This window comes from Reticulibacter mediterranei, assembly GCF_016587455.1.
In genome coordinates, this window is the sequence record NZ_BNJK01000002.1 from 1,265,192 (window position 1) to 1,726,564 (window position 461,373).

The 461,373-nt window shown below is 52.2% G+C and carries 389 protein-coding genes, 1 rRNA gene and 6 pseudogenes (2 of these 396 only partly in view); 186 read left to right on the forward strand and 210 right to left on the reverse strand.

Translation table 11 applies throughout. From position 1 onward, the window contains the following. The 4 genes from fxsT to K3T83_RS44100 form a co-directional block, all read right to left on the reverse strand. Window positions 1–1,825 carry the 5' portion of an FxSxx-COOH system tetratricopeptide repeat protein gene (gene fxsT / locus K3T83_RS44085; protein ID WP_220209505.1) on the reverse strand. It extends 1,469 nt beyond the left edge of the window, so the window shows 1,825 of its 3,294 coding nt (coding positions 1–1,825); the start codon lies at window positions 1,823–1,825; its stop codon lies off the left edge, out of view. 158 nt (window positions 1,826–1,983) lie between these two features. Next, window positions 1,984–2,538: a hypothetical protein gene (locus tag K3T83_RS44090; protein WP_220209506.1), complete on the reverse strand. Its 555-nt coding sequence runs from the start codon at window positions 2,536–2,538 to the stop codon at window positions 1,984–1,986. Between the two features lie 76 nt (window positions 2,539–2,614). Further along, on the reverse strand, window positions 2,615–7,318 hold the full coding sequence (locus tag K3T83_RS44095; protein WP_220209507.1) for a caspase family protein: 4,704 nt from the start codon (window positions 7,316–7,318) through the stop codon (window positions 2,615–2,617). A 969-nt stretch (window positions 7,319–8,287) separates the two neighbouring features. Further along, complete coding sequence (locus K3T83_RS44100; RefSeq protein ID WP_220211084.1) at window positions 8,288–8,905, reverse strand: tetratricopeptide repeat protein; 618 nt, start codon at window positions 8,903–8,905, stop codon at window positions 8,288–8,290. 59 nt (window positions 8,906–8,964) lie between these two features. Here K3T83_RS44100 and K3T83_RS44105 point away from each other — a divergent pair, with 59 nt between their 5' ends. Continuing rightward, entirely contained in the window at window positions 8,965–9,279 is a 315-nt protein-coding gene (locus K3T83_RS44105; protein WP_220209508.1) for a hypothetical protein, read from the forward strand. A 252-nt stretch (window positions 9,280–9,531) separates the two neighbouring features. Here the strand turns inward: K3T83_RS44105 and K3T83_RS44110 are convergent, their stop codons facing one another. The 7 genes and pseudogenes from K3T83_RS44110 to K3T83_RS44145 all read right to left on the reverse strand — a co-directional run bounded on the left by K3T83_RS44110 (window position 9,532) and on the right by K3T83_RS44145 (window position 14,760). Beyond that, entirely contained in the window at window positions 9,532–10,182 is a 651-nt protein-coding gene (locus K3T83_RS44110; protein ID WP_220209509.1) for a response regulator, read from the reverse strand. 12 nt (window positions 10,183–10,194) lie between these two features. Next, on the reverse strand, window positions 10,195–10,506 hold the full coding sequence (locus tag K3T83_RS44115) for a toll/interleukin-1 receptor domain-containing protein (protein ID WP_220209510.1): 312 nt from the start codon (window positions 10,504–10,506) through the stop codon (window positions 10,195–10,197). 21 nt (window positions 10,507–10,527) lie between these two features. Continuing rightward, complete coding sequence (locus K3T83_RS44120; RefSeq protein ID WP_220209511.1) at window positions 10,528–10,749, reverse strand: toll/interleukin-1 receptor domain-containing protein; 222 nt, start codon at window positions 10,747–10,749, stop codon at window positions 10,528–10,530. A 746-nt stretch (window positions 10,750–11,495) separates the two neighbouring features. Beyond that, window positions 11,496–12,890 (reverse strand): annotated as a pseudogene (locus tag K3T83_RS58690) (IS701 family transposase). Between the two features lie 59 nt (window positions 12,891–12,949). Next, window positions 12,950–13,357 (reverse strand): transposase, encoded by a 408-nt coding sequence (locus K3T83_RS56705; protein ID WP_373324746.1) that lies wholly within the window; start codon window positions 13,355–13,357, stop codon window positions 12,950–12,952. 136 nt (window positions 13,358–13,493) lie between these two features. Next, window positions 13,494–13,925 (reverse strand): helix-turn-helix domain-containing protein, encoded by a 432-nt coding sequence (locus K3T83_RS56710; RefSeq protein WP_236065206.1) that lies wholly within the window; start codon window positions 13,923–13,925, stop codon window positions 13,494–13,496. Between the two features lie 160 nt (window positions 13,926–14,085). Next, window positions 14,086–14,760: a DDE-type integrase/transposase/recombinase gene (locus tag K3T83_RS44145; RefSeq protein WP_373324747.1), complete on the reverse strand. Its 675-nt coding sequence runs from the start codon at window positions 14,758–14,760 to the stop codon at window positions 14,086–14,088. Between the two features lie 95 nt (window positions 14,761–14,855). Here K3T83_RS44145 and K3T83_RS44150 point away from each other — a divergent pair. Further along, window positions 14,856–15,979 (forward strand): IS630 family transposase gene (locus K3T83_RS44150; protein ID WP_220208040.1). Its coding sequence is split into 2 segments (ribosomal slippage): window positions 14,856–15,264 and window positions 15,264–15,979, totalling 1,125 coding nucleotides; the frame shifts between segments, so codons are not numbered across the junction. A 164-nt stretch (window positions 15,980–16,143) separates the two neighbouring features. On the opposite strand, the gene K3T83_RS44155 is transcribed toward K3T83_RS44150, so the two are convergent. The 4 genes from K3T83_RS44155 to K3T83_RS44170 form a co-directional block, all read right to left on the reverse strand. Then, window positions 16,144–21,240: a Tc toxin subunit A-related protein gene (locus tag K3T83_RS44155; RefSeq protein ID WP_220209515.1), complete on the reverse strand. Its 5,097-nt coding sequence runs from the start codon at window positions 21,238–21,240 to the stop codon at window positions 16,144–16,146. A 29-nt stretch (window positions 21,241–21,269) separates the two neighbouring features. Beyond that, the gene (locus tag K3T83_RS44160) at window positions 21,270–27,116 is read right to left on the reverse strand and encodes a hypothetical protein (protein WP_220209516.1); all 5,847 of its coding nucleotides are present in this window, start codon (window positions 27,114–27,116) and stop codon (window positions 21,270–21,272) included. Between the two features lie 227 nt (window positions 27,117–27,343). Further along, window positions 27,344–33,958, reverse strand: coding sequence for a toxin TcdB middle/N-terminal domain-containing protein (locus K3T83_RS44165; protein ID WP_220209517.1), 6,615 nt, complete (start codon window positions 33,956–33,958; stop codon window positions 27,344–27,346). Window positions 33,959–34,014: 56 nt separating this feature from the next. Then, window positions 34,015–35,190, reverse strand: a complete 1,176-nt coding sequence (locus K3T83_RS44170; protein ID WP_220209518.1) for a SpvB/TcaC N-terminal domain-containing protein — start codon at window positions 35,188–35,190, stop codon at window positions 34,015–34,017. A gap of 697 nt (window positions 35,191–35,887) precedes the next feature. Here K3T83_RS44170 and K3T83_RS44175 point away from each other — a divergent pair. Together K3T83_RS44175 and K3T83_RS44180 are read left to right on the forward strand one after the other, a co-directional pair. After that, complete coding sequence (locus K3T83_RS44175) at window positions 35,888–36,616, forward strand: FRG domain-containing protein (protein ID WP_220209519.1); 729 nt, start codon at window positions 35,888–35,890, stop codon at window positions 36,614–36,616. Between the two features lie 119 nt (window positions 36,617–36,735). Continuing rightward, window positions 36,736–38,364, forward strand: a complete 1,629-nt coding sequence (locus tag K3T83_RS44180; RefSeq protein ID WP_444544570.1) for an ISL3 family transposase — start codon at window positions 36,736–36,738, stop codon at window positions 38,362–38,364. A 172-nt stretch (window positions 38,365–38,536) separates the two neighbouring features. Here the strand turns inward: K3T83_RS44180 and K3T83_RS44185 are convergent, their stop codons facing one another. After that, window positions 38,537–39,055, reverse strand: coding sequence for a tetratricopeptide repeat protein (locus K3T83_RS44185; RefSeq protein WP_220209520.1), 519 nt, complete (start codon window positions 39,053–39,055; stop codon window positions 38,537–38,539). Window positions 39,056–39,258: 203 nt separating this feature from the next. Between K3T83_RS44185 and K3T83_RS44190 the strand changes: the two genes are divergently transcribed. The 5 genes from K3T83_RS44190 (at window position 39,259) to K3T83_RS44210 (ending at window position 45,766) form a co-directional block, all read left to right on the forward strand. Continuing rightward, the gene (locus tag K3T83_RS44190; RefSeq protein ID WP_220209521.1) at window positions 39,259–39,717 is read left to right on the forward strand and encodes a MarR family winged helix-turn-helix transcriptional regulator; all 459 of its coding nucleotides are present in this window, start codon (window positions 39,259–39,261) and stop codon (window positions 39,715–39,717) included. After that, entirely contained in the window at window positions 39,710–41,266 is a 1,557-nt protein-coding gene (locus K3T83_RS44195) for an MDR family MFS transporter (RefSeq protein WP_220209522.1), read from the forward strand. Before K3T83_RS44190 ends, K3T83_RS44195 begins: the two co-directional genes overlap by 8 nt. Window positions 41,267–41,358: 92 nt before the next feature. Continuing rightward, window positions 41,359–43,356: a hypothetical protein gene (locus tag K3T83_RS44200; RefSeq protein WP_236065207.1), complete on the forward strand. Its 1,998-nt coding sequence runs from the start codon at window positions 41,359–41,361 to the stop codon at window positions 43,354–43,356. Window positions 43,357–43,775: 419 nt separating this feature from the next. Beyond that, window positions 43,776–44,750 carry a toll/interleukin-1 receptor domain-containing protein gene (locus K3T83_RS44205; protein WP_220209523.1) on the forward strand — a complete coding sequence of 325 codons (975 nt, stop codon included), beginning with the start codon at window positions 43,776–43,778 and terminating at the stop codon, window positions 44,748–44,750. Window positions 44,751–44,764: 14 nt separating this feature from the next. Continuing rightward, entirely contained in the window at window positions 44,765–45,766 is a 1,002-nt protein-coding gene (locus tag K3T83_RS44210) for a toll/interleukin-1 receptor domain-containing protein (RefSeq protein ID WP_220209524.1), read from the forward strand. Window positions 45,767–45,941: 175 nt separating this feature from the next. On the opposite strand, the gene K3T83_RS44215 is transcribed toward K3T83_RS44210, so the two are convergent. The 3 genes from K3T83_RS44215 to K3T83_RS44225 all read right to left on the reverse strand — a co-directional run bounded on the left by K3T83_RS44215 (window position 45,942) and on the right by K3T83_RS44225 (window position 49,416). Further along, entirely contained in the window at window positions 45,942–47,207 is a 1,266-nt protein-coding gene (locus tag K3T83_RS44215) for a toll/interleukin-1 receptor domain-containing protein (protein ID WP_220209525.1), read from the reverse strand. A gap of 96 nt (window positions 47,208–47,303) precedes the next feature. Next, a complete protein-coding gene (locus K3T83_RS44220; protein ID WP_220209526.1) occupies window positions 47,304–47,801 on the reverse strand; it encodes a DUF4240 domain-containing protein in 498 nt (165 codons plus the stop codon). Window positions 47,802–48,261: 460 nt separating this feature from the next. Next, window positions 48,262–49,416, reverse strand: a complete 1,155-nt coding sequence (locus K3T83_RS44225) for a toll/interleukin-1 receptor domain-containing protein (protein WP_220209527.1) — start codon at window positions 49,414–49,416, stop codon at window positions 48,262–48,264. Between the two features lie 357 nt (window positions 49,417–49,773). Between K3T83_RS44225 and K3T83_RS44230 the strand changes: the two genes are divergently transcribed. Both K3T83_RS44230 and K3T83_RS44235 read left to right on the forward strand, forming a co-directional pair. Continuing rightward, window positions 49,774–51,024 carry an RNA polymerase sigma factor gene (locus K3T83_RS44230; protein ID WP_220209528.1) on the forward strand — a complete coding sequence of 417 codons (1,251 nt, stop codon included), beginning with the start codon at window positions 49,774–49,776 and terminating at the stop codon, window positions 51,022–51,024. Next, the gene (locus tag K3T83_RS44235; protein ID WP_220209529.1) at window positions 51,014–51,508 is read left to right on the forward strand and encodes a hypothetical protein; all 495 of its coding nucleotides are present in this window, start codon (window positions 51,014–51,016) and stop codon (window positions 51,506–51,508) included. Before K3T83_RS44230 ends, K3T83_RS44235 begins: the two co-directional genes overlap by 11 nt. A gap of 689 nt (window positions 51,509–52,197) precedes the next feature. On the opposite strand, the gene K3T83_RS44240 is transcribed toward K3T83_RS44235, so the two are convergent. Both K3T83_RS44240 and K3T83_RS44245 read right to left on the reverse strand, forming a co-directional pair. Beyond that, the gene (locus K3T83_RS44240) at window positions 52,198–53,469 is read right to left on the reverse strand and encodes a tetratricopeptide repeat protein (RefSeq protein ID WP_220209530.1); all 1,272 of its coding nucleotides are present in this window, start codon (window positions 53,467–53,469) and stop codon (window positions 52,198–52,200) included. Continuing rightward, window positions 53,469–53,912, reverse strand: coding sequence for a hypothetical protein (locus tag K3T83_RS44245; protein WP_220209531.1), 444 nt, complete (start codon window positions 53,910–53,912; stop codon window positions 53,469–53,471). Before K3T83_RS44245 ends, K3T83_RS44240 begins: the two co-directional genes overlap by 1 nt. Before the next feature lie 315 nt (window positions 53,913–54,227). Between K3T83_RS44245 and K3T83_RS44250 the strand changes: the two genes are divergently transcribed. Then, window positions 54,228–54,485 carry a hypothetical protein gene (locus K3T83_RS44250; protein WP_220209532.1) on the forward strand — a complete coding sequence of 86 codons (258 nt, stop codon included), beginning with the start codon at window positions 54,228–54,230 and terminating at the stop codon, window positions 54,483–54,485. Between the two features lie 193 nt (window positions 54,486–54,678). Here the strand turns inward: K3T83_RS44250 and K3T83_RS44255 are convergent, their stop codons facing one another. From K3T83_RS44255 to K3T83_RS44285, 7 genes are all read right to left on the reverse strand, one after another. Continuing rightward, window positions 54,679–55,782 carry a toll/interleukin-1 receptor domain-containing protein gene (locus tag K3T83_RS44255; protein ID WP_236065208.1) on the reverse strand — a complete coding sequence of 368 codons (1,104 nt, stop codon included), beginning with the start codon at window positions 55,780–55,782 and terminating at the stop codon, window positions 54,679–54,681. Between the two features lie 1,387 nt (window positions 55,783–57,169). Next, window positions 57,170–57,604 carry a hypothetical protein gene (locus K3T83_RS44260; RefSeq protein ID WP_220209534.1) on the reverse strand — a complete coding sequence of 145 codons (435 nt, stop codon included), beginning with the start codon at window positions 57,602–57,604 and terminating at the stop codon, window positions 57,170–57,172. Window positions 57,605–57,799: 195 nt separating this feature from the next. Beyond that, window positions 57,800–58,585, reverse strand: coding sequence for an IS6 family transposase (locus K3T83_RS44265; RefSeq protein ID WP_220209535.1), 786 nt, complete (start codon window positions 58,583–58,585; stop codon window positions 57,800–57,802). A 105-nt stretch (window positions 58,586–58,690) separates the two neighbouring features. Next, on the reverse strand, window positions 58,691–60,343 hold the full coding sequence (locus K3T83_RS44270) for a pentapeptide repeat-containing protein (RefSeq protein ID WP_220209536.1): 1,653 nt from the start codon (window positions 60,341–60,343) through the stop codon (window positions 58,691–58,693). A gap of 32 nt (window positions 60,344–60,375) precedes the next feature. Then, window positions 60,376–60,783, reverse strand: a complete 408-nt coding sequence (locus K3T83_RS44275) for a DUF6262 family protein (RefSeq protein WP_220209537.1) — start codon at window positions 60,781–60,783, stop codon at window positions 60,376–60,378. Continuing rightward, window positions 60,773–62,248: a tyrosine-type recombinase/integrase gene (locus K3T83_RS44280; RefSeq protein WP_220209538.1), complete on the reverse strand. Its 1,476-nt coding sequence runs from the start codon at window positions 62,246–62,248 to the stop codon at window positions 60,773–60,775. Before K3T83_RS44280 ends, K3T83_RS44275 begins: the two co-directional genes overlap by 11 nt. A gap of 77 nt (window positions 62,249–62,325) precedes the next feature. Continuing rightward, window positions 62,326–62,667, reverse strand: a complete 342-nt coding sequence (locus K3T83_RS44285) for a tyrosine-type recombinase/integrase (protein ID WP_220209539.1) — start codon at window positions 62,665–62,667, stop codon at window positions 62,326–62,328. 149 nt (window positions 62,668–62,816) lie between these two features. Between K3T83_RS44285 and K3T83_RS44290 the strand changes: the two genes are divergently transcribed. Then, window positions 62,817–63,065 (forward strand): hypothetical protein, encoded by a 249-nt coding sequence (locus tag K3T83_RS44290; RefSeq protein WP_220209540.1) that lies wholly within the window; start codon window positions 62,817–62,819, stop codon window positions 63,063–63,065. A 98-nt stretch (window positions 63,066–63,163) separates the two neighbouring features. Here K3T83_RS44290 and K3T83_RS44295 read toward each other — a convergent pair whose 3' ends face one another. Next, on the reverse strand, window positions 63,164–64,336 hold the full coding sequence (locus K3T83_RS44295) for a toll/interleukin-1 receptor domain-containing protein (protein WP_220209541.1): 1,173 nt from the start codon (window positions 64,334–64,336) through the stop codon (window positions 63,164–63,166). A gap of 189 nt (window positions 64,337–64,525) precedes the next feature. Further along, the gene (locus K3T83_RS44300; RefSeq protein ID WP_220209542.1) at window positions 64,526–64,669 is read right to left on the reverse strand and encodes a hypothetical protein; all 144 of its coding nucleotides are present in this window, start codon (window positions 64,667–64,669) and stop codon (window positions 64,526–64,528) included. A gap of 27 nt (window positions 64,670–64,696) precedes the next feature. On the opposite strand from K3T83_RS44300, the gene K3T83_RS44305 reads away from it, so the two are divergent. After that, window positions 64,697–64,894: a hypothetical protein gene (locus tag K3T83_RS44305; RefSeq protein WP_220209543.1), complete on the forward strand. Its 198-nt coding sequence runs from the start codon at window positions 64,697–64,699 to the stop codon at window positions 64,892–64,894. A 95-nt stretch (window positions 64,895–64,989) separates the two neighbouring features. Further along, window positions 64,990–65,130: a hypothetical protein gene (locus K3T83_RS44310; RefSeq protein WP_220209544.1), complete on the forward strand. Its 141-nt coding sequence runs from the start codon at window positions 64,990–64,992 to the stop codon at window positions 65,128–65,130. 534 nt (window positions 65,131–65,664) lie between these two features. Here the strand turns inward: K3T83_RS44310 and K3T83_RS44315 are convergent. Then, window positions 65,665–66,357, reverse strand: a complete 693-nt coding sequence (locus K3T83_RS44315; RefSeq protein WP_220209545.1) for a TMEM175 family protein — start codon at window positions 66,355–66,357, stop codon at window positions 65,665–65,667. Between the two features lie 1,002 nt (window positions 66,358–67,359). On the opposite strand from K3T83_RS44315, the gene K3T83_RS44320 reads away from it, so the two are divergent. Beyond that, window positions 67,360–67,584 carry a hypothetical protein gene (locus K3T83_RS44320; RefSeq protein WP_220209546.1) on the forward strand — a complete coding sequence of 75 codons (225 nt, stop codon included), beginning with the start codon at window positions 67,360–67,362 and terminating at the stop codon, window positions 67,582–67,584. Then, window positions 67,584–67,823, forward strand: coding sequence for a hypothetical protein (locus K3T83_RS44325; RefSeq protein WP_220209547.1), 240 nt, complete (start codon window positions 67,584–67,586; stop codon window positions 67,821–67,823). The genes K3T83_RS44320 and K3T83_RS44325 overlap by 1 nt, the downstream gene beginning before the upstream one ends. 22 nt (window positions 67,824–67,845) lie before the next feature. On the opposite strand, the gene K3T83_RS44330 is transcribed toward K3T83_RS44325, so the two are convergent. The 3 genes from K3T83_RS44330 to K3T83_RS44340 form a co-directional block, all read right to left on the reverse strand. Beyond that, window positions 67,846–68,547, reverse strand: coding sequence for an alpha/beta fold hydrolase (locus tag K3T83_RS44330; protein ID WP_220209548.1), 702 nt, complete (start codon window positions 68,545–68,547; stop codon window positions 67,846–67,848). Window positions 68,548–68,956: 409 nt separating this feature from the next. Further along, window positions 68,957–69,331, reverse strand: a complete 375-nt coding sequence (locus K3T83_RS44335) for a hypothetical protein (protein WP_220209549.1) — start codon at window positions 69,329–69,331, stop codon at window positions 68,957–68,959. Window positions 69,332–69,637: 306 nt separating this feature from the next. Next, complete coding sequence (locus K3T83_RS44340) at window positions 69,638–70,744, reverse strand: toll/interleukin-1 receptor domain-containing protein (protein WP_220209550.1); 1,107 nt, start codon at window positions 70,742–70,744, stop codon at window positions 69,638–69,640. A 1,295-nt stretch (window positions 70,745–72,039) separates the two neighbouring features. Between K3T83_RS44340 and K3T83_RS44345 the strand changes: the two genes are divergently transcribed. Then, window positions 72,040–72,270, forward strand: a complete 231-nt coding sequence (locus K3T83_RS44345; protein WP_220209551.1) for a hypothetical protein — start codon at window positions 72,040–72,042, stop codon at window positions 72,268–72,270. Window positions 72,271–72,459: 189 nt separating this feature from the next. On the opposite strand, the gene K3T83_RS44350 is transcribed toward K3T83_RS44345, so the two are convergent. Both K3T83_RS44350 and K3T83_RS44355 read right to left on the reverse strand, forming a co-directional pair. After that, window positions 72,460–72,708 carry a hypothetical protein gene (locus K3T83_RS44350; RefSeq protein WP_220209552.1) on the reverse strand — a complete coding sequence of 83 codons (249 nt, stop codon included), beginning with the start codon at window positions 72,706–72,708 and terminating at the stop codon, window positions 72,460–72,462. A 97-nt stretch (window positions 72,709–72,805) separates the two neighbouring features. Then, window positions 72,806–75,892: a toll/interleukin-1 receptor domain-containing protein gene (locus K3T83_RS44355; RefSeq protein ID WP_220209553.1), complete on the reverse strand. Its 3,087-nt coding sequence runs from the start codon at window positions 75,890–75,892 to the stop codon at window positions 72,806–72,808. Window positions 75,893–76,680: 788 nt separating this feature from the next. Between K3T83_RS44355 and K3T83_RS44360 the strand changes: the two genes are divergently transcribed. From K3T83_RS44360 to K3T83_RS44375, 4 genes are read left to right on the forward strand one after another with little or no spacing between them, the layout of a single operon-like run. Continuing rightward, window positions 76,681–77,337: a hypothetical protein gene (locus K3T83_RS44360; protein WP_220209554.1), complete on the forward strand. Its 657-nt coding sequence runs from the start codon at window positions 76,681–76,683 to the stop codon at window positions 77,335–77,337. Window positions 77,338–77,351: 14 nt separating this feature from the next. After that, window positions 77,352–78,764, forward strand: a complete 1,413-nt coding sequence (locus tag K3T83_RS44365; RefSeq protein WP_220209555.1) for a 7-cyano-7-deazaguanine synthase — start codon at window positions 77,352–77,354, stop codon at window positions 78,762–78,764. A 2-nt stretch (window positions 78,765–78,766) separates the two neighbouring features. Then, window positions 78,767–79,957, forward strand: a complete 1,191-nt coding sequence (locus K3T83_RS44370; RefSeq protein WP_220209556.1) for a helix-turn-helix domain-containing protein — start codon at window positions 78,767–78,769, stop codon at window positions 79,955–79,957. 19 nt (window positions 79,958–79,976) lie between these two features. Beyond that, entirely contained in the window at window positions 79,977–80,486 is a 510-nt protein-coding gene (locus tag K3T83_RS44375; RefSeq protein ID WP_220209557.1) for a hypothetical protein, read from the forward strand. A gap of 606 nt (window positions 80,487–81,092) precedes the next feature. Here the strand turns inward: K3T83_RS44375 and K3T83_RS44380 are convergent. Then, complete coding sequence (locus tag K3T83_RS44380; protein WP_220209558.1) at window positions 81,093–81,341, reverse strand: hypothetical protein; 249 nt, start codon at window positions 81,339–81,341, stop codon at window positions 81,093–81,095. A gap of 105 nt (window positions 81,342–81,446) precedes the next feature. On the opposite strand from K3T83_RS44380, the gene K3T83_RS44385 reads away from it, so the two are divergent. The 3 genes from K3T83_RS44385 to K3T83_RS44395 all read left to right on the forward strand — a co-directional run bounded on the left by K3T83_RS44385 (window position 81,447) and on the right by K3T83_RS44395 (window position 84,871). Then, window positions 81,447–82,460, forward strand: a complete 1,014-nt coding sequence (locus K3T83_RS44385; protein ID WP_220209559.1) for a toll/interleukin-1 receptor domain-containing protein — start codon at window positions 81,447–81,449, stop codon at window positions 82,458–82,460. 437 nt (window positions 82,461–82,897) lie between these two features. After that, entirely contained in the window at window positions 82,898–83,632 is a 735-nt protein-coding gene (locus K3T83_RS44390) for a toll/interleukin-1 receptor domain-containing protein (RefSeq protein WP_220209560.1), read from the forward strand. Window positions 83,633–83,644: 12 nt separating this feature from the next. Next, complete coding sequence (locus K3T83_RS44395; protein WP_220209561.1) at window positions 83,645–84,871, forward strand: toll/interleukin-1 receptor domain-containing protein; 1,227 nt, start codon at window positions 83,645–83,647, stop codon at window positions 84,869–84,871. A gap of 423 nt (window positions 84,872–85,294) precedes the next feature. On the opposite strand, the pseudogene K3T83_RS44400 reads toward K3T83_RS44395, so the two are convergent. The 3 genes and pseudogenes from K3T83_RS44400 to K3T83_RS44410 all read right to left on the reverse strand — a co-directional run bounded on the left by K3T83_RS44400 (window position 85,295) and on the right by K3T83_RS44410 (window position 88,889). Further along, window positions 85,295–86,466: pseudogene (locus K3T83_RS44400) on the reverse strand (IS3 family transposase). 52 nt (window positions 86,467–86,518) lie between these two features. Further along, window positions 86,519–87,643 (reverse strand): toll/interleukin-1 receptor domain-containing protein, encoded by a 1,125-nt coding sequence (locus K3T83_RS44405; protein WP_220209562.1) that lies wholly within the window; start codon window positions 87,641–87,643, stop codon window positions 86,519–86,521. An 88-nt stretch (window positions 87,644–87,731) separates the two neighbouring features. Continuing rightward, window positions 87,732–88,889 (reverse strand): toll/interleukin-1 receptor domain-containing protein, encoded by a 1,158-nt coding sequence (locus tag K3T83_RS44410; RefSeq protein ID WP_308441724.1) that lies wholly within the window; start codon window positions 88,887–88,889, stop codon window positions 87,732–87,734. 626 nt (window positions 88,890–89,515) lie between these two features. Here K3T83_RS44410 and K3T83_RS44415 point away from each other — a divergent pair. The 4 genes from K3T83_RS44415 (at window position 89,516) to K3T83_RS44430 (ending at window position 93,460) form a co-directional block, all read left to right on the forward strand. After that, window positions 89,516–90,835 (forward strand): TIR domain-containing protein, encoded by a 1,320-nt coding sequence (locus tag K3T83_RS44415; RefSeq protein ID WP_220209564.1) that lies wholly within the window; start codon window positions 89,516–89,518, stop codon window positions 90,833–90,835. Window positions 90,836–90,851: 16 nt separating this feature from the next. Next, complete coding sequence (locus tag K3T83_RS44420) at window positions 90,852–92,081, forward strand: toll/interleukin-1 receptor domain-containing protein (RefSeq protein ID WP_220209565.1); 1,230 nt, start codon at window positions 90,852–90,854, stop codon at window positions 92,079–92,081. A gap of 85 nt (window positions 92,082–92,166) precedes the next feature. Next, window positions 92,167–93,042, forward strand: a complete 876-nt coding sequence (locus K3T83_RS44425) for a pentapeptide repeat-containing protein (protein WP_220209566.1) — start codon at window positions 92,167–92,169, stop codon at window positions 93,040–93,042. 13 nt (window positions 93,043–93,055) lie between these two features. Continuing rightward, complete coding sequence (locus K3T83_RS44430) at window positions 93,056–93,460, forward strand: toll/interleukin-1 receptor domain-containing protein (protein ID WP_220209567.1); 405 nt, start codon at window positions 93,056–93,058, stop codon at window positions 93,458–93,460. A 163-nt stretch (window positions 93,461–93,623) separates the two neighbouring features. Here the strand turns inward: K3T83_RS44430 and K3T83_RS44435 are convergent, their stop codons facing one another. The 4 genes from K3T83_RS44435 to K3T83_RS44450 all read right to left on the reverse strand — a co-directional run bounded on the left by K3T83_RS44435 (window position 93,624) and on the right by K3T83_RS44450 (window position 97,759). After that, complete coding sequence (locus K3T83_RS44435) at window positions 93,624–94,790, reverse strand: toll/interleukin-1 receptor domain-containing protein (RefSeq protein WP_220209568.1); 1,167 nt, start codon at window positions 94,788–94,790, stop codon at window positions 93,624–93,626. Between the two features lie 39 nt (window positions 94,791–94,829). Continuing rightward, on the reverse strand, window positions 94,830–95,930 hold the full coding sequence (locus tag K3T83_RS44440; protein ID WP_220209569.1) for a toll/interleukin-1 receptor domain-containing protein: 1,101 nt from the start codon (window positions 95,928–95,930) through the stop codon (window positions 94,830–94,832). A 179-nt stretch (window positions 95,931–96,109) separates the two neighbouring features. Continuing rightward, the gene (locus K3T83_RS44445) at window positions 96,110–97,090 is read right to left on the reverse strand and encodes a toll/interleukin-1 receptor domain-containing protein (RefSeq protein ID WP_220209570.1); all 981 of its coding nucleotides are present in this window, start codon (window positions 97,088–97,090) and stop codon (window positions 96,110–96,112) included. A gap of 204 nt (window positions 97,091–97,294) precedes the next feature. Continuing rightward, on the reverse strand, window positions 97,295–97,759 hold the full coding sequence (locus tag K3T83_RS44450; protein WP_220209571.1) for a toll/interleukin-1 receptor domain-containing protein: 465 nt from the start codon (window positions 97,757–97,759) through the stop codon (window positions 97,295–97,297). Between the two features lie 1,249 nt (window positions 97,760–99,008). Between K3T83_RS44450 and K3T83_RS44455 the strand changes: the two genes are divergently transcribed. Next, window positions 99,009–99,596: a hypothetical protein gene (locus tag K3T83_RS44455; RefSeq protein ID WP_220209572.1), complete on the forward strand. Its 588-nt coding sequence runs from the start codon at window positions 99,009–99,011 to the stop codon at window positions 99,594–99,596. A gap of 70 nt (window positions 99,597–99,666) precedes the next feature. Beyond that, window positions 99,667–100,497 (forward strand): sigma-70 family RNA polymerase sigma factor, encoded by an 831-nt coding sequence (locus K3T83_RS44460; protein WP_220209573.1) that lies wholly within the window; start codon window positions 99,667–99,669, stop codon window positions 100,495–100,497. A gap of 356 nt (window positions 100,498–100,853) precedes the next feature. Here K3T83_RS44460 and K3T83_RS44465 read toward each other — a convergent pair whose 3' ends face one another. The 3 genes from K3T83_RS44465 to K3T83_RS44475 form a co-directional block, all read right to left on the reverse strand. Then, entirely contained in the window at window positions 100,854–102,095 is a 1,242-nt protein-coding gene (locus tag K3T83_RS44465; protein WP_220209574.1) for an IS110 family RNA-guided transposase, read from the reverse strand. Window positions 102,096–102,834: 739 nt separating this feature from the next. Beyond that, the gene (locus K3T83_RS44470; RefSeq protein WP_220209575.1) at window positions 102,835–104,040 is read right to left on the reverse strand and encodes a toll/interleukin-1 receptor domain-containing protein; all 1,206 of its coding nucleotides are present in this window, start codon (window positions 104,038–104,040) and stop codon (window positions 102,835–102,837) included. A gap of 98 nt (window positions 104,041–104,138) precedes the next feature. Next, complete coding sequence (locus K3T83_RS44475) at window positions 104,139–104,984, reverse strand: toll/interleukin-1 receptor domain-containing protein (protein ID WP_220209576.1); 846 nt, start codon at window positions 104,982–104,984, stop codon at window positions 104,139–104,141. A 429-nt stretch (window positions 104,985–105,413) separates the two neighbouring features. Between K3T83_RS44475 and K3T83_RS44480 the strand changes: the two genes are divergently transcribed. Beyond that, window positions 105,414–105,551: a hypothetical protein gene (locus tag K3T83_RS44480; protein ID WP_220209577.1), complete on the forward strand. Its 138-nt coding sequence runs from the start codon at window positions 105,414–105,416 to the stop codon at window positions 105,549–105,551. Window positions 105,552–106,349: 798 nt separating this feature from the next. Beyond that, window positions 106,350–107,147 carry a hypothetical protein gene (locus K3T83_RS44485; RefSeq protein WP_220209578.1) on the forward strand — a complete coding sequence of 266 codons (798 nt, stop codon included), beginning with the start codon at window positions 106,350–106,352 and terminating at the stop codon, window positions 107,145–107,147. Window positions 107,148–109,335: 2,188 nt separating this feature from the next. On the opposite strand, the gene K3T83_RS44490 is transcribed toward K3T83_RS44485, so the two are convergent. From K3T83_RS44490 to K3T83_RS44500, 3 genes are all read right to left on the reverse strand, one after another. Further along, on the reverse strand, window positions 109,336–110,211 hold the full coding sequence (locus K3T83_RS44490; protein WP_220209579.1) for a cyanobactin maturation protease PatG family protein: 876 nt from the start codon (window positions 110,209–110,211) through the stop codon (window positions 109,336–109,338). A gap of 160 nt (window positions 110,212–110,371) precedes the next feature. Then, on the reverse strand, window positions 110,372–110,587 hold the full coding sequence (locus tag K3T83_RS44495; RefSeq protein ID WP_220209580.1) for a hypothetical protein: 216 nt from the start codon (window positions 110,585–110,587) through the stop codon (window positions 110,372–110,374). A 5-nt stretch (window positions 110,588–110,592) separates the two neighbouring features. Further along, window positions 110,593–111,468 (reverse strand): S8 family serine peptidase, encoded by an 876-nt coding sequence (locus K3T83_RS44500; protein ID WP_220209581.1) that lies wholly within the window; start codon window positions 111,466–111,468, stop codon window positions 110,593–110,595. A gap of 511 nt (window positions 111,469–111,979) precedes the next feature. On the opposite strand from K3T83_RS44500, the gene K3T83_RS44505 reads away from it, so the two are divergent. Further along, a complete protein-coding gene (locus K3T83_RS44505) occupies window positions 111,980–112,141 on the forward strand; it encodes a hypothetical protein (RefSeq protein WP_220209582.1) in 162 nt (53 codons plus the stop codon). A gap of 113 nt (window positions 112,142–112,254) precedes the next feature. Here K3T83_RS44505 and K3T83_RS44510 read toward each other — a convergent pair whose 3' ends face one another. Continuing rightward, window positions 112,255–112,446: a hypothetical protein gene (locus tag K3T83_RS44510; protein ID WP_220209583.1), complete on the reverse strand. Its 192-nt coding sequence runs from the start codon at window positions 112,444–112,446 to the stop codon at window positions 112,255–112,257. Between the two features lie 497 nt (window positions 112,447–112,943). Between K3T83_RS44510 and K3T83_RS44515 the strand changes: the two genes are divergently transcribed. Continuing rightward, entirely contained in the window at window positions 112,944–113,312 is a 369-nt protein-coding gene (locus K3T83_RS44515; RefSeq protein ID WP_220209584.1) for a hypothetical protein, read from the forward strand. A 329-nt stretch (window positions 113,313–113,641) separates the two neighbouring features. Here the strand turns inward: K3T83_RS44515 and K3T83_RS44520 are convergent, their stop codons facing one another. Both K3T83_RS44520 and K3T83_RS44525 read right to left on the reverse strand, forming a co-directional pair. Next, entirely contained in the window at window positions 113,642–114,130 is a 489-nt protein-coding gene (locus K3T83_RS44520; RefSeq protein WP_220209585.1) for a P-loop nucleotide/nucleoside kinase family protein, read from the reverse strand. 328 nt (window positions 114,131–114,458) lie between these two features. Further along, a protein-coding gene (locus tag K3T83_RS44525) for an IS3 family transposase (RefSeq protein WP_373324673.1) occupies window positions 114,459–115,573 on the reverse strand; the annotation gives its coding sequence in 2 pieces (ribosomal slippage) (window positions 114,459–115,307 and window positions 115,310–115,573; 1,113 coding nt in all). 369 nt (window positions 115,574–115,942) lie between these two features. Here K3T83_RS44525 and K3T83_RS44535 point away from each other — a divergent pair. Both K3T83_RS44535 and K3T83_RS44540 read left to right on the forward strand, forming a co-directional pair. Then, the gene (locus K3T83_RS44535) at window positions 115,943–116,437 is read left to right on the forward strand and encodes a hypothetical protein (protein WP_220209586.1); all 495 of its coding nucleotides are present in this window, start codon (window positions 115,943–115,945) and stop codon (window positions 116,435–116,437) included. Between the two features lie 240 nt (window positions 116,438–116,677). Then, window positions 116,678–118,717 carry a serine hydrolase gene (locus tag K3T83_RS44540; RefSeq protein ID WP_220209587.1) on the forward strand — a complete coding sequence of 680 codons (2,040 nt, stop codon included), beginning with the start codon at window positions 116,678–116,680 and terminating at the stop codon, window positions 118,715–118,717. A gap of 275 nt (window positions 118,718–118,992) precedes the next feature. On the opposite strand, the gene K3T83_RS44545 is transcribed toward K3T83_RS44540, so the two are convergent. Next, window positions 118,993–119,880 (reverse strand): LysR family transcriptional regulator, encoded by an 888-nt coding sequence (locus tag K3T83_RS44545; RefSeq protein WP_220209588.1) that lies wholly within the window; start codon window positions 119,878–119,880, stop codon window positions 118,993–118,995. A 195-nt stretch (window positions 119,881–120,075) separates the two neighbouring features. Between K3T83_RS44545 and K3T83_RS44550 the strand changes: the two genes are divergently transcribed. The 10 genes and pseudogenes from K3T83_RS44550 to K3T83_RS44590 all read left to right on the forward strand — a co-directional run bounded on the left by K3T83_RS44550 (window position 120,076) and on the right by K3T83_RS44590 (window position 126,834). Further along, entirely contained in the window at window positions 120,076–120,831 is a 756-nt protein-coding gene (locus tag K3T83_RS44550; RefSeq protein WP_220209589.1) for an SDR family NAD(P)-dependent oxidoreductase, read from the forward strand. A 225-nt stretch (window positions 120,832–121,056) separates the two neighbouring features. Next, a complete protein-coding gene (locus K3T83_RS44555) occupies window positions 121,057–121,581 on the forward strand; it encodes an AraC family ligand binding domain-containing protein (protein WP_220209590.1) in 525 nt (174 codons plus the stop codon). Next, a complete protein-coding gene (locus K3T83_RS44560) occupies window positions 121,578–121,880 on the forward strand; it encodes a helix-turn-helix domain-containing protein (RefSeq protein ID WP_268963571.1) in 303 nt (100 codons plus the stop codon). The genes K3T83_RS44555 and K3T83_RS44560 overlap by 4 nt, the downstream gene beginning before the upstream one ends. A 220-nt stretch (window positions 121,881–122,100) precedes the next feature. After that, complete coding sequence (locus K3T83_RS44565) at window positions 122,101–122,568, forward strand: cupin domain-containing protein (protein ID WP_220209592.1); 468 nt, start codon at window positions 122,101–122,103, stop codon at window positions 122,566–122,568. A gap of 263 nt (window positions 122,569–122,831) precedes the next feature. After that, window positions 122,832–122,990, forward strand: a pseudogene (locus K3T83_RS58270) (methyltransferase family protein); the annotation flags it as partial. Between the two features lie 106 nt (window positions 122,991–123,096). Next, window positions 123,097–123,405, forward strand: a complete 309-nt coding sequence (locus K3T83_RS44570) for a BBE domain-containing protein (RefSeq protein ID WP_236065210.1) — start codon at window positions 123,097–123,099, stop codon at window positions 123,403–123,405. Between the two features lie 221 nt (window positions 123,406–123,626). Further along, the gene (locus K3T83_RS57620; protein ID WP_308441735.1) at window positions 123,627–123,833 is read left to right on the forward strand and encodes a cytochrome P450; all 207 of its coding nucleotides are present in this window, start codon (window positions 123,627–123,629) and stop codon (window positions 123,831–123,833) included. Window positions 123,834–124,052: 219 nt separating this feature from the next. Further along, window positions 124,053–125,251: pseudogene (locus K3T83_RS44580) on the forward strand (RNA-guided endonuclease InsQ/TnpB family protein). Window positions 125,252–125,368: 117 nt separating this feature from the next. Then, the gene (locus tag K3T83_RS44585) at window positions 125,369–126,229 is read left to right on the forward strand and encodes a DUF6585 family protein (RefSeq protein ID WP_220209594.1); all 861 of its coding nucleotides are present in this window, start codon (window positions 125,369–125,371) and stop codon (window positions 126,227–126,229) included. A gap of 86 nt (window positions 126,230–126,315) precedes the next feature. Beyond that, the gene (locus K3T83_RS44590) at window positions 126,316–126,834 is read left to right on the forward strand and encodes a hypothetical protein (protein WP_236065211.1); all 519 of its coding nucleotides are present in this window, start codon (window positions 126,316–126,318) and stop codon (window positions 126,832–126,834) included. A 486-nt stretch (window positions 126,835–127,320) separates the two neighbouring features. Here the strand turns inward: K3T83_RS44590 and K3T83_RS44595 are convergent, their stop codons facing one another. From K3T83_RS44595 to pdxR, 5 genes are all read right to left on the reverse strand, one after another. After that, window positions 127,321–128,604, reverse strand: coding sequence for an MFS transporter (locus tag K3T83_RS44595; RefSeq protein WP_220209595.1), 1,284 nt, complete (start codon window positions 128,602–128,604; stop codon window positions 127,321–127,323). A gap of 147 nt (window positions 128,605–128,751) precedes the next feature. Continuing rightward, window positions 128,752–129,888 (reverse strand): epoxide hydrolase family protein, encoded by a 1,137-nt coding sequence (locus K3T83_RS44600; RefSeq protein ID WP_220209596.1) that lies wholly within the window; start codon window positions 129,886–129,888, stop codon window positions 128,752–128,754. Window positions 129,889–130,005: 117 nt separating this feature from the next. Then, window positions 130,006–130,236, reverse strand: a complete 231-nt coding sequence (locus K3T83_RS44605; protein ID WP_220209597.1) for a DUF8691 family protein — start codon at window positions 130,234–130,236, stop codon at window positions 130,006–130,008. A gap of 172 nt (window positions 130,237–130,408) precedes the next feature. After that, the gene (locus K3T83_RS44610) at window positions 130,409–133,573 is read right to left on the reverse strand and encodes a winged helix-turn-helix domain-containing protein (protein WP_220209598.1); all 3,165 of its coding nucleotides are present in this window, start codon (window positions 133,571–133,573) and stop codon (window positions 130,409–130,411) included. A gap of 131 nt (window positions 133,574–133,704) precedes the next feature. After that, window positions 133,705–135,174, reverse strand: coding sequence for a MocR-like pyridoxine biosynthesis transcription factor PdxR (gene pdxR / locus K3T83_RS44615; RefSeq protein ID WP_220209599.1), 1,470 nt, complete (start codon window positions 135,172–135,174; stop codon window positions 133,705–133,707). Between the two features lie 122 nt (window positions 135,175–135,296). Here pdxR and K3T83_RS44620 point away from each other — a divergent pair, with 122 nt between their 5' ends. The 3 genes and pseudogenes from K3T83_RS44620 to K3T83_RS44625 all read left to right on the forward strand — a co-directional run. After that, on the forward strand, window positions 135,297–135,872 hold the full coding sequence (locus K3T83_RS44620) for a hypothetical protein (RefSeq protein ID WP_220209600.1): 576 nt from the start codon (window positions 135,297–135,299) through the stop codon (window positions 135,870–135,872). A 302-nt stretch (window positions 135,873–136,174) separates the two neighbouring features. Next, a complete protein-coding gene (locus K3T83_RS57470; protein ID WP_268963573.1) occupies window positions 136,175–136,297 on the forward strand; it encodes a hypothetical protein in 123 nt (40 codons plus the stop codon). A 15-nt stretch (window positions 136,298–136,312) separates the two neighbouring features. Then, window positions 136,313–136,594, forward strand: a pseudogene (locus K3T83_RS44625) (DUF4158 domain-containing protein); the annotation flags it as partial. Window positions 136,595–136,783: 189 nt separating this feature from the next. Here K3T83_RS44625 and K3T83_RS44630 read toward each other — a convergent pair. Further along, entirely contained in the window at window positions 136,784–137,659 is an 876-nt protein-coding gene (locus K3T83_RS44630) for a 5'-3' exonuclease (RefSeq protein WP_220209601.1), read from the reverse strand. 346 nt (window positions 137,660–138,005) lie between these two features. On the opposite strand from K3T83_RS44630, the gene K3T83_RS44635 reads away from it, so the two are divergent. From K3T83_RS44635 to K3T83_RS44655, 5 genes are all read left to right on the forward strand, one after another. Beyond that, complete coding sequence (locus K3T83_RS44635) at window positions 138,006–138,569, forward strand: GNAT family N-acetyltransferase (protein ID WP_220209602.1); 564 nt, start codon at window positions 138,006–138,008, stop codon at window positions 138,567–138,569. A 201-nt stretch (window positions 138,570–138,770) separates the two neighbouring features. Then, on the forward strand, window positions 138,771–139,244 hold the full coding sequence (locus tag K3T83_RS44640; RefSeq protein ID WP_220209603.1) for a GNAT family N-acetyltransferase: 474 nt from the start codon (window positions 138,771–138,773) through the stop codon (window positions 139,242–139,244). Beyond that, window positions 139,234–139,533: a hypothetical protein gene (locus K3T83_RS44645; RefSeq protein ID WP_220209604.1), complete on the forward strand. Its 300-nt coding sequence runs from the start codon at window positions 139,234–139,236 to the stop codon at window positions 139,531–139,533. The genes K3T83_RS44640 and K3T83_RS44645 overlap by 11 nt, the downstream gene beginning before the upstream one ends. Window positions 139,534–139,666: 133 nt before the next feature. Beyond that, entirely contained in the window at window positions 139,667–140,194 is a 528-nt protein-coding gene (locus K3T83_RS44650; RefSeq protein ID WP_220209605.1) for a sigma-70 family RNA polymerase sigma factor, read from the forward strand. Window position 140,195: 1 nt separating this feature from the next. Next, window positions 140,196–140,948: an anti-sigma factor family protein gene (locus K3T83_RS44655; protein ID WP_220209606.1), complete on the forward strand. Its 753-nt coding sequence runs from the start codon at window positions 140,196–140,198 to the stop codon at window positions 140,946–140,948. 76 nt (window positions 140,949–141,024) lie between these two features. Here the strand turns inward: K3T83_RS44655 and K3T83_RS44660 are convergent, their stop codons facing one another. After that, window positions 141,025–142,335 carry a vanadium-dependent haloperoxidase gene (locus K3T83_RS44660; protein WP_220209607.1) on the reverse strand — a complete coding sequence of 437 codons (1,311 nt, stop codon included), beginning with the start codon at window positions 142,333–142,335 and terminating at the stop codon, window positions 141,025–141,027. Window positions 142,336–142,724: 389 nt separating this feature from the next. Here K3T83_RS44660 and K3T83_RS44665 point away from each other — a divergent pair, with 389 nt between their 5' ends. Together K3T83_RS44665 and K3T83_RS44670 are read left to right on the forward strand one after the other, a co-directional pair. Beyond that, window positions 142,725–143,471 carry an alpha/beta fold hydrolase gene (locus K3T83_RS44665; RefSeq protein ID WP_220209608.1) on the forward strand — a complete coding sequence of 249 codons (747 nt, stop codon included), beginning with the start codon at window positions 142,725–142,727 and terminating at the stop codon, window positions 143,469–143,471. A gap of 111 nt (window positions 143,472–143,582) precedes the next feature. After that, entirely contained in the window at window positions 143,583–145,658 is a 2,076-nt protein-coding gene (locus tag K3T83_RS44670; RefSeq protein ID WP_220209609.1) for a prolyl oligopeptidase family serine peptidase, read from the forward strand. A 252-nt stretch (window positions 145,659–145,910) separates the two neighbouring features. Here the strand turns inward: K3T83_RS44670 and K3T83_RS44675 are convergent, their stop codons facing one another. Beyond that, entirely contained in the window at window positions 145,911–147,443 is a 1,533-nt protein-coding gene (locus K3T83_RS44675; protein WP_220209610.1) for an NAD(P)/FAD-dependent oxidoreductase, read from the reverse strand. Window positions 147,444–147,983: 540 nt separating this feature from the next. On the opposite strand from K3T83_RS44675, the gene K3T83_RS44680 reads away from it, so the two are divergent. Together K3T83_RS44680 and K3T83_RS44685 are read left to right on the forward strand one after the other, a co-directional pair. Next, window positions 147,984–148,376 (forward strand): DUF3592 domain-containing protein, encoded by a 393-nt coding sequence (locus tag K3T83_RS44680; RefSeq protein WP_220209611.1) that lies wholly within the window; start codon window positions 147,984–147,986, stop codon window positions 148,374–148,376. A 101-nt stretch (window positions 148,377–148,477) separates the two neighbouring features. Then, complete coding sequence (locus K3T83_RS44685) at window positions 148,478–149,734, forward strand: tetratricopeptide repeat protein (protein WP_220209612.1); 1,257 nt, start codon at window positions 148,478–148,480, stop codon at window positions 149,732–149,734. 29 nt (window positions 149,735–149,763) lie between these two features. Here the strand turns inward: K3T83_RS44685 and K3T83_RS44690 are convergent, their stop codons facing one another. Both K3T83_RS44690 and K3T83_RS44695 read right to left on the reverse strand, forming a co-directional pair. Next, window positions 149,764–151,668, reverse strand: a complete 1,905-nt coding sequence (locus K3T83_RS44690; protein WP_220209613.1) for a heparinase II/III domain-containing protein — start codon at window positions 151,666–151,668, stop codon at window positions 149,764–149,766. 52 nt (window positions 151,669–151,720) lie between these two features. After that, entirely contained in the window at window positions 151,721–152,677 is a 957-nt protein-coding gene (locus K3T83_RS44695) for a TIGR03621 family F420-dependent LLM class oxidoreductase (RefSeq protein ID WP_220209614.1), read from the reverse strand. Between the two features lie 545 nt (window positions 152,678–153,222). Here K3T83_RS44695 and K3T83_RS44700 point away from each other — a divergent pair. After that, window positions 153,223–154,158: a hypothetical protein gene (locus tag K3T83_RS44700; RefSeq protein ID WP_220209615.1), complete on the forward strand. Its 936-nt coding sequence runs from the start codon at window positions 153,223–153,225 to the stop codon at window positions 154,156–154,158. 58 nt (window positions 154,159–154,216) lie between these two features. On the opposite strand, the gene K3T83_RS44705 is transcribed toward K3T83_RS44700, so the two are convergent. The 5 genes from K3T83_RS44705 to K3T83_RS44725 form a co-directional block, all read right to left on the reverse strand. Next, the gene (locus K3T83_RS44705) at window positions 154,217–155,344 is read right to left on the reverse strand and encodes an AI-2E family transporter (RefSeq protein ID WP_220209616.1); all 1,128 of its coding nucleotides are present in this window, start codon (window positions 155,342–155,344) and stop codon (window positions 154,217–154,219) included. Between the two features lie 190 nt (window positions 155,345–155,534). Then, window positions 155,535–156,716, reverse strand: coding sequence for a beta-galactosidase (locus tag K3T83_RS44710; RefSeq protein ID WP_220209617.1), 1,182 nt, complete (start codon window positions 156,714–156,716; stop codon window positions 155,535–155,537). Window positions 156,717–156,767: 51 nt separating this feature from the next. Continuing rightward, window positions 156,768–157,544 (reverse strand): PIG-L deacetylase family protein, encoded by a 777-nt coding sequence (locus tag K3T83_RS44715; protein WP_220209618.1) that lies wholly within the window; start codon window positions 157,542–157,544, stop codon window positions 156,768–156,770. A gap of 109 nt (window positions 157,545–157,653) precedes the next feature. Continuing rightward, a complete protein-coding gene (locus K3T83_RS44720; RefSeq protein ID WP_220209619.1) occupies window positions 157,654–159,012 on the reverse strand; it encodes an FAD-binding oxidoreductase in 1,359 nt (452 codons plus the stop codon). A gap of 498 nt (window positions 159,013–159,510) precedes the next feature. Beyond that, entirely contained in the window at window positions 159,511–160,716 is a 1,206-nt protein-coding gene (locus tag K3T83_RS44725; protein WP_220209620.1) for an FAD-dependent oxidoreductase, read from the reverse strand. 148 nt (window positions 160,717–160,864) lie between these two features. Between K3T83_RS44725 and K3T83_RS44730 the strand changes: the two genes are divergently transcribed. Further along, a complete protein-coding gene (locus tag K3T83_RS44730; protein ID WP_220209621.1) occupies window positions 160,865–161,347 on the forward strand; it encodes a MarR family winged helix-turn-helix transcriptional regulator in 483 nt (160 codons plus the stop codon). 327 nt (window positions 161,348–161,674) lie between these two features. Here the strand turns inward: K3T83_RS44730 and K3T83_RS44735 are convergent, their stop codons facing one another. The 4 genes from K3T83_RS44735 to K3T83_RS44745 form a co-directional block, all read right to left on the reverse strand. Beyond that, entirely contained in the window at window positions 161,675–162,190 is a 516-nt protein-coding gene (locus K3T83_RS44735) for an AAA family ATPase (RefSeq protein WP_220209622.1), read from the reverse strand. Window positions 162,191–162,386: 196 nt separating this feature from the next. Next, window positions 162,387–162,515 carry a hypothetical protein gene (locus K3T83_RS57475; protein ID WP_268963575.1) on the reverse strand — a complete coding sequence of 43 codons (129 nt, stop codon included), beginning with the start codon at window positions 162,513–162,515 and terminating at the stop codon, window positions 162,387–162,389. Between the two features lie 11 nt (window positions 162,516–162,526). Continuing rightward, the gene (locus K3T83_RS44740; RefSeq protein ID WP_220209623.1) at window positions 162,527–163,351 is read right to left on the reverse strand and encodes a thaumatin family protein; all 825 of its coding nucleotides are present in this window, start codon (window positions 163,349–163,351) and stop codon (window positions 162,527–162,529) included. A gap of 254 nt (window positions 163,352–163,605) precedes the next feature. Beyond that, entirely contained in the window at window positions 163,606–164,115 is a 510-nt protein-coding gene (locus tag K3T83_RS44745; protein ID WP_220209624.1) for a pyridoxamine 5'-phosphate oxidase family protein, read from the reverse strand. Between the two features lie 141 nt (window positions 164,116–164,256). Here K3T83_RS44745 and K3T83_RS44750 point away from each other — a divergent pair, with 141 nt between their 5' ends. Further along, entirely contained in the window at window positions 164,257–164,889 is a 633-nt protein-coding gene (locus tag K3T83_RS44750) for a TetR/AcrR family transcriptional regulator (protein WP_220209625.1), read from the forward strand. 15 nt (window positions 164,890–164,904) lie between these two features. On the opposite strand, the gene K3T83_RS44755 is transcribed toward K3T83_RS44750, so the two are convergent. Then, window positions 164,905–165,720, reverse strand: coding sequence for a G1 family glutamic endopeptidase (locus tag K3T83_RS44755; protein WP_220209626.1), 816 nt, complete (start codon window positions 165,718–165,720; stop codon window positions 164,905–164,907). Window positions 165,721–165,965: 245 nt separating this feature from the next. Beyond that, the gene (locus K3T83_RS44760) at window positions 165,966–166,913 is read right to left on the reverse strand and encodes an LLM class F420-dependent oxidoreductase (RefSeq protein ID WP_220209627.1); all 948 of its coding nucleotides are present in this window, start codon (window positions 166,911–166,913) and stop codon (window positions 165,966–165,968) included. Between the two features lie 195 nt (window positions 166,914–167,108). Here K3T83_RS44760 and K3T83_RS44765 point away from each other — a divergent pair, with 195 nt between their 5' ends. Further along, complete coding sequence (locus tag K3T83_RS44765) at window positions 167,109–167,957, forward strand: helix-turn-helix transcriptional regulator (protein ID WP_220209628.1); 849 nt, start codon at window positions 167,109–167,111, stop codon at window positions 167,955–167,957. Between the two features lie 58 nt (window positions 167,958–168,015). Here K3T83_RS44765 and K3T83_RS44770 read toward each other — a convergent pair whose 3' ends face one another. Then, complete coding sequence (locus tag K3T83_RS44770; RefSeq protein ID WP_220209629.1) at window positions 168,016–168,216, reverse strand: DUF6585 family protein; 201 nt, start codon at window positions 168,214–168,216, stop codon at window positions 168,016–168,018. A gap of 369 nt (window positions 168,217–168,585) precedes the next feature. On the opposite strand from K3T83_RS44770, the gene K3T83_RS44775 reads away from it, so the two are divergent. Beyond that, window positions 168,586–169,683 (forward strand): peptidoglycan-binding domain-containing protein, encoded by a 1,098-nt coding sequence (locus tag K3T83_RS44775; RefSeq protein ID WP_220209630.1) that lies wholly within the window; start codon window positions 168,586–168,588, stop codon window positions 169,681–169,683. A 392-nt stretch (window positions 169,684–170,075) separates the two neighbouring features. After that, window positions 170,076–171,875, forward strand: coding sequence for a S53 family peptidase (locus K3T83_RS44780; RefSeq protein WP_220209631.1), 1,800 nt, complete (start codon window positions 170,076–170,078; stop codon window positions 171,873–171,875). A 193-nt stretch (window positions 171,876–172,068) separates the two neighbouring features. On the opposite strand, the gene K3T83_RS44785 is transcribed toward K3T83_RS44780, so the two are convergent. The 3 genes from K3T83_RS44785 to K3T83_RS44795 form a co-directional block, all read right to left on the reverse strand. Further along, the gene (locus K3T83_RS44785; RefSeq protein WP_220209632.1) at window positions 172,069–172,896 is read right to left on the reverse strand and encodes an SDR family oxidoreductase; all 828 of its coding nucleotides are present in this window, start codon (window positions 172,894–172,896) and stop codon (window positions 172,069–172,071) included. Window positions 172,897–173,095: 199 nt separating this feature from the next. Beyond that, on the reverse strand, window positions 173,096–173,953 hold the full coding sequence (locus K3T83_RS44790; RefSeq protein ID WP_220209633.1) for a helix-turn-helix domain-containing protein: 858 nt from the start codon (window positions 173,951–173,953) through the stop codon (window positions 173,096–173,098). Between the two features lie 195 nt (window positions 173,954–174,148). Then, complete coding sequence (locus K3T83_RS44795) at window positions 174,149–174,535, reverse strand: hypothetical protein (protein ID WP_220209634.1); 387 nt, start codon at window positions 174,533–174,535, stop codon at window positions 174,149–174,151. An 81-nt stretch (window positions 174,536–174,616) separates the two neighbouring features. On the opposite strand from K3T83_RS44795, the gene K3T83_RS44800 reads away from it, so the two are divergent. Beyond that, window positions 174,617–175,000, forward strand: coding sequence for a VOC family protein (locus tag K3T83_RS44800; protein WP_220209635.1), 384 nt, complete (start codon window positions 174,617–174,619; stop codon window positions 174,998–175,000). A gap of 168 nt (window positions 175,001–175,168) precedes the next feature. Here the strand turns inward: K3T83_RS44800 and K3T83_RS44805 are convergent, their stop codons facing one another. Both K3T83_RS44805 and K3T83_RS44810 read right to left on the reverse strand, forming a co-directional pair. Beyond that, a complete protein-coding gene (locus K3T83_RS44805) occupies window positions 175,169–177,952 on the reverse strand; it encodes a helix-turn-helix domain-containing protein (RefSeq protein ID WP_220209636.1) in 2,784 nt (927 codons plus the stop codon). 321 nt (window positions 177,953–178,273) lie between these two features. Then, window positions 178,274–180,931, reverse strand: coding sequence for an NB-ARC domain-containing protein (locus tag K3T83_RS44810; RefSeq protein ID WP_220209637.1), 2,658 nt, complete (start codon window positions 180,929–180,931; stop codon window positions 178,274–178,276). Window positions 180,932–181,143: 212 nt separating this feature from the next. Here K3T83_RS44810 and K3T83_RS44815 point away from each other — a divergent pair, with 212 nt between their 5' ends. Further along, window positions 181,144–181,653, forward strand: a complete 510-nt coding sequence (locus K3T83_RS44815; protein ID WP_220209638.1) for a hypothetical protein — start codon at window positions 181,144–181,146, stop codon at window positions 181,651–181,653. 379 nt (window positions 181,654–182,032) lie between these two features. Here the strand turns inward: K3T83_RS44815 and K3T83_RS44820 are convergent, their stop codons facing one another. The 3 genes from K3T83_RS44820 to K3T83_RS44830 all read right to left on the reverse strand — a co-directional run bounded on the left by K3T83_RS44820 (window position 182,033) and on the right by K3T83_RS44830 (window position 184,358). After that, window positions 182,033–182,713 (reverse strand): methyltransferase family protein, encoded by a 681-nt coding sequence (locus K3T83_RS44820; protein ID WP_220209639.1) that lies wholly within the window; start codon window positions 182,711–182,713, stop codon window positions 182,033–182,035. 63 nt (window positions 182,714–182,776) lie between these two features. Beyond that, window positions 182,777–183,475, reverse strand: coding sequence for a TetR/AcrR family transcriptional regulator (locus K3T83_RS44825; protein ID WP_220209640.1), 699 nt, complete (start codon window positions 183,473–183,475; stop codon window positions 182,777–182,779). Continuing rightward, a complete protein-coding gene (locus K3T83_RS44830) occupies window positions 183,456–184,358 on the reverse strand; it encodes a class I SAM-dependent methyltransferase (RefSeq protein ID WP_220209641.1) in 903 nt (300 codons plus the stop codon). The genes K3T83_RS44825 and K3T83_RS44830 overlap by 20 nt, the downstream gene beginning before the upstream one ends. A 595-nt stretch (window positions 184,359–184,953) precedes the next feature. Between K3T83_RS44830 and K3T83_RS44835 the strand changes: the two genes are divergently transcribed. The 5 genes from K3T83_RS44835 to K3T83_RS44855 all read left to right on the forward strand — a co-directional run bounded on the left by K3T83_RS44835 (window position 184,954) and on the right by K3T83_RS44855 (window position 188,716). Next, window positions 184,954–186,072 carry a PQQ-binding-like beta-propeller repeat protein gene (locus K3T83_RS44835; RefSeq protein WP_220209642.1) on the forward strand — a complete coding sequence of 373 codons (1,119 nt, stop codon included), beginning with the start codon at window positions 184,954–184,956 and terminating at the stop codon, window positions 186,070–186,072. Window positions 186,073–186,086: 14 nt separating this feature from the next. After that, window positions 186,087–186,488 carry a hypothetical protein gene (locus tag K3T83_RS44840; protein ID WP_220209643.1) on the forward strand — a complete coding sequence of 134 codons (402 nt, stop codon included), beginning with the start codon at window positions 186,087–186,089 and terminating at the stop codon, window positions 186,486–186,488. Window positions 186,489–186,644: 156 nt separating this feature from the next. After that, a complete protein-coding gene (locus tag K3T83_RS44845; protein WP_220209644.1) occupies window positions 186,645–187,613 on the forward strand; it encodes a helix-turn-helix domain-containing protein in 969 nt (322 codons plus the stop codon). Between the two features lie 64 nt (window positions 187,614–187,677). Next, on the forward strand, window positions 187,678–187,869 hold the full coding sequence (locus K3T83_RS44850) for a hypothetical protein (protein ID WP_220209645.1): 192 nt from the start codon (window positions 187,678–187,680) through the stop codon (window positions 187,867–187,869). A 58-nt stretch (window positions 187,870–187,927) separates the two neighbouring features. Beyond that, entirely contained in the window at window positions 187,928–188,716 is a 789-nt protein-coding gene (locus K3T83_RS44855) for a phytanoyl-CoA dioxygenase family protein (protein ID WP_220209646.1), read from the forward strand. Between the two features lie 67 nt (window positions 188,717–188,783). Here K3T83_RS44855 and K3T83_RS44860 read toward each other — a convergent pair whose 3' ends face one another. Further along, window positions 188,784–189,116: a winged helix-turn-helix transcriptional regulator gene (locus K3T83_RS44860; protein WP_220209647.1), complete on the reverse strand. Its 333-nt coding sequence runs from the start codon at window positions 189,114–189,116 to the stop codon at window positions 188,784–188,786. 210 nt (window positions 189,117–189,326) lie between these two features. Here K3T83_RS44860 and K3T83_RS44865 point away from each other — a divergent pair, with 210 nt between their 5' ends. Then, window positions 189,327–190,016 carry a class I SAM-dependent methyltransferase gene (locus tag K3T83_RS44865; RefSeq protein WP_220209648.1) on the forward strand — a complete coding sequence of 230 codons (690 nt, stop codon included), beginning with the start codon at window positions 189,327–189,329 and terminating at the stop codon, window positions 190,014–190,016. 164 nt (window positions 190,017–190,180) lie between these two features. Here the strand turns inward: K3T83_RS44865 and K3T83_RS44870 are convergent, their stop codons facing one another. The 5 genes from K3T83_RS44870 to K3T83_RS44890 form a co-directional block, all read right to left on the reverse strand. Continuing rightward, complete coding sequence (locus tag K3T83_RS44870; RefSeq protein ID WP_220209649.1) at window positions 190,181–191,011, reverse strand: SDR family NAD(P)-dependent oxidoreductase; 831 nt, start codon at window positions 191,009–191,011, stop codon at window positions 190,181–190,183. A gap of 37 nt (window positions 191,012–191,048) precedes the next feature. Next, window positions 191,049–191,888: an SDR family NAD(P)-dependent oxidoreductase gene (locus K3T83_RS44875; protein WP_220209650.1), complete on the reverse strand. Its 840-nt coding sequence runs from the start codon at window positions 191,886–191,888 to the stop codon at window positions 191,049–191,051. Between the two features lie 48 nt (window positions 191,889–191,936). After that, window positions 191,937–192,794 (reverse strand): MerR family transcriptional regulator, encoded by an 858-nt coding sequence (locus K3T83_RS44880; protein ID WP_220209651.1) that lies wholly within the window; start codon window positions 192,792–192,794, stop codon window positions 191,937–191,939. A 274-nt stretch (window positions 192,795–193,068) separates the two neighbouring features. Further along, window positions 193,069–194,658 (reverse strand): chitinase, encoded by a 1,590-nt coding sequence (locus K3T83_RS44885; protein ID WP_220209652.1) that lies wholly within the window; start codon window positions 194,656–194,658, stop codon window positions 193,069–193,071. Next, complete coding sequence (locus tag K3T83_RS44890) at window positions 194,651–197,101, reverse strand: glycosyltransferase family 2 protein (protein ID WP_220209653.1); 2,451 nt, start codon at window positions 197,099–197,101, stop codon at window positions 194,651–194,653. Before K3T83_RS44890 ends, K3T83_RS44885 begins: the two co-directional genes overlap by 8 nt. A gap of 381 nt (window positions 197,102–197,482) precedes the next feature. Here K3T83_RS44890 and K3T83_RS44895 point away from each other — a divergent pair, with 381 nt between their 5' ends. Beyond that, window positions 197,483–197,896, forward strand: a complete 414-nt coding sequence (locus K3T83_RS44895; protein ID WP_220209654.1) for a low affinity iron permease family protein — start codon at window positions 197,483–197,485, stop codon at window positions 197,894–197,896. A gap of 72 nt (window positions 197,897–197,968) precedes the next feature. Here the strand turns inward: K3T83_RS44895 and K3T83_RS44900 are convergent, their stop codons facing one another. The 3 genes from K3T83_RS44900 to K3T83_RS44910 form a co-directional block, all read right to left on the reverse strand. Further along, window positions 197,969–198,652, reverse strand: coding sequence for an NUDIX hydrolase (locus K3T83_RS44900; RefSeq protein ID WP_220209655.1), 684 nt, complete (start codon window positions 198,650–198,652; stop codon window positions 197,969–197,971). A 193-nt stretch (window positions 198,653–198,845) separates the two neighbouring features. After that, window positions 198,846–201,218: a HEAT repeat domain-containing protein gene (locus K3T83_RS44905; RefSeq protein ID WP_220209656.1), complete on the reverse strand. Its 2,373-nt coding sequence runs from the start codon at window positions 201,216–201,218 to the stop codon at window positions 198,846–198,848. 23 nt (window positions 201,219–201,241) lie between these two features. Beyond that, a complete protein-coding gene (locus K3T83_RS44910; protein WP_220209657.1) occupies window positions 201,242–202,045 on the reverse strand; it encodes an RNA polymerase sigma factor in 804 nt (267 codons plus the stop codon). A 442-nt stretch (window positions 202,046–202,487) separates the two neighbouring features. Here K3T83_RS44910 and K3T83_RS44915 point away from each other — a divergent pair, with 442 nt between their 5' ends. Further along, the gene (locus K3T83_RS44915; protein WP_220209658.1) at window positions 202,488–203,252 is read left to right on the forward strand and encodes a hypothetical protein; all 765 of its coding nucleotides are present in this window, start codon (window positions 202,488–202,490) and stop codon (window positions 203,250–203,252) included. Between the two features lie 7 nt (window positions 203,253–203,259). On the opposite strand, the gene K3T83_RS44920 is transcribed toward K3T83_RS44915, so the two are convergent. Then, window positions 203,260–204,648, reverse strand: a complete 1,389-nt coding sequence (locus K3T83_RS44920) for a lytic polysaccharide monooxygenase auxiliary activity family 9 protein (RefSeq protein ID WP_220209659.1) — start codon at window positions 204,646–204,648, stop codon at window positions 203,260–203,262. Between the two features lie 404 nt (window positions 204,649–205,052). Here K3T83_RS44920 and K3T83_RS44925 point away from each other — a divergent pair, with 404 nt between their 5' ends. The 3 genes from K3T83_RS44925 (at window position 205,053) to K3T83_RS58275 (ending at window position 207,769) form a co-directional block, all read left to right on the forward strand. Continuing rightward, window positions 205,053–205,610 carry an alpha/beta fold hydrolase gene (locus K3T83_RS44925; protein ID WP_220209660.1) on the forward strand — a complete coding sequence of 186 codons (558 nt, stop codon included), beginning with the start codon at window positions 205,053–205,055 and terminating at the stop codon, window positions 205,608–205,610. Between the two features lie 517 nt (window positions 205,611–206,127). After that, window positions 206,128–207,285, forward strand: coding sequence for an epoxide hydrolase family protein (locus K3T83_RS44930; RefSeq protein WP_220209661.1), 1,158 nt, complete (start codon window positions 206,128–206,130; stop codon window positions 207,283–207,285). Window positions 207,286–207,475: 190 nt separating this feature from the next. After that, window positions 207,476–207,769, forward strand: a complete 294-nt coding sequence (locus K3T83_RS58275; RefSeq protein WP_220209662.1) for a response regulator transcription factor — start codon at window positions 207,476–207,478, stop codon at window positions 207,767–207,769. A gap of 53 nt (window positions 207,770–207,822) precedes the next feature. Here the strand turns inward: K3T83_RS58275 and K3T83_RS44940 are convergent, their stop codons facing one another. Next, window positions 207,823–208,377: a TetR/AcrR family transcriptional regulator gene (locus tag K3T83_RS44940; RefSeq protein WP_220209663.1), complete on the reverse strand. Its 555-nt coding sequence runs from the start codon at window positions 208,375–208,377 to the stop codon at window positions 207,823–207,825. Window positions 208,378–208,605: 228 nt separating this feature from the next. On the opposite strand from K3T83_RS44940, the gene K3T83_RS44945 reads away from it, so the two are divergent. Then, the gene (locus tag K3T83_RS44945) at window positions 208,606–209,721 is read left to right on the forward strand and encodes an alpha/beta hydrolase family protein (RefSeq protein WP_268963605.1); all 1,116 of its coding nucleotides are present in this window, start codon (window positions 208,606–208,608) and stop codon (window positions 209,719–209,721) included. A 285-nt stretch (window positions 209,722–210,006) separates the two neighbouring features. Here the strand turns inward: K3T83_RS44945 and K3T83_RS44950 are convergent, their stop codons facing one another. After that, on the reverse strand, window positions 210,007–211,176 hold the full coding sequence (locus K3T83_RS44950) for a HAMP domain-containing sensor histidine kinase (RefSeq protein WP_220209665.1): 1,170 nt from the start codon (window positions 211,174–211,176) through the stop codon (window positions 210,007–210,009). Next, window positions 211,152–211,883, reverse strand: a complete 732-nt coding sequence (locus tag K3T83_RS44955) for a response regulator transcription factor (protein ID WP_220209666.1) — start codon at window positions 211,881–211,883, stop codon at window positions 211,152–211,154. Before K3T83_RS44955 ends, K3T83_RS44950 begins: the two co-directional genes overlap by 25 nt. A gap of 232 nt (window positions 211,884–212,115) precedes the next feature. Between K3T83_RS44955 and K3T83_RS44960 the strand changes: the two genes are divergently transcribed. Then, a complete protein-coding gene (locus tag K3T83_RS44960) occupies window positions 212,116–212,832 on the forward strand; it encodes a hypothetical protein (RefSeq protein ID WP_220209667.1) in 717 nt (238 codons plus the stop codon). Window positions 212,833–213,213: 381 nt separating this feature from the next. Continuing rightward, window positions 213,214–214,920, forward strand: coding sequence for a serine/threonine protein kinase (locus K3T83_RS44965; RefSeq protein WP_220209668.1), 1,707 nt, complete (start codon window positions 213,214–213,216; stop codon window positions 214,918–214,920). Window positions 214,921–214,972: 52 nt separating this feature from the next. Here the strand turns inward: K3T83_RS44965 and K3T83_RS44970 are convergent, their stop codons facing one another. After that, on the reverse strand, window positions 214,973–215,848 hold the full coding sequence (locus K3T83_RS44970; protein ID WP_220209669.1) for a sigma-70 family RNA polymerase sigma factor: 876 nt from the start codon (window positions 215,846–215,848) through the stop codon (window positions 214,973–214,975). Between the two features lie 187 nt (window positions 215,849–216,035). Between K3T83_RS44970 and K3T83_RS44975 the strand changes: the two genes are divergently transcribed. After that, window positions 216,036–216,335, forward strand: a complete 300-nt coding sequence (locus K3T83_RS44975) for a hypothetical protein (RefSeq protein ID WP_220209670.1) — start codon at window positions 216,036–216,038, stop codon at window positions 216,333–216,335. 163 nt (window positions 216,336–216,498) lie between these two features. Here K3T83_RS44975 and K3T83_RS44980 read toward each other — a convergent pair whose 3' ends face one another. The 3 genes from K3T83_RS44980 to K3T83_RS44990 all read right to left on the reverse strand — a co-directional run bounded on the left by K3T83_RS44980 (window position 216,499) and on the right by K3T83_RS44990 (window position 219,603). Further along, window positions 216,499–217,329, reverse strand: a complete 831-nt coding sequence (locus K3T83_RS44980) for an NmrA family NAD(P)-binding protein (RefSeq protein WP_220209671.1) — start codon at window positions 217,327–217,329, stop codon at window positions 216,499–216,501. 280 nt (window positions 217,330–217,609) lie between these two features. Then, window positions 217,610–218,977 (reverse strand): phenylacetate--CoA ligase family protein, encoded by a 1,368-nt coding sequence (locus K3T83_RS44985; protein ID WP_220209672.1) that lies wholly within the window; start codon window positions 218,975–218,977, stop codon window positions 217,610–217,612. Window positions 218,978–219,117: 140 nt separating this feature from the next. Continuing rightward, on the reverse strand, window positions 219,118–219,603 hold the full coding sequence (locus K3T83_RS44990; protein WP_220209673.1) for an iron chaperone: 486 nt from the start codon (window positions 219,601–219,603) through the stop codon (window positions 219,118–219,120). A gap of 366 nt (window positions 219,604–219,969) precedes the next feature. Here K3T83_RS44990 and K3T83_RS44995 point away from each other — a divergent pair, with 366 nt between their 5' ends. Together K3T83_RS44995 and K3T83_RS45000 are read left to right on the forward strand one after the other, a co-directional pair. After that, entirely contained in the window at window positions 219,970–223,266 is a 3,297-nt protein-coding gene (locus tag K3T83_RS44995) for an ATP-binding protein (protein WP_220209674.1), read from the forward strand. Window positions 223,267–223,806: 540 nt separating this feature from the next. Further along, window positions 223,807–225,162: an FAD-binding oxidoreductase gene (locus tag K3T83_RS45000; RefSeq protein ID WP_373324748.1), complete on the forward strand. Its 1,356-nt coding sequence runs from the start codon at window positions 223,807–223,809 to the stop codon at window positions 225,160–225,162. Here K3T83_RS45000 and K3T83_RS45005 read toward each other — a convergent pair. Together K3T83_RS45005 and K3T83_RS45010 are read right to left on the reverse strand one after the other, a co-directional pair. Beyond that, window positions 225,159–225,860: an orotidine 5'-phosphate decarboxylase / HUMPS family protein gene (locus K3T83_RS45005; protein WP_220209676.1), complete on the reverse strand. Its 702-nt coding sequence runs from the start codon at window positions 225,858–225,860 to the stop codon at window positions 225,159–225,161. The two genes, K3T83_RS45000 and K3T83_RS45005, sit on opposite strands and share 4 nt — an antisense overlap. A 275-nt stretch (window positions 225,861–226,135) precedes the next feature. Continuing rightward, on the reverse strand, window positions 226,136–226,732 hold the full coding sequence (locus K3T83_RS45010; protein ID WP_220209677.1) for a TetR/AcrR family transcriptional regulator: 597 nt from the start codon (window positions 226,730–226,732) through the stop codon (window positions 226,136–226,138). Window positions 226,733–226,872: 140 nt separating this feature from the next. On the opposite strand from K3T83_RS45010, the gene K3T83_RS45015 reads away from it, so the two are divergent. Beyond that, window positions 226,873–227,298, forward strand: a complete 426-nt coding sequence (locus K3T83_RS45015) for an ester cyclase (protein WP_220209678.1) — start codon at window positions 226,873–226,875, stop codon at window positions 227,296–227,298. A gap of 43 nt (window positions 227,299–227,341) precedes the next feature. Beyond that, window positions 227,342–227,488 carry a helix-turn-helix domain-containing protein gene (locus K3T83_RS45020; protein ID WP_220209679.1) on the forward strand — a complete coding sequence of 49 codons (147 nt, stop codon included), beginning with the start codon at window positions 227,342–227,344 and terminating at the stop codon, window positions 227,486–227,488. A 36-nt stretch (window positions 227,489–227,524) separates the two neighbouring features. On the opposite strand, the gene K3T83_RS45025 is transcribed toward K3T83_RS45020, so the two are convergent. The 4 genes from K3T83_RS45025 to K3T83_RS45040 all read right to left on the reverse strand — a co-directional run bounded on the left by K3T83_RS45025 (window position 227,525) and on the right by K3T83_RS45040 (window position 230,433). Further along, window positions 227,525–228,619, reverse strand: coding sequence for a Vgb family protein (locus K3T83_RS45025; protein WP_220209680.1), 1,095 nt, complete (start codon window positions 228,617–228,619; stop codon window positions 227,525–227,527). A gap of 161 nt (window positions 228,620–228,780) precedes the next feature. Next, complete coding sequence (locus tag K3T83_RS45030; protein WP_220209681.1) at window positions 228,781–229,281, reverse strand: hypothetical protein; 501 nt, start codon at window positions 229,279–229,281, stop codon at window positions 228,781–228,783. Window positions 229,282–229,303: 22 nt separating this feature from the next. Beyond that, window positions 229,304–230,173 (reverse strand): DUF6585 family protein, encoded by an 870-nt coding sequence (locus K3T83_RS45035; RefSeq protein WP_220209682.1) that lies wholly within the window; start codon window positions 230,171–230,173, stop codon window positions 229,304–229,306. A gap of 26 nt (window positions 230,174–230,199) precedes the next feature. Next, entirely contained in the window at window positions 230,200–230,433 is a 234-nt protein-coding gene (locus K3T83_RS45040; RefSeq protein WP_220209683.1) for a hypothetical protein, read from the reverse strand. A 445-nt stretch (window positions 230,434–230,878) separates the two neighbouring features. On the opposite strand from K3T83_RS45040, the gene K3T83_RS45045 reads away from it, so the two are divergent. Further along, a complete protein-coding gene (locus K3T83_RS45045; protein ID WP_220209684.1) occupies window positions 230,879–231,481 on the forward strand; it encodes a hypothetical protein in 603 nt (200 codons plus the stop codon). Continuing rightward, window positions 231,450–232,871: a LuxR C-terminal-related transcriptional regulator gene (locus tag K3T83_RS45050; protein WP_236065212.1), complete on the forward strand. Its 1,422-nt coding sequence runs from the start codon at window positions 231,450–231,452 to the stop codon at window positions 232,869–232,871. Before K3T83_RS45045 ends, K3T83_RS45050 begins: the two co-directional genes overlap by 32 nt. A gap of 22 nt (window positions 232,872–232,893) precedes the next feature. Here K3T83_RS45050 and K3T83_RS45055 read toward each other — a convergent pair whose 3' ends face one another. Then, a complete protein-coding gene (locus K3T83_RS45055) occupies window positions 232,894–233,397 on the reverse strand; it encodes a pyridoxamine 5'-phosphate oxidase family protein (protein ID WP_220209685.1) in 504 nt (167 codons plus the stop codon). A 263-nt stretch (window positions 233,398–233,660) separates the two neighbouring features. Between K3T83_RS45055 and K3T83_RS45060 the strand changes: the two are divergent. After that, window positions 233,661–234,644: pseudogene (locus K3T83_RS45060) on the forward strand (phytoene desaturase family protein); the annotation flags it as partial. A 5-nt stretch (window positions 234,645–234,649) separates the two neighbouring features. On the opposite strand, the gene K3T83_RS45065 reads toward K3T83_RS45060, so the two are convergent. The 3 genes from K3T83_RS45065 to K3T83_RS45075 form a co-directional block, all read right to left on the reverse strand. Next, entirely contained in the window at window positions 234,650–236,383 is a 1,734-nt protein-coding gene (locus K3T83_RS45065; RefSeq protein ID WP_220209687.1) for a serine/threonine protein kinase, read from the reverse strand. A gap of 222 nt (window positions 236,384–236,605) precedes the next feature. Continuing rightward, complete coding sequence (locus K3T83_RS45070) at window positions 236,606–237,175, reverse strand: GNAT family N-acetyltransferase (RefSeq protein ID WP_220209688.1); 570 nt, start codon at window positions 237,173–237,175, stop codon at window positions 236,606–236,608. Window positions 237,176–237,255: 80 nt separating this feature from the next. Beyond that, window positions 237,256–238,125 carry a serine/threonine protein kinase gene (locus tag K3T83_RS45075; RefSeq protein WP_220209689.1) on the reverse strand — a complete coding sequence of 290 codons (870 nt, stop codon included), beginning with the start codon at window positions 238,123–238,125 and terminating at the stop codon, window positions 237,256–237,258. A 157-nt stretch (window positions 238,126–238,282) separates the two neighbouring features. Here K3T83_RS45075 and K3T83_RS45080 point away from each other — a divergent pair, with 157 nt between their 5' ends. After that, a complete protein-coding gene (locus tag K3T83_RS45080) occupies window positions 238,283–238,834 on the forward strand; it encodes a GNAT family N-acetyltransferase (protein ID WP_220209690.1) in 552 nt (183 codons plus the stop codon). A gap of 61 nt (window positions 238,835–238,895) precedes the next feature. Here K3T83_RS45080 and K3T83_RS45085 read toward each other — a convergent pair whose 3' ends face one another. From K3T83_RS45085 to K3T83_RS45100, 4 genes are all read right to left on the reverse strand, one after another. Further along, the gene (locus tag K3T83_RS45085) at window positions 238,896–239,534 is read right to left on the reverse strand and encodes a dihydrofolate reductase family protein (RefSeq protein WP_220209691.1); all 639 of its coding nucleotides are present in this window, start codon (window positions 239,532–239,534) and stop codon (window positions 238,896–238,898) included. Window positions 239,535–239,589: 55 nt separating this feature from the next. After that, window positions 239,590–240,222 (reverse strand): helix-turn-helix domain-containing protein, encoded by a 633-nt coding sequence (locus tag K3T83_RS45090; protein WP_236065213.1) that lies wholly within the window; start codon window positions 240,220–240,222, stop codon window positions 239,590–239,592. 376 nt (window positions 240,223–240,598) lie between these two features. Then, window positions 240,599–241,621, reverse strand: coding sequence for a lytic polysaccharide monooxygenase auxiliary activity family 9 protein (locus K3T83_RS45095; protein ID WP_220209693.1), 1,023 nt, complete (start codon window positions 241,619–241,621; stop codon window positions 240,599–240,601). 253 nt (window positions 241,622–241,874) lie between these two features. Continuing rightward, window positions 241,875–242,846, reverse strand: a complete 972-nt coding sequence (locus tag K3T83_RS45100; protein WP_220209694.1) for a zinc-binding dehydrogenase — start codon at window positions 242,844–242,846, stop codon at window positions 241,875–241,877. A 284-nt stretch (window positions 242,847–243,130) separates the two neighbouring features. Between K3T83_RS45100 and K3T83_RS45105 the strand changes: the two genes are divergently transcribed. Next, entirely contained in the window at window positions 243,131–243,715 is a 585-nt protein-coding gene (locus K3T83_RS45105) for a TetR/AcrR family transcriptional regulator (RefSeq protein ID WP_220209695.1), read from the forward strand. Between the two features lie 9 nt (window positions 243,716–243,724). Here K3T83_RS45105 and K3T83_RS45110 read toward each other — a convergent pair whose 3' ends face one another. Next, a complete protein-coding gene (locus tag K3T83_RS45110; protein ID WP_220209696.1) occupies window positions 243,725–244,351 on the reverse strand; it encodes a P-loop nucleotide/nucleoside kinase family protein in 627 nt (208 codons plus the stop codon). A gap of 208 nt (window positions 244,352–244,559) precedes the next feature. Here K3T83_RS45110 and K3T83_RS45115 point away from each other — a divergent pair, with 208 nt between their 5' ends. Together K3T83_RS45115 and K3T83_RS45120 are read left to right on the forward strand one after the other, a co-directional pair. Then, the gene (locus K3T83_RS45115; RefSeq protein ID WP_220209697.1) at window positions 244,560–244,973 is read left to right on the forward strand and encodes a nitroreductase family deazaflavin-dependent oxidoreductase; all 414 of its coding nucleotides are present in this window, start codon (window positions 244,560–244,562) and stop codon (window positions 244,971–244,973) included. Window positions 244,974–245,350: 377 nt separating this feature from the next. Further along, entirely contained in the window at window positions 245,351–245,713 is a 363-nt protein-coding gene (locus K3T83_RS45120; RefSeq protein WP_220209698.1) for a VOC family protein, read from the forward strand. 37 nt (window positions 245,714–245,750) lie between these two features. On the opposite strand, the gene K3T83_RS45125 is transcribed toward K3T83_RS45120, so the two are convergent. Both K3T83_RS45125 and K3T83_RS45130 read right to left on the reverse strand, forming a co-directional pair. Continuing rightward, window positions 245,751–246,743, reverse strand: a complete 993-nt coding sequence (locus K3T83_RS45125; protein WP_220209699.1) for a ring-cleaving dioxygenase — start codon at window positions 246,741–246,743, stop codon at window positions 245,751–245,753. A 146-nt stretch (window positions 246,744–246,889) separates the two neighbouring features. Then, complete coding sequence (locus tag K3T83_RS45130) at window positions 246,890–247,348, reverse strand: MarR family winged helix-turn-helix transcriptional regulator (protein ID WP_220209700.1); 459 nt, start codon at window positions 247,346–247,348, stop codon at window positions 246,890–246,892. 216 nt (window positions 247,349–247,564) lie between these two features. On the opposite strand from K3T83_RS45130, the gene rrf reads away from it, so the two are divergent. Then, a 5S ribosomal RNA gene (rrf, locus tag K3T83_RS45135) occupies window positions 247,565–247,681 on the forward strand. 31 nt (window positions 247,682–247,712) lie between these two features. Here rrf and K3T83_RS45140 read toward each other — a convergent pair. The 6 genes from K3T83_RS45140 to K3T83_RS45165 form a co-directional block, all read right to left on the reverse strand. Further along, on the reverse strand, window positions 247,713–247,979 hold the full coding sequence (locus K3T83_RS45140; protein WP_220209701.1) for an alpha/beta fold hydrolase: 267 nt from the start codon (window positions 247,977–247,979) through the stop codon (window positions 247,713–247,715). A 140-nt stretch (window positions 247,980–248,119) separates the two neighbouring features. Beyond that, window positions 248,120–249,166 (reverse strand): serine/threonine-protein kinase, encoded by a 1,047-nt coding sequence (locus tag K3T83_RS45145; protein ID WP_220209702.1) that lies wholly within the window; start codon window positions 249,164–249,166, stop codon window positions 248,120–248,122. Between the two features lie 94 nt (window positions 249,167–249,260). Beyond that, window positions 249,261–250,088, reverse strand: coding sequence for an alpha/beta fold hydrolase (locus K3T83_RS45150; protein ID WP_220209703.1), 828 nt, complete (start codon window positions 250,086–250,088; stop codon window positions 249,261–249,263). A 30-nt stretch (window positions 250,089–250,118) separates the two neighbouring features. Then, on the reverse strand, window positions 250,119–252,194 hold the full coding sequence (gene fusA / locus K3T83_RS45155) for an elongation factor G (protein ID WP_220211090.1): 2,076 nt from the start codon (window positions 252,192–252,194) through the stop codon (window positions 250,119–250,121). 356 nt (window positions 252,195–252,550) lie between these two features. Next, window positions 252,551–253,456 (reverse strand): alpha/beta hydrolase, encoded by a 906-nt coding sequence (locus K3T83_RS45160; protein WP_220209704.1) that lies wholly within the window; start codon window positions 253,454–253,456, stop codon window positions 252,551–252,553. A 386-nt stretch (window positions 253,457–253,842) separates the two neighbouring features. After that, on the reverse strand, window positions 253,843–254,757 hold the full coding sequence (locus K3T83_RS45165; protein ID WP_220209705.1) for an LLM class F420-dependent oxidoreductase: 915 nt from the start codon (window positions 254,755–254,757) through the stop codon (window positions 253,843–253,845). A gap of 687 nt (window positions 254,758–255,444) precedes the next feature. On the opposite strand from K3T83_RS45165, the gene K3T83_RS45170 reads away from it, so the two are divergent. After that, a complete protein-coding gene (locus K3T83_RS45170; RefSeq protein WP_220209706.1) occupies window positions 255,445–256,239 on the forward strand; it encodes a hypothetical protein in 795 nt (264 codons plus the stop codon). 70 nt (window positions 256,240–256,309) lie between these two features. Here K3T83_RS45170 and K3T83_RS45175 read toward each other — a convergent pair whose 3' ends face one another. Genes K3T83_RS45175 through K3T83_RS45190 form a run of 4 tightly spaced genes read right to left on the reverse strand, consistent with a single transcriptional unit; the run spans window position 256,310 to window position 261,102 of the window. Then, the gene (locus K3T83_RS45175) at window positions 256,310–257,863 is read right to left on the reverse strand and encodes an alpha-glucosidase/alpha-galactosidase (protein ID WP_220209707.1); all 1,554 of its coding nucleotides are present in this window, start codon (window positions 257,861–257,863) and stop codon (window positions 256,310–256,312) included. Window positions 257,864–257,899: 36 nt separating this feature from the next. Next, a complete protein-coding gene (locus tag K3T83_RS45180) occupies window positions 257,900–258,811 on the reverse strand; it encodes a carbohydrate ABC transporter permease (protein ID WP_220209708.1) in 912 nt (303 codons plus the stop codon). A 12-nt stretch (window positions 258,812–258,823) separates the two neighbouring features. Beyond that, window positions 258,824–259,753, reverse strand: coding sequence for a carbohydrate ABC transporter permease (locus K3T83_RS45185; protein WP_220209709.1), 930 nt, complete (start codon window positions 259,751–259,753; stop codon window positions 258,824–258,826). A gap of 32 nt (window positions 259,754–259,785) precedes the next feature. Beyond that, complete coding sequence (locus K3T83_RS45190) at window positions 259,786–261,102, reverse strand: ABC transporter substrate-binding protein (RefSeq protein ID WP_220209710.1); 1,317 nt, start codon at window positions 261,100–261,102, stop codon at window positions 259,786–259,788. 444 nt (window positions 261,103–261,546) lie between these two features. Here K3T83_RS45190 and K3T83_RS45195 point away from each other — a divergent pair, with 444 nt between their 5' ends. After that, window positions 261,547–262,602 (forward strand): LacI family DNA-binding transcriptional regulator, encoded by a 1,056-nt coding sequence (locus K3T83_RS45195; RefSeq protein WP_220209711.1) that lies wholly within the window; start codon window positions 261,547–261,549, stop codon window positions 262,600–262,602. 9 nt (window positions 262,603–262,611) lie between these two features. Here the strand turns inward: K3T83_RS45195 and K3T83_RS45200 are convergent, their stop codons facing one another. From K3T83_RS45200 to K3T83_RS45245, 11 genes are all read right to left on the reverse strand, one after another. Continuing rightward, complete coding sequence (locus K3T83_RS45200; RefSeq protein ID WP_220209712.1) at window positions 262,612–263,319, reverse strand: class I SAM-dependent methyltransferase; 708 nt, start codon at window positions 263,317–263,319, stop codon at window positions 262,612–262,614. A 28-nt stretch (window positions 263,320–263,347) separates the two neighbouring features. Next, window positions 263,348–265,492: a N,N-dimethylformamidase beta subunit family domain-containing protein gene (locus K3T83_RS45205; RefSeq protein WP_220209713.1), complete on the reverse strand. Its 2,145-nt coding sequence runs from the start codon at window positions 265,490–265,492 to the stop codon at window positions 263,348–263,350. Continuing rightward, window positions 265,446–266,861 (reverse strand): polysaccharide deacetylase family protein, encoded by a 1,416-nt coding sequence (locus K3T83_RS45210; protein ID WP_220209714.1) that lies wholly within the window; start codon window positions 266,859–266,861, stop codon window positions 265,446–265,448. Before K3T83_RS45210 ends, K3T83_RS45205 begins: the two co-directional genes overlap by 47 nt. 226 nt (window positions 266,862–267,087) lie before the next feature. Beyond that, the gene (locus tag K3T83_RS45215) at window positions 267,088–267,927 is read right to left on the reverse strand and encodes a maleylpyruvate isomerase family mycothiol-dependent enzyme (protein ID WP_220209715.1); all 840 of its coding nucleotides are present in this window, start codon (window positions 267,925–267,927) and stop codon (window positions 267,088–267,090) included. 89 nt (window positions 267,928–268,016) lie between these two features. Beyond that, the gene (locus tag K3T83_RS45220) at window positions 268,017–269,024 is read right to left on the reverse strand and encodes a LacI family DNA-binding transcriptional regulator (RefSeq protein ID WP_220209716.1); all 1,008 of its coding nucleotides are present in this window, start codon (window positions 269,022–269,024) and stop codon (window positions 268,017–268,019) included. 147 nt (window positions 269,025–269,171) lie between these two features. Next, window positions 269,172–270,119, reverse strand: coding sequence for a Gfo/Idh/MocA family protein (locus K3T83_RS45225; RefSeq protein ID WP_236065323.1), 948 nt, complete (start codon window positions 270,117–270,119; stop codon window positions 269,172–269,174). Continuing rightward, complete coding sequence (locus K3T83_RS56720; RefSeq protein ID WP_236065335.1) at window positions 270,014–270,241, reverse strand: hypothetical protein; 228 nt, start codon at window positions 270,239–270,241, stop codon at window positions 270,014–270,016. Before K3T83_RS56720 ends, K3T83_RS45225 begins: the two co-directional genes overlap by 106 nt. A 34-nt stretch (window positions 270,242–270,275) precedes the next feature. Then, window positions 270,276–271,157, reverse strand: coding sequence for a carbohydrate ABC transporter permease (locus K3T83_RS45230; RefSeq protein ID WP_220209718.1), 882 nt, complete (start codon window positions 271,155–271,157; stop codon window positions 270,276–270,278). Window positions 271,158–271,178: 21 nt separating this feature from the next. Beyond that, window positions 271,179–272,102 (reverse strand): carbohydrate ABC transporter permease, encoded by a 924-nt coding sequence (locus tag K3T83_RS45235; RefSeq protein WP_220209719.1) that lies wholly within the window; start codon window positions 272,100–272,102, stop codon window positions 271,179–271,181. A gap of 63 nt (window positions 272,103–272,165) precedes the next feature. Continuing rightward, window positions 272,166–273,590 carry an ABC transporter substrate-binding protein gene (locus K3T83_RS45240; protein WP_220209720.1) on the reverse strand — a complete coding sequence of 475 codons (1,425 nt, stop codon included), beginning with the start codon at window positions 273,588–273,590 and terminating at the stop codon, window positions 272,166–272,168. A gap of 300 nt (window positions 273,591–273,890) precedes the next feature. Continuing rightward, the gene (locus K3T83_RS45245) at window positions 273,891–274,385 is read right to left on the reverse strand and encodes a cupin domain-containing protein (RefSeq protein ID WP_220209721.1); all 495 of its coding nucleotides are present in this window, start codon (window positions 274,383–274,385) and stop codon (window positions 273,891–273,893) included. A gap of 128 nt (window positions 274,386–274,513) precedes the next feature. Here K3T83_RS45245 and K3T83_RS45250 point away from each other — a divergent pair, with 128 nt between their 5' ends. Both K3T83_RS45250 and K3T83_RS45255 read left to right on the forward strand, forming a co-directional pair. Next, entirely contained in the window at window positions 274,514–275,014 is a 501-nt protein-coding gene (locus tag K3T83_RS45250) for a MarR family winged helix-turn-helix transcriptional regulator (RefSeq protein ID WP_220209722.1), read from the forward strand. A 108-nt stretch (window positions 275,015–275,122) separates the two neighbouring features. Further along, window positions 275,123–275,695: a cysteine hydrolase family protein gene (locus K3T83_RS45255; protein ID WP_220209723.1), complete on the forward strand. Its 573-nt coding sequence runs from the start codon at window positions 275,123–275,125 to the stop codon at window positions 275,693–275,695. Between the two features lie 312 nt (window positions 275,696–276,007). Here K3T83_RS45255 and K3T83_RS45260 read toward each other — a convergent pair whose 3' ends face one another. Then, on the reverse strand, window positions 276,008–276,466 hold the full coding sequence (locus tag K3T83_RS45260; RefSeq protein WP_220209724.1) for a carboxymuconolactone decarboxylase family protein: 459 nt from the start codon (window positions 276,464–276,466) through the stop codon (window positions 276,008–276,010). Between the two features lie 269 nt (window positions 276,467–276,735). Between K3T83_RS45260 and K3T83_RS45265 the strand changes: the two genes are divergently transcribed. Beyond that, window positions 276,736–277,317 (forward strand): TetR/AcrR family transcriptional regulator, encoded by a 582-nt coding sequence (locus K3T83_RS45265; protein ID WP_220209725.1) that lies wholly within the window; start codon window positions 276,736–276,738, stop codon window positions 277,315–277,317. 66 nt (window positions 277,318–277,383) lie between these two features. Beyond that, a complete protein-coding gene (locus K3T83_RS45270; RefSeq protein WP_220209726.1) occupies window positions 277,384–278,109 on the forward strand; it encodes an SDR family oxidoreductase in 726 nt (241 codons plus the stop codon). A gap of 131 nt (window positions 278,110–278,240) precedes the next feature. On the opposite strand, the gene K3T83_RS45275 is transcribed toward K3T83_RS45270, so the two are convergent. Together K3T83_RS45275 and K3T83_RS45280 are read right to left on the reverse strand one after the other, a co-directional pair. After that, a complete protein-coding gene (locus K3T83_RS45275) occupies window positions 278,241–279,743 on the reverse strand; it encodes an MFS transporter (protein WP_220209727.1) in 1,503 nt (500 codons plus the stop codon). Window positions 279,744–279,791: 48 nt separating this feature from the next. Continuing rightward, window positions 279,792–280,586 carry an SDR family NAD(P)-dependent oxidoreductase gene (locus K3T83_RS45280; RefSeq protein ID WP_220209728.1) on the reverse strand — a complete coding sequence of 265 codons (795 nt, stop codon included), beginning with the start codon at window positions 280,584–280,586 and terminating at the stop codon, window positions 279,792–279,794. A gap of 159 nt (window positions 280,587–280,745) precedes the next feature. Here K3T83_RS45280 and K3T83_RS45285 point away from each other — a divergent pair, with 159 nt between their 5' ends. Then, window positions 280,746–281,321: a TetR/AcrR family transcriptional regulator gene (locus tag K3T83_RS45285; protein WP_220209729.1), complete on the forward strand. Its 576-nt coding sequence runs from the start codon at window positions 280,746–280,748 to the stop codon at window positions 281,319–281,321. A 37-nt stretch (window positions 281,322–281,358) separates the two neighbouring features. Here K3T83_RS45285 and K3T83_RS45290 read toward each other — a convergent pair whose 3' ends face one another. Continuing rightward, window positions 281,359–281,631 carry a hypothetical protein gene (locus tag K3T83_RS45290; RefSeq protein WP_220209730.1) on the reverse strand — a complete coding sequence of 91 codons (273 nt, stop codon included), beginning with the start codon at window positions 281,629–281,631 and terminating at the stop codon, window positions 281,359–281,361. A gap of 145 nt (window positions 281,632–281,776) precedes the next feature. After that, window positions 281,777–283,366 carry a serine/threonine-protein kinase gene (locus tag K3T83_RS45295; protein WP_220209731.1) on the reverse strand — a complete coding sequence of 530 codons (1,590 nt, stop codon included), beginning with the start codon at window positions 283,364–283,366 and terminating at the stop codon, window positions 281,777–281,779. Between the two features lie 569 nt (window positions 283,367–283,935). On the opposite strand from K3T83_RS45295, the gene K3T83_RS45300 reads away from it, so the two are divergent. Further along, window positions 283,936–285,423, forward strand: coding sequence for an N-acetylmuramoyl-L-alanine amidase (locus K3T83_RS45300; RefSeq protein WP_220209732.1), 1,488 nt, complete (start codon window positions 283,936–283,938; stop codon window positions 285,421–285,423). A 1,251-nt stretch (window positions 285,424–286,674) separates the two neighbouring features. Here the strand turns inward: K3T83_RS45300 and K3T83_RS45305 are convergent. Next, the gene (locus K3T83_RS45305) at window positions 286,675–287,304 is read right to left on the reverse strand and encodes a TetR/AcrR family transcriptional regulator (protein WP_220209733.1); all 630 of its coding nucleotides are present in this window, start codon (window positions 287,302–287,304) and stop codon (window positions 286,675–286,677) included. 213 nt (window positions 287,305–287,517) lie between these two features. Here K3T83_RS45305 and K3T83_RS45310 point away from each other — a divergent pair, with 213 nt between their 5' ends. After that, window positions 287,518–287,892 carry a DoxX family protein gene (locus tag K3T83_RS45310; protein WP_220209734.1) on the forward strand — a complete coding sequence of 125 codons (375 nt, stop codon included), beginning with the start codon at window positions 287,518–287,520 and terminating at the stop codon, window positions 287,890–287,892. A 20-nt stretch (window positions 287,893–287,912) separates the two neighbouring features. On the opposite strand, the gene K3T83_RS45315 is transcribed toward K3T83_RS45310, so the two are convergent. Then, the gene (locus K3T83_RS45315) at window positions 287,913–288,122 is read right to left on the reverse strand and encodes a hypothetical protein (RefSeq protein WP_220209735.1); all 210 of its coding nucleotides are present in this window, start codon (window positions 288,120–288,122) and stop codon (window positions 287,913–287,915) included. A 220-nt stretch (window positions 288,123–288,342) separates the two neighbouring features. Here K3T83_RS45315 and K3T83_RS45320 point away from each other — a divergent pair, with 220 nt between their 5' ends. Both K3T83_RS45320 and K3T83_RS45325 read left to right on the forward strand, forming a co-directional pair. Continuing rightward, window positions 288,343–292,017, forward strand: coding sequence for a hypothetical protein (locus K3T83_RS45320; RefSeq protein ID WP_220209736.1), 3,675 nt, complete (start codon window positions 288,343–288,345; stop codon window positions 292,015–292,017). 281 nt (window positions 292,018–292,298) lie between these two features. After that, on the forward strand, window positions 292,299–292,727 hold the full coding sequence (locus K3T83_RS45325) for a hypothetical protein (protein WP_220209737.1): 429 nt from the start codon (window positions 292,299–292,301) through the stop codon (window positions 292,725–292,727). Window positions 292,728–292,791: 64 nt separating this feature from the next. On the opposite strand, the gene K3T83_RS45330 is transcribed toward K3T83_RS45325, so the two are convergent. Further along, a complete protein-coding gene (locus tag K3T83_RS45330) occupies window positions 292,792–293,796 on the reverse strand; it encodes an alpha/beta hydrolase family protein (RefSeq protein ID WP_220209738.1) in 1,005 nt (334 codons plus the stop codon). A 384-nt stretch (window positions 293,797–294,180) separates the two neighbouring features. Between K3T83_RS45330 and K3T83_RS45335 the strand changes: the two genes are divergently transcribed. The 3 genes from K3T83_RS45335 to K3T83_RS45345 all read left to right on the forward strand — a co-directional run bounded on the left by K3T83_RS45335 (window position 294,181) and on the right by K3T83_RS45345 (window position 299,062). Beyond that, complete coding sequence (locus tag K3T83_RS45335; protein WP_220209739.1) at window positions 294,181–295,074, forward strand: ATP-grasp domain-containing protein; 894 nt, start codon at window positions 294,181–294,183, stop codon at window positions 295,072–295,074. 275 nt (window positions 295,075–295,349) lie between these two features. Continuing rightward, window positions 295,350–296,951 carry a glycoside hydrolase family 44 protein gene (locus K3T83_RS45340; RefSeq protein WP_220209740.1) on the forward strand — a complete coding sequence of 534 codons (1,602 nt, stop codon included), beginning with the start codon at window positions 295,350–295,352 and terminating at the stop codon, window positions 296,949–296,951. 710 nt (window positions 296,952–297,661) lie between these two features. Beyond that, the gene (locus K3T83_RS45345; protein ID WP_236065214.1) at window positions 297,662–299,062 is read left to right on the forward strand and encodes an ammonium transporter; all 1,401 of its coding nucleotides are present in this window, start codon (window positions 297,662–297,664) and stop codon (window positions 299,060–299,062) included. A gap of 158 nt (window positions 299,063–299,220) precedes the next feature. Here the strand turns inward: K3T83_RS45345 and K3T83_RS45350 are convergent, their stop codons facing one another. The 3 genes from K3T83_RS45350 to K3T83_RS45360 form a co-directional block, all read right to left on the reverse strand. Next, entirely contained in the window at window positions 299,221–300,183 is a 963-nt protein-coding gene (locus K3T83_RS45350; protein WP_220209741.1) for an aldo/keto reductase, read from the reverse strand. A gap of 251 nt (window positions 300,184–300,434) precedes the next feature. Continuing rightward, a complete protein-coding gene (locus tag K3T83_RS45355) occupies window positions 300,435–301,130 on the reverse strand; it encodes a response regulator (RefSeq protein ID WP_220209742.1) in 696 nt (231 codons plus the stop codon). Then, on the reverse strand, window positions 301,127–302,269 hold the full coding sequence (locus K3T83_RS45360; protein ID WP_220209743.1) for a sensor histidine kinase: 1,143 nt from the start codon (window positions 302,267–302,269) through the stop codon (window positions 301,127–301,129). The genes K3T83_RS45355 and K3T83_RS45360 overlap by 4 nt, the downstream gene beginning before the upstream one ends. 180 nt (window positions 302,270–302,449) lie before the next feature. Here K3T83_RS45360 and K3T83_RS45365 point away from each other — a divergent pair, with 180 nt between their 5' ends. The 3 genes from K3T83_RS45365 (at window position 302,450) to K3T83_RS45375 (ending at window position 303,898) form a co-directional block, all read left to right on the forward strand. Continuing rightward, window positions 302,450–302,737 (forward strand): hypothetical protein, encoded by a 288-nt coding sequence (locus K3T83_RS45365; RefSeq protein WP_220209744.1) that lies wholly within the window; start codon window positions 302,450–302,452, stop codon window positions 302,735–302,737. A gap of 182 nt (window positions 302,738–302,919) precedes the next feature. Continuing rightward, the gene (locus K3T83_RS45370) at window positions 302,920–303,450 is read left to right on the forward strand and encodes a cellulose binding domain-containing protein (protein ID WP_220209745.1); all 531 of its coding nucleotides are present in this window, start codon (window positions 302,920–302,922) and stop codon (window positions 303,448–303,450) included. A 196-nt stretch (window positions 303,451–303,646) separates the two neighbouring features. Beyond that, window positions 303,647–303,898, forward strand: coding sequence for a CsbD family protein (locus K3T83_RS45375; RefSeq protein WP_220209746.1), 252 nt, complete (start codon window positions 303,647–303,649; stop codon window positions 303,896–303,898). A 62-nt stretch (window positions 303,899–303,960) separates the two neighbouring features. Here K3T83_RS45375 and K3T83_RS45380 read toward each other — a convergent pair whose 3' ends face one another. Further along, complete coding sequence (locus K3T83_RS45380) at window positions 303,961–306,012, reverse strand: ArnT family glycosyltransferase (protein ID WP_220209747.1); 2,052 nt, start codon at window positions 306,010–306,012, stop codon at window positions 303,961–303,963. A gap of 76 nt (window positions 306,013–306,088) precedes the next feature. Then, on the reverse strand, window positions 306,089–307,468 hold the full coding sequence (locus tag K3T83_RS45385) for a glycosyltransferase (protein WP_220209748.1): 1,380 nt from the start codon (window positions 307,466–307,468) through the stop codon (window positions 306,089–306,091). A gap of 468 nt (window positions 307,469–307,936) precedes the next feature. On the opposite strand from K3T83_RS45385, the gene K3T83_RS45390 reads away from it, so the two are divergent. Next, complete coding sequence (locus K3T83_RS45390; protein ID WP_220209749.1) at window positions 307,937–308,641, forward strand: response regulator transcription factor; 705 nt, start codon at window positions 307,937–307,939, stop codon at window positions 308,639–308,641. Continuing rightward, on the forward strand, window positions 308,628–310,070 hold the full coding sequence (locus tag K3T83_RS45395; RefSeq protein WP_220209750.1) for a sensor histidine kinase: 1,443 nt from the start codon (window positions 308,628–308,630) through the stop codon (window positions 310,068–310,070). Before K3T83_RS45390 ends, K3T83_RS45395 begins: the two co-directional genes overlap by 14 nt. A 13-nt stretch (window positions 310,071–310,083) precedes the next feature. Here K3T83_RS45395 and K3T83_RS45400 read toward each other — a convergent pair whose 3' ends face one another. Both K3T83_RS45400 and K3T83_RS56725 read right to left on the reverse strand, forming a co-directional pair. Then, window positions 310,084–311,028, reverse strand: a complete 945-nt coding sequence (locus K3T83_RS45400) for a sugar-binding transcriptional regulator (protein ID WP_220209751.1) — start codon at window positions 311,026–311,028, stop codon at window positions 310,084–310,086. A gap of 205 nt (window positions 311,029–311,233) precedes the next feature. Next, on the reverse strand, window positions 311,234–311,566 hold the full coding sequence (locus K3T83_RS56725; protein WP_236065336.1) for a hypothetical protein: 333 nt from the start codon (window positions 311,564–311,566) through the stop codon (window positions 311,234–311,236). Between K3T83_RS56725 and K3T83_RS45405 the strand changes: the two genes are divergently transcribed. Then, the gene (locus K3T83_RS45405; RefSeq protein WP_236065324.1) at window positions 311,447–311,914 is read left to right on the forward strand and encodes a GNAT family N-acetyltransferase; all 468 of its coding nucleotides are present in this window, start codon (window positions 311,447–311,449) and stop codon (window positions 311,912–311,914) included. The two genes, K3T83_RS56725 and K3T83_RS45405, sit on opposite strands and share 120 nt — an antisense overlap. A gap of 84 nt (window positions 311,915–311,998) precedes the next feature. Here the strand turns inward: K3T83_RS45405 and K3T83_RS45410 are convergent, their stop codons facing one another. The 4 genes from K3T83_RS45410 to K3T83_RS45425 all read right to left on the reverse strand — a co-directional run bounded on the left by K3T83_RS45410 (window position 311,999) and on the right by K3T83_RS45425 (window position 320,179). Next, a complete protein-coding gene (locus K3T83_RS45410) occupies window positions 311,999–313,354 on the reverse strand; it encodes a sigma-54-dependent transcriptional regulator (protein ID WP_220209753.1) in 1,356 nt (451 codons plus the stop codon). Then, window positions 313,305–314,759 (reverse strand): RNA polymerase factor sigma-54, encoded by a 1,455-nt coding sequence (locus K3T83_RS45415; protein WP_220209754.1) that lies wholly within the window; start codon window positions 314,757–314,759, stop codon window positions 313,305–313,307. Before K3T83_RS45415 ends, K3T83_RS45410 begins: the two co-directional genes overlap by 50 nt. 284 nt (window positions 314,760–315,043) lie before the next feature. Continuing rightward, the gene (locus K3T83_RS45420) at window positions 315,044–318,262 is read right to left on the reverse strand and encodes a protein kinase domain-containing protein (protein ID WP_220209755.1); all 3,219 of its coding nucleotides are present in this window, start codon (window positions 318,260–318,262) and stop codon (window positions 315,044–315,046) included. 6 nt (window positions 318,263–318,268) lie between these two features. Beyond that, complete coding sequence (locus K3T83_RS45425) at window positions 318,269–320,179, reverse strand: tetratricopeptide repeat protein (RefSeq protein WP_220209756.1); 1,911 nt, start codon at window positions 320,177–320,179, stop codon at window positions 318,269–318,271. A 606-nt stretch (window positions 320,180–320,785) separates the two neighbouring features. On the opposite strand from K3T83_RS45425, the gene K3T83_RS45430 reads away from it, so the two are divergent. From K3T83_RS45430 to K3T83_RS45560, 27 genes are all read left to right on the forward strand, one after another. After that, entirely contained in the window at window positions 320,786–321,001 is a 216-nt protein-coding gene (locus tag K3T83_RS45430) for a hypothetical protein (RefSeq protein WP_220209757.1), read from the forward strand. Between the two features lie 74 nt (window positions 321,002–321,075). Then, entirely contained in the window at window positions 321,076–321,645 is a 570-nt protein-coding gene (locus tag K3T83_RS45435) for a hypothetical protein (RefSeq protein WP_220209758.1), read from the forward strand. A 3-nt stretch (window positions 321,646–321,648) separates the two neighbouring features. After that, window positions 321,649–324,264 (forward strand): peptidase domain-containing ABC transporter, encoded by a 2,616-nt coding sequence (locus tag K3T83_RS45440; RefSeq protein WP_220209759.1) that lies wholly within the window; start codon window positions 321,649–321,651, stop codon window positions 324,262–324,264. 318 nt (window positions 324,265–324,582) lie between these two features. Next, window positions 324,583–324,771, forward strand: a complete 189-nt coding sequence (locus K3T83_RS45445) for a mersacidin/lichenicidin family type 2 lantibiotic (protein WP_220209760.1) — start codon at window positions 324,583–324,585, stop codon at window positions 324,769–324,771. A 110-nt stretch (window positions 324,772–324,881) separates the two neighbouring features. After that, window positions 324,882–325,070 carry a mersacidin/lichenicidin family type 2 lantibiotic gene (locus tag K3T83_RS45450; protein WP_220209761.1) on the forward strand — a complete coding sequence of 63 codons (189 nt, stop codon included), beginning with the start codon at window positions 324,882–324,884 and terminating at the stop codon, window positions 325,068–325,070. Window positions 325,071–325,178: 108 nt separating this feature from the next. Then, window positions 325,179–325,373 carry a mersacidin/lichenicidin family type 2 lantibiotic gene (locus K3T83_RS45455; protein WP_220209762.1) on the forward strand — a complete coding sequence of 65 codons (195 nt, stop codon included), beginning with the start codon at window positions 325,179–325,181 and terminating at the stop codon, window positions 325,371–325,373. A 100-nt stretch (window positions 325,374–325,473) separates the two neighbouring features. Beyond that, the gene (locus K3T83_RS45460) at window positions 325,474–325,668 is read left to right on the forward strand and encodes a mersacidin/lichenicidin family type 2 lantibiotic (RefSeq protein WP_220209763.1); all 195 of its coding nucleotides are present in this window, start codon (window positions 325,474–325,476) and stop codon (window positions 325,666–325,668) included. Window positions 325,669–325,708: 40 nt separating this feature from the next. Continuing rightward, window positions 325,709–325,909: a hypothetical protein gene (locus K3T83_RS45465; RefSeq protein WP_220209764.1), complete on the forward strand. Its 201-nt coding sequence runs from the start codon at window positions 325,709–325,711 to the stop codon at window positions 325,907–325,909. 28 nt (window positions 325,910–325,937) lie between these two features. Then, complete coding sequence (locus K3T83_RS45470) at window positions 325,938–329,240, forward strand: type 2 lanthipeptide synthetase LanM family protein (protein WP_220209765.1); 3,303 nt, start codon at window positions 325,938–325,940, stop codon at window positions 329,238–329,240. A gap of 98 nt (window positions 329,241–329,338) precedes the next feature. After that, entirely contained in the window at window positions 329,339–329,524 is a 186-nt protein-coding gene (locus K3T83_RS45475) for a bacteriocin (protein WP_220209766.1), read from the forward strand. A gap of 188 nt (window positions 329,525–329,712) precedes the next feature. After that, window positions 329,713–332,556, forward strand: a complete 2,844-nt coding sequence (locus K3T83_RS45480; RefSeq protein ID WP_220209767.1) for a type 2 lanthipeptide synthetase LanM family protein — start codon at window positions 329,713–329,715, stop codon at window positions 332,554–332,556. A 699-nt stretch (window positions 332,557–333,255) separates the two neighbouring features. Then, on the forward strand, window positions 333,256–335,202 hold the full coding sequence (locus tag K3T83_RS45485; protein WP_220209768.1) for an ABC transporter substrate-binding protein: 1,947 nt from the start codon (window positions 333,256–333,258) through the stop codon (window positions 335,200–335,202). 77 nt (window positions 335,203–335,279) lie between these two features. Next, window positions 335,280–336,281, forward strand: coding sequence for an ABC transporter permease (locus K3T83_RS45490; protein WP_220209769.1), 1,002 nt, complete (start codon window positions 335,280–335,282; stop codon window positions 336,279–336,281). Window positions 336,282–336,405: 124 nt separating this feature from the next. Continuing rightward, window positions 336,406–337,314, forward strand: coding sequence for an ABC transporter permease (locus tag K3T83_RS45495; RefSeq protein ID WP_220209770.1), 909 nt, complete (start codon window positions 336,406–336,408; stop codon window positions 337,312–337,314). After that, the gene (locus K3T83_RS45500; RefSeq protein WP_220209771.1) at window positions 337,311–338,288 is read left to right on the forward strand and encodes an ABC transporter ATP-binding protein; all 978 of its coding nucleotides are present in this window, start codon (window positions 337,311–337,313) and stop codon (window positions 338,286–338,288) included. The genes K3T83_RS45495 and K3T83_RS45500 overlap by 4 nt, the downstream gene beginning before the upstream one ends. Beyond that, window positions 338,285–339,106 carry an ABC transporter ATP-binding protein gene (locus K3T83_RS45505; protein WP_220211092.1) on the forward strand — a complete coding sequence of 274 codons (822 nt, stop codon included), beginning with the start codon at window positions 338,285–338,287 and terminating at the stop codon, window positions 339,104–339,106. Before K3T83_RS45500 ends, K3T83_RS45505 begins: the two co-directional genes overlap by 4 nt. 154 nt (window positions 339,107–339,260) lie before the next feature. Continuing rightward, window positions 339,261–339,620, forward strand: a complete 360-nt coding sequence (locus tag K3T83_RS45510; RefSeq protein WP_220209772.1) for a hypothetical protein — start codon at window positions 339,261–339,263, stop codon at window positions 339,618–339,620. Window positions 339,621–339,696: 76 nt separating this feature from the next. Then, entirely contained in the window at window positions 339,697–341,208 is a 1,512-nt protein-coding gene (locus K3T83_RS45515) for a DUF5060 domain-containing protein (protein WP_220209773.1), read from the forward strand. 412 nt (window positions 341,209–341,620) lie between these two features. Next, entirely contained in the window at window positions 341,621–342,619 is a 999-nt protein-coding gene (locus K3T83_RS45520; protein ID WP_220209774.1) for a sugar phosphate isomerase/epimerase family protein, read from the forward strand. Then, window positions 342,619–343,455, forward strand: coding sequence for a transketolase (locus tag K3T83_RS45525; RefSeq protein WP_220209775.1), 837 nt, complete (start codon window positions 342,619–342,621; stop codon window positions 343,453–343,455). Before K3T83_RS45520 ends, K3T83_RS45525 begins: the two co-directional genes overlap by 1 nt. Continuing rightward, on the forward strand, window positions 343,452–344,393 hold the full coding sequence (locus K3T83_RS45530) for a transketolase family protein (RefSeq protein WP_220209776.1): 942 nt from the start codon (window positions 343,452–343,454) through the stop codon (window positions 344,391–344,393). The genes K3T83_RS45525 and K3T83_RS45530 overlap by 4 nt, the downstream gene beginning before the upstream one ends. A 5-nt stretch (window positions 344,394–344,398) precedes the next feature. After that, entirely contained in the window at window positions 344,399–345,892 is a 1,494-nt protein-coding gene (locus K3T83_RS45535; protein WP_220209777.1) for an FGGY family carbohydrate kinase, read from the forward strand. A gap of 40 nt (window positions 345,893–345,932) precedes the next feature. Then, the gene (locus K3T83_RS45540) at window positions 345,933–346,406 is read left to right on the forward strand and encodes a hypothetical protein (protein WP_220209778.1); all 474 of its coding nucleotides are present in this window, start codon (window positions 345,933–345,935) and stop codon (window positions 346,404–346,406) included. A 167-nt stretch (window positions 346,407–346,573) separates the two neighbouring features. Next, complete coding sequence (locus tag K3T83_RS45545; protein ID WP_220209779.1) at window positions 346,574–347,299, forward strand: DUF2291 family protein; 726 nt, start codon at window positions 346,574–346,576, stop codon at window positions 347,297–347,299. Then, complete coding sequence (locus tag K3T83_RS45550) at window positions 347,299–348,885, forward strand: sugar ABC transporter ATP-binding protein (RefSeq protein ID WP_220209780.1); 1,587 nt, start codon at window positions 347,299–347,301, stop codon at window positions 348,883–348,885. Before K3T83_RS45545 ends, K3T83_RS45550 begins: the two co-directional genes overlap by 1 nt. Beyond that, entirely contained in the window at window positions 348,878–349,984 is a 1,107-nt protein-coding gene (locus tag K3T83_RS45555) for an ABC transporter permease (protein ID WP_220209781.1), read from the forward strand. The genes K3T83_RS45550 and K3T83_RS45555 overlap by 8 nt, the downstream gene beginning before the upstream one ends. A 404-nt stretch (window positions 349,985–350,388) precedes the next feature. Further along, a complete protein-coding gene (locus K3T83_RS45560) occupies window positions 350,389–351,387 on the forward strand; it encodes a D-ribose ABC transporter substrate-binding protein (RefSeq protein ID WP_220209782.1) in 999 nt (332 codons plus the stop codon). 463 nt (window positions 351,388–351,850) lie between these two features. On the opposite strand, the gene K3T83_RS45565 is transcribed toward K3T83_RS45560, so the two are convergent. The 4 genes from K3T83_RS45565 to K3T83_RS57480 all read right to left on the reverse strand — a co-directional run bounded on the left by K3T83_RS45565 (window position 351,851) and on the right by K3T83_RS57480 (window position 356,377). Continuing rightward, window positions 351,851–352,141 (reverse strand): YciI family protein, encoded by a 291-nt coding sequence (locus K3T83_RS45565; protein WP_236065215.1) that lies wholly within the window; start codon window positions 352,139–352,141, stop codon window positions 351,851–351,853. A gap of 375 nt (window positions 352,142–352,516) precedes the next feature. Beyond that, window positions 352,517–352,852 carry a hypothetical protein gene (locus tag K3T83_RS45570; protein ID WP_220209783.1) on the reverse strand — a complete coding sequence of 112 codons (336 nt, stop codon included), beginning with the start codon at window positions 352,850–352,852 and terminating at the stop codon, window positions 352,517–352,519. Between the two features lie 306 nt (window positions 352,853–353,158). After that, a complete protein-coding gene (locus K3T83_RS45575; protein ID WP_220209784.1) occupies window positions 353,159–355,759 on the reverse strand; it encodes an ATP-binding protein in 2,601 nt (866 codons plus the stop codon). 495 nt (window positions 355,760–356,254) lie between these two features. Then, window positions 356,255–356,377, reverse strand: coding sequence for a hypothetical protein (locus tag K3T83_RS57480; RefSeq protein WP_268963578.1), 123 nt, complete (start codon window positions 356,375–356,377; stop codon window positions 356,255–356,257). 244 nt (window positions 356,378–356,621) lie between these two features. Between K3T83_RS57480 and K3T83_RS45580 the strand changes: the two genes are divergently transcribed. Then, window positions 356,622–357,086 carry an SRPBCC family protein gene (locus tag K3T83_RS45580; protein WP_220209785.1) on the forward strand — a complete coding sequence of 155 codons (465 nt, stop codon included), beginning with the start codon at window positions 356,622–356,624 and terminating at the stop codon, window positions 357,084–357,086. Between the two features lie 132 nt (window positions 357,087–357,218). On the opposite strand, the gene K3T83_RS45585 is transcribed toward K3T83_RS45580, so the two are convergent. The 6 genes from K3T83_RS45585 to K3T83_RS45610 all read right to left on the reverse strand — a co-directional run bounded on the left by K3T83_RS45585 (window position 357,219) and on the right by K3T83_RS45610 (window position 362,967). Further along, a complete protein-coding gene (locus K3T83_RS45585) occupies window positions 357,219–357,935 on the reverse strand; it encodes an HPP family protein (RefSeq protein WP_236065216.1) in 717 nt (238 codons plus the stop codon). A 43-nt stretch (window positions 357,936–357,978) separates the two neighbouring features. Beyond that, entirely contained in the window at window positions 357,979–358,257 is a 279-nt protein-coding gene (locus tag K3T83_RS45590) for a hypothetical protein (RefSeq protein WP_220209786.1), read from the reverse strand. Beyond that, window positions 358,250–358,795, reverse strand: a complete 546-nt coding sequence (locus tag K3T83_RS45595; RefSeq protein ID WP_220209787.1) for a QcrA and Rieske domain-containing protein — start codon at window positions 358,793–358,795, stop codon at window positions 358,250–358,252. Before K3T83_RS45595 ends, K3T83_RS45590 begins: the two co-directional genes overlap by 8 nt. Beyond that, window positions 358,792–359,418: a 4Fe-4S dicluster domain-containing protein gene (locus K3T83_RS45600; RefSeq protein WP_220209788.1), complete on the reverse strand. Its 627-nt coding sequence runs from the start codon at window positions 359,416–359,418 to the stop codon at window positions 358,792–358,794. The genes K3T83_RS45595 and K3T83_RS45600 overlap by 4 nt, the downstream gene beginning before the upstream one ends. Window positions 359,419–359,469: 51 nt before the next feature. Then, entirely contained in the window at window positions 359,470–361,773 is a 2,304-nt protein-coding gene (locus tag K3T83_RS45605; RefSeq protein ID WP_220209789.1) for a molybdopterin oxidoreductase family protein, read from the reverse strand. 108 nt (window positions 361,774–361,881) lie between these two features. Continuing rightward, window positions 361,882–362,967 carry a hypothetical protein gene (locus K3T83_RS45610; protein ID WP_220209790.1) on the reverse strand — a complete coding sequence of 362 codons (1,086 nt, stop codon included), beginning with the start codon at window positions 362,965–362,967 and terminating at the stop codon, window positions 361,882–361,884. 237 nt (window positions 362,968–363,204) lie between these two features. Between K3T83_RS45610 and K3T83_RS45615 the strand changes: the two genes are divergently transcribed. Next, on the forward strand, window positions 363,205–364,404 hold the full coding sequence (locus K3T83_RS45615) for a hypothetical protein (RefSeq protein ID WP_220209791.1): 1,200 nt from the start codon (window positions 363,205–363,207) through the stop codon (window positions 364,402–364,404). A 100-nt stretch (window positions 364,405–364,504) separates the two neighbouring features. On the opposite strand, the gene K3T83_RS45620 is transcribed toward K3T83_RS45615, so the two are convergent. Next, on the reverse strand, window positions 364,505–364,669 hold the full coding sequence (locus K3T83_RS45620) for a hypothetical protein (protein WP_220209792.1): 165 nt from the start codon (window positions 364,667–364,669) through the stop codon (window positions 364,505–364,507). 276 nt (window positions 364,670–364,945) lie between these two features. Between K3T83_RS45620 and K3T83_RS45625 the strand changes: the two genes are divergently transcribed. After that, the gene (locus K3T83_RS45625) at window positions 364,946–365,737 is read left to right on the forward strand and encodes an IclR family transcriptional regulator (protein ID WP_220209793.1); all 792 of its coding nucleotides are present in this window, start codon (window positions 364,946–364,948) and stop codon (window positions 365,735–365,737) included. Between the two features lie 88 nt (window positions 365,738–365,825). After that, window positions 365,826–366,272 (forward strand): MaoC family dehydratase, encoded by a 447-nt coding sequence (locus K3T83_RS45630; RefSeq protein ID WP_373324749.1) that lies wholly within the window; start codon window positions 365,826–365,828, stop codon window positions 366,270–366,272. Here K3T83_RS45630 and K3T83_RS45635 read toward each other — a convergent pair. Both K3T83_RS45635 and K3T83_RS45640 read right to left on the reverse strand, forming a co-directional pair. Next, window positions 366,267–367,427: a CaiB/BaiF CoA transferase family protein gene (locus tag K3T83_RS45635; RefSeq protein WP_220209795.1), complete on the reverse strand. Its 1,161-nt coding sequence runs from the start codon at window positions 367,425–367,427 to the stop codon at window positions 366,267–366,269. The two genes, K3T83_RS45630 and K3T83_RS45635, sit on opposite strands and share 6 nt — an antisense overlap. 295 nt (window positions 367,428–367,722) lie before the next feature. Beyond that, window positions 367,723–368,850, reverse strand: a complete 1,128-nt coding sequence (locus tag K3T83_RS45640) for an ABC transporter substrate-binding protein (protein ID WP_220209796.1) — start codon at window positions 368,848–368,850, stop codon at window positions 367,723–367,725. A gap of 256 nt (window positions 368,851–369,106) precedes the next feature. Here K3T83_RS45640 and K3T83_RS45645 point away from each other — a divergent pair, with 256 nt between their 5' ends. The 4 genes from K3T83_RS45645 (at window position 369,107) to K3T83_RS45660 (ending at window position 373,625) form a co-directional block, all read left to right on the forward strand. Continuing rightward, on the forward strand, window positions 369,107–370,210 hold the full coding sequence (locus K3T83_RS45645) for a hypothetical protein (RefSeq protein WP_220209797.1): 1,104 nt from the start codon (window positions 369,107–369,109) through the stop codon (window positions 370,208–370,210). A 208-nt stretch (window positions 370,211–370,418) separates the two neighbouring features. Continuing rightward, window positions 370,419–371,504 (forward strand): Gfo/Idh/MocA family protein, encoded by a 1,086-nt coding sequence (locus tag K3T83_RS45650; protein ID WP_220209798.1) that lies wholly within the window; start codon window positions 370,419–370,421, stop codon window positions 371,502–371,504. Between the two features lie 27 nt (window positions 371,505–371,531). Beyond that, a complete protein-coding gene (locus K3T83_RS45655) occupies window positions 371,532–372,773 on the forward strand; it encodes an extracellular solute-binding protein (RefSeq protein WP_220209799.1) in 1,242 nt (413 codons plus the stop codon). A gap of 108 nt (window positions 372,774–372,881) precedes the next feature. Next, a complete protein-coding gene (locus K3T83_RS45660; protein WP_220209800.1) occupies window positions 372,882–373,625 on the forward strand; it encodes a hypothetical protein in 744 nt (247 codons plus the stop codon). A gap of 148 nt (window positions 373,626–373,773) precedes the next feature. On the opposite strand, the gene K3T83_RS45665 is transcribed toward K3T83_RS45660, so the two are convergent. Further along, the gene (locus K3T83_RS45665) at window positions 373,774–375,258 is read right to left on the reverse strand and encodes a pectate lyase family protein (RefSeq protein WP_220209801.1); all 1,485 of its coding nucleotides are present in this window, start codon (window positions 375,256–375,258) and stop codon (window positions 373,774–373,776) included. 828 nt (window positions 375,259–376,086) lie between these two features. Here K3T83_RS45665 and K3T83_RS45670 point away from each other — a divergent pair. After that, window positions 376,087–376,623, forward strand: coding sequence for a DUF308 domain-containing protein (locus K3T83_RS45670; protein ID WP_220209802.1), 537 nt, complete (start codon window positions 376,087–376,089; stop codon window positions 376,621–376,623). Window positions 376,624–376,931: 308 nt separating this feature from the next. Here the strand turns inward: K3T83_RS45670 and K3T83_RS45675 are convergent, their stop codons facing one another. Continuing rightward, on the reverse strand, window positions 376,932–377,741 hold the full coding sequence (locus tag K3T83_RS45675; protein ID WP_220209803.1) for a COG4705 family protein: 810 nt from the start codon (window positions 377,739–377,741) through the stop codon (window positions 376,932–376,934). Between the two features lie 180 nt (window positions 377,742–377,921). Next, window positions 377,922–378,392 carry a DUF3592 domain-containing protein gene (locus K3T83_RS45680; RefSeq protein ID WP_220209804.1) on the reverse strand — a complete coding sequence of 157 codons (471 nt, stop codon included), beginning with the start codon at window positions 378,390–378,392 and terminating at the stop codon, window positions 377,922–377,924. A 371-nt stretch (window positions 378,393–378,763) separates the two neighbouring features. Between K3T83_RS45680 and K3T83_RS45685 the strand changes: the two genes are divergently transcribed. Beyond that, window positions 378,764–379,510, forward strand: a complete 747-nt coding sequence (locus K3T83_RS45685) for a phytanoyl-CoA dioxygenase family protein (protein ID WP_220209805.1) — start codon at window positions 378,764–378,766, stop codon at window positions 379,508–379,510. 12 nt (window positions 379,511–379,522) lie between these two features. Next, entirely contained in the window at window positions 379,523–380,446 is a 924-nt protein-coding gene (locus tag K3T83_RS45690; protein WP_220209806.1) for an AraC family transcriptional regulator, read from the forward strand. 8 nt (window positions 380,447–380,454) lie between these two features. Here K3T83_RS45690 and K3T83_RS45695 read toward each other — a convergent pair whose 3' ends face one another. After that, complete coding sequence (locus tag K3T83_RS45695) at window positions 380,455–380,676, reverse strand: helix-turn-helix domain-containing protein (RefSeq protein ID WP_220209807.1); 222 nt, start codon at window positions 380,674–380,676, stop codon at window positions 380,455–380,457. 181 nt (window positions 380,677–380,857) lie between these two features. Here K3T83_RS45695 and K3T83_RS45700 point away from each other — a divergent pair, with 181 nt between their 5' ends. From K3T83_RS45700 to K3T83_RS45710, 3 genes are read left to right on the forward strand one after another with little or no spacing between them, the layout of a single operon-like run. After that, window positions 380,858–381,067 (forward strand): hypothetical protein, encoded by a 210-nt coding sequence (locus tag K3T83_RS45700; RefSeq protein WP_220209808.1) that lies wholly within the window; start codon window positions 380,858–380,860, stop codon window positions 381,065–381,067. After that, window positions 381,051–381,344, forward strand: a complete 294-nt coding sequence (locus K3T83_RS45705; protein WP_220209809.1) for a hypothetical protein — start codon at window positions 381,051–381,053, stop codon at window positions 381,342–381,344. Before K3T83_RS45700 ends, K3T83_RS45705 begins: the two co-directional genes overlap by 17 nt. Next, entirely contained in the window at window positions 381,341–381,625 is a 285-nt protein-coding gene (locus K3T83_RS45710; protein WP_220209810.1) for a hypothetical protein, read from the forward strand. The genes K3T83_RS45705 and K3T83_RS45710 overlap by 4 nt, the downstream gene beginning before the upstream one ends. 161 nt (window positions 381,626–381,786) lie before the next feature. Here the strand turns inward: K3T83_RS45710 and K3T83_RS45715 are convergent, their stop codons facing one another. The 3 genes from K3T83_RS45715 to K3T83_RS45725 form a co-directional block, all read right to left on the reverse strand. After that, window positions 381,787–383,328 (reverse strand): FAD-dependent oxidoreductase, encoded by a 1,542-nt coding sequence (locus K3T83_RS45715; RefSeq protein WP_220209811.1) that lies wholly within the window; start codon window positions 383,326–383,328, stop codon window positions 381,787–381,789. 252 nt (window positions 383,329–383,580) lie between these two features. Beyond that, window positions 383,581–384,333, reverse strand: a complete 753-nt coding sequence (locus K3T83_RS45720; RefSeq protein WP_220209812.1) for a DUF2071 domain-containing protein — start codon at window positions 384,331–384,333, stop codon at window positions 383,581–383,583. Window positions 384,334–384,371: 38 nt separating this feature from the next. Then, window positions 384,372–385,103 carry a hypothetical protein gene (locus K3T83_RS45725; RefSeq protein ID WP_220209813.1) on the reverse strand — a complete coding sequence of 244 codons (732 nt, stop codon included), beginning with the start codon at window positions 385,101–385,103 and terminating at the stop codon, window positions 384,372–384,374. Between the two features lie 231 nt (window positions 385,104–385,334). Here K3T83_RS45725 and K3T83_RS45730 point away from each other — a divergent pair, with 231 nt between their 5' ends. After that, window positions 385,335–386,516 (forward strand): cystathionine gamma-synthase family protein, encoded by a 1,182-nt coding sequence (locus K3T83_RS45730; RefSeq protein ID WP_220209814.1) that lies wholly within the window; start codon window positions 385,335–385,337, stop codon window positions 386,514–386,516. 106 nt (window positions 386,517–386,622) lie between these two features. Here K3T83_RS45730 and K3T83_RS45735 read toward each other — a convergent pair whose 3' ends face one another. Further along, the gene (locus tag K3T83_RS45735; protein WP_220209815.1) at window positions 386,623–387,492 is read right to left on the reverse strand and encodes a helix-turn-helix transcriptional regulator; all 870 of its coding nucleotides are present in this window, start codon (window positions 387,490–387,492) and stop codon (window positions 386,623–386,625) included. A gap of 174 nt (window positions 387,493–387,666) precedes the next feature. Between K3T83_RS45735 and K3T83_RS45740 the strand changes: the two genes are divergently transcribed. Next, window positions 387,667–388,509, forward strand: a complete 843-nt coding sequence (locus K3T83_RS45740; RefSeq protein ID WP_220209816.1) for an MBL fold metallo-hydrolase — start codon at window positions 387,667–387,669, stop codon at window positions 388,507–388,509. Window positions 388,510–388,534: 25 nt separating this feature from the next. Here the strand turns inward: K3T83_RS45740 and K3T83_RS45745 are convergent, their stop codons facing one another. The 3 genes from K3T83_RS45745 to K3T83_RS45755 all read right to left on the reverse strand — a co-directional run bounded on the left by K3T83_RS45745 (window position 388,535) and on the right by K3T83_RS45755 (window position 392,808). After that, on the reverse strand, window positions 388,535–390,019 hold the full coding sequence (locus K3T83_RS45745) for a serine/threonine-protein kinase (protein ID WP_220209817.1): 1,485 nt from the start codon (window positions 390,017–390,019) through the stop codon (window positions 388,535–388,537). 361 nt (window positions 390,020–390,380) lie between these two features. Beyond that, window positions 390,381–391,022 carry a response regulator gene (locus K3T83_RS45750; RefSeq protein WP_220209818.1) on the reverse strand — a complete coding sequence of 214 codons (642 nt, stop codon included), beginning with the start codon at window positions 391,020–391,022 and terminating at the stop codon, window positions 390,381–390,383. Window positions 391,023–391,047: 25 nt separating this feature from the next. Continuing rightward, window positions 391,048–392,808: a histidine kinase gene (locus K3T83_RS45755; RefSeq protein WP_220209819.1), complete on the reverse strand. Its 1,761-nt coding sequence runs from the start codon at window positions 392,806–392,808 to the stop codon at window positions 391,048–391,050. 236 nt (window positions 392,809–393,044) lie between these two features. Between K3T83_RS45755 and K3T83_RS45760 the strand changes: the two genes are divergently transcribed. The 4 genes from K3T83_RS45760 (at window position 393,045) to K3T83_RS45775 (ending at window position 398,125) form a co-directional block, all read left to right on the forward strand. Beyond that, window positions 393,045–393,434, forward strand: a complete 390-nt coding sequence (locus tag K3T83_RS45760) for a response regulator (RefSeq protein ID WP_220209820.1) — start codon at window positions 393,045–393,047, stop codon at window positions 393,432–393,434. Window positions 393,435–393,484: 50 nt separating this feature from the next. Beyond that, window positions 393,485–394,099 carry a VOC family protein gene (locus K3T83_RS45765; RefSeq protein ID WP_220209821.1) on the forward strand — a complete coding sequence of 205 codons (615 nt, stop codon included), beginning with the start codon at window positions 393,485–393,487 and terminating at the stop codon, window positions 394,097–394,099. A gap of 44 nt (window positions 394,100–394,143) precedes the next feature. Next, window positions 394,144–394,356: a hypothetical protein gene (locus K3T83_RS45770; RefSeq protein WP_220209822.1), complete on the forward strand. Its 213-nt coding sequence runs from the start codon at window positions 394,144–394,146 to the stop codon at window positions 394,354–394,356. Window positions 394,357–394,591: 235 nt separating this feature from the next. After that, entirely contained in the window at window positions 394,592–398,125 is a 3,534-nt protein-coding gene (locus tag K3T83_RS45775; protein ID WP_220209823.1) for a WD40 domain-containing protein, read from the forward strand. Window positions 398,126–398,437: 312 nt separating this feature from the next. Here K3T83_RS45775 and K3T83_RS45780 read toward each other — a convergent pair whose 3' ends face one another. Both K3T83_RS45780 and K3T83_RS45785 read right to left on the reverse strand, forming a co-directional pair. Continuing rightward, window positions 398,438–400,213: a substrate-binding and vWA domain-containing protein gene (locus tag K3T83_RS45780; protein ID WP_308441725.1), complete on the reverse strand. Its 1,776-nt coding sequence runs from the start codon at window positions 400,211–400,213 to the stop codon at window positions 398,438–398,440. 1 nt (window position 400,214) lies between these two features. Beyond that, window positions 400,215–402,584, reverse strand: a complete 2,370-nt coding sequence (locus K3T83_RS45785; protein ID WP_220209825.1) for a protein kinase domain-containing protein — start codon at window positions 402,582–402,584, stop codon at window positions 400,215–400,217. A gap of 307 nt (window positions 402,585–402,891) precedes the next feature. Here K3T83_RS45785 and K3T83_RS45790 point away from each other — a divergent pair, with 307 nt between their 5' ends. The 3 genes from K3T83_RS45790 (at window position 402,892) to dnaK (ending at window position 406,363) form a co-directional block, all read left to right on the forward strand. Beyond that, on the forward strand, window positions 402,892–403,242 hold the full coding sequence (locus K3T83_RS45790) for a MerR family transcriptional regulator (protein WP_220209826.1): 351 nt from the start codon (window positions 402,892–402,894) through the stop codon (window positions 403,240–403,242). Between the two features lie 279 nt (window positions 403,243–403,521). Then, a complete protein-coding gene (locus tag K3T83_RS45795) occupies window positions 403,522–403,992 on the forward strand; it encodes an Hsp20/alpha crystallin family protein (protein ID WP_220209827.1) in 471 nt (156 codons plus the stop codon). 472 nt (window positions 403,993–404,464) lie between these two features. Continuing rightward, window positions 404,465–406,363: a molecular chaperone DnaK gene (dnaK, locus tag K3T83_RS45800; RefSeq protein ID WP_220209828.1), complete on the forward strand. Its 1,899-nt coding sequence runs from the start codon at window positions 404,465–404,467 to the stop codon at window positions 406,361–406,363. A 127-nt stretch (window positions 406,364–406,490) separates the two neighbouring features. Here the strand turns inward: dnaK and K3T83_RS45805 are convergent, their stop codons facing one another. Beyond that, window positions 406,491–406,985: a MarR family winged helix-turn-helix transcriptional regulator gene (locus tag K3T83_RS45805; protein WP_220209829.1), complete on the reverse strand. Its 495-nt coding sequence runs from the start codon at window positions 406,983–406,985 to the stop codon at window positions 406,491–406,493. A gap of 427 nt (window positions 406,986–407,412) precedes the next feature. Here K3T83_RS45805 and K3T83_RS45810 point away from each other — a divergent pair, with 427 nt between their 5' ends. The 8 genes from K3T83_RS45810 to K3T83_RS45845 all read left to right on the forward strand — a co-directional run bounded on the left by K3T83_RS45810 (window position 407,413) and on the right by K3T83_RS45845 (window position 415,915). Beyond that, entirely contained in the window at window positions 407,413–407,997 is a 585-nt protein-coding gene (locus tag K3T83_RS45810; RefSeq protein WP_220209830.1) for a hypothetical protein, read from the forward strand. Between the two features lie 235 nt (window positions 407,998–408,232). Further along, entirely contained in the window at window positions 408,233–409,270 is a 1,038-nt protein-coding gene (locus tag K3T83_RS45815) for a LacI family DNA-binding transcriptional regulator (protein ID WP_220209831.1), read from the forward strand. A 399-nt stretch (window positions 409,271–409,669) separates the two neighbouring features. Next, on the forward strand, window positions 409,670–410,995 hold the full coding sequence (locus K3T83_RS45820) for an ABC transporter substrate-binding protein (RefSeq protein ID WP_220209832.1): 1,326 nt from the start codon (window positions 409,670–409,672) through the stop codon (window positions 410,993–410,995). A 30-nt stretch (window positions 410,996–411,025) separates the two neighbouring features. Then, window positions 411,026–412,009, forward strand: coding sequence for a carbohydrate ABC transporter permease (locus tag K3T83_RS45825; protein WP_220209833.1), 984 nt, complete (start codon window positions 411,026–411,028; stop codon window positions 412,007–412,009). Window position 412,010: 1 nt separating this feature from the next. Next, entirely contained in the window at window positions 412,011–412,868 is an 858-nt protein-coding gene (locus K3T83_RS45830; RefSeq protein WP_220209834.1) for a carbohydrate ABC transporter permease, read from the forward strand. A gap of 3 nt (window positions 412,869–412,871) precedes the next feature. After that, entirely contained in the window at window positions 412,872–413,732 is an 861-nt protein-coding gene (locus K3T83_RS45835; protein WP_220209835.1) for a sugar phosphate isomerase/epimerase family protein, read from the forward strand. A 295-nt stretch (window positions 413,733–414,027) separates the two neighbouring features. After that, on the forward strand, window positions 414,028–415,089 hold the full coding sequence (locus K3T83_RS45840; RefSeq protein WP_220209836.1) for a Gfo/Idh/MocA family protein: 1,062 nt from the start codon (window positions 414,028–414,030) through the stop codon (window positions 415,087–415,089). 4 nt (window positions 415,090–415,093) lie between these two features. Next, window positions 415,094–415,915 (forward strand): sugar phosphate isomerase/epimerase family protein, encoded by an 822-nt coding sequence (locus K3T83_RS45845; RefSeq protein ID WP_220209837.1) that lies wholly within the window; start codon window positions 415,094–415,096, stop codon window positions 415,913–415,915. Window positions 415,916–416,004: 89 nt separating this feature from the next. Here K3T83_RS45845 and K3T83_RS45850 read toward each other — a convergent pair whose 3' ends face one another. The 4 genes from K3T83_RS45850 to K3T83_RS45865 form a co-directional block, all read right to left on the reverse strand. Then, window positions 416,005–416,376: a winged helix-turn-helix transcriptional regulator gene (locus K3T83_RS45850; protein ID WP_220209838.1), complete on the reverse strand. Its 372-nt coding sequence runs from the start codon at window positions 416,374–416,376 to the stop codon at window positions 416,005–416,007. Between the two features lie 171 nt (window positions 416,377–416,547). Continuing rightward, entirely contained in the window at window positions 416,548–417,324 is a 777-nt protein-coding gene (locus K3T83_RS45855; protein ID WP_220209839.1) for a GNAT family N-acetyltransferase, read from the reverse strand. A 124-nt stretch (window positions 417,325–417,448) separates the two neighbouring features. Then, entirely contained in the window at window positions 417,449–417,838 is a 390-nt protein-coding gene (locus K3T83_RS45860; protein WP_220209840.1) for a nuclear transport factor 2 family protein, read from the reverse strand. Between the two features lie 96 nt (window positions 417,839–417,934). Then, a complete protein-coding gene (locus K3T83_RS45865; RefSeq protein WP_220209841.1) occupies window positions 417,935–418,873 on the reverse strand; it encodes an NAD-dependent epimerase/dehydratase family protein in 939 nt (312 codons plus the stop codon). 173 nt (window positions 418,874–419,046) lie between these two features. Here K3T83_RS45865 and K3T83_RS45870 point away from each other — a divergent pair, with 173 nt between their 5' ends. Then, window positions 419,047–419,940, forward strand: a complete 894-nt coding sequence (locus K3T83_RS45870) for an RNA polymerase sigma-70 factor (protein WP_220209842.1) — start codon at window positions 419,047–419,049, stop codon at window positions 419,938–419,940. Window positions 419,941–420,017: 77 nt separating this feature from the next. On the opposite strand, the gene K3T83_RS45875 is transcribed toward K3T83_RS45870, so the two are convergent. From K3T83_RS45875 to K3T83_RS45905, 7 genes are all read right to left on the reverse strand, one after another. Further along, complete coding sequence (locus K3T83_RS45875) at window positions 420,018–420,485, reverse strand: hypothetical protein (RefSeq protein WP_220209843.1); 468 nt, start codon at window positions 420,483–420,485, stop codon at window positions 420,018–420,020. A 222-nt stretch (window positions 420,486–420,707) separates the two neighbouring features. Further along, a complete protein-coding gene (locus K3T83_RS45880; RefSeq protein ID WP_236065217.1) occupies window positions 420,708–423,698 on the reverse strand; it encodes an alpha-mannosidase in 2,991 nt (996 codons plus the stop codon). Between the two features lie 34 nt (window positions 423,699–423,732). Beyond that, complete coding sequence (locus tag K3T83_RS45885; RefSeq protein WP_220209844.1) at window positions 423,733–424,629, reverse strand: ABC transporter ATP-binding protein; 897 nt, start codon at window positions 424,627–424,629, stop codon at window positions 423,733–423,735. Beyond that, window positions 424,619–425,677 (reverse strand): ABC transporter ATP-binding protein, encoded by a 1,059-nt coding sequence (locus K3T83_RS45890; protein ID WP_220209845.1) that lies wholly within the window; start codon window positions 425,675–425,677, stop codon window positions 424,619–424,621. Before K3T83_RS45890 ends, K3T83_RS45885 begins: the two co-directional genes overlap by 11 nt. A gap of 19 nt (window positions 425,678–425,696) precedes the next feature. Next, entirely contained in the window at window positions 425,697–426,581 is an 885-nt protein-coding gene (locus tag K3T83_RS45895) for an ABC transporter permease (protein WP_220209846.1), read from the reverse strand. Window positions 426,582–426,590: 9 nt separating this feature from the next. Then, the gene (locus K3T83_RS45900; RefSeq protein ID WP_220209847.1) at window positions 426,591–427,661 is read right to left on the reverse strand and encodes an ABC transporter permease; all 1,071 of its coding nucleotides are present in this window, start codon (window positions 427,659–427,661) and stop codon (window positions 426,591–426,593) included. Between the two features lie 529 nt (window positions 427,662–428,190). Beyond that, on the reverse strand, window positions 428,191–429,984 hold the full coding sequence (locus tag K3T83_RS45905; RefSeq protein WP_220209848.1) for an ABC transporter substrate-binding protein: 1,794 nt from the start codon (window positions 429,982–429,984) through the stop codon (window positions 428,191–428,193). A 493-nt stretch (window positions 429,985–430,477) separates the two neighbouring features. On the opposite strand from K3T83_RS45905, the gene K3T83_RS45910 reads away from it, so the two are divergent. The 4 genes from K3T83_RS45910 to lacZ all read left to right on the forward strand — a co-directional run bounded on the left by K3T83_RS45910 (window position 430,478) and on the right by lacZ (window position 437,288). Beyond that, the gene (locus tag K3T83_RS45910) at window positions 430,478–431,761 is read left to right on the forward strand and encodes a WD40 repeat domain-containing protein (protein WP_220209849.1); all 1,284 of its coding nucleotides are present in this window, start codon (window positions 430,478–430,480) and stop codon (window positions 431,759–431,761) included. Window positions 431,762–432,131: 370 nt separating this feature from the next. Then, a complete protein-coding gene (locus K3T83_RS45915) occupies window positions 432,132–433,301 on the forward strand; it encodes a GntR family transcriptional regulator (protein WP_220209850.1) in 1,170 nt (389 codons plus the stop codon). Window positions 433,302–433,403: 102 nt separating this feature from the next. Further along, entirely contained in the window at window positions 433,404–433,826 is a 423-nt protein-coding gene (locus tag K3T83_RS45920) for a hypothetical protein (RefSeq protein WP_220209851.1), read from the forward strand. Between the two features lie 306 nt (window positions 433,827–434,132). Further along, complete coding sequence (gene lacZ, locus K3T83_RS45925; protein ID WP_220209852.1) at window positions 434,133–437,288, forward strand: beta-galactosidase, LacZ type; 3,156 nt, start codon at window positions 434,133–434,135, stop codon at window positions 437,286–437,288. 363 nt (window positions 437,289–437,651) lie between these two features. Here the strand turns inward: lacZ and K3T83_RS45930 are convergent, their stop codons facing one another. Both K3T83_RS45930 and K3T83_RS45935 read right to left on the reverse strand, forming a co-directional pair. Beyond that, entirely contained in the window at window positions 437,652–437,945 is a 294-nt protein-coding gene (locus K3T83_RS45930; RefSeq protein ID WP_220209853.1) for a hypothetical protein, read from the reverse strand. A gap of 294 nt (window positions 437,946–438,239) precedes the next feature. Next, window positions 438,240–439,055 (reverse strand): hypothetical protein, encoded by an 816-nt coding sequence (locus tag K3T83_RS45935; RefSeq protein ID WP_220209854.1) that lies wholly within the window; start codon window positions 439,053–439,055, stop codon window positions 438,240–438,242. A 190-nt stretch (window positions 439,056–439,245) separates the two neighbouring features. Between K3T83_RS45935 and K3T83_RS45940 the strand changes: the two genes are divergently transcribed. Then, window positions 439,246–439,863, forward strand: a complete 618-nt coding sequence (locus K3T83_RS45940; RefSeq protein WP_220209855.1) for a TetR/AcrR family transcriptional regulator — start codon at window positions 439,246–439,248, stop codon at window positions 439,861–439,863. A 193-nt stretch (window positions 439,864–440,056) separates the two neighbouring features. Then, window positions 440,057–441,013 carry an NAD-dependent epimerase/dehydratase family protein gene (locus K3T83_RS45945; protein ID WP_220209856.1) on the forward strand — a complete coding sequence of 319 codons (957 nt, stop codon included), beginning with the start codon at window positions 440,057–440,059 and terminating at the stop codon, window positions 441,011–441,013. Window positions 441,014–441,227: 214 nt separating this feature from the next. Here K3T83_RS45945 and K3T83_RS45950 read toward each other — a convergent pair whose 3' ends face one another. Next, window positions 441,228–442,106: an SCO6745 family protein gene (locus K3T83_RS45950; RefSeq protein WP_220209857.1), complete on the reverse strand. Its 879-nt coding sequence runs from the start codon at window positions 442,104–442,106 to the stop codon at window positions 441,228–441,230. A gap of 192 nt (window positions 442,107–442,298) precedes the next feature. Here K3T83_RS45950 and K3T83_RS45955 point away from each other — a divergent pair, with 192 nt between their 5' ends. Beyond that, window positions 442,299–442,715, forward strand: a complete 417-nt coding sequence (locus K3T83_RS45955; RefSeq protein ID WP_220209858.1) for a MarR family winged helix-turn-helix transcriptional regulator — start codon at window positions 442,299–442,301, stop codon at window positions 442,713–442,715. 106 nt (window positions 442,716–442,821) lie between these two features. Here the strand turns inward: K3T83_RS45955 and K3T83_RS45960 are convergent, their stop codons facing one another. Beyond that, a complete protein-coding gene (locus K3T83_RS45960; RefSeq protein WP_220209859.1) occupies window positions 442,822–443,940 on the reverse strand; it encodes a glutamate--cysteine ligase family protein in 1,119 nt (372 codons plus the stop codon). A 388-nt stretch (window positions 443,941–444,328) separates the two neighbouring features. Here K3T83_RS45960 and K3T83_RS45965 point away from each other — a divergent pair, with 388 nt between their 5' ends. Next, window positions 444,329–445,126 (forward strand): PhzF family phenazine biosynthesis protein, encoded by a 798-nt coding sequence (locus tag K3T83_RS45965; RefSeq protein ID WP_220209860.1) that lies wholly within the window; start codon window positions 444,329–444,331, stop codon window positions 445,124–445,126. A 167-nt stretch (window positions 445,127–445,293) separates the two neighbouring features. Here the strand turns inward: K3T83_RS45965 and K3T83_RS45970 are convergent, their stop codons facing one another. Both K3T83_RS45970 and K3T83_RS45975 read right to left on the reverse strand, forming a co-directional pair. Beyond that, on the reverse strand, window positions 445,294–446,718 hold the full coding sequence (locus K3T83_RS45970; protein ID WP_220209861.1) for a carbohydrate binding domain-containing protein: 1,425 nt from the start codon (window positions 446,716–446,718) through the stop codon (window positions 445,294–445,296). Between the two features lie 687 nt (window positions 446,719–447,405). After that, the gene (locus tag K3T83_RS45975; RefSeq protein ID WP_220209862.1) at window positions 447,406–448,587 is read right to left on the reverse strand and encodes a DUF2330 domain-containing protein; all 1,182 of its coding nucleotides are present in this window, start codon (window positions 448,585–448,587) and stop codon (window positions 447,406–447,408) included. Between the two features lie 155 nt (window positions 448,588–448,742). On the opposite strand from K3T83_RS45975, the gene K3T83_RS45980 reads away from it, so the two are divergent. Then, a complete protein-coding gene (locus K3T83_RS45980; protein ID WP_220209863.1) occupies window positions 448,743–449,843 on the forward strand; it encodes a hypothetical protein in 1,101 nt (366 codons plus the stop codon). A gap of 52 nt (window positions 449,844–449,895) precedes the next feature. Here the strand turns inward: K3T83_RS45980 and K3T83_RS45985 are convergent, their stop codons facing one another. From K3T83_RS45985 to K3T83_RS46000, 4 genes are all read right to left on the reverse strand, one after another. Next, the gene (locus tag K3T83_RS45985) at window positions 449,896–451,503 is read right to left on the reverse strand and encodes an FAD-binding oxidoreductase (protein WP_220209864.1); all 1,608 of its coding nucleotides are present in this window, start codon (window positions 451,501–451,503) and stop codon (window positions 449,896–449,898) included. A 237-nt stretch (window positions 451,504–451,740) separates the two neighbouring features. Further along, on the reverse strand, window positions 451,741–452,580 hold the full coding sequence (locus K3T83_RS45990; protein ID WP_220209865.1) for a carbohydrate ABC transporter permease: 840 nt from the start codon (window positions 452,578–452,580) through the stop codon (window positions 451,741–451,743). 15 nt (window positions 452,581–452,595) lie between these two features. Further along, window positions 452,596–453,528 (reverse strand): carbohydrate ABC transporter permease, encoded by a 933-nt coding sequence (locus K3T83_RS45995; RefSeq protein WP_220209866.1) that lies wholly within the window; start codon window positions 453,526–453,528, stop codon window positions 452,596–452,598. A gap of 5 nt (window positions 453,529–453,533) precedes the next feature. Continuing rightward, on the reverse strand, window positions 453,534–454,850 hold the full coding sequence (locus tag K3T83_RS46000) for an ABC transporter substrate-binding protein (protein WP_220209867.1): 1,317 nt from the start codon (window positions 454,848–454,850) through the stop codon (window positions 453,534–453,536). A gap of 379 nt (window positions 454,851–455,229) precedes the next feature. Here K3T83_RS46000 and K3T83_RS46005 point away from each other — a divergent pair, with 379 nt between their 5' ends. Then, window positions 455,230–456,285, forward strand: coding sequence for a LacI family DNA-binding transcriptional regulator (locus K3T83_RS46005; RefSeq protein ID WP_220209868.1), 1,056 nt, complete (start codon window positions 455,230–455,232; stop codon window positions 456,283–456,285). Here K3T83_RS46005 and K3T83_RS58280 read toward each other — a convergent pair. Next, window positions 456,268–456,504: a winged helix-turn-helix transcriptional regulator gene (locus K3T83_RS58280; RefSeq protein WP_373324690.1), complete on the reverse strand. Its 237-nt coding sequence runs from the start codon at window positions 456,502–456,504 to the stop codon at window positions 456,268–456,270. The genes K3T83_RS46005 and K3T83_RS58280 overlap by 18 nt on opposite strands. Between K3T83_RS58280 and K3T83_RS46015 the strand changes: the two genes are divergently transcribed. Continuing rightward, window positions 456,488–456,709, forward strand: coding sequence for an MDR/zinc-dependent alcohol dehydrogenase-like family protein (locus K3T83_RS46015; RefSeq protein WP_220209870.1), 222 nt, complete (start codon window positions 456,488–456,490; stop codon window positions 456,707–456,709). The genes K3T83_RS58280 and K3T83_RS46015 overlap by 17 nt on opposite strands. 97 nt (window positions 456,710–456,806) lie before the next feature. Here the strand turns inward: K3T83_RS46015 and K3T83_RS46020 are convergent, their stop codons facing one another. After that, window positions 456,807–458,066, reverse strand: a complete 1,260-nt coding sequence (locus K3T83_RS46020) for an MFS transporter (protein ID WP_220209871.1) — start codon at window positions 458,064–458,066, stop codon at window positions 456,807–456,809. Window positions 458,067–458,710: 644 nt separating this feature from the next. Here K3T83_RS46020 and K3T83_RS57485 point away from each other — a divergent pair. Then, window positions 458,711–459,106, forward strand: coding sequence for a superantigen-like protein SSL4 (locus K3T83_RS57485; RefSeq protein WP_220209872.1), 396 nt, complete (start codon window positions 458,711–458,713; stop codon window positions 459,104–459,106). Between the two features lie 92 nt (window positions 459,107–459,198). Here K3T83_RS57485 and K3T83_RS46030 read toward each other — a convergent pair whose 3' ends face one another. Then, a complete protein-coding gene (locus K3T83_RS46030) occupies window positions 459,199–459,732 on the reverse strand; it encodes a VOC family protein (RefSeq protein ID WP_220209873.1) in 534 nt (177 codons plus the stop codon). Between the two features lie 77 nt (window positions 459,733–459,809). Continuing rightward, window positions 459,810–460,760, reverse strand: coding sequence for a TIGR03621 family F420-dependent LLM class oxidoreductase (locus K3T83_RS46035; protein ID WP_220209874.1), 951 nt, complete (start codon window positions 460,758–460,760; stop codon window positions 459,810–459,812). 136 nt (window positions 460,761–460,896) lie between these two features. Here K3T83_RS46035 and K3T83_RS46040 point away from each other — a divergent pair, with 136 nt between their 5' ends. After that, window positions 460,897–461,373, forward strand: partial view of a helix-turn-helix transcriptional regulator gene (locus K3T83_RS46040; protein WP_220209875.1) — the 5' portion only. The gene runs 366 nt beyond the window's last position; 477 of the gene's 843 nt are visible here — the first part of the coding sequence; the start codon lies at window positions 460,897–460,899; its stop codon lies off the right edge, out of view.

A 461,373-nucleotide genomic window follows, 5' to 3' on the forward strand; every position in this document is an offset into this window, starting at 1 on the left:
AGAGACCGGCCAGATTGTTCAGGCTGGTCGCCGTGTCGGGATGTGTGTTTCCCATCTGCTCCTCATCAATGGCAAGTGCCCGTTGCAAGAGCGGTTCTGCTTCCTTGTACAAGCCGCGTTCAGACAAATAGCCACCAGTATTGTTGAGCAATCGCGCTCCTTGAGAGGTCTGCTGGTTCATGGTACGCAACCACCCGGCGCACAGAAGGGCATGGGGAAGCAGGATCTCACAGAGCGACCACGTGCCATGCTCTCCGCTGGGAAACACGGCATTGACTACCTGCACCGCTCGTTGCATCCACAGCTCTCGCTCTTGCTCAGAAAGCACCTCTTGTATGACTTCCTGTACAAGCCGATGCAGCGACACCATCTGATCTCTCCGTTCAATCAACGAATAGCGATGCAGCCATCCCAGCGCCTCGTCTAGAGCGAGTGCATCTGGGGGGTTGTCGTTCTTCTGCAAAGAGAGCAAGGCATCCATCACCATCTGTTCAGGGATCTGATCGGGGGCGAGGAAAGCGCAGAAGCTCAGTGCTTGTGCGACCAATTCATGACGCTCGTGAAGCTGCTCCCAAGACAATTTGAACGTGAGGAAGACCGAGGGATGCTCAGTGGCTTCTCCACGACGCGCTAAGAGCTTGGACTGATAGCTCTCATAGAGGTCGAGATAGCGTTGCAAGTTACATCCTGTCTCGGCAATGTAGGCTCCAGCCTGATCGAGAGCAAGCGGCAATCGATCCAGCAGGTGACACAGGGTTCTGGCAAGCTTCACGTCGTCAGCGCTCGCCTCAATCACACGCGCGTCTCTGGCTATTCGTCCAGCCCGTCGCAACAGAAAGAGGGTAGCTGCTTCTTCGGAGAACAACGAAAGCATTTCACTCTGGGCCAGCGCTCCCACATCGCGCCGTCTCGTGGTCATGAGAACACTGCCATGATGTTTGCTGGGAACGAAGGTGGAAAGAATATCGTGAGGATCTTCAACATTATCGAAAATGAGCAACCAGCCAATATGGGTTTGAAGCCAGCGCTTCACCACCGCAATCTGCTTGTCAGCTTCTTGCTGCTCAGGGAGTCCGAGCACCTGCGTTGCGATCTGAAGCCAGGAGGCGGTGGTGGTCTCCAGGGAGTCGGCTGGCACCCAGAGCACGCTTGTATAGTCCTGTGTATACCGATGAGCATATTCGAGAGCAAGTTGGGTCTTGCCAATGCCGCCTAATCCGCTGATCGATTGGGTAATTGCAGTCGCTTTCTCCCCAGGAACCAATCGTTGGTGCAACGTCTCCAGAACGTCATCGCGTCCAACGAAGTAGGGATTGCGAGGATGAGGCACATGCCAGAGGGGAGAGAAAGATGGTGGAAAGATCGCTCGTGGCTCAGAGGCCGGAAAGGGAGCGGTTGAAGGTTTCACCCGTTGCTGTTTGACCCCTTCCAGGAGTCGGTCGCGTGCCTGCTGTTCCTCCAGATCTACCAGATCTATGAAGGCAAGAGATCCAAGCAACCCTGTAATCTCACAAGCATCAATACGCACGGGCAGCACCCGCCTCTCTTTGCCTGCTGGATCACGTCGGAAGGCCACTGCCCATTGTGCCACCATCTCATCAGAAGCCAGGGAAGCGGCAGACAACACCAGCAACGTACGTTCGGCATGCTTAGTGGCATCGTCCATGACCTTCACGATGTTTGATCCAGGGCGCACATCCCAGCCCTGAAAGTGAACGCGATAGCCCGCTTGCTCTAGTTGCCAGGCCATCCACTCGGCCCACGCCTGATCCTTGCCAGTGCTGTGATAGCTGATGAAGAAATCAACCCGTTCCTGCTCGTCCATGCTGGTGCTGCTCCTCAATTCACTCGGTTCCTGTTCAGAGCTCCGGGAAGAGAGAACCCGCTCCCCACCTCTCGGACCATCATCAATTGCGCATTGAAGAAGCCTGTTCGCTCTCTCTTCCAAACACGACAAGACCATCAATAGCGCTCCTGCGCATCTTAGCGGCGCTTCCTACGCTTGCGTGCAGATATCTGCCCTTGCACTTTGATCGTGCTGGTTGGCGTTACCTGAGCTGCGGTGGTCGGGTACAACGCACGATACTTGAGAGCCAATTGGAGGGCAGCATCGGCCTGAGTGAGATCGACTGCTTCGATCACCAGCGGTTTGCCATCGATCTCGACCGTGAGCTTGATGGGATGAGTCGCGCTGTCCTGTTGGCCGACGTGTTGGGTGTGGGCCTCTTTGGTGCGCTTGAGCAGCGGCACCAAGGAGGTACAAACCGTGAGCAGCCCACTGAGATCGGCAATGCCTTCTGCAATGGTCGCATGATTGGCTGCAATGAATGTGACCAGTTCGACCAGGAAACTTTCGATCCCTCGTTCTCCGGTATAGGGTGCAGGTCGCGTGGTGTAGCCTTCTGCTTGCGCCAAGTGAACCACCTCGTGTCCGATTGCACTCAGCAGAGCAGGATCGTGGTCATTCGGGTCTGTGACCAATTCTAATATGACTGTACATTTCTGTTCATCCTCTGACCGAGGGGATATCTGCGTCATGGACGGTTCTCCTCTCAAACCTACCCTTTTTCAAAAAGAGCAACTATTCTCGTTCCTTAGCACTTCAGGCCAGACATTATCCTTGTAAGAAGGAATCCACCCAAGCAAAGGCGTGATACAACTCTATGCCTAACTCGGTATGCTCAGCAATGAGAGGCAGAACAAGGGGGAAGACTTCACATGCCTGCTCTCTGCTGACAGCACGTAACCATTCTTTTTGCACGAGAGAAACGATATGGTCTGCTTCTTTCTGTTGAGCAAAAACACGTATGAGGTGAGAAATTGCCTGCGTTCGACGACTTTCATCAGGAATAGAACCGATGAGCTGTTCTGCTTTCTGCCACTGTCCTGCTTGTCCCAACGCTATCGCCAATCCGCTCAATGTTGCGGCTTTCCTCTCTTCATCAGGCATGGAGTAGATAATTCGTTCTGCTTTCTGCCACTGCCCTGCTTGTCCCAATACTAGTGCTAACCTGTTCAATGTTGCGGCTTTCCTCTCTTCATCAGGCATGGAGTAGATAATTCGTTCTGCTTTCTGCCACTGTCCTGCTTGTCCCAACGCTATCGCCAATCCGCTCAATGTTGCGGCTTTCCTCTCTTCATCAGGCATGGAGTAGATAATTCGTTCTGCTTTCTGCCACTGCCCTGCTTGTCCCAACGCTATCACTAGCTCACTCCAGGCTTCCACTTTCACCCACCCACCAGGAATAGAACCAATAATGCGTTCTGCCTCCCTCCACTGCCCTGCTTGTCCTAATGCTATCACTAGCTCACTCCAGGCTTCCGCTTTCATCCACTCATCAGGAATAGAGCCGATAAGCCGTTCTGCTTTCTGCCACTGCCCTGCTTGTCCCAACGCTATCGTCAACCTGCTCAATGTTATGGCTTTCACCCGCCTATCAGGCATGGAGTAGATAATTCGTTCTGCCTCCTGCCACTGCCTTGCTTGTCCTAATGCTATCACTAGCTCACTCCAGGCTTCCACTTTCACCCATCCACCAGGAATAGAACCAATAATGCGTTTTGCCTCCTGCCACTGCTCTGCTTGTCCTAATGCTACTGCCAACCTGCTCAAGGCTGTGACTTTCCTCTCTTCATTAGGAATAGAGCTGATGATCCGTTCTGCCTCCTGCCACTGCCCTGCTTGTCCCAATACTAGAGCTAATTCGCCCCAAGCTTCCCCCTTCCTCTCTTCATCAGACATGGAGGAGATAATTCGTTCCGCCTCTTGCCGCTTATCTGCTTGTCCCAATACTCTTGCAAGCTTGATAAAGACGTTCATTCTTTGCTCTTGGTCAGAGATAGCAAGAAAAATCCGTTCTGCTTCTTGACAACATAGTTCTGCCTCCTGCCATTTATCTGCTTGTCCCAATGCAATGCCGAGCCTGATAAACGTTTTCACTCTTTGCTCTCGGTCAGAAATAGAAAGAATACCCAACTTCGCTTCTTGCCACTGACCTACTCGCCTCAGCGCTATTACTAACCCACTCAAGGCTTCCGCTTTCATCCACTCATCAGGAATAGAGCTGATAATGCGTTCTGTTTCCTGCCACTGACCCACCCGTCCCAGTGCTAGAGCTAACTCACTCAAAGCTACGGCTTTCCTCTCTTCGTCAGGCATAGAGGAGATGATCCGTTCTGCCTCCTGCCACTGCCCTGCTTGCCTTAGCGCTAGAGCTAACTCACTCAAGGCTGCGGCTTTCCTCTCTTCGTCAGGCATAGAGGAGATGATCCGTTCTGCCTCCTGCCATTGCTCTGCTTGTCCTAATGCTATTGCGAGCTTGATAGAGACATTCATTCTTTGTTCTTGGTCAGAGATAGCAAGAAAAATCCGTTCTGCTTCTTGCTGGTATCCTGCTTTCCCCAATGCCACCACCAATTCACTCACAGCTCTGGCTTGCCACCACTCGTCAGACATGGAGTGGATGACCCGTTCTACTTCCTGCCACTGCCCTGCTTGCCCTAACGCTTTTACTAATGCGATCAGTCCATCCATTCTCCCTTCAGAAACAGTGATAGAGAGCAAAATGTATGCGGCTTTCTTCCAGTTTTGCTTGGCTTTTTGCCAATGTCCAGCTTGTCTTAACATGCTCCCTATGATGGTCAACACTTGTGCCTTGGCCGCTGGATCAACGATAGAGACGACAATCCGTTCTGCCTCCTGCCACTGCCTTGCTTGCCCTAGCGCTTTTGCCAATGTCATTAATGCTCTCTCTCTTTGGTGAAAAACGGAGAGAGAAAGTATCAGTTGTTTGGATCGTGCAAACAGTTGCAACGCCTCCTGTTTCCGGTCAGGTTTCATCATCAAATGGTTGGCAATTAACATGAAAATGTCTGCTTTATAGTATGGATTCGTCAGTAATTCAGCCAAACCCAACACTTTTGTTTCCTGCTCCAGCAGAAGCAGAAGCAGAAACGCCTCTCGTGGATAGCTATCAGCCCTGCTTGCCAGACTTCCACGTAAGAGGGTATATTGCCACAGACGAGGGAGAGATTGGAGTGCATCTCTCCAATGCCACTTTAGATGACTCAATGCTTGTCGTCCCAGATCTAGGTCCAGAGCATAGCTGCGCATACTGGGATCAGTACGGATTTTGGCTTTGCCGTAAACGCCCTCATCTAAGATCTGAAACAATTTCTTCCACACACCGGCCTCATAAAGATGCATAATATAATGCGCTCGTGCATAGCGACGACGTTGCTGCTCCGAGAGATGAGAGGAGGCCTCTTCCCAGATACCCTCCACCCCATAGAGTTCACACCATGCAATGAAATATGTGTGAAAATGTTGCACATCCTCAATGTCAAAAATATATCTCTTGGTCAGATGAGCTTCCTTCTGGTGGAGATGCTCGCGGAATTTGAGATGAAACAAACTATAACAGCGCTGGGCGTCGATCACCACCAGACCGCCCAGCCGCTCTAATCCCTGATTGAGCTGTTCTCCATCGACATGGGAAGAGGGGATAAGGTTGAGCAATTGTTTCATTTGTTCGCGCAGGAGCGGTTCTTGTGTGACCAACAGGAGGCCAAGCATTGGTTTGATCACCGTCGTCCACAGCGATTCTGATTGACGAAGCCGATCAATGGTCAAAGAAAACACATTGGCTGGATCATCTGCCAAGCGTCGAACGATGTCTTCGACATGTGGCTCCGACAACAGCGGGCGAGCCGCCAATTCTTTTGCCACCAAATCCAGATACAGCGCGTTCTCCCCTCCCGCACGGTAGAAGCGGTCGGCGAGAGAATGTGCCAGAACGACACTACGATGGGCTAAGATCTGATCGAAATCGTGACGGCTCAAAGGGGGAAGGCGATATTCTTGATGGGACGAGAGCAGTTCAAGGGGACGCAACGTATCATTGGGACGGGTTCCCAGGACAAAGACAATGCCGGGTGGCGGTTGACCTGGACCTTGCGGCAAAAAGCTCAGATCACGCAGTCCTGTCTGCGGGTCCGCTTGCAGTTGGTCCAACCCGTCGATGAAAAGAACTTCTTGCTTCCCCTTTTCAGCGATCTCTTGCAGGACTCTGGGAAAGCCTTCTCCAAGTGCCGCTCGACTCTCGCTGGCAACATACAAGTCCGAGAGATCATATTTGAGGATGAGCCGTGCCATCAGATTGCGCAGCAGCGCCACTTGATAATCGGGAGGAGGCGTCAGAGGTATGAAGTGGAAGACGACCCGTTCCAGACTACCTTGTGCTTGGGCTTGTTCCTCAACCAGTTTGGCGATCAGACTGCTCTTGCCCTGACCAGCTTGCCCTGTAATGGTGAGATACCCTCCCGTTGAGCGAAGGGCAGCAACCTGCTGGCGTGCGTCTTCTAACTCCTGCGAACGTCCTACAAAACTCTCTAGGCGGTCGTTCAGAAATCCGTGATGATCGGCGAGCAGGGAGCGAAGGCGCTGTTCTCGCTCCGCATGTCGTGCCTCCTGCTCTCGTTTTTGACGTTGCCCTTGTGAAAAGTCATGATATCTTGCCAGGATCATCTCACGACCCGCTCCAAAGAAATGAGGAGTTTGCTCCAGCGGCATACATTTCGCAAGATATCCAAAGAGGCTGGTGAACGTGATTTCTCCTTGCTGCGTGGTCGCTTGCTCTCGCTCCCCCTTCAAAGCAGTGAGCAGATGTCCTGTTAAGAGACCATGCCCATCAGCTTCTTTGGCAACGGTTTCTCCTGTGGCGGTGAGCGCCAAACGCACTCCCCCTCGACGGGCAGGACTTTCGGCTCCAGGCTCCCCAAAATAATAGCGCAACCGATGTTGCAATTCATCCAGATACGGATCAGGAGCGCTGTCGCGAAATTGACCTGCATAACAGCAGTCCAGGATGATGAGGATGTTTTGTGCCTTCTCATGCTCAAACAAGCAGCGACGGAGCAACCGCAAGGAAAGCTCTGCGTCTTTGTCGTAACGCGTCCGCGTCGGCTTGAAATCATGGCTGATCAAATAGACCTCATCGAGATCAGCTCCAATGGGCATCACCTCGGCATGCCCACTAAAATAGAAGAGTGCCGTATCTTCCTCACCCAAAGACTCAGCCAGATCAAAAATCATATCTTTGATGGCGGCGGCGGTGGCCTGCTCTCCAAGCAGAGGAGGAGCGAACAACTCAAAACCACATGCCTCACTCTGCAAGACCTCAGCCATCGCCTCTGCATCATGTTCCGCATAGCGCAGAGGCGCTCGGCCAGGAGCGGATGGCCCATTGACTCCCACCACGACAGCCAGCCGTTTCCCTGCTTGCTTCCCTTGTGACGATCCTGTCACCTCATCGGACATCGATCCTACTCACTCCTTCGCTCCAACACAAGGCATCCTTTTCTTCTTTTGAAGAGTGTTCTCACCAACCACTCGACTTCCAGAGAAAAGCCCTTCTTTCCTGATGCTGCCTAGTATACTACACTTGGAGACGATTCGCATATACTGATGTACTCATAGTCATAGACGAAGAGATGTCGCGCTTCCCAGATGGGAAGGAGTGAATGTGAAGAATGAGGCTGCAACGAGAGGATGACGTTTCTTTGTGTAGGTGGTGTTTCTCCTCTTCCCGCGCTTGCCACATCTCTTCCTTCTTGCCCCCGATTTCAAGATATTTGCAACACAATACTCCGTTTTATTTTCTCACTCGTAGTGGGAAAGGCTGGAAAATCAACCTTGACCTAGCGACGCTGGGCAAGCAGATCTGCATCGAGGCGAGCTAGACCAGGAGCCACATGAGGAGTTCATGATCGATCTGATGCCCCATAGGATGGACTCCCTACAGCAGAGCAAGCAACATTGTAACCCATGCAGGAGATCCACAAGATCTTGCCTCACCTCAAAGAACTACTCCCCGTGTTGCAGAGGGAGGTATGAGGTGATCTTCTATTGCATTTGTGCTGGGAGCGTCTTGGCCGAATCCGAGGATCTCCTTTAATGCTTCGATCTGTTGAGTAAAGCACATCGTCTGTCTAGCGCCACGCTTTCTGCTGAGAGGCTCTTGCCAGCGCAAAACCCGTTTCCTCACATAACGTTTGCGTCTGCTTGATCTCTCTGCCTCCAGTGATGGCATCATGGGGCACGTGCTTGCCGCAAGACGCCACACCAATGCTGAGTATCCATCTCCTCGTCCAAAGGGTCAGGAGAAAGACGTATTCTCCTGGGGGCCATCCTGCTCTGGTCGGGGAAGCCGTTGCAACATCGTTTCGACATCTCTGTGAGGATACAGGTCGGTCAAGAGAAGGTTGTAATTCTCCATAAAGCGTTGGATCAGAGGATGCTCGCGCCCAAAGATGCAAGGGCAATCCTGGCAGCCCGCCGCAAGAGGGGTTCCGCCTCCTGGGAACGACCTTGCTCCACATAGAGCAGTGCCAGATTATTCAGGCTGGTAGCTGTGTGAGGATGGTTGGCTCCCAACTGCTCTTCACGGATGGCAAGTGCCTGCTGATAGAGCGGTTCCGCCTCACTGTAACGGCCTTGATCCTGATGGAGTTGAGCCTGATTATTGAGGCAGGTAGCCGTGTCGGGATGATTGGTTCCCAACTGTTTCTCATAGATGGAAAGCGCTCGCTGATAAAGCGGTTCCGCCTCCAGGTAGCGACCCTGTTCCTGATAGAGCATCGCTAGATTATTGAGGCTTTGTGCCGTGTGAGGATGGTTGGCTCCCAACTGCTCCTCAGCAATGGCAAGTGCTCGCTGCAAGAGCGGCTCTGCCTCCCCGTAGCGACCCTGATACACATAGAGAGCCGCCTGATTATTGAGGCTGTTTGCTGTGTGAGGATGCATGGCTCCCAACTGTTCCTCTCGGATGGTAAGCGCTCGTTGATAGAGCGGTTCCGCCTCGCTGTAGCGGCCCTGGGCCTGATAGAGTTGCGCCAGATTGCTCAGGCTGGTTGCCGTGTGGGATGAGTCGCTTCCACCTGCCCCTCAAAGAGGGTAATCGCTCGTTGCAAAAGCGGTTCCGCCGCGCGCTCCAGGCCATTATGTACTACAACGACCGCACGGATATCCAGGAAGAAAGTCGCTGGTTTATCAATCCTGCGGTGATCGTTGATCTTGTTGGCGGCAGGCATGCTGCTATCAAGAAGTATTTGGATGACCACAAAGAGGAGATCGACGAGCATCATAAACGATATGGGTTGTCAGCCAAATTCAATCGCAAGCCCGTCGATATCAAGAAGCGCGTGATCATCGCCGAGGAGCCAAGTGGCTATTTTTGCCAAATGGATGTATCCTCTGTACAAGCAGACCGAGACTACTAGCATATAGGATAAACCTGAATTCTTAACGTGGCATCTCAATAAGTGCGAATCGTATGTATTGAGCAACAAGATGCAAGACCGAATAATACAGCTTCATTAGCTTTCCGGTGTGCTTTCTGTAGGTGCATGTAATATTTCTTTTTTTATTATTCACCATTAGATACTGAGATCGACCGATCTTCTGAAATAGTTTTACTTGATGACTATACCTTGTTAGAAACTTGATATGCAACATGTACGCAATTGTAGAGTTTACAGTTTAGAAAGTTGAACTTTTACCCGGGCAAGTAATTCTTCAGCTCTAAATGGCTTTTTTATGTAGTCATTAGCACCAAGTTCAAAAGCTTTCATCCGATACTCTTCACTATCAAGCCCTGTTAGTACAATGATAGAAGTGGAACGAGTACTTGGCAACGCTCGCAAGCGTCGTATGACTTCAAACCCTTCTACGACAGGCATTGCTAAGTCAAGCACAATAAGATGAGGGCAAAATTTTTGTGCAGCCATTAAACCTTGCTCACCATTAATGACGTGTTGACTTCCAATATTAGCATTTTTTAAGAGGAGTTCTAGATAATTACCCATTACTGTATCATCATCCATAATTAGCACCTTAGGAGGAGTTGATTGAGCTTGGGGAATATCAGATGGAGCAGGTAGTTGTGATTTTAGCTCTGCATATGTTATCAACTGTCCAATAACTTCGGGTGTAAGGAAGGCAGGTAAGGCTTGAGAAATGTCAGATGGAATAGGTAGCTGTGATTTCAACTCTGCATATGCTATTAATTGGTTGACAACACCTCGGATACCATGAACAATATCTGTAAAAGCTTCGTCCATATTTTTCCAACTACGGCCTGTTACTGGTTTTCCATCCCGAGGCAAAGCCTCAAGTTCACCCAAAGGTGAATTTTTTCAGTCGACTGAACGAAGTATAATCGGAATAACACGAGCTTCATTAAGCCTATGTCTTTGGAGAGCTCGTTGCAATTCACTCCCATAGGAATATTGGGAAGCAAAAAAATGAGCGCTCACTAGAAGAAGAATAATCTGTGCATTTTCGATATGCTCATCTATCTGGTTCATCCACTCAGTACCCGCACTTATATTTCTTTTATTCCAAGCCGTGATTGCTCCTTGTTGGAGTAGAACGGTAAGATGCGTCTCCAGCCTCTTTTGTAAAATTTCATCTTCTTGAGCGTAAGAGTAGAAAACATGTATTGTCATGTATTGCCTATATCCTTTTTGCTAGTATAAAAAAAACGTGCGCTCGACACGCCTTGTTGCGTCATCCACCGCTTTCACGACATTTGATTGGGGGCACCCATCCCAGCCCTGAAAGTGAACGCGATACCCTGCTTGCTCTAGTTGCCAGGCAATCCACTCAGCCCACGCTTGATCCTTGCCAGTGTTGTGATAGCTGATGAAGAAATCAACCCGCTCCTGTTGCTGCTGTTGCTGCTCTTCCATGCTATTGCGGCTCCTCACATCATATGTTTCCGACTTCGTTGCTCTGGGAAGAAAAAAGCCACACATCCTATCTTTCAGAACCAATATATGTTACCTGCTTTCTCACAAGCTTTTTGCCGGGCAGTTTCTCTTGCGATGATCTAGTCACCTTATCCGTCATCGATCCTGTTAGCTCATTCTTCCTAACACAGAGTATCTCATTCCTCTTCTGAAGTGCTTTCCTGAAGCACTCGGCATTGAGAGAAAAACCCCTCCCTCCCGATACTGCCTAGTATACTACACCTAGAGATGATTTGCATATACTGGTATACTCATAGTCATAGACGAAAGAGGTTCGTGCTTCCCAAATGGCAACGAGCAAGTATGGAGAATAGGGACGCAACGAGGGGGTAGCGTTTCCTAGAGCAACAGTGACTCTCCTCTTCCCGCGCTTCCACGCCTCTTGCTTCTTTCCCCCGATTTCAAGGCATATACAACCCAATACACCGTTCTATTTTCTTGTTCGCAGTGGAAACGGCTGGAGAATCAATCTTGACCTAGCGACGCTGGGCGAGCAGGCCTGCATCAAGGGGGAGATGGGAGGAAGAGACTACATTGGAGGTCCGCTATCATTCTGCTGATTGCACGTTTTCCCGATCTGTGAGATACCATTGACGATCCACTTGCTCATTTCTGCCTACCGCAACTTTGTTGACTCAGGTCAATAGGTCGCATACAGGTAGAGTGGGGAGCCTCGCCAGAGATGCTCAAAAAGCTGCTGGAGCGGGAGAGGTGGGGGATGTGGCGACCACGCGTGCCAAAACCTCTGGAGCAAGATCCAAGGTTCGAGCCATCCGCGAACCGCTCGCAGCGCTTTGGGCCAAGAGACCCGTGGCCGTTCGTCCGCTTTTTTTTTCCCCGGCTTTTTGTCTTTCCGAAGCCTGGGGAGGAGACTGAGTTGGGACGGTCAGCGGCTCTGCTGCAAAGGCGTGAGCTTGATGATACCAACAAAAAGAAAAGGCACAACACACCAGCTGCCAGTGCCGCCGCATCGCCTGATCACTCCTGACCTGATACTCCGACCAACCCAGGGCATGTTTCACCTGCCTGTAACTCTCTTCGACCCACATCCGCAGTCCATAGAGACGAACCACTTCTTCCACACTTGCAGCCGCGAATTCACTGTTCTGTGCGCGCGGTGAACCTGGAGTCGGGAGATTGGTAAAAAGACTAGAAGGTGCTCAGATCAGGCAAGGTGGCTGGATCAGTGGTCGCGACCACGACCCGCTCAGGTTTGTCGGGTCCAAAGGGACGGATGTCGAGTTCCAGCGCCCACCAGTCCTGTGAGGAGCCATCGCGAAACGTGCGAGTGACCTTGATCCAGCGGCCCGGATGGCCTGTTCCTTCCCACCTCGCTTCCTGAGCGGCCTCCTGGAACGAGCCGATTTCCGTTTCGGGATGATACCACGCATGCGATGGCTTGAGCGCTAACACGTAGCCGACATGGAGGTCACGCAAGCCTTGTGCGATCCGCCATGATCCTCTCCATAGAAGGAATCAGCCACCACGGCACGAAAGGGAAGCGGCACCTGGACAGCTCGACGAACGAGCTCGACACCAATCTTGAGTTTGGTACGGAAGGCGGGATCGTGTTTGCCCTGCTCAAAGTAATCAGCCGGGGTGTACGGCTCAAAATCGACTGGGTAGTACACGCCTTCGTCAGCCCACAGACTCGTCACCGAAACCACCCCCGTGTCGAGCTTGCCCAGGTTGGCCAGGTATTGCTTGCCGATATGGGCTGTCTTGTGGCCACGCTTGCGATCACCATGCTCATCGATCACCAGCACGCCTTGGTCGTTGGGGGCCGTACTGGGTTCCTCCAGCAGCACATGGAGGCGGTGCTCCTGGACGAGCCGCTCTTGCCAGTTCGATTCCGAGAGAAACCATTGCATCCCTTGCGCACGTGGATGCTGGGCTCCCACGTCTGGCTCGGTATTCGCCAGACCCGTCAGCGTTTTGTTGCGTTCGGTTGGCAACAACAAACCCTCCAGGTAGCGGCGGAATTCATCGCGTTGATTGCTCTTCCCGAACAGGTCATCAAAGCATCCAGCATACGCTTCCAGCGGCTCGGGCGCAGTCGGAATAGCTCGTCGTTTCGTCATCTCATCTTCCTCCTCTCCCTTTATTCTACTCTCCCCGATCCACTCTCAACAAAGTTGCGCTACAGCGTTGAGCCAAAAGGTTGAGCCATCACGACAGCTCTTGTGCAGGAAGATAGCCGCAGTGAGCAAACCAGCCATGAGCACGCCTTCGCAGTTACCGTGAGGAGCGCCTGACAGATGGCTTCCTGCAAGGCTTCCCGTGTGCGTGCTCCCGCTCGGCGCAGGAACGCCTTCACTTTGGAAAAGGTTTCCTCAATCGGTGAGAAATCAGGAGAGTAGCCTGGCAAAAAGAGCAGTTGGCATCCTTTATTTTGGATCAGCTGCTCAACCTTCTTGCCTTTATGGGCTGCCAGATTATCCATGATCACGATCTGTCCCACACTCAAGCTTGGGACCAGGATCTCTTCAATATAGCGCTCAAAAGCGACTGTATTGGCAGATCCTTCAATGATCATTGCCTCGCCCATCCCCTCATAGGTTAAGGCTGCAATCAAGGTGGTATTCGCGGCCTCCGATTGCGTGGGGCACTGCCATAGGCTCGTTGCCCGGATGGCGCTCGTGCATACAGGGGAGTCAACCCAATATTGGAGCCGCACTCGTCAATCACGACCAGTTTGCGGGCGTCGAGCTGCTTGAGCTGTTCTCGCCAAGCACTTCGCGCCTCTTCGTTTCGTTCGGTGGCACCCATCGTCTTTTTTTACGTGTCCATCCCATGCGCCTAATGGCACGCCCCATCGTCGTCGTACTTACCCGTTGACCGTGCTCCTGTTCCCATAATTGGCAGTGCCTCTCCAGGGTTACATCTGGATGTGCTTGCAGTTGGGCAGTCAGTCCTGCCTGTAACGGCGCAAATTTCTTGGAAGGTCGACCAGGAATTGGCCTTCTGTCGACATTGCCCGTCTCATGCCATTGCTTGAGGTAGCGTTTGATCGTTGATCGGGAGATGCCGAAGAGTTTGATGATCTCTTCACGTGGATATCCCTTTTCGACGGCTTGCAGTACTCGTTCTCTCATGTCGATTGAGTAGGCTTTCACTGGCTTCTCCTTTTTTCTGCTTTCCCGCTTCTTACTTTCCTCCTTGTATTCTATCACCGGTTCAACCTTTCTGCCTACCGCTGTAGACCGTTTTGTTCGGTTGTGTTGCAAAAAAATATGAGGAAAAGAAGTTGAGGGCAAGTGGCTCTCTCAAACGTTCTTAGGCGGCCACTCCAAACAGCTTGGCAACCAGCTCGACTTGGCCTCTCACATCTCCTTTTGCCACTCCTTGGATCTGCCCTTTGCGTAGCATATTCATCATCTCGAATCCCTGTAATGTGCGCCAGGCTGTCTCAAACGAGAAGAAGCCCATCCCTGGTTTTGTTAAGCGTTTGATGAAACGATGGTCTTGTTCGATTATATTGTTGAGGTATTTCACCTGTCTCAATTCCACGTGTTCAGGCAGGATTCCAGCTGCTTTGAGGTCAGCAATTGCTTTGGGATACGCCGCGTTTTTATCGACGTTGATCACTCGCGGAGTTGGCGTAGTGATGGTGAGATGAGCCGAAACAGTGGACTGGCTCACTGGCTCCTCAAGCAGACGAGCATGAGGAACTGAACACGCGCCGTGCAGTGCTTTGAGGAAGAAGTGTGTGGCGGCCTCGGCGTCACGTGTTGGACTCAAGAGAAACTCCAAGGTATTGCCATCTGAATCCACGGCTCGATAGAGGTAGACCCATACTTTTTTGATCTTGATGTAGGTCTCATCAACCCTCCAGGAGTTATTGTACGTTTTCAAATGGGGACGGCAGCGTTTCTCCAGTTCAGGCGCATAGTGCTGGACCCAGCGATAAATCGTGGTATGATCAACGCTCAGACTGCGCTCAACCATCATTTCTTCGAGATCGCGATAGCTCAATAGTCCACCACAGTAAAGTTGATGCCTGGCTGCTCCTTAAGGTATGCTGAGAAAAAAAGGAGCAGAACCGCATGGCCCTCATCCACAAAGTCTGTCTGAGCGACGAAGATCGGACAACATTGCATGACCTCCTGAAAGTGGGGGAACATTCCGCCCGAACCATCGCCAGAGGATACATCTTATTACTAGCCCATCAAGGCAAATCGGACGACGAAATTGCGCAGACGCTGGAAGTCGGTCGGGCAACGGTCCAACGGGTTCGCAAACGGTACTGTCAAAAAGGGTTAGATCATGCGCTCACTGAATTCCCTCGTCCTGGCGCAAAGCCTCGACTCGATGGGAAGCAAGAAGCCTATCTGGTCGCGCTTGCTTGCAGTGATGCTCCCGAAGGCCGCACTTGCTGGACGCTCGAATTGCTCGCGAACCGACTGGTGCAATTGCACATCGTGGACAGCATTTCTGATGAGACAGTTCGTCGCGTCTTAAAAAAAAGGAACTCAAGCCCTGGTTGAAAGAAGAGTGGTGTATTCCGAAAGTCGGGGCGGAGTTCGTCTGGCGGATGGAAGATCTCCTGGATTTGTACATGCAGCCCTACGATCCAGCGTTCCCTGTTGTGTGCATCGATGAGCGTCCTTGTCAACTGATTGGACACCTGCAACCACCCCAACCAGTGCAATCGGGTCGCCTGGCTCGCGAGGATACGGAATTTTCGCGCCATGGTGCGTGTAGCACTTTCTTGATGTTTGAGCCACAAGCGGGTTGGCGGCATGCTCTGGTCAAAGCCACCCGCACGAAGCGAGATTTCGCCGACTGTCTCAAATACCTGCTTGATGAGAAATATCCCTCTGCTTCCAAAGTGCGGCTAGTCCTCGATAATCTGAATACACATACGCCTGCTGCTCTGTATGAAACGTTTCCTTTCCCAGAAGCACTCCGTTTGGCAAAAAGGATCGAATGGCATTACACACCACTCCACGGGAGTTGGTTGAATATGGTGGAAATTGAGTTATCGGTCTTAGTCAACCAATGTTTGAAGAGGCGTATCAGCAATATCGAGCAACTCCGTCAAGAAATTGCTGCATGGGAGCACGCACGCAACGCGCAAAAAGCCATGGTGCAGTGGCGCTTTACTCCTCCCGATGCACGCATCAAACTGAAACACTTGTATCCCTCACGCGAGGAAATTCCTTCTTAAGGGAACGAGAACCAGGCATCACCTTCAGTGTGGGGGACTACTCAACGAATAACGCAGATACCAGCGGACACATGAGCCGTATGATGTCGGAGTGGAAATGACGCCATGTGAAGGGATTCTGGTTGTGATTGCTCATGAAGGAAATCGCTTTCGCTCTTTTCTCTTCACTGTATCAGATCAGCTTTCTTTTTTGCAACACAACCCCTAGATCTGGCTTCATAGCCACAGAACAGAAAAGCATTTGAGATCTCTCCACTATCACACGGGAATCTGAAAGCTCCCAGGTTGTGATCTGCATTGTGACGAAGAGGCCCCAACTCGATGTTAAGAACTCCATGATAGAGTCCTGGCCAATCGGCACTCGCGATGCAGTCGATAGCATATACTTTACAATCGTCCCGATCTTCCTTTCCGTTCTTTGTCTTCTGACCAACCAGGAATTCGACTACCAGGTGACGACCTGGTTCTGCCTCGGGGGCCTCAAAGAGGAGTTCTAGCCGGTTGATCCGCAGTTCACGATGGCCGGGTAGGAAGGGGAACATGTTACGGCCAAGCCGAAGATTAAGCAACCTATGCGCTTCTTCGCCTGTCGGTACACTCTGGAAACGATGCCATGCCTCCGGTAAATCATGCCTGAAGTCGAAGAACTGCAAGCCATTTCCGGGCAGGTAGCGCTGCGCGAACTCGTTCGCTGCACGACGCAGAACCCCCCCGCCATCGCGTGCTGTATAGTTCAGATGCAGGATCACGTCAGTAATGGTAGCAACGTCGAACTGGTTATTCTCCTGTGGCAGCTCAATGCGCCAGCGGCTGACCGTTCCCATGAACTCGAATGGCAGATACCGTTCATCACGGAAATTGAGTTCGAAGAGGCCTGAGTCGTTCTGCCCACTCGACGTAGCGATAGCCTCGGTAGCAGCGTACTGGGTGACGACGCGCGGGTCATCGTAGATTGGTCGGTAGCCGTTGTCGAACTCATCGTCATCACAGCACGAGATAAGCGGGTCGCGCAGGCCTGGGTGAACTCGCGTCATACTTTGTAGCAGAGTGAGACGGCAATGCACACCTGTGTATGGGCCGACGACGCAGGGAATAGTCAGCGACACGTTTCTGATACGGCGCATATAGTGGCCGGGATAATCGAGATCAAACATCCACTCAGGGATCTCGATCTCGCAACAGCCAGTCGCTTTGAGGCGCAGGAATTCCAGCGGGAAGTTCAGGCGCAGAGAGAAATGTTTCGTCAATTCGTACTCGCGCACGTTCTCGTCGAGGTACGCCTTCTCCATCTGGCGCAGCGCAAGTTGCAGCCGTTCGCCCGCCAGCAGCCCCTCGTGCAGGTTATCCCATAGTTCGCCAGGCAGGAAGCGGCGCATTGTGTGGCCGCGTTCGTAATTGAATGCTCGCTGGGCCTGTTGGGCAGCACACAGCGCCAGCTCATACATGCGGCTATACAACATGGCAGTATCCTGTTGTAGGAACAGGTAGAGCGCGTGATTCGTGAACTTATCGCGCAGGAAATCCTGCACTTCCGCTGCATGTTCCATTTGCTGCTGATGGTTATTGAGTTCGCGCAGCGCCGCATCCCGCCGTCGTTGGGCGGCAAGAATTTGTCGGGTTATCTGCTCAATCTGGATGCCGAGAACCTGGACCTGGAACTGCCAGTCCTGCAAGCGCCGGTCCCAGCCCGCCTCTGTCAAATCGAGCGATGCCGTTGTGCTGGCGATGTCAGCCGCTATGTTGGAGATGCGTGCTGCCGCAGCGAACAGCGCTGACAGCTTGGTTCCGAGGGGAAACTGGTTGTAGGAGAGCGGAGAACCGCCAAATCCGGCTTCCCCAAACCAGAAGTCCGGGACGGCAATCATCGATTGACCAATGCCCTCAGAGATGGTGGCTGCCGACCGTGCAGCCAGGGAGGTACCCGTAAGGACCTGGTACTGGACCTCGTTGCTGATCAGCCCGTTCTGGATGAGGCCTGTATAGTAGTTCAGCCGCGCCTGTGTTTCCTCCAACGTTTTCTGCAACGCCTGCACCTGCCAGTCGGCTTCTCGCCACTGATACTGGCGTACATCCAGGGTCAGGTCCAGTATCTGGCGCTCATGGAGGGCACGCAGCGAGGCCAGGTACTCGGCATCACCCTTCTCGAATGCAGCAAGCAGGGATGCACCGAACTCTCGCACCTGGTTGGCGATCTCCTGTGCCTTCTGGATAAGGAACAGGAAGCGATAGGGGCTGTGAGGACAGCATCGTTCGCCCTCGTCAGCGCACATCTCGCTTCCAGCCCTGACAATTGTCTGCCAGCCGTTGTGCCGTGTATCGTTGCCCCAGTAGGGCATCTCGCGGGCGAGGCGTCCGTTACGCAATCTGCGCTCATCGAGGCAGCTATGGATCAGGGCCAGCCGGTCGTCTACTTGCTCATAGAGGGTAAGGAGACGAGGATTGAGAGGAGCGCAGGCCGGGACGAAGGTGAGAATTATCTGCGGCCCCTGCCCTTTTTTGTCATTGCTGACCTGCATGTCTCTCACGGAGCGAGGGCGTTTCCCCAGAATGCGCTCGGCAGTATCGAAGATCACCCGCGCCTGCTGAAACGCCTCCAGCGAGTTCTGGCGCATCAAGGCATCACCCCATTCCAGCAAGGTTTCCAGGTAGTGCAGGGTGATGGAACGATGACACGCCACTTCGTCCGAGAACGTGATGCTCGAACAGCAGGGCAACTCTCTGAGCACACGTCCATTCCCCTGCTCAAGTTCTGCATTGATAATCGATTGTTCAGAAGGACTCTCGATACTGGCAGTATCACTATTGTCGCTTGCTCCATCCGATGGATTCTCGGCTGCAGTAACATCTGTGCTGACCTCGCCTACGCCCGATGGCAGGCTGGACTCTGGTACACTTTCCAGGTTCGTCGGCATAGGTGCGGGTTCGTTGATTCCGCTTGAGCCTTCCGCCAACGGGTTCCAGGCCTCTGCAACGACTGCCACAGGAGTCGTTGTTGGCACCTCGATAGAGATTTCAACAGGACTTGCAGTGCTCTCTTCTGTAATGACTATTTGCTTCTGTGAGCACCACGAGCAGTCTTCATCGAGAGGATTGAAGGCCAGCGCGTACCATTTCAGCGCCTCCTCAAAGCGGCAATGTATGCGGAGTGTACGGGCAAGCACCAGCGCCGGGCCAGCCAGAGAGCGCGGCATGATCGGCGCACCCGGCTCGAAGTAGGCAAAGTACGGGTAAGCTGCCAATCCGCCAGGGTAGGGACTCGTCGCTGGTGTGGGTGGCGCGACCACCAGCGGCAGTGTCACGGCTGTATCGGTCACGAGATCGTAGCGGAAGCCGGGCCGCCCGTGAGTGGCATAGCCCGCAAGTGGGTCGGCGGCCCCAACCACCTCGAAGGTGAGCGAATCGCCAGCTCTCCCGCTAAGTTTGAGTTGAGCAACCGCCACTGTCTTGTTGCCCTGGTTATCTATTGTTACAGCAATGGGTACACCCTCATCCGACCGACGAGGTTGTTGGAACTCGCCATTGTGAACACGGCACCACGCCAGGTGCACTATCGGCTGGTCATCCCAATGGAGCAACGGCGGGAGGACGTCCGCATTTTGCCAGTCCCAGGTAGCATCCTGTGTTTGCGCTGTGTAGAAGCGCGAGTCGAGCAGCCAGAAGTAATACTCATCGACAACGGCAAGGTGTACCTTGCCGCATTCGCAGCAGCCTGCTTCTTCGTCCCTGTGGTGAGGAGCGAACATAGTCGAGGTAGGCGGCTCGGTAGCGGCGACCACGCGCAGAAAGCGCACGTTGAGCCGAATAGCCGCCTCGACCCATAATGGCAGCTTCTGCGAGGCACCAGGTTGTGATGGTGGATTATCTACTTCCAGGATACCCGGTCCATCGTGGTTCCCGTTGTCTTCTGAGGGAGTTTCTAGCGATACCGCCGAGAGCCACGATAGGCGTGCATCACGCTCCGGCGTACCGAGCAAGTCAAGCCCTTCCGGCTGCGGTGGCTGAGCAAATGCTCGTATATGCGAGGGATCGTGTCGCTGGAGTAGCGCGAACCTGGTGGGCGCTGGTGGGCGCTGCTCTAGCCAGTATTCCATGCCACCCGGCTTGGGCATGGTCAGGATGGAGCGTTGGAGTTCGGCCTCAAGGAAGCGAAAAGCTTCTGTGCGCTCCGCCTTCCCCAGTTCATCCCAGTCGATCCAGTTCTCACGGTACAACTCGCGGCGCTTCCAGGCTTCCCATGTGCGGAACGTGGCGAAGCTGCTCTCCCAGAGCTGGATAAACTGCAAGGACGCGGCGAAATCAGCTTCGAGGCCGAGGCGGCAGCGCTGGATATAGATCTGCACGGCGCTGATCGCTTCTTCTATGCGCGTTGTCCGCTCGCAGAGACCGACTTCGACATCTAGCAGCAGCAGGGCGCTCAGGTCATCTGCCTCTTGCGCATAGCCTCCCCAGGGCAGCGGCACGCGGTTCATGCCACACAGGTAGGCCAGTAGCGCTCGCCTGGCATGCCCCCGCAGTTCGTCATTGAGCCGCTTGACATCCTTGTAGCGGCGCGGCCTGCCATTTTCAATGCAACCATCGCGTACAAAGCTCGTGAGGTTCTCATTTCCAGACCGCGTTTCCCCGGGCTGCACAGCATTTGGGTCATCGGAGGCCCAGAGGTCGGGACGCGCCATCTGAAAATCCTTTGCCGCGAAGTTAGAATGCAGGTCTCGAATCCACCGCTCGGCCCGCCAGGCGCGAACAGCCCATCGCTCATCTTCTAGATCGTCGCTGCTGATGGTGTAGCCCTGGTAGTAGTGGGTTGCCAGGTTAGCGTGGTCAAGCTCCACGCCCACGTGGCGGAGCAGTTGGGCCGGGCTATCCGGCTGCCTCTCAGCCGCTTCGTCGAAGAGCAGCCAGAGGGGATGCTCGCGCACATGTCGCGTTTCCTTGCGCACCTGGACATAGTCGAAGATGCGTTCCCACCAGTCAAAGAGCGCCTGCTGCCGCCTGACCGAGGGCTGCACGCGCTGATCTTCTGTGGGCGATGGCACGTGATAGTTGTCGAGCAGAGGCAGGAAATTGAAGTCGAAGTAGGCATGGTGCGTGCCAAATCCAGCATTCTGTTCCTTTCGATAGTATGACGTGCCCTCAAACAGATCAGGGTGAGCCAGCATGTAGCCAATCTCGGATTGCCCATACTCGCTGATGGGCTTCGCGGAGAGGCCGAAGCGGTGCGCGAAGAGCAGCGCCTTGAAGGCGCGTTGATACGTCCGTCGCATGTCGCGCAGGGTGCTAGTAAAATGCAGGTTCAGGAACGCATTGGCCGCGCCGCTTCTCTCGATTCCCGCCCCAGTATTTCATCTTGTTCATCACGGTACAGTCGGTCGAGAGGAATGGCGACGAGGTGATCTTCACTGTCCGGCCCGCGATATTTCACCTCGAAGCCGGTATGCTGAGGACAGGTTTCCACCTGGGTGAAGACCGCTTCAGGTTGCACAAATACGACGGTAAGCTGATAGGCCCCGCGCTTGAGCTGGAGTGGTGCGGCATGTGCAGCCGGTGCCTGTGTGTTGGGCCAGTGATGAGCCAGGACGACCCAGGTTTTCTGCCCCTGTTGCAGTGTGACGCACCACCCGTGCTGCTCGGCGGCCTCGAAATCGGGCCTTTCCCCCTCGGGTGTCGGTGCACCAGCGTAAAATTCATACATGCCTTCGTGTTCGATGAGCAGGATGCCTTGCCAGCGCACGCCGAAGCCTTCCGGCCCACCGAGTGGCTCTGCATTGCGTCCCTTTATAGCAAAACCGTTGCGGATACCGGCTAATCGCGCCTGGGCAGGCGAGAGACTCAGGTCCATCGATGGCAGAACGGTTGGCACGGGAATATTCCAGCGATTCTTTTCATGTCCAAAGGCGTTCATTGGACCTCGTACTTCACGCCAGGTAAGATTGCCGTCTTCAGGGAGAAATTCGCCGAGCAGCCCAGTTCCCGTCAGCCCCAGCAGTGCTGCGAAGGCACCGCCATTTGGCCGGGGTTGCCAGGTGATGTCTGGTATCTGCCCGTCATCTGCCTCCCAGGGACCCGTTGCCATATTCTCGTCGGCAAAGAGATGTTGTAGCAAGCGCCAGGCGAGTTTGACTCCATCGGGCTGCTCCTGCCCGGTCGTGGCAGCCACGTGATGGGTCAGGTGTTCGGCAATGACGTGGCTGCGAGCGTGACAGTGGGCAAATGCATGCCGGAAGTAGGACCAACGCTTTTCTTCGTCATCTTCCTGGACGAGGTACTCTACTGCTGTACCAAAGTTGGAGAAGATGAACGTGAAGGCGGCGAGATCGGCACGAGGCGCAAAGTATAGATTCTGAACTGCGTCCTGTTCCTCCTGGTTCAATTGCCGAATATGGCTCAGCTTCTCAAACACCTCCTCATCCATCAGCGGCAGGCGAATCCAGAGTTCTTGCGTAGCGGTGTCATAGCGGAATGGGCTATCTGGCGTGTTCCACATGGCCGGGGTGGTGCTGACAGCAGCAAGAGGAACCCGATACTGTCGCTGCTTCATATCCACGTGGTTGCCGCAGGCCGAGAGAACATCGGGGAAGAAGTGTTCCCCAATGGAGAGCAGAGGGTCCGCGCCGACAGACGGCTCATAGCCAAACTCGTAGCGTAGCGACGACTCGATGTGCCACCATGTCCATCGCTCTGCTTCCTCCTCCGATATGCGAACGTGCAGCAGTTTGCGCCGTAATGCCTGGAGCGAAAACCCTTCCTTATCGTCATCGTCTGGAAAATCGAGGGGGAAATCGAGCGCCTCGTTATCCTCCGGTAGGGGGAATGGATCGTCACCATCCAGGTGCTTGTCTGCCGTAAACAGGAAGAGGATTTCGCCGACGCTAAAATCGGATGCGTAGATCTTGGAGAGAACTTCGGCAAAGCGCAGGGTGTGGGTGGGTAGAGCGTGCCAGGTATCTGCGGGCTGGTTGGGATCGAAACCCGAGAGCTGAGAAAGCGGGTCAAGGTTCTCTGCCAGCAGCTTGATGAAGTGTGCCGGGCGGGGGCCGCATTGGTGGCGCATTCGTGCGTAATGCTGAACGCGATCAAGAAGTTGCTGCACAGCCCACGTCCACTTGTCGGCACCTGGACCGACCCACAGAGCCAGCAGATGCGTCCTGTCCGCTCCAGCCTGTCCTGTCGCAGCCATGTGGTCTGTGTTGTTGGTGAGCCAGAGTCCCAGATGGTCGCGCAGTATCTGGAACGCCGCAAGCTGGCGAATAAAGTCGGGATTGATTGAGCCGCCATCAAATAGTTTCAGGACATTACAGATGTCGCACAACTGAGTGAACGAATATCTTGCGCTCTTTACGTGTTGGAGCTTGCGCCAGAGACGGACAAAGACGGCCAGCAGCTTGAGAGCTTCGTCCGGGTTCTCCGGTTCCTCAAACTCGATGTAGCAATTGTCCAGGCAGCACGGCTCGCAGTCAGGAAATGCCCCATTTTCGTCAGCCTGCCGCTCACTGCTGCACCGGAACTTCACAAACTCTGACTTCCACAGTTCGAGGAATTCGCAGTACGAGAGGCCTGTTCGCTTTAGGAATTCTGGAACCTGGGCCACAATTTGCGTCCAATGCACATCTGTATCTCTGATTACGAACGTTTCGGAAGCGAAGTAGTAGACCTGCCAGAGCAGAAGCTGGTTATCTGCTTGTGTCGTGACGATATCCTGTGTGAAGAGCAGGTCATATTCTTCGGGAGTGATGCCCAGGTATTCTCTGGCAATCTCGATACGTACCGGGTAGCGCCAGAGATGTCGCTGGAAGTCGCCCGGCTCACCAGCGGGATCGAGAACGAACTCGGTGATATCTTTACGGAATCTCCGCATCACTGCGTAGCGGCTCGTCTTTAACTGTCGCAGGTAAGAGCGCGAAATGTCCAGTGGTTGGGAGTAAGGCAACAATGGTGAGGAGAAATCGCTTTTCAGCTGGTCATAAGCGCCCGCCTGAGCTACCAGCGTAGCCGGAGAGGAGTACTGTGGCACGGTCTCAAACAGTGCTGCCGGGTTGTGACAGGATTCGGTGTGCTTGTTGTGCTTGTGTGAGTGGTGGTGACCGTGTGTGTCATCCTCAACCGCGCAGAGTTTGTGTTCGTCGAGCCTATCGCCAGCTGTGTTATGCACAACACCGGCAGGAGGACTTGGCACCTGAGCGGCGACGGCTTCAAGGCACTCATTCACGATGTCGATGAGCGGCAGAGGTGTCTCAAGGTTAGCCTCAGTGACCTGCAGCAACCCAAGAGGGCCACGCCGCTGTGCAATCATATCCTCCAACGTCTGCTTAACATCTTTCGGCAATGGATTCTCGCAGGTAGAGGCAACAGAGAGACTCAACAGATCATGCAGGTAAGCCACCGGGCCAAGCGGCGAGAGGTAGAGCGGCGGTACGCAGTTCACGAGGCAGCCATCAGGATTGATCGGCTGGAATTCCTGATCTCCTGGCTCGCCCGGCTGCTTCTCGGCCTGAGTATTCTGATAAATCTGCGCGGCATAGTTGTAGGCTATTGTGCCAGTCAGCGCCTCCTGGAAATTATCAAGTGTCGAATGTTGCACTTGATACAGGTTTGTCACCCCGCGAGCGTAGAGTGCTTCCATTACAGAGAATTGCAATTCAGGTTGGCTGTGATGGTCAGCCGCTGGAGGCTGGCCTGGTGGTAGGACATCCTTTGCTGTCATGATATACAGGTCGTTGATTGTTTCAAGCACCTGCGTCAACCACGCTTTAGCGGCCTCATCATCCTGGAAGGTGGCATCGAGCGCATTCTGAAATGCGGGCTGCGATGGGAAGGCCGAGCCAAATGTGAGAGAGCCATAGTTGTTGATGAAGCTGAGAAGGGGATCTCCCATGAGTCCAGGAAATGTTGGAGGAGCGCCCAATGTTGGGGTTGATGGCCCCGTCGATCCCGAGGAGACGGTAAAGAAGTTTTGTAACTGGCGGACAAAGGCTTTCACACGCTGATCAGGAGTTCCGGCTGCGATGAAAGGAGGTAAGAGATCGAGCCGAGGTGGTGGCGGTGGAGTGTGTGGAGGTTGTGGTGGAATAAACAGATCATGCCACTGTTCCGCTGTTACCTGGATCAGATCCTGGACCGTTCCGACCGTAAGAACTTTAAGATTTCCATCATCGAGATATTGCCAGGATGCCTTGATCGCATCGATCAACTTTTGGAAGCCGCCAGTCACCACACACAGAATCAGGTCCAGGTAGCCACTCTTGTAGGTTGTCACAGCAGTTTGCCAGAAGGTATCGATGGCTGCATCGTCGCCAGTGACGCCGAGCCATGCCCCAACCAGAGATGGCAGGTCGTCGATAGTAATCGCGCCTGTCGGGTCTGTGCTGCTGATCTTGCCCAATGCGTTCAACTGTCGTACCGCCTGTTCTGGCGTTATGGTGGGTGCATCGGGATCCTCTGGGTTCGGAGGATTCGGAGGAAGCACCGGGGCACTGATGATGCCTGTATCGATAGCATGATGCAGTTTGGGCAGAAGCTGCTGTTTGCTTGCCAGGCAGGCCATCTGGTATTGCTGCTGCGGCGTGACCTGGGTTGGCAGGCCAGCGCCCAGTGCGTAGAAGTACTCGACGGGAACAGCAAAACCGGGGTTCATGGGCGCATTCCCGTTCGTTAGCAGAACGGCGCCTTCCTTAACTCCCGCTGGTGCTGCTTTGCTCTGATCGACGATGATAGGAAACTGGAAGCGCACGGTAGGTGCCTGCTGGCTCAATTTAAAGCAGGCTACGGCCGCCGAGAGCGAGTAGACGAATCCTACCAGTCGTTCCGCTTCTGCGTTGGGTTTCGCATAATACTTCTGGAGATCTCCCTCAAACTGCTGGCGGTCCCCCTCGTTTTTATTCGGGTTGGTTCCATCTAGTAAATCCCCATTGTTAGGAGGGTTGGTATAGAGGTCTCCGAGAGGGTCGGGCGGTGCCGGAAGTGGTTTCTGCTGGCTCCATACAATTTCATAGGCGATCTTGCGGCACTGTGCTTCAGTTAATGTTTCCAGGGCTGGTGGCCCACCCGGCGTGGCGTTCAGCACGTTCTGTACCGCGGCCAGCAATTGGTTGAACGGAGGAGGGGTGCCATTGCTCGACTGCGTCAGATTCACCGGATTCTTGCTCGCAGGAGGAGCCGGAAGGGTCATGTAGAAACTGGTCGCACGTGACGGAATATTCTGATACTCATCAGGCGTCGGCAGAGGGCCGCTACTCACCAGTACATCGTAAAAGGTGGTATCGACAGGAATCTTTATGCCATGCCGTGAAGCGACAACGGAAATATCAAGGTATGCTGGTGGAGGCGCAGATAACTCGATAATTGCTGTAGCTACGGATGCCGGGTTGTAGCCGAGGAAGCCGAAACCAGGAATAGAGATGCCATCTGGGTTAACTTGCTGAATAACTCCAGCACTCAATTTGAAGGTGAAAGTGACGGGAGTATTCTGGGGTAGATTGCTTAAAGTCGGCCTGGAGAGCGTTACTGAGGTCTGGTTCGCTGCGATAACGGTTGTGTTGTTATCGATAATACCTGGCTGTGCATTTACCGTCATCCCAACCGTGATGCCATCGGTTGAGGTGAACTGTAAGACCGTCGCTCCCGCTGCAATCGCAGCGTTCGTATTCTTAGCGAAGGAGAGAGCAGGAGGATTTGTGATCCAGGGTGCGACATTCCCGTAATCCAAGATGAACGATGCAGTCGTACCTGCTGGCACATAGTTGGGGAGAGAATTGCTAAGCGTAACCGATTGTTCCTTTACCTCGATGACGGTGATACCGGGAGCAAAGGGGCTATGATCCTGGGCACTAAAGAGCCACGAACCAACGGCAATACCCTCGGTAGAGGCAAACTCCAGCACCGTTCCGTAATCGTTCGGTCCAACCTGAGCAGTCGGCGCTGCTGTGAGTTTTGACGCGATCCCAAGATAGGTTTGAAGTACGCCAGGGGCCGGGATCAATATCAGCGGCGAGGAGTATACTGCTGAACCGAGAGGTTGTGGTGGTGTGCCAAGCGGAAGATTTGCCGGGAACACCTGAATATGGAGATCATCGAGATAGGCGGCAAAGGTAGCCCCGTCCACCGGTGACGGCGGCGTAAGTCGAATAACAATATAGTCAGCCATTGCAAATCCTCCTGCTGTTCAAAACATTCACAGCATTCGCCCAGGCGAAGATAACCAGGGTTTCTAGATACGTGTGAACGAACCATTGATTCGATTTGTGCTCAACTCGTTATAAGACTATAGGGTTGAGAGTGTGTAATCAGGTTAAGCACAGTTCCCACTCCTTCTCGTTGGCTCTTTAAGCAGATCCACTTTCTAAAATTGTCATTATTGCCAATCGGCTAGTTTTACCAAGTTACAGGAGTAAAAGAAACGTTCGGTATCTTCAACGTTTGTTGGACTAACCTGATAAGTCTTTGATCACCAGTAACAATCGAATAACCGGTCTGAATGCCGTGTATCACTAATGCAGCATCTGCTGTAGTATCTCCTGCACCTTGTTGCCATGCTATACGCCAGAATAAATTTCGCATCTCTGGATTACTCAATTGTCCATATTGTGTACTCAGAGGCGTGATACCTTCTTCGAGAAGAAATTGTGCTCTCTGCGTCTGCTGTACCTCGTTCTCTACATCCAAGAATTCACGAAGTTGACTGAATGTTACAGTTGGCTGACCAGCACGAATTGCGTTTAACGCATTCTGATTACCTGTGCTTGCTTTGACTAAGACATTTGCATCGACAATAGTAGGAGAAATAGCTGCGCTTGATGCTGCAATTTTAGAATCTGCTGTTATGACTGGCACTGCCTCCTCGATAAATCTGGCTTCACTGGTCAATCTACTTGCCGCAGATGCTTCGGCGAGAGCGTTGACTTCACCAACACCAATCATCATGGATGCAAAATGCCATGCTTCTACATCCGTTTCACTACCACCAAGAGCACGAATGGCTTCATCTGGTAATGCAGCCGCTTCAGAGAGCGCATTGAATGGAATAGTAGCAAGGTTGTTAAGGGAATGGGATAGATTTGCAATGATATTCCAGGCAACATAGCCCGACTCATACCGCCCAACGGGTTGAAAGATGTCATGCTGTCCTGTCTGATAGTAGAAAGCTGGGTAGGTAAATCGCCACCACGGATCCTCGCTTGGTACAGAAGGACCTGATGGAGAGGCCGCTGCCAGTGGCATCTGCGACGGAGGAGCTGGAGGCGGCAGCATACTCATGATCTCGGGATGCTCTTCAGGAATGGTCATCTGCAACTCTTCCTCTCGAGGTGTTCCATGTACCTCGGGGAGACTCGCCTGGGCCTCTTCCTCAAGTGGATGCGGAGTTATCGCTTGTGTTCCATCAAGGTCATGGAAGCGAATAGGGTTGCTTCGTGAAAAAGCATAAATGTTCGCCCCATCCACTGTTCCTTTCGGATCACAATTCACCCACCCCCCCAACCAGCACACATAATACCGCGCCCCATAATAGTACAATCCACTCTCCTCATCCCGCTCCTTTCCGGTGTAACGATATCTCTCAGGCGCTTCCGTCTGCCTTCGCACAGCCTGATACGATGTACTCCCGTAAGGGTAATACTCCTCATATGAGATGATCTGCGCCTGCTCATCCAGTTCCAGCATTGCTGAGCCGAGATGGTTGCTGAATTGATAGCGAATAAGTTGTTCCGGTGAATCATCATCTCCTTGCGTGCGCGTCTCGATCAAAGCAACACGATTTTTGTCATCCATTACATGCAATGTTTCGCGTTCCAGCGTCACGGTGCTGCCGTCTCCAGCATACTCACGATAGATCTCAAAGGTGCCCAGGTAGATGCGCTCCTTCATGCGTGTTGGCGCTTGTCCGGCTGCGGCCTGCTGCGAGGTGAGGGCATGCTCGGTTACTTTACGCACCCGTTGTCCATTGGTGTCATACACATAGTAGGTGATTTCTGGCACGCCACCATTGTTGACCACCTGTTGCGCACTGGCCTGAAGCTGATCCCGGTAATCCCACTGCATCAGCGGCAGATTGGGCATGCTGGTCATGTTGCCGTGGGCGTCGTAAGTGTAGTGTTCGATCTGTTCACTACTGACGTGCGTCTGGCTCAGACGATTGTTGACCCTGCCCTGCTCTAACTGGCTGGTTTCGTCATAGGTGTAGGTGCGCATCCAGCCAGGATTGACGAGATGGCTGCCACTGTGAATCATCTTCAGGATATTGCCTACCTCGTCATAGACGTACTGCTGGAGGTAGCGGCCCATCGCGTTACCATCGCCCGGTTGTAAAAGGCCCACGCGAGGCATATCGGTGGGGCTAGTCGGTATCGGCACGAGATGACCGTTTGCCGCCTGTCCAAGATGCTCCCGCCCCGTTGCCGCGATCAATCGATAGATTGCGTCATAGGTGTATTCGCCGCTGGCCTCTACCCTCCGATTGCGGAAATAGATGGCCTGTTGCGCTTCATCTCGGATAGAGGTGATATTGCCGGTCGGGTCATAGGTGTAGTGGAGGTTCTGCACGCCGCAGTGCGAGCGGACATGGGGCGGGCAGTCGTCTGGGAAGGCTGTGCCACGCAGGGTGAGCAGGCGCTTCAAGCGGAACGTCTCTGGATCGTACTCGTAATGTGTCCGTACCGCGTTACTGTACTCGATCAGCGTGCGCTGGCCTTTGGCGTTATAGTCGATGTTGCTGACAAAGGTCGTCACCTTTGCTTCGCCGCGCAGGTTCCCTTCGAGACGCTCCAGCAGATTCGCTTCGTTATAGGCAGGGCGGATAATGCTGTTATCCGGCGATGTCAGCGTGACGGGACGGTTGAGCGCGTCGTAGGTGATGCTGCTGTAGATTAGCTCTTCCAGCGCCACCTGTGCCGACCAGTCGGGAATGTTCTTATAATCAACGGTAAGCTGGCGACTGCTGTGCAGCAGATTGCCTTTGAAATCGTACTCGTCACTAGTGACTACGCCCGCACAGTCGAAAGTCTGGTATACCTTTCCACGCAGATTCCTTGTTGCAGGGCTATCCTGGCTCTCGCCATAGAGAGTACGGTTTATCAGCAATGCTTGTCTGGCGTCTTCATTCAGGTGTACCTCGATTGGCCTGCGAAGAGCATCATAGAGAGTATGGAGCCTGTGCCTCCGGCTGTCCCAGGCATAGATGGGTTTGCTTGCGACATCGTTCAGCATCCAGTGCTCGCCTGCTTCCATGCTAGCTTGATGAATGCGGTTGCCCAGCATGTCGTAGTCATAACGCATCACGACGCGGTTGCGGGCATCGATGACCTCGCGCTGGTTGCTCTCAATGTCAAAGAGGATACGGGTCACGAACGTTTCCTCGCTGATCGTGCCGTCATGCTCGTAGCGGTTGTGAGCGACAGTGAGGAAGGTGCGGCCCAGCGTATCGAAATAGGCAACGGTCGGCGTCCTTGCATGCACTGCCGCCTTATGCGCTGCGTCCTGCTCCTGTGAACCCAGCGCGCCATTTTCGCGCAGGGTGTACCATGTTGGTAGGTAATCGGCTTCGGGCAGGCGGCGGAAGAAATCACCCACATCCGGGTCGTCCTGCGGCTCTGTTTGTAGGGCAGTGTCGTTGACATCCCAGGTCGTTTGCTGCCAGGGATCGAAGACGACTTTCTCGTAAGTATGGTTGGGGTGCAGGGTAGCGACCACGCGCTCGACCGGGTCGTAGAACAGAATAGGGCTGACCCCGACTTTTCTGGCGAACTCAAAACGATGGGTGTCGCTGAAGAACGGCTCATACTGGCGCACGGGTTTGCCCTTGTTGTTGAAAATGGTCCAGCCGCTGCCCACCCAGCGCTGCTTGATCTCCGGCCCATCCTCTTCCAATGGTCCTGGCTCCGCTTGCATCTTTTTCTGTATCTCACGTCCAAAGCCGTCAGAATACGAAAAGCTATGCTGGATCTTCGTTTGCTGGCCGGGTGCCAGATCGGCATCATGTGTTTCCCGCACCATTGTGTATACCAATGTGGGGCGCGGGTTCGGGGTATTGCGCGTCTTCCAGTAAGCGAACAGATCGTAGAGCAGGCGCGTCGTGGCGTGCTGGAGAATGCTGTATGGGTCGGCAAATGGGTCTTCCACGTGGGCAGCAATGACGTCTTCTGGTAAATCCACCTCGAAGTCGTCGAGCGAGTCGCCTAGGTGTTCCTCTGGCTTGCCCATGATTGCCGTGCCTACCACCATGCCGAGCGCGTCGAAGGCGACAGCAGCCTGGTTGCGGTTGGCATCCATGATCAGTGTGGGCTGGAGCACACGGTAATCGAGACTTGCCATCAGCAACTTGCCATCACGGTCTCGCACTCCGGCGGTGATGCGGTTCCCCATAGCATCGCGTGTCTCCAAAAGCAATAGATCGTAGTAGTCATAGGAGACCGTGGTGGTCTGTCCGAAGGGATCCTGGTACCGATGAGGCTGGAAAAAGTGCTGCTGGGCATATATTCGCTCTTGAGCGGGAGTATCGTTGCTGTCTGGAGAGTAGAAAACCTGCCCGGAAAACGTCCACCATGTATCGTCGGGATCGTCATGTGGGAACCAGCCAGTTGTCTTATACTCGTTGCTCTGAATGTACCCTCCTTCATTCCCAAGCATAGCAACCAGATCGGGCAATAAGTCCTCCACATCACCATTGCGCTTGCGCCTGTATACCTCTGCGAGCAGATCTGGCGTGAAAGCCTGCCTGTAGCTGGCGAAGATCAGGGCCATCGTCTCTACTTTGCCCAACGGCAGCGGGCCGCTCATATCATCGCGGCGATACAGCGTGCGCGTAAGTTCGATCAAGCGACGGTAAGGCTGGTTTATATGCGCGCTGCTGCCGCTCATATCCTCGTAGGGAAGATCGTGGTATCCATCACTGGCGGCAGCTACTTTGCGCTGCATTTCGTTAAAGCGGAAGAGATTTGTGACATGGGGCTGCTGCGAGTCGGGCGTGACATGGTACAGTTCGTAGGTGCGCGTTTCACACAACAGCGGCTTGCGATAGGCATCTTCTTCCTGGATGGGATTGGTGTAGCGGTTCTTGGTGTAGGTGAGCAGGATGCGCCTTTGCTTCTCTCGATCACTTTCGGTTAACAGAGGATTGGGATCGTCATGACGGCGACCATAGCCAATCGCGACAGAGCGCAGAATATTCCCAAAATCATCCACTGCCAGCATCATAGTATGGCTGACTCGCGGATCAGCCAGCCATCGGCCATCTACTCGGAACAACTTGCGCTCATAGTGAAAATTGATGGTTTCGCGAGCATGGGTGAAGAATACAGCGTGGCGGTTGGGACCGTGTGGCTGCAACATTTCAATGGTATAATTGCGCTCTGAGATGCTATAGGGGTGCTCCGCCTCCTCGCTCTCATCAAGCGAGTAGATTTCCTGGCGCAGGATTGAACCCTTCAGAGAGCGGCAAGCTTCGCGCGCCTCATCATCTGTCAGGTTATACGGCAAGCGGTTCTCCCCACTCAGACGGATACTTCCTGGCAAGATGGTATCGTCTAGCAACATCGCTTGCAACTGTGCAGGGGAAAAAGCTGGGAATTCTTCTCCCAGATGAAATTCTTGATAGTAGGCTTCATCATATTGCCGGGAAATCAGGCGGTTCTCAAGATAGGCACCAGTATGAAACCATGTCTTCGTTAAAACCGGCGGCACGTGAGACGCCTTGTCAATATTGGTTGCGGGAGATAGTTCATTGTGACTGGTGAGGGCGGCGAACTCTTCGGTGTCCAGTTGTTCCACCATGCCGAAGCCGTGAAACTCGCGCTCGTAGCCATCATAAGAACCGTGATGATAGATATAGCGGGTAACGAAGCGGTTGCGGCTGACACGGTCAAAGGTTTCCACCCGTTCCACCACCGAGACAGGGAATGGCAGGCGGGTAATCCAGGGATGCCCGGCAGCTTTATCCTTCAGGTAGAAGCGTGTGGAGGAGGCATAGGTTACATATGTTTCCGCCCCCAGGTTGTTCTTGACCGAGCGTAACAGGTGCGGCTTTTGACCTCCCATAAGATCGATATAGCGCATAGGCTGGGGCGCGTCTCCTGGCAGCGGTGAAGACCAGACAATACATGCAGTACCATTACCGAGCAGATCAACGACCGTGACGGAGGAGAGGGTATCAGTGCGAGGGAACCAGGACAACACGCGTGGCTGGTTCAGACTGTTGCCAGCCTGGTTAAAGAAAAGTTTGACCCCCTCGCGTCCGAGATAAATGACATCCGTCGTGCCTGACCCGTCGATATCAGCCAGGCGAATACGTCGCTGGTCAAATTGGTCGAAGGTATCGAACCAGGGGACGTTGTCCATTGTCACTCTGGCTCCAAAGCGACCATAGCCGAGATTGGGCCAGTAGCACACTTCGCTATGACGAATACGCACCAGATCAGTTAACCCGTCGCCGCTCATATCGGCCAGGTAGATGGACTGCTCACCGTCGGCGAAGACAAGTGTCGGCCCTTTTTCTTCGTTCAAGCTGCTGTAGGTGCGTTTCCCGGTTCCAAAGCCGCGTTGTGCCTGCGAAGGATACCAGATGAAGGCCTGCTGATCGGTAATCAAGACATCAACAAGTCCGTCTCCTGTGAGATCGACAAAACGCAGGTTGGGATCGGACCAGTTAATATCCGGCAAGGAAGCGAAGGTGTGGAACGATTGCCAGCCATCCCCAGTGCTTCGCTCATAAAAGCCTGCCACCGGACCACTGAACTGAACCAGTTCGACACGCCCATCGCCCGCCAGATCCAACAATTGCTGCCGTCCGCTGCCGAGCGCAGTCAGAGAGGGTTGCGTTGCCAGGCGTTGTATTGGGCCAAAATGTCCATCACCCAGGTTCGGTTTGTAAAACAGGGCGTCAGTCTGCTCCGTCAGAATGCCGGAGACGCCTTCGCCGTTCAGGTCTACCCACTGGTACGCTTTGCCGTCCAATCCAAAGGGCAGGTTCTCCAGGCTTGCGGCGTCGATCTCTCGCATATCCTCATGAATGATGGCCTGGCTGTACTCGAACTCAAGCGGCGGCAGAGAACGTTTTAGATAACCGTCCCCCGTCGCTTGTGGCCATTTTGTGTGATGGAGGCAATACATGAGGCAATAGGATTGCCTTTCTTGCGATCGTCAGGGTGGCTGCGCCTGCTCTGGTAGGTAAAGTCCGTCGAATGCACCAGGCAGTTCTCTCCGACGCTTTCCTCATCAGGGAAATGGTGAAACATCAGGATGCGCTGGCAGAGGCGGTAAGTGCGGACCTCAAAGCCGCTACGGTACGAGGAAAATGGGTCGTGGCGACAGAGCCATTTGCCCATATCACCCGGCTGCGGACGCTGCTCGTCATGCTCGCCATAGTCGAAGACGACCTCGAACATCCAGTTGGCCTGATTCAGGTCTGGCTGAGTCAGGCGCGAGGTGCGATTGCCGTAGGTGATGCGCTTCAGATAACGATTAGTGGAACGACTCTCAGGGGTGCGATTGCTCTCGTGCGTCTGGGATAGATCAACGCCCTCAGAATTCTCCTCCTTGTACGTATAGACAATGGCGTTGCCCTTATCATCATAGCTTTCGCAGATGAGCCAGCTAAAAATATGTTGTGGACGTTCTGGGTCAGGGTCAGTCGGATCAAAAATTCTGGAATTCTTGTCTTTGCCATACAGCGTGGTAATATTGTCCTGTGTGATAGAGCGCCAGTGAATCTCGTTTGTTTGCAGATTCGTCCAGCGCTCAATACGAGAAAATAACCCTTCGATGCGGGGCTGGTACTCCTGAATGCGATAGGTAATGCCATCCACCGTTCGCTCAGTAGCAGCGCGTCGCCACTCTTCACCAACTCGAATCAGAACCGGGACCAGATCTTCAGCACCGGAAAGGATGAAGACATCTGACTCCTCATTATCGATATAGCGTGGAAGCCCCTTATCTGTTTTGCGGGTGATAGCAGGGAGTGAAAGATGCCAGCCGAAGCCGAAGGGTCCATTGCCTGTGCCGGAGTCATAAGAGAGCGAAAGCTGTGGCCCAAACCCAGAGCGGCCTGGACTAGTAGCAATGGGGACTGTCATCGACCCTGTGCCCGTAACCGGGTTCGCAGCAAATTTTTCCCCAATACCGCGAATAGCTCCCCCACCCCTGGGAAGGGATATGCTTGGAGGACTTGTCTGGTTATTGCCAGATCTGTTATTTTCGTCCTGGTTCGAGTTGCTGGTAGTGTTAGCGAGCATGACATAGTTCCTTTTTCTGAACTATACACTTCTTCTCACTGGCCCTGGTATAAAATTTTGTCCTCTCTGCTGTTGATGTAGGGATAAGATGTCAACTCAATTGTTCTGCCCAGCATAGTAGATAGACGAAAGGGGGAATATTTTTTCGCATATGTACTTTTATTACTTAGTTCATCTCAATATGCAGCTATATGCAACTATACCGCAGATAATCGACAAGTTGCGATGTTGCGAACTCGGTGGTCAAGCGACGTGACGCCATTGGCATGCGAGCGGAAAAGGGGAGGTAATTGGAAGTGATGTGGGTCTCTCCAATGAAAATGGAGAGATGCCAGAGGTCACAGAATGCAGATATTGCCTCTCAATCTATGTTATACACATGTGAGATTGACCCAAAGAGGCTTACTCCAGACATTTATTAGGGAAGCCCCGTCCAAAAATACCATACTTCCTTCGTCATTATAATAGCCAGAATCATCACTACTCATGTACTTCGTGAAGCTTCGTCCAAAGATAAATACCTGGATCATTTGGAGGAACGAATAATTGATGGTTCCTTATTTTACCTTTTGGGTGCGATAGTCAAAAATAGCTAAAGTGGTACACCACCAGATTCGGAATGGCATCCGAATTATGGGCTAATTAACTGTTCCTGCATAGAGGGAAACATTAGAGAAAAGGCGAGAGGAAGAAATCGATGAACGGAGTCAATGCCAACGTAAATCCGATCTCTACGTTGAGTTGGTTCGACTTGCAAGAGAAACTCAACATGTACTTCGGGACATCATTCACAGCATCCTGGGCGTTTCGTGGGGTCGGTAAAGAAGAATGGAGCCTCCAATCTTCACTCGAACGTCTGGATCTGAAAATCCCTCCTGTAGTAGCAGAGCAATATTTGTTAACCACATTTCAGCGCCGAGTGCATCATTACATCTCCGATCCGCCAGCTAAAGACGACTACCTCGAATGGTTAGCGTTGTTGCAGCATCATGGTGCTCCCACTCGGTTATTGGACTGGACCAAGTCGCCGTATGTAGCGCTGTTTTTTGCGCTAGATCAACCTCGCGACCCGGGAGGCAACTGCGCCCTCTGGGCGATTGATCTGCAATGGTGCAAACAACAAGCTATACAACAGATAATGTCAACTGGACGGATGAAGGAAATGGACCCAGATGAATCTCTTGGAAGGCCAGAGACGTTTCGTGAAGTGTTCTTCACCGATCCGCCGATCCAGTTTGTCGCGCCGCTACAACCGTTTCGGATGAACGAGCGGCTCACCATTCAGCAAGGCTTGTTTCTTTGTCCGGGTGATCTACAAAAGAGCTTTGAGGGCAACCTGCTAACATTTACATATGACTTTATAAATCTGTTGTTGTCCCAGTTTTGTGGATCTCCCGCAACTTTCGTGCTTCCAATACAACCCTGATTCGTAAAAAAGATAGAGGAACATTTTCGATCAAACATTGCTTCAAGGTGGTTATCTTGTCCCATATTCCCTTTCTGCTTCCAGGTTTTGAGATCCAGCAAACCACTCATATTGAGGGCATGCTGACCATTACTGCTGTCTCTACTAGTCAAACTGCCATTTGTCCTTCTTGTGGGAAGACGAGCAAGCGTCTTCATAGCTCTTACATGCGTTCACCTTATGATCTCCCGAGTAGTGGTCTCTCAGTACACCTCCAACTCTCCGTCAGGCGCTTTCGCTGTCAGAATGAAGACTGTCCTCGTCAGACGTTTGTGGAACGGTTGCCGGAACTGGTTGCAGTCTCAGCCCAGCGAACGGTGAGGCTGACTCGGCTCCTGTATGCCTTCTCTCTCGCTCTGAGCGGGGAAGCAGGGGCTCGTCTGCTCTTAGATGCTGGAATACTCACTAGTCCTGATACCCTTTTACGGCTGGTCAAAGGCGGCCAACTGCCCATTACAAAGACACCCAAGGCCATTGGCGTGGATGATTTTGCGCTCCGCCGTGGGCAAACGTATGGCACGATCATCGTTGATCTGTCCACGCATCGTCCAATCGATCTGCTCCCCGAGCGCACGGCTGAAACCCTTTCCCAGTGGCTGGTAGAGCATCCCGGCATCGAATTTATCAGTCGAGATCGATCCAGTGAATATATGCGCGGGGCAACAGAAGGCGCTCCACAGGCCCAACAAGTGCTCGATCGGTGGCACGTGCTCAAAAATGTCCGCGAAGTAGTCCAGCGCATTGTCAACCGAAATCATGCCAGCTTGAAGCAGCGCCAAAAAGACGCTGGAGTCATTGTTCGTGCGCGGTACAAGAAAAAGCGTAGTAGCAGCGAAATTGCCGCTTCCCAGGTAGCTCGCTTACGGCGTCAAGCATGGTATGAAGAGGTGGTGGAACTTTACCGACAAGGCAATAGTATTGCCGCCATTGCGCAGCAACTCCAGATGAGTCCAACGACCGTCCGCAAATTCGTCTACGCGGGAGCCTTCCCAGAACGATCGGCTCACAGAAGTCGGCGCATCGTTCGACTGGAGCCGTACCTTCCGTATCTAGAACAACGTGTGCAGGAAGGATGTGAGAATGCCAGCTTGCTCTGGCAGGAGATTTGCCAACAAGGATTTACTCATGGATACAAAGTGGTCAACACCTGGCTGCGAGAGTATCTGGAGAAACCGGGACGCAACTCTTCGCAACAGGAAATAGCTAAACGTCAGGCATTCTTCGATGTTGTGCAGGCAGAACAAGGAGTGGTTTTCTCGACAGAAGAGATGATGGAAACAGCACAAGGAGAGAGCCTGTCTCTGGTGGTTGAGCCATTAGAGTCTCCTCGACATCTCACTTGGCTGCTGTTACGTGATCCTGGCAGTCTCAATGTGCAAGAACAACAGAAGCTTGCCTTTCTTCGTGAGGTAGAAGCTCTCAATACCACTTATGAACTGGTACAACGGTTTTTCGAGATGGTACGAGAACAACAAGCTGATCTCTTGGATAACTGGCTACAAGCATGTGAGAAGAGCAAGGTCCCTGATCTGCAGACCTTTGCTGAAGGCTTGAAAAGAGAATATTCTGCGATGAAAGGCGCTCTTCAATTTTCTTACAGTAATGGACCTGTTGAAGGGCAGGTCAATAAACTTAAATACGTCAAGCGCAGCATGTATGGCCGTGAAAAGTTTGCCTTGTTACACCAACGATTTTTACAAGCTGCCTAACCGAGCACGAAAGTTGCGGGAGATCCACGAAACGGGGTCAAGCTCACGGTGAGGAACAAGAAGAGCTTCTCGTCCGCTCGTTCTTCCTCTTTTGAGCGAGTGGAGAAAGCAGTGTGCAGAGCCTCCAGGAGGAGATCTCTTTGTCTCTGTGTTAGGACGAGGGTTCTTGCTCCTAGAGATCATCCTGCTCGTGTTGGGGGAGCCGTTGCAGCAGGGCTTGGACATCTCCGTTGGTAAGCAGCCTAGCTAGAAAGACTATGTAATTCTTGAAAACCTGCTGGGTCACAAGATGCTCTGTACCTAAAGACGCCTGGCAAATCATCGCTGCCTGCCGATACAGAGGTTCGGCCTCTTCGTAGCGACCCTGTTCCACATAGAGACTTGCCAGATTATTGAGGCTGGTCGCTGTGTCGGGATGATTGGCATCCAACTGCTCTTCTTGGATGGAGAGTGATCGCCGAAAGAGTGATTCAGCCTCGGTGTAACAACCTTGTACCATATAGAGGAGCGCTAGATTGTTCAAACTAGTTGCCGTATCCCACGGATTGCGCAACGAGATAGCAAGAGGCAAGAGAGCGTAATGGGCCAAGAAAGAATGATGCCAACCATCCCCGGTAACATACCTCTTTGCTCCTTCTTCTTTCGTTTCTCTCCAGAAATTTGAGTTTTTCGTCTTTCGGACGATTTTCATTCTCCCTTTCTCTTCATCGTAAACGCCCACAGAGGCGAATGATTGCTGTACTTTTGCCTGTATGCACTCGGCCCACCTTGCTTTTCCATGCCATCATTATGCGCGTTCTGGCAGGTCTGGTTATTTATATTGGTGTTGCCAATATTATTGACGAACTTAAAATTATTATTTATACTCATAGTATTGAGAAAGGAGAAACATTCATGACTCATGATGAACACGTCGATCAGGCCCACGTGCTTTTCCAAAGCTTGGTTCAGGCCGTGCTGGCACGCCTGACACAGGACTGGGCTGACCGGGGGCTCAGTTTGCCCCAGATTCGTTTACTCTTCGTCCTGTTTCATCTTGCGCCCGCGACCATCGGCCAGATTGCCGACCGTTTGCATATTGGTCAATCGGCTGCCAGTTTGCAGGTCGATAAGCTTGTTCAGGCTCATCTCGCCGAACGAAGCGACGATCCGAATGATCGCCGCCGGGCCATCGTGCGTCTGACCCCAGCCGGCGAAGCCTTGTTGGGACGCCAACGCGCGGGACAGCAGCGTTTACACGCCATCCTTAATGATCTGGATGATACTCAACTGAGCGTCGTTATCAACACACTTACCACCATTCTTGCTCTCGCAGAGAGCGAGGGTCTCTTTGAGGAGGGTTTCCATGACTGATCGTCTACCTGATCTCATGGCGCGTGAAGCCGCTGAAACGCTTCATCCGCGTGGTTGGGTCCTTGCGCTCATTGTGAGCGGCTTATTGCTCACGCTCGCCCTCTCTGCATTGGATGCGACGATTGTTGGCACCGCGTTGCCCACCATTGCCGGAGCCTTGCATGGCTTTGATCAGTATTCCTGGGTGGTGACAGCCTATCTGCTCACGTCTACCACCGTCGTTCCTCTCGTGGGCAAGCTCTCCGATCAGTTTGGCCGCAAAGGCTTCGTCCTGACAGGTATTGGTCTCTTCTTGCTCGGATCGGCACTGGCTGGGACTGCTCAGACCATGATCCAACTGCTTCTCTTTCGTGGGCTGCAAGGGCTGGGAGCGGGTTTCATGCAGACATTGGCCTTTACGCTCGTCGCTGATCTGTTTCCACCTGCGGAGCGCGGACGTTGGCAAGGTCTCTTTGCCAGCGTTCTCTCACTGGTCCTGATTGTCGCTCCGGCTCTCGGTGGCTGGCTGACGGACCATGCAGGCTGGCGCTGGGTTTTTTACGTGAATATGCCGGTAGGCGGCCTTGCCCTGGTGCTCCTCGCTGTGTGGCTTCCCTCCAGGCTCTCGGCACCTCGTCGAGCGTATCGTGGGTGGGAGGCCTGTCGCCGCATTGATTTCGCAGGTGCGATCACGGCGGCAGCCGCGACCATTTGTCTCTTACTGGCTTTGACCTGGGGTGGTTCGACCTCTCCCTGGAGTTCGCCGCTGGTCATTGGCGTGCTGGTTGGGGCTGCTCTTCTGTTTCTGGTATTCTTTGTGCTCGAACGCCGAGCAAAAGAGCCACTGTTGCCCCCTGACCTCTTGCGCAATCACGTATTCGTGGCCAGTTCTCTGCTTGCATTGACGCTTGGCATGATCATCTACGCCATGATCTTCTACCTGCCGTTGTTTATGCAGGGCGTACTCGGTCAGACGGCCACACATTCCGGCGCGACGCTTGCCCCCATGTTTCTCCCCTTAGCCGTGAGTGCGATGATTGGCGGCCAGATGATTGCCAGGCTAGGACGCTATCACGTTCTCGCAATCATCGGCGCGCTGATTTTGTTGGTTGGGCTCTTCTTGCTTACACGCATGGACGTCACGACAAGCTTTTTGTCAGCTACAGCAAATATGATCGTCGTTGGTCTAGGCATCGGTGTCCTCCAACCAATTTACACGATAGCTGGGCAGAATGCCATTCCTGTAGAGCGCCTGGGAACCGGGACGGGGACGATCAACTATGTGCGTGCCATGGGGTCATTACTTGGCACGGCGGTGCTGGGCGCGCTGGTGGCTCGTTCGGCCCAAACTTCTCACGTAGCTCCGGCGGCAAGGCAGCTACTCGTGGTGAGTCTCGGTCACGTTTTTCTGATCACGTTGGGAGTAGGGGTCGCGGTCCTCATCATCGCGATTTTCCTGCGTGATGTGCGGTTGCGCAAACGTGGAGAGGGAATGCCGATAAGGAACACGAAAATGGAAATCCTGACATCTCCGGTGAATGATGAGATGGAGAGAAGGAGTCAGAGATGAGTCAAGTGCTGCACATTTGACACCTATCTCTTCGTTCTCTGTCCTCACTGTTCTTGAGGATCAGGAGTATCTGGCACCGGGAACTAAAGTACATGCTCTCATCACTTCCTCTTCCCGATGCCAGGCGTATTGCCTACGATGAGCAAATCAAGCAAGGTGAGGGACCTTCCTCTCAAGGATCAGAAAAGATGAGTAGTAGCACACGCGTTTCTATCGCGATCCAGGCCTCCTCAGAAGCTGCGCCTACTCCGCCTGCATGGTTTGGCGAGGCCGTGCTGATCGCCCAGTACCTGCGCAAGCATGGTGTCCTGACCAAAATCAGTGAGGGGGTACGCTTTGCGCGACGACGCTTTGGACACTACGAGATCATCGATTTTCTCGCCGTGCTCTTCGGCTATGCCATCAGCGGAGAACGTACCCTGGAAGCCTTCTACGCACGATTGCACCCCTTTGCAGGCCCTTTCATGGCTCTGTTTGAGCGTGACCGGCTCCCCTCCCGTTCGGCGCTTTCGCGCTTTTTAGCAGCGCTGACGAAGGAACCCATCGAAGCGCTGCGCACACTCTTTCTTGATGATCTGTCGAGCCGCCCACTGTCAGACGAGAAGCAGGTGGGAGGTCTGGCGGATCGGGCAGGTGACGAGTGGATCGTCTTTGATCTTGATGGCACGCGTGAGGCTGCCCGTCAGCGTGCCTTGCCAAAGACCGAAGACCTGCCGCCGGTCTCTCGCCGATTAGATGAGATCTGTGCTCCTGGCTACACTGGACGCAAGCGTGGAGAGGTTGTCAGGACACGCACAACGGTTTCTCAGGCGCATAGTTATCAGTGGCTGGGCAGTTTCGGGAATTGGGGCAACGGGCGATATCGAGAGGAACTGCGCCAGGGGCTTTCGGCCATTCGCCGATATCTGACGGCGTATCAGCTCGACCCTTCGCACACACTGCTGCGACTGGACGGCCAATATGGAACGGGAGCTGTACTCGCGGATCTGGCAGGCTTCGCCTTTCTGACTCGCGGGAAGGAATACACCGTCCTCAATTATCCACAGGTACAAACGCGCCTGCACCTGCCTCCTGATCAGTTCCAACAGCGCCCGGAAAGCCAGATGGTGCGCAATCTCTACGACTGTCCTGATGTGCCAGTGGGACCCGAGGGCGTGCTGTGCCGGGTGATCGTGGCCACCCATCAGGCTTCCAACAAGAAGAGTCCCGTTGGCGTGACACGGGAAGGGGTCGTCTATGAACTCTTCTTCACCAATCTGCCTCAGCAGGCATTCACCGCTTGCGATGTCGTCGAACTGTATTTGCACCGCGGTGCCTTTGAGCCAACACTCTCCGATGAAGACAATGAGCAAGACCCAGACCGCTGGTGTTCTCACTCTGCTTGGGGGCAGGAATGCTGGCAGGTGATCTCGCAGTGGATCTGGAACCTCCGGCTCGAACTCGGGCATCAGCTCAAGCCTCAGGCGCTGCGCACGACCGAGTTTGCGAAAGCTCTGTCCGAAACCAACGAGCCGGAGCCTCCCACTTGTGGGTATGGTAAACCGACGGTTGCCGTTGCCTTCAAAGTGGGGCGTTTCTCGGGGCAGGACTTCACGCTCCAACCTGATGGCACGCTGTGCTGTCCTGCCCACCAGAAGCTTTTTCCCCATGAGCGACGCCGAGAAACTGATGGCAGCCTGCGCGTAGTGTATGGAGCCAGTATCCGTAGTTGCCGTCCCTGCTCTCTACGCGAGCAGTGCCAATGGAATGGGGGGACAACGGCAAAACCGCGTCAGGTGAGCGTCCTGCTGCATCCAGTGATGATCGGTTCTGCTCCTATCCTCTGGCATGATTGGGGACGTAGAATGCATCGGCATAGCTGTATCCACCTGCTTCGCTATCAGCGCGTGGAGGTCCAGGTCGAGTCTGGGAATGCTCCTCCAGCCGTCGCTCTCGCACCTCTCTCCCGTGCCGAACGGGCCCATTATCGTCTCACCTGGACACAGCGACTGGCGCGCAATGCGCGCTCTGAAGCGGGTGGGCAGGTCACGATCCGACTCTTCGGCGTTCCCGAACACGTTGCGATCTCACTCGGTTGGATAGCAACTTGACCGACGCTTCCTGTTCTGTCTTGCGTGCTCTTTTCGCGGACAAGTATGCTGTCCGCATGGAGCCTTTTCTCTCTTCTCCGGCTCGTTTTCCGATTCTTCCCGCCCTCTCCCTTTTCCACTCTGTATCCTTCTGTTTCTGCTTATTCAATCCGTAGGAAACTCCGTTCTGGGTGGTCCCCTTCACCAAAACGGTATGTAGCTCTTCAACAACCTCGTTGCACAATGCGTGGGATTGGCGATTTTACACAGTGGAAAGATCATGATACCTACCAGCAGGCGTTTAAGCGCCTTTTACGTGATCTCAAAGCTGAACACAACCCAAAGGGCTAATTGCTTGCATTTCTAGCAGTCTCTTTCGTCTTTTGTAAGAGAGGTATCTCTTTCTGAGAGAAGATTTGTGATGAGGAGGAACCCTTCTGATGACGCAGGAAGCATCGCACCCCATTGAGCTTTTTTACAGTTACTCCCATCGGGATGAACAGCTCCGTAAACGCCTGGAAACGCATTTAAGCGCGTTACGACAGCAAGGAGTCATTACTGAATGGCATGATCGTAAGATTGTGGCAGGCACCAACTGGAAGCAGAGCATCGATACGCACCTCACCACTGCCAACATTATTCTTTTGCTGATCAGTCCTGATTTCCTGGCCTCCGATTATTGTTACGGCATTGAGATGCAGCATGCATTAGAACGGCACAAAGTCGGGGAAGCTTCTGTGATTCCGGTCATTCTACGGCCAGTAGATTGGAAAGGAACACCTTTCTCCCATCTGCAATGCACGCCGACAGATGCCAAACCAGTAACAACCTGGGCCAATCGCGACCAGGCATTTGCAGATGTCGCGAGAACTATTCGTGCAGCCATTGAACACCTTCATGCACATCCACCTTCGTTGCAGCCTGTTCAACACTCTATTTCTTCTCAGTTGCCTTCTCCAACACCAGGTCAGCTTCAAAATTCAGATTATCATAGCTGTGTCTTGAGCTATGCCACCGAAGACCAGGCATTTGCCGAGAAGCTCTATGCTGACTTACAAAGCAAAGGCATCTCCTGCTGGTTTGCTCCACATGATCTCAAAGTCGGCGACAAGCTTCGTACCCAGATCTACGAGGCCATTCAGAAGAATGACAAATTGCTGCTCATCCTCTCTGAACACGCCGTCAAAAGCGATTGGGTGGAGCGGGAAGTGGAACTGGCCTTTGAGAGGGAATGTCGGCCACCGGAAACGCTGGTTCTCTTTCCTGTTCGTCTTGATGATGCGGTAATGCAGACGAATACGGCATGGGCAGGGGATATCCGCCGGATACGCTTTATTGGCGATTTTCGGCAATGGCAGCATGACGTTGCGTACCAACGAGCCTTACAACGACTGTTACGGGATTTGCAGGTGTAAGGAGGGTTGATTGTATGGCCGATCAGGAGCATATTGGTCTTCTTATGCAGGGAGTAGATGTCTGGAATCAATGGAGAAGAGAGCACCCAGAGATACGTCCGGATCTCAGTTCTGCCGATTTCAGTCTTGCCAATCTCCACAAGGTGGATCTCCACGAAGCGAATCTCATGCGAGCGAACTTCACCAGTACGAACTTCATAGGGGCGGCCCTCAACCAAGCCAACCTGAGCCGTGCCTGTCTCAAAGAAGCCACCTTTTACAGAGCGTCTCTCAACAGAGTGTCCCTCATTGGAGCCTCCCTCCACAACACGTTCCTGATCGATGCTGACTTGACAAGAGCAGACCTGACGAGAGCAGATCTTAGTTACGCCGTCATGGGGCTCACCAATCTCGGAGGAGTGGATCTTAGTGCAGTGAAAGGGTTGGATCTCGTAGATCATCGTTGGCCCTCAATCATTGGCATTGATACGATATATCGTTCGCAAGTTCACTTTCCTGTGGCCTTTCTTCAAGGTGCTGGTGTCCCTGATACTCTGATTGACTTCATACACACTCTCCACAACCACCCGATCCAGTACCATTCACTCTTCATCAGTTATTCCAGCAAAGACGACATGCTCGCCCATCGCTTGTATGCTGATCTCCAGGAACACGGTGTACGCTGCTGGTTCGCTCCTGAAGATATGAAGATTGGCGACAAAATCCGCGCCCGTATCGACGAAGCGATCCATCGGCAAGACAAACTGCTACTCTTGCTCTCTGAGCACTCCATTGCAAGTTCGTGGGTCGAAGATGAGGTAGAAGCCGCACTGGAGAAAGAGCATCGACAGCAACGGGAGGTGCTTTTTCCGGTGCGTCTTGATGAGCAGGTGATGCAGACAGGCGCTGCATGGGCGGCGAAGCTGCGTCGTACGCGGCATATTGGCGACTTTACCCGCTGGATGGACCCCCAGGCGTATCAGCGAGCATTCGAGCGATTGCTGCGCGATCTCAAGTCGGAGAGTCCACAAAACTAAACGCGAATGCAGTCATCACCAGACTCCGTAAGATACAGCGAATGGCAAGAAGAGACAATGTATCAAGAAGGAATCGAAAGCAGAGCTTGCTGGAGACTGAAAATCCTCTAGGTGCGCTTCGACCGCCTTTCTCTCACAACAACTCAAACGTGAAAACGGCAACGGAAATGCTCCCCTATTCCCCATTGGAGATCTTCCGGGATTGCAAGTCACGCAACAAGCGTTGGAAACTGTTCTGGTACTGGTCGTGGTCTTTCCACTGTTCAAAGTTGCCAATATGTCGGGTGTGGCGCACTTCCGCAGGCCACCCATCCTGATTTCTCTCCAGAATGGCGTTGTCCAAGCGAACAGGAAACAGCACCGTTTGTGCCTTGCCTCGCTCTTTTGCCAATGCCATTTCTACTTCATGTTCTACCCATTGGCTATTGATGGAATGTACGGAGAGAACCAGGAGCAACTTATCGTAGAGACGAATGGACTCATCAATGCGATGCCTGATCTTGTCACCGATCTTCATGTCATGAGGGGCAAACCAACACCGCACGCCTTTGTTTTGCAAGTCGGCATAGAGGCGTTCGGCAAATGCCTTATCTTTGCTGGAGTAGGAAATAAAACAGGAGTAAAAATCAATGGGAAGAACTGTCAAGGAATACATATATTCAATAAAAGAAGCCGGAACACCAGCTTTTCGTAAAAATATTTCGGGGATTTTCCCTCCCGAACGATAAATGGTATCTAATCCAATAGTAGAAGGCCCTTCATGTTTGACAGTCTCTAATCCCTGAATTGTTTGTAAATCGAGATCATTTAACTGCGTCCACCCTATTTGTACATTGGTCCAATTTACCTCCTCTAACGAACAGCCAAACAGGTGCGCATAGGTCAAGTCAGTATGACTTAAATTCGCACCTTTTAGGATTGTATCGTTCATGGAGGTACTAGTCAGGCGAGCTTGGCCTAGATCTGCCTGACTTAGATCTGCTCGGCTTAAATTCGCACCTACTAAATTACTTTGGCGGAGTTTTGTATTTTTTAAGTTAGTACCAATTAGAAGAGCACCGCTCAGATCAGCATCATCCAAATCAGAACCACTCAAGTCAGCAGCACTCAAGATAGCATCTCCTAAGAGAGCATTATTCAAGATAGCCCCTCTTAAATGGGTACTATATAATTGGCTGTTTTTCAAGCGAGCATGATTTAAATCAACATTATTCAGTTCAGCATGAATCAGGTTCGCATTCTCTAAATTTGCATGATCCAAAGAGGCTCCGCTCAAATTAATGCCAATTAAATTAGCATGCTGGAGGTTCACCTCGCTCAAGTGAGCTTTACTCAAATTGGCAAAGCTCAAATCAATCGACACATTTATGTGTTTCTCTCTCCACTTATTCCACGACTTTACACCTTTTTGAAGCTGAATAAGTTGTCTTTGGTTTGCCATTATATTTTTACTCAACACTGTTAATTTGTTAGAAAATAATTTGTTATTAAAAACCTTTCAAGGATTAAAGGCTCCACTAAGAGAATACAAGTTCTCTTAGTGGAGTCTCATCTCTTCTTCAGATTGCTTATTCTCATCGTCATCCAAATATAGCAGCTCATAGCCTGTTATATTATAAGGCTCTGAATCGCCTTTCCCAGGAATGTCCAACCAATCTCTACCTAACTTAGCTTCATACACATTATATGGAACATAGTTTAGCTCCTCAAGCTGACAATTCCCTCTTAAAAAATTTTGTAGTTGGGTAGGATCTTTTACAACTTTGCGAAATATATCCTCTCCTTGCGCAATGAGCCAGGCTTTGAAGTAGTCGAAGCTATCATCAGAGAAACCCATAAGCTGACCAATCTCCATCTCTAGCTTTTCACCAGATGCAAGAATACGAAAAGCTAAATAAATACGATAAAAGATCTCAATCTCTGCGAGTGAAAAATTCCATAGATAGGCTTCAACAAGGACAACCTGACGCTTTAAGTCGCCTGAACTCTTTTGTTTGGTTTCTTTCATAATATTCCAAAAAATTTTTTGATCCATTATTTTCTCTCTCATCTACTTAATGGATGCGCAGTCGTTATAGTAACATTCAAAGCTTTCCTGCTACGTCTCAATATCTCTTCATAGGTCAAGCGGAATTTGATCCTCTCAAGCTTCTTGTCTCTGGTGTCATGGATTATAGCAACAGAAGTGATCTTAATTCATAGAAAGAATACCACTAGGGAACGAAATGATGCTGCTAATTCTTTTTCGTAATTTGAGATGTGCAATCCAGATCATATGAGCTTGATCCGTTTTGGATGCACAAGTGGTGTAGCCTCTAAGTGGCCTCTAATAAGATGGTTATAGTTTCCTCCTCTTTGTTCTCTTGTCACAAGTCCAGTTAGTATCTTTCAATTTTACTACGGACAAACGCTTCTGTGAAAAACGCCCTGGTTTTCTCCAGGGCCGTCTCCCAACCAGGTAGCAGGTTTTTTTCTATGTGTAAGAATGTAATACCTCAATAGTAGTCTTTCAACTTTTCTGATTGTGACGCGGACTGGGGAGAAAAGCTGACAGTCGTATCGGGTTGCAAGTGACGCAACAAGCGTGTCAAGGCTCTCTGGTAGTCGTCGTGCTGCTTCCACTGGCTGAAGTCGGTGATATGGCGACTGCGTTGGATGTGAGCAGCCCAACTCGTCGAACTGTTGAGGACAGCATCATCTAGGCGAACCGGAAAGAGGACGGGCGGCTTTCCTTCGCATTCTTTGTCCAAAGCGGCCTCGACCTCAAAGCGCACCCATTTACTCTGAACAGAGTGTTGCGACAGTACCAACAGTAACTTATCATACAGGCGAATGGACTGATCGATCCGATCCCTGATGATATCACCGGTTTTCATGTCGTGAGGCGCAAACCAACACCGTACGCCTTTGGCTTGCAAGTCGATATAGAGCCTCTCAGCAAAGACATGATCTTGACTGGAATAGCTCATAAAGCACGTATAGTACTCGATGGCTCTTCCTACCAGGGAGCGAGCATACTCAATCAACGTATCGGATATTCCTGCACCTTTGAGAAACGGGACAGGGATATCCCCTTCTGACCGCATAAGCGTATCCATACCAATAATCGATGGTCCATTATGTCTGATGTTCTCAAGACCATTGACTTCACGAAGATCCACGTTTCCGAAGGTCGTCCATTCGACAAGTGCGTCGGCAAAATTGGCTCTGCTGAGCCGAGTACTGATGAGGAAGGCATAGTTGAGATAGGTTCTGGTGAGGTTGGCACTAACGAGATTAGCTCTACTGAGGTTGGCATCGCTGAGCCTGGCTCCCTTGAGGTTGGCGCTGACGAGGTTGGCACTGGTGAGGTCTGTATTGCTCAGGTTGGCATTGCTCAGGTCAGCACTCCGGAAGCTAGCAGTTCTGAGATCAGCTCTGCTGAGGTTGGCACCTTTGAGAATGGCACCTTTGAGAATGGCACCTCTGAGGATAGCATTGCTGAGGTTGGCATCGACGAGGTCGGCATTGATAAGGTCTATATTGCTGAGGTTTATATTACTGGCATCAATATTGCAAAGTTCAGGTCGTACCTCTGGATGCTTCTTTCTCCATTCATTCCAAGCATCTATTCCTTGCTGAAGAATCTTCACATGTTCTCCATTTGCCATATCATCTCCCTCTCCCGTTTTCTTCTGAGTATACAGCAATGGAGATAGATCATCAATCGTAGCAGAAATACTCACTTGTTCGATCATCACAGTACGAATACAGTAACACGTGGTGTGCAACCTACATGGGTTTACTACTTGTTGTTCCTAGTTTTCCCGTGCTGGACAAGCAGCTATGCCTTTTCCTATTTCAAGTTGCGCAACGAGCTGAAAAGCAAGTAGGCAGTAGAAAACAAAAATGTTTTGCCGAGGTGAGCTTCAACAGAGGCGAGATGTCAGGTTTTTGGGCACATTCGCGATTACATTGTGTATGCTACCCTACAAAGCATCTTTCAAAGAGATAAGGAGACACAACTGATGGTGTTGCCATCATATGAAGAAACCGTGATCCTGCCACCGACGAAGTCCGGGAAACAAAGCGGACGCTCCCTTGATACTCGTTTCACGGATGAACGGGTGTGGCTGGCGCACAAATGCGCTGGCATTGTTCGGAACGCGGATGCCGCCGAGGATCTGGCACAGGAGACCCTGTTAGAGGCATGGCGCAATCGGCAGAAATGGCAGGACAGCGAAAGTGAGCAACCAGAACCGCTCCGAAGATGGCTGGCGGCCATTGCACACAATGTTTGCTTGCGCTGGTTACGGGAAGAGCAACACGAGCGAGCACACCGCATGCTCCAGACGCGCCTTCCCACAAGTGGTGTTGACGGAAATAGCCTGGAACAAGATGAATGGAGCATAGATGAAGTTGCTGCCCCAGATATGTATGAGGTCGAAATGGAGCTTGAACGCACAGAACTGAGTGCGCTTCTGAGCCAGGCGCTTGCCTATGTCTCTGAACCATTACGTGCGGCCCTGGTCGCTCGATACCTCCAGGGAGCCACGCATAATGAAATCACCCAGCACCTCCAGGTGAGCGAGGCCACATTGGTCCAGCGCATTTACCGGGGAAAACAGGCGTTACGCGCTGCATGTGCGACCCATTTTTCCCAGGAGCTAGCCTCCTACGGGATCTACCCACCGGGGACACAGCCAGTGGCAGCGGTGACGCGCCTGTGGTGCCCCTGGTGTGGAAATGACCATCTCGTGCTTCATGAGGACATGTCGGTCGGGATGTGCTCTTTTCGGTGTCAAGGGTGCCACATCCTTCTTGGAGGAAAAGGGAATGTTGGCACCTGGCAAAAGGTCAGTAGTTTCGCAACCAGATGCACTCAGTTGCTGAAATGGCTCTATGGGTACTACTGGCAAGCCATCGATCAGGAGCCAACGTGCTTCTTTTGTGGAGAACCAGCCCGACTTGTGGTGAAAGAAGCCCAGGATCTTCCCTCCAAGTATCATCGCCTGGGCCAGCAGGCCGGTATTGCTATTGGGTGTTCTCACTGCCAGCGGACACACTACAACACCCTTTCGCATCTGACGTTGGACGTACCGCAAGTCCAGCGCTTCTGGAACAAACACAAACGTATCCATTGGCAACAGGGAGAGCTGATCGAGTACGCAGGTATCCCGACCCTGGTCAGCACTTTTCAGAGCAAGGAGAGCCAGAAGCGAATTGATGTCCTGATAGAGCAGCAAACCTTTCGGGTTCTGGCTATCAATGAGTTTTGAGTTCCAGTTCGCCAACGAAATAGGCACAGGTGTCGCGTCTTCTTCTGTGAAGATCCAGACCCCTGCGCAGTCTTTCCCTTCCACTCCCTGCTGGTTCGGGGAAGCTGTATTGATTGTCGAGTATCTACGCAAGCCCACCCTCATTCGCATGGATGCTGGTGGCGGTTCTGGTCTTGACCCCTGTTCATGCAGTGGCCTGCCTGTGACGCGAGGCGAGCGCGAGGCAGGCAGGCTCGTGGTGGACGCCGAGACAGGCCGTCATCCAGAAAAAACAGCAGGAAGAGCAGAGAAAGCGCAAAACGATCATCATGAAGCAAGAGGGATGCTCAGGATGGCTCACTCCCGCTGGAAGATCACACGAGAGATTGTTGAAGCGTGGAGCGACATATTTAGAAAATTTCAAAATGTGCCCGGTTTCGTCTTACCATATGCACCAACGTTTGAGCATCCAGGAGGAATGTGTCACCTCTCTCTTCGATATTGACGGCTTTTGACGAGAGGTGAGCGGCAAGGGCAATGCGACTCACGAGAGCGCCTCTGAATGAAACGACGATGCTGGCTGAGGCCCTGGCTCGCAGAGAGACAGCTCTGCTCCGTTGTCCGTGCCACCTTCTAGGCGGGATGGTTCTTGATGGACGCCGATCAGGGCTCTCAAGCTCACCAAAAACAGCAGAAAGATGAGATAGACATATATATTTATAAATATATTGAGATGGTATTTTGAGGAGGAACATGTATATCATCTGACTCGTCCCGAAGTCGCTCGTTACGTGGTTGAGGTGACAAAAGAGTTGGCGGATCTCCTTGGTACCTCCATTGATGAGGGGGCAGGCAAGAACGAAGATTGAGCCGAGAGCGAGGAACGCGTCTCATGTGTTCCTCGCCACGTCTGTTTTGCTTCTCGGCTGAAAGGCAACTCCATCTCGGAATGCTCAAGTCGATTCACTCTCTGTCAATCGCGCTGTCATGATCAGCGGAACCCAATGTGCGTGGAGGTTCTGAAGAGAAGCCTGATGCCTCAGACGGGTGAAGCGGGGCGATGCTTTTCTTCCTTGAGCCTAGCTCAAGGCTTCCCATATACCAGCCATTGCGCTGTCACGCTCTTGCTTCTCCGACTTCACAAAAATGGGTGAAGTCCAGTGCCAACTTACTTGCATCATTTGAAGTTAACCTTTATGTAGGTGGGTGATCAGTATTGCGCTTTGAAGCTCTTCGAGAAACATAGTATGATGATAGCGACAGAATACCCACCACGATACTTACTATACTCAATAGAATACTTAAATCAACTATCACATCAGGCATGAAAGGAGTCCAGACTCTTAGTAGCCCAATGCAGAAAACCACGCAAATCAACACAATCAAAATTTCCTGCCGCGTTATTCTCAGCCACCGAAAGTCTCGCTTCCAGTGCCGTTTTCCACTGCGTGTAGGGATGGGTGAGTTGTAATAGGTAGGCAGCAAACGGCGTACAGTTCCTCCTGGTGTGGTCCGAGAACCAGTCTGTGCGAGAGTTCTTTTAATAACTCTTCGCTGCCGGGATGGAAGCAGCCGATGGCGCTGCTCCCGACGTCGAGCGAAAGCATTCCATGCAGTAGAAGGATTGGTTATTGGCACAGTTGCGTTCCGCTTGCGATGACCTTCACGCCCCTCTTTTTGTATTTCGTTCTTGATTGTCGGGTGAGAAGTTCTTGTGTCGCTCTGCAAAGCTACTTGCTCCAGCAGGCGTTTCTCTTCGATCATGATGTTGTTTGGAAGGGAAGAGGGATTATGATTATGTATCCTATTTTTCTCCCCAATGTCCCCCTCGGCTTGACTCTGAAATGAAGCTACTTCATCCCTTACTTTTCTACTAGCTGTCTCTGATTCTCCAAACATTTTTTGGATCAAGTCCTGGATGTGTTCATCATCCCTCATTTCTTGAGCGATCTGCAATGCCTTTGTATAGTACTCGATGGCTTGAGAGGTCTGATCTTGTTTATCAAAAGCCAAGCCCAGGTTATTCAAGATATTGCTTTCTAGACTCCTATCTCTCATTTCTTGAGCGATCTGCAATGCCTTTGTATAGTACTCGATGGCTTGAGAGGTCTGATCTTGTTTATCAAAAGCCAAGCCCAGGTTATTCAAGATATTGCTTTCTAGACTCCTATCTCTCATTTCTTGAGCGATCTGCAATGCCTCTTGATGCAGCTCGATAGCTTGTTTCTCGTCTTCTAATGCTGCATATGTATTCCCCAAGTTACTCAGTGTAGCGCTCTCGCTATACCGGTCATGGACTATCCTTGCACAGCCTAGTGCCTTCTGATAAAGCTCAGCAGCTTGAGCAAATTCTCCCAGAGTGAAAGAGATGTTTCCCAACTCACCCAAAAGCAGGCTTTCTCGCTCTGTATTGGCTTCGCCCTGTGCTTGTTTTAGATAGTATTGAAGCAGTTGAATCTCATTCATTAGTCATACTTTCGAGATCGAGCTAAATAAAGCATTATGAAAGAAATACATTGTATGAGGACAGCAGCACCAATCATCATCCAACCAGCTTCAAGAGATGGAGTTGATGTGACAAAATTAATCCCCAACCCGGAGAGCAGAGCACTAAGGAGATTGAGGCTGAACTGGACAAGAGACACATCTTTCAGTTGGCTCAGTTCCTGCTTTGCAAGCGATAACTGAGTCTCTTTTTCTGTTAATTGTTGTGTCTTCTCTTTCAACAATCTGTCTTTTTCTCTCGATTGACATTGATGGGCATTGAGTTGCTTTCGATAGTCCTCTAATAACCACTCATTTATCTGCTTTATCGAACCAGCATGCTTCACATATTGGTTGATAGAATATCGTGGTAGAGGCCCAGCACGTGAAATATCCTGTTTGGATTGATCGCTCTCAGTTGACATCCTATGAACCTGCTCACTCTGTACCCTCAATCTTACGGGTTCCTCTTCTGGAGTTTCTCGTGAAAGGGAGGTGAGAGCTGTTTATCAGTACATACTCTTAATAGACACCTCAAGAAAAGTATATCTCATTTCCTCAATAAGAGACGCTTTTTCGATAAAAGAATCAAAGAGAGAATCCTAACGCGATATGGATGTGCCCTGTGAGCCATTGGTCTGAACCTCAGACATTTTTCTCTGCTAGATCTCAAACACAGTCGTATCCCTTCCGACTGGATTATCGAGGGAATACAACTGGTATCCACCTCCGATCAGCTTATGACGACCGATCATCATCCGTTTAAGGGCTTCCTCACAGGCAATGGCTTCGTGTTTCGCGCCCGCGAGGGAGCGATCCATCGCTTTCCCTATGCCCAGATCCGCTCTATCGGGCTTGAGCATCCCTGGCTCTTTTCTGACTACGACCCGATGACCATCTTTCTCACCAATGGCTCGTTCCAGGAATTTGCTTGTGTCGGTGGGAGTGTCCACATGACCGATCTGGACAAGTCACCCATCTCTGCATCGGCTGCGTAATGTGGAACATATTATGGTTGGTCGAGGCAATAAACGGATGCCATCCCCATCGCTTTCAACCTCCAAACACTCAACTGGTGTTTAGCTCGTGCCAGTTTCGTTTGCCAGAAACACGGTTCAAGTGACTTCTTTCCAGCTTCATGCTAGTACAATGAACGCTGTATCTCCTCAAAAAGGGCGACGGGGAGCGCTCCTATTCACCTTTGGGGGTCTTCTCGGGTTGCAGGTCACGCAATAAGCGTTTGAACGCTTTTTGATAGACATCATGATTTTTCCACTGGCGAAAGTCACCAATATGCCGTTGCCTCTTGATGTCGCTTGCCCAGGGTGGCATCGGGTCCAACTGCATGATGCTGTCATCCAAGCGGATCGGAAACAACACGGTCATTTTGCGCTTGCTCTCTTTCTCGAACGCTGCCATGACTTCCCGTTCCACCCATTCACTTGTCACCGAATGTTCGGAAAGCACCACCATCAACCTATCGTATATCCGAATACTCTCATCAATTCTGTGCCAGAACTTCTCACCAATCCGCAAGTCTTCCGGAGCAAACCAGCATCGGACTCCCTTGCTCTGCAAGTCAGCATGCAAGCGTTCAGCAAATGCCTCATCTTTGGAGGAATAGCTAAGAAAGCAGGTGTAATACTCAATCGGATTGGCAACCAGGGAACGGGCATACGCAATGATGATATCAGGTACACCTGCACCTCTCAAAAAGATTTCAGGGATGACTCCCTCGGATCGAACAAGCGTATCAATTCCAATCGTCGAGGGTCCATTATGCTTGACCTTCTCAAGCCCTTTGACGTGACGCAGGTCAACATTTCCAAAGATTGTCCTCTGTACTTTTGTATAGCTGAGATCGGTATTGATGAGATTAGCACTTCTGAGGTTGGCTCCGTCGAGATTAGCATTGTTGAGATCGGCACTGTTGAGATCGGTACTGTTGAGATTGGCATTGCTGAGATTGGCATTGCTGAGATCAGCGCCTCTGAGGTTGGTGGAGTGGAGAATAGCAAATATGAGCTTTGCCCATCTGAGATTAGCATAGCTGAGGGAAGCAATACTGAGATTGGCACCGCTGAGGTCGGCATCGCTGAGATCAGCGCCTCTGAGGTCAGCTTCGTTGAGGTCGGCATCGCTGAGATCAGTATTGCTAAGGTTGGCTCCTCTGAGGTTGGTACTGTAGAGAATAGCGCCTTTGAGGTTAGGTTTTACATCTGAATACTTCTTTCTCCATTCGTCCCAAATTTCTACTCCTTGCCGGATAATTTTCAAATGTTCTTCATTTGCCATAGCATCTTCCTTTCCCGTTTTCTCCTGAGTATACAGCAATGGAGGTGGATCATCAATCGTCACTTCAATACGCATGCGTTCAGCCTTCATACCACGAATACAGTAATACGTGATGTACTATCTACATGAAATAACTGCTTGGTTGCTTTTGTGTCGTCGGTATCAGTCAAAGAGGAGCAAGCATGAAGACGTTATCCCTTTTCCTGCTTCAAGTCCCGTAACAAGCGGGGCAACCCTCGCTGTTAGGCATTGTGATCCTTTCACCTCGTGAGTTGTGAGGGGTAAACCAACACCCAATGCCTTTGTATAGCAGATCTGCATGCAGGGCACCGGGAAGCGTTCTGGTTTTAGCTTGACTCACTCATGAAACATGTGGAGGACTCAAGGGAGCAAACGGCAAGCGAATGTATGTCTGCCAGGAAAAGGTCCGAGGCGCTTAGTGCCATCTCTGTGCCACGTGCCACCAAAGGCGGTGAGTCGATGCCCTTCCTGAATTGATACCACTGTTTGGGCAAGCGGGGGAACTCCAGAATAGGACAAGAAACCAGGCGCTTGATCTTTCCGATCAGGGAAGTTGAAGCGAGAGCAGGGTATGCAGCTCATCAGTTGCTACCAAAACGAGGAAGCCACCTCATATAAATATTGTATAATCAGGATCTTAGCATCCTGCCAGCGCGAGAGGCGTGGTCGGGAAGGCAGACGTGAGTGAGCCATCAAACACCGCCCACAGGCTGCCTCTTCTCTTGATTGAGGGAAACCACAGCATGGTGTTGGTGTCTTGAGAAGGAACATGCGTATCATCTGACCCGTCCTGAAATCGCACATTACGTGATTTCTGTGACGAAAGAGTTGGCTGATCTGCTTGGCATCTTGTTGAAGGGAGAGGTGAGAACGAAGAGTGAGCCAAGTGCGAGGAGCGCGCCTTATGCGTTCCTCGCCACGTTCCGATCCCCTCTCTATCGGCTGCTCAAGCGCGAACCCCTTCATTGCTACTCCTCTCCCTGCGATCCTGCTAGGAAAATCGGTGGAGAACCCAGTGTGCGAGAGGCTCGTTTTCACACACAAGGAGAGCACATCGAGGCATCTTTTTGGCTTTGCTTCTTGTGTCATGGCTCCAGAAGCCATGCTTTAGGACGGATCGCAATGTTTGTGGTCTCTAGACCATTGGTTGTGATTACGCCTTTGTTGTTACCCATTTCGTGAGGATCGTATGTAGGATGTCTCTAGCCTCTTGCAAAGACATCGTTGTGCCAGAAGCCTTGAATCTATTTGCTTGTGTTTCATCTGCAAATGACATACAATGCAGTGCTTGCTCTCCAAGCATCAGAGAATTGTGCAGTAACGCATAAGCCTCCTCCATTTTACTCATTGCTATTTCCGGTTCTGTCTATCTCTGATGAAGCCATTCTCTGCTCCTGATTTTGCCTGTCCTTGTGGCTGATCGGGTATCGGTATCCACCATAATCTCCTCGACCACTTTTCTTAACTCCACCACATCTTCTGATTTTGCGTAGTGATAGAGTGCTCTGGCAACTGTCGCATCTCTTCTGGCAATGTTCCATATCTTCTTCGTGCTTGGTTGCTTTCTGTCAGCCGCCCGAAGAAACGTGTCACCAGCAGCGATAACAGCCCTTATTGTGAGATCTTTGGTGGCAGTAGAGATTCGCTGTCCACTGCTGTTGACTTCAAAATCACTGCCAGGCTCGATGACGGCAGGAGCAACACGTTTGAAGCGTGTCAAACCGCCACAATTTTTATATTTGAGCTTGAGGATACCATTGAGGATGCACAGCACAACCTGTTTGCATGCTTCAACTTTCATTGAAGGTGCCAGTGTGTCAAATGCAGGACTTGTCAGATCAAGGACTGCTGCAAGACCAGCGCTATATCGTTTCCTTTGCGCTGGAGTGGAAAGAAGCGGCAATTTCTCGAAGTAGGAAGAACCGAGGTAAAACGGTTGTGTTGCAAGAAATGGAAAGGAAACAAGATGAGCAGAAAATGGCCCCACTTGTTCCGTTTAGGCAATCACTGCAAACAGCTGGGTAGCCAAGGCCACCTGGCTTCTCACGTCTCCTTTGGCTACGCCTTGTAGCTGTCCTTTCCTGATCATGTTCATGATCTCGAAGCCTTGCAGGGCTTTCCTCGCTGTCTCAAACGAAAAGAAGCCCATACCCGATTTCGTTAAACGTTTGATGAAGCGATGGTCCTGCTCGATCAGATTGCCCCGGTACTTGACCTGTCGCAGTTCCACCTGTTCCGGCAGCACTCCAGCAGCTTTGAGTTCCGCAATCGCTTTGGGGTAGGCGGCGTTCTTATCGACATTGATAACCCGAGGAACGAACCGGGGAACGAGGGGAACAACTGGCGCAAAAGACCTCGTTTTGTTTTCATCCACTGAACCAGCTTGAGAGGAGGCTTCCACTGAGGATCGTAATGCTTTGCAGAAGAAGCGTTTGGCGGCCTCGGCATCGCGCGTCGAACTCAAGAAGAACTCGATCGTGTTCCCCTCAGAATCGACCGCTCGGTAGAGATACATCCAGGCTTTCTTCACTTTAATGGACGTTTCATCTACTCTCCAGGAGTCATTGCAGGCTTTGAGATGAGGACGGCAGCGTTTCTCGAACTCAGGAGCATAGTGCTGAACCCAGCGGTAGATGGTGGTGTGATCGATGGTGAGTCCTCGCTCCTGCATCATTTCTTCCAAATCCCGGTAACTCAACGCGTATCGGAGATACCAGCGCACACATAATAGAATGATGTCGGATTGGAAATGACGCCATTTGAAAAGACTCGGAGCCTTCATAAACTTACCTCTTCTTGATTCTATGAATACTCCAGAGCTTACAAGATCATACGCTTGTTGGCAACCTATCATTTTTGCAACACAACCCTTTATTTGGGCGATTTGCTAGTGTTGTTCCGGTGGCGTCTGATTTTCTTGTAATACTGGTAACGCCAGTTCCAGTCCTTTACCATTTTGAAGCTGTACTAGGTTGGGCAAGAGCACCTGGATTTCCATTGCTCGTGTTGCTGGATCAGCACCAGGATGCAACAGGTCAACAACTTTCCCTGCGATCTCCAGCGCGTACTCGATGCCTTTTTTTTGTACCTCTAATTGTTTTTCTAGGACTTCCAAGCGTTGTTTCTCGATTTCCAATCGCCGTTGTTCTTGTTCGAGAGAGGCCATTTGCTGTTCATGGACTGCCTGTTGCTCGGCGCGCTGAATCTCTTGTACTTTGGCTTGATTTTCTAGCTCCTTCTGCTTGAGTCGTTTCGGGGCTTGCGCGACACCATCAATTGTTGTTACAAGTGCCTCAGCGACGCTTGTTGCACTCAAGTCCACCTTCCAATCCATATTCATCGGAGAATTGTGGGTGATTCTTGTCACTACAACATTGGCTTCTTCGGCAAATCGGCCATTGCGTGTTTGAGTGTACTCAATCAAGTCAGCAAAGCGACCTTTTGCAATGAGCCAATATTTCGTAGAGAGTTCAGTCAGTGCCAAAATGATTGTGCTCAGATTTTGAGCAGTTAATGGTTCTTCGAGAATACGAAAGCGAAATACTGGTGAGCTATCTGTGGCTTTTGCTTCTATGCCATCTAGATATCTATCTGCGTTCCCAGTTTCTGTACCATCTAAACGTTCTGATACCTCGTTTTCATGCGAAGTGATCCCACTCAGAGCAGCACCTCTGAGGTTAGCTCCACTTAAGTCAGTCTCGATTAGAGTGGCTCTGTTCAGAACAGCTCCACTTAAGTCAGTCTCGATTAGAGTGGCTCTGTTCAGAACAGCTCCACTTAAGTTAGCACCACGTAAGTTAGCTCTGTCTAAGTTGGTTTCAAAGAGGGTGGTTTCGATCAAGCTAGCACCGCGTAAGTTAGCGTCGCTTAGGTCTGCTCCACTTAGATTCGCTCCACGTAGGTTGGTCTCAACTCCTTGTAAAGGAGTTCTACTTTGAGCTACCTCACTTGGGTTAACCCTGCTCAGGATAGCACCACTTAAGTCTACCGAGCTTAAATTAGTCCCAATTAAAATAGCTCCGCTCAGGTCTGCCCCGCTCAGATTGGCTTTACTTAGATTAGCTTTACTCAGATTGGCTTCAATCAGCTTCGTGTGGATCAGGTGAGCTCCACCCAAAATGGCTTCGGCCAAGTTAGCCCCACTGAGAGTGGCCCTACTCAAGGTTGCCTCGATCAGCCAAGCACTGGTGAGGTTGGCCCCAAAGAGATTAGCATCTTGCAGGTTAACCCCATTCAGAGTAGCTCCACTCAAATTGCTCTCGTTCAAAATAGCCCCGCTCAGATTAGCTCCGCTTAGATTGACTTTGCTCAAAGTTGCCCCGCGTAGATTAGCCCCGCTCAAATTAGCTTTACTCAGATTAGCTCTACTTAAATTCGCCTTGCTCAGAGCAGGAAAATTAGTGAGGTCAATTCTCTCTAAGTTCCGACCGCTCAAATTCAGCTTGTCGGAACTCCCTACCTCTCGAAGGAATTGCTCCACATCCTTTCTCGTTAAAGGTCTGTCTTCTCTGTCCGTTTTAGCCTGTATCCCAGTAATCATGGAAATCTCCTCTACCTGTTCTTTCGCACGATCTACATATTCTCGTAAAGCTTTTCATATGCAACTTTCAGATCCTCTTTGGGCTTGCGATTCTCTACCTCCAGCGCTTTAATCCGACGATCTTTGGCGGCCAGCAACACATCTTTTGTTTTGTCCGTGCGAGTCTGGTGCTGCTGGCGTTGTGCCCACTGTCGTTCGAGTCGCGCTTGGCCTTGTCGTGCACGCAACGCTTCAATGCGCTCTCGCACATCCTGATGAGCATAGAGATAACTTTTTGTCACGTTTGCGGCCTTCGCTACCGTGTTGAAATTCACAGTTTGCTGCTCTCGGAGGAGCTGGTCAATCGCCTGGTGGACACGCTGCTGTGCCGCCTCTGATTTGCGTTGTGCATGCGCCAGTAGGCCACTGATATTTGGCTTCGTGGAGGGGTCAGTGTGCATTTCGCTTTGCCCTTTCTTCTTTTGTGTACTCGCGCATAGCTTTGCCTGCTGAATGATGCAGATTGCCTGAACGTATGATCTGGATTACTGGGAGCACTCTGTTGAGTTTTTGCGTGTTGCGTTCCACCCAGATCATGCTCCCTGCTTTTTCTCCCAGTACGATCAGTTCACGTAGTTCTCGTTCCTCGTGCTCAAACTGTGAAAGAAAATCAGGCGTGGTGCAGAAATGGCGGCAAGTGTAACAGGGCGTATCCTGTGTCGGACCATTGGCCTTCTTCGGCTTGAAACAATAGCCATTGGGTAAGCGAACAGCATCCAAGTCGTGTCGGATATGCTCCCATTCGATCTCCTGCTCGTTTCCCAATTGTTCAGCACTGACGACTTTCGGACTGCCTTCGGGATCAATTCGCAGGGCTCCCCTGGCAAATGCCTGTTCCCATTCCTTCTGCCTAGTTGAGTCAAAGAGCTTAGCGTAGACTAAGGTCATCTCAGGAGTCAGGTGAGCTAGCCATTTTTGCACATGCAGCAGGCTCATGCCAGCATTAATGAGTTCGACCGCTTTCGTGTGGCGAAACGCGTGATTCTTGAAATGGAAAATGGTTCCGTCATCATTTTTGATTTCACAGTTGCTTGCCAATTGATTGAGAGCGTATTGGATGGATTTCGCAGACAGAGGACGACCTTCTCGCCTTTTGTGGACGGAAGGAAACAAATATTTCGCTGGATTGCTCCCTTCTGGGATATTCCCCTTGACCAGGTCGCATTGAGCCTGGATCAAGGTGGCAATTTCATCTGAGATGGAGACTTTGTGATTGAACACATTTGTTTTGAGAACATCGCCACAGAGCCACCATCCACTGGAGGTTTTCTCTAAACACGTATGGTAACGAAGGTTCAAGACATCTCCAATGCGCCATCCTGATGCCCGCAAAATGATCGCAACGGGAAGATACTTTGCTGGTAGTTTGTACATATGCTGTTCAAGTTGATGCAGCACGGTTTCAGGAATGTACTTTACCTCCGATGATCGGTATTGAGGTGCATTCCCAACGTCGCTCGGCCAGATGAGCTTACCCACAGGAATGAGAGAGGCTTCAGCACTTGAGGTGCGCTCCAAGTAGTCAAGAAAATACTGGAGATGGTTGACCGCCCTCCAAATATGAAAATCACTGTTGGGTTTGCTGCGCTTATCCATGCCAGTTCTCAGAGAGAAGAGATATGCCTCAACGTCTCCTCGACTCAGTTGTTGAACCCCACTTGCAGAGGGATATCGTTGTAGATAGAAACCGAGGAACAAACGCACAAAGCGGAGTCTGGCGGTACACTCACCTAATGAGTAATTTTGCGCAATCAGGAGCTGTATGTAGCGTTTCAGTACAGGGCGAAACGCTGCTGGAGCCAAAGTAAAGTTAATGAGGTAATGGGTTTTGTGTGCTGCATAGTGAGCACCTGGGATGTTCCTCACGCCCCAAATATCTTTTGTCAACTCAGCCTCTAGGGGATCTAGGTCAGATGACAAAGAGGCTATACGGATGTACGATGTCATTTGACCTGTTCCTTTCTCTCTTGCTTGTCAAGTCGAAGTTGCGGTTGTGCTCGTTCCCATTCCTCGCGCATTTCTTCCTCACTCGGATGTACATAGAGCTGGTATGTGTATTGGAACTGTGCATGCCCCGCTCGTTCTCGTAGCACTTCAGGCCGCATGCCATTTTTCGCTAAGCTTGTTAAGGAACTATGGCGCAAGAGATGCGCGTGAGCGTCAAGCCCAGTCTTGTGTTTGAGCCTCTGAAAGAGATCATTGACATCAGCATATTCCAAGGGCTGTCCTGAACGAGGGCCGCGTACCTTGACATGATTGGATGCTGTATTCTCCATTGGTTCCATTGTTCAACGCTGCTCAGAAGTCGCTCTACCTGTTGTCGATCTGCCATTGTTCCATCCTCCACGTTTTTGTTTTTCTTTCATATAAACGCCTCTTCCCTCCCCATTTAAGGCATTATTCTTCATTATTCAATATAAAGAGGAGGTGTTCTATGGTAACTGCATCTGAGAGCAAAGAACGGCTTAATTATATCCATCCCCTGGCCCTTTGTGTGGTCAACTTCGGGGGTGATATCTTCCTGGTCAACGTCAAACTGGCGGAAAAGGAAAACATGCCCAACGGGGACGGTTCCCCTGATCCGGCCATCAAGTTGCTTGATGAATGGTCGCAAAGAGCAGAAACCCGTTCTGACGATATGGGAGGGTTAGAGAGAAACATGGTTGCTTCGCCCCTACGGTGATAGGATCTTCCTCTGGCTTCTACTCAACAAGGAGAGCAAGCTCTCAATGGTCTCTGGTACGCTGCATTTCCTCCAAAACGGAGATGGAAAAGGCTCTCCTATTCCTCTTTGGAAGGCTTCTCAGGTTGCAAATCGTGCAACAAGCGTGTCAAGGCTCTCTGGTAGTCGTCGTGTTGCTTCCACATGGAAAAATCGGTGATATGGCGACTGCGTTGAATGTGGGCGGCCCAACTGGTCGAACTAGTGAGAACGGCATCATCCAGGCGAACAGGGAACAGAACGGGCGGCTTGCCCTCGCGCTCTTTGTCCAAAGCAGCTTCTACCTCAAAACGAACCCAGTTACTCTGGACCGAGTGTTCCGAGAGTACCAACAGTAACTTATCATACAGGCGAATGGACTGATCGATCTGGTCCCTGATGACATCACCTGTTTTCATGTCTTCAGGGGCGAACCAACATCGTACCCCTTTGTTTTGCAGGTCAGCATAGAGGCGTTCCGCAAAGGCTTGATCCTGGCTGGAATAACTGATAAAGCAGGTGTAGTACTCGATAGCTCGTCCTACCAGGGATCGTGCATACTCAATCAAACTATCAGATATTCCTGCTCCTTTGAGGAAAGGGACAGGAATATCTCCTTTTGATCTCATGAGAGTATCCATGCCGATAGTCGATGGCCTAATATGCCTGATGCTCTCAAGCCCTCTAGCTTCACGAAGATCCAGGTCTCCAAAGATTGTCATTCCAACATATGCGCCTGCAAAATGGGCATCTTTGAGGTCAGCACTGAAGAGGTTGGCAAAGCTGAGAGTAGCAAAGCTGAGAGTAGCAAAGCTGAGATCAGCTTTGATGAGAGTGGCATGGCTGAGATCAGCATTGATGAGAGTGGCATGGCTGAGATCAGCATTGATGAAAGTGGCATGGACGAGGGTGGCAAAGCTGAGGGTAGCACGGCTGAGGTCAGCACTGAAGAGATTGGCAAAGCTGAGGGTAGCACGGCTAAGGTCAGCACCTTCAAGATGAGCGCCTTCGAGGTCGGCATTGATGAGGGTGACATCTTTGAGACCAGCGCCTTCGAGGTCGGCATTGATGAGGGAGGCGCCTTTGAGGTAAGAACCATTAAGCTTGGTAAAGCTGAGATCAACACGGCTGAGGTCAGCACCTTCGAGATCAGCACGGCTGAGGTCAGGTCGTACCTCTGGATACTTCTTTCTCCATTCGTTCCAAACTACTACCCCTTGCCGAAGAATCTTCACATGTTCTTCATTTGCCATGTCGTCTCCCTCCCCTTTTTTTCTGAGTATACAGCAATGGAGATGGATCATCAATCGTAGCATAAAAACTCGTGCATTCGATCATCACACCACAGATATAGTGCCACATGGTGTGCTGCTTACATACGATTGCAGTTCGGTTGCCCTTGCGTTATCTGTAACAGTCAAGGAGGTGCATGTATGAAGCAGCTACACCTTCTCTTGTTTCAAGTAGCGCAACAAGCGCTGCAACCCACGTTGATAGGCGTCGTGGTCCTTCCAATGTGTGAGCCGCCAATGTGCCGCATGCTGTCCTTGTTCGCTCCTCCTTGCCGTAAGATATCCAAGCTTCACACTCTCTGAGAAGATCCTCCTGATCTCGTGTTTCTTGTTGTTCGTCTTCCGGTTCCGATAGATGTTGGTCTTGGCCCACCCATGTTCATACAGTGGCCTGCCTGTGACGCGAGGCTGGGTGGCACGTGGCGAACACCGACGCAGGCCGTCGCTCCAGAACAAACAGCAGGAAGTGCAGAGCGAGCGCAAAACGATCATCGCGAAGCAAGAGGAATGCTGAGCTGAGCACATGCTCTCGACCCGTCACTAGCCCTCGTGCGCGACTTTTCGCCTGCTGCAAGCACGTGGCGAGAAGTGATCTGTCTTGATGAGGAGACCTGTTGAGATGGTGTTTTGAGGAGGAACATGCGTATCATCTGACTCGTCCCGAAATCGCTCATTACATGGTTCACATGACGAAAGAGCTGGTCGAGCTGCTTGGCCTTTCCCTCGCTGAGAAGAGAGGCGAAAGCGAAGACTGAGCCGAGAGCGAGGAGCGCCTGACACGCGCTCCTCGCCACGTCTAGTGTGATGGCCTCCAATGAAGCACATGACCGTTCTGCGATGCTCAACCCGCTTCCCTCTCTTTCAGTCGCTCAGTCGCGAAAAACGTACTGGCTAGCCCTGTGAGTTCATTGCCTCATAGTGGAGAATACCGAGTGCGGTATGTGCGACAAAAAACAGGCCATTTGAGAATACCAATGGTATCAAGGGAATTTGAGTTGATGCTAAGATTGCCTCCGTCATCTACTACAACCTCCATTTCACCCGAGAATAGTGTTGCAACAAACACGAATGAGTTGCAACGACAGGTTAACATGGAAGAGCTACATGGACAATGACCGAATATTATGTAACGCTGCTATTTCTTGTTCATCGAGGGCACAACGAAGCACTTCAAAGCGGAACATGGAAGAGGCGATGAGGAAGCGGCGCAAGATCCTGATTGCGCCGCTCTCAGGACTGCGCATCAAAAATGGAAAGCTTCGGTCAAGAGAGTATTCCCGTTCTTGTTTTCAGTGTTCCCGCTCCAAAGCCTCCTTTCTCCAGCCTTTGCGGTCCAGCAGGGCAATGATGAGAGACACCAGGGCAATGAGATACCACAGAATGCGAGCAAGGAAGGGATTCAAGGCAGCAACACCGACTGAAAGCAGAAATAAAGTCGGAGCAAGAGAGACGCGAAAGAGGCTGAAGCGAAATGAGCGTCGATCAAGTTCATCGGAGAGCAAACGCCCGCCAGCACTGGCGTAGAGCCACATCCCTGCTGAGAGCGATCCGGTGATGGCAAGCGTCAGCGCATAGAAGATACTGGCCGTCAGATTATCATAGTCACCAATCACCGCTGAGGGGAAAGGGATAAAGGCAATACACATCAAGAGTAAGAGATTAAGCAGCAGCAAGATCGTATCGTAGCGTGCGATGTACTGGAACAGGCGATGATGTCCGAGCCAGTACAAGCCGATGGCGAGAAAACTCATGCTAAAGCTATAGTATTTCGGGCCGATGGCGAGCAACGCGTTGAAGAGGTCGGTATCAGTGACATTGAGGGGGAGCGATGGGAGCCGAATATCGAGAGCCAGGAGCGTAATAGCAATAGCGAAGATGGCATCACTGAAGAAAATCAGCCGTTCTAGGGCCGAATTCTTCTCCGGCTTTGTTTCGGGCAATGATCTGGAAGCCTCGTTACTGATATGCTTAGGGGTGTTCACGTCAGGTCTCTCCTCATGAGTAATAAGCATCTCCTTTCCAGATGCACACTAGTAAGCAGAGCTATTGTAGCATGGACAGCTCTTGCCGCATAGATACGATGACTGGAGCAGACAAATGATCTTCGACGAGAAGAGGATAAGTGCGGTGCCATACATATAGGCCTCTTTCGCAGCGAAGAAACGAGAGAGTTTCGTCATTTCTCTTTTCAGGTGTGTAGACAGTGGAAGTGGTGTGAAACCCTGGCAATCCCTGATGGGGGAGAGGGGGAAAGCGAGTCAAGTTCATCGATGATAATTTCGTTTCAACGGCTCGGGAGGCAGTTTTCCTTCTCAAGGAGGTGGCTTTTTTGCTCACTTCGACTGCCCGCCCAAATCTGCGCATCATGTGGCGCATAGTGTTTTGTAGTATTCGATCTACTGGTCTGTTCCCCGTATACAGAAGCCTGACACCTTGGTCCCAGGATTTGTTCGGAGGAAGGCGATTGTACTGCCAAGCGAAGGCGTACTTGCTTCCGTTCTGGACACCTGTATAAGCTTGTATATACCTCCCCTTCAGCGTCGCCAGGGAGCACTGCGCCGTCGCACGCGTAGCGGCATGAGCAGTTCCTGTTGTTGTCGGTACGATCAGCGCCGTCGCACACAAGGCCAGTGTACACAAGGCTAGAGTACACTTGTCCTTATCAGTTTTGTCATACTCTTCATAGAAGTAAATCCTCCATTTGTTAAATAGATTGTTTTTGCTCATTCACCCCTTGACTGGTTGTAAGCAATCTATCAGTGTTTAGCATAAGAAAAGAGAAAAAACGGTAAATTGTACATCTGCTTCATTTGTAAATTTGATAATAAAATAGACTCTCCCTCGTTTTTTCGCTGTACGGGAAAGCTCGACTATTGAGGCGATAATACAATGGTTGGGCATCAGCCCTGTCCGCTGTGGCATACCACACTGGCGATCACCGACGCGATGCTCGTTCAATGAAAGCCATCAGTACATAACAAACTGTGACACTGTGCTACAGCGAAGGTCTCAATACGGTCTGGGAGGTGCAGCGTCACCTCATCGGCAATTGCAGCGATACCTATGAGCGGGCGAGGGCATTCTTTGCGGAACTGGGTCGCGTCGAGAGGCCGGTGCATGTTGTGGTGAGTTGGAATGACTTCGCCAATTTGACGGCAGAAAGGCTCTGCGTGATGGCGCTACGGGTGATGGGATGCGAGGTAGAATAATGATTCATCGATTGCAAGACAAATACGGCGAACACTTTGTCATCTCCAGCGGTGAAGTCTGGGTGCCTGGTTGCTATGATTCAGCGCGAGCAGCAAAGTATGCTTTTCGCTTTCCAGACAATGCATTGCAGCGTCTCCAGGATGCAGTGCATGACAGAGAGTCGGACCATGAGAAGCGCGTGATCGCCCTTGAGATGCTGCAAGCACTGCGTAAACAGAGAAAAGCCTCGTCTTATTAGGGGACCGAGGCTCGAACCTCTGTCAGACTTCGCTGTGCGTCGCTTGCGCCGCCGTCTCGATGAGTTGTACCACATCCTCCGGGTGGGAGACCATCGCCACGTGATTCGTCGGGACTTCGACGGTAGTTGCTCCCATACGCTGAGCGAACAGCCGCTCGGCATCGGGTGGGATCGCCTGATCGCCATCGGCAACCAGATACCAGGACGGCAGCGCTTTCCAGGCCGGAACCCCCATCACATCCTGAAGAGCGGTTGCCGACAAAGGTTGCTGCACGGCGTACATGACCTTTGCCTTCACCGGATCAACGTCAGCAGCGAAGTGGTTCACGAAGTCATCCTCTGGTAGCCAGGCAAAGCCCTGCTGGTCGATGATGAGATGCGCCAACGCCGGAGTCACGGGTCCCTGCGAGAGCAACGCCCCAATCGATTCACCCTCGTCAAGTCCGAAGGCTGCAATGTAGACCAGGCCGACGACCCCCGGTGCATCTGTGCCAAGTGCGGTGATGATCTGGCCACCATAGGAGTGACCTGCTACGAGAAGCGGACCGTTTTGCCGAGCCAGCACTTGGCGCAGACGGGCGACGTTTTCAGCAAGCGAGGTCAGGGGAAATTGGGGAGCTATGACCTGGTAGCCATCGGCTTGGAGGCGCTCGATAACGGCGCTCCAACTGGAGCCGTCAGCCCAGGCACCATGTACCAACACAATAGTAGGGAGAGGAGGCACTGCTTCATTTCCTTCCTGTGCTCAGATAGGTATGTTCGGCTTTGGTGTGGAGCCTCTCATGCTTTCTCACGTTTCTTCTTCCTGCCAGTCTTTTCACGGTGCAGGAGCGAGAGCACTTGAGCACATTTTGTCGGGATTACTACTCATTGTTTCAAGAGATCCAGCAAAAGCATACCGTATTTTGAGCAGAAACACAACCTTTGGAGCATACGTTGACTCTAACGATCACTAGAAATGCATACATTCCCATGAATGCACTGTTTCTCCTCATATTTCTCCTGAAGATCGCTGCTTGCCCTTGTCTACCCCGCCCATATCGCCTTGGCTGGCGTCGAGACCACGACGATCCCCGCGATATCCCCTTTGTCGTCAGTGAGACAACCCTGCAAACATTGCCCTCGCAGGTCTCTTACGCGACGCGCCCACCTGCTGCAAGCACGTGACGAGATACTCTCGATCTTGATGATGAGAAAGATGGGGATGGCGTTTTGATGAGGAACATGTCTATCATCTCACTCGGCCCGAAATCGCTCGTGACGTGGTTTCTGTGACGAAAGAACTGGCCGACCTGCTTGGGATTTCCCTCGTTGAAGAGAGAGGCGAAAGCGAAGATTGAGCCGAGAGCGGGGGAAACGCCTGATACGCGCTCCCTCGCTTGATCTGCATGCCTTCCTCCTTCTGTCTGAGCTATGGAGCCAGAAGAGGATTCAGAGGAGCAGGTCGCGCTGCTCGTGCGCTCGTTCTCCACGCTCAGAAGAGGGAGAACGAGCAACGTCGCATCCAAGGGGGATTTCTTCGTCTTCGCGTTATGACAAAGGTTCTTGCTCCTGGGTGCTCTGCTGCCCTCTTTGGGCAAACTGTTGAAGCTGGGCTTGGGCATCTGCGTTGGGATGCAGGGCAGCCAGCAGAAGGAGGTAATTCTCTTGGACTTGTTGGCTGTGAGGATGGTCTGTGCCTAAAGACTCCTAGCAAATCATGACTGCCCGACGATAGAGCGGTTCCGCCTCCCTGTAGCGCCCCTGATCCTTATAGAGTTCTGCTGGCATTCTGAACGTTGGATATCCTTCAAAAGGGCAACGGAAACGCTCTCCTATTCGTCTTTGGAGGTCTTACCAGATTGCAGATCACGCAACAACTGTTTGAATGCCCTTTGGTAAGTGTCGTGATCTTTCCACTGACTAAAGTTGCCGATATGCCGCTGTCTTTTGAGATCACTAGCCCACGGTGGCATCGGGTCCAACTGCAAGATGCTTTCGTCCAGACGGATCGGGAACAACACGGTCATTTTGCGCTTGCTCTCTTTCTCAAGAGCTGCCATGACTTCACGTTCCACCCATTCGCTTGTGACCGAATGCTCGGAAAGGACAACCATCAATTTGTCATACATCCGAATACTCTCATCGATCCTGTGCCAGAATTTGTCACCAATCCGCAAGTCTTCTGGTGCGAACCAGCATCGCACGCCTTTGTCCTGCAAGTCGGCATGCAACCGTTCGGCAAACGCCTCGTCTTTGGAGGAATAGCTGATAAAGCAGGTGTAGTACTCAATGGCTCGTCCTACCAGGGATCGGGCATATTCAATCAATCCATCCGAGACTCCTGCACCTTTGAGGAACGAGGCAGGGATATCTCCTTCCGACCTCATGAGCGTATCCATTCCGATAGTCGATGGGCCTTCGTGTCTGATGCTCTCAAGACCTTTGGCTACACGGAGATCAATCCTTCCAATGACAGTCTGCCCGATGGTCGCATGGAAAAAGTCGGCACCTGTGAGGATGGCACCTGTGAGATTGGCATTACTGAGGTTAGCATTGCTGAGGTCAGCACTCTTGAGGTTAGCAGTGCTAAGGTCAGCATCACCAAGGTAAATACCACCACTGAGATTGGCTCTGTAGAGGTTAGCACCACTGAGATTGGCTCTGTAGAGGATGGTAGAGAAGAGGTAGGCGGCACTGATATTGTCACGTTCAAGGTTGGCCGTCATGAATTTGATATGGTGGATGTCGGAATCGCTGGGCTGGTAATCATTGAATTTGGTATCGCTGAGGTCAGTCCTGCTGAGGTTGACACCTCTAAGATCGGCTCCGCTAAGGTCGGTATCGCTGAGATCTGGTTCTACCTCTGGATGCCTCTTTCTCCATCTATTCCAAACGCTAACTCCTTGCCAAATAATCTTCAGATGTTTTTCATTTGCCATATCATCTCCCTCTCCCGTTTTCTTCTGAGTATACAGCAATGGAGATAGATCATCAATCGTAGCATGAATACTCACTTGTTCGATCATCACAGTACGAATACAGTAACACGTGGTGTGCAACCTCTATGGGATTGCTGTCTGGTTGCTCTCTGTCTGTCGGTGTTGGGCAAGGAAAGCGAGGTGCAAGCATGAAAGTGAAAGCAGTTGCAACGAATACCCTCAACTCTATACATCCGCTGGCCCCTCACGTGGTCAACTTCGGGGTCGACACCTTTCTGGTCAACTTCAAAATGGCGAACGAGAAAGGCAAGCCCAACGGGGACGGCATATGTCGGACCTGCTGCGTCTGTCGGCTGGGGAGCAACGGTCGGTCCTGCTTGGGGAAGCTTTCTTTGAGAGAAGCGTGTCAGCTGCGAGGGTCGTGGCCCTGCCCTCTCTGCTCCTGGTCACTTCTCCGCTGTTTTCAGCGATTACGCTCTCTGCCAGTTCAGGGAGATAGGCTATAGAAGCTTTTTGCCGTTCCTTCCATTCATAATCAAACTTTTCAGCCAGACATAGAGGCGAGAAGGGTGGAACAAGCAGCGGTGAAACCAGGGCGAGCAAGCCCAACTCCTGAGCAATGAGAAGATGCAGAGCCGAAATGCAGGGAGCTTCGATTGTCTCTGAAACGCTGTTCACCACGTTGGTTCCCTTTTGTCATGCACCGTCAACCATGTCCTCCTTTGCATCCTTCCCACAATCAACATGTAGTAGTTCTCCACATGTGGTCCTTCAACCGTAAAAAGAGCAGAGAATACATAGAGAGAATTGCAGATATATTGAGATGGTGTTTTGAGAAGGAACATGCATATCATCTCACTCGCCCCGAAGTTGCTCAGTACGTGGTTTCTGTGACGAAAGAGTTGGCTGAGCTACTTGGCATTTCCCTCGCTGAGTGGAGAGGAGAGAGCGAAGGCTGAACTGAGAGCGAGGAGCGTATGAGACGCGCTCCTCGCCACGTCTGGTGTGATGGCTTCCAATGAGGCGCAGTACCCCAAGTTGACAGATTTTTGCAACAATGCCCTTTTTGTTGCTTTTTTTATAATGTAGTTAGATGTAGTATGTATCTAACTATATAGATTCAGAGAGGGCGAGGATGGAAGCAATCACCAAACTGAGAACACTGACTGAAACCACTGTAGAAGGAAAATATCTGATCCAGCCAAGAAATGACCGACAGATTCCCTTTCATAAATAGATAGCTGGAATAACGAGCGAGCCAGCCGATGCAAGTCACATTTGAAAGCAGGAAGAGTATGAAGAGTAAATATTCGCAGGAACAAAGAAAAATAGAAAGATCTGCGGAACAGCATTCTGATGTGCAAGGTACAGACAATTCTGAAAACCGCGCAAAGTTGCCTGATGAAGCGTGGGAAGAGATGTATAAAGCTCTTTATGAATATTATTTCGGTCGAATAGATTTCCTCAGTTTGCCGGATAGGTATGAGGAAATATTAGGAATAAAAAAAACGCTGCTTCTGAAGTGAGGAATGCAGTAGTAGAAGGTATTGTTGGTGTTAGCACATCGTTATTCGATAATAGGGCTGGAATATTTGTAGATATTTGGACACGGCGGGGCAACACTGGCTATTTTGGACAAATTACCTAGATGTGGGCGCTGAGTGGGAAAGACGGCAATAGCGAGGCGCTCAAAGAAGTCCTCAATAGCGGCAAAATCAAAGTGAAGGCGTTATGAGCGCGGCATAGGCCGTCTCTTCATTCAGTTCGTAGATTGGTGTGTCCACGAATCGGCGCTTTTGGAACCCGGCACCGAAAGAGGCAACGGTTGAAGAGGAGATTATGTCGCAATGGGCGTTTTCGCGATCGAGCGATTGGAATCTGCGCTCATCGGCAGGAGGATGAGCGAGGCCGTTTCCAGGTGCTGATCTTTGGCAATGTGTCCAGTCGGTGCCGGTGAAAAGCATATGCATCCCTTTGAACTATTCATCCCTCTTTTTGGCTCTTTCTTTTCTCTGCTGTATACAGACAGGGGTGTCCAGATAAATTACCTGGTCATTGCCATCATGCAACGGAAGCTTTCGGATACTTGGCTTTCAACTGCTTTATAACTTCTGAGATTGGACCTTCTACAGATTGAGAGAGTGCAAATATCAGAGCAATGGTTTTCTTTGATTCTGCTTTTTCCTGTAAACACTGGCCCCAACTTTCCCTAGCTTTCTCAGGATCAACCTCTTTGATAATTGCTCCGAAGGTAGTGGGAGACAAACCATGAAGATACTTGAGGAGTCTTGCAACTCCTTTACAGTTATATGGGGCAAGCCCAGATAACTCATCAGCGATTTTAGAAATACTACTCTCGACAATTTGAATGGCAAGCGAGTTGTCGATGGTTGCTATTGCATGCAAAGCCAATGTCGTAAGTTCCGGCCAGAATAGTCTAAGTGGGAGGTTGTTGCCAGTCCGCAGTTTTTCAACAACAATTTGAGGCGTTACATAAGCCAGAACGACACTCATTTCCCCTAATTCACCAGCATGATGCATCACCCATGAGCGAGCTGGATTGCAATCTGGAAGGATAGATAACGAAAGAATGAGTTGTAACAGTTCGTGTGGAGTCTGTTGCCAAAGACCTTGGGCTGACTCGTCAAGTTGGGCAAAATCAATCAACTCGGCTATTTTCACTGCATGTTTAGGGGAAGCTTGCTTAATAAAACTGAGCAGATCCGCCCAAGTACTCCAATCGCGTTGTGGAGCATGTGAGAGCGCTTTCGCAATGATCTGCGGTTGTAAGGCATCCACAAATTTTTTCGCAACTCGTTGTTGGGAAACTGATGGGGCACGGCGACGAAATATTCCATAACCAAGTATGTACCAAATGCCATCTCGCGCTTCGCTATAAGCCTCGGTGACGTTGACATGGAATGCATCCACCAGCGTAGGGATAGCTCTTCTGTATACCCCTAAAAACTTTTCAGGGTGATAACCACAAATGTTTTTGAGCAGTTCAGAAAACGCATAGATATCTGTGGTTGTCATGGTATCAACAAGAGATTCGATGAAACTAAAGTCTGCTATTTGTTCAAATTGCTTGTACCATTTTTTAGAGGCGGCCCAACTCAATCGACCGACAAGGTGAGACCACCCTACAACTTCTGTCCATTTCACTTGGGAAAGCTTCATTGCTATGAGATGAGGATCAATCTGCTCACACATTGCCTCCGTCATCTGCTTGGCATCGTCCCGCCCTTGACCGAGGCTGTTCAATAATGTACCTATGCTAAAGCTTGCACGATCCCCTGCTTGTTCGATCCATTGCACCAAAAGTGGCGCTTTCTCAACGATAGCTTCCCTATGAGGAGGATACCAATCTATGAGCGCATCGAGAGCAAAAGCCGCATCTCTTCGTTCTTCGTCACTGGTTGCCCTCCAACACCGTTCAAAGATCTGTTGCCAATTGGAAGAGGTAACGACTGCGTTATACCGCTGCTGATATGCAAATATATCATAAAAGCGTAATTCGTTCAGAAGCCAACTGATGCCACGTAACGGTGTAGACTGCCATGTGAGAATTTCGCTAAGCGTAGTTGTCAAGTTGTTCCATTCAGCATCGCCTGACTGATTGCATATAATACGCAAAACATACATGGAAAAGCGCAGATGAGAACAGCGATAATAATGTTTTCCAAAGATGACCCGCAGCTCATGTAAAGCCCGAAGAGACTCTTCAAGCCAAAATTGATTTCTTCCCAACGACTGTACAGCTTGTTTGAGCCAAGTTCCTGAGACACCCTCATCAAGCGTAACTATTTGCCCAGCCGCAATGATAGCCAGAAGCAGATCAGCACGACCTACTTCTCGTAACGCAGCCAAGCTATTATTTGCGTATCGTTCTCCACCAGTGAGTACAAAATTGAACTGCCAGGGCGTTTTGCTCTTTTCAGCCTCTTCAACGAGTCGTTCTAAAGGTATATCCAAAAAACCTTCACCAACATGCCGCTGATTCAGTGTTTGAACAATCGGAAGAAACTCTTTTTTCCGACGCCGTGCATCTTGTGCAAGGACGGCTACAGCGCGTTCATTTGCAATAGTAATAGCATCAAGGGGATGAACCACATCATCTGTAGATACAACGAGCACTGCAAGGTTGTCTGTTGAGCGTTCTAACGAATGTCTAACAAAGCCTGGATCGAGCGATTGCGCGTTGTCAAGTAGTAAAATTGCTCGTTGTGGAAGGTAGCTTATCCCGTCGATCAGTTCATTTGTTGCATGGTGAGGCTCGGCTAATCGAAATACTTGCCAGCCTTGCTTATGCAGTACATATGCTGCTTGATATGCGGTGATTGTTTTGCCACTCCCACTATCACCTTTAATGATAGCACTAGAAGTAACTCTCAGATGCTCCAACACCGTTGCGACTTCGGGTAGTTGTGGGCAAGCTTCAACATCTGACGGCCCAAGATGGCGACTTAGTAAGGCATTCCCTACACCACGTTGAGTTTCATATGTAACATATTCCCAACCCCAGCGCTCAGCATATTCTCGATTTTTCTTAGTGTGGGTAGAAGGCTGGGGGACGCGATGTTGTTGAGGGTGGGTAGATAATAGCGCAGGTTCTTTTGTTGGAGAGACTGATATGCTTTCTCTTCTTTCTCCACTCGCCTCAACTACAGAATGGTGTTCACATCCTTCATCTCTGTGTTGCTGTGCAAGCAGCGTTTTGACAACTTTCGTTATGCCGTTGACGACATCCCAATAGGCATCATCCCGCCGTCGCCATGTGGTGATCGGCTTTGCGCCTGTCGGCAGTGCCTGGAGGCTCCCTAAGATCGTTTCCTCCCAATGCACAGGCCGCAGAATAATCGGCAGTATGTGGACACCTTCTGTCTGATGCCGTGTGATGGCTCGTTGCATTTCGACGCTATAGCAATACTCTGAGGCCATAAAGCCAGGGCTGACGAGCAGGAGAACCATGTCCGCATCATTTAGGTGGGTATCGATGTCCTGCTTCCAATCTGCGCCAGGCTGAATTTCCCGATCACACCAGTCGATGATCCTGCCTAATCGCTTCAGCGGACTGAGGTGCTTTTCCAGTTCATTACGGAACGCTTGATCCTCGTGGGCATAGCAATAAAAGATTTTTAGTGCCATTGTCACTATTTCCTACAGACTATATTCCACCCTAATTAAGAAGAGTTTATGTAGGAGATAGTATACGTCTATCCATTAGTAAGAGCAAGAATGTGTTGTTTTATAGAACACTTTGCTAGGCAGAACAGCAAACCAAGTCCGACCAGGGCCGTCACGATCACAAAAAAACAGCAGGAAGGGCAGAGAAGAGAGAAAAAATTACAAATATGTTGAGATGGTGTTGTGAGAAGGAACATGCGTCTCATCTGACTCGTCCCGAAATCGCTCGCTACGTGGTTTCTGTGACGAAGGAGTTGGCCGAGCTACTTGGCATCTCCCTCGTTGAAGGGAGAGGCGAGAGCGAAGACTGAGCCGAGAGCGAGGAGAGCGTGTCAGGCGCTCCCTCGTTTGGTCTGCTTTGCTTCCTTCTGTCTGAGCAGTAGTACCATCTTCAGAATGTTCAAACCAATCTAGACCAGAAGTTCAATCACCCGACCACAAAAATCCTCACGATTACTCCAGTGACGGGGAGTGTCGTTGGTTCGGTTCAGCGGTATCAATCGCTCAGTCGCAAAGCCCTTGATTGCTACTCCTCTTGCTACGCTCCGGGCAGGAAGGTTGGCTTCCTTGCAGGTAAAACTTCTGCTTTCATAAAGCATTCTCCTATCAATAGGAGAAAGATGTTCCATACCTAATAGCCTGACATTTTTGTTGGTGACATTGATATTAACACTTGACATTGTCATTTTTATCGCGTATATTACTTGTGATAAGAGCAAAGTCCGTAAAGGAAATAGAGGGGTATATACATGCCAGACGGAGATATTGTACATCCAACTCTTAGTGCCCGATACAATAGCGTCTATAAACAATTATGTGATGGAGCATTTGATGAAGGAGCTTTGGCTCATGAGGCTCTTTTATGTCTGAAAAAGGACCTTCAGGCGTTCGGTGATGCGCCTATCCATCTCATTTTTCAGGAGGCTGACCTCTTCACTGCAATTGCGATAAGAATGCAAAATGGGCAAGAAATCAACTGGGCACAGGAACGAAGAAACATTCTAGAATTGAAACGCTTTGTCGATGGACCGAAAAGAGCGCTTGGATTAGTTGTCAAGACGTGCGAACAGCAGATTCTCTTGCTCCAAAAAGAGCAACAATATGTAGGGATGGTGAGCGATTTCTCTCTTGAAATCATGAAAGGCTATCTGACGAATGTCTATGATGCGCAGTTTGCCAAAAAAGCGGCACAAACCAGAGGATTGTATCGTCCAGTCGATCTGCATACCTTGCAGCAGACATTAGGGGAGATGCGCCCTCACGTGCTTAGAGGCATTCATTTCTTTGCAGAGCAAGTGCTTCACAAGGGGACAATGCAGCAATTGCGCCGACCTCGCAGAGCGCCCATCAAGAAAATAGATTTGGAACAAGATTTAAATCGTGATCTATCTGACCTGTTACGTTAAGAAAGAGTATCAATATGCGACAGCCAGACTATACCTATCACTTCGATGACCTTGAAGATGCCTACAGCCCGGTACGTTGTATCGCCAGCGCCTCAAAAGGAGTCGCTGATACCTGCTTTGTTCGCGTTGATGATAGTCAGGTAGCGGCACGCTTACAACGTTGCCTTCCTGGACACTTGGCTGATTGCGTAGATCTGGCGGTCGCAGTTGCGGTTGCAGATCGCTTATCTCTTCGGAGAAACGATAGTTCTTGTCATATCCAAATCATTTTACCTCTACGATATCCGGAGCGCTTCAAGGCTTTCGGCGTGATACAACAATTAGAAAGCGTTCTCTATTGGTATACCCATGATCATTGGTCATTCGAGTTTCTGCCTCGTGAACGGATCGGGCGGCTAGCGGAGCGACAGCTTTTTCTTTTTTCCTCCGATATTGAGTTACCAAGAGAAACGGCATTATGGAGCGGAGGTCTTGATTCGCTTGCTGGCCTCTACAGTCGAATCTCATGCTCTCGCGCAAAGCATTTCCTCCTGGTTGGGACTGGTATGAACACACAAATGTTTCATACACAGCGACAGGCAGCACATGAAATAGCTTCTCTCTTTCCAGGCGATACCACGCTGGTCCAAATCCCTTATGGCATTCGAGAGACGAAAGAACTCCAGAAGCACTCTTTGCAACGGTCACGAGGATTTGTATTTCTGCTGATCGGTGCCGTCTGCGCAGTGCTTCAAGGTTTCTCATCTCTTGCTCTCTATGAAAATGGAATCGGAGCGATGAATCTTCCTTATTGCGATGCAGAAGTTGGACTCGATCATTCACTTTCTGTGCATCCTCTTTCGCTTCTACGCATGGAGGAATTCATTTCTCAACTCCTGGGAACGACTTTTACCCTCCACAATCCATTTCTTTTCCAGACAAAAGCTGAGATGTGCCAGGCGCTTTTGACTTCTCAGAACTGGGAACAACTGGTTCTCGCAACATTTACCTGTGATCGCCCACACCGTGATCATCCTCAGCAGTGTGGCTATTGCTCATCCTGCTTACTGAGGCGACAAGCACTGGCGGCATTGAAAGTGGAAGACCCAACACAGTATGTTATCACTACGCTTCTATCGTCCGAGCGAACTATTCGCCCATCGGATGGTGATTATTTACGGGCCATGCATGCACAGATCGAGACATTCCGTACTTGTTTGCAAGCCTCAGATCCCTGGGAAGCTCTCTCAACGAATTTTACGTCACTTGCTGCTATCGTTGACGAGTTGCATGCAGCAAAGGGAATGGTACAAAACTTGGTGATTGAGCAACTAACTGGGTTGTATACACGTTATGTGCAAGAGTGGGAGTATGCCTCCCCTGGTGAAGGCATTGAAATGTCGGAAGGGAATAGACCTAGACGAGGCGTAGCACTGAAAGGAGATTGATTATGGATCAGAGCATGCTGGAAACCCTTGATATGTACAAACTTGGGGATGAATTACAAAAAGCGCGGAAAAGAAAAGGACTGACGCAAGAAGATGCGGCTAAGATTATCAATGCTGCTCGTACGACCATCACAGCTATTGAAAAAGGGGAGCGACGCATTAAAGCATCTGAACTGGATGCACTAGCTCATGCTTATGGATGCCAGGTGAGTGACTTTGTGCGTGATCGTCCACAATTAGAGCCATTCGTCGTCCAATTTCGAGCCTCGGTTGGTCGTACTGAAGAGGATGAGGAAATAATCACACCTTATATAGATCAGTTGGAACACTATTGCCGCTATTATTTGGAGCTAGAACAGTTAACACAATCACCACTCAGGCGAAAATATCCACCTATCTCCTCGCTCCATGGCCTGAAAGCCGAACAAGCAGCGGAAATCGTTGCACTTGAAGAGCGAAATCGGCTTGGGTTAGGAGATGGACCATTACCTGTTCTTCGTGATATTCTAGAACAAGACGTTGGTTTGCGCATTTTCTATTTGGAGATGCCAACAAATTTTTCGGCCATGTACCTCTACACGGAACAATTAGGAGGATGTATTGCGATCAATAAGGCCCATCCAGAGGAACGAAGGCGATGGTCGCTGGCACACGATTATGGTCATTTTCTCGCTCACCGCTATCGGCCAACAGTATCTTACGATGATAAATACCGTCGAGTTCCAGAAAGCGAACGCTTTGCAGATGCATTTGCAGCATACTTTTTAATGCCTACCAGCAGCGTCACCCGCCAGTACGGAGAAATACAACGAAAAGGGAATCCCACCTTAGCCGATCTTGGGAATTTGGCCCATTACTATGGAGTTTCTTTCCAAGCACTTGTTCTTCGTCTTGAAGAGATGAAGTTTCTTCCTTCAGGAACATGGAGGAAATTGCAAGATCGTGGACTCAAAACACGTGAATTACAACGCCGCTTGGGACATGGAGACTTTCCAGCGCGAGAGGAACAATTTCCTCTCCGGTACACGTTGTTGGCTTTTGAGGCCCTTCGGCAAGGATTGATTATTGAGGGGTATTTTGCTCGCCTGCTTCAAGTAAGCCGATTAGAGGCAGCCAAAATTGAAGCGGAGTTGCGGGAACTCACGCAACATGTGGAAGAGCAACCACCAAGCGATCAATTCACGCAATCGTGAGAGAATGAGGAGTACGGACGTGGAAAGTAGGAGCATACCTTCTTTTACTGGTATTGTGTTAAATCCTTGTTGTCTTATTCATATGTATGCGTCAGGACAAATGGAAGAAATTCTTCTATCTTGGAAAACTCCAGTCTTCATTACGGCATTTACATATGAGTACGAGAATCTTCAGAGAGAACCTATGGACTTGGAACCACTTGTGCAGCAAGGCGCTATTCACGTTGCAACACTCTCGTCAAGTGAGCTGATGGATGCAACGAATGCGTATTCTCCAGTTCTCGGTGTGGACAGTGAAGCCTATGCCCTAGCACTTGCTCATCACCGCAACTGGGCGATTGGAGTCGATATGCCTGTGACATGTAGCTTCTTTCGTCGCTTGGTTCCCGATATTCCTCTTCTTTCTACGTTCGACCTCTTATATCACTGGGCAGAGTCGAGATCTTTGTCCAGTGATGTCGTACAAGAAGTACTACAACTTATGCATCAACGTGTCGGGTATAAAAGTTTCTCCATTCCTCATTTTTAAGGGATAAAGAGAAGGGAAGAGCGGACAACACTATGACTTAAAGAAAAGATAATTATTCCATGTTTTTATGAAGATATTGAATATTATATTGGTTTTCTATACTAATGATTCATTTATCTCATGAAAAAACAGAGAAAACCACATTTTTGTGATATATAAAATATTTAACTGATATAACTAGAGGTCATCTAATTAATATATGATATAGAGGTGATATTCTCATGAACATTTATAATATGTAACACATCATAAAATGATGATACTATGTATTAAAAAATTTTGTGTTTTCTGTTTTACATTTCAAAATCCAACATAAGGGTATGTTGAGGGGAGGTCCTATACTGCGTATGTCCGATACTCAAGTGTTGTAATTCATGAGGCGTCAGAAACATACAAGGTAAAGATACCGCTGAAAAGAGATATGAAGTATTGGGCGCTTCTTTAAAGGGTGTGCTGTTGAACGCTCTTTTGTTGATTGTCTGTTAGTAACTATCGTTTTGACAAACAAAGTCTGTTGTGGGACAAGCCCAGGCTGCGAACCCCAGAACAGTTTGAACGCTGGAGCCATCAGGTGGCAATTGCCCACAATTTGCTGATGCTTTCTCGTCACTTGGTTGCTCCCCAGCTTCGTTCGTGGGAAAACCGGCACCGCCCTTTTCCCCAACGGGTGCGTCGAGGGATGAGCAAATTGCTGCCACCGTTGGGAACCCCTGCTTGTCCCCCACAACGACGCGGAAAATCGCCTGGGCGACAAAAAGGGCCATGATCCGTCAGGTCGAGCGCTTTCGCGTCATTCATCAGAAGCCGAAAGTGCCTCCTCTGGTCCCAGGGTAGACGACTGACTGGCTTTTTCATGCGTTTTTGCTCTTTCCACGGAACGGCTTGCCGTCTTCTGGTAGAAGGCTGTTAGTTTAAACAAGAATGAGTAAAGAAATATCCTTAAATAAGGAGCCTATTAAAGTGACCTGCAAGCAGAATTATCAACAGCGTGAACTGTTTCTCAACAGTATGGCGACAATGCTTTTTCGTATTGGAGGGCTGCTCTTGTTCGTCCATAGTGTAGCTGGAATAACAGTTATCATTTGCATTTCTAACCATCTTACCCCAGCACCTTCCTGGCCGTGGTTATGGATCGAATTGAAAGTCCTCGTCTATCTCTTGGGGCCTATTCTTTGTTTTCAGTCATTGATGGTCATTTGTACCCATCATCTTCGTTTTCAGCATTTAAAGTATTCTTTGCTCATTCTTACCGGTAGCGTTGGGGCATTTTTGTGTGCGCTCAATCTTTCTGCCTGGTATGCAAGTGCTGCGTTTCCTTTTCTCTGTCTGACCTACATAGCTCAGTGGATGTTTCAAGCACGACTCCCAGCACTACCACAAAAAAGGCGGCGGAATCAATCGGAGGGAGTTAACGCGAAAGGCAATCGACAAGGGAAGCTTTCATCCTCTCTGCGTCAAAGACGAAAGCTTCAAGCACCGGAAGCTGTGGTATCGTTGCATCAGACAGCACAAGACCAGAATCTTCCTCCACAATGCATTATTTGGTATGAGAGTCAAACCGATGGAAAATTCGCTCGCCAACTCCTCAAACATCTTCAGCCTGCGGTCAGGCAGGAAGCGATCCGGCTGTGGGATATTGGAGACATTCAACCAGGAGATCTCTGGGAAGCCAGAAGAACACAAGCCATCCAGTCTGCTGCCGTTGCAGTTCTGCTCATTAGCGCAGATTTTCTCAATAATGAGAGAATTGCTTGTCAGGAACTTCCGCAATTGCTTTACCGCGCTCAAACACAAAGAACGTTGATTTTGCGTCTTCAGGTCAGTCCTTGTGATCTGACAAGAACAGGATTAGAGCGATTTCATCCGATCAATACTCAGGACAAATCACTTGCCAAATTAGGACGTGCGGCCCGTGAAGAAATATTGAGCCAGACAGCTCATATCATTCGCCAGCGTCTTGGTCATTGTCTCTAATTTCAATGTATCAAAAATGGCACTTCTTGAAGATGTAACTAAACCTGAAATCGTACTTTGGATTTTCCTCGTTCTCATGGAGCCGCGAAACGAAAACATGCAAACTCAATTCAATTGTACCAGCAAATGATAGGTGGTCGCTGCACGCGAGAAAAAGGATTGTGAGCAGCGACCAGTACTCTTCCCGATACGCCTGGATGACACTGTGATGCAGACCACCAAAGCTTGGGTTGCCGATGTGCGTCGTCGCTGGCACATTGGCGATTTTACGCAATGGAAACACCACGATGCTTACCAACAGGCATTCGAGCGGCTTTTACGTGATCTCAAAGCCGAACAAACGCCAAAAGACGAATCTCTTGTATTTCCAGTGATCTCCATCGTTTATCATACTGAGACCCAAGCATTTGTACGTTCTGTGAGAGGAGAAAGGCCAGATGCCCACACGACCATCACCACGGCTTTCGGTCACCATTGTGTTGGCCGTTCTCGCTGGTATCTTTGCTGCTCTGGCAGGCATTCTCGGCAATCTCGCCATCAGTACCATCCCAGCAGTCATCACTCCCTATGTACGCTTCGCCTGGCCTGCTCTTGGCGTCGTTGTGTTACTTGGTATTGGCGTCTCGGTGTGGCAAGTCCGTCGTGAGGCTCTTGCATCCTCACCATCTTCTCCTGCGCGACAAAAGAGCACACTGCCATTGCCATCTTCAACCACTGCTCAGCAACAGCACAGTTCTTCTGACTACCAGAGCTGCGTCTTGAGCTACGCCACACAAGACCAGGCATTCGCCGAGAAGTTCTATACAGATCTGCAAAGCAAAGGCGTTTCGTGTTGGTTTGCTCCACACGATCTGAAAACGGGCGACAAACTACGCACGCAGATCTACGAGGCCATCCAGAAGAATGACAAGTTGCTGTTGATCCTCTCTGAGCATGCTGTGAAGAGTGATTGGGTGGAACGTGAAGTGGAGTTGGCCTTTGAACGAGAGCGTCAGCCACCAGAAACACTGGTCCTCTTTCCGATCCGACTCGATGACGCCGTGATGCAGACGAATACTGCGTGGGCAGGAGATATCAGGTGGATACGCTTCATTGGCGATTTTCGGCAGTTTCAGGATGATGTAGCCTATCAACGGTCCTTGCAGCGACTATTGCGAGATTTACATGCATGAGGCAGAAACAATATGACAAAGAAGCAGTATATCGATCTTCTCAAGCAGGGAGTTGTTGCTTGGAACACTTGGAGAACAAACCACCAAAACATACAGCCAAACCTCAGCGGTGCTGATCTCAGTGGGGCCGACCTCAGTGAAGCTAATCTCAGTGGGGCCGACCTCAGTGAAGCTAATCTCATCGGAACTGATCTTAGATATGCTGACCTCACACTTACTAACCTCACGGGGGCTACATTGAGAGGCGTCATCAGCATAGAAACCAACGAGGCTGGAAGCTTCTACAGGAAAGCCTATGGGAGCAGAATCACCTCTATCAAGTTTAGTAGAAGATGGTCCCCAGGAAGCGATAATCGTCGGGTCACTAATGCAAAAGCCAATCTGAGCGGAGCCAGTCTCGGCGGAGCTAATCTGAGCGGAGTGGACCTCAGTGGAGTGGACCTCAGTGGAGCCTATCTCCACCTTACTGACTTTACCGGAGCGAACCTCAAAAATGCGATCCTTAGCGAAGTTGACCTTACTGAAGCCAATCTCAGCGAAGCTGATCTCAGCGAAACCATCCTCAGAGAAGCTGATCTTAGAGGAGTTCGTCTTTTGGAAACAGTCTTTGCAGAAAATGATCTGAGTACAGTCAAAGGACTTGCTGAGATCGAGCACTATGGTCCATCTCGTGTCGTATTGCATACAGTGAAACTTCCTCAAGATGGCAGTGCATTGCACTTCCTGTATGGAGTTGGTATTCCTGACGAGTGGATCGACGTGTATCGTGTGCAGATGATGTCCCCAATCCAGTATCACTCCTGTTTCATTAGCTACTCCAGCAAAGACGATGTGCTCGCTCGTCGCCTCCATGCCGATCTTCAGGACCACGGCGTACGATGTTGGTTTGTTCCCGAGGATATGAAGATTGGTGACAAGATCCGCGCTCGCATCGACGAGGCCATACATATGCAAGACAAGCTTCTGCTGCTGCTCTCCGAGCATGCCATTGCAAGCACCTGGGTCGAAGATGAGGTCGAAGCGGCGCTGGAGAAAGAGCAACGGCAACAACGCGAGGTGCTTTTTCCTGTGCGTCTCGACGAGAGTGTAATGCAGACAGACAAGGCATGGGCAGCGAAGTTGCGCCGTACCCGCCATATTGGCGACTTTACTCACTGGACTGATCCACGCGCATACCAACAAGCATTTGCGCGATTGCTGCGCGACCTCAAGTCGGAGAATACACAAAACCAAACGTGAATGCAGTCATCACCAGACTCAGTAAGATACAGTCAATAGTAAGAAGAAACAACAAGAAGGGATCTAAAGCAGAGTTTGCTGTAGACTGAAATCCCTCCAGGTGCGCTTTGACCACCTCTCTCACAACAACTCAAACGTGAAAACGGCAATGGAAATGCGCCCCCTATTCCCCATTGGAGATCTTCTCGGATTGCAGGTCACGCAACAAGCGTTGGAAACTGTTCTGATAGTGGTCATGGTCTTTCCAGTGTTCAAAGTTGCCAGTGTGAGCTTGACCCCGTTTCGTAGAGTCGAGGAGTGTGGAGAACGTCTGAGCGTTCCACGTCTCATGAGTTTGCTTTCGATGAAGAAAACGTAGAGAACGTTACGTTAAACGTTTAAGATACTTTTACTCTATCAGAAAAAATACGTTACGTCAACGTTTTAAACAGTTGTTTCAAGCTCCTTTCTATTTAGCTGCTCATAGGCTACAGGGCTGAGATAGCCGAGTGCCGAATGCCGACGTTTGCGGTTGTAGAACGTTTCGATGTAGTCAAAAATGGACTGCCTGGCTTGGGTCTGAGTTTGGTAGTGGTGTCGATGAGTCCATTCTCGTTTGAGTGTGCCAAAGAAACTCTCCGTAGGGGCGTTATCCCAACAGTTGCCTTTTCGACTCATACTACAGGTGATTCCTGCACTAGCTAAAAGACCTTGATATGCTTGGCTAGTATATTGACTCCCTCGATCTGTATGATGCATCAATCCTGATTTGGGGCATCTTTGGATCAGTGCCATCTTCAAGGCTTTTTCGACCAGCTCCTCATCACGATGCAAGGACATGGACCATCCAACCACTTTCCGCGAATACAGATCCAGGATGATCGCCAGATAGAGCCAGCCTTGCCCCGTCTCAATGCCGGTAATGTCGCCTGTCCATCTGGTGTTTGGGGCAAAAGCATTGAACTCTCGATTCAAGCGATTGTCCGCTACTGGATTCTTATGTGAGCTATCGGTGGTCCGAACCCGGCGACGTTTCTGTCCTGCACTTATGCCTGCCGCTCTCATGAGACGAGCCACATGCTTACGCGAACATTTCACCCCCAGATCGTTCAGTTCCACATGAATGCGCGGACTCCCATAGATCTGCCGATTGTGCTCAAAAATTTGCTGAATGTGTTGCGTGAGTTCTTCGTTCTTCTGCTCACGCTCGCTCTTTGGTCGTTTGCGCCAAGCATAATAGCCACATTCTGAGACGGAAAGTGCTCGGCACATCGTCTTTACCGCATATTCTTGCCGGTGATCTTCGATAAACTGAAACTTCACCGCTATTGTCGTGAAAATATATGAAGCGCTTTTTTTAAAATGTCTCGTTCTTGTTTCACGACTTCCAGTTCGCGTTTGAGGTGGCGCAGTTCTTCGGCCTCGGGTGTTTGATGCCCGCTGCCTGGAAATGCCTGCTCGCCGTGCTCGGAAAACTGCTTACGCCAGTTATGAATGGTGCTGTCGCTTATCCCTAAATCACGAGCGATCTCGGTGATAGGTTTGCCACTGGTCTCGGCCAAGCGTACAGCTTCGATTTTGAACTCTTTCGTGTAGGCTTTTTGTTCTTTGGTCATCTTTCTTCCCTCGTTTGATTGAGTCTAGTATATTCCACATTTCCCGACTCTTTCAAACGGGGGGAAGCTCAATATGTCGCGTGTGGCGCACTTCCGTAGGCCATCCGTCCTGCTTCATCTCCATGACGGCTTGATCCAAACGAACAGGGAACAACACCATTTGTTTCTTGTCTCGCTCTTTTGCCAGCGCCATTTCCACTTCATGCTCAACCCACTTACTACCAATGGAGTGTTCAGAGAGAACCAGGAGCAACTTATCGTAGAGACGAATGGACTCATCAATGCGTGGTCTGATCTTATCACCGATCTTCATGTCTTCAGGAGCGTACCAACACTGTACGCCCTTGTTTTGTAAGTCTGCATACAATCTCTCAGCGAAGGCTTGGTCTTGGCTGGAATAGCTAATGAAACAGGTGGAGTACTCGATGGCTCGCCCTACCAGGGACTTCGTGTACTCAATCCATTCATCAGGAATGCCAGCCTTCTTGAGGAACGATGGGGGAATATCCCCTTTCGACTGTATGAAAGTATCGATGCCGATAGTCGATGGCCCTATGTGTTTGATACTCTCAAGCCCTTCGACTTTGCGCAAGTCAAGGTCTCCCAGTGTTGTCCAGCCAATATTTACATCTGTAAAGTTGGCTCCACTGAGGTCGGCACGGACAAGATGGGCGAAGATGAAATTGGCCCAATTAAGGTCGGCACCTCCGAAGTCTACTCCACTGAGGTCAGCACTGCTGAAGTTGGCACTGCTGAGGTCAGCATTGCTGAAGTTGGCTCCACTAAGGTTAGCGTCTTCGAAGTTGGCTCTACTGAGATTAGCGCCTTCGAAGTTAGCATTGTTGAGGTTAGCGTTACTGAAGTTGGCATTGCTGAGGGTGGCTTCCCTGAAGATGGCGAAGCTGAGGTTAGCGTTGCTAAGTTTAACACAGTTGAGGTTAGTCCTACTGAGGACAACTCCACTGAGGACAACTCCACTGAGGGAGGCATAACTGAGATCAGGTGCTACTTTTGGATGTTTCTCTCTCCATTTATTCCAAACACTTTTCCCTTGTTGAATAGTCTTCAGATGTTCTTCATTTGCCATGTTTTCTACCTCTGCTTTTCTCATCTCGGTATACAGCAATGGATAAGGGTCATCAATCTTAGCTGCTATCGTCCCTCGTTCGATTTTCATAACACAAATACAGTAACACGTGATGTGCTCCCTACATGGATGGCTTTACTGCTTGGTTACTCTCTGTCTGCCAGTATTGAGCAAACAGTTACGCCTTCTCCTGTTTCAAGTCACGCAACAAGCGTTGCAATCCTCGTTGATAGGCGTCGTGTTCTTTCCACTTCGTGAGGTCGCCAATATGACGCATGCGTCGGATATCGGCGGCCCATGCCTGATCGGTGTGCATTACTGTCTCATCCAACTTGACAGGGAAGAGGACCATGCTGTCGTTGCGATGCTCTTTCTCGAAAGCGGTCTCCACCTCTTTTTCCACCCATGCACTGTTCACTGAATGCTCAGAGAGGATCAGCAAGAGCTTGTCGTGGATACGAATAGACTCATCAATGCGTTTTCGGAAGGGATCGCCAATTTTGAGGTCTTCAGGGGCATACCAGCAGCGCACCCCTTCGTTTTGCAGATCGGCATACAATCGCTTGGCAAAGTCTTGGTCTTTACTCGAATAGCTAATGAAACAGGTGTAGTACTCAATGGGTTTAGCGGCAAGCGCACGCATATACTCAATGAAGCTATCTGGTGCGCCCGTTCCTCGCACAAATGCCTCTGGAATATCCCCCTTAGAGAGATAGAGGCTGTTAATACTCAACGGGGATGGTCCACTATGTCTGATGCTTTCCAATCCTTTGATCTCGCGGAAATCATGATCTCCAAAGGAGGTGGAAGAGAGGGATGCATCGTCGAAGTTCGTACCGCTGAGCCTAGTCTTGCTGAGTGTTGTCTCATAAATGGCTGCACTGCTGAGATCCGCACCGCTAAGATCTGCACCACTGAGGTTAACACTGATGAGTTTTGTCATGCTGAGCCTTGTCCCTCTGAGGTCTGCCTCTCTGAGGTCTGCCTCTCTGAGGTCTGCCATGCTAAGGTTTGCGCCTCTGAGGTCTGCCTTTCTAAGATTTGCCCTATCGAAGTTCACCCTGTGGAGGTTTGCCCTGTGGAGGTTTGCGCCCCTGAGGTCTGCCTCGATGAGATTTGCCTCTCTAAGGTTTGCCCTGTGGAGGTTTGCGCCTCTGAGGTCTGCCTCGATGAGGTTTGGTCTTACCTCTTCAGGATGTTCTTGCCTCCATTGGTTCCATTGGTCAACGCCTGTCAAAAGCCGCTTTATCAGTTGTTGATCTGCCATTGTTTCATCCTCTGCACATGTGGTTTTCGTTTCTATAAACGTTTCTTCTCTCACCATTTGAGGTGCCATTCTTCACTACTTGGTAAAAAAAGGAGGTGCTATATGGTAGCAGCATCTCAGACTAAAGAACCCCCAATTACATGCACCCGATGGTCCCTCGTGTGGTCAACTTCGGGAGTAGACACGTTCCTGGTCAATTTCAAGATGGCAGACGAGGAAGGCAAACCCAACAGGGATGGTTTCCCTAATCCGGACATCAAACTGCTTGATGCATGGTAAACCCTGGCACGCCCGGCTGACCTCTGTATCTATGTTGCTTGTATTCCTTCGTTCTGGAAAGGCAAAGGCTATGTAGAGCAATGCTAGGACAGTATGTTCAGTATGCCTGGAAGACGGGCAGGAAGCTGTTCTCAGCATCGAGGAGAGAAGCAGCCAAATAGGATGATAACGATGAAAAAATATTCTTGTGTAGAATACGTTAAACTGAGAAAAAATCTCAAAGTGAGTTCGCCTGCTGGAAAAATTACGCTGCCTACCAGCAGATATTTGAGCACCGTTTATATGATCTCTAAGTAGGAAGAGAAAGCTGATCAAGCTTCATGCACTATTGTTCAATGTTGAGAAGACACGTATAATGGCGTGAGCATATCCTAATGCTTCTGGACTACATCAAAAAGATGAGGAGCTGCATTGGCATGGAAACAACAGAGTATTGGATACGACCTGGACAAAAAAAGGCGATAGCCCTTCTTCATGGGATTGGAGCCAAAGATCCGCAAGACTACTGGCACGCGTTTCTTGATATAGTAGTCAACGACGAACAATTACAAGAGTTTGGAGTATTTGTATGGAAGTATCCAACGCATGTTGGATCTGGCTGGTGGAACAATATGATAAGTACCGCCACCCAATTCACCCTGCGTGAGACAGCGCCTCAGATTAAGCAGCTTGGAGCTGTCTGGGACACCACCTATCATACCCAATTCCGCGATTACCAGGATGTTTTCCTGATTTGCCACAGTATGGGAGGTCTAGTGGTCAAATCCTGGGTCATCGATGTGCTAGAAAGTGGTCATAGTGATCGTTTGGAGCAGCTCCGTCACATCGCATTTTACGCAACCCCCCACAACGGCGCTCCTGTTACGACGCTGGCAAACTGGAACCGGCAACTCAAAGACATGCAATTGAAGAGTCCCCTCATCGAGGACATAGGAAATCGTTGGCATAATCATGTGGTCGCTTGGAAAGAGAGAAACCCCGGTCCAAAGGAGCACCTATATAATCGATATATTGCCCACTTAGTGGTCGCTGGCTTGGTGGATCGTGTCGTTCCTTCCAATTTTGCCACTATTAGAGGCATAAACGTGACACAGGTTCAAGGTGATCATTCAGAAGTCATTCAACCAAGAAATGCCGATGACACGCGCTATAAAGTCTGGCGTCACGCTCTCGATGAAAACATGGTCAGAATGCTACCACGAAGTCAAACCATTCCAGAAACGTTGCCAGCTTTCCCCTCGTCGCTTCCTCAGCAGATCACTCCTCCATCACCAGCGTCCTCTGTCGTTCCACAGCATCCATCATCGAACTACCATAGCTGTGTCTTGAGCTATGCAACAGAGGATCAAGCTTTTGCAGAAAAATTGTACACCGATTTGCACAAGCAAGGGGTCTCCTGTTGGTTCGCAGAACAAGATTTGAAGCAAGGTGATAAGTTGCGACCAGAAATCTACAGGGCGATTAACAAGCAAGACAAACTCCTGCTGATCCTCTCCGAACATGCCATCGAGAGCCACTGGGTTGAAGAGGAGTTCGATGTTGCACGTGACCGAGAGCTTCGGCAAACGGATACGTTTTTGTTGTTTCCACTGCGACTAGATGAAACAGTTTTCACGACAGAGAAATACTGGGCTATTACCGTTCGTCAGCGATATATTGGGGATTTTTGTCAATGGCAGGATGAAACAGCCTATCAGCAAGCGTTGCAGCGACTGCTACGTGATTTACATCTCTAAGGTTGGAGAAGCACATATGGCAAATCAGGAACATCTTGAACGGCTCAAGCAAGGAGTAAAGGTATGGAATCAATGGCGAAAAGAACATACACCTAAAGATCTGGATCTCGAAGACGCGGATCTGATGGGAGCTTGTCTCAACGGCGTTGACTTTTCAGATGTGTCCCTAGTTAATGTTAATCTCAGCAAGGCCGAACTCACCAATGCCACATTTGAAGGAGCAAATCTCCAGGGAGTTAACTTGCATAAGGCGACGTGTTCTGGCGCTTGCTTGGTAGGAGCTGACCTCGACAGAGTAGTCGGAAGCCGGGCTACTTTTCACGGGGCTAATTGTCAGAAAGTGGTCTTTCGTAACACGGACCTTCACGGAGCAGTCCTTTTTCAAGCGGATCTTCGACAAACTACCTTTATAGGAGGAGATCTTCAGAAAGTGGATCTGCAAAGAGCAAATCTGATGGAAGCAACGTTGCTTCATACTGCTCTTGATGAAGCGAACCTAACAGAGGCAAATCTCCAACAAGCTAAGCTCATTGAAGTCAACCTCATCAAGGCGAATTTCACTCAAGCAAATCTTCAAGAAGTTGATGTCCATCGCGCCCTCCTTGGAGGAACAATCTTTGCTTCCAATAACTTGAGTACAGTCAACAGCTTAGAGACAGTCAATCATCGGGGGCCTTCTTACATAGATATTCACACACTTGTACGATCCGAGGGAAACATCCCCGATACCTTTTTGCGAGGAGCAGGAGTTCCTGACCATTTCATCGAATATATTCGCTCACTTACAAGCTCGCCGTTTCAATATCATCCTTGCTTTATTAGTTACTCAAGTAAAGATCAAGGTTTTGCCGCACGGCTCCATACCGATCTCCAAAGTAACGGTGTGCGATGCTGGTTTGCGCCTCACGACCTCAAGATTGGCGACCACTATCACCAACGCATTGATGAAGCCATTCGTCTCTACGACAAGCTCATCATTATTCTCTCCGAACATGCCGTTCAAAGTAGTTGGGTGGAACGCGAAGTCGTATCGGCTCGCGAGAAAGAGGATCGACAACAACGACCCGTTCTCTTCCCAATCCGCTTAGATGATGCCGTCATGCACACGACAAAAGCCTGGGCTGCTGATGTACGCCGTCGCTGGCATATCGGCGACTTTACTCAATGGAAGAATCGTGATACTTACCAACAAGCATTTGCACGTCTTTTACGCGATCTTAAAACTGAAAAAATCACAAATCCTTGAATTACTCTATTTTTAGATATAAGTTCCTTTTCCATTTTTATCAAATCTATAAACATAGATGCCATATGTGCAAGGGATATAGCGAATGGCAAATCAAAAACATCTCAGTATGCTCAAGCAAGGAGTTAAGCAATGGAATCAGTGGCGTAGGCGATATCCTGAGATATATCCTAACCTGAGCGGTGCTTACCTAAGCGGAACCCACTTGTATGGTGTAGACCTAAGCCATACTGATCTAAGTGAAGCCACCTTGAGCAACTCCGATCTAAGCCATGCGGATTTGAGAGGTGCCTACCTAAGTGGAACTCACCTGCGCAATGCTGATCTCAGTGGAGCCGATTTGTGCGGCCTCGACCTGAGCCATGCAGACCTAAACAGGGCTTGTCTGGACTGTGCAGACCTAATTCGAGTCTACCTGGCCCATGTGAATATGAGCGAAGCTCATCTATGCAAAGCGAATCTGAGCTATGCGAACTTGCGAGACGTTGACTTGACCTATGCGGATTTGAGCCATGCAAATATGGTCTGTGCCGATCTGAGCGGTGCTCATTTGTATGGAGCCGACCTTGCTAACGCTCGCCTGTTCAAAGCCAATCTGGTCCGTTCGGACCTGAGCGATGCTAACTTGTCTCAAGCCGACTTGAACAACGCTCTCCTCGCCAATGCTCTCTTGGATGGCACAAACTTGAGTGGTGCCGATCTGGGCAGTGCTTACCTGGGCTGGGCAAGAATGGTTCGAACTATTCTTGCCAGAGCAGATTTGCGTAAGGCCAAGGGGTTAATCGATATAGATCACGAGGGTCCGTCCAGCATCGAATTATGCACCGTCCAACTACCTCAAGATGGGAGTGCGTTCTGCTTTCTCCGTGGAACGGGTGCGCCTGATGAATGGATCAATTTCCTTTCTAACCATGATGATGCAGCCTATTCAGTATCATTCCTGCTTTATTGCTTACTCTAGCAAGGATGAGATATTGGCACGACGCCTGCATGCTGATCTCCAAGACTGGGGAGTACGCTGCTGGTTTGCCTCCGAGGACATGAAAATCGGAGACAAGATTCGCTCGCGCATCGACGAAGCGATCCATCTCCAAGATAAACTGCTCTTATTGCTCTCCGAGCATGCTCTTGTCAGCACTTGGGTCGAAGATGAGGTAGAAGCCGCGCTGGAAAAAGAGCAGCGGCAACAACGAGACGTGCTCTTTCCAATTCGGCTCGATGAGCAGGTGATGCAGACTTCCCAGGCATGGGCAGCGAAGCTGCGCCGCACCCGCCATATTGGCGACTTTACCCGCTGGATGGACCCCCAGGTATATCAGCGAGCATTTGAGCGATTGCTGCACGATCTCAAGTTGGAGAGTCCACAAAACCAAACGTGAATACAGTCATCACCAGACTCAGTAAGATACAGTGAATGGTCGAGACAATGCATCAAGAAGGAATCTCAAGCAGAGCTTGCTGGAGACTGAAATCCCTCCGAGTGCGCTTCGACTGCATCTCTCACAACAACTCAAACGTGAAAACGGCAATGGAAATGCTCCTCTATTCCTCATTGGAGATCTTCCCGGATTGCAGGTCACGCAACAAGCGTTGGAAACTGTTCTGGTACTGGTTGTGGTTTTTCCAGTGTTCAAAGTTGCCAATATGTCGGGTGTGCCGCACTTCCGAAGGCCACCCATCCTGGTTCATTTCTAGGATGGCATTATCCAAACGAACAGGAAACAGCACCGTTTGTTTCTTGGCTCGCTCTTTTGCTAGCGCCATTTCTACTTCATGCTCTACCCACTCACTGCAAATAGAGTGCTCAGAGAGAACCAGGAGTAATTTATCATACATGCGGATCGACTCATCAATGCGTGGCCTGATCTTGTCACCGATCTTCATGTCTTCAGGGGCAAACCAGCATCGGACCCCTTTGTGCTGCAAATCAGCGTACAGTCGTTCAGCAAAGTCGTGATCTTTGCTCGAATAGCTGATGAAGCAGGTATAGTACTCAATCGGTGTAGCGACCAGCGAACGGACATAGGCAATGAAATTATCGCTGACCCCGGCGCCTTGCAGAAATGCCTCTGGAATGTTGCCCCGTGAACGCTCCAGCGTATCCACGCTTATTATCGATGGTTTCAAATGAAAAACTGTTTCCAACCCCTTCACCGATTGCAGGTCAACAGCCCCAAAGATCGTCCATTCAACTTTTGCTTCTGCGAAATTGGCCTCATAGAGATTGGCACCGCTGAGATCAGCATAGCTGATATTGGCCTCATAGAGGTTGGCACCGCTGATATCGGCAAAGTTAAGGCTAGCAAATAGAAGATCAGCACGGCTGAGATTGGCTCCGTTGAGTTTGGCGCTGCCGAAGCTTGCTGCTCTGAGGCTGGCAAAGCTGAAATCGATGCCTTGAAGGTTGGCACCTTGAAGGTTGATACCAACAAGGTTGTTTCTACCAACCTTGTTGAAATCATCAAATGCATCACTGCTGAGATCAGGTCGTACCTCTGGATACTTCTTTCTCCATTCGTTCCAAACGGCTACCCCTTGCCGAAGAATCTTCACATGTTCTTCATTTGCCATATCGTCTACCTCTACCATTTTCTCCTGGGCATACAGCAATAGAGATGGATCATCAATCGTAGCTTCGATACTATCTCTTACGATCAGCACACCACGAATACAGTAGCACATGGTATGATAAATACATGATTTAGCCATTTAATTATTTGTTTCCCATTTGTTTGGGATAAGTTCCTACTACATCCTTTCCTGTTTCAAGTCACGCAACAAACGCTGTAACCCACGCTGATAGGCGTCATGATCTTTCCATTGGCTCATATTCCCAATATGACGCATGCGACGGATATCAGCGGCCCATGCTTGATCCGTATGCATCACCGTCTCATCTAGCTTGATCGGAAAGAGAACCAGCTTGTGACTGCGATGCTCTTTCTCAAAAGCGGTTTCCACCTCTTTTTCCACCCAGGCACTGTTCACAGAATGTTCAGAGAGGACTAATAAGAGCTTGTCATGGACACGAATAGACTCATCAATGCGTTTTCGGAAGGGATCACCAATTTTGAGGTCTTCTGGGGCATACCAGCAGCGCACTCCTTCGTGTTGCAGATCGGCGTGCAATCGTTCGACAAAGTTCTGATCTTTGGAAGAGTAGCTAATAAAACAGGTGTAATAGTCAATCGGTTTAGCGGCAAGCGCACGCATGTACTCAATGAAGCTCTCAGATGCGCCTGTGCCTCGTACGAAGGACTCTGGAATGTCGCCCTCAGAGAGATAGAGGCTGTTGATGCTCAATGGCGATGGTCCACGGTGTCTAACGGTTTTCAGTCCGTTGATCTCGCGGAAATCACGATCCCCAAAGGAGGTAGAGTTGAGGTAAGCATCAGCAAGATTCGCTCCGTTGAGATGAGCACCAGCAAGGTTCGCAGCACTGAGATCTGTACTGGTAAGGTCAGCACCAGTAAGATCAGCACCGGCAAAGTCAGTACCACTCAGATTCGCTCCGTTGAGATGAACTCCATTGAGGGTTGCATAGCTGAGATTAGCACGACTGAGGTTAGTATTGATGAGGTGAGCCTTGAGAAGGATAGCATCGCTGAAATTAGTATTGATGAGATCAGCATCGCTAAGATTAGCGCGGCTGAGGGTTGCATGACTGAGATTAGCGCGGCTGAGGTCAGAGCTGTTGAGAAGAGTATCGATGAGGTTAGCATCGATGAGGTTAGCATCGATGAGGTTAGCATGGCTCAGATCAGGTACGATCTCAGGATGCTGTCTTCTCCACTTGTTCCACTCCTGAACGCTCTTTTGAAGCCTCTGAAGGTGCTGGTGATCTGCCATTATTGCCTCCTGCGCTGATGTTTCTTTCTCTTACAGAAACGCATCTTTCCTTCACATGTCAAATATCTGTGGGTTTTTTCTTCCAAACAAGGATAGGTAATATAGAAACTGTATCTTCGTTAATAGACATCCTAAACTCCATGTATCTTCTGATCTCTCGCATAGTCAATGCCATGTTGCTACCTTTTCTCTGGTTGCAAATCGTGCAACAGTCGTGTAAAAGCCCTCTGGTAGTCGTCGTGCTGTTTCCACTGGCTGAAGTCGGTGATATGGCGGCTGCGTTGGATGTGAGCGGCCCAACTCGTCGAACTGTTGAGAACGGCATTATCCAGGCGAACAGGGAACAAGACGGGAGGCTTGCCCTCACACTCTTTTTCAAGAGCAGCTTCCACCTCAAAGCGGACCCACTTGCTCTGGACGGAGTGTTCTGAGAGCACCAGCAACAACTTATCATATAAACGAATGGACTGATCGATCCGGTCTCTAATGACATCGCCGGTTTTCATATCTTCAGGAGCGAACCAGCAGCGCACACCCTTGTTTTGTAAATCGGCATACAACCGTTCAGCAAAGGCTTGATCGTGGCAGGAGTAGCTAATAAAGCAGGTATAGTAGTCGATAGGGTTGCCGGCAAGCGAACGCATATACTCAATGAAAGTGTCGGGTGCTCCTGTTCCTCGCACAAACACCTCTGGGATATCTCCTTCAGAGAGATACAAGCTATTGATACCCATCGGAGATGGTCCATCGTGGCTGATGGTTTCAAGTCCTTTGATGCGGCGAAAGTCACGGTCTCCAAAGGACGTGTAACCAACACTGGCACGGCTCAGATCGGCTCCACTCAGGTCAGCTCGGCTGAGATCAGTATCTCTGAGGTCGGCTCCGCTCAAGTCAGCTCCACTCAGGTCGGCTTTGAGGAGACGGGCATAGTCGAGGTAAGCATCTCTGAGATCGGCTCTACTGAGATCGCTCCCACTGAGATCGGTCCACCTGAAGTTGGTATCTTTGAGAGCAGCTTCACTCAGGTTGACAAAACGGAGATTGGTGCTGCTGAGATCGGCACTGCTGAGGTCAGGTCTTTCCCCTGTGTGCTCCTCCCTCCATTTGTTCCAAATGTCTACCCCCTGCTTGATAATCTCAAGATGTTCTTTGTTTGCCATATCATCCACCTCTACTATTTTCTTGTCCAGTATACGGCAAGCATTATGAATAATCAATCTTATCCTTAATGCTCAACCATCAACTTTCACATCATAGATATGGTAACACGTGGTGTGCTACCTACATAGATTTATTGCCTGATTGCTCTTGTGTTGTTGGCGATAGTCAAAGAGGTGTATGTATGAAAGCCGTTACGCCTTTTCCTATTTCAAGTCGCACAGCAGCCGTTGCAATCCTCGTTGATAGGGATCTTGGTCTTTCCATCTGGTGAGGTCGCCAATATGACGCATACGGCGAATATCAGCGGCCCATGCTTGATCGGTGTGCATCACCGTCTCATCCAATTTGATAGGAAAGAGAACCAGACTCTTGCTGCGGTGCTCCTTCTCGACAGCCGTCTCCACCTCTTTCTTCTCCACACACGGGTTGTTCACTGCATGCTCAGAGAGTACCAGCAACAACTTGTCATGCACTCGAATGGACTCATCTATACATGTACGGAACGTGTTGTCAATTGCGAGGTCGTGAGGGACAAACCAGTAGCGAACCCCGTTGTGTTGCAGGACGGCGTACAGATGTTCAACGCCATCCTGATCTTTGCTCGAATAGCTCATGAAGTAGGTGGAGTCCTCAATGGGGTGAGCGGCAAGCGCATGCGTGTCTGCCATGAAGAGATCTGGGGTGCATACGCTATTGCGTCACTGGTTTGCCCCCTCGTGGAAGGCACTCCAGCCGTACAAATGAAGCAGCCCTCCAGTTGCAGGGACGGAGAATAATTGGAAAAGAAGTCCATCTATTTGAATTTAGTAAGGCACTCACCTGGGAACAACGCAATTTTGCTTTTACAATTAGTCAGAGAGTAGAGATATTCGTTAGTTTCCATCCAACAATGGACCTTGTAGTTCTGCTGAGATTGAAACTGGAAATAGATATGCACATGCTATCTCTGTACACTTGTTTTCTGCTGTTTACGGTGAAGCACTAGAGATCATCCTGAAGTAGTGAAGTGTGTAGCTCTTGCATAAGGTAATTTACTTATGACTATCAATAATTTACTCATTATTTAATCAAGATGACGTATTGTGAATGTTCTATAGCTCCAAGCAAGAAAGGAATAAAAGGGAAAAAAGAGAAGTAAGCTGCGTATCATTGTACTATAGTATGTGTATTCCAGGTTGCAAGACTGGCAGGTCATGGAGCAGCGCAAAGAATTAACACAAGATAGGGCAAGTCAACTAGCTTACTTCTTTTTTGAAAATGAATACTTACGAAAAGTATCTTCCAGTAAATACGATGAATAATCTAACGAAAAAAGGACAAGATGGTTGCATTTCATTAATAATTTAAATAAATTTCATTTAAGTGTTTAATCATCATGAGTTTTATGAAAAAAAATTCATAAAATTAGTGGAAATAAGAGTTTTAAGTAAAAAAAGAGTTATTTTGATCCGTTAAATATTACAGTGTGTCCATTGTCCCAAAAATGGGTTTATTAATATTTGTATTTATAAATATATAAATTTACAAAGATCAATAAACACTAGTAATACTGCTTACTTGTTATAATATAGTACTCTTGCAAAAAAAAAGGAAACATGGTATATAACTTCTAGGCTTTTCCAGCCTTATGTGTTAATACCGGGCAATGTAACAAAAAAAGATCTGGCAGGTCATGGAGCAGCGCTTGAGACTAACACATAGGATAGGGCAGGTAGAATACATCTTGCTAAACCATCCTCCTATCATCTCCTACCTGCTCTTTCTGAAAATTTCTTCGGACATAAGGTTTCATCTAACTATACCTTATGATTACTAGTTTTGTCGTAGAAAGCAGGTATATTATGAACTGTACTTCTGCCTCTGGCTGCATTGGGGGTTCTCTTGTTGTTCCTGGATATGGGGAGGAATATTTCACGAATGATCTCACCCAGTAAAAGAGTTGTTATCATCCGGGTTGCTCTTGGGATCGCTCTGATAATAGGCGTGTTTTTGGTGCTGGCTGGTTTGGGCGTTATTCCGAATTCACCTGTGTGGTTGAATGTGACAGGAGGAATTATCGCGCTGTTTAGCTGCTTCATTTCTCTTCTTACATGGTTATTTGCGAATAATGGACAAATGCAGGAAATCCGTGAAACAAGCGTTGAGGAGAAAGTAAACAGTATTCCAGCGCTGCCGGATGTAAGAAAGCGGTTTATCCAGGATCAGAAGAACACTATCAACCCAACTTTATTCAATGGCAAGATTGTTGCTTTCGCTGAAAGTCGGTTCGTGGGTCACAAAATCCATGCGACACCTCGTATAACATGGGAACAATACCCCGATAAAAGAGATCAACTGAGCGAAACGAAAGAAGCGTTGATTCAGAGCAAACGGGTAGATTCTGAGTTTATCTATGTTGCGTGTTTCAACAATCTCCCCCCAGGTGATTATATGATTTGGGAAGATATTTATCAGCCAATTCCTGTTCCTTTGGGAGAGAACGATATCAATTGGGTTAATCTGTAGTATTCTTGGCAAAGATAGGATGGTTGTTAACCTCCTCCTATCTTTGCTTACTAAGGCAACAAAACTAATAATGACGCATTTAAACGAAAATACACCGAATACACCAAGACTCTCTTTGGATACCAAAGATGATATATTAGTATATTCTGCACAGAAAAAAGATAATCAGTCATTAGAAATTTTATACAAGAAATATGAAAAAGCAATTTTTAGATATATATATCGATTGGTATATGACGAAGATATCGTATATGATCTTATGCAAGAAACTTACATCAGAGCATTTCATCATTTAGGAGATATTAAAGATGGAGCCAATTTTAAGAGTTGGCTTTTCGCAATTGCGAAAAATGTTGTCAGAGAATACAAACGCCAGATAAAATTACGGCAACTGTCAACGTTGTCTCTTCAGGATGAGGAAGTTGAGCAAGAAATTTTGTTAGCATCGGATAATAGACAATCAAACTTCGAGAGATATGTAGAAGAGAAAGAACAAATACAGACAGTTATTAATACACTGGACGAAGAGCTTCGCCAATTATTCCAACTGTATTACATTGAGGACAAAAAGTCTTCAGAGATCGCAGGAACGCTAGGTGTCAGTGAAAAGACCGTTGCAAGACGTATAAATAGAGTAAAAGAGTACTTTCATCGAGTTTACCAGGAACAACAATCCTCTGCGGAGAGTACTGTACAGCTTTTAGATGAGAAAGATAAGAATACTATACAAAAGGAATTCATTCAGAATATTGATCAGCTAAAAGAACCGTATCAAACAGTTATGTCTTTACATTACCAACAAGAGTTATCTTATCAAGCGATTGCACATAAACTTGGCCGTTCAGTTGGTACAATTAAATCTCAAATAAATCGAGGGAAAAAATTTTTGCACATGGCATAAAAAAAACTCTTTAACGTGAGTTCTGGATAAAGAGATCCCACTCTGATGAGTGAGGATAGAAGTTAGACAAACAACTTCTATCCTCCATTGGAAGGATCTGGGGACTCGAATTGTTTTGTGATATCGATGATCTCATGCTCACTTTTACACCGCAATGGAAAACCTGTTTGCTTGTAGCAGGCAACCAGCGTGAGCGAGCGAGGAGGCAATTGCCCCAAGCGAGGTGATGACCATTCTCATTCATTTTCCTATGAAAATAAATCCCTGGGATGAAGAGAGAATCAGAAGCCAACCTTCCGGGAGGAAAACCCGAAGGAGAAACAGGAGCCGTATTTACAGAAAGAAGCGTGTGGATGTCAGGCACCAACCTCCTCTTGAGGCTGCAAGGTCACCGTGTAACCGAAGCCTTGCAACCGACGCACGGCGCCCTTGACGACCCTCTCCCGATCCATCGTCTCAAAATAGGTCGCCCCAAGATCCTGATAGGGTTGCTTGTCGCGGAGCAGATGGTAAATGATGACAAGGAGGCTATGGGCGACTGCGATCACCGCTTTGGGCTTTCCCAAACGCCGAGCCAGACGATGGTATTGGGCCGAGAGATAGTTGTCTTTCATATGAGCAAGCACCCAGACGACCTCCGCCAGGGCCGCTTTCAGGCGTTTGTTGCCAGCAGCAGTCTTGCCAGAGAGCCGTTTGCCTGCACTCTCTCGATTGCCTGGACATAGCCCTGCCCATGAGGCCAGATGGGCAGCGCTAGGAAAACAGCTCATGTCCACCCCGATTTCTCCCAAGACGCAGGCAGCGGTTTCGGCTGCCACCCCTGGAATACTCACTAGGAGTTCTACTGCTTCATCGTAGGACCGCAGATAGGGCTGGATCTGTAGAAACAAGCGAGCAATCGCCTGATCCAGAAAGTCGACGTGGCTCAGAAGGTGAGAGAGCAGGATCTGATGATGGGCATCGACGCGTCCGAGCAATGCTTCGCGTAACTGAGGGATCTTTTTGTGCAAGGAACCCCGTGCCAGCTCGGCGAGTACTTCAGGGGACTGTTCTCCCGTGATCAGTGCCTGGATCATCGCCCGGCCACTGGCTCCTACTACATCACTGACTACTGACGAGAGCTTGATATTGGCTGTTTCCAACACCTTTTGTACCCGATTGATCTCCCGCGTACGTTCCTGAATGAGCGATTTGCGATAGCGGACCAGATCGCGCAGATCACGGATGGATTGAGGAGGGATGAAACTGGCCTTGAGTAAGCCATGTCGCAATAGGTCTGCCAGCCACTCGCTATCTTTCACGTCGGTTTTGCGTCCAGGAACGGCCTTCATATGCTGAGCGTTGACCAGCACTACGTTGAAGGCTCCTTCCAGGATGTTGAAGATGGGTCTCCAATAGATCCCCGTCGATTCGAGTGCCACGTGACTCACCTGCTGACTCGTCAGCCAGTCAGCGAGAACCAACAAGCTCTCGGTGGTGGTGGCGAAGGTGCGTACCTGCTTGCGTACCTCGCCCGTTGACTGAGTGAGCATCAGACAAGCCACCACTGTCTTTTTATGCACATCCAATCCTGCACAACTGGCAAAAAGCACTTGCATCCTCGACTTCCTTTCTCCTAGACTGACAACAGAAAGGACGTCGGCGAGAGGTGCGAAAGGAACACAAGTTTCCTACACGCGCTCACGAGTCACCTCGTGGCAGCAATCAGCTCTGCTAGACGCACCAGGGTCAGCTTCACCAGCGCATTCGAGAGAGCACCAATGGTCGACCTCGTCTCGCCGCTTCCACTTCAACTATACCTCATCGGCCTGCTCTGCCTTCGTTCCCGCGCTGCTGTCCGACCCCTCATCCATTTTCATCCTCTTTCCTGAGACTTCACCAGTCCCACTATCGAACGTTTAAGGCCTATTACACGGAATATGTTCAGGCTCATCTGACCGGCGAATTTCCTCGTGCCGCTAAAGAGATTAGCGGATGTTCTCCCTGAATTACAGTCATTGTTCGGTGAAGCAGGGCAACCCAGAACAGGGAAACAAGCTAGGCGTTCGACTTCTCCGATCAGGAGGCTGAGGCTTATGGGATGCTACTCATCAGTAGCCCCGAAACGAACATGCCACCGCCCAGCTGATGGTGTGTGACGTGATGACATGCATGGCTCATGGGTATCTTTTCTTTCGTGAAGAGCAACGACCAGAAGGGGGAATGGCCTTCTCGTTGCTGTGTTTGTGTCCCTCGTGGCAATACGGAGCAAGCATACGACCTTCTCTGCTTCGATATGGCGGCGGGAAACATGCCTCTCCTTTTTGGATGCGTGAACACGTTCAGACCAACGGCACCTTATTCCCCTTTGGAGGTCTTCCCAGATTGCAGGTCACGCAACAAGCGTTGGAAACTGTTCTGATAGTGGTCGTGGTTTTTCCAGTGTTCAAAGTTGCCAATGTTTCGCGTATGGCACACTTCCGCAGGCCACCCATCCTGGTTCATCACTAGGATGGCGTTGTCCACTCGAATAGGGAACAGCACCGTGTGTTTCGTGTTGCGTTCTTTTGCCAGCGCCATTTCTACTTCATGCTCCACCCATTGGCTGAAAATAGAATACTCCGAGAGGACCAGGAGCAATTTATCATAGAGGCGAATGGACTCATCAATGCTGCGTCTGATCTTGTCGCCGATCTTCATATCTTCGGGGGCGAACCAACAGCGCACCCCCTCGTTTTGCAGGTCGGCATGCAACCGCTTTACAAAGGCGTGATCTTGGCTCGAATAGCTAATAAAACAGGTGTAGTATTCGATGGCCCTTCCTACCAGAGATTTCGCATACTCAATCAACTCATCAGAGACACCTGCACCCTTGAGGAATGAAGCAGGAATGTCGCCTTTCGAGCGCATAAGGGTATCTATGCCGATAGTCGATGGCCCTTCATGCTTAATGCTCTCAAGCCCTTTGGCTTCACGAAGATCCACGTCTCCGAAGATCGTTCGTGCAACACGTGCATTTGCAAAATTAGCACCACTGAGGGTGGCATCAATGAGATTGGTGTTGTAGAAGTTCGCATTGCTAAGATCGACATTGCTGAGATTGGCACTGCTGAGATCAGCATTCTCGAATTTGATAAAGCTCAGGTTGGCAAAACTGAGGGTGGCTTGATTGAAGGTGGCTCTACTGAGGTTAGCACCATTGAGATGAGCATTGTTGAGGTTGGCGTCATTGAGATTCGCTTGATTGAGGAGAGCATCGGTAAAGTCAGCGTTCCTGAGAGATGCATCGCTGAGGACGGCAAAACTGAGGTCGGCAAAACTGAGGTTGGTATTGTCGAAATTGACGAAACTGAGGTGAGCACCATTGAGGTTGGCAAAACTGAGATCAGGTGTTGCTTCTGGATGCTTCTCTCTCCATTCATTCCAAGCCTTTACCCCTTGCTGAATAATCCCCATATGTTCTGCATTTGCCATGTCGTCTGCCTCTGCTGTTTTCTCCTGAGTATACAGCAATGGAGATGGATCATCAATCGTTGCTTCAATATTAGCTCGTACGATCTTCACACCACGAAGTCAGTACCACGTGGTTGCTCCCTACATGGGATTGCTGCTTGGTTGCCCTTGTGTTGTCGGTATCGGTCAAGAGGTGCCAGCATGAAGAGCTATCCTTTTTCCTGTTTCAAGTCACGCAACAGGCGTTGCAACCCTCGCTGATAGGCATCATGATCTTTCCATTGGCTCATATTCCCAATATGACGCATGCGACGGATATCAGCGGCCCATGCTTGATTAGTGTGCATCACCGTTTCATCCAGTTTGATCGGGAAGAGCACCAGACTCTTGTTGCGGTTCTCCTTCTCGAAAGCTGTCTCCACCTCTTTCTCTACCCAAGCACTATTGACCGAATGCTCAGAGAGGACCAGGAGCAATTTATCATATATGCGAATAGACTCGTCGATGCGTGGTCTGATCTTGTCACCGATCTTCATATTGTGAGGAGCGAACCAACAGCGCACGCCTTTGTTTTGCAAGTCGGCATAGAGACGCTCGGCAAAGTTCTGATCCAAACTGGAATAGCTAATAAAGCAGGTGTAGTACTCGATGGCTCGTCCTATCAGGGACCGAGCGTACTCAATCAAACTATCCGATACTCCTGCACCTTTGAGGAACGATACAGGGATATCCCCTTCTGATCTTATGAGGGCATCCATCCCGATAGTCGATGGCGCATCGTGCTTGATGCTCTCAAGTCCTTTGACTTTACGAAGATCTATATCTCCAAAGATCGTCCATCTAACGATTGCGTTTGCAAAATTGGTATCGCCCAGGTTGGCACGGCTGAGGTTGGTCCCGCTGAGGTGAGCACGGCTAAGGTTGGCACGGCTGAAGTTGATACCGCGGAGGTCGGCATCGCTGAGATCTGATTGTATCCCTGGATGCCTTATTCTCCATTCATTCCAAACCTTTGTACCTTGCTTGATAATCTCAAGATGTTTTTCATTTGCCATATCGCCTACCCCTACCGTTTTCTCTTGAGTATATAGTACAGGTGATGGATTGGCAATCGTAGCTTCAATTTTGACTCGTTCAATCTTCACACCACGAAGACAGTACTACGTGGTGTGCTCTCTACACGGATTACGGTCTGGTTCCTCTTTGTCTATCGGCCTTGGGCAGAAGGGGTGCAAGCATGAAGCCGTTACACCTTTTCCTGTTTCAAGTCGCGCAACAAGCGTTGCGACCCTCGACGATAGACGTGCTGTGGTCCTTCCAGTGTGTAGGGCCGCCAATGTGGCCTTGGCTCATTTTCACGAAATATCATATTTTAGATGTAAAAAGAGTGCTACATGATAATTCAATGAAAGAGGTGCAGAGGGTCACTTCAGAAAAAACAGGAGGAGTAGAGAGCGCAAAAATATCAGCACGAATGGAGAGGGATGCTTGAGGATGGCTCTCCATCGCTGGGCACGTCTCTCGATCCGTCAGCAGCCCTCTTGCGCGACTTCTATCTGCTGCAAGCCAGTGGCGAGATGCTCTCGATCTGGATGATGAAAAATGTTGAGATGGTGTTTTGAGGAGGAACATGCTTATCATCTGACCCGTCCCGAAATTGCACATTACGTTGTTTCTGTGACGAAAGAGTTGGCTGAGCTGCTTAGCATCTCCCTCACTGAAGAGAGAGGCGAGAGCGAAGACTGAACCCGGAGCGAGGAGGACGTTTTTGCATATCCCCTCGCTTGGCCTGCCTTGCTTCCTTCCGATTGTGTTGTTGCACTACCTCAGAAGACTCAAGCCGTATCCCCATAGGTCAATCGCTCAATCGCGAAAAAGGTACTCCACTCCAACCGCTCACACTCTGCACAATAATCATGCAAGTTTCAATCGCTCAGTCGCAAAAAAGGTACTCGCCACCGCGCCTCTCTTGGAGACTCCCGTAAATCAGGGGAGTTTCAATCGCTCAGTCGCGAAAAGGCTTGCTCCCACGTAGCCTGTTTGGAAGGCATATACTTATAATTACTCCGGCTGTTTGCTATAAAACAGCCATTGAAGCCAGTTCACACAACTGATCAAAAACACATGCTCAAAAGAGACAGGTACTCATAAGACTAACTGAATAATTTTACCCACTCTCACGCAGGTACTTATACCTTGTTAAAATTATAACACGCTATCAGCATAATATAAGTAGGAATTTGTGAACATATCTTACATAAAATACAAATTTGGAGTTAAATAGACAGGTTCATAGAAACTTACATACTAAGCAACATAGAAAGAACATGCTTAATTTGACAGAAATGCTTTCTATAATATAATATTCTATTGTATTTAAAATAATATCTATCGGTACTTTATGGCATAAGGAGATGGCAATGTCACTTTCTTATTCACAACTCAATGTTTTCGAAATAATAATAACAAGTAGCACTATTTTAACTTTCTTAATATATTTATATTCAAGATTTTATGTCAAATCAAGCACTAATATTTTAAAAAATGCGTTTAGAAATGTAGCTCTAATAAATGCAACTGCGCTGCTTTTAATTTCTACAATAACAAATATTGATGCATCTAAACTTGATCCGTTCAGTTTATATATTATTGTAATAGTGTCAGTTTATGTGATTACAATAATAATATCATTAATGGCCTATCAAAAGGGAAGAAGACAATATCAACAACAAATTGAAGATCTGGACAAAAATAATGAGCAGCTAATCGCAGATCTTTCAAAAGTTGGGGATGTTGATCTATATGGGCCTATCCAAATACAGCTTAATGAAATGAAAGGATATTATATCTTTGCAAAAAGACAAGCAATTGTTTCTTCTATCATCAGTATAGCCGGTATAGTTATTGGAGTAGTGATAATGGCAATATTCGTTATTACTACTTTTTTCTTTAAATCCACTGATATATCTATATCATATTTAACAGGAATATTAGCAGCTATTACTGAACTTATTGGAGGATTAGCTTTCACTTTTAACTCTCAGGCATCGAAGAAAATGGATAGATATTTTGAAAGCTTAAAAAAATTACAAAATGTTATTCTTGCAGTAGACCTTCTTAATAAATATTTTGATGAAGAAAGAAGACAGAGAAAGCTGGATAAGATAATAGATAACTTAATGGAATATAAGTCAGAAAAAAATAAAGAAGAGAATTAGCAAATCTACTCAACACGACTCTCTTAGCTGTTTTGTATCAAAGATTTTTCGCTTTCGCAGCATACAACCAAAGCGCAAATGCCGCCTCGGGGTCACAGCGATAATCTTTCTTCGTCTCATCTAATGCCTCATCTAAGCGAAAAGTTAATACCCTAATCACTTCCTGATTGTTCAACTTCAATGGGTTCCACTCCAAGTCATATGCTATAAACGAGTGAACCTTATGAGCAACATAACTAGGGTGACTATAGAAATCCAATAACTTTTCAATTTTACCTGCTTGTTAACCTGTTTCCTCTCTTAGTTCTGTTGCAGCCCGATTAAGTATCCCTTCAGAAGGAGGGATCATCAACTTTACCACCAGGAAGTGTCAACTGCCAAGCCGTCACTCCAGAGCAAACAGCAGGAAGAGCACAGAGAGCGCAAAACGATCAGCGCGAAGGAAGAGGAATGCTGAGGATGGTTCACTCCCGCTGGAAGATCACATGAGAGATTGCTGAAGCGTGGAGCAACAAATTTTGAAATTTTCTAAACTTGCCAGGTTTCGCTTCATCATATGTACCAACGTTTGATCTTTCAGAAGGAATGTGTCACCTCTCTTCGACGTTGACGGCTTTTGACGAGAGGTGGGCGGCAAGGGCAATGCGACTTATTACAGCATCTCTCAAGAAACGATGATGCCTGGCTCACAGAGAGACAGCCCTGTTCCGTTTGGTGTGCCACGTCTGAGAGGTGTTGCTCTTGAGAGAATCCAGTAAAAACGTCAAACTTCATAAAAAGTAGGAAGAGCAGAGAGAGGAAAAAACGGCCTTCACGAAGCAATAGGGATGCTCAGGATGGCTCCCCATCGCTGAGTATATGCTCTCGATCTGTCACCAGCCCTCTTGCACGTACCCACCTGCTGCAAACGCGTGGCGAGAAGGGACCTGTCTTGACGATGAGAAATGTTGAGATGGTGTTTTGAGAAGGAACATGCGTATCACCTCACTCGCCCCGAAATCGCTCATTACGTGGTCGAGGCAACGAAGGAATTGGCTGAGCTGCTTGGGATCTCCCTCGCCTCTCTCCTCAGCGAGGGCGAAGAGTGAGCCGAGAGCGAGGAAGGAGACCATTCAAAAATGGGTGCTGCACACGCCTCTCTATCTCCTTATAACCGATATATGACTTTAGTAATGTCGGTATCTGTTTTTGAATGGCTTCCAGTCTTTCCTTATGGTAATATATAGGTATCACAGCGACTCACCTTCGCAGCCTCATTTTCCTCGCAAGTAACCACGCAGAGTCCTAAATCGCACCTCATGATGCTCCACCAAGCAGGGGTGATGACATCTGTTGCACGCATATGGTTCGGAGTGCCTTTGTAAGGGTATAGGTTATCGAGTGTATGCCCATTACCTAATGATCGCTCCGCAGTAAATCCAGGTATCTTCTTCATTTCATTTGTATCCTTTCATCTTCACATTCAACAGTCAAAATATTGTGAAATCCCAGTAACCAGGGAAGGTCACTCCTCAGTCAAATTTGCACACATAAAGAACTTTTCAGCGATATCCGCTCGATGGTTTCCATAGGAGACCATTCAAAAATGGGTGCTGGACATATCGCTTTCTCCCCTCGTACTCTCCCTGTATTCATGCAGAGTGCATGGATCTCAACACTCGTTTCTGATCGGGTCTCCCTAAGTTTCGATTGGCTAGATGGTGTTATCGTAATGTACACAAGGGCCATATTTGTGCTGCGCAATAATTTCTTCCCAAACACCTCACCGCATATGGAAAATAGGATGGACAGCATACAGGTCCTTCAGCAGTAGTATTACAAATTGGGTAGTCTTCAGGACAACAGATTCCACCGCACTGGATGCCAGATGCGCAAAGGGGAGACGGTGGCGAGCCAGGGCGCGTGCAAGCTTCATCGCATTTAGAATTTTCCTCTGCACAACGCCGAATGCACGTTGCCTTACCCAAACCCAATCCTACATCAGCACACTCAACGCCGCAGTCTTTTCGGCAGCGTGCTAAACAGCTCTGATCGATATAGTCGGCGGGGTGGGTCTTTTGCTCAGCCCATTGATACATGTCATCTATATGATAGCAATTGTTAGCTCTGTAGAGTGATGCTTCTCCCGTAAATCCTGGTACATTTGCTTTGTTCATTTCCTATGTCCCTTTTCCCTGAACTTTCGACTTCAACGCTCATAGTATGGTGACAACTTGGTGACGAGGAACGGGAACTCTTCAGTAACATCCACACGTACAAAGAACTTTTCGGTGACATCTGTAGTGCGATGGGTGTAGGAGAAAATTACATCAACGATTTTTCGTGTGCCACTGAGGCGTGAAAGGCGCACATCTACTCCGGTCAATGAGCAATTTCGCCCAAAGGCATCAGAAGCTTGGGTGTAGATAACAGGATAGCGGACAGCCAGATAGTTGAGCGCACGATGCTCGTCTGCTGCACCTGCATTATCTGCTAACTGGAGGATTCTGTCAAAGAGTTCTCCCGCTGCTAACCGAAATTGGTCCTCTTGGTCCGCAGGTATCGTCTCTGGCCGAGGAATCGACCGAAGCAGTGAATCACGATCAAAGGAATAGATCTGGTCGAAAAAGACAATTGGGATCTGAAGACCATTGCACGTCTCTGGTGGAGCAATGGGTCCTCGCATACCAATAACCATATCCAGATCTCCCGTGCGCGGCTCGCCACGGATAGTATCTAGTAGCTGATCAGTGTCTGCTGAATCGCGTGGAAGCAAGAGATATGTTTCCAGACCTTCAATGCTGAATATCCAACAGAGTTGACGCGCCAGATAGCGGTTTGATTGCTCCAAGAGAACTGACTGGAAGACCTGCCGATCTGTCTGCCCTTCAACATCAGCCCGCCCAGCCGCCTGAGCAAATTCTTTTTCCAGTCCCAAGCTTGGAAACCGCGTTGTGATTTGTCCCAATGCAAAGATGTAGGAAGGGTTGGTCCTTCCACGATCTCCAGTTGCAACTGTGCCTCCGCAGTTGGCACATATTTTTGCTCCCGTCTGCGAAGAGGATATTGCCTCAGTTGGCTCCATAAGGTTACTCCTTTTTGCGGATTTAGATCTTCAGTAAGCAGTAGGTCACTTGTCCGTCAACAATTGTAGACGGACAATCAACAGGTTCCAGTTACCAGATACTTCCACTTGGCCGATAGATGTTCACTAGACAAAGAATGTAAGTCTAGAAGTGTTATCTTCATGGATGCTTCCCCGAAAAAACTAGCCAGTTGTTGAGCCTAGCAGCTCGATGCGCACAACCACCACAAGGCGCAATGCCTACATAAGAGGTGGTATGCTTGATAATGTCGCCAAGGCCAACCTCCTTATCTGTGATGAATCCAGGTAAGCGTACTCGATAAGGCTGACGTTTGCTTTTCTTAGTGGACTCATACCTTGTCTCTTCCTCGTTCATATCATTTACCTCCTCAAATGAGCCTCCGTCATAAATTGATAGGCCGCCCAGGCGTCCAACAAAGGAGGAACCACTGTTGTTCGCTTCGGCGTGGATGCTTGTGTGATAGCGAATTTTACCATAGCAGCCCCTACAGTAGGGAATTCTGACCATAATAACGCAATGGCTCCTGTGACAAAAGGAACTGCGACACTCGTTCCTGCCACTGTGACAGACTTACCATCAATGCCCAAGCTACTAATATCATCACCCGGCGCACCCAATCCGTGTCTCCCAATAGATCTTCCCATGTTCGATGCACCAATAGGCCTTCCTCTTAGGTCATAGGCAACAACCGGTATGACCCACGGATGTCGTGTGATAGCAGATCCGCCTAACATTCCCTGGTTGCCCGCCGCCGCAACAGTGATCACACCACGCCTGGCTGCATAATCTAGAGCCTCTTCTAATTCGCGTTGACCTGTAGTTGATGGTGGGTCAAGAGCAACACTCAAGTTCAGCACGTTCACCCCTGCTTCAACGCATTCGATGATCGCAGATGCAAGTTCCTTGGGAGTTGCACTCGGCATCTGTCCGTTCCCCAGAGCCATCTCTGCAAAGATGGGTCGTACTAACAAGGTGCAGTCGGGACAGATGGCAGGAGCCTGAGAATTTCTTTTAGCACATAAGATACAGGCGACAAAGGTTCCATGCATGCACGCGGCGCTGTTGTTTGGCGTGCATGTACTGGATAGACTTCCAGGAATCCCGCGAATATTTTCACCTGCAAGAGCAGGATGGTTCGCAGCAACCGGACCATCCATGAGTCCGATCACGATTTCGGGTCTACCACTAGTCAGTTCCATAAGTGTAGTCAGCTTGACTAAATCTAAAGGGTTCATGGTATTTCATCCAATAAGGATTACTATAGGATTACAAAATACATTATTTAAACTCACGAACTAAAATGGAATAAGCACGAAAAGTCAAACTTATGTATAACCTTCGTACACCCTACATTTCCGTGAGGATTGTGTCTGAGTTTGTTACAATCCTCATTCCGAGGACAACCGATAGCTTTTTTGGTGACCATTTCATGCTGTTTGTCACAGATACATTTTAAACCTATATAATTATAACTTATAAATACAGCCTTTTACTAGCTGTATTTCTGCTTAGTACGTATCATTTGTTTGATCTATTGAGAGGCCTCTTTTCTTGTCAGAGAACGCTTGTCGGAGAATAGCTATTCTTGGCCAAGTCTCTCCCGTCTTTACGCTCTGCTTCTTGGAAACAGCAGAGAAAATGCCGAAGTTAGCGCCTCAATCTTGTCGGAGAATCTTTTTGAGCGAAAATTAGAAAAAATCGACAAATGTCCATAACGATCCGGCGATCTTTCAGAAGTTCCGAGAGGTGCTGGACACACGTGATCCCAAAGCGATCGCGGCCTATGTGGGCGACGATCCGCGACTTTGTCGTCTGGTTGGTCAGCCAACCAGGTGGAATACCGTTCCATCTGGGATTGGTCGCGGAGACGACCATTCGTGGGTAGATGGATTCGCTCCAGCAGGCTAGCTCGTAGTAGACGCTGACATAGGCCGTCATCCTAAAAAAATAGCAGAAAGAGCAAGAGAACGCAAAACGATTAATACAGAGCAAAAGGGATGTTTGAGGATGGCTCTCCATCGCTAGGCACGTCTCTCGACCCGTCCCCAGCCCTCTTGCGCGACGCGCCCACCTGCTGCAAGTATGTGGCGAGAAATGGTCCGTCTTGATGATGAGAAAGATGGAGATGGCGTTGTGATGAGGAACATGTTTATCATCTGACACGTCCCGAAATCGCTAGATACGTGATTGAGGCGACGAAGGAACTGGCTCATCTGCTAGGCATTTCCCTGGTTGAGGGGAGAGGCGAGAGCGAAGACTGAACCGAGAGCGAGGAGAGCGTGCTCGGCGCTCCCTCGCTTGCTGCTGAGGAACCTCCGGCAACGACTCGGCGCTTCCTCATGGATCAATCGCTCAAACGCAAAAACCGTTCTTGCCACGTCTCGCAATCGCTCGACGTGTGGGGTGAAGCCGTACATACGTGCGTTTCAATCGCTCAAACGCGAACCTCAGATCTGCTACCAATGCCACCACGAATACACGCAACAACACCTATTGGGCATTTCAATCGCTTAATCGCGAAAATCGTTCTTGCCACAATAGGTAACGCCTTACCTCTTTCGAGGTCTTCCTGACTGTTTCAATCGCTCAAGCGCGAAAATCGTTCTTGCCACTTCGTGCAACGCCACGCCGGTCTCGGCCTCAATTGAGTTTCAATCGCTCAAGCGCGAAGCCCATCATTGCAACTGCCATACGAGGTACTTGGCAATTGTTGCCCAACAGGGATTTCAATCGCTCAAGCGCGAAGCCTATCATTGCAACTCCGCTGATGAGCGGCTTTACGCCGCAGCCGATGAGTTTATTTCAATCGCTCAAGCCCATCATTGCTACTCCGTGTGGAAAATGGCTAGGCGGCATACGAGATTCACAATTTCAATCGCTCAAGCGCGAAGCCCATCATTGCTACTTCATCATTAGCCTTCCGACCAGACACGGTCAGGCTGATTTCAATCGCTCAAGCGCGAAGCCCATCATTGCAACTGCCATTGTGATGTGGTTGGTCACGATCCTGGTAGGGATTTCAATCGCTCAAGCGCGAAGCCTCGCTCTACCACCGCCGCCGATTATTGGGGAAGCTTAGACGGATAGCAGGTTTCAATCGCTCACTCGCGAAGCCTCGCTCTACCACAAGAATGCCATAAGCTATCTATCAGACAATACGATGTGTTTCAATCGCTCACTCGCGAAGCCGCCCATTGCTACGGTTGGCTTTTGTCTTGGTGTCTGCCTAAAGTCAAGAATTTCAATCGCTCACTCGCGAAGCCGCCCATTGCTACCCTCTCGCTGCGAACCGGCCAAGAAAGCTCGTGGAGAAGGTGCTTTGCGAGAGGCTCGTTTTCATGAGCAAGTATACCAGATTGCTCGGACATCTTTTTTGCTTGTCTCCCACTCCAGAGGAATTGATCTCTGTTATTTCATCTCACCGGCGAGAATGTAATCTTCATCTTCACTAGGAGGTTGCCAATACATCAGATACGTATCCAACAATTTTCGGCTAATCTGAAACGAGTCATTCGTGAGAGTCTTGTTTCTTCCCACAACCCTTTCTCGTATCGTTTCTATCGGCGTTTCAACATAGTACAGTATCGCCTGAGCACCAATGGTATCTGCTCTTCTTCTCATCTCATCTCGTTGCTCTTTTTCCCAAAATCCCTCGTCAATAATGACATCAATACCCTTCTCAGCAAGCTGGAATGCCACATCCCTTGAGAACCCACAGATTTTCTGGTCCCATTGCTCATATCCATCGATGGTAGGATCGTTTCCAATGAAACGAATTGACCACTCATCCTTCGTGATTCTTACTGCACCAGTTTTTTCTTCTAGCTTCTTTGCAAAAGTAGTTTTACCAGCGCCGATAAATCCACAAATAAGATACACGATAGGTTTTCTTTTCATACACGTTAGTATACCAGGTTCTCAATCAAATGAAGAAACTACGCACAAGCGTTGAGGCTAAAAAAATGTGCTCCCCGACCAGGATTCGAAATTGAAGCACGAACAGGCTCTAGCTCTCGATCCGTCACCAGTCCTCTTGCGCCACTTCCCACCTGCGGCAAGCACGTGGCGAGAAGTGGTTTGTCTTGATGAGGAGAAATGTTGAGATGGTGTTGTGATGAGGAACATGCTTATCCTCTTGATCCAGATACATGGGCTTCTCGGAGTTTTTCGGAGGAAGGAAACTTGAGAATCAACACATCAATTCTTCATACGTGGTCGGACTCACCTAATTGAGCGTGGAATGACGACGCTCCCGATTATAAAAACATTCGATGTATTCAAAGATGTCTTGTCTAGCCTGGGATCGGCTTTCGAAGGAAGAACGCTCAATGCATTCGCCCTTGAGGGTCGAAAAAAAGCTCTCCATGACGGCATTATCATAACAGTCGCCCGCAGCTGACATACTGACCACAATGCCTAAGGAGGCGAGCCTGGTGAGATACCTAGTAGCGGTGTAGGTGCTGCCCTGATCGGAGTGGACAAGCAGTTCTCTGGGAGGAGAGCGGCGCAGCAGTGCCATCTCGAAGGCGTTGCGGACCAGTTCCTCATCATTGTGTGGTCCCATCGCCCATCCAACAACGAGACGCGAAAAGAGATCCAAGACAACGGCAACATACCACCAGCCTTCTCCTGTCCAGACGTAGGTCGTGTCACTCACCCATTTGCTATTGGGGCGCTCAGTTTGGAAATTCCGATTGAGCAGGTTGGGAGCGGCAGTGACTCCCTTGCGCCGCTTGGTCCCCACAGGCGAACGTCGTTTGGGCTTGGCTACTAGATCCATCTCACGCATCAGGCGAGCCGTCCGTTCACGCGAACATCGCAGGCCGAGATCGCGCAACTCCATCTGAATGCGAGGGCTTCCATACACTCCTCGCTTCGCATGAAAAATGCGCAGGATGTGGGTGGAGAGAATGCCATCTTCTCGCTCGTGTGCGCTTGGCTCTCGCCCCAGCCAGGCATAATAGCCACTGACACTTACCCCAAGCACTCGGCACATAGTACTCACTGGATAGAGCTGAGCATGGTCCTTGATGAAGGGATAACTCAGTTCTGGTTGCGCGAAAAGATGGCTACTGCTTTTTTTAATATATCACGCTCCTGTCGGGTGACTTCCAACTCTCGCTTGAGACGACGCAGTTCTTCCTCATGCGCTGGAGGATTTCCGCTGCCTGGAAAGGCTTTTTCCCCAGCCTGGGCAAATTCCTTGCACCAATGATGCAAGGTGCTGTCGGCAATCCCAAGATCACGGGCAATGTGGAGCATAGGTTTTCCACTCGTCCTCGCTAAGCGAACCGCTTCCAGTTTGAATTCCTTCGTGAACGTTCTTTGCTCTTTTGGCATGATACTCTCCTGGTGGATGCTCTCTCTCAAGTTTACATTCTCCAAGAAAATCCGTCAAGCCCAACATCATCTCCATATATATGAGGGGGAGCAGTCTCACCAGAAGATCTCATTGAACTATTCGCGTCCCTTTGTGACAAACTCCGGCGCTTGCTCCGTTCTCGGGCTCTCTTGAGCGAGGCCGTCATTCCCGAGAAAGCCGCTTTTCACAACGGATCGAAGCAGATCCTCTCATGAGACTGGCACCCTCTCCGCAAAAGCGAGGGTTCCTCTCATCTTCTCGGTGGGATCTGACTCGCTCCACCCACCGAGGACCAGACAGGAGACCGCTGCCTGATACACTCCTTGCTGATGGTTCTCTCAGCCTGGGTGCCTACCCCTGATCAGAAAAGAGAGAACTCTCGCACCAACAGCGTTCCTCCCTCCTCTGAGTCTCCTTTTTCCCGTGCGAGGGTGAACGTCATTTTCACAGGTGTACAGTTTTCCAGCGACAGTTCGCAAGGCAACCGGGCAACGGCGGCTGAAATGAGCCTGCCGACGTTGCTCAAATTTCAACGCCGCCAGCGCCTGGTCCGGCGCATTATCTGCTGTATGCTCGATCGCGTCATCGCCGAGGCACAGCAGGCGGGACGGCTCGACAGGCAGTGCGATAGCAGCTATGACGTGACCTTTCCCGAGATCGACGTGGAGGACAATCAGCAGCTCGCCAGTTCGGTCAATGCTCTCGTCACTGCCCTGGTCACTGCCCGTCAACAGGGCTGGCTCTCCGACGAAACCGCGATGCGCTTACTCTTCAAATTCGCCGGTGAAGAGATCGATGTCCACACCGAACTTGAGCGCATCAAGGCATCGTCGGAGAAGTGATGACTTCGGCCCTCGGTCGCCACCAAGAGAAAACCGGCGTATCCAAAAGTGAGCCAGAATCATTTATGCTGAGAATCTATAGAGATGAAGGGATGGTTCTCTCATGATAAGGTTGTGATGGAGGACACAGCTTAGGAGTAGATTGTGCCATAGGAAAAATCTCTTCCAGTATATATACTGATATATATACTGATGATTGTAGGAATAGTGAGTGAGAGTCAGTATGTAAGGGAGATTTCTATGGACCGGTCTTCTCAAGAAGAAAAACATGGTGTTTACGGATCGAGCATCAGTCGTAGGCAGCTGCTTACGCGTGTCGCACCGGCTGGGCTGGCCGGTGCAGTTCTGGCTAGTGTCTCTTTTCCATCGTTCGCCTTGGCAGCGACAGATGCGGAGAGAGCAGGTGCAGACCCCTGGATAAGTTATTATGGGGTTACAGGCAGTCAACATCAAAGCAATTTTAATCTTTTGTCTGGCAAGGGGTATGGCATGATCTCGGTGAGCGTGTACGGAGATCCTACCGATCCTCGTTACGCGGCTGTCTGGTTGCAGGGTCCAGGCCCAGCCAGGGCAGCTATTCACGGAGTAGACAAAGCAGGCTACCAGGCATTTGTTGACACATGGAAAGCCAAAGGGTATGTGCCAATGGTCGTTTCAGCAACCGGCCCGGCACAAAATGCGGTCTTTGCTGCGATCTTCGAGCAAGGGATAAACAGGGCCTGGATAGCACACCACGATATGGTAGCCGGGGATGAGAAAACTGCGGGGACGTTGCAAAACTACAATCTGGACGCCTCTAATCAGAAGATGGTCTTATTCTCAGTCGCCATTTACGGTACTCCCACTGATCGCCGCTATGCCGCCATCTGGCATGCTAACCCTGGTTATGCAAAGTGGGAGTTCTATCCATCGAAATCTATTACTGATTACCAGAACACCTTTAACGCCGAGACTCAATTACCGGGATATACATTGTCGGACCATCGTCCGACGTATGTAACGCTCTCTAATGATCAGGTCTATTGTTCAGTCTTTCGCGATGATCGCGTCGGCCCCTGGACTGCTCGTCACAATCTGACCGCAGCCGCTTATCAGGCCGAGTTCGACGCGCAAAAGGCGAAGGGCTTCTTCCCCATCAGCCTCCAGGGTGGAGGGACAGGTGACCAAACGCGCTATGCCGCCATCTTTGCCAGACGTACCACCCCCGAGTCTCGTATCTGGTCTGTGGCAGGCGCGCCCAATACAACGCTGAGCGCTTTCGACGACCTTATGAAAAACTTCATGCAGACTCATGGTATTCGTGCAGGTCAATTGACCATTACCAAAAATGGAGTGACGAAGCTAGCGCGTGCCTATACCTGGGCGGAGGACGGATATCGTCGGGTGCAACCCTCTGATCGCTTCCTGCTTGCGAGTTGCAGCAAGATTTTCACTTCCGCCGCTATTCAATCACTCTATGATGCCAACAAATTAACCCCAACGACCACTGCTTACCCGCTGCTTGGCTTTTCCGGTCCGGCTGACTCACGGAGCGATCAGATCACGATCCAGAACCTCCTGGATCATCAGGGAGGCTTCGATTCGACCAAGTCGGGCGATCCGACATACTCAATGCGTGACATTGCCATCAAGCAAAAGCTCGGTCGGCCAGTGAACAAGCTGGATATTGCCCAATATATGTATGCGCAGAAGCTCGACTTCCAGCCAGGGACGGTTCCTAATCCTCGCCCTGATCCTAATATTAACGGCATCTACTCCAACTATGGCTATCATCTCCTAAGCCTTGTCGTAGAACATGTCACAGGCATGGACTTTTTCGGCTATGTGCAGAAGACCCTGCTACAACCGGCCAACATTACAGAAGTGTTGCTTTCGTCCACCCTGGCGAAACAGCGCCCTGCCAATCAGGCAATCTGCGAGGATCAGGGCCTGGGACTGAGTCCACTCGATCTGACCTCTACACTTCAGGTTCCCTCTGTCTACGGTGGTGATGGCATGATCAAAGAGGTTGCTGCTGGTTCATGCGGAATAGCTTCCTCCGCTACAGCCTTGACTCAATTTATTCACCAGCACGCCGTCTGGGGCAATGGTCCGCGTGCTGCCAACAACGGTCGTATTGGCAGCACGCCCGGTGCGTATTCATGGGCATACTCACGAACCGATGGTGTTGACTGGGTCTTTGTCTTCAACACTCGCGACTGGGCACCAGATGTCAAGAAAGCCCCTGAAGGCCTGGCCACACGGATCAACAATCAACTTGATCGTGTGCCCATTGCGTAGCGAAAAACATTGTGAACTGGGTGATAGATAGGCCAGCCTGCTACCGACCTGACCGCACAGTGTAAACCCCAGAACGCAGCGGAAAAATGTGTACAATGAGCCGGGCGACCAAGCGATTTGGAATCGAGATCTCAGCAAGGGACGACCCGCTCAATGCTCCTATTTTCTCCCACTGCGTTCTGGATGAGCCTGCGTGGAAATGGATGGTTGTCAGCAATTACTTTCCTTGTTTCTGTTGTGCGGTAGTGTCCTGTTGGTAGATATCAAGCCGCTGCTCAAGCGTCTGCGGCGGCCTGTTTTAACAGGGAGCTGAACGCTTGTATCGCCTTGCTTTGTGGGAGCGGAACTTCTCTGGTGATGAGACCAAGAGGCATATGCAGCTTCCAGTCTTTGATATGTCGGATAACCGTGTCGTCTGGAATATGGTATGTGGCGAATTTAGGCATGATTGCGACTCCCATTCCTTGCTGGACGGCTTGCTTGATGATTTCGAGACTACCGATCTCAATGCCAATTGCCAGTGGAAGTCCGCGTGCCATAAAGGCTTGCTCGATAGCCGTGCGATAGGCACAGGGCGGATCCGTGAGTAGCAAGCATTCAGCGCATAGATCGCTCAGCAAGATCTCGTCTTGTTGCAGTAGAGAATGGTTTTTGGGGAGTAGTAGGACAGGCGTTTCGGTCAGGATTGGTTCGAAGATGAGTCCTACGTTGGCGGGTGGTGGCGTTGAGATGCCTAGATCAATCTGATTGGCTATGAGTTGTTCGTGCGTGCGGTTTGTGCTCAGGATCTCGATTGTGAGACGGATACGGGGATAGCGCTCACGAAAGGTGCACATGACCTGCATAAGATAGAGGCGTGCTATTGGCTCGATCATGCCCACACGTAACGTGCCGCTCTCTCCTGCGGCGAGATCTGAGAGATCCTGCTGCATTTGCTCGACTTGATTGAGTACATGCTGAGTGTGGATGAGAAGCGTGTGTCCTGCGGCGGTAAGCTGGATTTTTCTCCGTTGGCGATCAAAGAGTTCGACTCCGAGCTCCGCTTCAAGTTGCTGAATTTGTAATGTGAGTGTTGATTGCGCGTATTGCAGTCGCTCGGCAGCCTGAACAAAACTACCTATCTCCGCAATCACCTTGAACGTCTGCAAATGTCGTAGATCCATAATCCTCCAACTATCAGTAAAGATGAATGTTTGCTTCGAATACTTTGTGTTGTTCGATATATCATACTCTGTTATAGTGATGGAGCGCAAGCAAATTATCCGTGTGACGACTTTTGGATAGCTATCAATGATGATCCAGAGGTGTGGCAAGGCTTTATGGTTAGTCGGAAATGCAAAGTCAGTAGGAGAGAAAATATGGATATACAAGGAAAAGTAGTCTTGATCACAGGTGGAGGCACTGGCCTTGGGCGCGTCATTGCCCGACACCTGGCACAGGCAGGGATGCATGTCGCTGTCGGATATTCACGTTCCGAGCGTGACGCCTTTGAGACTGTCACGATGTTGCAGGACCTGGGTGTCAAAGCGCAGGCTGTTCAGGCAGACTTAAACGCACCAAGCGTCGTGACCGAGAGTAAGCGGATGGTCGAAGATGTCGCAGAGCACTTCGGACGCCTTGATCTGTTGATTAATAATGCTGGTATCACGAGAGCTGTTCCTTTTCCTCAGATAGAGGCGCTGACAGAAATGGATTGGGATACCGTCTTGAACGTGCACACCAAAGCTCCTTTTTTCATGACGCAAGCAGCGGTTCCGCTCATGCGACAAAATGGTGGAGGACACGTGATCAATACAGCCTCCATATCTGGTATCCGCGCCAGTGGAGGGAGCAGCATAGCCTACTCGGTCTCCAAAGCCGGAACTATTCATCTCACCAAATGTCTGGCAACCGCCCTTGGGCCCGACATTCGCGTCAACGCCGTCGCCCCCGGTTTTATGGAGACACGTTGGAACGACACATTCAGCGCGGCATACATCCAGGCAGCCACCCAGCAAGCCACACTCAAGCAAGCAACAAGGCTGGAGGACGTCGCCGCCGCCTACGTCATGCTAGCCCGCAACGAGAGCATCACCGGCCAGATAATCATCGTCGATTCAGGCCTCACCCTGTAATGACGCTTGATCTAGAGATCAACTATTACAAATTGGATGAGGAGAAAACATGAACACGTGCGCCAACTCTGGAATGGAAAGGTCGACATCCATCCAGTTGTCATCGATCCAGGATCGCGTACGGCCCATGTTCAGGGGGGCATAGATGAAAATAACGATTGGACTTCTCTCCGTAGACCTCCTTCTGTTTCTCCATCTTTATCTCTGATGGGAAAGGAGGGTGAGATGATGAATGACGCGCAAGAGAGGCTGAAGTTCTGGCGTCCGTGGAAGCTTTCGCAGTTTGAATTGCTTCAGGGGACCAGTGTCACCAATCCCTGTTGTCAACAGTTTGCTCAGTCCTATGTGATTGGGACGATCCAGTCGGGTAGGGGGATCTTACAGTATCGGGAGACCAAACAGGAGCTTACCAGAGGAGCCTTTTATGTCATTGAGCCTGAAGAAGTCTGGAGCTGCCAGGCTGAGGCATTGACTTTTTCTCATGTCTTAGTGGAGCCCACATTCCTGCAACACCTTGCGGCAGAGATGGTTGGAGATGAGAAACCCTGGTCACGCGAAAGCGGCCCAGGGCTACACGATACCACTCTCAGCCGCTTCTTCGAACATCTTTTTGCTCGCTTCGCTGTGTCCACATCTCGGCTCGAACAGCAGGATCTGCTGCTGCAAGGAGTGTCTCAGCTGCTTCTCTCGCGATCCTTCGATCGAGGAGCAGCAGACTTGAGAGGGGAGGCTCTGCTATCCAGCGTGTGAAGGATTACTTAGCAGAACATTATTCCGAGGATGTCTCCTTGGAAACGCTCGCCAGCATGGTTCATCTAAGCGAGTTTCACCTGGCTCGTCTCTTTCGGTACGTTGTTGGCTTACCGCCTCATGCCTATCAAGTTCAGGTACGCCTGTGGCATGCCAGAAAATTGCTGGCTCAAGATTTCTCTGTGAGCTACGTCGCTCATGAAACCGGCTTTTTTGATCAAACGCATTTTACCAAGCAGTTCAAGCGACACGTTGGCATCACACCAGGGGCCTATCGCAAGACCGCAAGATTTTACTAGTTTTCACCTCGAGAAGATTCTATGCTAAGAGCACGTTGTGATTTGACACGTACCGAAAACGTATCAAAAAGGAAGTCTACAAAGCAGAATTGGCTACTTATTCAGCCAAATTTTCTTTCTTCCTCCCAAACAAGTTCTACAATTGTTTTGTTTGTTAACGGCAAATTAACAATAATTCAATCATGTATCAACGTTAGTAAAGAAACGTAAGGAGTTAACAATGGTCACAGACACGTCCAAACTTTTCCTTGATCGAGGGCAAGGCGAGACAACATTTCAAGCAAGTGGTGAGTTTTGGGTGTGGAAAGCCACAGGGGAAATGACTGATGGAAAATATGATCAAGTTGAGCTGATCACATTGCCACAGGCCGGCCCACCCGAACATACGCATACCCAGGATGAGCTGTTCTACTTCCTAGAGGGAACCTACCGTATAAAAATTGCGGATCGCCTGTTTACTGCTACTCCAGGAGCATTTGTTCGCATCCCAGCAGGGGTATCACACACATGGCGCAATATCGGAAAGGATGCGGGAAAAATACTTCTCACCTATGTTCCAGGTGGCCTTAGAGGCTTCCTAGAAAAGATGATACCATTGTACTTAACTCCCGAACTGGATATACCAGCGATAGCGGCTTTAGGAGCCGAGTATGGTTTAGTTGTGACTGGTCCTCCTCTCACCGATTAATTTTCAAATCTCAAAGGCTGTTTTGACACAACGGATTGTCAAGTGAAGTGCGATACCGACCCAAATGCCCACGAGATGTGCAACGAGCAGCTAATCAGTAGCGAGTAGGAAGAAAAATGAGCCTTTTTGAGAGAGAAGAATCAAACATATTCTCTCAAGGAGGCACCAATGAACAGTATCGCAGATGGATCGGTAATCATCCAGAACACATATAGAGACATAAAATGAATCAACTGATTACACCGGAGAAAATTTTAGAGACGATGCTCGGTTTTGCACCAGCAAAAGCCCTTCTGACTGCTGTCGAGTTAGGGATATTCACAGAGCTTGCCAAAGGCTCGCTTGATCTCCAAGCGTTGACGGAGAGGCTTGAGCTTCATCCACGAGGTGCCCGGGATTATTTGGACCTCCTTGTCGCCCTCCAATTCCTGGACAGACATGATGGGAAGTACTCCAATGCACCTGACACAGATCTCTTTCTTGATCGAAATAAGCCTTCATACATCGGTGGCTTTTTAGAGATGCCGCGTGGCTCTGTCCGAGACTCCCTTTGCGCTCCGTCAGGATCATCTGATGGTCGAGATTATTGCAGGCTGGGAGCCATCATCTCCAGACGAGGAGCAGAGGCATATTCAGTGGGCACAGAGCCTCTCCCATGCGCTTGCACCATATGCCTTCAAAGGCGGATACGTCAATCTCCTCGATGAGAGGGAACGAGACCGCATTCCGCAGGCATTCGGGTCCAACTATCAACATTTGCTCAATCTCAAGCGGGCGTATGATCCTGACGATGTGTTTCAATCCACTATTGGGCATGTTTCACCGATGGCCTCCTGATGTTCTTCTGATCGCACCATAAAGGAGTAACACCACCAGGCACGTACCTACAAAACCGCAAGATTTTCCTGGCCAGTCTCCCTTGAGTGGACTATCATGGAGCAGTCAATACAGAGCAGGAACATATGACCGCTCGATGGCAGGAAAACGAGACGACTTGATTACCTGGAAGAAAGGAGCAATTTGATGAGCGGCAGTTCCCGCATGCTGAGATCTTTGATATCCGACGCAGCCCCAATCGTCATCTGGGCTTCGGTCATGGCATTCATTTCTGTCTGGGTGCTCCTCTGGCACGTCTGGAGGCACGCATCGCACTGGGAATGCTGCTCGAACGCTTCCCGACCATTCGACGCAGACGCAGCATGCCATTCGAACTCAAACCAAGCTACTTCATTTATGGTCTCAAGCATGTTCCCCTGGAATGGTAAAGGTGTCAACGAAAAGTTGTTATAGATAGTAGGCAATGATGAACTGGCCCTCCTTCTTTGGCAATGGGACAGGTTCCTGCTACAAGAAAGGTCCATCTCGGAACGCTCAAAGAGAAAAGATACGAAACAGGCATAAGATCGATATACATGAATTGATAACAAAAGATAGATATGCTAGTATGTATGCATCAGAAGCGCAAGAGGAAAGCGGAAAAGACAATGTCCCTGATCTACGAGTACAAGCTTGATGGCACCGCTGTCCAATATAGCGCCATCGAGGAGGCGATCAGAACGACACAATTTATGCGCAACAAATGTGTGCGCCTCTGGATGGAGACAAGGGGGACCAACCGCAACGATTTGCAATGTTATTGTGCTGAACTGGCCCACGCGTACACCTTTGCCAAAGCGCTCAACTCTCAAGCCCGGCAAGCCGCCGCTGATCGCGCCTGGGCTGCGATTTCCCGCTTCTATGACAACTGCCGCACCAAGAAACCGGGCAAGAAAGGCTACCCGACCTTCCAACACGACTGTCGATCCGTGGAATATAAACAAACAGGCTGGGTGCTTGAAGCAGATGGGAGACACATCCGTTTTACCGATGGGTGTGGCATCGGGCGGCTCCGGCTCGTTGGCACCCGCGACATTGAAACCTTCCCCCTCACACAGATCAAACGAGTACGCCTCATTCACCGGGCAGATGGATACTTTGTGCAGTTTCTCGTGCAGGCACAGCGGCGCGTCCAGCACATCGCAACTAGCAAAGAGACCGGCATTGATCTGGGCCTCAAGGACTTCTTGACCGACTCAGAGGGCAACACCATTGCCAACCCGCGCCATTTGCGCAAAGCAGAAAAGAAGCTCAAACGGTTGCACCGCCGTCTCTCCCGCACGCAAAAACGCTCATCAGGGCGCAAAAAGGCCAGGAAGAAATTAGCAAAAGGCTATCTCAAAGTCACGAGGCAGCGCGAGGATTTCGTCAGGAAAACGGCGAACGCGCTGGTGACATCTCACGATTTCATTGCCTACGAGACACTCAAGATAGCCAATCTCGTGAAAAACAGGAAACTGGCAAAGTCGATCAGTGACGCCTCCTGGGTCGCTTCCTTCTCTGGTTGCAGTATTATGGAGCGATCCACGAGATTGCCGTGATCGGTGTGGAGCCAGCTTATACCACGCAAGACTGTAGCGCATGTGGCGCACGGGTCAAGAAATCACTTTCCATCAGGACGCATATCTGCCGTTCCTGTGGCCTCGTGCTTGACCGCGACCACAATGCGACGCTCAACATTTTAGCAAAATCCCGTACTGTCGGGCAGACAGAAACGGCTCTATCAACGGGTGGAGACAACGCTTCTGGACAGTCACCCTCTACCCGTCCTCGGCGCAAGCCGACTACGGGCAAGGTGGCTGAGTGAAAGAAGAATTCCCCGTGCTTCAGCCGGGGAAGTGTCAAAGCGTAAATAGTTGGTCAGGAGAAACAAGCAGGCGGTGTCCAATCATGGAACATCCAGGTTAAAAGGAACATAATACAGATGCAACAACAGACAACCCGTCAGGTAGATGCAGATATGCTTGCTCATAAACATAAACTTGGCTCCTTGCGTACTGCCTATGATCTCGCTCATGCCTCTTTTTGCAGACATATCTTTGCAATTGCATTTGCCTCACTTTTTTTCTTGCCCTTTTTTTTATTATTACCAACTATTCAATCTGCTCAATTAAAAATGGATATTTCATCATTCCTGCTCTTACTGTTTGCTCTGCTTTTTCCAGGTGCTGGCCTCTTTATGATAATCAGAATCGTTGTTGGGTGGATAAATGTCTATCATAGGCGCAACTCATCACTTCTACTCTATACCTATGGTCTTCTATTCCTGCAATATCAGAAGCAACAACTCGTTGCTTCTGATGTGCTTCACTGGCAAAACGTTGCTCTGATCTGGCATGAGGTCCACCAGAAAAGTGGACCTGAAGAGACCGGCGCGATAATAGATATCTACAAAATACAAAACAAGCAAGGCGCTCTATTCGGGGGGAACTCATTTAAGTTCAATATGAAGAAGCTGGGTAAAATCGTCGAGCAAGAAACGCTTCCCTACCTCTGGCCCTCGACTGTTGATTCCTATCAGCGTGGGCATCTCGTAACCTTTGGTACGATCAGCCTGAGCCTGGATGGCATCCACTACGCCGGACAACTTCTCCCCTGGCAGGCAGTGAAAGAAGTTCGCTGTAACTGGGTAATTACGATCAAGCAGCAGAGTGATGGTATGCTTTCGTCATGGGCCAGGGTCTCAGATAAAGATGTTCCCAATATCCATCTGCTCTATGCTCTGCTCGATTTTATTCGCAATCAGCAGGGACCTGTTGCTTTTTTCCTTGAAAAAAAGAGATAGGTTTAGCAAGATGTTGGAATACACGAATTTCATAATCAAGGTAGAGCCCCCATTAAGACTTTCCTTTGAAAGTGGTACATAACCGGTTGGGCGCAAAAACGGCCTTGATTTTTTTTGCCATCATAGCTACAATCAAGAACATGGAGCAAAAAATCGGAAGCGAAGCATTACAACCAAACCCAGCGCTTGAACCCTTTAAGGTTTTCGTGGGCCAATGGCAAACCATTGGGTCTCATCCCTACCTTCCCGGTATTACCTTGCATGGCCGTACAACTTTTGATTGGCTTGCTGGCGGTGCGTTCTTGATCATGCACACAGAGATTGACCACCCTCGTTTTCCTGACGGGGTTGCGATTTTTGGCAGCGATGATGTGGCGAAGACCTATTTTCAGCTTTCCTTTGATGAGCGTGGCGTCTCAAGGAAATACGACGTGACCATGACAGGAAATCAGCTCAAGTGGTGGCGTGACGAACCCAGTTTTTCTCAGCGATGCACCATGACCATAGAAGACAACGGCAACAAGATGGAAAGTCAGGGTGAAATGTCACGAGAGGGAGCAGCCTGGGAGAAGGACCTGGCATTGACGTACATACGAGTGAGGTAACTCATCACACTTCCCTCCCTTCCCATTGTGTGATCCATCTCCAGGAAACGACACGATCTCTGGGGGAAGTGCTCACCTGTTCTCGTGTCTCAGCCTGCTCAGTGCCTCCTCGATAATCAGACCCTATCCAGAAGACAAGGATGCGGTAACTGCCAAGAGCGTTCGAGCTCTTTACAACTTTCTCTGATGCTACCCTGGATATGGCGCGGTTTTTCCTGGCATCCTCGCGCCAAGTTCCATCCTTCGGTGTACATTCTCACCCTTCAGTTAATTTACCTGCTTTTGACGGGAAGTGAGCGGCCAAGGGCAATGCGGCTCACGACAGCACCTCTCAGTGAGACATGTTTGGGGAAAATCGAGACGCTCGGCATCCCTCAGCCAGCAGAAGAGACCTGTTACTTGATCTAGTGCTCAGAAAGCCACCAGAAAAGATCCCGTTGCGAGAGGCTCGGCCGCCCACGGGATGCGCAACGAGCTACAAGCAAGCTAGGAGTGAACCGGCTTTTTTTGATCAATGCCATTTTGCTGAAAGGCGCGAGGCGATTCTCCAAGCCGTGGATCTCTCGCCTCCAGTCTATACAGGAGGAGGGTGGCAAAGAGGCAGAGCCCAATAAGAACGATCCAGGGATAGGCTGGTCCCAACGTGAACAGTGACGCGAACAAGGTTGGAGCGATGGTCTGGCCCAATCCCCAGGCTGCAAATTGATACGTCGCGATGTACCGGCTGCGTAACGACCCTGGCCCCACTTCAGCGACTAGAGCGTTCATCGCCGGGCCATAGAGCAGTCCTCCACAGGTATAGATCCCGACGACCAGCAAGATGTACAGGATCAGCTGGCCAGAAGGAAAGATAAGCGCCAGGAGAAACAAGCCTCCTGATCCAATCCACACCCATCCAGCAAGGATCAGAATGCGTGTTCTTCTCAAGGAAATCACAAGCCGTACGATCAACGCTTGCAGTGTGAGGAGGATTGCGCTGAACGTTGCTTCCACACCTACGATCCAGGAAGGTAAATGCAACACGTTTACCAGATAGTAGGGAACAATATCAGAAAGCATGATTAAGCAAAGCACAAACACGAAACCGCTGACAAGGATCCCGAGAAATGTTTTGTCGCGCAGGACTGCCCGATACCCCCCATGCCCTATGGGGCTTTTCAGAGGGATGCTTGTGGAGACTGGCGCTTCCCTTACAGGCAGACCCCAGATGCAGACCATTGCCAGGAGAAAGCTCACAACATCAATGTATAATATCACCTGATAGGCGATAGTACCTCCGAAGGCAACGAGGAGCCCTGCAAGTGCGCCCCCAATGCAATTGCCCGCGTTTTGCGCCACTCCCACCAGCCCATACCAACTATCTCGTGCCTTTCCCTCTGTCGAGATACTTGCGATAAACGTGGGTAAGGCTACCCAGAACAGGCGGCCTGCGATGGCCCCTGGCAAGGTCGTCAACGCGAGGAGCGGAATGGTGCGCACGAACAGATAACCTAGACAGCTCAAAGCAGCAAACGCCATACTGATGAGAATGACCTGACGTGCTCCTATCCGATCCACGAGCATCCCCGCCAGCGGAGTCATAGGCAGGCTCAACAGCATAGCTATGGTAAGCACGCCTCCAACGGCAGCCAGAGGCAATCTGGCGACATTCGTGAAGTACAGCAGCGAAAAGGGAAGAAAAAGTCCTGACCCCAGAGCATCAATCCACACTCCAAGAAGAAACTGCCATTTATGCTTTCCTACAAGGTTGCTTCTGTTCAGTGTATTCATGGTGAGAGCTTCCTATCATAGATGGTACAACGTCTCTGACTCTGATCTGCGGCGCTTTCCTTTGCTCCAACCGAATTGGAACGAAAGAAAATCTTCCCTGGCAGCAGACCTATCTGCCGCCAGGGATAACACACAGCAAGCGTTTGGCTATTTGCTAAGCTGACTGATGAAATCTTGAAGATCAGTTGCGTACAATTCGGGTTCTTCCCAGGCCGTGAAGTGCCCTCCACGTGGAAAGTCCGTAAAGTGCTTCAGTTTCACCTGACGCTCCGCCCATTCACGGGGCAGCGGAGCATCCCAGGGACAATGAGCGACAGCTGCGGGAACAGATGGGCGCTCGTCCGCATTTGCTTTCGGCGTTGCGTGAGCCATTTCATAATACCAGCGGAACGAGGAGCCAATTGTCTGTGTGACCCAGTAGAGGGTGATATTGGTCAGCAGCTCATCTCTACCGAACCGCCGCTCAATGTCCTCTACCGTTGAGCCTGTACAAATGAAGCCCATGATCCAGGCCGCCAGGGCGGCGGGAGAGTCATTCATGCCATACGCAAGGGTTTGTGGCTTGGAGGACTGGACCATATTAAAAGCACCCTCTTTCATCCACCATTGCCCGATAAAGCCCGCGAACTCCTGCTCGGCAGGCGAGAAGGGAGGGTCGTAGGTCTTCGTGAAATCTGGATAGCCTGCATCAGTCAGGTGAATGGCGATCAAGACTTCTGGGTAATTGCGCGCAAGCGACATGGTGATGAGCGTTCCCCCATCACCCCCTGCCGAGACAAACCGTTGGTAGCCAAGCACATCACGCATCAATTTGACAAGCAAGTCAGCATGCGCGTCATTGTTCATCGCCTTACGGTCTGAAAATCCGGTTCCAGGGATGGATGGGATGATCACATCAAACGACGTGTTCGGGTCGCCACCAAAGCGAGCGGGATCGGTCAGCATGGGAATGACCTTATGATAGCGGTAGAAGGAGTCAGGCCAGCCATGGAGCAGCAGCAGGGGTGTTGGATTCGGCCCTTTGCCGCGCTCATAGATGAAGTGGATGCCCACACCATCAACGTCAGCTTTGAAATGCGCCAGGGCATTCAAATCCGTTTCGTGTTTGCGCCAGTCGTACTCGTGTTGCCAGTAGTCCGCCAGTTCCTTCATATATTGCAGATTCGCGCCATACGCCCACCCCGAGCCTTCGACCTCATCGGTCCAGCGGGTGCGAGCCAGACGCTCACGCAAATCGTCCAGGGTGGATTGAGGGATCGCAATCTGAAATGGTTGTATGCTCATGAGTTCATCGCTCCTTGTGTTTCCTTGCCTTCCAAAGCAAGGGAGGGTTGAAAGAGGGTAAAATCACCCTCCTTGATACGCGAAAAGATACTGAGATTGGCCGTGTGTGAACCTCTGCTATGCATGTTCTCCAGTCTCTGTGCGTAAAGAGTGTACGCTTGTCGAGAGGTCAAGCAAGCTCAATCCAAGACGGCGAATGGCGAGCAGCACACCATAGAGTGCTGCCTGATCTGGAAGTTCTCCTGAGAGCAATGAGGTTCCATCGCTCTGATGCGTAATGAGGAGGTCTTCAAGTCTGCTTTGCCAGGAGGAGTCGAGATGCTCCTTCACACGGATTTGTACACGCATCGGCGTTCTCCTTCCGCTCGCACATGTATTGCGGTGCTTGAAGAGAAGTATAGGGGAGAATGGAGGAGGAATCATCACCCTTGTTCGTGATTGTGAAGGGTGATGACAACATCGTTGAGGAGATGCTGAATACTCCAGAAAAGGGGCTGATAACGTGAAGAGAGAGCGCGTGTTAGAGCAAGGCCACACGCTGGGCCAATACGATCGCCTCCGCGCGACGGCTCACACCAAGCTTGCGATAAATGCTGCTGACCTGAGTCTTTATGGTATTACGAGAGACAATCAAGGTCTGCGCCATCTCATCATACGTCTGCCCAGCAACAAGCAAGCGTAATACCCTGAGCTCCTGCTGGGTCAGGGGGTCCAGGAGCACAGGTGGTGAAGAGGGGCTTGCTGGACGACGCTCTTGCTCTTGCTCTTGCGCGTCTTCGGGCTGTACCGCAATCCTCAAAGCTGACGTCTGTTCTTCCTGTGCAAATGCTGTCAGCAATCGTGAGACAAAGAGCCGAAACGTCGTCGGTGCGGCATGTGCCTGGTTTGGCGCTTCGTTCAGGAAGCTTTGGAGCGGGAAGCGCATGCGTCTGCCGGCATCCAGGAATACACGAACATTGTCCTCTCGTTCTGTCAGAGCAAGAAGGCGCATGAGGGCGGTTCGCGCGTCTTCTCTCTCCCCCGTCTGGTACAGCGCGACCACAGAGAGCGCCAGAAAAGCGGTTGTCGTTTCGAAGTTCTCAGGATGATCAAGGTGCTCGCTGAACCGTTCCAGGGTTTCGCGCGCGGCCTGGTACTGCTGTTGCGCTAAGAAGACACGAACCAGCATCAACACTTCCCCTCGGCGCTCATTCTCCCAGGTATCTTGAGAAAATGTTGCTTGTGCAGCCCAGCGTACAGCCTGGAGGTGGTCTCCTGTCGCCAGCCAGTATCTGACCTGGGTCGAGATGAGCAGAAGACGGTGGAGTGAAAAGCCCTGGCTCTGAATCAGGGCTTGTGTTTGTTGCAGTACCTGATGGGCGCGAGCGTGGTCACCAGATGCAAGCTCGGTGTCGATCAGGCATAATCTCCCAATGATTTGCAGGTCTATCTGCTGCCAGATCTCCGCGTCATGGATGAGTGTCTTTAAGACGCACCGAGCCTCGTCCATCTGATTCCATTGGTACAAAACGCACGCGCGATAGTACGAAAGATACCCGGCCAGGAGAGCATACCCATCGACCTGTGCGATCAGGTCGAGCGCCGTGACACATTCCTGATGTGCCTGGCGCAACTGTCCCGCTCTCAGAGAGATTCCCGCTAACCATTGCATGACTTTCAAGGTCGCAAAGCGGCTTCCTGACTGCAATGCTCGCTGCTTTGCGTCGACAAACCGCTGGACCAGGGAGGTTCCTTCTCCCAGCAAAGTCCAGTGGAGAATGAAGGTGACGGAGAGCGGGATCATCTGCCAGATCATCTCGTCTTCCTGGCTCAGATGCTGCATGCGCTGCTCAATGAGGTAATACGCCTCATGACGACTTTGTGAAGTCTCTTCAATCGCATCACTCCAGAGGCGTAGGAGGGACAGGCGCTGTCGAAAGAGAGCCACGTCCTGAGCTTCCAGAACGCCCTGGCGTTGTGGCCCAAGCACTGCCTCCACCCGTCCCATCATGTGTTCCACCTGCGTTCGTGTTTGCGTGCGTTGCGTGGTATGGATTGACGCGCTGGCGTTGAGCACATAGAGAGCCGCGTTCAGGACGAAGCGAGCATGGTCGCGTATCTCTACCTCAGGAAGGGCCATGATCCAGTGATAGAGGGTCTGTGTCTCACCGCAGAGCCAGAACTTCTCGGCTGTCTGTTCCATCATTCGAGCGGCATATGAATAGTCCTTTCCGTCCAGCGCATACAAAATGGCGTCTCGCCACATTCCCTGCGCCTCATACCAACGAGCCGCTCGCTGATGGAGTAACGATATCATTTCTGGCTGCGTGGCCTGCAAACGTGCGAGGAGCACTTCACGAAAGAGATCGTGCAGGCGATACCAGTGTCGTTCCTCATCGAGAGGAACCAGAAAGAGATTAGCTCGTTCAATTGTTTCTAACAATGCCTGGCTGTTTGCTTCTGTGGTGACGGCCTGACAAAGGGGAGCCGTTACACGATGGAGAGGAGAGATGTGGAGCAAGAAGGCCTGGAGGAGGGTGGGCTGGCGAGCCAGGATCTCTTCCTGAACATAATCCAGCAGGTATCGATGATGGCCCGTAAAATTGTCCACAAAGGCTGCATGGTCCTGGTGATGTTGCAGAGAGAGCGCCGCTAGTTGTAATCCCGCAATCCAACCCTCGGTACGATGTGCCAGTTTGGTTATTTCACTGTCTTCAAGTGTGAGACCCATGGTGTGTGTCAAAAAGGAGGCGGCCTCCTCTTGCAAGAAACGTAAATCGGCGTCTCGTAGCTCCAGCAAGTGACCGCGAACCCGCAGCCGCGAAAGCGCCAATGGAGGATCAACACGACTGGCAAGCACCAGATGCAGGTGCGCTGGGAGATGCTCAAGCAGAAAGAGCAATGAGTTGTGAATAGCTTGCTCATCGATAAGATGATAATCGTCCAGGAGCAGAATGGTTGGTGCTGTCAGAGTGCTCAGGTCATTCAGAAGGGCCGTTAAGACCGTAGTGAGAGGCGAGGGCTGTGGTGAATGAAGCATTGCCAGGGCTGCTGACCCGATCTCGGGTAAGCGAGCGCGTAGGGCAGCCAGGACTGAGACCCAGAAACATATTGGATCATTCTCCTGTTCATCAAGCGAGAGCCAGGCAATAGGAAAAGACGCCTGCGCCGCCCAGCCAGAGAGCAGGGTGGTCTTGCCCCAGCCAGCGGAGGCAGAGAGCAGGGTGAGTCGATGGTGGAGAGCGGCATCAAGCCGTGTCAGCAAGCGTTCTCGCGCGACCAACGAGGATGAGAGGTACGGATGAGAGAATTTGGCGAGCGGTAACATCGACGGTGGCTCGAAATGATGCTGCGGCAACGCAGGTGGGAGGACAGTTGATGCAGCCTCGCGGCGAAGCATTTGCGCCACTTCTTCCAAGCGCATAAAGGTCACTCGAGTATTTCGTCCAAGATAGCGTTTGTGCGTGCGCCCAGCAAGCGTGTGATACGCATACCAATATCCCTCTCCCCGTGAGCGGGCCTCTTTGAGCATACTAAGACGGCTAGTGCGACCCTGAAAGGTGAAGGAGGAATGCGTCGCTAGCCAGGTAAACCAGGCATCTTCATCTTCCTCCGTCAGGAGTTGGGGCTGTTGCTCTGGACTCTGAAGACAATATGCGCCGTTCTCGTCCGACCAGATGAGTGTATGAGTGAGCCGCTTTGGCATGAATTCCTTTCACCTTCCTACCTCTCCTGTAGGAGGGGAGGGCTGAGATAACGAAAGCAAATAAAATTTGTAAACAGCAATACAATCGCGTACCGTACTTTGGAGACACGCCAGCACGGAGAATACGCCTTTCAACCAACATCCTCTCTTATCTCGCCAGCCAGATGCTCAATCACCTCTCGGAGAATTTGCCCTCCTCGCGCAATATCTTTTACCGAAAGTCCCCCATAACCAAGAAGAAGGCCATTGCGATCTGGAGTTCCCGCATAGCATATATCTATTGTTGAAACGAGAATACCGCGCCCCCTGGCCTCTTGAGCGACACGATGGGCGTCCAGATCCGCGCGTAGTTCAAGATAGGCATGTAAGCCAGCATCAAGACCTCGTAATTGCGCGAGGGGCGTGATAGGCGCAAAAACCTCCTTTAACAACTGACGTTTATGTGCATAATGGTGTCGCATCCGGCGAATGTGTCGATCGAGATGCCCTTCTGAGAGCAGGATGGCCAGGGCTTGCTGTGTCGGCCAGGACGTGTGATAGTCGGAAAATCGTTTCAAGCGCTCGACTGACTCCCGCAACGGCGGCGGAACAAGCAAATAGCCAATACGTAACGCAGGAGTAAGCACCTTCGAAAAGGTTCCGATGTAAGCTACATGCCCTGTAGTATCAAGGCTGGCAAGGGCTGGGAGCGGTGGTGCATGGTAGCGGAACTCACTATCATAATCATCTTCGATGATCAGGCTATCGTTCGTTTGTGCCCAGTCGAGCAGTGTCAGACGGCGCGTTACCGAGAGCCTGGTCGTAAGAGGATATTGATGGGATGGAGTGACATGGACAAGCAAAGGCGCACGTGGGCACTGGGAAAGTTGATCCACACATAGCCCATCATCGTCAACAGGCAACGGAAGCATCCGCGCTCCGCTAGCAGCAAGGATATGACGAGCGACAGGGTATCCTGGCTCCTCAAAGCCCACAAGATCCTCTGGTGTCAGGATGGCTCGCGCGAGCAAGTCGAGGGCCTGGGTTGCTCCAGAGGTGATAATGAGATCTTCCGCCTGGCAAGCAATGCCTCTTGCTCGCCCAAGATACTCCGCCAGGGCAGCTCGAAGACGTGGGTCTCCCTTTGGTGATCCACACATATTCGGTGGCAAGTGCTCAATAGCTTTGCGCCAGACCTCGTGCCAGATCCGTGTCGAGAGGGGCGTGATCGTGGGCGTGCCGAGCCGAAATTCAATGCTGTGGGGGTCTGGCAAAGGTGCGGAGATTTCAGGGAACATTGGAGGGCGAACCCATCGAGGGTAGAAGGGAGGAGAAGGACGTGACAAGCGTAGGTGGTGCGAAAGATCCCCTCTGACATAGGTTCCTGATCCATGCCGCCCCTCAAGATACCCTTCAGCAAAAAGTTCATCATATGTCGCGATGACGACATTCCGCGAGAGGCCGAGATCGGCGGCGAATGCTCGCGTGGATGGGAGTTGTACCCCAGCTGGAAGCAACCCATCGGTAATAGCCTGGCGGAGCTGCTGTACCAATTGGGTATGAAGTGACTCCTTGCGCGTACGATCCAGCGTGATTGACAGATCAAGGGACGCTCTTCTCAATGCGATCTCCTCTCCTTCAAGTGGCTCTTTCATTTTTGCATAAAGTGGCCCTTCTCTTATATCCACTTTCCTTGTAGTATACCTCAAGAAGCAAATGTCCAGGAAGAAGGGAAAGAAAAAAGATGTTAGCATATGTGTTTTGGCATCAGCGCGCGAATAACGTAGTAAGAGAGGATTACCGGGAGAAACTGATTGCATTTCATCGGATACTACAAGAGCGGCAATCGCAGGGGTTTGTGGGCTCTCTCGTCCTGGAAATGGCCCAATTGCCGTGGATGATGGAAGGGTGTGAAGTCTATGAGGACTGGTATTTCGTTGAAAATTCAGCGGCACTTGACCCCCTGGACAATGCAGCGGTGACTGGAATCTGCCAAGAACCGCATCATCAGGTAGCGCGCCTGGCAAACAACGGGACCGGTGGTCTGTACCGTTTGAAGGACGAAGCCCTCAATCTCAATCATCTGGGCGAGATCCGTTTCGCTACCTGGTTTGGGAAACCTTCCGGCATGAAATACGACCAATTGTACGAATTGCTGCATCAGAGAGCATACACTCAACAAGGCAGCTTGTGGCAGCGGCAGATGACGATGGGTCCAGCGCTGGAATTCTGTTTCCATAGTTCACAGAAAAGCCCGCTGGCAGAAGCGATCAGGGGCATACAGGTAGAAGTACAACCAATCTTCGTATTTGGTCGATAAGCAAAACGAATGCCAGGCCCACGAGGTGCGCAACGAGATGGAAACGAGCAAAAAAGCAAAAGAAGAAGGTAGCCTGGTTCTCCATCAGCGCCCTCGAAGAGCTGGAAGAGGAGAAAGAAGGTGGGGCGAGGAGTAATGAGGGAGAGATTAAGGATGACGCATGCTTCTTCGGACATCTCTTTTTCCTTAACAGAAGTGCTTTGGCCTGATTTTGGCGAGTATTAGTAGACAGTGTTCCTATTTGTGTGCTTAGATCTCGACAGCAGATGTCTGCTCAGGTATTTTAGCAGAAGTGTATAGAAATGTACAGACTATTTGGCGAGTCATGTGGAAAGGGCGAATACAGCATGATCGCCGATCTGACGGTTCTCTCCCGCTATCGTGAACAGCAGATGCGTTACGATCATGCCTACGAAATCATGTAGGAGTATAGCTACCAGGATTTTAGCTCTCAGCCAGAACATTTTCGCTTTCTGCGCTGGCTCTACACCCGTGCTTGGTGGAATGAAGAACGCCTCACCGTGCTTTTTGACCTGGCGATGGCACAACTGATTGATCGCAAAGTCTTACTCCCTGGAGTCTGTGTGCTGGAACACCTGGTTTCCAGTGTGTGCGAACACGCCTCCGTACGCCTCTGGCAGCGGCTTGCCCAGTTCTGGATGCTTGGGTATCAGTTCAGTCCCAGGTTTGCCGAATTGAGAGAAGCTCGCTTCTGGAAGTGATACCGCTGGCGAATCCATTTAAGGTGCATCATAAAGACGCGCAAAAGCAGAGCGTCGAGTCTGAGCGCGTGGAAGCCCATCGAACCATGTCAGGCTGCGAACCACATTGAGCATCTTTTGCCTGTTGTAGCTGCTACGCTGCCCCTGGTGACAGAAAGCCGAGCGCTACCCCGCTTGAAGGTGCCAAATTCATCTCTCGCGCCACCTCGGAACCCGCCCGGGGAACTTTTCATCGCCCAGCCGGTGGCAAACATCTTTCAGCCGCTCGTAGGCACCCTGCCATTCCAGATCGGCGAGCGTTTCCAAGAGTGGCACATCCTTGCGCAGTGTCGCCAGTTTGCGGAAAAGCAGCGCCTCAGCCCAGTGCTGTGTCAGGCTCTCGGCTAGGCGCGCTGCACGGCTGGCCGAGAACCCCCAGGTTTGCGGATCTGTGGGGATCGATTCGAGGTGCTCGTATTTTGCAAGCACGGCCGCCGCAGATTTTTCACCCCAGCCCGGGATTCCAGGGAAGCCATCGGCTGCATCACCCACCAGCCCCAGCCAATCGGGGATCGACTGCGGGCGCACGCCAAATTTCGCCACCACGCCCGCCTCATCAATGAGAATATCGCGGCGGCGATCCCAGCCAACGGTGCGGCTTCCAGAGACCAGCTGGGCCAGATCCTTATCCGGCGAGCAGATCACGATTTGTTCGACCCCAGCTTCGTTCTTGAAACGGGCGGTCGCGCTGGAGAGGGCATCGTCTGCCTCGAACTCCACCATCGACCAGACCACTAGCCCAAGCGCGGAAACAGCCTCTTCGGCCAGCGGGAACTGGGCGAGAAGAACGGGGTCAACGCCCGCGCCAGTCTTATAGCCAGGGTACAGATCGTTACGGAAGGACTCGATCACGTGATCGAACGCGCAGGCCACGTGGGTGATGCCAGGCGTCGTCAAGAGCTTCAGCAGGCTGCGTAAAAGGCCCAGCGTCGCGCCGACCTCCTGCCCATCCGGGGCTTTGCGCGACGGTGCGCCGAAGTGGCTGCGAAACAGCTCATAGGTACCATCCACCAGGTAGATCTTCATAGAATATCCAGTGCTCCTCCTGTAATTTCAGAATTGTCCAGCCTTTACTAAAATAGATATCACTCTAGGGCAAGAGAAACGATGTCATCTGTCTACTTTTAACGATCTGGATGATCGGTGTATACATTGCTGTCTTCGTCGCTTATCTTATCACGAAAGACACATCCGTTGTTCTCTGAAGGATGGAGGAGGAAGTCCGGGTCTGGCTCTTCGAAACTCACGAACAAAATCTTCTGTATGCGCATAGACCTTCTTTCAACGAATAATTATCAAATGAATCGAAATGAATAGTATATAATATTCACATATTTATAACGAAAATATACTTGAGGGGAGTATAATCATCATGGGCTTAAATATCCACCTGCACACCTTTCCGACCTTAGAAACTGAACGCCTGATCTTACGGCAACTCGCAGCAACGGATGCGCAGGATTCCTTCCTCTTTCTGTCCGATGAAGAGACGATGCGCTACTACGATCCAGCGCCGATGATACAGCTCGAACAAGTAGAAAAGAGTATTGAACGTCATCGAAGGCGTTTTGCTCAACATGAAGCACTACGCTGGGGCATTCTATTGAAGGGTGAGAACAGGGTCATCGGCAATTGTGGATATTCATGGGATGTCGATAATCGACACGCAGCTCTGAGCTATATTCTCTCAAAACACTACTGGAATAAAGGGATCATGACAGAGGCCCTGACTGCGATTATTCAGTTCGGCTTCGAACACATCCACTTGCATCGCATTGAAGCTCAGGTTGCGTATCCCAATCTCGCCTCTGCACGCCTGCTCGAAAAGCTCGGCTTTCAGGAAGAGGGACGCCTCCGCGATCGTCAATATGCCAACAACCAGTTCGTTGACGAAAGGATATTTGCGCTTATCAATACCAACAACGTGGACGGATAAATTCTCCGACGCCAGCGATTGATCCCGCAACTGCATAACCTGTCTGAGTCACAGATAATGGTGCCATATCTCACGAGTTGCGCAACGAGATTGAGAAAGGGCTGTGAGTCTATCACTTGCCATTCTTTGTGCTACAATGCACAGAGGTGAGTCAAACGCCGAAAAAGTCGTTCGTGACCTTTTGCCATCTTTAGAGGAAATATGACATCGACCAGACACGAAGCATTCATCCGGTGTGCACGGCTCGACGAAGTAGAAGCGCTCAACGAGTTGATCATGCACTCGAAAAGCTACTGGGGGTATGATCGACCGTTCTTAGAAGCTTACCGTGCTCATTTGCTTCTCTCTCCCAAAGCCCTTGAGAACGATCCTGTCTATTGTGCAGAGGTTGGGGAGGCCATTGCTGGTGTCTCACATCTCATTGTGGTCAGTGATGAGGAGATATGTCTCGACCATCTCTTTGTTGAGCCAGCTTTCATTGGTCAGGGGATCGGCGCGCTTCTCTGGCGACATGCCGTGGAACAGGCTCGACGGTGGGGTGCCAGAGCACTTGTCTTTGGGGCTGACCCACATGCACGATCCTTTTATGAGCGTATGGGTGCAGTCGTCGTCGGCGAAAAGCTCTCCAGGGTTCTCCCCGGACGCAAGGTCCCTCGTATGTGCTATGAATTGTAAGGGATGCCCGGAGATCTCACAGGAATGCCGGGAAGAACTTGCACAACGACGAATAATCCAGGTTGACATTGAGCAAGGCATCTATCCCTTTGGAGGCATGGTGTTGACGCAGGCTGAGATTGAATGGTTGTGTTGGTCACGCATGATAATGGACGAGGCCCTGTTGATTGGAGCGATGAACAGCAATTCTTCTCCGAGCAGGGCGAAGCCCCGCGAGCATGACGGGAAAGACCGAGAAACTCCAAAGCCCTACGTGGGAATTGAGAATGTGTGTAAAGCTCTCACGTAGTATAGTATAGTTGAAGGATACAGATGCGGGAAAGATTGATGTCAGTAGAGGGCAGACTTAGTTCTATTGTGGATGGCCTGGAAGTGGTTCACGGGCTATTTGTGTAGCAAGTCGAGCAAATTAAGGAACGCTGTTGCAAACGCCCAATCATGTCAAACGCTTTGAGCAGGTAGTTCTATCACACCTGGATGCAGCCTATAATCTGGCGCGCTGGTTGACGCACCATGAGCAGGACGCAGAAGATATCGTGCAAGAATCTTATCTGCGTGCCTTTAAGTTTTTTCATAGCTTTCATGGCAGCGATGCCCGTCCGTGGCTACTGGCTATAGTACGCAATACGTACTATACTTGGAGACAACAGAAGCGCATCCATGATCCTGTAGAATACCTTGATGAAGAGAGCGATATCGAGGATGCTCATGCATTGAACCCGGAAGAGTTGGCACTCCAGAGTAGCAATTACGAATTGCTGCGTCAGGCTCTGGAACAACTTCCGGCAGAGTTTCGCGAGGTCGTCATTTTACGTGAGTTGGAGGGATTGTCTTATCAGGAAATCGCGACTATTACTGCTGTTCCTTTAGGTACGGTGATGTCACGACTGGCGCGGGCACGCAAGCGACTCCAGCATTTTCTGACCTGCCAGATGAAAAAGGAGCAATGATGTGAACTGCGATGATGTACAAGACCTTATCGATGGGTATGTGGATGGCGAACTGGACCTGGTCAGGAGCCTGGAGATCGAGCAGCATCTTCAGAAATGCGTAACCTGTATGCAGGAATACAAAAATCGACAGATACTGCATCGCGCTATCAGCAACGGCAACTTCTATTATCGTGCCCCTGCCTCACTGCAAAAACGCATCCAATCATCGATGAAAAGCAGCCCGCCACCCCTACGCGGCATCGCCTGGCGTACGCTGATCGCTGCCGCGGCACTCACGCTACTGCTGATAGTTGCCTGGAATGTGGTGCGCTTTGTTATGCTAACTTCTACGACAAATTCTTTAACGCAAGAAGTTCTCGCCAGTCATATTCGTTCGCTCATGCCGGGTCATCTGGTGGATGTATCCTCGTCGAATCAGCATACTGTCAAGCCCTGGTTTAATGGAAAACTGGATTTTTCGCCACCGGTCGTAGATCTGGCGCAACAGGGCTATCCCTTGATTGGTGGACGCCTTGACTACGTGCGTAATAAAGCGGTGGCGGTCCTGGTTTATCAACATGGAGGACATGTGATTAATCTCTTTGTCTGGCCGGAAGGCCAGAATGAGGGCCAGGGAACGACTTCTATTACTCAGCAGGGATACCATATTCTTTCCTGGAACAGATCGGGCATGTCGTATTGGGTGGTGTCAGATCTCGAGGAGGCACAGTTGCAGGAGTTTGTGCGGCTGGTTCAACAGAACACCCCCTGACTTCTTACAAGTAAAAGAATACTCCAGCTTTGGATCAGGCAGTTCAAAGCTGGAGTATTTTTGTTCACTAGTTATTTCATTGACTGGCAAAATGGGGAAGTATCAAGTGTGCTACGTCCTGTCCGAGCTTGAGACCTGCGTTATGATCGAGCCGCGTGTGCTGGCCCGCGTAGATTCTGCTCAGGCCGGCCTCGGTCGCAACATCATTGTAGCCAGTAAACGTGCGAACGACGCCGGGCAGAACGTCAGAGGTGACGCGGATCTGATCCTGCTTCCCAAAGAAGGCGGATAGCACGGCCATTCCAGTTGCGCTGATCACGCTATGAGCGCCTGGATAAGAGGGGTCGAGTGCTGTCACGGTGAGCGGCGTCCAATTCGGGACACCAACAGTGGCTGAATTGCCGTCTGTGTCGGCGTTGCGAATGGCCGTGACGGGCCTCCACAACTGGTAGTGGTACTTGGCCTCGTAGAAGGCAATTGTGCTGTCGGCGAAGGAGAGATTGAGGGCAGCGAACAGGCGAGCGGTAGTCGCCAGGTTGGTGTGGTGGGCGATGGCAGAGTTCGCGGCAATCTCATTCCACGTGTTCCAAATTGGCCCGGCCCAGAACTTTGCGATCACAGTCTGCTCAGGCGTTCGCATCGTACTGGAGTCTTGCCCCAGGTTTTTCACCTCGTTGATGGCCTGCGCGTAAGCCTGGCTAGTCAGAGCGGGGGGAGGCTCTGGGCGAAACTGAGCCGCGTTGTTGAGCACAAAGGGAGTGACATTCTTCCAGTTAGAAAAGACAGGAGGTGCGAACTTAGGCGGCGTGGGCATGTAGTTGCCCGGTTGGTTGCCTGGCATAAAGTGAATCGGTGTGGCGGTAGACCCGTCATCAGAACGGGCAGCAATCAGGCGCTCCGCGATGGCCTGACCCACCTGGATTCCCTGCTGTTTGCTCGCTCCGTCTTGAATCGTGGCGAGTTCGTTCGCGAGCAGCTTATCGAGTTGCGTCTTCATCTTGGGGTAGAGCGCCAGCAGAGCGTCATGGCCTGCTGTGGCTGCCGCCGCGTCGGGCCGAGCACCGCTTGGAGCGGATACCGAGAAACGATACGGCGGAGTATCATGTGTGATGGAGACGACTGCGTCGTAAATCGCCGCGTGCAGGATGGCGAAACTGCGCGTCGGGTGAATGGTCGCTGGCTGAGCGCCAGTCGTCTGAACGATGTGGAGTAGCTCCTTATTCCAATCGAGGACGATGGTGCCAGAGATCCTGGTGTTGTCCATGGCAGAGGCGCTGTTAGTACGGCTTGCCAATACAGATGGAAGGAATAACGCGGTTGCCAGTGAAGCAATCCCCAGGCAAATGATGAGAGAGGTGATCAAGATGACGATTTTCTTCTTTCTCATATCTGTGTTCTCCTTTGGTGAAGTAGTATAGTAAGGCAAGGCATCTCCAATGGTGTCACCTTCGCTTTACTATACTGCGTCATCGCAGGAAATATTCCCGTGTGTTGCTCCCTTTCTCTCACTTCTGTGAGGCGAACTGACGAGCCGAAGCGTGGTTCCAGGCCAGAAAGTCCCACCAGCACCCTATGACATAAGAGCGTGCCGAGGGCCATCAAGCTCCCTAGACAATCTCCTTCCTGATGTCTAAGGATGGTGAAACAATATATCCTGTAACAGCCTTCTCCGTCAATTGCCAGAGGAAAGCTCCCATCTCCTCAGCAGATGGAGAGAATTGATGCGTGAGCCACCAGGAGATCAGGCCGAACAATGCCCCTGCCGCATAGGCCGAGATGAGTTCGCCACTTAAAGGGGAAAGGATTCCTCTGCACATTGCCGAAGCTGGTCAGGGATCGCTCATCGTGCTGCTGCACGGCTTTCCTGAGTGCTGGTACACTTGGCATCACCAGCTCACAGCCCTGGCCCGAGCAGGCTATCACGTCGTAGCTCCTGACCAGCGCGGATATGGGCAGACCGGGTACGTGGGAGAAGGCTTCGAGAAGTATACACGATTGCACCTGGTGGGCGATATCGTGGGGCTGCTTGATGCGCTGGGAGAGCGGCAGACGATCGTTGTGGAACATGACTGGGGAGCGGTTGTGGCCTGGGATCTGGCTATGATGCGGCCTGACCGGGTGCGTGGAGTCGTCGCATTGAATTACCTCTATATTCCACGAGGGGAAACCTACCAGACCATTACGTCGGTCCCAGGCGGTACATTTTATTCCCACTACTTTCAGCAGCCGGGGCAAGCTGAAGCGGAGATGGAGCAAAACGTGCGTTTGTTCTTGCGCAAGATGTATTACACGGTTTCTGGAGAGGCTCCCCAGCAGGTAAGCGCTGCATTTAGCGTTGTCCCGACCGGGATGCGATTTGTCGATTGCTTGTCCAATACGGATAGGCTTCCCGATTGGTTGACAGAACAGGATCTCGACTATTGTGCGCAGCAATTCGAGGCTGGTAAGCTCCTCCCTCCGCACAGTTTGCCTGTCAGGAGACGTGTTGTAAAAGAGGTCAGCTTCATGGCTCTTATTATTTGATTATCCGGACCCTTCTGACCAGACGAAGATCGTGCGTCAACTTCTCTAAAAATGTTGTAGACTTAAACAGGAACACAAGAAGGAGAAGAAACGAGAAGAAAGAAGGGATATATGCAACAGCCTGTAGCACGGAAAGCCATCGTCACTGATACCTATTTCGGCACAACTGTAGATGATCCGTATCGCTGGATGGAAGATTGGCACGGCGAGGAACTGCGATCGTGGGTGGAGCAACAGGGAGCCTCTACCAGAACCTTCCTTGACGCTCTGCCAGAGCGCGCGGCCCTTTTGCGGCGCATCACCGAGCTAGGTGATGCCTCCCCCGCACTTTCCAACTTTGCTTTTACCGGCGAGCATTTCTTCTATCTGCGGCGCGATCCCGGCGAGAAAGTCGGCAAACTCGTCCTTCGTAAAAGCCTCAACGCACCAGAACTGGTCCTGCTGGACCCCAATACGCTGGTAGGCGAGGTTCACACCTCCATCGACTGGTATTCCCCCTCCCGCGACGGGAGTCTCGTGGCCTACGGTCTGTCCCAGGGAGGTTCTGAAGAGAGCACGCTCTTTGTCCTGGACATCGCGAGCGGAAAAAACCTCGATCTGGCAATCAGTCGCACACGTTTCGGCGGTATCAGCTGGTTTGAAGATTCTCGCTCGTTCGTCTATCATCGTCTCCGCTCCTTACCTCCTGGCGCGCCGGAGACCGAACTCTACAAAGACAGCCGTATCTACCTGCATCATTTTGGTGGCGATCCAGAGCAAGATTTGCCCATCTTCGGTCGTGGCATCAATAGTCGTGTTGCCTTTACACCAGAGGATTTGCCCTTCGTCGCTCTCTCACCCGCAAGCGATTGGGTCATCGGCCTGATCGCCCACGGCGTGCAGAATGAAATGACCCTGTACGCTGCTCCTGTCTCCCTGCTTAGCGAACCGGCTTCCTGCCCCTGGACGAAAATCGCTGATGTTGAGGATGCCGTCACAGATTTCGCCTTTGTGGGCGATACCATCTATCTCAAAACCCACAAAGATGCCCCACGCTCTAAAGTCATTGCCACCTCGCTCACGTCTCCCAACCTGGCCCACGCCACCACCGTTGTACCAGAGGGTGAGGTCGTTATCCAGCAACTTTTTATCTCTGGTGATTACCTGCTCATCCGAGACCTCGACGCTGGCATGACCCGCATGCGTCGTGTTCCCCTTGCTGGCGGCTTGCCGGAATCACTTCCTCTTCCTTTCCCCGGCACCTTGTTAGGCGCCGCTAGTTTTCCCACCAGTGGGACCGCGCTCCTCCAAATGACTTCCTGGACCGTTTCGCCTCGCATCTATCTCTATGAGAGCGCCCAGAATATGCTGCGCGATAGCGGCTGGCTTGCGTCCTCCCCCATCGACTTCAGCGATATCGAAGCGCACGAGGTGCAGATCCCCGCGCCGGATGGCGTATTGATTCCTCTCTCGATTATTCACAAAAAGGGGCTGCCTCTGGACGGCAATCGTCCCACGCTGCTCACCGGCTATGGTTCCTATGGCATCAATCTTGAACCCATGTTTTCGCCTGCTATGTTGGCCTGGTATGAGCGCGGCGGCGTCTACGCTGTGGCTCATGTGCGCGGTGGCGGCGAATATGGCGAGGAGTGGCATAAAGCCGGCCAGAAACTGAATAAGCAGCATACCATCGACGACTTCATCGCCTGTGCCGAGTACCTGATCGCACAAAAATACACCTGTCCAGAACGGCTCGCAGGCGAAGGAACAAGTGCTGGCGGCATTCCTAGCGGCGGAGCGCTGGTCAAGAGACCAGATCTGTGGTCCGTGATGGTGATGCGAGTCGCTGTACTGAATATCCTGCGCTTCGAGGCCAGCGAGAATGGCCCGCCCAACGTGCCAGAGTTCGGGAGCGTCAGCTCTGAAGAGGGTTTCAAGGGCCTCTTGATCATGGATGCCTACACCAAAGTCAAGGATGGTGTTCGCTACCCAGCCGCCCTGCTCACCACGGGCCTCAACGATCCCCGCGTCGTTGTCTGGCAAGCCACCAAGATGGCCGCGCGTCTCCAGGCCGCCACCTGCTCCGGCAAACCCATCCTGCTGCGCGTCGAGGAACAGGGCGGACACGGCATGGGTTCCACCAAACAGCAAGTAGAAGCCGAATTGGCGGATAAACTGGCCTTTCTCTTGCAGCAAATGCAGGTGTGAGTCACAACGGAAGTTCCGAGAACACTCTATCAAATTGTTATCCAGTTAGTTGGTCACAGGGCAAATTGGCCGAGGAGAGCAAGTTGGAGCAGGAGTAAATCTAGAGTACTTAGCGGTTCTGCTCATTGCCATTAGCAAGTTCCTGCTCTTGGTTGGCGAGAAACCGTTGTACTGCCGAGGCAGTCGTTCTCGCCAACGCCCAATATTTCCACACCGGGGTGCTACCAGGAGATCTTGCTAGTGCTACGTGAGCTAACCTTCGTTGCTTCCAGCAGGAGCAACAAAAGTGAATAGAAACTGAGGCACAACCTGGTCAAGGATCTCTGCTGGCGAGATACCATATTCTTGAACACGTTGATGTAATAGCTGCTGCCCTCCGAAGGCGGCCTCCGCTTCGAGAAGCAAGGCCAACGTCGGCGCGTTAAAAATGGCTGCCGGAGGTAGAATCAAGCCATTCATCAGGAAAAATTTAGCGATCGTTGGCAGTGGTGAAGTTATGCTCTGGGCCTCTGCCACAGGATGCTCCAGAGCGTATCCGTAGTAAGAATCAATATATTGATGTAGTAATTTGACGCCCTGCGGTTTGCCCGGACCTTCGTATATTACTCCTGGTCCTCGCATATCCGAAATGGCGCTAAGCCACCAGGCCGGAGCAATAGCATCCTGCATTTTTTTCAACACGGCCAGCTCAAAATCTGCCTCGGGACGGTTCGCTTGCTCTTTCAGGGCCGTACCCAGCGTCTCTGCTTCAATTGCGGCAACCGTCATGCCTTGACCGTAGATAGGATCAAAGTGGCAAAGTGCATCTCCAAGTGGCAAGATCCCTGCTGGCCAGCTACTCATTTGCTCATAGTGATAGCGAATGCATTGAGGTACACGATAACCGCGCGGTGGAGTCAATGGCTCAGCATTTTGGAGATTGATGGCAATGTTTGTGCTGAGAAAGTGGGGATGCTTCAAGGTCTGCTCAAATTCATCCACATCTATCGATGGATAGTTGCCATCCAAGGCATAAACAGTGACGCACAGTGTATGATTCTCGATAGGTAAGACGCAGATTCCTGGGATCCTTTCATCGGCCTTTTCGTCGACCAGTATCGTTCCAACCTGGTCAACAAGTTCGGGCGAAGCTTTATAGTAGCGTGTGCTATACCCGATATGAGCGCGAACGTACTCTTCGTCAGGTAATGTGTAACCCATTTCCTGAAGCCATTGCTTGAGCTTCGATGTGCGCCCACTGGCGTCGATCACCAGGTCGGATCTCACGGTTGTAATCTGATCGACCTGTCCACGCTGGCGCAGCTTGACACCTGAGATGCTTGCTTTCTCAGGCGAAAAGTGCAGACCAACTACCTCCTGGTTGGTCAGAAACTCAACACGTGGGAGCATTTGTACACGCTGGCGTATCTCCCATTCGAGTGCGCTTCTGCTGCATGAGCTATCCTGTTCTGGTGGATGCAACTGCAACATTTGCGAATTTTTGACAAGCGTCGCCAGTTTGTGCTGTACCTCATATGCCCCTTCTGCCAGTAATTCTTGTCTATAACCGGGGAAAAGGTGCTCCAGAATCATTTTGCCACGTGGCAAAATACGGTGGACGTGGAAAGCCTGTGGTGTCCCTGCGCGAACCTCGAAATGTGAAGGAAAAACATCGCGTTCAACGATCAGGACGCGTCCATAATGTTCGGAAAGAACGCGGGCGGCAAGCAATCCGGCGATGCCAGCACCTATCACGATTGCTTGTTTCCTTTGATCTTGTTCTGAACGAAGGTCATTCTTAACCATCTATTGCTAAATTCCTTTTGCTATTGTGCGTATTCCTGGACAATCAAAAATTCTCTCAATGTGGGGCCAGCAATACGATCTGATGCGCTTCATACCCTTGTAGCATAGCATATCAAGTTGCAAAAACATAGCGTTGTACATGCTAGACAGGGCTTTCCAATTCTCCCATCTAGCGGGAGTGCAGAGGGCGGCAGCCCTTTGCCGGGGTGCGGGGTGTCCCCGCAAAAAACTTTTTTCTTCTCTTTTGCGCGCCGCCAGCGGCGGCGCGCGAAGGAGGGAAGGAAACTGGGGACGCCCCAGGCCCCGGCAGGGAGACCCCTGCACCCCTTTGAGCGGAGAACTGGAAAGCCCTGATGCTAGAGATGAATGAAAGCGAAGTTATTGGGAAGTTTATCGGAAACTGTACAAGGCAAAAGAATGAAAAGAGAAGAACATAAAGTTTTTTTGTTCCCAGATGCTCTTGACGAGCAATTCCAACACTGAGACTGGCCTGTTCGTATTTCTGAAGGAGAAAGATTCTTAAGGAAGGAAGATAATGCAATGAAAAGGCTTGGTTCACTCAGTCTTGTAGCAGGATTTGGGCTGTTTGCAGGAAGCATGCTCACACTCTTGCTCCTCTGGTGGTTCATCTATGCTCTTTGGAGGATAGCTCAGCTCTCGGAGACGGGAACGCAGGTAATGGCAACAGTCGCGCAAGTGAGAACACGGGAAGCAACATCTTTGACTTACGAAAATCATGCCTTCAATAGGGCTCCTGTCACCATCCATCAGCTTGTTGCACGCTGGCAAAATCCTCAGACGGGAAAAACATACGTGTTCAAAACTCCGGTCAGGAATCCTGACAAGTTTCCTGTAGGAAGTTCCGTTCCTTTCTTGATCGACCCTAAGAACCCAAAGTGGTGGCACCGTCTGCAAGATTTGCAGAATGTGTAAGTCTCCCAGGCAAAAGCGTCGGCCCTTTTTTCTTTCCCATCTCGCTGCTGCAAAATGTGATAGACTGAAGAAATCGGCTTCAACGGCTTCGGAGAAGACAAATGAAGACTAGTGATGAATGGTTCAATGAAGGTATGGCCTTTTTTACCTCCGGGCAGGATGAAAAGGCTGTGGAAGCCTTTGAGCAGGTCATACGCCTTGATCCGGATGATGTTGCCGCCTATGTCAATCTGGCGCAAGCCCTTTACAATCTGCAACGATATCAAGAAGCATTAGCGGCAAGTGATCAGGCTCTCCAACTTGACCAGAACGATGTTCAGGCATACGAGACCAGGGGTGGAGCACTTGCCGGATTGGAGCGGTACGAAGAGGCTCTCATTGCGTGTAATCAGGCGCTTGCTCTTGTGCCCAATAATCCAGGTGCGTACTTTGATAAAGGCATCGCTTTAGCGGGGCTAGGACGACACAAAGAGGCTGTGGAAGCCTTTGAACAGGTCATCCATCTCGATCCGGGCGACCCTGGCGCTTATGTCAATAAAGGTCTCTCTCTCTATGCTCTCAGACAATTCGATGATGGGCTGATTGCCTGTGAGCAGGGGCAACGTCTTGATCCCAACAATGCTGACATCTATGCAAAAAAAAGCGAGATCCTCATAGCAATGCAACGGTACAAGGCTGCTCTGACTGCTTGTAAGCAAGCCCTACGCCTTGATCCTCATCATGTGCTTGCTCATCTCAATACAGCGAGAAGCCTTGTGCTGAGGATTGATCCCAGAGAGTTTGACAGACCAACCATGCGCTCATGGAATGTGACCAGCGAGGCGCTTGCGGAATGCGAACGCGCTCTTGAGGTTGATCCTAACGCTGTTGAGGCTTACGAGACCAAAGCTGCGCTCCTTTATAGAGCAAGAAACTACCAGGCGGCATTGGCAGCACTTGAGCACGTCGTGCGCCTTTCCCCTCAGAATGTTGAGGTCTATGTCCATAAGGCTACTGCCCTCCTTTTGCTGGGACGTTCTGAACAAAAAAACGAGCAGCAGAGGCACTATACAGAAGCGCTTGTGGAGTGCGAACGCGCTCTTGAGATTGATCCTAACGCTGCTGAGGCTTACGAAACCAAAGCTGCTATCCTGAATCGTCTCCATCGCTATGAGGAAGCCTTGCAGGCGAGCGAACACGCTCTCTCTGTGGATGTTACTGAGACAGGAGCATATGCTGAGAAGTCTATTGCACTCCATGGGCTAGGGCGTCACCAAGAGGCAGATCAAGCACGGAAATGCCACGAGGAGGCAATCGACAGAAAGCCGACAAGACGCTTTGACTTCTGGTATTTCCTGAATCGATTTCGTCTCAATTAATCTGAAGCCTTGCCGATGTTCCAGGTGATTTACCCGTTTACCAATTCCATGCGCAGGCGGACTTCTATCGCTTCAGCAGCGGGCATGATAAAGCTGAGACGCTTGAGGATGGCGGTTTTCCCATTGGCACGGCTTTGTTCTTCCAGGGCTTCCAGCTGAAATCGCGCATCTTGTGGCTGCTCTATCGTCACCTTCAAGGTGTGGCGTTGTCCATGTATCAACGCCGTAGCACCATCTACCTTACAATCCAGCCAGGTGATCAGTGCCTCCTCAACCTTATGAGCCGCACCATTGAATGCAAAATGATCAGATAACCAGATCATCCCTGCTTTCTGGCCCTCTGTCGCAACGCGCAACTGGCGTCTGGCACTCACTAACTCCGAGCAGGGATAAGCGCGAGCAATTTCAACCGTGGCCTGCTTCTCTGTCGCTGTAACTTTGTTCTCCAACAACTGTCCCGCGAACGCTCTGCCATGTGCCTGCAAGTTTCCACCAATGCGTGGCACACTATGACCATAGGAATTCACAAAGATGTTTTCGTAACGCTTCTCGCTAAAGTAGTCCCGGTTATATAGACCTCCTCCCGGATCGGTCAGCAGGTTCTCGCCGTCAACATGCACAATGAAACTGCCTACATCGTTATGATTATGATTTTCCTGGTTGTGACCGGCTTTCATGACCAGCACAACTGATGTGCCATCAGTCGCTTTTGTCACCAGTCGCGCGATGCCCACGCTTTCCAGTTGCGCATCGCCGAGTTGTGCGGTTTCGGGTTGGTGCCCGTCCCACCAGAGCAATGTGCGCAGTTGCGTGGCGATGTTCCAGTGTGGCGTCGGTTGCGCCGGGTGCGCCAGCAGATGATAGAGCGATGCTTCTCCACTGCGCTCGGCCAGGCGGGAGGTAATGCCAAAATTGAATGCCGTCTGTTCACCGCTGTCGGAGAAACTCGCAAAGGATGCCCCCGAAAGCTGTAGTTTCGCCGGGTAGGATGCGATGGCGCGTACTCGCTGGGTGGCGAGGAGGTTGAGTGCGCCGCCGCTGCGAGCGTAGAGGATCTCGGAAAGGATAACAAAGTTCTCCAGACCGTAGTGCCAATACCCTACCCCCTCCGTCGAACTGCCGTCTTCCTCAAAAGCTGTCTCCAAAAAGAGCCGCAGACCGTCGAGCGCGATTTTCACCGCGTGCGCGAGCCGTCCTGGTTCTGGCTCTAAGAGCAGGAACATCGCTGCCACTGCGCTATTGCAGAAACCACTCCAGTTATTCTGTCCACTAGAATACCACCTGTGCAGGTGATGCATGCGGAGGTAGGGATCAAAGATGCGCCGCTCGATCTCTGCTCGCACACGATGCCGCACTTCGGCATCCAGCGTCTCGCCAAGCAGGTGCAGTATCTCGGCCAGCGTCAGACCCAATTCTGCCGCTGCAAGATCGATCTGGTACATTTCATGGGCAGGCCAGACCCAGTTGCTCTCCTCGCAGATATTCCAGAGATAATCCTGCACGATGTCCTTGAGTCTGGTCGGCGTAAGATCATTGAGGGTGCCTGGCATTCCCTGGTCTCCTGGGTCAGGTTGGCGGAAAGAGGCCTGGGGACTGGTTGCCGAGCCAATTTGTGGTTGCGGCATGAGAAACAGGCGCAGTGCGGCTATGCTGAGCTGAGTGCGTTTCCGCCCCTCAGGTGTCTGGTATGGCCTGCGATCTCCAGTGCGACGAAAGAGCCGATACTGGGTATAGGTTGCCTGCGGGATCTGTTCAATGCCATCCATGCGCTCCTGAGTCTGAGCCAACCATAGTAAGGTAAGCGGTGCGGATCTGAATGCCTCTAGCTTGTTACGTGCCGCCTCTAGCTCTGGTAAGACGGTAGAATGAACGAAAAGCAACTCCCGTAGTTGCTCCTCGCTGAGATTGAAGGGATCAACGCTCCTTGATATCATCTAAGATCCTTCCTGGTTAATTCTCCTCGGAGATACTCGAAGCTTGCTTCATCTATTTCCCTGCCAGTTGGGCCACAACTGGCGCGAAGGCGCGTATACACTCGGCGCGCCTATACTCGGCGCGGATAACCAGGTAGGAGATGCCCAGACGCTCGCGCCAGAGCTGGATACGCTCGACCATTTGTTCAGTAGTTCCGAGCAGGATATACGGATTGGCAAGCACCTGCTCAACCGTGACATCTGTCAGTTCGTTGTCGCGGATATAGTGTTCCGCAGCCTCCTGCTGATTGTGTGCCAGGGCGAATCCAGAGATCAGCATATTCAACTCGATGGACGAAAAACGCTCGCCCGCGGCCTCGCGAATCCACCTGACTTTTTCGGCCAGGGTCTCCTCAATATTTTCTGTGGCATCAACTGTGCCATTATCATTTACCTTGACGTGCAGACCAATACCATTGGCTTCACGTGCGGCCAGGCTCAGGAGTTTTTTGCCACCACCACCCATGATGATCGGCGGGTGAGGACGCTGAATGGGTTTTGGCGTCACGTTGAGATCGGTCACGGTGTAGTGTTTGCCGGTGAAATTGACGGGTTCATCGCTGAAGCTTTGTTTCAGAATCTGTAAGGCTTCTTCCAGGCGTTCAATGCGGAGCCCGGCACGTTCAAAGGGCACACCAACCTGGTCGTATTCTGGTCGATTCCAGCCCGCTCCAATGCCCAGTTCAAAACGTCCACCGGAGAGCATATCCAGCGCCGCCACCTCTTTCGCGAGAAGGACCGGGTGGCGAAGATCATTGTTATAGACCAATGTGCCAATTCTCAAGGTTTTCGTCGCGTCCGCAGCTGCCATGAGGGAGGCCAGAGGGAAAAACTCGTTGGTAAAGTGATCCGGCAATAAGAGGGTAGCGTAGCCCAGATCTTCGGCCTCTCGTGCCCGTGTAATCCATTCTTCGCGGGTAGGGGTACCATCTGTAATGATGCCAAAGCGAAAAGGTCGTACGTGTGACATGTATCTTCTCCTGATTCCTTTGATACGGCTAAGTTCACCGACAATTTTGTCGGCCTGTTCAAATTTTGTCATACATCATGGCTATTTGCCAGAACAGTCTCTCTCCACGAGACCCGCAACCTCTGGTATCACCCCGACTACCAGAGCATTAGACTGGAGCTACTCGAACAACTCTGCGACCGCATGGCTACTACTGTTGACCCTCTGCCCCTGCGAGAGGCCGTCTGGTAGTCAACTCACACCAACACCACCTGGCTATAACTGACTATCATTATAGCCAGGTTCTTCTTTATCTGACAGATTTTTTAAGGATAGCCCTCTTTTTGTAAATAGAAATCTACAGGTTTTTCATCTCTCTGGAGAACATCCTACACTTCCTTTATCTCGCTGTAGCCTTTTTGTATGTATTCTTTTATAGTTGAAGGATAGATGATTGTTTCCTGAAAACCGAAAAGCGAGAAAATAGTGGAAAAGGATTTTTAAGGCAAAATATAATATATAAGGAATAACTACTTATTTTGGTGTAATATGCAAAGAGGTGAAATATGTGTGAAGCTGTGATAGGGATGAATGTTTCTCTTCTACCGGGGATCTTCTCTGAGCAGATGTTACACGGCTTCACTTTTCTTGGTATCCTCTCGACGATGTTAGGTTTTCTCTATCTCTCCTATGAATTGCTCGGCAAGCCACGAGGAATATTTAACTGGGTACTCATCCTTTTTACTCATCTTGTGGTAAGTATCTGGGGTTTGGCGGTGTTTGCACCTCCCATGCTCTTCTTGTTTGCACAGGTATTAAGGGAAATTCACATACCCTCCAATATCGTTGATCCTGTCACGCAGATAGGTGATATGATTGTTTATACACTCATGATAGCAGCTCTCCAGGGAACATTAGTAGCTTTTCCTCCCCCTACTGGGGCGATCAAAAGATGGCAGTGGCGAGATTGCCTCATAGGATTTCTCTTTGCATTGGTATTCTTTAGCATTGATGAGTACGCAATTTTTCAAACACCAATCAACGATGTGATCGACGTCATTCCAGATGTTGTGCTATTTCTCTTGATGGGTGCTGTCGGCGCTGGTTTTTGGCGCAGATATGGCCAGCGTTCTCACTCTCTTGCCGCCCTATCAAAAGAAGGGGAGACAATTCACCGCCTCTTCTCTTTTTCAGACTTCATCAGAGGGCTATTATTCTGGTATATTGTCGTAGGTTTGTCCACCATGGTCTGGATTGTTCTCTACATACGTTGGTACGGCCTCACAAAAGATATTCTTTTCTATCTTGTCGATTTGTTCGTTGGAGCAGCACCAGCAAGTCTTATTTGCGGCAGTTCGCTCTATATTACCTGGAAAGTGGGCCGCTTAGGCGAAAGGCAACTGGGAATGATAGGCGCGGGCCTCTCCTTGATTGGCTTCTTGCTTAGTCTGATCGAACCTCTGGTTCTCTTTCTGGCAACACCGGGCAGTCATGGAGGCTGACGTGCGCATCTCAAGAGATTGCTTCTATCTGCTACGCTCGCTTCAACTGCCGAGCTTGTCAACTTTCAGGTTTCTGCTTTTGCTCTTCTACTGGAAATTGATCAGGGTGTCGCTCGCGCCAGACATCCCAGAAAGACCGGATAAATGTTTGCAGAATACCTGCGGCGGGTGCGGCGAAGAGTGCCCCTAACAAACCGAATAAGGTGGTGCCAACCAGCAGGGCAAAAACGGAGAGGATTGGATGTAAACCAACTGCACCACCAAGGATACGAGGAGCCAGAATCTGTCCCTCCAGCCCTCCCTGCATTATAGTGACAAAGATCCCATAAATTAGCGCGGTCTCCCAGCTATGGGTAAGAGCAAAACCAATGCCAATTGCTCCTGAGATATAGGAACCGATCTGCGGAATAAACTCGCAGACAAACACAATTAGCGCCAGGAGGAAGACATAGGGCACACCAATGATAAATGCCCCAAGTCCAACAATGATGGACATAATCGTGGCAAGCAACACCTCGCCCCGTATAAAATCACCCAGAGAGTGGTCTAATTCATTCAGGAACATGTTGATAAATCCACGATACTTCAGGGGCGTTTTATAGCGCCACCAGTTGATCACACGGGGTCCATCAACAATAAAATAAACCGCAACAGTTGCAACCAACAACAAAGAGATCATCGTAACGAAGACGCCACTGATGAGAGGGAATACTCCGTTAATAGTTTGCTGGAGATATCCTATAACTTGCTGGCCCGAGATATGAATTTGATTCTGTGAAATACCCAGCCGTTCCAGTTTTTCAAGACCGGACCGGAAGAGAGCGTGGTTCTCTGGATGCAAGACGAAATCCTGAATGATACCGATCAGCAGCCCAAACTGCTGGATAGCTGCCACAACAACGAAATAGAGGATCAAGCCAACCACCGCCAACACCACCAGCAGACTCAAGAGAATCGCCAGAATGCGCGTCATGTGACGTTGAAAGAAGCGCACCAGAGGAAAAATAAGGTAAGCCAGGAGTGCAGAGAACCCGATAAGAATAATCGGCGTAATAATTTTGCTGATGATCCAGAGTATGACGGCAAAGAGCGCAATCCATCCCAATAGAGTCAGCACTATGAAGAAACGCCTTTGCCATACATTGCTGTGAGGGGTCATAGTTGGTTGCTCGTTTCTTCTAGTCATGTCGTATCTTCCCTGGAGCATTGAGATGCCATTCATGCTCAGTTCGAGTTCTACTGCTAGTGTATCTCAGAAACAAAAGGAAAGACATCGCTCAAAAGAGTAATGTTGGATGTGCCTTCTTTGAGTAGGAGAAAATCACTCTAAAAGAAAGCCACTCAAATGATATTTGATGCCGGTGGGCTGGAACGAGTCAGGCCTGTTCAAGAATACGCGCAAATGCCTGGAGATAGCTTGAGTCAGCACATTGTTCGCGCAGCAGCCAATACTCAGCACCCCAGAAGAGATACGCATACAGGGGAGCTTCTGGTCGGGACCAACGCATGCAGGTATTGTAATTGGCGATGACCTGTTCCGGTAAACAACTATACATGCCTTGCCTGGATGGATTGGGCGGAGTTGTCACTGTCTCCCAGGGTTCCGCCTGCCCCTCAGTAATCATCAGTTGTTGTCGCTTCGTGTGGGTTGATGCGAACAGTTGCTTCTGTTTCTGTTGCAGCCAGGAACTCTTGCTTCCATCCAGATACAGGGTTCTGTTTCCAACCTTCAACAAGGCGTGGCGCGGATAATAGTCAATCCCAACTATATCTGCCAGGCGTTGCGCTACCGCCAGTGAGTCTCCCTGATCATGTGTGTGCCACCATTGCGAAATACGCACTGGCAAAGAGGTCGGCAGAAAGCCGTTCATGAGTATTGGCCTGCCGGGATCGGCTTTTCTGAGGGCTTCCATCTCTTTCTCGACAAAAGCGACATCCAAACGCCAACTGTGTTCTACGCCAAGAGGATCAACAGCTTCATGTTCCAGTTGCCAGGCAACCACGCTTTTCCGCTGCTTATATCGCTCCACAAGGCGAGTGATGAACTCCGTCGCAGCCACCAGAAGTGAAGGATAAGCAGACGGCGCAACGCGTGTATGCTCTGGAAAGGGGTGTTTCAGATGATGTGCAGGCACAAAGAACTCAGGATAGCTAAAGGTTTTTAGCGGCCCGACACACAGTATGATCTGTTTGCCTGCTCGCTCAGCAGCATCGATCTGCCAATCAAGCTCATCAATATGAAATACTCCTGGTTCCGGCTCGATGTGATTCCAGTAAGCTCCTAAACGAATGAGCTGAAACGGGTAGGCAAGCAATGTATGCAGAGCGGTGCGTGCGTCTAATCCAAGCGCGGTCAGGTGTGGCGGGCGAAAGCTGATGCCAAGTAGCGTAGAACGGCGAGGTTCGATGGACAGATTCCGCCATGCATCTGTCAGGGGTTGGGTCGCTCGCTTGAGCCGAACCTCTATTGCGAACGGGAACGCAAGCAAACTGGCGGCCCCGACACCGAAAACGGCGGTTTGCAATGCCTTCCGCGAAGGGTGTTCTGTTCTCTCCATTGGGTATCTTTTCCTTTAATCAATGCACGACACTCAAGAAACAACTCTGAACTAACGTGCTTCAGCAAAGTACTCAAAAAGCATCATGGAAAGGAAAAAACGGAGAGGAAGAAACTTTCCGATGCCTTTCGTAAACGAGAAGCGCTGGCTCTTATAGGTGGACCACGCTCTGATTTTTGGAAACACGCTACTCCCTATAAAGATTTTATGGGTGGGTAAGGCTCTCTTTTCTGGAGCATACAGATCAGTGACCAGATGTTCAGGAAGTCGTACTCTTGCCAGCACCTTTTGAGGAAAGGTCACATACCACAGCGGAATCGCTCGAAACCTACTTTTTTGCAGTTCAGTGATGATCTCCGAACAGGTGATATGATCTGGATGCCCGTAGAATCCGGCAAGATCATAGGTGATGAGAAGATCTGGTCGCTCCTGTTGGATCAGTGTGTCAAGGAACGCTGTCAGTTCCTGTCTTTTCTCGTGCAACATTGCGTCTCCAAAGTCTTGCTGAAGCAACGTGGAGATCCCAAGTATCGTTGATGCTGTCCGAGCCTCTCTCTCGCGAATAGCTTTAAGACCAGGGCTGAGTGTGGCATCGGGCGTTCCTCTTTCGCCTCGTGTCAGAAATGCCAATGTGACTGCACACCCACTTCTCGCAACATGATGGAGGAATCCTCCGCAACTGATAACCTCATCATCGGCATGAGGGAAAATCACGAGAATACGGTGAAACGGTCGCAACTTGCTTGATGGGACAGAAAAATCTGTCGCCAGAAGAAATCCTGCTAGCCAGAAGAGAGGGATCAAAAGGAGAAAAATCAGAAGGAGCACTATCGTTATTCTCCTATACTCTCGCGGTAGGGATCACCTGATGTGGATGAGTGCTGATCTGTAGCAGCAAAAGTATTTCCTTTCTCTCTATATATAGCACATCTCTCTTTTACTGGAGGGATATTTGGAACACACGACGAAATAGATCCGATTGAAATAGCATTTCAGGATCATACATCTGCTTGAGGTGGAGAAATGTTTCAACAGCAGTATCGCCAACACTCCTTCGATAGAGAATATCGGTGAGCAGAGAATCTTTTGCAAGATAGAATCTTCCTCCAACTGCGATCACAAGGTCCATCAATTTCAGGAGCATTGTGCGCAGTTGTTGTACAGTCTGTGGGACGACCTGATAATTGACCTCCAATGAGAAGCCGTCAACCTGATAGCTTAGAAGGAATGGGTCCTGGGAATGCTGTTTTATGACGCACCAGAGCGGGATGAAATGGTGGTCCTGCGAACGGTGCAGAATTTCATGGAAAAGCGGCTCTGCCTGGCTGAAGGGGACAAAAACCTGAAATGTTTCCGTCCCCTGCGGCAGGAGAGCACGATAACCGGTAAAGATGGCAGGTGGATAAAAGAGAGAGCGAAATAGTGATTGGTGCCCAATATGCTCGCTTCCTCGCCATTTGCTCCACCAATACATTCCCTGGTTGGCGATGCGCGCCCCACTCTTCAGGAACGGTCGGCAGGTAGTACCGATGTAGCGAGTCAACCCCTCCTGAAAGTGTTCGGGTATGTGGGGAGTCGGAAGCCGCAAGCCAGTGTCATTCCTTTCATCACAGAAGGCGGTCGAAGTGACGATCCCACGACCCAGAGATCGCCCGCTGGCGAAGGCATCCACCCAGGCTTCCAGGTAATCTGCGCATTGTTCTTCGTGCAATATCCTCAAGATCTCGCTCAACGAAGCAGCTGGTTGTACGCGAACATTGACGTGTTCCGAAGGAATACGTTGGAGTTGGAGCGTCACCGAGATGATAATGCCTAATAAACCGGCACTTCCGACAAAAGCGTGGAAGAGTTCAGGATGGCTTATGGGTGAAAGCGTGAGCATCTGCCCGTTCGCAAGCAATACCGTAAGAGATAGCAAGTGCTCCCCGAAAGAACCATTTTTCCAGGCATTTTTTCCATGTACATTCATAGCAACACAGCCACCAATAGTAACATCGGCCGTAGATGGAGTAACAGGCGGCCACCAGCCATCTGGCATGGCAACACGAACGAGATCGCGCAAGGTTACTCCCGGTTCAACCTGCATGATCCCTTGCTCAGGGTTCCAGGAAAGGATGCGTCTCATATTTGTTACGTCGATGATCACTCCATCTGTATTCAGAGCCGCATCTGTATAGCTATGTCCTGCGCCATGTGCAATTACTGAGAGGCCATACATGCGTGCAATAGTGAGTACCTCCATGATTTCAGCGACATCCCTCACCTTGCAGGCATAACAGGGGAACTGTTTCGTCATACTCCAGCTCATGAAGGAAGCCTGCTTCCACATCAGAACCGTATCATTAGCTTCATTTTTTGCATCTATTCTATTCATTCGCATTTTTCTGAAAATGCCTGTTGCCTGGCATTCAACTACCTTTTTCTCTCTATTCACTTACTTGTAATTTGCAGGAATGAACACAATATAGAGACAAAAGATGACCAGCTCATGAATTCTGTCACCCTGTTTTGTCATAGATTTGTCATAAATGCCTCATTTTATCTTCCGCTTTAGAGACCACAAGAGTTTTCGTTTGCACTACTGTAGACTTCCAGAAACAAGCAAGATGACAGAACAGTGACAAAAAAAAGTGAGCATGTTCATCTTCCCGTCACTTCCAGGTACTATACTACAGTTGGTATGAAAAACATTTTGCAGATACACAAGAGAAAGAAGCGTTATGATGCAAGTATCGCGCAAAAGGAGCCGGTTGATCCAGGTGGCAGAGGAGACGCCGCCGCTTTGCTGACTCTATCAAATTGGGAGCGGCTCATTGAAATCGATCTGATAGTCGTAGAGCCAGCTCTCTTTTTCTGGGTGGAGAAAGAGCTTGAGAGCAATCGGCATGATCAGATCTTGCAAACGGCGCAGTAGTGGTCCTACCATCTTGGCTTGCGTCCCTCTTCTGCCCATTCTGGCGACCCGTTCGACGCGGGGACGACGGAGGTGTTCATATGCGGTAAAGGCTTGCTGCACATCAGAGGCATCGCGCAGGCATCTGGCCAGCACCAGACTATCTTCCAGCGCGAGGGAGGCACCCTGACCCGAACTCGTCGTGGTCCCATGCACCGCATCGCCGACCAATACCAGGGTATGGCGATGCCAGAGCGGGACGTGCCGTAGAATATGCAGAATAGTTGGCTGGAAGCCATCCTCTGGGGATGTCTGGCTGATCAGATCACACGCGGGGATGGCATCATCAGCGAAGAGGGAGAGCAACTGTTGCCGCCATTCCTCCCGTGAGATAGTGGAAAGTTTCTGTCGCTCGGGTTCCCTGATCTGGGGCATGTTGGTGAACCAGTAGATCTCTCCTGAAGGAGCGGGAATCCAGCCGAAGAAGGCGCGCCGACCAAAAGCGAACTGGAATGTCTCTGGAGGGGGTGGAACTGGTAGCGGACGGACCAGCCGGGCGAGGCCGCCCATGCCAACCAGACCGGTAAACTGGGGAGCCGGTGCCTGCGGGTCAATGAGGGTGCGCACATGGGAGTGAATGCCATCGGCACCGATGAGCAGGTCGGAGCTGATCTCTGTGCCATCTGCAAACTGCACCGTGACTCCCTGTGGGGTGCTCTGCGCGTCCAGGAGCCGCTTGCCCGTCTGAAAGGCGATTCCGCGCCGGATGGCTTCATCACGCAGGGCAGCGGTCAGTTCACCCCGTTCAATAGCCAACCCGCCAGAATTGATGCCCAGTTCACCCAGACGCCTGCCCGATCCACTGCTCAGCTCCATACGCGCCACCCAGAAGCCACGCGCCAGAGCTGGCTCAAAGGCATCAAGTGTGCGCAACGCATTGACGCCATTCCTGGCTACAACGAGAAACGAGCCGCGATAGCGAGTGAGCTGATCCTCTGCTTCAAAAACGGTTGCCTCGATCCCGACGCGCTGGAGGGCCAGGGCTGCTGCCGGACCTGCCACGCCGCCTCCGATGATGAGCGCTTTCTTCTTCTTGGATGTTCCCATGTTCTGCCTCCTTGGTATGCTATCAGACGGAAACTGGCATGCACATATGCCAGTTCCTCCTATCTTGTGATAGAATAAACTAGATGAAACTAATATCTAGGAATGGCTAGATATTAGTTTAAACTAAGTATATCTGAGGAGAGCGCCCATGTCAAGCCATCCTGAGCCTCGGGAGCGTCTGATTGAGATAGTGCGGCAGGCCAGCCGTGAAAGCAGTACGATGGCAGTATTTTTCCACACCAGAATGGCCGAGCGCGTTGGACTCGGAGCCACCGAAGAAAAGACGCTTGCGTTGTTGGGAAAGCGCGGTCCCCTGACAGCCGGGGAAATTGCGGCCCACACTGGTTTGACCACCCCTTCCGTCACTGGCCTGCTGGACCGGCTGGAGAGCAAAGGGATGGTACGCCGGGTGCGCGATTCCCATGACCGGCGTCGGGTCATTGTCGAGCCTAACCAGGAACGACTTGCAGAACTGGATCAGATGTTTTCTTCCGTGCAGGAAGCGTTTCACGAGATGCTGGACATCTATAGCGACGAGCAACTGGCGACCATCGCGGATTTCCTGATCCGATCTGCTCAACGCACCCAGGAGTTCATGGCTGCGCAGTGGGGGAAACAAGAGGAGCGCTAAATGCGACACTATTTGGCGATTTGATCGCTCAACCCGGTCGGCAAGGCACACGGCCTGACAGAAACGTCAGGCGAGTCGTCCGCAAGGTGGTGAAGATCACGCTCATGGTGATGCATCTTTTATAGACTGCCTATGCGATTGAAGCGGGTCTGGTGCAGATGATAGCTTTCTAGTATTGCCTTGACGAATTTGCTTTATGAATCACTACACGTAGCTGGGTGAATGATGAACACCGAATTTGTGCCATCTTAGGGTTTTGAGTGCTTGAATCCGACCTCGCGCACTTGCCCTCCCTTATGAGCACAAAGCGTTGAGGTCAAAGCCTTATCAAGCCGAAGCTTGGACATGGCGAAGGATTTCGTCCACGACGCTGACAAGCGGCGGTGTTGCATCTATTACGATGCCGCTGCTGGGTATGTCTTCTTTCGTTTGATGCAAGCGCGCAATGATTTCCCGTTCCTCTGGTTTTCCGCCCCAGTCAGTTGGGTCCAGTGCCACTCGCTCATCAATCCGCCGGAGACAGGTGTCAAGGTCGACCTCAAGAATAAACACGCCATCTAATAACTCGAGGAATTGGGAAAAATTCCTCGACCCACCGCAGAAAAAGGTGACCGCCTCATCCTTGTTAGCGATGAAAGCTTGTACTTTCTCTATATCCCAAAGGGGGGACTTGTAGCGATCAGACGTGAAAATATCCGTTGGCGTACCCGTTTCCAGATCGCCTTGATACCTCAATTCCCGGTCACCATGAATGGCCTGGTAGCCACGACGCTGTAATTCTGTGCAGACCGACGTTTTGCCCGTGCCGGAGACTCCCTCGATCAGATAATTTCTCTTCCCCATTGTTTGTCCTTTTCTTGATACGTTTGAAGAACAGTATACCTGAGGGGGAGCGGTTTTTCCAGGAAACGCGTGTGAAAGTCGCTCATAGGGGAGGGCAAGTGCGCGAGGTCGGAGGGCCAAAACCTGCTCACGTGCGGACGTTATCTCCCATTTGGTGGAGCAAGACCCCTTCAAAAGGGCCTTGCACCTTTTCTTGTTATCCAGTCGCGCCAAACAAAGGCAATAGAGTTGCTGCGCGAACCGGGTTGCGGAAATTGCAGAGGCGTACCTTGAGCGTGACTTTGCGCGGCCCTTTACGACCAGGCGGCTTCACATCTAAGCCCACAACGCCTTCCTTTACCCACCAAAGATGATCTGATAACTACAATCGTTGACACAGGTAAAAACACTGGTTCCATCATCGAAAGGATAACTATAGGCATAGGGGACCGCCTGTTTAAAGATGGCCGCATAATTGACGGGCCAGGTATTCGGATCACAGGTGGCAGCGGTCGCATGGGCGTTCGCGCAACAATATTGATCCTGATGCAGGACGTTGCAGGCGCTATTACATCCGACAATTCCTTCTGCGCCTTTGATCTGTAAAATGTCTGGACAGACGCTCGCCGAGTTCATATCGGTGGCGCATGCTGCGGTCAAACAACCGACGTTGGCAGGTGCTCCCATCTGCCCCGAGACCACATTGATCGTCATAGGCAGATTAAAGGCATCCACCAGGCTGACATCATAGTAGTCGATTCCGGTTCCTTGCATGTTGAATTCTGCCAGGGTCGCCGGAATATCGTTGGCAACGTTGGGACAGGTGATACCATTCCCACAATCGCCGGTCTCGCAGCTTCCCTGACCGCTTACATCATCGAATGAGCATCCTGTTCTCGCCCATATACGCCCATTCCATATAGAAGGATAGGTGAGGGTGATAGTTTGCCCGCGGGCAAGCTTCCATTCGCCTGCGTCGGGTGGTGTATAGCCTGGGTTGCCCGTAGAGACCGCCCAGACGGTATGTTGGGTGGCATTCGTGAGGGTAACTATTCGTTGCGTGCTGCTAGCGGCAAAGGATGCTGATGACCGGCTTTGATTCCCTGTGACTTGAACCGGTGCTGCATGCACTTCTCCAAATGTGAGGAGTGTTCCCATACTAATGAGAAGCGTGATGATCAAAATAAAGCTTCTCATGAGGGGTGATCTGTGCTTCAATTTGTTTCTCCTGGATAGTTGACTGGATTCCCTCGAAAGACAACTCTCTTGAAAAGTCCCAATGAGAGTATAGAGTCTTTGCAGTGAGAAGATGTGTCAGAAAGAGGGAAGATTGATGCGTCTGACAACAAGTATCCAGAAATCCAGGCTGATGCGCCTGGCACTCGAGTCCTGGAAAAGGCAGGACGGATATCCAGGACTCATTGTTCCTCCGTGTTCTAGAAGCGGGCAATCATGGTCAGAGGACGGACGCGCAAAGCCACCGGGGCAACGGCTGCCGCTTGCTGGATGGTTAATCCCCCCATCTGTGAGAAAAACGCCTGGTATTTTTCCACCCAGGCGGGAACCTGATCAAACGAAGGATCGTCCAGGCTCACCTTCGCCTCACCAGTCAGGATAAAGGAGTCGGCACCGCTCAGGTCGAGGTTAAAATGCAAGCCAACTTTTGGATTCTGCTGGATCTGTATCAGTCGGTCGCGATCTTCCTCATCTGCGCTGTAGATCAGAAAGCTGGATTGCGCCTCATCCCAGAGAAATGCGACCGGGAGGGTGTGCGGCGTCCCGGTCGCATCAACGGTGATGAGCCACATAAACAGTTCCTCGCGCAGGCGGCGCAGGATCTTCTCCCCAGGAGGAGTTGAGGGATCGGGAGACTGAAAAGAGACCTCGCGATGATGAGGGAGGCGTCCGCGGTCGGGGGTAGAGGGATCAGAAGAGTGAGAAGACATAGATTGTTCCTTTCGTTTCTTTCTCTGAAGTCAACAAATGCCCTTCCCTAAACGCAGGGAAGACTGCATTAAGTATAGCCGAAACGCTTTCGTAATGCAAGAGTTCTTGCGTTATCAGGCGACACAGGGTATACTGGTGATATGAAAACACTTCGCCCGAACGTGCCAGGAGCCATATCGACAGACAAGGGGAGAGATGCGGTGCGCCGCCGACCAGGTGGTCGGAGTGCTCGCGTGCAAGATGCTGTGTTTGAAGCAACCTTCCAGCTTTTAGGGGAAAGGGGATATGAAGGGCTCAGCATCGCCTGCATTGCCGAGCGTGCCGGTGTCCACGAAACTTCCCTCTACCGTCGTTGGAAAACGAAAGAGCAACTGATCCTCGACGCGGTCAATCAGCGGGTAGCACAGGAGATTCCTGCTCCTGACACAGGAGTACTGCGCTCTGATCTTGTCGCTGTGTTGCAGTCTCTCCGGCTCTTTCTGCAATCGAGGGTAGGACAGGCTCTTTTCCAAACGGCAGTTGCGACGCTTCACGTGCCCGAACTCTGTGCTTTGCGGCAGGAGCACTGGCAAGATCGATGTGCTCACCTTCAGATTCTCTTTGATCGTGCCATCACCCGTGGGGAATTATCGCCACAGGTAGATTGCCAATTCCTCTTAGAAATGCTCAGTGGCATCCTGTACATGCGCTTCTTTGTGGTCAATGAACCGGTTGATGAAATGTTGCCCGAACGGGTCGTTGATCTCATTCTTGCAGGGGTAAAATCGAGCTAATTGCTAGCTGACCCACTAGTATCTCCAGCCTCTATGTCGTCTTCTCACCGGTTGCGATGGGCTGGACGGCACATTCGAGCGTGTCACCGTGAAGCTGGCCCCATCAGCTGCCAGGTCGGATGGGGTGGCAAGGGGCTGACGCTGCGTATCTACCATGATCACCGGTTGTGCGTTGCTCTGGGCGATAGTCTGCTGATTGCCATTCTGGAACGCTGATCCCGCGCTAAAGGAGACAGAACCAAATTGAGCGAGGGAGAGCAACTGCTGGCCTGTACTCGGCACCTCTTCTATCCATTCTGCCGATGAGAGGGAAGAATGATACTGCACAGTTCTTGCATAGGACTGTCCGCTTGAGTTGTTTTTGAAGATGATTTGCCATTGTTCGGGAGCAATTTCGGTCACGGAGGCCGTGACCGAATCACCACCCTGGATGGTGACAGGAAGCGGCCGGGCGGCATTGGGGAGCATTTCAAAAAAGGCCAAAAACGTTACTTGCCCGTTGCGATCAACCATATCCTCGGTGCCACTTTGAAGCAGGTCATTGCTCTTGACGCCACCAATGCCCACCCATGCAGCATCAGCCGTGCTAACATCGCTGGCGGTCGGTTGTGGCACGATCCATGTACCAGTGACGGAAGTAAAGTTCCCGCCCGTTGCGATATAACCTGACCAGTTGCTCGACGTGTCCGTCGCGGCAGCGCTATTCGTGCCGTTCTGTAGAGTAAGAGCTGATGAGGAGGCACCAGGAGTAAAAATCACTACAATAGTCATCAACAGGGAGATGAGACCTGCGATCAGAGTTCGCCATCGTAGAAAAGTAGGTGGTGACATATGACTTTACTCTCTTCCTTGATGAGTAATGATACAGGGCATGATAACAGGCCAACGCTTTTTCCTAGCTATAGAGTAGCTGAAAAAGCTGGAAAGTGCAAGATAATTTCCGCCCAGTCCTATCAGGTGAGCACAAGATGGGTAAATTACAGAAAGAGAAGCATTTGCCCCGCATCATGGACACGAGGACAAATGTTTCTAAACCTTGTGGAATTCCAGGCTGTTTACCAGAGATGTGCGAGGCGTCAGATGAACGCTTTCGCGAAAATGCGCAGCGGGTCCAGTTGTAGGACATCGGGGAATAAGAGAAGTACCTCCTGGACACCGGCGGCCTCCAATGCGGCCAGACCCTCGCCAATGGTAGCGGGACTGCCGATCAGCGTGGTGGTGCCCACCTGTCTGAGGAACCCCAAAAAAGCCTCTGGGATTTTCGCCATGGCCTGTTCATGGGTTTCTCCAATGGAACAGAAGGCCGATGCGGTGCGATGGATGCTTTCGTAATCACGTCCGATGGCTTCGCAGTGCTGCTTGAGAATAGCAAGTTTGTGCTGAATCCTCGCCACATCGCCCCCGATATGGCAGGCATCGCCATATTGCGCGACCAGTTTGAGCGTCACTTGCTCGCCACCACCAGCGATCAGCAGAGGAATATGGGGTGTTTGCACGCCTTTAGGCGAATTGATAGCACCACGTACATGATAATGTTCGCCTTCAAAGACTGCCTCGTCCTGCGTCCACATACTGAGCATGATCTGGATGGCTTCGTGGAGCTGGCGCAGACGAGTAGGAGCATCGAAAGCGTGATAGCCATAGGCACGATCCTGACGCTCGTTCCACCCACCAGCACCGATGCCCAAAGTGAGCCGCCCATGTGAGAGTACATCGACCGTACTCGCCATCTTCGCCAGCAGCGCCGGGTTCCGATACGTAGGGCATGTGATTAGCGAACCAAGACGCACACGCCTGGTATCTCGTGCCAGCGCCGAGATGGTCGCCCAGCACTCGAACGTCATCTCCTGCACCGGCTGCGGAAAGGTATGGAACTGATCGCTCAGCCAAACAGTGGTGAAACCGACCTCATCGGCGGTCTGAGCCACACGCGTCATTGCTTCGTAGGCCTCCACCGAGTCTTTGATGCTTGCCAGTTCCATCATCCCGCCTTGTGGCAGGGACACACCAAATTGCAGAGACATGAGTAATTCCCTCACTTCTGTGAACTCTAGAAAAAGAAGCATGTTCTTCCAGGACTTGAGCCATCTTCACGCCACCAGACGCAGATGCCGTCTTGACGCGGATGCTCCTCTTGAGTATAGTGTGTCTCTGATACTAGAACCAGTGTTTCATGATCATAGGTCTGCGACCACCACGATGTGAAGGGAGAAGCTCAGATGCACAAGAAAGAACGTCTTCAGGCTCTCGCCGATTTTTTACGCAAGCGGCGGGCACACCTTTCTCCGACTGAGGTAGGATTGCCACCTGGTCTCCGCCGTCGCACGCCGGGGCTGCGCCGCGAGGAAGTCGCGCAACTTGCCAATATTGGCACCTCCTGGTATGTCTGGTTGGAGCAGGGGCGCGATGTGCATCCTTCGGCCCAGGTGCTGGAAAGCCTGGCGCAAGCACTCAGACTCACAACGAATGAACGGCGGCATCTGTTTCTGCTCGCAGGGCAACCTCTGCCGTCGCCTGCCCTCCCGCCGGAGGAGTGCGTCAGTCCGCAGCTGCAACAGATGCTCGATGACCTCAACCCGACCCCCGCGTGTGTCATCGGACGGCGGTGGGACTATCTGGCGTGGAACAAAGCTGCCGATGTCGTCTTCACCATTTCAGAGGCATCCCCTCCCTACGCACGCAATGTCATCTGGCACTTCTTTGCGAATCCGACGACGCGAGAGCGCTTCACTCACTGGGAACAGATGGCACGAGGCCTCTTAGCAGAATTCCGTACCGCCTGTGCTCGCTATCCTGGAGATGCATGGTTCGAGGACCTGATTGAGGATCTGAAACAGGCCAGCCCCGAATTTTCTCGCTGGTGGCCCCATCACGATACAAGCAATTTGGTAGACAGCGAGAAAATCATCGAGCACCCGGTGCTGGGTCATCTGGAGTTCAGGCATCTCACCTTGCACCTGTTCAGCGACCCAGATATCAGGGTCACAGCCCACATTCCAGATGCACAGACCCGTGCAAAACTGCAACGCTTTTGGACAACTGAGGAAAGTGGACACCTGGAGGCATGAAGATCGTCCTCAGTCGGAAATGCTTCAATTTTGATCGCTTCAGTTTGGAAGTGTTCTTCTATTGTCTGCTCACCAGAATTTGCTTTGTCAGGCGATCGAGGAGCGGGAGATTCGTGAATTCATCGGCGGCGATGTCGGCCCAGCGAACCTGTTGGCCCTGCTTCTCGACGACTACCCGCCCATTGGCTATTGTGCAGCTCTTCACCTGGTCCCACGGCAACCGATCCTTGCTGGTGCTTATTTCACTTTGGGTTTCCATTGTAGAGGGTGCTCAGCACGTGGGCAAGGACAGATGCATGACAGATTTTGTCCGGTTCAGTTTTTGGCGCATAACAGGGCCATTTCCTTCTTCATTCAAAGCATGTCCCACCCGAAACACTTCTTTAAAAAAGGAAGGGCGAAGTTTTGCCCGCTGAACATGAGACGTTTCACGGTCGCCTTTAGAGAGAAAAAGAGGGACAATTTCGTCCAACAAACTAGATTTGCCGCTATGAAGAAAGAAAATGTGTTGTTCGTCGCAAACTCGTCAGCTATACTCACTGGCGCGGGATCAACTCTCAATAAATAGTGTGGACCTGTTCTCAGGTGAAAATAGAGGGAAAACCGCGCAGGCGTAAGGAGTATAAGTATGATAAACCACTTTGTCAAATTCCTCTATTGGAAGATCTTTCTCGTCATGGTTGGCCTGTTCATCATTACAGGAGCTGCTATTGTCATCATCCCTGTTAACTTCGCCCATGCCGACACCGTGAATTGCCCACCACAGATTCAGGAGGGTGCGACCAATACCGTCGAAGTGAATGAATTGCATTCAGCATTGAAGAGTCATTATGACAAGGGAGATCTGAAGAACGGCAATCCCTACAAATTCCAGGCAACAAGCAACGAAGCCTTTGGTGGCGGGTTCGGACCCGAGACGAGATTGGCTGTGATGGATTATCAATCCCAACATGGTCTGGGAGTTGACGGTAAAGTTGGTCCCCAGACCTGGGGGAGCTTGCTGGGGGTAGCCTGTGGCTCCGACCCAAAAAGCAGTACCACCAGCAACAGTACTATCAGCACCGGCAGCACCGTCCCTCGCACCGGCACCAGCTATCCCAATATCTCCGAGGGAACCAGCGATAGCGCTACAACGAAGATTCTGCAAAATATTCTCATCAGCAAAGGATATTCGGTCGGCTCAAGCGGGGCTGATGGGCAATTTGGCCCCAATACCACGAATGCTGTTGAGTCATTTCAAAGATCCGCAAAAATAGGAGCTGATGGCAGGGTCGGCCCACAAACCTGGAAAGCCCTTGGCTACAGTAGCAATGGAGTGGATCATTATGGCAGCAGTTCGAGTAATGGCAGTACTATTAGCAATAAGAGTACTACTAGCAACAACAATGGAAGCAGTGGAAGTGCATCTTGTTCAGCAGGGCAAACACTGATTCATGGCACATGTTATACCTGTAAAGTGGGCACGGAGGTCTATAACAACGGCCAGGTAGTTGCCTGCGATTCGAACCCGGCCAGCTCTTCTACTTCTACTTCCGCTATATCAACAGAGGCTTACAATTATTGCCTGGCTGGACAAAACGGGCCGTATAGCCTCCCATCTGATAAACAGGTGAATTGTTCAGCGCCATCTCCGCAAGCAGAACAACTCTGTGAAAACGGCTACAATGATACTAAGGGAAATTCCTCCGATATGTACACAATATGTGCTGATTACAATAAACACTAGGTATTTCACCTGTTGTCACTAACATCAGCATATGCAGGAGAAACGCGCAATACTCTGTCAACCTTCATTCGTTGATGATTGGTGCTTCCGGCAATTGAAGGGGAAATGGCTCTGGGCACAAAGGATGTTTGGGAATACCCGTAGCGACAAGGGGAGGTGTGGGGTCTTGGTGGGGGCCTTGCGCTTGTCGCTGTTGGGTCACGTGGCAACCGGAACCAGGCAAACGATGTAGCGAGGGCGACAAGCGCAAGGCCCCCGCAACCCTCCACACCTCCCCTTGTCGCTACGGGTGGGGAGAATTTCTCTTCAGAACATTTGCCGGATGCACCAATGATAAGTTTTTCGTTTCCCTCGATCATAGTCTCTTCATTTCATATCATGGAGGTAGGAATTTGTACGTTCGATCCCGGAATAGATCCATACGCAAAAATCTATGGGTCGCACTTGTAAATGGGCTTTTTGCGTTGGTGGTGCTCAGCGGCTGCGATCTCCTCGCCAACGCCACGCCAGCTCCCACTCCGACGACTGCCCCTATGCAATTTACGACGCTGAACCTGGGTCTGCCGCAGAAGGCGCTCAGTGCGCCGATCACTGGCATAGTCTCGGACGATCAGATGTTGCACGTCAATGTCACATTGAAAGTAGATCAGGCGACGCTCAATCAGCTTGGCGAGAGCAATGGGCAATCCAGCAGCACGGGCAGCACTCCCGATCTTGCCAAAAAGTTGGGAATCAGCGATGAGAACCTGAAGACGATTCAGGAATATTTTGACAGCAACAATATCAAGATCACGCCCAATAAAACGCGTACCAATCTGACCTTTGACGCCAAAGCCAGCAGCGTGGCCCATCTGTTGCAAACCAGATTTGTGATACATCGGCTCAATGGCCGCACCTTCTTTACCCCCGATCCCAAACAGATGCCCAAAGTCCCGGCCTCGATTGCTGGCTATATCCTGGCCGTCACTGGACTCGATAACTATAGCGCTCCACCCACACACAAAGCTGCTCTGGCTACCCAGCCGTTGACCGGTGGGCTGACACACCATCAGAGCGATGCAGGTTGCGTCAATTTCTACCCGTCTGTCGCCGCCCCGGACAGGCTGGCTCATGCTTACGGCTATGATCGTCTCTGGGCATCAGGCTGGCATGGCGAGAACATGACGGTCAACCTCATTGAGATGGATGGCTTTTCCACGAGCGACCTGAGTAACTACTTCGCCTGTACTGGCTCTCACGCCAAATTAGACTACGTGAATCTGGGTAGTAGCGCTCCCCCGGTCGGGATAGAAGCGCTGATTGATATTGAGATGCTGGCTGGCCTGGCCCCCAACGTTCATCTCATCGATTATCAAATGGACCCGGCACTGCTCAATGGCAGTGGGTCTAATTGGTGGACTGCCTTCAACAACGCGCTGCAACAGATTGTCGATGATAACCAGAATATTCCTCATCCGGGCAGCACCCTGAGCATTAGCCTGGGAGGAGCAGAGGACGATCTTTCGCAAGATACTCTGTTAGCTGTAGATCAGAACCTGCAAATCCTCACTAAAGCTGAGCATATGACGGTTTTCGTGGCAAGCGGGGACTGTGGAGCCTATGCCTCTGGAATCTACAAAGGGACGCCGGATACTTCATTCCCGGCCAGTGATCCCTGGTCGGCTGCGGTTGGCGGAACGCGCATAACGTTGAGTAATAATAATACGAGGGCGAATGAGGTAGTCTGGCAGCAGGATCTCTCCAATCTCTCGCAGTGTCAGAACAAATGGGGGAGTGGTGGCGGCCTGAGCGGATTTTTTGCGCGGCCCGCGTTCCAGCAAGGGCCAGGGGTCGCGAATAAGTATTCAACCGGGAAGCGTCAGGTGCCTGACATTGCGGCAGCGGCAACGAATTTGCCGCTCTATTACCAGGGTCAATGGATCACGGCATATGGTACCAGTGCCGCAGCTCCTATCTGGGCAGCGGGCCTGGCGCTGGCTAATGAAGGACTCATGCTCAAAAAGCATATATACTTCTATGGGCCTACCATCTTCTACTATGCGGCCAATCACCCGGGCAATTTGCAGCCTTTCTACAATGTGACCAGTGGCAATAATCTCTACTACGACGCTGCACCTGGTTGGAATTACACATCAGGTCTGGGTACGCCTAATCTGATGGACTTCTTCAACGTCCTCTATAACGCTCAATAGTGCGCTTGAGGCAGATGGCCTCTCACGGGCATCAACGTATGGAAGAACGTGAGAGGCTCTTGAATGGTATGCAAGGTGGTAAATGACTTGAAATGTGGTCACTGTGCAGTGATGCGACTTTTGCCCGGCATGCGACGTACCTCATCTTGCATAGATGAGAAGCATCGTGGAAAAGATTGTTGTCCCTCCTCTCTTACAGGCCGGACAGTTGCCGTATCATTTCCAATCTTTCCGCCTCTGACAAGCTGTGGAGCAGCGTGAAAGCCTGTTCGGCGTCCGAACCGGCAACATACATGACCCTGTCGGTGCCATCGGTCGCCGCCGTGAAAATGGTCTCGGCGACCAACGCGGCGCTGGAATAATTGCCGCGCCGCGCATTCATCGCTGCCATGATCTTGGACAGAGTGTCACTATAGGCATGCTCACCCTCCACGAACGTACGCACGAGCGATCGACCGGAGAAATTTGTGTCCACCTCACTTGGCGCGATAACCTTGGCGCGGATGCCGCGCGGCGCGAGTTCGAAGGACAGGGACTCGGTGAAGCCGACCACCGCAAATTTGGTTGCATGATAGAGGGAGAAAAAGGGAAGGGTTATCAGGCCGCCAATCGAGGCGACATTGATGATCATGCCGCTGCCCTGACGCCGCATTGCTGGCAGGACCGCGCGGGTCACGGTAAAGATGCCATCGACATTGGTGGCGAACTGACGGCGGATCTGCTCGTCGGTCGCTGTTTCGAAAGGACCGAACAGACCATAGCCAGCATTGTTGACGACCACATCGATCCGGCTGAAATGCTCCAACGTTGCTGCGATCGCCGCCTCGACTGAAGCGGGATCGGTCACGTCGAGCGGCAGCACCAAGACCCGCTGATGTTCGGCCTGCGCCGTGCCATCGGACGGGTTCCGCATGGTGGCAGCGACGTGCCAGCCACGTTCGACGAACAGATGTGCAGCGGCCTGGCCGATACCACTTGAGGCGCCGGTGATCAGAACAACGGGAGAAGTTTCAACAGACATGATATCACTCCTTTAGCGAAAAATTCTTTGTTGAACAGGCAAAAAAGACACTCAGGATCGGATGCCGTCACAGCAGAGTTGGAAGGCGATCGAACGCTTTCTTCAGTGTTGGTGATCGACCTTTGATGGCTGGCTCGGCCTCCACTCCAGCAGCAAGGCATGTGTCTTGCTCCATAATAGCGGTCTCAAGGCAGGCCGACTAGAAAAATCTTGCGGTTTTGCGGTAGCTTCCTGGGGTTAGCTGGTAGTGGCGTTTAAACTGCTGTGCGAAGTGCGATTGATCACAAAAGCCCATTTCCAAGGCCACATAGCTCACGTCGAAGCCTTGTGCCAGCAGCTTTCTGGCACGCGCAAGGCGAAGTTGGGTTTGATAGGCATGGGGAGGCAAGCCAACGACCTGGCGGAAGACACGAGCCAGATGAAAGGGGCTCATGTGAACCATACGAGCCAGTTCTTGCAGCGACACCTCCTGGGCATAGTGCGCTTGCAGATAGTCCTCCGTGTGCTTGATGGCAGGGTGTTCCCTGCCCGGCTGAGACAGTGTGCGAGCATCTTCGGCATGGGAAAGCAGCAACGGAGCAACCAGGGACAACAGCGTCTCCTCCTGTTGCAAACGAGAAGCCGGAGCCTGCGACCTGGCAGCCAGGTCATGCACGGCCCGACTCAAAGACGGATCAAAGAAGGTCTGGCTGGAAAAATGCGGCAAGCTCCTCTCCCAATGGAGCAGTTCGGTGGCGAACTGTTGCAGCCAGGCAGGATCAATATGGAGACAATAGAAGGTGATGTCGTTGAACTGGCGGGTCCAGGGTTCTCCTGGCTCGACCACGAAGAGCGTCCCATTGATGAGGGAACCACTGATACGCGTATTGCGATACTGGAAGTCCGCTGTCCCTGACTGCACAGAGGTGATCAGATACTCCTGTCTCCATTGCTGGCGAGAGGGGTCTGAGACAGCAACTGCCTGGCAGAGTTCGAGCGGCTTGAGTTGCCACGGTCGCCACACCGTAACGCCGCCTTTGACCTCCTCACGCCCGGCTCTCGTTTCGAGAGGTCTCATGAACGTTTTCCTCCCTTCTTTCCTGAGACAAGAACGTCCTGGATGAAGAAACGCCAGTGCTCATGGATAGTGCCAGCACGGCTCTTGTTGCGCTTCCGTCCTGCTCCCAAGATAGCTTCTTGTAGGAAGGCTGTCTAGGAAAATCTTGCTGTTTTCCTCTGCCTTTTGAACGTCCTCCAGATGTTGACGTTGCCCTCAGAAACTGGCCTTCCTCCAGGGCAGGTGCAGCGCCTCTTTCACGGTAGGGGCATCTCGCTCAACTCCGGCGAAAAAGCTTTTCCATCCCAGGGGCAAAAAGTGATCACATTTCAAGTCATTTACCACATGGAGCGCCTCATTTTTCGCTCGCATTGTGTGGCAGGGCTTTCCAATTCTCCCATCTAGCAGGAGTGCAGAGGGCGGCAGCCCTTTGCTGGGGTGCGGGGTGTCCCCGCAAAAACCTTTTTTCTTCTCTTTTGCGCGCCGCCGCAGGCGGCGCGCGAAGGAGGGAAGGAAACTGGGGACGCCCCAGGCCCCGGCAGGGAGACCCCTGCACCCCTTTGAGCGGAGAACTGGAAAGCCCTGCATTGTGTGGTTTGACACTCAAAATGGAACTTGTTAATGGTATGATTATTCGTGCCGTGATTATTAGCGTACAAAGTGAAAGAGACAAGGAGAAGGACGATGTTTCAACCAACCTCAGCTTTGAGCAGTTTTTCAGTCAACGACTTGGCCCAAGCCAGCGCATTTTACAGAGACATCCTCGGATTACAGGTGGACGAAGAAGGCGTGTGGCTTACTTTGCACCTGCCGGGCGGTGGTACTATGCTCGCCTATCCCAAGGACAATCACCAGCCAGCTACTTACACGACGCTCGGCTTTGTGGTAGAGAACATTGATGAGGCCGTCGCCGAACTCCAGAGCCGGGGTGTCAGCTTTGAACGCTACGCCGGGATGGCCCAGGACGAGAAAGGGATCAGGCGCGGCCTTGCCAATCACATAGGGCCGGATATCGCCTGGTTTCACGATCCGGCAGGCAATATCCTGGCAGTGCTTCAGCAGGCTTAATACGGGTAAAGTGAGATGTCAGATACCATTCTATCGAGTTACGTCCTTTACCTCTGCTTTACAGAATGGCTTATCAGGCACATGGGCTATTTTGTAGGTTTGAGCCATACATTGTCCAGTCTGTTATTGACTGATATCATTGCAATTCTGGACAATTGGAGTGTCAAACTACACATCGCTCAGATCAAACAGAGAGAATTCTGTGAACCAGCGTTTTACTGCCGGTGTCTGACCCTGGCCGATCGTCTCAAAGCGGCGTAGCACCTCTTGAGCCTGGAGATAGGATTGGTAGACTCCGAGTCGTGAGATCACCAGACTGGGAAGATCTTCATACATGCGGGCGAAAATATCGGGCGCAGCCAACGGGATAATCGAGAGCAACGCCTGGTAGTTCGCCGCCGCTTCAGCATATTTGTTAAGGAAGAGATGATAATCAGCCCAGACGATATAGCTAATTGCTCTGATCCAGGGCTTGGCGATCTGCTCAGCAAGGTTCTCGACCTCTCGCAGCAGTTCGTTTGCCCGCTCCGACTCTCCCAGACGCAGGACGACAGCAGCCAGCAGCAGCGTTAAAGCGAAGCGACATTCAAGATCGTTGCTATGGCGGGGAAGAGCCAGCCCTTCTTGCAGCGTTGCACGTGCGCTGGCGAACTGCCCCTCTTCCAATTGCGCCCAGCCCTGTGCCGCGCAATAGAGGCAGCTATCTTGAACATCGCTCATGCTCTCCAGCGGCTCGTTTTCTCCCTGTAACATCTCCAGGGAGGATTCGGCAAATGTTGCTCCCAGCACAAGCACGACCATTGTATCGATAAAATCAGGAATGGGCCTCAATTGAGCCATGTAGCGGGCCAGAGAGAAGATTTCTTGCCAGTAGAGCTTCTTGCGCTGGTAGTCCTCTTGCTCCAACAGCGTTGAGGCGAACTGCCCCAACTGGTAGGTGACGCTTTCTTCTGCATCATATACCTCGTCTTCTGACAACTGTGATTCGGACTGTGTTTGATATTCCTTTTCTGGTACGCGCTGAACAGGAAAGGTTCGCTGATTGGCCTGCTGCGCCAGTGCCAACGATTTCTGTTGATAGGCACTGGACTGGATATATTTTTTACGGACATCCAATTCCAGCATCAGATTCGTGAGAGCCAGACCAAGTGCGTGAATATCATGCGTCTGAAGCGCCAGTGCCAGAGCTTCTAGTAAGTGTGTCTCGGCCTGCACATACTGCGCGCGCGAAGCCTCGATCGAACCTACGATGAAGAGCGAAAAGATGATGGCGCGACTATCTGATCGCTGGCGAGCCAGTGCCAGCCCTTCTTCAGCCAGAACAATAGCCCGCTCATAACTCCCTCGCTCACGTAGAATGATTGCCAGCTCGGACACAAGAGGAATGAGGTGTGACTCATCCTGCCGTGCCCTGGCAATCTCGCAGGCTCTCCACAGCAGAGGTTCGCTCACGGCCATACCGCCACAGAGACGCAGAAAACGAGCGATGACGCACACACCTTGCACAAATTCGCTCAAACGACCTCTGTGGATGGCCAGATCGAGCGCCACCAGAATCAGAGCCAGATCTTGCTCCAACTCGCTGAGCTTGACGCCCAATCTGCCTGTATCATTCAGAACGTGGTCCACCAGACGCTCTTCCGCGCGGCTATCCTTCCCTGGTAAGGTACGAGCATAATCGGCAATGGTCTGATGCAGGCTATAGCGATCTGTTCCCTGGCTTTCCAGTAGCCCAACATCGACAAGTCGATCAAGCACCTCAACGGGAGCTGCGGTTACAGCCAGAGCCGCCTCCTCGGAGAAACTGGCTGGACGGGCTGGAAAGAGAGAGAGGGCCGCTAGAGCGCACCGTTCTGGCTCCTCTAAGATGGCCTCGCTCAAGCCAATTACCGCTTGCAGCGTGTACGATGTGCCATCAGATAAGTGTCCGTCGCGCTCGTTGCTTGTCTGTAACTGTGCCAATTGCAAGCGATATTTCGCTTGCTGCAACTGCTTCAGAACGCTCTGTATGCGGCGGCGCTGCTGGTGGCGTGTCTGTTGCAATAGATAATTTCCCATCAGTGTGAGAGCCAGCGGCAGCCCTCCCACCGCTGCCACGAGATCGCGTAGAATCTCTGGCTCCATCCTGGAGACTGCTGGAGTTATCTGGGCCAGCAGAGATAACCCATCCTCCAGGCTTAGTTCTCCTAGACGCAAGCTTTCCTTCCCGGCAAAGTGAGTTGCGACCTCCGGGATGCGTGTCGTCAGCAGATATGCGCAATGCGGGCCTCCTACAGTGCAGGCCAGTGCATCCTCGATTGACCAGGCATCATCGAGCACAAGCAGCATCTTGCGGTCCCAGAGCGCCCGTTGCAGTTCTTGAGTCAGCGCATCTTCTTCAAAGAGAGCCTGTTCTTTTTCTGTGATCCCTAGCAATCGACACCAGCGGCGCAAGTGTGCCTGAGGGCTGGCACCTGGGCCTAGCCCGGCCCAGAGCACGCCGTCAGAAAAATTATGTTGGATGCCCGGAGCCGTTACCAGGCTCACAGCCAGTGTGGTCTTGCCGACGCCCGGTAGACCATCAATAGCAATTATCCGGGCCGAGCTGGTGCCGCAGAGCTGTTCCTGGAGTCGGGCTAACATCTGATCTCGCCCCACGAGGCGTTGGACCAGGATGAGGTGTAATGGAATAGTAGGGTCAGATATGAACGCTTCCCTCTCAGCGATGATTGTCTCCTGCGGTGGCAATGTTTTGAGCAGGCCAAGCTCGCGCCGATTCATGCCAAAGATGCGGCATAACTTCTCCCGATAAACGGGGCCAGGGAAGGCGGTACCATTTTCCCAGCGTGTGACCATATAGGGCTGAGAGGCTCCGATCTGGTCCGCTACCTCCTGTTGGGACCAGCCTCGCTCCTGGCGTGCTCTTCTTAGCAATATGTTTGGGATCGCTTGAGCAGCTTTTTTGACAGGCATCCTCTTTCTCTCTCTTTCTCAGATAATGTCGTATTCCCAGCACGCCGTGCGAACTGGGCGCAATGATTGGTGTATCCGGAAAATGTTCCAAGGAGAGAGGTTCTCCCCACCCGTAGCGACAAGGGGAGGTGTGGAGGGCTGGTGGGGGCCTTGCGCTTGTCGCTCTCGCCCCCAAATGGTCCTCTCCCTCTGGCGGCGTGTCAAGCAGCGATGAATCGGCCTGGGGAGAGCGACAAGCGCAAGGCCCCCGCCAAGACCCCCGCACCTCCCCTTGTCGCTACGGGTGCCCCAACATCTTCTGCGCCCAGAGCCATTTCCCCTTCACTTGCCCGATGCATCATTGCGTCTTTCACCTCCTTGCCATCGTGGGGAACGAGGAAGAGAGGCGATTGATCGCCTGATCGGGTAGGAGCGGCAATTCCATTGCGCCCGGCCCCCGCTTGAATCGCCCAGGCCAGCATCAACAGGCAGGGGTAGGCCAACTCGGAGTGCAAGCGCCAGCCCTTCTCGGCGCAAAGCAGAAGCCTGTTTCAAATCGTCCAGGCTTTGTTGAGCGGCGCTCAGTAAAAGCAAGAGGCCACAACGATATTCGGCGTGTTCGATCTGTGAGGCCAGCGCCAGCCCTTCCTGCAAGAGCGCACATGCCTGGACATATTGGGTCTGTTGCATGAGCATCTTTCCCTTTACGATGAAAAAGAGGCACCGGTCTGACTGGTGGCCGTCCCCTTGATGCGCAGCAAGTGCTTCTTGCAGGAGCATTTCAGATGATTCAATATTCCCCTCTCTTAACGCAAGAAAAGCCATCAGCGTACTCGCTTGCCTGGTGATCCTCGGCCGTCCCATCCTCCGGGCCAGGGAAAGCGCTTCTTGCACATGATATCTTGCCTGTGCATCTTCATTCTGCCGCAGCTGCGTCCAGCCGAGATAGAGATGAAAGGTGCTCAGGAGCAGATCATTGCTTGCTGCCCGAGCCAGAGAGAGCGCCTCTTGCAGAAGAGCGCTGGCCTCTGCGAACTTCCCCTGTTTTCCCATCATCCACCCCAGGTTCGCAAGAGCAATACCACTATTTTTTCCTGTCTGACGGGCCAGAGCCAGAGATTCTTGCAGGCCCGCCTCGGCCAGCGCGAAATCGCCACGTATTGCAAATAACCAGGCAACGTTGTTCAGTACCAGGGAGATACAGGAGACATCATTCTGCTGGCGAGCCAGGACGAGCGCCTCCTGGTAGCGCGTCTCCGCTATTGTATACGCGCAACGATCCGCCGCAATCGTCGCGCTCCTTGCAAGCAGAAAAGCCAGAGAAGAGAGCGTTCCCTGTTGGCGTGCCAGAGCGATCCCTTCCTCTAATATTGTCTCAGCCTGCGCACATGTTTCGCGCTCACGCAGCATGCTGCCAAGCTGATACCAGAGCATAAGATGCCGCTCGCCCTCTCGATGCTTCTCGATCTCATATGCCTGCCACAACAAGCGTTCCGCCAGAGAAAAGAAGCCGCGCGCACGCAGCATATAGAATATTGCCGATGCACACAGCACAAACTCAGTCTGACAACCCAGCCCTGAAGCCAGTTCCAGCGCTGCCAGGATCAGGGGGAGTTCCGACTCCAGCGCCCCATACTCCGCTCGATGCCGCTCCGCATACCTCACAACATAGGTAATCATGCGTTGTTCGGACACGTGTTCCACTCGCGGCAGGCCACGAGCATAGGTGGCGATGGTTTGGTGCAGACTATAGCGATTGGTTCCTCGATACTCCAGTAATCCAACGGCGACCAGCCGATCCAGTACTTCAGTTGACGCCTCCATTACCGCCAGAGCCGCCTCCTCGGAAAAGCTAGCCGGTTTGGGTGGCAGGATCGAGAGAGAAGCGAGCGCCAGTCTTTCCGCTTCTTGCAGACTAGCTCCGCTCAGATCGATCATGGCTTGCAAACTTAATGGCATCCCTTCTGGCAGGCGTGGATCTCGCCTGAAACCAGCCTGCGGCTGCTCTAGCCGCAAACGTGCTTCTGCTTGCTGGAGCTGGAGTAAGGCCGCGCGTATACGACGATGCTGCCGATGACGAGCCTGCAAGAGCAGGTAATTGCCCATGAGTGTCAAAGCCAGTGGCAATCCACCTACCTTCTGCGCCAGCGAAGCAAGCTGACCTGGCTCCATCTTATGGGCCATTGGAGCGATCTGGGCCAGCAAACGGATGCTCTCTTCCTGCGTAAGCTCCTCCAAATGTAGGCGTTTCTCTCCCGCGAAGTCGACTGCGACTTCCGGGATGCGTGTAGTGAGCAGATAGGTGCAGTCGGGACCACCAACCATACAGGCCAGCGCATCTTCAATGTGCCAGACATCATCAAGCACCAGGAACATTTTTCGCTTCCACAATGCCTGGCGGAGCGCCTGGGCTAACCTCTCATGCTCTCGTTGAGCGTCCTGCCCGGCTTCAGTTATTCCGAGCAGGCTGCACCAGTGGCGCAAGTGATCCTGGCGATTTGGCTGTGGCCCCAGCCCTGCCCAGAGCACTCCTTCAGGAAAAGCAGTCCGCACTTCAGGAGAGAGTGCTAACTCCGCGACCAGGGTGGTTTTGCCAACGCCTGGCAAGCCTTCAATGGCGAAACGTTTCACTGCTCCAGTGCCGCAAAGCTGCTCCCTGAGTTTTGTGAGCACCCGGTCTCGCCCCACTAGCCTCTGTAAAGGTAGAGCCTGCAACGGGATGGCTGGATCTTGGAGCGATGCCTCACTATCTGTTGGCTGCGCCTCCACGAGAGATTGCCTGACCAGACCTAGTTCCTGAGGGTTTTTCGCGAAGAGTTCACAGAGCTTTTTGCGATAGGTTGGTCCAGGAAAGGCCGAGCCATTTTCCCAGCGCGCAACCATATGGGCCTGAGAAGCTCCTACACGGTTCGCCACTTCCTGTTGGGACCAACCTTGCTCCAGCCGCGCGCGTCTCAGCAGGGGATTGGGCCTGGCCTGCGCAGCTTTCTTGCCTGGCATATCTTCCTCTCTTTGCTCTGGGGCTTTGTTCCAGAAACAAAACCTATGCAACCGCGTCTAGAGGAAGAGCAAGTCAACCCCTTGTCCAATTTTACTATAACCTAAAAATGATCAGGTTGGCGATATTACCTTCCGAAACCGGTACCAATATCATACGGAGAGATCGTGACTTTTGAAGCTCCCAGCCATAAAACAACTAGAGGAAGGATGCTATGCAGGCGGACCTCAGACAATTTTCTTATAAAGAAGTCCCAGCCTTACCTCAAGGCTATTCTCTTATCCTTAACATTGATGAGTACATTGTGACGTTGCTTGCCTTTGACCAAATCCGTGCGCAATGTCGCTGCTCTCCTGCTGCCTTTCGCATCTTATTCATCCTGGCACGCGCTCCATATGGTGCCAATTATGCGGAGCTGCTTGCGTGCTTGTGTTGCTCGGAGAGCATCTTCCGTAAAGTCTGGACTACATCATCTCATGAAGAGGCTCTTGCTCTCCTGGCACCTCTGGTAGAGCGCTGGCAGAGACAACTGGAAAAAGCCGCGCTCCGGGGGCAAAGCGCGCTCGAAAAAGAACTCAAGATGGTTCGCCGGGCGACCAAAGAGCGCAGCGGCCTCAATACCATCTTGAAAAAACCAGGTTTCTCTCTCAGTGTGCAGGCCCTCTATCGCAAAGGTTATCAGCTGGCACCAGCCCTTCCTCTTCAAGAAAGTCGTAGCAGTTGATTGTGGTTGCTATCTAATTGGGAGGCATGGGGCGAGGTCGGGCGCAATGATTGGTGCATCCGGCAAATGTTCTGGGGAGAGAGGGGTTCTCCCCATCCGTAGCGACAAGGGGAGGTGTGGAGGGGTTGCGGGGGCCTTGCGCTTGTCGCTGGTGGGGGCACGTGGGAACCGGGAAACCATGTGGCGAGGGCGACAAGCGCAAGGCCCCAACCAAGACCCCCAGCGGCCCCTTGTCGCTACGGGTATACCCAACATCCTCTCTGCCCAGAGCTATTCCCCTTTCAATTGTCGGATGCGCCAATCATTGTGCCCGATCCCCTCGGTGTTTTGGCTTGTGTCCCTTATGAACCCGGCTCTCAGGTATATTCTAAGAGCCAATTCACCAGACATGGGGGATGAGGCGATATTTTACATGTGTCATATAGTCATCATAGCCTGGCAACTCCTGAAGCAGCGTGCGTTCCTCCAGTACTGCGCGTACCAGAAAAGCCGGTAAGAAGAGGAGAACCAGCAAGAGGCCGTACCAGGAGCCTAACAGCAGAGGTATCCCCAGAAACATAAAGAGGCCACCAGCATACATGGGGTGACGCACATACTGATATGGTCCGGTCGTTATCACCTTTTGTCCGCGTTCTTCCTGAATACGCACCGTTGCCGCGAGATAGGAGTTTTCTCGGAAGACCAGGGACATGAGAATGAACGAGACCACCAGCGCGACGCCCCCGACCACCTGGACCCAGAGCGGCATCCATGACCAGTGAAAACGCACAGCATCGAGCGGCATCAGAATTGTCCAGGCAAAGAAGAACACGTTGAGCAGCACGACAAACATCTTATCCCAGATTTTTTGATTCGCTGGGGCAACATTGACGCGCTCAGCCAGCAAGCCAGGATTGTACCTGAGTAACAGCAAGATCCCAATAAAAACCCAGCCGTAGAGCAGAATCAGGTAGATCCAGCCAGCGGGCCAGGCGAGGGTGCCTGCCGCAAGAAACAGAGGCAAGGCTGTAATCACGATGCCAAGCACGAGAAATGAGAACGCTTTGAGTGCGAGAGACATATGTCACCTCTTTTTTAAAGATAAGTATGAAGATGTCAATGGGACAGATGAAAGAGATCGACCTCACGAGTCAGCTTGTGTCGTCACCCACTGTTCGAGTCCTTCGAGCGAAGCGGGTTGCAGGCAACCAGAGGGCGCTCCCAGCAGGCGTTCCAGCGCGTCGGTTGCCGCGAAAAGAATCCGTTGGAGGCGTTGCATATCCTCTGGCGAGAGCTTCTCCGCGAGGAGTAGTTCGGTGGCGGCGTACCCAATGTCTTCAAGCAGGGAGATGATCAGCCTCGCCGTCTGATCGGGATAAGGGGCTGTGAATACGCCTGTTCTGCTCCCTTGCTGGATAATCTCTTCCAGCCAGGGCGCGAGCCGTTTGATGCGAGCCTTATAGAGTTTGTTGCGGACAATAGCATTCTCGTCGCCATACCAGACGGGCAGGTACGCAAGAATCAGGCGTTTATGCGTGAATTTCCACTGGTCGAGCGCGGCAAAGAAGCGCTGAAGCTTCTCTAGAGCGCCTGGCTCTGGATCATGGACGATGGGAAGCACGACTTGCTCGATCTCGTCCCCCATGCGTTCGACCAGCGCGAGCAGCAGCGCCGGTTTAGAGTCAAAGTAGTGATAGAAGGCACCGGAGGAGATTTGAAGATCGTTCAGAATATCGGCGATCGCCATCTGCTCATAGCCTTTTGTTATCACGGCATGCTCTGCCGCGTCAAGAATGGCGTTGCGCCTCTGAGTGTGGGCGGCTTCATTTACTGTGCGTACCATGTATGTCCTCTTTGTTGGGAACAGTCGTGTGAGCGATCCGTTCCATTTCGGATACCACGATCTCCCGCTTCTTCGGCTTGAAGTAGTGAGCTTGATACTCCGCGCTCCCTACGTCTGCCAGCAGGCGCAGGTGAAATGGTTCCAGGAACGATGTGAGGCTTTCGGGTTCCAGACCGAAAATCCAGGGAGCACCCTGTTTCGCCACCCTGTCCATCATTTTGTCTGCGCCCGGAAGACTGGACCGCCGCTCGATCAGGCTTTTCAAAACGTAGGTGAACACGAGGACGCTTCCGGGTGCCGAGGTGCCAACAAAGGCGAGCGTCTGACTCACGGCTTCTTCCGTGAGATATTGCGTTACGCCTTCCCACACAAAGACTGTCGGACTGGCAGAGTCGAAGGCTGTTCCGGTAAAGGCAGCTTCCACGCTCTGTGTGTCGAAGTCGATTGGGAGAAAGGTGACGTGTTCGGGCAGATGACCAAAGTGATGTTGAAGCTTCTCTTTTTTCTCTGCCTGCACTGATGGGAGGTCAACTTCAAAGACGCGTGCGCGTTCCATACCGGCCAGGCGGTAAGGGCGCGTATCAAGCCCGGCACCCAGGATTACCACCTGTTCGATCCCCTGTGATAAGGCTTCCTGGACGACATCATCAATGAAGCGTGTACGAGAAATCTGGACGCCGTAAATCCCTGGCGTAATGGCGTCCATCTGCTGTATCGTCAAATTGCGCATACTTGCGAACTGCATCAGCACTCGGATGGGAGCGCCAATCAGGTCTTTGACCAGCGGATCGTGAAAAAGCCGAATGTCCTCTGGCTGATACTGTTCGATCAAACGACAGGCTGCCGCGCCAAGCGCCGTGTTGCCAACGCGTTGTTTCACCATACGAGCCTCTCAAATAATAGCTCTGTTCATTCTCTCCGTGCGGGAGCGCTTTCTTCTTGCTCAGGTTTTCATTAGTAAACAGAGCCTCGGTTTATGAATATAAGCACAGTATAGCTAATGAAGGGGGCGTTGTCAATGAGATATAAGCTTTATAATTAGCAGCGTTCATGTCCGAGCGCTGCTGATTATTGGTGCATCCGGCAATTGAGGGGGAATGGTGAGGGGACAGAGGATGTTGGGTCCACCCGTAGCGACAAGGGGCGGCGTGGTGGGGCTGTGGAGGCCTTGCGCTTGTCGCTCTCGCCCCCGAATGTTCCTCTCCCTCTGGCGGCGTGGCAAGCAGCGATAAATCGGCTTGACGAGGGCGACAAGCGCAAGGCCTCCACAGGACCGCCCAGCCGCCCCTTGTCGCTACGGGTGGGGAGAACCTCTCTCTCCCCGGAACATTTGCCGGATGCACCAATTATGATTTTTTACAAACAAACCCGGGAATCTCTCCTCATCAGGGCTTCCATTTTGGGAGAAAATAGTGTACTCTCTTCTAATGCCCAATTTCGGGCAGTACAGTCTTTCCCTTTTTCTGGAGGACAAAGATATGTACAGCGGAGAAAGTCAGCAAATTCTCTACCTTGCCAGCTACCAACCCCCATGCCTGCGCCTGAGTGCGTTGCACTCCACGACCGGCGAGCAGCTCTGGTACGAAGAGATCCCCATACAGCTCGATGGTGGTGTAGGAACGCTTGTGGTGTCCAATGGGATGCTCTATCTCACCGACTACAATGGGGACGTTGTGGCGATTGATGCAACAACCAGGTGCATCTGCTGGCACTACCAGGGACAATGGGGGCAGCTCCTAAGATTAGCAGTCTTAGGTGACATCATTTTGCTCCATAACTACAAAGATGTACTTCCAGCATTGCACGCTCTCACCGGACAGGTGCTCTGGACAAAGCAAGGGCAAGATAACGCATACGATTTTTTGTGTCCGGTGGCAGGCAAAGCCATCTCTATGGCTGCTCACGAAAAAAATCCATCAACTCCCTTTCCTAATCGCGTCTACGCTCTTGATCCTCAAACCGGAAGCGTCCTCTGGCAGAAGCATTTTCCCTCTGTGTTGGTGTCTGTCTGGGCCGCTACCGACGAGATGGTTTATGCCGCCTATCCTCCTGGCGCTTCTTTGCCTGGCATGCTACACGCATTGGATGCCAGGGACGGTAGTACGATATGGACGATGCAGCTCGTCAGTGGCAAATGCTATCCCGCATCAGTAATAGGGAATGTTCTCTACCTCGTCGTTACACCCTATCTGCTCGCGCTTGATTCCCGCGCCGGCGAACTGCTCTGGAGCTATGAGCATGAATCCATCCTAGATCATCCGCTCTATCAGAGTATTACGCTGCTGGAAAGTCAGGATCATCTGTTGACCTGCCAGTGCGCAGGTGAATTGGAACACGATAACTACGATTATTCCGCGTATCGCCTCTCTGCTATTGACCGGACCACGGGCAAGCTCCTGCGGGTGGTGAAAGGTGGTCACATCTGTGAAGGGCACGTTCCTACGTTTTTCACCAGCTCCAGGCAGCAGGTAATCTACCTCCACCCCTACAGCCTACCCTGGGAGAAACGTCCCAACTTCTTTGCCATAAGCAAGCAAGATGGCAGCGAACTCTGGTCAACACATCTCTCCTACAATCAGGAACTAGGCTGTTCATAAAGGAGGACACCAGTATGAACACTCTTCTTGAGAGATTACGGGCATGGGATGAAGGCCCATCACCGCAAAAGAAGGTCGATCTTGTTCAGATCATAGTTGTGATCAGTTCGGGTATCCTCTCTTCTACGACCATTGCTACCGTAATAAAGGCCTGGCTCAATAGCAGAAAAACCAGGCTGACGATTCAGATCGATGGAGAGACAAAGAAGCTGGAATACGAGGGTTTGTATCTCAACCAGGAGGTTTCAACCATTCAAGCTATTCTTGAGACTTTGAGTAAGGAGACACACGACACAGGGTCCGTTGACGCAGTGATGATTGAACTGAGAGATGATGGGCAGCAAGAGGCGCGTTTGCTCGAAGCTCTTGATCGGGAGAAGGCTGATCCACAACATTCAGGACGACGTGGATGCTGACGGGATACCTCCTGTTTGAAAGGCCTCTTCTCTACATATAATTCGGGATGGTGTCCTCCACAGAAAGAGGAAGGATCATGCAAAAAAACACATCGGAGTGTACAGGGCTTCTCAAGAATGGAAAGACTCTTTCCAGAGGAGGAAAGTGACGTGGAGATGTCTCTTCAAGCTTCTCAGGAAAATATGGATGTCCTGGCATTTCAGCAGTTCCTTTGTCATGATCCTTCATTAGGAATCTACGCTGATCTTTTTACGCTCACGGAGCCTATGGCCGCCCACAGGCACGATTTTCTTGAAATGGCTTTTATGATCAAGGGATACGGGCAACATGAAGATGGGCAGGGATGTATGCCTCTTTTGTCCGGCGATGTGTGGATTATACCCCCGGGCCAATGGCATGCCTACCCTTTTATTGAAGAGGGTGTATCCATCTTTAACTTGCTGCTTTCACAGGATTTTCTCATGGCCTACAAGCAGGTTCTGCTTTCAACTCATTATTTAGATACGCGTATCTTGTACTCACAGGTCGCTTCTGCAAATAGGGATAAGGGTCTTGTTCCCATGCCTGCACATTCCATCCGTCTCTCTCCACAAGGGCGTGGGGTTATTCATACGCTCCTGATGACGCTCGCCGAGGAAGTGCGCAGACCAGGGGGCGCGGGATATGCTGGTATATGTACTGGATTGGCCCTGCAAATTATTGGGATGATAGATCGATATAGCGAGCCACCAGTTTCTTCTCCTGGAGATACGCGGAGCGCACGTCATATCCCGGAACTTCTGAGCGCACTCCGTTGTATTGAGGAACGCTATGCTGAACCGTTAACGCTTGAGGAGATTGCACGTCACAGCAATTATGCGCCAACCTACCTTGTGCGTAAGTTTCGCCATCACCTGGGAGCTTCCCCTATTGAATATCTCTTCCAGGTACGTCTTCAACATGCCTGCACACGCCTCAAAACAACCAATCATTCTGTAAGCGCCATTGCCTCTGAGGTTGGCTTCTCCGATAGTCGGTATTTCGCAACACGCTTCCGCCGTTCTCTTGGTGTCACCCCCAGCGAGTTTCGCGTCCGCTCCAGGGATAGAATGACAAACAAAGAAGATAACATTGTCGAGGCATAATCTCTCTCCTCTGGCTATACTAGAGGCATCAACGCAACACCTGACCCAATCAGGAAGAACATTTATGAGTTATCCCGGACGTTTTTCCTGCGGCTTTCCCACGCCTCAGCGCCTTCGGCACTTCGTTCTGCCGAAGGAGGGGATGGTGGCTGGAGGGAGGCCGCGCCTCCCTCCAGCCACCATCCCCTCCTTCACGGGCGAGCCGCTGGGCGGAGAGCAGTGCAGGCCGAGATTGCCGCAAAACATTTCGGGATGACTCATACCGCCCTTGAAGGGAAGTTTATGTATCCTTGTAACATCCCGGAGGAGAAGACATGACATCATCTTATCCAATCAGTGAAGAACAGATTCGCTTCTATGAAGAAAACGGTTATATCCAATTTCTGAATGTCCTGTCAGCAGAAGAATTAGCACAGGTCAGGTCAGCTTTGGATGAGATAGTACGTGAACAAGGGGACCTGCATGAGATGAGCACCTCTGAGGTGGAATATCGTAAGATTTTTGTGCAAACAGTCAATGTATGGCGAACGCATGCAGGCTTGCGGGACTATGTCTTTTCACCAAAACTGGCCGAAATTGCCCGCTGTCTGACTCGCGCCCACAAAATTCGTTTGTGGCACGATCATGCGCTGGTCAAGATGCCCGGAGACTCCAAAGCCTCGGCGTGGCACCAGGATATTCCGTATTGGCCCATGCAGGAAGATGGGTCACTGTCCTGTTGGATGGCCCTTGATGATGTTTTTGAAGCAAATGGTTGCATGGCGTTTGTACCCGGCTCGCATACCTTTGGGCGTCTGGAGCCAATTAATTTAGTGAACCCCCAGGATCTTTTTCACTTGCTCCCAGAAGAGAAGGCGGCTAGCATCTCTTTGCTGCCCGTTTTTCAACCCATGCCTGCTGGCAGTTGTACCTTTCATGATGGTAGAACCTTTCACTACGCTGGTCCGAATACGACCGATAAACCTCGGCGGGCCGTCATTACCATCTATATGCCAGATGATGTTCATTTTAACGGAAAACCACATGTGGTCACAAACGATCTCAATCTGGCTGAGGGTGAACTGCTGGCAGGCGAGCGCTTCCCTGTGCTAGCGGAACAATAGCTTTGATTCTAGACTGAAAAAGAGGCTGGAGTGGAGAAAAGATTCCTCTCCAGCCTCTTCGAGTTCCTTATCCATGCAGCGAGGAGTTTTGTGTCCTGTACCCTTCATACCAGGATTGCATCTGACGGATGAGAGGTTCAGAACTGCGACCCACATCTGTTAAGGAGTATTCGACTTTCGGGGGAACCTGTGCATACACCTGTCGGTGAAGGACGCCAGCCTGTTCTAGCTCACGCAATTGCAGCGTGAGCATTTGGCGACTGATCTGAGGCATGAGTCGTTGCAATTCGCCGAAACGCCTTGTGCCACTGAGCAAATGAGCGATAATTTCAAACTTACAGACTGTGCCAGGAGTCATGACTCCAAGTGGACATCCTTCTTTTTTCTTCTGCTGTTCCATGCCAGCTCCATGTGATAGGCAAAAAATAGTGCCTCTGTCAAAAAATTTTGCGTACTTGTTTCTCCTCCCCCTCTACGTTACAGTCATTGTATCATGTTTCATCGGTCGCAAATACTCGGTTCGACCAGCCACTCAAGCGACCGTGAGGCAATATCAAAGAACCTACTTTCTGAACAAACGAGAAAATGATAGCAAAAAGGAGCAAGACCTATGATACATTCGTCCACCTCTCATCAACAGAAGGCCGCTGAGACGCAAGGACATGTCCTCAACTGGGGATGGCGCTACGATATCATGTTGTGGTGGAGCGATATTCTCTCAGGTGGCAAGTGGCATGAATTTGAGCAACAAATCATAGAGAAAGCCACTTTACAACCGGGAGAGACGGTACTGGACGTGGGATGTGGTACTGGAACGATAGCGCTGTTTGCCTCTACGAAAGTTGGGGCAAAGGGTCGCGTGGTTGGGATTGATCCCGGGCCAAAGCAGATCGATAGAGCGAGGGCGAAAGCGAGAAGAGTGGGCCGCCCTCTTGACTTTCGGGTCGGAGTGATCGAGCACCTGCCCTTCCCGGATCGGTCGTTTGATGTGGTGCTCTCGACCTTTGTGATGCACATGTTACCAGAGGAACTCAAGCGTCAGGGATTGGTAGAAATTGCCCGTGTGCTTCAACCGGGAGGACGTCTGCTCATCGTTGATACCCGACGCCCGGAAGAGCCGTCTGAACAGCCTGTGCATACCGGCCCCTGGAACAGCGGCATCCAGGATCAGCCAGCTCTACTCAAAGAAGCGGGTTTTGTGCAGATTGAAAGCGGGGAGATGGAAGCAGGATCATCAAGGTTCCCGGCGATGGGCTTTGTGCGCGCAAGGATCAGCGAAGCAAAGAGAGAGGGAGAGTAGCCCCATTCCCTCTCTCTTGTGAGAGGGTTTCTTGACAATAGAGATGATCATGCACATTGACGTTTCCATCTGGGAAACGATGTGGCTTGTTTTGAGTGCATGGTTGGCAGCCAGGACGGGGCGATGGCGGGCATCATTGCGCCCGCCATCGCCCCGTCCTGGTCTTATTGTGTTTCTTGAAGGATACCTTTTGATAGCACGCTCCGCCCCGCGGTGACTTGGCGCATCATACTGCCATACATGCTGGTTGCCAGTGAACGTGGCAGTAATGCGGTCAGCATACGGTTGAAGTATCCTGGGATGTGGACGGCGCGGTTGGCGGCAAGAGCCGCCAGCCCCTCAGAGACGCATTGCCTGGTTGCCATCGGCTTCATAGGCATGGTGGATGCGTCGAAGCCGCTGGCCGCGATCAGAGGGGTATCGGTTGCCCCTGGTGAGAGGACAGTGACATGCACCCCCATCCTTTGGAACTCGACATGCAGCGCCTCTCCCAGACTCAGGACATAGGCTTTGGCGGCAGCATACTCAGCCGCAAACGGGATTCCCTGGAAGCCTGTCGTCGATGCTACGAGAAGCAGCCCGCCACGTCCGCGTTGTGCCAGATGCGATCCAAAGTGGTATGCCAGGTCCAGGTGCGCCTGAACGTTGAGGCGGAGATCGCGCCGCAATGCCTGATAATCTAGACTTAAAAAGTCACCGGGGATCATCGCCCCAGCGTTAGAGATCACGAGGCCAATGTTCAGATCTCTGGTGGCATCCGAGAGCTTTTCGAGGGCATCATCAGCGGTAAGGTCCAACTCGATAGCCCGGTAGGAGATGCCACAGGTGCGTGCCAGTTCGCTTCCTAGTGTGTTAAGTGCCTGGAGCCGTCGAGCAACAAGCACCAGATGTAGTCCGCTTGCTGCCAATTGTCGTGCGAATTCCTCGCCGATGCCTGATGAGGCTCCAGTGATGATTGCCCAGGGACCAAATGTGTTGAGGGTAATCCGTCTCATTGTTTTCTTCTCCAATATATATCCTGTAAGGCTTAGATCATGACTTCGGGACATCATGCTGTGTGTCTCCAACGTAGCCTCTTTGCTTTTCAATTATCGTTCTATGCAGCATTCTGCCATTCATTTCCCGGAAGAGCGAGCGTGGCGTCAGACGGTCCATTACTCTGTACAGTGCTCCTGTCACATGTGATGGACGGTGAGCACACAGAGCAGTAAGTCCTTCCGATACACATTGTTCCGCCGTCATCGGTCGCAATGGGGCGCTAGCGGCATCGAAGCCAATTTTCTCAAACAGGGGCGTGTGCGTTGGACTGGGGAGGAGTACCGTGACCTGGACATGATGCTGCTTGAGTTCAGTATGAAGGGTTTCTCCGAGCGTCAATACATAGGCTCTTGTTGCTGAGTCGTGCGCCATGTAGGGAACCCCTTGAGATGCTCCCATTCCTGAGAGCAGGATGATCCCGCCGCGCCTGCGTGCGGCCAATTTTGCCCCAAAGTGATGCGTCAGATCCAGGTGTGCCAGTACGGACAGTCGCACCGTTTGGTGCATCATATCAGGATCATTGCTCAAGAATGGACCTGGGTTCGCTGTACCAGCATTGGAAACAACCAGCCCGATATCGAGATCGCGCGTGGCGGCTTCCAGCCTTTCCAGGAAGCCTTCCTGGGAAAGGTCCAGCGCAAGAGCGCGGTAGCCAATGTTGTAGTCTCTGGCGAGAGCTTCTCCAGTTGCTTCTAATAAGGAGAGGCGTCTGGCAACGAGGATGAGGTTGATTCCGCTGGCCGCAACCTGCCGTGCGAACTCCTTGCCGATGCCTGATGAGGCTCCAGTGATGACAGCCCAGGGGCCGAAGATGTTCTTATCAATGTGTTTCATCGTCTCTTTTCCTCTTTGTGTCTTGACTTTTGCTCTTCTCTTTGGGTGTTATTTCGTAGTCAGTGCAGGATGATCCTGGTTTGCCCTGGTCACAGGAAGCTGAATTTCGATCACTGCCTCCTCTAATTTAGCGGGCTGCAATGGTTCGATAAAGACTTCTCGACCAGGTCCGGCCAGTTGATAGTGGTTTTGCTCTATCCAGATCCCCAGTGTGCCATAACATCGTTCATGATGGGCGATACCAATGTGAATCATGGTCGCCATGTTTTCGACCGCTGGCAGGGGATGGACTGTCATGACTCGACCATCTGACAACGGTACTGGTTCCAATGCCTCCTCGTCACACATGAAGCCCATCTCCACATCGATGTTCTCCGTCTCGAAGCTCTCCTGAGAAAACAGGAGGGCAAACTGGCCGGAAGCACCTCTTCCGATCCGTCGTGGCAGGAAGTGGAAGATCTGAGCCATCAACGCAAATCCCTGTTCTTTTGACGGGAGAACTTGCCGAAGAGAAAGGAAGTTACGCGATGGGATTGATTTGAGTACAACATCATCAGTCAGAAAGCCTTGTTCCTCAACCTGGAAGATCCGCGCCTCAATGCTGCGCATCCGCTCCAGTTCTTCGTGTAAGGTTTGCTCAATCTGGGCTTTACGCATCGTCAACATGCCGCGTATCTCCTCTGCCGAAATGTTCGCATCGAGCAGGCGTCGGATCTGGGGAAGCGTCAGCCCTAGATCCTTGAGGGCCAGGATGCGGTTGAGCCGGGGGAGTTGGAGCGCGCTATAGAAGCGGTATCCCGTTTCAGGATCGATACGCTCAGGTTGAAATAAGCCGAGTGCTTCGTAATGTCGCAGTTGTCTTGGGGACACGCGAGCAATGCGCGAAAACTCACCAATGGAAAACATACCTATTCCTCCTTGCTGATAGAACGTCTATTGAGGAGTATAAGGATTGACATAGTGTCAAAGTCAAGACATTTACGAAAGAGAGTCAGAATGCTCCGCACATAATTGGTGCGTCCACGAAATCTTCCGGGGTGAGGCCGAATATGGTAGGGGCGATGGCTGGTCCTTGTCCAGGGCACAATGCATGTAATATAGGTGAAACGGGCGAGGACCAGCCATCGCCCCTACCATATTCGGGTGGGGAAAACGAGGAAAAGAAGCGAAAGATTGCTGCTCATCTGGTGGGTGTTGCGATAGCGTTAATCTGCTCCTGGGTCAATGGTGTCCACGGAGAGCTATCAGGGTTTGATGTTGCGGCGGCTGGACTCTGGCCCGTATTCCACCATTTTGCCTGATAGGGTACTCCATTGAATAGGATGCGGTCACCTGTGTTATAGGTGGTCGTGCCGGACCAATCAGGGTAGGTGCCAGCGGGCAACGTCGGTTGTGGGATCGGCTTCTCACCTGGCAAGACCGGGCCTATCAATGTCCAGGGCGTCTGCCACTGCTGTAAAACAGGGTTATCTGGAATATCTCCTTGTGTCCACCATTTTGCCTGGTAGACATTGTGGTGCCAGACAACTTTGGTTCCTTTCAGATAAGCCCCTTTGGGGGACCAGATCTGGTACGGACTCGTGGCTGGATTATCTGGTTGCTGGGCACGTTTTGAGGTAGTATCTGCCGTCGTTATCAGGCCAGCGCTCAGGAAAATACTTCCATCAAAACCAGCACCGAGGCGATTCGCAAAACCATTGGCATCCTGCTGTACACCGCTACAGGCGTCAGAAACTATTTGCGTAAACACATAATTAGAGCCACAGGCGCTATCCCTGTTCGCCGACCACATCGACATTCGCCCTAATTTATGAGAGAGCGCAAACTGGTTGAACGCAGCCGCATCAGCAAGGGTGAATACTTCGTCTGCTGTATCGTTTTGCCCAATCATAGGCGTTGCGCCCATCTTCGTCCAGAGCGTAGCGTCATTTAAGTATATCCCTGCTTGCTGATACAAAACACCAAGTTGACGCTCTGTTTGGGTCAAGGCATTTTCCGATGCGCTTGCCATCGTTGTGCCCTTCACAAGGCTAGAGCCATAATCCATCGTCATGACGTTTACTCCTGCCAGATCAACATGGTGCGTGAGTAATTGGCTCACGGCGTCCGTGCCATTTTCAGCTAACCCTTGCGGCGTCACAGGCAGTGTCACCCATACCGCAAGCGACTTCCCTGCTGCTCGTCGCTGTGATTGGAGTTGAGCAATGGCAGTGGCTCGCCTGCTGGCTGCGGTTGCATCCGTCAAACCAGCACCTTCAAGGTCAAGATCGATGGTATTGATGTTATACTGGTTGACGACCGACTGGTATGCATTGAAAAGTTTGTCTGGATCGGTGCAATTGACTGCAAGCTCCTGGTTCTTCTGGCCGCCGAACGATACTGCCACGCTGCCACCCTGTTGCTGCAAGCGAGCGATACGTCTATCGAGATCCAGTGAGCCGATAGCCTGGCTCAACGTATATGCTCCTCCCCACGAAGGGGTACACGCATCCAGAGATGATGAGACGATGAAGGAAAGTACAGCATCGCGCTTTGCGGTCGTCCCCATTTGTTCAAAGGCAAATGTAGGCGTGGCCGTCACATCGACATAGCTCGCGAACCACGACTTGTTCGATACGGTTGGCTGGTTCGCATGCCATTGCTGTAGGCCAAAGAAGGTGCCAGCAGACAGGCTTATGAGAATGAAGATTGCCAGCATCACGCGCCAGGGGGATAGCCTGCGCTGTGGTTCGCCTGTGTATTGCTCATGTGTTACGCCAGGCTTACTCATGAGATTGGCTGCCTCCTGTCTGATTCCTGTATGCGTTCAGTAATCCAACACCTCGCATCTTCTTTGTAGAAAGCAAGCTTACGTCCAGTAATCCAAACCCTGCACGCATCTTCTTTGTAGAAGTTGAGCTTACATCGGAGGCCGGTGCTTTTTGCTCATTGCTTGCCGATTGGTACGATCCCGTCGCAGTATGCAATGCGCTCAACGGAACCCTCTCTTTGGCATTTCCATGATATAGGACCGCCCTCCAATCAAGAGCCAACGCCGGATCGCTGGGAACTGCGGGCGTTTTGGGGCGTACTTCTACGTAGAGCCAATCTGTTAAACCATGCCAGATATCGGCCAGTGCATTCCCTATACCAATATAGGAAACGATAGCCCATGAAGCTGTCAACGCATTAAAGCCCTCAAAGGCCGCATTGGTCCAATTATGAAATTGGACGTCTCGCCAGAAGGAAAACCCCGAGAAGGCAACAATTAGCAGGGGGACGATGACATAGAGCAGTGGTGCAATGGTTCGGTTTTTGACCTTTGGTGTTCGTGCAAATGGTATCTTCTTACTCGTCAGCGCTTGCTGGAGCGATTTCAAGACGCCAGCTAGGTTGACCGGCAGCAAGATTAAGTTGAATCCATAGATACGCAGTACATCTGTCCGCTTGTAGCCACAATATTTGAGATCACTCGCCATTGATATGAAGTATGGCAGTGCTGCAAGCACCACGAAAGGACTCAACAACCGACCGTCGAATGGATACGCCAACATGAAGATCAGACTGAAGCTTGCCCACGTGATTGAGGCCATATAATTCAGACGGAGCAGAATCTCAGTTCGAGAAACCAGTTCGCCGCGATGTTTACGCTCACGTGTTTGCGCCCATAATTTGGGTAAGATCAGCAGGCCACCGTTTGCCCACCGGCGGCGCTGCACAATCAGCGACCCGAAATCTGGTGGCGTGGCACTATAACTCAAACGCTCAGGATAGTTCACCAGCGACCAGCCGTGCAGTGTGAGATCAATACTAGACTCAGTATCTTCAATAACCGTGCGGTCCTGTATGAAGCGGCGCACCTCGAAGCCGCCGACCCATTCGGTCTCAGCAATATCATCAAGTGCTCGTTTACGAATGACCGCATTCGCACCGACCCAGAATGTTGCACCATAATAGCTCATTCCCTGATGGAGAATGTGCTGGATGTCTGTAGTTCCACCAGCGAGGCGTTCAATACGTGTCGCTGCCCCCCGGAAGGACGAATATGGGGTTTGTGTCACCGCTACTCGAGCATTATCAGGCTGCTGCAAGAAATAAACAAGACGCAGACAGTACTCACGCAACAGGATGGAGTCTGCGTCAAGCGTCAAGAGGAATTCGCTGTCGGGGAATGTCACATCGCCTTTTTGACCTCTGGCGACCGGGATCAGAATCAGCCCGTCCGGGGTCTCGCGCTGAAGATATGTACCACCCATCAGACCAATATAGGAATTGAGATTCATTGCTTTATTGGCTTCATGGGAAAGTGAAGCGTACTTCTTGCGTTCAAAAATAGCGACCTCGGCATCAAAAATCCAGACCAGTCGACGGTACAGTTGCCGTACACGTTCTACAGGGATCAGGACGCCCTCTTGACAAGAAGTCCTCAACGCCTGGCCGACGAGATGCAATTCGTTGGCAAGACCTTTGAGCACCTGTTCGACAAAGAATATATCTACATGATCATCAATTGCTTCTTTATCCGCAAGTGTATTGAGCCAGGTTGCCGCCTGCGCATACTGGTGCGCAAGCTCCATAATCGTCGCCTGCGTCACTGACATTGTGCTTGCGTACTGTTGGTCGAATTGGTAGAGTGCATTACTCAAATAGGTACGTGGTTCAGCAAGAAGCTTCATGATCTCGTTGCCAAGTTTACGAGTAGCGTTGAGTCGGGCGGCAACAGCTGGATTTGAGGGATGAGGATTGTCATCAACCAGTAGTACGACACGCATATCAGGATATTCCTGCAATGCCGCCGACAGAAGGGTCTTACGGATAACTTCTGGCTCCTCACTATATGACGGTACGAGTACGGTGATCGAGGGTTGTTGCTCTGAAAAATGCCTATCGAGTTCGGCTCGTGGTACGCGTATGTGCTTACTAAACCGCTGAAGCGCCCCCTGACGTGCCACCAGGTACATGAGTGCGGAGAATGTCAGCAATGTCACTATGAGCAGATAGCAAACGGCTTGTATCGTAAATGAAAACGTCTTTGGCCCATCGAAGAATTGACGAAGAATTGCCGAGATAAGATACATTATCCATAAAACGATTGTTAATACAATTGCAAGGCGGCTGTAGGCGATTTTCAGAGTTGATGGTTTCTCATGCATCATCGGCAATGGCTCTGTACGGCGTTCCGCACCCCATTGCCGTTTTCGTGTGGGCAGCTTTTTCTGTTGTATACTTTGCATGCTTGGAGCATATCCCTTTCATTGTCCCTTTGGAGGAACTGGTTCAGGAAGAGCACCTTCCGATCAATAGGGGAATTATCAAAAATCAATAACTTAATGTCAAGGTTTCAACTATGTACTACAATGTTGATTGTAGCTGATATTAACTATTGGGCGTCAATTCAATAGTACTAATGATTGAGATGAAGTTTGTCGATGAAACGTTCTTGACTGCAATTCCTGATTGGCCTTTTCCTCCCTGCGACAATCACTTCAGCGGGATGTGTATCTATTTTTAGAGTAGCCTGGCTTAGGAGCGCATGTGATCTCATCCACAAAGGGGGCTGAGCCGTGTTCTTCAAAGAGATCTCTTTTTACTTACTATGAAGAAAGGAAGGCATTATGCACCCGGGTAAGGTTTTTTCTCACTTTGCGCGTGCAATGTCACGGATATTGGGCCATCCGTTGGCCTTTGGTGGAGCAGTCCTTTTAATTCTCGGCTGGCTGGTTTGTGGCCCCATCTTTCACTTCAGTGACACCTGGCAACTGGTTATTAATACCAGCACAACGATTATCACATTTCTTATGGTTTTTTTGATACAAAATACGCAAAATCGCGATAGTGAAGCCATGCAAGTCAAGTTGGATGAATTGATCTTCTCTCTCAAACAGGCAGATAACAGCCTCCTGGAGAGTGAAGATCTCACAGAACACGATCTGGAGCGCTTACAAAAGCATTATGCGCATCTGGCTCATCTCGCCCAAACGCACCTCCCCCGCAAGAGGAAGGCCGAGGCAGATGTGACAAGCGGATAGCCAAAGAGCATTTCATCTGATGTTCTGGTGATCGTGATTGCGATCACCAGAACATCGGAGCAGGCTCACCATTTAGAGCATGTTATGCAGCTTCGCTTGAGTATACGCAATGATGGTGAAGCTATCAGTGATACTGTTTTCGCGGATAAGACGCTCAAGCTCTGATATAGTCACCAGTTCGAGTTTATTGATGCCCTCGAAGCGGTCGGAGGGACCGTAGTTCTGGATGCGGGCGAAGAAAAACTCATTGCAATTTGTACTCATTCCAGTATCGGCATGAGCACGACCAAGATAGTGAAGTGTTGCGGTGCTAGCGCCAATCTCTTCATAAAGCTCTCGGCGGGCATTCTCCTCACTGCTCATTGTAGGCAGACCAAAACCTCTTGGAAGCTCCAGGTGCCAGGAACGAGTCGCATGACGGAAATGGTGAGTGAGTACGATGCGATCTTGGTAGACAGGGAGGATAATTACTCCGGGCGCACTTGCTTCTTGAATGGAACGGATATATGTTCCTGGTTTGCCATTGCCAAAATAAACGGCATCGCGTAACAGGAGGAGGTATTGATCCTCATAGGCGATGCCAACGTTGCCCCATTCAGTAGGAAGCCCCTGTTCTGAGAGGCGTTGCATGACTGTTTGCTCGATCTGTTGTATCTTCTCTGGATTCAGCTCAATGGTAATGCCATCAGCAGACGGATTGCTGAATAGCTCTGGATATCGTTGGACAAGCTCGAAATATCTTTTCTGGTTGATCACTTGACGCACACTCTTTTCTGGTGATGATTTTTAACAATCAAAATCGGGAATCCTCCTCCTGTCGTAGTCGCGCGATTTATCGCGCTGGTGGCCATCGACGTAGCTGTGGGGCGGGCCAAGCGCGATAAATCGCGCGACTACGACAGGGGGATCACCGCCCTTGAAAAGGAAAAATTCGTTACAACGTAAGCATTTATACAGCATTGAGGTTGGAGATCTCCCTGGACCCTGCTGAAGTTGAGGGTGATTCGAGAGAGAACTCGCGCAAATAGATCTGTTTGGTGAGCTGGTCGCATAAATCGATCCATTGCTCCTGGGCGTTGTGCATTCTGCCATGAATAAGATCGAAGCCTGCTTGAAGCTTCGATGGAGAGCCGCTATCGCCAATAACCAGACGTATATTCACAGGGGCGCTGCCACCTCTCACTTTTGGCAGAAAGGTTTTCTGGTGAGCTGCGTTCGTGATGGGTCTGTCTGTTGCGCTGTTCCAGCGTATTTCAGTTGTAGCTCCCCCGACATTGATGAGAAGGCTTGTTGTTGGTATCCATTCTGCCGTCAATGCGCCACCTGTCAGCGTGTTACGGCTCTCTATGAGGCGGGTAATGACTTGAGCAAGCATGATATAGCGTCGATACACCTCGTTTGCGTAGTTTGCGAACTCCAGTGGTGCTTTGAGCAATTGCTGTAAACTTTGAATATAGGCTTGCCATTCATCAGTTTTTCTGATCTCTTTGACATCTTGCAAGCGTAACATGCCAATTGAGCGTAGATAGAGACCACTTTGCACGATCTCAAACACTTTACCTCGCAGCATATCAATAATATCAGACGCCTTTATGTATTTCTGGTTTTGCTGAGGACGCCAATCTTGCAAAACAAGGCTGGTAGGAGAGTTCGGGGGAGTAAGCAGATAGCCGCTGAGGGCTTCTGCCAGATTGTTGTTGTAGGCGACATCATATAAGCGCTTGAGTGTACCTGCAAACTCCTTACTTCCATCATAGACTCGCTGTGAAGGATCACCAACGGTGATATATCTTCTGTATATGTCTTCGCGGTTGACCCATTTTCCTTCCTGCTCGAAGACCTGTCTGCTCCAGGTATGAATGTCGCGCAGTGTTTTTTGCAAATCCCTTTCCTGTTCTGGCAAGAGTCCAAGATCTCTGACCAGACGACTGATATTGAGCCTCTCATCAGACTGGGCAAATCCGTGCAGGCCGCTGGCGAACTGCTTAATTTCCTCTTGATTTGTCTCTTCATCGAGCCAGGAGAAGCGTAAGCATTGCATGTGAGTGTCCTGACAGACCTGTTGCCAGGAGGCAAAGCCTGATGGCAGAACACCATATGCCGGGCGCTGATCCGGGCTTTTCTCGTATATCAAGAAGGGGACAATGACGCCCTCGTTGAGAAATTGTTTGAAGACTTCACGGGCCGGTCCTGGCTGTTGGTGATCCTGAACAATGACTGGATTGTTGTAGAGGTAGGCGCGATTGATGATGACTTGCTGACCGTTAATGAGCGAACGGAGATATTCTGTGCGTACTAATCCTGCTAGATAGTGCTGAATACTGTCAAAGGTAATACGCTTGCTGAGGAGTTTGTTCAGCAAGGAGTCTGGCATCCACTGGTTATCCAGTGCTTGCACCACAACGGGAATGCGATCTTGCAAATTGGAGGAACCAGGTGCAATGCCATCAAATTCGACATTGCCCACGCGCTGAGGCATTTTATAAGCAGGTTCGATCTTTTCAAAGGTGCCTGAGGTCGTTACCTGGATGCGAGCCTCGCTACGCTCAAGCCGCTCTCGTTGGGAGCGAGAAAGGTTGCCCAGCGCCTGATAGATTGCCTCGATGACCACTGGATGCTCATCTTCATTGTCTACCAGTTCTTCGAGTAGTTCGCTATCGGCTCGCTCTTCTTGTTCACCCATCATCAGGGCAGCAGCTTCGCGCACCATCCAATCAGGGTCATTTTGCAGGGCTTCTTGCAAAAGAGGAATGGGCGTACGTATGCCGAGGGCGCCCAGTGTATAGATGATGGCTGAGCGTAACATGCCATTTTGTTTCTCCTGGTGAAAAGTGCTGCTGAGCGCCGTCGCCCCAGAGGGGGAGAGACGCTTGCCACGTGCTGAGAGTGCCTGGACAGCCGCGATGCGAACGTCATCGTCTTCTTCATCATTACGTAACAGGGAGAGAAGCGGCTCTTCGGGAATGTTGTCATCCAGAGCGTAGAGCGCATGGACTGCGGCGGCGCGAACGGCGGGAATGTGGTCGTGCAAGAGAGAAAGGAGAGCATTCCTTACTTCATCTCCTACCCCTGCGCTGCCAAGCCGCCGAGCAACTGCCGTGCGTACACGCCAGTCGGAATGCTTGAGGGCTGCAAGCAATGCTGGTATTGAAGGATTTTCAGGGAGATAGCTCTCATCGAGCCCAAAGCGGGCACGTAAGCGGGAAAGGATAGGATCAACAGGTTGTGACCGTTCCGAGGATGGTGACGGGTGTGTTCCCTGGTGTTCGTCCTGCCTCTCTGGGAGGTGCTTCGGATCGAAGGGATGGTTCTCATATTCCATGATCGTATTTCCTTTTCTCCTGCTTATATGCCTTCTTCAAGCCAGAGTTTGCGAAAATGCCGTGCTGCAAGCTGGTAGATGCAGGTTTTTACCCTGCTGAGAGAAATATCAAGACGCGTAGCGATTTCCGCCAGAGAAAATGCAGAGTAGTAAAAAAGTAGAATACATGAGCGGCAGGGTTCGGGTATCCCTTCAATACACATGCGCACTCTTTCGTTGCGTTCTTTGGTCTCTAAGTAAAGATCTGGTTGTCGTTGTTTATCTTCATCGACCTGCTCCAGAGGGTTCGCAGGATCATTCAGGGAGATATTACCCATCTTTTTGCGTTTTTCCCAAAACTCCAGACAGACGCTTCGCGCTACACTATACAGCCAACCAGTAAAGGGATATACGAGGGTCTGGCCTCGCTTTCTTTTATTCATTAAACTGTGAAATATCTTAATAAAAGTACCCTGGACGCAATCATCGACATCAGGGTCATCTTCGGCTTTTTTAAGATATGATACGATATAATGACGAATCTTTTGTTGAAATGCCGCGTAGAGCAAGCCGAAATGAGATGCAGGATCAAGCGATAAGCGGTTGAGGAGTAGTTGGATGAAAGCTTCTGTGGCCAGTTGTGCTATCCACTCTTTTGTAATTTTGTTCTTCTGTTGCTCCACAGAGAGTCCTTCGAGCTGGCCGATAGCAAGTTGAAATGTTTTCTGAATAGTGCATTGAATAATATCAATGTCATAAGTCTGCCCTGAGAGCCGTGTTACTTGTTGACGAACATCCTCAACAAACTGTCGACCCCATTCAGGGATATCCACTAACTCGTCATCCATCGATATCATGACACTCCTTAATCATACTCCTTAGAGGAAACTCTCTCAATTTCAAGAAAGTTGTAAGAAATAAAGGGAAATTCCTTTCAAAGGCGGGAATCTCTTTCGTAGTGGAGCGATTTATCGCGTTGGGGCCGCATCACAGGCGTATCCACCAACGCGATAAATCGCTCCACTACGAAATTTTGTAGAAAGACGAGTTTTCTCCAATCTTCAGATTGCCAGAAAAATTGAATGAAAAAATGCAACTTTCGCACATAAACGACGGTTCCTTTTAGGAAAGTAATTTTCCAAACAGACGTATTTTCTTTTCTGGGCTTGAAAAATATAGTAGATCAGATGAAAAGGGTAGAAGCGGCTATGGGTTATCCCAGATCCCTCCGTGAAACAGCACGGGGCTTGCATTGGCTGGTCTCCCTTTATCACAAAAGGAGTTGTTCCTATGAGCATGCCATCGTCTTTCTCCTCCTTCAATCAATCATTTATAGGGTATGATGATCCCTGGGTACACCAGGATCACTATCTGCCTAATCGCCTCCAGCAAGCAGCTCCGCGCCACCTTATTGGAGGTCGGTCGGTACTCTGGTGCTGTTCTCTCTGTAGCAACCCCTGGTACGAAGCGGCTCCCTTTGAAACAGAGTGTCCCCTGTCACCAAAGCGCCTGAGAGAGTTGAGCTACCATCTCGGTGTGCCGAATAGCGCTCACCTGCCTGCATTCCCGTGCCCTCGTTGCTCTGTTCGCCTCTTCAACGGTCTGATACGTGCAGAAGCAAGCATCAGTGCAAAGGGAGCTTACCGCTTTCTCTGGATGTCGCCTCGCGACCAGCAGATAAGTTGCCTGTATCTTGTAGAGCGGAGGGCCATGAACAGTTTTCAGTTTCTCAAGCAACCATATGATGTCCTCTGTCCGGCCGCTTTGCGACTTCTCATGCAAAGAATTGCTCCTCTAGCTGGTCCAATGCCCTCACAAGTAGCACCTGTAGGACCACGGGTGTTGATGCAGATGGCTTCTGCGTTCGCTGTGCCTGCCGCTCAGGAAGGCTCTCTTTGTGGATATTACTGGCTTCCACAAAGCTTTCCAGAGGAGCAAGAGGCATTCATGTTCATCTGTGCCACACAGAGCTTGAACCTGAATCCGCCACCTGCTCCGCTCGAAACGTTTGACATGTGGCTAGCTGTGTTTGATTTATTGGCTGCCAATCTCTGATAGTGAATTACGGTTGTGTCCAGGTGTACCAGACAGTATCATATTGACGGTAATCATAACTATAAGTAAAGCTGTACTTGAGTATCTGGCCTGATTGCATACGATTGGTATCGAAACCCCAGCGTCCACCATCGCCAGCGTAGGTTGTGTACACGTTCTCTTGCACCTGACCGGGAATAATATAGTGCAGGATGACGTAGTCTGCTGACCAGCCACAGGACTGGAACCAGGGGCGCAGATTTGTTGAGTTAGTTGCATCCACCCCATAAAGAAAGCTACCCAGGTTGACGCCAGGCGTAGGCACCAGGCTAGAGCCTGGCGTGGGGGTAGATGTTGAACACGATGTACATGTAGATGTTGGATTGGGTGTAAGGGTAGGAGTGAGACTTGGAGTAGGCGTAGATGTCAGGTTTGGAGTAGGAGTAGGAGTAGGAGTAGGAGTAGAACCTGTGGTAACTGTAGAGGTAGGGCATGGTGTAGGCGTGATAGTAGAAGTAGGGCATGGCGTGGAGGTAGGAGTGGGCGTAGGGGTGGGAGTGAGCGTAGGAGTAGGAGTGAGCGTAGGAGTAGGAGTGGGAGTGAGCGTAGAAGTAGGAGTGGGCGTAGGAGTGGATATGTAACACGATGTGGGAGTGAGCGTGGAGGTAGGAGTGGGCGTAGGAGTAGAACCTGTGGTAGAAGTGGCAGTAGGGGTAGGCGTAGGCGGAGAGTCAGAAGTTGCACCAAAAATAACATCGGAACAACCATAGAAGGCTTCGGGACTCGTCGAGCGCTGCCAGATTGTATAGATGATGTGCTTCCCGCTTTTGCCAGAGGGCAGGGTGCCTGTCCACTCATAGACGCCGTTGACGAGTGGTGGATCAGTAACCTTGAGGAACGGTGCCTCCTCCAGATCGGACCACTTCAAAGGCTGTGTCGGGTCATAGCCATTTTTGGTGACATATAGTTCAAACGACCCCGTATGAGGGGCGGTTGCCTTGTATTGAAAGTTGTATTGTGCGCCTGATTGCAACGTGGTGGAAGGCCAATCGGTGCGAGGCTCATCAAATGCTGCATACTTTGCTTTGCCCGCGCTACAGAGATGCCCATCGGGGATAATTTCGCGGTGGCGGCCATTGGCATCGGCAATATTGATCTCATTCCAATCATAGAGATGTTGTGTCCCTCCCTTAGCAACAGCCGCTTTACATGCTGGCGAATCAGGACTCTCCGGGCCTTCTAAATAACATGCATAGGCGCGAGAGATGGGCGATGCCATAGCACCGTGAGCCAGAACCGTGCCAGGATAATTGATAGTAATGATGACGGCAACGACTGTTCCTACAAGGAGAAGCAGTATGGTTCTTGGAAATCCCCTTCCCCTCTTTCGATAAAAAATAGTCCTTTTTCGGATCAAGATGAGATGCTCCTTCCTTGCTAAAGGGTTGATCATGCTCTAATTTACCTTTTTTCTCTTTCCTACTCACAGGGAAGGGTAACATGGAGAGGGTAATGTACTGGGAGGGTAGGAGGGAAAGTTTTGAAATAGGACTTTTTCGCGGAAGGAGCAACGAAAGCGCTAGGATGCAGATAATGAATTTTAACAACCCAAATCGCTAAGGAATAAAAGATCTGGTTATTCGATTCTTCTCGTGTTTCCGAATTCCCCTTCTTGTTTTGGAAGAAGCAACTGTGTCTTCTTGCATTTCGCAAGCATTTCGCCTGTGTCGAATTTGCGAGAGCAGTCATGCGTGGAAGATACACCACCGTCAAGAAGCAGGACATGAAGATAAAAGAAATCATGCGAAAAGGAGGAAACGAGTGAGCAAACAAATACTTTTCATTCATGGTGCAGGCAATCAGCACAACCCTTTAGGTAGCGGGAAATTGGTTGCATCCCTACGGCAACAGCTTGGCAGCGATTACGAAGTCCTGGCTCCAGATATGCCTGATCCTGACCATCCTAAATACCTTGCCTGGAAGGGCCAGATTGAGCAAGAGCAAGGCAAGCTGAATGTTGATGCCTTGCTCATTGGACACTCTTTAGGGGGTTCAATGTTGCTCAAATATCTGGCAGAAGGAACCTACCAGAAAACGATTGCCGGGCTGTTTCTGGTGGCTGTGCCCTACTGGGGCAAGCAGGATTGGGAGCGTGAGTACGCTGTGCCAGATGATTTTGCTTCACGCCTCCCCCCGATCCAACACCTCTTCCTGTATCACAGTCGTTCTGATGAAGATGTCCCGTTTTCTTCTCTGGGACGCTATCAAGAACAACTGTCCCAGGCAACAGTTCGAGTGCTCGATGGGAAGCAACATTCTTTCACAGAAGGGTTGCCTCAGCTTGCTCAAGACATCAAGCGGTTGGAACCTGGAAGCTAGCTGAGGCCCGTCTGCAACGAGTCTCAGTTGACATCATGAGTTCCGTTCTTTTGCGTGAAAAGGGGCTGGTGGCGCTAACTTGCCTGGATTGCCAATGCAAAGCGCATACCCATCCCCTCTTCAGTTGTCGGAGAGCGATCAAAATACAACCGGTGCTGAGTGAAGCCAATCGGTGCGTTGTTAGTCGGTATTGTTCATGCCCTGCACGATCTCGAAAAGGAACCAGACGCGCCGTTCGGTCTCATCGATGAGTTTCTCTACATTAACTCCATGTGCTACTGACCAAAACTGTAGGCAACGGCTTTGGTCAGTAGCACATGGAGTTAGCTTAAACAAAAAAACACTTTTATCTATAAGGTATATATCGTCCCGTTCTTTCCAAATTTGAGGAATCAATTTGGATGGCGAGCCACTGTGAGAGGCAGAGTTCCTTCCTGCTATCTGGAATACGCCACCTGGCTCCCCTTGTTTTTACTCTTGTCGAACTAAGTATTCAAGCAGAAGGAAGGATACAGTTATGACTTACTCTCCGTTTACCGTCCATATTGACGAAGCTATCCTTGTTGATCTGCACCAGCGCTTGGCTCAAACGCGCTGGCCAGATGAGCTGTCGAATGAGGATTGGGAATATGGAACAAACCTCCCCTATTTGCAAGAACTGGTGCGGTATTGGCTGGAGGAATACGATTGGCGAGCACAGGAGCGTTTGCTCAACACCTACCCCCAATTTCAGACCGAAATTGAAGGGGTTTCGCTCCATTTCCTCCACGTGAGGGGGCAGGGAACGCGTCCCCTTCCGCTGGTTCTTTCTCATGGGTGGCCGGGTTCCTTTTTTGAAATGTACAAGATCGTTGGCCCACTCACTGACCCGGCTCGTTTTGGCGGAGATCCGGCGGATTCCTTCGATGTTGTCGTGCCTTCGCTTCCCGGTTATGGTTTTTCCGGCCCGACCAGGACACGAGGGATAACGGCGGGGCGTATGGCTGACATTTTTGCCGCCTTGATGCGCGAGTTGGGATATGAGCGCTTTGCTGCTCAGGGCGGCGATTGGGGAAGCTATGTCACCTCGTTTCTAGGTCGCGCCTATCCTGACCGGGTTGTTGGCATTCATATCAACATGTTGCCGTCGCGTTCCGTTTTGAGCCAGGAAGTCACCACTGATGCGGAAAGGCTCTGGAGCGAGCGACGGGCGCGCTGGATTCAAGAAGAGACAGGCTATAGTCACATTCAAGGCACACGTCCCCAAACGCTCGCCTATGGATTGAATGACTCCCCGGCTGGCCTGGCAGGCTGGATTATCGAGAAGTTTCGCGTATGGAGTGATTGCCATGGAGATGTTGAAAGTGTTTTTACCAAAGATGAGCTTCTCACCAACATCATGATTTACTGGGTCACGCAGACGATCAATTCATCAATGCGTCTGTACTATGAAAGCTCGCATCAACTCGACGCGGTTTTCTCCCAGCGAGTTGAGGTTCCAACGGGAGTCGCGGTTTTCCCGGCGGAAATCCCCGTCCCGCCTCGTTCCCTGGCCCAGCGCCTCTATAACATTCAGCGCTGGACAGAGATGTCCGCAGGTGGTCATTTCGCCGCCCTGGAGCAGCCCCAGGCACTTGTTGAGGATATCCGTGCTTTCTTTCGCCCTCTGAGAAGCATAGTTCCTGATTCCAGGTAACATATCTGGCTTTAGCCTACAAATTGGGCTGTCAAGCCGTCTTCTGGGATCGTGTTGAGATCCCCACTACGCTACTCCCAAAGCAGAGGAAGAGGCTCTCACTTTTCGTAGCCCTTGAGGCTGATCGCCTTTGCCGCAGCCTGGGTAGCGCGTGAGAGCTTCGCTGCCATAAGACCTTTCCAGGGTAGATGTGGGAGCATCCGTAGGATCTGAGTTCGGAGCAAGACCTCTAGTCTCCAAAAAAGAGGCTGAAATTGCTCAGCCTCCTGCCTTATCATCAGCTTCTGCCAACGCATTGACAGGGCGCGAACAAGAAGTACTCAGCTATCTTGCGCAAGGTCTTACCAATACTCAGATCGCAAACCAGTTGCTTATCACTCGTACCACCGTGAACTCTTATCTGAGAACGATCTATAGCAAATTGGGCGTGACCTCACGGGCAAGTGCTATACGTTATAGCTGGGATCATAAACTCATTGAATAAAGTGTAAATATGAAAATTATTTGAGGTAATTTTTTGATATGAGATCAGGTGCGCTACGGCGGGGTGTTCAGCAGACGCTCTACGAGATGCTTAGCGAGCGCCTCATTGACTGGTAGGCCTACGAGCGCCCGCATGTACAGTGGCGCGAGAAGGTGGTCGACCAGATCCTCAACAGTGGGTGTTCTCTCCCCACGCGCTCTACCGCGCTCAAGCATCGCCTGAAGCTGTTCACGACGCGGAGCCAGCGCCTTGATCCGCTTTTCGGGTGCTACGTCCCCTGCGGCTAAGAGAATGCGGAAAAAAATCGGTTCCTCGGTAGAGTTCAAACCGAGCACAATTTTCTCCGTCCAGCATCTCAGGTCGCCCTCGATCGAGCCTTCGTCTGGCAGCGGGAACTTTTGGGCGAGACGCTCTGCTGCCATCTCCAGCAGAAGAGCGCCTACGTCTCCCCAGCGGCGGTAAAGGCTCGAGGCTGCAACACCGGCCCGCTGTGCGATCTCTGGAATTGTGACGTTCTGTGGCCCTTTCGTCGTGACCAAATCGCTTGCTGCGGCAAGCACCCTGGCCCTCACGATTGCGCTACGTCCCCCTGAACGTGTGCTTGACATCGCCTCTCCTAAATGCTATTATCTTAGCGTTAAGAGCTTGGTGCATAGCGAACAGTAATGCACCCCTCTAGAATACTCTTATCTTAGCATTTAGTGTCTAGAGCATCGCAGTTCGGCATGCACACTCACTATGGAAGGTAACAGATGACCAATCAGGAAAGCACTCCTCGTAGCGGGGATTATTCAACTCAGCGCTTGAGCCAGCGTTATCGTTTTGCCGATCCCAACATGGATCTCTTTTTTCTCGGCGCTCTTGGATGGGGTCCGGCTGGCGGACTATCCGTCGGTGAGGCATTTTACATAGCAACGCAAATCGAAGACGGCGACGGGGACTCTTGGGTGCGGGCATTCGAACATCAGGGCGAGGTGCTGAACGCGCAAGCCGACACCTGGCTGGAACGCGGGTGGACCCGTGCTGCCGGTGAAGCTCGGCTGAAGGCATTCGCATGTTACCGGTCGGCGTGGCAGTTTGTTGCTCCGGGCGAGCGCTTCGCAGCGCTGTTCCACGCCAGCCAAAAGCTCTTCGATCAAGCCATGACGGAGCTAGGCCTTCCAGCGACGCGCTTCACCGTTCGTTACGGAGGCGGCGAGCTGCCCGGACATTTCTACCAGGCGATCGACCGTTCCGCGCCCACCGTGCTGGTGATTGGAGGAGCAGATACCTGTCACGAGGATCGGTTCTTGTCGCAAGGGCGCTACTACATTGACCGGGGCTATTCGGTCGCCTTAGTCGATCTGCCGGGGCAGGGACTTGTGCAAAAGCAAGGACTCCACTGGGAGCCTGAGACCGAGCGACCGATCGCGGCGGTGATCGATGCATTAATTGCGCGCTTCGGAGTGGAGCCGCGCAAGCTGGCTCTCCTCGGTATGAGTCTCGGTGGCTACTTCGCCTGTCGCGCAGCAGCGCATGAGCCGCGACTTGCGGCTGTGATCGCCACCCCGGCGCTTTTCCGTCCAGACGAGCTATTTGCAGGAGTCGCAAAACAGGAAGCTGATGGGGCTACGACATCGGACGTGGAGCGCAAGAACCGTCAGGTACTCCTGTGGAAAGCGGGCGTGGCCGACATCTCGGAGCTGATTCGGCGGTGGGACGGTGTGGCTGCGGACCCGCGCAACGTTCAAGTGCCATTTCTGTCTGTGCTCGGCAAGCAGGAAGGAGGAGTCTGGAAGAAACAGACGGAGGAATGGCATGCCTCAATTCGATCTGCCCACAAGAGCTTCGTGATCCTCGACGCGGAAACAGGCGCTGACGCTCATTGCCAGGGGAACAACCCGCTCCGGTTGGCTCAGGAGGCCGATGGATGGTTGCGCGAGGTAATGCGAGACTCCTGGGGAAGCCGCTAGCAGCAACCGATCGAGGCAACCAGGAACGGCTTTATGAGCGCGAGCGTGCTCACTCATTGATATATCTCTTCAGTCGCGGTCGCGCGGTCGTCTCCGTTGGCTCTTTGATCTGCGTCTCTTGTTTCTGGACCGAGAGATACTGCTCGACGAGGGCTTCGCGGTGGAGAGGCCCTCTTTGACTTGCTTACGACGTTCTGCCCTGGACTTTTGGATCTCCCTCAAGCTGACAGTCTGCCGGCCAGCTTCTGACAGATGGCGCGGCAGAGGAACTATCTTATGTCGGGATCAGTTCTTATGGGCCGCGTTCAATGGCAGGCGGAAAGCCACCTCGCACCCACCGGCGGGATGATTATGGATAGCGATGGTGCCACCGTGCTTCTCGACCAGCAATTTGCAGGTATAGAGGCCAAGACCAGCCGTTTTGCGTGCTTTCTTGCCTGGGTATGCCTGACCACGATAGAACTTCTCGAAGACATGCGGCAGATCAGCAGACGCGATCCCGCAACCGGTGTCGCGCAACAGAAAGAAGAGCTGGTCAGGCTGTTGCGTACAGTCGAGAATAATCTGGCCGTGAGCAGGAGTATAACGTAGAGCATTCTCGAAGAGATTATCTAACACTTGCTCTAGACGATGTAGATCCAGTAGAACCAGCTCTGTGCCGTGTGCCAGAGTATGACCATACGAAAAGGCAATGTCATGTGTAGCGGCCTGGAGCCGGTAAATAGCCGCTTTGCGCTCAAGCGCTTCTGCCAGTTGTACAGGCTGAGGTTGGATCACAAAGTGTGCCTCCTCCAACGAAGAAACGAGCAGTATATCATTGAGCAGGCGCATCATACGCTGGCTACTGGCTTCCAGCACTGGTAGATAGCGTTCCAGGCGTTGCTGGCGCTTCTCACCTGCCTCTGTATTTGCGAGACCCTCGATATGGCCCTGAATAACTGTCACAGGCGTACGCAGATCATGCGAGAGCGTTGCGATCATCGTGCGCATCTCTTCCTGTTTCCTCCACTCGCGCTCAAGCGATCCCTGCAATTCGCTGCGCAGTTCATTGAAAGCAGCGCACAATTCACCCAGCTCATTGCTCCCTTGATACGTAATCGTGAAGCCTAAATCTTGCTGACGAATCTTCTCAACGGCCTGCATAAGCTCATTTACAGGCTGACTAATTTTACGGCCCATCAGCCAGGCGAAAAAAAGAATAGCCACGACCAGCACGATGAAAGGGAGCAGTATAGCTATGAGAAAAACGATGTTCTGCAAGAGCAGATTATGGTAATACACTGTTGCCCATTGCTTGTCTAGATCAATAAAAGCAATGATGATAGCTTCTAACATGCCAGTGATCAGAAAGGTGACTATCACAATGCCAATGCAATACCAGATAAAGAGACGCTGGAAACTGGAACGGCGCTGGCGCGAACTGGCCTTTGTTAGAGTGACACATTGGCTACCCATTTATATCCTACTCCCCAGACGGTGCTGATATACTCCGTTTGCACATCACACTGTGCAAGCTTGCGCCGAATGCGCTTGATGTGCTCGGTGACGGTTTCGGTATTGCCCAGTGAATCCATCCCCCAGATGCGATCATAGATGACCTCGCGTGAAAAAATCTGGCGCGGATGTAGAATCAGGAGTTGGATAATTTCAAATTCTTTGCGTGTTAATGCAAGGAGCGAGTCCGCATAGCGTACTTCATAGGTGCCCAGATCGACGGTCAATTCACCACAACGCAACTGCGTGGCCGGGCGTTGCTGTCGGTTGCGCGCCTGGACACGACGTTGACGGCGCAAATGGGCCTCGACGCGTGCGATGAGTTCCTTGATACTGAATGGCTTCATCACATAGTCGTCTGCGCCCATGCTAAACCCCCACACCTTATCGGCATCGCTCTGCTTCGCACTGAGAAAGAGAATGGGGATGTCCAGATCTTCACGCAGCTCCTTGCAAACCGCGAAGCCATCACAACCAGGCAGCATGATATCGAGAATGACCAGATCAGGATGGCGCTCGCGAGCCTCTTTCACCGCCGTCACGCCATCGAACGCGGTCCACACAGTATACCCTTTGTCTTCCAGGGCATCTTGAACAAACTGAACTATTTCATCCTCATCATCAACCACTAAAATAGCCTCTTGTGGATCGTTACGAGTAGATGACACGTTTTGCCTCTCTGATTTCCCTGCCTTTTGCTCTACTATACAAGGAAGCATCCACCTGTTGCAACGGTATGATACACCGCAAAAATAAACTTTTCCAAAACTTTTCTCACTTTCCCCCAAAAACACCCCTTGTTTATGTTTCGTTGAGAATTGCGGTGTAGCATACAGGCGGTTCAGGGAGAGAAAACTCACCTGAACGGTATGAATGCAAAACAAAGGATTGAGGAATACTATGAACAGCGACAATCTGCAAAGTACGCTGAGCAAACTGATTCAATCAGGCTCACGGTCCAATCCTGCCATGAATACATTGATCAACGATTACATCAAGTATCATGTTGTGCTCGTTGTTGTTGGCGGGTTTTTGGTGCTCATTTTTATACTGCTGAGCCTATTCTTTTGGACGCAATTTAAGAGAGCACCAGAGGCCGTTAAGCACAAATGGACGTTCGAAAAGAAGGCATACTTCTCTCTCGGGGCATTAAGCACCATCGTTGGTCTGTTGATAGCCTTGATTGTTGCTGCGAATGCAACCAATGTCTTGAATCCCCAGCACGGGTTTTCATTGCTCATCGACTCGCTCGGGACACCAAAGGCCGGCACGCAGATGGATACACGCTACCAGGCGTTCAATACATGGGTACAGTCGGGTAGTACCAGCATTCCGTCCCTTATCCAGAGAAAGGTTCATGAACGCATTGCATTTCATACGACAAGAGCAATTGTTTGTGGTGTGTTGCTCCTTGTATTCGTAGCGCTCAGCACAGGTGTTTGGAGGACATTAATCAAGCAGTCCCGGGTACGCGAGGCAAAGTGGGGACTGAAAGAAAGAGCACTCCTTGTCTCTGGAGCCGTCACAATCGCCCTTTCCTTATTGCTGATGGTGATAGTTGTAGCAAACATACAAGGAGCATTTGCGCCTGTAGTATTAACGCTGATGAATGGTTGAATGCGTTGAAAATCTAAGCACGCCTGTGGTGACTGAAGAGAGCACACATCCTGCATAGCCGTAGCCACGCAGGATGTGTGCTCTCTTCAGTCAAGGTTGCACAGTTCCTGTGATGAAAACGGGTCAAGACCAGAATAGATTTTCGAGTTCTTGCAAAACTGTGAGAATTTCAATAAAACTAGAGACAATTCCAGTGAAGAGAACGAGGAAAAAGAGAAAATTGATAGGCGAAAAGAGAACGCTATTTCCGTTTTTCTAGTAGGTTCCTTTTCATGAAATGGGTGCAGGATATTTTCGACTTGCATACGTTCTTGCGGTCACAGGAAAGCGCCCCAATGGAGTAGAAGCGAAGAGACATGAGCATCGAAAGGTAAGCCAAAGATGACGTATTGCAGAGGGCAGCAACTTGGCAATTATACCCTTATTCAACTTCTTGGCAGAGGTGGGTTTGCCGATGTCTACCTGGCAGAGCACGTCTATCTCAAAACGCAGGTGGCTGTCAAAGTCTTGCAGACGCGCCTTTCGACCGACGAAGATATGAGCAGCTTTCTGCGGGAAGCTCAACTGATCGCGCGTTTGTCTCACCCTCATATCATACGAGTACTTGATTTCGGCCTGGATGGTGAAATTCCCTTCCTGGTGATGGATTATGCTCCGGGTGGTACGTTGCGTCAGCATCATCTGAGAGGGAGACCGTTGCCCCTGGCCCTTATTATTTCTTATGTCAACCAGCTGGCCGATGCTCTACAGTACGCGCATGAGGAAAAGGTGATCCATCGTGATCTCAAACCGGAGAATATGCTGTTTGGAAAGCGTCATGAGGTGTTGCTCTCGGATTTCGGCATTGCTCTTATCGCACAGAGTTCCCGATACCAGGGGACGCAGGAGGTTGCGGGAACAGTAGCATATATGGCACCTGAGCAGATTCAGGGTAAACCGCGCACGGCGTCCGACCTTTATGCTCTGGGGGTTATCGTTTATGAATGGATCAGCGGTGATCGTCCTTTTCACGGTTCTTTCACAGAAATTTGCACGCAGCACCTTTTTGCACCACCGCCACCTTTGCGTGAAAAAGTACCGGATCTCTTACCATCGGTTGAGCATGTGATTGCCCTGGCGCTTGCGAAAGAGCCAAAGCAGCGTTTTGCAAGTGTGCAGGCGTTTGCCCATGCGTTGGAACAGGCGGCACAATCAGTTGGGCCAATAGTGTTGGCCCCACGATCTGATTCATCACCGTCTTCTGAGAGAGCGTGGCCAGGTTCCCAAACGCATCGTGAGGAGATACCAATGTCAGTCCCCGCAAGGGGAGAACCAGAGGCTCCTGCTACTCCTGCGCTCACACCGATAGAACCAGAAGCTTCACTGGCTCCAACATTACCAGAAGGTCCACCAGCATCACTTCCTTCTCCAGCAAAGGTGTCTGGAGGGCAAGTGCTTCGGCGGTCCGGAGTTCCTCCTCATGTGGCTCCTGCGGAAAGCATACGGAGTTTTGGGCAGAAGCAGCAGATATGGGCCTTGTTGCTGGGCATTGCGCTTTTTGGCTGTGTCTGCTATTTCCTTGACCTCTTCTTCCTTGCAGCTTCTAACGATGGATATAGCTCTCCACAGTATCAGGCTTTCTGGCCGGTTGTCGGAGTTGCCGGCTTTAGCCTTTTGAACATAGCGCTTGGTGCGGGTCTGATCATTCCAGCCTTCTTTGCTGCCAGATTTGGCTCGTGGGTTGGATTAGCAACTGCCGTTGTTGGAGACTTGCTTGGCAACATCTTCTCTGATACGCTTTCTGCTCCTTTCAATCCCTGGTATGTATATATTACCTATGCTATCTTCGGCTTTATAGTTGGTCTCGCTTTTGTCAGAACACGTGGTCATTACACGACCAGAGGCGCTCTTCTTTCTCTGGCTGCCCTTACTGTCATCGGTTTGGTTATCAGCTTTGGGTGGCAGATTTTTGAAGATAATTCCTTCAACCCGCCAGCCCCTATTGCAAGTTTTTATCTTCCTATGGCACTTCTTTTTTGTCTCCTTGGGCTTCCTCTGCTCTTTAGTCTCCTGATCTTCTACGAAAAAGTCGTTCCTCACAAAAATTAGGTAGGATCGCCAGAGTAGATGCGTATATGTGCGAAAGATGGGCAGCGGCTTGTCAGTCGTCGAGAACCGCAAGGTGCAACTGGCGCAGGCGTGCAGGGCCGGAAATTGCAGTGATCGTGGTGATCTTGCCGTGTCTGATTGAGAGATCGAGGATGCTGAGCAGTCGCCCGTATGGGGCCACGACAACTCCCACTGAGCCATTCACCAGAAGTGATTGTGTTGCCTGAGCACGTCCCACAAACTGTTTCGCCACCGCCGCTGCCCCGTGAAGCTCTCCTGAGAGGCCCGCAGTAACGGATGCCTGATCGCGCCGGAGCACCACATCTGGATCGAGCACGGCAAGCAGCGCATCGAAGTTCCCTTCGCGCGCGGCAGTGAGAAAGGCTTCGACCACTTTTCGATTAGCGGCCAGATCTGCATCTTGCATGGATTCTGTTGCTCGCACCCGGCGGCGTGCGCGGCTGGCGAGCTGCCTGGCCGCAGTCGGAGAACGCTCCACGAGAGGCGCGATCTCGTCGAAGGGCACGGCGAAGATGTCGTGCAGGACAAAGGCGAGGCGCTCGGCGGGAGCAAGCGTGTCCAGCACCACCAGCAGCGCCAGACCTACCGAATCGGCCATTTCCATCTCTTGCACCGGGTCGATCTCGCTTTCACTGCTCGTCACTACTCCAGGTAGCGACACTTCCAGGGACTCCTCGCGCCGCGCTTGACGAGCACGAAGCATATCAAGGCACACTCGCGCTACTACTGTCATCAACCATGCGCCCACGTTCGCGATGCGGCTGGTATCGGAGCCGCTGAGACGCAGCCAGGACTCCTGCACGGCATCGTCCACCTCGTCGAGCCGACCCAGCAGCCGATAGGCCACTGCCCGCAGGTGGGGGCGCTCGGCCTCGAAGCGTTGTGCTAACCAGGTATATTCGTTCATCGGTCACATTCCTTCGTTTTGTTTCGTCGAAGTAATGACGAAGGAAACCCGGCCAATGTGACAGAGGTAGCACATACTGACGATCTGCCGGCTGGACGACCATGTCAAAATGCGCTGATGGTTGGTGTTCTCCACTGACCAGAGGCTATGCACAACGAACCGTGTAAAAGTGAAAGGAAATGTTCCCATGAAAGTAGCAATTTCTCATACCAAAGTGAAACTCGACAAGCGCGCAGAAATCGATGCGGCGGGCAAGCGTGTGCTGGAGGCGCTTGAACGAGAACGCCCGCAGGGCGTTCTGTATGCCGTCTGCCCGCTCCCCGATGGGGAAAACTTTGTCACTCTCCTCATCACTGACGACGGGGTTGACAATCCTTTTTTGGCCATGCCAGAATATCGAGCGTTCATAGAGAACTTCAAGAGCTGGGTAGCTGAGCCGCCGACCGCTGAACAGTTGACATCTGCCAGCTTCTATCGATCCTTCTAAAGGCCGAGAGCCGAGGGGCTGGCGAGTATGACCGTGAGAGCGGCCTCACTCGCCAGATCCTCATGATGATGTTGAGTCTTTTGGGCCAGGCATGCACGAGAGGAACAGAAGAATTGGCACGAGTGACCTGCGCAGCCTCAACCATGAGGAATCTTTTTCAGGTTTAACGGAAAGCTGTAGCATGCGCGACCGCCCACTGCTCGAATGTATGTGGTCGCCTCCCGGTCAAATTCGCGACAGTAGGGAGAACGTGTGATTCGTCTAATTTGCCCTCGGCAAAAAAGCTGAAGAATGCCTCGACGTATTCCATTGGCATGGTAGCACTCATTTCCACTCTGGCCTGATCATCTGGGATACCCTCAAACTGTAGCGCCTGGCCCAACACTCTCCCCAGGATCGCTACCTGTTCCGCTGGCAGGAGCGACTCTGGTCCGCTCAATCGGTAGCTTTTCCCCTCATGTTCGGCTGATGCGAAGACGGTTGCCGCCACCTGCGCAATATCGAATGGGTCTATAGTTGCTACACGAACGCCAGGAAACGCAGTGCGTACGAGATTACCCGCCCGTATCTGAGGCACCCAGCGCAACGCGTTAGACATGAAACTATTGGGTTGCAAGATCGTCCAGGGAATCCCCGACTCTCGAACGGCGATTTCAGAACGGACCATATATCTCGTGATGGCATTACTCATGTCGCCGGTTGGTGCCGAACTCCCCGACAGCAACACGACCTGTTCCACTCCCGCGTGGCTCATCTGAGCCAGCAACCCGTCCATATCCTGATAGCCGCTGAGCAGAAAAACTCCCTGCACACCAATGAGAGCAGAGGAGAGCGTCTCGGGTTGATTGAGATCACCTGTAACTTTTTCTACACTCGTCGGCAATGAACCCGCTTTTGGAGCGCGAACCAGAGCGCGCACCCTATGACCGGCATTGTCTAACGCTCGGACCAACTCTTCTCCCACGTTGCCTGTAGCACCTGTCACCAGGATCATAGTTGTTTTTCCTCTCTTCTATTTCCTTATTATACATACTCGTTGGTATCGATGTGTCGCGGGAAATTGCAAGGGTATGTATGCCGCGAAAGTACCTGTATCTACAGGTCTATCCTTGAATACCCCCTAAGAGTATAGCAGGAGTACAGAGAGATGCTATCGTTTTCTTGCGCATAGTGTTGAAAATCTGCTTAGATCCTTCCTGTTATCCACTCAGATCCTCATGATGAAAAACGAGGCGGCTGAGCGCTCGTGCAATGTGTCCTTTTGATGGCCCTCCCTAACGTTTATCGATCACGCGTATGGCCTTGCCTTCATGGCGTGGCAACATCTCTTTGCTATGGACGCGTACAGCAAAGCGCAGGCCAGTTGCTTCCTGCAATGCCTGACTGGTTCTGTTCTGAAGCACCTGTATCTGTTCGTGTACAGTCCATTGTTCATCTTGCGATGTCAGGTCCCCTATTTGTTGTTGAATGGGCGCGGTTACCTCGACCTCGACGGTGGCATCGTCGAGCACTTGCTGACGCTCAATGATGATCTGGTAATAGGGAGCCAGTGTGGGGATCGCCAGCAGGATGCGCTCGATCTCGCTTGGATAGATGTTGATGCCGCGAATGATCAGCATATCGTCGATGCGCCCCTTGACCTGACTCATGCGTATAAGGGTACGCCCACAGGAACAGGGAGCGGTTTCCAGTGTGCAGAGGTCGCCGGTTCGATAGCGCAGCAGCGGCATCCCCTCTTTGGTCAGGGTGGTCAGGACCAATTCGCCTTCCGTGCCTGCTGGCAGCGGCTCGCCCTGTGGAGAGACGATTTCGGGCAGGAAATGGTCCTCAAAGATGTGCAGAGAGCGGGTGGAGTCGTTCCCGGTCTGCAAGGCTTCAGCTCGCCCCTCTGGACATTCAACCGCCACACCCGGCCCGATAATTTCGCTCAGGCCATACAGGTCGAAGGCGTGCAGCCCCAGGCGTTGCTCAATCTGCTGTCGCAGGCTATTGGTCCAGGGTTCGGCACCGCAGATGGCGTATTGCAAACTTAGATCGGTAGGCGCAAGGTGCATACGCTCCGCCATCTCGCCGATGACCAGGGCATACGAAGGCGTGCAGGCAAGCGCGGTGGCTTGCAGATCGCGCAGGAACGTCATCTGGCGTTGAGTGTTGCCAACCGAGGTAGGAATGACGGTCACGTCCATGTACTCGGCCCCATAGTGCAGTCCCAGGCCGCCCGTGAAGAGGCCGTAGCCATAGGCATTGAGCAAGGTGTCGCCGGGTCGCACGCCCATGCAATACAGCGCACGAGCGCAGACTTCGGCCCAGACCTGGATATCCTGGCGCGTATAGCCGACAATTTTGGATTTCCCTTTGGTGCCTGAAGAGGCGTGGATGCGCAGAATCTGCTCGCGAGGGACCGCGAAGAAGCCCCTCGGATACTGCTCGATCAGATCTTCACGTGTGGTAAAGGGAATCTGACAGAGATCTTCCAGGTGTTGCACCTGCGCAGCTGTGATCTGACGTTCATCCAGCGCCCGGCGATAGAAGGGGACATGTTCATACACTCGTTGAACGGTCGTTTGCAATCGCTCCAGTTGGAGGCCGCGCAGTGCTTCGCGCGGCATGTAGTCTCGGCTGGTGATATCGGCTATCGGCATCAGTTCACCCCTTTGTGTCAGTTCTGCCTTTTCACGACGATCATCAATTCCTCTGCGTATTTTACCACGCTGAAAGAGACTTAGTGTGAGATGTACATGAAATTGGAGAACATCTGAATGCCTCTCCCTGAACTGCGGACTCAGCTCACCGCTTTCTTCACCAGCTCGCTGATCCTCGTCTCAGTAGCTTCAGTCCACTCCGTCAGCGCGAAGGTGGTCGGCCACATGGTGCCTTCGTCGAGGTTTGCTGTGTCGTTAAAACCGAGCGTTGCGTACCTCGTGTTGAACTTCTGCGCGGTTTGAAAGAAGCAGACGACCTTACCGTCCCTGGCATACGCGGGCATTCCATACCAGGTTCTCGGCAAGAGGACGGGAGCGCTGGCTTTGATGATCTCATGGAGCCGCATGGCCATAGTGCGATCTGGTTCCGACATCTCGGCGATCCTCGTGAGCACGTCGCTTTCCCCTTCCGCCTTGTTCTTGTTGGCGCGCGCTTCCGCCTTCAGCTCTTTCGCGCGCTCCTTCATCGCTGCCCGTTCCTCGTCTGCGAAGCCCCTGGACTTCTTGTTGGTCGTGGGGGTGCTTCTGGTGGACTCCTGCGTGGCATTCTTTTCAGGTTGGCTCATAAAAATCTCCTCATAGTATTGACTTATGATCAATTCTTCTCGCGTACAGAAAAAACGGAAGAGCGAGGGCAAAGGTAACATGTGCCTGATCACGTGATGAATCCCTATGGTTTACGGTAAGCTGAAGCTCTTTTCAGTTATTTTACAGATGCGTTTTTCGCAAACGTTCGGGATGAGTTATGAGCAGTGAGCGAAGGCTGACCCAAATCAGGTTATTTTACGGATGTGTTTGCTATCAGGTTGGACTATACTGGATGATGGTGGTCTGGAAATCATCTGCCTTGAAAAAAAGATAATGCTGTCCGTTTATGATACAGTATGTGTTTGGCAATGTTTGTCATCCATCTTCATCGGGAGAAAGTAGTGATGAAGCCAACCCTTCACCTCCGTTTGCTCGGCGATTTCAACCTGATCTACGACGGTCAGCAGGTGACGAGCCTGAACGCTGTGCGTCTGCAATCCCTGCTTGCCTATCTCGTGTTACACCGCGATGTCCCTCAACAGCGCCAGCATCTTGCCTTCCTCTTTTGGCCTGACGCTACCGAAGCTCAGGCTCGCAATAACTTGCGCCAACTTCTCCACCAGTTACGCCAGGTATTTCCACCTGTAGAGCAATTCCTCTCTGCCGACATGCATACTGTGCGCTGGCACACTGAGACTCCATTTTCCATTGATGTTGCTGAGTTCGAACAGGCACTCACCGAGGCTGCTGCGGTCAGACAACATGATGACCGGCATGCACTCCAATCCGCTTTGGAACGAGCAAGTGCTCTCTACCAGGGAGAACTCCTGCCTGGTAGTTACGATGAATGGCTCTTGCCTGAGCGGTCCCGGCTGCGTCAGCTCCATCAGCAAAGCCTTGAAGAATTGTATCGCCTCTTTGAAGGGCGAGGCGATACCGTCACTGCTATTGGGTATGCTCAGCGTTTGCTCGCGCTTGACCCCCTCTCTGAAGATTTCTCGCGCCGTCTGATGCGTTTATTTATGCTTAATAATGATCGTGCCAGTGCGTTGCGTGTGTATCATACCTGTGTTACTACCTTACAGCGCGAATTGGGGGTCGCCCCCGATCCAGCAACGCAAGAAGCTTACAAGCAACTCATGCAGTACGAAACGCCTATCAATGCGACCAGATCCCAGCAAACATTGCTGGCAGCTCCCCCGTCTCTCATTGGACGAGAGCGGGAGTGGAAGGCTCTGCAAGAGGTCTGGCATGCTGTGAGCGCTGGTAAGCCGCATTTCGTTCTCATTACGGGAGAAGCAGGCATTGGGAAATCCAGATTGGCCGAGGAATTCCTTTTGTGGGCGAGCCAGCAAGGAGTCATCACCGCGAAAACACGCTCCTATGCTGCCGAGGGCCAGCTCTCGCTCGCCCCTGTGACCGAATGGCTCAGGAGTGATGGCCTGCGCTCATCCTTCAGACAACTCGATGCTATCTGGCTCACTGAGATCGCCCGTGTTCTGCCAGAGTTGCTGGCCGAGCGACCAGATTTACCGCGCTACGAAGCTGTGACTGAGTATGGTCAGCGCCAGCGCTTCTTTGAGGCGCTAACCCGCGCTGTCCTTGCCACATCTCAACCAATCCTCCTCTTGATCGATGATATGCAATGGTGCGATCAGGAGACGCTGGCATGGCTCCATTTTCTGTTGCGCTTCGACCCCACTGCCCGCCTGCTGGTTCTTGGGGGAGCACGCGCAGAAGAACTTTCCCCTCATCACCCACTACGCACCCTGCTCTTGCACCTGCGCCCCTCTGCATCTGTGACTGAAATTGCGCTCCAGCCGTTGGATGCCGCAGAAACCGCGAAACTGGCTACGCAGGTGACAAAGCATGAGTTGGATATGCGCTCAGTCATGCGCTTGTTTCAAGAAACCGAGGGATATCCCCTGTTCGTGGTCGAAATGGTGCTTGCCGGCCAGGGACGAGTATCTACTACGAGTCGGCCAGAGACTGATCGCCCCCCTGGACTCTCTTCACGAGATGAGTCTCAGGCGCTTCCACCAAGAGTTCATGCCGTTCTCGCTGGTCGTCTTCTTCAACTTTCACCCTCGGCTGGTGAGTTTGTGAAACTTGCCGCGACCATTGGCCGAGAATTCACCCTCGATCTCTTGATTGCTGCTAGCAACGCCGAGGCTGATACTGTCGTTCAGGCACTGGACGAACTCTGGCATAAGCGGATCGTGCGGGAACATGGTGCCAATAGCTATGACTTCACCCATGATAAGTTGCGCGAGGTGGCTTATGGAGAGATCGGCGCGCCGCAGTGCCGTATGCTGCACCGGCGCGTCGCGCAAGCATTGGAAGCCATGTATGGTGAGGAGGAACTTGACTCGGTCTGTGGTCAGATTGCGTCGCATTATGAACATGCAGGCATGATCGAGCAAGCGCTCCCCTTTTATCAGCGGGCAGCCGCAGTAGCGCAGCGTGTGTATGCGAACGAGGATGCTATCAGCCTGCTCTCGCGTGCTTTGGAGTTGCTAGAACTTCTGCCCTCTGGTTCAAAGCGCGACAAACAGGAACTCAGCTTGCAACTCGCATTGACACCTCTCTATCGAGTCACCAAAGGCTGGACCGCGCCAGAACTGGAGCGTGTGCTTAATCGCGCGCTTGCCCTGTGCGATACGGTTGGGGATGACGCACAGCGGGCTGAGACCCTATATGGATTGCAATCTATGTATATTGTCCAGGCCCGACTTGATGGCGTACACATAGTCTCCGATGAGCTACAGACCCTGTATCATCGCTCTCACGGCACTGTGCCACCTTTTGCTCGCGTGATGTTGGTAGGAGCGCGTCTACATCTGGGGAAGATGACTGAAGCAAACGCCCAATTTGCCGAGATTATTGCGGCACATGATCCCGATCAACTTCAGCACCTTCAAGGATCGCAGGGAGTGAACTATGCAGCGCTTGCGCTGGCATGGCAAGCACACGACCTCTGGTGCCTGGGCTATCCGCAGCAAGCACTCGGGCGAGGACTGGAGGCAGTGAAACTGGCACAGGATCTGGATCAACCCTTCAATCAGGCGTTGGTGTCAACATATCTGGCTATGCTTCAGCAACTGCGCTCCGGGGAGGAGGTCGCAAGGAAGAGTGCCGAGGAAGCGCTGGCGCTCTCCAGCATGCTTCAAGCACCCTACTACCACGCCTGGGCAGCCATTCTAGTCAACTACGCACTCGCCCTGCAACAGCCTGATGAGGAGTGCATCAGGCGTCTTCGTGACTCAATCGACCAGTTCAAAGCATCAAGCGCCCGGGTGCGTCTGCCGTATTATCTCTCTCTACTGGCACATGTGTATGAGAAAGCAGGACGTGTTGAGGAGGGATTGGCATCCATCTATGAGGCGCTTTCTGAAGCAGATACACATAATGAGCACTGGTGGGATGCGGAGTTACACAGGTTGCGAGGGGAATTACTGCTTATGCGTGGTGCGGATGCCTCTGATGGCGAAGCGGCAATACTGCGAGCAATCGAGATTGCGCGATCCCAGCAGGCCAGGTCGTTGGAACTCCGCGCGACAATGAGCCTTGCCCGGCTCTCCATCGCACAGGAACGATCCACATGCATCAGGCAACAGTTGGACGACCTGTATTGCTGGTTTACCGAAGGTTTTGATACACCAGACTTGCAAGCCGCGCGGCTCCTCCTCGCGCGTCTGTAGCGACAAGGGGTGGTGGGGAGAGGCTGCGGGGCCTTGCGCTTGTCGCTGTTGGGGTTACTGGGAAACAGGCAAACGATGTGGCGAGGGCGACAAGCGCAAGGCCCCCACGTCCTCTCCCCACCACCCTTTGTCGCTACGGGTGGACCCAACATCCTCCTTTATGTCCAGAGCCATCCTCCCTTCCATTGTCGGATGTACCAAGAATCGCTCGACTACGACATCCCGAACATAACGCTTTGCTAACGCTCACGTGAGTGGAGACCTTCGCATTTATCGTTCTCGCCTTACACCACCAAACGTTTTGATAACGCCATTTCAGTTATGCTCCTTGCAGACGACGTGCAGAGACTTCTGAGAGCGACAAGTGTTCTGTCTATTTTGCAACACCCGTCACACCTTCATGAGCTTTTGTCTGCGGTCGATCTCTTATCCATTGAATAACCAGCAATGCATACAATGAACGAGGAGCAATGTATGACTCAACAGCAAAACATAGGAGTTACTCTGGATAAAACGGCGGTTCAGGAGTTTGCGTCACGCATGCGCGGTACGTTACTTCATCCCGGCGCTGCTGGCTACGAGCAGGCCCGGCAAGTCTACAATGGCATGATCGACAAGCGGCCCGCGCTGATTGCCCGTTGCATGGACGTAGCCGATGTGATCGCGGCGGTCAACTTTGCCCGCGAGCAGAACCTGACGTTGGCCGTGCGTGGTGGCGGACACAATGGCCCTGGTCTGGGAACCTGTGATGACGGTCTGGTGATCGATCTGTCAGGGATGAAGGGGATACGCGTTGATCCCTCCGCGCGCACCGTTCGCGTTGAAGGCGGCTGCACCTGGGGTGAGGTGGATCATGCTACTCATCCCTTCGGGTTAGTGACGCCCAGTGGCTTCATTTCAACAACCGGCGTTGGTGGACTGACGTTGGGTGGAGGCATCGGCTACCTCGCGCGTACTTTGGGCCTGACCGTGGACAACCTGCTCAGCGTTGATATGGTCCTCGCCGATGGCAGCTTTGTTACCGCCAGTGCTCAGGAGCACGCCGATCTGTTCTGGGCAGTACGTGGTGGGGGTGGCAACTTCGGAGTCGTTACCTCATTCCTGTTCCAACTGCATCCCATCAGTACCGTCTATGGCGGACCAATCTTCTGGCCGATGGAACAGGCAGCTGACTTGCTCGCGTTCTGGCGCGACTTCATCTTAAATGCTCCCGAGGAGATCAACGGCTGGTTCGGGTTTGTGACTGTACCACCCGCACCACTCTTCCCAGAACAATTTCACTTGCAGAAAATGTGTGTCATCGTCTGGTGTTCCACTGCGCCGGTAGAGCAAGCCGAAGAACTGCTCAAGCCAATTCGCGCGTTTGGCACCCCTGCCATGGATTTCGCCGGACCTATCCCCTGGCCGATGCTACAGAGCCTGTTCGATGCGATCTACCCGGCAGGTCTACAGTGGTACTGGAAGGCTGATTTCTTCACCGATCTGAATGATAAGGCGATTGATTTGCATGTGAAGTACGGCGCGCAGCTGCCGACGATGCACTCGACCATGCACCTCTATCCAATCAACGGCGCAGTCCATCGGCCCGCTTCTTCTGACACCGCGTTCAGCTTTCGTGAAGCCAACTTCTCCGAAGTGATCGTCGGAGTCGATCCCAACCCGGCCAACAACGAGCGCATGATCCAATGGGCCAGGGACTACTGGATGGCCTTGCATCCCTATTCAGCGGGAGGCGGCTATATCAACATGATGATGGATGAAGGTGCTGACAATGTAAAGGCCGCCTATCGCGACAACTATGCTCGCCTGGCAGAGGTGAAAGCCGCTTATGATCCCGGCAATCTCTTCCACATGAATCAGAATATCACGCCGAGCGATGGAGAAAAAGGCAGTTAGGTAGTCTCTTCTTTCGATCTATAGGCGTGTACTTGCTGGCAGACGGTACGCAGGACGCGTTCGATCTCATTGCGAGAAGATCTGAGAGTGCTGGCACTGACGAGGGGAGCGCCGATGACGACAAGAGGCGCTCCTAATTCTGGGGTGCGCACAGCTTGCTCTACGCTCAGGCCACCAACCGCCTGCACGGGGATTTTCACTGCCTGCACGACTTGCTGTAATGTATCAAGCGGGCTGGGGGCTGGTTGTCCAGCGGCATCCAGGCCGTTGCGCTCATCAAAGCCGATGTGATGAACCACATAGTCGCAGCCCAGTTCCTCCAGGAGTCGTGCGGCTGCAACTTTATCTGGCGAGGCCAGCGTATCGCCCATGATCCGAACATTGTACTCACGGCCCGCGCTCACGGCAGCTTTGATGGTCTCCGGGTGCGCGCGGGCCATGACGACGATTGCGTTTGCGCCCGCCTGCGCCATCATCTCAACATCAGAGCGGCCCCCATCCATTGCTTTGAGATCAGCGACGATAGGATGCGCAGGAAACGCTTCACGTAACGCTCTCACTGCATGCCTGCCTTCCGAAATAATGAGCGGAGTTCCCGCCTCCAGCCAGTCAACCCCTGCCTCTACTGCAATATGAGCCAGATCAAGCGCTTCGGGAATGGATCTGAGATCAAGAGATACCTGCACCATCGTTTGCATGAGCAGAGCACAGCCTCCTTTTTTTTCTGGTGAAAGAACATCGTCCTTTGTAGCGTTCCCTTCATTATATACAGCGGTGGGTTGCTTCTGCCAGCAAGTGAGCATTCAGAATCCCCTTTTCCCTACTGCTCTGTCAAACTTCATCGCGTGGTTTTGGTGTGTATTCCCCGAATATGGCAGGGGCGACGGCTTGTCCTCGCCTGGCTCCCCTGCCATATTCGGTCTCACCCCAGAGGAGGTTCTGGATGCATCAAACGATGAAGTTTGACAGAGGACTACTGAGCCTGGAGACAGCGGAGCATACTTGCCATCAATTCAATAGCCTCCGCGTCTTCCAGCCCTTGCTCGCGCACGAGCGAGCGCCAGGTTTGAAAGCTGATGGCATGCCCAATCGCGGCACGAATTCGTGCGGAATAGAGTGCGTTTTTGGGTTCCCACGCTGCAACCAGCAGATCCCGGACCTGCTCCCAATAGGCGAAGTAGGGGGCAAGCACTTCACGCAGGATTGGCTTCTCTTCCATATCATGCAGAGCATGCTGCGACATTTGCTCGGTGCGCCGATGAAAAGCGTAAATCTCGCTGAGTCCTCTGAGCAGCCGCTGTTCGGCGTCCTGAATGCTTTGCCAGGGGCCAGGATCGGGAGGAGGGTTGAGCGCCTGGTAATGGCTGGTGCAGGCTATGACAAGTGAGCGCTCATCTGGGAAGTGGCGGTAGACCGTCAGCCGTTCGACTCCTGCCAACTCCGCAATAGCACTGATGGAGGCTTTAGAACCTCCGACCGTCTGATGGAGGCAGACAGCCGCCTCAATAATGCGCTGTCGCGTCTCCTCCTGCTGTTTCGCACGTTGTTGTAACGTGTATTTGCGCGCCATAGGTTCCCTTTCCTTTTGCTTGCCTGCCCATATTTCGCTATACAATGGTGTTCAATGATATTGACAAGACTGAAGATCTCAGTTATGCTTTGTTAAGAATCATGATACACGCTTGTTTGTCGAAATGAAAGGAGCATCCTATGTCTCTCGAACAGAACAAAGCGGTCCTGACTCGTTTTGTGGAATTCATTAATACTGGCAATTCGGCCATCGCCGACGAAGTAGTCGCCCCTGACTTCCTCGAACGCGATCCCTTCCCCGGTCAACAGCCAGGTCGCGAGGGTCTTAAAGCGGTCATTCTCACGATTCGCGCTGCCTTTCCTGATCTGGAGTGGGTTGTAGATGAAATGGTGGCCGAAGGGGAGATTGTTGCCAGCCGCTTTACCTGGCGTGGCACCCATCGCGTTTCCTTTTTGGGCGTGCCTGCGACGGGCAAGCAGGTCACAGTGACGGGCATGGTCTTTGATCGGGTGGTTGAGGGGCAACTGGTGGAGAGCCAGATCCTCATGGACACCTTGAGCCTCTTGACGCAACTGGGGGCCATGCCCGGACAGCCATCGGCTTAGCCAGACGTTGTACTTCTCGAGAGCGTGATAAGAGGTATACTTGATGAAACACAAAGCAGGAGCTATCCCCAATCTCAGCTTGCGACGTGAGCGCGAGCTGCGCGGATGGTCACAGCAAGAGTTGGCAGAGCGCATTGGTGCCTCCTCAGAGATACATCGCCGGGGGCTGCAAATAGAGCAAAAGTCATGAAGTGCGCGGTTTGTTCTCCTGATCTCAACCGTTCTGCTAAGGCCGAGGTGGCGTCAGGCGCACAATAGCATTGACATTTGTAAACCAGAGGGTGCCATCTGGCTCAGTTACAATCCCATCGCCAGGGTTGTACAATGAAAACGGCGCGGCAAATTCAGTCATCAGACCCTTCAAGGTCATACGCCCGATCTTAGATGGATCATTGTTAGAAGGGAGACGTTCAGTAAACCAGAAGGCTCCATCTGGCCCTACTGTAATCGAGACAGCACCATATTTAGGGCCAGCAAATTCAGTGATCTTGCCTTGCATACTGATGCGTCCGATCATGCCACGCTCGATTTTCTTACCAGAAGAACTCTCCACCCCCGCAGTAAACCAGATCATACCATCAGGCCCGGCTACCATCCCCCAAATGAGACTGGGAGTTCGCACATCAAAGAGCGTCACCTTTCCCTGCATAGTGATGCGTCCGATCATACTGGTCATACTGGAAGAACTAAACCTGTCCGCAGTAAACCAGATCGCACCGTCAGGCCCGGCGATAATATTCTCAAGCATGGCGATGGAATGTGGCACGTCAAAGCGGGTGATCTTGCCTTGTGGAGTAAGGCGTAGAATCTTACAGTCAGTATTAGAATCTCTTCCTGCTACCCAGAGAGCACCATCAGGCCCGGTCGTAATGTCATCAAGCTCAAGATTGGGATCGCCTGGCGAGAACTCGGTGGTCTTTCCTTGTGGGGTGATACGTCCAATCTTGCCTGCAAGACGTTCAGTAAACCAGAGAGCGCCATCAGGCCCGGAGGTAATTTCCGCAAGATTGTCGGCGGCAGGCACGCTAAAGAGCGTGATCTTGCCTTGCGTGGTGATACGCCCAATCTGGTTATCGCCATCAGTAGCGATTGTTGTCACCCAAAGAGCACCATCCGGCCCCGCAATGATCTTAGCAGGAGAGGAGGTAGCTTTATCAGGCCATTTAAATTCGGTAAAAGGTTTCGGAGTGAGGGAACTTATCAGGGGATTTATTACCAGGGAAATCACCAGATAACCCATCAGGAGCAAGCTCATGAGCCTAAAGAGCCAGGAGATCAAACGCGATAGTGATTCAACATTCAAAAATGTCCTGAAACGCATAGGGTGGCTCCTTTATAAGCAGGTATGCCTCCTATAGAACCATATTCGAGCTGTAAAACTATTGTTGCCTCTGATATTTGTATGCTTCCGCATTACCGCACCACCTCAAGCAGGGAAGTATCAAACACAGAGGCATGCTATGATAAGTTTATGTCCTGAGGTTAGCCAGCAGAGTGAAAACCCCAATCACCGGCATCGGTCGTTAGGACGTATGGGCCACTGTTGTCGATCTGCTGCCATGCCCCGAACTGATAGGCCCACACAGAACCATCCGCCAGTGCTTCAAAGACATCTCCGCTCTTGCTCACTTTGAAGTTGTTGACCTGGCTGCTAGAGGGATTATGCGGCAATGCAGTCCAGGATGTGCCGTTATAGCTCCAGATAGAACCATCTGTGTGCAATTGATAGAGAGCATTCGACCCCCCCACTAGATTATCTGTCTGGAAAGAGTTAGCGGAGCCAAGTTGCTGCCAGCCTGATCCGGTATAGGCCCAGATAGAGCCACCTTGACGCACCTCATACAGTTCCGGTGTGCTGCTTGCTGCATAGGTGAGTCTGATACCAGCAAGCACACCGCCGATAACTACAGCAATCGCGAGGACGAGAAAACTGGCAATGCGCAAATAAGGTATTGTGTGTGATCTACGATTTTCTGTCTCCATATGTTCTTCTCCTACAATGAGTTTACTTGGGTTGTTTTGCGTTCAAGTATAAGTTGCTCTGCCGGCCTATCAGAGCCAGGAAGAGGCGATAATTTGGTATCTCAGCTAGTTCGCTCTTAGCCCACGCCTTCTCTTGTCCAGCCGCTTTAATGGTAACTGACCCTTTGTTGACGGTGAGGAGCGGCCAGTCCTTCCAGGAAAGAGCTTTTTGCCCACGTATAAGTCCCTGTGCATCGATGCGAAAATTGCCAAATGAGAGCGTTTCTCCGGCTTCTAATGAGGCCAATGCAGCAGGCCAGAGCGCCTGAAAGACCTCCTGATCGATCTGCTCGCCCAGCTCTCGTATGTGCTCCAGATCATTATCCAGGCGCAGTTTGCGATCATCCTGAAGCCGAAGGGTGAAATGATAGGATCTTCCTTGATAAGTGACTGTGGAGGTAAACGTGCCGCTCTGCTTGAGATAATGATCTATGACGGTCTTCCAGAGGAACTTGACCTGCCGCCAGGGATAGCTGCTGGCGCGATTTCCTCGCAAAATAACCAGCCCTTGCTTGAACTGGTAGATCTTTGGTTTGCTGATAATGAGCGCAAGCGCGTGAAAAATGAGCCGGCAACAGCCGAGTATAATGCCCAGCAGGAGCAGGAGGAAGGCCGCCATAAGCCAATCTCCAGCACCGATATTGTGGTGAGCAATATCATCCTCAAGTAGCACACCGAGCATCAGGGCCGCAAAGCCAAGCACAAGCAAGCCACCTACACCATAGCCAATGCTAGAGCGAAGTTCACGAGCAGAATAGTCGTAGCGCTTGATGAATGCTCCAAGCTGATCTGCTGTGGCGATCTGCTGTACGGGCGTTGGAAGCGTACTTTGCTGTGGCGTACTGGCTGTCATAGAACGATCTCCTTTTTGACAAAGTACTACCGCCGATTAAAGGCCGCGATGGCGTACTTGAGCAGGGATACAAACAGGAATAGCCCTGCCATACAGAACAAAAACAAGGTACATGGATTGAAGAAACTGGCTATTTTCGGCACCATCAAACCTATCAAACCGAATACGACAGCCAGGATGATCCAGGCGATGCTACCGGTGAGAAGTTTTTGTGGCGTGCCCGTAATCAACATCTGGATTGTGCGAATGATGGCATTCATGCAGATATACTTCCTACTTTTAGATATGTTCTATGATTATTGTTGCCTCATGAATTCGTCACCAGTATAGGGGAAGAGAGGACAGGTGCCTATATCAATCGTATATCATCTATGAGGCATCTGAAAGGCACAGGAAAAATGAGCAGGGCTTTCCAGTTCTCCGCTCAAAGGGGTGCAGGGGTCTCCCTGCCGGGGCCTGGGGCGTCCCCAGTTTCCTTCCCTCCTTCGCGCGCCGCCTGCGGCGGCGCGCAAAAGAGAAGAAAAAAGGTTTTTGCGGGGACACCCCGCACCCCGGCAAAGGGCTGCCGCCCTCTGCACTCCCGCTAGATGGGAGAATTGGAAAGCCCTGAAAAATGAGGCAGACCGGTGGACATTGCTATACATTGTGGTATACTTGCCTCCTGTTGGGGAGTTGGGGAGAAACCAGGTGAGGTGAAAGAAATCTATGCCGAAGCCTGCTCTTCATACACTGAGATGGTCTGTCCATAACAAGATCTATACCCTTCTTACCCCTGACCAACAACCGCTGGAACTGGTGACTGGTCACGAAGAACAGTGGTTTGTCTGGTTAGCTACCCATTCCTCTTTTTCCTTTCAAGGGCAATCTGGTCATCTCAATGTGCTGAAAGAGAAGCGCAAGAGAGGGGCTGGGTACTGGTATGCCTATCATAGTGAAGAGGGCAAGAGGAACAAGCGCTATCTGGGACCGAGAGATCGGCTGACGTTGGCATTCCTGGAACAGGTGGCGAAAGAGTTCAGTTGCTCGCTTGCTTCTTCCGCTTTTACGCAGCCGCATTCAGCCCAACAGAACCAACCCCGCGTGGCACTGCTTGCCTCCAAACTTTCTCCTCCCCACCTGCCGCTGATCCTTGTTCAGCGTTCCCGTCTGCTCGATGAACTGGAGGCCATAGTCAATCATCCGCTGACGCTAGTTTCCGCTAACCTCAGCAAAAAAAATGCTTCATACCACGATGACCGTCCAGGTGGAGTGTTTCTTCACCCGTATGGAAGGGCTTTTGAGCGAAAAACAGCGCTGGGCGCTTTCTGAGAGCGAAGAGGCATTCATCAGACGTCGTCTCTTTATGTTGCGTGCCTGGATCGAGCTAAGAGCAATTGGCAAACGTGGTGACATTGAGCGATTGCAGCAACTCTCTCAAGAGCTGGACGTGCTGCCAGAAGATGAGGAGGCGATATGGGAAATCATCCCGCTCTCTTTTGCCTACTGGCTGGCTTTACCACATCCCAGGGCATCTACTCTTCTCATCACAAGGTTGCGACAGGCTACTCAGAGGATGATGGAGGGAAGAGATTATCAGATGGCAATCCGCCTCAAGAGCATGCTGGCAGTCCTCCTGGTTCTTCACGCACGGCTCCATCAAGCACAGCAGCAATGCCTGGAGGGAGTCACCCTGCTCCAACGGATAGAGGGGCATGCCCCCTGGGAAGGACATCTCTATTATTCCTTGTTCAGCGTCTCTTATGCCTGCAATCGATTGGAAGAGGCATCTAACTGGTTGCTACGGATGCTTCAGGCCGCCCAGGATTGGCAACAGGTGGAACTGCTGGTCAGAGGACAGATCTATTCCGTGCGGCTTGCGCTGGCAAAAGGGGATCTTCCTCAAGCCAGGCAAGCCAGGCAAAAGCTCGAAACTTTGATAGAACAGGATGGATTTGCTCTTCATACTCCCTGGATCAGCGCGGTTCGCGTGCAGGTGTGGCTGGCGGAGGGAAACCTGATGGAGGCATCGGCGTGGGCAACCAGGACTACCTTCTCAGAAGGAACCTGGAACCTTTTGCGTCGATGTGAACTGCTCATGCTGGCGCGGGTCTTGCTGGTCCAGCAGCAAAACTTTCTGGCTGCTCAGACCCTGGAACGTTTCCGCCCATATTTTGAGCGACCGGCGGCGCTCCAAACGGAGGTCGAGTGGACGGCTCTCGCGGTGCTGGCCCTGCATCGATGTGGAAAACACGAGCAGGCGCTCCAGGAGGCAACTCGCTTGCTCACGATCACTGAGCCAGAGGGGTACGTTCGCCTGGACCTCGACACGGGAGAACCACTGATGAAAGAGGTACTCACGATCTGGTTGGAAGCGCACCCGAAGGCGGTCTCCCAGTCTAGCACGGTTGTCCTTTCTCGATCCTCAGTGCTGCGAATGCTCACGATCCTGGAGCGAGATACCACACCTGCACAGGAAAGCGAATCACTCTCTAAATTCTCGCAGAATGCCATTCAGAATATATCACTTGAACCCCTCTCTCGGCAGGAACGACAGGTATTGCGGCTTCTGGCGACAGGGCAGACCTACGCGGAAATGGCCCAGACGTTGGTTGTCTCCATCAATACGATTAAAACCCAGGTGAGCAATATCTATCGCAAACTGGGCGTGAGCCGACGCGCCGATGCTATTGCTGTAGCGGCACGCATGCATCTCGTCTAATTTGAACTGCTTGAGCTGGCAATCAGAACTGGTGGCGTGTTTGGCCGAAGCAGGGACCCTCGGCAAACGCGAAAATCCTGGTGGGCGTGACTGAGAACACCGGAACCGTTACCTCTTCGCCACGAAAGGCACCGTTGCGAACTTCGTATTGCCATCGCCCGTCCCACTTGGTGGTCCACACCTCAGCTAAGCGTTTGAGCATATTCTCGTCAGTGACCTGAACGGCGTCGCCCTCAACCACAACGTCAAGCCCTGCGTTCCACTGAATGCTGCCCACTGCCAGAATCACATGTGGATTTCTCTGAAGATTGATGGCCTTCTGTTCGGTGTCACCAGTGCAAAAATGGAGGGCGCCATCGAGCCACACGGCGACAAGCGGAGTGACGTGGGGGCGACCATTGGCTCGGACCGTGACAATCCAGAACAACTCGGCTGTTTCAAGCACGCGACGTGTTTCCTCCCACGATGTGGCCGTGGCATCTGGATCACTGAATTGCGTATCAATAGTTGTGACTGGTTCGTTCATGCAAAAAACCTCCCTTCGGTTGTGAAGGAAATAGGGAAAAGTGAGACCGTTGGGTCTTTCAAGCTGAGACAACTTCCCACGACCGCTCTGCCCCTCTGCTGCGTCCATCTGATGCATCTCTCACGTATCAGAGAGATGGCTCTGTTCATCTGGTCATTGAGCGGGTAGAACAGCGCCTTCCCGGAAGCATAGCATGTGGACCCGAAAAAAACTTCTTCTAACTTGCTCTTCTCTGAGGTGCTCATGTTTTTCCTGCAAGCGCCTCTGCACTTCTGGGTAGTCCTTTACTCAAGCTGGGCGACAAATTGGAGCTGATGAGCATCTTTAGCACCCTGCCTCGCCTCAAGGCTGAAAGCCTGGCCCATGTCAGTGTCCAGAAGTGGCTGGAGCAGACAATCAAGCATCCCGTAGATCGTCAGATACTGGCTTCGACAGCCCGTGTGTTTACCTATTGCTCTAATCTGAATCTGGTCAGCGCGGAAGTATTTGTCAAGAAGCTGCAACTTTCGCTCAAGCATCCGGTTCTCTATCTCGATGGCGGCTGGCAAACCCTGGTCGATGGACTGCACCAGGCGGCTCTACAGGCAGGTGTACAGATCAGGAGTGGCACTCGCGTCACTGCTGTTTGCTCTCAGGATGATCAGGTCCGGGGAGTGCAGCTCTCCGATGAGACGGAAGTTACTGCATCTTTTGTCGTTCTGGCAACTGGCCCGGATGACGCTGGAAAGCTGGTAGACGGGGGAGCCTATACGCCCTTACGCGAGATCATCGATCCGCTCATTCCTGCACGGGTCGCTTGCCTGGATGTCGCCTTGCGCCGCCTCCCGGAGCCGCGTTACCCGGTTGTCCAGGATCTGGAACACCCGCGCTTTTTGTCGGCACAATCAGTCTATGCGCGAATTGCCCCGCAAGGTGGTGCAATGATTTCCACCTTCAAGATGCTCGATCCGACACAGCCCGGCGATCCGAAGCAGGACGAGCAAGCATTGGAAGAGTTGCTTGATATCGTACAACCAGGATGGCGCGAGGTTCTGGTCAGGCGAAGCTTTCTGCCGCACATCGAGGCCATCGGCATGCTTCCTACGGCTCGCGCTGGCGGCTATGCTGGCCGACCAGAACCAGAAGTTCCGGGCATTGCTCATCTCTATCTGGCTGGCGATTGGATCGGCGCTGGTTTCCTTTCAGACCCCAGCATGGGCAGTGCGCGCCAGGTCGCGCAACAGATCCTCGCAGATAACCGCAGATAGGGCGATCAAGCCGCATCTGCGAATTGTATCGTTGTTTGCTTCGGGGCATTGATGCCAAAGCGATAAGAGGTCTGAGCAGCGGGATTTGTGGCAAGGACATACCATTGCTTTGTATTGTTGATACTTACCCAGGCTTTACAGTCCTTATCGGTAAAGCAAACCTGTATTTGAACGGGGGCCGTGAGTTGACTGAAGTTGACGCTGATGTTCTTGCACCTGGAGGAGGTCGAGAACCAGGGAGTAGTGGGTGGCAACAGATAGACCGCGGGAGAAAACGTATAGGGGCCGAGAGAAGAGGCTTGATCGAAACAGGCAGCGGTTTGAGCTGTCGCGGTGGCCGGCACATTGGCAGTTGGTTGAACCGTAGGAGTGGGTGTGATCTGAGCCACCGTTGGCACAGTAGGGGTAGGAGTAGGCGTGCTATATGGCGTTGCCTGCGCCGTGGCTGTGATGCGTGCAGTGGTAGATACTACCGTCGCGGTGGCACGAATAGCAGCTTGAGTGGCTGCGCTAGAAGGAGAGGTTGCCGTAGCGACTCTACTTGTCGCTTGTTGGTGAGCGAGATTGTTGTTTTTGACAGCCTCGGCGGTGGCTCGTTCTGACTGCATTTGTCCCTGATGCAGTTGTCCGGCAGCAATAATCCCGGTAGGAACAAGCAGCAGCAGAGCAACCAGGGCAAGCAAGAATGCACGCATGCGCAGCTTACGCGCTGATGGTGCCTGCTTTGCTAAGAGGTGAATGGTTGTTGCCTGTTCTGATTCTGATGCTTGCGCGATCGCTGGCGCGGTTTCGACCGGTGTTGGCGAGGTTTGCGGCGTGATTGGGGTCTCTTCGGATGTGAATGCTGGTATGAGCGAAATTCCGGCCTGCTCAGTGGTTTGCTGCTGGAAAGCCTGCGCAAAAGCAAGGATAGAGGGGTAACGTTGCTCGGGCGATTTTGCGAGCGCTCGTAGAATAACATCATCAATGCCTGGAGTGAGAAGTGGATTGTGGTGACTTGGCGGCTCTGGCTGTTTCATAATATGTTGCATCATGACCTGTTCCGGCCCGCCAACAAAAGGGGGGTGGCCTGTAAGTAATTGATAGGCCATGATCGCCAGAGCGTATTGATCGCTGGCTGGAACCGGTTTCCCTTCCCATTGTTCGGGAGGCATAGCCGATGGAGTTCCTCGAAAATGCAAGCTGTGCATTGAGGTTGAGGAAACAATGCTTGCTATACCAAAATCGGTCAGCAAAAGATCGGGGTAGCGGGAATGCGTGTGATGTTCGCGCACAAGAAAATTGGCGAGCTTGACATCTTGATGCACAATCTGATGTTCATGCGCGTGCTGAAGCGCGTCGGCAGCCTGAAGAAGAAAGATGGTGGCATCTTTGAGAGGGAGCGGCCCACTGATGTTCTGATGAGCTAACCAGTTGGAGAGAGACCCTTCAGACCGGTATGGCATGACAATATACAGGAGCTTGCTCTGCTGTTGATATTCTACTTCGCCAAAATCGATCAATGGCAAGATGTTTGGATGATCCAGCGCGATGATAACCTGCATCTCACGATGAAAGAGCCGTGTGATGTCGGATGATGTTTCTGTTTGCCCAAAGACCTGGGAATCGATGCGTGCTATTTTCACCGCGATCTGACGGGGTGTTCTGACATCCTCAGCCACATACACTTCGCCCATTCCACCGCTGCCAATCAAGCGGAGTAATCGATAATTGCCAAGTTGCAGTCCATCAAATGGCATATGACACCTCTCAACATAGAAACTTAGAAACTTAGAAAATATAAATATAGCAGTAAATATAGCATAGAAAAGTCGTTTAGCCCATCTTTGCATCTTCAAAATGCGACAAAAGGTTCTAACAGGTAGAAGCGTTTTCAGTGAAAGAGGGTACAGGAGAGCAGCTTTTCATCACCCTTTGTTTGGATGAGAGACTTCCTCAAAGATAGCTATCCGCTTGATGTGCTATTCTCTCATCTCGGCCTCGCCAATCACTGGCAATTGGAAGAATGCGCTGCTGGCTCTGGCGTGGACGCCGGTATTGAAAAGGGTCAGTGCGGTGATGTACTGCATATCGGGGGTAATCACAAAATCGCCCACAACCTCAAAACCAGCTTTCGTGATACCGCGCTCCGACGCGTTGTTGCCCGGCGCAAAGCCGATCCAGAAGCGCTCAATTGTCTGTTCCTGCCGTATAATCGCCTGCAACAGATGAGGATAGATGCCGTGCCCGCGCCATGCAGGGAGCGTGAGGAAATCCCAGAGATAGATGGTATGTGCTGCAACGGTGAAGGAAAAGTGCAGTTCAGTGATCCGGCCCCGCTGCGTAGCCACCCAGCCATAAGCTGCCGGCTGCTTATTTATAAAGGCAATATAGAGATGATGCCCTGCCTCAAAACGAGCCGTGATAACCTGCTCTGGCTCCTTCGTCAACTGTGCTATCAACGGCACATCCCGCGAACGTTCGACAACAAGCTCAGGCAAAGGTGGCAGGTCGGGCAAAGGATCGCCTCGCCACCAGGTCGCAAACGGCATAAAAAGGATCGCTCCCCTCAGATTTGTCTTCATGAGTATAATACGCGCATCCTTCACCCAAAAACAAGTCCTGTGTGATTTTACCCCGACTTGTCCACGCCAAAACGCTCTACCAGGATCTCATCGATATCCTGCTTCATCGTTGCCGCATTCTGATAGCGCTTTTTCGCATCAATTGTGAGAGCACGCTCTAGCACACGTTCGATGTCAGGCGACAGTTGGGGATTTAATAAGCGAACCGGGGGGTAGGCAAACGGTGGCTGATTTTGCGGATCACGGTTCGTCAACAGATGGTGTAATGTCGCCGCCAGCGCGTACTGGTCGGAGCGAGTGTCAGCTTTGTCCTGGTATTGCTCTGGTGGTGCATATCCAGGTGTGCCCAGAGCTATCTGCTTACGGTTCACCTTTTTATTGACTAGCACGCGAGCAATACTAAAGTCAACGAGATGTGCCTGCTTATCTTTGCTACTCACAATAATATTCGCAGGTTTAATATTGCGGTGGACAATGGGTGGTGTCTGGTACTCCAGGTAGTTGAGAATATCGAGCATTTGAGAAGCATGAGCAAGCACTGCACGCTCGGGCAATGGCCGCATGAGACGCTCTATAAGACCTTGCAGATTCGCACCGACCACATATTCCTGCACCAGGAAGTAACGCGTTCCCTCTCGGAAGCTATCGGTCACTGCCGGAATGAGTGGGTGGTTGAGCCTGTATAGCGTCTCCAGTACAAGTTCAAAGTTGCGTATGTCCTCGTGTCGAGCCTCCGGGCCAGAGTTTGAAGGAATCATTGCTTTAATTGTTACCAACTGATTCTCCATATGGAGATCACGTGCCAGAATAGCGCTTTCCATTCCTCCCTGCTCAGAAATGTTCACCAATATATAGCGCCCATCTTGCAAGCTTCCAGTGGGAAAATATTGTTGAGTTGGCTTCTTATCGCTATCCATGCTTTTGGTTCTCTATATATCAACAAAAAGAGGATTTGAAACACTATCAGTTTTTTTATAGACGTTCTGACTAATAGTTTTTTGTGGTAGAATTCCCGTATGTCGCAAGAAGAACTCATCCTTCACCAGAAGTGTATAAGATCGAGAGGAGAAGAAAGTGCAGACAGGAAGTTCGCCAGAGAGTGGCAGATCCGACCAAAATGCGGTGCATCTGGAGCCGTGGAGCGAGGGCGACCTGGTGCTGCTGAAGAAGCTGCTGGGGGATCCAGAGATGACCAAGCATCTGGGCGGCCCCGAGAGTGATGAACAGCTTACCCAGCGTCACGCCCGCTTCCTACGACTCGCTTCGGAAGGCTCGGCCCGAGTATTTAAGATTGTCCTTCAGGCCACCGGCGAGGCGGTTGGCTCCGTCGTCTACTGGGAGCGCATCTGGCATGGTGAGCCGGTTTATGAGATCGGCTGGGAGGTTCTGGTTGCGTTCCAGGGGCGCGGTATCGCAAGCGCAGCCACCAAAGAGGCCATTGCCAGAGCCAGATCAGATGGCAAGTGTAGGTTTCTGCACGCCTTCCCATCGATTGACAACCTCCCATCAAACGCGATTTGCCGCAAGCTGGGGTTTACACTCATCGAGGAATGTGATTTCGAGTACCCCAAAGGCAGTTTCATGCGTTGCAATGACTGGCGTCTAGATCTCTCTAGAGGCGGCTAGACAGCCGTAGCGTAGAGGAGAGATCAGTTACATTCTCTCCCTCGACGCATCAATGGTACGTTTATTGCGTCTCTGTATCAAAGATCACGGTCTCCTGGCCCACCTCTACTTCGCCGTACTTGAGGCCACCCACGCGTTCGTAAACATGCAGAACTGCACCAGTCGTGTTCAGTTGTGCATCAACAAGGCGAAAGCTGCGCGGAATCGTGCCTCCCTCGAACAGACGCTTACCAGTACCGAGAACGACAGGGAACTGCCAGATACGAAGGGCATCAACGAGATCGTGCTGAAGCAGCGTTTGGATGAGGTTGCCGCTGCCGTGAACCTGAATCTCACCGCCGTCCTGTGCCTTGAGCTTCGCAACCTCCTGGGCAACATCGCCCTTGAGCAGGATAGAGTTGTTCCAGTTGACCTCATGGAGCGTCCGGGATGCGACGAACTTCGGCCTGGTGTTGAGCGGTTCCCCCGGATCAGGGGAATTGGGCCAGGAGCCTGCAAACATCTCATAGGTTTTACGACCGAAAAGAAAGACATCAGCGTGCCTCGTCCACTCGGACATGACCTCGCCGAACTTCTCATCGATATAGGGGACCAGCCATCCGCCATGTTGGAAGCCACTATCGCGATCCTCATCAGGGCCACCGGGTGCCTGCATGACACCATCCATAGTGACGAAAGTGCCCACAACCAATTTCCTCATATTCCTATTTCTCCTTACCTTAGATTGGTACTGCCTCAAACAGTACTATCCTAACTCATTCAAGGAGAGCGGTATTGTACTGAAACGACAACTGCCCCGACCGATTTCTATCCTTGATTTGTGCAGGTGTCCATCCGATAAAACGTTTTAGTTCTCTAATCAGGTGTGATTGATCGAAATAACCTGCCTCGTAAACTACGTCGTGAATGGATCGGCCCCGTTGCAGGAGAATCGTCGCATGACGAGCGCGTTCAATAAGGCGAGCATCAGTGTGGGACATTCCGGTAGCGTTGAGGAAACGACGCTGTAAAGAGCGCGCTGACAGAGCGTTTGGTTGACCGTGTAATAGAGATTCGATGGCAGGTTCAGTCACCAGTAGACCCTCACGTACGAGCCGATCAACAAAGGTCTCGGCATTTTCATAGCTCGGAAACTGCCACCCTGATCCATGCAGCCAGAAGGATTGGTTCGTCGCTTCAGGCAAAGTCACTGCTCCATCCACCAGAGTAGAGGGGGGAAATAGGGGCATAAATGTGCCGAACTTGAACAAGATACCAGTCCATTCACCATCCGCAGGACAGTACACATTTGTCGCTTTCGTCTCTGGCCCTTGTATGTCGAGCGTGATTTTGTCTTGAAGCCTTGTAACAACCATCATCCAATGAGAGGCGGCAATCGACGTAAACATCCCATGCCCCTGGCTATAGCTACTCCAGACCCTTTCCACGAAAGGGGAATCCGATGGTCTTTCTCTGAAGATAACCCTCACCCCTTCAACTGTAGGCTCGAGGGTTTCGTGAAGCTTGGATGTTCGCATATATCGACCTATCTAATTTATGGGTTATACATTTTTACATTGTAAAACACGTCGGGTCGTACGTGCTGTCAAGGGAAACTGCCCTGTTTAACTGCTTCCATACGCAGCACCTTTGAACAGAACTTATGTTCCATGTCAATTTAAAGCAAAACGTACTTATTGTCAATAATTGACTGCGAAGAAAAGCTGGCTTCACAGCAACCCATGAAACCAGCTTTTCCTGTAAGAGAAAGAGATGGTGAGAGTATCAGGTGCAGGCGGAACCGTTCAGCGTCACTCCGCTCGGAGCTGGACTCGACGGCCCGCTTGCCACAAAGCCTATCGAAACCGTCCCTCCTGCTCCCAGCGTGCGATTCCAATCAGGTGCATTGGCAATAATTTTGCTGCTATCCTGCGTGACAGTCGCATTCCACCCGCTGGCGAGTGTCACCCCGCTCGGCACGGTCCACGAGACCACCCAGGGGATAATCGCGTAGCTGCTGGTGTTCTTCACGTCCACCGTCGCCTGATAACCACCCTGCCACGAGTTTGTGATCGTCACGGTCGCGGTACAGGTCGGAGCTGGCGTTGGCGTTGGTGTGGGATAGTTGCCGTCGCTGCCGAAGACGACATCGGAGCAGCCATAGAACGTCTCCGTGCTGTCTGAGCGCGTCCAGACTGAATAGATGATGTGCCGCCCGGTCTTGTTGGTTGGCAGCGTTCCGGTCATGTGATAGGCACCATCAACCACCGCAGGCTCCGGGTCGGCAGTCAAAAATGGCTGATCCTCGATCTCGTCCCAGGTGAGCGGCTTGGTTGGATCATAGCTATCCTTTGTGACATAGAGCCGGAAACTGCCGGGGTGCGGCACCCAGGCACCGTAAACGAACGTATATTGCGCCCCCGCCGTCAGATTGGTTGCCGGCCAATCCGCGCGGGGCGCATCGTAGGCTGCGTACTTGGTGGTGCCAGCGCTACAGAGTTGACCATCAGGAATAAAGCCACGCGTTCGCCCTGCGCCATCCGAACGCAAAACAGCGAACCAGTCGTAGAGCGGCTGCGTACCACCAGCGGCGACGGCTGCCTGGCACGCCGGAGTGGTCGGATTCTCCGGCCCTTCCAGATAGCACGCGTAAGTTCGGCTGGCGGGCGAGGTCATCGCGCCATGAGCTTTAGCCGCAGGCGCGGGGCCAAACAGCACGGAGGCCACGCCCACCACCATAACTATCAGAGCCACAATCAGGAGATTCCATCTCCGCCGCCTGTTGGAAAGAGACTCCTTTTCCGTCATAGCAAGCTTCTCTCCTTTTACAGCAAGAGCGGTATCAAGAGATACTTCAAGCTGTCAAACGTTACCCGCACACCATATCGCTATGATGTGCTCCAACAGAGCTTCTCTCATCCATGAGATAGAGGCTCAAAAACGTTCTCTACTTGGGAAACAGTCATCACATGCTGATCCAGCGATTTCTATTCTTACCATATATGGAACAAGTTTTAATGTCAACGAAATCGCTGGCCTGAACAAAAACTGGAGAATAAGGTCAGGGGATAAGCAGGATTTTGCCGACGTTCTCGCGTGCTTCAATAGCTGCATGAGCCTCTGCTGCACGTTCCAGCGGATATGTTGGACCAAGCACCGCTATCAGCCGTCCGGCAACAGCTTCCTGTAATGCATTCCTGGAGTCGGCAAGGGTTTCCTGCTCCGTCCTGGTCATAGCGATTCCCAGCGCACCGATCAGCGTAACGCCTCGTTGCGACAGCGTATGCATCCCGATCGTTGTCTCTGTGCCGGAAGAGGAGCCATAGACCACCAATCGACCGCGACCGCGTGCCGTGACCTCGAATGCTTGCTGTCCAATGGTGCCTCCCACCGCATCAAAGACCACATCCGCTCCTTTGCCTCCTGTCGCGTCGCGCACCTGTTCCGTCCAGTTCTCCTCACGATAATTGATACCCGCGTCGGCCCCAAGCCGTGCTACCAGCGCCAACTTCTCCTTGCTTCCCGCCGCGCCAATCACAATACCCGCTCCCGCCGCCTTTGCGAATTGGACAAGCTGTGAACCAGTGCTGCCTGCCGCAGCCGTCACCAGAACAGCTTCGCCCGGCCTGATATGCGCCATTTTCGACATATAGAGGGCCGTTCCTCCCGCCACAAACACCCCTACAGCCTGTTCGATTGGCAAGGTTTGCGGAACAGGGCAAATAGTGGCAATATCCACAACGACTCGCTCTGCGTAGCCGCCGCCAGTCTTGACCAGTGCCACAACCCGCTCTCCCACTAATGATTGGTCCCCATCTGGTCCGACCTGCGTGATCCTGCCACCAACCTCCCATCCAGGGATAAAGGGGAGCGGAAACGGGTATCTGCCCGCCCGTATCGAGGTATCTCCAAAAGAGACGCCAGCCACCTCCACAGCGATCACGACCTGCCCCGGACCAGCCTGTGGCTCCTCGCTCTCTTCAACGCTCAACACTTCAGGTGTACCAAATTGACGAACTCGTACAACGCGCATATGTTATCTCCTCTATCTTATTTAATGTGTTTATGGTGATCTCCCGCATGTCGTAGTCGCGCGATTTATCGCGCTCGTCTCGCTTCCTGCCTCTGTTGAGGGGCCACTGCGCGATAAATCGCGCGACTACGACATGCGGGAAGTTACATATTGACAGGTCGCATCATTCGGTACATACTGTTCCGATAAGCATATCCTGTCTCTTTGCAAGTGTAGTTGGCGGCGAACGGAGAAACAAGTATCAATAGGAAGGATTTGTTCCATTTGGAACAAAAGGGCATAAAATGACCCAGAAAGCGGACAATTTGCGTGTGCGACGGATGCAAAAATTGTTGCGTGATGCGCTGCTGGATCTGGTTGAGGAGCGCGGCTTCGACGCGCTGACGGTCAGCGAGATTATCGAACGCGCAATGGTGAGCCGGACCGCGTTTTATCGTAATTATCAGGATAAATATGATCTGGTTGAGCGCATTTTTGACGATGAGATGCGTATCTTGATGAGCGGTCTGGGCAACTATGGCCCGGAGCGCCCTCCGCAACAGTGGGTCAACCTCTTCAAGCACGTGGCGGAATATGAGAGGCTCTATCGTCCTCTGCTTGGCGGGAAGGGGAGTTCCTGGTTTGTTGTGAAGATGCGCACATCGCTGGCCGAACTGATCAAAGAACACGCGCAGGTGCCAACGAGGAGGCCAATAGCCGGGAGTCGTGTGTTTGCGGATGGCTTTATCACCACGCTATTGGCCTCGCTCTTTGTAGATGCGATCACGTGGTGGCTTGAGCAGGAGCGCCCCTACACTCCCCAGGAGATGGCCCTGTACTGTTCCCGGCTTGCGCTCTCGATCTTTGAGGAGGCTGGCACCTGGCAGTAGCCCGCTGGACTATCGATCAAGCTTCTCACGTACCCACGTCACCGCATCGGCGATGGTTTCTTCCACTGTGCGCTGCGTCGTATCATAGAGCGTCATTGGCGGCAGCGTGGAGGATGCATGCTCTTGCAGCCAGCGGTTGAAATCGACCATGCGCGCGAGAACTTCGGGCGTGGCACTCTGACGCCAGGCTGGACGCTGCTTGAGTCGCTCCACCAGCATCTTGCTATCGCAGACCAGCGCCAGATAATAGACCGTCGAGAAATAGCGCCGTTGTGGACAGTTCTCTATCTGCTCAGGATGCGCCGTTCCGCACAGCACGAGCGGGCGGCCATTTTGCGCAATATTTTTCGCGATATGCAACCAGAGATTGTGATAATCGCTATAATCCTTCTCTTGCGTCGCAGGCAACACGCCCCAGAGCATATCGGTATCCAGCGTGACACATTCTGGCAACACGGCGGGCAACTGTCGGCTCAATGTCGTTTTGCCTGCGCCACTGGCTCCCGTCAGTATGAAGAGCGGCAATTGCAGAAATGGTTCTGCATAGCGGCAAAACGTGCAGATAATTGCTGGCTTGCTGATATCAACCGGTTCCTCCTCGCACCATTCTCCACATTGTGGACATACTCTTGGCATACTTCTACTCCTGATACATGGTATGGATCTATTATAAACGGAGCAATTATTGGGGTAAAGTGGCTCAGGAGCCTATTTCTCACGACCGATTGTTGATGATGAGTGTGGGCTGGAATAATAATAACCTATTTATTTGTTAGTAGATAAGAGAAACGAATGTTACTCTACATCTTTTTTGATGTGTATTAAGAGGAGAGTATTTAGATTAATGAATGACGCTGCTTTCATTGAACACAACCGTCAAGTTGTTGAGACATTCCGTGCAAATGGTGGCAAAGTGGATGGTTGGGGAGGTATCCTTCTGCTAACAATTAAGGGGGCCAAAACTGGTCAGGAGCGTATCTATCCGCTGATGTCCGTCCCCTATGGCGATAGTTATCTTGCCGTTGGTTCTAAGGGTGGCTCACCAAAACATCCCGTCTGGTATTACAATCTGCTGGCAAATCCCGATGTGACCGTTGAGGTTGGCACCGAAAAATTCCCTGCTACCGCTCGTTTGCTATCTGGCGAAGAGCGCGCCAAAGCCTTCGTTAGCGCTGTTGAGGTCTTCCCCAATTACGCCGAGTATCAAGAGAAGACCGACCGCGAAATTCCCGTGTTCATTATCGAGCGCAAATCATAGCAATAATTGGCGCATCTGGCATGTGAAGGGGGAATGGTGAAGGAAGAGGGGATGTTGGGTTTCCCGTAGCGACAAAGGGGTGGTGGGGATGAGGACGTGGGGGCCTTGCGCTTGTCGCCCTCGCCACCGGATGGTTCCACTTCCTTTCGCGGTGTGTCAGGGGTGATGAAACGGCCTGGCGAGGGCGACAAGCGCAAGGCCCCCACGTCCACCCCTCACATCTCCTTTGTCGCTACGGGAAACCCAACATCCTCTCTTCCTTCACATTGACCGGATGCACCGATAATGAAAATACAATAAAATCCTGGCAGGAGATGTCAGGTATTCGCTGCTATACTCTTTCTCAAGATCGTAAATCACGAGAAGGAGTATTTTTTATGCTCAAAAAAATTGACTGCGTGATGATTCGTGTGGATGATATGGAGGCAGCGACCCGCTACTATACAGAGGTCTTTGGGCTGAAGCAGGTGTGGAGCGACGAAACCTCGACAGGATTAGCCCTCCCTGAAGCCGATGCAGAGATTGTGTTGCATTGCATGACCGATATCCCCTCGCGCGTTGAGGTGTATTATCTCGTCGATGATGTCATTACCGCGACGCACACTTTCGCTGCTCAGGGCTGTCAGATCCTTGTCGAGCCATTTGATATTGTCATTGGCAAATGTGCTGTCATTCAAGACCCTTTCGGAACCAGATTGTGTATCCTGGATATGTCGAAAGGGCCACGCCAGCCAGCATAACCCCCGACTGGCGCGTCCTGGACAGCTTATTTTGAGCTTATTTTGTTACATCCTCAACGCGAATCGGCTTGAGATTCGCTTCGATGGCCTCGCGCTGTGGCTCTAAGAAGGGAGGCAGTGCGAGTCGCTCGCCTAGTGTCTCCACATCTTCGTCAACGGCAAAGCCCGGTCCATCGGTCGCTATCTCGAACAGCACTCCGCCCGGCTCGCGGAAGTAGAGCGACCGGAAGTAGAAGCGGTCGATCACCGGAGTCACGGTCGGATTGACCTGGGCGATGCGCTGCTGCCACTGACGATGCTCTTCATCGCTGGGCGTGCGAAACGCAACGTGATGCACGCCGCCAATACCCACAAAACGGCGGAACGGCAGTTCGGGGTGAACCTCGATATGGACCTCTGTTCCTGGTCCACCAGGGCCAACCTCAAACACGGCAACATTGCTTCCCTGAGGCAACTCATAGCTACCACTGCGTCGGAAGCCGAGCATCTCGGTCATGAAGCGCGCCGAGGGTTCGAGATCGCGCAGTGTCAGTCGCACCGAGTAGAAGCCGTGAATGGCCCGTTCTGCTGGAACGGGACTCTTGCGCCAGGGCGTGCTGCCAATTCGTGCCGCCAACCTCCCACCATCATCCACCAGTTCAAGACGCTGCCCTTCAGGATCGCGGAACGGCAGCACAAGCTGGCGATCTGCACCGCGCGTCTGAATGCCATCATGCGTCACATGCAACGTATCGAAGCGCTGTACCCACCAGTCGAGCGTGTCGCGCCCGGTCACGCCAAGCGAGATCGTCGAGATCGTGCCTGCGCCGGGCCGATGGAAGCCGATGTTGGCCCATTCAAAAAAGGTCAGATCGACGCCCGGACGCCCAAGCTCATCCCCGTAAAAAAGATGGTAGGCCGAAACGTCATCCTGATTGACCGTCTTCTTAATCAAACGCATTCCAAGCACCTGTGTATAAAATGCGACGCTGCGGGATGCGTTCCCACTGACAGCGGTGACATGATGCAGGCCGCCCAGTTCTGTTGTCATTGATTACCTTCTATTCTTCTTTTCACGCTCATCTTCTCAATGAACGCTTGCCTGTTGAAGCCTGCGACAACCGCAAGGGATTGTCGCTACGTTGTTTCTCTTGCACTCAGTATATCTCAAATTTGAGATAATTGCAAGTCAACAAATCAAGGTTCGCGTGAAAAGTGCTCCTGTGCATACAGGCCCAGCTTCTTGAGCAGTTCGATGGCCTGCGCCTGCTCTTCGGGCGTCAGTCCGCTCACCGCAGCGCGAATCACCTCCTCGTGCTGTGGAAAGATCGCGGCCAGCAGTTCATGTCCTTGCGGTGTGATCTCCGCAAAGGTGACGCGTTTATCCTGGGGAGAGGGTTGACGCATCAATAACTGTTTTTGCTCCAACTTATCCACTGCATAGGTGATATTGCCGCTCGAAATCAGGATCTTCTCTCCGATCTGTTGCAACGGCAGCGGCCCCTGATGATAGAGCAGTTCGAGGATGCCAAACTCGGTTGGATTCAGCCCGTAGCGCCTGATATCGCGCGTCACATGGGCGTTGACCCAGTTGTAGGCGCGAGAGAGAACGATAAACAACGCCAGCGACGGCGTTCTTCGTGGTCTATTCGACATGGGTTTCACCAGATTCTCTTAAATTTAAGAGAATCTTATCACAAAAAAAGCCGCCAAGGGTATCAATTCTATCCTGCGTAGCGACAATCCCTTGCGGTTGTCGCGGGTAAAACATGTAAAACGAATTTTATGATAATTGCAAAAAGGGTATTGACATTGTGGGTCGGGTATAGTATTATACACCTCGTCAAAGAGATCGCCTGGATGTGCAGGTGAGCTGGTGGCAATAGCGAAGAGGGTACACCCGTTCCCATCCCGAACACGGAAGTTAAGCTCTTCAGCTCCTACGATACTGTGTGGGCAACTGCATGGGAAAATAGGACGCCGCCATCTCACCCGCCCATACCGGGCGATTTTTCTTGCCTTATTTCGTGAAATTATTCGCTGTTTGCATAAATTCATCGAATTTGCTGCGATGAATATTATGGGTAGCCCCATCAAGCTGAACAGCCTGGCTCCGGGTGGAGAGATACAGCTTTGCTTGTTCCCAGGCAGTATCATCTAACGTTGTCCCGAGGGCCGGGTCTGCCCGGATCAGGAGGGTAGGGGCTGCGATTTTCGCAAGCAGCGGGAGAACACTTCCCGAGGGAGTCGCCTCTGCAAAGATGCTGACGAGCGTTTCTCGGGTCACTTTGTGCAATCCTTCGATCTGACCCTCTATGTCGTCCTGGGTCCAACCCGGGTTGCTGGCTCGGAACCCCTAAAACTCCTAAAAACGGATGGCCTCTGAGTGGTATAACGAGCGGATAGCTCTTTTTCGTCACCTGCCGGTTATCTCGCTTCGTCACTTCCCGTTGCTGGCATCGCCAGGGATGTCCGGGGTACATGTGGCCGCAAATAGTCCCTCACAATCTCGCCCCACGTCGCGGCCAGATAATAAAGCTCCTGCTTGATCTGTGCAACACTGGCCGGTCGCTTGCTCCTCTCGATCTCCAGCATACTGTTAATCAGCAACCCGAGGCTATTCATCATTATATCGACCATACTGCTTGTGAGGCTGCCGGGATCAGCACGGCTCGCCGTCATTGTTCCCTGCAAGCGTGCAAAGCGCAGCGGTGACTCTGAAGGATCTTTCCCCGTGAGCATTTGATGCAGAACTGCTCCCAGACTGTAAATATCGGCGCTGGGCGTCGTTTGTGCCCTGCCGTATTGCTCCGGGGCCGCATAGCCTGGTGAGCCAAGTGGGATCGTATCTTTGCTCTGTCCTGGCTTGAAAAAACGAGCGATGCCAAAATCAATAAGGGAGATCTTTCCATCAGGAGAGCGCATAATGTTGGCGGGTTTGAGATCGCGAAAGACTATCGGAGGCTGGTGGGTATGCAGATATTCAAGGACATCGCACAGTTGTAGCCCGATAGCGAAGACCTCGCTCAAAACCAGGCGCTTGTTCGGCGCTTTGTTCTGATAGGCTTCAAGCGTCTCACCCTCTATAAAATCGAGGACGAGATACCACTGCTCTTGCTTGCGGATGGAGTCGTGGAGACGCGGTAGGCCGGGATGCTCCAATCGTGATAGCACATCCACTTCACGGTGAAAGGTATCAATTGCCTCTGCCATCGCCTCCGCTGCGAGTCCACGCAAACCGATCTCTTTGATTGCTACCAACCGGTCCCCACGCTGCGTATCACTCGCCTTGTAGACCGCACCGAACCCGCCCTCGCCCAGCTTTGCAATGAGATCATAGCGATTGTGAAACGGAACCCGAGAGACAAGATAGGCCGACAACAACAAAGGAGCACGACAACGTTCACAAAAAGACGAATCAAGAGCATTCAATGCTCCACATATTGGGCAAAGAAGAGAAGAGGATGGAAGCATACGCCGGCTCCTGCGTTTCGGTAATTCTAATGTCCAATGATCTCATCTACAATATCTTTGAGAAGCCGAATGTAATACGCGAACTCTATAAATGTTATACGTTACGTTGCAAAAATTGAGAGACGAGATCGTTAAAGGTACCTGGCACCTCCATACTGAGTGTATGAGCCACGTTAGGCAGCTTCACCAGCTCTGCGCCGCTTACTTCTTTCCGCAATAGTTCGCCAATTGCATGAATATCCGCTGTATCTTGATTCCCTACTATGATCAACGTCGGCACCCGGATTTCTGTCAGCCGACCAATAGCAGGCGGCTCCAATTCGCGCCATTCAAGTTCGAGAATGCCCTGTGCAATGGCTTGCGTTGCCATCTCACGATTGCGCTCTCTGACACTGCTCTTCACCTGTTCCGGTGAACGATAGGGGCCATCGGTCCACATAATGAGAAATTGTTCGACGGCACCAGCCACATCTCCCTTTGTCATCGCCTCTTCAAATATTGCTCCCCGTTCATGCGTCCATGTGTCCACAAATTGATAGCCGCTCATGCCGGGCGAGACCAGTACAAGCTGCTGCACTCGTTCAGGATAAGCAATTGCCATATCAATTGCGAAACGCGCACCCCCGGAGAGTCCCACCAGAGAGGCGTGCTGGATGTCCAGATGCGTGAGAAGATCGGCAAGCTCCTGATAAGGAGTATACAATTTATTTGCAGAAATAATCGTACTCTTTCCCGCCCCATATGAATCGTAGCGAATCACTTGATAGTGCTGTGCAAAAAACTGGAATTGTTCATCCCACATACGACTATCGAGCAAGCCCCCATGCATCAAGACCACTACCTCTCCTTTTCCGGCTGTTTCATAGAAGATCCGTTCCCCTGCAAGCTCAACAAATCCATGATTGCTTCTCCCGTCTACCATAATCATTCCTCCTGCCAGCGCATTTGCACATCAGCGGTTCCGTCTGGCAATAATCTCATCCGCAATACTTTTCGGCACAGGATCGTAATGTGCGAACTCCATTGAATAGCTCGCCCGACCACTGGTCAGGGAGCGCAGGTCGCTGGCATAATCGAACATCTCGGCCAGAGGCACATGCGTTCGCACTACATGCGTCAGGCCGCGTGTCTCCATGCCCAGCACGGTTCCCCGGCGGCGGTTGAGGTCGCCAATCACGTTGCTGAAATGCTGATCCGCCGTCTGCACCTCGACCAGCATAATCGGTTCCAGCAGGATCGGACCCGCCCGACGCGCCGCCTCCTTGATCGCCAGCGACCCTGCAATCTTGAAAGCCATCTCACTCGAATCCACTTCATGATACGAGCCATCGTATAGCGTCGCCTTGAGATCGATCATTGGATAGCCAGCAATAACGCCATTGTCCAGCGCCTCACGAATCCCTATCTCAACGGGCCTGATAAATTCTTTCGGGATGGTCCCGCCGACAATCGCATTGATAAACTCAAAGCCCTTGCCGCGCTCGTTCGGTTCGACGCGAATCCAGACATCGCCATACTGTCCATTGCCCCCGGTTTGACGCACGTATTTGCCTTGCGCCTGAGCCGTCTTCGTGATGGTTTCGCGATAGGCGACCTGCGGGCGTCCAATAGTGGCCCCGACCTTAAATTCGCGCAACAGGCGATCCACGATCACTTCCAGATGTAACTGTCCCATGCCACTAATGATGGTCTGTCCCGATTCGGGATCGGTATGCACATGGAATGTCGGATCTTCTTCCGCCAGCTTGCCCAGCGCAATCGTCATCTTGTCCAGTTCCGCCTGCGTCCTCGGCTCGACGGCAATCGAGAGGACCGGCTCCGGGAATGTGATGGCCTCCAGCACGATGGGATGCTGCTTATCACAGAGCGTATCGCCGGTGAAGGTGTTGCGTAACCCAACGGCGGCGCAGAGGTCGCCCGCCCGAATCTCGTTGATGTCCTCGCGATGGTTGGCATGCATCCTCAGCAAGCGACCGGCACGCTCCGTCCTGTCCTTACTACTATTATAGATGGCCGCGCCCTTGCTGAGCATTCCCGAATAGACGCGCAAGAAGGCCAGACGCCCGACGAAGGGATCAATAACGATCTTAAAGACCAGGGCGCTGAAGGAGGCGTCATCGGCGATGGCGCGCGTCTCCTGCTCGCCGTTGTCAGGATTGATGCCAACGGGCGCAGGAATATCCAGCGGCGAGGGCAGGTAGGCCACAACCGCATCCAGCATCGCCTGCACACCCTTGTTCTTCAATGCGCTTCCACATAGCACGGGAAACAGCCTCCCTGCTATTGTCGCCTGACGCAGCCCGGCTACCAGCTCTTCCGGCGTGATCTCCTCGCCTTCCAGATATTTCATTGTCAGTGTTTCGTCCGTCTCCGCCACGCTTTCCAGCAAATGTTCGCGATACTGATCGAACTGCCCGATCATAGACGTTGGCACCTGGCTATGTTCGGATGTTGTTCCTTGCTCGTCGGTGAAGATAACAGCTTCCTGGGTGATCAGATCGATGAAGCCCTGAAAGTTCTGCTCGCTCCCGATGGGGATCTGGACCGGCACGGGAATGGCCCCCAACCGCTCGCGAATCATATCAATCGTGCGCCAGAAATCGGCCCCTGTGCGATCCATTTTGTTGACGAAGCAGATGCGCGGCACATGATATTTATTGGCCTGCCGCCACACTGTTTCTGATTGCGGCTCAACGCCCGCCACCGCGTCAAAGACCACGACGCCGCCATCCAGCACGCGCAACGACCGCTCAACCTCAGCAGTGAAATCGACGTGACCGGGCGTGTCGATGATGTTGATGCGATGATCGTTCCAGAAACAGGTCGTGGCAGCAGCGGTAATGGTGATGCCGCGCTCCCGCTCCTGTATGGTATAGTCCATCGTGGCCGCACCTTCATGGACCTCGCCCATGCGATGGATTTTTTTGGTATAGAAGAGAATCCGTTCCGTTGTGGTCGTCTTACCAGCATCAATGTGCGCGATGATACCGATATTGCGAGTCTTTTCAAGTGTATATTCTCTCGTCATAACATTCTTGCGACCACCGGCCAGGGCGCGCAGACCGCACACCCCGCGCGATCTCCTCCTTCATTGAGTGCTGCTTTATTATTTTCTACTATCGGTATTTCCTCATACAAAACAAATGAAAAGCAGAGCCTTCAAATCGCATGGTAAGCCTACTTCTTGTTGCCAAAAAAGTCAAGAGGGAAAACAGGTAATTCCGGTCTGAACGACACTCTCCTCTTATCTCACTTGCAACCTTCAGGATGAGCATGCAGAGATGATAGGTAGCAGGGATGCTCAAGCAATAGCCGCTATAGTTTCTGGTCATGAATCGGTTCTACCCAAAACCCAGGGCTAACTTCGATCAGGCGTGAATACGATCAGGTCTTGTTGAGATACTGTGCGAAGAACGCCAGGACATGTTCCTTATAGTCTGCTGGATGTGCGTGGAGGGCACCCGCATGGCCTCCACTGGGTGCGATCCACTGTTCTTTCGGAGCTTGCGCTGCCTGGTAGAGTCGCCGCTCGCCGCTGAGAGGGGTCGTTGTATTGGTGTCGTCGGCGCTGTGAATCAGCATGACAGCGCGCGGTGCGACCTGGCTGATCACGTCCAGCGGGCGGGTAGCAGCCAGATCAGCGTCTATCAGATCATTAACGACCAGGGGTTCATAGGGTAGCAAGGGGATAGAGGAGAAGTGATCCATACGATCGAGTTGGCCGCTTTCGTCCGCCCAGGCGCTATCCGCGACTACCGCTTGCAGTGCTGGTTCGCGTGCGGCGGCTAACAGGACGGCTCCGGCACCTAAAGAGATGCCAAGCGCGCCGAAATGTTTGTTCCTCAGGTCTGTGCGCTGCTCAAGATAGCGTACTGCGCCTCTGATATCATCAGGTTCGTGTGCCCCTAGCGTAATGTCCCAACCCTCGCTCTCACCACATCCCCGGCTATCATAGAGCAGGACATTGTAGTGCGCCCGATAGAGCAGCTGCGCCCAGGGCAACATATCTACCCGAGAGCCTTTGAAGCCATGAACCAGGATGAGAGTAGGCGACTGGCTTGAAGCCATGACCAGCCAGCCACCCAGGTGAACGCCATCGGTCGCTGTGAAATGGACCTCCTGGACGGGAATGCTGGAATTGATCCGGGGCGTAGAACGATTGCTTGTATTTGCAACCAGGGTCAAAGCACGGATAAGAGGAACGCCGGCCCATCCTAGTAGGAGGATGAACAGCAGGAGAGAGAGGAGCCAGCGTTTTTTGAAGAAAGCACCATGCAGTTTATCTTTCATATATTGCAGCCTTTGGGTTGATAATTTCAGCTTTTGAAGAGACAATAGACTTTTACCCTAAAAGCGCGCTGGTTGTTCATAGTATCAAGAAAATACTATAGCAAGTAGTAGAGATGAGGACATTGTAATGCAGGCTGTGTGAGTAATCTGTGATTTCGTTCACAAATCCTATGACGTTCTTTCTTTCACAGGAGGAGTTTCTATCAAAACCAACTGTCATACACCGATGGCGATCTCATTACCGCTAGCGGCGTCGCCCCGCTCGAATTCGCCCGTGAGATTATCAAAAAGCTCAACGTGTACACGCCATCGGTGCTTGATGCCTGGTATCACCTATACAAAACCGGCGAAGCTACCTACTTCTTCGCGCTAGTTGAGGCAGCCCGTTAGCGACCAGCAACTGGTATCTGGTTGACCGCTGGAATAACCTCGCTTGCCAGGAGATCGAAAGTTTCGGGTGCGTACACGTCAACGGTGTTGAAGATCACGTGATCGAAGCCCAGTTCTGCCAGTTCAGCGAAGAAAGCAATTGCGCTGCGAGGTGAGAATGTTCCATTGCGACCATCAGCGGTCAGGTGAAACTCCATCAGCGTAGCGGTCTTCTCGATCTGCTCATAAGGCCGCCCCAGCGCCTCACAATGCTCACGTAGCGCGCTCAATTTGCTGCGCAGCTCCTCTTGATTCGTTGGTGAGGCAAAGAGGTTACAGGCATCGCCATATTGCGCCACCAGCCGCAGCGTCTTGCGCTCGCCACCACCAGCAATCATGATCGGTGGGTGTGGTTTTTGGATCGCCTGAGGAGAATTCAAGGGGCGTTCCAGTTGATAGTATGTACCATAGTATGGCTTCTCATCTCCCGACCACATTTGATGTGCAATTTGCAATGTTTCTTCCAGACGTGCAAAGCGCTCCTTGACGGAAGGGAAGGGGATACCATAGGCGCGATGTTCCTCTTCAAGCCACGCAGCACCAATTCCGAAATAGGTTCTGCCCTGCGAAAGCACATCCAGTGTGCTTGCCGTCTTCACCAGTATCGCCGGATACCGATAGGTGACGCCTGTTACCAGCACGCCCAGCTTGATGTGATTTGTGCGACCAGCTGCATAGGCCAGCGCACTCCACCCTTCTAGCACTTCTCGCTCCGGGCCGCCTGCGAAGGGCGTTTGCCATAGATGATCCATCGTCCACAGGCTATAGAAACCGGCCTGTTCTGCCTGCTCTGTAATGCGAGCGAAGGTAGGACCAAGTTGCTGCTGTCCCCCGGGCCACGTAAAATTCGTAAATTGTAATCCCAGACGCATGAAAAAGACCTTGTGCCTTTCTATTGGATGTCTCCACTGATGTTCCAAATTTATTTGTAACAACAAACATTATAATACAGGAAAATTTGGAATGTCAACGTCGGGCGCGTGGTTAAAATGCCTATAGGTGGATTTTGGTCGGCTTGACAATGCCGCTTCCTTGCCTCTACACTGCATAGTGTAAGCTGCGATGTTTCATCCTCCCAATGAAGGCGAGGCCACAAGCCTTTAGACAGCCACGCCAACGCTGTCTGCTGGAAATGCTTCCCGGGCTTTTTGACGTAGTCGAAGCTATGGATTCATTTCATGCTTGAACTGATCTCCTGACTTCATGATGTATGTCTGAGTGGGTCGAGATTGTTCGAGTACTGGAGGGAAGAAACATATCCGTATGGATCGTTTTCATCAGCGATCTTTTATCCCTATACCCAACACCAGCCGGGCCGTGTTTTCGTGTCCGATCTCCTGTCGCTCAACATGGATCAGGAGTTGAACGCCTCTCGCTGTATGGCGTGAGGTGGCGCAGGTGCAGGTATCACATGCGAATGTCAATCGCGCTTGACCGCGTGCCTCTGATCGTAGGGTCGGGGCGAACTACAGCGTCAGCGCTCTTTATAGAAAGGGGGGAAAAGCAAAAAAGCGTATCGACCCGGTACGCTCTCACTACGACCTGCTAAGGAGGCAGGCATGTTTGCAACACTGTTGACCATCTCTATTCTGCTCGTGGGGCCGGAGGGAGCTGCGATCTTCGGGCTTCTGGTCTTTCAGGAGCACGGAATCGTGGGCCGCATGCGGCGGCTCGCCCTGGCGATTGTCACCATCACCATCGCCACCGTCGCTGCCCTCGCGCTCGCGTTCTTCGGCTCCACTGCCCTGGAACACATGGGGATCGCCCTGGGAGCCGTAGGCATCCTCGGTGGGGTCGTCAGCGTGAAAACCGGCCTTGAGCCTTTGAAGATCGACCTGCTGAAGCCCTTCAGAATGGAGGACGACAGGCAGAAGATGCAAACCGAGATCGTGGCAGAGCTGCTGGCCCGGTTGGTAAACTCAACCGCCGATGCTTCGTCGCTACTGACCACGCTGGTCAAGACGCAGGAGCCCAACGAGGAAAAGGAGACCGACAAGGAAAAGGACAACGGAGCCGAGATCGAGCCGAAGCCGCGTGGTTGGCTGCGTCGCCTCTCCAACGACCTGGCGAAGATCTTCGTACCCATCATCTTTCCCACTTCGGTGGGACCGGCCTACATCGCCTGGCTGGTAAACCCGACCGCTGCTGGAAAGCCGCTGAACGTGCCGCTGGCGATGCTGGTGATGGCCATCTTCATCACGATGCTGGTGACGCTGCTCGCCATGATGGTGGCGTTGCTCTTCGGGGAGAAGATGCCTGGCTGGTTGGAGAAGTTCCTCGTCCGTGTCGGCGGCACCGTCTTTGTCCTCTTCGGCATCGGTACATTCTTCGGGGGGCTGAACATGTTGATGTAGTGGGCTAAACAGGCGTGCGTAGCGTGGGAAGATGTCTATCAGACAGCCTTCCCACGCCGCACATGCCGCGTTATGAAACTTTTGTCATTTTGCCTTTATCGGCGGCGGCAGTGTTGGCCCTGGCCTCGGCCTGATTGCTCGCCATCTCCTCTACCGTGCGCGTATGCAGTCTTGCCGCGCCCTCCGTTTGCACCAGCTTGACGCGGGTGCCGTTGCGCTCGGACTGCTCCAGACGCTCTTTCGCCCCGGCGAGTTCGCTTTGATATTGCGGCAACCATTGCCCCTGTGCAATGAGCATTTCATCGGTCATCTGCCAGACCTCTTCGGGATTGCAGACCGCCCCGATCAGTGGATCATGCAACATCGCCTGCTTGAGCAGCGTGACTTCGCCATGCACAGCAGCCTCCATGCCCATCTCTTGCACGCGCACACTGGCAGAGCAGGTGGCGGCACAGGCCAGCGGTAGCTTGCCCACAACCGGCATATTGATGCCGTTCTTGTCCACATAGCCCGGAATCTCGATCACACAGCCGTTGGGCAGGTTGGTAATATGGTTCTGGTTCACTACGTTGAAGTGTCCGCGATAAACGCGCCCGGTCTCCAGCGCCTCGATGATGTAGGAACCGTGCTCCTCGCTGCGGCGCGCGGGCGAGATCGGCTGCGGCTCCTCTTTTAGCCAGTTGGGGAAATCGGTCTCGAACCAGTTGCGTCCCTCGGTGCAGACACGCAGGTAGCCGCCGGTCTCGCCGTTGATCCAGCTAGAGAGATCGATCCATTGCGGAATCTCTTCTACCCGCTTGCGATACCAGGGCAAATATTCGCTTAAATGTCCATTAGACTCGGTGCTGTAGTAGCCGAAGCGCCGCAGCACATCGATGCGGACTTTTTCGGTCTCGCGATAGGTCGGGTGCGCCTCGAACAGTTCAAGCAATCGCGGAAGCATATCCATACCGCGCCACTGTACTTTGATAAACCACGTCTGGTGATTGATGCCAGCTGCCACAACATCCACATCGCGCCGATGTAGCTCCTCATCCTCTTTGAGCAACCCTTCACGTTTCGCCCATAGTTCGATGCAGCGTGTAATCTGCCAGTGTGCCCCCTGGACGCCATGACAGAGGCCGATAGTGCGCACTCCACCATATGTGTTGCAGGCCCAGACATTCATTGCCATCGGGTTCGAGTAATTAAGGAAAAGAGCATCGGATTTGGCAACCTCACGAATGTCTTTACAGAAATCCAGTAGTGCAGGGATGGTACGCTGTGCATACATAATGCCACCGGCACTGAGCGTATCGCCCACGCATTGATCGACGCCATATTTCAGCGGGATATCGATATCGGTCTGGAACGCCGCCAGACCACCCTGGCGAATCGTGCTGATGACATAATCGCTATCGGCAATCGCGGCCCGACGATCTGTAGTGGCAGTGATTGTGGCGGGAAGCTTGCTGGCAGCAATCTCGCGGCGGCAGAGCTGAGCCACCATATCGAGGTTGCGCTCAGAAATATCGGTAAAGGCAAACGTCGTGTCGGCCAATTCTGGGACCGAGAGGATATCGCGCAATAGAGTGCGCGTAAAGCCAATTGAGCCAGCCCCGATCATGGCGATTTTGACAGTCATATAAGGGTCTCCTTTGGTAAACGTAATATTGATATGTTATCCCTTCAACGATCCCGCCATCAAACCTTCGACTATTTGTTTTTGGAAAATCAAGGTCAGCAGGAAAATCGGCACAATTACAATCATTGCCATTGCCGCCTCGTTGCCCCATGCCACCGTCTGATATTGAGGATTGACCGCCGCTTGTGTGATGCCAAGCGTGAGGGTTGCCGAGTCGTTTGAGCGGCTGAAGATCAGCGGAAAGAAGAACTCCTGCCAGCTTGAGACCAGATTGATCAGAAAGAGCGTGGCAATCGATGGGCGCAACACTGGAATAACCACATGCCAGAGCCGTTGTAGAAAGTTCGCGCCATCGATCTGAGCCGCTTCTTCCAGTTCAATCGGGATCTGTCGCACAAATGAGGTCATGATCCACACACTTGTCGGCACCAGGAAGCTCACCAGCAGAATAACCAGTCCCGCCAGCGAATCCAGCAGCGAGAGGCTCTGGAAGAGCTGGAAGAGCGGGATAATCATGGCGATGGTTGGTAGATAGCCGGAGAGCAAGAGCAGCAGGAAGAGTATACTACTGCCAGGAAAGCGAATACGCGCAAAGGCATAGGCCGCGAGTAGACAGACCACCACCGACAGGAAGGCCGAGGACACCGACAGAATCGTGCTGTTCAGAAATTGCTGGTCCAGTGAGACAATTTGTGCCACCGTCACAAAATTTTCGAGCGATGGATGCGCCGGAATGTAGTTGAGCGGCGACGTGAATAGCTCAGTGACGGGCGTAAATGCCGACAGCACAATCCAATAGATTGGTATCAATGTGAAGAGTAGGAATAGCACCACAACGACATATAGCCCGATCTGGCTCAGCAGCTTGCGCCCCGCATGGGGACGAGCCGGGTGAGCGCGCGTCGCAGGTGTGGTGCTCGGAGGTGTGTAGGTCTCGACTGTTGACATGATGATACCTCCTTAAAGAGCATTCTCGCTACGACGCATGAACAGAAAGAAGATCAGGCACAGCGCCAGCACAATCAGAAACGCGAAGACCGCCACCGCCGAACCATAGCCATAATAGAGGCCGGTAAAAGCAAGCTGGTAGATCTGGTAGGAGAGCAGCGTGGTGGCGTTGCCCGGCCCACCTTGCGTCAGACCATAGACCAGATCGAACGTCAGAATGCGATAGGTCGAAATGAAGATCAGCAGCGTGAAAATCAAAGGGGCCAGCATCGGCAGCACAACCGAGCGGAATGTGCGCCATGATGATGCTCCATCGACCCGCGCCGCCTCGTACAGTTCGCGCGGCACGTTCTGCAATCCGGCCAGAATGATGATCGAGGCCCAGGGCGCATTCTTCCACACATCGAGCAGGATCACCACCATCCGGGCCAGCGTCGGATCAGCCAGCCAGATCGGGCGAAACGGCAGAACGCGCACGATCAGATCATCTATCATCCCATACTGGCTGTTGAACATCCACTGCGAGGCGGTCGCGATCACGATAGCAGGCATGGCCCAGGGCAACAGGTTGACGGCGCGCACCAGTCCACGCGCGCGAAACTGGCGGTTGAGCAGGAGTGCGATGCCCATTGCGTAGACCAGTTGTATGAGCGTCGAGGCCGCAGTAAAAATGAAGGTAAACGACAACGACTGCATTACAACGGGATCGTGGAACATGCGTGCGAAATTGTCCAGCCCGATGAAGCGCGGAACACCAGCCAGAGGGCTATTGTTGGTAAAGCTCTGGTAGATAGTATTCAAGAATGGGTAGATAGCAACGGCCAGACGCCAGAGGACCGCCGGAGCAACAAGCAAATATCCTAGCAGAAGCAGGCGCGTGCGGCGTCGGCGGGTTCCTACAGCAGTCGGAGCCGCAGGAACCTTTGCGGCTCCTACGAACATAACGAACCTCTCTTCCTCAAATGATCGAACTTCTATCCCTGCATGGCCTGATCGACGGCCTGTTTGCCCTGAGTGACGCAGGCATCCAGATCAATCTGATTGTTCAAATATTTGTTGACTACCTGCTCAAAGGCATCGGAGACACGCTGTGCATGGGCGGTAATCGGTCGATAGTGCAGTTCGACATTTTTCACATAGTCAGCCAGATATGTTGCCTGGATCAGCGCTTTCTGCACATCGGTATTGGTGAGCGCATCTGTGCGCGATGGCGTATTGCCGGTCTTTGCCAGTGTGATCTCGGATTGCAGGGAGGCGGCGTAATCGATGAATTTAGCGGCAAGATCCTGATTTTTCGAGTACTTATTGATGGCCCAGCCCCAGTTAGCAATGATCGTGCCGTTATTCTTCGGTCCTTTGGGAGGTGCAGCAACGCCCATTTTATAGTTCTTGGCAACTGACGGGAACATTGCCGTACCAGCGTAGAGACCGTCCCACGAGATCCACATTGCGATCTTGCCGTTCTCAAAGCTGGTCTGGATCGACGTATAATCGGCGGTCACGGCATCAGGAGGTGCGATCTTATGAACGTGGATGAGATCGTGAACGAACTGAAGTGCCTGACGGGAACCTGGGGAGTCCATATGCAGCGGATCACCGCCAGCCTGTCCCATCCAGTAACACATCTCGTTGAAAAGCTCGGTATTGCCATTTTTTCCAGCCAGGCTCAGGCCATAGACGCCGTTCTTCGTGAGCTTCTTGCCAGCCGCCACCAGTTCGTCCCAGGTCGTCGGAACGCTGATGCCCTCTTTATCGAAGAGGTCTTTGCGATAGAAGAAGATCACGCTGCCGAAATTGGCCGGGAGACGATACTTGTGATCGTTGTAGGTGCTCAGCTTTAACTGTGCGTCGGCAATGGCAGAGAAATTTTCCGGCGAAACGTTGTCGAGCGGAACCAGCCAGCCAGCATTGCTGAAGGTGGCGGTCATAAAGTCGTCGATCCACAGCACATCCAGTCCACTGTACCCAGATGAGAGATAGGTGGTGAGCTTCTGGACGGTATCGCCAAAGACTTGCGGCTCTTGAAAATATGTAACTTTGACGCCCGCCTGTTTAGCAAAACCATCGAAGACTGCCTGAAGATCCTGTGCCGGAGTGACATTTGACCAGTAAGCAACCGTGAGCTGTTTGGAGCCGCCAGAACTGGTGCCGCCGCTACTGCCTCCACCGCCACAGGCCGCCAATACTTCGGGAAGCGCCAGGCCAGCCGCCAGACCAACTGCACCGCGTCCTGCTTGTTGGAGCAAATTTCTGCGGCTCACGGTGTTGGAAGATGAGGAATCGTATGCCATTGTGTATCTCCTTTGATAAATAAATAGCGATAAAGCAGAGTCACTCTGCTCATCATGACGGCATGATGAAATGTGCTAAAGGCGCATCAGCTGTGGGCCAGATGCGTTGATGACGGTTCAACTTGGCCCGTCATCGGTGTAAAAATGTAACATTTCTACACAGGAAAAATCTGTGCAACTTCATTGTGATGCAATTGTAACTTGAAAGAATGCGAAAAGTCAATGCTTTTGCTTGCTTTGTGGTTGAAAAGTGGTGGAAAAGCTGTATATGAGTACCCGATGCTTGACAACTCTGAGCTTCCTGTGCGATAGTATTCAACACCATGTTACATATGTTCATTGCCGGTGCTGCCAGCAGAGAAACGTCAGACATAAGACGTTTCTCCAATCAATCCTGAGAACGAAGCGCGGGAGCATCACGATGGAGGGGGAAGAGAAGCATCTATGGTCACTAGCGAACAGGTAGCGCAACTGGCTGGCGTGTCCCGCGCTACCGTTTCACGCGTCCTCAATGGGTCGGCCAACGTGAGCGAAGAGACAAGGAAGCGGATTTATGCTGCAATCGCCACGCTGGGCTATGGCGCGAACGCCTTGATACGCACGCCTGTCCAGGAACAGTTAAATGTGATTGCTCTGGCGCTCTTTGGTAGCAACGACGGCCTGAACTTTTCGCGCATCGCCGATACGCAATGCTACTTTTATTTAGAAGTGCTGCGCGCTCTTGAACAAGAAGTCGCACAGGCTGGCTATGATCTGCTTTTGCCGTCAAATCCATATCATACCTTCTCTTCGGTGGAAGATCCTGAGACCAACTATATCCTTGCGTTGCAGACAAAACGCGTTAAAGGGGTAATTACGCTGGCGTTGCGCTCGGATGACCCCCGCATTCAGGGGCTGTGTCGCTCCACGATTCCCGCCGTCTTTATCGATAGCGATTTCCAGGGTCGGCACACGACCTTTGTGCGCTCGGACTATATGGATGGAGCGCGTCAGGCCACCGAGCATCTACTCTCACTGGGGCATCGCCGCATCGCTTGCTTTATCGGCGATACGAACGGGGTGTCGGGCACGGAACGCTTGCTGGGCTTTCAGCAGACGATGGCGCGTGCCGGGCTGATTGTGGACCCTCAGCTTGTGGTGCAGCCCGGCTGGGAGACCAGAGAGGCATATCAGGCCGCGATGAAGCTGCTCTCCCAGCGCCGCGACTTCACCGCCATCTTTGCCAGCAGCGACATGATGGCGTTTGGCGTGATGCGCGCCTTGCGGGAGCACAATATCCGCGTGCCCGAAGAGATGTCGATTGCGGGTTTCGATGATATCGGCCCGAGCGAAGAATCCGATCCCCCGCTGACCACACTTCTTCAAGACAAGCAGGCGATCAGCCGGGGCGCGGTGGAGCGGCTCACGCAACTAATTCAAGGCGGTCAGCCCCCTGAACCGCTCGTTATTCCTACTCGCCTGATTGTGCGCGCTTCGACCGCACCCGCGCCGCATGATTAGATGCTATCTTTATTTCGCCAGCATCAAGATATTGCTTCCTCCTAACACCCGCACCGCAAGATCCTGATCGATGGATAGAAGGAGCTTTCTTGGCCCTTTGAGCACTTGCCGTTTGATCTCGTAGCTGAGCTGATTTGATGGCATCTCGTTTGACATATGCGTATAGCAGTAATCAATAATTTCATAATTGGTATCGCGCAACATCTGTAGGGCCGTATCCTTCATGAAATGATGGAGGTGACCATATGTTTCACGCGATTGGATCAGCTTGCGGCTCAATACCATATTCAACGTTAATTCTAATGGCAGGTGGATCATTTTGTAGGTGCTTTTGTCTTTAATAGAGCGTAAGAAACTATAATAATCTTCTAAATGCTCTATCACATCAATGATGAGAATCATATCAAAAGAGACATCCTGCTCTTTTGTCAAATCGGCGAGTTTGAAATGGAGCTGCTCATTTTCCCTCCCTTCGCATAGTTGGATGGCCTGGGGGGAGATGTCATAGCCCCAGAACTCGCACGTGCTTTCCATCTGCTCCTGGAGCTGTTTCAGTATCTCGCCTGCTCCGCAGCCGACCTCGCAAATGGTTTGAGGGGCAAGATGGTTGCGTGCCATCATATGGAGTATCTGCTTTGCTTTCCAGGGAGAGTCTTCGACGTGCCAGGTCGGATTCTTTGCCAGAAATTCGCCTTTTGTGTAGATCTCTTCGAGCATTTTCGCCTCCTATGCGTTCATCTCAAGGTTAACGTTTCGAGCGGCTCATCGCTGTCCGGCGTCGGCGCACGATCAGCCGAATCAGTACTGCGCCAGCGACGATCACGACGAGCGGGCCTGCAAGCGCGAGCAGGTATTGATTGGTGGTAAGCATTGAGAGGGTTGAAGCGCTTTCCGGGCTGCCTGGGGTGCGATAGGTGCCATCGATCATGGCGCGCAAGATGTTGGCGGTCATCAACTGAACGCGCCGATCAGCCCCGCCGTGTTGATAGGTGTTGTCGTCAAGCTTCCAGGACCAGTAGATGGTGCCGCCTGCGAAAATCAGGGCGTTGCTGGCTGTTGTGTAGATGGCACTATTAGCCGTCGTTTGCCGTCCATACTTATCACGCACGGGCGAGGACGATAGCACCTCCAGATTAGCGGGTGTGTGACCGTTGTTCCAGACGCTATCGTATTCATAACCAATCATGCCGGGAATCTTGTCGCCATTTTTGACGCCTGTTCCCTGATAGATCCAGTGGTTGGCGTTGGTGACAACCCAGGGAAAGCTGGTTCCATAGTCGATTTCCGATCTGTACATGATGCCCAGCAGTGCATTTTCTGGCTCGTTGACCGGCTGATCGCGCCATTGGACGGTAGTGATTTCGGGATCGACATGGCCGATTGGATCGTATAGCCCATCTTTATAGCAGACCTGCACGCGATTGGGCACGTTGCTGGACGAGGGTTCAAAGCGAATCTGCCAGTAAATATTATTCGCGGAGAAGAAGGCCAGGTTTTCGCCCTGGTTCATCGCCGTTGTCAGGTTGTCGCGCATCTCCTTGGACCAGTATTCGTCGTGCCAGTTGGTCAGAAAGAGCTTGCGGTTGGTGTACATAAGAGGATTCGTTTGTGTGTCCAGGCTGGTAACGTAGGTGACGTTGTAGTTGTGCGACTCAAGCCAGCGGATCATGTTGTAGTCGCCCTCGAAGAAAAAGCCTGCCCCGTTCCACAATGTGTAGGGCCGATCATATGAGACCTTGTTGGCGCGATGTTCGATAGAGTTGAAGTCATAAAGGCTCTTGCCGCCCCAATTGTTGTACGCTTGATAGGTGGTAATGGGGATCTGATAGAGGATGTCCGCTGCGATATCGTCTGCGCGCACCACGAAGATGATATACCCCACGGCCCCATTTTTGGCGATAAGTTTCGCAAGGTAGACACCGCTCGTCCATGTGCTGGCGGTCTGGAGCGTGTATGAGACCTGCCATTTGCATTCGATCAGGCCAAAACCCGGTTGCGGTTCCGGGACAGGTTGGTTCTGTCCCGTGAGATTGGCAACCTTCAAGAGCAGGTGAGCGCCATTCCCATTATACCAGCCCATGCGGTACACTTCCAGGTTGTAGGCTGGCTGACTGGTACTCACATAGAAATGAATGCTCTCGCCATGATTGATGCTGGTCTGGTCCGCGTAACCGCTGATGACAGGTGCTTTCCAGACCGTATTGGCAGGCTCATTGCCGCTGCCTTCGCCCGTCGCTGGCGTCACAGTAGGATTGGGAGAAGCATTGAATGCCGAGATGAGCGGCTGCTGGCTGTCCTTTTGGAGTTCTGCCGATTGCCAGCTGGTCGTGCCACTTTTTTGATTTTCACGATAAATAGGATTTTGATTCAAATTATAATGTATCTGAGATAAAGATATATTTGTTGCTGTATCAACATTCCAGGTTGGAAGAACGAAAAGGGCAAAAAGTATAGCTATAACCAGAATGAGCTGATAAGGCAACTCCTCTCTGTCACAACGGACATCACCAGATTTATTTGTTACATTCCATAATTGGTGTATCCGGCAAGTGTTCCGGGGAGAGAGACGGCTCTCCCCATCCGTAGCGACAAGGGGCGGTGTGGAGGGGCTGTGGGGGCCTTGCGCTTGTCGCTGTTGGGGGTCACGCGGGAACCGGGAAACAGACAGACGATGTGGCGAGGGCGACAAGCGCAAGGCCCCCAACAAGACCTCCTGCCGCCCCTTGTCGCTACGGGTGAACCCAACATCCTCTCTACCCAGAGCTATTCCCCCTTCATTTCCTGGATGCACCAATAATCGCGCAACTACGACAGGTGAGAACATCATCAGGTTAAAGCGAAAATCAGGCCAGATTCTTCTGGTTGTTGATGGCATGAGAAGTTTTGACATAAGGCACCTTTGCAGATGAAACTTCCAGAATACGCAGAAAGAAATCCTGAATCGTGACTGAATCAATGTCGCCGCTAATTGCCAGGGCAGCTTGATAGTCGTCGGGCCAGCAGTGGAAGGAGAGCAGGGGCGCGTCTAACAGCTCGATCTGACGAATGAGCGTTCCACAGCGCGATTGCTGTTCAGCGCGGGTCTCACCCAGCCCTTCAGGAAGATCGAGATAGAGGCCGAACTGATCGGCCTGCTCCGGTGAAGCTGTCATGTGAGCATAGCCCTGTTCGGTAAGCAGTGTTGCGACCTGCGGCAGCGTGCGCGGCGAGAGACCAATGCCTGGATACTGTTCAGCTTGCACAATGCACGTTGTCGGACAGCTCATTGGTGCCTCAACTATTGCCGTATCCTCTATGATGAGATGGCGAGCAAGCAGCCTGCTTCGCGAGGTACAATCCGCCTCCACACGCCAGCGTTGGGGCGCGATGGGCGTAATACGCAGCTTGAAGCGGCTCCGTTCGCGCCACCAGTTGGCGATCTCATCCAGGCGTGCGATCCAGACCGGGTGCGGACGGCTACGTGCATAACCAAGCAACGTTGCGAGCGCCTGACGGCAGAGAACGCCTCGCTCCGGGTGGAGATTGAGGATATAGACGCCGCCATAGTCGTACACGCGCTGCATGACCTGGCTCCAGATGCGCCCAATCTCGACAGGATCGGTGATGCGCAAACGATCGAAGAGCATTTCGTCGTCTGGAATGCTGGTCGGGAGCCGTAGCAACGAGCCCTCGAAATGGGGACGCAACGTATATTCGCAAGGATCTATGGCCTGAAATAACTGCAACGATTTCTCAAAGCCGCCCTGCTGAAGGGGCGACAGTTGCGCACGGTCGATGACATTGTGTATCACCGCCTCGTTGCTCTCATAGCCCATGCCCAGGCTGCTAAATACGTTCAAAGATTGCTCTGTCCAGCCCAGATACGGGTTGCGAAATCCTTGATAGGGAATCTTATTTGCTTGAAATACCTCTATAGCCTGCCTTGTTTGCTTGTATTGTTCAATAGTGCTGAGTGTGCGGTAGTCGTTATGGACATAACCATGAATACCAATCTCAGCACCAGCCCCGACAATAGCGGCAAGCAGAGCCGGATGTCGCTGAAGGACGACTGCCGGGATAAAAAATGTGGGCGCGGCATGATGATCGTGTAGCAGGTCGATCAGGGCGTAGAGGGCAGTGCGTGTGCGTGCTTCTGTGAAGCCGAAGCGTGTAAAGACCGTCCAGAGCCGCCGCGCGAAGTTACGCAGTCCCTTTGTTTTCATCGAGAAAGCAATCAGATTCATATGCAGCACCACCGCATCCATGTGAGCAAGCTTCATCACAAAGCCTGCGACAATACTGATAGGCTCTTTCTATGATAGGGCGCGTGAATGGAGCGATGGTATTGATGGGCGTCAAGAAAACGTCGCGGGTGTTGATGGTGGTTTCGCTTTCGTTTCTTTAGATAGTGTCTGATCCCCATGAAATCGGGAGGGGAGGGCGCAATGATTGGTGCATCCGGCAAATGGTGTTTCTTCGAGCATTTGGTGGATGCACCAATGATGCTCAAGCAATAATGGAGACGGTCGAGAGGAGTTGCTGACCAGGCACTTGTTCGCCCGTTATGCTTGTGCGCGTGGATGCCTGCTCTCTCGTGATCCCTTTGGTGAAGAGCCGCCAGCACGTTTCTTGATCCATTGTAACTGTTGTGGTCGGTGGCAAATCGACGGCGGTGTAGAGGGACCAGCGATTGTCTGCTCCGAAGAGATACCATGTGCCTCCGGCCTCACCTGTCACGACGAATTTGAGCGCGGTTGGGGTGTTCACCGGGACATCCCGATAGGTGTGAGGCAGGGCGCGAACGAAGGTGTCGAGAATGGGATAGAAGAAGGCTCTCTCTTTGAGGCCCGGCTTATTGACGGCATCGCGGATCTGCTGCTGATGCAGCCAGCGTTCGGTATATTCGCGTGCGGTATCGAGCCAGGTAGGAGCGCGGTCTGGTCCGGCCCAACTCACGACGCCGTTGAGCGCCATCTGGTCGAGGGTTTGCAGATAGGCGTGAAATTGTTTGCCAGTAAGCGCGAGCAGTTCGCAGAGGAGTTGTGGACTGATGCGTGCGGTAGCCTGCACCCATAGTTCGTTGGCCTCGTTCAGATTTTTCACCAGGCTTTCCCAGGTGTGCATATCTTTGTGCCGGAAGAAGGGATTGCTGAAGTGATCTCTCCGCCCGGAGAGATAGCCGATGTCGTCGCCGAGTAGATGCAACGCGATATCCTTAACCGACCAGCCAGGGCAAACGGTTGGGGCATTCCATTCTTGCTCAGAGAGGCCGGAGAGCAACTCCAGGAGCCGTTGCCGCTCCTGCGGAAAGAGATCAAGCACGAAAATAGGATCAACCGGTTGCATACTGTTTCCTCGCTTTAAACAATTCGTAGTTGCGCGATTTATCGCGATCTTCTTATAAAGCGCGATAAATCGCGCAACTACGACATGCGTTAATCAGGGCAAGCGCGGCAACTGGCGCGCTCGATAAGCTCGACTGGCAATGTGACCTGCATTGGTGGCCTGTCTGGATGCTCGATCCGCTCTAGCAGGCGCGTGATGCATTCCTCTCCAATCGTGGCGATAGGCTGGGCTATGGTGGTGAGGGCAGGCTCGAACGTGGAGGAATAGAAAATATTGTCGTAGCCGATAATCGAGACATCTTCAGGAATGCGCTTGCCCTCTGCCCTCAGCGCGTTCATAGCTCCAAGCGCCATCAGGTCGTTGAAGACGAAAATCGCGGTCAGATTGGGCTGGCGGCGGATGAGTTCTTGCGTGGCCTGATAACCGCTGTCGTAGCGCCCATTGCCTGTCGTGCATAGCTCGTCGCTCAGTTCGATACCAGCTTCGGTCAATGCCTGTCGAAAGCCTGCAATCCGTTTAGGGATATGGGGAAATTGGCTCTGGAGCGAGATACAGCCGATGCGCCGGTGATTCAATCGCAAGAGGTATTGCCCGGCGTGATAGCCACCCTGATAGTCGTCAACGAGTATCTGATCGGTGGCGGGTATGCGAATATCGTTGTTGGCGAGGACGACAGGGACATGTTCGGTCATGAGCCGCTCAAGGTTGTCGAGCGTGACAAGGTTCATGTTAATCAGGATCACGCCCTCCACCTTATGCGACAAAAGCACATCAATGTAGGCTTGCTGTTTCTCGTTCGAGAGGTCGGTGTTGCAGAGGATGACGCTATACCCTGCGGCAAATCCGGCATCTTCAATGGCGCGTGCAACCTCGGCATAGAACGGGTTGGAGTTGTCTGGAATGATCAACCCAAGCATGGAGGAGTTGCGCGCGCGCAGCCCACGAGCCAGATAATTTGGTCGATAGTCAAGCTCTTTGATCGCTTGCAGCACGCGCTCACGAATGTCAGGACGTACCGGACGATTGCCATTGACGACGCGCGATACCGTTGAGATCGAGACTTCAGCACGATCTGCCACATTACGTATAGTTGCCATGTTTTTCTTTCTTGTGCCTTTTTCACCCACAATCCATAACAGATTGCGCCACGTCCCTGCATACACTATTCTATCACAGCGTCAGGAGCCGCTCCATCCTCTAAGCATAGTTGGCTATGTGAGGACAGAGCGGATATGGAAGAGACGCTAGCTGCGCAGGGCACCGATAATCATATGGAAGAGATCAAGATCCTGCAAGAAATCTTCTGGGGTCGTCTTTGGTTGCGCTGTTCCAGTCACGACCTCATAGAAATGCTGCAATTCCAGTGTGTACGGATCGGTGAATGTCGGTCGTATCTCTCGCCGCTCAAATGCATCCCCTTGCGTTTCGTTAAGAAATAGTCGTGTGGGCAGGTGGCGAATATAGGGCGTATCATATTGTACATGTACTTCTCTAGTGTCGCCATAGACGACGATATGAGCATCGAAACGGCGGTTGCGATCAATGCCAACTTCATAAAGAGTGGTGAAGTCGTTATAGGCGAAGAGGACGGTCAGGAAAGAGCCATGTTGTTGTGCCGCGACTACCCGTTCAGGCATGCCGAGTATTTCGCGCATTGCCGAGAGATCATGGCTGCTTAGTCCGCCAAGCAGGTGGTAGGTTCTCTGTAAGTCTGAAGATGCATCGCCGATAGCTGCTGTGACCATCTGGTTCCCACGTTCCGCACGCTCGCGTATCGCCTCCTGTGGGATATCCGTTGGCCGTAAAACAACGCTCGATTGGTTGATGAAGAGGGCGTTTTGGCCGATAATATCGCGCACCCTGGCATAGTTGATCTTTTCCAGAGCGCGCACCTGCTCGACAGCCTGGAGAAAGGCAGGGGCAAAGCGGCGCATATAGCCAACCATGACATGAACTCCCGCTTTATCGCGCGCCTTGATGATCGCGTCGGCCTCAGCGTGCGTCAGACACATTGGTTTCTCGATCAACACATGCTTCCCATGCTGGATTGCGGCCAGCGCTGCATCTGTATGATATTCTGTGCTATTCACAACAAACACAGCGTCGAGATCTTCCTGCTGAGCGAGTTCTGCTGCGTCAAGATAGCGTTGAGTGGGAGGAACGTTGTAGCGCTCCCCATCGCCGCGAGCAATTCCTGTGAGATATCGCAAATAGCGGCAATTTCGTATTTGTTGGATAGTGCCTGTAAAATGGGAAGATGGATGACCTGGGCAACTTCTCCTAACCCGACAAGCCCTACTTTAATTGTTGTCATTGTACGATTGTATTCCTTTCTAACTGTAGCCTGGTTAGCCTTTGACAGCACCAGCCACGACGCCACGAACCATGTATTTCTGCACGAACAGGAAGAAGACGATGGTGGGGATCGAGGCCAGACACGCAGCCGCCATCAGGCTGCCCCAATCGGTCGAATATTGTTGCATAAACATCTGAATACCAACCGGAATCGTCATGGTATCAGGATCGCGCAGGAAGATGTTGGCGATCAGGTATTCGTTGTAACAGAGCAAGAAGGTGAAGATGGTCACGGCGGCCGTTCCAGGTCCAGAGAGCGGCAGCACTATTCTGATGAGGCCCTGGAAGCGCGAGCAGCCATCGATGGCTGCCGCCTCTTCCAGTTCGCGCGGAATGGCATCGAAGAAGCCTTCAAACATCCAGGTCGCGAACGGCAGGTTGAGGACGGTATAGATGAGAATGACCGACCAGTATGTGTTGACCAGCCCCGTGTTGCGGAAGATGATAAACAGTGGGATCAGGGCCAGGATGAGTGGGAACATCTGCATCAACATCAGGCCGCGCGAGTAGCCACTGACAAATTTCAGGGAGTGGTAGCGCGAGAGGGCATAGCCAGCGGTGGCGGCACAGATAATGCTGGTAATGGTGCCGATAACGGCGACAACCATGCTGCTTGTGAAAAAGCCCCAGAAGTTGGTGCGGTCGTTTAAATAGCTAAAATTTGCCAATGTTGGATGTTGCGGAATGATGCTCGCTGTAGAGAGAATTTCCGCTGTTGAGCGAAACGCATTGAGGAAGATGGTGAAGATGGGATAGTCGAGGATCAGCACGAGCACGAGCATCAGCAGGGTAAGCAGCCACTTCTTGAGGGATGTTTGCCTACGAATTGTCTGCCCCGTCTTCGCTGTATGTTGTTTCGTAAATGCAGTTTGCATGATAGATACTCCCTTCTCCACTTACTCTCGATTTCTAAAGCGCATCATGACGATAGCCAGGACCATCAAGATAATGAGCGAGATGAAGGCGACAGCGGAACCTGAGCCAACGGTGTTGCGTGCAAAGGTGTCTTTATAGGCCAGAATCATCAGGCTCTCGGTCGCGTTGGAGGGGCCGCCCTGCGTCAATAACCAGGGTGTCTCAAAGTCGTTGACGCTCCAGATGGTCATCAAAATCCAGAGGATGATCGAGATATTGTAGATGCCTGGAAATGTGACGCTCCTAAAGGAGGCCCAGCGCCCGGCTCCGTCGATGCGCGCAGCTTCATAGAGATTGCCGTCGATGGTTTGCAGCGCGGCGATAAGCGAGATCATCATAAATGGGAAGCTGCGCCAGATTTTGATGACGATGACGGAGACCACCGCCCAGCGCGTGTCGCTCAAAAAGAAGATGGGGCCGAGATGGAACCAGCTAAGCAGCACATTGATGCTGCCATGTTGATCCTGAATCAGCCAGCGCCAACTGACGATGGTGACGATGGACGAGAGAATCCAGGGGATAATCAGCAGGACGCGGAAGAGGCCACGCAGCGGGAAGTTTTGCACGAGCAACAGGGCCAATCCCAGTCCCAGCAGGTAGCTGCCGATGACGCTGAAGACGGCGAAGAGAGCGCTGAAGCCCAGCGAATAGAGGAATTCGGGATCGCTAAAGGTTGCCAGATAGTTTTCCAGGCCGACGAAGCTGCCAGGAGCCAGCAACGAGCCGTTCTGAAAACTGTAGAGCAGGCCGGTAATAAATGGGTAGAGTTCGATGATGCAGATCATCACAATAGAAGGGAGCAGCAGCAGATACGGCAGGGTATCTACATGCCGGCGAGCAGGCGCAGATGGCGGTGTAGCCGTCGTCTGTTGCTGCGCTTTCGCGTTCATTGGGGTGATGCTCATAGGGTTTCCTTTCGCACACACAGAGGAGAGGCGCGGCAACGTCCTCCTCTGTGGAATTGCAATTTAGCCGGGGTTGCTATCCATCACCTTTTTGAGACCCGCCTGGGCCGTCTGAACCGATGCGTTGAAGTCCTTCTTGCCAAGTAAGTTCTGTCCCAGCGTGACGAGAGTACCATCGCCATCGAGAGGGTTGAGCGCGGGAAAGACGCTGGTTGCCTGTGCGTTAGCGGATTTGGCAATCGGCACGTATTGCGACCTGATAGCTTCAATCAGGGGCGTTTTGAAGAGTTCGTCCTGATAGAATGATGTGCGAATTGGTAGAGGGGAGCAGCCTCCTTTAGCCCAGAGCGGTTTGTTGTTCTGACTCCACCAGAGCAGGAATGCCTTTGTTTCGTTGGGGTGTTTGGTGCCTGAATAGACAATGATATTGTTGACCCAGAAGAGCGTGCCTTTGGTGCCATGTGGACTGGCTACGGGAGGAAGGACGCTCACATTTTTGGCAGTGGCGGCATCCATTTGCGCGATAGCACCAGGACCGTTCACGAGGATAGCGCCGTCACCACGACCAAAGGCGCGAATCGCATCGGCGCTCTGATAGCCAGCGCTGGCTGGATCGAACGAGCCATCCTGCACCAGATCGGCGAAGAAGCGCAGAGCCTCGATGTTGCGCGGATTGGTCGCGAAATCGAGCTTGCCATCTGGCGTAAATAAACCTCCGCCGTTATTGATCATCAACATTTCTAACATATGTTCGGTAACATTGTCGGCCCCTGAGTTCACCATGCCGTATTTTCCGTTGGCCGTCAGCTTCTTCGACACGGCCCGCAGTTCGTCCCACGTAGTCGGCACTTTCGCTCCCGCTTGCTGGAAAAGATCAGTGCGATAGAGAGGGATGCGGATGTCGATGGCCCAGGGCCAGGTGATGGTGTGGCCTTGATACTGCATGGGCGCAAAGGAATTGGGTAGAAAGTCGTCGTATTGCGAGTTCTTTTTTGCCTCGTCCACTACGTCATCAAGCGCGAGGACGTTATGTGTAGAGTAGAACTGTGCACCCATAAACGATGCGCCAGTGCTGATGTCTGGTTGTGTGCCAGAGCCGATTGCAGTTGTGAACGTCTGATACCAGTTAGCCCAGGGAACGCCGCGATAGACAACGTTGATGCCCTTGTGGGAATTGTTGAAGTCGTTCACAAGCTGCTTGCCGATGTCGAAATACGAGCTATTGCCCCAGTTCATATCCCAGAAATTAATGGTGACGCTGCCTCCGCCGCCACCTCCATTGTTGTTACTACTCCCGCCGCCAAAACCGCTGGCGGCACAGGCTGCCAGGACACCGGAGAGGCTGGCGGCACCCGCGACCTGGGCAGACTGCTTGAGAAAGTTGCGGCGTGAGACTGCGCTTGAAAGCGGACTGTTGGACGTATTGTTCTGAGGACGATTGGGAACATCATAACTAGAAATACCATTCAGGGGATGTTGACGAGACATGCTATCCCTCCTGACAGGCGGCGTGCCTGTAATTCTATCTCCCTCTCTCTTTGCCGAATGACGGCCGAGGCAGATGATATGAGAAACATCTCTGTTTTCATGCCGGAGCTTCTCTCGTAATACCATGATGTCAAAGTATAGATAAAATCATCGGTGATAGATATGGCATCACATATGAGAATTCCCGGCAAACGTTTTCCCGGAAAACGTTTGCCAGAAGTGTACCCGAAAAAAGAGCGCTTTGTCAAGGGATAGTGAAGATTTTATTGCTACAAAATCTGATATTTATCAGACGTGAGCTTATGCGCGGGCGGCTCGCCAGGCGGGACTATCGAGAAAATGGTTGTCGTAAAGCTCCTGAGACGCCAACAATTCTTGCAAGGTCGCCTCTCCCCGGTTCAGGCGCTCAACCAGTCGGAAATAGTCGAAGCGATCCAGCCCTGGCGCGATGGCGATCAGGAAATCGGCGCTCTGGCCCGGCGTGGTGGCGAATGCATGGGGCATGTCAGGCGGGACCACAACAAGATCGCCTTTTCCGACTGTGATTACGTGCTCTCCGGCCAGGACTTGTAGCTCTCCATCGAGGATATAGAAGAGTTCGGCCGATTTGCTGTGCGTGTGCGGCCTCGCTCCCTCCGTGCCCTCGCCCATCGTCGTACGCATTACGCTGATTGCGCCGCCAGTATCGCTACTGTCAGCAAGCAGCCTCGTCGTCAATGATGTCCAGCCGAGCGTTTCTGCGTCGGCCTCGCGTACGATAATGGCGTCGTCAAAATGGGGTATCAATATGGTCATATCTTTCTCCTTCCGTTTCTTGACTCGCTATTAGCGGCCTGTTATTATCTTAACGTTGAAATAATAACGAATAATTATTTGAATGTCAAGTATTTTAACGTTAAGGTATCTGCCGATGGGAGGAAGCTATGGCTGATGCAATTGATGCGATCATCGAGCAGTGGCGTCGTGAGCGTCCCGATGTCGAGATCGAGCCTATGGGCGTGCTTGGGCGAATTGTGCGCCTGGAGCGAGTGCTTGAGCGCGAGTACAAAAAGTTTTTCACCGAGCACGGGTTGGAGCAGTGGGAGTTCGACGTGCTAACCACGCTCCGTCGTGCGGGTGAGCCGTACGAGTTGATGGCGAGCGCGCTCCTCAAGGCGACGATGGTAACGTCGGGTGCCATCACGAACCGTATTGATAGGATGGAGAGCAAGGGGCTGGTTGAGCGCATACGTGATCTGGATGATCGCCGCTCGGTTCTCATTCGGCTGACACCACACGGACGCGAAGTTGTGGATCGGTTGCTCAGCTTGAATCTCGCCTACGCCGCACGTATGCTTGAGCCGCTCGATGCCACCCAGCGCGAACAGCTTGCTAACATGTTGCGCACGCTGCTGGAAGCTTTCGGTGATACATCCCTGACGTGAGCACATTCCAGGCTTTAATTCAGGAAAGCCGCAGCGCTGTAACAGACAGCGTATGGATTGAATGGTGTAGTAAATTATATTGGAAACACCATTAGGAAGGAAATAAATATGTCAGATACACAGGCAAAAAAGGCCCTTTTAGTCATGGATATGCAGGGGGGGATCGTCGCCCGCTATGTCCAGGATAGCGATATCCTCACAACCACAGGCAGAGCTATTGAGGCTGCACATGCTGCGTCGATTCCCGTCATTTATGTGGTTATAGGCTTTCGTCCAGGTTATCCTGAAGTGAGTCCTCGCAATAAGGCTTTCTCAGGTGTTGCCCAGAGAGCGCAAGCGTCGGGAGCGCCAGCTTTAATAGAGGTTCACCCGGCTATTGCTCCGCAGCCAACAGATATTGTGGTGACAAAACGGCGTGTTAGCGCGTTTTGTGGCAGTGATCTGGAGGTGGTATTGAGGTCGCAGAATATTTCACATCTGGTTCTCTCTGGCATTGCGACTAGCGGCGTTGTCCTGTCAACTCTCCGGGAGGCAGCCGACAGAGATTATCAGTTGACCGTTCTTGCCAATTGCTGCCTCGATGCGGATGAAGAGGTTCACCGCGTGCTGTTAACCAAAGTCTTTCCACGACAGGCTGATGTCATCCAGAGCGAGGAGTGGATTGCGCATCTGAAGTCCTGATCTGGAGGGCTGAACTCCTGTCGTAGTGGTGCATCCGGCAAATGTTCCAGGAAGAGAGACGGCTCTCGCCACCCGTAGCGACAAGGGGGGGGGTGGGGGCCTTGCGCTTGTCGCCCTCGCCACATCGTTTGTCGGTTTCCTGGTTCCCGCGTGACCCCCAACAGCGACAAGCGCAAGGCCCCCACCAAGACCCCCTGCCACCCCTTGTCGCTACGGAGGCCTAACATGCTCGTCCCTTCATCATTCCCCCTTCAATTGCCGGATGCACCAATAAATCACACAACGACGACTGGAGAATTTATTCGTCCAGGATTACCACTCCTGTTCTCCTGCTGCCTGCCTGATAGGGGCATTGAGGCGGTTGAACAGGTTGGTGGTGGCGATCATGACGAGGATGGCGGACAATCCCTTCTCGTCGTAGTGGCGAGCGGCCTCCTCCCAAATCTCATCGGAAACGGGATCTACCCGGTCTGCGAGACGTGTGGCAGCTTCGGTAAGGGCGAGCGCGGCACGTTCGGCGTCGGTAAAGTAGGGGGTTTCGCGCCAGGCTGCGACGGCGAAGAGGCGCTCGTCCGTTTCCCCAGCTTTTTTAGCGCTGCGTGAGCCAGAGTCAACACAATAGCTACAGCCGTTAATCTGGCTTGCGCGCAGATGGACCAACTCAAGAGTCTTGCGTGGTACACCACCTTTGTATGCGGCTTTGAGCAGGGATTGGACGCCCTGGTTCACGTCGGTAAGGATCATTGCCGGGTTGCTCATTCGTGCTGTCATAGTTACTATGCTCCTCAAATCATTTTGTTCTGTTGACTGGATCAGGACTGTGTAACATCCTGATTTCATTTGCGACAAGGCCGTTATATTTGTTCTGTTTTTCCTCGTCACCACACTGACGGAACGGAGCACGAGAATGTGACCGATTTTTGATGTTTTTTTCGATGAATTTCTGTCGATGAAAAAATGGCAAGATTGATATTATCCTTGACGAATCGTTCCAGGATGATATATACTTATGGCAGGAGAAAGGAACAAAGAACGTAACGATGGCTGGAAAGAAAACGTTTCTGCCCGATCAGGTGTTGGACAAAGCAATGAACCTGTTCTGGAAGCAAGGATATGAAGGATCTTCTGTTGAAGATCTCGTGGAGTGTACAGGGCTTGGGCGCGGAAGTCTCTATGGCACCTTCGGCGATAAGCATGCATTCTACCTTGCGGCACTGAAACGCTATATTGCAAAATATACACCACAACGCGCAGCATTACGGGAACAAGTGGGGTCACTTCATGACATTCTGGAACGCTTTTTTCAGATGACCATTGATGGCCTGCTGAGCGATCCTGAGCGACGTGGTTGCTTTCTGGTCAACGCGAGTTTAGAGATGGCCTCACAAGATCCAGAGGTCAACGGGGTCGTACAGGCTGCCTTGAAAGAGATAGAGGAAGGATTTTATCACCTGCTCATCAAAGCGCAGGTCGGGGGCGAATTGGACTGGACAAGTGATCCACATCAGCTGGCTCATTTCCTGCTGGGAACGCTCGTCAGCATTCGTGTCCTGGTGCGTGCTCGACAGGATCGTCGCGTTCTCGAAGATATTGTGAAGACCGCATTATCGATGTTTCGTTAATTTTTTTGCAATGATGTTGGAATATACATTCCAACATAGAAATCCAATTGAGAAAGGACCATTCCTATGAATATCAAAGACTCAGTGGCGCTTGTGACTGGAGGCAATCGCGGGCTTGGAAAGTCGCTTGTGCAGGCGTTGCTCGCTGCTGGAGCGCGGAAAGTCTATGTGGGAAGCCGTAAGCTAACAGAGAGCAGTGATACCCGTATCCATCCACTGAAGCTCGATGTGACCAGCGAACAGGATGTTGCCGCAGCCGTTGCAGCGTGCCCAGATGTGAACATTTTGATCAATAACGCTGGTGTTGCATCTTCTGTGTCATTTCTTGCACCAACATCGTTGCAAGGGGCGCGTGTAGAGATGGAGACGAACTATTTTGGCATGTTGCGTATTGTGCAGGCCTTTGCGCCGGTGCTGAAGCGCAATGGTGGCGGGATGATCGTTAACATCCTGTCCAATGTCAGCTGGTTCACCTCTCCCGCTCTTGCTACCTATAGCGCGACCAAAGCGGCTGCGTTTTCGCTCACAGAGGGTATTCGTATCGAACTCAAATCGCAGGGAACGCGGGTAGCGGGCGTCTATGCAGGCTTCATCGATACCGACCTGACAGCGCAGATCGATGCCCCCAAAGTGAGTCCCGATGTGGTGGCGGCCAACACAATAAAAGGCATTCTGGAAGACCAGGAAGATATCTTTGCGGACCCAGGCAGCCGAGGCGTCAAGGCCGCGCTTGATAATGACCGTCAGGCTTTTTACCGCGCTATCCAGCAACGTTGGGATGCTGCTCACTAACTCCTGTCGTAGTTGAACGATTTATCGCGGGGGAAAGCGCTACAAGCATCCCGCGATAAATCGCTCAACTACGACAGGAGGGGTCGCTGAGTTCGTTTGTTAGAACTTCTATATCTTTGTAAAGAATGGAGCTAGAGAGGAAGCTCGTTCTCAACCAATGGATGATCAGCGATGGCTTGCTTCGGGTGTGCGTGTTCCACAATGCCAACGTAGGCGATGAGCGCTCCGACGCCTGCACCAACTGCGGCAACCAGCAATCCTACATGGAAGCCGTTGAGCTGAGCGGCAGTGGATGCCTGAGCGACTCCTTGCGTTGAAACTGTGTTCATCGCGACGATGGCCGCTGTGATGGCGAGCCACAGGCCGCCGCCTGTCTGTAGCGACGTGCCTTGCAAACCTGCTGCCAGACCTTGCTCGGTGTTGGCGATCCCACTGACGGCAGCAATCGCCAGTGTTGGATAGCCGATTCCCATACCCAACCCCATCACGAGCAGCATTGGCGGCAGGATCGTCCATAGATAATCGCTACCCGGCCCGATACGCGCAAAGAGTGCGATGCCACTCGCCAGGCACAGCAGGCCGAGTCCCGTACTCAGTCGCACTCCCAGGCGGTTGATGAGTCGAGGAGCGAGCCACCGCGAAACGAGAACCGTCATTGCACTGCCCGGCAGTAGCGCAAGGCTCGCCTGGACAGGCGAGTAGTGGAGTACGTCCTGCAAGTAGAGCGCGGCGATGAACAGAAAGCCGAAAAACGGACCCAGCAACGTGAGAGAGGCCAGATTCGCGGCACTTGTCGTTCGTGAACGGAAGATGCGCAACGGGATCAGCGGTGCTTTGGAGCGCCACTCAATCAGAATAAAAACCGCCAGGATGAAGAGCGTCAGGGCCAGCAATCCCGCCGTTTTCATGATGGTTGCGCCCGGTTGATTGGCCTGCGTAATCACATAGCCCAGCAGCAGCAAGCCAACTGTGACGGTGACTGCCCCTGCGATATCGTAGGAGCGTGTGCCTGTCGTTAAGCGACTCTCCTTGATAAACGCGCGGGAGAACAGCAAGATCAACAACGCGAAAGGGATATTGACAAAGAAGACCCAGTGCCAGTTGATGAACGTGGTCAGGATGCCACCCAGGACTAATCCTAAGCTGAAGCCGGAGGCACCAGTAGCAGTAAAAATGCTCAAGGCCCGATTCCGCTCCGGTCCTTCGGCGAATGTTGTGGTGATAATTGAGATCGCCGAAGGAAGCGTCAAGGCCGCGCCGATGCCCTGTAGCCCACGTGCAACAAGCAGCAGCCAGCCACTATTTGCCAGCCCGCAGATGAGCGAGGCCAGGCCAAAGAGGGCAGTTCCGATGAGGAAGATGCGCCGTCGACCTAGCAGGTCAGCAGCACGTCCTCCCAATAGCAGAAAGCCCCCATAGGTGAGGAAGTACGCGCCCGGCACCCAGGGCAGATCGAGCGTGGTCAAATGCAGATCTCCCTGGATGCTGGGGAGGGCGACATTGACGATGGAGGTGTCTAAGGCGTCCAGAAATACCGCGATACAAACGATGAGCAACGCTATCTGGCGCTGCCGTGAGCCTGATCGCTCGCTTTGCGGTTGAGAAAGTCTCCCGGTCAGGGGTGATGCTTTCATGGTTTCCCTTTTCTTTGAAGTCATTGGGATGACAACACATGTGCATGACTAAATGCTGGCGATAGTGCCGCCATCGACACGCATGTTGGTCCCGGTGATAAATGATGCCGCCTCCGAAGCCAGATAGACCACTGCTGTAGCGACCTCCTCAGGTCTCGCAGGGCGGTCAAGCGCGATACGAAGTTCGCGTATAAATGTCTGTCGATACTCTTCGAGCGTCACGCCCTGCTCGCTGGCTTGTGCGGTAAAAAGCTCCTCAACCAGCGGCGTCCAGGTCATCGCGGGCGAGACCGAGTTTACCAGGATGCCAGCGCTGGCATACGCTTTTGAGAGACTTTTGCTGAGATTGATGATTGCGGCCTTTGTGGTCGCGTAGTGTGGCATGACCGGGTAAGGCTGCGTGCCGGATTCGGAGGCAATGTTGATGATGCGCCCCCAATGCTGTTTCTGCATGACTGGCACGATGGCGCGGATCAGTCGCACCGTTGAAAGCACGTTCAAGTGGAAGGCGTTGATCCAGTCCTCATCTGTTGCCTCCTCGAAGGTTGCGATCTTGTTTGTACCGCCAACATTATTCACAAGAACGTGGATGGCTCCGAAGCGTGCAAGCGCCTTCTCTGCCAACCGTTCTACCTCGCTTGCCTGAGAGAGATCGGCGGCGATGCCAGATACGCGGTCATTCTGTCGTCGAATCGAACTTACGACTCGTTCGAGTTCTTGTGGGTTGCGAGCATTAAGTATCACCGCACTTCCCTCGCGTGCAAAGGTTTCGGCGATGGCTTTCCCTATGCCACGACTCGCGCCCGTGACGAGCACAACTTTTTCCTGTAATCCCAGATCCATGCTAATTGATCCTTTCTATGGACATGCTTCAGAAAGCTTGCCAGAAGCATGCTGAGAGAGTATTATAGAGACAGGTCCGTCTCTTTTATGAAGTATACAGACCTGTCTCCCTCTTGTCAAGGGATTGAAATAAGAGATTGGAATAAGGAGGAAATAAACATGCGTACGTCCAATCATTCCGCGCGTGAGCGTATTCTCGCTACGGCCACCGATCTGTTTTCGCGTGAGGGTTATAGAGCGGTCGGAACCGATACGATTATCGAGCGTTCCGGGGTGGCGAAGATGACGTTGTACCGGCATTTTGCGGCGAAAAACGAGTTGATTTGTGCCTATATTGAGCAGACCATAGAAAAGTTCTGGGCCTCGGTTGAGCAGGTTGTCAATGAGCATCCTGATTCGCCCAGGGAGCAGTTAGTGAAGATTTTTGAGATGCAGGCCGCTGATGTTGCCGATCCAACCTTTTGTGGCTGTTCCTGTTTGCATGCAGCCGTCGAGTTTCCTGAACCGGACCATCCAGCGCACAAGCTTGCGTATCAGCACAAACAGGACGTGCGAGCGCGTTTCTGCGATCTCGCTCGACAGGCAGGTGCGCGCCAACCAGAGGTACTTGCTGATCAGTTGCTCATGCTCATGAACGGGCTATTGATGCAGGGCCGCATGCAAGGTCCGACCGACATGTCGCTCCCGGTGGTGCAGGCGGCGAAAGCGCTCATCGATGTGCAACTGGCGAGATGAGCGCTGCTATAAAATTTGCTTGTTGTTCTACCTGATATTAGCGCGGCTCCCAGGGACGCCTCTGGTATTGCTTGCGCATAAAAGATGGTCGTATTGTTGGCACCAGATCGCTGAAACGTTCACTGGCTTTGAGTGAGCCTCTGGTGACACCACTGCTAAAAAAGATGCGGTTCCAGTATGTACGGTTCCTGTACCGACGCCCGTAAGAAGCATCGGGCACGCCAACCTTTTTGGAGAGGAAGAAGATCACGCCAAAAAACGAAATGACGAGGCCACAGAAAAGTAGAGTGGCGACTAGCGAAACAGTCATATGCTTTCCCTCATGAATTTTATGTATTTAATAATTATAACGCTGTTCTCTGCTCTTTTTCAAATGCTGTATACGCTGCCAATAAAAGGTATGGCAGCGCTTCTTTTTGAGTGGAAAGTATTGTTGCGTCTAATAACTCTGGAGCTTAACCCCGGAGCTTTTGACGCAAGAAATTCTGGTTTGTGCGTGCTTTAGCATGGGAAGGGTCAAGCCGTAGCGCCTGCTCGCAAGCTTGGAGGGCTAGCTGATATCTCCCCATTTTTATGAGGGCTACACTGGCATTGTGATGGGCCATAGCCGAGTTTGGATTAAGCTGAAGAGCTTGATTGCAGGCATTAAGGGCTTCCTGATATCTCCCCAGCTCAATCAATGCCCAGCTTTTGTTGGTATAGGTCAGGGGGAAGGTGGGATCGAGCCGGATCGCCTGCTCGCAAGCACTGAGGGCTTGTTGGAAATTCCCCAATTCGCAGAGGGCATTGCTGGCGTTATAATGAGCCAGAGCGTTCTGTGAGTCGTGCTGGAGAGCTTGATTGCAAGCAACGAGAGCTTCCTGATATCTTGCCAATCCATTGAGGGCAGCCGCCTTGTTGACATAGAGCAGGCAAGCGGAGGGATATAATTCTAGCGCACGTCCGCAGAGTGCCAGTGCCTCTTGATATCTCTTCTGGTCAACAAGCGCCTTGCTTTCATTGAGATAGCCATCTACGCTTGTCTGAGAAGAAGTTGCTGAGTATTGGATAGGCGGCGCATCAGGCATGTCTGTTGCTGTGTATGGTGTAAAGGTGTTCTTCTCCGGGAGTCCCAGCCTTGATGATAGAGGCCCGCTTACCACTGGTTGTTGAGCAAGATGCTGGAGGTTTTGTTTGATCTCTCGCATGCTGGGAGGCCGTTTTTGCACATCCATTGCGACCATTTGCCCGATGAGGTCCGCGCATGTCGGGCCTGCTGGAGCCTCTTGCGTCAAATCGAGGGGTGAAAAATGAAAAGGGTTGTCGCTCGGGTCGCTTCCTGAGAGCAAGCGGTGCAGTGTCGCGCCCAGGCTGTAGATATCGGCTCGTTCTGTGGTCTGAGCTTTGCCATATTGCTCTGGAGCTGCATAACCGGGAGAGCCGAAGGCGGAGGTATCTTTTGCCTGTCCAGGCTTAAAGAGGCGAGCAATCCCGAAGTCGATCAAGTAGAGATGGTCATCTGACGTAACCATGATGTTGTCGGGCTTCAAATCGCGGAAAATGATGGGTGGTTGCTGGTTATGTAAATAATCGAGGACGGTGCATAACTGAATTGCGAAATGGAGTGCCCGTTGAAAAGGCAGCTTGTTCCCTGAAGATGCTTGCGCACGATCTTCCAGGGTTTCGCCATTGATATAGTCCATGACCAGATACCAGCGGCCTGCTTCCTCAAAATATTCGTAAATGCGGGGCAAATTTGGATGCATCAGTCCGGCGAGCAGGAGAGCCTCCTGTTTGAAGGCTTCGATAGCCTGTTGCTGCTCATGTGGATCGCGAGACTGCATGAGCATTTCTTTCACCGCTCGTTTGGGATGATTAGGAAAGTGGGTATCTTCCGCCTGATAGATCGCTCCAAAGCCGCCCTGTCCTATTGCCGTGAGAATCCGATAGCGTTGCTTTAGCAGCGTAGGAGTGGCCTTTAACGAGCTTCCACACTCTGTACAAAATTTGGCCGTAGTCCGATTGGTCGCGCTACAGTTCCCGCACAACATGGTTGATTGCGTCATCGATACGTTCCTCTTCGTCAAGTGCTTCATCGAAAGCGAGAAAAGCATGAAGCGTTAACAGCATACCACACCTGAGCAAGTCGGGCCAGGCCTGAAGGCTGCTTATGCAGGGCTTTCCAATTCTCCCATCTAGCGGGAGTGCAGAGGGCGGCAGCCCTTTGCCGGGGTGCGGGGTGTCCCCGCAAAAAACCTTTTTTCTTCTCTTTTGCGCGCCTCCTGTGGCGGCGCGCGAAGGAGGGAAGGAAACTGGGGACACCCCAGACCCCGGCAGGGAGACCCTGCACCCCTTTGAGCGGAGAACTGGAAAGCCCTGGCTGCTTATGTCACTCGACTCTTGTCGATCAACTTCAGGAGATGTGACACGCGCCCGATGCATTCGAGTATTTGTTACCGGAAACAATCAGCATCTTTATTAGATAGGGAAACAGAGCGGTATCAGGATCTATTAGTACTTTTGTTGAGAATGGTAATAATTGAGGAGGTTCAGCCGATATATTATTAAGGTATCAAACAGGCGCTTCGAGCGTCTGTGTAATACATAAATGTTTTTGTATGGAGAAAGACCCCTTATGCGTTTGCGAAAGCCCATTTCACGACTTTCTATGCGAATTGTGCTTAGTGTCTTTTTGCTGTTTGTGGTAGCACTCGCGCTGACCATAGGTTATACAACCTCCCAGACGCGAGCTCACGCCGCCAGTTCGACTTCCAACAATCAGGCTGCTAATCAGGCTTCTTCGACCCCTGATGCTTCTACGGACAGCCTCCAGGCAGCTTCATCTTTGCCTGCTGGTTGCACAAATGATGGCAAAGTGGACTATCCCGGCGCGATTGACTGTGTTATCACACCCCCAACGACCTATGATTGCAATAACGACCAGTCTCCTGGCAATTGTAACTATACTAGTTCCGACCGTCCCACCAGTTGTTCGGTCTGGGTGGCTCCAAATCAACCGCTGGCTGTTACCAAGCCTTGTAAACTCAATCAGATCGTGATTCATGATACTGAAGGTTCGCTTGCAAGCACGCTGAGCGCATTTATGTGTCTTGGCGCTAACCCTAATAATTCCTCTTGCCAGCAGGTCAGCGCTCATTATGTCATTGATTTAGATGGCAAGGTCTACCAGGTTGTGCGCGATCAAGATATCTCGTACCATGATGGCAATTTCTGGTCGAACATGCACTCGATTGGGATCGAGCATGTTGGCTATGATGCGACTGGGTATCAGTGGTATAACTCGGCTCAATATCTGTCTTCAGCCAGGCTGGTTGCCTATCTACTCAAAAAATATCATCTACCCCTGGATCGCTCGCATATTCTCGCGCATAGTACCGTAGCCGCTTCAACCCTGAGTACCTCGCCTAATCATGTTGATCCAGGTCCATACTGGTTATGGGACTATTACTTTCATCTGATTAGCCAACAGGGAGCGCCTCTCAACTCCGTTGCTCTGCCCCATACGATTACCCTGCATCCCCGTAATAATCAGGCGCTGCATGGTCCAAAGGGTCCGTATGGCCAGGTAGGAACATCGGCAGATTATAACTTTTTCAAGCTCTATACTGGTCCTAGTACTGCGTCTGGACTGATTCCGGCACAGGACACCAGCGACCCCACTGACGTTAGTTATAACGTGGAGCCAGGCATCAGCTACCATTACGTGAATAAAGTACAGGATCCTGCTGGAACCGGTGATACAATGTACCAGATCTGGTACGGCGAGGAAGATCAGGTACACAACGATACGCCAAGCTATTTGGCCGCTGCGAAGCTGGTCTGGTTGGCGGTCCCTCCCGGTGATGGTGTTGATGGAACACAGAGGCCGGAACCTGATATATTCCACACTGCTTCCCTTGTCAAGATGAAGGGCGAGAATATACAGATCTATAGCCGACCAACAACCGACAGCCGGTATGTCATTGGTGGTAGCACTGATGGGGCGACCTTTTTTAGTGGTTATACACTCATTGAGGATGATACGAGCAGCAACCTTTGGTATGAGATTAACTACAACCATCGCCAGGCGTGGGTTCCTGCCAGTGAAGTTGTGGGCGCTTAACCATAACGACCGACTCCAGGCGTAGTCCTTGAAGCATCTTATCGCCTGTGAGGCAAATGCCAAGCTTGTTCGCTGTAAATCTCAACATTATTCGGCTCTCCCGCCCTTTGCGTAGAAGTCTGCCTTTGAGGCTCTCAATTATGCAAAGTATGGGAGAGCCCCAAACCCCTCTTTTCTACCCGATAGCTGATGCCGTTGATGGCTTCCCTCTCCTCGTTGCAATTGCTGATGCATGAAGAGCCTCTTTTCTACCACGTTCCCACCTCCATAGCATTCTCAATCATTGGGGATTGCAATCGCTCACACGAGAAACGCCTCTTTTCCACGATATATACCCGTTGGATCGCCCGTAAATCGTGATGCTGTCGTGCCTCCTGTCAATCACGATGTTGTTGGATCACCCGTAGCGACAAGGGGGGGTTAGAGGGTCTTGGCGGGGGCCTTGCGCTTGTCGCTCTTCACCCACGTTTTATTTTCTATTGTATATTTTCTACGCCACCACCGCGACAAGCGCAAGGCCCCCGCAACCCATCACACCGCCCCCTGTCGCTATGTGTTAGGGGAACATCTTCTGCCCCTTCTTAATTTCCTGGATGCACCTCGTCCCAGATGTGCCAGAGTGCCAACCGCTCACGCGCAAAATCCCCCTTCCCTATCTATGATCTCTCAACGCACTCCTCCGCCAGTTATTTGGTTGCAACCGCTCACACGCCTCATGCATCTTTTCCAATCATACAGGAATGCTAGTTCTTGACGAATGCCAAAGTTGCAAGTGCTCCCGCGCGTCAAGCATCTTTTCCTCTGCCCGTCGCGCGGCTGGTTTGCCAAAGGATCAGGAGTTGCAATCGCTGACGCGCGAAGAACCTCTTTTCCACTTGGATGGATACTGCTCGGACAGCCAATAGGGATGTTGCAATCGCTCCCGCGTCAAACCTCTTTCCCACAGCGGGGTGCCTCGCGTGGCTCTGCAAGGCGGTTTGCGAGGCAGAAGCCTGATTCGCCGAATTTGAGGGAATTTTCCCGTTGCTTCATTAGAGTATACCAGGCTTTTGTTGCTCTTACAAGAGCCTCTGGAGCCGATTAAGCGCTATTATTGTGCTTATTGAGGCACCGTGCTTGGCGTTACCACCACTTCGCGCCTCGCGGGAAATGCTATGGCCCTCGCAGCTCTTCTCCCTCTCTATTGTACACGTTTTGGGGATGGATGTCTCGCAATTGTGCGGTTTTTCCTGTTTTGTGCAACAATGCGCCTTATGGTTTGCTTGATTGCCCATTTCTCTCTGTGGGCAGGAAGCCGGGCGCGAGATGAGACAGGCCCTCGGTAATGACAAGCATGGTCTGTCGGGTCATCTCGTCTGCGGATGGCGTGCGTTCCTGGCGGCTCCACTGAACAGCGGGACCGAAGATCGCCCAGCTGATGATCGAGGCGACAAACTCCACGCGTACCCCGGAACGCATTCCTGCAACTCGCGCCTGCTTGAGCCAGTCCAGCAATACGCTCGCAAGTTCCTGCTGGATTGCTCGCTCTACCATTGGATCGAATGCCTGCGAAGATGGTTTACAGCCGTGATGAAACTCTTCCAGAAAGCCGAACGTCGCTCTCACCAGCGCTCGCAGGTTCTCTACGTTCCAGATCGGCGCGGGAGGAAGACGCTGGGCCAGCCCTTGCTGAAACATCTCGCGAATGATGGAATCGAGCAGCGCGTATTTGTCGGGAAAATGGGCGTAAAAGGTGGCACGGTTGACCGTCGCACGATCAGTAATCTCTTGAATGCTGATCGTGCCTATGTCCTTCTCCGTCAGCAGCTCGAAAAAAGCCTTCTGAAGTAATTGGCGCGTCCGCTTCACACGTGGGTCTACGCTTTTCTCTATCAGGGTCATACACAAACTCCTTCTAGTCCATCCGGCGACAGAGTTCTCGCCTGCCTGACTTTCACGACAATTGTAGGGGAACTGTTGTCTAAACAACAAAAACGCGCTTTTACCCATTGATTGTTCTTACAAATCTACAGTAGTATTGTAAACAACAGGACACGTTTATGCAATGACTGTTGTTTAGCAAACAAGCGTTGCAGAGTGAAAGGGAATCATAGTATGAGTATCGCCCTCTGGATCGTTCAGGGATTGTTGGCGCTGGCTTTTCTTGTGGCCGGGGTGCTGAAGAGCGTGATGCCTCTAGAGCAGCTCAAGAAAAATATGCCCTGGGTCGGTCATGTTCCACCCTGGTTTGTCCGTTTTATCGGCGTCTCCGAATTTCTGGGCGCTGTCGGACTCGTCGCGCCAAAGCTCACCGGGATTCTTCCGCAATTGACCATCGCAGCTGCAATCGGACTCGTCGTGGTGATGGTGTGTGCCACCATCTATCATATCAGACAAAAAGAATACAACGTCATCGGCGTGAACATTGTGCTGTTCCTGCTAGCGGCCTTTATCGCGGTCGGCTATCTGGTCTGGGTTCCAGTCGCTTAACCACTATGAATGCGATAGCCTCAAATGTCGTAGTCGAGCGATTTATCGCGGAAGGTATCACGAAACGAGTGCCCCGCGATAAATCGCTCGACTACGACATTATCAAGCTTCATTCGGTATATGGAGTGGTGAGCGCTCCCCGTGTATGGCAGGGGCGAAGGCTTGTCCTCGCCCAGGTGCCTCATCGCGCGGCCTGGAGGTGGGCGAGGACAAGCCTTCGCCCCTGCCATATTCGGTCCACATTCCAGAGGGTTTCATAGATGCATCAACGATGAAGTTTGACAAAGTACTACGACGAGAGGAGTTCCCGGTCCTGGTTCACTCTGAAACTAATCCAGATTGCATCTTGTTTTTTTTGCCTCCATGCTTTAGAGTGGCTATGGTGTACGACAGGTCTGTGTGGGAATGGTCGGCGCAGCGCCGCAGTATTGAGAAGTGGAGGCAATTTCTATGATCCCGAATGAGACTTCGCGCAACCCCGTAGTAGACCATCGCGTGGAAATTCGCGACTATAGCATGATCGAAAACCTCAAAGATGCAGTCCTCGTTGGTAACTGGTTCGTCTTCTTCAAGTCTTCCTGGCTGACCCGCAGCGGCGTCGATAAGCTGCTGGCAACCGCTAATATCCCTGTGACGAGCGCTCCCCCGGCCATCGCCTTTCGTGGCGGCAAAGATCCCCTCACGCTTCCGGGCGTACACATCCAGCCGACGCCCTTACCATCTTCCTCGCTCGTCTCGCTCACCTGCGATAAAGCACTCTATCGTACACAACGAGATACCGTGCGCTTGCTCGTCGCCGCTCCTCAAGCGCCACGAACAACAGTCAAACTTATCTTGAGACTGAGCGGCAATCCCTATGCCGATTATCCCGTCACGCTCGACGAGTACGGACTCGCCCTCTGGTCCATGCAAAACTTGCCCGAAGGTGAGTATGAAGCAACCGTGCATATATCCGAACTATCATCCGAATCAATTACATGTCCCTCGTGCCAGGCCGTTCAGACGAGATCCAGCACGTTCTGTTCGCACTGTGGTAGCGCGTTGGACACGACCGCAGCAAAAGAATATACCTCCGATGTGTGCCGCTTCGAGGTTGCGGAATATCGGCTGGCACCGCTCAATGCCGACCTTGTAGAGCAGAAGTTGACCGGTAACGAACTGAGCTACACCCTGCACATTACCGCCTTCGGACAGCCCTTTGTTGGCACCGTCGAGATCGAATTGCAGGAGCGCGGTCAGCGCGTTGGAACCCGCAAGCGAGTGAGCGGCGATGACAGGGGCAACTTTCGTGGCAGCGTCGAATTGACCGGAGCCGGCCCCTACTCGCTCAACGTCTTTGCTGGCGAACGGACTGCGACGGTTGCTCTGAAAGGATCGGAGCAGGCGCGGCGCGAAACCGTGACGATTAGTGAGTTGGGCGAGGTGCAGGTGCTCAGCCTGCTGCCCTTGCCCGACTCTGAAGCGTGCCGTAACATGTATGTGAGCAGCGAACGCAACAATACCGCGCCATTTTTGGTGCGCCGCCTCATCGGGCAAGAGGTAGAGATTATCCCGCGCACGAGTAGCGAGCTATTGCGCGTCGTTGTGGTGGACCCCACCAGCGGCAACATCAGCGAGTCGCTCCACGAACATCTCCAGGCAAATCAGCCTCTCCGCCTGCCGTTGCCAGCACCCTATGGCGTTGTGCTGCTGGGTGCCTTGATCGAGGAGAAGGCGTGGGAGGGCTGGTGCGCCGTTCTGCGTCCCTCTGAGCTACAACTCTCGTGCGAGGCTCCGGCAGAAGTCCGGCCCGGCTCGCGTGTGACCATTACGCTCAAAACCAATCGGGCAGAGCGTCCCGTGCCAGTCCAGTTGATTGTTAAGGATCAGCGCCTCGTTGCCCCCAGCGATCCACAGGTGGAACTGGCGGCCAGCATCAAGAAAAATCTGGAAGAGTGGAACAAGCTTTCCACGACAGGCGAGGTTGAGCATCAATTGACCGACTATCAGGGCGGCTTTGCTTATGCAGCAGCGGCCAGTCCCGTCATGTTCCGCGCAATGGCGGCTCCGCTCCCACCTCCTATGGCAGCAGCGCCCGGTGGTCCTCCCACGATGGTTGGTGGCGCTGGGCCCCGGCGTGGGCCGGGCCGTGGTGTCGTCAGTAGAGCAATGACCGGTTCGCAGATCAGAGAAAAGGGGGCGATCGAGCTTGCTGCCGCCGATACGCTGGCTCCCACAGCGGCTCCGGCGCAAACGCTGACTCGTGTACGCATGCAGTTCCCGGAGATCATCTATAACAATATTGTGCATGTTCAGGGCGAAGAGCAGGTTGAAGTGAAGCTGGGCGACAGCATGACACGCTATAGCATCGAAGCCTTTGCTCTAGATCGTGAGACGCTCGATTGGCAACAGGCCGAGGCCGCGATTGAGGCGACGCAGTCGGTCTATGGCGAGTTAACTGTCTCGCCGTTTGTGAGAGATGGTGATCCTGTGCTAGGACGACTCGATGTGGGCGCGGCATCAGGTCAGGCGCGCGTTGAGATTCGTCTTGACGATACGCCGCTGCCGCTCTTCGACGAGGCCGGACACCCTCTGATAGCCGATGCTCTGATCTCTTCAGGCTCAGTCGTGCGCTTCCCCGTACGCCCAGGCGCGCTAACCGCCATTGTGCGTGATGCTCAGAGCGGAGAGGCCGATGTAAGCGAACGCTATATCACGGAGCCAGGAAAGCTGCGCCACATTATGCGCCGCCTGCGCCTGCTCACTCCCGGCGATGAGGTGACGCTGCGTTCGTCGCCCGATCTGCTGGAACTGCGACCAATGCCGGGACTGGAACGTCCATTCCAGTTCTTTGTCGAGGGCGCGGCGAAATATCCGTTTGGTTGTATCGAGCAGACTTCGATGAAGCTGGTTGCCCAGTACACGGGCTATATCACCAATGAGGCCAATGCGGAGGCCGCACGCGACTATGAAGCCGCTATCATCGCGTGGCATAAGCGGCTCAAAAGCATGTACCTTCCACAGCGCGGCTTCTGCTTCTATCCACCCGAAGATGGAGGTGCGCGCAAGACGGACACGCACTATGCTCCACGCGGCGTCAAACACCTGCTCAATCTACCTGATAGCAAGCGTTCAGGTATCAAAAGCAAGGTGCTGTGTGAGCTGCTTGACGACATTCACATGATGGTGAAAGAGGCGGCTACCTATTACAAGATCGCCAATCCGCCAACGAAAATACAGGATTGTCACGACGCCTATAAAGTGGTGGTCAGCGACGCCTCGCCGAACGAGAAGGCGCGGGCGGCTTCGTATGTGCGCTCCCGCCTGAAAGAGCGCAACGGGCAGACGTTCGTGGAGGTGCCAGAGGATCAGCAATCGTACAGGCTGTGGGGCAGGGCCGTTTCTACGCGCGAGGAGACCGCCTACGCTGCCGCGACCCTCTTCACGGCGAAAGAACCTGCCGACCTGGGGTTGGCGATAGCTGCCACCAACTTCCTCACAGCGCAGTTGAACGAAGAGGGGCGGCTCTACAGCACCGTTGATACCGCCGCCTGTCTGGTGCTGCTGCTCGCCTTGCGCGATGCGGGCGTGGTTGTCAGTGGAAAGGCGGGCCGGGTTGCCGTCAATGGGCAGGAAATGGAGCTGGGGGCAGCCCTGGCCTACGATGGCAAGGTCGAATCGTTGCACTGCGTGGAGGGGGTGGTTGCGGCACAAATGACCTCCGAAATCTTTGAGGATTGGAGCGAGTTTCAGAGCAAATTGCCCGTCGAGGTCGCCCTGGAGCGCAAGGGGCGTATACAGAAGCGCTTCAAAGTTGGTGACGATCTGGAACTGGTGATCCGCATTCCCAGCTACGAGCCGGGCCTGATCGCTCATGTCTGCCTGCCCGATGCGCTGGCTCGTGTCGTGGGAGGAGGGCAGGTCAAGCGCTTTAGCCTCGACTTCTGCGAGAAGAACGAGCTGCGCGTCCCCCTGGCCGCCGTTGGAGCCACGCAGCTTCCTGGCGAGGAGAGCCAGAACATCCTGACACGCTGGCTCAAACCCGGCAATAACGAAAATACCCAGCACTGGGCCGTAATCGTGCGCAACATGTTCAAAGAGGAGCAGGTTGGCAATCCTGGTCTGTTGCGTGTGATGGTGGAATAGAGAACCCGGCGATGCCCGTCGTAATACTCTGTCAAACCTCATTGGTTGATGCATCTAGAAAATTCTCTGGGGTGGGACCGTATATGGCAGGGGCGAGGACAAGCCATCGCCCCTGCCATATACTGCTATCATTCTCATGTGTTGATTGAAGCTTGACAGAGTATTACGATGGGGGAGGCGTTGCTGAATGCCGTTGTGTTTGGAACGATTCCTATACTGTAGGTAGAACTGTTGTTTCTATCTATCACTTGCTTGTGAGATGAGGTGAGGAGGAAAGTTTTATGTTGAAGATGAAGATGTTACTGGTAGTGGTGGGTGTAATCTCTGCCCTGGTACTGATGCCGGGGACGAGTCAGGCAAGTGCATATGGTGTTCAGTATTGGGGAGCGTTCACGGTGAATGTTAAGGGCCAGTCGATAGGCATTCCCTCCGGTCAACTGGCACACATGATTAGTGGGAGTGGATACCACATTAACTGGGATGGTGCCAATTTCGCGGCTGCTGCCAACGTCTGCGATCCCTCGATGCGCTTTACATATGGAAATGGTTCGTACCGCCTGGACGGAAACGTTCACTGGGGATGCAGCCACGTTGGACAGTGGAAGTACATACTCAACTGGAATGCCCCACGAGGAAGCGCTTGTGCCGAGTTGTGGGCTAAGAACTGGCAGGTTCGGATAACAAGGCAGTGTCACTACGTATACGGCTAGGAACAAAGAGCCAGGGGAGTAGTGTTCGTCGAACCTGGCTCTTGAAGCGTTATCTATTTGCCTGCTACGGTTGCAACGTGTTCAGCCATGCGCTGATCGCCTCGCTGACCCGCACATCACTCTCTCCGTTCAGCGCCATCGATTGGGCTGAGGTCAGGCCCGGTTCGGCGTGTTTGTAGAAGTGCTGTAGTTCGGGAAAGAAGGCCAGTTGGGTTGTCTCCGGGTAGGCGGCGTGGCGTGCCTGATAGAGCCGTTCGCCGTTGTCGGAGTGGACGCCCGACTCATCCATGCCGCCCTGCACCACCAACACCGGGCAGGGAACTTTCGCAATTTCGGCGCATGGGTCGATGGCGTCATAATCGCGCATGTACTCTCGCCCCTCCTGCGCCTGCGGGCTATCACTTCCCCAGTTTTTCACGAAAAATTCCATCGTCGGATCGGCCTTAATCTCCTCCGTGAATGGTTCTCCCGCACGTGTCAACTCGAAGACGCGAATATAGTTTGCTGCATTGACCTTGAAAGGTCCAAAATCGATGATCTCGCCCTGCTCCTTTGCCATCTGTTGCGCTTTGTGGATGAACAGATCCATATAACGAAATGATGGTCCCGAAAGGCTGATGAAGGCGTCTATCCCCAGGTCGCGCTGCTGCGAGATGAGCAGCCCATGCACACTCCCCTCGCTATGACCGGCGACCGCCAGCCCCTTTGCTTGGGGCACTAGCTCGCGCAACCGCTTGATTGCGGCCATTGCGATATATTGTTGGCGTGGGAAAACGCGATGCGCCCGTTTCTGCTCTTCATCGATCACCTCGACTCCTGTTCCCTCCCCTCGCTTGGCATAGCGTAGCACGGCATGCCCTCTCTCTGCCAGTTGCCGCGCCAGGTCCGCATACATATGAGGATTCATATGCATTTCGGGATAATTCCCATCTACATCATTGCCCATCGATCCCGGAATGAGGAGTATGGCCCAATCAGTTTGCTGCTGAAGCGGCAACGTGAGCGCCGCCGGAATACTATATCCCTCCGCCTCAAACAGAAGCTGTTCTTCTCGATAGTGCTGTTCCATATACCTGTATTATCCTTTCCAGATGTTTATTCTATGTGTTTCCGGGCCGAATACTATTCTAAACTATGACGTTAGGTCACTGTCAAGTGATGTTTAGAGATAATGAATTTTCACAACCAGAAACGGGGATAATTCCCGATTCTGGTTGTGAAAAATCACCATATCCGCTTATTTTATCATAAATCAGGAATATCAAGCTTTCTGTGCATCAAAAAAATGACATAGGGAAATAGTACTACACTATACCCACTATATAGGAAATAATCAATTATAACGAGGAAATCTAAACAAATCGAGGGGCGCTCGTGCTATACTATCGCGAATGGATATGGAAAGAACCATATCTCAATCAAAATGGTTTGAAAAGGAGTGTACACTTTTCTCATGGATGTAGCCCTGGTTACTTGCTCAGAATGGCCGGAATTGAGCACTTCTGATGCTGTCTTGCAAAAGGCGTTAGCTGCACGCGGCATTGATGCACGCGCACTTGCCTGGAACGACTCAACGGCGGATTGGTCCCAACCGCGCATGAGCATCATTCGTGCGACATGGGACTATTTCAATCAGCGTGATGTTTTTCTGGATTGGGCGCGGCATGTTTCACAATTGCATACTTTGTGGAACCCATTTTCACTATTGCAGTGGAATACGCACAAAAGTTACCTGCGTGATCTTGACGAGCGCGGTGTGCCGATTATCCCTACAGCCTGGCTCAATAAGGGGTCTTCGGTCAATTTTGAAGAATTGCTGCAAGAGCGTGGCTGGACAGAAGTTGTGATTAAACCAGCTGTTTCGGCTGAAGCATATGGTACAATTCTGATCAAAGAGGGAATGGCTATGGAGGGCCAGCTATATGTCGATCATATGTTAACCCTTCACGATATGTTGATTCAACCGTTTATGCCAGCCGTCTTGAGCAGTGGAGAGAGATCTGTCATTGTCATCGATGGTGAGATCACACATGCGTTGTCGCGTCCGCCCATACACGCTGTACGTCCTGATGGACAGGAACAGGCTGACCTGCCTCAGAAAGAACTTGTACAGCCCGGCGAAGATGAGGTGCAATTGGTGCGCAAGGTCATGGATGCTCTCAGTTCGCCCACCCTGTATGCCCGTGTCGATCTTATACGCGATATGGAAGGGTCGCCGTGCCTCATGGAGCTGGAACTGGTTGAGCCGAGTCTGTGGATGCACTGGAAGCCGGAGGCTGCCGAGTTGCTTGCTGATACAGTCTTCAAGCAATTGCAGCAAACCTCTGGGCACGCAGGCACCATCTAAAGCATAAACTATTGTGGCACCCGAGGGAACGGGTGCCCAGTCGCTGCTCCCTCCTTCAGCATTCATTGTTTCCGCTCTAGTAAGCAGATGGTCCCACTCTGTACATATTTCCTGCTATCAAACTGGCTCCTCTAACGTTCATTATTGTAGTTGTATTTTATTTCATAGAGATTCCAGCACACCGTGATGCCAGAATCAGCAATTTTTCCGTTCCCACGTGCGATAAAATAGAGGAACATCTTCGATTGAGATAGAGAAGCTAGAGGAAGTAAGTTATGGGATTCAATCATAACGGCCCACAGGGACCAGTAGGGCAGATGCCGCCTCCAGGCAACATGGCGGCGATGGCGGAGTGGAAAGAACTGGGGGCGCAACTCAGTGCGCAACGCTTTAATAGAAATTCAAAAGGACAGCGCCGCTTATTAGCGATATTGGCTATTATTACGCTTATTCTGGTGATTTTCGCCGCTGTTCGGATGAATGCGCTGGCCAGCAACAACGGCGATCAACTGACCATTCACATTGCGAGCCAGCAAGATGCGATCATCGATTTGCGCAAGAGCGTTGAGATCAGCCCCTATCTATTCGGGGCCAATGTGCTGCCAAAGGTTGCTTCAAACTCGACCGATGCGGACAATTCGGGGGTCATGCCCTATTCGCCGAAGCTCGCACAGGGATTGCAAACAATGGGCATCAAAATGCTGCGCTACCCCGGCGGCTCGTGGGGCGAGCAGCATATTCTCTCAAACGACCAGTTGAACGATTTCAATAAAATGCTGACCGATACCAAAACGACTGGCATGATGCAGGTACACCTGAGCGGGACGAAAGGACAGGATGATCCGGCGCAACTGGCAGCCCAGTGGGTCCAGTCGATGAAGTCGGTGCAGCTCTGGTCGATCGGCAATGAACCTGATTTGACGGTGAATCCCGCGACGGGAAAGTCTTACACCGCCGATGAGTATGCTCAGGCGTTTATCCAGATCTCCACCAAGATGCATCAGGCCAATCCCAATATCAAGGTCTTTGGCCCTGAACTCAGTTCCTATTTTGATGCCAATGCCGGGTTTCAAAGCGCCAACGCGCACACCTGGATCGATGAGTTTTTGCAAAAAATTGGCGAGTATGAAAAGCAGAACAACGGTAAAGTGCTGGATGGTATTTCCTTTCACTATTATCCCCATACCACTCCCTTTGCTCAGCCTGGACTGCTGATGAGCAGCGGCAACGAGTGGAGCTATATCCTGCCCGATCTGCGTGCTCAGATACAGAAAACGCTAGGCCGCGATGTGCCGATTGCTATTACTGCGATGAATACAAACCCGGATCGGTCCGGCAGTCAGGCGCAGATTCCACCGACCTATGGTGCTCTCTGGCTGGCCGATACGATAGGAACCTTGATGAACGAGCAGGTTGCATATGCGGCTTTTTATTCTGCCTCATCCGCTATGCAGAATCCAACCTCGCTCTTTGCGCTCGATGGCAGCGAAACAGCGATGGGACGCGTCTTTGAGCTATTTACTCATCTGCAAGATCACGTCGTTCCTCTGGCGATTCAGGATGATCCCCTCGCGGTCTTCGCCACCACGAGTAAAGATCGCAAGACGCTCAGCTTGATGTTCGTTAACAAAACTCCTTTGACGCAGCATGCACAGGTTAATCCCTCGACAATCCAGATTTCTTCCGGTTCCTGGCCTTTCGAGGACATCAAGATCGCGGCCTATAGCGCGGTTGTCGTGACGCTGCATCGCGATAGTGGACAGGCTGAAGGCTATACTTTCATTCCCCCCACGAAAACTGATGGCCTGGTCGCTCCCGTCAATTCCACGATCTGTGGCCTACGCACCGACCCGGTGGATGCCTCGATTCCTTGCTAAACGCCTTTATAGAGTTTCAGTTTCAGTTTGAATGTTACTGATGCGCCATTCTGGAAAATGGCGCATCTTTTTTGTGGTAGTGGTATGATAAAAATATGATAGAAAACGAAGTCACATATGGATGATTTGTACATGTGTCTTTTTTTTGGTCAAAATGAGATAAAATAGTCGGGTTCAAACTAAAAATCAGCTAAAAATCAATCAATTTGCTCTCAAAAAAAGCACAAAGAACGGGTGGGTTTGTACATTCTGCACAAAAAAGTATTACATACTCTCTGGTAGTTTATCCATAACAGGAATGAGAAGAATGATCTATACTTAACAACAAGTACAATCAATCGATCAATGATGATGCCCCAATGCTGTGTGTTTTCACCGGTGATTTCCTCAATGATGAGATCGTCTCCTGGTCATCATCTCTTTATTATCCGTTTTTGCGCCCATGATGACTGGTAGTCCGCTAGGGAGGGCAACATATTGTTCTCATAGGACACTGTTTAGTGCAGCCGTTACATTTCTTGTATCTGGCAGGGAGGATAAAAACGTTAGAAGTACAATATAACGTAAGTAAGTCCTGATGGCAGATAGACAGAGAGCTGTGTATCTCCTGGCTGAAATGACGATTATGGTCTTTTTATCAGTATTCCATCTATTTTGTGTTGCGGCCACATCACGGCTGCTTAGTGGTATAACCAGGTTGGTGAAAGCAGATGGCAACAGTTGACACAACGCAACAAGGATCAACACAACAAGAGGCACCAAAAATTGAACTTGCCCATCGCTCATTTTTTCTGCAAGTGATCATTTTAGCTGTCATTGGATTGGCAGTTGGGTACGCCTCAACTTTTTTTGCAGGTGCTTCCTCTGGAACATTTGATGCAAGTAAGATTAATGCAGGCGATACGGCCTGGGTATTAACCTCGGCGGCACTCGTCATGGTGATGACACCTGCGGTTGGCTTCTTCTACGGAGGTATGGTCACAAGCAAGAACGTCGTGAGCGTGATTAAGCAATCGCTGCTCATCCTCGGTATCGTCAGTGTTCAGTGGGTTGTGATCGGTTATAGTCTGGTCTTCGGCAAAGATCTTGGCGGCGTGATCGGCGGCCTCAATTTCTTCGGCCTGGCCGGTGTCGGTTATGCGCCGAACGCTGATTATGCTGGAACGATCCCTCAACTGGCCTTTATGGTCTTCCAGGCGATGTTCGCTATCATCACTCCCGCGCTGATTATCGGCTCGTTTGTCGAGCGCATTCGTTTCCGCACGCTGGTTCTCTTCGTCATTCTCTGGTCAACGATAGTTTATGATCCGATTGCCCACTGGGTCTGGGGCGTTGGTGGCTGGCTGCGTAACCTCGGCGCGCTCGATTTCGCTGGTGGCACCGTCGTTCACATCAGCGCTGGTTTCGCTGGCCTGGCCGCTGCCCTGGTGATCGGCAAGCGCCGGAACTTCCAGAAGGGCGTGGCGATTGTTTCTAATAACGTTCCCTTTGTCCTGCTGGGCGCGGCTCTGCTCTGGTTCGGCTGGTTTGGCTTCAATGCTGGTAGCGCTCTGAGCGCCTCTGCTCTCGCGGTGAGCGCGTTTGTTGTGACCAATACCGCCGCCGCTGCCTCTGGCTTAACCTGGATGGTGTTGAGCTGGGCTGAGAATAAAAAGCCGAGCGCGATGGCTACAGCTACCGGTGCGGTCTGCGGTCTGGTCGCCATCACACCTGCCAGCGGCTTCGTTGGACCTGTCGCTAGCATCGCCATTGGCATCATCGCTGGCATCGTGACCTACTTGATGCTTTTCATTCGCAGCAAACTGACCCGCATTGACGACACGCTGGATGTCTGGGCTGCACACGGTATGGGCGGCGTGACTGGCGCAATTCTGACCGGCATCTTCGCTGAGAAGATCATCAACGGTGCTGGCAACAACGGCCTGCTCTTCGGCAACCCCGGACAGCTCTGGACGCAAATCCTGGCCGTTCTGGTCACGGCAGTCTATTCGTTCGTCGTCACCTTCATCTTGCTCAAACTCCTCTCCCCTCTGGGCCTGCGCGTATCAGAGAAAGAAGAGACCGAGGGTCTTGACCTCGCCGTTCACGGTGAAGAAGGATATCGCCTCTAGGTCTTTGACAAGCAACAACACAAAGGGGGATCTCCCTTGAGAAGAGATCCCCCTTTGTGTTGTATGCGTGGCAGCCTGGCGATTACTGGATTCAATTTTCAAAGGGCATCTTGCAAAACCTGTGAGCCATTTTTCACGACCTGTTTACCTAAACTGGTCTACAAGTCAGGGCTATTCAACGTACGCATGTGTTCTTCTGTCAGATGAACTTGCAATGTCCCGAGGTTCTCGTCCAGTTGTGTTTTGTTGCTGGCGGCAATCACGGGGATGACGGAGGGCGTATCCTGGAGAAGCCAGGCTAACACGATCTGATTCGCCGTGGCACCGGTTTCGGCTGCCACGGTTGCCAGTGCGCCCAGCCGGGCCTCAGTATCACTTGATCGGTATTGCGGTGGCAAAGCAACATCCTGGCGAGTGTAAGCGCCAGAGAGGAGCGGGGAGTAAGCAAGCAGCGAAAAATCCTTATGGATCTGGCAGTAATCCAGCAATTCCTGGGATGCTACGATCTGTGTCTCAAAGGTCGCCTTTGGTCTGGGCTGTAGGTAGCTATATCGCTGTTGCACGCAACAATACGCGGCCCAGTCATGCAGGCGGCTGATGCTGCGGGCCTGCTCAATGCGCCAGGCCATCAAGTTGCTACAGCCAATGGCGCGGACTTTTCCGGCAGTGACGAGACGGTCAAAGGCGGCGAGCGTTTCCTCTAAGGGAGTTTGCCGATCATCGATGTGTGCGTAATAGAGATCAAGGTAGTCAGTCCCCAGACGCGTTAAACTGCCTTCGACAGCTTGCTCAATGGCGCGAGCAGAAAGTCCTTCCCAGCTTTCAAAGCCTCCGCCCGGCCTGCCAGGTCTGGCTCCGACTTTGGTTGCCAGAATGATCTGATCACGGTTCTTGCGGCTCTTGAGCCAGCGCCCCAGGACCGTTTCGCTTTCATCGCCAGTCGCACCGTCGATCCAGAAGGCGTAATTGTTCGCGGTATCGAAAAAACGCCCTCCAGCCTCAAAATAGCGGTCTGCCAGTTGATAGGCCATTTCCCGGGCAGTCAACGTGCCAAAGAACATACAGCCCAGGCACAAGGCGCTAACATCTATGCCGGTTTGTCCGAGAGGGATCTGTTTCATGGGAACACTCCTGATATGAATAAGTCGTGCCTGGGTAGGCTCCAAGCACGTGGAGATAGCATATCCCATGAAACATTTGCCGGCATTCACCAAAAGAGGGACACGCGCGATGAATTATGTCGCTAGCGATTTTACCAAACATTCCAAACACCCTTTGTCGCTACGCGTGATCCACGATCCTCTGTGTCCTCACCATTATCCTCCAATTGCTGGATGCACCAATACTCATTGCGTCTGTCGCCTGCGCGGTTTTATTCCTCATTAAAGCGATAGCCAACACCTGAAATAGTGGTCAGGAAGCGTGGATGAGCTGGATCGGGTTCGATCTTTCGTCGCAAATGGCCGATGTAAACGTGCAAATAGTGCGACTTGGCATCCCGGTTCGTGCCCCAGATCTGGTTCAAGAGCATCTGTTGCGTCATGATTTTGCCGCGATTCTTGATGAAGACTTCGAGCAGATCGTATTCGGTCGGTGTGAGCTTGACCTCTTGCCCGTTGATGGTCACAAGTTGCTGCGTAAAATCGATCTCCAGTGGTCCAACCTGCATCGTTGGCTCCGTTCTTGGCAGCATACGTTCGGCGTGGCGCAGGGCAACTCGGATGCGTGCCAGCACTTCATTGATTCCAAACGGTTTCGAGACATAATCGTCGGCCCCCAGATCGAGCGCTAGCACTTTGTCGCGCTCCTTATTCTTGGCAGAGATCACGATGATGGGAAGATCCGAGAGCGCTCTCACCTGCTTGCAGACCTCCAGACCGCTCATTCCTGGAAGTGCCAGATCGAGCAACATCAGGTCGAGGGGGCGTTCTCCAACGGCCTGTAGCGCCTCTTCTCCACTGGCAGCTGAGATAACTTCATAGCCATGTCCCGTGAGGCTGCGTTGTAATGCACGCACGATCTCAATCTCATCATCGACAACCAGCAGACGTTGTTTGCGTTTTGTCATAATAGCTCCATTCCCCCACTATTGCTTAAAGGGAGCGTAAAACGGAAATCTGCACCCCCTCCCGGACGTGCTTCAACATGAATAGTACCTCCGTGCGCCTCGATCAGCCCTCGGCAGATAGCCAGACCCAGCCCTGTCCCCTGTGCTGTGCCTGAATCGCTTGTTTTGCCCTTCACACGATAAAATTTGTCGAAAATCTGTTCTCGTTCCTCTGGTGCGATGCCCGGTCCGTGATCAGCGATGCTCACTACAACCTCTTTGTTGTGCTGTTGGATACTTATATCGATGGGGCTACCAGCTGGCGTGTAACGAATGGCATTCTCAAGTAAATTCGTCAAAACCTGATCGATCATCACATAATCCAGCTCGACCGGAGAGAGCTGATTGGGCAGATGCGTCTCTACTTTGCGCCCTTGCAATCGTGTATCCATGCGGTTTAGTACGTCCAGGATTAGCTCATCCAGGGGATACCAGATGCGTTCGGGATGCAGCAGCCCGGCCTCGATGCGCGACATATCCAGCAGATTCTCGACTAGATTATTGAGCCGGTCTGTTTCGCGCTCAATGGAGGCAATAAAGCCGCGCCGCGTTTCTTCATCCCACTGCACATCCTCCTCCCCTAAGCTAGTGATGGCTGTCTTGATCGTCGAAAGCGGGGTGCGGATATCGTGGGAGACGGAGGAGAGCAGGGCCAGCCGGAGAGCGTCGGTGCGCTGAAGCGCCTCCATACGAATACGCGCCTGTTCCCGATGGTGTGCGTCTTCCACGCGTTGGCGCAAGGTAGCGGCGAACTGGCTGGTAATCACTGCCGTTATGAGAAAGATGAGCAGCGTGAGGACATCTTCAAATTTCGTGACTGCCAGACGATAGAGTGGAGGGACAAAGAGGATGTCGAAGGAAAAGAACGCGACAAATGAGGCCAGCAGCGCTGGGAAGAGTCCACGCAGCCCGGCCAGCGCGAGGATTGCCAGCGTGTAGACCAGAAAGCTGTCCGGGATCTTTTGATACAACTGGAAAAACCAGATCAGCGCCGTAATTGAAAAAATGCTGCCCAGCGCCAGCAGCGTATCGAGGAGATACCGCCGCCAGCGCTGCTCCTGTTCGATTTTAAATATCGGCAATGATGCTACACGATGCATATTCCTGTCCCGTTTGTTGCGATTTCAACTTATGATGCATAAGGATAAAAGATCGCGCCATGTGTGTCAATAGTGACTGTCCTGCTATGTTTGCGGCGAAAAAGTGTGCTGATCGTACGCTGGAAGAGGGTGGAAAAAGAGGTGACGAAATGGTAAGCTTTAAGGAAGGGAATATGCACAATGAGTGTTCGTCTCATCGAAGAGAAAGAACAAGGAGAAAAGAAAACCATGACGGTGTATGAACGTTTGCAGAAGCGTATCGAAGAAGATGTGCAGGCATTACAGACATTGAGAAAGCGAGGCTGGCTGGTGTGGCCGATGGATCTTCTGGTCAAAGAGGAAGATGTGGGCCGCTGCTGCTTTCTGGCCGAGGAGTGGCTAACCGGCGAGCAATTGCGGGAACTCAAGAAACGCGTAGGGCTTGACGATCGGCAATGGAGAAAATATAAGACGAGAATTTCAAAGTAAAAAGCACCCCCTTACGGAAGCGTGCAACTTGTACGGATACGTCATACCATGTCCGTACAAGTTGCACGCTATGCAGTTTTTGGTCAACACGCGAATTTCGTTGACTTCCCCTATGTATCCAGGTACAGTAAAAACTAGAAGAGAGATAGTATTTATGGATGCATAAAAGAGGCTCTACAGCTATGACGAGAAGGACATATCTGGTCATTCAGTCAAAGCGCACGTTCATCTTGAGCGTGCTTCTGATTCTCGCTGGCCTGGCAATCCTCTTGATCCCCTTGCTAAGTGGCTCGACACATTTCTTATCCCTTTCAAAAAGCACGCCTTCGCCCTCTTCCACAAAAGCGCATAATAACAACGCCAATCCATATGTTGTACGCACGCCCCCTCCTCCGCCAACCTGTACGGCGCGGATGCAGATCGATCATGTCTCGTCAAAGGGCTTCCAGGCTACAGTGATGGTCAAGAATACAAGCAACGAGACACTCAATACATGGATGATCTATTGGACGCTGCCCGCTGGCGTTCATCTCGTTCGGGGATGGAATGCCAATGTCTTTAAAGATGGCGACGTGATTATGGTCCATCCGTTCGATAACAGCCGCAGCTTCCCCGCCAGCAGCGTGAAAATCATCGGCTTTGAGGCAACAGGGCCAGCAAATCCACCCCCACATGGTATAACGCTCAACGGCATCCTTTGCACTTCAGAATAATTTGCTTATAGTCCTATATCCTCCAATACAGATTGCTCGCTGCTGAGTATCTTTTTGCCAGCCTCAAAAGTATAAAAAGAGGATAGGTTGAAATCGCATAACAGCAAACCGATATCAATGTCCGGCGGCACTATCCGTTGCGGCCATATCGTAGCGGTGGTGCCACTGGCTCGTAATCCAGAAAGGAAAAGACGACATGACAGAATCATATAATGAGGAGCAGGATAAAGATCTGAGGACGAAAGGACAGGAGAATACTGCCAAAGGCAAGCTCAACGAGGCAGCTGGCAAGGTCCAGAGCAAATTCGGAGAGCTGACCGGCAATGAGGAGATGGAGGCGAAGGGGAAGGCGAAACAGGCCGGCGGTAAGGCCCAATCCACCTTTGGTAAGGGCGAGCAAAAAGTAGACAAAGCTCTGAACCCTGATAATCCCGATAATCAGGTATAAAGCTTCAGAGGAAAAAGAGGAGCCGCCCCTTTGTGAAATGGGGTAGCTCCTCTTTTTTGTGCTTACGAAGCCGTGTTGCAAACGTAGAGCTGAGAAGCACCACCAAAGCCACCCACGCCACCAGAGTTGCCAGAGTTGCTCGTGCTTGACTGCCACTCGCTCGACGGAACTACTGTACAGTTTTGCGTAATCCAGGTTGTCAACTCGCTCTGACCGCCTCCTGGTCCACCGCCGGAGCCGTTAATCAGGAAGTAGCGAACGGTTCCGTTTGCCACCAATGTTGCAAGTTGATCGGTGGTGAGAATAGGATCGGAGCCAGAGAAGCCACCCAGAGCCATCACCGACTGATTGGTTGCCAGAATAATCGAGTCGGCCTCGTTAGAACTGGCGGTCGCAACCAGGTATTTGGCATTGCCCTTGTTGGCCTCAAGGTAGCTGATGAGGTTGGTATTCGTAGAACTGTGGTCGTTGCCTCCACCACCGAAGCCACCGAATTGCTGGCTGGGTCCGGCTACGGGCAGGCTCGACGCAGAGTTTTGCAGTACTGGTGTTGCCGACCAGACCGCCGAGGTGAGCAGCAGCGCCATTAGACTGAGGCTGACCAGCGACACTTGCAAACGTGTGTTCGCTTTCAGGAGCGGCACCAGGCGAGCTACAATCAGCACTATTGCTGCGAGCGCGCACGGGATCGCGATTAGCGGGATCATCCATGTTCCCCACGCGGTATTGCTCGTGATGATGTGAAGCTGCTCAAGCGCGGTCAGCACAAGCGCCACTGGCAAGAGCCAGCCACGCCAGCCCGCGTGCCTGTAGTCCCGCCACATGATAACCGCGCCGATACCGAAGAGAGCGCAGATGGCTGGTGCCATTGTTGACAGGTAGTATTGATGGAAAAAGCCCGCCATGCTAAAGAAAACAGCCGTTGTCAGCAGCCAACCTCCCCAGAGGATCAACGACTGCTGTTCTCGATCCTCGCGGAAGTTCAAGCGCCGCTGCCATGCCAGTGCGACGATGCCCAGGAGCGCCATCGGTAGCAACCAGGCGATTTGCCCCGCTAATGGCTCGTTGAAAAGTCGTAGCACGCCAGCTGTACCGGTATTAAATGGCCCACCATTATTGCTACCGCCCTGCGGTCCACCATCACCCATCGGTGGCAGCTCCGTGCTGCTATTTGTATTTTGTGCCGTCGTACTTGAACTTTGCGTCGTGCTGCTTGAATTGATGGGAGGAGTCTGTCGGTTGCCGCCGCCCATACCGAATGAACCAAGCAGGCGCTGTACGCCATTATAGCCGAAAGCGAGGCTGATCTCCGAGTTATCCTGGCTCGAACCGACGTAAGGGCGACTTGATGATGGTGTCAGATCGACCGCTGCCGCCCACGAGAGCGAGATGCTCGCCATCAGTAGCAGTGCCAGCCCCAGATGTAGCAGGCGTTTCCAGATGCTTCTGGGCGCGGCCAGCAGGTAGAGCAGGCCATAAGCTGGCACGACGAGGTAGGCTTGTAGCATCTTGATGTTGAAGCCAAGCCCGATACAGACAGCACAGAGCAGCAGCCAGCGCAGTTTGCCCGTCTCTGCCGCTCGCAGCACAGCCCACGCGCCCAGCAGCAGCACAAGGATCAAGGTACTATCAATCGTATTATTGCGGTTGGTGAGGACGCTGATGGGGCTGATCGCCAGCGCGAAGGCCGCCAGCAGTCCAGCGGTTGTCCCGAAGCGGCGACGAACCAGCCAGTAGAGCAGCAGCACCGATAGCACGCCAGCCAGCGCTTGTGGGAAGAAGACGCTAAATGGTGTGAAGCCGAAGATCTTCGTGCTTATAACCTGAAGCCAGAAGCCCAGCGGCGGCTTGTCGATGGTGACGAACCCGCCCGGATCGAACGAGACAAAAAAGAAGTTGTGCAAGCTGTCGCCCATACTTTTGACTCCGGCAGCATAATAGAGGTTGCCGAAACCGTTCTGGCCGAGCTGGAAAAAGTTCATAAAGAGAGAAATGAGAATCACTGCTCCCAGTGCCAGCCAACTCCAGATGGCGGGACGGGAGCGGGCTTGCTGCCGCTCCACGCCGCTATCTGTGGATGCCTGGCTGATAGTTGTATCGATCACTTTAGCCATGATTGTTGTTCTCCGCTGCAATTTCCCACGTGATAAAATCGTTTTATCATTATTTTTAATCTATACTTTTTTTTATTTACGGTATGCTATGAGCTTGCATATTCTTGTTGTTGCGCAAGTTGCGATATTGCTGCTCTTCTCGACGCCATTTAGCAGTGTAGGTAAGCAGGTCGCGGAAGGCACGCAGGATCACTTTCGGATTGGCTCCCGTCGCCTGACCAGCCCGACGCGGCAGATGACGCACTCCCATCTCTTTGTAAGTGCCGCCAGCCAGTTTCAGCTTGTAGAGCAGTTCGGCGTTGACCATTGCACTACCCGTTTCCAGCGTGTATTGCTGGAGAAAATCGGTATGCAGCAGCTTGAAGGCGCAATCGAGATCGTGGACCGAGACGCCCAGCGCCAGGCTGACCAGTTGATTCCAGCCCCACGCGTTCAGCTTGCGCATCCAGTGGTCGCGGCGAACGATGCGGTAGCCGATGACGGCGTCGTAGGCGTCGATATAGGTGAAGAAGCGGCGCAGATCCTCAATCAAAAATTGCCCATCGGAGTCCATAAAGAAGGTGAGATCTTTGCTTGCCGCCGCGAAGCCACTCATGAGCGCCGCACCATAGCCACGATTGCTCGAATGGTTGACCAGCCGCACCTGCGGCACGAAGTTGCCAATCTGCGAGACGATAGTAGCCGTCTGATCGGAACTGCCATCATTGACTACGATAATCTCAAAATCAATTTTCCACTTGCTTACCGTCGTCAGGACATCCTGGATCGTGCTGGCGATAACCTGTTCTTCGTTGTAGGCTGGCAGCACAATTGAGAGTCCATGCTGAGTGATTGGCTTCGTTGGTTCTTCTCCTACGTACCGCCGCTCAACCGGATATGCGTCCTGATCCAGGGAATGCGCTGAATGTTGATTGGTATGTGTCGTTGTGTCGTAGTTGTTGTGCATAGGTGTATCCTTTTGTGTTGCAGGTCGGACAAAAACCCAGAGACGCATCCCTAGAAAGGAGATGAGGGCCGCGCTCGCAATCGCGACCAGCTTTGCCGCATTCGTCCAGAGCACCTGATCTTTGATGAATGGATGCGGGATCATGCTGGCAAGCCAGATGAGCACAAGGTTCCAGCTCAGTCCGGTCAGGATCGTTGTGGCGAAGCGTCCCAGTTCTTTCCAGGTCGTGCGCTGTTTGCGTTGAAAGGTCCAATATTTATTACAGAGAAATGTATTGATTGAGCCAGCGCCGTAGGCGAGGATCGTGTACAGAATAGTGATCCAGGGATTGGTGGTTGGACGAAGCCAGAGCAACAGGTTAAGAACCAGTAGATCTAGCGTCGTACTTAATCCACCAGCCAGCCCAAAGCGAAGTATTTGTGTGAGCGTCTTGTTCCATCGAGGGGCAAATGTCGTTTTTTGCTTCAATATGATAAACACCGGATTTTCAGTATCTTGAGTCGCGTTCAAGCAAAACCTCTTTCAACTAGTTTGGATGTGTTCCTGTTTGACACTTCTAACTATAGCAGGGATGCTATGAAGATCTGATGAAGATGCTGTCAGAACAAAATGAGCTTTGATGAAACAACCAGGAGCGATCATCCCCCCGCTTCGTAGTGGAGCGATTATGCGTCTTAACAATTTATAACGGGAATCGCCCTTCGGTTGTAGTCGCGCGATTCATCACGCGACTACAACCGAAGGGCGATTCCCAGATTATTTGGTTAACCTGCATTATCGCGTTGGTGGAGGTGTTTGTGATGTGGCCCCAACGCGATAAATCGCTCCACTACGAAGCGGGGAAGACCACACAAGTTGGAACGCTCTCATATGGGCTATCTTCATAAAAACTTCATAAGTTTGGAATATACTCAGAGGGAAATATAGTATCCCTATCGCGTATGAATGTTTGCAATGTGAGCTAGTGGAGGCACATCTATGCAGCGCAAAATCCTGATCGTGGATGATGATAAAAAAACGGTTGATTTGATTCGGCTCTATCTAGAGAAGGAGCACTACCAGGTATTGGTAGCGTATGACGGTCAGGAAGCCCTGGATGTCACCAGAGAGAAAAATCCCGATCTCGTAATTCTCGATTGGATGTTGCCCAAAATTGATGGGCCTGCTGTGTGTCGCATGCTGCGTTTGGAAAGATCGACCCCTATTATTATGTTAACCGCGCGATCGACCGAAGCAGAGAAACTGCTCGGTCTCGATCTGGGCGCAGACGATTATATCACCAAGCCGTTCAGCCCCCGCGAACTGGTGGCCCGTGTGCGCGTCGTGTTGCGCAGAGTGGGGCAGCAGGAACAGGCAAGCCACCAGACACAGTTTCGCCTGGGAAACCTCGTCATTGATTTTGTGGCCCATGAGGTCACACTTGATGGGAAACTCGTATACCTGACACCGAAAGAATTTAAATTGTTGGAGACGCTCGCCAGAGAGCCGGGGAGAGCTTTTAGCCGATCAGAACTGGTGAATCAGGTTTTCGGTCTGGACTATGAAGGTCTGGAGCGTACTATCGATGTCCATCTGATGAACTTGCGTAAGAAGATTGAGCCACAGCCTGATCAGCCGATCTATCTGCAAACCGTCTATGGCGTGGGCTATAAATTAAGGAGAGAAGAGCATGAGAGTTCGTAGTTTACGCGTGAATCTGCTCTTAACATTTATGCTTGTTGCGCTCGTTGCTCTTGTCTCGGTGGCGGTCTTTGCCAGCCTGACGGCACGAAGAGAATTTCAAGGCTATATCAATCGCCAGGAAAACAGCGATCAAAGCCTGATAATGCCCATTCTTGCGGCCTATAGACAAACACATGATCCGCAGAAAGTCCAGGCGCTCGTCGAGCAAACGGCGAAAACGACGCGCGTTCGCCTGCTGCTTGTCGATACCTCACAACATATTATCGCAGACTCGAATCGGCAGCTGAACGGGCAGGCGCTTACGCTTCCGATCCTCTTTGAACTGGAGGGGAATCACAATCTCGCCCCGACAGTTCCAACATCATCGTCTACTTCAGTATCATATAGTACTCCCGTTCCGCCTCCTCCTGCCCACGTGCAGATCCTTTCGACGGAAGACCAGAGCATCTCGCTTGGACAGTACCCGCCTCCGCCGCGTGGCGATCATCCTCCCGCCGAAGACTTTAGCATGTCGGTCAACCGTTCGCTAATGCAGGCCGTTGTTGTTGTCGGGCTTGTTGCTCTGCTCCTGACGCTGCTCCTGTCGAACGCGATTTTGCGTCCAGTAAAGGCGTTGACGCGTGCAGCTGGTTTGATGGAGAAGGGTGATCTCAGCCAGCGGGTTTCGATCAAGTCGAAGGATGAGATTGGTGATCTGGCCCATGCCTTCAACACGATGGCCGATACGTTGGAGCGCTCGGAGCGGCTGCGTCGCAATCTGGTTAACGATGTGGCGCACGAGTTGCGAACGCCATTGACCAATATTCGCGGCTATCTGGAGGCACTGCAAGATCAGTTGATGGAACCGACATCCGCAGTGATCGCCTCTTTATATGAAGATGCTATGCTCTTGAACCGTCTGGTAACGGATCTACAGGATTTGTCGCTTGCGGAGGCGGGACAACTCCAACTTCAACGTGCCCCCATCGCGCTGGAAGATATTATCAATGGGGCCGTCAATGGTGTGGCGGTGCAGGCTTCCAGCAAGCAACTCGCGCTCGATACCGATCTTCCACCGGACCTACCCCTGGTGGAAGCTGATCCACAGCGTGTTGGACAGATCATGCGCAACTTACTGAGCAACGCTATCAAGCATACGCCGCAACAGGGAGCAATTCGTGTCAGCGCGCGTGTGCTACAGCAGGAGGTCGAGGTGCAGGTGCAGGATACCGGCGTCGGGATCGCAGCTGAGCATCTGCCCTATCTCTTCAAACGTTTCTATCGAGCAGATCGCTCACGAACGCGCGCGACGGGAGGCACCGGGCTGGGGCTGGCAATTGTCGAGCAACTGGTGCATGCTCATGGTGGGCATGTTTCGGTCGAGAGCCGGGTGGGAGAAGGAACCTGCTTTACCTTTACATTGCCAATTGCCGATCTGAATAGCTTCTGAATAGCTTCTGATATTAAATTAGACGTTCAGCCGTGAAACGATCCGTAATCAGCACGTTGATGAGGCGGCCTTGCAGCGCTCCCCGAATGGCGTTGAGCTTCTCTTTGCCGCCAGCGATCCCAACGGCCCGTTTCACCTGTTGCAACTGGCCGAGCGTCATTCCGATCACCCGTTCGTTGAGCGGCGTTACTACTGGTGTGCCTGACGCGTCAAAAAAGCGTAGGCAGATATCGCCAACAGCTCCGGCGGCACGCAACATATCTAGTTCCTCCGGCGAGAAGATGTTGCCGCTGCTGGCGAGCAGACCCGATGGCTCGACGGTCCCGATACCGACCAGGGCAATTGTGACCTGATCGAACAAGTTCATGGCATCGTGTACGTAGCGGTCTTCCAGCAAGATCGGCACCACTTCCGGCGAACCAACGACGCCCGGAGCTGGCAAAAGCATCGCTTCGCCGTGCAGCAGGTTCGCCAATCGACCAACGAGCCGACTGGCATAGATCTCTGCCGAAGGGTTGCCGAGGCCGCCTAATATCTGCAATATCTTGATCTGCGATGCTCGCGCCTGGGGCTGCAAGGCATCGACCATCGCTAGCAGGGTCGTACTCCATGAGGAGACGCCGATGATATCGCCAGCTCGTAGCGTTGTTCCCAGGTAATAGGCCGCTGCCGAGCCGATATCGCGCAAGATCTGGTCGCTGTGCTCAACGGTGTCCACCACGACGGCCTCTTTTAATCCGTACGTTTGCTGGAGCCGCTCTTCCAGATCGGCATAGACGCCATAGGGGACGTTGACCGTGACGCGCACAATCTGCTCCTGCTTGGCGCGCTTGAGCAGGCGCGAGACTGTGGCCTGCGAGAGATCAAGCTGGACCGCGATTTCGGGCTGGGTCATATCCTGGTCATGATAGAGGTGCGCCACCTTCGTCATCAGACGAAGTTCATCGATTCGCGCCATATTGTGTTTATCCTTTCAAACAGTATATACTCCCAATCATACCCACATATACCCGAAATAGAAGCGAATATCTATTCAAATCGAAATATTTATTCTCTCGGTAAAGTGTACAACAGCTTTTGCATGCTGTCAATCTCTGGAGCGAGACAGATTTTCTGCATGTCCACCCCTTGACATTCGTTGAAGCTCTCATTTATTATGCGAGCTATGCGCATCCTGGGATTGACAATTCAGCATTGAGCAAAGGAAGAAACACATGGAAGAACGAGACGAACGAAACGCGCCAGAAGTTGGTGAATGTTCCTTTCTCGGGAGGCAGGCCGTGGGCGGGAAACCTGCGCACACGGAATCGAAGGAGGACAGGGGAGCTGGGTCGGAATCGACACCGCGCCTCCAACTCCCCATGCCAGACCTTCAGTTGGTCCGCCTCGACCACGCGCCTGCCCTGCTTGCGTTCGAGCGGGAGAATCGGGCCTACTTCGCGGCGGTGATACCAGATCGGGGGGACGAGTTCTTTACTGAGTTTGACATGCGGCATGCGCAACTGCTCGCGCGGCAGGCCGCCGGGACAGACTACTTCCACCTGCTGATGGCCGAGGACGGCGAGGTAGTGGGGCGGGTGAACCTGGCCGAAGTGGCAGGCGGGTCGGCGGAACTGGGATACCGGATCGCGCAGAAGGTCGCGGGGCAGGGACTGGCCACAGCGGCGGTGCGCAAGATGCGCGAGCTCGCTGCCACAGAGTACGGACTCACCAGGCTGCGCGCGAGGGTCACGTTAGACAATCCGGCTTCGCGCAAGGTGCTTGAACACAACGGATTCGTCGCCGTCGGTGAGTTAACGCTCAACGGCAAGCCAGCCATATCCTACATCTGCGAGCTCCGGTGACGAAACAAAAAAAGGAGCAGCTTGCACCCGCTCGCTATGCACGTCGATCTCCTCGCCCACAAACTTGATATGCCCTCACAGCTCCTACTTTTCGTCCTGGATGCGCAGTGTTTTAATTTTGCGATACAATGTCTTCCGATCTATCCCCAGGAATTGAGCAGAGCGAGCCTTATTATAATTAAATTTTTCGAGCACAAGCGTTATTATTTGCCGCTCAAAATCGTTTTTAGCTTGCTCAACAAGGGCGTCGAGAGGGACTTTGCCAACCTGATCTAACATCATTATGATTCCTCTGCCAAAACGTAACTCTGCGGGCAGATCTTTGAGTTCAATGCGTGGACCATCGGATAAAAGCACAGCGTGATGCACAATATTGACTAGCTCACGAACGTTGCCGGGCCAATCGTATTTTTGCAGAGCGTGTAGCACAGTTGGAGAGATGCCAAGTATGTTTTTGTCGTAACGTTGACTAAATGCTTTAAGGAAATGCATTATGAGCAAAGGAATATCTTCGCGGCGTTCTCGCAGGGAAGGAAGTTCCACATGGACTGTATTTAGACGGTAAAATAGATCTTCACGGAAGGCACGCCGCTGAATCTCCTCCGGCAGGTTTTTATTGGTGGCAGCGAGAATGCGAGCTTTAAAAGGAATGGACTTATGACCTCCAACACGCTCAATAGCACGTTCCTGGATAGCGCGTAACAGTTTCGCTTGCGTGAGCAAGGGCATATCACCAATCTCATCGAGAAAGATTGTTCCTTCACCTGCGTACTCAAGTTTCCCTATCTTTGGAGCCGTAGCACCTGTAAAGGCACCTTTTTCGTAGCCGAAAAGTTCTGTCTCCAGGAGGGTCTCTGGAATGGCGGCACAATTCAGTGCAACAAATGGCTGTTCCATTCGTTTACTTTGATTGTGAATGCCTTGAGCAATGAGTTCTTTGCCAGTGCCACTTTCACCAGTAATGAGAACAGGGACATCTGTATCAAGCACTCGCTGCAAGGTGCGAAAAATTTGAAATAGAGTCTGGTTGCATGTAATAAAGCTAGCAAAACTCTGTACCTTCGTATCTCCGGCTTCAAGGCTTGCCACCTGTGTTTTGAGCTTGCGAGAAGTGATGGTGTGCTCGATCCACATTTTTAATGCGCTACGATTGAAGCCATCTCCTGCATATTCATCATCAGGATGTTGACCTACCAGAAGCAGAGGTGTCTGCTGATCATATTCTTCAATCAGACTCAAGAACTCCATATTTTGTTCACCAGCATCAATAATAATCATGGCTGGCGGGTCATCCAATAAGGTCGGAATGGCCTCTTCGGCTGTTTGGCTTACCGTCACCTTATAATTCAAGCGTAAAATGACTAAGAGCGCAGGACGCTCAAAGACCCGGTTATCTATTAGCAAGATATGCAGGCGAGGTTGTAGAGCATTGTCTTTCATCTGAGCTTCCTTGCATGCGGCGTAGTACCATTCGTTGTCGTGCTGTGGGGATGTGTAGCTCTATACGATAGTTAGCAACCATCTGCCGTGTAAGCGAGATAGAGTGCCGCTCGCTCAGGAGTTTAGCGATACGCGCATCGCTCAAAGGCTCACTTTCGTCGGCGATGATCTGTCGGATAAGCTCCTGCGTGCCAACTGTGCCACAGAAGAAGCGATGAAGAGGTAAAAGCTTCTGGGATGGCAATTGGGTATATTTGCCAGCAATAGCCCGACTAATCATGGAGACATGGACGCCGAGTGCCTGCGCAACCATCTTCTGACTGAGCGGGTGCAGATGGGATGGGCCATGATCGAGAAAATCGCGTTGATAATCCACGAGATACATCATTACTCTCTGGAGTAAAAGAGTGCGGCGTTGAATATGGCTCATGAAAAGTCGCGCTCGCTCTATATACTGGCTGATGTGTTCTCGTTCTGCTGGTGAGAGCGTCAATCCTGACTGTTGCCTGATTTGCTGATAGAGTGGATTGAGGCGGAGAAGAGATCGCTGTGATTCTATTACCTCAACATCATAGCCGCAGGCAGAACTACTACTGCGGTGAATAATCACAGATGGCACTGGAAGGGCTGCGCCAGAGGGACTAGTATCCCTGGTGGCCCAATAATGATACGCCGGGTAGGGATGCAGATTTGTACGGATGAAGAGGAAGCATGCTTCGACCTCTGTTCTGGGAACGTGTAGGGCCAGGCGGATAGACTCAAACTGGTGATGTCCAAGTTCCGTGAGATAGCGCTCGATGATTGTCCGCGTTGACGAAGGTGGCTGTATGCCTGTTTCAATCAAGCGATCAAGTTGTAGAAGTAAGCACTCTCTCAGGTTACGAGCACCTATGCCAGCGGGTTCCAAACTTTGGAGTTCCTGCACCACTGCATTGATACGAGAGGTGTCACAATGAAGAGTTTGAGTCAAATCTTCAATTGATGTAGTGAGATAGCCATGTTCATCCAGGTTCCCAACTACATAGAGTGCAATACCATAATCCTGATGAGTGAGTAGTAGCTTGAGCTGACCAAAGAGTTGTTCAGCCAGCGTTAGAGGTGCCTGAACAAAAGCGAGAGGATCAGTCTCTTCTAATCGTGCTTCATCAAGATCATTGAAAGATACTCTGGACGTTGGAGTCTCGTACTTATTGGCGCTAGAGTGTATCCCGTAATCAGGGGCAGACCTGCTATCATATGTGGAACCATCATTTTGTTCCACCATCTCTAATGCAGGGTTCTCATCCAGTTCACGGGTAATGGCCTGTTCAAGTTCGAGAGTAGAGAGGTGTAAAATAGCGTTAGCCGCAATAAGCTGCGGGCTGGCGTCAGGAGCGGGCCGGACAGATACCTGCATTCCGATCATGGGTTTTCCATCCTCAAGAGCTAGAAAATATTTACTATAACGGCACATCTTCATAATGTGCCTGGCAACCAGATGAGTAATTATGATACGTGCGGCTCTATTCTTAGATCGGCTATTAGAAATAGTATAATCAAGAATAATAAAATAAGCAAGATTACTTACTAACCTTTAGTTAAACTCTCTGATTTTACCAGGCCCAGCATTGTGCAAAAGTTGTTCTTTTGTCTTTCACATGTCTTGAGTGTAGAAAGGTGCCGTGAGTGGGAACCGTGCGAAGCAACCAGCTATAGAACAAAGGCTTGTTCCAGCGACATTACCTGCCCCTGCGCCCACATCTCTGCGAAGGCTGCCTCCCCTACCAGCAGACGTGCCGCTGTTTTAGCCTGCTCATACGCTGCCTGGTAAACAGGCGCTAGAGGCACACCTATCGTTTTACGTAACGTCTGATTCATTCCCCAGAGTTGTATTGCTCGTAATACTTCCTCCTGCGTAGCCAGCACTTCGGCGATTCCGTCCAGACAGGCGACCAGGAGTTCCTGATTGCCTATCGTCTTCAGGATTGCCATACTTTCCTTATAATAGGCGTAGGCAGCAGGGAGATCATGTTGGGAAGTTGCCACATGCGCCAGGCTGAGAAGAGCCTCGGCTGTGCCAGACTTATCGCCCAGTTCTTTGAAAATCGTGACGCTCTCCTCCGCAAGGATACGAGCCTGCGCTGAATTGCCCTGCTGTGCAAGGATTTCTCCCAAAGGGCTGAGTGCATAGGCCAGTCCAGGTTTGTCTCCTAATTCTCGACAGATTTCCATGCTCTGCTTCGCCAGGGCATAGGCTTCAAATAGATCGCTTTGAGAAGCAAAGAGCACACGGGCGAGCAGTTGGAGTCCCCAACTGAGACGCTTCTTATCGCCCAAAGCCTGGTAAATTTCCAGACTCTCCTCCAAAAGAGTGCCTGCCTGTGCATAATCGCCCTGAGCGTTGCATACACGTGCAACCACCTGGAGACAACGGCCTCTCCCCCAGTCATCGCCAATTTGTTGAAAGAGCGCGATAGCCTCCTCGTAGTGGGTACGGGCCAGGACATAGGCATTTTGTATCCAGGCAATGCCTCCCAACAAATCAAGAGAGGCTGCTGCTCCACGCTGATCTCCCAACGCTCGGAAAAGCGCCAGGCTTTCGCTGCCTAACATCTCTGCTCTCTCTAAGTCATCCTGGGCAAAGGCCAGTTCTCCAGCAGCGGCGAGCGCTCTGGCTCTGATAGGTAGCGCCACCTTCTCCTGAAGGAGCATCGCCCGCTCAAGGAACATGCGCCCTTCCCGAATATGTCCCCTGGTATACCAGAACCAGTATAATGCGGAACAAATTCGTAATGCCTGTTCTGTGCGTTCTCTTCTCTTTATGCCAGCGGTCTCCTCGGCCTCTTTCAGGAGCCAGCCAAGAGCTACTCGCAAGTTTTCGTGTTCTTGCTCTAAGCGATCAAGCCACCAACCCTGGTCGCCGTTTGTCAGATGCGGCTCTGCCTGCTCGACCAGGGCCAAAAAATATGTTGCATGTGCGGTGCGTGTGATCTCGGTTTCGCCAGCTTCATCCAGACATTCCAGCCCGAACTCACGCAGGACGTGCAACATCTGAAAGCGCAGATCAGTTTCGCCATAGTCTTCCTGTCGTAACAGGCTCTTATCTACCAGGGATGAGAGCATATCCAGAATATCGCCAGCCAATGCCCCTGCTGCTGTTCCCACTACCTCAGCCGCTTCTAACGAACAGCCTCCTACGCAGACGGCGAGGCGACGAAAGATCTGCTGTTCTGCTGGCTCCAGCAGGTTGTAACTCCAGGCCAGCGTATTGCGCAGGGTCTTCTGACGATCGGGGAGGTCGCGGGCACCTCCCGCTAAAACAGCTAATCCCTGTTCTAAGCGTGCCAGCAAGGTTGGCAGCGGGAAATGCTTGCAGCGTGCGGCGGCCAGTTCAATGGCTAATGGCAAACCATCCAGTCGTGTACAGATAGCGGCCACACTTGATGCGTTGGCGCTCGTCAACTGGAAATTAAGTTTGACTTCCTGTGCTCGTTGCACAAAGAGTGCAACTGCTTCGTACTGTGCAAGCGTGTGTACATCTGGCAGATGGGTAAGATCAGGGAAGGTGAGAGGGAGAACAGCAAACTCGTGCTCACCCCGTACGTGGAGCATCACGCGACTTGTCACCATTACTTTGAGGTCTGGACAGGCTGTGAGTAGCTCTGCCACGACCGCAGCGGCATCAACCACCTGCTCAAAGTTGTCCAGGAGCAGAAGAAACTGCTTTTCTTTGAAGGCGGCCTGTAATAGTGTGAAGGGTGACTGATTGCTCACTTTGCCAATCCCCAATGCCTCTGCGATTGCAGGTGCAACGAGGGCTGGATCACTTACCGGAGCTAAGGATACAAGAAACACCCCATCAGAAAACTGCCTGCTTAATCGGGCTGCGACATGTATACTCAACCGTGTCTTGCCAACGCCACCCGGACCCGTCAGTGTTACCAGGCGAATATCTGGTCGGCGTAGAAGTTCGCTAATTGCCGCCACCTCTTGCTCACGCCCAACCAGTATCGTCGTCGGCACTGGTAAGTTATAGAGGCGAGCTTGTTGATACGCTGACTGCTCACGCTCTGCTGTGGAGAGGAGAAACATTGCTTCTCCCGTCGTTTTCCGACTCTGGTCAGCAGCCTGAGCGAGAGCAGAGGCGAATGCGAGTATGTCTGGAAATCGTTGTTCGGGATCTTTCGCCAGGCTCTTCAATACAACCTGTTCCACCTCTAATGGTAGATCAGGTACTTTTTCGCATAAAGAAGATGGTTGACGCAGGTGGTGTTGAGTGGAAACCTCGATGAAGGAGCCTTGAAATGGTCTTTCCCCACACAACCACTCATAAACCACGATACCCAGGGCATATTGATCGGAGGCCGAGCATGGATGGCCTAACATCTGTTCCGGTGCCATATAGGCGACAGTCCCTACTGTGTCCCTGGCAGCATAAGAGCGCGAATTCTCCTCAATCACTGCAATGCCAAAATCACAGAGCATGATTTCGTGGGAGCGGCCTACCAGTAAATTATCAGGTTTGATATCACGATGTATCAGCTTGTGCTCGTGGGCATGCTGCAAGGCAAGAGCCGTCTGCTCTACATAGGTAACGACCTTTGTCAGAGGAAGGCGGGTTCCTCTGGGATGCATCTGGCGCAAACTGCCATGAGGAGCATAACTCATCACTAAAAATGGTGTGTTTCCTTCAACGCCAAAATCCAGAATGCGCACAATATGCGGGTGTTCCAGGTGTGCGATGGTGCGGGCCTCGAAGCGAAATCGCTCCATGTCCTGGTCGGCCAGTTGGGCGTGCAGCACCTTTATCGCAGCCTCATTGCCCAGGTAGATCTGTTCACCCAGGTAAACCTGAGCATATCCGCCTTGACCAAGCAGACGAACCAGTCGATAGTTGCCGAGTTGTTCTCCAACGCTGATGTTTTGCATTGCCTTCTATGCTACCATTTCGTGTTGCAAACTATAGCGCGCCTCAGTAAATATTTCCTGTATCTGCATCACATCGGCCATGATCATTTCTTGCTCAGACACAATCCGCTCAATACGTCTGCGGAGCAGTTCATGGAGAGCAGGTCGGCAGGCGCAAAGCCTGGTTGCAACATCTCGCAAGACCGCCACATCAAGCCAGCACGGATAGCGCAAGATGCTCCAGTAGCAGAGGGCAGCCATGCGCTCCTGACCGGCTTTAAGATATGCCTGGGCCAGTGTCAGCTTTGCTTTGAGCACCATTTGTGTATATCTTTCCTCTATCCAGATCCGACCTGTGACTTTTGCGAAATCACGCAACAAGCGCTCTAAAATCTGGATGGACTCTTCATACCGTTCCAGCTCTATGAGGATATTCCCCAATTTGAGGGCAGCTCGTTGTCGATATGGAAGCACCTGCTCTAATGTCGAGCGGGATTGCAGCTTCCTTACTACCCGTGTTGAGAGGAGTAATGCCTCCCCATAGCGTTCGAGCGCGGCTTCTCTCCCGGCAGGAGAACGCAGCAAGACATCTCCTAGATTGGTGAGGACATGGATACGAAAGTTGTTGGTCGTATCTTTTATGTGTGCCAACACGAATTCTACGAGTTTTTGCGCTTTCTCATACTGGTGTTGTTTGTAGGCAACCAATGCCTCGCCGTTGACAACCCCTATCAGGTCGAGCTTTGCCCTTGCTCCACTCCTCTGATCTAGCTTCTTCAGGCATTCCTTGCCCAACTGGAAGCACTCTGCCGCATACTCCCAGGCTTCAGGATGCGCAAGGGTGGCAAGAGCCAGCCCCAGCGTTATCCAGAAGGCGAATCTCGTCCTGAGATCGATAGCGTCGGGCAATACACCATGCAACCTCCTATACACCTGTACAGCTTGCATATCATCTAGCAGGAGGTATGCAAGTTGCGCAAGTGTATAGGCAGCTCCACTTACGTTGTTATCGCAGGCCATTTGAGCCACGTGCCGCAACCGTTCGTAGTAGCGTATCAGCCCCTCTGGCTCTGAGATCGTGGCTTCAATGGCCTGGCGTGAGTATACCGAGAGCATTGCTTCCAGATCGCCTGTTTCAGAAGCTATGGTCAGCAGGGGATAGCCGGTGCAGTGTTGCAAAACATGCAATGCGTGCCTTGCGAGTTGATGTCTTCTCCCTTGATCCATCGTCTGATAGATGTTTTCCGCCTCCTCAGTTGTCAGGCGATTGGCATAACAGATCCAAGTATCTGTTCCATCCCTCCTTGAAGCTATGAACTGGTCATATGCCTCTGGCAAGTGTGCTACGAGCTTCTGCCAGTCTAGTTCGCGTACTCGTCCACCACACAGATAGAGCAGAGATACTATATCCTCTATCTTGCTTCCTGTTGGCAAAGTGGATTGAACTGTAGAAGCCGGATTTTGCTGATGATATAGCATGATGATAGGAATGCGCCGTGATAGCGCTGATCGAAGGATATGCAGCGTAAAAGAAAGATCGAGCTTCACAGGTGGCAGCAGATACTCTATGACGATCATCTGTGAAAGAGAGGAGTCATGAAGTGCGGCTCGCTCCAACTCTTCTACCTTCAATTGTAGGCATCGCTCTCTTCCAGGTTGTTTTTCTTGAAGAAACTCGAAAGCATCAAGCCGTTCTGGTTGCATCTGTTCATTGGCAACAGAAAAAAAACAAGGAGTTCGGAAAACTCCACGATTGCTACAGAGAAAATACCTGACATGATAGTTTGGATGAGATGCAGCCAATAAGAGAGCCTGGGCCTCTCTTGTCATAGCCTCTGAGGGTCCGCCTACCAGAAATGTGCCGACAGGAGCTTTACCTGCTTCTATGGAGCACTTCAGGTCGGCCCATTCTCGATCTGTTATCCCCATCTGCTTCATAAGAGCATTCCCTTCTCATCAACGAATTGGAATAATGCCATCATCACAACAGTAATTCACTACAGAATGGCTCAAGCATGTTGAAGCTCCGATAGCTGCGATGCAACTCCACATAGTATTGTTCCTTTCTCTGCTGAAATATGTCTTTCTTGCCTTCTCTCTTATACAGTTGCACAATCGCTTGCACTCTCGAAACGCAACCGTACAGATCTGCTTATGGCCTTGACACTCGACCAGCAGGCCTCTTTACTGATGATTTTTACGCGTATGCCATCGGAAAATATCGAAGCATATCAATGCTGTATGGCGGTAATGGGGCACAGATGCTCCAATCGCTAGAAGAGTGTGTGACACGACTTCCTACCTACCTTTATGGGCAAAGTCGGCCCATTCACGGGGCGATTTGGAGCGAAAGAGTGGGGCATGCGTGCCACAGTCCTGGCAGTAGAAACGGCTCCTACCTGGGGTGAATTGGGGCATGCATGCCCCGCATTGAATTGTAAATAGACGAGATCAAGGTCAATCAGGAAATGCAACCAAAAATGCATCCTGCATAAAGTAGAGAGTTGGAGCACCATCGGTAGGCAATCAGAGAGGTCTTATGGGATGTGCATAGTACGATTTGTATCTGATGTCCAGTTTACGCAGCAGGGTGGTTACTACCTCTGTTATAGACCAGCGGTACATATTCAGGTGCTGATCAGCTCCCGTCTGAAGGAAGCCATTGAACGACAAGATTTATCGCAAATTTTGCCGAAAGATGTTGACGAACTTCACTCGCTGCTAGAACTTGGCTTCATCGAAGAAGAGCCTCTTGAATGAGAGAGCAACGATAATGCAGGATTACCTCATCATAGATGAGGGCAAAGCTCAATCCTGAGTCATAAGGAGCGTACATGGTAAAAAGCAAGTTTCGCAAGAAAGCGCTTCAGCATTACGCACAAAGTTGGGAAAAATCTATCTTACCCCGCTTTATTGCGCCGCCAGTCTTTCTCTTTTTATGGATTCTGCTTGGGTTGCTGTTTGTCGCTACCTTTCTCGCCTGGTTAGGGGAAGTTCCGACTTACGCGGTTGGATCAGGTCTTGTTCTCAGCCAGAGCCGAGTGCCAATCAGTAACAGCGACCCGGCAACTGCTGTCATTTTCTTACCAGCCAGCCCATCGCTTAAAGTGCAGGCAGGCATGCCAGTTCAGGTACAGATTGGATCAACGGGGCCACAACTCACCACCAGGGTCGCAACGGTCGAACAGGCGGCCATGAGTCCAGATGCCATACGACAACGGTATGGGCTGGACGGCACGCTAGCGGAGACGCTAACTCAGCCGTCGCTCGTATTGACAATCAGGTTGAGCACGACTGTTCCAACAGCTTTGTATGCAGGTAGTCTTGTTCATGCTCAGATACAGGTTGGGACACATCGTATCCTCTCGCTCTTACCAGGTCTTAATCAACTCAGGAAGGTGTAGCCAATGAAAACCTTTGATCCCGAATCGACGCAGCTTAGCAATAACGATGATCTGATTCGTGCTCTTCAGAAAGAGGAATCAGGTGCTACGTCCTCCGATGATGAAGGTCAGGTCACGCTGAGAAGAACGAGCGGTTTACTGCCAGATAAACGCCGCACTGCCCTGCTTTCCGGTCTGGATATTGGTGAACAGGCCAGCTCGACGGAGGTGGCGGATCTAGCAGAGCATCGAGAGCATCAGATGGCAAGAAATACGATGGCTCTTGGCCTCTATCTTGCCCCTGATCAAGACCCTGCGATGACGGCCACGCTTGTGACACCATTGCAAAAGCCTGAGACAGCAGAAACAGAGACAGAGAAGCCCGCACCTTCAACTGAGGCTTCGTCAGCGCCATCTACTCCTGCTTCTCAAGGGCAAGCTCAGGTGCGTAAGCAGAGCCTTGCGCAAAGGCTGCACCTGACACGCAAGCGCGTACCTATGCTCCAACAAATGAGCATGGTAGAATGTGGCGCTGCGAGCCTGGCGATGATTCTGAGCTATTATGGGCGTAAAACCTCTGTCTCGGAGGTTCGTAACCATTGTGGAGTCGGTCGTGATGGGCTTTCAGCTCTTAGTATTGTCAAGGCTGCTCGTTCTTATGGTCTGCGAGTCAGAGCTATCTCCCTGCAAGAAAACGATTTTCGCTTTATCACTCTTCCAGCCATTATTCACTGGGAATTCAATCACTTTCTCGTCGTTGAACGCTGGACACCGAAATATGTTGATCTCGTTGATCCTGCTATAGGGCGCAGGCGCGTCACAGCGAAAGAATTCGATAACAGCTTTACCGGGATCGTGATCATGCTTGAACCTGGGGTCCAGTTCAATCGCGAGACGGCCAACCAACGGGTCACTCTGCGTAGTTATGCGGTGAACTATATCAAGATGGCTCCGGTCGCGTTGGGACAAATTTTAGGGGCATCTCTCCTGTTGCAACTCTTTGGGCTGGCCTTACCAGCGCTGACTGCAATAGTTATAGATCAGATCATTCCTTTTCAACTCAAAGATGCTCTCACCTTATTAGCCGTTGGCTTATTTGTGCTACTGCTTGCTCAACTGGTGACGATGTTGTTGCGTGCATCTGTCCTGCTCTATCTGCAAACGAAGGTAGATTCGCAGATGATGATGGGCTTTTTTGAAAAACTGCTCACGCTGCCTCAGAGCTTCTTCTTACAACGTTCCAGCGGTGATATTCTGGCCCGTCTTGCCAGCAATACCATTATTCGCGATACCATCAGCAATCAGCTTGTCTCTACGATCCTGGATGGCAGTTTTGTGCTTGTCTATTTGCTCATCCTGCTCGCGGTCTCGCCCATGTTTGCTCTGCTGGCTCTGGCAATCGGCTGCTTACAGGTGATTTTGTTGCTCTTCACCGGTCATCGTACGCGTGAATTGACGATGCGCGAACTGGTGGCGCAGGGGAAATCACAGGGGTATGCCGCCGAAATGCTGACCGGCATTGCAACGCTCAAAGCATCTGGAGCCGAAGAGCGGGCACTGTCGCGCTGGTCCAACCTGTTTTTCGATCAGTTAAACGCCGCTGTGAAACGCAGCTATGTCAGTTCATTGACGAATACCGTGCTGAATACCTTGCACACCTTTTCCCCACTGTTCCTGCTGATCGCCGGTACGGTGCAGGTCTTGAACGGCTCATTGCCAACGGGTACAATGCTCGGTTTGTTCGCACTGGCTACCGCTTTCCTGGCCCCATTGACCTCGCTCGTGGCAATGGGACAACAGGTGCAACTGGTGCAGTCACATCTTGAACGAATTACAGATGTTGTTGAGGCGAGACCAGAACAGGATACAGAGGAAGTCAATGAGCCGGAGCGTTTGACGGGGCACATTCAGTTGGAGAAGGTGGGATTTCGCTATGATCCCAATTCCGCCCTTGTCTTGCAGGATATCTCGGTCTCTATCGCCCCCGGTCAAAAAGTAGCGATTGTCGGACGAACCGGCTCAGGGAAGAGCACACTGGGCAACCTGCTGCTTGGTCTCTATCTGCCAACTGAGGGTGAAATTTTCTACGATGACATTCCCTTGCGTACATTAAACTACCAGGCCGTTCGCTCACAATTTGGCGTGGTCATGCAGGGATCAAGCATCTTTAGCGGCTCCATCAGACAGAACATTGCGTTGTCGAATCCTTCTATGCCGATGGATCATGTCATCAAGGCTGCCAGAGCTGCGGCCATCCATGAAGATATTATGCAGATGCCTATGGAATATGAAACGCTCGTCTCAGAGGGGGGAAACGCCCTCTCTGGTGGTCAACGTCAGCGATTGGCACTGGCGAGGGCCATCGCCAATGATCCGGTGATCCTGTTGCTTGACGAAGCCACCAGCGCACTCGATGTGGTGACAGAAAAAGCGGTTGAGCAAAGCCTAAACCAGCTGGCCTGCACTCAGATCGTCATCGCACATCGCCTGAGCACAATTCGTAATGCAGATCTGATCCTGGTCGTAGATCGGGGTGCCATCGTTGAGCAGGGCACGCATCAGCAGCTCTTAGCTCGTCATGGCTACTATGCCAGGCTTATTGAGAGCCAACTAGCAACCGGTGAGATTGAGTCTATGTGAAATCCCGGCGATTCAATTGGAAGTACAGTCAAGTTGATAAAAATATCCTTTAACACGCGGATATCCGACATATGTGTAGCTACAGGAGATGAATTGGTATGAACAGCGTAAATGCAATCCTCGCACGAGGGATTCATGTGTTGACCAGACACAGTTCACCAATATTATACCAGGATGTAGATGCACAGTCGGTTTCCATAGATAGTCATCAATTGTAGCTAGTTCATAGTAGGTTGTTCCAGGGCCTATTTTCAGGCAATGGCCTGAGAAGATGTTGAACCAACTCACCTTAATTCACATCAAGAAAGGGAAAATCTCATGAGCACTGAAGAAATCATCCGCGCATGGAAAGCTGAAAACGACGAAGAGAAAAACGAAGACGCACCAGCCAATCCCGCCGGAGAAGAACTCAGCGACGAGGAGCTGGGGGGTGTAGAGGGCGGCAGCGAGGCACCACCTGATGGCTCTGCTGGAACTGCCTGTTCCTGCGCCAAGTTCTCCTGCTAAACACGAAAGAGTAGTGCTGTCCCTCTGTGGCAGAGCGAGCAGACGAAGCGGGAAACATTTGGACCTGCTTGCTGCTCCTCCCCGCAGAGGGCATACCAGAGGAGCAATCAATGAGCACTGATGAGATTATTCGTGCATGGAAAGCTGAAAACGACGAAGAGAAAAACGAGGATGCACCAGCCAATCCCGCCGGGGAAGAACTTAGCGACGAGGAGCTAGAGAAGGTGGAAGGTGGCAGCGAAGACCCTGGCGATGCGGAAGGTTCCTACGTTTGCTCCTGCCTCAAAACGTCCTGTTAAATGTAATCTGAACAGCTTATCCTCGGTGGAGGGGTAAGCAGACTAAGAGAAATTATTTATCTCTTGCTTACCCTCCTCCCCAGAGAGGACAAACACAAGGAGGCATCAATGAGCGCTGATGAGATCATTCGCGTATGGAAAGCTGAAGATGATGAGGAGAAGGGCAAGGACGCACCAGCCAATCCCGCCGGGGAAGAACTTAGCGATGAGGATTTAGAGCAGGTGGAGGGTGGCACTGAGCCAGGCAATGGTAATCCAACAAGCCCCTACTGCGCTAGCTACCAGACACTCTGTCCAGAATAAGAACAGGGTATCCTCAGTGGAGGGATGAGCAGGCCAGGAGAATGTATCTGACGCCTGCTTCCTGTCCTTTTGCAGAGAGGGCAAACGCAAGGAGAAACTGATGAGCATTGACGAGATCATTCGCGCATGGAAAGCTGAAGATGAGGAGGAGAAAAACGGGAATGCACCGGCCAATCCTGCCGGGGAAGAACTCAGCGATGAGGATTTAGAGCAGGTGGAGGGTGGCAGTGAAGCCCCTGGTGACGCGGATATGAGCCAGAACATCTGTACCTGCGCCAAAATATCTTGTTTATAAATGCAATCTGAGCAGGTTTTCCTCTAGAAAGGAGAAGCCAATGAGTGCCGACGAGATTATTCGCACATGGAAAGCTGAAGACGATACATGGGATACGCAAGCACCAGAGAATCCAGCGGGAAAGCAGAGACACTACGAAAAAGAAGAGGAGTATACCGAAGATGAAGCCTCTACGTTGCTTTCTTCTAGCTTGAAGTGCCTCGTCGTATCAAAGCCGGGAGAGCGTTCTGGCACGTTCTGAACGAGCGGAAAAATGAAAGGAGATCATCATGGGCGGTTCCCTTCCAGTATGGCAGAGCGCAGACTGGTATCGTGCAACGACGCTAAACGAGCGGATTACATCTTTACGTACAGGTGCGCATACATCTCTTTCAGACGGTTCAGGAGACATAGAGAAAGCACAGCGGCGCTTGCAACGCTGGAAGGCACAATCGCCCTTTGATCAAGAATCCTTCTTTGCTGATCGCCTATCTCAGGATAAGCTCAACGAGCAAGAATTGCTCTTCCTGCTAGCCGAGCCAGCCGAAGAGCTTCAAGCTCGTCTCGGCCATGTTCCTCACTGGTTGAGTGAGCTACAACAAGCCTTTGCCAATTATGACGCATCCCGCGACCTGCCTATACAATCGCTTCCAGAGAAACTTTTAGCAGATACGGCAGATATACTCCCGATCATTCACCCTCTTCTCCAACGTGGCCTACAGCAGCTTGAGGCAGGCATTCGAGCTATAGGTACAGAGTTTAGCTATCTACCGTTTGATCCGCAGGCAATTCCATCTGCACTGCTTGGCAATCTTGCATTACAGGTGGTACCGGGAATGCGTCGCACTTTTGCGCTGGAGCTTAATGTAGCACGCCTACAGGGACGCCTGACCGGAGAGACCTCAGAGGAGCGTTTCCAGAGCTATGTGCAGCTTCTCCGTCAGCCAGAAAATATGCTCACGCTGCTTGCAGAGTATAGTGTACTGGCTCGCCAACTCATAATAGATATCGACAACTGGCTTGTCTATAGCCTGGAATTCTTGCGCCACCTGTGTACCGACTGGCAAGCCATTCGTACACACTTTATCCCTGAAAATGATCCTGGCATGCTCATAGAGGCTATGGCAGGAGCAGGAGATACACATCGGAAAGGACGTTCAGTACTTCTGCTGAAGTTTGCCTCTGGCTGGCAACTGGTCTACAAACCTAAATCCCTGGCCGTTGATGTGCATTTCCAGCACGTGTTGACCTGGCTCAACGAGCACGGCCAGCAACCTCCTTTGCGTCCGCTGACCCTCCTTGATCGCGGAGCCTATGGCTGGTCCGAGTTTGTTACCGCCTCCTCTTGCCAATCCGAACCAGAGGTAGCGCGTTTTTATCAACGCCAGGGAGCTTTCCTGGCTCTACTCTATGCGCTGGATGCAGTGGATTTCCATTTTGAAAACGTGATTGCAGCAGGCGAACATCCACTGTTGATTGATCTGGAAGCTCTCTTTCATCCTCGTATTCACGAGAGTCCTGCTGAACAACCAGCGATGCAAGTACTGGATCGTTCTGTGTTAGGTATCGGGCTGCTGCCGCTACGTATCTGGTCTAACGGAGAGAAAGAAGGAGTCGATATTAGCGGTCTGGGAGGCCAGGAAGGACAACTCGTACCTCTCCCAATCCCTCGTTGGACGGGGGCAGGTACAGACCAGATGCGGCTCGTCCAGGAACCCGTTACATTAGAAGGTCAGCAGAATCGTCCCCGGCTCAATGATCGCGAGGTACGGACCCTCGATTATTGTGAACAGATCATCAGCGGCTTTACACATATGTATCAGCTTTTGATTGCCCATCGTGACACGCTGCTCACAGATCTACTCCCCCGCTTTGCTCAGGATGAGGTTCGCTTTCTTGTCCGTCACACGAAAACGTATGATCTCCTTCTTTCTGAGAGCCTTCATCCCAATGTGCTACGCGACGCACTCCAGCGAGAGCGATGTATTGATCGTCTCTGGTTCAGCGTCCGCTCTCAATCCTATCTCTCCCGGCTGATCGACGCCGAGCGTGCTGATTTACTTGAGGGTGATATCCCCCTGTTCACCGCCCATCCTGACTCTCGCGACCTCTATACGAGCCAAAGGATATGTATTCCTGAGTTTTTTGCGGCATCCAGCCTATCAGTAGTTACTGAACGTATCTTGCAAATGGATGAAGAGGATCTCTTCTGGCAGACCTGGATCATCAGAGCGGCCTTTACCAGCATGATAACAGATAGCCAACCAGTGGCGAAGATGCCCCCTCTGCTCATGCCATCAAGTGCCCCCGTGACCCGCGAACGACTGCTGGCTGCGGCCGATTCTGTAGGGGAACGTCTGGACCAGCTAGCTATCTCCAATGCCGATGCCGTCAACTGGTTGGGCATTACACAAAACATAGGCACTACACGCACATGGAATATCAGGCCAGCAGATATAAGCCTCTATGACGGCAGTTCCGGGATTGCGCTGTTCCTGGCCTACCTCGGCTCTATTACTGGTAAGGAACGCTATACGGCCCTCGCCAGGACCGCACTCAAGGCGATACGTTATAGAATCAGCGAGATCGAGAAACGACCCGGATTGCAGGAGATCGGAGCTTTTATCGGTCTGGGATCACCTCTCTATCTCTTCTCGCATCTTGGTGCACTCTGGAACGAGACAGCCCTACTCCAGGAGGCTCTACACATTGCATCATTCCTCCCTGACATGATCGAGCAGGACGACAGACTGGATCTCGTCTCCGGTTCAGCGGGATGTATTGCCAGTCTCCTAAGCCTGCATGCGGTTATTCCTGCGCCAATACTCCTCACTACTGCTATCCGGTGCGGCGATCATCTGCTGGCTCATGCACTACCCATGAAGGGTGGCAAAGGCTGGCGAACACGTGCGTATGCTCCTTATCCTCCCACTCCTGGTTTTGCACATGGAACAGCAGGCATAGCCTGGAGCTTGCTTAGCCTGGCAGATGCTAGCGGTCAGGAACGTTTTCAGCAGGCAGCTCTGGAAGCTTTCGCGTATGAACGTAGCCTGTTCTCGCCAGAAAAACAGACCTGGCTCATGCCTTCTGCCGATAGGGCTACGGGAGCACAGAAAACCAGAATGACATGGAACCAGGGAGCACCAGGGATTGCCCTCAGCCGCATCGCATCTCTCAGATATATTGATGAGCCGCTGATACGCGATGAAATAGACATTGCTCTTGAGAGAACCATTATCGAAGGGTTTGACCAGTCTCCTGAAGGCTCTCATGCCAATCACTCTCTCAGTCATGGCTATTTTGGCAACCTGGAAACGCTGCTGGCCGCCACACAGGTCGAGCCATCTTATCGCGAACATCTGGACCGCTACACTGCTATGTTGCTCGATAGCATCACTGCTTACGGCTGGGTGACAGCCGTTCCATTGAATGTAGAAACCCCTGGGCTGATGGTGGGGTTAGCTGGCATTGGCTATGAACTGTTGCGTCTGGCGGAACCGGAAAGAGTGCCATCAGTACTCTTGCTTGCTCCACCATACCTTGCGCAACCCCCACAGAAGTCAGCCAATCATCTTGCATCTTCTTTCGTGTAGTGTGTTCTCGTAGTCGCCTCACTTTTTCCTCACCAGGTTGCTGTGTGGTACAGGTGCGATGTGCCACACAACAATGTTTAGAAAGAAAGGGAGATTCCATGAGTAACAAGCCCTCTAAGCGTAAGCCCAAAGCGAAGGAAAGGAGGAAGCAAGAGCCTGATGAACAGGCCCGCAAACCAGGCCAGTCCTCCTACGACACTGTTGAACTGCAAGAACTGAACGACGAGGAACTGAAAAACGTCGAGGGAGGGATCGGGTATAAGCAGTTTCCTGCGGGGAGATAAAATCACCAACGGGACGAGCTGATTTCCTTTTTCACCCTATGTAGCGACAATGGGTGGTGGGAGGGACGACGACAAGCGCAAGGCTCCCTCAACCAAGATCCCACCTCTCCTTGTCGCTGCGCGGAGTGGGACGATCCATGCGCTCATCACTTGCACGCCATAATCTCAAAGAGAGGTAAACCAGCCATATGAAGCAGGAAATAGAAGCTCTCAATACGAGCTTGTCCAACCGTTCTCACTGGCACTCCCAATGGCAGTTGGCGCTTGCCAATTTTGATGCTGCCCTCCCCCTCCCTCCCCAACTACTAAAAGAGGATGCTGATGGCGCATATCTGCAAGTCATTCAGCCTCTACTCCAACAAGGTCTGCGCCAGCTTGAAACCGGTCTCCAGACCATCTCTGTGCAGCATAGCAAACTCCCTTTTGATGCCCAGAGCATTCCTGCGCTGCTGTTTGCCAATCTCATCAGGCAAGTCGGATCTATGGTAAGTCGTACCGTTGTACTGGAACTCAACGTGGCTCATTTGCGAGGGTATGTATCTGGTAATACAACAGATGAGTTACTGCGGAGCTATGTGCAGCATCTCCAACAACCGCACAATCTGCTCGCGTTCCTGCAAGAGTACAACGTGCTGGCCTGCCAATTGGTAGCAATTGTTGAGCAGTGGGTATCCTACAGCCTGGAATTCCTACGTCACCTCTGCACTGACTGGCAAGCATTGCAGAGGGTCTTTGCTCCGGCGGGCGATCCAGGGGCATTGACAGAGATCACGACAAAGCCTGCAAATACCTTCCAGAGAGGACAGATGGTGCTGTTCCTCACGTTTGCCTCTGGCTGGCAACTGGTCTACAAACCTGAATCTCTGGCCGTTGATGTGCATTTCCAGCACGTGTTGACCTGGCTCAACGAGCACGGTCAGCAACCTCCTTTGCGTCCGCTGACCCTCCTTGATCGCGGCACCTATGGCTGGTCCGAGTTCGTGATTGCATCACCCTGCCAATCCGAATCAGAGGTGACACGTCTTTATCAACGCCAGGGGTCTTACCTGGCTCTGCTCTATGTGTTAGGGGCAATAAACATTCAGACGAACAACCTCATCCTGGCAGGCGAGCATGCGATGCTTGTTGATGCGGGAATGCTCTTCCAACCACAGATAGACAATCCAGATGTTCTCCGGCATCCTACTCGCCAGGCATTCAATCAGTCAGTTTTAGGCACCGGACTCTTGTCTGACGATCTCTCACCTGACTATTGCGATTACTTCATTACTGGCTTTGCAAACACCTGTGGCCTGTTAGCAAGCGAGGAATTCCTGGAGACAATCTTGCCGCGATTTGCGCATGATGAAATCCGATTCGCAGTTCGTCCGACCAGGACATATATACGGCTATTAGCAGAGTGCTTTCACCCTAATCACCTGCGCAGCATACAGCAGCGCGATCGCTACCTGGATCGCCTGCGGGTAGCAGCCAGAGAGCGACCCTATCTGGTACAGATCGTGGCAGCAGAGCAAGCTTATCTACGAAGCGGTAATATCCCTTTGTTTACGACTTCTCCAGAGGGTCGAAGCCTCACAACCAGTCAAGGAGAGAGCATCGCCAACTTCTTTGTTGAATCTGGTCTGAACGTGGTGCGCCAACGTCTCCGGCAACTGAATGCAGAACATATCGCCCGCCAGATCGAGATAATTCGCGCCGCGTTCACTGGTATAGCTATGACTGCTCGCCCTGTAATGACCCCCATGCTTTCATTACAGCCAGCACGCATATCACCAACCCGTGAACGGCTTCTCAGGGCTGCATGTGCCATAGGTGAGCGCCTATGTAGCCTCGCTTGGTATATGGATGATACTGCCAGTTGGCTGGGCATGACGGCAGTGATGAAGGGCGAAGCAGTCAAATGGGCGCTTCAACCAGTAGGGAAAGATTTATACACTGGCACGGCAGGCATAGCCTTCTTCCTCGCATATCTTGGACAGATTACCGGTGAAATGCGCTATACAGCACTGTCCAGATCGGCTCTCAACACCGTACTGATTGAAAGAGAGCGACAGAAAAAATTGCCTCAGCCTGATGCAATTGGAGCCTTTAATGGACTGGGATCTCTCATATACTTCTTCACTCATCTGGGTTGCCTCTGGAACGATCTTGCCCTGCTTCAAGAAGCTCAGAAAATCGTTGCATGCCTCCCCGACTCAATCGCACAGGATGAGAAGCTGGACATACTGTCTGGCTCCGCAGGCTGTATCATGAGTTTGCTTGCTTTGTATGCTGTTACTCCATCGACAGCCACCCTTGCGACAGCAATCCAATGTGGTGAGCATCTGCTTGCTCGCGCTCGCCCAATGAAGCAAGGTGCAGGTTGGACCACCTTTGCAGGGAAACTTCCCCTGACCGGCTTCGCTCACGGTGCGGCTGGTATTGCCTACAGCCTGCTGGCTCTGACCGAGGTCAGCGGACAGGCACGCTTTCGGGATGCTGCCCTCTCAGCTCTGGAGTATGAGCGCGGCCTGTTCTCGCCAGAAGAGCAAAATTGGCCTGACTTACGTGAGGTGAGCGATAGCGGGAATCTCCCGACTGAGCAGGAGTTCACCTATGGACATATGTGGTGTTATGGAGCTTCCGGGATCGGACTGGCTCGTCTTGCTTCACTTGCTTATCTAGACGACGCTCAGATACGTGAAGAAATAGGTGCCGCACTTAAAACAACCATAGCGAAAGGCTTTGGTCATAATCATTCGCTCTGTCACGGTGATCTGGGGAACCTGGAGACACTACTTGTAGCAACACAGCGGCTCGATGAACGGCAGTATGATCAATCATTCGAGCAATTCACTGCGATGCTGCTAGAGAGCGTCGAAACTGGTAAATGGATAACGGGCGTGCCTTTAGGAGGAGAGACACCAGGATTGATGAACGGTCTGGCCGGGATTGGTTACGCGTTGCTGCGCCTGGCGGAACCTGAAATGGTTCCCTCTGTGCTTTTACTTGCACCACCTGTTCATTCACGCAGAAGCCCCGGCGATATCTAGAGTGCTCTTTGCAATGATGCTCACCAGGAAAACAGGATAGCGCCCGGTCCCCAATAGGTTGCCGGGCGTTTGTTCGCGTGTTGCTTGAGCGCTGTCACTCGTGCTCCTGCCTCGATTTTCGCACGATGGAGATTTTTCGCCCTTTGGGGCTGGATCAGGCGATCCGTGCCATTAGAGTGTTTATCCTTTCAGATTGATCGTGTATGGTAGGGGCGATGGCTGGTCCTCGCCCTGGCTGCAACACACAAATCATGGGCAAAGTGGGCGAGGACCAGCCATCGCCCCTACCATACACGCCCTGCACCTTCCGCTCATACCCACATATACCCGAAATAGAAGCGAATATCTATTCAAATCGAAATATTTATTCTCTCAGTAAAGAGTACAACAGCTTTTGCCCGCTGTCAATCTCCTCATGACGAGACAGATTTTTCTGCACGTCCACCCCTTGACATTCATTGAAGCTCCCATTTATAATGACTGTAGCCCGATATAATTTCAATTGTGAATAAATATTCAAAGCCGAGAAATTTCATGTTGCAAAGGGGGTGATCATTGGCGATCATATCCTGACCATGTGGGACTTATCAATGCTAGAGTCACCCACACATAGCGGCGAATGCTGCATTATTCGCTGGCTCATCGTTCGCAGTTCTATGTAGAGCATGGATGATATTTGCTATCAATGGAGGTAGCACGATGGTAAGAACGGCATCTTTTTTCACTCGCGGCCTTTTATTTACCCTCCTATTTTCGCTGGTTATAATGGATCTGAGCGCTTGTAGTTCTCCATCCACTCAGCAAAACGTAATGACCTCAGTTGGGACGCCGCGCAATCAAACGTTAATTTTCCAGACGTTTGACGGCAAGACGAATAGTCCTGACATCATGAACCCACTGATGAGCAACTACGCGATCTGGCGCGGCTTCCGCGAGCTTGGTTGGGGCTATCTCTGGGAAATGGATACAGCAACCGGTAAATCTTACCCCGAAGTGGCAGATGGGTTCCCGCAGATCCTCAACAAACAGAATACCCAGTTTCGCGTGAAGTTGAAGCAGGGAATCTATTGGAGCGACGGCGTTGAGCTTACCGCCGACGACGCGATCTACACGCTCGATACCTATTTCAAGGGCCAGGGCAAGCTCACCAATGGCAATATCGTCACCCTGACAAACTACATCAAGTCATATAAAAAGGTGGACAAATATACGTTCGACGTTGAGACCATCAACCCCGCCTACGACTTCACGACGGTAATGGGCGTCTATACGTGGTCTTCTGCGTTCATCATGGTGCCCAAGCATGTGTTTGAGAAGCAGAAAGATCTGGCCGCTTTCCGCAACACCAAGCCTGTGACACTAGGACCATATGTTGTAAAGTCGTTCGATCCTAATGGCTTCTGGCAGCTCTGGGAGCGGCGCGATGACTGGAAGCGTTCGGCCTGGGGCTGGATGGGCGAGCCGAAGCCAAAATATGTGCTGTACAAAGACTTCGGTACCGAGGAGACGCGCACACTGGCGTTCATCCAGAATCAGTACGACGTCGATACCTTTATGAGTCCTGATAGCATCCAGAGCGCGAAGGGGCGCAATTCCGCTATCTCAACCTTTTCGGACAAGATGCCGTACAACGACATGGGCGACGCCTGTTCGTATGGTATCCTCATGAATCAGGAGAAGGCACCGCTAGATAAGCCGGAGGTGCGCTGGGCGTTGGCCCTCTCGCTGAACCTGCAAAGCGTTGGCATCAATGCGATGAACGGACAGTTGCGAGCCTCGGCGCTGCCAATGCCTGACACCCATATTCTGCGCCCGGTCTACTTCGATCCGCTGCAATCCTGGCTCAAGGACTTCAAACTGGCCGATGGCTATCAGCCGTTCGACCCGAACTTCGCGACCGATCTTTCCAGCAAGCTAAAGACGATGGGAACCTCCGCCTCGGAACTGCCACAGGGCAATCAGGCGACCTCCGAAGCGTTTGGCATGGGCTGGTGGAAAAATGATCCGGCAGAAGCCGAGAAGCTGTTGAACTCGGTGGGGATCAAGAAGAACTCAAGCGGCGTCTACACGCTGCCTAATGGACAGGTCTGGCAGTTGGAGTTCGTCATCCCTGCGGACTGGAATAAGGTCATGCAGCGCATCGGCTTCTCGATTGCCGACAACTGGCGCAAAGCTGGCATCCAGGTCAACGCGCGTCAGGTGGACAACGGCGAGTTTGGCAACGTGCAGAATACCAACTCCAAGCTCGTGACTGAACTGAACTGGAACAGCTGTGTCTTCAATACCAACTATCTGACCTCGTGGCGCAGCATCCAGCCGGAGAACCTCAAAGCCGCCGATTCGTCAGAGGCTATTAACGGGAATTTCTTCCGCTGGAAAAACCCGACCGCCAGTTCGCTGCTCAAAGCGAGTTCGCAGATGGACACAAGCTCTGAGAAGTTCCTGGAAAATGGTCGCGCCATCTCTCAAGAGTTCATCAAGGATATGGCCTACATCAACATTATGAACATTCCGACCACCATTCCGACGAACAGCTATTACTGGAAAAACTACCCCAAACAGGACAACTACTATGCCGCACCTTATTCATGGTGGAGTTCGGCGAAAAAGATGGTTCTGAACATCGAGCCAACCGGGCAGAAATAGCTGTTACAAAGGAGAAGCTTCACTGAAATTGGGGCTGTCACACTCAGGGCGGCCCCATCCTATCGATGAGGTGTATTATGGGGTTTGTGCAATATTTCGTGAAACGGCTTGCAACCTATCTTGCGGTGCTGTTTATCGGAATCACAATCACGTTTTTCTTGCCCCGGTTTATGCCGAGCAACCCGATTGACAACTACATCGCGCAGATGCAGAGTCAGGCGGGGCAAACGCTGACACCGGAGGCGACGCAAAAGCTGCGGTCCTCGCTTGAGGAGCTGTACGGTCTCAAGGGAGATCTCTTCTCGCAGTACCTTACCTATCTCAAGCGCGTCTTTTTAAGCTTCGACTTTGGCCCATCGCTGTCCAGCTATCCCCGTCCGGTCTCGGAGATGATCTTCGCGGCACTGCCCTGGACAATCGGGCTGCTCATTACCACGACGTTTTTTGCCTGGCTACTCGGTAATCTAATCGGGCTGATGGCCGGTTATTACCATAACAAGCGTGCGGCAACGGCGCTGGAAGTTATAGGCGTTATTCTCTATCCGATCCCCTACTATATTCTGGCCCTGACGCTCATTTTGCTGCTTGCCTTCGTGTGGCCGATCTTCCCGCTCTCGCCGACGTTTCCACCCGGCGGCTTCTCGTTTGATATGGTTGGGATCATCCTCTACAATTCCGTGCTCCCGGCGCTCACGTTGGTACTGGCTGGTTTTGGCTGGAATATTTTGAGCATGAAATCGCTGGCCTATGCTACGAAGGAGGAGGCGTATGTTACCTTTGCCCGTTTGAAGGGGACGCCTGACTGGACCAGAATGACCAGTTATGTCTTTAGAAACGCGATGCTGCCCCAGATCACGGCGCTGGTCCTCTCAATCGGCACCATCTTCAATGGGGCGCTGATTACCGAGATCCTGTTCTCATATCCGGGCCTGGGACTGTTGATGCGCACGGCAGCAGGCAGTGGCGACTATAACCTGCTCTACGGTGCGATTACCATGTCAATCATCGCCGTTGCAACTGCCGGGCTGATTCTCGATCTCATCTATCCGCTGTTTGATCCACGCATTCGATACAGGTGAGTTATGCAGATGAACAAACTCTGTCGTAGTCGCGCGATTTATCGCGCATGTGCGAGATTGCGCGATAAATCGCGCGACTACGACAGATGGGATAATTATATAGCATGAGTGCAGGTGATATATCATGAGTTCAACCCTTCGCCTCAGGAGAGGCAGCAATTCCGCGCCAGCCGAGAGAGCAGCACCGGAGAAGCGCGAGCGACCGAAACTGCTGAGTAATCTGCGGCTGAAGCTGGGAATCGTCATTCTGGCAATTTTCGTGATTGGCAGTTTCACGTTGCCGCTCTTCACGGCGGTCGATCCTTCGCAGCAGGGCACCTATTTCAAGAACCTGCCGGTCAGCGGGCAACATTTGCTCGGCACGAACGCGCTAGGACAGGATATCTTCTGGTTCCTGGTATTTGCGATTCGCAACTCGCTGCTGTTGGGCGTCATCACAAGCATAGGCATTACGATTATCTCCACGCTGGTTGGCTTGAGCGCTGGCTATATCGGCGGCTGGTACGAACGCCTGATTATGCTGGTCATCGATGCCTTCATCACCATTCCCGTGTTGCCCATCCTGATTATTCTTAGTACGCTGGTGCGCGGCAACACCTCATTTCTGATCGTCGGGGTGATTTTGATTGTCTTTGGTTGGGCCTGGGGCGCGAGGACGGTGCGTTCGATGGCACTATCACTACGCGAGCGGGAGTTCGTGAATGTGGCTCGCTTCTCCGGTGCCAGCACGTTTCGCATCATCGTTCACGAAATATTCCCCTATGTCTATGCCTATACGGTCGTGCATTTTATCAACACGATCCTGTTCGCCATCAATACGGAGGCAGCTCTGGCGGTGATTGGACTCTCGAAGGTAGAGGTGCCGACACTGGGGTCGATTCTCTTCTGGGCTTTGAACTACAACGCGCTCTTTAGCGGCCAGATTACGTGGCTGATCGGACCGATTGTGGCGACAGTGCTACTCTTCCTGGGCCTCTTTCTAGTCTCGACCGGCTACAACGAATTCTCAGCAACTAGGCGAGGTGTAGCATGATTCGACTCAACAACATCGTCGCAACCTACACCACGCAGCGTGGCACGGTCAACGCGGTAGATGGCGTCACTCTGGAAATTCCTGATGGGATCGTTCTGGGCATCGCGGGCGAGTCTGGTTGCGGCAAAAGCACGCTGATGAAGGTGATCTACGGCGACACAGGCTTTCCCCTCTCGCTTTCCAGCGGCAACGTCGAGTATGGCATCCGCGATGAAAACGACGAAGAGATAACAAGTGAAAACATTCAGAAGCAGTGGTTTAAGCGCATCTCGTATATTCCGCAAAGCTCGATGAGTTCGCTCAATCCGGTGGTGCGCATCCGTCAGCAGTTTGTGGATTTTCAGGACTCGAAGCAGAACAAGAAGCAGATTTTGGAGAAGGTGCGCTCGTATGTTAAACAGCTAGGATTGCCACCCGAGTCAATCGATTCGTACCCGCACCAACTGTCAGGCGGGATGCGGCAACGTATTATGGTGGCGATGGCGACGTTTTTCCAGCCCGATGTCATCCTCGCTGACGAACCAACGACGGCGCTCGATGTGGTGGTGCAGAAAAGCATTTTGCTTTTATTGATGAATTTGCAAGAGAAGATGCAAAATACGATCATTTTTGTGTCACACGATATGGGCGTTCATTACCAGATCACGCACAAGATGTTGATTATGTATGCAGCCAAAGCCGTTGAATATGGCGATTCGGAGACGATTTTCACGCAGCCATTGCATCCCTATACACGTATGCTGATTAATTCGCTACCGACAATTGGGGATGATCAGACGCGAGAGGGCGTGCCGGGCAGTCCGCCGAGCCTGTGGGAGAGCTTGCAGGGCTGTCGTTTTGCCGCGCGTTGTCCGCTGGCAACCGAGCTGTGCAGAACGAAGGAACCTGCGTTTGTTGAGTACCAGTCAGGGCATTTCGCCGCCTGCCACTATGCCGAATCTCAGCAGCAAGAAGCGAGAGAGGTAGCGCAATGACGACGATTTTGAAGACCGAGGGATTGCGCAAGGTTTATCATCTGGGCAATTTCCCGCGCAACATTCCCGTTCATGCGTTGAACGATGTCAATCTCAATATTGAGAGCGACGAGCCGGTGATTATCAGCGTCGTGGGGGAGTCTGGCAGCGGGAAGACGACGCTGGCAAAGGTCATCTTGCGTCTGGTAGAGCCAACATCGGGTAAGGTGACGGTGCAGGATCGGGTTGTGGTTGGCGAGCGCGGCAAGGGTAAACCGGAGAAGACCGAGTTTCTCAGCACCGTCCAGCCCATCTTTCAGAACCCATTTGAAGCGTTTAGCCGCTATCGGACGGTTGATTCGTACCTCTATGAGACGGCAACGCGAGTCAAAAAACTCAACAAACTGGGGGCGATTGATGCGGTGGAAGAGGCGCTGGCCTCGGTTGGGCTGGAATATAAGGATGTGCGCGGGAAGTATCCTAACCAGTTCTCAGGCGGCGAATTGCAGCGCGTCTCGATTGCGCGTGCGCTGATCCCGCGTCCCGGCATCATCGTTGCCGACGAGCCTGTCAGCATGATCGACGCGTCCCGCCGCATGATTATTATCAACCTGTTTCTTTCGCTCAAGCAGGAGTACCGAACGAGCATCCTCTATATCACGCACGATCTCGCCACCGCATACTACATTAGCGACTATATCGCCGTGATGAATCATGGTAGTATCGTCGAGTTTGGCAAGGCCAGGCAGGTGCTTTCAGACCCACAGCACGCTTACACCCGCCTCCTGCTCGATTCCATTCCTACAACCAAAAAGAAATGGGAGAGGGAAAAAGAATAAATTGCTGGTAGTGTTGATAATTGGCGCATTCGGTCAATGAAACAGGGAGGGTATAGAGAATGTTGGGTTCACCCGTAGGGGAGAGCGACAAGCGCAAGGCCCCCACCAAGACCCCCATTCACCCCTTGTCGCTACGGGTGGTGGGAGATTGTTGTTGGGTGACGAGTGGATGATAGAGGATGTTGGGTTCACCCGTAGCGACAAAGGGGTGGCGTGGTGGAGGAGCGGGGCCTTGCGCTTGTCGCCGTTGGGTGTTGAAGGATTGTTGGGGGAAAGAGAGGTGAGGTGGCCTGGGGAGCGCGACAAGCGCAAGGCCCCCGCCAGGAACCCCCTGCAACCCCTTGTCGCTACGGATGGTGGGAGATTGTTGTTGGGCGACGAGTGGATGATAGAGGATGTTGGGTTCACCCGTAGCGACAAAGGGGTGGCGTGGTGGAGGAGCGGGGGCCTTGCGCTTGTCGCCGTTAGGCGGGCATCAGATGTTGGGCTACGGTGGTGGGCATTTATTCATTGACCGAATACGCCAATCATCAGACCCTACAAAATAAGGGGTAGTTTTGAAATATTTCTAGAACAGGAGCAAGTCAAGCATGGCAGTTATCAGCAGTACAGCGAACGTTGAGCAGTGGGGGATATTTGAGGTGGCGTTGCAGGGGAGTGTGGAGGGCAACCCGTTTTTAGAGGTGGAACTGAGCGCCCAGTTTCGCCACAAGCACCGCACTATTGATGTGGATGGCTTCTATGATGGCGAGGGAGTCTATCGCGTTCGGTTTATGCCGGATACGCAGGGCGAATGGAGCTATACTACACGGAGCAACCAGGCGGAGTTGAACGGCGTGGAGGGGACGTTTAGCAGCATTGCTCCATCGGCGAACAATCGTGGGCCGGTGCAGGTAGCGAATACCTATCACTTCGCCTATGCAGATGGGACGCCATATAAGCAGATCGGGACCACCTGCTATGCCTGGGTGCATCAGGGCGATGAGATGGAGAAGCAAACGCTAGAGACGCTGCGTACGGCCCCATTCAACAAACTGCGTATGTGCGTCTTCCCCAAGCATTACGCCTATAACGAGAACGAGCCAGAGCGTTACCCTTTCCCGTGTCTGACACGTGGTTCCAGTAAGTGGACGGGTAGCTGGTGGGGCGATGAGAAGAGCGGCTGGTCATTTGATTTTAGCCGCTTCGATCCGGCGTTCTTCCAGCATTTCGAGCAGCGTGTGGCACAACTGCAAGAGTTGGGGATCGAGGCTGATCTGATCCTGTTCCATCCCTATGATCGCTGGGGCTTTGCGACGATGGATGCGGAGACCGATGATCGTTATCTGCGCTATGTGGTGGCGCGACTGGGTGCATATCGCAACGTCTGGTGGTCGATGGCGAACGAGTACGATCTGATGCGCAGCAAGACGATGGCCGATTGGGACCGCTTCTTCCGCGTTGTGCAGGAGGCCGACCCCTATCAGCATCTCCGCTCGATCCACAACTGCTTTGCCTTTTATGACCACTCCAAACCCTGGGTGACGCATCTGAGTATTCAGCGTTCAGATCTGGAGCAGACGAATACATGGCGTGAGCAGTATCGCAAGCCAGCAGTGATAGATGAGTGCTGTTATGAGGGTAATATTCCGCAGCATTGGGGCAATATCTCGATGCTGGAGATGGTGCATCGCTTCTGGGAGGGAACTGCACGGGGCGGCTACGTCGGGCATGGCGACACCTTCCTGCATCCCCAGGATCTCCTCTGGTGGGCCAAAGGCGGCTTGCTCTACGGTCAGAGTGCACCACGCCTCGCCTTCCTGCGGCAAATTCTAGAAGAGAGTCCAACAGCCGGCCTGGAGCCGATTGACGGCGTCACCACATGGAGATGGCATGGTGCAGCCTGTGCCGGTCAGGAACATGAGTATTACTTGATCTACTGTGGCCGTCACCAGCCCGCACGATTAACGGTCAACGTCCCAGAGGACGAAGAATATAGGGGCGAGGTCATCGATATCGAAGCCATGACCATCACGCCGCTGCTAGAGCCAATAGTGCGCGGTACATCAGTAACATTGCCCGGCAAGCCCTATCAAGCGCTGCGAGTGCAACGCGTGCATTAATTGGAACATCCAATAATTGGAGAGGATGTTGGGGCACCCGTAGCGACAAGGGGAGGTTGGGGGTTCTTGGTGGGGGCCTTGCGCTTGTCGCCGTTGGATTTTGAGGGATTGTTGGGGGCAAAGAGAGAGGAAACGGCCTTGGGGAGGGCGAAGCGCAAGGCCCCTACAACCCACCACGCCACCCCTTGTCGCTACGGGTAGGGGAGATCTTTTCTCTCCTCGGAACATTTGCCGGACGCATCAATAATCGCGTCCGTTCTATTGGATTTTGCCCGTTTGATTCGTATCGCTCGTAACAACCACAGGAAGCTAACAATTTTTTGAACGAGTATTGACAATCTTGTGAGAGTGCTTGTACAATAGCACTAGGCGAATAGATATTTTGAAGTGAATATTTATTCAGGAGGAGAAGATGGTTAACTACGAATTTGGGGCTGGGATCTGGATGTTTCAGCAGTTCATTGATCGCTACGCCACCGACGCCTACGGGCCTGCGGTGAGTACGCTGGAGGCGATTGAACGCGCTGCTGAGGTTGGCGATATCAAGGTGCTGGATATCAACTATCCATTCGCAGGCGATGATGTGACGGTCGAGCAGGTGCGTGAAACGCTGAAACGAACCGGATTACGCGCCCAGGCGATTACCCCGCATCTCTATATGCGTGAATATCAGCTAGGCAGCTTCACCAATCCCGATCCTAACGTGAGGCGGAAGGCGACCGATCTTGGCAAAAAGGCCATCGAGATCGCGCAACAACTTGACGCGAAATATGTCAAGTTCTGGCCCGGACAGGATGGCTTCGATTACCCGTTCCAGGCCGATTACAGGCGTCTTTGGGAGCATTCAGTGGAAGGCGTGCGCACTGTGGCTGAGTCTGCACCAGAGATGCAGTTTGCCATAGAATATAAAGCGAAGGAGCCGCGCGTCCATATGTTCTTCGGTTCAGCGGCGCGCACGTTGCTGGCAATTGAGGATATGGGTGTGGACAATGTGGGTATCGTCTTCGATCTGGGCCACTCCTTCTTTGCGAAAGAGACGCCCGCCGAGGCACTGCAAATGGTCGCCCGTCGTGGCAAACTGGTGAGCGTTGAGCTAAACGACAACTGGCGCGAGTGGGATGACGATATGGCGGTCGGTTCCGTTCACTTGATCGAGACGCTCGAATTTCTTCAGGCGTTGCGCCAGATCAACTGGCAGGGTCCGCTGCTGCTCGATCAGTTCCCGTTCCGTGAGGATGCGGTGCAGGCGGCCAGGGCCAGCATCAGTACAATTCGCGCCCTCGAAGGCGTGCTTGATCGACTCGATTTGAACGCCCTCACCGCCGCGCAGGATCGCCAGGATGCGCTTGCGGCGCAACAGATTGTGCTGACTACATTGCTAGGTGCTGGCATTGCAAAGGACGAGCGTTAATGGATCTGGACAGACAACAGGTTGACAAACTGGCGAAACTGGCAAATGCGGTGCGCCGCAGAGACCTTCAAATGATCTATAACGCCAAACTGGGACATATCGGTGGCGATCTCTCCGCTACCGATATCCTGGTGGCGCTCTACTTCGCCGTATTGCATGTGGACCCGCGCACACCCAACTTGCCCGACCGCGACCGCTTTATCTTGAGCAAGGGACATTGCGCGGGCGCGCTCTATACCACGCTGGCTCATGCTGGCTTTTTCCCACTGGAAGAACTGGATACATTTGTTCAGCCTCTCTCACGCTTGAACGGGCATCCTGACCGCAACAAAGTTCCGGGCGTCGAGACCAACACAGGTCCGCTGGGTCACGGCCTGCCTGTGGCGGTGGGATCAGCGCTGGCCTCCAGGTTAACTGAGGCCATGTGGCGCGTCTTTGTTCTCACTGGCGACGGCGAACTACAGGAGGGCAGTAATTGGGAGGCGGCGATGTCGGCGGCCCACTTCCAACTCGACAATCTGGTCGTGATTGTGGACCGCAATCGCCTGCAACAGGGCGACTTGACTGAGCGTACCATGCATCTTGATCCGCTTGCCGACAAGTGGCGCGCCTTTGGCTGGTCTGTGCAGGAGGTCGATGGGCACGATCACGCGCAATTGCTCGATGTCTTTTCGCGTGTACCGTTCGAGTCGGGCAAGCCAACCTGTATCATTGCCAACACGCATAAAGGGAAGGGTGTCTCTTTCATGCAGGATAAAGCAGCCTGGCATCACAAAGTACCGAACTCTGAAGAGTTTGCCGCCGCGCTGAAAGAACTGGAAGAGGTGGCGCTATGAGCGAACTCTATGATTGTCGCGACTCCTTTGAGGATACGTTGCGCGAACTGGCAGCGCAGGATAAGCGCATTGTGGCCGTCGTCAACGATTCGGTTGGCTCAAGCAAGCTGACGCAATTTGGCAAGGAGTTTCCCAATCGTCTCATCAACGTTGGCATCGCCGAACAGAACATGATCGGCGTCGGCGCTGGTCTGGCGAATGGTGGCCTGATCCCGTTTGTGAGCGGCGCGGCCCCGTTTTTAACTGGCAGGGCACTTGAGCAGATCAAGGCCGATGTCGCTTACTCCAACACCAACGTCAAGCTCTGCGGTATGAGCAGCGGCATGGCGTATGGCGAGTTGGGGCCGACGCACCACTCAATCGAAGATATGGCCTGGCTGCGCGCGATTGCTAATATGACGGTGATCGTCCCGGCTGATCCGGTTGAAACGCGGCAGGCCGTCGAGGTTGCCGCCTCCACCATCGGGCCAATGTTTTTGCGTATCAGCCGCCTACCTGTGCCTGTTGTGCATGATGATAACTACCGCTTCGAGATCGGCAAGGCGGCCCGCTTGCGCGACGGAAATGATATCACTCTGATCGCCAATGGTGTATTAGTGGCGCAAGCATTGGAAGCTGCCGAGTTGTTAGCGGCGCGTGGCATCCAGGCTCGTGTACTCAACATGTCTACAGCTCGTCCTCTAGATAAAGAGGCGGTCCTGGCGGCTGCAAGCGAGACGGGCGGCATCGTTACGGCTGAGGAGCATACGATCTTCGGCGGCCTGGGTAGCGCTGTGGCGGAGGTGGTCGTGACCAATAAGCCCGTGCCGATGCGCATCCTGGGCGTGCCGGGCGTCTTTGCCCCCACCGGCTCCGCGTCGTGGCTGTTACAGTACTTTCATCTGACGGCACAGGGCATATATGAAGCAGCTCTGGAACTGGCGGAAGTGAAGGTCTAGAAAAGATGGCGAAAAAGATCGGTCACATACTGGCGATTGACCAGGGAACAACGAATACGAAAGCCTTGCTCATTGATGAGACGGGGGCCATTGTTGCCAGTGCGTCACATCCAGTAGGGCGATCTTATCCCGCTCCCGCCTGGGTCGAGCAGGATGCGATGGAGTTGTGGCACAGCGTTCAGAGCGTCATCGAGACCTGTCTATCGACCGCTGGCACGTGCGAACTGGCAGCGGTTGCGATCACCAATCAGCGTGAGGCGGCGTTGCTCTGGGATCGGGCAAGCGGTCAACCGCTCGGTCCCTGCATCGGCTGGCAATGCCGCAGAACGGCGGCAGCTTGCGAGGCGCTAAAAGCGGGTGGGTACGAGGAACTGATCCGCGAGCGCACCGGGCTGATGATCGATCCGCTTTTCTCGGCGACAAAGGCCCGCTGGTTGCTTGATCACGTTGAGGATGGGCAACGGCGAGCTGAACAGGGCGAACTCTGTGTTGGCACGGTCGATAGCTGGTTGCTCTGGAACCTCACTGGAGGCCAGGTTCACGGCTGCGATCTCTCCAACGCGTCTCGCACGCAGCTCTTCAATATCAAGAACCTGCGCTGGGACGAGGAGATGCTGGCGTTATTTGGTATCCCGCTGGCGGCCCTGCCGGTCGTGAAGCCGTCGAGTGCGATACATGGCACGACCGTTCAGATCGGCTCGTTGCCTGCTGGCGTGCCTGTTGCCAGCATGATTGGCGACTCGCATGCAGCGCTTTTTGGACAGGCAGGTTTTCAGCCCGGAGTCATCAAAGCGACCTATGGCACCGGTTCCTCGCTGATGACGCCCACCCTGGAGGCGGTCATCTCGCGTCATGGCCTCGCCACCACGATTGCCTGGGGGTTGGGCGAACAGGTTACATACGCGCTTGAGGGCAATATTTCGGTGACGGGGGCCGCTGTGCAATGGCTGGGCGACTTCCTGGGATTGTCCGATCCAGCGCGTGATGTGGCGAGACTGGCGAACAGCGTTGCAGATACGCATGGGTTGTATTTTGTCCCGGCCTTCGTCGGGCTGGGAGCGCCCTACTGGGTCGAGTCGGCGCGTGGCCTGATGACTGGCTTCACGCAGGGTACAACTGCTGCTCACCTGGCACGTGCCACACTTGAAGCTATCACATATCAGGTGCGCGATGTTTTCGACGCCATGCAGAAGGAGGTTTCTACTCCTTTAAATGTGCTGCTGGCAGACGGCGGGGCCAGTCAGAACCATGATCTGATGCAATTGCAGGCTGATATCCTGGGTTTGCCCGTTCAGCGTAATAGTGCCGCTGATGTCTCCGCGCTGGGAGCGGCCTATCTCGCGGGTCTGGCGGTCGGAATCTGGGCCTCGGAAGCGGAGATCGAAGGGTTGATGCGTCAATCTGACCGTTTCGTGCCCCAGATGAGCGCATCTGAACGTGAAACAAAATATGCGGGGTGGCGCAGAGCGATCGAGCAGGCGATTCTTCCCGGCTCGTAAGGGTTGCAGAGGATGTTGGGTCTATCCGTAGCGACGAGGGATGACAGAGGGGTGGAGGGCGACAAGCGCAAGGCCCCCGCCAGGAACGCCCCACCGCCCCTTGCCGCTACGGGTGGTGGGGAGGGAATCGTTTGTTACGGCAAATGTGGGGCCACGCGTACGGATGGGGAAAATGGTTGGCCTGTGGAGATTGTTGGGTTTATACGTAGCGACCAGAGATGAAGCGGCCTGGGGAGGACGACGAGCACAAGGCCCCCGCCAAGATTCCCCAACCGCCCCTTGTCGCTACGGGTGGGGAGATGGTTTTCGGGTGGATGAGGATGTTGGATCACCCGTAACGCCGAGGGGTGACAGCGGAGGGCGACAAGCGCAAGGCCCCGCCAAGAACGCCCCACCGCCCCTTGCCGCTACGGGTGGTGGGGAGGGAATCGTTTGTTACGGCAAATGTGGGGCCACGCGTACGGATGGGAGAAAATGGTTGGCCTGCGGAGGATGTTGGGTCATCCATTCGTAACGACCAAGGATGATTGAGGGGTGGAGGGCGACAAGGGTTTGGGTGTAGAGAATGTTGGGTTTCCCGTAGCGACAAGGGGTGGCAGGGGGTTCTTGGTGGGGGCCTTGCGCTTGTCGCCCTCGCTTGAGGAGATGGCTCCAGACAACAGAGAAATAAGGATCGATGATATGTTCAAGCAAAGTGAGAAGATAAGGAGCAAAGCAGCAACAGGTGTGCGATGGCACCAGGGAGTCGTACTGCTCACGATGCTGCTGCTTGTACAGGTCGTCGCGGCCTGTAGCCTGTATACCACCAGGCCCATTCAGCCAGTTGCCGCCAGTGGTGGCGGTGGTCAGTCGGATCAGTTCGATCAGAACTTTGATCCTAACAGCTATGCTGATAAAAACTGGTCGAGCAAAGTCGTACCAACAATTGTCGATAAATCTGTTGACATCGGCACTGTGCTTAAAGCGTTAGAGCAAGATAGCAATGCTGCACAAAAGCAGTACGCAGTGCAATCGTCGGATGGCCTCTACAATTTCATGGTCAAGGGAACCGGGAAGGTCATCGCCACCAATACCAGTTCGCGCAACGGCACGTTGAGCATCGAGTTGCCAGCATCCGAGGGACTCAAAAAGCAACCGACCATTCTTGTCCAGGTTGGACCTGTGATGCTTGGCACTGCCATTCGCGATAGCGTTGGTTTTATCAATTATAACCAATTCACGAATCAGGTGCAGTATGCGCAGGTTGCTGACGCCCTCAATGCCCATGCAGCGGCGGATCTCAAGAGTCTCGACGCGGCCAAATTGCAGGGCAAGACGATCACATTTTATGGCGCGTTCACCTATGCCACGCTGGAACAGATCATGATCGCGCCCGTAAAGGTCGTCCCTGAAGGGGCAGGTGCATAATGCAGACAGCGATAGATTCAGAGAACACACTGGCCAGAGCTGATGAAGTTATTCTGCGAGCGGAACAGATCACCAAGATCTACGACGCAACGGTCGCGCTCAACAAGGTGGACTTCAACGTCTACCGGGGCAAGGTCAATGTGATGGTTGGCGAGAACGGGGCCGGGAAATCCACCCTGATGAAGATCCTCGCCGGAGCTGAGCAGGCAACCAGTGGGCAACTATTGCTGGAAGGCCAGCCCGTCTCGTTCAAGTCGCCGCGCGAAGCTGCCAGCCACCATATCGGCATCATCTATCAGGAACTCAGCCTGTTCCCCAATCTCAGCGTTGCCGAGAACATCTTCGCCAGCCACGAGCGCACGAAATATGGCGTCGTCATCGATAGCAAGACGCAGTTTGAGCAGACGCAGGCGCTGATGGAGCGGCTGGAGCAGCCCATTGATCCGCGCACGCTGCTTGGTGATCTGCGCGTGGGACAGCAGCAGATCATCGAAATCGCCCGTACGCTCGCTCAGGATGTGCGCATCTTGATTATGGACGAGCCGACTTCGGCCCTGACGAATGCCGAGGTGGAGGTGCTGTTTGGCATCATCAACGATCTCAAGGCGCAGGGCGTCGCCATCGTCTATATCTCCCACAAGATGGATGAGCTACAGCACATCGGCGACTATATCACTGTTCTGCGCGATAGTCGCTTTATCGCTGAAGCGCCTATGAAAAGCATCGATACTAACTGGATCGTCGAACGCATGATCGGGCGCGATGTCAGCAAAACCTATGTGCATACACAACGCGAGCAAAGTAAAGAGCTGCTGCGGGTTGAGCATGTGACCATGCCGCGTCCGGGCGGTGGAGGCTTCGTTCTCAACGATGTCTCTTTCTCTTTGCGCAGCGGCGAGATCCTGGGCCTGTACGGATTGATGGGGGCGGGGCGCACGGAACTGCTGGAATGCCTGATGGCGCTACACCCCGAGGCGAGCGGCACGATCTTGATAGAGGGCAAGCCGGTCAAGGCGCGCACAGTGATGGAGCGGATTCAGCAGGGATTGGCGCTGGTGCCGGAAGATCGACAGCGCGAGGGGCTGGTCCAGCCGCTCACCGTCGCACACAACATTGTGCTCGCCAGCTTGCAGAAATACATGCGCGGCTTCTATCTGTCGGCACGCAGAGAGAAGGCGGCGGTGAACCAGTTGATCGAGAAGCTGGCGATCAAAACCGCTGGCTCGCAGGTGTTGATTACGGCGCTCAGCGGCGGCAATCAGCAAAAGGTTGTGGTTGCCAGAAATCTGTTGACGGCCCCTAAAGTGTTACTGATGGACGAGCCGACGCGCGGGATCGATATCGGGGCCAAAGCCGATATGTTCAAGCTGATGAGCCAGCTTGCCGCCGAGGGTCTGGGGATCATTTTTGTGTCATCGGAGCTACGAGAGATACTGGCGGTGCCTGATCGTATCCTGGTGCTGGCGAAGGGACGCATCACCGGGGAGTTCACACACGAGGAGGCGACGGAGCAGGCTTTGGTAGCGGCGTCAGTTGTGGGATACGAGCCGCCGACGCAGCATAGAGGAGAAGCGAACAATGAGTAAGGTGTCACCAACGACCGGTGCGGAGCTGAAAGAGAAGCCAACGGGTCAGCCAGGAGAAAAGAAACCAACCGCATCTCTGCTACAAAGAAAGGGCGTGGGCACGCTTCTGTTGCAGCTACGAGCGTTTATCGCGCTCTTTTTGATCGTGATCATTTTCGCGTTTCTCTCGCCAAACTTCCTGACGCCGGGTAATATCGTGATCTCGATCAACCACGCCTCAATTTACGCTATTCTGGCGATTGGCATGGCGTTCACTATCTTGACGGGCGGCATTGACCTCTCGGTCGGCTCTATCGTAGGGCTTGCGGGCATGCTCGCGGGCTACCTGATCTATCAGGGGTTGGCGCTGCCGATGTTCGGCGTCATCGTCTACTTCAACGTCTGGGTGATTGTGATCGGGACGTTGATCGTGGGTATACTGATTGGCTTGTTGAGCGGCTGGGTGATTACGCGCTTCAACGTGGTTCCCTTCATCGCCACGCTGGGCATGCTCTACATCGCGCGTGGCTTTGCTTTGCTGATCTCAAACGGCGCGACCTACCCCAACCTCGCGGGTGATCCGGCCCTGGAAAATACTGGCTTCCCCTTCCTGGGTTCGGGACAGATATTGGGCATACCGACCCCGATCTGGTTGATGGCTGTAACCGGCATCTTTGCTGCCTTTGTCGCCACGAGAACGCCGTTTGGCAGGCGCGTCTACGCCGTTGGAGGCAACCAGAGGGCGGCGGAGCTTGCCGGTATCCGCGTCAATCGTATCAAGCTGATCGTCTATGCCATCTCCGGCTTCTGTGCGGCGCTGGCCGGGTTAATCATCGCATCACAATTGCAGGCCGCGCAACCGAATGCAGGCAATACCTATGAATTGACGGCTATTGCGGCGGTCGTGCTGGGTGGAACCTCGCTCTTTGGTGGTCGTGGCTCAATCGGTGGAAGTATTATTGGAGCCTTCGTTATCAGCGTTCTGGGCGACGGCATGGTGCTGATCGGCGTCTCCGAGTTCTGGCAAATGGTCGTCAAAGGCATCGTGATCATTCTCGCCGTCGTCATCGATCAGGTGCAGGTACGCATACAGCGACGAGCAGCCCAGGCGAAAGCGTAATGGATAGGGTCATTTCAAGGGAGAAGGATATGTAGGGTATACACGTAGCGACAAGGGGAGGGGTGGTGGATGAGGCGGGGCCTTGCGCTTGTCGCCGTTGGGTTTTGGGGTCTTGTTGGAGCAAAGAGAGATGAATCGGCCTGGAGAGGGCGACAAGCGCAAGGCCCCCACCAAGACCCCCTGCCACCACTTGTCGCTACGGGTGATGAGATCATTCAAACCTGAAAAGGGAAAGGAGGCACACAAGCCAGAACAAACGATAGATACGGAAGAGTATTTGACAGGTCAATAGGAGGTGCAGCGACAATCCCTGGCGGTTGTCGCGCGTGGTCAATAGGAATACGTGTTTATTAACGCGGAAATTATGAAAAATTTCGATGGAGAAAATCAGGAGTAAACAACCTATGAAGGTACGACAATTATTTGCAAGCTGCGGGATTCTTCTCGTCCTGACGATGCTGTTAGCCGCCTGTGGAGGTAGCACATCATCGTCGACCGGCTCAGCGGGTAGCACGCCCACGACTGCCAGCAATAGCGGCGGGAAGAAGCTTATCGTCATTATCACCCCATCACATGATAACGTCTTCTTTAAAGCTGAGGCCGACGCCGCCGATGCGCAGGCGAAATCGCTTGGCTACGATACGCTTGTGCTGTCACACGACGATGATGTGAACAAGCAGAACCAGGAGATTGATACCGCCATCGCACGTCATGCCGCCGCGATTATCCTTGACAATGCCGGGGCTGACGCGTCGGTTGCAGCCGTGCAGAAGGCGAAGAGCGCGGGCATTCCATCGTTCTTGATCGACCGTGAAATCAACGCGAATGGAGTAGCCGCCGCCCAGATCGTCTCTAACAACTCGCAGGGAGCACAGCTTGGCGGGCAGGAGTTTGTGAAGCTGATGGGTGAGAAGGGCAACTATGCCGAACTGCTCGGTCTGGCGTCCGATACCAACGCTGCGGTGCGTTCAAAGGGCTTCCATAGCATTATCGATCAGTATCCGAACATGCACATGGTTGCGCAACAGAGCGCCAACTGGGATCAGACAAAGGCGTTCCAGGTGACGCAAACCATTTTGCAGGCGCATCCCGACATCCAGGGTATCATTTCAGGCAATGATACGATGGCGCTGGGTGCCTGGGCCGCACTACAGGATGCGCATAAAACAAATGTCAACGTCGTCGGATTCGACGGCAGCCCGTATGTGATCGATTCGATCAAGAAGAACGGCATCAAGGCCACTGTCTTGCAGCCTGCCGCGCAGATAGCTAAGACGGCGGTCGATCAGGCTGACAAGTTTATCAAATCCGGCTCTACGGGCCAGCCGGAGCGCCAGTTGGTCAACTGCGAACTGGTAAACGCGAAAAACGCTGATCAGTTTGGGGTGTTCGGCCCGAAATAAACCTGCTAGCAATTCAGGGGTACAGGATATTCCATGTTCTGTACCCTTGCTCTGTAATTCCGCCCCTTGCCTATCCTCGCCTCCCTGTAACCCTCCTGCGAGCGCAGACTCATCAACAGTGATACGCCAGTTGATATGGTGCTCGTGCAGCCAGAACGCCTGGTCCGCATTCAACTTTCCCCGAGCCAGAGCAGCGTTTATCTCCTCCTCGTTGCAATCGGGGCAGGCGTTCTGCACGTCGTATTGTGTATCGTAGCCCGAAGACTCCGTTAAATCAGTGAAACAATCGTCTGGTTGAAGCGTTATATGTGATTGTTGTGAAATCATAATGCTTTCCTTAGCAGCAAATGGTAAATGATTCGCAATGTGAGCAACTCTGGCTCTGAAAAGAGAGTACTCGCCTCCAATGGGGAAGCAAGTACTCTTCACCTCTCATAATGTGTGGGAAAAGCCAGCGTTTGCGCTATTGAGCGTATTGATTGAACGCTGGATACCAGGGATGCAGATCGGGTTGAAAAACCTTGTTTTGCACAGCCGGATCTTGTTCAACTATCTCGCGTGCCTCAGCCTCGTCAGCGGCTTCCAGAATGCCCAGACCGCCCTGATTATCGAGAAAAAACCCTCCCATAAGGAGCCGTCCATCAGCAAAGAAGCGTCGCATATAGCGAGCATGTTCCTTGAAAAAAGGCTGCTCAACAACTGGCTTCCCCTGTATCCAGGCCGGGGCGGGAGTATAGACGACGGCAAAGATCATCACAACCTTCCTTTTTCTTTATATATGTTTCTCTCTTAGAGGCCTATATATATGACAGGAAAGTACTTGTATTTGTGACATCTCTCTAGCTCAAAAAAGGTTGAAATCGTATTATTAGAAACCTAATCATCTTCTCAAAAAAAAAGAGCACTACCAAATTTCGTTATTGAATAACATCCCTGATAGTTAGAACTCTAACTATTTTGAGTATACCCGTTCTGTACGGGCATGTCAAGGGAAATAAACGTATATTGCTATTCCTTCCGTTCTTGAGACCATTAAGGACTATCGTGCAATGCAGACAGGTGCCGGCAAAATGCCTGAAAGAAACAGTCTTTCAGGCATGTATTGCTTGTATATATAAGTTCTGTCTGGTCACTGCTCACTCGCTAGCGGTTCCTGGTCTGCCAGAATACGCACTTCTCCGTCATACAAATAGCGGGTTGGCTTCACACGCTGCGTACCTCGTCGCAGGATCGATGATGCATGTTCAGTTGCTTCACGCTGGCGCATATCGCGATCATGAGTGGCCTCGTAGATGGAGTCTCGCTGCTCATAGAGATAGTCCAGCAGCATGCTAATGTCGTGACCCTCTATCGTTAACTGCATCTCGGTGTCTTGCTCTGAGGAGATCCGCAATTGGAGTGGCTGCTCCATATGCAGGTGAAAGTTCCATCTTCCCGTTGTGTGAACTGGTCGTTCCTGTGTCATAAGTATCTTCCTTTACTGGACTAAGGCGTGCACACTACTCTATTCCCTACTATCATGTAACAAACTTCGTAGTCGCGCGATTTATCGTGCATTCCCGAAATCTTCTGCTCTGGGAGCAATGCGCGATAAATCGCGCGACTACGAAGTTTGGGCCAGCTTAAAAAAGCCATCTCACTGAGGAAAACAAAATCTGGCGCTCTTCTATTCCGAGTGACGGCTTCTAGCACATTGAATCACAACAATTGACGAAGAATCTGCCCCTGCCATACACGAATCGTCCCCAAGGTTGCATGATGCATCAATTATTTACAACCCCTCACCGATCGTACGCACCAGATCCATGATTTGTTCGATAGTGAGCGAGCGCCCAACGTTGCGGGCAGCCTCCCAGCTTTCCTCGTCAATGCGGGAGCGGATGTATTGCTCGACTGCTTGAATAAACGGATGGGTTTCTGCCCAGGAGTTCAGGCCGATGCTGCCCATCAAGACCTCGACCGCACCTTTGATTTGCGCTGAGTAGAGGGTGGCTTGCGTCTCATCTGGCTTCCCATGCAATCCCGCCGCGATACTGAGCCAGCATAGCCCCGTCGTCAGATATTGTTTTTGCTGGATGCGATAGCACAGTTCCAGGCTCTTACTCAGAAGACGGATGGAGTCAGCAAAGCGACTCTCCAGGATAAGCATTGCGCCATGATCCTTCAGGACATCGGCGGTTGCGCTGATATCGCCCAGTTGCTCAAAAAGCTCCAGACTTTGCCCATAGAGCGCTTCCATCCGTCTGAATTCGCCCATGAAGCCTGCGGCTGCGCCCAGATAGAAAAGCAACTGAGCACGTAACCAGGGAGCATCGGTGTGGGCGAGTTGATCCAGACCTTCCTGACAGGCGGCGCGGCCTGTTTCGTAGTCGCTCGTGGCGAGGGCAACCCAGGCGCGATGTAACAACGCTCCTGCGAGTCCTTCGGGATCGTCGAGCCGCTGCCAGAGCACGATGCTCTCCTCAACCAGTTCTTTCGCTCGTTCCTGATTATTTTCCAGGGACGACAGGCGAGCGGCTTCGCTCAACGCTTTGGCTCGGGCCGCCAACAAAGTCTCTCCTGCGTCGTCTGCAACCGGGAGCGCCAGCGCGCTTGCCAGCCAGTGCCGCGCCTCCGTCAGATAGCCCTGCCATTCCCAATAGGGCCGCAAGGCCGCTGCGAGGCGTAGATGGAATTCGTGAGCCTGCAAGTCGGTGCGTGCGCGTCCTTTGGAGGAGAGAATGCGGCTTCCGGCAACGCTCTGCTGATCTTGGGGGCGATCTGGTCTGGGAAGCGTGTTGATCTTGAGACCATCTTTCGCCCTTTGTAGCGACCACTCTAGCGCTGCACGGAAATTATCACGATCTGCCGAGAGTCGGGCCAGCCAGACGAGCTGTTGTGGCCCGCGCAACGCCTGTTCGCCTGTCTCTGCCTTGCGCAAATAATAGCAGGCGTGCCAGTTGCGCAAACACGTGACGTTGTCGTGCTTGTCAAGCTGTTCCAGAGCGTATTCACGCAGCGTCTCTAGCATCGTAAATCGTGCCAATCCATAATCGTAAGGAATCTGCACGATCAAGCTGTTGTCTGCCAACTGTTCCAGCATGTCTACAGCCGAGACGACTTCTTGATCCTCTCCTACCATCTCTTGCATGAGAGCCTCAGCTGCCTCAAGTGACCAGCTGCCGATGAAGATGCCCAGGCGACAGAACCAGCGCTGCTCAAGTGGGGAGAGCAGATCGTAGCTCCAGGTGATCGCGTTACGCAGCGTATGATGTCTGCCGGGCAGATTTTTAGCTCCCCCAGTAAGAATGGTGAGTCGCGCCTGTTCAAGTCGCCCTAACAGCGATGATGGGGGGAGTATTCTGATGCGAGCCGCCGCCAGTTCGAGGGCTAACGGCAAGCCATCGACCCGCGCACAGATGCGAGTGATGGTTGCTGCATTTGCCTCAGTCAGTGCAAAGTCGGGTTTCACCGCCTGTGCGCGCTCAACAAAGAGCTGCACGGCCCCATAGTGGAGCAATTCGTTCGGCACCAGCGAGACGGCAGGATCGGGCACATCGAGCGGGGGAACGCTGAATGCATGCTCTTCATACATCCGCAGTGCTACCCGGCTCGTAATCAGTATCTTGACGCCCGGCGCTGCTGCCAGAATTTCCTCTATAACCTCCGTCGCCCCTCCCACTTGCTCAAAATTATCTAATATTAATAAAAGTTGTTTTTGCTCTAAATAAGTTATCAGGCTTCGCGATGGCGCGAAGCCGGGTGGAGAGGGAATATCGAGCGCTTGTAGGATGCTAACCGGCACCAGTGCGGGATTATTCACACCAGCCAGCGGCACAAACCACACTCCCTGCTCAAATGCACTGATCTGCTCACGCGCCACTGACAAAGCGAGCCGTGTTTTGCCACTGCCACCAGTGCCAATTAATGTAATGAGACGGATATCATCGCGCCCGATCAATTGTTGCAACCGATGCGCCGTCCAGCCACGTCCGATCAGTCGCGTCGTGAGGGTTGGTAAGTTATGGCGGCGCGTCTGGAGCGGCTGGTTGGCGAGATCGGATGGCGGGACCGCTTCTGGCTTGTTGGCAAGGGTCGTCGTCAGTGTGCTGAGTGGGGGTGTGTCCCATTCCTGCTGACTAAAGAGGGACGCTCCCACCTCGGCCTCTTCGAGCAAGTGGTGCGCCTCCTCTCTGGTGGTAATGGCGTGCCAGCGAGCCAGTGTGGTGATGATGACGCGTATCTCACGGTGAGTGATCAGTGCTTTGCCATCGCTGCCGAGCTTACGGCTGAGTACCTTCGCATTGAGGCCAAGCTCATGAGCCAACTGTATCTGTGAATAGCCGCTGCTCTTTAAATATTCTTTAACGCTTGCTCTAAATCCATTGCTCATTCATAGACTCCGGTTTTCTATCTCAGAGCATGTCATCGTTGCGCGATAATTGGTGTCGGCGGAAATTGTGAGGATGTTGGGTTTCTTGTAGCGACAAGGCGTGGTTGGGGGTCCTGGTGGGGGCCTTGCGCTTGTCGCCCTCGCCAGGCCGTTTGACCGCTATTTGTCCCCAATATGCCCCCAATACCCAACGGCGACAAGCGCAAGGCCCCCTCATCCTCTCCCCACCTCTCCTTGCCGCTACGATGGTGGAAATATCCCTTTCCCCTCCCCTCATTTCCCGGATGCACCAATTATCATGCAATGACGACCTACCCTGAGCATATCTCTTCCTTTGAGTGGATTTTGAGTAGACTTTGAGTAACTAAAATTGGTAGTGATGAGATGCTTTCATCAGTATACTTAGATCAAACCGGTAAATCAAGAGAGAGAGAGAAAAGAGATATGTGTCTTCTTGAAGTTTATGCGCAGTGCGATGACAGATTTTTTGAGGTTTCATCCGATGAAGTGGAGCATGCCGAGTTGATCGTAGAAGAACTCGTCAGCCGCGTTCTCCTGGACCTCTTTGATGAAGGGATGGTAGACGACGTAGACATACGCTTTTCTGCTAACCCTCATACAGGATTCCAGCAATGCTCGATCCATATCAATGCTGAATGCAATTGTAGAGCATTCACCTTGGAGCCGAGAACGAAGAAAAATATGGAGTGTGCAGTTGAGAAAAACATGCATATCCTGTTGCGAGAGATTTTTGGGCATGTGAAGGTCAACAGTGTGATGCGCTGCCCTTCGTTCGCGATGGCTGATTAGTTCTTGCCTGTTGCAAGTAACCGACGACCATCAGTAAGAGGAGTAGAACCTGTTGATTACCATACAAGTCAAACAGAGTGTCTTCATCAATCTCCCAGCTGAGACGATCTTTGCATATTTGGGTGAGCTGGAAAACTTGAGAAACTGGTCGAGCGTTATCAGTGTCGGCGAGGTGCCAGCAACGACTCAGGTAGGTGCGACTGTGCAGAGTACGATCCGGTTTTTGGGCAGCTGGCACGATATGATCTTTGAGGTGATTGAGTATGAACCCTCTTACTCTCTAACGATCAAAAGCACTTCTGGTATTGCTCCCTGTCTCTTCTGGTTTCAACTGGAGTCGGTCGCTGGTGGCGGAACCACCGTGACTCAGGATGCTGTGGTAGATCTGATAGAGGATTATGCGGAGCAGACTCGCCCGCTGATTGCCTGCGCCGTTCGTCGCCAGCTAGAATACAACCTGCTGACGCTCAAGGATATATTAGAGATTCGAGCAAGTTGTGCGGCAAATGCTGTTTGATGAGAAATCAGGAGCCGAGATTCGAGCAAGTTGTGCGGCAAATGCTGTTTGATGAGAAATCAGGAGCCGAGATTCGAGCAAGTTGTGCGGCAAATGCCATTTAATATGGAATAAGTAGTGCAGAATAAACAATTATTGCTCTTTTCTCCCCTCGCCCGAGTCTGGCGCGGCAGCGCTCCAGAGCGGATACGGAACACCAGCCAGCCGATTGATGACGATGGCCTGGATGGTGAGTAGCACCACCGCAGCCATAAGTAGGACGAGTTGCCAGGGCTGGTGGAAGATGCCGAGAGAGACGATGAGGGTCGTGGCCCCGGCTGGCGGATGGGGTGCCTTCAACAGCACCATCACGCCAGCCGTTAATCCCAGCGATAGCGCCGCCGCAATGACACGTGGCCATGTGACTCCCTCGCTGACTGCTGGTCCCGCCGCTGTCAGTCCCGTAATCATCAGGCTGAGGTAGCCTGCAATCGCGCCGACCGCGTGCCCGATAATGGTATTACGTGGAGAAGCAGCCGGCGCTGTGGGCGTATAGAAAAAGAGAAACGCCGTTGGGCCGAGTGATGGAAAGATGAATGGCGAGCCGGTAATCACGGCCAGGACCGACATCAAGCCAATACTGATGCAGCCATTAATAAAGCTAAAAAGCGCGAGAACTGGAATTTGAGCATAATGTTGCAACAACCAGTTGAGACGTACATGCGTTAGCAGGCCATGCACGACATCGGACATCTGCCCGCCCAGAGGGTGTTCGCGATCTATCGGATTCGCCGTTAGCCTCCTTGCAACTGTTTCGGGTTGCTCTCTGCCAGTCGTTGGCTTCTTAGCTTTATCCGTTTCTGGATTCACTTTCCTGTTCTCCTTTATAGCTTCTTTGCCGCTCACGCTCTCCTTAACTCAATTGCCGTATCGAGCGCGGATTCCTCCTCAGCACTCGCCATATCAGGACGCCGCCAAGAAAGACGAGGCCCGATATGATCACCAGTATCCAGATATCGATGCTCCCACCAGCAAGGTAAAGATCGAGCGCAATCGTCAGCAGCCAGAGCTGAATTCCCATTAAAAGAATTCCTATAGAGAGCGCCGTCAACAGCACGGCCACGCGGCCCGGTGGTGGCCCTTGTTCGACGTGGTTGGTGGTTTCGCTCAATGGGCGTGATCCGTTATTCACCTGGCACCTCCTCAACTGCATAGAGCATCGTTCCGTCCGCTTGCAGATTGATGCGTGGTAGTGACCGTTGCGGCGGTCCCGCAATCGGCGACCCCGTGCGCGGATCAAAGACGCCCTCGTGACAAGGACAGAGCAGCTTGTTGCTTGGCTGATCGTAATAGACGGCGCAGGAGAGGTGCGTACAGCGCCCACTATAGGCCACAAAGCGGCCATCTGTCAAATGCAGCAGGATGGCAGGATCTTCCGCAGTGGGGAATTGGAAGTAGTGAGCCTGGCCCACAGGCACCCCGGTCGTTTGAATGATTGCCTGTCGCTGTACAGTTCTGAGCGGTTTGATATAGCTAAGAATGGCAATGCCAGCGGTGGCAGCAAAGAGCGTGCCGGAGGCCATCACCGCAAAGCGGAGCAGTTCGCGTCGCGAAACCTGATCGTCCGCGTCCCAATGATAGGGAAACTCGGCCTGCCAGCGCGTGAGGCGTTTATATCTGCGTGCCAGGGAACTGCCCAATCGGTGCGCGTGGTTATCTGTCGTCGTCATAGCACCCAGGCCTCCTCTCTCGTGAAGTCCGCCTCTTCGCCAGCCTTTGCCCCGGCTTTGTTCAGCAGCGCCATCAGGTCCAACTTTGGAGTCTCCTGTGGCAAGACATGATAGACACGCGTTTGCACAGTCTGCGTGCCAAAGGCGGTGAGATTGACGGCGTGTCCTTCGCGCTGGTTGATGAACTCTTCATAGTCGCCGTACCAGAGCGCCTGTGTCGGGCAGGCCTGGGCACACCAGGGCTTGAGATCCTGGCTGGTGCGATCATAGCAGAGATTGCACTTTTTCATCAAGCGGGCCTTGATATCGAATTTCGGTACTCCGAATGGGCAGGCATAGACGCAGTTGCGACAGCCAATGCAGCGCGACGGCTCCGCCATCTGCACCACGCCCTCTGGCGTAATCAGAATCGCCATCACGGGGCAGACCTGTGCGCAGGGGGCCACCGGGTCTTGACAGTGCATACATACAGTTGGCTGCGTTGCCACGCTCATCTCCCGATCCACAAAATCGACCATCACCATGCTCTCCCCTTTATGGGAATCACATTCGCGACAGGCCGCTTCACAGGCTCGACAGCCGATGCAACGCGATGGATCAACGAATAGTGTTTTGACAGCCACGTCCCTTTTCCTTCCTTTATGCTTTATTTTAAAGAATGCTCTTTATCTTCCCTAATACGCTTTTGCATCCTTTTCGGGCGGTTGCTTTGTCTCTCCAATTTCATATGGGAACATCTTAGGCGCATTCTCATACGTAAAGTTCTCGACAACGCCATTGCCCTGCGGCGAGACCGGAGGTGCGTTCAGCTTCTCAACCAGTGCCGCGCAAACCTTATATTCAGGGATCTTCACGGTCGGCTCTACGGCTGAATTTGTCAACTGATTGGCCGCCTGCTTGCCGCCGTAATGATAAGGGATGAAGAGGGTGTCCGGGCGGATCGTTGGCACCACCAGCGCCTTAACCTCCATTGAGAAGCGCGGCGTACGCACACGCACAATCTCTTCGTTGACGATGCCAAGCCGTGCCGCTGCCTGGGGATGAATCTCAACCCAGGGTTCGGGTGCCTGCGAGTTGAGAAAACCCAACCGGCGCGTCTGGTTGCCAGAGAGGTAATGATAGACGACACGACCCGTGGTGAGGCGGAAAGGATACATTCCGCCGGGTTCCTCAGCCGGGGGTTGATACGGAATCGGGAACATGCGGGCGCGACCATCGGGAAAGCCGAAACGTTCGGTGAACAGGCGAGGCGTCCCCGGATGATCCAGCGTGGGACAGGGCCAGAACACGCCTTCCTGCTCGTCGATCTTCTCCCAGGTGATACCATAGTAATCGGAGACGCCCCCCTTGCTCGCCTCGCGCAACTCGTTCCAGATGTCGAGCGCACTCTGATAGGGGAAGAACTGGCCGCGCCCAAGCCGTTTGGCAAGTTCGCGTACGATTATCCAATCGGGTTGCGCCTCACCTGGAGGATCAGCAGCCTTGTTGATTTTGATGACGCGCCCCTCAAGGTTGGTCGTTGTTCCCTCATCTTCGCACCAGACGCTCCCCGGCAATACCACATCGGCGAAATTGGCCGTCTCGGATTGGAAGAAATCGATCACCACCAGCGGATCGAGATTTTGCAGTGCCTTTTGCACCACCTGATTATCGGGTAGCGAGACCATCAGATTGGAGCAGACGATCATGCAGCTCTTGATCTCGCCATCGGCCATCAGATGAACCATCTCCGTTGCAGCTGCCCCTTCCCAGGGTAGCTCTTCGACCGGAATGCCCCAGAATCTAGCGATATGTTCGCGCTCCTCTGGCACGTCGATATGGCGATATCCCGGCAACTGATTGGCCTTCTGTCCGACCTCGCGCCCGCCCTGACCGTTGCCCTGGCCTGTCACCATCATCGTGCCGCCGCCCGGTTTGCCGACCTGTCCACGAGCCAGCGCGAGATTGATGCAGGCCAGGCAGTTATCAACACCGTGCGTGCTGTGTTCGATGCCGCGTGCGTGCATAATCAGTGAGGTGGCGGCGCGACCATAGAGGCGTGCCGCTGCCAGGATGCGTTTCGCGGGCACCCCTGAAAGATGCTCAGCATACTCAAGCGTGAATGGTTCCACTTCGTCTCGTACCGCCTCCCAGCCCTGCGTACGTGTTTTCAGATATTCTTCGTCCACCAGCCCGTCGGCGATAATCTGCCGCAGCATCGCGTTGAGAACAGCTATATCAGTTCCAGGCTTCACGGGGAGCCAGAGATCGGCTGTGCGAGCGAGCGGCGTTTCGCGAGGATCAATGACGATCAGGTTTGCCCCTTTATCGCGTGCCTGCCAGACCCATTGCATCATGATGGGGAAACATTCGGCAACGTTGACGCCAACGGCCAGTATGCAATCGGTCAGGGGAATATCGGTCATCGGCAGGGGCGCGCGATCAACGCCAAAAGCTCTGGCATAAGCCATTGCTGCTGAAGACATGCAGAGACGCCCGTTGTAATCGACGTGGCGCGTTCCCAGAGCCACGCGCGCGAATTTGCCCATGATGTAGCATTTCTCGTTTGTCATCGAGGAACCGCTATAGATGGAGACGGCGTGCTTGCCGTATTCGGCCTGAATGCGCTGCCAGCGCGACACGATGTAGTCCAGCGCCTCGTCCCAGGTGACGCGTTCCAGAGGACTACCCTTGCCGCCGCGCCGCATCATAGGATAGCGTAAACGGTCGGGATGATCGGCCTGTTGATAGGCGACGACCCCCTTTGGACAGAGCGAGCCGCGATTATGCGGGAAGTTGCGCGGCTCGACCCCGATCACCTTGCCATCTGCCACCTTGAGGTTCATGCCGCACTGGACGCCGCAAAAGGCGCAGTGGGTTGGCACCAGCGTTTCAGCCAGGCGCGTTGCGTCCCTCCAGCCCGGCGCGGGCTTGCCTGCGGATTCAAAATCGTAGTTGAAATCGCGCCCTGGCTCAAAGATATCTTTATTGACTGACATATTCTTCTCCCTTGTATGGCAGAGGCGATGGCTGCTCCTCGCCCGGCTTCTCAGATAGGGTGATGCCCCTATGGGCGAGGAGCAGCCATCGCCTCTGCCATACGACGATTAGAGGAAACGTTTGCCCATAAGCTGGTAGTACGCTTCGCCGCGCAATACGCGTTTGCAGGTGGGACAATATTCTTGTAGCGCGCCGCGATCTCCGCCCAGATCGTAATGCTGGCCAAGATCTCCTAACACAGCTTGTAAATCCTGTACAAACTGCTCTGATGGTAGCTCCTGTCCACAGCGTCGGCAGCGGCCTGTCTGGGGTCGTATATCGTAGTGTTCCATGTCCTGATTCACAGTCTGATAGAGCGAGACCCCGATACTGGCGGGGCGCTCGATGATATGAAAGAACTTGCCAAAAGGCAGCGAGAGCAGCCAGACGACGACCACGGCCTGATGCGTGAGCGAGAGGAACCAGTAGAAGCGGCCACCCCACCACGAGGACGAGGCGGTGAGTGCGAGGCCCGTAACGCTGATGGCTACCAGCATCACCAGGGGCAACAGATCGAAGCCGAAGCGCTGGATGGCGAGCTGTCCCGCGTCGGTAATGCGCCGCCATAGTGCTAGCAGCAGACCGACCATCAGCAGGAGCGCCGTGAAATCCAGCCCATGAAAGATAGCAAATCCAATAACTGATGAGATCGGAAAGATAAGGAGCGGGATACCAAAGAACCAGAGTTGATACTGTGAGTTGGGCAGTAAGGTGAAGTGCAACCAGCCGAAGGTGAGCGGGAGCGTGATCGCCAGCGAGAGCAGCACACCCCAGAAGATGCACATATGCGTGATCCAGCGCCGCAGGCCGCGTTTGAGGATAAAAGTCTGACCGAAAATATCGGTCCACCATGCTTTCGGGATTAATAACGTGTAATTGCGAAAATTGCGCCACGAAAAGAAATTGGCCCAACCCGCGCGGAAGTAGCGCCAGGTTGGTGGTCGGCTAATCCAGAGCGCATAGCGATAGGTGAGGGCAACAACGGCAAAAAGGGTTGCGACGGCATAGCCGATCAGAGCAGAATCGAAGTCGCGCATACCTCGTGAGCCGACGAAAATCAAGAGCATCAATACGACCGCCGAGATGATTGCAATCACCGTTGCTAGCTCGGCGGGTCGGGACCGGGCCATGTCGGTATTTATCTCGCGCTTCACCGTGTTCTCCTTTGCATTTCAAATCTATTCCTGATTAAGAACACGAATAGAGCGTAGCGAAACGTGACAGATCTCCTTGAGAGGCGCGGAGAGGGTATCTCTGTGGAAATGGGTAATGCTATGGGTAATTCTACCCATGAGTATAAAAGGGGAAGAAGAGTAGACTCTACACATAAGGTTTCGTGAAAGCAAGTGTCGAAATCGATAATAGAAATGCTCAACGAAAGGAATCATTGAATGAAACTAACAGGAAGTATAAAGAGCCTGTTGTTAGGTAGTATTAGTCTATTAATCATGGGGATATTAGCCGCCTGTGGTGCTGATCCAGCTTCCACGGCAGGTCTTCCCAGCAGCGCGGCAACGCAGGCACAGTCTGCTTCTCAAGGTAAAGGTGTTACCACAAAATTCTCTGTCGTGGCGGCAGGTGCGGCCATTCAGAAATGCCTGCCTCATGCGCGTGGTGAGGTGGCGGTTCTCTCCGATAATCTCAACGATACAATGAAGTTCAACGTCTATAGCCTGGCTCCCAAGCAGAAATATACATTGTTTGTAACCCAACTGCCCAACAAACCGTTTGGCATCTCGTGGTATCAGGGAGCGATTTTCACCGATGCAGACGGCAATGGAAGCGTCATTGTGCGTGGTATCCTCGATTCCAAGACATTCTCGGTCTCTCCAGGAGGCGCGACAACAACGTTTGCGCCAACCAACCAGTATCATCTGGGCCTCTGGTTCAGCGATCCCGAAGCGCCGTTCAAGCTGGGATGTGAGCCGGGAGCCAAAGAGCCGGTCGTGACTCCGTTCAATGGCGCTCACAAGGCCGGTATCCTCGCTCTGAACACCAGCAACTTCCCCGACGCCGCCGGCCCACTTTCAAAGATCAAGAGTTCCACGCTGGATGTCACCGAGGCGCAGAGCCAGATCTCTGTGCAGGGAGAGCGCACCTATTCCTTCCCGGTGAGTGCTGCTGGTTCCGCCGTACAAAACTGCCTGCCCCATGCACGTGGCGAGGCGGCGATCTATTCCGATGGTCTCAACGAAACGATGAAGTTCAACGTCTATGGTCTGGCCCCGAAACAGAAATATACATTGTTTGTAACCCAACTGCCCAACAAACCGTTTGGCATCTCATGGTATCAAGGAGCGATCTTCACCGATGCAGACGGCAACGGTGACGTGGTGGTGCGCGGCATCTTTAGCGCCAAGACGTTCTCGGTCTCTCCAGGAGGCGAGACGACAACATTTGCGCCAACCAATCAGTATCATCTGGGTTTATGGTTCAGCGATCCTGAAGCGCCGTTCAAGCTGGGATGTGAGCCGGGAGCTAAAGAGCCAGTCGTGACCCCGTTCAATGGCGCTCACAAAGCTGGTATTCTGGCCCTGAATTCTGGTACCTTTCCGGATAATGCTGGTCCACTTTCAAAAGTTCAGGGGTAGTTTTTCAAGAAAATAGGTCGCGACAGACATAGGAGAGCAGGGGACGAGGGGTGCGCCGCTGGCAGCATCCCCTCGTCCCTCGCCTCGCTGTACGGAAAGCCTACCGCAGCTTGTCCAGGTTCTCGTTGAAGCTCGTCAACAACTCCTGGGTCTCTGCGGGGTCATCCGCATTCTCCACGACGATAGCGGCCTCGATGTCCAGCCTGTTCTCTTCCACCTTGGCGATTAGCCCCTGTAGCCTTTCGTGATCCTCTGCTGACGCCATTGCGACCTCCTTCACGAGTGAGTGTATCTCTGAAGTGAGCCTGGTTCTCCCTCGAATGAGAGAAGGGATCGATTGCACCTACATGCGTTGATCCCGCGACAGTGCTGTCGTGGCTACCTCTGCTGAGATTGACAGCGCGCTTTCCACATGATAGTTTATATATGAATACCACTGTCACCTATGAAAATTTTTAGAAGATTTGCATGCCTGTACAGATGTTATCTACCATTATAATCGAAGCTTGCATCGATAAGAAAACGAGAGCGCGAGGAAAAGATGAACAAAATCCGCGATCTTGATGATACATCCTCTCACCCCACGTACCATGTGCCAGCGCTGGAAAAAGGATTGGATATTCTTGAGTGTCTGGCCGCGCATGATACTCCTTTGACGCAAGCGCAACTGGCACGGGTGCTGGAAAGAGGGGCCAGCGAGCTATTTCGTATGCTCACCTGTCTGGAACGGCGCGGCTATATTCGGCGCGATCCTCTCTCCGGCGCGTACTGCCTGACCTTGCGGTTATTTGAGCTTGCCCATACCCATTCTCCCTATCAGGGCTTGTTGCAGGCCGCCGCCGCTCCGATGCGCACGTTGGTCGATGAAGTGGGAGAGTCGTGTCACCTCAGCGTCGTGCATCGCGGCAAACTGGTGGTGCTGGCCCAGGAGGAGAGTCGGGGACGGCTGCGTCTTTCCGTTGAGGTTGGCGGCACCTTTCCCCTGTTACACACCGCCTCTGGACGCCTGTTGCTTTCCTATATGGACGAGGCAACGCGCGCAGAAACGTTACAGCAGGACGAGGAGTACAAGACGCTGACTGAAGAAGAGAGAGATGCGCTGGAAGAGCGGCTGGCGCAGATTCGCGCTCATGACTACGAATATATCGTGGGCGAGTCGAACGATGGAGTGCGCGATATGGTTGTGCTGGTCGGAACTCCCGATTCGCACTTGCAGGCTGCCCTGGCTATCTGTTCCCTGTCTCGCAAACAGAAATCGTTCCTCAACGAGATATTGCCCGCCTTGCGCCGCTGTGCCACCAGCATCAGCCGGGCGGCGGGGATTGTTGTTTAATGTAACTTGCACCCGCCGTAGTCGCGCGATTTATCGCGCGACTACGACAGATGTGAGCATTCTCTCCATAACAGGAGGTATTGCAGAGGTGTTTCAAGAGCGCTATTTTGAAGACTATGCGTTGGGCGAGCAGCGGCAAACAATCGGGCGCACGATTACCGAAACGGACATCGTATTGCATGCAGGGCAGACCGGCGATTTTTACCCCCATCATATGGACGCCGAATGGTGTAAAACGCAAGATTTCGGGCAGCGTATCGCGCATGGCACTCTGATCTTCAGTGTCGCCGTTGGCATGACCGCTGGAACGATCAATCCCCTGGCATTCTCCTATGGTTATGATCGATTGCGCTTCATCAAGCCTGTCTTTATCGGTGACACGATCCACGTTCAGGTGACGATTGCGGACAAGCGCGACCATCCCAAACGCACCGATCATGGTGTTGTGGTGGAGAAATGCGAGGTGTTTAATCAGCGCCAGGAGCTTGTGCTGGTCTGCGAACATTTGCTCCTGGCGCAACGTCGCGCGCTATAATTGAAATTCTTCGATGATAGATGCGGTATGCTCACCGATGGCGGGCGATCCGACCGCTGAGGTGAGCAGGGAGCCGTCGATGCGAATGGGGCAGCGGGTCGTTGTCAGCGTGGCACCATTTGCCCGACTGACCTGCTGGACCATCTTGAGGACTTTGAAGGCATCGTGCTCCAGCAATTGATGCCAGTTCATCACCTCCGCGCACCAGATCCCGGCAGGTTCAAGGATATGCAGCCAGTGCGCCGTCGTTTGTGTGGCTAGCTGGTCTGTCAGGATGCGCTTGATCTCGTCCCGATTGGTGAACCACGTTTTTGGATCGGTATAGGTGAGCAGTTCCGGGCAAGCGAGCAACTCTCCGAGCCGGGGAATGCTGTTCATTGCCAGCGCGATAAAGCCATCGGCAGTGCGATACAGGCCGTAAGGTGCGCTCAGATAGGCGTTGGCATTGCTGATCTGGCTGCGTTTTGGCAATTGGCCGCCGTCGTTAAGATGGGTGGTCAGCACCTCGAACTGGAAATCCAGAATCGCTTCCAGCAAGCTTACTTCGACCAATCCTCCCTGGCCGCTGATGCCGCGCCGCACCAGACAGGCGAGAATTCCCTGCGTCAGATAGGCTCCCGCCAGTGTATCGGCGATGGAGAGGCCAAAGGGAACCGGTCCCTGATCGGCGTTACCGCTCAGCCATGTCAGGCCCGAAACCGACTGAGCCAGCAAATCCTGTCCAGGTTTATCGCGCCAGGGTCCATCGTTGCCATACCCTGTCACTGATGCATAGACCAGGCGTGGATATTCTGCACGAATCTGCTCATAGCCAAGCCCCAGCCGCTCGATGACGCCCGGACGAAAATTCTGGATCAGAACATCAGCATGGGCCAGCAGCCTTTTCACTAGCTTAAAATCGTTTGGGTTCTTCAAATCGACGGCAAAGCTCTGCTTGTTGCGGTTGATCGAATGAAAGAGCGTGCTATCGCCATCGAGTTCCAGGTTTGAGATATAGAGGCGGCGGCAGAGATCGCCCCCATCGGGCCGCTCGATTTTGATGACGCGTGCCCCCATATCGGCCAATCGCAGGGCACAGAATGGACCCGCGAGAAACTGGCTAAAATCGAGAACGAGTAGTCCACTCAACGGCCTGGCCGCTTGATTATCGCTCATGCTTGCCTGCTTTCACCTATTTCCTGCCTATAATTGATGCATTTGGCAATCAGAGGAGAATTTGTAAGGGAAAGAAACGTTGGGGATACCCGTAGCGACAAGGGGTAGTTGGGGGTCTTGGTGGGGGCCTTGCGCTTGTCGCTGTGCAAGCACGAGAGATAAAACGGCCTGGGGAGGGCGACAAGCGCAAGGCCCCGCGCCCTCTCCCCTCTTCCCCTTGTCGCTACGGGTGGTGGGAACTTTCCCTTCCTCATTTCATTTCCAGGATGCACCACAATTATGTAGAATGATACGATTAATTTGTTACAAATACACTATTTATTTCCTTCAATACCGTTCGTGGATCGCCTCCTTCGCTCAGATAGCGATGCACGATCAGCCCCGCATGGTCCTGTAATGGGATCGCGCCATCGTAGCGGGGGCGCAGGTAGGCGTTGTCCAGCGTTGCCAACGTGTTCAAAAAGAAATTATCAGAGGCTTGATTGATTGTATTGTCCTGCCACGCCTGGCGATGGCCCGGCTGCCCACCGCTCGTGAAATAGAGGCCACGTTGTGTGACAGGATCGGCGACAAATTGAGCATAGGCCAGCGCTGCCTCGATCTGCTGACAATGGGCGGAGATGACCAGTCCGGCACCGCCCAGCGTCGAGCGCAACAGCTTCTCATCCAACTTGACGAGATTGCCAAAGCGGAGCGGCTTGCGCGCATATTCCGGGCGAGCGTAGTTGACGTATCCATACGCGCAGGGACAATACGCGATCTGATCGGCTGCAATCATCGCCTCGTAAGTTGCAATTGGGTTGCGCTCAAGACAGCGCGGGTCGCAATAGCTGAGCAGTTCGCGGAGAAGAGAGAGCGCGGCAACCCCTACGTCTGGGCTGATGACATATTCTCCACTGCTAAACGGCTCCTCTCCCAGCGCGCAACAGAACATATAGAAGTGCATCAAACTATCGACCGGGATCGCCGGGATCGCGACCAGTCCACGACGCGCTAATGTCAGCACATCCGACCATTTCTGCGGTATCTGTTTCAGCAGGTCCGGGCGATAAGCACTGACGGGTGTAGCGGCATCGATGGCTAATCCCCATTGATGACCACCGTAACTATAGCTTTCATGGGAGCGGCCAACGCTATTTGCTGCCTGATCCGCGAGAAATGAGGCCGGGAGATGTTCGTCAAGAGGCAACAGCAGCGGATGATTTGCAGCGTAGCCCATAAATGGATGATCGACCACAAGCAGATCAAAGTTTTCGGTCAGCCGCTCAACGGGATAGTCGGCAAACTCCTGCAACGAGCGCTTTTGCCATGTAATGCTGACGTCTGGATGCAGCTCGCTGAAGCGCTGTGCTGTGGCGACAAGCGGCAAATAGCCCCGCGTGTGATTCCAGGTGATGCCGCGAAGTTCAACAACGGTTGACATAAACCCTCCTCATTTCTTTTGTATATAAAAAGTATAGTCACAGGTAAAACTTTGTCAAGATGTCACATTTTCTTACGGAATAGCAAGGTCAGAGAGTCCGAAAAGGGTGCGCCTCACTTTTTTGCGCAGGGAATACCCAAGTCACCGGAAAACTGCTAAAATAGCTTCACATGACGCAAGGAAGAAGTAAGCAGCAACGCTTGCTCCATTGAACTTTGACGAAGCCCTGGTATGTGGATACACACAGGAGGCAACGATGTTGATGAAAAAAAGCCTGTCGTTTCTACTTTGTTTGCCGCTGGTGGGAGCGCTTGCCTGGCTCAGTGGGTGCAGCGCAAATGGAGCCACAGGGAGTGTGCCAGCGAGCCTGCCGGACAGCGTTCGTATCCAGGTTGATCTGCCAGCGGGCGAGCCGGCCATGACCCTTACGAGAGCAAGTATGGTGCAGCAGCTCTATGCCACGATCTACACGCTGCCACAGATGCCCGCCTCCCAGTTCTGCACGCAGGAGCGCGGGCCGCACTATACCCTGATGTTCCGCCAGGGCGACAAAACGCTGGTGAGGGTGATTGCCATGCGCGACGGGTGCCGCCCGGTCGCTCTCGCAGGAGAGGCGCATGACCGGCAAGCCACGCAGGAATTCTGGAGGCAACTCGATCAGGCCATCTACCATGCTTCGCCGCCTGCCAGCGTGCAATGGCTTGCTCTCATGCCCATACCTCAAGCGGGCCACTCGTCTCAAACCGCACGCATTCTCTCTGCCGCCACTACCCAGCACCTCTACGATGCGATCCTGGCGCTCCCACTTGCTGTCCCAAACAACGGATCCCTGACTGGCCCAGCTACCTACCAACTCGTCTTTCATACCGCGCACCAGACTATTCCTTCCTCCATCGACATGCAGCACAACCTTGTCTCGCTGAGTGGGAAGCTGCAATCACGCACCGGGGTGTACACGATGAACGACCAGTTCAAGCGCATGCTTGCAGCAACCCTGGCCGCTGCTCCCTTCGCCCCGGCACATCCCGACGCACTCTCGTTTCTCATCCAGAAAGAAAAAGCATCTGTATCGAGCCAGACGGCCAGGATTGACGATCAGGCCTTCATCGCAACGTTTTACGCGCACATCCTGGCACTTCACCCCGTGCAGTCGCGGCCAGACTGTCCTTCAGAAGCGGATAAGGTGGTCGGGAAAGCGACGTGGTATACCATACGCTTCACACAGTGGAGTCTGCCCGTTCTTCAGGTCAGCGCCTATGAAGGAAGTTGCCTGCGCGTCGAGAACAGCTCGACCGGCCAGCCTTATCAAGGGGACCAGGAATTCTGGGATCTTGCTCACCAGGCTGCTGGGAAGCCTTGAGCGAGCGCGGGACAACTGTTTGCAGGAGGGTAGCGTGAGAGGCCAGGGCGACCCGCGCGAGTCGCCCTGGCCTCTCACGCTACCCTCACCGCAAAAAAGTGAGGCGCACCCTTTTCGGACTCTCTGACCTTGACAAAGTTTTACCTGTGACTATACTTTTTATATACAAAATTACTCTGACGTTTGTGTGAAGAGAGGGGTGCAGTACATGTCTGAGGATTGGTCAATAACTGCGGCGTTACCGATGCCCGTTCGTCGTGATTATCCCATCGCTATCATTGGGGCCGGGAGTATTGTCAACGATGCACACTTACCGGCATATCGTAAAGCCGGCTTTCATGTAGTCGGTATTTACGACATGCAGATCGATAAAGCCAGGGCTACAGCGACTCGCTATGGTATCCCCATCGTCTATACCAACCTCGATGAACTGCTGAGTGGGCCTGCTCGTATCGTTGATGTCGCCGTGCCCGCCCGCGAAAATCTGGCGATTGCGACCCGCGTAGCTGCTGCTGGGAAAGCGCTCTTGTTGCAAAAGCCGCTGGCGGAAGATCTGGAGACGGCGCAAGCGACTCTGGCAACGGTTGAACAGGCGGGAATCGTGGCGGCAGTAAATCAGCAAGCGCGCTGGATGCCCGCAGCATTGGCGATGCGCGAACTGATCCGGCGCAATTTGTTGGGCGAGGTGTATCAGGTCTCGTTTCTGATCAATGTGTTGACGCCCTGGGATCAATGGCCCTGGATCATGGCGGGCGAAACAATCGAGGTCATGTACCATTCGATCCATTATCTTGATACCATTCGGGCGCTGCTCGGACAGGAACCACGCCTCGTCTTTGCCGATGGTAGCACCATTCCTGGCTTCCAGACGCGTGGCGAGACGCGCACAACGATTCAGCTTATTTTCGATGGACAATTGCGCGCAACGGTAGTCGATACCCATCATAATCACGGCGGTCTGCGCGATCAGTACGCGACCTTTCGTATTGACGGGACCGAGGGGAGCGCCGTTGCCGAACTGGGGCTGTTGAAAAACTATCCTACCGGTACCCCTGATAGTTTTCGTTATATGAGTCGGCGTCTTCAGCCCGAAACCTGGATCGAGCCGCAACTCTCTGGCACATGGTTCCCTGACGCGTTTATCGGGACGATGGCGGGCGTGATGCGCGGTATCGAGGGCGCGGACGGAGCGCCGGAAACCTCTCTGCGCGACAACCTGGGAACTCTGCGCCTCGTTCTGGCGGCGTATCGCTCAATGGCGGAGCGCCGTGCTATCGATCCTTCATCACTCTAGCGCTGTTGCAGTTGAAAGGATGTGTCGATGATGTCCCGACTACGTTTCGTTGGGAGAGCCTTTGTCGGATTTGAGCAGGCTCTCGCCGAGCAAGCCCGCGCCTTTGAACAGTCTTATCCAGATGTGGAGGTAGTGAGGGAGTTTCTTGAACCGCAAGCGCTTTATGAAAGCACCATTGCTCGCTCCGAGCTGGGCAGTGGGGCTATCGACATCACGCTCACACTGACCGACTGGCTTCCCGAAGCGATGCAGCACGGCCTTCTGGCACCGCTTGACCCCTTTCTGCAAAACGATCCTCCCGCGAACTGGCCGGAGGGCTGGCCCCCCAGCTTGCTTGGCTTGCAGCGCGACGCGGCAGGGCACGTCTACGCCCTTCCCTATCACGATGGCCCCATGATGTTTGTTTATCGCCGCGACCTCTTCGATGATCCACGCGAGCAGGCAGCGTTTCAGGAGCGCTATGGCCTGCCTCTGTGTCCGCCCGAAACATGGTCCGAGTATCTGCGCATCGCACAGTTCTTTACGCGTCCCGAGCAGGATCTCTATGGTGCGGTGGCTGCGGGCCTCAACGATGCGCACAACAACGTCTACGATTTCATGATCCAGACCTGGAGCCGGGGTGGGCGTCTCCTCGACGATGCAGGCCAGCCGATCTTTGATGAGCCAATTGCTATCGAGGCGTTGCAGTATCACGTCGATCTATTTAACCGCTACAACGTGATGCCCCCTGATGCGAAGACGTTCGATTCGGTCGTCTCTGGCGCGTATTATGCCAGCGGGCGAGCAGCGATGATGGTGAACTGGTGTGGCTTTGCAACGATGGCGGAGGTGCCGGAGCAATCGAGCGTCGTGGGCAAGAACGGTCTGGGCCTCGTTCCGCGTGGAGATGGTGAGGGTGGTCGCCATACCTCGATCAACGTCTACTGGGTGCTGGCAGTGGCGGCTGGCAGCAGACAGAAAGAACTGGCCTATGCATTTCTGCGCTCGACGGCGAGCGAGGAGATGGATCGTGTCACGGCGCTCAACGGCTGCATTGCAACGCGGTACTCCACCTGGCGCGACCCTGATATATTACGTCAGTTTCCGGTCTATGCCACGATAGAGGCTGTTCACAACAACATCGATAGCCCACCACCGATTCCTGAGTGGCCCGCCATTACCGAAATTCTCAATGTTGCAGTAGACGATGCCCTGCACGAGCGCAAAAGCGTTGCGGAGGCGCTCAAGTGGGCGACAAGCGAGTCGCGAAAGATCATGAGGAAAGGATAAGGTTGCAATGACGGAAGCTATGCGAGCACCCTGGATCGATGAGCGTTTCTACTCGCGCGCGCATCATCCCTGCGGCTGCGGGCCTATCTGCACGGTGGTGGAGCGCTTGTGGCGAGCCATGACGCATTGCGCCTGCATGGAACTTCTCATACATGGGGTGAAGATCTGGCACTGACGTATGAGGGCGAGTCGCCATTTGTGCCAACCTATCTCAAATTGGCGTCGGCACAGCGCATGGAATTGCCTGATTATGAGTACGCTCTCTACGATGGCGCTACGCGCTGGCGATTGGAAAATGGACTGGAGGAGAGCATCCTGGCGAGGCTGGGAGATCCGCTCTTTCAACGTTCGGCTGAGCATTATACAAGCCATGCGCAAACACCATTCGATCATTTGACAGAATATCCAGCGGTCATCCAGCAAAACAACGTTGCGGCAATAGTTTTCCCGCTGGGTGCGAGCTATTATTATCATGGGTATTGGATCTATCGAGAGATCTTTCAACGTCTGGTGCGGACCGTTTTGCCAGAACGATTGATCGAGACCAACGCACCGCTCAGCGCAGAGATTAGCGTGACGCGTCAGATTGCAGGAGCGAATCATCCGGCTCGCTGGATGGTTCACATCATCAACTTCTCGCCTAATCTACGCACGCCGGAGCATACCGAGTACTACGAAGATCCCATTGCATTGCATCATATCTGGCTTGAGCTTGCCATTCCAACGTCAATTGCCCGCGCTTATACTGCCGTTGATGGGGAGACGCTCTCCTTTGCGACAAACGAGCGAGGCGTACGCGTTGAAGTTCCCCGCATCGATGTGAGCGCGGTGGTTGTTCTGGAAGAGGCATAGCGCCTGTTGTAGTCGAGCGATTTATCGCGGGAGGGATCGCACGACAAGCTCCTCCGCGATAAATCGCTCGACTACAACAGGCGCTATCAAAAAAGCGAAAGATCCTGAGAGAACTCGTATTCTCCCAGGATCTTCGTGAGAAGGAGGATCAAGCGGCAGTAATCTGAACGTAGTCGATGTTCGGGCCACCACTGGCGTTCGCGGTAATGCGCAGGGTGTTGTTGCCTGCCGCAAGCGTCTGGCTGGTGGTTGCCGTACTCCAGGTGCTATTGCTCCCGGTTGACTTAAAGGTCATGTTATCTTTCACAGTCGATCCGTTTACGCTGATCGCGCAGGGCTGGCTGTTCGAGGCCGAGTTGGAATAGCCGAAAGTGAGATTGTATTTGCCCGCGCTGGCAATGTTGACCGTCCACTGAATGTAGCCGCCAACGCTGTTGAAGACGACATAGCCGGTGCCAGTATAGCCGCCTGCCGAGGTCTGTACTGTTGCGTTGGAGAGCGTACCGTTTTCAGCTTGATAGGTTGAGCCGCCAGTTGGCGTTGTTGGCGTCGGTGTGGGAGTCGAGCCACCGCTCGTTGGTGTGGGCGTAGGATTTGAGCTTGTCGGGGTAGGCGTAGGATTTGAGCCACCGCCGCCAGTGACAATACCGACACCGGAGTTTGCCGTTACAGAGCTGACCACCGAAGAGGTTGCATCAAGCGTGTACGAATACGGCGCTTTGGTGAAGGAGCCGACCTGGGTGATATCGGGCGTGCCCCCGCCGTAATCGTTGCCGGTCGCATTGGCATAGCCATCTTGCGAGCTGTCGCCTGTGGTGGTGATTGGTGTAGAAACGCCGCTAAAGACGTTGTTTTCAATCAACATCTGCGCGCCCATGCGGGAGTGGATGGCGCTATCGTCAACGTTCTGGAAGTAGTTGTTGTAGACGTGGCCGGTGCCGAAGCGCAGGCTGGGAGTGCGCGAGTTCACGCTGTAAAACCAGTTGTGATGGTACGTCACATGCAGATGGCCGGTGTCTTCGGAGCCGTTGCTGTCGGAATGACCAACAAGCGAAACTTTCCAGTGATCGTGAAAGCGGTTCCAGGAGACGGTGATGTTATCGCCCGCATGGGTGATGTCGAGCAGGCCATCGTAATAGTCCTTGTCGTGGTCACGGTCGGAGAAGAGATTGTTATGGTCAACCCAGACTTTTGTTGTCCCGTTGATGATGTGAATGGCATCGCCATTGGTATCCGAGGCCAGAACTTTAGAGATGCTCAGGTTGCGGATAATGACGTTGCTGACGCCATCAAGGTCCAGGCCAATACCAACCAGCGCTCCAGTTGAGCCGACGCCCAGAATCGTTGTGTTTGAGCCAACCTTGACATCTGTGTCTCCGCTGATCGTTCCGCTGATATTGACGATCTTGGCCGATGAGCCGCTCACGGCACTGGTGAGGGCACTCAAACTGCTCACTGTGACCGAGCTGCCGCCCGCGCCTCCGGTGGTGCCAGCACCATATCCCACGAGCTGATCGATTGCGGCTGCTCTCGTCGTTGTGGAAGGGATGGCGAAAAAGGCAATTGCGGCGAGCACTGAGGTAGTCAGAACCAGCCCTATGCGGAGAGAGACAGAGCGAAATGAGAGGTGCATAATAGGTTCATTCCTCCTTGAATGTGAGAGAACTAGGGGGTTCAGCACCATCCTGTCTGAACCCCTACGGCATCCTTACTTGTCGAAGATAAGCCATGCTTCTTCGCTATAGTCTTTACATTCCATCTCATCTCACCGACATCCTATCGACGAGACGTAGAGATGACCAAGAAACGAAAAACGAGAAGCACATACTCCAAATCTTGTGACCGGTCACATTATAACATGGCAAAAACGATTTGTCAATGATCGAAAGTGGATGATCAGACGAGATGGGAGGAAATAACTGTATTATTACAATTGCTTGTTTGCCTTCAAAATGGGTTGAAGCCGCAATACAGGCAGCTTCATTCGTCTCTGACCTGTAGCAGATAGCGATCTCGTGAGGAAGTGGTGAGTGTGATCGATCACATTATACAAGCGGGTAAAATGCTAAAAATCCACCCACAAATAGTTATGACCATGATAGGCTCCTTTTCAGAGAAGCACTCTCAAAAACATGATCCTGCTCTATTGACGGACAGTTTGCTGTATTTTAGAGAAGATATTCTATTGTCTCTTTATGGTTAAAGTCCATTATTAATTTATAGATTAAATAGTCTAATACTATCAATGTCAATGGTTTTTACTGGTGACTTGACTTATGGAAATAGATATAGTAAATTTGCTTTGTTGAATTTTTCTCGTATTTCATCTTTCGTTCTTCCAACGATTAGAACAATACTCAATAAAAAGTGCTCATGCATTTTAGAGAGTCTCTCTGTCATAGGAGGTCTTTGCAGATTCTACTTCCCTGGAACTGACACTTGTGAGAAAGGGAGGAGTGTAATGCAAAAATTCTGGTGGATCAATCTGCTACGCGGCGTGGTCGCGCTGATCATCGGTATTCTGCTGCTTACCTGGTTCCAGGTGGCCCACGATCTGTTCGCGAACTTTTTGGCGATGTACTGGCTGAGTAGCGGATTGCTGGGTTTGCGAGGAGGCCTATCTACCCATCAAAAAAAGGGATGGTGGCTGGTCGTAGATGTGCTGGAGATGGTGGTTGGTGCGGCCATCTTGCTACGCCCAGTCTATGCACACCTTCTCGCGTCAGAACTGGCAATCAAACTCTTTGGTCTGATTGCACTTTGTGTGGGGCTGGTCCGTATCTTTAGCCGTACCACATATAGAAATTTGACCCGTGAGCAATCACTGTCTATTCACCTCTTAGGTTGGTTCGAGATAGGTCTGGGCCTGTTCCTGATCTTTTCAAGCGAAATTGAACCTTTCACTGAACTGCTTGCTGGCGGCTGGACATTTCTAGGAGGAGCATTTCTCATCCTTCAGTCACTTCAACTACATAAAGCAAGCATCATCCATTCCTAGACTGTCGCGCATTTTCATACTACAAGAGTACCTTTGCTGGTCTGGTGCAAACACCAACGCTCGATCAGCTTGTTAGAGGAAATAGCTATGAGAGGCGCGTGAAATGAGATGAAACGCTCAACATCTGAAGACGAGCTTTCCCACCTGGCCGGTTGAGATCTCGTTCACACGGTGCTTAGGAGCCACGCTCATTTTGCCTCTTCTTACCTCCTTCGTGCCTGCTATTATCAACCTGATCACAAAGTTGGTAAATTGACCATTCCCCGCCTTTCAAGCGGGGAATGCTTCCTTTTTTAGGGCAACTGGCCTCATTCGTTCTTGCTATCCTTGCGCGTGCTGCTCAGATAGGCGACGAAGCCAACGATCAGGATTGTCAGGATTACAGCAACCTTTGTGTCGCCTAGCCCAAGACCATCGAGTGCCGATTTGCCAAACCAGTCGGCGAACGAAGCACCTAGCGGACGCGTGACGATATAGGCGAGCCAGAAGGCCACAATTTCGTTCAGACCAAACAGGCGATAAGCCAGCGCCGGGGCAGCAAACAGGACGGCAAACAGGACACCAGAGGCGAGGTATCCGAGGTGAAGAGTTGCAGCTGTCAGGTCTCCTACAGCCGTGCCGAGCGCGAACGTTGCCATAACCGTTGCCCAATAAAACAGCTCGCGGCGCAGCGTGGTGATACTGTGGATTGACAACGTTTTCTCACAGGCATACCAGGCGATGAAGATCACGGCCAGCGCGACCGAGAAGAACACTGCTGAGGTCACATACGAAATACCCACGACCACATGGATCACATCGGCGGCCATCGTTCCCACAATCGCGACCATGACGACTGCGAACCAGTAGATCCAGGCCACATAGCGCCGGACGGAGAGTTGCAGGATCAGTGCAACCAGCAGACCGATGCCGCCAAGTGCTACAGCAATATAGGGATCGATGCTCGTGACCAGAAAATCAGAGGTCGCTTCGCCCATCGCGGTTGTCAGCAATTTCACGATCCAGAAGTAGACAGTCACCTCTGGAACCTTTCGCAATCCTTGCTTGGCAAAGCGGGCAATAGTGTTAATTTTGTTGGAATGCGTATTTTGCAGCTCTTCAAGTGAGGATTTATGCATATACCATATCTTCTTTCTAGAGATTTTTAGTCACCAGGAGTGCCGTCCTCTACTGTAGTGTTTGGAGATGAGAAGAAGCTGAAAAATATCGTCAAAACCTCCAGGGTAGGACTATAAATGAAGAAGGAAGATGGTACGTTGCTGCTGTTGCATGGTGCGGAGCAATATGCATATATGTTTTTAGAGGACGAAGAGGCCCATTGCCCGGCGGATAATGCCACGAAGCAATACAAACGGGCTGACAAGAAAGGTGATAAGGCCAACGCCTGTACAGATAAGCGGAAGCATCCAGGTGGATAGGAACGTATCGGTGCGGCCATCTTCGGGCGTCTCTGGATGATATCGAACCGCTATGGTATCCCTGACATGAAAAAAACTAGAACTCTCTGATGGAGCGACGCTGATCGATTGGCCGGATTGGGTCTGGAAGCGGATCGTTGGCCTGCATCCTGACGAGCTACCATTTCTATCTCTGTCATAACTACAGTTGGTGATAACGCCCTGTGCAGAGAGCGTGCCGGGCAAAAACTTCAGAGTATCCATCAGGAGAAAGTAGCCAACTCCTAGAAACACGAGGCCGAAGATAGCTAACAGACAGCCATTCGTGATCGGATTATTGCTTACTCGTCTCCGTACGATGCTATTAAACATTATTTAAAACTCCTTTTTACGTTTTTTATGCTATGGAATGCCTACCCAACCGCGTCTCAAATGTCTGTAAAAGACCGGGGCATGCAGCTCTTCACAATATTCTTTTTATTGTAGAAACTCCCGCAATCATCTGGCTTGTAAAATCTTGCTAATTCCTGGTTCGGCTTGTCCGTTTTACAAACAAACCTGTCCTGTCCCTGCATTGAGCGATACGACTGCTGTGAGTAGACTAGCAAGAGGAATGCGGAATATTCCCACGTAGCGACAATCCCTTGCGGTTGTCGCATCTAGTTGCAGATTGTGCCTCATGCACGCGACAACCGCAAGGGATTGTCGCTACGTGGGGAAATTTTGAGAAGGAGAAAATCTCAATGATTGCTCAGGAACAACGGGAGTTTTATCAAGAAAACGGATACCTGCTGGTAAAGGGTCTGTTTTCACGCGATGAGGCGGCGGCCTGGCGGCGAGAGTGCCATGCGCTTGCGGAAAGGTTGTCAGAGCATCGCTCGATTGATGCGACGTGGGGCAGTGCGCGTGCAACTGTCAAGCAGAAGACGCAGTTGCTTCATTGCCATGATGTGCAGTTTCAGGCTGCAACCTTTACGCGCTTGCTCGTCGATGAGCGGCTGACAGAGATTGCTGCTAGCCTGATCGGGAGTCCGAACGTGCAGTTGCATCATAATAAGATGTTTATCAAGCCGCCAGAGAAGGGGTCGCCTTTTCCTATGCATCAGGACCACCCGTTCTTTCCGCACGAGCGACATAGCATGATCGCGGCAATCTGCCACTTTGACGATGCGCCCCTTGAGAAAGGTTGTGTCCTCGTGATCCCTGGTAGCCACAAACGCGGCCCGGTAGAGCATATCGAGGAGGGCGGTTGGCATCTGCCGTTTGAGCAATATCCTCTTGAGTCCGCCGTTCCCTGCGCCGCCGAAGCTGGCGATGTGTTATTCTTTAGCTATCTGACCATTCACGGCTCAGGCGTCAATGTGAGTAATGAGGCGCGGACAACACTGCTGATTCAGATGCGCGATCCAGAGGACCGCCCGACGCTGGATGTCCATCAATCGCGCGGCCAGGGCATGATGCTGCGCGGTATTGATCCGTTGTCTCGCTAGAAAAGGCATGCGATGGATGCGGTGTCCGGCGTAGCTCAGTTTACCGATCTGAATCTGTTATCGCTCTCCCTTCAGTGCGGCAGCTTCATCTGTGAACTGTTGTACTGGGGCTTCTTCGAGCCGCGCTGGTGGCGCAACTATCTGCATGTGCATTCTTTCTTCGAGGTCTGCTACGCCTATCAGGGGCGCGGCATATTTTGCATTCAGGATCAGACATTGCCGGTGCAGGCGGGTGATGTCTTTGTCGCCAGGCCCGGAGAGGCTCACGAGATCATTTCGTCACAGGATGATCCGCTGGGCATCTATTTCTGGGCCTATACGCTGCTTCCTGACGAGAAAAGCGGCCCGGAGCGGCCCGGCGGGGATGTGCTGATGGCCTCCTTCCTCACATCCCCGCAGGCGATCGGTGCCAGAACGTCATCGATGCTCAGGACGCTGGAACTGCTCACCGAAGAGGTTGCGCGCAAGGAGCCGGGTTATCTTCAGGCAATTGAGGCGCTGGTCGTCAAGCTGTTGGTGGATACGGCCCGCGCCGTTGTTGATCTGCCTCGCTTTTCGGTGCCCCTCGATCCGCCTGCAAAGCGCTCTGATGAGGCCATTGTGCAGGTGATGCTGCGCTATTTGCGCGACAATTATAGCCGCTGCACACTCTCCGTCCGCGACCTGGCTGCTCAGGTGCATTTAAGCGAACGCCACGCCAGCCGTTTGTTTCATCAGGTGATGGGAACGACGATCAAAGCCTACCTCACCACTTTGCGCATCGAAAAGGCGACGCAGTTGCTCCTCGAAGGTCGTACACCCATCAAAGAAGTCGCGCTTGCCACTGGCTATCCCGATGTGCGCTACTTCACGACGCTCTTTCGTCAGCGCGTGGGCCTGACTCCCGCCTCCTTTCAACGCAAGGGAGGAACGCGATTTTTCACCGATTGCTCATAAAGGTTATATTAAGATTTTTCGGGCGGCTGGTCTGGCACGCTTTCGATTAGTTCGGAGGCATCTACACCTAATGCTTTTGCAAACTTATCCAAGGTGAAGGTGCTTATTTCAGCATACGGATCACGGTATACACGCTTCACCGTCTTCACGTCCATATCTGCCAGGCGCGCCAGCTTCCCCTGTCCAATGCCTTTTGCGGCAGCGACCTCTTTCACTTTTAGCCGTATCATGCCTGTCCCCAAGTCATATAGTTGGCGGCATTGTAGCAGTAAACATGTGTTTCTCAACAGAGTGGGCCTGAGCATACGTTTGACAGTGTGGCACCTGTAATCATACGCTGCAAGGCGGGGGCCTCTAATGCCCCTCCTACATACAATCGGCAAAAAGTGGCAGTGAAAAGGAGAATTTGACATGGAAGAAGGACCGTTTATCGTCTTGACCCTCGACCTGGAACAGGCCGCCATCCTCAACGCGGCCATCGCACACTATTGGATACATATGCGACAATCCACAAGCTCAGAGCTTCGCCCTATCGCCTCACAAGTAGCAGATGTACAACGGCTCTTAGTCGAGAAGGTACACGAATTGCGCAAAGGAGAACCCCATGCCTCGATTAAATGACCTCAAAGCCGCTATTGATGATGGGAAAACCGCCAAACATCAACAGTGGCGAAGCATGTTGCACTACCTCATTCGCAAAGAGCAGGGATTCTATGGGCGACAAATAGAGGGGTATAAGAATGAGAAGGAAGTGGTTGTTGTTGAGCCACAGACAACCTTCTACGCCACATGGGATCAACTTCTCGCCTCCCTCAATGGCTTTTACACGGACAATGATTGGTGGCTCACCGATGACAAATTTGTGGACTACCTCCCATCCAAAAGGGAGGAACAATGAGACAGGCACTAAGTAAACGTAGCATCCATTTGAGGGTAAAGGAACTGTCAGAGCAAAAGGGATTATCGGACTTAGAGCTTGCTCATTTCGCTCACGTGGACGCGCGGGTGATTCGTCGGATGTTGAACGCGCAGGAGGCCGGAAGTGTCTATCTCCACCAGCTTGCGCGCGTGGCGAATGCGCTGGAAGTCAACGTGTGTGATTTATTCATAAAAACGAAAGAGACGAATGTGAAATCAGCGCCACAAAGCGAGGGTAGCTCACCAGACAATATTCGATAAACGAACCAGGTGATTCCCGATTTTGGTTGTTAAATTTCATTATCGCGCAACTACTATTCTGTCAAAACTCATCCGTTGATGCATCCAGCCATCGCCCCTGCCATATCCGGCTGCCGCTCCATTTGCAGATGAAGTTTGACAGAGTACCACGACGAGATGTGTTATCTGTGAGAAGAGATCGGAGATGTTAGGATAGCCTCGAAAGCGTGGGCGAACGTGGGGATGATCTCGTCCAGCACGGCTTCCAGGCTTCGCTGCCCTCCCTGCGTCAGCTCGTCTATCTGTTCCCGGAGTCTTTGCCCCTCTTTGGAGTGATCTTCTTTGAGCAGCGCCTCAATCGTCTGTGCATTTATGATCTTTCGCGGCGAAATCAGTAATCCGTTCACCATCATATACACGCTAAACAGATTCATGTTGCGCTCGCCAGTGTTCGCTGCCTGGACCGCTTTTGCCAGATACAGGGCTATACATTTCTGTGCGAGCGTCAAACCCTGCATCGAGAGGGAGCCGCTGTATTCAACGCCGGGCCAATGCAGGTCCGAAACGGTGCTGTACCACCATGCTGGCTCAATCTGTTCTTGCAAGCGCTGAAGCGTACGCAGCTCGAAATCATCTTGTGGCTGCATCTGCTGTTCCTGCAAACACTGTTCCAGTACCTCCGCGCCCATTGCCGCAACACTCATACCCTGCCCATAAATTGGATCAAAATAGCAGAACGCATCTCCCATGACGAGCAATCCCGCCGGCCAGCGCTCCATCTGCTCGTAATGCTGGCGAATGCACTCCGGCACACGAAAACCACGCAGCGATGTTGTCAGTTCAGCACCCCATAACGCCTCCGCGATCAGTGGGCTGCTCAGTTGAGAAAACGTCCGTTCAAAACCTTCAACATTGATGGGAGGATACTCCTGTCCACCAGCGAGAAACAGGCATGCCATGTAGTTATTGTTTTCAATCGGAAACAACCCGGCCCCGGGAAGCCCTTTAGACGGTTGAGGTGCTATTAATATCCTCCCTACTTGTGCGGAAGTGCGTGCGGGAAGCCTGTAGTATCCTGTGGTATAGCCAAGTTTGCCCTTCACTCGTTCTGGCTCCGCAACGGTATAGCCAGCAGTCTGTAACCATTGCACTAATTGCGATGAACTCCCGCTCGCGTCGATCACCAAATCTGCTTCGAGCGTCAACTGTCGGTTCAGTTTTCCTCGCTCCCGCAGATGCACACCGCTTACCCGGCTATGATCAGAGTTGAATACTAAACCGGTCGCTTCCTGTCCGGTGAGAAAACGGATATTGGTCATCACTTGTAAGCGCCGCCGTAACACCCATTCAAGCAGCGCCCTGCTGACGCCTGCACCTCTTTCTAGAAGCGGGTAATCCACATCGCCGTATGGGGTGGATTGTACGAACACGCCTGGCTTTCCGCCTTGTATGAAGAATGCGCCATGTGCCAGCAAATAATCGATAATGCCTGGAAACAAGCGCTGTAGAATCCTGCTACCGCGAGGGAGTATGCCGTGAGGATGAAATGCTTGCGGTGTTCCCATCCGATTCATTGGCTCCAAGGGCGGGATATCCCGCTCCACGACCACAACCTGACTATACTGCTCGGAAAGGACTCGCGCGGCCAACATTCCTGCAATGCTCCCCCCAATCACCAGCGCTGTTTTGTCTCGCTCATTCGTAATATCTCTATTGTTCATCATATTATAGCTTTCCTCCCAAAAAAACAGATGTGTGGGGATAGCCTGTTGCTAATGCTATGTGCTACGCTTCAGATCTACATCTGTGTTTGTTTTTTGCTTAAAAAGAAGGAGCAGTAATATCAGAAAAAGTGATGAAAAATGGTGTAGCTAGCTTTATTTTATATTATACCCTTCGCTAATAGTATAGCAAGCTATAGAAAATGAAGCTTGTAAAATCTTGCTCTTTTTTCTCAGTTTTTCAATGCGCTCCCCCTACTTAATAAGCAGGGGAGAGTGAATCTCTTGCTCGAAACAAAATGTGACTGTGGGAACAATGAAGCAGAACGGGGCGCTATCGCCCACAAATGTTGTCGCTGTATGGGAGTGGACGTTGCCTTCAAGCGGTTCGCAGATAGCGAGGGGAATATTGAGGGTGATTTCCTGCCGCGTCAGGCGTGCGTACCAGGGTTGTGTGGAAAAGGCGCGATCCTGTGGTACACAATAAGCCAGCATGTCGTCGTAGCTGGCAAAACAAATATCCCAGGGGCCGTGTATTGGCCGTTCGGTCATAAGGTGCAACGTGCCCTGTGCGTCGGGTGCGCTTCCTTTGCCTGCATCTAGCAACAACTCAACTGTTCCATCCTGTCCAACGCCGATGCTGCCAGTTTGCAACACATGCATAGGCATCCCTTCAGCAAACAGGCGTGCGCCCAGCGCAACCAGCGTACTGCTACAGGCGTTCGTGACGAAGAAGACGCCCGAGTTGCCGGTGCGAGGATCGCGCACGTAGATGCGCCAGTTTGTTTGTACTGGCGATGGGAAGAGGGCGCGCAATGGACCCAGCAAGCGAGGACCGAAGTGCCCGTGTTTGTAGGTGAGGAAGGTAAAGAGGGCGTAGCGCCCATCGCTTCCGAGGCGTTGTAGCTCCAATCCCACTGGCACAAACGCCTCTAGCCTGTCGGCCTCGACAATGTAGTTGACATAGATGACATGCTTGATATCGCTGAGAAAGGCGACCGTCGGCACATACTCACTGAGGGTGCGGAGAAAGCGGCTATTGGCGATCAGACCGAGGAGATGGGTGCGGGGATGATGCCAGGGGCATAGCGTCCAACCTCCTGATCGGGGCGAGCTGCACGCATCACCGTTTCTGCCGCCAGAGCAAGCCAGGTGAGCAGGAGGATAAAGCCAAGCGCGTTCCCGGCAGCGATCCAGAGTGATGAGAGTTGCAGGAAAGATGGGAGCAAAGGATTGACGCTCAGGAATGCGAAGAGGCTCCAGAGCAGCAGCGAATAGATTGTGAGATTGCGTGACCATCGCCATGCTTTCTCCGTCGCGAAACACCACGTCCAGCCAACGGCGGCAAGCGTGTAGAAGCCACCGCCAAAAACGCCGATCCAGAGAAAAACGGTTGCTTCAAACTGGTTATAGAGGGTCAGTGTTCCGTATTGGGCCAGCGCCACGCCCTGCGTCATCCAGAGTACCTGCCCCATCTGATCGGGGATCATCCCGGCCACCACAAGTAGCACGTTGAGCAGGGCCATCAAGCGCCAGCGGATGCGTAGCAGTGCCAGCGAGATGAGCAGGTCTGAAAGTGCGGTCAGTTGCCAGGTGAACCAGCCCAGCCGCCAGAGCCAGGGCATATGAGCGACATAAGCCATACGAGCCGCGCCATCATTGGGGCCGCCGGGGAGACCTGCCAGCAAAAAGAAGACCATCGTCAGCATCGCGATCCCATGTATACAAAAGGAGAAGAGGAGGGTTCGCTCCAGAAAGAGACGCGGCATCCTTGACATCGGGCCTCCTATGATCCATACGTGTCAACTTGTGGTTCAGTATACGGCTGTGAAGCAGAGCTGTCAATCAAGCGGATCGATGCCGCGCACAGCCTTATCCCGTATTACGGCTGAATTGGTTGGGATTTCGTTCTCATTCTCTATTGTCGTGAGCCAGCCGCTACGTAGTCAAGCCAGAGGGTATCATTGTATGATTGCTATATATCGTTGTATCTAGAAAGGACTATATAGATGTCGCAAAGTGAGCATCCCTCTTTTTCTACGCTCTCCGTGTGGGCTGGTGAGGAATCTTCATCCTGGCAGAGGGCGACACAGGTTCCGGTTGTGCATAGCGTCTCCTTTGGCTATGAAGATATCGAGACGTGGCAGGAGGTCGCGCTGGGGCAACAAACGGGCCATATTTATGGGCGCAATACCAACCCGACCGTCGCGGTCTTTGAGGAGAAGGTCCGGCAGCTTGAAGGCGCGGAGGCGGCTACCAGCTTTGCTACCGGGATGGCGGCGATTAGCAACACCCTCTTTACACTACTCTCGCCTGGCAACCGGGTTGTCTCGGTGAAGGATACCTATGGCGGGACCAATAAGATATTTCTTGAATTTCTGCCGCGCTTTCAGATCGAGGTGGGGCTTTGCGATACGACAGACTTCGGGGCTATTGAGATGGCAATTGCGCAGGGCTGTCAGGTTGTGTATCTGGAGACGCCGACTAATCCGACGTTGAAAGTACTTGATATCGCTCGTCTGGCTCAGGCGGCGCATCGCGTGGGCGCGCTGGTCGTCGTTGACAACACCATCGCGACTCCGATCAATCAGAACCCGCTTGCGCTGGGGGCTGATCTCGTTCTCCATAGCGCCACCAAGTTTCTCGGCGGGCATGCCGATGCGCTTGGCGGAGTTGTGTGCGGCCCGAAGCAGCTTATTGAGCGGATCTATCACTATCGCGAAATCACCGGGGCCACGCTTGATCCAATGGCGGCGTATTTGCTGTTGCGTGGCATGAAAACGCTCCAGTTGCGCATTCGTCAGCAGAATGAGAGCGCTCTGCGCATCGCGCGCTATTTGCAGGCACATCCGAAGGTCTCGCAGGTATTTTATCCGGGCCTTGAGACGAACGAGCAATACGAACTGGCTCGAGAGCAGATGCGCGGCTTCGGTGGCATGCTCAGCTTCGCGCTCCAGGGTGGCTTTGAGGCGGTACGAGCGTTTCTGCCGCGCCTGCGTTACGCCCATCGTGCCGCGAACCTGGGCGCTGTCGAAACTATCGTTGGTGTGCCCGCGACGACGAGCCACGTTGAGTCAACGCAGCAGGAACGGGAGGCGATGGGCATTCCTGAAAGCCTGATCCGTTATTCCGTTGGCATCGAGGATACCGACGACCTGATCGCTGATCTGGAGCAGGCATTTACAGAGTAGTTCCTTAAAACGGTGTTCCTGATGCGTTCGGGAAATGGGCGTAAGCTTCCTTGCTTTGTCGGATGCACCAACTGGGCGAAACGGGTAAACATGCTCAGGGGAAATCTCAAAGAGGAGCAGGGCTATGAAGTTGTTGGCGCAGCTTTGTGGCCGTCTCTGAGTTTGGCGTGGATGTGAAGATGCAACATTGTATGTCGGGGTCGCCACTCATCTGAAAACCTGCTATCGTAAAGACAAGCCTGCCCATTTCGGGATGAAGGAGTTCGCGGGAAACTGCACCGTACGATTTCCTGCGAACATTGTGCCCTTGCCAGTGCTGGCGGAACTCCGGGCTGGCCTGGCTTAACGCATCAGTGAATTCGTGCAGCCATGAGGCGCTCATGTAGCGAGTGGCTGTTTCGCGAAAGATTTCGAGCATCTCCTGTGCCAGACCTGCATGGTCAACGAAGAGGCGGCGGAACGGCGTATCCGTGAAGATGAGCCAGAGGAAGTTGCGCTCACGGTGCGGCAACAGCGCGAAATCACCAAAAACAGCGCATGCGGCCTTGTTCCAGGCGAGAATATCCATGCGTCGCCCCCGAATATACGCCGGATATTCTGTGAGTCCATCGAGAACAAGCTGGTAGGCTGCGGGGATAGTTTCTTCAGGGAGCAGCGATGGCGTTGCAGTGGTAGATTGATCCGCGAGTAGAAACAAATGCAGGCGCTCGTCCTGGTTAAGATGAAGAGCATCGGCAATGCATTCAAGAACAATGCGTGAAACGTGAATATCACGTCCCTGTTCCAGATAGGTATACCAGGTGGTGCTGACCCCCGCTGCAACTGCGACCTCTTCACGTCGAAGTCCTGGTGTTCGTCTGCGGGGGCCAGCAGGCAAACCTATCTGCGTGGGTGTGAGGCGAGCGCGTCGTGTGCGCAGAAATTCTCCTAAAGCAGTACGTCGTTGGGCATCATCCACCCTTTGATCCGAAAGCATCGCAACTTCTCCTTATCCTGGTACATCCAATTCTACTATCACTGCTGTCTGGTTCCGCCATTATAGGACATCTATAATAGCACTGATGAATGTAGCACTATTCGTGGTCGCCCGTCAATTGTATGGAGGCGAGGGCCGAGCGCTTGTCTCCTTGAAAGAAAGAGAAGAACATCTATGGTAGCAGCAGCGCCACTACAACATATCCAGCTGGACACCATCCGTGTTACCTATGTGCCAGATGGGTATGCATTCTTTAGCCCAACAGATCTTTTCCCGACGACTACTCTTGAAGACTGGCAGTCGTACCAACGTCTGCTCAACGCTAGTGGGCAACTGGTGAGCAGTGTTGGAGCATATATTATCCAGACGCGCAATCGCACGATCCTGGTTGATGCTGGCTATGGTCCCGGTCAGTATGTTGAAGGGAGCATCTTTCTACAGGGCGGCGAACTCCTTGCAAACCTGAAGCGTATGGGACTGATCCTCGCCGATATCGATAGCGTTTTCTTTACACATTTGCACTCTGACCATGTGAATGGGATTGGTCAATGCGTCAACGCCGAACAGGACTTCATCTTTTCCAATGCCCGCTTGCTGGTACGCCGTGCCGAGTGGCAACGTTTTGCGAATCCAGCAGAGCCGAGAGCAGATGTCGAGGATGCACTCAAGCTGTTGGAGCCGCGTATTGAATTGATTGAAGAGGGAGAGATGCTAGCTCCTGAGATAACTGTTCTGGCAACGCCGGGACATACCTCTGGGCACACATCACTTGTGGTCTCTTCGGGCGCGCAACGGGCCATCCTGTTAGGGGATACGTTTCATAGCATTGTACAAATTGAGCACCCCACCTGGACCAACTCGTTCGATCATGATCCCAAACTGGCAAAGGTTGCTCGCCAGCACATGCTACAAGAACTGGCAAAGCCGGAGACCATCGCGATTGGCACCCATCTGGCCGATTCCGTCTTTGGACGGGTGACGCTTGACCAGGGCCGATATCAGTGGCATACACTGTGATAAAAACATAATGGACGGTGCTGGCTCATGAGCCAGCGCCGTTGCGATAGTAAGGATGGGTACGTGTTGCCAGCCAGATTCCACAAAATACGAGGGGCAATGCTGTGACAAGAAGGATCATGGGGACGGCGACATTGTAATTGCCGCTCATCGCTCCTATAGCACAAAACGGGAGCACTGAGGCAATCCCTGTGACCCATCCCATTTTCCTATCCCTTGCTGTCTTTCCAGTCACAAATCCTGCGAGGAGGCAGAGGATGACCCAGAAAAGCAATAGAGGCCAAAAATGAAACACAAGCGAGACGCCATAACCGAGAGAGCCTGTAAGGATGCCACTGATGAGAGCATATAAGAATCCATATCTGGGGAGGGTAGGTACAATCTGGCCTCCAGGTGTTTGTGATGGAAGAGCAGCGCTTTTCTTTTCGGAAGCAGGCGTTTTGTCTCCTGAATGTTTTCTCTCCTGTCGTGCCAATGAAGCTGGAAGCGCGACTGATGGAGGAGTTGCAGGAGAACCGGCAATAGCCTGCAACTCCTGTTTGACTGCCATCATATTAGCTGGTCGCCGATCCACATCCAGATCAAGCATCTGGGTAATGAGTGCCACCAGGCGAGGTGGAAGCGTTGGCACTAACGATTGGAGTGGTGGCAAACGAAATGGCGATTGCGAAGGTGCATAGCCAGAAAGCAGGTGATAGAGTGTTGCGCCAAGACTGTAGATATCAGAGCGTGGGGTCGTCTGCGCTTGTCCATACTGTTCTGGCGGCGCATAGCCGAAGGAGACATAGCTGGCGGTATCCTTTTGCTGACCGGGCTTGAAGAGGCGCGCAATGCCAAAATCGATCAGATACAGATGGCCGTTCTTGTCCCGCATAATATTGGCAGGCTTGAGATCGCGAAAGATGATTGGTGGCGTGTAACTGTGAAGATAGTGCAGAACGGTGCAGAGTTCTCTGCCGATGTGAAGCACCTCTTCCAGGGGCAATTTGCCGCCTTGAGCAGAGGTGAGATGTTCTTGCAGGGTTGTGCCCTGGATAAAGCTCATCACAAGATACCACCGTTGACTCTCACTGAAATGATCATAGATACTGGGCAGGTTGGGATGTTGCAAGCCCGCTAGCAGATGCGCTTCACGTTTGAAATGGGTGGTTGCGACCTCTCTTTCTTCGGGTGAGAGCGCGGACAGGCTCATTTCTTTGATAGCCACCAGGCGATTGCCAAGCTGAGTATCCTCCCCTTTGTAGACTGCTCCCATACCACCTTTGCCAACAGGCTGAAGCACACGATAGCGCTGCTTGAGGATGGTGTTGGGAGGGGTTACGGCAGAGATTATGGGAGGCTGACCCTTGACGGTCGAGGATGGAAGAAGCGTAGATGGCGTGGGCACGTTCTGAATAGTGCCAGTCGCCGATGTTGTGTAAGCAAGCTGGCGACCACACGAAAAGCAGAAGGTGGCAGTGCGGTCGTTCCTGGTGCCACAGTGGCTACAGAAGATGTGTGCAGGGATCATGCAGCCCTCCATCTACGAGACTGGAATGCGTCCTTTCGCATATGCATCTGTTTCGGGAAAAGTATAACATCAGCAGTAAACCATTGGCAAGAGAGTTCCCGACAATGTCAGGGCTTTCCAGTTCTCCGCTCAAAGGGGTGCAGGGGTCTCCCTGCCGGGGCCTGGGGCGTCCCCAGTTTCCTTCCCTCCTTCGCGCGCCGCCTGCGGCGGCGCGCAAAAGAGAAGAAAAAAGGTTTTTGCGGGGACACCCCGCACCCCGGCAAAGGGCTGCCGCCCTCTGCACTCCTGCTAGATGGGAGAATTGGAAAGCCCTGCCGACAATGTGTACATATAAGCGGAGTAGAATCCTCAAGATGCATTGCTATGACGATGTGGCGACCAGACCGGCGCGGATAGCGTAGAGCGTGGCCTGGGTGCGGCTCTGTACGCCGAGCTTGCTCAGGATGTTGCTCACATGCGTCTTGGTGGTTTTTTCGGTAATGCTCAGAGTACGGGCGATCTGTTTGTTGGTCTGGCCTTGAGCAAGCAGCCGCAGCACCTCGGTTTCGCGTTCGGTCAGGGCTTGTACCTGCTCGGATGGAGGAGCGTTAAGTGCCTGCATCAGCCGGGCGGCGGCCTTTGGCGTTAATTGCACCTGTCCAGCGGCGGCGGCTTTAATGGCCTGACAGAGTTCCGGAGCCTGGGCGTCTTTGAGCAGATAGCCTATCGCCCCCGCACGCACGGCTCCAACAACCGAGGCATCTTCCAGCACGCTTGTCAGGGCCAGCACTTCGGTATCGGGCAGTTCGCGCCGAATCAGCGTGGTCGCCGTGATACCATCCATGTTTGGCATCAACAGGTCCATCACCACTACGTCGGGTTGATGTCGTCGCGCCAGGGCGACCGCCTCCGCTCCATCAGCTGCCTCAGCTACAACCTCGATCTCGCCATCGAGCGCGAGAAACATGCGCAATCCCTGACGCACCACGCTATGATCGTCGGCAAGCAACACACGAATAGCCATGACCACTCTCCTCTTGATCAAATCGCTACGTTCTGGCACCACTTATTGGCAAACGAGCCGTGATGCAAGAACCTTCACCCGGAGCGCTCTCAATTGTGAGCGTTCCCCCTGGTTTATATGCCCGTTCGCGCATCGAATGGAGGCCGAGATGACCAGGGAACGATCCCTCAGCATCGAAGCCCAGCCCATCATCTCGCACCGTCAAGACCAACGTTCCATCGTGCGACTCCAGATGAAGCGTCACCGTACGAGCCTGAGCATGCTTAATGATATTATGCAGCGCCTCCTGCGCAATGCGATACAGCGTTTGCTTGATTTCAAATGATACGTCCGGCTCGGCACATAGCTCCGTCTTGACGGTGAGATGATGGCGCACCGATAGCACCTGCATCTGCTTGCTCAGCGCATTGACCAGCCCTTCGTTCTCCAACGTTTCGGGACGCAGCTCAAAGATCAGCGCTCGCATCTCGGTCAGCGCCGTCTCTGCTAGCGAAAGCACATAGCGTAACGGCTCTTGCAGACGCGCCGCCTCCCCGCGCTCAAACAATGTACAGGCTGTGTGCGCTCCGAGTGAGATGCCGTACAGAGCCTGCGAGACCGAGTCGTGCAGTTCACGGGCCAACCGTTGGCGCTCTTCCAGCACCGCAGCAGCCTGCGCGCGCTCATAAAGACGAGCATTCTCAATCGCCACAGCCGCCTGGTTTGCGATGGTCAATGTCAATTCAGCCTGTGTTTGCGAGAAGGCTCCCGGTTCGGCAGAGGTAATGCTCAGGACGCCGATCACCTCGCCACGTAGAATTAAAGGAATGCCCATCCAGCAGCGCACATAGGCCAGCGTCGTCGCCAGTAGCGAGCCGGTCGCGGCCCGAAACAGGTTTGCTTCTGGCACATCGGCGCGTACATCGGGGATAATCAATGGCTGGTGGGCGGCGAGCTTTTGCCAGAACGGACCAAATGCCTGCACGGGAAAACGCAGATGGCGCACTGGTTCGCCTCCCACGATGCCCTTCGCCTCGACGATCTCCAGTTGATCGCCGTCCAGCAGAATAATTGAGGCTCCCGAGCACTGCGTAACGGCGATCAACTGATCGAGGATGACGTTGAGCAGGGGTTGCAATTCCAGTGTTGAGGCGACGGTTTGCGAGATATGAAGCAGGGTTGAGAGTTCGCGCGTCCGTTCGGCAACGCGCCGCTCCAATAGCTGATACGCCTCCACCTGATCGGTTATGTCGCGAACGACGGCGAGAAAGTGTGGCCTGCCAAGATAGGTAAAGGGGCTGGCGTAGACCTCGACGTAATAGGGTACAGGCGGATCGACATGGCGATTGACTGCCAGCATGCGCCCATGATAGTTCTGTTCGGCCTGCAACGTTTGCTGCATCTCCAGTAGCTTGTAGTGATCGTCGGGATGGATCAGTCCGATTGGAGATAGCCCGATGATCTCTTCGTATGAACGAACACCACCAATCCGACAACCAGCAGAGTTGACCTCAACAATGCGCCCATCTGCCATATCATGTATAAATAACCCATCCGTTGAAGCTTCAAAAATACTGTGATATTGCTCTTCTCTCTCCTGCATACGTTGTGTCAGTTGCTCGTGTTCCTGCTGTAGCTGATGTTGATATTGTTGCTGGCGGGTCAACATCTGCTGGAAACCAGCGAGGAGTTGTCGTTCCGGCGAATGATCGGGCCAGTCATCAAGGGGGATACGAGGCATCGCTGAGGGATCGTCGCCAACCCGGGTAAAAAGCTCTAGTAGCGTTTGCTGAATTGCAGCATCCATATTCCACTCCCTTATATGTGAGGGGGTACGCGTCTCGGTCTTTAGTCGTAGGCCAAAATCAGCCCTTCGTCAGATCCAGAATGGATGGAAACCATGTATACTCTTCTCATTGATAGCGAACAGCTTGCACGGTAACAGCAAAAGATACACGGACAATCTCTTCTGTATCGCTATTGTACCATATTGACAATCGTTTTTCTGTGGTGGACAAGAGAAGAAATATCGTTGAGGCTGATATGATAACGCTTTTACTGGTTGAAGATGAACAGACAGTGCGGCAGGCATTGAAGATGCGTATTGCACTGGAAGCGGATATGCAGGTAATCGGCGAGGCCAGTACAGGGCGTGAAGCGCTTTTACAGGCGCAGCAGCTTCAACCAGATGTGGTTTTGATGGATGTGCAATTGCCCGATACTGATGGGTTTGCGCTGACCACCTCCATACACTCTATCGTGCCATGCAGCAAGATAGTCATGCTCAGTATCTATGGAGATACGAGTACACGAGCCAGAGCGCAGCAGGTCGGGGCTGCCAGCTTCATTGAGAAGCAGCAACCGACAGAGCAGCTCTTGAGCGCCATTCGTGCGGCTGTTCTTGTGCAAGAAGATCAGGACACAAACTCATAAATATATGTAATGAAATGTTTTGCTGAAAAACTGGAAAGGAAAACTTTATTATGACCCTCTCATCATCTACATACAATGAATCTTCTGCTAACCAGAAACAGGAGAACATACACCCAACATTACATCATGTAAATTTGAAGACAACGAAATTGCAAGAAATGGTCGTATGGTATGGCGTTGTGCTGGGAACCAGGGTACTTTTCCAGTATCCGTTCGGCGTATGGCTCTCAAACGACGAGGCCAATCATCGTCTCGCCTTCCTTACGATGCCCGGGCTGCGCGACGACGAGCACAAAGATCAGCATACCGGTCTGCACCACTTCGCCTTCGAGTTCACCTCGTTCGATGCCTTGATGAACACCTATGTCCGGCTCCGGCAGGCTGGTATCACGCCAGCGGCCTGTCTGGATCATGGCATGACCTTCTCGATGTACTATCTCGACCCGGACGGCAATGGCGTAGAACTACAAGTAGACACGTTTGGTGATTGGCAGCAATCGTCGGAGTGGATGCAAAACAAATTGCCGACGATGGAGAATCCTCTGGGTACATACTTCGATCCCGAACAGGTTTTCAACGCGTGGACCAATGAGGGTTTGAGCTTTGAGGAGATTCATCGTCGCTCCTACAATGGTCAATACCGCCCCGATCCAATGCAGTTCTAATCAAGAGCATGCCCGACCATTACTGATAGAAAGGAGCCGGAGAAATGAAACCGTTTATGCATACTCAGGAGCTTACCGAAATGACAGAGGCCAGCACCGCCGAGAGAGACCTGCTTGCCCAATGGGGATTTACCTCCACCGAAATCAGTACGCTGCTCTGGTTGAGACAGTGGTATCACCAGGACAGCGAGCAGGCAACCCGACACCTGGAATTTCTCCGGCTCCTTGTCCGCAGCGGCGATCTCGAATTAGTCTGATAAATAATAGAATAATATGTGAAATATTGCTCCTCCCTACGTTCTACACTGTAGAGGGAAGGATTCCTTCTCCCTGCTATATAAAAAGAACTAGAACGCAGGGAGAATGTTATGGGAAGATCTATAGTATCCCTCTGGCATCCCGATTGCTTCATGTTTTCTCATTTAAAGCCAAAGAGTCTTTTACGTCTAATTGAGTGGGAACATGTCTTTGCTCTGAAAAAGGGAGTGCTTTATGCCAGATGAGTCTGTTTTACCTGAAGATCTGGATCTCAACGAAATCTTTATCGGTCGCGAACGACAGCTAAATGATTTTCGCGCCTATCTCGAAAAGTGGTTGCGGTCGGTCAGCATCTCTTCTCCTGCCCCTTTGACTATGCCCCCCTCTCCCAATAATAATAGAATCCAAGGACTTTTTATCTTATTGCATGGGCGAGGAGGCTTTGGCAAGAGCACTTTACTCCAACACTATCGCCAGATCGCTCTGGAATATAGGCAGGAACTTCAGGTATCTGAGACGGTTGATTGGGAGGTCGCAGTACAGGATAGGCGGACTCTCTTTAACATTACTGATCGTGAAACAATTGATATAAACCAATATTTCAATCTGATTTATAAGAGGCTGGCCTCTGCTCTTGGCAAACAACGGAAAGAGTTCAGCGACTATCTGACGGCAGAAAAAGCCGTTGATAAGGCTCGCAAGCAGGCATACGAAGTGCTGGATCATTTACAACGCGATGATGAGCGCTTCGATTGGTTGAAGGGGCTGGGGATTGCGCGCGATATTCTCCTGGCTTTGTTGACAACTCCCCTGACTCCCGACAGTATCAGTATCATGGTGAGTAATGATGCTGTACGTGACAAAATCAGAGAAAGCTTTGATGCCGGGGCCAGCGTAGGAATAGAACAGTTACAACGGCTTCGTGTCTATCTTCAGGAGAAGCTGGGAGGAGATTTAAGCGATTATCTGGATGCTCCTTTACAACTGGGGCTGGCATTAGGGAAAGATCTCGCTCGTTTTGCCGAACGTCATCCTCTGCTTATCTTCTTTGATACGTATGAAGAAATTGATGAAGGCGACAAACTGTTGCAGATCTGCATGGGCGCGGCTGGTAGTCGGGTAGGCTGGGCGATCTCAGGGCGCGATAACCTCTGGGCTGGTGTCACGCAGCGGGCACGGAGCCAGGATGCTGAGCCTGGTTATCGTGAGCTTGTTTTCCCTGCGCATAGTATGTCCGTCGATTTCAGCGCCGATGGAGTTGGCGATTTCACCCTCAGCGACATCAGCGACTATTTCAAAATGCTTTGTCAGAAAACAACTCTGCCTGTGCCGCAGGAGGATGCGTTGAAAAACGTTCTGGAAGTGACGCGTGGAGTTCCACTGGCGGTGAAAATCGCTGCGACTCTCTACCTGGAACGATCTGATCTGGCGCTCATCACCGAAGGAATCGATCACAGGCGCGAAATCGTCGATCAAATGGTCCAGCGCTATCTCGTTCACACGCGGAGCAATCCCTCTGATCGCCTTCGTCTGTATGGACTGGCTCTGTTCAGACGGGTCGAAGAACCTGCGGTGATGACTGTTGCGCTTGCTGTGCCACAAGAACAGGCCGCATCAGAACTTAGCCGCCTGCATCGTCGCTACGGATTTATTTTTACCGCCAATAGACAACCTGCGATGCATTCGGAAGTTCGTCACTTTCTGCGCTTCTGGCTGCTGCAAAATCGTACCAGCCCAGAGATTATGACCATAATTCAACGCCTGCGCGATTCGCTGGCTGAGCGGTTCAAGAACAGGGAGAGGCAGTATCGCCATCGTAGCCTGCGCAAACGCCTGGAAGACAGAGAGTGGAGAAAATGGTATCTGGACCTGATCGAATTGGAGTTCTGGACCGATCCCGCCAGGGGAGTCAGGCTCCTGTTGCCATTTATGTGCGCAGCCAGCATTTACCAGCGCGAAGCCAACCGCGAGGCGCGTATGCTTGGAAACTTTTTTGAAGAGGTCATACCAGATCCAGAGCGCACACATTGGAAATGGGCGGATCGTTGTTTTGAATTTCTCACCAATCGCAAGCCATTGCGGGACGAGTTTTCCAGCCTTAGCTTTCTGGTCAAACTGGCCGATAGAGAAGGCATCTTCTTCTCTCAACCTGTACCCTCCTATCGTGAAGAACTGGAGGCAGCTCTCTGGTGGAGGTTGGCCGAGGCATACAGTACAAGTGATCTTCGCGAGGCCGTTTCCTGGTATGAGAAAGCCAGGGAGCGCCTGCCCGACGATACCGAATTGAACAAAGCGTACGAAGATGCGGTGCAGGGACGTGAGAGCCTCGAATCTTCTCCGCATGCGGTGAGCGATTATCTGCAACTTGCTCGTGAATGCGTATTGAACAACGAACCGCAGCGTGCGATTGATTACTGTAACGATGCTCTGGCGCTGGACGAAAAATGCGTGCAAGCATATATCGAGCGGGGGTCTGCTTATCTCTCCCTGAGCGAAGTCAAAAGCGCTATCACCAGTTTTGAACACGCACTTAGCCTGGACCACAAAAGTATCGCCACACTCAGGAAACGCGGCGAGGCATATGTGTTGCTGAAAGATTTACCTCATGCTATTGCCGATTTTGAAAAGGCTTCAAGGCTTGATCCAGATAATGAAATTATCAGAGCGAAACTCCAGGATTTGCGCCAAAAATTACGGGTAGAAGAAGAAAGGCGAAAAATACCGGCATGGAGATCCAATAGGAGAAATATTTCCCGACTGCTTCTCATTGGGAGCGCAGTTGTCATGCTGCTTTTCATTATTGGAACCGTTTTGCTGGCCCTCCCACCGAAGTTCTCGCAACCGATCCAGGTAACGCCGTCAGGACAGCTAAAGCTTCTCTCTAGCTCCCAGGCACATCAAGATATCGTGCAAGGAGTGGTGTGGTCGCCTGATGGTAAGTATATTGCGACGGCAAGCTATGATGGCACTGTCCATATCCTCGACGCCGGGAATGGGCAATTACTTGCTTCCTATAGCGATCATATGGGCCATATCTGGCGGGTATCCTGGTCGCCTGATAGCAAATATGTCGCATCGGGAGGCGATGATGCTATGCTGCGTGTGTGGAACGTTACAAACGGCCAGCTAGCCTTCAAAGGCGCGCAAGGCAACCCCATACGAGGAATTGCCTGGAGCCAGAATAACAGATATCTTGCCTCCTCAGATCGGGCTGGGCAGATCAAGATCTGGGATACAACTCATATCGAGCGCATCGGGGAAACGATGAAGATCGATACACATCATCCCGAAGGACTGTACGAACTGGCGTGGTCGCATAACAGCTCCTATCTGGCTGTTGGCAACGACACGGGTAGTGTTGAGGTGTGGGACGTTTTCGCCCGCGATATTGTCTTTACCTATAAAAAACACACCACCTCTGTCTATTATGTTGTCTGGTCGCCCGATGATAGATATATTGCTTCAGCCAGTTCGGACAATACGTTGCAAGTGTGGGAGGCCAGAACAGGCATCAACCGCTTCTCCCCACGCACGGATTTCCGGGATAGCGTCTATGGCGTGGATTGGTCGCCCGATGGAAGCCTGATTGCTGCAACATCCAAGGATGGGTCGCTGCACGTCTATGATGCCCGCGATGGCCATCTGGTTGCACACGATACGGGAAGGCGCAACGCCGCTATGACAGGGGTATCGTGGTCCCCTGATAGCAAGCAGATCGTCACAGGCAATTTCGATCATGCTGTGCGCGTATGGCAGTGCATCCGATAAATGTGGCGGGAGAGAGAAGGATCTCCCCATCCGTAGCGACAAGGGGCGGTGGGAGGGTTGTGGGGGCCTTGTGTTTGTCGCTGCTGGGTCACGCTGGAACCGGGAACAGGTAAACAATGTGGTGAGGGCGACAAGCGCAAGGCCCCCACAACCCTCCACGCCACCCCTTGTCGCTACGGGAAATCCCAACATATTCTGTCCCCTCGCCATTCCCCTTGCATTATCGGATGCAGCCATTATCACGTCGGGAAAACCCCTTCCAGGCCGCCTGACGTGATAAATCGCTCCATTACGAACAACATTTCCGGTTTCTTAAAAGAACAAGCTGATCTGGTTATACACCTCCTTGATATTTTGTGGATTGCCCTCAAACTCTTGAGCGCCGGTTGAGGTTGCAATCTTCTTGAGATCGTTCTCATTGGCATCTCGCCCATACGCAATAGTGAACATCTTCACCGCTGTTCCCGCATCTTCGCCTTTCGCTGTAATCTGCTGAAGTAATCCATCCAGCTTTGTGTGGCTATCCGTATCTACGCCATCGGTTAAGATGACGATAGCCCTGATGTTCTTTGAAGGAGTCTGCTGCAAAGCTTGAAATTGCTCGGACATGGTATCGAAGAGACGGGTTCCTCCCATTGCGAAAATGTTATTGGCGCGGTTTAAAAGATCTTTGCGCTTGGGTCCAAGCTGTGATACGGGGCTGAGAATATCCGCCTGATCGCTAAAGACAGTCAGACCTAGCTGGTCGTTATCTCCCAGGAGATTGATGAACTCCTGCAAGCCCTGTTTAGCGGCTTCAATCTTAGAAACATTGTCTACCGTTGCGGCCATACTGCCGGAGCGGTCCAGGATCAGCATCACATTAACTTTGCGGCGCTGCTGGCTCCAGGAGGTTTTAATGGCCTGTACAACATCAGCGCCAGGGATCGGTAAAAGGGTCTTTGGTTGCGTAATATCTATGCCATGTATACTATCGAGAGGTGCGGCAAGCTTTATCTGTTGATTGGCGGGTCGAAATCCGTAGTGGAGCGCTTTCACTTGCTGAGGTTGATCCAGCAGGAAATTACGAAACACCTGAGCAGCGGTTTGCTTTGCCGATGTGACCCACGAAGCCTGCAAAATGGCAAACGGGTGATCGCTATAGAAGGTTCCTTCTTTTGGATAGATGGCGACCACCGGGTAGGGCAGATGGGGATAGAGTTTGCCATCGTTGGCCTCAACAACCAGATTCTCGTACAGTACCGCAGCACTTAGATACGATGGACCCCCTCCAAACATCTTATCTGCGAAGAAGCCAGTGCTATCGCCGTAGTGAATGACCGAACTCTCAACGTTATTAATAAATTGTTTGGTGGTGGTGGTGTTGACCTCTGCGGTGGTGAGGCCGCGCACTTTGTTGACGGCGGCGTAATTCATGGCAATGACGGCATCTAACCCGGAGTTGGAGTATTCGGGGTGGGTGTGACCAAACTTGAAGGCCCCAAATTCGGCATGCCCATAGGCAGCCCACCCGCGCGGGTCTGTACTCAGGCTGGCAATATCTGACCAACCAATAGCTTTTTGCGGCCAGCCAAGCGCCTCAGCCTCGGGTTTCCACATTGCGATAACGATAGGACTGCTGACAAGTGGGAGGGCATCGGTGGCTCCTGTACCGACGAGGTTGCTTCCATGTTTTTGCTGCCATTGCGTGTTTAAGAGTGTCAACCAGACGCTACCGGCAGGACTCCAGATATCGGGCTGGATCGTGCCATTCACAATCTGTTGCATCGACTGACCCGAACCGATGGGGATAGCTTTGACAGTGATTGCTCCATCGCATGCCGCATAGTGGCGCGTATTGAAATCTGCCACCACGTCATTCATCCAGTTTTCTTTTTCACTGCCATAATACATGGTCAGCGTGACCGGGTTGCTGGAATGCGCTGTGCATTGGATAGCGTGACCGGGCGGTGTTTGGACTGGCTGATTTACTGGCTTCTGTGCCTCATTATTTGCATTGCAGGCCGTACATATGAATAGTAGAAATAGGCATATAGGGCTATATAGCATTCGATATGTTTTATGATATCTCTGATAAGAGAGGCGCATGTTATATCAATCCTTTCTGCTCCTGAAACGTGCTTGAAAGAGCTGTCGGAGCGTCTTTGTAACGATCCGACCATTGTTTGAGCAGTTCTGTAATGACGCCACCAGCGGGCGTTTGTGCCAGCGGTTGAATCTGTGACTTGATCTGAATGGCTGACGCGAGAAAGGGATTGCCAGGAAGCGCTTCGGTGAGCTTGATGTTCGGATTCGTGGGGCGAAAGCCGCTTTTGAGGGCTAGCCGTTGTTGCTCGTCTGTCAGTAAGAAGTCGCGAAACTTGCGGGCTGCCTCGCGTGCTTCGGGCGTGATCCAGCTCCCTTGCAGCAGTGCGAACGGGTGATCGCTCACGATATTTAAGCCTGGATAGAATGGTTGCAACGGCTGATTCCAGCGCGAGGTAGCATCTTTGCTAGAGGTCAACACCAGATTTTCATAGGTGGTAGTCACATCGTAGGCCGCTGGCCCTTTCTGAATAACCTCATTCGTCAGATACGTTCCGCTGCTGCGACCAAAGGCGGTGACTGCTCCTTCGATATCGCTAAAGTATTTGAGAAAATTGGGATCACGAACCTGCTCAATGGTCAGCCCACGCTGGATTTTATGATACGCATAGGCGAGTAACGTGATACTCAACAGCCCACTATTCGATTGGGCGGGGTGCGTTTGCCCGAACTTGACCAGACCCCACTCTGCTGGCCCTCCAATGTCGCTCCATCCGTTTTTGAGAATGAGCGCATCGTGGATTGTGGGCCAGTCAATGTTGCCATATTTGTGCTGTAAGACTCTGGCCCGCTCTTGCCAGACGGCGAAGACCAGCGGACTGAACACCAGCGATTTTGGGAGCAGATCGCCCGTCGAGATGAGAATCTCTTTGCCGCTGTTTTTCTGCTTCCAGGCGGCTGTAAGCTGGTTCAATTCGAGGAAACTGGCGGGACTCCATATTGTCGGTTGCAGCGAACCGTTCAGGATGCCATCTTGCGCTTCAAGCGAGCCGTGTGGGTCGAGCATCACCTGGATCGTCTGATTATTGATAGTTGGGTTGCTTTGATGGAATGCCTTGACAGCGGCCTCTATCCAGTCGGCCTTTTCGGTACTATATGTGAAGTGTAAGGGAATCGTATTTGTAGAACCGCTGCCTTGTGAACTGGAAACGGAGTTTTGACTTCTGGTAAAGGCGAGGACTCCTGCGCCCCCTAATACAACGGCCCCTGCCAGAACGCCACCGACCAGGAGGCCACGTCGCGAAATGCCAGCGAGTTGAGTTTGGGATGGAACCATTGTCTGTTGTTGAACAGGACCGGCTGGTTGAGATGCGGTTGCGAACCCCTGTGGGGTTGTTGGTTGCTGGCTCGATGGCTTGAATGTGGAAAGCGGTTGTAAAGGGTTGCCGATGGTATTGAGCGCTGTGCTTTGCGAGATCAATCCTGTATCCAGAATGGCCTGAGCCATCTCAAGGGCGGACTGATAGCGATCTGCTGGCTCCTGTTCCATTGCTTTGAGCACGATAACCTCGACCTTTGGCGAGATGTGCGCATTGATCTGGCGGGGTTGGAGAAAGTTTGCTGGTTGCACGCGTCGTGAGGCGGCGTCGGCTGGAACCGTATTGGTGAGCAGGTCATAGAGAGTGGCCCCCAACGCATAGATGTCGGTTCGTGTGTCGCTCTGCCCTTTCCCATACTGTTCTAATGGTGCATAGCCATGAGAGCCAAGCAGCGTCGTATCTTTCACACCAGCCGCTTTGAAGACGCGAGCGATGCCAAAATCAATCAGTTTGAGCCGCCCATCTGCGGCAAGCATCACGTTGGATGGTTTCATATCGCGAAAAATGATCGGTTGAGGTCGATCATGCAGGTAGTGGAGGACTGCGCACAACTGGAAGGCCCAGTCCATGACCTGTTTCTCGTCAAGCGGCCCTGCCGCCTGCTCCTGGATGTTTTCTAGCGTCTGACCTTCTACAAACTCCATCACGAGATAGGCTTTGCCGCCTTCTTCAAAAAAGTCGCTGACGTTGGGAAGGTTCGGGTGATTAAGTTGGACGAGCAGGTTCGCCTCATGCCGAAACGCTTGAAGCGCCTGTGTTTTCTCTTGAGGAGAGAGTTGTGCATCGCTCATTTCCTTGATCGCCACCACACGAGCTTGAAACCGCTCATCGGTCGCTTTATAGACCGCACCAAAGCCACCCTTGCCGATCATCTGGATTATTCGGTAGCGTCTCTCTAGCGCCAGCCCTGCCTGCAACGTGCCGGTGACACGACGAGGAACCGGGGTCATTTGCGTTGTTCCACCAGCCAATGAATAGCCACAATGAGTACAAAACTGTTCATTACTACTATTTTGTGTGCCACAATTACCGCACACAGAAGAAGAGGTACTCATTCCCATAGTCGTTTCGCGGTTGTTTGCAGTTGATGCATATGTGCCAACCGCCCTCCTTCATCGGTTTGAAACCTTCTTATTGCTTCAGTATCGTCGCTCAATATTATGAGTTCTTTAAACAGACATTAAGAAAACAGATATAAAGAGCGTTTTCACTTCACAGGGAAAGACGCGAGACGTTACGTTCGTCTGCACTCTTTCGTTTTCAGTTCTATCGATATTAACTATAAGGATGACTTGACAAAATTCGTTAGGTTACATATAATGATATCGAAAGAAAGAGAGAGACAGAAAAGGAGGTGATCTCATGAGACGACGACCAGGACAGCCGGGACGCAGAAACGATGACGAGATGACACGCATGCCGAAATATACGATTGGGATCGTCTCCCAACTGCTGAACCTGCCTCCACAGGTGTTGCGTCGCTACGAGGAGGCTGGGCTGCTAGAGCCTGCGCGCCAATCGGGGAAGAATCGCCTCTATTCCGACTACGATATCTCCATCCTCGAAGAGATTGTTGAACTGTCTAACGAGGGCATCAACGCTAACGGCATTCGCTATATCCTGCAAATGCGCCAGGAAATCTATATTCTCCGCCGCCAGGTTACAGAGGCGCGCGAAAACCAGGATGGAACACCACCCTCAACGGATCGCTAAGTATCTTTCAGTGCTTCAAAACAACAACCCCTTTCGGGAATATTTCTTTTCCTTTACATGTTTTGATTGATAGAAGCGACCTAACATTTTTGAAAATATCACCTTACAAAATTTGTGAGATGATAGAGAAGAGAAACGGAAACTCAGTGGCGAACGTGGGAAGGTTGAAGGGTGATACGGATGCAGCCATGTTCTCCACTCTTTCCGACAGGATGATGTACTGTAGTGTTTTGCAGTACGTATTCGGAGCAAGCAAGAGAGGTAATGAAAGATATGTCTATGATCGTACGTTATCGCCCGTTTAGCGATGTGTTGCGCCGCCGCAGCGCCTTTGATCGTCTGGTAGCACGTAGTGTGGCACAGCCTGCTTGGGGTGTGCGCAGCCTGGTTGCACCAATGAATCTCACCGAAAATGAGAAGGGGTTCGAGGTCCGCGTGCAGCTTCCTGGTCTCAAGCCTGAGGATATCGAAGTAACTGTGCTGGAAAACACCCTGACCGTGAAGGGCCAGTATCATACATCGCAGGAGCAGCAAGGAGAGCAGAAGCAGTGGCTTGTCCGCGAGATCTCTTCCGGCTCCTTCCAGCGCAGCGTCACCTTCCCTAAGACGGTGGACTTTGAGAAAATCGCCACGAACTATGAGAATGGCGTGCTGAGCATCACGGTTCCCTTTAGCGAGGCCAGCCAGCCAAAGCGCATCCGCATCGCTCCCCAGGAGTCGGAGCAGCCAACCGCCGAAACCGGGAAATAAATAATATCATAATTGGTGCGTCCGCGAAATCGTAGGGGATGACCGAATCAGGGCTTTCCAATTCTCCCATCTAGCGGGAGTGCAGAGGGCTGCCGCCCTCTGCCGGGGTGCGGGGTGTCCCCGCAAAAACCTTTTTTCTTCTCTTTTGCGCGCCGTCGCAGGCGGCGCGCGAAGGAGGGAAGGAAACTGGGGACACCCCAGACCCCGGCAGGGAGACCCTGCACCCCTTTGAGCGGAGAACTGGAAAGCCCTGATGACCGAATCTAGCAGGGGCGATGGCTGGTCCTCGCCTGATTCACATGTCGGAATGGCGGCTCCCGGGCGAGGACCAGCCATCGCCCCTGCTAGATTCGGGTGGCTTTCCCTCCACCATTTGCCAGACGCACCAATTATGGTCCTCCTGGGATTTCCCAGGAGGCACCACAACGATGTTATGAAAATTTATCTCTTCAATAGATAAGGAGACAATAGTATGGCAAAGGTATTAGGAATCGACCTCGGCACCACAAACTCGGTAGTTGCTGTGATAGAAGCTGGCGAGCCGACAGTTTTAGAGAATAGCGAGGGCGCGCGGATTACTCCCTCGATTGTCGCCATTACGAAAAGCGGCGAGCGGCTCGTTGGTCAGGTTGCCAAAAGGCAGGCCGTCACCAATCCAGAAAATACCGTCTTCTCTGTGAAGCGGCTCATGGGTCGTAGATATGATGATGCCGAAGTACAGCGCACCATCAAAAGCGCACCCTATAAGATTACTCGTGCCGCGAATGGCGATGTGCGCATCGTTATGGGAGGGCGCGAATATAGCCCGCCAGAAGTTTCGGCGATGATTTTGCAGAAGCTCAAGACCGACGCCGAGGCACGATTGGGCGAAAAGATTACACAGGCCGTCATCACCGTTCCCGCGTACTTTAACGATGCACAGCGGCAGGCTACAAAAGATGCTGGTAAGATCGCGGGTCTGGAAGTGCTGCGTATCATCAACGAGCCAACAGCTGCCTCGCTCGCCTATGGTCTGGACAAGAAAAAGGATCAGACAATTGCTGTCTATGACCTGGGCGGTGGCACCTTCGATATCTCCATTCTTCAGATTGGCGAGGGCGTTTTCGAGGTGCAGGCGACCAACGGCGACACGCATCTGGGTGGTGACGACTTCGACCAGCGCGTCATCGATTGGTTGGTTGAAGAGTTCCGCAAAGAGCAGGGCATCGATCTGAGCAAAGATCGCATGGCTGTGCAACGTCTGAAAGAGGCAGCAGAGAAGGCCAAGATTGAACTCTCTTCGTCGATGCAAACGGAGATCAATCTGCCGTTTATTACCGCCGACGCCAACGGACCGAAGCATCTGGTCATGTCGCTGACGCGGGCGAAATTAGAGCAACTGGTGAACGATCTCATTGATCGCACACGAGGACCGGTCATCAAGGCGTTAGAGGATGCTGGGGTGAAAGCGTCCAGTATCGATGAGGTGGTGCTGGTTGGCGGCCAGACCCGCATGCCAGCAGTTTTGGAGATGGTGCGCTCCATCTTTGGCAAGGAGCCGCATAAGGGCGTCAACCCCGATGAGGTTGTGGCGATTGGTGCCGCGATCCAGGCGGGTGTGCTGAAGGGCGATGTCAAAGACGTGCTGCTACTCGACGTGACCCCGCTTTCGCTGGGTGTTGAGACACTGGGTGGCGTGATGACGAAGCTGATTGAGCGCAACACCACGATACCAACGCGCAAGAGCGAGCTGTTCTCGACAGCCGAAGACAACCAGCCAGCGGTCGAGATCCATGTGCTACAGGGCGAGCGCGAGTTTGCCCGTGATAACAAGAGTCTTGGACACTTCCGATTAGAGGGCATTGCTCCTGCTCCACGCGGCGTGCCACAGGTTGAGGTGACGTTCGACATCGACGCCAACGGTATTCTCGATGTGACGGCACACGATAAAGCGACCGGGCGCGAGCAGAAGATTACCATCACCGCATCCAGCGGCCTCTCCAAAGGCGAGATCGACCGCATGGTTCGGGAGGCGGAGCAGCACGCGCAGGAAGATCGGCAGCGTAAAGAGGAGATCGAAGTACGTAATCGCGCCGATAGCTTGGCGTATCAGGCCGAGCGCACGCTCAAAGATGTGGGCGAGAAAATTACAGTTGGTTTGCGCAGCGAGATTGAGGAGAAGATTAAAGCGGTCCGCGACGCCATCTCTGCCCAAAATGTTGACTCGATGCAGAGCAGCATGAGTGAGCTTGAGCAGGCCATGCAGCGCATCGGCCAGGAGATCTACAGTCAACCTGGCGCAACTGCTGGCACTGGCGAGCAGCCTTCTCAGCCCTCTTCGGATGAGAACACCGGTTCAGGCTATGTTGAGGGTGAGTATCGCGAGGTCTAATTACCTGTAAAAAAATAGCTCACCAGCATAACCCTTTCTGATATGCCAAAAAACTTAGGGCCTGATTTATCGTAACTTCCACGATAAATCAGGCCCTATGTGTTCTTTAGGAATATGCCAGTATTGATTAGACCTGTGCAGAGAGATTCTCTGTTAGCTTCTTAAGAAGTCCCATTAGTTCGCTATACTCATCATATTCGATACCAAATTTGCAACTGACTTTGGCAGACACATCGGTTCCCCTCCTTCTCAATTCCAGGCCCATATCCGTAAGCGTGATATCCACAACCCGTTCGTCCTCGGTGCGCCTCTGTCTCTTAATCAAGCCTGCACTCTCCAGGCGCTTCAGTAGCGGTGAGAGCGTCCCAGAATCAAGGTGCAGAATACTTCCAATATCCTTGACAGAACATGTTTCGTGTTCCCACAGCACGATCATGACCAGATATTGTGGATAGGTGAGTCCTAAATCTTCAAGGAGCGGCCGATAGGCATCAGTTGCGGCGCGTGAGGCTGCATACAATGCAAAGCAAAGCAGGGTATCGATGGCGATATTGTTCTGCTTTTCCGGCGTGAAGGCACTGTCGGGAAGTCGCTCATTCTGTGATTCCCGCGAAATTGACATAATAATTGACTCCTTCATGAAGGAATGGACACGTATGAAAAAGATATTAGCAATAATTTTATAGCACACAATTAAATAGTGTCAAGCAAATATGTAGGCAAAACAGGGCTTTCCAGTTCTCCGCTCAAAGGGGTGCAGGGTCTCCCTGCCGGGGTCTGGGGTGTCCCCAGTTTCCTTCCCTCCTTCGCGCGCCGCCTGCGGCGGCGCGCAAAAGAGAAGAAAAAAGGTTTTTTGCGGGGACACCCTGCACCCCAGCAAAGGGCTGCCGCCCTCTGCACTCCCGCTAGATGGGAGAATTGGAAAGCCCTGGTAGGCAAAACTATTGACAACGGGTTATTTATTTGTTATAAACATTGATAGAAATTAAATTGCGTACAATTTAATTTCTATCAATGTTTTGCTGGCACTACTGAAAAGGAGAAAAAATATGTCTATATTAAAATCATTGAAAGCTAACCCGAGTGTTAACACTGCGCTTCTTATGCGTAATCTGTACTTTGTGCGAGCCGCTTTTGCGTTGATCTGGGCGCTTGGCCTTCTCAGCCTGGTTACTATGCCTGCACTTGTTATCTTCCTGCTCATCCTTTATCCAGCATTTGACGCTGGCTTTGCTCTCTACGATGCTTACGTTCATCGTGCCTCAAAGAACACCCTGGCTCAAAAAACAAATGTAGTCATTAGCTTACTTACTGTTATAGTAGTGCTCGTTGTTACCTCGATGGGAGTTCCGGCTATTTTACGCGTGTTCGGTGTCTGGGCTATTCTAACGGGCGGAATAGAATTAGTAACGGCAATACGACGATGGAAAGAACTGAGTGGTCAAGCGGTCCTCGTCTTCGGTGGAGCCGTCTCTATTCTTGCTGGAAGCTCATTTATTGCACTTGCTGGACGGCCCACGTCTGGCCTGAGCACCCTGGCTGGTTACGCCCTTATGGGAAGCTGGCAGTTTCTTTTTTCTGCTCTCCGTCTGATCAAGCAGGCTCGCCAGAATGCACAAACTGATCTGCATTAAGATGTAGATTTGCTCACTTCATGGATCTGTCTCACATTTGGTGAGACAGACTTTGCGAAAACGTCAGGGGATAGGCATTATCAATCGCCTTGTATGACGATTGATAATGCCTTTTTTGTATTCGTTAGTCGCCGAAAATTTGTAGCGATTACCCTTGACAGAACCATTTTTATTGGGCATACTCTTTACATGATCGATCATGTTACCGATCATGTACCAGAATGGGGAACAACAAATGCCGGTTACGATGCGCGATGTTGCTTTACGAGTGGGGGTATCCAAACAAACGATTTCAGCCGTCCTCAACGGCAAGCCAGGGATCAGTGCGGAAACGATTGCTCGTGTCAAACAGGCGGTGCAAGAACTGGGGTATCATCCGAACATGGTTGCCAGTTCGCTCCGTCACGGACACACCAATACCATTGGTCTTATTTTAGGAAACGTCACCAATCCCTGGTATGCAGAGCTGGCGCGTGGAGTGGAAGATGTGGCGCAGTCGCGCGGCTATAGCGTGATGCTCTGCAATACCTACGATAGTCGTTCACGCACTGAAGAGTATTTGCGCGTCCTCACTCGACAGCGTACCGCAGGGGTGGTTGGTATCGCGGAAGAGGATGCCAGAAGCGTTGTCGCCAACACGTCGTGCATGTTTCAGACGGTCCAGACGACCGATAGTGTGCGGGGAGCCTACGTTGCCTGTGCTCATCTGCTGGATCTGGGCCACCGGCGCATCGCCTGTATCACAGCCATCGATAGCAGCGGGGATGTCAGCTCCGATCGCTTGAAGGGATATGTGGACGCGTTGACAGAGTGGGGCGTTGCGATTGATGACAACCTCATCGTGACTGGTGCATTCGATTATGCCAGTGGCCTGCGCGCCGTTGATACGCTGCTGCAACGAACTGATCCGCCGACCGCTATTTTTGCCCATCAGGATCTCGCCGCTATCGGAGCGATTGCAGGGCTGAAACGGGCCGGTTTGCGTGTTCCCGCCGATGTCGCGGTGATCGGCTATGACGGATTGGAGATCGCAGCCCTTTATGATCCCCCACTAAGCACCATCGTTCAGCCGGTATATGAGATGGGGCGACAGGCAATGACACAGCTTGCCGATAAATTGGAGGGGTTGCCCATCGTTGATCTTCAGCCGCTCGATTGCACGCTGGTTGTCCGTCAATCAACCGTCCCAACGCTTACCCAGGAATGGTTTAGTCCACCCATTAGCGCCTCCAATCCCTGGCGTGGCTGGCGTGATGAGCGAACAGCTTCTTAATATTGTTGTTTATTGTAGCAATGTTGCTCTTCGGGTACGTCCCGGTTTTTGATTCTTATCTGTTGCCCAGCTTTCCTCACTCAAGGAGGTAACAATGACGAAATGTTCCATCCACGTGCGACGCTGCACGCCAACTACTTCTAAATTACATCCCAAGTTGTCGTAGTCGCGCGATTTATCGCGCGATCCTACACCTGCGCGATAAATCGCGCGACTACGACATGAGTTAAATTTCATCAAAGACAATAACACGCCGGTTTTCAGCAGAACGTGCGGGTGTACCTCCGTATGACCTGATGACAATTCTAGCTATCGTTCTTTTATTTTAAGCTGTCTGCTGATAGCATGTTTTATTGCAGCAACGTTGCTTGTTGGTATCGTTGCCAGGAGGTATTTTCTATGTCTCTTCCAGAAATGGCGAACCAGGGTCTTCCTCGACGACAGGTGCTTTCATTGCTCGGCACGGGTGCGCTTGGCGCGCTGCTGGCGGGATGTGGAGGGAGCGCATCGTCCTCACAAAGCGGTCCCTATAAGGGGAAGTTTGTGATTGTCAGCGTGGGCGAGCAGAAGCAAAGCGAACCGCTGATTCAGGCCATTCAAAAAGCTCATCCAGGCGTCCAGGTGGTCTGGCGGAATTTTCCCAGTGAACAGTTCACCTCGCTCTTCAGCGCGGCAAGCGTGGCCCACGATCAGATCGATCTCATGGATCTCAACGGCCAGGATTTGCGCCGCTATGCAGTGAGCAAGCAGGTGCTTGATCTGAGTAGTTTCCCGCAGCGCGATCGCTTTACCGATGTGGCCCAGCAAACCTATACGATCAATGACAAGCTCTGGGCGCTCCCACGTGGAGGCAGCGGTGGCTTCACGTTCTTCTATAATAAGAAATTGCTGGAGAAGGCGGGTTTTACGAAAGAGCCTGCCACCTACGATGATCTGAAGCAGCTTGCGCCCGAACTCAAAAAGCTTGGTGCGGCACCCTTCACGCATGCAGGCAAAAATATTTATTTATGGCCCGTCTGGTTCTTCTGGGCTTATGCACAGACCACGAAAAATCAGTCCATCGAGAAGACGTTAAAGACGCTGGCTGGCGACCAGAAGTTTACCGATCCAGAGGTTGTGGCTGCTTTGGAGTTAATCTATAAATATGCTCAAGACAAGATGTTCATTGATTCGGTCAACAGTCTTGATGACGATGGCGCGATGGCAAACTTTACGCAGGCAAAAGGAGCCTTTTTCTATACCCACGCAGGCGCTATCAGCACGTACCGCAACGGTTCGTTTCCGGCGCTCGATATGAGCCTCATTCCGCCACTATTGGCGGTCAATGATACTACGATCAAGCGGCAGATGCCCGGTGGCACGGGGAATGCATTGTGCGTCTACAGCAAGATCGATTCTGCACGCAAAGAACTTGCCATGCAGGTAATTGACCTGATGACCAATGATACATGGTCTAAATGGGCCTCAGACCTGGGTGCCTCGCCTGCTTCCTGCAATAAGAACGTCAAGGCCAGCGACGATCCCTTAGCCGTTAAGTATGCTGACGAATGTGCGCCAAACCAGACGACCTATCTTGATTGGTACTGGCCGCCAGAGATTACGAGTGCATTTCAGCAGAACATTCAAGGACTGGTGACTGGCACGCTCAAGCCCGACGCAGCGGCGCAGGCGATTGAGAAGGTGATGGATGGTCTGCGGGCCGATGGCTACACATTCGAGAGCTAGCAGACAGTGAAAAACAGAAGGGACAGAACAATGGCAAAGGCTGTACCTCGGATGGAAGCACAGCCAGAGCATATGCAACAGGATAGCGCCGGGACTAGACGTATGAAAAGTGGCCCTGGAAAAACGTGGCGGCGGTCTCTAGAGCCATATCTCTGGCTCGCGCCTGCGCTGCTGATTTATGGCCTGTTCAAGCTCTACCCCATGATCTCTGGTATCTGGCTCGCCTTGCTGAAATGGGATGGCATTACCGATCCAGAATTTATCGGGCTGCGCAACTTTCAGCGTTTATTCAGCGATGATGCGCTTGGCATTGCGTTGCTGCATAATCTGCAATATCTGGTAGGAACGGTGGCAGGAAAGATCGTCCTCTCGCTCTTCCTGGCGGTGTTGCTTACGCAGGAGTTGCGCGGGCGCGGCATCTATCGTACGGCACTTTTTATGCCCGTGATTATGTCGTTTGTAGTTGTAGCCTTGATGTGGTCGTATATGTACAATTTCCAGTTCGGGCTGGTGAACAACCTCTTGCGCGCCGTTGGACTTGGCTCTCTGGTGCAGGACTGGCTGGGCAATCCCTATCTGGCGCTCTGGTCTGAGATCATCGTGGATATCTGGAAATGGTATGGCTTCCACATGGTTATTTTCCTGGCGGGACTTCAGACCATCCCTGCGGAACTCTATGAGGCTGCACGCGTTGATGGGGCGTCGCGGATCAGACAATTTTTCGCAATTACCCTTCCACTCTTGCAGCCAGTGTTACTCATCAATGTGACTGTCTCGCTTGCGGGTGCGCTCAATACCTTTGATATTCCCTTCTTGATGACGCAGGGTGGACCGAACAACGCAACGCTGGTGTTGGGGCTGCATATCTATCAGCAGGCGTTCCAGTTCAATAAGCTGGGCTACGGTGCCGCGCTCTCCTATGCGCTGTTCGTCCTGGTGAGCGTGCTGGTGCTATTGCAAATCAAGTCGATGGCTCCAAATGCTCGTAAGAGTGCAGCGGAAGGAGGCAAATAGTATGAGCGTTGTAAGCGTACGCAGGCCAAAGCTGTTGACGTATAAAACACTGCCCAGGTTTGTGAGCCATCTCGTTTTGCTCGTGTTCTCGCTGATTATCGTCTATCCGATTGCCTGGGTGGTGCTGACCTCATTTAAGAGTCAGGGCGAACTATTCACCAATCTGTGGGGCTTGCCAAGATCGGTTGCCTGGCAGAACTACGCGCATGCCTGGCAGTTGGCCGATCTTGGCACCGCACTCTTCAATAGCTTCGTGGTCGCGCTGGTGACAACGGCTCTGGTGATTATCCTGTCGGCGCTGGCTGGCTACGCGTTTTGCGCGTTTAACTTTCGCTTTTCGGGTGCGATCTTGCTGATGTTTGTGCTGACCATGCAAGCTCCAGTGCCGATCATTCCGCTCTACGTCTTGCTGGTCCAGTTGAACCTGACCGACACCTATCTGGGGTTGATCGTTCCTCTGGTAGCTACAGGACTACCCATCTCGATCTTCATCTTCTGGGGCTATTTCCAGACATTGCCCGGGGAGTTGCGCGATGCGGCCTTTGTCGATGGATGCAACCAGTGGACGGCGTTTCTGCGCGTGATCGTGCCAATTTCAGGACCGGCGATTGCCAGCGTGGGCATTCTAGAGTTTATTGGAGCCTGGAATGAGTATTTCTTGCCTCTGATTATAGTGCGCTCCCCTGAGTTGCGCACGCTCCCGCTGGCAATCCAGGTCTTCTTTTACGCGTATCGTACGACCGATTGGGGCCAGGTGTTCGCAGCTCTGGCAATCGGCGCGATACCGATGATTGTTGTCTATTTGCTTTTACAGCGTCTCTTCATCCAGGGGTTAACCTCTGGTGTAGCGAAAGGATAACCTGTGAAGTTAAGTTTTCTCACCGGGAACATCAGTGATGTGGAGAAAGCCGCCCGTTTCGGCTTCGACGGCATCGAATTGCAAGCAACAGCTTTTGGCAAGCCAGCTGTGGCAGATCTCGATAAGGACGCCATCGCTCAGGCGCGGCATCTGGCAGAGAAGCATGGCGTTGGCTTCAACGCGCTCGCGTACTATGAACTCGGCGGGGGTCACTTTGAATCGCCTGCCGCGATTACGAAGGCGTATGAGCGTGTGTTTGATGCAGCGGAGGCGCTTGGCGTGCGCGTGATTGCCAGTATGAGCGGCTTCGATATCAACCGCGATTGGAACAGCAATATCCAGTTATTCGCGGATCGTTTTGGTCCCATCGCCGAGAAAGCAGAGCAGCGCGGTCTGCAAATCGCGCTGGAAAACTGGATGAGCGTGCATGGCCGTCTTCCGTTCAGGCCGGTCAATCTCGGCGGCTCGCCCGATACCTGGGACGCTATGTTCAAAGTGGTGCCATCAAAAGCGCTGGGCCTGGAATTCGACCCGTCGCACCTGTATTGGCAGGGTATTGATCATATCCGCGCCCTGCTTGAGTATCGGGATCGGGTCTATCATGTGCATGCGAAAGATACAGAGATGCTTCCTGAGCGGCGCTATCGTGGTGGGGTGAATGGAGACTATTTCCGCTTCCGCGTTCCGGGCTATGGCGAAATAAACTGGCATCAGTTTATCGCTGCCCTCGATGAGATCGGCTATACCGACGACGTTGCTATCGAGCATGAAGACCCGGTGTATTGGAACGAGAAGTTCGATGAAGGGCTGGAGCGCGGCTGGCAGACGTTGCACCCCTTGATTCACCCACACGCAGGGAAATGAGACGTAATAGATAACCCTATTGGGAAGGAAAGGATGTTGGATCACCCGTAGCGACAAGGGGTGGTAGGGAGAGGGCGTGGGGGCCTTGCGCTTGTCGCCGTTGGGGACGAGGATGGGTGCAAAGATAGCGGGGATTGGTCTGGCGAGAGCGACAAGCGCAAGGCCCCAACCAAGACCCTCAACCGCCCCTTGTCGCTACGGGTGATCCAACATTCTCCACGCCTCCGCAATTCCCCGTCCAATAGCGAGGGAGTGTTTCCGAATTGTTCAACTAAAACAAGGAAAGACACAGTTTATGACCAGGCCGACAATTGGTTTTATTGGAACCGGCATGATGGGCCAGATAGCTCATCTTGCCAATTATGCTCAGTTACGTGATCGTGGAGAGTGCGTCATTGCAGGCGTGACGGACCTCAAAGCATCGCTTGCCAGAGCCGTTGCAGAAAAATATCTCATCTCCCAGGTGTACGAGAGCGATGAGGCGCTGCTGGCTGATCCAGGCATTGATGCGGTGATCTGTGTTCAGCAATGGCCGAATAACTATCAATTGGTCACGCGAATCTTGAATGCAGGGAAATCGGTGCTGACGGAGAAGCCGATGGTTGGGCGCGTTGATGAGGCGGAAGAACTGGTGGCGCTGGCAGAGAGTAAGGGCGTGTACTACGCAGTTGGCTTTATGAAGCGCTATGATACAGGCGTGGAGCTGGCAAAACAACTCTTCATGGAGTTACAGGAGAGCCGGGAATTGGGAGCGCTGCTGGCAATCGATGCGCATTGCAATGGGGGTGATTGGATACAGAACGCCGGCACACCCATCAGCGTTGACGATCCTACGCCGCTGCCTCCATTGCAGCCAACGTTTCCTGATGCCTGTCAGACGCCGGAGCAACGCGCAGCCTATCACTATCTCGTGAATATCTTTTCGCACAACATCAATCTTTGCCATCACTTTCTGGATGCTGAGATGAGCGTGCGTGCGGCCCAATTTCGCGGCGACCGGGCAATGCAGGCGTTGCTCCGCTGTGGCGACGTGGCTGTGACGGTGCGCGGCAGTGTCAGCGCGGCCCATGAGTGGCGCGAGCATCTGGTCCTCACGTTTGAGCGAGGCGAGCTTGCCATTCACACACCAACGCCGCTCAATCGTCAGTCATCGGCGCGCGTGACGTTATTGCACCGCGAAAAGAGCGGTTTTGCGACAACAGAATATCATGCACCCGTTGCCTGGGCGTTCTTTCGCGAGGCGGAGGGGTTTGTACAGGCGCTTGCAGGACAGGCACCACTGCGCGCTCCGGCGGAAAAATGTTTGTGGGATGTGCGTGTGATGGATCGCATTATTACTGTCGCGGAGGTATTCTAATTCGATGAAACGGACACAGATTGCGATCAACTCTGTCTCGACAACTCAGCAAAATCTGGAAGAAGCGCTTGCAGCCTATGCGGAGGCAGGTTTTATCAACGTCGAGTTTGTGCTGCCGCTAGTGAAGGATTGGATCGCGCAAGGTCACACGCTTGACGACGTGCGCGCTTTGCTTGAGCGGCACGGCCTGCGCTCGATTGGCGGCTTCCAGACCCACGTGGCATGTTTCGCTCCTCCCGAGGCGCTCCATGAGAATCACGATCTCTTTCGTGAGAATGTGCGCCTGATCCATGAACTTGGCGGTGGCACGCTGGTTGTCGGAACCGATGGCCCCGCTCAACCATCGGTCGAGGCGCTGGATACGGTGGTGGCCGTCTTTGGCGAGCTGTTGAGGCAGATCGAAGAGTTAAACGTCAGGATTGCGCTGGAATTCAACTGGTCGCCGCTAATCAAGAGCCTGCATAGTGCGGCCTATGTCGTGCAGCGCGTGAATCATCCTCAGCTTGGTATTCTCTTTGATCCCGCGCACTACCATACGACGGTGACAAAGTTTGAGCATCTCACCGCCGAGATTGTGCCGCTGATCAAACATGTTCATCTCAACGATATGAGTAATAAGCCGGGCGAACTGAGCAATTGTAATAGCGACCGCGTATTGCCGGGTCAGGGCATCATTGATCTGCGGGCGATGATCGACCGGTTGGAGGAATACGGCTACAACGGCTATTATTCTATCGAAATGTTCAATGCTGCGCTCTGGCAATTGCCAACGAAAGAGGCGGCCACCCAATGTTATCAGAGCTTGCTGCCTTTGTGTGAAGATTAGACGATCCCTCATCATGACGGCAAGTCGTTAGCAACAGAGAGTCTTTGGAAGAGAATTTCCTCCTAAAGACTCTTTGTCGCATTGCCGATTCAAAAATGCTCGCTCCAGGCACCGATGGCCTTGACGACAGGCTCAAGCGCCCTGCCCTTTTCTGTAAGGCGGTAGATGATGCGGGTCGAGCCTCCATTATACTCCTGCCGTTGAATCACTTCCGCGCGCTCTAATTCTTTGAGGCGGTCGGAGAGAACGCTCTCGCTGATGCCTGGAATGTGTTTGCCAAGCTCAAGGAACGATTGGGAGCGTGAGAGCAACTGGATAATAATCCGAAATGTCCAGCGTTTGCCGAGCAGATCCCAGGCAAGAATAGATGCGTTATTCTCCTCCATTGCAGCTACTTGGATCGGGTCTTTCTCAAACTGTAACGGTTTTTCTGAAAAACATTCATGTGCCAGTCCGTTCATAGCCATCTCCAATCCGATACCTGCGTGGTATCAGGCATTTGTTTCTGCATCGTCAATACTGTTTTTATCCTACCTGGAGATGGAAAGGTGCGCATGGGGAATATTACCCATATTTGCGGTACAGTATGACCAACTTTGAAACATTGGTGACTTCAACGTTGCATCTGGGATTTATAGCGTATACAGGTCAAGCGAGCAGATATGTTCAAATCCCAGTTTGGCACAAATGGGGGCGGATGTTTTTGGATCAGAGTGGATGATCGCGGTTGTGGCTCCTTTCGCCAATGCATCGTCTAAACGTTTCGCAACCATGCTCGTATAAATGCCTCTGCCGCGATAGGCTTCCAGCGTTGCGGCCCCGAGCAGCACCACTATGCCATGGTCCTCGAAGACGGAAGCTGAGAAGGCAACTGGTTCCTCCCGGCCCGGTACATAGGCGAGATAGAGTTTCGCTTTGTTTCCCAATGCTTCATACTTGCGATTGAATATGTTAGTTACTTCTACCGTCAGGCCAAATGCGCCGGCAATTACGGCAATGTGTCTATTGTAATCAGCAATGGAGCTTTCTCTGACCTCGACATCTGGATTGCTTTTGATTGTATGATGAATGTCGCGCAAGACCATGCCCTTGATGCTCCCTCGATAGGTTAATCCTGTGGCGGTCAGATGTTCTCTCAGGCTGGTTGGTTGACTTGTTGGTCCCACAAACCAGGTAAAGGGTTTTTCCTCTTTTCGGTAAGTGGCAATCACTCGCTGAATGCCTTCATCTACATTGGCCTCAGTGAAGGTAGCCAGACCAACCAGATTGAGCATTTTGTTTGGTAAAGAAGAGATCTGCGCCGTCACCCCCTGCACCTGTAATGGCCAGAACAATCCTTCAATAGAGAGGCGATATCCGATAGACAAAAATGTTTCTTCGATCTTTCTTAACAAGATCATTTCATCCATGATATTTTTGCTCCTAAGTGATGTCTGCAAAAATGTTGCTTCTCATCAGCATGCCCAGCCTCCACAGGACCGGGCATACGTTTTTGTATCGAAGGTAGTAGTTGATGTCATCATCTGCCCAGGCTCAGCCGGGTTTCTGGACTGTATTCTGATAGAGTTTTCCCCAGGCAATCTTCCCTGATTGAATGCCCATTATGTTTATCCCTTGCATCATTTGCTTTGATCCATCAGCCTGTGTTCCATGAAATAACAACTCGGCCCATACAGTATCTCCATCTACCGCTTCTCTGAGGATCTCTATCTGGAAATCTGGCATCGTCGAGAAAAAGAAGCTCCAGTTTTTTCGCACACCTGCCTGACCGGTGAAGTTCCTTTCCGGGGTAAACGGCAACTCACCGCGATAATCGGGCGCAAAACAAGCGACCATCGCTTCCAGATCGTGTCGATTTGCCGCCTCTATCATAGACTCGAAGATTTCTTTCGGAGTCAAATCTTGTCTCTGTTGCTCTGACATAGGTATCCTTTCTTGCGATCCTTACTGTCTCATCCTACTCTGAAATGAAAAGAAGCGCATGGGGGATATTACCCATATTTGCGGTGCAGCCTGATCTTATGCGCCGGCGTCGTGCCGGGCTTTGGCGATCAAGGCCCAGCCCTCACGTGCATTTTCAACGGTCGGTTTCCAGCCGGTCAGTTCGCGGAAACGGCGATTGGAGACGCGCTGGCTGCGATTGACCATATCTGCTGCCGCACCTGTTAGCATTTTCATCACGCCATTAGGGATATGCAGAAGACGACGTTTCCCGACGCTTTGTGCCAGAGCGTGCGCAAACTCATTGCGGGTGAGCGGCTCATCATCAACGATGTCATAGATCCCGGCTGGAGCTTTATCCAGAGCAACTACGATGGCGCTAGCGGCATCGGCTGCCCAGATGTAGGAGAGGTAGGCGTTTCCAGGACCGGGGAGAGCCGCAATGCCTTTTTGTGCCATCTGAAACTGTTCCAGTGCCGATGGCACGTCCGGGCCGTATAGATTGCCCAGCCGCAGCACAATTCCACGCTCCTTTTCGCTGGTGAAACGTTCCACTTCTTTCTCTGCATCAATAGTGGCTTGCTGGATCACATGAGACTGTATCGGAGTGGAGGAGGCATCGATCCATTGTGCGCTGCGATCAGGATAGACATAATAGAAGCTGGGATAGACGAATGTTTGCACGCCAGCAGCCAGAGCCACATCAACGAGTATGCGTGTGCCATCGCGCCGAATATGATCGTTTTCCTGCCATGAGGCAACTTTGCCCATCTTCATCGTTGGCGGAATTCTGGTTGCCAGATGCACAATTGCCGTCGCCTGGCTCGCTGCGAGCGCCCTGGTGAGGGAAGCGCGATCAAAAAGATCAGCGGTGATCGGCTCTGCACCTAATTGCCGAATAGTTCCTGTGTTCTTTTCTGAATGGCTAAATGCGTGGACCTGATGACCAGACGCTATGAGTAGAGGAATTGTAGCTTTGCCAAGAACTCCTGTTGCACCAGTAAGAAAGACCTGCATTTTCTATTTCTCCTTTTATCTCTTTATTAATGCGCTTTCTTTGCGCTTCTAGAAAGGGGACAGGCGAGTGAGTGGAAATGTGACAGTGAAATAAAGAGAAAAATTTGCGCCTTTTTATCCTGTGAGCTATGATACAGTAAGTCTCATCATGAAGGAGAAACATCAAGCACGCTATGGACCCGGTGCAACAGTATCGCTCTCTGCTCTTCTCGATTGCATATCGACTGACTGGCAGCGCCAGTCAGGCCGAAGATATTGTTCAGGATGCGTATCTGCGTTATCGGCAAACGGATACCGAATCCATTCAATCGCCCAAAGCCTATCTGACTACCATCGTTACCAATCTCAGTCTTAACTATCTGAAGTCAGCCCATGTCCAGCGGGAAGAATATATAGGGATATGGCTTCCTGAGCCAGTTCTGACCTCGGTGGATGTTGAGGAGTCGCCGGAGACAAAAATCGAGCGGCAAGAATCGCTCTCTATGGCTTTTCTTGTGCTTTTAGAGACATTGACGCCTCCAGAGCGTGCTGTGTTCCTGTTCCATGAGGTGTTTGATTATTCGTTTGCGGAGATCGCCAATATTCTTGAGAAAAGTCCGGCCAATTGTCGCCAGATCTTCCATCGTGCGAAGAGCCATCTGGCGGAGAAGCGGCAGCGGGTGGAACTCAAGCCAGAAAATCAGCGGCAATTGCTTGACTCGTTTGTCGCTGCATGCCAGTCTGGAAATATGGCGACGTTGACACAACTGCTTGCCAGCGACGTAACGGCCTGGGCCGATGGTGGCGGCAAGGTCCACACCAGTTTGCTTCCGGTCTCCGGCCAAGAGAAGGTGGCGAAATTGTTCATTGCGTTGTGGCGCAAAGTGCCAGCAGATCATCAACTCTTCGTTGAGGAGGTGAATGGGACGCCAGCGTTTCTCTCCTGGAGCAACGCCCATCTCAACTGGGTGCTCCTACCCGATATTCGCGATAACGCTGTAGTGGGACTCTACAGCATCCTGAGCCCCGACAAGCTGGCCTATCTGCAACGACAATTGGAGCAACGACGAGGTTACACCGGACAATAAAGGAATATCAGGAGAATGTCTGCAACAACATAATGATTTGCTGAGCAGACTCCATGCAAAGCCGACTATGTTTTCGTTCAGAGCAGATTATCTGCTGTATACTGATAGATAAAGATAAGCGAGATGACTACCAGCAGCAAACCAAAAATAAACATCCCTATGGATTGGTTGATCGCTAAAGCAACATTCTCCTCCAGGTCTGCTACCTCTGGTCTGGTAGGGAGATAGCGGAGAGCGATGGAACTGCCAATCTTAGAGGGTCGGTGGGAGGAACACGCTGTCAAGAGGAGGTGGGAGTTGCTTGTCTGGTCTGTATAGGAGACTCTGAGCATCGAACCAGGAACATAGCTTCCTTCCATTCCTGCATCGCAGGATATTTTGCTGACCACGACGCCTTTCGTGTTTACCCCGGAGTACAACAATTCTAGCGTGTGCAGGGGAGACAGGAAGAAGACGATCACGCAAACAACAACCAGCCCTGCCAACGGGAGCAGAAAAGCAAGGTGTGGGAGACGGGCAAGAAGGTCATGAAAACGATGGTTCATTTGTATCCTGTCTTCCTTTAATGAGATCGTTTTTTGACGTTGGTATAACCGATGTCTATGATCTGGCATTTCATTTTGAGTCAGAAACTGCATCTCTTACGAGTATAGATTCGATGCTTGAGATCCGTCAATAGATCGGAATGATATAGTCTCCAGGAAAAAGGAGCTTCTGCCAGATCGACAGAAGCTCCTTTTTCCTGGTTATGGTGCGTTACGCCTGCCCTATGCTCTCGCGACCTGCACACGCAATGTTACGATCTCGAAAGGCTTTAATGCTAGCTCGACAGCGTTGTGCGCAAAAGACAACTTTTCTTCAGGTTCCTCCAACAGGTTCGTCTTCCAGATTGCGTCCAAATTGACGTTGAGGGTGAGCGTGGCCCTGGTGGTTGCTCCGGTGGCCTCGTAGAGTCGAAGAATGATATCATCGCTATCTTCGGCCTTTTTCACAGCCTCGATCACGACGTTCTCCACGTCCAGGCCAGCAAATGTTGTGAGATCGGCTTGTAGCTCATCTGATAGCACACGCAGTGGCACGTTCAACTCATATCCAGCCTGCACAACTTTACCGGCAATATGGTTGCCTGCATGGGGATAGAGCGAATAGGTGCACTCGTGGCGGGCGCGATCTGCTTGTGGGTCGGGATAGTCCGGACTGCGCAACAGGTTGAGGTCAAGCACGTTCTCAAGCACCTTGTGACCGTATTTGCAGTCGTTGAGCAGGGCCACACCGTAATCGCTCTGCGAAAGATCAACCCATTTATGGGCGCAAATCTCGTAGCGTGCCATATCCCAGCTTGTGTTGCGGTGCGTCGGGCGTTTGATCGAGCCGAACTGGATATCGCATGTGGCCTCCGAAGCGCTCACAGATACCGGGAAGCTGGTGCGCAGCATCGTGTTTTGCTCGTGCCAATCGATGCTGGTTACAAAATCGACGCGCCGACTCCCTGCCATCAGTACGATGCGCTGTCGCAGCGTCGATTGCCCGAAGCGATATTGCTGCTCGACGACGGCCTGTGGTCCATCCATGTGAGCCACCGTCTCGACCAGCTTGAAATAGCGCGGCGTGCGTTCGTCATAGGTGATAGAGAAGTCCCAGGCGTCGCCATCGTCGTGATAGAGCGCAAGCCTGTTTGCCAGCTGGCCCTCAGCCAGCACCTCGCGTTGATGCTCCTTATCAAAAATCGAGGAAATTGCGCCATCGGCTGTGAACTGGATGCGCAACTGCTCATTTTCCAGCGTTTCGGGCGCTGCAAGCAGTTTTGTTTCAGTTTGCTCGGACCTGGTCGAGTCGATCACAGCGTAGCCAAGCGAGGGAACGGTGACGCGCTGCCATCTGTTCGCAATCTGGAGCCACTCCTGGCGCTCCCATGAGAGGGGATTGAAGACGCTGACCACATCGCGCTGTGTCTGGTGTGTGAGTACCTGTTGGGCCTGTCTGATGAGATGCTCGATTTGTTCACTGATTTGCTGATAGCGTGCCAGCGACTCGTCGTACACTCTGGTAATCGAGGAGCCGGGCAGTATGTCGTGGAACTGATAGAGCAGCACCTCTTTCCAGATTGCGTCGAGTTCCTGCGAGGGATAGTGATAGTTACCAGTCAGGTGGGCGAGCGTTGCGACCAGTTCCAGTTCACGCAGAGCCAGTTCGATCTTGCGGTTATAGCGCTTGTTCCTGGCCTGCGTCGTGTAGGTGCCCTGATGCTTCTCAAGATAGAGTTCACCAACCCACGTTTTGTAGTGATCGGCCTCCTGTGCGAGCCGCTCAAAGAAGCGTTCCATTGGCTCCTGCACGATCGGGGAGAGTCCATCGAGGTTCTTTTCGCGTGCCAATCGTTCCAGATGCTCGACGCCGGGACCGCCGCCACCGTCGCCAATGCCATAGAGCAGCGCGCAATGTTCGGAGACCGCTTTATCAGCATAGGTCGTTTCGGCGGCTGCGATAGCTCGTGGAGCCGCCGAACTGTTGTAGGTGCCCTCTGGCGGCATGTGGGCCAGTACGCGCGAGCCGTCGATGCCTTGCCAGTAGAAAGTATGGTGCGGAAATGTGTTGACGGTATTCCACGAGAGCTTGATGGTTAAAAAATAATCGACTCCCGCTTTTTTCAAGATCTGTGGCAACGCGGCACTGTAGCCAAAGACATCAGGCAGCCAGAGCATGTGCGGATTGGTGCCGAACTCTTCGCGGAAGAAGCGCTTGCCATAGAGGACCTGTCGCACGAGTGCCTCGCCACCGGAGATATTGGTGTCAGGCTCAACCCACATGGCCCCTTGCGCCTCCCAGCGACCCTCTGCGACTCTGGCCTTGATCTTTGCGTAGAGTTGCGGGTAGAGATCCTTCATCCATTGATACAGTTGCGGCTGGCTGGCACCAAAGACATAATCGGGGTAGCGCTCCATTAGCGCGAGTGTTGTCGCGAAGCTGCGCGCCCCTTTGCGAATCGTTTCGCGCAAGGGCCAGAGCCACGCCAGATCGATATGCGCGTGTCCGATGGCGCTGATGGTGAGCGAGGGCGTGCCGCCGCTCTTTGCCAGTTCTCCCGCCAATTGTGCGCGTGCCCGTTGTGCCTCTTCAGCGTTGTATTCAAATAGTTCATTGGCTGCGCTCTGTAAGGCGAACAGGATGCGCTGGTGGCGAGCCTTCTCAGGCGGGATCTGGTCCAGTAGCTCATACAGCACTTCGAAATCATAATGCAACTTTTGCATCTCTTCGTGGAAAAGTGCAATATGAGCTTCTTTGATCGTGCCGCTGTCCTGATACTTTCCAAAGAGATCGTTGCAGCCCGCATCGGCCCACAGATCGATCACCTCGCCGCCGGTGGCGCGGTCGCTCAGCGGCACGACGCGCTTTCCAGGGCGGCCCAGGCGTAGATCGAACTCGGAGCTAACGGTAGTGAGTCCCAGAATGGGACAGCCCCCGTCATCGACGATACAGGCTTCTCCGCTGAGATCGATCAGGAGCGCCACTGCCTGTCCAGCGGCGCTCTCTGGTACGCGTCCCGTGAAGTGAAACCACGCACAGTCCCAGAGCTTTCCCCAGCTCTGTCCTAAGTGCAGGACGCTATGCTGACCAGCTTGACGCTCGGCATAGGGAACTGGTTCGGGCGTCACCCACGCCTCGATTGTTAGTTCAGTGATTGGGGTATAGATCGCCCGCTCGATCCGCTGCAAAGTTGCTCGCAGATCGCGTTTTGTATATATATGATGATATGGCAATTGACACCTTTTCTTTAAATGAAGCCAGGCTTCCTCAAATATGTGGATGAGGAAGGGCTTCCAGATCCGCCTGTTCCGCTGTTTCCTCTTCTTCGAGGGGGAGAGCCGATTTCTCCGTCCATCTGGCGTCGGGATCGGGAACAGGGATTGAGGAGAGCAACATCTGCGTATATGGGTGCGATGGATGCACCAGCACTTGCTCCACATCTCCGCTCTCCACGATCTTCCCACGCGAGATAACTATAATCTTCCCTCCCACATAATACGCTGTAGAAAGATCATGGGTGATAAAAAGCGTTGTCATCCCATACTTTTCGGTAAAGTCGGTGAGAATATTCAGGAAAAGGACGCGCACCGCTGCATCGAGCATAGAGACCGGTTCATCGGCAATAATAAACTTCGGTCGCAGCAGATGGACGCGTGCCAGCATGACGCGCTGGCGTTGTCCGCCGCTCAACTGGTGTGGATAGCGGTTCAGCACATCCTCTGGCCGCAGATCGACGGCGTGCAGCGACTCCTCGATCTTTGCCAGCCCTTCCCGCTTTGAGGGCGTCAGCTTAAACTTGCTCATCGCCGTCCAGAAGATTCTATCAACGCGGTAAAATGGATTGAAGATGCTGTATGGATCTTGAAAGACCGGTTGTACGTCTTTGCGATAGATATCGTACTCTTGCCGGGAAAGCTTGTATATATCTTTGCCATTGTAGGTCACGCTGCCGCTGCTGGGCTTTTGCAGACCAAGAATGATACGCGCAATCGTGCTTTTGCCACTGCCGCTCTGTCCGACGAGGCTGACGATCTGTGGCGGCTCCGATGCGAGATCAAACGACACGTCATCGACGGCCCGGAATTCGCCGCCCATACTGCGCATCGCCGCGCCACGAAACACCTGTGTTACGTTATTCAGTGCGATATTTTTCTCACTCATCATTGCCTCCCGCCTGTGTATAAAGATGGCAACTCGCCAGCGGCGGCTGCATCCCATTGAGATCCTTTGTGACTTCCAGCAGTGCAGGCGCTTGCTCGCTGCATACCGGCATGGCATGGGGACAGCGCGGATGGAAACGGCAGCCAGAGGGCCAGTTGCGCGGACTCGGCGTGTTGCCAGTGATGCCAGCCAGCCGCACACGTTCGCCACCGATGCGCGGAATCGAGTTGATGAGCGCCTGCGTGTAGGGATGTTTCGGAGCTTTAAAGATCTGGCGCACGTCTCCAACCTCCACAACATCGCCAGCATACATCACCGCCACGCGGTCAGCAAGCTCGGCATGCACCGCCATATCGTGCGTGACAACAATCATCGTCATGCCCAATCGGTCGCGCAGATCGGCGAGCATCTGGATCACCACGCGCTGCACATGGACATCAAGCGCGGTGGTTGGCTCGTCGGCGACCATCAGATCGGAGTTGAGCGCAATCGCCATCGCCAGCGTAACGCGCTGTTTCATCCCGCCCGATAGCTCGTGGGGATGCATATTGGCGACATACGGCTCCAGATTGACCTGGCCCAGCAGGTTGGGGATCATCTTCTCAGCCTCGCGCTTGCTCATATCGCTATGTTCGAGCATCACGTCGAGAAACTGCTCTTTGATGCGCAGCACTGGATTGAGCGTGTTCATCGATCCTTGCGGTAGATACGACAGATTGCGCCAGCGGACTTTGCGCAGTTCCTCGCCGCTCAGCTTCAGCAGGTCTATCGGGTCGCCATCCATGCGATGAAACATGATGCGGCCACCCGCGATATAGCCCGGAGCCTGGGTCAGCCGTAGCAGCGCGGTGGTCAGCGTGCTCTTGCCGCAACCCGACTCGCCAGCAATACCCAGAATCTCGCCCCGCCTGACGGTGAGGTTCACGCCATCAACCGCCTTTGCCGCACCATTGATGGTATCGTAATAGACCTTGAGATCTTCTATCTCCAGCAGCGATGAGCCGTTTGCGCTTTGCTTCTCTTCGGTTCTCTGTGTCAGACTGTTTGCCATAATGCTTCTCTCCTGTTCTCTAGGCACCAGCCGTCTTGCGTAAACGCGGGTTGTAGACTTCTTCGAGGCCGATGTTGATCATATTGACGGACAGGAAGAGCAGTCCCAGCACCACAACAGGTGCGACAAAGAGCGGCCATGCACCCAGCGTCAACGCGCCCCATTGCTGCGACCAGTTGAGCATCAGGCCGAGATCTAAGGTGCCGCTTGGTCCAAGCCCGATCACTTCCAGGCCGACCAGCGCAAAGACCGAACCAAGCGCGGCATTGGCGAACCCGACGCCGATAAAGGGCAGCAGGTTTGGCATCAGTTCGGTGAAAATGATCTCCATGTCGTTAAACTTGGTCACTTTCGCCAGTTCAACATAAGGGCGGCTGCGCAAGCTCAACACCTGCGAACGAATCGTGCGGGCGGCAAACGGCCAGCTAAAGATCGCCAGGATCAGGGCGATGGTAAACAGGTTGACGTTAGCAGTGTAGGCGGAGAGCGTAATCAGCAGCGGAAAGCTGGGAACGACCAGGAACATATCGGTAAAGCTTGAGAGAAAGTTATCGATATTTCCGCCTTTGTAGCCGGCAACGAAGGCAACGATGGTGCCGATGACCGTCGAGATAAGACCGGCGATCACACCAACTTCGAGCGAGGCGGTCAGCCCTATGACGGTCATTGCCAGGATATCGCGGCCCACGCGATCCGTACCCAACCAGTGTTGAGCGTTAGGCGACTGCCAGGCGGGACTGATGGAGACATCAATATCGAGCGGATCGTGACCATGCCCGATCAGCGCGGTGATGGGGGCACTCAAAAGCGCCACCACGATAAAGAAGGTGATAATAATCACGCCAGCCTGCACCTTGTGGCTGGACTTCCAGAGGCCGTGCATTGCCTGTAAAAATCTTCCCATCTGGCCCTCCTAATTATACTTGATACGGGGATCGAGCGCCGGCAAAAACAGATCAAGGATCAGGTTTGCGGTTAACACCCCGAAGATAGCCAGCGAGACAATACCCTGAATGGTGTTGTAATCAAGCTGCTGCGTGGCCATCACGAAGAGGTTGCCTATGCCTGGATAGGCGAAGAGCTGCTCGACCAGCACATTACCGTTGAAGATGCTACCAAGCGTGATGCCCAGCCCGGTGATCTGGGGCAGATAGCAGTTGCGCAGGGCATAGCGGGTGAGGATCTTGCGCGGCTTGAGTCCTTTAGCCTCGGCAAATGTCAGGTAGTCCTCACCAAGAATCGTTACCATGAGCATGCGCGTCGAGAGCATCCAGCTTGAGACGCCGATCACCATGATCGAGAGCGCTGGTAGCGTGCCATGATTAATGACGCTCATAATAAATCCCGGGTCCCAGGAGGGGTCCCAGGCAGGATTGTAGGCGGCAGTAGAAGGGAACCAGTTCAGCTTATAGGCCAACAGGAAAACGAGGATCAGGGCCACAAAGTAGTAGGGGATGTGCGAAAGAGCAATACAGAGATTAGAGGCGAACTCCGATCCCCATTTGTCGCGTTTCCAGCCGATCAGAGCCCCCAGGATCAGGCCCAGCACCCACGAGAACAGCGTGGAGAGGGCGAGCAAGCCGATAGTCCAGGGCAGCGAACGCATAATCAGCACTTCTGACGAAGTGGGGAAACTGAGGATCGACGGTCCTAAATCGTGCTTAATCACTAATTGTTGGATATAGTGGATATATTGTTCAAAGAGATTTCCATCGAGGCCAAAGACGCTTTTGTAGTATTTCACCATGTCCGCGCTTGCCCCTGCATTATAGATCTGCTTTTGTTGGAGAGCCTGGACATAGGCACCAATAGGGTTGCCTGGAATGAGGCGAAAGAAAAAGAAGGTTAGCGTCAGAGCACCCCACAGCGTCACCAGATAGGCAATGAAGCGGCGAATGGCATAGGCGATCAGAGGGTGCGCAAGCAGCCAGGAGCGTATACCTGCCAGGGGCTTGTTGACCGGGCCGGTCGCGGTGTGAATCATAATGTTTCTCCTTCTTCATAGAACTCCGATACGTCGTAGTTGCGCGATAGTTGATGCATCCAGCAAAAAACTCCGGGGAGAGAAGGTTCTCCCCATCCGTAGCGACAAGGGGCGGTGTGAGGGGTTGTGGGGGCCTTGCGCTTGTCGCTGGTGGGGTCACGCAGGGACCGGGAAACAGACCAACGATGTGGCGAGGGCGACAAGCGCAAGGCCCCCGCCAAGACCCCTACCGCCCCCCTTTGTCGCTACGGGATAACCCAACATCCTCTCTACCTAGAGGGCGACAAGCGCAAGGCCCCCGCAGACCCCTACCGCCCCCCCTGTCGCTACGGGATAACCCAACATCCTCTCTACCTAGAGGGCGACAAGCGCAAGGCCCCCGCAGACCCCTACCGCCCCCCCTGTCGCTACGGGATAACCCAACATCCTCTCTACCTAGAGCTACTCCCCTTTCAATTGCTGGATGCATCAACGATAAGATTTGACAAAGTACTACGATATATCGCAATTTCGACACTCGTTGTGGCGATTACTTCCCGGCTGGTTGCAGTTTGCCAATGATAAACATGAACTGGCCCCACCAGTTGGAGGGGATATTGTACAGATTCTCGTTGGTCGGCCAGCCTGTCCAGTAGGAGGTGTTGAAGAAGGTGGGATAGGTCGTCTGGTAGACGGGAATCCACGGTAAGGCTTTGTAGTAAGCTTCGAGCGCCTGATCGAACGTAGCTTTTGCTTTGGGATCGTTGGGATCAACGTTGTCAAGCTTGACTGCCAGATCGCTCAGCGCCTTGTCTTTTACACGGTACTGGTTATTGAAGGCGTTCTTCCCAATTGGCACGTAGTACCTGATCTCAAAATTGGTGTAGAGTTGGCCTGGATCAAATGTATTGCCGCAGATCCAGCCAGAGACGATATCGAACTGCCCATTATTGAGCTTATCGTCGTAAGCGGCCCCATCATAGTAGCGTAGAGTGGCAGTGATGCCGACCTTGCCCAGTTCATCGGCCAGCTTCTGTCCATTGAGATATTCGGGCATGCCAGGCTTTTGTGGCGTGATGATCTCGAATTGCAACGGCTTGCCCTGGTAGTTGCGTTTGCCATCGGAGCCAGCCTTCGCGCCCATCTCATCAAGTAGCGAAGCGGCCTTCTTGGGATCGTACGTCAACTGATATTTGTCGGCGATCTCTTTATTGGACCATTTCTCGTTGCCGGGGTAGTCGGCCCAGGGATATTGTGCAGGGACGGTTGGCATCAGCCAGGTCGAGGCGGCCAGCGTCTTGCGATCAATCAGATACGAGATAGCCCAGTGCATGCGCGAATCGGAGAGCAGCCCCTTTGACGGATCGCTATTGATGAGAACACCACGAGGACAGGGATCGCGGAACTGATTTTCGATGACGATATTCTGGTAGCCACCGTTTTTAATCGCGTTAGCATGGTTGAGGTCGAAATTGGCGGGAATATCGATCTGACCGCGCTTAAACTCCTCAACCTCTGAATCGAGTGTCGGACCGGTGCGATAGACGACGTACTCAGGCTTAGGATCAAACTCATCCTTGTTCCAGTAGTCGGGATTCTTTTTCCAGATAAACATTTTCTGGGCGGGGATGACACGATCCAGTTTGTAAGGGCCTGTGCGTACAGGAGGATTGTCCTTCATAGTCATTGGATCTTTGCCGGACCAGATGTGTTCCGCGACGATATCCTGACTATTGACGATGCCGGCGACAAAATTATAGTGGAAGCGTGGATTGGGATCTTTCAGAGTAAAAACGACGGTTTGAGCATCAGGGGCGCTCATATCTTTGACAAAGGGGATATAGCTGTTGGCACCGCTCAGTTGTGGATTTTTCAGCAGCATGTTGATGGTGAAAAGGATATCTTTCGATGTGAAGGGCTGGCCGTCGTTCCATTTGGCCTTCGGGTTGAGATGAACCGTAAGCTGGGTGTGAGCCGAGTTGTACTCCCAGCTTTTGGCGAGCCAGGGCGTGATCTCGCCTGTTACCATATTGAAATAGAAGAGAAATTCCTCGCAGACTTGATACAGCCCGGCGTTATATTGCTGGCCGTTTGGGATAAAGGGATTCGCGCTGTCGAACGTAGTGAATTCGGCCTGATTGATGACGAGGGTTTGAGCGCGAGGTGTTGGCGTGAGTGAGGCGACCTGTTTCTGTGTGCTGGGTGGAGCATCGTTGCAGGCAGCCAGCAGATTGACGGCCATCACACCGCCACCAGTCACGAGCGCGAAGCGCTGCATGGCCTGACGGCGAGTAATCGGGGTGGTGAGAGGGATCAACTCATTGCTTTCCGGTTGCTTAACCATAAGAAATACTCCTTCTTTCTGCTAATCGTCATCGATCAGCACTTTTGTCCAAACAATTGAGATGAGGTCTTTCTCGTTGCAAAAATAGCGTTTCATTCAACGAGAGCATGAGACCAGATGATCGATAGCGGGGTAAACGTCCTGAGCAGGCGTGTTGTGAACGGCATCCTCCTTCGTGGTAGCTGTATTCGCCCTTGAAGCTGGCGAGGGATGTGCCATGTGTATTTTCTACACAAATTAATGACATCTGGTTCGATCAATTTGTCCATAGTCATCTATACAAATCAATAGTAAATAAATGTATAATGGTTTGTCAATAGGGGAATATTGATTCGCGATTTTGGACTCTTGTTTTTCTTGCGATTCCTTGCCCGTAGCGACCATCCTTTGCGGTTGTCGCGGTGGAGAAAGCAAATATGTGTAATTCTCGCGGTAACCGCAAAGGATGGTCGCTACGGGCAAAGGTTGATATCCTATACAAAGGAGTATAAGAATGAGAGAGAGGTACTATACACGGCGCGATGCACTTCTGGGAGGTTTGACATTTGGCGCGGTACTGGCCAGTGGATTATTATTTTCGGGTAGCAGTCAGATAGTGCAGGGAGCAAGCGCGGCAGGGAACAGAACAACATATTTACAGCTTTCCCTGGCCTGGAATGGGCTAGATTTTGCCTGGTTACCAGATAATGCTCGTCTCGCCATCGCCAGTGACGACGGACTGGGAGTTGTTAAGACAACAACTGGACAACTGAGCAGACAGAACTGGGCGCAGATTGGCTCGCGCCTGTTGCAGAACAGCGCTCCCGGCACCAGGGCGGTCTACTGGTCATCTGATGGCACAAAGGCGCTCTACGCGACGGCGACGGGCCTGCTGGTGCTGGATGTATTGACGGGACAGCCAATCTGGAGCCACAGCATAGAACAGCCCTCTGGCAATATTGCCGCCCTCTCTCCCGATGGCACCCACCTTGCTCTCCCGTCAAAAACTGGCGTGCAGATCTGGAATGTGCAAGAGGGGAAAATGACCACCCAATTTGGCTCATCTTTAGTGGCGAAGAGCCTGCTCTGGTCGCCTGACAGTACGCGCATTGCCACGAGCAGCCAGCAGGGGTTGGTGCAGGTCTGGAATGTGTCAGATGGTCGTTCCCTCTGGTCCGGCATCAACAGCCCACAACAGGCGATAAGCTGGTCGCCAGATGGGGCGAGTATTGCGTTTGTTGCCAGCGGAACAGGCGGACAGGCGCAGCTGGGTAGCTGGAGTGCCAGTACTGGTCAGGTACGCTTTCAAACGCCAGCGCTGGTGGGTTTTCTGAATGAGCAACTCAAGCGAGACGAGCAGGTGGCATGGTCGCCCGATGGCTCGCGGATTGCGTTTGGCGTGCTGGCTGGCAGCGAAACGCGGATCGAGGTCTGGTCCGTAGCGCGTGGACAGCGCCTCTTTGTCTGCGGCTCTGTGAGCGGCCAATCTTCCGCGCCCACATGGTCGCCCGATGGCAAATATATTGCAGCTGGTCAAACCATCGTTGGCAAAGGCGAGCTTATCGGTGGAGATAATGGGGAGCGCTCGATCATTCAGTTCTGGGATGCCAGCACTGGCCGTGCCCTCTTTGCCTATAGCGCACCTAAAAGCCCGCAGCGCCTCACATGGTCGCCCGCCGGCCACGCGCTGGCGATCATCACGCCGAAAAACTATGGGGCGCTAGTAAACTCAACCTGCCTCTCGTTTTGTCGTTATGGCTATGATGATTATGCTCTGGAAGTGTTCCGCGTGGGGTAATAGTATCAGTGAGACAAACAATTTGGATTAGTAGTTGATGTTGGCAATCTGAGATACGCTGTGTCATAATCTGTAGAAGAGTGTCCTCAGGCAATAGGCGTATCCAGTACAACCACACAAATTTGTCTAGACAAATTTGTGTGGTTGTATCTCAAAAAAGCTTGACTTTTCAGAGGAATATAGTTATCATAAATAATATATTTCATGCGTGAAAATAGCCTCTCTGTACGCCCCACTAGCGGAATGAGCCTGTTATGGCGGTGAGCATACTCAAGTTACAGAGAATAGAGTATTGAAGTATTCATGTGCTTTTAAGTGGCCTCTCTCTTTCTACAAGAAGAGCGTTGATCTGGTGAGGGGAAGCAAGTTCGTGCAAAAATCTGGAAATGGTTCTCAATCGCGGGTTCTGCATACACAAATCTTTCAAGAACTGCGGGACCGCATTCTTGCAGGCGATTTAAAGGCGGGAGACCGTCTTCCTGCTGAGCTGAAAATCGCCGAGCAATACAATACCAGCCGGGGAACTGTGCGTCAGGCGCTCACCGCACTTGTCAGCGAGGGGCTGCTCCAACGGGTTCAGGGCAGCGGTACCTTTGTTAGCGAATCGGCTCCAGCGCAGAGGCGCTCTATACCCGGCGTGGCACCACAGGCAACAAAAAGCATTGGCGTGATTCTCAGCGATGTCAGCGATGAACTGAATATGAGCATCTTGCGCGGAATAGAGCAGGCAACCAGGCCGTGTGGCTATCAGTTGAGCTTTGCCTATGCAGAAGAGAATACCCAGGCAATGGCACTCGACATTATGCGTTTGAAGGCAAACACCGATGGCTTGATCATTTTTCCGCTCAGTAATGTCTCGCACGACGAAGCTATCGCCCAACTTCAGCAAGAGAGCTTCCCATTTGTGCTGGTTGACCGCTATCTCTCCGATCTTGATAGCGACCATGTGACCTCTGACAATCTTGGCGGTGGCTATCGAGCGACCGAGCACCTCTTGATCCTGGGGCATCGGCGCATCGGTTTCGCATATGGCTCCGTTGGCAATCTGTTGACGACCTCGGTGCGTGATCGTTGGGAGGGATATCGCAAGGCACTGTACGAGTATCATCAACCGTACGATGAAAAACTTGTCTGTAACCTGACCATCGACAAGAAGCATGACCCGTCTGCCATGACCTTTGATGAAATTATGAGCAGCCCTGATCGCCCCAGCGCCTTTTTTGCGGTGAATGGTTCGATTGCGCTCGAACTCTTCCATGCGGCGCAACGGCGAGGAGTGCGCATCCCCGAAGATCTTGCGCTGGTGGGCTTCGACGATCTTCACTACATGGCCCTCATGAGCGTGCCATTAACGACGGTTGCTCAGCAAGGCATCGAGATGGGCATGCACGCCGGTACTTTGTTGATTAATCGGATCGAATCGCAGATCAGCGGTGCTCCCAAGCATATCAAGTTGCCAACTAACCTCATTATTCGCCAGTCCTGTGGCGCTCGGTTGCGCATCGCCAACGAGTCATCGGTGAAAGTGCAACCTTCATAACACGCTCGCTTGTTTGCTTACTTCTTGCTGGCATTTTCTGTCTCACAATTCACTATCTTTGCAAAGATGCTCAAATGAGACAACGCGTAGAAGGGGGAATATATGCCAAATTGGAATTATCGGCGTCCCTGGTATCACGGTTCGCAACAAGAGCTAACAATGCTGCGTGTTGGCAGTTCTGTCACGCAAGAAAAAGCTATTGCTCGTGCCTTCTCTCATCGGCCTACCTACCTCAGCATTGCCGATGATGGGGGCGTCAAACATGATGGTGTGATGCCTGGATATCTCTACATCATTTTAGAAGAGATCGATCCGCACGATGTTACCCCTCATCCTCATCCAGTAAACGCGACACGCTGGGAATGGCTGACGACAAGGGAGCTACGGGTGCAACTGATCGAGTACACGCAGGTACAACCAGAAGAAAAGTTAACAGATAATGAAATGCTGTTCCTCAAACAGAAGCAGCAAGCGAGAGGCGAGCAAACATTCGCTGAGGAATCACGTAGGGAGAAGCAAATTTGAAGAAACGATCTCGTTTTGCGTCTATCTCAATAGCACTGCAACGTTCTGGATCACGACCCTGCGTTGCGGTGCTTTCCATTATCTTTGCAATAAGTATAAAATGCTCGAATACGAAATTTTATTGAATGTGAAAGTCGCACCTGTATAGAGAGATAATCTGTCTACAACAGCTTCATTGATCTGTTACAATACCAGGGAGGGAATTGGTTTTGAGCGATGACAACGTTGCCAGTAAGCGAGTGAAATCTGCCATGGCCTGGCGCTTCCTCTCCTCAGCACCTTTTCTACCTGGATGGAGGTTTTTTTATGTCAACACATACAAGAGATTGGGAGAACCAGGCCATGCTTGAGCAGCATCGACTCCCTGGCCGCTCTTATTTCATACCCTATGCCCAGGAGCAGGCCGCCCTCTCATTTGAGCGGGGGCAGTCGCCATTTTTCAAGCTCTTGAATGGCACCTGGAAATTTTGCTACAGCCCTTCGCCAGCTGAGGCTCCCCAGGGCTTCTATGAGGAGGTCTATGATGTAGAGCAGTGGGACGATCTAGCGGTCCCTTCGAGCTGGCAGATGCACGGGTATGGGCGGCCCCACTACACCAACGTCAACTATCCCTTCCCCGTCGATCCTCCGCATGTCCCAACTGAGAACCCAACCGGATCGTACAGGCGCACCTTCTTTGTACCGGGCGAGTGGTTGAATCGCTACGTCACTCTGCGCTTTGAGGGCGTGGATAGTGCCTTCTATGTCTGGATTAATGGTCAGCAGGTGGGTTATAGCCAGGGGAGCCGTTTGCCTTCAGAGTTCGACGTGACCCCCTACCTGCGTCCGGGCAACAATCAGATCGCGGTACAGGTCTATCAGTGGTCCGACAACAGCTATATCGAGGACCAGGATCAGTGGTGGCTCAGCGGCATTTTCCGCGATGTCTATTTGCTGGCCCAACCAGCGCTCAACATCGCAGATCTGCGGGTGCAGACCAATTTCGATGCCAGCTTTGAGGATGCTACCCTCGCGCTTCAGGTGACGGTTCTCAACACCGCAACAGAGGCCACTCGCGATTGCAGCGTGGGTTTTCAATTGCTCGATGAGCAGAACAATATTATCCCGCTGGATATCGAGCCGCAGCGCTTGACTGTCTCCCCTCGCGCAGTGAACGTGCTGGATGTCTCATCTGCGATTCAGACACCGCGCCTCTGGTCTGCTGAAGATCCCTATTTGTACCGCTTGCTCGTCATGCTCTACGACGGCGATGGCAACGTGCTTGAAGTGGTGCCGCAGCGTGTTGGCTTCCGCAGCGTCGTGCTGGACACTCAGGCAGGCGTCTTTCTGGTCAACGGCGTACCGATCAAGCTCAAAGGCGTGAATCGGCACGATCATCATCCCGATCTCGGCAAAGCTGTGCCATACGAGGCGATGCAGCAAGACGTGCTACTCATGAAGCAGCATAACATCAACACTGTGCGCACCTCGCATTACCCCAATGATCCGCGCTTTCTGGACCTCTGCGACGAATACGGCCTCTACGTGATCGATGAGACCGATCTGGAATGTCACGGTTTCATCCAGTACGACGATGTGAAAACAATAATGCAGGAGCGCCAGATCAGCGGCGAGGAGGCGTTTGCTATTGCTGAGCAGAACGCTGCCAGCTGGATTAGCGATAATCCCGAGTGGGAGGCGACCTATGTTGATCGCGTCTCCCGCATGGTGGAGCGCGACAAGAATCACTCCAGCATCATCATGTGGTCGCTTGGCAACGAATCATTCTTCGGACGCAACCACGAAGCGATGGCGGCCTGGATTCGTGCCCATGACCCCACCCGACTCATCCATTACGAGGGTGATAGAAAGGCGAAAGTGGCTGATGTGTTCAGCACGATGTACACCTCGGTTGGGGATCTTGCAAAGCTTGGCGAGCGCACCGATCTGAGCAAGCCGCATGTCCTATGCGAATATGCGCACGCGATGGGCAACGGTCCGGGCAGCCTGCTGGAGTATTGGGAGACGATCTATCGCTATCCGCGCCTTCAGGGGGGGTGTGTCTGGGAATGGTGCGATCACGGCATTCGTCAGCACACCTCTGATGGTCGGGAGTTCTTTGCGTATGGCGGTGATTTTGGCGACGAACCCAACGATGGCAATTTTGTAATCGATGGACTGGTTTCCGCCGACCGCGTGCCATCGCCAGGGCTGATCGAGTACAAAAAGATCATCGAGCCGGTAAGGGTTGAGGTGGTGGATCTGGACAAGGGGCTGATCCGCATCATCAATCTCTACGACTTCATCACGCTGGATCACCTGTCCTGTTCGTGGTCGCTGTACGCAGAGGACTTCCTGGATCAGACGGGCGTGTTATACCTGCCCGAAATTCCGCCGCAGGAGGCCCGTATCGTCGAGGTTCCGTTTGTGCTGTCCGAACAGCGTAACGATGCCGATTACTGGCTCAACCTGGATTTCACGCTGGCTCACGATACGCGCTGGGCGAGACGCGGGCACGAGGTCGCTACCGCACAATTTCTGGTGGCGGAACGCGATGAGGCCGATCCATTCCCGCCGCAGCCAATCGCGCTGCTCCAGTGCCGCAAGGAGGGAACATCGCTCCATATTCAGGGGCCAGAGCTTGATATCAGCTTCAACACCGAGTATGGCCTGCTCACATCCTGGGTTCATGAGGGGGTGTCACTGATCGAGCAGGGGCCGCGCCTGAGCTTCTGGCGTGCCACGACCGACAATGATCGTGGCCTGACCCAGCCAAACTCAGCCGATCAGTGGAAGGCGTTCGGGCTGCATCAGCTTCAGCAGCGCGTCGAGAGCGTCGATTGGGAGATCATGGATGGTGGGAAAGCTGTGCAGATCAAGGTAGCGGCGCGCATTGCACCCCCGATGAAAAGCTGGGGCATCGCCTGTACTTACGAATATACTGTGTATGGCAGCGGCGATATCATTCTGCATGCGCGCGGAGTGCCAGCTGAGGGTGGACCCCGAACGCTACCACGCATCGGCCTGGAACTGCAACTTCCGCGCCAGTTCGAGCATGTCACGTGGTATGGTCGCGGACCCGGCGAGTCCTATGCCGACTCGATGCAGGCCAATCGCGTTGGTGTCTACACTAGAACAGTCGATGAACTCTACACGCCGTACACATTCCCGCAGGAGAACGGCAACCGTAGCGAGGTGCGCTGGGTGACTGTTGCCAATCAGCGAGGAAACGGACTGCTTGCTATTGGTATGCCTCTGCTCAACTTCAGCCTCCATCGCTACACGACCGAACAGTTTGAGCAAGCCAGGCACACCTACGAATTGGGCGATTCCGGGCGTCTCATCTGGCATCTGGACCAGTATCAGGACGGTCTCGGCTCTGCCAGCTGCGGCCCCGGTGTTCTGCCCCAACACGAGTTACTCAGCAAGCCATTCCATTTTATTGTGCGTATGAGGCCGTACTCTCTTGACGAAAGGGGATAGCCTCCCAAACTTGTACGGGTGTGGTTATGGAATGTAACAGCCAGGATCGGGATCCTTAAACTGTCGTAGTGGACTGACCTCCTTCATTAAAAGCTGCTGAGAGACCCGATAGGGCGGGCCGTCGCGACCTGGAAAAACCATGTAGAGATCAGTAGAGTGGTAGGTGAAAGAGAGTAGGCTTGTGCTAGGAGTGAGAGACCATTGGTAGGGCTGTTTACGTGAAGCGAAGAAAAACATTCAACAGGATCGATAGGTGCGTTAGGATATATCGGATCTGTTGAATGTTTTTCTTCGCTTCATACTAGAATTCAGGTGATGTTATGCTTGTGCATAATTGTTTTTCACCAATCAAATGCCGCCACTTTAGACACGTATCAAATCCCAGGCACCATTATTCCCATTTGGTTGGACATAGTTCCCGTGAAACTCGCGGCCCGTTGCTGAGATGAGGAACGCGGCTGCTCCATGCTGGTCGTTCCAGGACTGGAAATAGGAAAAGACTAACACACCCGTTGCAGGGTTAAACATACCCGCTGTGATCTTACCTTGCCCTTCCTTCTGATCCCAGTGCCCACTGAGATGATCAGGTGATCCTGTAAACGTTACGGGACCAAACTGCGATGTCCATGTCCCAATGATCTGTAATACTTGACTCATATTGCTTACCCTTTCTGGAAGCCTCTTCTGATCTTCATTATGGTGCATTGCGCATCCATAAGTAGAAGATTTTAATTCTCATCAACTATTACTATCGACATTGTATTCTTACCATCCAGTAAAAGGGAAAGCAATAGTGTACCTCCTCCCTTTAATAAGGCAACACTTTCTCTGCGTCCAATGAAATTGGGCTTCCAATTCAAGCTAAATGCTCGTTATGTCACAAAATCACCCATTTCATGAAAAGATATGGTCCATCACATCTTATTGTTTGTGTCACCTTGATAATCCCAATCAGGAAGCAGTATTCTGCACCTTCAAAGTTTTCTTATATTCTTGCAGCACACGGATAACCTCGTGCGTTGGATTTGAGCCAAGCCCCATCACGATTCCTGTAAAGATGATGCCCCAGTAGAATTGCAGGCCAAATGCATTGCCAAAGGTGGGCGATTGGAAGATTGCTTGCACCAGATCAAGCCGCAGTAGCCCGGTGATAAGCAGCCCCAACAGTGTTCCCACAAACAGGCTGATAAAGCGGCGTCCCAGATTGTCGGGAGGGGTCGCGACAAAGTTTGCGAAACCGCCAATGGCTTCGTTTGCGAAGGTGCCAAGCGTTTGCAGGGTCGGATAGCTCTTTTGAATCTCTGTGATGATCTGCGAGGCCGCGCTTGCCAGCGCCGTAGCTTGCTGATTGCCTGGAGCCAGCGTGGTGATTTGCTGCACAGATGTTTTCAGGTGGTCAAGCTGCCTCGTCGCGCTCTCAAACTCCTGAGCGGTAATCGTGCTGCCAGCTTTTGCCTCCTGTAACGTCTGTTCCAGTTCGTTATAAAACGGCTCAAGCGTTTTGTTGAGATCGTTGGAGAGGCTGGTGATTTGCTGGCTGAACGCGCTGAAAGGCCAGAGAGTTCCTTTGGTGAGGCCGATGAAGGTCCAGAAGCCCTCGATGAGCCGCTCGATGCCAACGGCAGCCAGAGCAATAAACGTTAAGATTTCTCCAGCACTGCTCAACCCTTTGTTCGGACCTGCTTGGTAAAAACCCGCTGCGATAATTTCCACAATTAAGAGTATCGCGGCCCAGAGAAAGAAGCGTCGTGTCTGATCCTGGGTCATATGCTCATCCTTCCGCATTTTTAAAAATAGAGATATATGAAAGTATAGACATTTAGTGGAAGAAACTCAATAGGTCTCTGATAAGAGGGAACGCGAGAATACAGCCTCTGAGAAAAGCCCTTGACTTTTAGGGTGATCTTCTGCTATTATTATTCCTGACAACGTTAGATTTTCTGATGGAGATAGGTAAATGGGCATTAAAGAGCGACGTGCGCGTGAAAAACAAGTGACCAGGGAGAACATCCTGGCCGCTGCTCATCGGATTGCTCGGCAAGAAGGGTGGCCAGCACTGACGATACGCAAAGTGGCCGATGAGATTGAGTATAGTACGCCGATGATCTATGAGTACTTCGCCAATAAGGAAGAGATTCTCCTGGAGTTAATGCGCGAGGGCTATCAACAACTCATGGCCAGTATGCAACAGGCCAGGCTCTCGACAGAGGATCTCCGCGAACGTCTCTTCAGAATCGTTGATGCGTACTGGGGTTTTGCTCGCAACAACCCGGAGCTCTATCAAATTATGAATGGGCTAGGAGGCGTTCCACTTCCTATTGAGGAGACAGCGCGTGCGGGACGTGAGGCTGGCATGGTCTCGGTCGCAGCAGTGGAGGACTGGGCACAGGAGAACGGGATCGTTCTGGAAGACTCTTTTGGCGCAGTTGAGCTAGCCTGGAGTCTGATGCATGGCATGGTGAGCCTGACGTTGGCTGAGCGCATTGAAGGAGGAGAGCCACGAGCCAGGCGTTTGCTACATCAAGGAATCGAGGCACTGCTGACCTCGGGAATCTTGCAAAAAAGCTCTGGATGATCGGCTTTTTGCCCTCTTTGAACTGCTACTGGTATTGCTCTCGGCCCGCGAAGAGAGCGGTTCAGAAAGGCCAATAGTAGCAATGGAACAATGTAGCAAGACAGTTCGTTATTTTTTTGCCATTTATCTACTGCTGTTAGATTTTATACCATCGTTCAATTATAGATTGGATGTAGAAAGAAAGGAAACTTCCATGAAGAACATACAGAATGAATTGCATGTCATTTTCGGAACAGGCCCGGTGGGTCTCACGCTGGCTGAGCAATTGTCGGCGGCTGGCAAGCACGTGCGCCTGGTGAATCGCAGTGGCAAGGGGCAAGCTCCTGCCGGAGCCGAACTGGTGGCTGGCGATGCGTTGCAGTCGGATACTGTGCGCGATCTCTGTCAAGGAGCAACTGCCGCCTATCATTGTGCGAACGTTGCTTATGAGCAGCAAGTGGCGGTCATTCCTCGCTTACAGGAGAGCATCATAGAGGGTGTGGCTCCAACCGGGGCAAAGCTGATTGTGACGGATACGCTGTACATGTATGGGCAAACACATGGGCAGGTCATGAAAGAGGATAGTCCCTACGCTGCTACTACGCGCAAAGGCCAGATGCGGGCAAGGGTCGCAGAAACCTATCTCACCGCCCATCGCGAGGGCAAAGTGCGTGTTGCGCTCGGTCGGTCGGCTGATTTCTTCGGGCCACGTGTCCTCAATTCGTCATTCGGGGATCGCGTCTTTCCCGCTGCCCTGGCTGGCAAATCGATTCAACTCTTAGGCAATATCGATCTTCCTCACAGCTATAGCTACATGGGAGATGTGGCGAGAACGCTGGCGCTGCTGGGAGAACGTGACGAAGCTCTGGGAAGGGTCTGGCATGTGCCTGTTGTGACTCCGGTTGTCACGCAGCGCGAGATGGCCCAACAGATCGGCAAAGCGCTTGGCAAGCCGATCCACATACAAGCTATTCCTAAGCTGGCTGTCCAGGCATTTGGCCTGTTTCAACCCCTCATGCATGAGATGGTCGAGATGTTTTACCAGTATACAGAGCCGCAAATTGTCGATGCCAGTGCCATTGAGCAGGCATTTGGCCTTCATGCAACCCCTCTTGATGAAGCCATCCGCGCAACCGTCCAATGGTATCAGGAGCAACAGGTACATGCGTAGAGCGTGAGCCTTTTAGTGTGGGGGCAAGCGTTGGGAATATTCCAGAATGATCCTGGCTGTAATCGAGCGATTGATTGCGGGAAGACCGCACGGCAAACAGGGTGGTGAACACTCCCCGGATATGGTAGGGGCGATGGCTTGTCCTCGCCCTGCTTCCCATGCACAATGATGTGGCATAGGGCGAGGACAAGCCATCGCCCCTATCATATCCGATCTACGGCCAGGTCAGGCCCATCGGGTTGGGGATCGGGATTCCACCCTCCTCCACGATGCGCTCGCTAAAGGGATAGACCAACTCCAGCAACCGCGTCATGCGCTCAGATCCCAGATATTGCCAGGGCGGAAGCGCCAGCAGATCGGTTCGCTCTTCTACCGCCTGCCGCACCGCCACACCCTCTTCGGTGAGCAAACCATCCTCTCCCAACAATCCGCGCGCATAGAGCCGCTTCTGGGCCGCTTGCCACTCTTCATCGCTCCAGCCGCGCGCCGGTTGCAATTGCTCGCGATTCACTATGCCTGTGCCCGCAAAGGTGACATGTGCCTCGCAGCCGTCCAGCCCCTCTGCCAGCAGTGAGACGACGTGCCCATCGCCGCGATATTCGCGCAACAGCGTTGCGGCATGCCAAAGGACCATATGCGGTTCTGATGGCCAGGGCAGTTCTGTATAGGCGGCAAAGAGGGGGCGACCGGCGACCGAACAGGCTTCAACAGCACGCCTCGCAATAATCGCCGCCTCCTGCATCGCAGCTGAGGCGATATCCTGACCGAGTAGACGACGTAACGCCTCATCAGCTGAAGCATAGCGTGCCTCTAGCACCTGCTCAGGACTGGCAAAACGCCATGCATCGGGGAGGGCACGCCCCACCATTGATGGATGAAAATTGAAAAACGTGGCCGTGACGACTGAAGCGGGTACTTGCCCCAGTGGTGCGCTCCGTGACGCGAAATACCCCATCCAATACCCTTTCAGCCCGATTTCTTTATATGCCTGCCGCGCTTCCGGTGCAAAATAGATGATGGCATGATACGGCTCAAGCCGTCTCCACGCCAACCGTGCAGCATCAGGCTGCATGCCACCTTGTTCTGTCGCCATCTTCCTCTTCCTTTCCAATCGCGAAAAATTACGACCCGATTTCTTCGGTATAGTGTCATACTAACATATCCTACGGGCAAAAGCATAGAGAGAAGCGCTATTGTTGCAACCTTCGTGCGTCCCTGACCGTATCTTTGAGAGAATACGATATATCGTATTCTTGCTATTTCTCAAACATGGAGGTACAGAGATATGACACGCGAGATTACTCCTCAGTTACCCATCGGCTACTGGCTGAAGCACGCGGATGAGATTATCACTGCTCGCTCAAATCAGGCGCTCGCCGACCAGGGCTTTACTCGTTTTCGCTGGCAGGCTCTCAATATGATCTACGAGGCCGGCACCATCACCAGGGACGAGGTTTTCAACGTCCTGCAAACGTTTCTCGATGCCCATCAACTCGATGAAATGCTCGATGACTTCGTACGTGAGGGCTGGCTGGTTGTGGAAGGAAACGCTCTGAGCCTGACCGAAGCTGGTAAGAGCAAGCGTGCAGACCTTTTCAAGCGTCAAGGCGAGGTGAGGAGGCGAGCTATGCAGGGCATCAGCGATGAAGAATATGCCACCATTATTGCAGTGCTGCAACGTATGGTCAACAACCTCGCCTGATGACGAAAATCGATAATTTATAATAACAATCTTCTGCTATCGTAGTTGCGCGATTCATCAAGCGGAATATCGTGATGAATCGCGCAACTACGATAGCAGGACTATCTCAGGGGATAGGCTCCAAAGAATTCATATAGGTCGAACGGAGTGCTCGCTCAATCGAGCCGCTTGTTTGATACGCCCGGATCAGGTCGTGAGCAGGTGTGGTGCGACTCTCAAGCATCGTGTTTAGTGATTTCAGCCAGTTGAGATCAGCGTCATTGTGCAAGGCACTGGTTGCCGCTTGCAAAATCTTGTGCGTACCCTCAGCAATCTGCTCGTCAGAGAAACCTTGCCGCGCCGAGAGCTGATGCAATGGTCCATCGGGAACGGTGGCACGCCCCGCCAGCGTCTTATCAAGCATCAATCCTTTGAGCAGGGCCAGCAGCGCGCCGTAGATCTCGAAGTTATCGCAGCTATCACAGGCTTTAAACTCGATGCGCCCCACTTCGGCAGGCAGACGCGCTATCTTGGTTAACGAAGGATTGCTCACGATCAACTCTTCCGGTTTTCCCAGAAAGACCATCGCAGCCGGACGCGCACCCGTTCGCTGAAACGTTCGTACCGAGAGGCCATTCCAGAGCTTGCCGTCATAAAATGGCGAACTGAAGCTGAAAGGGACGATATACGGGCTGTAATAGGTGAGTTTGCGCCCGATGTCAATGATCTCTTCAGTACTGAGTCCCGGCACCGAGAGATTGAGGTCCGGGCCTTGCGTGAGCATGGGAATAACGGCGGTGCGCTTCTCCGGCGAGAGGCGCTTACGATCCCGCTCAAACTCATTAAGCGGGGGATCTGGTACAAATTCTGTACGAAAGGGGTTAAAGCTCGTGAGTACAGGGATGAGTCCCGCACGAATAGAACCCTTGCGCAAGATATCAAAACTGGTGCTTAGCTCGTCTACAGCCCCCTGGATGCTGCTGTGGATCGTCGTGCGTATCTCGATCCCCTTTGGTGGACAGGATGTGACCTTGCCCGACAGATCGTAACGCTCATATCCTTCAATATACCAACGTTTGCGCTTAATGCCTGCATCCCCAATCCGCAACTGAGGATAATCTCCTTCAAAAATAGGTAGATCTGCAACGATGGCGTCGAGCGTCTCGAATGATGTTGAGACAAAATCCACAAACTGTCCATCTTCCTTGAGGAAGGCGACTTCATGCTCGATACCGAAAGCAAACATGTACACTCCTTTGCTGCCAACGTTCCTCTATATATAACCAATTCTACTCTGTAGCATAGTGTACCATATCATATGCTGCTTCTCGACCACTAACTGCCCTATATGCCCTTAAGTCCTATTAGGAGATGACGACGTTAACCTCTTTCTATAGAAAGAATGAGTTGTAACAATTTATAACGGTAATCCCTCCTTCGTAGTCGAGCGATTTATCGCGGGGAACCGCTCCACAAGCTGCACCCCGCGATAAATCGCTCGACTACGAAGGAGGGATTACCGTTATATTGGCTTGCTCTATTCGTTGCATATGGCTGTAGCTTCGTCGCCTCCTTTCCTCTACAATAGAGAGAAGTACCAGAGAGGAAGACTTGAAAAGATACAAGGAGAATATATGAGCTTGCCGCTATTTTTTGTTGATGCGTTTACTCATACCTCTTTCGCTGGCAATGCCGCAGCGGTCTGCGTCCTGGACGAGCCACGCGACGACGCCTGGTTGCAGCAGGTTGCTGGCGAAATGAATCAGGCCGCAACTGCATTTGTGACTCCGCAGAACGATGGTTATCAATTGCGCTGGTTCTCGGCCAGAGTTGAGCTTGAACTGTGTGGTCACGGCACCTTAGCCAGCGCTCACACGCTCTGGGAGCAGGGCTATCTCCCAGCCGATGCTCAGGCGCATTTCTTTACCAGAAAAGCTGGCGTGTTAACCGCCAGGCGTGAGGGAGAATGGATCGAACTCAACTTTCCCGCCAAGCTGGAGGAGGCTGTGGAGACGCCCGCGATCCTCACAGAGAGCTTCGGCGTGGTTCCGCGCTACGTTGGTAAGAGCCAGCTTGATTATGTAGTCGAACTCGAATCAGAGGAGGTTGTGCGCAGCCTGCAACCCCGCTTTGAGCAACTGGTAACGTTGCCAGCCCGTGGCGTGATCGTCACCGCCGCCGCTCACGATCCGGCGCAAGGCTATGATTTTGTCTCGCGCTTCTTCTGTCCCAGTGTGGGCATCAACGAAGATCCTGTCACCGGCTCGGCCCATTGCGCCCTTAGCCCCTTCTGGAGCAAGCGTCTTGGTCGCACCCATCTCACCGGTTATCAGGCATCAACGCGTGGCGGCATCGTGCGCGTCTCCTTCGATGGCGACCGCGTCCGTCTCGGCGGTCAGGCCATTACGACCCTGCGCGGCCAGTTGCTCTAATGAATTGCCATTCGTAGTGGAGCGATGTATCGCGTGGGCGGAACCGCCTGAGAAGCCCGCCCACGCGATACATCGCTCCACTACGAATGACTTTCCTGGATTTGTTCGGAAAAGCTCATTATCGCGGGGGAATTGTGTAACAAGCACCCGCGATAATGAAATGTGCTTTAGTGGATAGCGACGTTATCAATCCAGACAGTTCCTTTGGACTGGCCCAGATTGAAGTTGACTTCAGCATTGGTGATATTGGCTGATGGAGTAAATGTGTAGGAGTATTGTTGCCAGTTTGTGCTGAGGGTAAAGTTTTGCTTCAAGTACTCCGTCCAGGGTCGCGCATCTAGCTGAATATCCAGTTGCCCCGTGCGATTGGCCGACGCTTTGGCAGCGAAGGTGATAGTGTAGGTATGCCCCTTCTGGAACGCAACATCTGACTGCCCAAACTGGACATTCCAACTGTTGAAGCTATCGGCGCGAGTCACGTTGATTCTGGCCGAGGCATGGCCCGAACTATAGGTCGTCCTGTCTATCGTTGCATTGCCCGTCGCAGGATAGTTGGCCGTGAAGTACCAGGGAGCAAGCGTGCTGGTATTCTCAAATGAGCCGCCTTGAATCAGATTCGGCGTAGTCGGCGCGGGCGTAGGCGTCGATTGTGCCGGAGTTGGTGTCGCTGTTGGTGGGACAGGTGTTGGCGTAGGCGCGGTTGTGGCGGTCGTTCCTGGCGTTGGGGTCGGGGTCGGTGCGCCGGGAGGCGTATAACTCACCCAATCGACAAGCAGGTAGCGGGTCGTGCCAACTGTCGCCAGTCCACCAAACTCCTCGCTATCGGTCCCCCAATGGTTGATCATCACGCTGGCCGCCACTGAGGGAACATGGCTGGTATGGTGGGCAACCTGCTTATCGTTGATATAGTATGTGACCTCGTTGGCGCTCCACACAACCTTGTATGTCTTAAATTCGTTCGCCATCTTCTCTATCTGTGCGTCATTCTCGACCTGGTCATGTTCCGTTGCGTCTGTCTGTGGATGCGTGTTATGCCACGTGGTCATCTCTGCCGTCCTGGGATATTGCCCCTCAACTTCGAAATCGAGTTCCGATTCCGAATTGTTGGTATAGGTGAAGCCAGAGGAGATCTGACCGCTCACGACTTTGCCGCCCATGTCGGTGGGAGAAGCGACCGTTGAACTCGTGCGCATTCTCCACTCATATGTTCCATAGCCATAGGGCGTTTTACTTTCAATCTCTCCTCCCCGCGAAATGATGCCATTCGCATTCGATCCAACTTGCCCTTTTTCCTGCGTGAGTGCGATGGTCAGATATCCCCCGCTCACGCTGACGTTCTTTGATTGAAAGTAGCCCTGATGTTCATTATCTATCGCACCCATCCCATATCGTTCGTTCGAGATGTTCCAGAAGTTGCTATTCAAGCTGTTGCCATCAAAATTTTCTATCCAGGCTCCTGTCGCCGCATGCGATGGTTGCGGACTATTTTTAAACGCTGCATAGCCCCCGGCTGCGACAACCAGGAGCAGACAAACGATCCCACTCATGAAGATGATGCTACGCTGTTTTCGTCCTACAGGTTTTGCTTCCATACAGAATTATACTCCAAATTTTCTTATGTTACTGTGAACGCATTTTCTGTCATATATGCAGGATTCCTTCCAGTTTTAGCAGCTATGAAGAAATCTTGTTGTATAGTATAAAGCATAACACTCTTCTATGGAGTATTTTGATATAATTATCCCCATAAAGTTCTAATAATAATACTTCGTTTTTGTTAGTTATTACGCTTTTCGTTGAAATTAGCGATGCTTATGCATACGAGAGAAAGGCAAATCCAGGTTTTTTAGAATACTGTTCTCGCAGCACGCTCACGTGGCCTGGGTGCCGCTTTAACAACCGATCATCTCTTCTTGGAGCAAGAGGCTGCTGAGGTACTTGGCCTTTCCTACAAGGAGGTGACGCAGGCTGCGCTTATTGCCGTCGCTTATACACTTGGAACAAGTTTCCGGCCTGCTGCTCGTCCATCTCTGGCGTCCGTGATTCATTGGGATCGCTGGTAAAGACCGCAGGTGTGTGTGAGCCTATCATGGATGCAAATGTAACAAATACATCCGGTGATGCAGGCCGCCCAACCATGATAATGAGTTTTTACGAACAAACGCGGGAAAGTATTTCGTAGTGGAGCGATTGATCGCATGGGTGGAACCGCCTGTGATGTGGCCCCATCGCAATAAATCGCTCCACTACGAAATACTTTCCCGCGTTTGTTACATTTGTTAGATAATGTGCTTTCTTCTTCTCCTCACGAACAGCACAATCGGCACAGCAATTATCCCTATTCCTAACAGTAGCGCTCCACCAACCAGCAGGTACTCTCCGGTACAGTTTTGCTCGTTGGTTTCGGGCATCGTAATAGCGTGATAGCGACTGACATCCGACAGGCCCGTTTGTGCCACAAAGGTTGGGTCGCGCTGAATTTGATTGGCCGAGATGCGCGTATAGAGCCGCGTCAGATAGCCGTAATGCTGTTGCAGGCTGCGCAATTGCGGATCTTGTGGCTGCATGCTCTGAAAGTTTTGCGCGTATTCGGTAACAAACGCGTGCCCTCCGGCCTGTTTGACCTTTTGCTCAACCTTTCCATCGTAGAAGTTGCTCCAGGGATTGGTCACATTGCGGAAGTCGCTGCTGGTAAGTTCGAGCGATTGATAGTTCTGAGGTACATAGCGGCTCTTCCCGAAGATCCAGACCGTCACCCCCAGCGGGAGCTTGCCCATCGGAGCTGCCAACCGCAACGGAATTGAGAAGCTCGCTTGCTTGGTGGCGTAGGTAATCTTCACTGGCGCGATATCCTGCACGCCTGCGTTCCCCTGAAGCCGCATTACGAGAAAGAGCATCTTTGCCGCAATATAGGGTTTTAGTTCTGCTCGCTCTTCTTCCGACAATTTGTATTGATGTCCATCCAACCATTGTGTAAGCGCCTGTGGATCGTTGGAGCCAATGACATTATAGCTGTACGGGCCAATTCCACCGCCGCTATACACATGGACCGCCGAACCCCCTGTTGGAGCTGCCGAACCCGCCGAGTTTTCTCTGTTTGTTGGAAAGCAGGGAGGCGCTTCATGCCTGTTCACATAAAACGAAGGGACCGTGTCTCTATCCAGTTCGCGAAATAGATCCACAGAGGCAACATCGATGGTGGGAACCGCCGGGACGGGTAGCACCCAGACAAAATCTTTGGGCGAACCAGTATACGTAAACTGCTCATATAGTGTGACCTTGCCCTCATCGAGTGCGTAAATAAGCCGCTCTCCGGTCTGTTCCGCGTGCAAATCCTTGCTAAACAGACCTCCACAGGCCAGCGCTGAAAGTGGATTGATAAGCAAACAGAACAGCGCCAGCAGAAGTGCGGCCAGACCAATATGCAGGCGTCGTCGTGCAGTGGAATGCGTGCCAGACATAAAACCTCCAGCTTATATAATCTCTGTAGTACAAGACGACGGAAACCCTGATTTTGCGCCACTGAATAGCCCTCTCGTCTCGTTCTCTTGACGATCTGTGGCTCATGCTCTACCATGTGGGCGATAGAGAAAACAACTCGGGAAGGAATATCTTAATGGGGCGCGAAGATCGGCCAGACGAGGAAAAGATCAGCACGGAACCCCAGGCGGAGGAGTCAGCCGCCGCACCTGATGAAGAGGCGAGCAGTGCGCCTTCAGTCGAGGAAGTGACTGTTACGCCTGTTGTAGAGGAAGCGAGCAGCACACCCTCTGAGCAAGAGGAGGTCGTTGCTGCGCCGTCACTAGAGGAAGCAAGCAGCACATCTTCACCTGAAGAAGCCGTCAACACACCCTCTGAGCAAGAGGAGATCGTCCAGTTGCCTGCTTCATCGTCAGCTCAAGAACTTTCCGCAAGAGCCAGATCTGTTCCCAGATTGACCCTCGTTACAACTGTGCTTCTGTTTCTTGCCACCGCGCTGGCCGTGGGGTTGCCCAGCTTCTTCCTCTCTCGCCACACGCCCGAACAGACCATCTATAAAAATATGTCGCTGACCGATTCTCTGCTCACTCGCCCCTATTCCGCTACTGTCCCCGGAAGCCGCTGCGATCTGGGCGGGGCGCGCTGGGCCATCGGCCAATACTTCAAAACATCCAGCGGGGTACAGGAGACGCCGCAGACCGCCTTCGATACCACGACGGAGATGACCTGTAAACCTGATGGTCTGCTGGTGACAAAAAAGGATCATTTCAACTATTACGCGACTCTGGTATTTGAGGATAGAGATAGCACCGCGCTCCCTCGCCATTTCAAGACGCAGATCACCTCAACCATCGTCAGCAGCCAGCAGGCCAGCGTTGAGCTAGGGGTGCGCGTACAGAAACCCGGCATCACCGATAGCGAGGACAGCGGGTATGGCAACGATACGTTGACGGTGCGCGAAGATGGTACGTGGGAGGTTCGGCGCGTCGGCAATACCTCCGGCTCCGTCGCAGCGGTCCTCGCTCACGGCAAGGTGCAGCCTGCAAAGACTTTCACGCTTGCCGCCGAAGTCAACGGTCCTGCTATGACCTTTTCAATCAACGGTCACACGGTCGCGACGGTTTCCGACACCACCTATCAAAACAGTCACGGTATCTCCTTTGGCGTTGCCGATCCCACTGCGAAAAGCTCGCTCAGCGCCCTGTTTTCGCACTTCACCTATACACCTCTCTCATAGAAGTGGTGGTCTTTCCTCGACTACAACATTTGGAGTGTTACCGATTATTATATTATTTTCCCTCTGCTAGCGGAATACTCTGCGCGAAATGAAAGAAATTGCTCGGATCGTAGGTCGCCTTGACGCGTTGCAGCCGGGCCAGATTAGAGCCGTAATATGCCTGTTGCCAGTTGGATAGATCGGGGTCAACATAGTTTTGATAGGAGAAGCCGCTGGCTGACGACCGCATAGATTTCCATGTATCCGTCAGCCACGCGTGATTGGCGGACACAATTGCACTGGCATCTCCCGCCTGCCAACTGCCCGAATACTGGGCAGAGAAGAGCGCATCACGATGCACAAAGGCCGTCGCATCCGCCGCCACGCGATTGATCGCTCCACCGTAGGAATCAAGCCCGATCCCGCCGTTGCCGAGCGTGGAAGAAGATTGGCGATGTTCGATCGCGGTGAGCAGGTTGTGAATGCCCTGCTGTGACAATGGCTTTGTGAAGTAGTCGGATTTGACGCTGGCTGCCTCGCGCTGCACCTGTCCCTGCGGATCTTGTGTGGGCAGATGGCACTGGTTAACCGTCTTGCCATAGCAGCCAGCTTCGTACAGCATTGCGTCGAGGACGCCCACCCCGGACACATAATCGAGCGTCGGTGCCACACCTATCTGGTTCGTCAATTTCTGAAGCTGCGCGTTTAACGCCGCCACGTTCCCAACATAGACGCCGTTCACCTGCACGATGGGCGCGGACCCCTTCTCGCTGGTGGCAAGCAGACAGTTTGACCAGATCTCGTCCGGCCCCTGTGGCCCCCAGTGTTGCCAGGCATTGACGACTGTTGCGGCGCTGCTCCAGGGCCAGCGCAACGTGAACAGAGTTAGCGAGGGGACGGCGTGAGTTTGAAACGTGAACGAGGTGACGACGCCCAGATTGCCGCCACCGCCGCCGCGCAATCCCCAGAAGAGATCGGGTTCGCGCTGTGCATCGCAGGTCACGACGCGCCCATCTGCCAGCACCACCTGGGCCGAGAGCAAATTGTCGCAGGTCAGCCCAAACTTGCGCCCCAGCACGCCATGCCCACCTCCCAGCGTCAGGCCCGCCACGCCAACCGAGGGGCAGGAGCCAGCTGGCAGAATGAGACCCTGCTGAGTGAGCGTCGCATAAACATCGATCAGCCGAGCGCCTCCCCCCACAATGGCCGTGCCTGCCTCGACTTTCACACTATTCATGCGCGTCATATCCAGTACAATACCCGTCGTTGTCGAGTACCCGGCGTATGAGTGCCCACCGGAGCGAGGAGCTACTGCAATGCCAAAGCGTCGCGCAAAGCTCAGGCAGTTCTGCACATCGGCAGGCGAGGCACAATACGCGATGGCGGCAGGCTGTACATTGTCAAAGGCTGGACTGAAGAGCTGGCGCGCCGTTGCATATTGTGGATTGTTCGGTCGCACAAGCGTTCCCTGCATCTGTGCCGCCAGCGCGGACCAGTCGGCGGTATTGGGTGAGGGTTGCGCGGTTGGCGAGGGACGCACTGAAGCTGTTGGCGTCGTGGTGCTCGCATCCGATGTCCCACTCCCACAGGCGGCAAGCACGCCCGGCAACATACCAGCCGCACAAAGCGACAAAAACTCGCGGCGCTCTATCTTCTCAACTGCGCTATTGGCAGATCTCATCAATGGAATCCTTTCAAAAGCGGTAAGGTATTTCGTAGTGTAGCGATAATTGGTGCATCCACGAATTTCTCCGGGGTGAGGCCGAATATGGCAGGGGCGTTCACCGTTCTCTTTGCCGGATGCATCAATAATGTCTATATAGATAATAATCGATCAAAGACAACAAATCGTCTCGATACGCCATGCATTCGGCAAATGAAGAGGGGAATGGTGAAGGTATAGAGGATGCCCCAATTATTAGCCCTTCACCGCTCCGGCGGTCAGGCCGCGAAGCATATAGCGCTGCATTAACAGAAAGATGACGACCGGCGGAATCGCGACGAGAACAGCTGACGCCATGAGATTGCCGTATTCGGGACCGTACTGGCCGATAAATGCGAAAAGTTGTACGGTAAGGAGTGGCTGATTCCCTGCCAGGATGAAGGCGAAGAGAAATTCGTTCCAGGCGTTGATGAAAGCGAACGCGCCGGTAGCTATTAACGCAGGTGTTGCCAGAGGGAGGACAATATACCAGAGCGCCTGCAATCTGTTGCAACCATCGGTTAAAGCTGCCGACTCAAGATCGGGCGAGATACCTTCAAAGTAGCCGCGTAACAGCCAGATACAGAAAGGCAGGGAGAATGTCAGGTAGCTCAGGATCAGCCCTTGCAACGTGTTGACCAGACCGATGAGCCGCAGAATTTCAAATAAAGGCACCAGAAAGAGTATTGCTGGCATCATCTGCGTTGCGAGCATCAAGAAGCCATATGAATCGCGACCACGAAAGTTAAAGCGTGCCAGCGCATAACCTGCCAGCGATGCTATTGCTACAGCCAGGACGGTTGTGCAGAGCGAGACGATTAAGCTGCGCCCGAAGCCCTGTTCAAGGTGAGCGGGTACAGTGGTGCGATTGAGCAGGACGTTCATAAAGTTATCGAACGTCAGGGTGACGGGGAAGATGTGAAACGGCGTTTGATACAGTTCGCTGGATGGGCGGAAAGCGATGGAGAGCATCCAGAGAACAGGAATGAGTGTAAATGCAGCCCCAAAGAAGACGCCAGTATAGATGCCAATCCACCCCAGAGTACTTCTCTTCATGCGATCACCCTCCTCTTATGCCTCTGTCCGGCGTAATATGTAGATATAGAGTATGGCGAAGATAATGTTAAACAGGGTCATAATGATAGCAACCGAGGCTGCGAGGCCGTAGTCGAACTGCTGAAAGGCGAAGCGTGCAACCAGTATGGGAGCTATCTCAGTGCCGCGCGCCGGGCCGCCCTGCGTCAGTACATAGACCAGATCGAAATAATTGAATGTCCAGACGATCATCAGCAGGACGACGATGGAAATGATGTTCTTCAAATGTGGTAGCGTGACATAGCGGAAGCGACCAAATACTGAGGCTCCATCGACTCTTGCAGCATCGTAAAGATCGTCGGGGATTGCGGCCAGCCCTGCCAGCATAGTGACGGTGACGAATGGAAATGCTTTCCAGATATTGGCGATGATGACGGCCAGCATTGCCAGATTGGGATCGGCCAGCCAATCAGCATGGGGCAGTCCCAGACCGCCGAGAACGTCATTCATCAGGCCAAATTGGCCGTTGTAGATCAGGCTCCATCCCAGGGCAATCGAGACGCCAGGCATGACCCAGGGGATCAGGACAATTGCGCGCATGATGCGGTTTCCAGGCCAGCGCTCGTTTAAGAGCAGGGCAAAAGCGAAACCCACGATAAACTGCCCCAGCACGCTGCACACAACCCAGATGAGGGAGCGCTGCATGCTGTTCCAGAAGGAAGCATCCAGCACAACCTTGAGATAGTTTTCCAGCCCCACCAGTCTGGTTGTATCACTGTACTGGTTGTAGTGAGTGAAGCTGGTATAGATCCCGTTGAGCATGGGATAAAAGAAGACCAGCAGCATGGCAATCGTCGCTGGCAGCAGGAACATGTACGGCGTCATGCTATTCCTGCTGCGGATCTGCTTTATGCTCAACGTTGTTCGCTTGCCGCCCGGAGCGTTGTTTGCAGTGTTAACTTTTAGCATCTTCTCTAACTCTTCAGCGCATCTTTCGCTATACCTGCCGCTTCGTCTAACGCGGCCTTCGGGGTTGCTTTCCCCAACAGCGCTTTTTGTATGGCCTGAGAAAGCGCATCATTGACGGCGTTCCAGGCGGGGGTTGCAGGCAATCCGCTTGCGAATGAGAGCGATTCTTTGAACGGTTGGAAGACCTCTGTGGTGAAGTGAGGATCGGCCTCGGTGAACTTATCGATTGGCTCATGATCGAGCGTTTTGGCCCAGCGAAGCGCGTTTTGTTTGCTGACAAGCCATTTGATGAGATCGATAGACTCTTTCTGATGTTGCGAATTGGTGGTTACCATGTACATTGTTGTAGATGATATGACGCCACCGCCCGCAGGTCCACTGGGCATCTTGCCAATCCCTAATTTCCAGGGCACCTTTGCATCGCGATAATTGCCGATAATCCACGACCCAAGCTGCACCATCCCAATTTTGCCACCTTTGAGCGCGTCATCGACATTAGCGTATTGCCATCCTGTAACATCAGGTGGTGTGACCTTGTATTTTTTGACCAGATCAATGATATATTGGAGTGCTGTGACGCCCGGTTCCTGGTTAAATAATGGCGTCATGGTGTCGTCAACGATTTTGCCGCCAGCCTGTAGCAAGAAGGGGATAAATAGTTGTCCGCCATCGGGATAAAAGCCAAGCCCGTATTCGTCGCCGTGCGTCATTTTCTGGCAGACTGCCGTGAACTCATCCCAGGTTGTGGGAAACTTATCAATGCCATCTTTGCTAAATTTATCCTGATTGTAGCAGAAGACGGCTGTAAATTTATCCTGCGGCAACCCTACAATCTTCCCCTGATAGGTGACCTCTTTCCAGCAAACGTCGTAGATTGCGCTACGCATATCCCAGTCTTTCAGACTATCATCGAGGGCAACCAGTTTATTGCGCGTGCCAAGATAATATTGATATGGATAATCTGCCCTGATGATGTCTGGTAGTGAGTTCGTTTGTACGGCAGTGGGAATCTTGGTGGGGCGCTGTGCCTGTGGTATTTCAAAAAAGTTGATCTTCACGTTGGGATTTTGCTTTGTATATTCCGCACCGAGTTGATGGAGCAATGTGATTTCTGCTGAACTGAAGGTATCCCAAAATTGGAGGGTGATCGGACCGCCGTTCCCGCCGGTAAGTTCGCCAGAAGAACTGCCCCCACAGGCATCCAGTGCCGAGCCGACGATGAGGGTACCAGCAGTGGCAGTGACGACGCGCAATGCGTCGCGCCTCGTTATATGTTGGGAGAATCCACTGCGTCCATTGGAGGGAACCTTGTTCGTGCTCATGCAAAACTCCTTCGTTGAGTTGAGAATGATCGTAACGTTGAACAGATAGTATGCTGATGTGAGCGTGCGAAAAGAAGTACCTGACCCGTTGGTGCGCATCTACAAGCCTGATTGACTTCTGCATTCAGGCGAATCCTGTGTCCTTTCTGATCAAAAAGTTGTAGATGTAGCTAGAAAGCATCGTGCTGCAAAAAGCATAATCAAATTTTCTGTAAATGTCAATGTTTTTTACAGCACTTTTTCTGAATAATTGCTGCTAACTCTGCAATATATAGCTCCATTTCATGCATTGACAAGCGCTGAAATGCGTGGTACTTTTGCAATACAGTAGAGGCAGATTTTTCTCATAATTTTCAAGTCGAGGCGAAAGGTTGATGTTGTGGGACGCTCAGTAACAGTAAAGGATATCGCCCAGGAAGCAGAGGTCTCCATTGCTACGGTTTCGCGGGTTCTCAATAATCATAGCAATATTAAAGACGAGCTACGACAGCGGGTGCTACATGTCGCGGTAGAACTGGGATATTTTAAAACCGGCGGCTTGCCAACGGCTCGTCATGATCGGCGAGCATTGAAAGAAATTGGCTTTTTGCTCAACTATGCCGATCTCGAAGAGCCTTCGTCCGATACGTCGTTCTGGGCGCATATTTTGCATGGAGCAGAGAGGGAGGCGCGCAAAGCAAATATCACTATCACGTATCGCGGCGTTGGTATCCAGCAGCCATTGTATCTGCTGCTCAACACGTTGCATGAGATGCGGGCGGGTGGTATTTTGCTGGTGGGTCCGGCCAAGCCTGCAATCGTGGAGGCAATTGTACAGACAAATATTCCCCTTGTTCTGGTGGATAACTCGGTTCGTTTGCCTGGAAGATCTGTCGATGCTGTCCTCTCTGACAACTTTGAGGGGGCAAAAGAGGCTGTTGCCTATCTCGTGGCTCAGGGCCATCAACGCATTGCATTTCTTGGCGGGTACGCTGGGAACGATCTGTCGTCTCTGGATAAGATCTATACCTTTGAGCGCAGGAAAGATGGGTATTTTTCGGCGTTACGCGACGCTCAATTGCCAATCAGCGATGAACTGGTCGTGGTTTATAATACATTACAGCCAGACGATGTTTTTGCTGCCTGTCAACGCCTTCTCCTTGCCAGACCTACCGCTCTTTTCTGTGTAAATGATCCTGTTGCGGGACGAGCCATGAGAGCACTGCGCGAACTTGGAGTGCGTATCCCGGAAGACATTTCTATTGTTGGTTTCGATGATGTAGAAATCGCGGAACATCTCATTCCACCGCTTACAACGGTTCGTGTGAATAGAGAGGCGATGGGCGCGACTGCTGTGAAAAGCCTGATGGCTCGCATCGCTAATCCCCAGGCTCTCGGCGTTACCTCTGTCCTTGATGTTGAGCTGATCAAGCGAGCTTCAGTCCAGCCGCTGTAAAGAAAAACCTGCCTCGTTTTTTTGACCGGAATCTTCCGACTGAACCCATACCCCCATAGCAATAAAAACGGGCTTAAGGCGTCGTCCCCGTTCGGTCAATTGATATTCCACGTGGAGAGGCACTTCCGAGTAGCCAGGGGGAACCTGCGTCACGCTGGGCTGGTCGGCATCGCCAGAAGTTACCCTTGATGTCAGAAATTTTATGGTTGCTGGAGGCATTACCCTCTATAAACTGGCGATGTTTGCGGAATTAGAGCGTCGTGCTGCATCTGAAGACCTGGCCTGGCTCGCACAACTGGTAGCCAGACGGCAATTGCGGACGCCCATTGAGGCGGAGGCTTCCTGGCACGACATTGGTGAGGTCGCACAACGCCTGGTGCAACGACAATTCACTGGCAAAGCAGTTCTGCATCTCAAGAGATAGTCCATCTGAAGCATTAACTTCAAAAATGAATCTAAAATGTTAAAAAGCGTAATCCCACGAAAAATCGTGAGATTACGCTTTCGTGCGAGAGGCTACATTATTTCTCTTGCGAGCCTTTCAAGAGCAGCATCGCCATCAACACGATCACACCGGAGAGGACGATGCCAATCGCGAAGGTCATATGTGGGCCTGTCCAGGGACCGATGAGTGCCTGAACGAGCGGGCCGAGCATGACCGCGAGCGAGATGGCTGATCCACGTATGCCCATCACCTGCCCGCGATTGCTATCGGTGGTGGCGGCCAGGTAGATGCTGCCCAGTGCTGGCTCGGCGAAGGCGCTTCCCAATCCCGCCAGAGCTGCCCCCACCAGTAACAGTGGATAGAGCGGAGCCACGAACATAAACACGTTGAGCGCGCCAAAGAGAACGCTACCTGCAATGATCAAGGGCTTTTTGGGCAACTGCTCGCTCAGGCGTCCCAGGAAGAGCGGGAATACTGCGAGGGCCAGCCCGTAGACGCTGATAATCAGGCCATACTGTGCGGTGCTATAGTGCAACACCTTTTCAAAGAAGAAGGGATATTGCGGGAAAACGAAAGGATAGATGAAGATCAGGCCGAAATCGATGAACAGGAAGGGCGCAAAGAGCCAGATCAGGCCGATCAGACCCCGTTCCCGCGTCTTTGTCTCCTGGTGCGCTTTCGCCTCTTCACGTGCTTGTGCAGGGAGAGTTTCGGGTACGAGCAAGATGCAGAGCAGGGAGGCCAGCAGCGCGATAGAGGCTGAGAGCAAGAACGGACTGGTAAAGCCCCACGCCTGATAGAGGAAGCCGCCGATCCCCGGACCCAGCGCTATTCCGGTCGCCTGTGCGGTGGTGAGAAAGCCGATCCAGCGGCCCTGTTTGGCGGTGGGAATCGTATCGCCCACGATCGCCAGAGATGCAGGCATCAGGCCGGAAATAACCATACCTTCGACAAAGCGAATAAGGATGAAGAGCAGCGGGACATTCACGAATGCCAGGAGCAGGTTAGTAACGATAAAGCCAGCCAGGGAGATCAGCAGGATCGGTTTGCGCCCGATGCGCCCGGCCAGCGTGCCCATCGGCGTACTCAGCAGGAACATACCCAGACCAAAGGCACCCTCCATCAGCGCCAGCGTCTCAGCACCAAGCCCCAACGCCTGCAAGCGTTGCGGGAAGACGGGCATAATAATTGCGAACCCGGTCATCGAAAGGGCGACGCAGCCGATCAGAAATGTCAGAGCGACGGTGATCCGCCTCGATTTTCGGGCGGGAGTCGCAAGGATCATCTTTGCTTTCGTTGTGGCGCTTGCTTTATGATCGAGAAATGTTGTAGCCATATATATTCATCCTTTCCGGCCTATTGCTTGCAATTTGCAAGTGTCTCTACATATATCTTCTTTTTGCCCTATGCAAAACCGGAAAGGATAAGGCGGGCATTTCTGTCAGTCTCAAATATGTAATACTTCAGGTTACTATATAAAGATGTTAATAAATGTATGATTTGTATTTAAGAAAATAAATTGAGTGAGATATTTGGTTGAACATTGTATACTATACTCATATTAAACGATAGGAAGACGTTTAATTATAGCCATTGGAAGAATCTCAGCATAAGATACTGATCTCGCATGCTGCGTAAGAAGTTATATTACTATAATGTTTTTAATCATGTTTACTAAATGTATAAATGAGAATAAACTAGAGAGCGCTGAAGTGGAGAGAATGAAATCAACATCTCCTTATTGCACTTCTTCGCTTAGATGATGGTGTGGCACACCTTCGCCTGAATTAAAATATAAAATGGAAGAGTACATAATATATGCATATAGACCCTAATTTTGCCTCATTTGTTGCACAGTTTATTGGTACAGTCTGGTCAATCTGCATTGGGAAAACTATATCAGAAATGGTGATAGAATGGCGTACCAGGAGAAAAACTCGGTCATCTTCCTCCCATTCTGGTAGGCAAAGCAAACGTGTTATGATTATTATTAGAGCAGCCTCTATGCTTATTCTCACTTGTATGGCTGTAATATTATATAATAGTGGTGTTGTCTCTATTAATCTTTCTTCAGATAAATCAGCAAAAATTCAAAGTACTGCCATTCAACCTACACCTCCAACAAGGTTTCACGACAAGAAAAGCGGGCATCGTAAGGGAAAAGCGGCATCATCTTCATCGGCTCCGACAGTGACGCCAGTCCCTTCACCAACACAGGTGACGCCAACTGCAACGCCTGTAGTGACACCAGCCCCTTCCCCTTCACCAACACAGGTGCCGCCGACTGCAACGCCTGTGGTAATACCAACACTATCGCCGACGCCACCAGCGGCGACGCCAACGCCAGCTCCGACGCCGACTGCTCAGGGGCTTTAATGCCATTAGTGACGCCGTTACCAGCCGTGACGATCAGCCAGCACTACATGCAATAGTGCTGGCTGTGTTCAATCAGTAGAGATCTGACCTCATTATGGAAGAGGTTTGTGACCTGTAGCCTGATAGACCTGTTGGTGGAAGGCTTGCATGATAGGATTATCTTGCATCAACTCCAGAACAGTTCCACCAAGGCTATCTCCTTGCAGACATACCGTTTTCACGTTCATGGAAGGCTCCCCCCATTCCCCGAGTATATGGAGCCCCTTCCCCTCCATCTTTGCGAGGTAGTCATCCACATTGGGAACAAGAAAACCGAGGTGATGCATCCCTTCACCATGCTCCTCTAAAAAATGAAAAAAGGGCGAAACTCGATCAAGCGGTTGAAGCAGTTCTAACAGAGTGTTGCCCAACGAGGCAAATCCAACGCGCAATTCAAATGTGGCTGGTTTGCCATAAACAAGGGAGTAGTTGGGCATTGGAGGAACATCATACGTGAAGAAGGACGTGATGCCCAGGATCTCTTTATAGTGACGAATAGTAGCGTCGCAGTCCCGAACCACCATTCCAATGTGATGGAGCTTTGGAAGTTGAAAATCAGTTGGTGGAGTGAGAGGTATCTCTGTCAATGTCGTTTTTCTCCTTTAATGTCAAAATTTACAGTAGAGGATGCTGAAATCGTTATCCGGTGAAAATACAACAGGGTTTAGGCTCCTGCCAGGCGGGCAACGATGGGGGATAGTTCGTCCATCTGAGCGAGAGGGACGACAAAATAGTTTATCCCATAGCGCTCGCGAAGGGTATACAGCCGCTCAATGATCTGCTCTACCGTACCTATCAACGCATAGGGAGCGCTCAAAATCAGTTCTGGATCGGCCTGTATTCCTAGCGCTTTTGCAATGGCCTGAGCGGCGGAAATGCGATCCTCCGTCACGACTACAACCGATATCTGGAGATTGAGTTCCAATTGGGGGAAGCGTTCTCCAGCCGCCTCGCGCACCCAGGCAAGCTTTTCTTGTAGCGCTGTTTCGGTTGAGTCGGCGATGTCTGTTGATCCAGCCTCTCCCAGTTGCGGATTAAAGCTGATAATGTCGGCCACACGCCCGGCCACCGAGAGGAGACGTTTTCCGCCACCGCCAATAAGGATGGGAGGATGTTGAGCCGGCTGAGACCTGCCCTGCAAATTCGTAATCGTATAGTGGACCCCGGAGAAGGTCACACTCTCTTCTGTCCAGAGAGTTTTGATTATCCGTACCCCCTCTTCCAGGCGGCGAATGCGTACGCCAGGGGCGTCAAATGGGATGCCGACTTGCTCGTATTCCGAGCGCATATATCCGGCTCCTATCCCCATTTCAAAGCGCCCATTGGAAAGCAGATTGAGGGTCGCTGCCTCCTTCGCAAGGAGCGCCGGGTGTCGGAAGTCGTTAGACAGGACGAACGTACCTACTCGAAGCGTTTGCGTCGCGTCTGCCACTGCCATGAGGGCGATCAGCGGAGACAGCGGAGACAGAGGCGCTGGAAAGTGATCTATAGCGAAAAATGTACTATACCCAAGTTCTTCCGCACGACGAGCTTTGTTGACCAACTCCTCGCGCGAGTTTGCAATATGAACAAGGCCGGGATTGAGACCGAAACGAAAAGGACGCGTTATTGCCAAGATCTTTTTTCTCCTATGCCTAGTTTTGTCTAAACACCAATATGGTAGGAAGCATAGCGTCACCCTTGACTTCGCGCCAGCCCTTAAATTATCATGGGACAAAAACTGTCAGGTAACACGCGGAAAAGAAGGTAAAATGAACGAAAACAAGCAACGTCAAGAGCTGGCAGACTTTTTACGGACGCGACGCGAACGCATTTCGCCAGAAGCAGTAGGATTCCCGTTTGATTCGCGCCGTCGCACCCCTGGATTGCGCAGGGAGGAACTCGCTGTACTGGCAGGGATTGGCGTATCGTGGTATACACGCTTAGAACAGGGACAGGATATTCTGGTCTCTTCACAAATTCTTGAAAGGCTGGCGAAGGTTTTTGATCTGGATGCCACTGAGCGCCATCATCTCTTTGTGCTGGCGCGAGGACAGGTGCCGACCGAATCTTATCCCTTAACCAGTACAATCGGTCAGGAGTTGCAAGGGCTGCTTGACTCTATAGCCATACCTGCCTATATCTACAATCCCCGCTGGGATATTATCGGCTGGAATCGGGCTATAGATTACATTTTTCCAGGTTTTGAGAGGCTTCCCGCACCTGAGCGTAATATCTTGCGTGTCATG

What these genes read in the sequence shown, in the direction of transcription:
- K3T83_RS45085 (WP_220209691.1), bottom strand. Translation starts at nt 239,534, where the DNA reads ATGAGGAAATTGGTTGTGGGCACTTTCGTCACTATGGATGGTGTCATG.
- K3T83_RS44595 (WP_220209595.1), bottom strand. Translation starts at nt 128,604, where the DNA reads ATGAATACACTGAACAGAAGCAACCTTGTAGGAAAGCATAAATGGCAG.
- K3T83_RS45640 (WP_220209796.1), bottom strand. Translation starts at nt 368,850, where the DNA reads ATGTCAACCGTTGTTGAACTTCGCGGCATCACCTGGAATCACACGCGG.
- K3T83_RS44265 (WP_220209535.1), bottom strand. Translation starts at nt 58,585, where the DNA reads ATGAAGGCTCCGAGTCTTTTCAAATGGCGTCATTTCCAATCCGACATC.
- K3T83_RS45460 (WP_220209763.1), top strand. Translation starts at nt 325,474, where the DNA reads ATGAGCATTGACGAGATCATTCGCGCATGGAAAGCTGAAGATGAGGAG.
- K3T83_RS45690 (WP_220209806.1), top strand. Translation starts at nt 379,523, where the DNA reads ATGGATGCGGTGTCCGGCGTAGCTCAGTTTACCGATCTGAATCTGTTA.
- K3T83_RS44755 (WP_220209626.1), bottom strand. Translation starts at nt 165,720, where the DNA reads ATGTCACCACCTACTTTTCTACGATGGCGAACTCTGATCGCAGGTCTC.
- K3T83_RS45825 (WP_220209833.1), top strand. Translation starts at nt 411,026, where the DNA reads ATGGCAAAGGCTGTACCTCGGATGGAAGCACAGCCAGAGCATATGCAA.
- K3T83_RS45280 (WP_220209728.1), bottom strand. Translation starts at nt 280,586, where the DNA reads ATGGATCTGGGATTACAGGAAAAAGTTGTGCTCGTCACGGGCGCGAGT.
- K3T83_RS45325 (WP_220209737.1), top strand. Translation starts at nt 292,299, where the DNA reads ATGTTGAAGATGAAGATGTTACTGGTAGTGGTGGGTGTAATCTCTGCC.
- K3T83_RS44940 (WP_220209663.1), bottom strand. Translation starts at nt 208,377, where the DNA reads ATGTCAAGCACACGTTCAGGGGGACGTAGCGCAATCGTGAGGGCCAGG.
- lacZ (WP_220209852.1), top strand. Translation starts at nt 434,133, where the DNA reads ATGTCAACACATACAAGAGATTGGGAGAACCAGGCCATGCTTGAGCAG.
- K3T83_RS44665 (WP_220209608.1), top strand. Translation starts at nt 142,725, where the DNA reads ATGAGTTCGCCACTTAAAGGGGAAAGGATTCCTCTGCACATTGCCGAA.
- K3T83_RS45635 (WP_220209795.1), bottom strand. Translation starts at nt 367,427, where the DNA reads ATGAGCGATAATCAAGCGGCCAGGCCGTTGAGTGGACTACTCGTTCTC.
- K3T83_RS45110 (WP_220209696.1), bottom strand. Translation starts at nt 244,351, where the DNA reads ATGCCAAGAGTATGTCCACAATGTGGAGAATGGTGCGAGGAGGAACCG.
- K3T83_RS45485 (WP_220209768.1), top strand. Translation starts at nt 333,256, where the DNA reads ATGGTAAGAACGGCATCTTTTTTCACTCGCGGCCTTTTATTTACCCTC.
- K3T83_RS45700 (WP_220209808.1), top strand. Translation starts at nt 380,858, where the DNA reads ATGGAAGAAGGACCGTTTATCGTCTTGACCCTCGACCTGGAACAGGCC.
- K3T83_RS44355 (WP_220209553.1), bottom strand. Translation starts at nt 75,892, where the DNA reads ATGGCACTAAAAATCTTTTATTGCTATGCCCACGAGGATCAAGCGTTC.
- K3T83_RS44425 (WP_220209566.1), top strand. Translation starts at nt 92,167, where the DNA reads ATGGCAAATCAAAAACATCTCAGTATGCTCAAGCAAGGAGTTAAGCAA.
- K3T83_RS44860 (WP_220209647.1), bottom strand. Translation starts at nt 189,116, where the DNA reads ATGGAACAGCAGAAGAAAAAAGAAGGATGTCCACTTGGAGTCATGACT.
- K3T83_RS45065 (WP_220209687.1), bottom strand. Translation starts at nt 236,383, where the DNA reads ATGCCATTTGATGGACTGCAACTTGGCAATTATCGATTACTCCGCTTG.
- K3T83_RS45420 (WP_220209755.1), bottom strand. Translation starts at nt 318,262, where the DNA reads ATGCAAAACATCAGCGTTGGAGAACAACTCGGCAACTATCGACTGGTT.
- K3T83_RS44200 (WP_236065207.1), top strand. Translation starts at nt 41,359, where the DNA reads ATGCTCTCATCACTTCCTCTTCCCGATGCCAGGCGTATTGCCTACGAT.
- K3T83_RS44520 (WP_220209585.1), bottom strand. Translation starts at nt 114,130, where the DNA reads ATGAAAAGAAAACCTATCGTGTATCTTATTTGTGGATTTATCGGCGCT.
- K3T83_RS44255 (WP_236065208.1), bottom strand. Translation starts at nt 55,782, where the DNA reads ATGGCAAATGAAGAACATTTGAAAATTATCCGGCAAGGAGTAGAAATT.
- K3T83_RS45890 (WP_220209845.1), bottom strand. Translation starts at nt 425,677, where the DNA reads ATGGCAAACAGTCTGACACAGAGAACCGAAGAGAAGCAAAGCGCAAAC.
- K3T83_RS44805 (WP_220209636.1), bottom strand. Translation starts at nt 177,952, where the DNA reads ATGCCTGTCAAAAAAGCTGCTCAAGCGATCCCAAACATATTGCTAAGA.
- K3T83_RS44960 (WP_220209667.1), top strand. Translation starts at nt 212,116, where the DNA reads ATGAACAGCGACAATCTGCAAAGTACGCTGAGCAAACTGATTCAATCA.
- K3T83_RS44735 (WP_220209622.1), bottom strand. Translation starts at nt 162,190, where the DNA reads ATGGGGAAGAGAAATTATCTGATCGAGGGAGTCTCCGGCACGGGCAAA.
- K3T83_RS45310 (WP_220209734.1), top strand. Translation starts at nt 287,518, where the DNA reads ATGAGTATCGCCCTCTGGATCGTTCAGGGATTGTTGGCGCTGGCTTTT.
- K3T83_RS44475 (WP_220209576.1), bottom strand. Translation starts at nt 104,984, where the DNA reads ATGGCAAATGAAAAACATCTTGAGATTATCAAGCAAGGTACAAAGGTT.
- K3T83_RS45565 (WP_236065215.1), bottom strand. Translation starts at nt 352,141, where the DNA reads ATGATCTTTGCCGTCGTCTATACTCCCGCCCCGGCCTGGATACAGGGG.
- K3T83_RS45165 (WP_220209705.1), bottom strand. Translation starts at nt 254,757, where the DNA reads ATGCGTCTGGGATTACAATTTACGAATTTTACGTGGCCCGGGGGACAG.
- K3T83_RS44865 (WP_220209648.1), top strand. Translation starts at nt 189,327, where the DNA reads ATGATACATTCGTCCACCTCTCATCAACAGAAGGCCGCTGAGACGCAA.
- K3T83_RS44785 (WP_220209632.1), bottom strand. Translation starts at nt 172,896, where the DNA reads ATGTCTGTTGAAACTTCTCCCGTTGTTCTGATCACCGGCGCCTCAAGT.
- K3T83_RS44600 (WP_220209596.1), bottom strand. Translation starts at nt 129,888, where the DNA reads ATGAGCATACAACCATTTCAGATTGCGATCCCTCAATCCACCCTGGAC.
- K3T83_RS44870 (WP_220209649.1), bottom strand. Translation starts at nt 191,011, where the DNA reads ATGAGACGGATTACCCTCAACACATTTGGTCCCTGGGCAATCATCACT.
- K3T83_RS45740 (WP_220209816.1), top strand. Translation starts at nt 387,667, where the DNA reads ATGGTAGCAGCAGCGCCACTACAACATATCCAGCTGGACACCATCCGT.
- K3T83_RS44910 (WP_220209657.1), bottom strand. Translation starts at nt 202,045, where the DNA reads ATGGATGACGAGTTAGTGGATATCCCTGAATGGGGTCGACAGTTTGTT.
- K3T83_RS57485 (WP_220209872.1), top strand. Translation starts at nt 458,711, where the DNA reads ATGATTATTATTAGAGCAGCCTCTATGCTTATTCTCACTTGTATGGCT.
- K3T83_RS45865 (WP_220209841.1), bottom strand. Translation starts at nt 418,873, where the DNA reads ATGCAGGTCTTTCTTACTGGTGCAACAGGAGTTCTTGGCAAAGCTACA.
- K3T83_RS57470 (WP_268963573.1), top strand. Translation starts at nt 136,175, where the DNA reads ATGTACAGACTATTTGGCGAGTCATGTGGAAAGGGCGAATACAGCATG.
- K3T83_RS45515 (WP_220209773.1), top strand. Translation starts at nt 339,697, where the DNA reads ATGGCAGTTATCAGCAGTACAGCGAACGTTGAGCAGTGGGGGATATTT.
- K3T83_RS44485 (WP_220209578.1), top strand. Translation starts at nt 106,350, where the DNA reads ATGTCACTTTCTTATTCACAACTCAATGTTTTCGAAATAATAATAACA.
- K3T83_RS45095 (WP_220209693.1), bottom strand. Translation starts at nt 241,621, where the DNA reads ATGACGGAAAAGGAGTCTCTTTCCAACAGGCGGCGGAGATGGAATCTC.
- K3T83_RS45295 (WP_220209731.1), bottom strand. Translation starts at nt 283,366, where the DNA reads ATGACGCAATCAACCATGTTGTGCGGGAACTGTAGCGCGACCAATCGG.
- K3T83_RS45450 (WP_220209761.1), top strand. Translation starts at nt 324,882, where the DNA reads ATGAGCACTGATGAGATTATTCGTGCATGGAAAGCTGAAAACGACGAA.
- K3T83_RS44180 (WP_444544570.1), top strand. Translation starts at nt 36,736, where the DNA reads ATGCTGACCATTACTGCTGTCTCTACTAGTCAAACTGCCATTTGTCCT.
- K3T83_RS45785 (WP_220209825.1), bottom strand. Translation starts at nt 402,584, where the DNA reads ATGAGTACCTCTTCTTCTGTGTGCGGTAATTGTGGCACACAAAATAGT.
- K3T83_RS45425 (WP_220209756.1), bottom strand. Translation starts at nt 320,179, where the DNA reads ATGAAGCAGATGGGGATAACAGATCGAGAATGGGCCGACCTGAAGTGC.
- K3T83_RS44090 (WP_220209506.1), bottom strand. Translation starts at nt 2,538, where the DNA reads ATGACGCAGATATCCCCTCGGTCAGAGGATGAACAGAAATGTACAGTC.
- K3T83_RS45175 (WP_220209707.1), bottom strand. Translation starts at nt 257,863, where the DNA reads ATGACTGTCAAAATCGCCATGATCGGGGCTGGCTCAATTGGCTTTACG.
- K3T83_RS44585 (WP_220209594.1), top strand. Translation starts at nt 125,369, where the DNA reads ATGCAACAACAGACAACCCGTCAGGTAGATGCAGATATGCTTGCTCAT.
- K3T83_RS45035 (WP_220209682.1), bottom strand. Translation starts at nt 230,173, where the DNA reads ATGACAGCCAGTACGCCACAGCAAAGTACGCTTCCAACGCCCGTACAG.
- K3T83_RS56725 (WP_236065336.1), bottom strand. Translation starts at nt 311,566, where the DNA reads ATGCCGCATGTCAAACTCAGTAAAGAACTCGTCCCCCCGATCTGGTAT.
- K3T83_RS45220 (WP_220209716.1), bottom strand. Translation starts at nt 269,024, where the DNA reads ATGGCAACTATACGTAATGTGGCAGATCGTGCTGAAGTCTCGATCTCA.
- K3T83_RS45275 (WP_220209727.1), bottom strand. Translation starts at nt 279,743, where the DNA reads ATGAAAGCATCACCCCTGACCGGGAGACTTTCTCAACCGCAAAGCGAG.
- K3T83_RS44915 (WP_220209658.1), top strand. Translation starts at nt 202,488, where the DNA reads ATGAGCATGCCATCGTCTTTCTCCTCCTTCAATCAATCATTTATAGGG.
- K3T83_RS45895 (WP_220209846.1), bottom strand. Translation starts at nt 426,581, where the DNA reads ATGGGAAGATTTTTACAGGCAATGCACGGCCTCTGGAAGTCCAGCCAC.
- K3T83_RS44410 (WP_308441724.1), bottom strand. Translation starts at nt 88,889, where the DNA reads ATGGCACCTCAAATGGTGAGAGAAGAAACGTTTATAGAAACGAAAACC.
- K3T83_RS44465 (WP_220209574.1), bottom strand. Translation starts at nt 102,095, where the DNA reads ATGCAAGTGCTTTTTGCCAGTTGTGCAGGATTGGATGTGCATAAAAAG.
- K3T83_RS44745 (WP_220209624.1), bottom strand. Translation starts at nt 164,115, where the DNA reads ATGTCTTCTCACTCTTCTGATCCCTCTACCCCCGACCGCGGACGCCTC.
- K3T83_RS45465 (WP_220209764.1), top strand. Translation starts at nt 325,709, where the DNA reads ATGAGTGCCGACGAGATTATTCGCACATGGAAAGCTGAAGACGATACA.
- K3T83_RS45850 (WP_220209838.1), bottom strand. Translation starts at nt 416,376, where the DNA reads ATGAACGGACTGGCACATGAATGTTTTTCAGAAAAACCGTTACAGTTT.
- K3T83_RS45005 (WP_220209676.1), bottom strand. Translation starts at nt 225,860, where the DNA reads ATGCAAACGATGGTGCAGGTATCTCTTGATCTCAGATCCATTCCCGAA.
- K3T83_RS44855 (WP_220209646.1), top strand. Translation starts at nt 187,928, where the DNA reads ATGACATCATCTTATCCAATCAGTGAAGAACAGATTCGCTTCTATGAA.
- K3T83_RS44610 (WP_220209598.1), bottom strand. Translation starts at nt 133,573, where the DNA reads ATGCCAAAGCGGCTCACTCATACACTCATCTGGTCGGACGAGAACGGC.
- K3T83_RS45150 (WP_220209703.1), bottom strand. Translation starts at nt 250,088, where the DNA reads ATGGTAGACGGGAGAAGCAATCATGGATTTGTTGAGCTTGCAGGGGAA.
- K3T83_RS45260 (WP_220209724.1), bottom strand. Translation starts at nt 276,466, where the DNA reads ATGACAGCACGAATGAGCAACCCGGCAATGATCCTTACCGACGTGAAC.
- K3T83_RS44345 (WP_220209551.1), top strand. Translation starts at nt 72,040, where the DNA reads ATGAAGAGTAAATATTCGCAGGAACAAAGAAAAATAGAAAGATCTGCG.
- K3T83_RS45900 (WP_220209847.1), bottom strand. Translation starts at nt 427,661, where the DNA reads ATGATTCACACCGCGACCGGCCCGGTCAACAAGCCCCTGGCAGGTATA.
- K3T83_RS45945 (WP_220209856.1), top strand. Translation starts at nt 440,057, where the DNA reads ATGAAGAACATACAGAATGAATTGCATGTCATTTTCGGAACAGGCCCG.
- K3T83_RS44630 (WP_220209601.1), bottom strand. Translation starts at nt 137,659, where the DNA reads ATGAAGATCTACCTGGTGGATGGTACCTATGAGCTGTTTCGCAGCCAC.
- K3T83_RS44220 (WP_220209526.1), bottom strand. Translation starts at nt 47,801, where the DNA reads ATGGATCAAAAAATTTTTTGGAATATTATGAAAGAAACCAAACAAAAG.
- K3T83_RS44725 (WP_220209620.1), bottom strand. Translation starts at nt 160,716, where the DNA reads ATGGGAACATCCAAGAAGAAGAAAGCGCTCATCATCGGAGGCGGCGTG.
- K3T83_RS44445 (WP_220209570.1), bottom strand. Translation starts at nt 97,090, where the DNA reads ATGGCAAACAAAGAACATCTTGAGATTATCAAGCAGGGGGTAGACATT.
- K3T83_RS45595 (WP_220209787.1), bottom strand. Translation starts at nt 358,795, where the DNA reads ATGACGACGACAGATAACCACGCGCACCGATTGGGCAGTTCCCTGGCA.
- K3T83_RS45480 (WP_220209767.1), top strand. Translation starts at nt 329,713, where the DNA reads ATGAAGCAGGAAATAGAAGCTCTCAATACGAGCTTGTCCAACCGTTCT.
- K3T83_RS44210 (WP_220209524.1), top strand. Translation starts at nt 44,765, where the DNA reads ATGGCCGATCAGGAGCATATTGGTCTTCTTATGCAGGGAGTAGATGTC.
- dnaK (WP_220209828.1), top strand. Translation starts at nt 404,465, where the DNA reads ATGGCAAAGGTATTAGGAATCGACCTCGGCACCACAAACTCGGTAGTT.
- K3T83_RS45235 (WP_220209719.1), bottom strand. Translation starts at nt 272,102, where the DNA reads ATGAGCATCACCCCAATGAACGCGAAAGCGCAGCAACAGACGACGGCT.
- K3T83_RS44365 (WP_220209555.1), top strand. Translation starts at nt 77,352, where the DNA reads ATGCGACAGCCAGACTATACCTATCACTTCGATGACCTTGAAGATGCC.
- K3T83_RS45520 (WP_220209774.1), top strand. Translation starts at nt 341,621, where the DNA reads ATGGTTAACTACGAATTTGGGGCTGGGATCTGGATGTTTCAGCAGTTC.
- K3T83_RS44260 (WP_220209534.1), bottom strand. Translation starts at nt 57,604, where the DNA reads ATGAAAGTTGAAGCATGCAAACAGGTTGTGCTGTGCATCCTCAATGGT.
- K3T83_RS44830 (WP_220209641.1), bottom strand. Translation starts at nt 184,358, where the DNA reads ATGGTGAAACAACGCGTTGGCAACACGGCGCTTGGCGCGGCAGCCTGT.
- K3T83_RS44970 (WP_220209669.1), bottom strand. Translation starts at nt 215,848, where the DNA reads ATGAACGAATATACCTGGTTAGCACAACGCTTCGAGGCCGAGCGCCCC.
- K3T83_RS45715 (WP_220209811.1), bottom strand. Translation starts at nt 383,328, where the DNA reads ATGATGAACAATAGAGATATTACGAATGAGCGAGACAAAACAGCGCTG.
- K3T83_RS45020 (WP_220209679.1), top strand. Translation starts at nt 227,342, where the DNA reads ATGAAACACAAAGCAGGAGCTATCCCCAATCTCAGCTTGCGACGTGAG.
- K3T83_RS45070 (WP_220209688.1), bottom strand. Translation starts at nt 237,175, where the DNA reads ATGCCGTTTGCGACCTGGTGGCGAGGCGATCCTTTGCCCGACCTGCCA.
- K3T83_RS44415 (WP_220209564.1), top strand. Translation starts at nt 89,516, where the DNA reads ATGGAAACAACAGAGTATTGGATACGACCTGGACAAAAAAAGGCGATA.
- K3T83_RS45575 (WP_220209784.1), bottom strand. Translation starts at nt 355,759, where the DNA reads ATGAGCAATGGATTTAGAGCAAGCGTTAAAGAATATTTAAAGAGCAGC.
- K3T83_RS45180 (WP_220209708.1), bottom strand. Translation starts at nt 258,811, where the DNA reads ATGTCAACAGTCGAGACCTACACACCTCCGAGCACCACACCTGCGACG.
- K3T83_RS45300 (WP_220209732.1), top strand. Translation starts at nt 283,936, where the DNA reads ATGCGTTTGCGAAAGCCCATTTCACGACTTTCTATGCGAATTGTGCTT.
- K3T83_RS44965 (WP_220209668.1), top strand. Translation starts at nt 213,214, where the DNA reads ATGACGTATTGCAGAGGGCAGCAACTTGGCAATTATACCCTTATTCAA.
- K3T83_RS45885 (WP_220209844.1), bottom strand. Translation starts at nt 424,629, where the DNA reads ATGATGAGTGAGAAAAATATCGCACTGAATAACGTAACACAGGTGTTT.
- K3T83_RS44975 (WP_220209670.1), top strand. Translation starts at nt 216,036, where the DNA reads ATGAAAGTAGCAATTTCTCATACCAAAGTGAAACTCGACAAGCGCGCA.
- K3T83_RS44215 (WP_220209525.1), bottom strand. Translation starts at nt 47,207, where the DNA reads ATGGCAAACCAAAGACAACTTATTCAGCTTCAAAAAGGTGTAAAGTCG.
- K3T83_RS45815 (WP_220209831.1), top strand. Translation starts at nt 408,233, where the DNA reads ATGCCGGTTACGATGCGCGATGTTGCTTTACGAGTGGGGGTATCCAAA.
- K3T83_RS45525 (WP_220209775.1), top strand. Translation starts at nt 342,619, where the DNA reads ATGGATCTGGACAGACAACAGGTTGACAAACTGGCGAAACTGGCAAAT.
- K3T83_RS45305 (WP_220209733.1), bottom strand. Translation starts at nt 287,304, where the DNA reads ATGACCCTGATAGAGAAAAGCGTAGACCCACGTGTGAAGCGGACGCGC.
- K3T83_RS44240 (WP_220209530.1), bottom strand. Translation starts at nt 53,469, where the DNA reads ATGAATGAGATTCAACTGCTTCAATACTATCTAAAACAAGCACAGGGC.
- K3T83_RS44635 (WP_220209602.1), top strand. Translation starts at nt 138,006, where the DNA reads ATGGGCTTAAATATCCACCTGCACACCTTTCCGACCTTAGAAACTGAA.
- K3T83_RS44950 (WP_220209665.1), bottom strand. Translation starts at nt 211,176, where the DNA reads ATGGGTAGCCAATGTGTCACTCTAACAAAGGCCAGTTCGCGCCAGCGC.
- K3T83_RS44890 (WP_220209653.1), bottom strand. Translation starts at nt 197,101, where the DNA reads ATGCAAAGTATACAACAGAAAAAGCTGCCCACACGAAAACGGCAATGG.
- K3T83_RS45940 (WP_220209855.1), top strand. Translation starts at nt 439,246, where the DNA reads ATGGGCATTAAAGAGCGACGTGCGCGTGAAAAACAAGTGACCAGGGAG.
- K3T83_RS45255 (WP_220209723.1), top strand. Translation starts at nt 275,123, where the DNA reads ATGTCAGATACACAGGCAAAAAAGGCCCTTTTAGTCATGGATATGCAG.
- K3T83_RS45370 (WP_220209745.1), top strand. Translation starts at nt 302,920, where the DNA reads ATGACGAGAAGGACATATCTGGTCATTCAGTCAAAGCGCACGTTCATC.
- K3T83_RS45375 (WP_220209746.1), top strand. Translation starts at nt 303,647, where the DNA reads ATGACAGAATCATATAATGAGGAGCAGGATAAAGATCTGAGGACGAAA.
- K3T83_RS44205 (WP_220209523.1), top strand. Translation starts at nt 43,776, where the DNA reads ATGACGCAGGAAGCATCGCACCCCATTGAGCTTTTTTACAGTTACTCC.
- K3T83_RS45675 (WP_220209803.1), bottom strand. Translation starts at nt 377,741, where the DNA reads ATGCATAAATCCTCACTTGAAGAGCTGCAAAATACGCATTCCAACAAA.
- K3T83_RS44705 (WP_220209616.1), bottom strand. Translation starts at nt 155,344, where the DNA reads ATGACTAGAAGAAACGAGCAACCAACTATGACCCCTCACAGCAATGTA.
- K3T83_RS45115 (WP_220209697.1), top strand. Translation starts at nt 244,560, where the DNA reads ATGAATGACGCTGCTTTCATTGAACACAACCGTCAAGTTGTTGAGACA.
- K3T83_RS45935 (WP_220209854.1), bottom strand. Translation starts at nt 439,055, where the DNA reads ATGACCCAGGATCAGACACGACGCTTCTTTCTCTGGGCCGCGATACTC.
- K3T83_RS44680 (WP_220209611.1), top strand. Translation starts at nt 147,984, where the DNA reads ATGAAAAGGCTTGGTTCACTCAGTCTTGTAGCAGGATTTGGGCTGTTT.
- K3T83_RS45500 (WP_220209771.1), top strand. Translation starts at nt 337,311, where the DNA reads ATGATTCGACTCAACAACATCGTCGCAACCTACACCACGCAGCGTGGC.
- K3T83_RS44120 (WP_220209511.1), bottom strand. Translation starts at nt 10,749, where the DNA reads ATGGAAGAGCAGCAACAGCAGCAACAGGAGCGGGTTGATTTCTTCATC.
- K3T83_RS45735 (WP_220209815.1), bottom strand. Translation starts at nt 387,492, where the DNA reads ATGCTTTCGGATCAAAGGGTGGATGATGCCCAACGACGTACTGCTTTA.
- K3T83_RS44160 (WP_220209516.1), bottom strand. Translation starts at nt 27,116, where the DNA reads ATGGCTGACTATATTGTTATTCGACTTACGCCGCCGTCACCGGTGGAC.
- K3T83_RS45190 (WP_220209710.1), bottom strand. Translation starts at nt 261,102, where the DNA reads ATGGCATACGATTCCTCATCTTCCAACACCGTGAGCCGCAGAAATTTG.
- K3T83_RS45000 (WP_373324748.1), top strand. Translation starts at nt 223,807, where the DNA reads ATGCGCGGTACGTTACTTCATCCCGGCGCTGCTGGCTACGAGCAGGCC.
- K3T83_RS44155 (WP_220209515.1), bottom strand. Translation starts at nt 21,240, where the DNA reads ATGCGACGGACGTATCAACGCGCCTTCAAGGCGCTGCTCTTCGCGCAC.
- K3T83_RS45705 (WP_220209809.1), top strand. Translation starts at nt 381,051, where the DNA reads ATGCCTCGATTAAATGACCTCAAAGCCGCTATTGATGATGGGAAAACC.
- K3T83_RS45845 (WP_220209837.1), top strand. Translation starts at nt 415,094, where the DNA reads ATGAAACGGACACAGATTGCGATCAACTCTGTCTCGACAACTCAGCAA.
- K3T83_RS58280 (WP_373324690.1), bottom strand. Translation starts at nt 456,504, where the DNA reads ATGCCTCCAGCAACCATAAAATTTCTGACATCAAGGGTAACTTCTGGC.
- K3T83_RS44640 (WP_220209603.1), top strand. Translation starts at nt 138,771, where the DNA reads ATGACATCGACCAGACACGAAGCATTCATCCGGTGTGCACGGCTCGAC.
- K3T83_RS45755 (WP_220209819.1), bottom strand. Translation starts at nt 392,808, where the DNA reads ATGGATGCTGCAATTCAGCAAACGCTACTAGAGCTTTTTACCCGGGTT.
- K3T83_RS45045 (WP_220209684.1), top strand. Translation starts at nt 230,879, where the DNA reads ATGCCGAAGCCTGCTCTTCATACACTGAGATGGTCTGTCCATAACAAG.
- K3T83_RS44395 (WP_220209561.1), top strand. Translation starts at nt 83,645, where the DNA reads ATGACAAAGAAGCAGTATATCGATCTTCTCAAGCAGGGAGTTGTTGCT.
- K3T83_RS45430 (WP_220209757.1), top strand. Translation starts at nt 320,786, where the DNA reads ATGTGCATAGTACGATTTGTATCTGATGTCCAGTTTACGCAGCAGGGT.
- K3T83_RS45540 (WP_220209778.1), top strand. Translation starts at nt 345,933, where the DNA reads ATGACAGAGGGGTGGAGGGCGACAAGCGCAAGGCCCCCGCCAGGAACG.
- K3T83_RS44350 (WP_220209552.1), bottom strand. Translation starts at nt 72,708, where the DNA reads ATGCTTTTCACCGGCACCGACTGGACACATTGCCAAAGATCAGCACCT.
- K3T83_RS44765 (WP_220209628.1), top strand. Translation starts at nt 167,109, where the DNA reads ATGCACAAGAAAGAACGTCTTCAGGCTCTCGCCGATTTTTTACGCAAG.
- K3T83_RS45725 (WP_220209813.1), bottom strand. Translation starts at nt 385,103, where the DNA reads ATGTCAAGGATGCCGCGTCTCTTTCTGGAGCGAACCCTCCTCTTCTCC.
- K3T83_RS45435 (WP_220209758.1), top strand. Translation starts at nt 321,076, where the DNA reads ATGGTAAAAAGCAAGTTTCGCAAGAAAGCGCTTCAGCATTACGCACAA.
- K3T83_RS45415 (WP_220209754.1), bottom strand. Translation starts at nt 314,759, where the DNA reads ATGATCGGAATGCAGGTATCTGTCCGGCCCGCTCCTGACGCCAGCCCG.
- K3T83_RS45910 (WP_220209849.1), top strand. Translation starts at nt 430,478, where the DNA reads ATGAGAGAGAGGTACTATACACGGCGCGATGCACTTCTGGGAGGTTTG.
- K3T83_RS45560 (WP_220209782.1), top strand. Translation starts at nt 350,389, where the DNA reads ATGAAGGTACGACAATTATTTGCAAGCTGCGGGATTCTTCTCGTCCTG.
- K3T83_RS44675 (WP_220209610.1), bottom strand. Translation starts at nt 147,443, where the DNA reads ATGGTTAAGAATGACCTTCGTTCAGAACAAGATCAAAGGAAACAAGCA.
- K3T83_RS44195 (WP_220209522.1), top strand. Translation starts at nt 39,710, where the DNA reads ATGACTGATCGTCTACCTGATCTCATGGCGCGTGAAGCCGCTGAAACG.
- K3T83_RS44815 (WP_220209638.1), top strand. Translation starts at nt 181,144, where the DNA reads ATGCAGGCGGACCTCAGACAATTTTCTTATAAAGAAGTCCCAGCCTTA.
- K3T83_RS45655 (WP_220209799.1), top strand. Translation starts at nt 371,532, where the DNA reads ATGATGTCCCGACTACGTTTCGTTGGGAGAGCCTTTGTCGGATTTGAG.
- K3T83_RS45455 (WP_220209762.1), top strand. Translation starts at nt 325,179, where the DNA reads ATGAGCGCTGATGAGATCATTCGCGTATGGAAAGCTGAAGATGATGAG.
- K3T83_RS44825 (WP_220209640.1), bottom strand. Translation starts at nt 183,475, where the DNA reads ATGGTACGCACAGTAAATGAAGCCGCCCACACTCAGAGGCGCAACGCC.
- K3T83_RS44905 (WP_220209656.1), bottom strand. Translation starts at nt 201,218, where the DNA reads ATGGAATATGAGAACCATCCCTTCGATCCGAAGCACCTCCCAGAGAGG.
- K3T83_RS45550 (WP_220209780.1), top strand. Translation starts at nt 347,299, where the DNA reads ATGCAGACAGCGATAGATTCAGAGAACACACTGGCCAGAGCTGATGAA.
- K3T83_RS56720 (WP_236065335.1), bottom strand. Translation starts at nt 270,241, where the DNA reads ATGACAACAATTAAAGTAGGGCTTGTCGGGTTAGGAGAAGTTGCCCAG.
- K3T83_RS45200 (WP_220209712.1), bottom strand. Translation starts at nt 263,319, where the DNA reads ATGCTCGAAGAGATCTACACAAAAGGCGAATTTCTGGCAAAGAATCCG.
- K3T83_RS45160 (WP_220209704.1), bottom strand. Translation starts at nt 253,456, where the DNA reads ATGAAAGATAAACTGCATGGTGCTTTCTTCAAAAAACGCTGGCTCCTC.
- K3T83_RS45355 (WP_220209742.1), bottom strand. Translation starts at nt 301,130, where the DNA reads ATGACAAAACGCAAACAACGTCTGCTGGTTGTCGATGATGAGATTGAG.
- K3T83_RS45650 (WP_220209798.1), top strand. Translation starts at nt 370,419, where the DNA reads ATGTCTGAGGATTGGTCAATAACTGCGGCGTTACCGATGCCCGTTCGT.
- K3T83_RS45680 (WP_220209804.1), bottom strand. Translation starts at nt 378,392, where the DNA reads ATGTTTAATAGCATCGTACGGAGACGAGTAAGCAATAATCCGATCACG.
- K3T83_RS45055 (WP_220209685.1), bottom strand. Translation starts at nt 233,397, where the DNA reads ATGAACGAACCAGTCACAACTATTGATACGCAATTCAGTGATCCAGAT.
- K3T83_RS45980 (WP_220209863.1), top strand. Translation starts at nt 448,743, where the DNA reads ATGGGGCGCGAAGATCGGCCAGACGAGGAAAAGATCAGCACGGAACCC.
- K3T83_RS44770 (WP_220209629.1), bottom strand. Translation starts at nt 168,216, where the DNA reads ATGGAAACCCAAAGTGAAATAAGCACCAGCAAGGATCGGTTGCCGTGG.
- K3T83_RS44190 (WP_220209521.1), top strand. Translation starts at nt 39,259, where the DNA reads ATGACTCATGATGAACACGTCGATCAGGCCCACGTGCTTTTCCAAAGC.
- K3T83_RS44175 (WP_220209519.1), top strand. Translation starts at nt 35,888, where the DNA reads ATGAACGGAGTCAATGCCAACGTAAATCCGATCTCTACGTTGAGTTGG.
- K3T83_RS44565 (WP_220209592.1), top strand. Translation starts at nt 122,101, where the DNA reads ATGGTCACAGACACGTCCAAACTTTTCCTTGATCGAGGGCAAGGCGAG.
- K3T83_RS45410 (WP_220209753.1), bottom strand. Translation starts at nt 313,354, where the DNA reads ATGAAAGACAATGCTCTACAACCTCGCCTGCATATCTTGCTAATAGAT.
- K3T83_RS44685 (WP_220209612.1), top strand. Translation starts at nt 148,478, where the DNA reads ATGAAGACTAGTGATGAATGGTTCAATGAAGGTATGGCCTTTTTTACC.
- K3T83_RS45955 (WP_220209858.1), top strand. Translation starts at nt 442,299, where the DNA reads ATGACACGCGAGATTACTCCTCAGTTACCCATCGGCTACTGGCTGAAG.
- K3T83_RS45795 (WP_220209827.1), top strand. Translation starts at nt 403,522, where the DNA reads ATGATCGTACGTTATCGCCCGTTTAGCGATGTGTTGCGCCGCCGCAGC.
- K3T83_RS45670 (WP_220209802.1), top strand. Translation starts at nt 376,087, where the DNA reads ATGCAAAAATTCTGGTGGATCAATCTGCTACGCGGCGTGGTCGCGCTG.
- K3T83_RS45765 (WP_220209821.1), top strand. Translation starts at nt 393,485, where the DNA reads ATGACCCTCTCATCATCTACATACAATGAATCTTCTGCTAACCAGAAA.
- K3T83_RS45360 (WP_220209743.1), bottom strand. Translation starts at nt 302,269, where the DNA reads ATGCATCGTGTAGCATCATTGCCGATATTTAAAATCGAACAGGAGCAG.
- K3T83_RS45040 (WP_220209683.1), bottom strand. Translation starts at nt 230,433, where the DNA reads ATGAATGCCATCATTCGCACAATCCAGATGTTGATTACGGGCACGCCA.
- K3T83_RS45760 (WP_220209820.1), top strand. Translation starts at nt 393,045, where the DNA reads ATGATAACGCTTTTACTGGTTGAAGATGAACAGACAGTGCGGCAGGCA.
- K3T83_RS44370 (WP_220209556.1), top strand. Translation starts at nt 78,767, where the DNA reads ATGGATCAGAGCATGCTGGAAACCCTTGATATGTACAAACTTGGGGAT.
- K3T83_RS45555 (WP_220209781.1), top strand. Translation starts at nt 348,878, where the DNA reads ATGAGTAAGGTGTCACCAACGACCGGTGCGGAGCTGAAAGAGAAGCCA.
- K3T83_RS45395 (WP_220209750.1), top strand. Translation starts at nt 308,628, where the DNA reads ATGAGAGTTCGTAGTTTACGCGTGAATCTGCTCTTAACATTTATGCTT.
- K3T83_RS44980 (WP_220209671.1), bottom strand. Translation starts at nt 217,329, where the DNA reads ATGATCCTGGTGACAGGTGCTACAGGCAACGTGGGAGAAGAGTTGGTC.
- K3T83_RS45015 (WP_220209678.1), top strand. Translation starts at nt 226,873, where the DNA reads ATGTCTCTCGAACAGAACAAAGCGGTCCTGACTCGTTTTGTGGAATTC.
- K3T83_RS44250 (WP_220209532.1), top strand. Translation starts at nt 54,228, where the DNA reads ATGACGACCGATCATCATCCGTTTAAGGGCTTCCTCACAGGCAATGGC.
- K3T83_RS45365 (WP_220209744.1), top strand. Translation starts at nt 302,450, where the DNA reads ATGAGTGTTCGTCTCATCGAAGAGAAAGAACAAGGAGAAAAGAAAACC.
- K3T83_RS45285 (WP_220209729.1), top strand. Translation starts at nt 280,746, where the DNA reads ATGCGTACGTCCAATCATTCCGCGCGTGAGCGTATTCTCGCTACGGCC.
- K3T83_RS45105 (WP_220209695.1), top strand. Translation starts at nt 243,131, where the DNA reads ATGACCCAGAAAGCGGACAATTTGCGTGTGCGACGGATGCAAAAATTG.
- K3T83_RS45965 (WP_220209860.1), top strand. Translation starts at nt 444,329, where the DNA reads ATGAGCTTGCCGCTATTTTTTGTTGATGCGTTTACTCATACCTCTTTC.
- K3T83_RS45905 (WP_220209848.1), bottom strand. Translation starts at nt 429,984, where the DNA reads ATGGTTAAGCAACCGGAAAGCAATGAGTTGATCCCTCTCACCACCCCG.
- K3T83_RS44165 (WP_220209517.1), bottom strand. Translation starts at nt 33,958, where the DNA reads ATGCGAGAGATCGACGCCGCAAGCCTGGAGAACCTGCCCTTTGGATTG.
- K3T83_RS44510 (WP_220209583.1), bottom strand. Translation starts at nt 112,446, where the DNA reads ATGAGCCAGTTCCTTCGTCGCCTCAATCACGTATCTAGCGATTTCGGG.
- K3T83_RS44115 (WP_220209510.1), bottom strand. Translation starts at nt 10,506, where the DNA reads ATGACAATACATGTTTTCTACTCTTACGCTCAAGAAGATGAAATTTTA.
- K3T83_RS44145 (WP_373324747.1), bottom strand. Translation starts at nt 14,760, where the DNA reads ATGATGGTTGAGCGCAGTCTGAGCGTTGATCATACCACGATTTATCGC.
- K3T83_RS45440 (WP_220209759.1), top strand. Translation starts at nt 321,649, where the DNA reads ATGAAAACCTTTGATCCCGAATCGACGCAGCTTAGCAATAACGATGAT.
- K3T83_RS57480 (WP_268963578.1), bottom strand. Translation starts at nt 356,377, where the DNA reads ATGAGGGTTAGCAGAAAAGCGTATGTCTACGTCGTCTACCATCCCTTC.
- K3T83_RS45330 (WP_220209738.1), bottom strand. Translation starts at nt 293,796, where the DNA reads ATGGAACAGCACTATCGAGAAGAACAGCTTCTGTTTGAGGCGGAGGGA.
- K3T83_RS45615 (WP_220209791.1), top strand. Translation starts at nt 363,205, where the DNA reads ATGAAACTAACAGGAAGTATAAAGAGCCTGTTGTTAGGTAGTATTAGT.
- K3T83_RS44850 (WP_220209645.1), top strand. Translation starts at nt 187,678, where the DNA reads ATGAGTTATCCCGGACGTTTTTCCTGCGGCTTTCCCACGCCTCAGCGC.
- K3T83_RS44700 (WP_220209615.1), top strand. Translation starts at nt 153,223, where the DNA reads ATGTGTGAAGCTGTGATAGGGATGAATGTTTCTCTTCTACCGGGGATC.
- K3T83_RS45075 (WP_220209689.1), bottom strand. Translation starts at nt 238,125, where the DNA reads ATGGATAGCGATAAGAAGCCAACTCAACAATATTTTCCCACTGGAAGC.
- K3T83_RS44620 (WP_220209600.1), top strand. Translation starts at nt 135,297, where the DNA reads ATGTTAGCATATGTGTTTTGGCATCAGCGCGCGAATAACGTAGTAAGA.
- K3T83_RS45665 (WP_220209801.1), bottom strand. Translation starts at nt 375,258, where the DNA reads ATGCACCTCTCATTTCGCTCTGTCTCTCTCCGCATAGGGCTGGTTCTG.
- K3T83_RS44490 (WP_220209579.1), bottom strand. Translation starts at nt 110,211, where the DNA reads ATGGAGCCAACTGAGGCAATATCCTCTTCGCAGACGGGAGCAAAAATA.
- K3T83_RS44545 (WP_220209588.1), bottom strand. Translation starts at nt 119,880, where the DNA reads ATGGATCTACGACATTTGCAGACGTTCAAGGTGATTGCGGAGATAGGT.
- K3T83_RS45960 (WP_220209859.1), bottom strand. Translation starts at nt 443,940, where the DNA reads ATGTTTGCTTTCGGTATCGAGCATGAAGTCGCCTTCCTCAAGGAAGAT.
- K3T83_RS44095 (WP_220209507.1), bottom strand. Translation starts at nt 7,318, where the DNA reads ATGTCCGATGAGGTGACAGGATCGTCACAAGGGAAGCAAGCAGGGAAA.
- fusA (WP_220211090.1), bottom strand. Translation starts at nt 252,194, where the DNA reads ATGACGAGAGAATATACACTTGAAAAGACTCGCAATATCGGTATCATC.
- K3T83_RS44420 (WP_220209565.1), top strand. Translation starts at nt 90,852, where the DNA reads ATGGCAAATCAGGAACATCTTGAACGGCTCAAGCAAGGAGTAAAGGTA.
- K3T83_RS45125 (WP_220209699.1), bottom strand. Translation starts at nt 246,743, where the DNA reads ATGACAACAGAACTGGGCGGCCTGCATCATGTCACCGCTGTCAGTGGG.
- K3T83_RS45090 (WP_236065213.1), bottom strand. Translation starts at nt 240,222, where the DNA reads ATGTTTACGTCGATTGCCGCCTCTCATTGGATGATGGTTGTTACAAGG.
- K3T83_RS45145 (WP_220209702.1), bottom strand. Translation starts at nt 249,166, where the DNA reads ATGCTTCCATCCTCTTCTCTTCTTTGCCCAATATGTGGAGCATTGAAT.
- K3T83_RS44990 (WP_220209673.1), bottom strand. Translation starts at nt 219,603, where the DNA reads ATGAGCCAACCTGAAAAGAATGCCACGCAGGAGTCCACCAGAAGCACC.
- K3T83_RS44435 (WP_220209568.1), bottom strand. Translation starts at nt 94,790, where the DNA reads ATGGCTAAATCATGTATTTATCATACCATGTGCTACTGTATTCGTGGT.
- K3T83_RS44720 (WP_220209619.1), bottom strand. Translation starts at nt 159,012, where the DNA reads ATGACGAAACAGTTCCCCTGTTATGCCTGCAAGGTGAGGGATGTCGCT.
- K3T83_RS44500 (WP_220209581.1), bottom strand. Translation starts at nt 111,468, where the DNA reads ATGAACCCTTTAGATTTAGTCAAGCTGACTACACTTATGGAACTGACT.
- K3T83_RS45820 (WP_220209832.1), top strand. Translation starts at nt 409,670, where the DNA reads ATGTCTCTTCCAGAAATGGCGAACCAGGGTCTTCCTCGACGACAGGTG.
- K3T83_RS45340 (WP_220209740.1), top strand. Translation starts at nt 295,350, where the DNA reads ATGGGATTCAATCATAACGGCCCACAGGGACCAGTAGGGCAGATGCCG.
- K3T83_RS44275 (WP_220209537.1), bottom strand. Translation starts at nt 60,783, where the DNA reads ATGCACACTGACCCCTCCACGAAGCCAAATATCAGTGGCCTACTGGCG.
- K3T83_RS45620 (WP_220209792.1), bottom strand. Translation starts at nt 364,669, where the DNA reads ATGGCGTCAGCAGAGGATCACGAAAGGCTACAGGGGCTAATCGCCAAG.
- K3T83_RS45195 (WP_220209711.1), top strand. Translation starts at nt 261,547, where the DNA reads ATGGTCACTAGCGAACAGGTAGCGCAACTGGCTGGCGTGTCCCGCGCT.
- K3T83_RS45775 (WP_220209823.1), top strand. Translation starts at nt 394,592, where the DNA reads ATGCCAGATGAGTCTGTTTTACCTGAAGATCTGGATCTCAACGAAATC.
- K3T83_RS45315 (WP_220209735.1), bottom strand. Translation starts at nt 288,122, where the DNA reads ATGGCAGGGGCGAAGGCTTGTCCTCGCCCACCTCCAGGCCGCGCGATG.
- K3T83_RS45830 (WP_220209834.1), top strand. Translation starts at nt 412,011, where the DNA reads ATGAGCGTTGTAAGCGTACGCAGGCCAAAGCTGTTGACGTATAAAACA.
- K3T83_RS44270 (WP_220209536.1), bottom strand. Translation starts at nt 60,343, where the DNA reads ATGATTACTGGGATACAGGCTAAAACGGACAGAGAAGACAGACCTTTA.
- K3T83_RS45530 (WP_220209776.1), top strand. Translation starts at nt 343,452, where the DNA reads ATGAGCGAACTCTATGATTGTCGCGACTCCTTTGAGGATACGTTGCGC.
- K3T83_RS44390 (WP_220209560.1), top strand. Translation starts at nt 82,898, where the DNA reads ATGCCCACACGACCATCACCACGGCTTTCGGTCACCATTGTGTTGGCC.
- K3T83_RS45490 (WP_220209769.1), top strand. Translation starts at nt 335,280, where the DNA reads ATGGGGTTTGTGCAATATTTCGTGAAACGGCTTGCAACCTATCTTGCG.
- K3T83_RS44540 (WP_220209587.1), top strand. Translation starts at nt 116,678, where the DNA reads ATGGACCGGTCTTCTCAAGAAGAAAAACATGGTGTTTACGGATCGAGC.
- K3T83_RS45230 (WP_220209718.1), bottom strand. Translation starts at nt 271,157, where the DNA reads ATGCAAACTGCATTTACGAAACAACATACAGCGAAGACGGGGCAGACA.
- K3T83_RS44325 (WP_220209547.1), top strand. Translation starts at nt 67,584, where the DNA reads ATGATTCATCGATTGCAAGACAAATACGGCGAACACTTTGTCATCTCC.
- K3T83_RS44340 (WP_220209550.1), bottom strand. Translation starts at nt 70,744, where the DNA reads ATGGCAAATGAAAAACATCTGAAGATTATTTGGCAAGGAGTTAGCGTT.
- K3T83_RS45810 (WP_220209830.1), top strand. Translation starts at nt 407,413, where the DNA reads ATGTCTATATTAAAATCATTGAAAGCTAACCCGAGTGTTAACACTGCG.
- K3T83_RS45975 (WP_220209862.1), bottom strand. Translation starts at nt 448,587, where the DNA reads ATGTCTGGCACGCATTCCACTGCACGACGACGCCTGCATATTGGTCTG.
- K3T83_RS44880 (WP_220209651.1), bottom strand. Translation starts at nt 192,794, where the DNA reads ATGTTTTCCATTGGTGAGTTTTCGCGCATTGCTCGCGTGTCCCCAAGA.
- K3T83_RS45495 (WP_220209770.1), top strand. Translation starts at nt 336,406, where the DNA reads ATGAGTTCAACCCTTCGCCTCAGGAGAGGCAGCAATTCCGCGCCAGCC.
- K3T83_RS45750 (WP_220209818.1), bottom strand. Translation starts at nt 391,022, where the DNA reads ATGGCTATTCGTGTGTTGCTTGCCGACGATCATAGCGTGGTGCGTCAG.
- K3T83_RS44995 (WP_220209674.1), top strand. Translation starts at nt 219,970, where the DNA reads ATGAAGCCAACCCTTCACCTCCGTTTGCTCGGCGATTTCAACCTGATC.
- K3T83_RS44285 (WP_220209539.1), bottom strand. Translation starts at nt 62,667, where the DNA reads ATGGAACCAATGGAGAATACAGCATCCAATCATGTCAAGGTACGCGGC.
- K3T83_RS44495 (WP_220209580.1), bottom strand. Translation starts at nt 110,587, where the DNA reads ATGAACGAGGAAGAGACAAGGTATGAGTCCACTAAGAAAAGCAAACGT.
- K3T83_RS44295 (WP_220209541.1), bottom strand. Translation starts at nt 64,336, where the DNA reads ATGGCAAATGAAGAACATGTGAAGATTCTTCGGCAAGGGGTAGTAGTT.
- K3T83_RS44840 (WP_220209643.1), top strand. Translation starts at nt 186,087, where the DNA reads ATGAACACTCTTCTTGAGAGATTACGGGCATGGGATGAAGGCCCATCA.
- K3T83_RS44690 (WP_220209613.1), bottom strand. Translation starts at nt 151,668, where the DNA reads ATGATATCAAGGAGCGTTGATCCCTTCAATCTCAGCGAGGAGCAACTA.
- K3T83_RS44750 (WP_220209625.1), top strand. Translation starts at nt 164,257, where the DNA reads ATGAAAACACTTCGCCCGAACGTGCCAGGAGCCATATCGACAGACAAG.
- K3T83_RS44225 (WP_220209527.1), bottom strand. Translation starts at nt 49,416, where the DNA reads ATGGCAAATGGAGAACATGTGAAGATTCTTCAGCAAGGAATAGATGCT.
- K3T83_RS45100 (WP_220209694.1), bottom strand. Translation starts at nt 242,846, where the DNA reads ATGCGCGTTGTACGAGTTCGTCAATTTGGTACACCTGAAGTGTTGAGC.
- K3T83_RS44235 (WP_220209529.1), top strand. Translation starts at nt 51,014, where the DNA reads ATGAGTTTTGAGTTCCAGTTCGCCAACGAAATAGGCACAGGTGTCGCG.
- K3T83_RS45535 (WP_220209777.1), top strand. Translation starts at nt 344,399, where the DNA reads ATGGCGAAAAAGATCGGTCACATACTGGCGATTGACCAGGGAACAACG.
- K3T83_RS45475 (WP_220209766.1), top strand. Translation starts at nt 329,339, where the DNA reads ATGAGTAACAAGCCCTCTAAGCGTAAGCCCAAAGCGAAGGAAAGGAGG.
- K3T83_RS45930 (WP_220209853.1), bottom strand. Translation starts at nt 437,945, where the DNA reads ATGAGTCAAGTATTACAGATCATTGGGACATGGACATCGCAGTTTGGT.
- K3T83_RS45205 (WP_220209713.1), bottom strand. Translation starts at nt 265,492, where the DNA reads ATGTCAAAACTTCTCATGCCATCAACAACCAGAAGAATCTGGCCTGAT.
- K3T83_RS44945 (WP_268963605.1), top strand. Translation starts at nt 208,606, where the DNA reads ATGGATCTCTTTTTTCTCGGCGCTCTTGGATGGGGTCCGGCTGGCGGA.
- K3T83_RS45570 (WP_220209783.1), bottom strand. Translation starts at nt 352,852, where the DNA reads ATGACACAGGAACGACCAGTTCACACAACGGGAAGATGGAACTTTCAC.
- K3T83_RS44460 (WP_220209573.1), top strand. Translation starts at nt 99,667, where the DNA reads ATGACGCATTTAAACGAAAATACACCGAATACACCAAGACTCTCTTTG.
- K3T83_RS45010 (WP_220209677.1), bottom strand. Translation starts at nt 226,732, where the DNA reads ATGGCGCGCAAATACACGTTACAACAACGTGCGAAACAGCAGGAGGAG.
- K3T83_RS45505 (WP_220211092.1), top strand. Translation starts at nt 338,285, where the DNA reads ATGACGACGATTTTGAAGACCGAGGGATTGCGCAAGGTTTATCATCTG.
- K3T83_RS44605 (WP_220209597.1), bottom strand. Translation starts at nt 130,236, where the DNA reads ATGCGTGTACAAATCCGTGTGAAGGAGCATCTCGACTCCTCCTGGCAA.
- K3T83_RS45985 (WP_220209864.1), bottom strand. Translation starts at nt 451,503, where the DNA reads ATGAGATCTGCCAATAGCGCAGTTGAGAAGATAGAGCGCCGCGAGTTT.
- K3T83_RS44895 (WP_220209654.1), top strand. Translation starts at nt 197,483, where the DNA reads ATGCACCCGGGTAAGGTTTTTTCTCACTTTGCGCGTGCAATGTCACGG.
- K3T83_RS45170 (WP_220209706.1), top strand. Translation starts at nt 255,445, where the DNA reads ATGTTTGCAACACTGTTGACCATCTCTATTCTGCTCGTGGGGCCGGAG.
- K3T83_RS45870 (WP_220209842.1), top strand. Translation starts at nt 419,047, where the DNA reads ATGGACCCGGTGCAACAGTATCGCTCTCTGCTCTTCTCGATTGCATAT.
- K3T83_RS46015 (WP_220209870.1), top strand. Translation starts at nt 456,488, where the DNA reads ATGGTTGCTGGAGGCATTACCCTCTATAAACTGGCGATGTTTGCGGAA.
- K3T83_RS45380 (WP_220209747.1), bottom strand. Translation starts at nt 306,012, where the DNA reads ATGGCTAAAGTGATCGATACAACTATCAGCCAGGCATCCACAGATAGC.
- K3T83_RS45805 (WP_220209829.1), bottom strand. Translation starts at nt 406,985, where the DNA reads ATGTCAATTTCGCGGGAATCACAGAATGAGCGACTTCCCGACAGTGCC.
- K3T83_RS45875 (WP_220209843.1), bottom strand. Translation starts at nt 420,485, where the DNA reads ATGAACCATCGTTTTCATGACCTTCTTGCCCGTCTCCCACACCTTGCT.
- K3T83_RS46020 (WP_220209871.1), bottom strand. Translation starts at nt 458,066, where the DNA reads ATGGCTACAACATTTCTCGATCATAAAGCAAGCGCCACAACGAAAGCA.
- K3T83_RS45290 (WP_220209730.1), bottom strand. Translation starts at nt 281,631, where the DNA reads ATGACTGTTTCGCTAGTCGCCACTCTACTTTTCTGTGGCCTCGTCATT.
- K3T83_RS45185 (WP_220209709.1), bottom strand. Translation starts at nt 259,753, where the DNA reads ATGTTCGTAGGAGCCGCAAAGGTTCCTGCGGCTCCGACTGCTGTAGGA.
- K3T83_RS44450 (WP_220209571.1), bottom strand. Translation starts at nt 97,759, where the DNA reads ATGGCAGACACGCATGCGCTTGCCGCTCACCCCATTGAGGACTCCACC.
- K3T83_RS44790 (WP_220209633.1), bottom strand. Translation starts at nt 173,953, where the DNA reads ATGAGACCTCTCGAAACGAGAGCCGGGCGTGAGGAGGTCAAAGGCGGC.
- K3T83_RS44170 (WP_220209518.1), bottom strand. Translation starts at nt 35,190, where the DNA reads ATGCTCGCTAACACTACCAGCAACTCGAACCAGGACGAAAATAACAGA.
- K3T83_RS44775 (WP_220209630.1), top strand. Translation starts at nt 168,586, where the DNA reads ATGATAAACCACTTTGTCAAATTCCTCTATTGGAAGATCTTTCTCGTC.
- K3T83_RS44380 (WP_220209558.1), bottom strand. Translation starts at nt 81,341, where the DNA reads ATGAAAAAGCCAGTCAGTCGTCTACCCTGGGACCAGAGGAGGCACTTT.
- K3T83_RS44455 (WP_220209572.1), top strand. Translation starts at nt 99,009, where the DNA reads ATGATCTCACCCAGTAAAAGAGTTGTTATCATCCGGGTTGCTCTTGGG.
- K3T83_RS44230 (WP_220209528.1), top strand. Translation starts at nt 49,774, where the DNA reads ATGGTGTTGCCATCATATGAAGAAACCGTGATCCTGCCACCGACGAAG.
- K3T83_RS45685 (WP_220209805.1), top strand. Translation starts at nt 378,764, where the DNA reads ATGATTGCTCAGGAACAACGGGAGTTTTATCAAGAAAACGGATACCTG.
- K3T83_RS45350 (WP_220209741.1), bottom strand. Translation starts at nt 300,183, where the DNA reads ATGAAACAGATCCCTCTCGGACAAACCGGCATAGATGTTAGCGCCTTG.
- K3T83_RS44550 (WP_220209589.1), top strand. Translation starts at nt 120,076, where the DNA reads ATGGATATACAAGGAAAAGTAGTCTTGATCACAGGTGGAGGCACTGGC.
- K3T83_RS44985 (WP_220209672.1), bottom strand. Translation starts at nt 218,977, where the DNA reads ATGCCGATAGCCGATATCACCAGCCGAGACTACATGCCGCGCGAAGCA.
- K3T83_RS45780 (WP_308441725.1), bottom strand. Translation starts at nt 400,213, where the DNA reads ATGCGCCTCTCTTATCAGAGATATCATAAAACATATCGAATGCTATAT.
- K3T83_RS44480 (WP_220209577.1), top strand. Translation starts at nt 105,414, where the DNA reads ATGCTTGAGGATGGCTCTCCATCGCTGGGCACGTCTCTCGATCCGTCA.
- K3T83_RS44845 (WP_220209644.1), top strand. Translation starts at nt 186,645, where the DNA reads ATGTCTCTTCAAGCTTCTCAGGAAAATATGGATGTCCTGGCATTTCAG.
- K3T83_RS45710 (WP_220209810.1), top strand. Translation starts at nt 381,341, where the DNA reads ATGAGACAGGCACTAAGTAAACGTAGCATCCATTTGAGGGTAAAGGAA.
- K3T83_RS44645 (WP_220209604.1), top strand. Translation starts at nt 139,234, where the DNA reads ATGAATTGTAAGGGATGCCCGGAGATCTCACAGGAATGCCGGGAAGAA.
- K3T83_RS45970 (WP_220209861.1), bottom strand. Translation starts at nt 446,718, where the DNA reads ATGGAAGCAAAACCTGTAGGACGAAAACAGCGTAGCATCATCTTCATG.
- K3T83_RS45730 (WP_220209814.1), top strand. Translation starts at nt 385,335, where the DNA reads ATGTCGCAAAGTGAGCATCCCTCTTTTTCTACGCTCTCCGTGTGGGCT.
- K3T83_RS45920 (WP_220209851.1), top strand. Translation starts at nt 433,404, where the DNA reads ATGCCAAATTGGAATTATCGGCGTCCCTGGTATCACGGTTCGCAACAA.
- K3T83_RS45025 (WP_220209680.1), bottom strand. Translation starts at nt 228,619, where the DNA reads ATGCGTTTCAGGACATTTTTGAATGTTGAATCACTATCGCGTTTGATC.
- K3T83_RS45645 (WP_220209797.1), top strand. Translation starts at nt 369,107, where the DNA reads ATGTTGATGAAAAAAAGCCTGTCGTTTCTACTTTGTTTGCCGCTGGTG.
- K3T83_RS44760 (WP_220209627.1), bottom strand. Translation starts at nt 166,913, where the DNA reads ATGTCTCTGCAATTTGGTGTGTCCCTGCCACAAGGCGGGATGATGGAA.
- K3T83_RS45840 (WP_220209836.1), top strand. Translation starts at nt 414,028, where the DNA reads ATGACCAGGCCGACAATTGGTTTTATTGGAACCGGCATGATGGGCCAG.
- K3T83_RS44185 (WP_220209520.1), bottom strand. Translation starts at nt 39,055, where the DNA reads ATGAAAATCGTCCGAAAGACGAAAAACTCAAATTTCTGGAGAGAAACG.
- K3T83_RS45320 (WP_220209736.1), top strand. Translation starts at nt 288,343, where the DNA reads ATGATCCCGAATGAGACTTCGCGCAACCCCGTAGTAGACCATCGCGTG.
- K3T83_RS45770 (WP_220209822.1), top strand. Translation starts at nt 394,144, where the DNA reads ATGAAACCGTTTATGCATACTCAGGAGCTTACCGAAATGACAGAGGCC.
- K3T83_RS45605 (WP_220209789.1), bottom strand. Translation starts at nt 361,773, where the DNA reads ATGTCAGTCAATAAAGATATCTTTGAGCCAGGGCGCGATTTCAACTAC.
- K3T83_RS45625 (WP_220209793.1), top strand. Translation starts at nt 364,946, where the DNA reads ATGAACAAAATCCGCGATCTTGATGATACATCCTCTCACCCCACGTAC.
- K3T83_RS44930 (WP_220209661.1), top strand. Translation starts at nt 206,128, where the DNA reads ATGACTTACTCTCCGTTTACCGTCCATATTGACGAAGCTATCCTTGTT.
- K3T83_RS44710 (WP_220209617.1), bottom strand. Translation starts at nt 156,716, where the DNA reads ATGGAGAGAACAGAACACCCTTCGCGGAAGGCATTGCAAACCGCCGTT.
- K3T83_RS45400 (WP_220209751.1), bottom strand. Translation starts at nt 311,028, where the DNA reads ATGGCGCGAATCGATGAACTTCGTCTGATGACGAAGGTGGCGCACCTC.
- K3T83_RS45030 (WP_220209681.1), bottom strand. Translation starts at nt 229,281, where the DNA reads ATGGAGACAGAAAATCGTAGATCACACACAATACCTTATTTGCGCATT.
- K3T83_RS44405 (WP_220209562.1), bottom strand. Translation starts at nt 87,643, where the DNA reads ATGAAAATCGAACGAGGGACGATAGCAGCTAAGATTGATGACCCTTAT.
- K3T83_RS45745 (WP_220209817.1), bottom strand. Translation starts at nt 390,019, where the DNA reads ATGATCCCTGCACACATCTTCTGTAGCCACTGTGGCACCAGGAACGAC.
- K3T83_RS45335 (WP_220209739.1), top strand. Translation starts at nt 294,181, where the DNA reads ATGGATGTAGCCCTGGTTACTTGCTCAGAATGGCCGGAATTGAGCACT.
- K3T83_RS45390 (WP_220209749.1), top strand. Translation starts at nt 307,937, where the DNA reads ATGCAGCGCAAAATCCTGATCGTGGATGATGATAAAAAAACGGTTGAT.
- K3T83_RS45695 (WP_220209807.1), bottom strand. Translation starts at nt 380,676, where the DNA reads ATGATACGGCTAAAAGTGAAAGAGGTCGCTGCCGCAAAAGGCATTGGA.
- K3T83_RS44290 (WP_220209540.1), top strand. Translation starts at nt 62,817, where the DNA reads ATGGTAACTGCATCTGAGAGCAAAGAACGGCTTAATTATATCCATCCC.
- K3T83_RS45860 (WP_220209840.1), bottom strand. Translation starts at nt 417,838, where the DNA reads ATGTCAGAGCAACAGAGACAAGATTTGACTCCGAAAGAAATCTTCGAG.
- K3T83_RS44670 (WP_220209609.1), top strand. Translation starts at nt 143,583, where the DNA reads ATGCAACAGCCTGTAGCACGGAAAGCCATCGTCACTGATACCTATTTC.
- K3T83_RS45250 (WP_220209722.1), top strand. Translation starts at nt 274,514, where the DNA reads ATGGCTGATGCAATTGATGCGATCATCGAGCAGTGGCGTCGTGAGCGT.
- K3T83_RS45345 (WP_236065214.1), top strand. Translation starts at nt 297,662, where the DNA reads ATGGCAACAGTTGACACAACGCAACAAGGATCAACACAACAAGAGGCA.
- K3T83_RS56705 (WP_373324746.1), bottom strand. Translation starts at nt 13,357, where the DNA reads ATGGGCGAGGCAATGATCATTGAAGGATCTGCCAATACAGTCGCTTTT.
- K3T83_RS44885 (WP_220209652.1), bottom strand. Translation starts at nt 194,658, where the DNA reads ATGAGTAAGCCTGGCGTAACACATGAGCAATACACAGGCGAACCACAG.
- K3T83_RS45995 (WP_220209866.1), bottom strand. Translation starts at nt 453,528, where the DNA reads ATGCTAAAAGTTAACACTGCAAACAACGCTCCGGGCGGCAAGCGAACA.
- K3T83_RS44835 (WP_220209642.1), top strand. Translation starts at nt 184,954, where the DNA reads ATGTACAGCGGAGAAAGTCAGCAAATTCTCTACCTTGCCAGCTACCAA.
- K3T83_RS45265 (WP_220209725.1), top strand. Translation starts at nt 276,736, where the DNA reads ATGGCTGGAAAGAAAACGTTTCTGCCCGATCAGGTGTTGGACAAAGCA.
- K3T83_RS45545 (WP_220209779.1), top strand. Translation starts at nt 346,574, where the DNA reads ATGTTCAAGCAAAGTGAGAAGATAAGGAGCAAAGCAGCAACAGGTGTG.
- K3T83_RS45950 (WP_220209857.1), bottom strand. Translation starts at nt 442,106, where the DNA reads ATGGCGACAGAACAAGGTGGCATGCAGCCTGATGCTGCACGGTTGGCG.
- K3T83_RS44810 (WP_220209637.1), bottom strand. Translation starts at nt 180,931, where the DNA reads ATGCCAGGCAAGAAAGCTGCGCAGGCCAGGCCCAATCCCCTGCTGAGA.
- K3T83_RS44360 (WP_220209554.1), top strand. Translation starts at nt 76,681, where the DNA reads ATGCCAGACGGAGATATTGTACATCCAACTCTTAGTGCCCGATACAAT.
- K3T83_RS45790 (WP_220209826.1), top strand. Translation starts at nt 402,892, where the DNA reads ATGAGACGACGACCAGGACAGCCGGGACGCAGAAACGATGACGAGATG.
- K3T83_RS45445 (WP_220209760.1), top strand. Translation starts at nt 324,583, where the DNA reads ATGAGCACTGAAGAAATCATCCGCGCATGGAAAGCTGAAAACGACGAA.
- K3T83_RS44555 (WP_220209590.1), top strand. Translation starts at nt 121,057, where the DNA reads ATGATGAATGACGCGCAAGAGAGGCTGAAGTTCTGGCGTCCGTGGAAG.
- K3T83_RS45990 (WP_220209865.1), bottom strand. Translation starts at nt 452,580, where the DNA reads ATGAAGAGAAGTACTCTGGGGTGGATTGGCATCTATACTGGCGTCTTC.
- K3T83_RS45130 (WP_220209700.1), bottom strand. Translation starts at nt 247,348, where the DNA reads ATGTCGAATAGACCACGAAGAACGCCGTCGCTGGCGTTGTTTATCGTT.
- K3T83_RS46000 (WP_220209867.1), bottom strand. Translation starts at nt 454,850, where the DNA reads ATGAGCACGAACAAGGTTCCCTCCAATGGACGCAGTGGATTCTCCCAA.
- K3T83_RS45270 (WP_220209726.1), top strand. Translation starts at nt 277,384, where the DNA reads ATGAATATCAAAGACTCAGTGGCGCTTGTGACTGGAGGCAATCGCGGG.
- K3T83_RS45245 (WP_220209721.1), bottom strand. Translation starts at nt 274,385, where the DNA reads ATGACCATATTGATACCCCATTTTGACGACGCCATTATCGTACGCGAG.
- K3T83_RS45120 (WP_220209698.1), top strand. Translation starts at nt 245,351, where the DNA reads ATGCTCAAAAAAATTGACTGCGTGATGATTCGTGTGGATGATATGGAG.
- K3T83_RS44800 (WP_220209635.1), top strand. Translation starts at nt 174,617, where the DNA reads ATGTTTCAACCAACCTCAGCTTTGAGCAGTTTTTCAGTCAACGACTTG.
- K3T83_RS45470 (WP_220209765.1), top strand. Translation starts at nt 325,938, where the DNA reads ATGGGCGGTTCCCTTCCAGTATGGCAGAGCGCAGACTGGTATCGTGCA.
- K3T83_RS44440 (WP_220209569.1), bottom strand. Translation starts at nt 95,930, where the DNA reads ATGGCAGATCACCAGCACCTTCAGAGGCTTCAAAAGAGCGTTCAGGAG.
- K3T83_RS44730 (WP_220209621.1), top strand. Translation starts at nt 160,865, where the DNA reads ATGTCAAGCCATCCTGAGCCTCGGGAGCGTCTGATTGAGATAGTGCGG.
- K3T83_RS44695 (WP_220209614.1), bottom strand. Translation starts at nt 152,677, where the DNA reads ATGTCACACGTACGACCTTTTCGCTTTGGCATCATTACAGATGGTACC.
- K3T83_RS45215 (WP_220209715.1), bottom strand. Translation starts at nt 267,927, where the DNA reads ATGCAACCGGTTGATCCTATTTTCGTGCTTGATCTCTTTCCGCAGGAG.
- K3T83_RS44875 (WP_220209650.1), bottom strand. Translation starts at nt 191,888, where the DNA reads ATGAAACACATTGATAAGAACATCTTCGGCCCCTGGGCTGTCATCACT.
- K3T83_RS45210 (WP_220209714.1), bottom strand. Translation starts at nt 266,861, where the DNA reads ATGAAGCTTGCTCACATGGATGCGGTGGTGCTGCATATGAATCTGATT.
- K3T83_RS44245 (WP_220209531.1), bottom strand. Translation starts at nt 53,912, where the DNA reads ATGTCAACTGAGAGCGATCAATCCAAACAGGATATTTCACGTGCTGGG.
- K3T83_RS44820 (WP_220209639.1), bottom strand. Translation starts at nt 182,713, where the DNA reads ATGTCTCTCGCACTCAAAGCGTTCTCATTTCTCGTGCTTGGCATCGTG.
- K3T83_RS45855 (WP_220209839.1), bottom strand. Translation starts at nt 417,324, where the DNA reads ATGGATGAAATGATCTTGTTAAGAAAGATCGAAGAAACATTTTTGTCT.
- K3T83_RS44660 (WP_220209607.1), bottom strand. Translation starts at nt 142,335, where the DNA reads ATGAGAAAGAAGAAAATCGTCATCTTGATCACCTCTCTCATCATTTGC.
- K3T83_RS45240 (WP_220209720.1), bottom strand. Translation starts at nt 273,590, where the DNA reads ATGTCTCGTCAACATCCCCTGAATGGTATTTCTAGTTATGATGTTCCC.